The sequence below is a fragment of the Brevundimonas bullata genome (assembly GCF_014207965.1).
Classification (GTDB): Bacteria; Pseudomonadota; Alphaproteobacteria; order Caulobacterales; family Caulobacteraceae; genus Brevundimonas; species Brevundimonas bullata_A.
The window spans coordinates 1-324,978 of record NZ_JACHLM010000006.1; the positions used below are offsets into that span (position 1 = coordinate 1).

340 protein-coding genes, 2 tRNA genes, 3 pseudogenes and 1 riboswitch are annotated in these 324,978 nt (G+C 66.5%); of the genes and pseudogenes, 132 read left to right on the forward strand and 213 right to left on the reverse strand.

What is annotated here, in order from left to right:
• Positions 1 to 802: 802 nt before the first annotated feature.
• The 3 genes from HNP51_RS15065 (at position 803) to HNP51_RS15075 (ending at position 2,667) form a co-directional block, all read left to right on the forward strand.
• The gene (locus tag HNP51_RS15065; protein ID WP_184273302.1) at positions 803 to 1,570 is read left to right on the forward strand and encodes an N-acetylmuramidase family protein; all 768 of its coding nucleotides are present in this window, start codon (positions 803 to 805) and stop codon (positions 1,568 to 1,570) included.
• Entirely contained in the window at positions 1,567 to 1,941 is a 375-nt protein-coding gene (locus HNP51_RS15070) for a hypothetical protein (protein ID WP_184273299.1), read from the forward strand. The genes HNP51_RS15065 and HNP51_RS15070 overlap by 4 nt, the downstream gene beginning before the upstream one ends.
• Before the next feature lie 561 nt (positions 1,942 to 2,502).
• Positions 2,503 to 2,667, forward strand: a complete 165-nt coding sequence (locus HNP51_RS15075; protein ID WP_184273296.1) for a hypothetical protein — start codon at positions 2,503 to 2,505, stop codon at positions 2,665 to 2,667.
• Positions 2,668 to 2,727: 60 nt separating this feature from the next.
• Here the strand turns inward: HNP51_RS15075 and HNP51_RS15080 are convergent, their stop codons facing one another.
• The 6 genes from HNP51_RS15080 to HNP51_RS15105 all read right to left on the reverse strand — a co-directional run bounded on the left by HNP51_RS15080 (position 2,728) and on the right by HNP51_RS15105 (position 5,961).
• Entirely contained in the window at positions 2,728 to 3,000 is a 273-nt protein-coding gene (locus HNP51_RS15080; protein WP_184273293.1) for a hypothetical protein, read from the reverse strand.
• 220 nt (positions 3,001 to 3,220) lie between these two features.
• On the reverse strand, positions 3,221 to 3,922 hold the full coding sequence (locus HNP51_RS15085) for an SOS response-associated peptidase family protein (RefSeq protein ID WP_184273290.1): 702 nt from the start codon (positions 3,920 to 3,922) through the stop codon (positions 3,221 to 3,223).
• 124 nt (positions 3,923 to 4,046) lie between these two features.
• Positions 4,047 to 4,400: a hypothetical protein gene (locus HNP51_RS15090; protein ID WP_184273287.1), complete on the reverse strand. Its 354-nt coding sequence runs from the start codon at positions 4,398 to 4,400 to the stop codon at positions 4,047 to 4,049.
• Positions 4,397 to 4,630 carry a hypothetical protein gene (locus tag HNP51_RS15095; protein ID WP_184273284.1) on the reverse strand — a complete coding sequence of 78 codons (234 nt, stop codon included), beginning with the start codon at positions 4,628 to 4,630 and terminating at the stop codon, positions 4,397 to 4,399. The genes HNP51_RS15090 and HNP51_RS15095 overlap by 4 nt, the downstream gene beginning before the upstream one ends.
• Before the next feature lie 268 nt (positions 4,631 to 4,898).
• Positions 4,899 to 5,078 carry a hypothetical protein gene (locus HNP51_RS15100; protein WP_184273281.1) on the reverse strand — a complete coding sequence of 60 codons (180 nt, stop codon included), beginning with the start codon at positions 5,076 to 5,078 and terminating at the stop codon, positions 4,899 to 4,901.
• 73 nt (positions 5,079 to 5,151) lie between these two features.
• On the reverse strand, positions 5,152 to 5,961 hold the full coding sequence (locus HNP51_RS15105; protein WP_184273278.1) for an RNA methyltransferase: 810 nt from the start codon (positions 5,959 to 5,961) through the stop codon (positions 5,152 to 5,154).
• Positions 5,962 to 6,071: 110 nt separating this feature from the next.
• On the opposite strand from HNP51_RS15105, the gene HNP51_RS15110 reads away from it, so the two are divergent.
• From HNP51_RS15110 to HNP51_RS15125, 4 genes are all read left to right on the forward strand, one after another.
• A tRNA-Asn gene (locus HNP51_RS15110) sits at positions 6,072 to 6,146 on the forward strand.
• 279 nt (positions 6,147 to 6,425) lie between these two features.
• Complete coding sequence (locus HNP51_RS15115) at positions 6,426 to 6,788, forward strand: hypothetical protein (protein WP_184273275.1); 363 nt, start codon at positions 6,426 to 6,428, stop codon at positions 6,786 to 6,788.
• The gene (locus tag HNP51_RS15120) at positions 6,788 to 7,555 is read left to right on the forward strand and encodes a hypothetical protein (RefSeq protein WP_184273272.1); all 768 of its coding nucleotides are present in this window, start codon (positions 6,788 to 6,790) and stop codon (positions 7,553 to 7,555) included. Before HNP51_RS15115 ends, HNP51_RS15120 begins: the two co-directional genes overlap by 1 nt.
• A gap of 70 nt (positions 7,556 to 7,625) precedes the next feature.
• Positions 7,626 to 8,330, forward strand: a complete 705-nt coding sequence (locus HNP51_RS15125; RefSeq protein ID WP_184273269.1) for a hypothetical protein — start codon at positions 7,626 to 7,628, stop codon at positions 8,328 to 8,330.
• 27 nt (positions 8,331 to 8,357) lie between these two features.
• Here HNP51_RS15125 and HNP51_RS15130 read toward each other — a convergent pair whose 3' ends face one another.
• From HNP51_RS15130 to HNP51_RS15150, 5 genes are read right to left on the reverse strand one after another with little or no spacing between them, the layout of a single operon-like run.
• Entirely contained in the window at positions 8,358 to 8,906 is a 549-nt protein-coding gene (locus tag HNP51_RS15130; protein ID WP_184273266.1) for an AlpA family transcriptional regulator, read from the reverse strand.
• Positions 8,791 to 9,078 (reverse strand): hypothetical protein, encoded by a 288-nt coding sequence (locus HNP51_RS15135; protein ID WP_184273263.1) that lies wholly within the window; start codon positions 9,076 to 9,078, stop codon positions 8,791 to 8,793. The genes HNP51_RS15130 and HNP51_RS15135 overlap by 116 nt, the downstream gene beginning before the upstream one ends.
• A complete protein-coding gene (locus tag HNP51_RS15140; RefSeq protein ID WP_184273259.1) occupies positions 9,075 to 9,953 on the reverse strand; it encodes an STN domain-containing protein in 879 nt (292 codons plus the stop codon). Before HNP51_RS15140 ends, HNP51_RS15135 begins: the two co-directional genes overlap by 4 nt.
• A 46-nt stretch (positions 9,954 to 9,999) precedes the next feature.
• The gene (locus tag HNP51_RS15145; protein ID WP_184273256.1) at positions 10,000 to 11,007 is read right to left on the reverse strand and encodes a FecR domain-containing protein; all 1,008 of its coding nucleotides are present in this window, start codon (positions 11,005 to 11,007) and stop codon (positions 10,000 to 10,002) included.
• A 13-nt stretch (positions 11,008 to 11,020) separates the two neighbouring features.
• A complete protein-coding gene (locus HNP51_RS15150; protein WP_184273253.1) occupies positions 11,021 to 11,524 on the reverse strand; it encodes an RNA polymerase sigma factor in 504 nt (167 codons plus the stop codon).
• 464 nt (positions 11,525 to 11,988) lie between these two features.
• On the opposite strand from HNP51_RS15150, the gene HNP51_RS15155 reads away from it, so the two are divergent.
• From HNP51_RS15155 to HNP51_RS15165, 3 genes are all read left to right on the forward strand, one after another.
• Positions 11,989 to 12,642 (forward strand): DUF4433 domain-containing protein, encoded by a 654-nt coding sequence (locus tag HNP51_RS15155; protein WP_184273250.1) that lies wholly within the window; start codon positions 11,989 to 11,991, stop codon positions 12,640 to 12,642.
• On the forward strand, positions 12,639 to 13,679 hold the full coding sequence (locus HNP51_RS15160) for a macro domain-containing protein (protein WP_184273247.1): 1,041 nt from the start codon (positions 12,639 to 12,641) through the stop codon (positions 13,677 to 13,679). The genes HNP51_RS15155 and HNP51_RS15160 overlap by 4 nt, the downstream gene beginning before the upstream one ends.
• A gap of 258 nt (positions 13,680 to 13,937) precedes the next feature.
• On the forward strand, positions 13,938 to 14,561 hold the full coding sequence (locus tag HNP51_RS15165; protein WP_184273244.1) for a DUF2026 family protein: 624 nt from the start codon (positions 13,938 to 13,940) through the stop codon (positions 14,559 to 14,561).
• 758 nt (positions 14,562 to 15,319) lie between these two features.
• On the opposite strand, the gene HNP51_RS15170 is transcribed toward HNP51_RS15165, so the two are convergent.
• The 3 genes from HNP51_RS15170 to HNP51_RS15180 form a co-directional block, all read right to left on the reverse strand.
• Complete coding sequence (locus tag HNP51_RS15170) at positions 15,320 to 16,252, reverse strand: nucleotidyltransferase and HEPN domain-containing protein (RefSeq protein ID WP_184273241.1); 933 nt, start codon at positions 16,250 to 16,252, stop codon at positions 15,320 to 15,322.
• 266 nt (positions 16,253 to 16,518) lie between these two features.
• On the reverse strand, positions 16,519 to 16,659 hold the full coding sequence (locus tag HNP51_RS15175; RefSeq protein WP_184273238.1) for a hypothetical protein: 141 nt from the start codon (positions 16,657 to 16,659) through the stop codon (positions 16,519 to 16,521).
• A gap of 677 nt (positions 16,660 to 17,336) precedes the next feature.
• Positions 17,337 to 18,539 (reverse strand): MalY/PatB family protein, encoded by a 1,203-nt coding sequence (locus tag HNP51_RS15180; protein WP_184273235.1) that lies wholly within the window; start codon positions 18,537 to 18,539, stop codon positions 17,337 to 17,339.
• A gap of 145 nt (positions 18,540 to 18,684) precedes the next feature.
• On the opposite strand from HNP51_RS15180, the gene HNP51_RS18685 reads away from it, so the two are divergent.
• The gene (locus HNP51_RS18685; RefSeq protein WP_260398553.1) at positions 18,685 to 18,846 is read left to right on the forward strand and encodes an Lrp/AsnC family transcriptional regulator; all 162 of its coding nucleotides are present in this window, start codon (positions 18,685 to 18,687) and stop codon (positions 18,844 to 18,846) included.
• 156 nt (positions 18,847 to 19,002) lie between these two features.
• Here the strand turns inward: HNP51_RS18685 and HNP51_RS15190 are convergent, their stop codons facing one another.
• Positions 19,003 to 20,139, reverse strand: coding sequence for a 5'/3'-nucleotidase SurE (locus tag HNP51_RS15190; RefSeq protein WP_184273232.1), 1,137 nt, complete (start codon positions 20,137 to 20,139; stop codon positions 19,003 to 19,005).
• Positions 20,140 to 20,218: 79 nt separating this feature from the next.
• Here HNP51_RS15190 and HNP51_RS15195 point away from each other — a divergent pair, with 79 nt between their 5' ends.
• A complete protein-coding gene (locus HNP51_RS15195; RefSeq protein WP_184273229.1) occupies positions 20,219 to 21,130 on the forward strand; it encodes a LytTR family DNA-binding domain-containing protein in 912 nt (303 codons plus the stop codon).
• Positions 21,131 to 21,233: 103 nt separating this feature from the next.
• Here HNP51_RS15195 and HNP51_RS15200 read toward each other — a convergent pair whose 3' ends face one another.
• From HNP51_RS15200 to HNP51_RS15220, 5 genes are all read right to left on the reverse strand, one after another.
• On the reverse strand, positions 21,234 to 21,986 hold the full coding sequence (locus HNP51_RS15200) for an energy transducer TonB (RefSeq protein WP_184273226.1): 753 nt from the start codon (positions 21,984 to 21,986) through the stop codon (positions 21,234 to 21,236).
• The gene (locus tag HNP51_RS15205; RefSeq protein WP_221415965.1) at positions 21,976 to 22,365 is read right to left on the reverse strand and encodes a YbaN family protein; all 390 of its coding nucleotides are present in this window, start codon (positions 22,363 to 22,365) and stop codon (positions 21,976 to 21,978) included. Before HNP51_RS15205 ends, HNP51_RS15200 begins: the two co-directional genes overlap by 11 nt.
• A gap of 22 nt (positions 22,366 to 22,387) precedes the next feature.
• Positions 22,388 to 22,978, reverse strand: a complete 591-nt coding sequence (locus tag HNP51_RS15210; RefSeq protein WP_184273220.1) for a biliverdin-producing heme oxygenase — start codon at positions 22,976 to 22,978, stop codon at positions 22,388 to 22,390.
• A 26-nt stretch (positions 22,979 to 23,004) separates the two neighbouring features.
• Positions 23,005 to 26,556, reverse strand: coding sequence for a TonB-dependent receptor domain-containing protein (locus HNP51_RS15215; protein ID WP_221434178.1), 3,552 nt, complete (start codon positions 26,554 to 26,556; stop codon positions 23,005 to 23,007).
• Positions 26,557 to 26,758: 202 nt separating this feature from the next.
• Positions 26,759 to 27,805, reverse strand: coding sequence for a FecR family protein (locus tag HNP51_RS15220; protein ID WP_184273213.1), 1,047 nt, complete (start codon positions 27,803 to 27,805; stop codon positions 26,759 to 26,761).
• Between the two features lie 153 nt (positions 27,806 to 27,958).
• Here HNP51_RS15220 and HNP51_RS15225 point away from each other — a divergent pair, with 153 nt between their 5' ends.
• A complete protein-coding gene (locus tag HNP51_RS15225) occupies positions 27,959 to 29,227 on the forward strand; it encodes an IS256 family transposase (RefSeq protein WP_124964908.1) in 1,269 nt (422 codons plus the stop codon).
• Positions 29,228 to 29,339: 112 nt separating this feature from the next.
• On the opposite strand, the gene HNP51_RS15230 is transcribed toward HNP51_RS15225, so the two are convergent.
• The gene (locus HNP51_RS15230) at positions 29,340 to 29,927 is read right to left on the reverse strand and encodes a sigma-70 family RNA polymerase sigma factor (protein ID WP_184273209.1); all 588 of its coding nucleotides are present in this window, start codon (positions 29,925 to 29,927) and stop codon (positions 29,340 to 29,342) included.
• Between the two features lie 228 nt (positions 29,928 to 30,155).
• On the opposite strand from HNP51_RS15230, the gene HNP51_RS15235 reads away from it, so the two are divergent.
• The 4 genes from HNP51_RS15235 to HNP51_RS15250 are packed head-to-tail and all read left to right on the forward strand — an operon-like array spanning position 30,156 to position 32,441.
• On the forward strand, positions 30,156 to 31,091 hold the full coding sequence (locus tag HNP51_RS15235) for a CsgG/HfaB family protein (RefSeq protein WP_184273206.1): 936 nt from the start codon (positions 30,156 to 30,158) through the stop codon (positions 31,089 to 31,091).
• Positions 31,091 to 31,396: a hypothetical protein gene (locus tag HNP51_RS15240; protein ID WP_184273203.1), complete on the forward strand. Its 306-nt coding sequence runs from the start codon at positions 31,091 to 31,093 to the stop codon at positions 31,394 to 31,396. Before HNP51_RS15235 ends, HNP51_RS15240 begins: the two co-directional genes overlap by 1 nt.
• Entirely contained in the window at positions 31,393 to 31,761 is a 369-nt protein-coding gene (locus HNP51_RS15245; protein ID WP_184273200.1) for a DUF4810 domain-containing protein, read from the forward strand. The genes HNP51_RS15240 and HNP51_RS15245 overlap by 4 nt, the downstream gene beginning before the upstream one ends.
• Positions 31,761 to 32,441, forward strand: coding sequence for a GNA1162 family protein (locus HNP51_RS15250; protein WP_184273197.1), 681 nt, complete (start codon positions 31,761 to 31,763; stop codon positions 32,439 to 32,441). Before HNP51_RS15245 ends, HNP51_RS15250 begins: the two co-directional genes overlap by 1 nt.
• A gap of 110 nt (positions 32,442 to 32,551) precedes the next feature.
• On the opposite strand, the gene HNP51_RS15255 is transcribed toward HNP51_RS15250, so the two are convergent.
• The 8 genes from HNP51_RS15255 to radC all read right to left on the reverse strand — a co-directional run bounded on the left by HNP51_RS15255 (position 32,552) and on the right by radC (position 40,752).
• Positions 32,552 to 33,871 (reverse strand): DUF3363 domain-containing protein, encoded by a 1,320-nt coding sequence (locus HNP51_RS15255; RefSeq protein ID WP_311769967.1) that lies wholly within the window; start codon positions 33,869 to 33,871, stop codon positions 32,552 to 32,554.
• A 252-nt stretch (positions 33,872 to 34,123) separates the two neighbouring features.
• Complete coding sequence (locus HNP51_RS15260) at positions 34,124 to 35,071, reverse strand: DUF2493 domain-containing protein (protein WP_184273193.1); 948 nt, start codon at positions 35,069 to 35,071, stop codon at positions 34,124 to 34,126.
• Positions 35,072 to 35,366: 295 nt separating this feature from the next.
• Positions 35,367 to 35,846 carry a GcrA family cell cycle regulator gene (locus HNP51_RS15265; protein ID WP_184273191.1) on the reverse strand — a complete coding sequence of 160 codons (480 nt, stop codon included), beginning with the start codon at positions 35,844 to 35,846 and terminating at the stop codon, positions 35,367 to 35,369.
• Between the two features lie 135 nt (positions 35,847 to 35,981).
• Entirely contained in the window at positions 35,982 to 36,389 is a 408-nt protein-coding gene (locus HNP51_RS15270) for a single-stranded DNA-binding protein (protein ID WP_184273188.1), read from the reverse strand.
• Positions 36,390 to 36,423: 34 nt separating this feature from the next.
• Positions 36,424 to 36,795 (reverse strand): hypothetical protein, encoded by a 372-nt coding sequence (locus HNP51_RS15275; protein WP_184273185.1) that lies wholly within the window; start codon positions 36,793 to 36,795, stop codon positions 36,424 to 36,426.
• Positions 36,796 to 36,917: 122 nt separating this feature from the next.
• Positions 36,918 to 39,104 carry a chromosome partitioning protein ParB gene (locus tag HNP51_RS15280; protein WP_184273183.1) on the reverse strand — a complete coding sequence of 729 codons (2,187 nt, stop codon included), beginning with the start codon at positions 39,102 to 39,104 and terminating at the stop codon, positions 36,918 to 36,920.
• 72 nt (positions 39,105 to 39,176) lie between these two features.
• Positions 39,177 to 40,061, reverse strand: a complete 885-nt coding sequence (locus HNP51_RS15285; protein ID WP_184273181.1) for a toprim domain-containing protein — start codon at positions 40,059 to 40,061, stop codon at positions 39,177 to 39,179.
• Between the two features lie 7 nt (positions 40,062 to 40,068).
• Positions 40,069 to 40,752, reverse strand: coding sequence for a RadC family protein (radC, locus tag HNP51_RS15290; protein WP_184273179.1), 684 nt, complete (start codon positions 40,750 to 40,752; stop codon positions 40,069 to 40,071).
• Positions 40,753 to 40,867: 115 nt separating this feature from the next.
• Here radC and HNP51_RS15295 point away from each other — a divergent pair, with 115 nt between their 5' ends.
• Complete coding sequence (locus tag HNP51_RS15295) at positions 40,868 to 41,290, forward strand: thermonuclease family protein (RefSeq protein ID WP_224762236.1); 423 nt, start codon at positions 40,868 to 40,870, stop codon at positions 41,288 to 41,290.
• 62 nt (positions 41,291 to 41,352) lie between these two features.
• On the opposite strand, the gene HNP51_RS15300 is transcribed toward HNP51_RS15295, so the two are convergent.
• Complete coding sequence (locus tag HNP51_RS15300) at positions 41,353 to 41,670, reverse strand: hypothetical protein (protein ID WP_221415963.1); 318 nt, start codon at positions 41,668 to 41,670, stop codon at positions 41,353 to 41,355.
• A 196-nt stretch (positions 41,671 to 41,866) separates the two neighbouring features.
• On the opposite strand from HNP51_RS15300, the gene HNP51_RS15305 reads away from it, so the two are divergent.
• From HNP51_RS15305 to HNP51_RS15325, 5 genes are all read left to right on the forward strand, one after another.
• Positions 41,867 to 43,186, forward strand: a complete 1,320-nt coding sequence (locus tag HNP51_RS15305) for a TolC family protein (protein ID WP_184273174.1) — start codon at positions 41,867 to 41,869, stop codon at positions 43,184 to 43,186.
• Positions 43,183 to 44,442 (forward strand): efflux RND transporter periplasmic adaptor subunit, encoded by a 1,260-nt coding sequence (locus HNP51_RS15310; RefSeq protein ID WP_184273171.1) that lies wholly within the window; start codon positions 43,183 to 43,185, stop codon positions 44,440 to 44,442. Before HNP51_RS15305 ends, HNP51_RS15310 begins: the two co-directional genes overlap by 4 nt.
• Positions 44,443 to 44,456: 14 nt before the next feature.
• Positions 44,457 to 47,642 (forward strand): efflux RND transporter permease subunit, encoded by a 3,186-nt coding sequence (locus tag HNP51_RS15315; RefSeq protein WP_184273168.1) that lies wholly within the window; start codon positions 44,457 to 44,459, stop codon positions 47,640 to 47,642.
• Positions 47,643 to 47,753: 111 nt separating this feature from the next.
• Positions 47,754 to 48,485, forward strand: a complete 732-nt coding sequence (locus tag HNP51_RS15320; RefSeq protein ID WP_184273165.1) for a HupE/UreJ family protein — start codon at positions 47,754 to 47,756, stop codon at positions 48,483 to 48,485.
• A 14-nt stretch (positions 48,486 to 48,499) separates the two neighbouring features.
• Complete coding sequence (locus tag HNP51_RS15325; RefSeq protein ID WP_184273162.1) at positions 48,500 to 49,168, forward strand: transmembrane anchor protein; 669 nt, start codon at positions 48,500 to 48,502, stop codon at positions 49,166 to 49,168.
• 160 nt (positions 49,169 to 49,328) lie between these two features.
• On the opposite strand, the gene HNP51_RS15330 is transcribed toward HNP51_RS15325, so the two are convergent.
• The gene (locus HNP51_RS15330) at positions 49,329 to 49,748 is read right to left on the reverse strand and encodes a MerC domain-containing protein (protein WP_184273158.1); all 420 of its coding nucleotides are present in this window, start codon (positions 49,746 to 49,748) and stop codon (positions 49,329 to 49,331) included.
• A 193-nt stretch (positions 49,749 to 49,941) separates the two neighbouring features.
• Positions 49,942 to 51,270, reverse strand: coding sequence for an MFS transporter (locus HNP51_RS15335; RefSeq protein ID WP_184273155.1), 1,329 nt, complete (start codon positions 51,268 to 51,270; stop codon positions 49,942 to 49,944).
• 67 nt (positions 51,271 to 51,337) lie between these two features.
• Between HNP51_RS15335 and HNP51_RS15340 the strand changes: the two genes are divergently transcribed.
• Both HNP51_RS15340 and HNP51_RS15345 read left to right on the forward strand, forming a co-directional pair.
• Positions 51,338 to 51,613: a metal-sensing transcriptional repressor gene (locus HNP51_RS15340; RefSeq protein WP_184273152.1), complete on the forward strand. Its 276-nt coding sequence runs from the start codon at positions 51,338 to 51,340 to the stop codon at positions 51,611 to 51,613.
• A gap of 90 nt (positions 51,614 to 51,703) precedes the next feature.
• Complete coding sequence (locus HNP51_RS15345; RefSeq protein WP_221415962.1) at positions 51,704 to 52,093, forward strand: DUF411 domain-containing protein; 390 nt, start codon at positions 51,704 to 51,706, stop codon at positions 52,091 to 52,093.
• 56 nt (positions 52,094 to 52,149) lie between these two features.
• Here HNP51_RS15345 and HNP51_RS15350 read toward each other — a convergent pair whose 3' ends face one another.
• The 4 genes from HNP51_RS15350 to HNP51_RS15365 all read right to left on the reverse strand — a co-directional run bounded on the left by HNP51_RS15350 (position 52,150) and on the right by HNP51_RS15365 (position 56,975).
• The gene (locus HNP51_RS15350) at positions 52,150 to 53,355 is read right to left on the reverse strand and encodes a bifunctional alpha/beta hydrolase/OsmC family protein (RefSeq protein ID WP_224762238.1); all 1,206 of its coding nucleotides are present in this window, start codon (positions 53,353 to 53,355) and stop codon (positions 52,150 to 52,152) included.
• Between the two features lie 15 nt (positions 53,356 to 53,370).
• Positions 53,371 to 54,492: a DMT family transporter gene (locus HNP51_RS15355; RefSeq protein ID WP_184273146.1), complete on the reverse strand. Its 1,122-nt coding sequence runs from the start codon at positions 54,490 to 54,492 to the stop codon at positions 53,371 to 53,373.
• A 105-nt stretch (positions 54,493 to 54,597) separates the two neighbouring features.
• Positions 54,598 to 56,277: a tetratricopeptide repeat protein gene (locus HNP51_RS15360; RefSeq protein ID WP_221434179.1), complete on the reverse strand. Its 1,680-nt coding sequence runs from the start codon at positions 56,275 to 56,277 to the stop codon at positions 54,598 to 54,600.
• 137 nt (positions 56,278 to 56,414) lie between these two features.
• On the reverse strand, positions 56,415 to 56,975 hold the full coding sequence (locus tag HNP51_RS15365; protein ID WP_221415961.1) for an Lrp/AsnC family transcriptional regulator: 561 nt from the start codon (positions 56,973 to 56,975) through the stop codon (positions 56,415 to 56,417).
• Between the two features lie 99 nt (positions 56,976 to 57,074).
• Here HNP51_RS15365 and hppD point away from each other — a divergent pair, with 99 nt between their 5' ends.
• Positions 57,075 to 58,145 (forward strand): 4-hydroxyphenylpyruvate dioxygenase, encoded by a 1,071-nt coding sequence (gene hppD / locus HNP51_RS15370; protein WP_184273137.1) that lies wholly within the window; start codon positions 57,075 to 57,077, stop codon positions 58,143 to 58,145.
• Between the two features lie 45 nt (positions 58,146 to 58,190).
• Here the strand turns inward: hppD and cueR are convergent, their stop codons facing one another.
• On the reverse strand, positions 58,191 to 58,643 hold the full coding sequence (cueR, locus tag HNP51_RS15375; protein WP_184273134.1) for a Cu(I)-responsive transcriptional regulator: 453 nt from the start codon (positions 58,641 to 58,643) through the stop codon (positions 58,191 to 58,193).
• 15 nt (positions 58,644 to 58,658) lie between these two features.
• Positions 58,659 to 61,166, reverse strand: coding sequence for a heavy metal translocating P-type ATPase (locus tag HNP51_RS15380; protein WP_224762239.1), 2,508 nt, complete (start codon positions 61,164 to 61,166; stop codon positions 58,659 to 58,661).
• Positions 61,167 to 61,325: 159 nt separating this feature from the next.
• On the opposite strand from HNP51_RS15380, the gene HNP51_RS15385 reads away from it, so the two are divergent.
• Positions 61,326 to 61,520 (forward strand): heavy-metal-associated domain-containing protein, encoded by a 195-nt coding sequence (locus tag HNP51_RS15385; protein WP_184273131.1) that lies wholly within the window; start codon positions 61,326 to 61,328, stop codon positions 61,518 to 61,520.
• Between the two features lie 11 nt (positions 61,521 to 61,531).
• Positions 61,532 to 61,942 (forward strand): DUF305 domain-containing protein, encoded by a 411-nt coding sequence (locus HNP51_RS15390; RefSeq protein ID WP_184273126.1) that lies wholly within the window; start codon positions 61,532 to 61,534, stop codon positions 61,940 to 61,942.
• Between the two features lie 155 nt (positions 61,943 to 62,097).
• On the opposite strand, the gene HNP51_RS15395 is transcribed toward HNP51_RS15390, so the two are convergent.
• The 5 genes from HNP51_RS15395 to HNP51_RS15415 form a co-directional block, all read right to left on the reverse strand.
• Positions 62,098 to 62,427 carry a helix-turn-helix transcriptional regulator gene (locus HNP51_RS15395; RefSeq protein WP_184273123.1) on the reverse strand — a complete coding sequence of 110 codons (330 nt, stop codon included), beginning with the start codon at positions 62,425 to 62,427 and terminating at the stop codon, positions 62,098 to 62,100.
• A gap of 80 nt (positions 62,428 to 62,507) precedes the next feature.
• Complete coding sequence (locus HNP51_RS15400; protein ID WP_184273120.1) at positions 62,508 to 63,986, reverse strand: efflux transporter outer membrane subunit; 1,479 nt, start codon at positions 63,984 to 63,986, stop codon at positions 62,508 to 62,510.
• An 80-nt stretch (positions 63,987 to 64,066) separates the two neighbouring features.
• Positions 64,067 to 67,246, reverse strand: coding sequence for an efflux RND transporter permease subunit (locus HNP51_RS15405; protein ID WP_184273117.1), 3,180 nt, complete (start codon positions 67,244 to 67,246; stop codon positions 64,067 to 64,069).
• The gene (locus HNP51_RS15410; RefSeq protein WP_184273114.1) at positions 67,243 to 68,463 is read right to left on the reverse strand and encodes an efflux RND transporter periplasmic adaptor subunit; all 1,221 of its coding nucleotides are present in this window, start codon (positions 68,461 to 68,463) and stop codon (positions 67,243 to 67,245) included. The genes HNP51_RS15405 and HNP51_RS15410 overlap by 4 nt, the downstream gene beginning before the upstream one ends.
• A gap of 172 nt (positions 68,464 to 68,635) precedes the next feature.
• Positions 68,636 to 69,826, reverse strand: coding sequence for an MFS transporter (locus HNP51_RS15415; RefSeq protein WP_184273111.1), 1,191 nt, complete (start codon positions 69,824 to 69,826; stop codon positions 68,636 to 68,638).
• A 76-nt stretch (positions 69,827 to 69,902) separates the two neighbouring features.
• On the opposite strand from HNP51_RS15415, the gene HNP51_RS15420 reads away from it, so the two are divergent.
• Both HNP51_RS15420 and HNP51_RS18905 read left to right on the forward strand, forming a co-directional pair.
• Positions 69,903 to 70,178 (forward strand): metal-sensitive transcriptional regulator, encoded by a 276-nt coding sequence (locus HNP51_RS15420; RefSeq protein ID WP_184273108.1) that lies wholly within the window; start codon positions 69,903 to 69,905, stop codon positions 70,176 to 70,178.
• Between the two features lie 15 nt (positions 70,179 to 70,193).
• Complete coding sequence (locus HNP51_RS18905; RefSeq protein ID WP_184273105.1) at positions 70,194 to 70,952, forward strand: glutaredoxin family protein; 759 nt, start codon at positions 70,194 to 70,196, stop codon at positions 70,950 to 70,952.
• A gap of 71 nt (positions 70,953 to 71,023) precedes the next feature.
• Here the strand turns inward: HNP51_RS18905 and HNP51_RS15430 are convergent, their stop codons facing one another.
• The 5 genes from HNP51_RS15430 to HNP51_RS15450 all read right to left on the reverse strand — a co-directional run bounded on the left by HNP51_RS15430 (position 71,024) and on the right by HNP51_RS15450 (position 77,249).
• The gene (locus HNP51_RS15430) at positions 71,024 to 72,118 is read right to left on the reverse strand and encodes a cation diffusion facilitator family transporter (protein WP_184273101.1); all 1,095 of its coding nucleotides are present in this window, start codon (positions 72,116 to 72,118) and stop codon (positions 71,024 to 71,026) included.
• A 113-nt stretch (positions 72,119 to 72,231) separates the two neighbouring features.
• The gene (gene kdsA, locus HNP51_RS15435) at positions 72,232 to 73,083 is read right to left on the reverse strand and encodes a 3-deoxy-8-phosphooctulonate synthase (RefSeq protein ID WP_184273098.1); all 852 of its coding nucleotides are present in this window, start codon (positions 73,081 to 73,083) and stop codon (positions 72,232 to 72,234) included.
• Between the two features lie 96 nt (positions 73,084 to 73,179).
• The gene (locus HNP51_RS15440; protein ID WP_184273095.1) at positions 73,180 to 74,097 is read right to left on the reverse strand and encodes a cation diffusion facilitator family transporter; all 918 of its coding nucleotides are present in this window, start codon (positions 74,095 to 74,097) and stop codon (positions 73,180 to 73,182) included.
• 99 nt (positions 74,098 to 74,196) lie between these two features.
• Positions 74,197 to 75,579 (reverse strand): aldehyde dehydrogenase family protein, encoded by a 1,383-nt coding sequence (locus tag HNP51_RS15445; RefSeq protein ID WP_184273092.1) that lies wholly within the window; start codon positions 75,577 to 75,579, stop codon positions 74,197 to 74,199.
• 17 nt (positions 75,580 to 75,596) lie between these two features.
• Positions 75,597 to 77,249 (reverse strand): acetolactate synthase large subunit, encoded by a 1,653-nt coding sequence (locus HNP51_RS15450; protein ID WP_184273089.1) that lies wholly within the window; start codon positions 77,247 to 77,249, stop codon positions 75,597 to 75,599.
• 199 nt (positions 77,250 to 77,448) lie between these two features.
• Here HNP51_RS15450 and HNP51_RS15455 point away from each other — a divergent pair, with 199 nt between their 5' ends.
• From HNP51_RS15455 to HNP51_RS15465, 3 genes are all read left to right on the forward strand, one after another.
• Positions 77,449 to 77,649, forward strand: coding sequence for a heavy-metal-associated domain-containing protein (locus tag HNP51_RS15455; protein ID WP_184273086.1), 201 nt, complete (start codon positions 77,449 to 77,451; stop codon positions 77,647 to 77,649).
• A gap of 133 nt (positions 77,650 to 77,782) precedes the next feature.
• Positions 77,783 to 79,507, forward strand: a complete 1,725-nt coding sequence (gene poxB, locus HNP51_RS15460) for a ubiquinone-dependent pyruvate dehydrogenase (RefSeq protein WP_184273083.1) — start codon at positions 77,783 to 77,785, stop codon at positions 79,505 to 79,507.
• 211 nt (positions 79,508 to 79,718) lie between these two features.
• Positions 79,719 to 80,471, forward strand: a complete 753-nt coding sequence (locus tag HNP51_RS15465; protein ID WP_184273080.1) for a PepSY domain-containing protein — start codon at positions 79,719 to 79,721, stop codon at positions 80,469 to 80,471.
• Positions 80,472 to 80,554: 83 nt separating this feature from the next.
• Here the strand turns inward: HNP51_RS15465 and HNP51_RS15470 are convergent, their stop codons facing one another.
• The 7 genes from HNP51_RS15470 to HNP51_RS15500 all read right to left on the reverse strand — a co-directional run bounded on the left by HNP51_RS15470 (position 80,555) and on the right by HNP51_RS15500 (position 89,218).
• A complete protein-coding gene (locus HNP51_RS15470) occupies positions 80,555 to 80,965 on the reverse strand; it encodes a copper resistance CopC family protein (protein ID WP_184273077.1) in 411 nt (136 codons plus the stop codon).
• An 11-nt stretch (positions 80,966 to 80,976) separates the two neighbouring features.
• Positions 80,977 to 82,236 carry a copper resistance protein B gene (locus tag HNP51_RS15475; RefSeq protein ID WP_184273074.1) on the reverse strand — a complete coding sequence of 420 codons (1,260 nt, stop codon included), beginning with the start codon at positions 82,234 to 82,236 and terminating at the stop codon, positions 80,977 to 80,979.
• Positions 82,233 to 84,038, reverse strand: coding sequence for a copper resistance system multicopper oxidase (locus tag HNP51_RS15480; RefSeq protein ID WP_184273071.1), 1,806 nt, complete (start codon positions 84,036 to 84,038; stop codon positions 82,233 to 82,235). The genes HNP51_RS15475 and HNP51_RS15480 overlap by 4 nt, the downstream gene beginning before the upstream one ends.
• A gap of 445 nt (positions 84,039 to 84,483) precedes the next feature.
• Complete coding sequence (locus HNP51_RS15485; protein WP_260398552.1) at positions 84,484 to 84,990, reverse strand: periplasmic heavy metal sensor; 507 nt, start codon at positions 84,988 to 84,990, stop codon at positions 84,484 to 84,486.
• 52 nt (positions 84,991 to 85,042) lie between these two features.
• Positions 85,043 to 87,556: a TonB-dependent receptor gene (locus HNP51_RS15490; RefSeq protein WP_184273068.1), complete on the reverse strand. Its 2,514-nt coding sequence runs from the start codon at positions 87,554 to 87,556 to the stop codon at positions 85,043 to 85,045.
• 94 nt (positions 87,557 to 87,650) lie between these two features.
• Entirely contained in the window at positions 87,651 to 88,658 is a 1,008-nt protein-coding gene (locus HNP51_RS15495) for a DUF4880 domain-containing protein (protein ID WP_184273065.1), read from the reverse strand.
• A complete protein-coding gene (locus HNP51_RS15500) occupies positions 88,658 to 89,218 on the reverse strand; it encodes an RNA polymerase sigma factor (protein WP_224762289.1) in 561 nt (186 codons plus the stop codon). The genes HNP51_RS15495 and HNP51_RS15500 overlap by 1 nt, the downstream gene beginning before the upstream one ends.
• Before the next feature lie 144 nt (positions 89,219 to 89,362).
• Between HNP51_RS15500 and HNP51_RS15505 the strand changes: the two genes are divergently transcribed.
• From HNP51_RS15505 to HNP51_RS15555, 11 genes are all read left to right on the forward strand, one after another.
• A complete protein-coding gene (locus tag HNP51_RS15505; protein ID WP_260398551.1) occupies positions 89,363 to 90,514 on the forward strand; it encodes a metallophosphoesterase in 1,152 nt (383 codons plus the stop codon).
• Between the two features lie 1,019 nt (positions 90,515 to 91,533).
• Positions 91,534 to 91,594, forward strand: a riboswitch (Fluoride riboswitch).
• Positions 91,595 to 91,685: 91 nt separating this feature from the next.
• Positions 91,686 to 92,075 carry a fluoride efflux transporter CrcB gene (gene crcB / locus HNP51_RS15510; RefSeq protein WP_184273058.1) on the forward strand — a complete coding sequence of 130 codons (390 nt, stop codon included), beginning with the start codon at positions 91,686 to 91,688 and terminating at the stop codon, positions 92,073 to 92,075.
• 1,018 nt (positions 92,076 to 93,093) lie between these two features.
• A complete protein-coding gene (locus HNP51_RS15515) occupies positions 93,094 to 93,423 on the forward strand; it encodes a hypothetical protein (protein WP_184273054.1) in 330 nt (109 codons plus the stop codon).
• Positions 93,424 to 93,479: 56 nt separating this feature from the next.
• Complete coding sequence (locus HNP51_RS15520; RefSeq protein ID WP_184273051.1) at positions 93,480 to 94,733, forward strand: TolC family protein; 1,254 nt, start codon at positions 93,480 to 93,482, stop codon at positions 94,731 to 94,733.
• Entirely contained in the window at positions 94,733 to 95,935 is a 1,203-nt protein-coding gene (locus tag HNP51_RS15525) for an efflux RND transporter periplasmic adaptor subunit (protein ID WP_184273048.1), read from the forward strand. Before HNP51_RS15520 ends, HNP51_RS15525 begins: the two co-directional genes overlap by 1 nt.
• 12 nt (positions 95,936 to 95,947) lie before the next feature.
• Positions 95,948 to 99,169, forward strand: a complete 3,222-nt coding sequence (locus HNP51_RS15530) for an efflux RND transporter permease subunit (RefSeq protein WP_184273045.1) — start codon at positions 95,948 to 95,950, stop codon at positions 99,167 to 99,169.
• On the forward strand, positions 99,169 to 99,753 hold the full coding sequence (locus tag HNP51_RS15535) for a cation transporter (protein WP_184273042.1): 585 nt from the start codon (positions 99,169 to 99,171) through the stop codon (positions 99,751 to 99,753). Before HNP51_RS15530 ends, HNP51_RS15535 begins: the two co-directional genes overlap by 1 nt.
• Positions 99,750 to 100,391, forward strand: a complete 642-nt coding sequence (locus HNP51_RS15540) for an isoprenylcysteine carboxylmethyltransferase family protein (RefSeq protein WP_184273039.1) — start codon at positions 99,750 to 99,752, stop codon at positions 100,389 to 100,391. The genes HNP51_RS15535 and HNP51_RS15540 overlap by 4 nt, the downstream gene beginning before the upstream one ends.
• Before the next feature lie 168 nt (positions 100,392 to 100,559).
• Positions 100,560 to 103,067 carry a heavy metal translocating P-type ATPase gene (locus HNP51_RS15545; RefSeq protein WP_184273036.1) on the forward strand — a complete coding sequence of 836 codons (2,508 nt, stop codon included), beginning with the start codon at positions 100,560 to 100,562 and terminating at the stop codon, positions 103,065 to 103,067.
• 5 nt (positions 103,068 to 103,072) lie between these two features.
• Positions 103,073 to 103,510, forward strand: a complete 438-nt coding sequence (locus tag HNP51_RS15550) for a DUF305 domain-containing protein (RefSeq protein ID WP_184273032.1) — start codon at positions 103,073 to 103,075, stop codon at positions 103,508 to 103,510.
• Between the two features lie 118 nt (positions 103,511 to 103,628).
• On the forward strand, positions 103,629 to 103,967 hold the full coding sequence (locus HNP51_RS15555) for a hypothetical protein (RefSeq protein ID WP_184273029.1): 339 nt from the start codon (positions 103,629 to 103,631) through the stop codon (positions 103,965 to 103,967).
• Between the two features lie 110 nt (positions 103,968 to 104,077).
• Here HNP51_RS15555 and HNP51_RS15560 read toward each other — a convergent pair whose 3' ends face one another.
• A complete protein-coding gene (locus HNP51_RS15560; RefSeq protein WP_184273027.1) occupies positions 104,078 to 104,374 on the reverse strand; it encodes a toxin-antitoxin system, antitoxin component in 297 nt (98 codons plus the stop codon).
• Positions 104,375 to 104,470: 96 nt separating this feature from the next.
• Here HNP51_RS15560 and HNP51_RS18370 point away from each other — a divergent pair, with 96 nt between their 5' ends.
• Together HNP51_RS18370 and HNP51_RS15570 are read left to right on the forward strand one after the other, a co-directional pair.
• A complete protein-coding gene (locus HNP51_RS18370) occupies positions 104,471 to 104,998 on the forward strand; it encodes a hypothetical protein (protein ID WP_221415960.1) in 528 nt (175 codons plus the stop codon).
• Positions 104,995 to 105,765, forward strand: a complete 771-nt coding sequence (locus tag HNP51_RS15570) for a hypothetical protein (RefSeq protein ID WP_221415959.1) — start codon at positions 104,995 to 104,997, stop codon at positions 105,763 to 105,765. The genes HNP51_RS18370 and HNP51_RS15570 overlap by 4 nt, the downstream gene beginning before the upstream one ends.
• Here the strand turns inward: HNP51_RS15570 and HNP51_RS15575 are convergent.
• Complete coding sequence (locus HNP51_RS15575) at positions 105,729 to 106,952, reverse strand: integrase arm-type DNA-binding domain-containing protein (protein ID WP_184273024.1); 1,224 nt, start codon at positions 106,950 to 106,952, stop codon at positions 105,729 to 105,731. The two genes, HNP51_RS15570 and HNP51_RS15575, sit on opposite strands and share 37 nt — an antisense overlap.
• Before the next feature lie 540 nt (positions 106,953 to 107,492).
• Positions 107,493 to 110,453 carry a TonB-dependent receptor gene (locus HNP51_RS15580; protein WP_184273021.1) on the reverse strand — a complete coding sequence of 987 codons (2,961 nt, stop codon included), beginning with the start codon at positions 110,451 to 110,453 and terminating at the stop codon, positions 107,493 to 107,495.
• 225 nt (positions 110,454 to 110,678) lie between these two features.
• Here HNP51_RS15580 and HNP51_RS15585 point away from each other — a divergent pair, with 225 nt between their 5' ends.
• Together HNP51_RS15585 and HNP51_RS15590 are read left to right on the forward strand one after the other, a co-directional pair.
• Positions 110,679 to 112,355, forward strand: a complete 1,677-nt coding sequence (locus HNP51_RS15585; protein WP_184273017.1) for an FAD-binding dehydrogenase — start codon at positions 110,679 to 110,681, stop codon at positions 112,353 to 112,355.
• 24 nt (positions 112,356 to 112,379) lie between these two features.
• Positions 112,380 to 113,249, forward strand: a complete 870-nt coding sequence (locus tag HNP51_RS15590) for a bile acid:sodium symporter family protein (protein ID WP_184273014.1) — start codon at positions 112,380 to 112,382, stop codon at positions 113,247 to 113,249.
• Between the two features lie 3 nt (positions 113,250 to 113,252).
• On the opposite strand, the gene HNP51_RS15595 is transcribed toward HNP51_RS15590, so the two are convergent.
• The 7 genes from HNP51_RS15595 to HNP51_RS15625 all read right to left on the reverse strand — a co-directional run bounded on the left by HNP51_RS15595 (position 113,253) and on the right by HNP51_RS15625 (position 122,299).
• Positions 113,253 to 114,992 carry an AMP-binding protein gene (locus tag HNP51_RS15595; protein ID WP_184273011.1) on the reverse strand — a complete coding sequence of 580 codons (1,740 nt, stop codon included), beginning with the start codon at positions 114,990 to 114,992 and terminating at the stop codon, positions 113,253 to 113,255.
• Complete coding sequence (locus HNP51_RS15600; protein WP_184273009.1) at positions 114,989 to 116,275, reverse strand: acetyl-CoA C-acetyltransferase; 1,287 nt, start codon at positions 116,273 to 116,275, stop codon at positions 114,989 to 114,991. Before HNP51_RS15600 ends, HNP51_RS15595 begins: the two co-directional genes overlap by 4 nt.
• Complete coding sequence (locus HNP51_RS15605) at positions 116,269 to 117,150, reverse strand: MaoC/PaaZ C-terminal domain-containing protein (protein ID WP_184273006.1); 882 nt, start codon at positions 117,148 to 117,150, stop codon at positions 116,269 to 116,271. The genes HNP51_RS15600 and HNP51_RS15605 overlap by 7 nt, the downstream gene beginning before the upstream one ends.
• Entirely contained in the window at positions 117,147 to 118,487 is a 1,341-nt protein-coding gene (locus HNP51_RS15610) for a 3-oxoacyl-ACP reductase (protein WP_184273003.1), read from the reverse strand. The genes HNP51_RS15605 and HNP51_RS15610 overlap by 4 nt, the downstream gene beginning before the upstream one ends.
• On the reverse strand, positions 118,487 to 120,982 hold the full coding sequence (locus HNP51_RS15615; RefSeq protein WP_184273000.1) for an acyl-CoA dehydrogenase: 2,496 nt from the start codon (positions 120,980 to 120,982) through the stop codon (positions 118,487 to 118,489). The genes HNP51_RS15610 and HNP51_RS15615 overlap by 1 nt, the downstream gene beginning before the upstream one ends.
• A gap of 79 nt (positions 120,983 to 121,061) precedes the next feature.
• Positions 121,062 to 121,508 (reverse strand): DUF2147 domain-containing protein, encoded by a 447-nt coding sequence (locus tag HNP51_RS15620; protein WP_184272997.1) that lies wholly within the window; start codon positions 121,506 to 121,508, stop codon positions 121,062 to 121,064.
• The gene (locus HNP51_RS15625; RefSeq protein WP_311769966.1) at positions 121,505 to 122,299 is read right to left on the reverse strand and encodes a Coq4 family protein; all 795 of its coding nucleotides are present in this window, start codon (positions 122,297 to 122,299) and stop codon (positions 121,505 to 121,507) included. The genes HNP51_RS15620 and HNP51_RS15625 overlap by 4 nt, the downstream gene beginning before the upstream one ends.
• Before the next feature lie 62 nt (positions 122,300 to 122,361).
• On the opposite strand from HNP51_RS15625, the gene HNP51_RS15630 reads away from it, so the two are divergent.
• Positions 122,362 to 122,973, forward strand: coding sequence for a TetR/AcrR family transcriptional regulator (locus HNP51_RS15630; protein WP_184272994.1), 612 nt, complete (start codon positions 122,362 to 122,364; stop codon positions 122,971 to 122,973).
• 326 nt (positions 122,974 to 123,299) lie between these two features.
• Here the strand turns inward: HNP51_RS15630 and HNP51_RS15635 are convergent, their stop codons facing one another.
• A complete protein-coding gene (locus HNP51_RS15635; RefSeq protein WP_184272991.1) occupies positions 123,300 to 124,046 on the reverse strand; it encodes a hypothetical protein in 747 nt (248 codons plus the stop codon).
• An 82-nt stretch (positions 124,047 to 124,128) separates the two neighbouring features.
• Between HNP51_RS15635 and HNP51_RS15640 the strand changes: the two genes are divergently transcribed.
• Both HNP51_RS15640 and HNP51_RS15645 read left to right on the forward strand, forming a co-directional pair.
• The gene (locus tag HNP51_RS15640) at positions 124,129 to 124,734 is read left to right on the forward strand and encodes a TIGR00730 family Rossman fold protein (RefSeq protein ID WP_184272988.1); all 606 of its coding nucleotides are present in this window, start codon (positions 124,129 to 124,131) and stop codon (positions 124,732 to 124,734) included.
• Positions 124,735 to 124,851: 117 nt separating this feature from the next.
• Positions 124,852 to 125,148 (forward strand): CC_3452 family protein, encoded by a 297-nt coding sequence (locus tag HNP51_RS15645; protein ID WP_184272985.1) that lies wholly within the window; start codon positions 124,852 to 124,854, stop codon positions 125,146 to 125,148.
• An 85-nt stretch (positions 125,149 to 125,233) separates the two neighbouring features.
• Here HNP51_RS15645 and gltX read toward each other — a convergent pair whose 3' ends face one another.
• The 3 genes from gltX to HNP51_RS15660 form a co-directional block, all read right to left on the reverse strand.
• The gene (gene gltX, locus HNP51_RS15650) at positions 125,234 to 126,568 is read right to left on the reverse strand and encodes a glutamate--tRNA ligase (RefSeq protein WP_184272982.1); all 1,335 of its coding nucleotides are present in this window, start codon (positions 126,566 to 126,568) and stop codon (positions 125,234 to 125,236) included.
• A gap of 84 nt (positions 126,569 to 126,652) precedes the next feature.
• Positions 126,653 to 127,087, reverse strand: a complete 435-nt coding sequence (gene dksA, locus HNP51_RS15655) for an RNA polymerase-binding protein DksA (RefSeq protein ID WP_184272979.1) — start codon at positions 127,085 to 127,087, stop codon at positions 126,653 to 126,655.
• Between the two features lie 185 nt (positions 127,088 to 127,272).
• Positions 127,273 to 127,698: a flagellar assembly protein FliX gene (locus HNP51_RS15660; RefSeq protein WP_184272976.1), complete on the reverse strand. Its 426-nt coding sequence runs from the start codon at positions 127,696 to 127,698 to the stop codon at positions 127,273 to 127,275.
• A 181-nt stretch (positions 127,699 to 127,879) separates the two neighbouring features.
• Between HNP51_RS15660 and HNP51_RS15665 the strand changes: the two genes are divergently transcribed.
• The 4 genes from HNP51_RS15665 (at position 127,880) to HNP51_RS15680 (ending at position 131,401) form a co-directional block, all read left to right on the forward strand.
• Positions 127,880 to 128,998: a flagellar basal body P-ring protein FlgI gene (locus tag HNP51_RS15665; protein WP_184272973.1), complete on the forward strand. Its 1,119-nt coding sequence runs from the start codon at positions 127,880 to 127,882 to the stop codon at positions 128,996 to 128,998.
• On the forward strand, positions 128,998 to 129,303 hold the full coding sequence (locus HNP51_RS15670; protein ID WP_184272970.1) for a rod-binding protein: 306 nt from the start codon (positions 128,998 to 129,000) through the stop codon (positions 129,301 to 129,303). The genes HNP51_RS15665 and HNP51_RS15670 overlap by 1 nt, the downstream gene beginning before the upstream one ends.
• The gene (locus HNP51_RS15675) at positions 129,300 to 129,740 is read left to right on the forward strand and encodes a flagellar basal-body protein FlbY (protein ID WP_184272967.1); all 441 of its coding nucleotides are present in this window, start codon (positions 129,300 to 129,302) and stop codon (positions 129,738 to 129,740) included. The genes HNP51_RS15670 and HNP51_RS15675 overlap by 4 nt, the downstream gene beginning before the upstream one ends.
• A 65-nt stretch (positions 129,741 to 129,805) precedes the next feature.
• Positions 129,806 to 131,401 (forward strand): EAL domain-containing protein, encoded by a 1,596-nt coding sequence (locus HNP51_RS15680; protein ID WP_184272964.1) that lies wholly within the window; start codon positions 129,806 to 129,808, stop codon positions 131,399 to 131,401.
• 222 nt (positions 131,402 to 131,623) lie between these two features.
• Here the strand turns inward: HNP51_RS15680 and HNP51_RS15685 are convergent, their stop codons facing one another.
• A complete protein-coding gene (locus HNP51_RS15685; protein WP_184272961.1) occupies positions 131,624 to 133,204 on the reverse strand; it encodes an ABC-F family ATP-binding cassette domain-containing protein in 1,581 nt (526 codons plus the stop codon).
• Between the two features lie 228 nt (positions 133,205 to 133,432).
• On the opposite strand from HNP51_RS15685, the gene HNP51_RS15690 reads away from it, so the two are divergent.
• Together HNP51_RS15690 and uvrA are read left to right on the forward strand one after the other, a co-directional pair.
• Positions 133,433 to 133,954, forward strand: a complete 522-nt coding sequence (locus tag HNP51_RS15690; RefSeq protein WP_184272958.1) for a group III truncated hemoglobin — start codon at positions 133,433 to 133,435, stop codon at positions 133,952 to 133,954.
• 102 nt (positions 133,955 to 134,056) lie between these two features.
• Positions 134,057 to 136,996, forward strand: coding sequence for an excinuclease ABC subunit UvrA (gene uvrA / locus HNP51_RS15695; protein ID WP_184272955.1), 2,940 nt, complete (start codon positions 134,057 to 134,059; stop codon positions 136,994 to 136,996).
• 30 nt (positions 136,997 to 137,026) lie between these two features.
• Here the strand turns inward: uvrA and HNP51_RS15700 are convergent, their stop codons facing one another.
• Positions 137,027 to 137,920, reverse strand: a complete 894-nt coding sequence (locus HNP51_RS15700) for a hypothetical protein (RefSeq protein WP_184272952.1) — start codon at positions 137,918 to 137,920, stop codon at positions 137,027 to 137,029.
• A 22-nt stretch (positions 137,921 to 137,942) separates the two neighbouring features.
• Positions 137,943 to 138,869: a hypothetical protein gene (locus HNP51_RS15705; RefSeq protein WP_184272949.1), complete on the reverse strand. Its 927-nt coding sequence runs from the start codon at positions 138,867 to 138,869 to the stop codon at positions 137,943 to 137,945.
• A 116-nt stretch (positions 138,870 to 138,985) separates the two neighbouring features.
• Here HNP51_RS15705 and trmFO point away from each other — a divergent pair, with 116 nt between their 5' ends.
• Positions 138,986 to 140,383, forward strand: a complete 1,398-nt coding sequence (gene trmFO / locus HNP51_RS15710; RefSeq protein WP_184272947.1) for a methylenetetrahydrofolate--tRNA-(uracil(54)-C(5))-methyltransferase (FADH(2)-oxidizing) TrmFO — start codon at positions 138,986 to 138,988, stop codon at positions 140,381 to 140,383.
• 19 nt (positions 140,384 to 140,402) lie between these two features.
• Here the strand turns inward: trmFO and HNP51_RS15715 are convergent, their stop codons facing one another.
• The gene (locus HNP51_RS15715; RefSeq protein ID WP_184272944.1) at positions 140,403 to 141,611 is read right to left on the reverse strand and encodes an MFS transporter; all 1,209 of its coding nucleotides are present in this window, start codon (positions 141,609 to 141,611) and stop codon (positions 140,403 to 140,405) included.
• A 68-nt stretch (positions 141,612 to 141,679) separates the two neighbouring features.
• On the opposite strand from HNP51_RS15715, the gene HNP51_RS15720 reads away from it, so the two are divergent.
• Entirely contained in the window at positions 141,680 to 142,171 is a 492-nt protein-coding gene (locus HNP51_RS15720) for a MarR family winged helix-turn-helix transcriptional regulator (protein ID WP_184272941.1), read from the forward strand.
• Positions 142,172 to 142,173: 2 nt separating this feature from the next.
• Here the strand turns inward: HNP51_RS15720 and HNP51_RS15725 are convergent, their stop codons facing one another.
• Genes HNP51_RS15725 through HNP51_RS15735 form a run of 3 tightly spaced genes read right to left on the reverse strand, consistent with a single transcriptional unit; the run spans position 142,174 to position 143,840 of the window.
• Positions 142,174 to 142,950 carry a sulfite exporter TauE/SafE family protein gene (locus HNP51_RS15725; protein WP_184272938.1) on the reverse strand — a complete coding sequence of 259 codons (777 nt, stop codon included), beginning with the start codon at positions 142,948 to 142,950 and terminating at the stop codon, positions 142,174 to 142,176.
• Positions 142,951 to 142,954: 4 nt separating this feature from the next.
• Positions 142,955 to 143,488: a rhodanese family protein gene (locus HNP51_RS15730; protein WP_184272936.1), complete on the reverse strand. Its 534-nt coding sequence runs from the start codon at positions 143,486 to 143,488 to the stop codon at positions 142,955 to 142,957.
• A gap of 28 nt (positions 143,489 to 143,516) precedes the next feature.
• Positions 143,517 to 143,840, reverse strand: a complete 324-nt coding sequence (locus HNP51_RS15735; RefSeq protein WP_184272932.1) for a helix-turn-helix transcriptional regulator — start codon at positions 143,838 to 143,840, stop codon at positions 143,517 to 143,519.
• A 73-nt stretch (positions 143,841 to 143,913) separates the two neighbouring features.
• Here HNP51_RS15735 and HNP51_RS15740 point away from each other — a divergent pair, with 73 nt between their 5' ends.
• On the forward strand, positions 143,914 to 144,789 hold the full coding sequence (locus HNP51_RS15740) for an MBL fold metallo-hydrolase (protein ID WP_311769965.1): 876 nt from the start codon (positions 143,914 to 143,916) through the stop codon (positions 144,787 to 144,789).
• On the opposite strand, the gene HNP51_RS15745 is transcribed toward HNP51_RS15740, so the two are convergent.
• From HNP51_RS15745 to HNP51_RS15800, 12 genes are all read right to left on the reverse strand, one after another.
• On the reverse strand, positions 144,786 to 145,412 hold the full coding sequence (locus HNP51_RS15745; protein ID WP_184272926.1) for a squalene/phytoene synthase family protein: 627 nt from the start codon (positions 145,410 to 145,412) through the stop codon (positions 144,786 to 144,788). The two genes, HNP51_RS15740 and HNP51_RS15745, sit on opposite strands and share 4 nt — an antisense overlap.
• Before the next feature lie 40 nt (positions 145,413 to 145,452).
• Complete coding sequence (locus HNP51_RS15750; RefSeq protein WP_184272923.1) at positions 145,453 to 146,073, reverse strand: hypothetical protein; 621 nt, start codon at positions 146,071 to 146,073, stop codon at positions 145,453 to 145,455.
• 91 nt (positions 146,074 to 146,164) lie between these two features.
• The gene (gene secF, locus HNP51_RS15755) at positions 146,165 to 147,133 is read right to left on the reverse strand and encodes a protein translocase subunit SecF (RefSeq protein WP_184272920.1); all 969 of its coding nucleotides are present in this window, start codon (positions 147,131 to 147,133) and stop codon (positions 146,165 to 146,167) included.
• A complete protein-coding gene (gene secD, locus HNP51_RS15760) occupies positions 147,133 to 148,728 on the reverse strand; it encodes a protein translocase subunit SecD (RefSeq protein ID WP_184272917.1) in 1,596 nt (531 codons plus the stop codon). The genes secF and secD overlap by 1 nt, the downstream gene beginning before the upstream one ends.
• Before the next feature lie 42 nt (positions 148,729 to 148,770).
• Positions 148,771 to 149,085 (reverse strand): preprotein translocase subunit YajC, encoded by a 315-nt coding sequence (yajC, locus tag HNP51_RS15765; RefSeq protein WP_184272913.1) that lies wholly within the window; start codon positions 149,083 to 149,085, stop codon positions 148,771 to 148,773.
• 146 nt (positions 149,086 to 149,231) lie between these two features.
• The gene (locus HNP51_RS15770) at positions 149,232 to 150,338 is read right to left on the reverse strand and encodes a M23 family metallopeptidase (RefSeq protein ID WP_184272910.1); all 1,107 of its coding nucleotides are present in this window, start codon (positions 150,336 to 150,338) and stop codon (positions 149,232 to 149,234) included.
• A gap of 152 nt (positions 150,339 to 150,490) precedes the next feature.
• On the reverse strand, positions 150,491 to 150,781 hold the full coding sequence (locus tag HNP51_RS15775) for a GIY-YIG nuclease family protein (RefSeq protein ID WP_311770667.1): 291 nt from the start codon (positions 150,779 to 150,781) through the stop codon (positions 150,491 to 150,493).
• 72 nt (positions 150,782 to 150,853) lie between these two features.
• Complete coding sequence (locus HNP51_RS15780) at positions 150,854 to 151,498, reverse strand: protein-L-isoaspartate(D-aspartate) O-methyltransferase (RefSeq protein ID WP_184272907.1); 645 nt, start codon at positions 151,496 to 151,498, stop codon at positions 150,854 to 150,856.
• Positions 151,495 to 152,283 carry a 5'/3'-nucleotidase SurE gene (gene surE / locus HNP51_RS15785; protein WP_184272904.1) on the reverse strand — a complete coding sequence of 263 codons (789 nt, stop codon included), beginning with the start codon at positions 152,281 to 152,283 and terminating at the stop codon, positions 151,495 to 151,497. The genes HNP51_RS15780 and surE overlap by 4 nt, the downstream gene beginning before the upstream one ends.
• A gap of 133 nt (positions 152,284 to 152,416) precedes the next feature.
• Positions 152,417 to 153,709, reverse strand: coding sequence for a serine--tRNA ligase (gene serS / locus HNP51_RS15790; protein ID WP_184272901.1), 1,293 nt, complete (start codon positions 153,707 to 153,709; stop codon positions 152,417 to 152,419).
• A gap of 229 nt (positions 153,710 to 153,938) precedes the next feature.
• Positions 153,939 to 155,234 carry a YceI family protein gene (locus HNP51_RS15795; RefSeq protein ID WP_184272898.1) on the reverse strand — a complete coding sequence of 432 codons (1,296 nt, stop codon included), beginning with the start codon at positions 155,232 to 155,234 and terminating at the stop codon, positions 153,939 to 153,941.
• Between the two features lie 71 nt (positions 155,235 to 155,305).
• The gene (locus tag HNP51_RS15800; protein WP_184272895.1) at positions 155,306 to 156,019 is read right to left on the reverse strand and encodes a YceI family protein; all 714 of its coding nucleotides are present in this window, start codon (positions 156,017 to 156,019) and stop codon (positions 155,306 to 155,308) included.
• A 182-nt stretch (positions 156,020 to 156,201) separates the two neighbouring features.
• Between HNP51_RS15800 and mutL the strand changes: the two genes are divergently transcribed.
• The 3 genes from mutL (at position 156,202) to HNP51_RS15815 (ending at position 159,194) form a co-directional block, all read left to right on the forward strand.
• Positions 156,202 to 158,115, forward strand: a complete 1,914-nt coding sequence (gene mutL, locus HNP51_RS15805; protein ID WP_184272892.1) for a DNA mismatch repair endonuclease MutL — start codon at positions 156,202 to 156,204, stop codon at positions 158,113 to 158,115.
• A 157-nt stretch (positions 158,116 to 158,272) separates the two neighbouring features.
• Positions 158,273 to 158,740 (forward strand): low molecular weight protein-tyrosine-phosphatase, encoded by a 468-nt coding sequence (locus HNP51_RS15810; RefSeq protein WP_184272889.1) that lies wholly within the window; start codon positions 158,273 to 158,275, stop codon positions 158,738 to 158,740.
• Between the two features lie 178 nt (positions 158,741 to 158,918).
• Complete coding sequence (locus HNP51_RS15815) at positions 158,919 to 159,194, forward strand: YjhX family toxin (RefSeq protein ID WP_184272886.1); 276 nt, start codon at positions 158,919 to 158,921, stop codon at positions 159,192 to 159,194.
• On the opposite strand, the gene rsmD is transcribed toward HNP51_RS15815, so the two are convergent.
• Entirely contained in the window at positions 159,177 to 159,752 is a 576-nt protein-coding gene (rsmD, locus tag HNP51_RS15820; protein WP_184272883.1) for a 16S rRNA (guanine(966)-N(2))-methyltransferase RsmD, read from the reverse strand. The genes HNP51_RS15815 and rsmD overlap by 18 nt on opposite strands.
• Positions 159,753 to 159,755: 3 nt before the next feature.
• Positions 159,756 to 161,528 (reverse strand): pseudouridine synthase, encoded by a 1,773-nt coding sequence (locus HNP51_RS18910; protein ID WP_184272880.1) that lies wholly within the window; start codon positions 161,526 to 161,528, stop codon positions 159,756 to 159,758.
• Here HNP51_RS18910 and tadA point away from each other — a divergent pair.
• Together tadA and HNP51_RS15835 are read left to right on the forward strand one after the other, a co-directional pair.
• Positions 161,517 to 161,999 (forward strand): tRNA adenosine(34) deaminase TadA, encoded by a 483-nt coding sequence (gene tadA, locus HNP51_RS15830; protein WP_184272877.1) that lies wholly within the window; start codon positions 161,517 to 161,519, stop codon positions 161,997 to 161,999. The genes HNP51_RS18910 and tadA overlap by 12 nt on opposite strands.
• A 30-nt stretch (positions 162,000 to 162,029) precedes the next feature.
• Positions 162,030 to 162,446 (forward strand): MliC family protein, encoded by a 417-nt coding sequence (locus tag HNP51_RS15835; RefSeq protein ID WP_184272874.1) that lies wholly within the window; start codon positions 162,030 to 162,032, stop codon positions 162,444 to 162,446.
• Here the strand turns inward: HNP51_RS15835 and HNP51_RS15840 are convergent.
• From HNP51_RS15840 to HNP51_RS15850, 3 genes are read right to left on the reverse strand one after another with little or no spacing between them, the layout of a single operon-like run.
• Positions 162,443 to 163,030: a GNAT family N-acetyltransferase gene (locus HNP51_RS15840; protein WP_184272869.1), complete on the reverse strand. Its 588-nt coding sequence runs from the start codon at positions 163,028 to 163,030 to the stop codon at positions 162,443 to 162,445. The genes HNP51_RS15835 and HNP51_RS15840 overlap by 4 nt on opposite strands.
• On the reverse strand, positions 163,027 to 164,136 hold the full coding sequence (gene aroB, locus HNP51_RS15845; RefSeq protein WP_184272866.1) for a 3-dehydroquinate synthase: 1,110 nt from the start codon (positions 164,134 to 164,136) through the stop codon (positions 163,027 to 163,029). The genes HNP51_RS15840 and aroB overlap by 4 nt, the downstream gene beginning before the upstream one ends.
• Entirely contained in the window at positions 164,133 to 164,714 is a 582-nt protein-coding gene (locus HNP51_RS15850) for a shikimate kinase (RefSeq protein ID WP_114817043.1), read from the reverse strand. The genes aroB and HNP51_RS15850 overlap by 4 nt, the downstream gene beginning before the upstream one ends.
• A 60-nt stretch (positions 164,715 to 164,774) precedes the next feature.
• On the opposite strand from HNP51_RS15850, the gene HNP51_RS15855 reads away from it, so the two are divergent.
• The 4 genes from HNP51_RS15855 to HNP51_RS15870 all read left to right on the forward strand — a co-directional run bounded on the left by HNP51_RS15855 (position 164,775) and on the right by HNP51_RS15870 (position 167,857).
• Positions 164,775 to 165,677 carry a site-specific tyrosine recombinase XerD gene (locus HNP51_RS15855; protein WP_184272862.1) on the forward strand — a complete coding sequence of 301 codons (903 nt, stop codon included), beginning with the start codon at positions 164,775 to 164,777 and terminating at the stop codon, positions 165,675 to 165,677.
• Positions 165,678 to 165,761: 84 nt separating this feature from the next.
• On the forward strand, positions 165,762 to 166,712 hold the full coding sequence (locus HNP51_RS15860; RefSeq protein WP_184272859.1) for an acetyl-CoA carboxylase carboxyltransferase subunit alpha: 951 nt from the start codon (positions 165,762 to 165,764) through the stop codon (positions 166,710 to 166,712).
• A gap of 87 nt (positions 166,713 to 166,799) precedes the next feature.
• Positions 166,800 to 167,375: a response regulator gene (locus HNP51_RS15865; protein WP_184272857.1), complete on the forward strand. Its 576-nt coding sequence runs from the start codon at positions 166,800 to 166,802 to the stop codon at positions 167,373 to 167,375.
• Complete coding sequence (locus HNP51_RS15870) at positions 167,372 to 167,857, forward strand: chemotaxis protein CheE (RefSeq protein ID WP_184272855.1); 486 nt, start codon at positions 167,372 to 167,374, stop codon at positions 167,855 to 167,857. Before HNP51_RS15865 ends, HNP51_RS15870 begins: the two co-directional genes overlap by 4 nt.
• 1 nt (position 167,858) lies before the next feature.
• Here the strand turns inward: HNP51_RS15870 and HNP51_RS19020 are convergent.
• From HNP51_RS19020 to HNP51_RS15895, 6 genes and pseudogenes are all read right to left on the reverse strand, one after another.
• A pseudogene (locus HNP51_RS19020) lies at positions 167,859 to 168,549 on the reverse strand (ATP-binding cassette domain-containing protein); the annotation flags it as partial.
• Positions 168,550 to 168,767: 218 nt separating this feature from the next.
• Positions 168,768 to 169,751, reverse strand: a pseudogene (locus HNP51_RS19025) (ABC transporter transmembrane domain-containing protein); the annotation flags it as partial.
• Between the two features lie 43 nt (positions 169,752 to 169,794).
• Complete coding sequence (locus HNP51_RS15880) at positions 169,795 to 170,811, reverse strand: beta-eliminating lyase-related protein (protein ID WP_184272851.1); 1,017 nt, start codon at positions 170,809 to 170,811, stop codon at positions 169,795 to 169,797.
• A gap of 3 nt (positions 170,812 to 170,814) precedes the next feature.
• Positions 170,815 to 171,738, reverse strand: a complete 924-nt coding sequence (locus tag HNP51_RS15885) for a mechanosensitive ion channel family protein (RefSeq protein WP_184272849.1) — start codon at positions 171,736 to 171,738, stop codon at positions 170,815 to 170,817.
• A gap of 123 nt (positions 171,739 to 171,861) precedes the next feature.
• The gene (locus tag HNP51_RS15890) at positions 171,862 to 173,673 is read right to left on the reverse strand and encodes an ATP-binding protein (protein WP_184272847.1); all 1,812 of its coding nucleotides are present in this window, start codon (positions 173,671 to 173,673) and stop codon (positions 171,862 to 171,864) included.
• A 101-nt stretch (positions 173,674 to 173,774) separates the two neighbouring features.
• Positions 173,775 to 174,077, reverse strand: coding sequence for a BolA family transcriptional regulator (locus tag HNP51_RS15895; RefSeq protein WP_184272845.1), 303 nt, complete (start codon positions 174,075 to 174,077; stop codon positions 173,775 to 173,777).
• A gap of 45 nt (positions 174,078 to 174,122) precedes the next feature.
• On the opposite strand from HNP51_RS15895, the gene HNP51_RS15900 reads away from it, so the two are divergent.
• Positions 174,123 to 174,797: a J domain-containing protein gene (locus HNP51_RS15900; RefSeq protein WP_184272841.1), complete on the forward strand. Its 675-nt coding sequence runs from the start codon at positions 174,123 to 174,125 to the stop codon at positions 174,795 to 174,797.
• Here HNP51_RS15900 and HNP51_RS15905 read toward each other — a convergent pair.
• Entirely contained in the window at positions 174,757 to 175,032 is a 276-nt protein-coding gene (locus HNP51_RS15905) for a hypothetical protein (RefSeq protein ID WP_184272838.1), read from the reverse strand. The genes HNP51_RS15900 and HNP51_RS15905 overlap by 41 nt on opposite strands.
• Before the next feature lie 131 nt (positions 175,033 to 175,163).
• Here HNP51_RS15905 and HNP51_RS15910 point away from each other — a divergent pair, with 131 nt between their 5' ends.
• From HNP51_RS15910 to HNP51_RS15920, 3 genes are all read left to right on the forward strand, one after another.
• Positions 175,164 to 175,592 carry an organic hydroperoxide resistance protein gene (locus tag HNP51_RS15910; protein ID WP_184272836.1) on the forward strand — a complete coding sequence of 143 codons (429 nt, stop codon included), beginning with the start codon at positions 175,164 to 175,166 and terminating at the stop codon, positions 175,590 to 175,592.
• A 59-nt stretch (positions 175,593 to 175,651) separates the two neighbouring features.
• Positions 175,652 to 176,656, forward strand: coding sequence for a cobaltochelatase subunit CobS (cobS, locus tag HNP51_RS15915; RefSeq protein ID WP_409360130.1), 1,005 nt, complete (start codon positions 175,652 to 175,654; stop codon positions 176,654 to 176,656).
• 113 nt (positions 176,657 to 176,769) lie between these two features.
• Positions 176,770 to 178,179, forward strand: coding sequence for an alkaline phosphatase PhoX (locus HNP51_RS15920; RefSeq protein ID WP_184272829.1), 1,410 nt, complete (start codon positions 176,770 to 176,772; stop codon positions 178,177 to 178,179).
• Here the strand turns inward: HNP51_RS15920 and HNP51_RS15925 are convergent.
• On the reverse strand, positions 178,148 to 179,215 hold the full coding sequence (locus tag HNP51_RS15925; RefSeq protein WP_184272826.1) for a COX15/CtaA family protein: 1,068 nt from the start codon (positions 179,213 to 179,215) through the stop codon (positions 178,148 to 178,150). The genes HNP51_RS15920 and HNP51_RS15925 overlap by 32 nt on opposite strands.
• Positions 179,216 to 179,346: 131 nt before the next feature.
• On the opposite strand from HNP51_RS15925, the gene HNP51_RS15930 reads away from it, so the two are divergent.
• Together HNP51_RS15930 and HNP51_RS15935 are read left to right on the forward strand one after the other, a co-directional pair.
• The gene (locus HNP51_RS15930; protein ID WP_184272823.1) at positions 179,347 to 179,601 is read left to right on the forward strand and encodes a transglycosylase; all 255 of its coding nucleotides are present in this window, start codon (positions 179,347 to 179,349) and stop codon (positions 179,599 to 179,601) included.
• Positions 179,601 to 179,810, forward strand: coding sequence for a DUF2842 domain-containing protein (locus HNP51_RS15935; protein ID WP_184272819.1), 210 nt, complete (start codon positions 179,601 to 179,603; stop codon positions 179,808 to 179,810). The genes HNP51_RS15930 and HNP51_RS15935 overlap by 1 nt, the downstream gene beginning before the upstream one ends.
• 69 nt (positions 179,811 to 179,879) lie before the next feature.
• On the opposite strand, the gene HNP51_RS15940 is transcribed toward HNP51_RS15935, so the two are convergent.
• From HNP51_RS15940 to HNP51_RS15950, 3 genes are all read right to left on the reverse strand, one after another.
• Entirely contained in the window at positions 179,880 to 181,334 is a 1,455-nt protein-coding gene (locus HNP51_RS15940; protein ID WP_184272816.1) for a serine hydrolase, read from the reverse strand.
• A gap of 67 nt (positions 181,335 to 181,401) precedes the next feature.
• The gene (locus HNP51_RS15945) at positions 181,402 to 183,723 is read right to left on the reverse strand and encodes a TonB-dependent receptor domain-containing protein (RefSeq protein ID WP_184272813.1); all 2,322 of its coding nucleotides are present in this window, start codon (positions 183,721 to 183,723) and stop codon (positions 181,402 to 181,404) included.
• A gap of 68 nt (positions 183,724 to 183,791) precedes the next feature.
• Complete coding sequence (locus tag HNP51_RS15950; protein ID WP_054765695.1) at positions 183,792 to 184,088, reverse strand: DUF736 domain-containing protein; 297 nt, start codon at positions 184,086 to 184,088, stop codon at positions 183,792 to 183,794.
• Positions 184,089 to 185,012: 924 nt separating this feature from the next.
• Here HNP51_RS15950 and HNP51_RS15955 point away from each other — a divergent pair.
• Both HNP51_RS15955 and HNP51_RS15960 read left to right on the forward strand, forming a co-directional pair.
• Positions 185,013 to 186,359: an NAD(P)/FAD-dependent oxidoreductase gene (locus tag HNP51_RS15955; protein ID WP_184272810.1), complete on the forward strand. Its 1,347-nt coding sequence runs from the start codon at positions 185,013 to 185,015 to the stop codon at positions 186,357 to 186,359.
• 69 nt (positions 186,360 to 186,428) lie between these two features.
• Entirely contained in the window at positions 186,429 to 186,665 is a 237-nt protein-coding gene (locus tag HNP51_RS15960; RefSeq protein WP_054765692.1) for a DUF2188 domain-containing protein, read from the forward strand.
• Between the two features lie 29 nt (positions 186,666 to 186,694).
• Here the strand turns inward: HNP51_RS15960 and HNP51_RS15965 are convergent, their stop codons facing one another.
• From HNP51_RS15965 to HNP51_RS15985, 5 genes are read right to left on the reverse strand one after another with little or no spacing between them, the layout of a single operon-like run.
• Positions 186,695 to 187,816 (reverse strand): hypothetical protein, encoded by a 1,122-nt coding sequence (locus tag HNP51_RS15965; protein WP_054765691.1) that lies wholly within the window; start codon positions 187,814 to 187,816, stop codon positions 186,695 to 186,697.
• Entirely contained in the window at positions 187,800 to 188,720 is a 921-nt protein-coding gene (locus HNP51_RS15970) for a HEPN domain-containing protein (RefSeq protein ID WP_066625035.1), read from the reverse strand. Before HNP51_RS15970 ends, HNP51_RS15965 begins: the two co-directional genes overlap by 17 nt.
• 46 nt (positions 188,721 to 188,766) lie before the next feature.
• Positions 188,767 to 189,126: a bleomycin resistance protein gene (locus HNP51_RS15975; RefSeq protein ID WP_054765689.1), complete on the reverse strand. Its 360-nt coding sequence runs from the start codon at positions 189,124 to 189,126 to the stop codon at positions 188,767 to 188,769.
• Between the two features lie 34 nt (positions 189,127 to 189,160).
• On the reverse strand, positions 189,161 to 189,379 hold the full coding sequence (locus tag HNP51_RS15980) for a GDCCVxC domain-containing (seleno)protein (protein WP_184272807.1): 219 nt from the start codon (positions 189,377 to 189,379) through the stop codon (positions 189,161 to 189,163).
• A complete protein-coding gene (locus tag HNP51_RS15985) occupies positions 189,376 to 189,762 on the reverse strand; it encodes an MFS transporter permease (RefSeq protein ID WP_066624881.1) in 387 nt (128 codons plus the stop codon). The genes HNP51_RS15980 and HNP51_RS15985 overlap by 4 nt, the downstream gene beginning before the upstream one ends.
• 62 nt (positions 189,763 to 189,824) lie before the next feature.
• Between HNP51_RS15985 and HNP51_RS15990 the strand changes: the two genes are divergently transcribed.
• Positions 189,825 to 190,232, forward strand: coding sequence for a helix-turn-helix domain-containing protein (locus HNP51_RS15990; protein ID WP_054765686.1), 408 nt, complete (start codon positions 189,825 to 189,827; stop codon positions 190,230 to 190,232).
• Between the two features lie 43 nt (positions 190,233 to 190,275).
• On the opposite strand, the gene HNP51_RS15995 is transcribed toward HNP51_RS15990, so the two are convergent.
• A complete protein-coding gene (locus HNP51_RS15995; protein ID WP_054766931.1) occupies positions 190,276 to 190,839 on the reverse strand; it encodes a manganese efflux pump MntP family protein in 564 nt (187 codons plus the stop codon).
• Between the two features lie 223 nt (positions 190,840 to 191,062).
• On the opposite strand from HNP51_RS15995, the gene HNP51_RS16000 reads away from it, so the two are divergent.
• Positions 191,063 to 191,338, forward strand: a complete 276-nt coding sequence (locus HNP51_RS16000) for a metal/formaldehyde-sensitive transcriptional repressor (protein ID WP_184272804.1) — start codon at positions 191,063 to 191,065, stop codon at positions 191,336 to 191,338.
• 10 nt (positions 191,339 to 191,348) lie between these two features.
• A complete protein-coding gene (dmeF, locus tag HNP51_RS16005; RefSeq protein ID WP_054765684.1) occupies positions 191,349 to 192,305 on the forward strand; it encodes a CDF family Co(II)/Ni(II) efflux transporter DmeF in 957 nt (318 codons plus the stop codon).
• Positions 192,306 to 192,317: 12 nt separating this feature from the next.
• Here the strand turns inward: dmeF and HNP51_RS16010 are convergent, their stop codons facing one another.
• Positions 192,318 to 192,731 carry a four-helix bundle copper-binding protein gene (locus HNP51_RS16010; RefSeq protein WP_054765683.1) on the reverse strand — a complete coding sequence of 138 codons (414 nt, stop codon included), beginning with the start codon at positions 192,729 to 192,731 and terminating at the stop codon, positions 192,318 to 192,320.
• A 353-nt stretch (positions 192,732 to 193,084) separates the two neighbouring features.
• Here HNP51_RS16010 and HNP51_RS16015 point away from each other — a divergent pair, with 353 nt between their 5' ends.
• The 3 genes from HNP51_RS16015 to HNP51_RS16025 are packed head-to-tail and all read left to right on the forward strand — an operon-like array spanning position 193,085 to position 195,546.
• Positions 193,085 to 193,531: a TIR domain-containing protein gene (locus HNP51_RS16015; protein ID WP_054765682.1), complete on the forward strand. Its 447-nt coding sequence runs from the start codon at positions 193,085 to 193,087 to the stop codon at positions 193,529 to 193,531.
• A 1-nt stretch (position 193,532) separates the two neighbouring features.
• On the forward strand, positions 193,533 to 194,990 hold the full coding sequence (locus HNP51_RS16020) for an SIR2 family protein (RefSeq protein ID WP_184272801.1): 1,458 nt from the start codon (positions 193,533 to 193,535) through the stop codon (positions 194,988 to 194,990).
• Between the two features lie 55 nt (positions 194,991 to 195,045).
• The gene (locus tag HNP51_RS16025; protein ID WP_197273301.1) at positions 195,046 to 195,546 is read left to right on the forward strand and encodes a toll/interleukin-1 receptor domain-containing protein; all 501 of its coding nucleotides are present in this window, start codon (positions 195,046 to 195,048) and stop codon (positions 195,544 to 195,546) included.
• Here the strand turns inward: HNP51_RS16025 and HNP51_RS16030 are convergent, their stop codons facing one another.
• Positions 195,547 to 196,074 carry a toll/interleukin-1 receptor domain-containing protein gene (locus HNP51_RS16030; protein WP_054765679.1) on the reverse strand — a complete coding sequence of 176 codons (528 nt, stop codon included), beginning with the start codon at positions 196,072 to 196,074 and terminating at the stop codon, positions 195,547 to 195,549.
• Between the two features lie 371 nt (positions 196,075 to 196,445).
• Between HNP51_RS16030 and HNP51_RS16035 the strand changes: the two genes are divergently transcribed.
• Entirely contained in the window at positions 196,446 to 197,297 is an 852-nt protein-coding gene (locus HNP51_RS16035) for a DUF2971 domain-containing protein (RefSeq protein WP_184272798.1), read from the forward strand.
• A 72-nt stretch (positions 197,298 to 197,369) separates the two neighbouring features.
• On the opposite strand, the gene HNP51_RS16040 is transcribed toward HNP51_RS16035, so the two are convergent.
• Positions 197,370 to 198,089, reverse strand: coding sequence for a hypothetical protein (locus HNP51_RS16040; protein ID WP_054765677.1), 720 nt, complete (start codon positions 198,087 to 198,089; stop codon positions 197,370 to 197,372).
• Between the two features lie 66 nt (positions 198,090 to 198,155).
• Between HNP51_RS16040 and HNP51_RS16045 the strand changes: the two genes are divergently transcribed.
• Genes HNP51_RS16045 through HNP51_RS16060 form a run of 4 tightly spaced genes read left to right on the forward strand, consistent with a single transcriptional unit; the run spans position 198,156 to position 202,181 of the window.
• Positions 198,156 to 199,352 (forward strand): CBASS cGAMP synthase, encoded by a 1,197-nt coding sequence (locus HNP51_RS16045; RefSeq protein ID WP_112862343.1) that lies wholly within the window; start codon positions 198,156 to 198,158, stop codon positions 199,350 to 199,352.
• A complete protein-coding gene (locus HNP51_RS16050; RefSeq protein ID WP_003169300.1) occupies positions 199,349 to 201,019 on the forward strand; it encodes a ThiF family adenylyltransferase in 1,671 nt (556 codons plus the stop codon). Before HNP51_RS16045 ends, HNP51_RS16050 begins: the two co-directional genes overlap by 4 nt.
• Positions 201,020 to 201,051: 32 nt before the next feature.
• Entirely contained in the window at positions 201,052 to 201,528 is a 477-nt protein-coding gene (locus HNP51_RS19030; RefSeq protein WP_409360133.1) for a Mov34/MPN/PAD-1 family protein, read from the forward strand.
• On the forward strand, positions 201,528 to 202,181 hold the full coding sequence (locus HNP51_RS16060; protein WP_054765674.1) for a hypothetical protein: 654 nt from the start codon (positions 201,528 to 201,530) through the stop codon (positions 202,179 to 202,181). Before HNP51_RS19030 ends, HNP51_RS16060 begins: the two co-directional genes overlap by 1 nt.
• A gap of 191 nt (positions 202,182 to 202,372) precedes the next feature.
• On the opposite strand, the gene HNP51_RS16065 is transcribed toward HNP51_RS16060, so the two are convergent.
• Complete coding sequence (locus HNP51_RS16065) at positions 202,373 to 204,406, reverse strand: ParB/RepB/Spo0J family partition protein (protein WP_184272792.1); 2,034 nt, start codon at positions 204,404 to 204,406, stop codon at positions 202,373 to 202,375.
• A 336-nt stretch (positions 204,407 to 204,742) separates the two neighbouring features.
• Here HNP51_RS16065 and HNP51_RS16070 point away from each other — a divergent pair, with 336 nt between their 5' ends.
• A complete protein-coding gene (locus tag HNP51_RS16070; protein ID WP_184272789.1) occupies positions 204,743 to 204,937 on the forward strand; it encodes a hypothetical protein in 195 nt (64 codons plus the stop codon).
• 79 nt (positions 204,938 to 205,016) lie between these two features.
• Here HNP51_RS16070 and HNP51_RS16075 read toward each other — a convergent pair whose 3' ends face one another.
• The 7 genes from HNP51_RS16075 to HNP51_RS16105 all read right to left on the reverse strand — a co-directional run bounded on the left by HNP51_RS16075 (position 205,017) and on the right by HNP51_RS16105 (position 212,937).
• Entirely contained in the window at positions 205,017 to 205,610 is a 594-nt protein-coding gene (locus HNP51_RS16075) for a cation transporter (protein ID WP_224762133.1), read from the reverse strand.
• Entirely contained in the window at positions 205,607 to 208,774 is a 3,168-nt protein-coding gene (locus HNP51_RS16080; protein WP_184272786.1) for an efflux RND transporter permease subunit, read from the reverse strand. Before HNP51_RS16080 ends, HNP51_RS16075 begins: the two co-directional genes overlap by 4 nt.
• The gene (locus HNP51_RS16085) at positions 208,774 to 209,931 is read right to left on the reverse strand and encodes an efflux RND transporter periplasmic adaptor subunit (RefSeq protein WP_184272783.1); all 1,158 of its coding nucleotides are present in this window, start codon (positions 209,929 to 209,931) and stop codon (positions 208,774 to 208,776) included. Before HNP51_RS16085 ends, HNP51_RS16080 begins: the two co-directional genes overlap by 1 nt.
• On the reverse strand, positions 209,928 to 211,181 hold the full coding sequence (locus HNP51_RS16090) for a TolC family protein (RefSeq protein WP_184272780.1): 1,254 nt from the start codon (positions 211,179 to 211,181) through the stop codon (positions 209,928 to 209,930). The genes HNP51_RS16085 and HNP51_RS16090 overlap by 4 nt, the downstream gene beginning before the upstream one ends.
• Positions 211,182 to 211,235: 54 nt before the next feature.
• Positions 211,236 to 211,571 carry a hypothetical protein gene (locus HNP51_RS16095; RefSeq protein ID WP_184272777.1) on the reverse strand — a complete coding sequence of 112 codons (336 nt, stop codon included), beginning with the start codon at positions 211,569 to 211,571 and terminating at the stop codon, positions 211,236 to 211,238.
• Positions 211,572 to 211,639: 68 nt separating this feature from the next.
• Positions 211,640 to 212,290 (reverse strand): class I SAM-dependent methyltransferase, encoded by a 651-nt coding sequence (locus HNP51_RS16100; protein WP_184272773.1) that lies wholly within the window; start codon positions 212,288 to 212,290, stop codon positions 211,640 to 211,642.
• Positions 212,287 to 212,937: a cation transporter gene (locus tag HNP51_RS16105; protein WP_184272770.1), complete on the reverse strand. Its 651-nt coding sequence runs from the start codon at positions 212,935 to 212,937 to the stop codon at positions 212,287 to 212,289. The genes HNP51_RS16100 and HNP51_RS16105 overlap by 4 nt, the downstream gene beginning before the upstream one ends.
• 156 nt (positions 212,938 to 213,093) lie before the next feature.
• On the opposite strand from HNP51_RS16105, the gene HNP51_RS16110 reads away from it, so the two are divergent.
• The 4 genes from HNP51_RS16110 to HNP51_RS16125 all read left to right on the forward strand — a co-directional run bounded on the left by HNP51_RS16110 (position 213,094) and on the right by HNP51_RS16125 (position 217,467).
• Complete coding sequence (locus tag HNP51_RS16110) at positions 213,094 to 213,639, forward strand: MAPEG family protein (protein WP_184272767.1); 546 nt, start codon at positions 213,094 to 213,096, stop codon at positions 213,637 to 213,639.
• Between the two features lie 79 nt (positions 213,640 to 213,718).
• Positions 213,719 to 214,123, forward strand: a complete 405-nt coding sequence (locus HNP51_RS16115; protein WP_185224826.1) for a helix-turn-helix domain-containing protein — start codon at positions 213,719 to 213,721, stop codon at positions 214,121 to 214,123.
• A 56-nt stretch (positions 214,124 to 214,179) separates the two neighbouring features.
• Positions 214,180 to 216,111, forward strand: coding sequence for a cytochrome c/FTR1 family iron permease (locus tag HNP51_RS16120; RefSeq protein ID WP_184272759.1), 1,932 nt, complete (start codon positions 214,180 to 214,182; stop codon positions 216,109 to 216,111).
• Between the two features lie 246 nt (positions 216,112 to 216,357).
• Positions 216,358 to 217,467, forward strand: coding sequence for a Fic family protein (locus tag HNP51_RS16125; protein WP_184272756.1), 1,110 nt, complete (start codon positions 216,358 to 216,360; stop codon positions 217,465 to 217,467).
• 187 nt (positions 217,468 to 217,654) lie between these two features.
• Here HNP51_RS16125 and arsH read toward each other — a convergent pair whose 3' ends face one another.
• Genes arsH through HNP51_RS16150 form a run of 5 tightly spaced genes read right to left on the reverse strand, consistent with a single transcriptional unit; the run spans position 217,655 to position 220,679 of the window.
• Positions 217,655 to 218,410: an arsenical resistance protein ArsH gene (gene arsH, locus HNP51_RS16130; RefSeq protein ID WP_184272753.1), complete on the reverse strand. Its 756-nt coding sequence runs from the start codon at positions 218,408 to 218,410 to the stop codon at positions 217,655 to 217,657.
• Positions 218,407 to 218,826 (reverse strand): GNAT family N-acetyltransferase, encoded by a 420-nt coding sequence (locus HNP51_RS16135; protein ID WP_184272733.1) that lies wholly within the window; start codon positions 218,824 to 218,826, stop codon positions 218,407 to 218,409. Before HNP51_RS16135 ends, arsH begins: the two co-directional genes overlap by 4 nt.
• A complete protein-coding gene (arsB, locus tag HNP51_RS16140; protein WP_184272728.1) occupies positions 218,826 to 219,914 on the reverse strand; it encodes an ACR3 family arsenite efflux transporter in 1,089 nt (362 codons plus the stop codon). The genes HNP51_RS16135 and arsB overlap by 1 nt, the downstream gene beginning before the upstream one ends.
• Entirely contained in the window at positions 219,911 to 220,336 is a 426-nt protein-coding gene (gene arsC / locus HNP51_RS16145) for an arsenate reductase (glutaredoxin) (RefSeq protein WP_184272725.1), read from the reverse strand. The genes arsB and arsC overlap by 4 nt, the downstream gene beginning before the upstream one ends.
• 7 nt (positions 220,337 to 220,343) lie before the next feature.
• Complete coding sequence (locus HNP51_RS16150) at positions 220,344 to 220,679, reverse strand: helix-turn-helix transcriptional regulator (protein ID WP_184272722.1); 336 nt, start codon at positions 220,677 to 220,679, stop codon at positions 220,344 to 220,346.
• A 137-nt stretch (positions 220,680 to 220,816) separates the two neighbouring features.
• Here HNP51_RS16150 and HNP51_RS16155 point away from each other — a divergent pair, with 137 nt between their 5' ends.
• Entirely contained in the window at positions 220,817 to 221,107 is a 291-nt protein-coding gene (locus HNP51_RS16155) for an AlpA family transcriptional regulator (protein ID WP_184272719.1), read from the forward strand.
• Here HNP51_RS16155 and HNP51_RS16160 read toward each other — a convergent pair.
• From HNP51_RS16160 to guaB, 6 genes are all read right to left on the reverse strand, one after another.
• Complete coding sequence (locus tag HNP51_RS16160) at positions 221,064 to 222,317, reverse strand: site-specific integrase (RefSeq protein WP_184272716.1); 1,254 nt, start codon at positions 222,315 to 222,317, stop codon at positions 221,064 to 221,066. The genes HNP51_RS16155 and HNP51_RS16160 overlap by 44 nt on opposite strands.
• 290 nt (positions 222,318 to 222,607) lie before the next feature.
• On the reverse strand, positions 222,608 to 224,170 hold the full coding sequence (guaA, locus tag HNP51_RS16165) for a glutamine-hydrolyzing GMP synthase (protein WP_184272711.1): 1,563 nt from the start codon (positions 224,168 to 224,170) through the stop codon (positions 222,608 to 222,610).
• Positions 224,167 to 224,901, reverse strand: coding sequence for a 5'-methylthioadenosine/S-adenosylhomocysteine nucleosidase (locus HNP51_RS16170; RefSeq protein WP_311769964.1), 735 nt, complete (start codon positions 224,899 to 224,901; stop codon positions 224,167 to 224,169). The genes guaA and HNP51_RS16170 overlap by 4 nt, the downstream gene beginning before the upstream one ends.
• The gene (locus HNP51_RS16175) at positions 224,898 to 226,322 is read right to left on the reverse strand and encodes an RsmB/NOP family class I SAM-dependent RNA methyltransferase (RefSeq protein ID WP_184272708.1); all 1,425 of its coding nucleotides are present in this window, start codon (positions 226,320 to 226,322) and stop codon (positions 224,898 to 224,900) included. Before HNP51_RS16175 ends, HNP51_RS16170 begins: the two co-directional genes overlap by 4 nt.
• A 12-nt stretch (positions 226,323 to 226,334) precedes the next feature.
• Positions 226,335 to 226,727, reverse strand: a complete 393-nt coding sequence (locus HNP51_RS16180; protein WP_184272696.1) for an MAPEG family protein — start codon at positions 226,725 to 226,727, stop codon at positions 226,335 to 226,337.
• Between the two features lie 239 nt (positions 226,728 to 226,966).
• A complete protein-coding gene (guaB, locus tag HNP51_RS16185; RefSeq protein WP_184272693.1) occupies positions 226,967 to 228,424 on the reverse strand; it encodes an IMP dehydrogenase in 1,458 nt (485 codons plus the stop codon).
• A 128-nt stretch (positions 228,425 to 228,552) separates the two neighbouring features.
• Between guaB and HNP51_RS16190 the strand changes: the two genes are divergently transcribed.
• On the forward strand, positions 228,553 to 229,110 hold the full coding sequence (locus tag HNP51_RS16190) for a DUF2061 domain-containing protein (protein WP_184272690.1): 558 nt from the start codon (positions 228,553 to 228,555) through the stop codon (positions 229,108 to 229,110).
• A gap of 23 nt (positions 229,111 to 229,133) precedes the next feature.
• On the opposite strand, the gene HNP51_RS16195 is transcribed toward HNP51_RS16190, so the two are convergent.
• Both HNP51_RS16195 and HNP51_RS16200 read right to left on the reverse strand, forming a co-directional pair.
• Positions 229,134 to 230,162 (reverse strand): hypothetical protein, encoded by a 1,029-nt coding sequence (locus tag HNP51_RS16195; protein ID WP_184272687.1) that lies wholly within the window; start codon positions 230,160 to 230,162, stop codon positions 229,134 to 229,136.
• 69 nt (positions 230,163 to 230,231) lie between these two features.
• The gene (locus HNP51_RS16200) at positions 230,232 to 230,954 is read right to left on the reverse strand and encodes an RlmE family RNA methyltransferase (RefSeq protein WP_178824784.1); all 723 of its coding nucleotides are present in this window, start codon (positions 230,952 to 230,954) and stop codon (positions 230,232 to 230,234) included.
• An 80-nt stretch (positions 230,955 to 231,034) separates the two neighbouring features.
• On the opposite strand from HNP51_RS16200, the gene HNP51_RS16205 reads away from it, so the two are divergent.
• Entirely contained in the window at positions 231,035 to 231,499 is a 465-nt protein-coding gene (locus tag HNP51_RS16205; RefSeq protein WP_114816401.1) for a peptidylprolyl isomerase, read from the forward strand.
• A 23-nt stretch (positions 231,500 to 231,522) separates the two neighbouring features.
• Here the strand turns inward: HNP51_RS16205 and HNP51_RS16210 are convergent, their stop codons facing one another.
• The 3 genes from HNP51_RS16210 to HNP51_RS16220 all read right to left on the reverse strand — a co-directional run bounded on the left by HNP51_RS16210 (position 231,523) and on the right by HNP51_RS16220 (position 233,755).
• Entirely contained in the window at positions 231,523 to 232,074 is a 552-nt protein-coding gene (locus HNP51_RS16210; protein ID WP_184272684.1) for a hypothetical protein, read from the reverse strand.
• The gene (locus HNP51_RS16215; protein WP_184272680.1) at positions 232,071 to 232,694 is read right to left on the reverse strand and encodes an isoprenylcysteine carboxylmethyltransferase family protein; all 624 of its coding nucleotides are present in this window, start codon (positions 232,692 to 232,694) and stop codon (positions 232,071 to 232,073) included. The genes HNP51_RS16210 and HNP51_RS16215 overlap by 4 nt, the downstream gene beginning before the upstream one ends.
• 98 nt (positions 232,695 to 232,792) lie before the next feature.
• Complete coding sequence (locus HNP51_RS16220) at positions 232,793 to 233,755, reverse strand: M28 family peptidase (protein WP_184272677.1); 963 nt, start codon at positions 233,753 to 233,755, stop codon at positions 232,793 to 232,795.
• A 142-nt stretch (positions 233,756 to 233,897) separates the two neighbouring features.
• On the opposite strand from HNP51_RS16220, the gene ligA reads away from it, so the two are divergent.
• Genes ligA through HNP51_RS16235 form a run of 3 tightly spaced genes read left to right on the forward strand, consistent with a single transcriptional unit; the run spans position 233,898 to position 237,316 of the window.
• Positions 233,898 to 236,216, forward strand: a complete 2,319-nt coding sequence (gene ligA / locus HNP51_RS16225; protein ID WP_184272674.1) for an NAD-dependent DNA ligase LigA — start codon at positions 233,898 to 233,900, stop codon at positions 236,214 to 236,216.
• A 14-nt stretch (positions 236,217 to 236,230) separates the two neighbouring features.
• The gene (locus HNP51_RS16230) at positions 236,231 to 236,833 is read left to right on the forward strand and encodes a 3'-5' exonuclease (RefSeq protein WP_184272670.1); all 603 of its coding nucleotides are present in this window, start codon (positions 236,231 to 236,233) and stop codon (positions 236,831 to 236,833) included.
• Positions 236,834 to 236,893: 60 nt separating this feature from the next.
• The gene (locus tag HNP51_RS16235; protein ID WP_184272667.1) at positions 236,894 to 237,316 is read left to right on the forward strand and encodes a DUF2147 domain-containing protein; all 423 of its coding nucleotides are present in this window, start codon (positions 236,894 to 236,896) and stop codon (positions 237,314 to 237,316) included.
• Between the two features lie 62 nt (positions 237,317 to 237,378).
• Here HNP51_RS16235 and HNP51_RS16240 read toward each other — a convergent pair whose 3' ends face one another.
• From HNP51_RS16240 to HNP51_RS16250, 3 genes are all read right to left on the reverse strand, one after another.
• Positions 237,379 to 238,362, reverse strand: a complete 984-nt coding sequence (locus HNP51_RS16240; RefSeq protein WP_184272664.1) for an aldo/keto reductase — start codon at positions 238,360 to 238,362, stop codon at positions 237,379 to 237,381.
• Between the two features lie 73 nt (positions 238,363 to 238,435).
• On the reverse strand, positions 238,436 to 240,262 hold the full coding sequence (locus tag HNP51_RS16245) for an aminopeptidase P family protein (protein WP_184272661.1): 1,827 nt from the start codon (positions 240,260 to 240,262) through the stop codon (positions 238,436 to 238,438).
• Positions 240,263 to 240,469: 207 nt separating this feature from the next.
• Complete coding sequence (locus HNP51_RS16250; protein WP_184272658.1) at positions 240,470 to 241,336, reverse strand: 50S ribosomal protein L11 methyltransferase; 867 nt, start codon at positions 241,334 to 241,336, stop codon at positions 240,470 to 240,472.
• Positions 241,337 to 241,415: 79 nt separating this feature from the next.
• On the opposite strand from HNP51_RS16250, the gene HNP51_RS16255 reads away from it, so the two are divergent.
• The gene (locus tag HNP51_RS16255; RefSeq protein ID WP_184272655.1) at positions 241,416 to 241,985 is read left to right on the forward strand and encodes a hypothetical protein; all 570 of its coding nucleotides are present in this window, start codon (positions 241,416 to 241,418) and stop codon (positions 241,983 to 241,985) included.
• Between the two features lie 86 nt (positions 241,986 to 242,071).
• On the opposite strand, the gene HNP51_RS16260 is transcribed toward HNP51_RS16255, so the two are convergent.
• Both HNP51_RS16260 and cysE read right to left on the reverse strand, forming a co-directional pair.
• Positions 242,072 to 242,281: a DUF3126 family protein gene (locus HNP51_RS16260; RefSeq protein ID WP_184272652.1), complete on the reverse strand. Its 210-nt coding sequence runs from the start codon at positions 242,279 to 242,281 to the stop codon at positions 242,072 to 242,074.
• 95 nt (positions 242,282 to 242,376) lie between these two features.
• The gene (gene cysE, locus HNP51_RS16265; RefSeq protein ID WP_184272648.1) at positions 242,377 to 243,198 is read right to left on the reverse strand and encodes a serine O-acetyltransferase; all 822 of its coding nucleotides are present in this window, start codon (positions 243,196 to 243,198) and stop codon (positions 242,377 to 242,379) included.
• 182 nt (positions 243,199 to 243,380) lie between these two features.
• Between cysE and HNP51_RS16270 the strand changes: the two genes are divergently transcribed.
• Positions 243,381 to 243,977 carry a nitroreductase gene (locus HNP51_RS16270; protein WP_184272644.1) on the forward strand — a complete coding sequence of 199 codons (597 nt, stop codon included), beginning with the start codon at positions 243,381 to 243,383 and terminating at the stop codon, positions 243,975 to 243,977.
• Between the two features lie 173 nt (positions 243,978 to 244,150).
• On the opposite strand, the gene HNP51_RS16275 is transcribed toward HNP51_RS16270, so the two are convergent.
• A complete protein-coding gene (locus tag HNP51_RS16275) occupies positions 244,151 to 245,023 on the reverse strand; it encodes a DUF817 domain-containing protein (RefSeq protein ID WP_184272641.1) in 873 nt (290 codons plus the stop codon).
• A gap of 141 nt (positions 245,024 to 245,164) precedes the next feature.
• Here HNP51_RS16275 and HNP51_RS16280 point away from each other — a divergent pair, with 141 nt between their 5' ends.
• Complete coding sequence (locus HNP51_RS16280) at positions 245,165 to 246,034, forward strand: hypothetical protein (protein WP_184272638.1); 870 nt, start codon at positions 245,165 to 245,167, stop codon at positions 246,032 to 246,034.
• A 34-nt stretch (positions 246,035 to 246,068) separates the two neighbouring features.
• On the opposite strand, the gene queF is transcribed toward HNP51_RS16280, so the two are convergent.
• Positions 246,069 to 246,530: a preQ(1) synthase gene (gene queF / locus HNP51_RS16285; protein ID WP_184273320.1), complete on the reverse strand. Its 462-nt coding sequence runs from the start codon at positions 246,528 to 246,530 to the stop codon at positions 246,069 to 246,071.
• A gap of 409 nt (positions 246,531 to 246,939) precedes the next feature.
• Between queF and HNP51_RS16290 the strand changes: the two genes are divergently transcribed.
• The 6 genes from HNP51_RS16290 (at position 246,940) to HNP51_RS16315 (ending at position 250,121) form a co-directional block, all read left to right on the forward strand.
• Positions 246,940 to 247,866, forward strand: coding sequence for a nitronate monooxygenase family protein (locus tag HNP51_RS16290; RefSeq protein ID WP_184272635.1), 927 nt, complete (start codon positions 246,940 to 246,942; stop codon positions 247,864 to 247,866).
• A 30-nt stretch (positions 247,867 to 247,896) separates the two neighbouring features.
• A complete protein-coding gene (locus HNP51_RS16295) occupies positions 247,897 to 248,604 on the forward strand; it encodes a TorF family putative porin (protein WP_184272632.1) in 708 nt (235 codons plus the stop codon).
• A gap of 52 nt (positions 248,605 to 248,656) precedes the next feature.
• Positions 248,657 to 248,890, forward strand: coding sequence for a hypothetical protein (locus tag HNP51_RS16300; protein WP_184272629.1), 234 nt, complete (start codon positions 248,657 to 248,659; stop codon positions 248,888 to 248,890).
• Positions 248,891 to 249,059: 169 nt separating this feature from the next.
• Positions 249,060 to 249,272, forward strand: a complete 213-nt coding sequence (locus HNP51_RS16305) for a cold-shock protein (protein ID WP_003167329.1) — start codon at positions 249,060 to 249,062, stop codon at positions 249,270 to 249,272.
• 270 nt (positions 249,273 to 249,542) lie between these two features.
• Complete coding sequence (locus HNP51_RS16310) at positions 249,543 to 249,755, forward strand: cold-shock protein (protein ID WP_184272626.1); 213 nt, start codon at positions 249,543 to 249,545, stop codon at positions 249,753 to 249,755.
• Between the two features lie 105 nt (positions 249,756 to 249,860).
• Complete coding sequence (locus tag HNP51_RS16315) at positions 249,861 to 250,121, forward strand: hypothetical protein (RefSeq protein ID WP_184272623.1); 261 nt, start codon at positions 249,861 to 249,863, stop codon at positions 250,119 to 250,121.
• Between the two features lie 22 nt (positions 250,122 to 250,143).
• Here HNP51_RS16315 and HNP51_RS16320 read toward each other — a convergent pair whose 3' ends face one another.
• The 3 genes from HNP51_RS16320 to HNP51_RS16330 form a co-directional block, all read right to left on the reverse strand.
• Positions 250,144 to 251,316 carry a cystathionine gamma-synthase gene (locus HNP51_RS16320; protein WP_184272620.1) on the reverse strand — a complete coding sequence of 391 codons (1,173 nt, stop codon included), beginning with the start codon at positions 251,314 to 251,316 and terminating at the stop codon, positions 250,144 to 250,146.
• 7 nt (positions 251,317 to 251,323) lie between these two features.
• A complete protein-coding gene (locus tag HNP51_RS16325; protein WP_184272617.1) occupies positions 251,324 to 251,896 on the reverse strand; it encodes a dienelactone hydrolase family protein in 573 nt (190 codons plus the stop codon).
• A 166-nt stretch (positions 251,897 to 252,062) separates the two neighbouring features.
• A complete protein-coding gene (locus HNP51_RS16330) occupies positions 252,063 to 253,466 on the reverse strand; it encodes a cystathionine beta-synthase (protein ID WP_184272614.1) in 1,404 nt (467 codons plus the stop codon).
• Between the two features lie 114 nt (positions 253,467 to 253,580).
• On the opposite strand from HNP51_RS16330, the gene rnr reads away from it, so the two are divergent.
• Together rnr and HNP51_RS16340 are read left to right on the forward strand one after the other, a co-directional pair.
• Positions 253,581 to 255,896, forward strand: coding sequence for a ribonuclease R (gene rnr, locus HNP51_RS16335; RefSeq protein ID WP_184272611.1), 2,316 nt, complete (start codon positions 253,581 to 253,583; stop codon positions 255,894 to 255,896).
• Positions 255,893 to 256,603 carry an NUDIX domain-containing protein gene (locus tag HNP51_RS16340; RefSeq protein ID WP_184272609.1) on the forward strand — a complete coding sequence of 237 codons (711 nt, stop codon included), beginning with the start codon at positions 255,893 to 255,895 and terminating at the stop codon, positions 256,601 to 256,603. The genes rnr and HNP51_RS16340 overlap by 4 nt, the downstream gene beginning before the upstream one ends.
• Before the next feature lie 44 nt (positions 256,604 to 256,647).
• Here HNP51_RS16340 and HNP51_RS16345 read toward each other — a convergent pair whose 3' ends face one another.
• Positions 256,648 to 257,205 (reverse strand): hypothetical protein, encoded by a 558-nt coding sequence (locus HNP51_RS16345; protein WP_221415956.1) that lies wholly within the window; start codon positions 257,203 to 257,205, stop codon positions 256,648 to 256,650.
• A gap of 135 nt (positions 257,206 to 257,340) precedes the next feature.
• Between HNP51_RS16345 and rpmG the strand changes: the two genes are divergently transcribed.
• Positions 257,341 to 257,508, forward strand: coding sequence for a 50S ribosomal protein L33 (gene rpmG / locus HNP51_RS16350; RefSeq protein ID WP_003164451.1), 168 nt, complete (start codon positions 257,341 to 257,343; stop codon positions 257,506 to 257,508).
• Positions 257,509 to 257,609: 101 nt separating this feature from the next.
• On the opposite strand, the gene HNP51_RS16355 is transcribed toward rpmG, so the two are convergent.
• Complete coding sequence (locus HNP51_RS16355) at positions 257,610 to 258,974, reverse strand: PleD family two-component system response regulator (protein WP_184272604.1); 1,365 nt, start codon at positions 258,972 to 258,974, stop codon at positions 257,610 to 257,612.
• A 6-nt stretch (positions 258,975 to 258,980) separates the two neighbouring features.
• On the reverse strand, positions 258,981 to 259,346 hold the full coding sequence (locus HNP51_RS16360) for a response regulator (RefSeq protein ID WP_184273318.1): 366 nt from the start codon (positions 259,344 to 259,346) through the stop codon (positions 258,981 to 258,983).
• Between the two features lie 126 nt (positions 259,347 to 259,472).
• Here HNP51_RS16360 and HNP51_RS16365 point away from each other — a divergent pair, with 126 nt between their 5' ends.
• The 4 genes from HNP51_RS16365 (at position 259,473) to HNP51_RS16380 (ending at position 262,866) form a co-directional block, all read left to right on the forward strand.
• Positions 259,473 to 260,729, forward strand: a complete 1,257-nt coding sequence (locus HNP51_RS16365) for a DNA polymerase IV (protein WP_409360132.1) — start codon at positions 259,473 to 259,475, stop codon at positions 260,727 to 260,729.
• Between the two features lie 56 nt (positions 260,730 to 260,785).
• Positions 260,786 to 261,244 carry a RidA family protein gene (locus tag HNP51_RS16370; protein ID WP_105564768.1) on the forward strand — a complete coding sequence of 153 codons (459 nt, stop codon included), beginning with the start codon at positions 260,786 to 260,788 and terminating at the stop codon, positions 261,242 to 261,244.
• On the forward strand, positions 261,241 to 262,473 hold the full coding sequence (locus HNP51_RS16375) for a GNAT family N-acetyltransferase (RefSeq protein WP_184272600.1): 1,233 nt from the start codon (positions 261,241 to 261,243) through the stop codon (positions 262,471 to 262,473). The genes HNP51_RS16370 and HNP51_RS16375 overlap by 4 nt, the downstream gene beginning before the upstream one ends.
• Before the next feature lie 87 nt (positions 262,474 to 262,560).
• Positions 262,561 to 262,866 carry a CsbD family protein gene (locus HNP51_RS16380; RefSeq protein ID WP_178826095.1) on the forward strand — a complete coding sequence of 102 codons (306 nt, stop codon included), beginning with the start codon at positions 262,561 to 262,563 and terminating at the stop codon, positions 262,864 to 262,866.
• Between the two features lie 71 nt (positions 262,867 to 262,937).
• Here the strand turns inward: HNP51_RS16380 and clpA are convergent, their stop codons facing one another.
• Together clpA and clpS are read right to left on the reverse strand one after the other, a co-directional pair.
• Positions 262,938 to 265,238, reverse strand: coding sequence for an ATP-dependent Clp protease ATP-binding subunit ClpA (clpA, locus tag HNP51_RS16385; RefSeq protein WP_184272598.1), 2,301 nt, complete (start codon positions 265,236 to 265,238; stop codon positions 262,938 to 262,940).
• 13 nt (positions 265,239 to 265,251) lie between these two features.
• On the reverse strand, positions 265,252 to 265,581 hold the full coding sequence (gene clpS / locus HNP51_RS16390; protein ID WP_105564763.1) for an ATP-dependent Clp protease adapter ClpS: 330 nt from the start codon (positions 265,579 to 265,581) through the stop codon (positions 265,252 to 265,254).
• A gap of 140 nt (positions 265,582 to 265,721) precedes the next feature.
• Here clpS and HNP51_RS16395 point away from each other — a divergent pair, with 140 nt between their 5' ends.
• On the forward strand, positions 265,722 to 266,264 hold the full coding sequence (locus HNP51_RS16395; protein ID WP_260398550.1) for a nuclear transport factor 2 family protein: 543 nt from the start codon (positions 265,722 to 265,724) through the stop codon (positions 266,262 to 266,264).
• 64 nt (positions 266,265 to 266,328) lie between these two features.
• On the opposite strand, the gene HNP51_RS16400 is transcribed toward HNP51_RS16395, so the two are convergent.
• Positions 266,329 to 266,799 carry a phasin family protein gene (locus tag HNP51_RS16400; RefSeq protein ID WP_184272596.1) on the reverse strand — a complete coding sequence of 157 codons (471 nt, stop codon included), beginning with the start codon at positions 266,797 to 266,799 and terminating at the stop codon, positions 266,329 to 266,331.
• A 265-nt stretch (positions 266,800 to 267,064) separates the two neighbouring features.
• Between HNP51_RS16400 and HNP51_RS16405 the strand changes: the two genes are divergently transcribed.
• Positions 267,065 to 268,516, forward strand: coding sequence for a D-alanyl-D-alanine carboxypeptidase (locus HNP51_RS16405; protein WP_184272593.1), 1,452 nt, complete (start codon positions 267,065 to 267,067; stop codon positions 268,514 to 268,516).
• A gap of 5 nt (positions 268,517 to 268,521) precedes the next feature.
• Here the strand turns inward: HNP51_RS16405 and HNP51_RS16410 are convergent, their stop codons facing one another.
• Both HNP51_RS16410 and HNP51_RS16415 read right to left on the reverse strand, forming a co-directional pair.
• Positions 268,522 to 269,091, reverse strand: a complete 570-nt coding sequence (locus HNP51_RS16410; RefSeq protein WP_184272590.1) for a DUF2239 family protein — start codon at positions 269,089 to 269,091, stop codon at positions 268,522 to 268,524.
• Between the two features lie 68 nt (positions 269,092 to 269,159).
• Positions 269,160 to 269,519, reverse strand: a complete 360-nt coding sequence (locus tag HNP51_RS16415; RefSeq protein ID WP_184272587.1) for a phage holin family protein — start codon at positions 269,517 to 269,519, stop codon at positions 269,160 to 269,162.
• A gap of 116 nt (positions 269,520 to 269,635) precedes the next feature.
• Here HNP51_RS16415 and HNP51_RS16420 point away from each other — a divergent pair, with 116 nt between their 5' ends.
• Positions 269,636 to 270,073: an HIT family protein gene (locus HNP51_RS16420; RefSeq protein ID WP_184272584.1), complete on the forward strand. Its 438-nt coding sequence runs from the start codon at positions 269,636 to 269,638 to the stop codon at positions 270,071 to 270,073.
• On the opposite strand, the gene HNP51_RS16425 is transcribed toward HNP51_RS16420, so the two are convergent.
• Positions 270,074 to 270,424: a DMT family protein gene (locus HNP51_RS16425; RefSeq protein WP_105564781.1), complete on the reverse strand. Its 351-nt coding sequence runs from the start codon at positions 270,422 to 270,424 to the stop codon at positions 270,074 to 270,076.
• A 51-nt stretch (positions 270,425 to 270,475) separates the two neighbouring features.
• Between HNP51_RS16425 and HNP51_RS16430 the strand changes: the two genes are divergently transcribed.
• Together HNP51_RS16430 and HNP51_RS16435 are read left to right on the forward strand one after the other, a co-directional pair.
• Positions 270,476 to 270,551 (forward strand) — tRNA-Thr (locus HNP51_RS16430).
• 22 nt (positions 270,552 to 270,573) lie between these two features.
• Complete coding sequence (locus HNP51_RS16435) at positions 270,574 to 271,200, forward strand: TetR/AcrR family transcriptional regulator (protein WP_184272581.1); 627 nt, start codon at positions 270,574 to 270,576, stop codon at positions 271,198 to 271,200.
• Positions 271,201 to 271,375: 175 nt separating this feature from the next.
• On the opposite strand, the gene HNP51_RS16440 is transcribed toward HNP51_RS16435, so the two are convergent.
• On the reverse strand, positions 271,376 to 273,247 hold the full coding sequence (locus tag HNP51_RS16440) for a ferrous iron transporter B (protein ID WP_184272578.1): 1,872 nt from the start codon (positions 273,245 to 273,247) through the stop codon (positions 271,376 to 271,378).
• A complete protein-coding gene (locus tag HNP51_RS16445) occupies positions 273,247 to 273,519 on the reverse strand; it encodes a FeoA family protein (protein WP_184272575.1) in 273 nt (90 codons plus the stop codon). Before HNP51_RS16445 ends, HNP51_RS16440 begins: the two co-directional genes overlap by 1 nt.
• Positions 273,520 to 273,667: 148 nt before the next feature.
• On the opposite strand from HNP51_RS16445, the gene HNP51_RS16450 reads away from it, so the two are divergent.
• A complete protein-coding gene (locus HNP51_RS16450) occupies positions 273,668 to 274,201 on the forward strand; it encodes a cytochrome c family protein (RefSeq protein ID WP_184272572.1) in 534 nt (177 codons plus the stop codon).
• 19 nt (positions 274,202 to 274,220) lie between these two features.
• On the opposite strand, the gene HNP51_RS16455 is transcribed toward HNP51_RS16450, so the two are convergent.
• The 4 genes from HNP51_RS16455 to HNP51_RS16470 all read right to left on the reverse strand — a co-directional run bounded on the left by HNP51_RS16455 (position 274,221) and on the right by HNP51_RS16470 (position 280,241).
• Entirely contained in the window at positions 274,221 to 277,454 is a 3,234-nt protein-coding gene (locus HNP51_RS16455) for an efflux RND transporter permease subunit (RefSeq protein ID WP_221415971.1), read from the reverse strand.
• Positions 277,454 to 278,599: an efflux RND transporter periplasmic adaptor subunit gene (locus HNP51_RS16460; protein ID WP_184272567.1), complete on the reverse strand. Its 1,146-nt coding sequence runs from the start codon at positions 278,597 to 278,599 to the stop codon at positions 277,454 to 277,456. The genes HNP51_RS16455 and HNP51_RS16460 overlap by 1 nt, the downstream gene beginning before the upstream one ends.
• Before the next feature lie 110 nt (positions 278,600 to 278,709).
• The gene (locus HNP51_RS16465; protein WP_184272564.1) at positions 278,710 to 279,441 is read right to left on the reverse strand and encodes a hypothetical protein; all 732 of its coding nucleotides are present in this window, start codon (positions 279,439 to 279,441) and stop codon (positions 278,710 to 278,712) included.
• 35 nt (positions 279,442 to 279,476) lie between these two features.
• Positions 279,477 to 280,241, reverse strand: a complete 765-nt coding sequence (locus HNP51_RS16470; RefSeq protein WP_184272561.1) for a class II aldolase/adducin family protein — start codon at positions 280,239 to 280,241, stop codon at positions 279,477 to 279,479.
• Positions 280,242 to 280,405: 164 nt separating this feature from the next.
• Between HNP51_RS16470 and HNP51_RS16475 the strand changes: the two genes are divergently transcribed.
• The 3 genes from HNP51_RS16475 (at position 280,406) to HNP51_RS16485 (ending at position 282,885) form a co-directional block, all read left to right on the forward strand.
• Complete coding sequence (locus HNP51_RS16475) at positions 280,406 to 281,539, forward strand: DUF2336 domain-containing protein (RefSeq protein ID WP_311769962.1); 1,134 nt, start codon at positions 280,406 to 280,408, stop codon at positions 281,537 to 281,539.
• A 37-nt stretch (positions 281,540 to 281,576) separates the two neighbouring features.
• Positions 281,577 to 282,347: an NAD kinase gene (locus HNP51_RS16480; RefSeq protein ID WP_184272558.1), complete on the forward strand. Its 771-nt coding sequence runs from the start codon at positions 281,577 to 281,579 to the stop codon at positions 282,345 to 282,347.
• A gap of 64 nt (positions 282,348 to 282,411) precedes the next feature.
• On the forward strand, positions 282,412 to 282,885 hold the full coding sequence (locus HNP51_RS16485; protein WP_184272555.1) for an Hpt domain-containing protein: 474 nt from the start codon (positions 282,412 to 282,414) through the stop codon (positions 282,883 to 282,885).
• 72 nt (positions 282,886 to 282,957) lie between these two features.
• On the opposite strand, the gene HNP51_RS16490 is transcribed toward HNP51_RS16485, so the two are convergent.
• The gene (locus tag HNP51_RS16490; RefSeq protein ID WP_184272552.1) at positions 282,958 to 284,106 is read right to left on the reverse strand and encodes a DUF2336 domain-containing protein; all 1,149 of its coding nucleotides are present in this window, start codon (positions 284,104 to 284,106) and stop codon (positions 282,958 to 282,960) included.
• Between the two features lie 97 nt (positions 284,107 to 284,203).
• Entirely contained in the window at positions 284,204 to 285,007 is an 804-nt protein-coding gene (locus tag HNP51_RS16495; RefSeq protein WP_184272549.1) for a transglycosylase SLT domain-containing protein, read from the reverse strand.
• Positions 285,008 to 285,136: 129 nt separating this feature from the next.
• Between HNP51_RS16495 and HNP51_RS16500 the strand changes: the two genes are divergently transcribed.
• A complete protein-coding gene (locus tag HNP51_RS16500; protein WP_184272545.1) occupies positions 285,137 to 285,871 on the forward strand; it encodes a TonB family protein in 735 nt (244 codons plus the stop codon).
• A 15-nt stretch (positions 285,872 to 285,886) separates the two neighbouring features.
• Here HNP51_RS16500 and HNP51_RS16505 read toward each other — a convergent pair whose 3' ends face one another.
• Positions 285,887 to 286,897, reverse strand: coding sequence for an FAD-dependent oxidoreductase (locus HNP51_RS16505; RefSeq protein WP_311769961.1), 1,011 nt, complete (start codon positions 286,895 to 286,897; stop codon positions 285,887 to 285,889).
• 48 nt (positions 286,898 to 286,945) lie between these two features.
• On the reverse strand, positions 286,946 to 288,796 hold the full coding sequence (locus tag HNP51_RS16510) for a phosphoenolpyruvate carboxykinase (GTP) (RefSeq protein ID WP_184272543.1): 1,851 nt from the start codon (positions 288,794 to 288,796) through the stop codon (positions 286,946 to 286,948).
• Between the two features lie 215 nt (positions 288,797 to 289,011).
• Between HNP51_RS16510 and HNP51_RS16515 the strand changes: the two genes are divergently transcribed.
• Positions 289,012 to 289,638: a class I SAM-dependent methyltransferase gene (locus HNP51_RS16515; protein ID WP_260398549.1), complete on the forward strand. Its 627-nt coding sequence runs from the start codon at positions 289,012 to 289,014 to the stop codon at positions 289,636 to 289,638.
• A 30-nt stretch (positions 289,639 to 289,668) separates the two neighbouring features.
• Here HNP51_RS16515 and HNP51_RS16520 read toward each other — a convergent pair whose 3' ends face one another.
• Positions 289,669 to 290,163 carry a hypothetical protein gene (locus HNP51_RS16520; protein ID WP_260398548.1) on the reverse strand — a complete coding sequence of 165 codons (495 nt, stop codon included), beginning with the start codon at positions 290,161 to 290,163 and terminating at the stop codon, positions 289,669 to 289,671.
• Between the two features lie 312 nt (positions 290,164 to 290,475).
• On the opposite strand from HNP51_RS16520, the gene HNP51_RS16525 reads away from it, so the two are divergent.
• Positions 290,476 to 291,243: a pseudouridine synthase gene (locus HNP51_RS16525; protein ID WP_184272537.1), complete on the forward strand. Its 768-nt coding sequence runs from the start codon at positions 290,476 to 290,478 to the stop codon at positions 291,241 to 291,243.
• A 3-nt stretch (positions 291,244 to 291,246) separates the two neighbouring features.
• Here the strand turns inward: HNP51_RS16525 and HNP51_RS18700 are convergent, their stop codons facing one another.
• The 11 genes from HNP51_RS18700 to HNP51_RS16575 all read right to left on the reverse strand — a co-directional run bounded on the left by HNP51_RS18700 (position 291,247) and on the right by HNP51_RS16575 (position 298,579).
• Positions 291,247 to 291,543 carry a transcriptional regulator gene (locus tag HNP51_RS18700; RefSeq protein ID WP_311769960.1) on the reverse strand — a complete coding sequence of 99 codons (297 nt, stop codon included), beginning with the start codon at positions 291,541 to 291,543 and terminating at the stop codon, positions 291,247 to 291,249.
• Positions 291,540 to 291,989 carry a hypothetical protein gene (locus HNP51_RS18705; RefSeq protein ID WP_260398547.1) on the reverse strand — a complete coding sequence of 150 codons (450 nt, stop codon included), beginning with the start codon at positions 291,987 to 291,989 and terminating at the stop codon, positions 291,540 to 291,542. The genes HNP51_RS18700 and HNP51_RS18705 overlap by 4 nt, the downstream gene beginning before the upstream one ends.
• Before the next feature lie 81 nt (positions 291,990 to 292,070).
• The gene (locus HNP51_RS16535; RefSeq protein WP_184272531.1) at positions 292,071 to 292,835 is read right to left on the reverse strand and encodes an ATP12 family chaperone protein; all 765 of its coding nucleotides are present in this window, start codon (positions 292,833 to 292,835) and stop codon (positions 292,071 to 292,073) included.
• Between the two features lie 21 nt (positions 292,836 to 292,856).
• A complete protein-coding gene (locus HNP51_RS16540; protein WP_184272528.1) occupies positions 292,857 to 293,534 on the reverse strand; it encodes an HAD-IA family hydrolase in 678 nt (225 codons plus the stop codon).
• On the reverse strand, positions 293,531 to 294,526 hold the full coding sequence (locus HNP51_RS16545) for an RluA family pseudouridine synthase (RefSeq protein WP_184272525.1): 996 nt from the start codon (positions 294,524 to 294,526) through the stop codon (positions 293,531 to 293,533). Before HNP51_RS16545 ends, HNP51_RS16540 begins: the two co-directional genes overlap by 4 nt.
• Positions 294,523 to 294,921 (reverse strand): fluoride efflux transporter CrcB, encoded by a 399-nt coding sequence (gene crcB / locus HNP51_RS16550; protein ID WP_184272522.1) that lies wholly within the window; start codon positions 294,919 to 294,921, stop codon positions 294,523 to 294,525. The genes HNP51_RS16545 and crcB (HNP51_RS16550) overlap by 4 nt, the downstream gene beginning before the upstream one ends.
• A gap of 48 nt (positions 294,922 to 294,969) precedes the next feature.
• Positions 294,970 to 295,464, reverse strand: a complete 495-nt coding sequence (locus HNP51_RS16555; protein WP_184272519.1) for a CC0125/CC1285 family lipoprotein — start codon at positions 295,462 to 295,464, stop codon at positions 294,970 to 294,972.
• A gap of 75 nt (positions 295,465 to 295,539) precedes the next feature.
• A complete protein-coding gene (locus tag HNP51_RS16560) occupies positions 295,540 to 296,268 on the reverse strand; it encodes an RluA family pseudouridine synthase (protein ID WP_184272516.1) in 729 nt (242 codons plus the stop codon).
• 11 nt (positions 296,269 to 296,279) lie between these two features.
• The gene (locus HNP51_RS16565; protein WP_260398546.1) at positions 296,280 to 296,726 is read right to left on the reverse strand and encodes a hypothetical protein; all 447 of its coding nucleotides are present in this window, start codon (positions 296,724 to 296,726) and stop codon (positions 296,280 to 296,282) included.
• A 69-nt stretch (positions 296,727 to 296,795) separates the two neighbouring features.
• A complete protein-coding gene (locus HNP51_RS16570; protein ID WP_184272509.1) occupies positions 296,796 to 297,185 on the reverse strand; it encodes a VOC family protein in 390 nt (129 codons plus the stop codon).
• A gap of 74 nt (positions 297,186 to 297,259) precedes the next feature.
• Positions 297,260 to 298,579 carry a replication-associated recombination protein A gene (locus HNP51_RS16575; protein WP_184272506.1) on the reverse strand — a complete coding sequence of 440 codons (1,320 nt, stop codon included), beginning with the start codon at positions 298,577 to 298,579 and terminating at the stop codon, positions 297,260 to 297,262.
• A 67-nt stretch (positions 298,580 to 298,646) separates the two neighbouring features.
• Here HNP51_RS16575 and HNP51_RS16580 point away from each other — a divergent pair, with 67 nt between their 5' ends.
• Entirely contained in the window at positions 298,647 to 299,066 is a 420-nt protein-coding gene (locus tag HNP51_RS16580; RefSeq protein WP_184272503.1) for a VOC family protein, read from the forward strand.
• A 42-nt stretch (positions 299,067 to 299,108) separates the two neighbouring features.
• On the opposite strand, the gene HNP51_RS16585 is transcribed toward HNP51_RS16580, so the two are convergent.
• Complete coding sequence (locus HNP51_RS16585) at positions 299,109 to 300,497, reverse strand: trypsin-like peptidase domain-containing protein (protein WP_184272500.1); 1,389 nt, start codon at positions 300,495 to 300,497, stop codon at positions 299,109 to 299,111.
• A gap of 125 nt (positions 300,498 to 300,622) precedes the next feature.
• Positions 300,623 to 301,849: an ectonucleotide pyrophosphatase/phosphodiesterase gene (locus HNP51_RS16590; protein WP_184272496.1), complete on the reverse strand. Its 1,227-nt coding sequence runs from the start codon at positions 301,847 to 301,849 to the stop codon at positions 300,623 to 300,625.
• A gap of 99 nt (positions 301,850 to 301,948) precedes the next feature.
• On the opposite strand from HNP51_RS16590, the gene HNP51_RS16595 reads away from it, so the two are divergent.
• Both HNP51_RS16595 and HNP51_RS16600 read left to right on the forward strand, forming a co-directional pair.
• Positions 301,949 to 302,869, forward strand: a complete 921-nt coding sequence (locus HNP51_RS16595) for an ABC transporter ATP-binding protein (protein WP_184272492.1) — start codon at positions 301,949 to 301,951, stop codon at positions 302,867 to 302,869.
• Positions 302,859 to 303,716, forward strand: a complete 858-nt coding sequence (locus HNP51_RS16600) for a hypothetical protein (protein ID WP_184272488.1) — start codon at positions 302,859 to 302,861, stop codon at positions 303,714 to 303,716. Before HNP51_RS16595 ends, HNP51_RS16600 begins: the two co-directional genes overlap by 11 nt.
• A gap of 6 nt (positions 303,717 to 303,722) precedes the next feature.
• On the opposite strand, the gene HNP51_RS16605 is transcribed toward HNP51_RS16600, so the two are convergent.
• The 29 genes and pseudogenes from HNP51_RS16605 to rpsJ all read right to left on the reverse strand — a co-directional run bounded on the left by HNP51_RS16605 (position 303,723) and on the right by rpsJ (position 319,404).
• Positions 303,723 to 304,193, reverse strand: coding sequence for a GNAT family N-acetyltransferase (locus HNP51_RS16605; protein ID WP_184272485.1), 471 nt, complete (start codon positions 304,191 to 304,193; stop codon positions 303,723 to 303,725).
• Positions 304,194 to 304,304: 111 nt separating this feature from the next.
• Positions 304,305 to 304,724: a 50S ribosomal protein L17 gene (gene rplQ, locus HNP51_RS16610; protein ID WP_184272481.1), complete on the reverse strand. Its 420-nt coding sequence runs from the start codon at positions 304,722 to 304,724 to the stop codon at positions 304,305 to 304,307.
• A gap of 120 nt (positions 304,725 to 304,844) precedes the next feature.
• A complete protein-coding gene (locus HNP51_RS16615) occupies positions 304,845 to 305,864 on the reverse strand; it encodes a DNA-directed RNA polymerase subunit alpha (protein ID WP_184272478.1) in 1,020 nt (339 codons plus the stop codon).
• A 94-nt stretch (positions 305,865 to 305,958) separates the two neighbouring features.
• Positions 305,959 to 306,348 (reverse strand): 30S ribosomal protein S11, encoded by a 390-nt coding sequence (gene rpsK, locus HNP51_RS16620; RefSeq protein ID WP_013268944.1) that lies wholly within the window; start codon positions 306,346 to 306,348, stop codon positions 305,959 to 305,961.
• 14 nt (positions 306,349 to 306,362) lie between these two features.
• Positions 306,363 to 306,731, reverse strand: coding sequence for a 30S ribosomal protein S13 (rpsM, locus tag HNP51_RS16625; RefSeq protein WP_184272476.1), 369 nt, complete (start codon positions 306,729 to 306,731; stop codon positions 306,363 to 306,365).
• Positions 306,732 to 306,868: 137 nt separating this feature from the next.
• Positions 306,869 to 307,591, reverse strand: coding sequence for an energy transducer TonB (locus HNP51_RS16630; RefSeq protein WP_184272473.1), 723 nt, complete (start codon positions 307,589 to 307,591; stop codon positions 306,869 to 306,871).
• Positions 307,592 to 307,658: 67 nt separating this feature from the next.
• Positions 307,659 to 308,219 carry an adenylate kinase gene (locus HNP51_RS16635; RefSeq protein ID WP_184272470.1) on the reverse strand — a complete coding sequence of 187 codons (561 nt, stop codon included), beginning with the start codon at positions 308,217 to 308,219 and terminating at the stop codon, positions 307,659 to 307,661.
• A 24-nt stretch (positions 308,220 to 308,243) separates the two neighbouring features.
• Positions 308,244 to 309,623, reverse strand: a complete 1,380-nt coding sequence (gene secY, locus HNP51_RS16640) for a preprotein translocase subunit SecY (protein ID WP_184272467.1) — start codon at positions 309,621 to 309,623, stop codon at positions 308,244 to 308,246.
• Positions 309,624 to 309,902: 279 nt separating this feature from the next.
• Positions 309,903 to 310,364 (reverse strand): annotated as a pseudogene (rplO, locus tag HNP51_RS16645) (50S ribosomal protein L15); the annotation flags it as partial.
• A 166-nt stretch (positions 310,365 to 310,530) separates the two neighbouring features.
• On the reverse strand, positions 310,531 to 310,725 hold the full coding sequence (gene rpmD / locus HNP51_RS16650; RefSeq protein ID WP_114818609.1) for a 50S ribosomal protein L30: 195 nt from the start codon (positions 310,723 to 310,725) through the stop codon (positions 310,531 to 310,533).
• Between the two features lie 5 nt (positions 310,726 to 310,730).
• Positions 310,731 to 311,339: a 30S ribosomal protein S5 gene (gene rpsE, locus HNP51_RS16655; RefSeq protein ID WP_184272461.1), complete on the reverse strand. Its 609-nt coding sequence runs from the start codon at positions 311,337 to 311,339 to the stop codon at positions 310,731 to 310,733.
• A 13-nt stretch (positions 311,340 to 311,352) separates the two neighbouring features.
• Positions 311,353 to 311,709: a 50S ribosomal protein L18 gene (gene rplR / locus HNP51_RS16660; RefSeq protein WP_184272458.1), complete on the reverse strand. Its 357-nt coding sequence runs from the start codon at positions 311,707 to 311,709 to the stop codon at positions 311,353 to 311,355.
• A gap of 3 nt (positions 311,710 to 311,712) precedes the next feature.
• On the reverse strand, positions 311,713 to 312,246 hold the full coding sequence (rplF, locus tag HNP51_RS16665; protein ID WP_184272455.1) for a 50S ribosomal protein L6: 534 nt from the start codon (positions 312,244 to 312,246) through the stop codon (positions 311,713 to 311,715).
• A 1-nt stretch (position 312,247) separates the two neighbouring features.
• Positions 312,248 to 312,646, reverse strand: coding sequence for a 30S ribosomal protein S8 (gene rpsH / locus HNP51_RS16670; protein WP_184272452.1), 399 nt, complete (start codon positions 312,644 to 312,646; stop codon positions 312,248 to 312,250).
• A gap of 15 nt (positions 312,647 to 312,661) precedes the next feature.
• Complete coding sequence (rpsN, locus tag HNP51_RS16675; RefSeq protein ID WP_105563643.1) at positions 312,662 to 312,967, reverse strand: 30S ribosomal protein S14; 306 nt, start codon at positions 312,965 to 312,967, stop codon at positions 312,662 to 312,664.
• 19 nt (positions 312,968 to 312,986) lie between these two features.
• Positions 312,987 to 313,547 carry a 50S ribosomal protein L5 gene (gene rplE, locus HNP51_RS16680; protein ID WP_184272449.1) on the reverse strand — a complete coding sequence of 187 codons (561 nt, stop codon included), beginning with the start codon at positions 313,545 to 313,547 and terminating at the stop codon, positions 312,987 to 312,989.
• On the reverse strand, positions 313,547 to 313,855 hold the full coding sequence (rplX, locus tag HNP51_RS16685; RefSeq protein WP_184272446.1) for a 50S ribosomal protein L24: 309 nt from the start codon (positions 313,853 to 313,855) through the stop codon (positions 313,547 to 313,549). The genes rplE and rplX overlap by 1 nt, the downstream gene beginning before the upstream one ends.
• A 1-nt stretch (position 313,856) precedes the next feature.
• The gene (gene rplN, locus HNP51_RS16690) at positions 313,857 to 314,225 is read right to left on the reverse strand and encodes a 50S ribosomal protein L14 (RefSeq protein WP_184272442.1); all 369 of its coding nucleotides are present in this window, start codon (positions 314,223 to 314,225) and stop codon (positions 313,857 to 313,859) included.
• A gap of 18 nt (positions 314,226 to 314,243) precedes the next feature.
• Positions 314,244 to 314,486 carry a 30S ribosomal protein S17 gene (gene rpsQ, locus HNP51_RS16695; protein WP_184272439.1) on the reverse strand — a complete coding sequence of 81 codons (243 nt, stop codon included), beginning with the start codon at positions 314,484 to 314,486 and terminating at the stop codon, positions 314,244 to 314,246.
• A gap of 10 nt (positions 314,487 to 314,496) precedes the next feature.
• Positions 314,497 to 314,694 (reverse strand): 50S ribosomal protein L29, encoded by a 198-nt coding sequence (gene rpmC / locus HNP51_RS16700; protein WP_105563639.1) that lies wholly within the window; start codon positions 314,692 to 314,694, stop codon positions 314,497 to 314,499.
• The gene (gene rplP, locus HNP51_RS16705) at positions 314,691 to 315,131 is read right to left on the reverse strand and encodes a 50S ribosomal protein L16 (protein ID WP_105563638.1); all 441 of its coding nucleotides are present in this window, start codon (positions 315,129 to 315,131) and stop codon (positions 314,691 to 314,693) included. Before rplP ends, rpmC begins: the two co-directional genes overlap by 4 nt.
• A gap of 6 nt (positions 315,132 to 315,137) precedes the next feature.
• Entirely contained in the window at positions 315,138 to 315,881 is a 744-nt protein-coding gene (gene rpsC / locus HNP51_RS16710) for a 30S ribosomal protein S3 (protein ID WP_114818615.1), read from the reverse strand.
• Positions 315,881 to 316,261, reverse strand: coding sequence for a 50S ribosomal protein L22 (gene rplV / locus HNP51_RS16715; protein WP_105563636.1), 381 nt, complete (start codon positions 316,259 to 316,261; stop codon positions 315,881 to 315,883). The genes rpsC and rplV overlap by 1 nt, the downstream gene beginning before the upstream one ends.
• 3 nt (positions 316,262 to 316,264) lie before the next feature.
• The gene (rpsS, locus tag HNP51_RS16720; protein ID WP_184272436.1) at positions 316,265 to 316,543 is read right to left on the reverse strand and encodes a 30S ribosomal protein S19; all 279 of its coding nucleotides are present in this window, start codon (positions 316,541 to 316,543) and stop codon (positions 316,265 to 316,267) included.
• A gap of 2 nt (positions 316,544 to 316,545) precedes the next feature.
• Positions 316,546 to 317,382 (reverse strand): 50S ribosomal protein L2, encoded by an 837-nt coding sequence (gene rplB, locus HNP51_RS16725; RefSeq protein WP_184272433.1) that lies wholly within the window; start codon positions 317,380 to 317,382, stop codon positions 316,546 to 316,548.
• 4 nt (positions 317,383 to 317,386) lie between these two features.
• Positions 317,387 to 317,692, reverse strand: a complete 306-nt coding sequence (locus tag HNP51_RS16730) for a 50S ribosomal protein L23 (protein ID WP_105563633.1) — start codon at positions 317,690 to 317,692, stop codon at positions 317,387 to 317,389.
• Positions 317,692 to 318,330: a 50S ribosomal protein L4 gene (gene rplD, locus HNP51_RS16735; protein WP_184272430.1), complete on the reverse strand. Its 639-nt coding sequence runs from the start codon at positions 318,328 to 318,330 to the stop codon at positions 317,692 to 317,694. Before rplD ends, HNP51_RS16730 begins: the two co-directional genes overlap by 1 nt.
• The gene (rplC, locus tag HNP51_RS16740; protein WP_184272427.1) at positions 318,330 to 319,076 is read right to left on the reverse strand and encodes a 50S ribosomal protein L3; all 747 of its coding nucleotides are present in this window, start codon (positions 319,074 to 319,076) and stop codon (positions 318,330 to 318,332) included. The genes rplD and rplC overlap by 1 nt, the downstream gene beginning before the upstream one ends.
• Before the next feature lie 22 nt (positions 319,077 to 319,098).
• Positions 319,099 to 319,404 (reverse strand): 30S ribosomal protein S10, encoded by a 306-nt coding sequence (gene rpsJ, locus HNP51_RS16745; protein WP_105563630.1) that lies wholly within the window; start codon positions 319,402 to 319,404, stop codon positions 319,099 to 319,101.
• Positions 319,405 to 320,002: 598 nt separating this feature from the next.
• Here rpsJ and HNP51_RS16750 point away from each other — a divergent pair.
• Positions 320,003 to 320,752, forward strand: a complete 750-nt coding sequence (locus HNP51_RS16750) for a porin (protein ID WP_184272424.1) — start codon at positions 320,003 to 320,005, stop codon at positions 320,750 to 320,752.
• A gap of 159 nt (positions 320,753 to 320,911) precedes the next feature.
• Here the strand turns inward: HNP51_RS16750 and HNP51_RS16755 are convergent, their stop codons facing one another.
• The 3 genes from HNP51_RS16755 to HNP51_RS16765 all read right to left on the reverse strand — a co-directional run bounded on the left by HNP51_RS16755 (position 320,912) and on the right by HNP51_RS16765 (position 323,990).
• Positions 320,912 to 321,808, reverse strand: coding sequence for a GIN domain-containing protein (locus tag HNP51_RS16755; RefSeq protein ID WP_184272421.1), 897 nt, complete (start codon positions 321,806 to 321,808; stop codon positions 320,912 to 320,914).
• A 101-nt stretch (positions 321,809 to 321,909) separates the two neighbouring features.
• The gene (locus HNP51_RS16760; RefSeq protein WP_184272417.1) at positions 321,910 to 322,818 is read right to left on the reverse strand and encodes a transcriptional regulator; all 909 of its coding nucleotides are present in this window, start codon (positions 322,816 to 322,818) and stop codon (positions 321,910 to 321,912) included.
• Between the two features lie 20 nt (positions 322,819 to 322,838).
• Positions 322,839 to 323,990 carry a GNAT family N-acetyltransferase gene (locus HNP51_RS16765; RefSeq protein ID WP_184272415.1) on the reverse strand — a complete coding sequence of 384 codons (1,152 nt, stop codon included), beginning with the start codon at positions 323,988 to 323,990 and terminating at the stop codon, positions 322,839 to 322,841.
• A 153-nt stretch (positions 323,991 to 324,143) separates the two neighbouring features.
• On the opposite strand from HNP51_RS16765, the gene HNP51_RS16770 reads away from it, so the two are divergent.
• Positions 324,144 to 324,308 (forward strand): hypothetical protein, encoded by a 165-nt coding sequence (locus HNP51_RS16770; RefSeq protein ID WP_184272412.1) that lies wholly within the window; start codon positions 324,144 to 324,146, stop codon positions 324,306 to 324,308.
• A gap of 130 nt (positions 324,309 to 324,438) precedes the next feature.
• Here the strand turns inward: HNP51_RS16770 and HNP51_RS16775 are convergent.
• The coding region (locus HNP51_RS16775) for an EF-Tu/IF-2/RF-3 family GTPase (protein ID WP_260398545.1) at positions 324,439 to 324,978 on the reverse strand (540 nt) is incomplete at its 5' end.

The following is a 324,978-nucleotide window of genomic DNA, read 5'->3' on the forward strand; positions in this document are numbered from 1 at the left end:
ACGCCTTGCGGACGTGGCTCGGTATCCGGAACTGACCCGAAGCCGCCAACTCGAAGGCCCGTTCCAAGATCGGCTTCCTGTTCAGCATCGCACAACTCCATTTGCGAGGCGCGCACGGTGCGACAATGCCCCGGCGCGCGTCATCGGCATCCTCGAATGCGGCCCGTCCCTGAGCCATTGCAAGCAGGTCCGGGACGAGCCGCTGCGCCCTGAGCCCCATAGGGCGCTCTCGTATAACACCGAACGGCAACGCTCGTTTCACCCAAATTTGGAGTGGAGAGCGACCGGGGTTCGGCTCGGCTGACCCAACGCCGATGAGACGTGGTTTCCAGCGCGTCATCCGCTTCCCCTGAAAGGGGCGGCCCAGTGCGCCACCGGGGGGCTTATTGGCTACCGGGCCGCTTGCGTTCACTCTGCGTCAGAACGCACTGCGGGAACTCCATTGAACGCGTTCGGTTCCCCGGCTTTAAAGACGAGAGGTTGTCGATCTAGAGGCGTCACCTTTCTAGAAGCGCCTCATAATCCGCCAGGATCGCAGATCGAACACCGCACGCTCGAGCCGCGGCGATAGCTGCCATCATTTCATGGCGCCAGTCTTCATCTTGACGAAGAGTCGGAACCTTCCTCGCCTGCTGGCGAAGCGCATCCAGCGGCTCCAAGAATTCGCGCGAACCACTCTCCATCATGCCCTCCCAAGTTGATACGGCCTAGCTACACCGGCACGGGCGCGTCTTGAAGCCCGATGCGGCGCTGCGTTTGGCCGCAACCTTGCCTCCCCGCACAAATTGAACTGGAGACCGACATGGACCGCAAGGCCCTGTTCGACGCCGTGCGCCCCTATGCGCCAGGCGGCAGACTGCTGCCCGAGCACGTTCTGCTAATCGATGCCGTGGCGAACGCCTTCGGCTTGCCCTCGGCGGCCAACGACCGGGTGCAGACAGACCTGACCGTCGAGGACTTCGCAGACGCGGCGGCAGCCCTTGGCTGCTCGGTCGCGCAGATCCGCGCGGTGTTCGAGGTCGAGGCCTCGGGCGCAGGGTGGTTCACCGATATGCGCGGCCAAATCCTGGCGCTGGACGGCCCTGGCGGCTTCCTGGATGGATCGTCGCTGCCCAAGATCCTGTTCGAGGCGCACGTCTTTGACAAAGAGACGGGCGGGCGGTTCCGCGCCTCGCACCCCAACCTGTCGTCGGCGCGCTGGAACAAGGCGCTCTACGTCGGCGGCCAGGGCGAATACGAACGCTTGCACCGCGCTATGCAGCTCGACGCCCGTGCCGCGCTGCGCTCTGCATCTTGGGGAGCGCCGCAGATCATGGGCTTCAACCACAAGCTGGCGGGCTTCGAAACAGTCGAGGCCTTTGTCGAGGCAATGAAGACCGGCGCCCGCGCCCACCTGATGGCCTTTGTCGCCTTCGTAAAGGCCGGCGGCCTGACGGACGTGCTGCGGCAGATCACCACCTATCACGCCAGCGCTGAGCCATTCGCGCGGGGCTACAACGGGCCCGGCTACAAGGCGAACGAGTACCACGTCAAAATCGCCCGGGCCTTCGCGAAGTGGAGCGCGAAGTGAGCTTCCTCCGCAGCTTAACCGCCACTGGCTGGCTCGCCGTCGCGGTCCTCGCACTCTCACTCGCCTTGCTGGGCTGGTGCACCTTGGATAGCCGCAGGAAGGCCGCTCAGGCCGTTGGCAAGGCGGACGCGGGCCAGACCATAGCCGAGGGCCGCACAGCCGCCGCAGGCGACGCCAGCGCCATCCGCGACCGCGCCGACGAACGCACCTCTGAAATCGATGCAACCGTGAAGGACGGAACCGATGCGATACGCCATGCCCCTGACCGCGCTTCTGCTAACGCTGCCGCTCTGCGCAGCCTGTGCCGGATCGATCCAAGTCGCGATGCCCGCTGCCGGGTGCTCCTCGCTGATCCCGCCGAAGTGGGCTGATCCTGTTCCGTCCGCCGCCTTTCCGCAGGACAACGCCGAAGAGCGGGACTGGCAGGTGTTCGGCGTGGAGCAGACCGGCCAGCTAGCCAAGGCCAACGGGCGGTCGACCGACGTCATCGCGGTCGTGAGGGCTTGCGAGGCACGTGACGCGGCGGCTGTGCGACATATCCGGAGGCCGTGGTGGCGGCGCCTACCCGCTGATTAGAGGAAGCGCTCGCGACCCACGATCGCTTTCACGATTAGATCGAACCCTGCGAAAAGATAGCCGAAGATACTCATGACTGGTTAATGCAGAACGGCCCCTAGACGATCCGCAGGTGCGGCGGACTGCCGCCATCTTCGGTGAGATGGGGATGAAGGCGCTCGACTGTGCGGCACCGGAGATCCAGCCGAAGCCGGGCTAGGCAGTGCGCCAGTAAGGCTGACGAACTCAATCCAGCGTCGAGCCTTGGGGCTCCGCTATCAGGCCCGCTCCGGTTCGCCGGGGCGGGCTTTCGTCGTGTTCCGGCATAGTCTTTTCAGGCTATGGCGCTCGCCCTCGGATACCGGCAGCATCGCCGCATGACCAACCAGACCTCAGCCCGCTACGAAGCCTTCCTGGAAGTGCTGTCGTACCTCAGCGAGGCGACCTATCGGTACCGACCCGAGGAGGCGCCGCTCGTGATCATCGAGACAATTCACTTCCTCGCGGCCCGGATCGAAGCCGAGCGGCCTTCGGTGCAATAGCATCAGCAAGGTCGGGGCCTCCTCGGCATGAGCCCGTTTGTCCGGGTCGGCTTTGTCGGTTCAGACTTTCGCCGCCATATCCCGGTACGGCGCGCCTCGTTCACCCGCCTCGGCGCGGGTCAGCAGCTTCGTTTCTTGCGTCGAACCGACATGGATCTGGATGTCGCGGTGACGCAGCCCGTCATCCAGCCGCGCGCAGGTCGGGCGCACACCAGACAGCACCTGCACCCAGTGATTGCTCTCGACCGTGATCAGGCCAGGCATCAGGTCGGGGTTGCCGGCCGCGGCCAGCTGCATCGCATCCAGGGCGTCATCGAGTTCGGTCGGTGTCATGGGCGCGGTCTAGCTGAGTCGGCCAACGGAGCGCACCCCTACCGGCGGCGGCGGCGTCGGACACGCTTTCTGGACAAGGGTCGCTGCAACAGCACGACCAACAGGCCCATGGTTATGGCCAGTGGGCCAAGCCATGACGCCCATGGGTGCGTCCACATTTGCGCAACGGCTATGCCTCCAACGGCGATGAGGCCTCCGAGCAGTTCGACGCGGTTTGGCGTCAGCATGTGACGAGTGCTCCATCTGGCAATGGCCGCTGCAGCTCCTTCGCGATCTCCCACGGCGCCGTCATCCACGCCTCGATCTCGTCGGGCTCGGTCAGGATGACCGGCATGGCCTTGGGGTGAACCGCCTTCACCGGCTCGCTGGGCTCGGTCGTCAGGAAGGCGAACAGGTCGCAGGTCTCCATGCCGGTCTTGATCTTGCGGACGCAGGTCCAGTCCTGGACGTGGACGCCGGCGAAGAAGGCGAGCGGGTCGGGATCGTCGACGGCCAGCTTGAACCAGACGGGCTGATAGCGCCCCTCGGCGTCCCTGCCCGGCTCGCTGAAGGCCGTGAACGGGACCAGGCATCGGTTCTCGGGCTTCAGCCACGGCTTCCAGTGCGAGGACGCGGTGTTGCGGACGTTGGTCGTGCCGCTGTCGGGTTCCATCTCCAGCAGCTTGGGGAAGTCCACATCCTTGCCCTTGGCGCGCAGCTTGTCGGCCCGCTTGGTGGCGGCATCCATCAGCGCCTTGCGCGACGAGGGCATGCCCCAGCGCGCCGCCGTCAGAATGCGATCCTCGCCCTCCCAGCGGACGATGGGGGCCGCATAGTCGGGATAGATGTCCCGCGGCTCCATGTTGCCGACGTCCGAACGCATAGCGCGCGACAGATCGAGGATCGCCTGGGGCCCGCTGCGCTGTCGGTAGAGGTTGCACATCTGAGGAACCGAACACGGCTATCGCGCGCTGTCCAGAAGCAGTGCCGGCTGTTTGAGCGGTGGCCCGGCAGTAAGCGCCGCTCTTCCTCTTCTTCGATGATGCGCACCTCAGCCCCTCGCCTGATCAGCGGGGGGCTTCTTCTTTTGGGGCAACCCACTTCCCCATCTCCATGCGCCAGCCCAGTGCCTTCAACTCGGCGCGGCGTTGATCGTTGAAAGTCCACCACTCGTCATCGCGGTCGCTGAGCGTCTCCAGCTTCCGCCAGTAGACCCGGGAATAATCGGCGAAGGTCACAAGCCCAGGGCAGCCGGGGAAGCGGCACGGCGGCTTCTTGTTGATCAGGACATAGTCGGCGCCCTTCGCCTCAATGATCCTCTTCAGGTCGACGTCGCCGTGGTGGCTAGCCGAGACCTCGCAGGACCATCGGATCTTCGCGCCATTCTCGAACAGGCGACCTACCGTATCCCAGGCGCTCATCGCACAAGGCGCGCAGCCTCGGCGGGCGAGACGCGGGCGTTGGCCAGTCGCTCCATGGTCCGGTGCATGTCCCGAGACCGCCCGACCTGAGCCATCCCGGCCAGCATCCCGGCGATCAGCTTGCGGCTTTCTTCCGGTGGAAGTTCGCGGGCGTTCGACTGGTCGATCCGCTTGTCGAGGTCTGCATCTAGTTCGGCCAGGGTGGTGGCCAGGGGCTGCTTGTTTGCCATCTTTCGTCCTCCGAGGTTGCCGACCCGGGCGGACTCCTACGGCGCCGTGAACGAAAGAAGAACACACATTTGGGCGGCCCCGCGGGCCACCCGTATCTGGAGGTTAGGCTGAAGCCGGAAAAAGCCAAACAATTCAACAGCCGCCCTGCCCTACGTAAGACAAAACAAGCTGTTGATTATTCGAGATTGCTCGGGTTCCGGTCAGGCCTCCATCGCGACAAACAGTCAGCCGCCCTTCGGGGCGGCTTTCTTGTCTCTGCTCAAAGCTTCAGCCGCCGGACTTCCAGCCGTCGTCGTCCTGCGCCTTGGCGATTTCCTCCGAGGTCGCGTCGGGCGCGCCGTCGGCGTCCTTGTCGGTGAAACGTCGAGGCTGGGCAAAGGCGAAGCCCGCGCCGGCCACGACAAAAGCCAGTACGCCGATCAGCACCAGCGCCGTAAAACTGTCCATGATCGCCTCCTTGTTCAGAAGGCCAACGCCGCAGCGCGCCGGGCGCTCCAATCCAACATCTGATCTGCGAGCGCTAAAGCCCCTTCACCGCTGTCAGATGGTGCAGCGCCACCGCACTGGTCGTGGCGACGTTCAGGGAATCAAATCCGCCTGACATGCGAATGGCCAGCGGCCGGCAGCGGGCGATCACCTCCGGCGCCAGTCCCGGCCCCTCGGACCCCAGCAGAATCGCTGTGCGCGGCGCGGGCCGCAGTTCAGCCAGAGCCTCGGACGCCGACGGCGTCAGCGCCAGCACCTCGAATCCGCGCGCCTCCAGCGCCTCGACCATCGCGGACGCCTTCACGCCCTCGACGAAGGGCGTCCGCAGCGCCGCCCCCACCGAAACCCGGATCGCCTTGCGATAGAAGGGATCACAGCAGGTCTGGTCGAGCAGCAACCCCGCCGCCCCAAACGCCGCCGCATTGCGGAACAGGCCCCCCATATTGTCGTGATTGCCGATGCCGCAGGCTCCGACCAGGACGGCGCGCTCGGGCAGCCCGTCCAGGAAGACGCCCAGGTCGACCGGCTCAGGTTTGCGCCCGAGCGCCAGTATGCCCCGATGCAGATGAAATCCCGCGATCCCGTCCAGCACGTCCTGCGGCGCGATATGGACCGGCACGTCTTGCGGCAGGCGCTCCAGGATATCGCGCAGCGCCTCCAACCGCTTCTCAGCGATCAAAACCGCCACAGGCACGCAACGCGACGCCGGCGAAGCCAGCACGCGCAGCACCACCTCCCCTTCGGCGATAAACAGGCCCTGACGCCCCGTCAGGTCGCGCTCCTTCACGTCACGAAAGGCGGAAATGCGGAGATCGGCGATATCGGAAACAGGGATCAAATTCATGCCGAACCCTGTAGCGCACCCCTTTGAATAAATTTCGGCGTTTTCTGCACTTTATCCGTTGCATGAATCAAAAAGGCGTTGCTATACAGCGGCCTCCCCCGAGGGGACGTTCCGCGGTAGCTCAGTGGTAGAGCAGCCGACTGTTAATCGGCTGGTCGTAGGTTCGAATCCTACCCGCGGAGCCACTCGGGGGCATTAAGCCCATGAAATCGCTAGGCTTAATATTTAGCCCACAGGGCTTCCCATCCACCTTCCCATCCAGCAGCCACGGCAGTCGTTCTCGCGCTGACGTCGACTTGCACGGCTTTGCACCGCTTTTCAGGCTTTCGCGCGTTCGAAAGCCCTCATTGCCGTGCGCATGACGGCCGGCATGGCAGACAGACAAATGAGCCGCTCCTCTGAACTTCCGACCGATCCTGACGTATCCAAGCTTCACGGTTACCCCAAGGATCAGGAGAGGTTTCATGGATCGTCGTGTCGTTCGCGTTCGAGTGCCCAGCGTCGTGGAGTATGATGTCGTCATCGACGACGGCCGCCCCGTCTTCGTCGGGGCCGTCATTCGTCGCGAAGCCTCGCGCCAGGGCCCAGACGCAGGGAAATGGATCGACACACATCGAACCACCTGGGACGGGCGCGGCGGCCGCAGCGACGGCATTGAGCGCCATCCGCAAACAGGCCAGGCGCTCGGAACCCGCAGCATGGTCATCGAGCAGGCGATCGCCGTCCTCGCGGCTGATCCCACGGCGGGGACACACCTGAAGGCTCCCAATCAGATGGGGCGACCTTCCAGGGCTTCGCGTCGCGCTACGTCCGGAACGCCCGCCTGATGTCGAACGATCATGAAGACGACGCCCGCGAATTCGCCTGCGCCCTTCTTGAGGAAGTGGACCTGGCTCCGCCGCGCGAGCGCCTGGCCCTGGCGATCCAAGCCATTAGAGCCGCCCCCTCGCTATCCGACAGCTACAGCGCGGCGGCGGCGGCCATGCGCCAGAGCAGCCCCGAAGCGCTCGCCGCCTGGCTGGCGGCGCGCGAAATCACACGACGCGACGCCGGCGACCGAATCGAATCGGACGCAGGAAGGCTGGGAGACAACCTCTACGCCCGCCCCTATCTCAGGGCTTGCGTCGGCTATGCGCTGTGCGCGCTGGAAAACGGCGAACATGACGAAGCCTTAGCCCAGTTGCGCCAGGTGCTCGCACTCGATGTCGATGACCGGATCGGCGCTCGATACGCCCTGGCGACCGCTCTTCTCATCGCCGGACGGTTCGAGGATTTCACCGCCCTGCGAACCACGCAGACTGAGGATACGACGGCCTTCTGGCTCTATGCCGACGCCTACCACGCCTTGGCGGCCAAGGCTCCGATCACGGATCGCAAGACGCGCCTCGCACGCGCCCTTGCGAGCAATGCACATGCGCCGCTGCTTTTCGCTCTCGACGAACAACAACTCGGCGAGCCCGCCGACAGCTTCGCCCCGGGCGGCTTTGAGGAGGCCCGCGCCCTCGCCTGTTCGCTCACCGGTCGCCTCTGGCGTCGCGACCACGTGGCGCTTCAAGCCCTCCTGAAGGCGAGCCGCCCTTCCCAGCAGAAGTGATCGTTTCGATCGCCTCGCCCCTCCGTCGCACGTCGCCGCGGCGACCTTTTCAGCAATTCCTGGAATACCGATGAGCCAACCTCAGCCGCCCCAACGGGGCTTCATATATTGGCGCGATCTTGCGCTTCACACCCTCCCGGTCGCGACGGTGCTCGGCTTTCTTGCCGTCATCGTCTTCCTGAACTCGGTGTTCGGGATATGGGGGCTGTCGGTGGCTCAATTGGTCACGCCGGGGGACACCATCGTCCCCGGCGTCATCCTGGGCATTCTGTTGGTCGCCCTGTTCATGTTCGCCTTCATTCCGGGCACGCTGCTCGACCCGATCCTGAAAAAGATGCCCATGCGGATACGCCCCTATGCCCTGGCGGGCGTCGTGGCGGCCAGCGCCGTGTTCTGGATCCCGAACGGCGTCGGCGGCTTCGGCGTAAAATTCGTCGCCACTCTGATCGCTCTGGGCTGCGCCATGCACCCCTTTCTCAACCGTCACGATTTCGAGAAGATCCCGCACATGGCCAAGGCCGCCATCGTGGTCGTTTTCGCACCGGCAGCCGTATGGCTCACACTGGCCTTCACAGAAGCTCCCAAGCTTTTCGCTGCCTCGGGCTTCATGAGCGGGGCAAGCATTGAGAAGCAGGAGGGCGTGCCCTGTGATGCTCGTGTCCTCTGGCTTGGAGAAAGAGCCGTCGTCTTCAGATGCACCGCTCCTGAAGGAGATATCTGGGTGGCGACGACGACCGAGGGACTGGTTTTCCGTCCCTCCGCGTCATCGGCCTGACCTGAAGCCCGTTCATGGCTCACGGTCCTAGAATCCGAAGTCAATCTGGTTGCTCGACGCCTTGGCTGTACCTCGACGCCGTCGCGCCGAACTACCTGCGTGAGATGATGGCGCCGCAGTCGCAGTCGCAGTCGCTGTCGACTTCGGCGTGAAATCCGGCGGCGTGCGCGACGAGCGCGCTGTTTCAATCAGCCGAGGCGCTCGCGGCGCCGAAAGGAATCTCGGCCTCAGCGGCTTGCGGGATTTGCGACTTTCCTTCCAGGCCGTGAGTTCGCTTTCCCACCACCCTACCCGGTTGAGCGATATCCGGACCGGCTCGGGGAAGTCTCCGATTCGCTGAAGCCGCCACGCCGTCGACCGGCTCAACCCGACCACGTCCTTCACCTGCTTCCATGGAAGCAGACGATCTTCCTTCCCGCCTGCCTCAGGATGATCGCCTTCTGGATCAAAGGTCCGGCGTTCAACCACGACGACGCCCTCTTGCAGCGGCCGGCGCCCCGGTCCTGACCTCAGTGATCTGGGACCTGGCCCAGTCCCGAAGCAGGCCGCGCGGATAGTGGGGTTTCGAGCGGACATGCCGACACGGCGGACCGTCATTCCCCGTGGACCACAGGCGGGCCAGGGTCGCCGGCTTCATCCGGATTCCGAACAGGCCGAGAAAGGCGGAGGCCTCCGCCCGCGTCAGGAGATCCTCGTCGCCGTCCGCCAGCGTGGCCTCCACCTCGTCGATGTCGCGATCGGGGATCATCGCCCGCCCTCAACCGACGCGCATTGCCGCGAACTCGTCAGACGCCGGCCCGCCGTCAGGGCGAGGTAGCAGTCCACGACCGTGGCGACATAGGCGCGGGTCTCGGCGATCTCCGGAATGCGGCCGAGGCGAGCGACCCGGCCGGGACCGGCGTTGTACAGGGCCGAAGCGCCGTCGAGGAGGACGTCGACCCGTTCGACCGCCGCCGAAGGCAGGGCGGAAACATCGGCGAACTCGCCCCGGAAGCCTGTGCCGGCCATTCGACGACCGTTGATCAGCACCAGGGTGGCGTCAGTCCCCAGTCCCCGCAGGTTGACACCCGTCGCCACTACCCCGTTGGACCCGCCCCGGTCCGCCCCTGACAGGAGCGCGCCCGCCGTCCCGCTTCCGGCGTAGTTCTGCGGCAGCTCGGCCAGCACATCGGCCACCGTCCCCCGTCCGCGCCGGTCGAGCTCGTCCCGATCCAGCATGACCACGGGCGACGCCAGTTCTCCTGACGCCTTCAACAGGGTGCCGGTGACGACCACGTCGTCCACGACCGTGGCGCGATCGACCACTGCGCCGCCGTCTGAACGCCTCAGGAAGATGACCCCGGGACGCGTCTCGGACCAGGCGAGGCCCGTTCCCCCCAGCAGTCGGTCAAGCGCCGCCGACGGCGCATGCCGCCCCCGCAAGCCCTGCGTCTTCAACCCGTCCACCGCCTCGCCGGAAAAGAGAATCTGCTGATCTGACTGGGTCGCGAACAGGTTCAGTCCGTCCCGCAACGTCCCAGCGGGGATATTGAACTCACGCGCTTCCTGGGCGCAGGCCGTCGCGCTGACGGCGATCAGGCCGGCGGCGAGAATGCTTCCGGATAATAGGCTGGCTCGTCTCATGGTCCTGGGTCCCCTCCACGCCACGCGGCGTCAGAGAAGAGACGGTTCAGACCCCGGGCGCCCCCGGAGCGCCCCTCGAATTTCTTGCGTCGAACAGAAGAACCCGGCCGTCAGCCTTCTTCGACGCCTTCAGACCGAACACCTCGGCCGCCGTGGAGACGAAGGCGTCGCGGTCCCCCGTCTTGAACACGCCGTTGACAGACGCCTCCTCCTGGGCCGCGGCGTCGAGCACGATCTTGTGGGTCAGATACCGGTTCACCTCGGCCACGGCGTCGCGCAGGGGCGTGTCCCGGAAGACAATCCGCCCGTCGGCCCAACTCGTCTCGGCCCCTACGTCCACCACCCGCGTCACCTGGCCCTGCGGCGTTAGCGAACTCTGCTGCCCCGCCGCCAATCGTTTGACCGCCCTGCCCGTCCCGCGCTCCGATACATCAACGACGCCTGAAACCAGGGTCACCTTCACCCCCGCGCCGTCATGGCGGACATCGAAGACCGTCCCGACAGCCGTCACCCGGGCGCTGTCTGTCTGGACCACGAAGGGCCGGTCGGCGTCATGGGCCACGATGAACAGGGCCTGCCCGCCTTCGAGCTCTATCAGCCGACGGTCTCCGTCAAAGCGGACCCTGATCCTGGAATCCGTATCCAGCCGCACATTCGACCCGTCCGCCAGTTGCACGACCCTTTGCTCGCCCACGCTGGTCGTGAACACGGTCCGGGACTGCAGCCACAGGGCCCCGCCGACCGCCACCGCCATGACGGCGCCGCCGATAGTCGCGCCGATCAGGGTGCGGGGCAGCCGTCGCGGCTGCGGCGCGCTCTTCCTGCGCGACAGGGCTTCGCCCAACGCCTTCGCGATAGCGGGATCCCTATCCAGCCTGCCTGCCGCGCCCCAGACCTGCTCGACCCGCCGATAGGCGTCGGCGTTGGCCGGCTCGGACCGCCAGGCGAAGAATTCTTCGATGGTCTGGGTGCTGACGCTGCGCGCGCCAAGGCGGGCGTGCCACGCCGCCGCCTCGGTCTCGCTAGTTTCAACCCGGATGTTCGGGTTGGTCATGATCACCCTCATCCTAGCGCCGGAGCTGGGCGGCGCAATGCGCCAAGGCCCTGGTCATGCGCCACTCAACGGTTTTGGGAGAAATCCCGAGCTGCTCGCCTATCTGCACATTCGTCAGTCCGCCGAACCTTGATAGCACAAAGACATCGCGCAGGGGCTCTGGCAAGCCGAGGACCAGTTCCCGGGCCAGGACCTCGTCGATCTGCGAAGGGGCTTCATGGGCCAGTCCATGTGTGGCGCCGATCTCGTCCACATAGCGCGCCCGATGAAACCGCCGCGCCCGGCGGTCCGCCATCAGGTTCGCTGCGATGCGAAGCAGCAGGGCCCGGGGATGCCGGATCGTCTGAACGGCATGATAGGGCGCCAGCCGCAGCCAGGCCTCCTGCGCCAGGTCCTCGGCGTCCTGGGCGCCATAGCGCCGGACCAGCCGCGCCCGGAACCAGTGGGCGTAGCGTCCATAGAGGACATCCAGCCCCAGGGGGGCGGCTGGCGACAGCTTTTCCAATCCATCCGACACGGGCTCGCCTCCGGTAAACAGAGGCGAGCCCGGCCGAAGCACCGGGTGTTGAGAACATGCTCAAACACATGCGCCGACGTCTTTAGCCCCCGAGGGAGGGAGCCTGGACATGCACGCGGGCCACCCGCCGCCACGGAGCGCGAAGTGGGATTTTCAGGATCTGCTCAAGCGAGGTTCTCACGCCTCGGCGTCAAATCAGACGCACCCCAAGTCTGATTCACCCGGATTCACTTGGCAAGTCGGATAATGCCGGTGTCTGATTCATCCGTTCGCTCGGGTGACCCAAGCCAGTCTCGCCGACACCTATGCCGCTTGAATTGCCAGACCTCCCCGGACTGGATAGCCTCATGGCGGCGAGTGCGGTCTTTGGGGGACAGGCGATCTTGGAAGGACTTAGACAGGCTGGCGACCGCAGGCGCCTGACGTCCCCCGATGAGCCTTGCCTTCGTATTGCAGGCTGAGTCGTGCCCACACCTGCAAACCCGAAAATCTATCACATCGTCCACGTGGACAGGCTGGCTTCGATCGTCGCCAGCCGGATGCTGTTGTGCGACGCGGCCATCGCCGCCCAGGCCGTCCCGGGAACCACGATTGGCATGAACACCATCAAGCAGCGCCGACTTCGGGAGCTCCGGTTGCAGAATCACCCAGATCTGCACGTGGGCGACTGCACGCCGTTCTATTTTTGTTCTCGCTCCGTCATGCTCTATCTGATATACGCTCGTAGCCACGACCTCGCTTACCAGGGCGGCCAAGAGCCCATCGTGCACCTTGAAGCAGACTTGCGAGCGACCGTTGCGTGGGCAGAAGCGAATAATCGCCGCTGGGCGTTCACCCTGTCGAATGCGGGCGCCTATTACTTCGAGGATCGTGTGAACCTGAACCAGCTCGACGAGATCAACTGGAATTCGGTTCAGACCCGACAATGGGCCGGCGCGCCGAAGGAGGGCAAGCAGGCCGAGTTCCTGCTCGAGCACAGCTTCCCCTGGCATCTGGTCGAGCGTGTGGGCGTCTTTTCAAACGCCTACGTACAACCCGTTTCTGACGCCATGGGGCCTGGGGGCCATCGTCCCCCCATCGAAATCCGGCGCGACTGGTACTATGGGGGAGCGGCATGATCGAATTCACCACAGGCGACATTCTTCAGGCCGACGCCGAGGCGCTGGTCAATACGGTCAACTGCGTCGGCGTCATGGGCCGCGGCATCGCCCTGCAATTCAAGAACCGCTTTCCGGAAAACTTCAAAGCCTATGCCGCAGCCTGCGCCAGCGAGGCGGTGCAGCCCGGACGAATGTTCGTCCATGAGACCCGCAGCCTCACCAATCCCCGGTTCGTCATCAACTTCCCGACGAAGCGTCACTGGAAGGGCAAGAGCCGGATCGAGGACATCGAGTCCGGCCTCAAGGCCCTGGTCGATGAAATCAGTGAACGCGACATCCGCTCGATCGCCATTCCGCCGCTCGGCGCCGGGCTCGGCGGCCTGGACTGGGCCGACGTCCGCCCCCTGATCGTCGCGGCCATGGCCCCCCTCGAGGATGTCCGCGTCCTGGTCTTTGAACCCATGACTGCGCCTGTGCCCACCAGGTCACGCGATATCCCCGCGATCACCCCGGGCCGGGCTGCGCTCGTAGTTTTGGTCAACCGTTACCTCAGCGGCCTGCTGGATCCGTTCGTGACCCTGATCGAGCTGCAGAAGCTCATGTACTTCATGCAGGAAGCCGGACAGCCGCTCCGCCTGAACTACGTCAAGCATCACTACGGGCCCTACGCCGACAACCTGCGGCACGTCCTGGTCAAGATCGAAGGCCATATGGTCTCCGGATACCATGACGGCGGCGACGCTCCGGACAGGCAGCTTGAACTTGTTCCAGGCGCGGTGAAGGACGCCGAGGCCTTCCTCGCCGACGACCTGGAGACGAAACAGCGTTTCGACAGGGTCGGAAACCTGGTCGAAGGCTTCGAAACTCCCTTCGGGCTGGAGCTTCTGGCGACGGTCCACTGGGTCGCGACCCGGGAAGAGGCGAGGTCCTCAGACGAGGTTCGCGCAAGGGTCTACGCATGGAACGAGCGCAAGAAGCAGTTCTCTCCGCGCCAGATCGAGATCGCCCTCACTGCCCTCGGCTCCAAGGGCTGGTTGAGCGCGACCGTCCAGTAGACTGCGCCCCTGCGTCGAAGCGCGATGTTAGCGCCGTGCGTCGCGCCCAACCGCCGAAACGCGCAGACATGACCGTACAGCCAAGCTTATAGTCATGCGCTCGCCGGGATTCCGACCTTTTCCCGAACGGCATGATCCGGCGGCGGCCCGCAAACTGTCGCCGGATCGCTTCCCCTTCCAACTGACGGCGCACAGCTACCAGCGGATTTTAACGCGCCCAGCCGTGGCCGACCATCCGAAGTTTAAAGAAACAATCGCATGAGCCGCTTTCTTATTCCGTTGAGCGAATACAACCGGATTTACCAAGTGACCCATGGCGTAAGCCAAACCTTCGGCGGAGCGGAAAAGGGCTGTATCTTCTTTGCCTGTTGCGGGGCGCTGATCCTGAATAAGCACTACAAGATCAAAGCATCGGCGGTCGCCGGCGCTTTCGCACTCTGCGTCAACGACACGCCGGAAGTCGCCTTTTTCGGTGAGAACCAAGGCGGGCGCATCGTGGTTTCACTGAAAGGTTTTCACATGTGGGTCCAGACTGAGACCCATCTGATTGACTTCATGGCTCCCATCTTCCCTGAATCCTTTGTGGACCAGAAGCTCAGCGTGCCCCGAAAAATGTTGCAACGCTCCATGTCGTCGGAAGCTTCGAGCCTGGACGCCGTGAACACGCCCGGTGACTTCTACACCATACCGGATCTCGAACTGACAAACGTCCTGCTCGACAAGTTCCTGGATCGACCGGCGATGCGAGACCTCCTGAACATCGTCGACACTTGGCACGGTGCCCGGCGAAAACCCCAATTGCCGTCGATCACCATGGGCGACAGCGCTGGTGATACCCATAGGCTCACGCTACCGCGCACGACGGCTTGCGGCTCATGGTGATCAAACACCCAGGACACGCCGACGCACGAGCGCCCTTGGGAACTGCTCAACCTGTTGGAAAGACGCCGCCCGAAGCAGACACTTCTGACGACGCGTCGCTCAACAAGCGAATGTTCGCAGACCGGGACTTGTCGCCTCGCATCTCTCAGAACATCACCGACGCCCTAATGTCTCGCGTCATCTTGCCGGGCCTCGCCGCCTTGCCCACTCATGAAAACATCCCCAAGCAAGGGGCCGCGTCTCAAGAGCAGTTTCTTGAATGGTCAGCAATGCACTTCGACAACGCTACGGCCGGCGAGGCGCGTCGGGCGTTCGCACTGACCTTGGCCGCGACCTTCGAACGTCATCTTCGCCGATGGATGTTTCGACACAAGACGCCGAAAGCTGGCAAGATGACCTTCGATGCGCTTTTGGCGGCAGGCCTCGAACGGATCCCCAAAGAAACAGACTACAGCTTCATTGCAGCCACCCTTTCAGAACTCGTTCTGGTCGGTAATGTGCTTCGCCACGGCAACGGTCGTTCGGTCACCGCCCTACGTCACCAGTCTCCGGATCTATGGCACGATACGCCTGAGGAAGACCATCCGTGGCTCGAAGACACTTATCTTCATGCCGAACTGATGCGCGTCGATGAAGAACGCATCCGTCGATACGGCAACGCCATCGTACAATTCTGGGGCGCGGCTGATGAACTTACGGGCACGATCAACGCCCCCCCGCTACTGACCGTCCGCGCTAGAGAAACCAGCTCGCAAGCCTCAGGTCAGGTCTGCATCTCTCGCAAGTTCAGCGATCCGCTCCGCGCTAACCGTCTCCACAAGGTCGCGAAGGCGTACGACGGCATCCAGCTGCAGAGCCAGATCCTCGGCCTCGACATCATACTGGTCGGAATAGCGCGCCTCCACATAGGCGCGTTTCAGCAGTTCGAAGCGGCGGCGGTCGGCGCGCTGTTCCCTCGGCCAAGCGGCGGTCAGGCGCTTGTCGGTGTCCTCCGCGAGGGAGCGGAGGAACTTGATGTTGTGAGAGCGCGGGAAATAGAAGGTGTGGGTCAGCAGGAAGCAGGCATAGGCGGTCTCGGTCGCCTGATGCAGAAGGAAGGCAGCCCTCTTGCGAACGTGCTGCCCCTCCCCCGCGTTGGCGATATACCGCCCAGCGTCGTCGATCCACAGGTCCACATCCTTGATCCTGGCATCAAAGTAGCGCTGCGCAGCCTCCCGCGCCTCAGCCGCCGTCATCGGCTGCGGCTGGGCGAACGGATGCCCCGGCAACTCATAGAGCGTCACCCCGTCGCGCAGGATGTCGGTCCAGAAATACTCGCCCCGAGTCAGGGCCTGGTTCACCTCGGCCATGGTGTGAACGACGATGTTGACCGTACGCCCCACGGCGGGATCGCGTAGGATCTTGTCCTCGGCCACGTACCAGTAGTCGGCGATGTCGGTCAGCTTCTCGTGGCTGACAATCACCAGCAGATCGAAGTCGGACAGATAGCCGTTGTCGGGTTCATCGACCCAGTCGTTGCGGGCGTAGGATCCGAACAGGATGACCTTCAGCACCCGACCGTCGCGCCGCCAGGACTGGGTGCCCCCTCCCCCGCTTTTGATCGCGGCCTCGAACTCGGTCAGCAGGGTCGTGCGGACGCGCTCCAGCTCGCGCTGCTGTTTGGCTGGAAGATGATCCAGGTCAGCGCGCATGGGACCGCCCGCCCTGGATCCGCAGGGTCGCTGGAGAGATCATCATGCCTGCCGGTTTCGTTCGCATCCGCGCCCCAAATCACTTCCGCAAAAAGCCTACCCCGCCTGCTCGCCAAGCGCCACAATAAGGGAGTGTCCGCCGGACAGTTGAGAACACGAGAGCTCGTGCGCCGACGCCTTTAGCTTGCGCCTGTACATAACGCCGGCCAGCCGGGGACGCCGGACTGTCGCCGGTCCGGCGGCGGGAGGCAAGTGCTCCGCCTTGTTCAGGTCAGGCTAGCGACGAGATAGACCTGTTCGACCGTCAAGGCGCTGGTCGATCCCGGCGCCAGGATCAGCTCCTCCGGCGCCGTCAGTTCGAGCCAGCGCAGACCCGCCCGGCGGCAGGACCACGGTCTGGCGAGCATGATAGGTCCCCACGGCCGGCCCCAGCGCTGTCGTCAACATGGAGAAGGCACCGTCCCTGACCACGCCAGCGATCCAGAAGTCGGGCAGGCCTGCCACAGCGGATCCGTGAACCCATAGAAGCCGTCGGCCGGATATGGCACCGCGTCGGCCGCGCGAAAAAACGTGCTTCAGACCGGAAGTTGAAGACCGTCGGCCATTCGGCCCGCACTCCCCTGTATGATGACCGGCGCCCGGTCGCAGACCCGATAGTACTTGGGCTCAGGGTTAGGTATGCAATCCGGCGCCTCCAGCCTGCGCCCCGCCTCGACGAAAAGCGCAAACAACTGATCGGCCGGAACATACAGTGGGTAGTTGTTGTACCGGCCGCACCCTCAACCTGGATACAAGACGGACCCGCGGTGGGCTTGGTCAGCAGCCACTAAGAGTCGGGTTTTGCAGCATCATGACGTCGCCGATGCGCCAGTACCTGTCATTGATGGCAAGCCTAGAAGTTGACCTTCAAAACTGCCCCAAATCCGTCTTCGGGTCTGACTGACAACGACGTGCAGCTTGGCGACATGCCGCAACATCACTCCGGTCCAACCGCCCGCTATAAGGTCCACAAGTTCGACAGCATCTGTATCGACCACGAAATCTAACATCGCTTCACCAAGCGAACGCTGTGGAACCATTCCACTCAACCAGTCGCTAGGATCGCACTTCGCATGCGCTCCAGAGCTTCCTGCAGAACAGCGCGCGGGCACGCAAGATTGAGACGCACGTGCCCCTCGCCATTGTCCACGAACATCTCGCCGCCCTCTAGGATGACGCCAGCGCGTTCGAGGAAGAAACGGGTGAGGTTCATAGGTTCAGGCAAATATGCCCCGACATTCATCCATGCGAGATAAGTTGCTTCCGGGACGTCCAGTCTGGCTTTCGGCAGATACTGTCGGACGAAATTCGTCGCTAACGCAAAATTTCCATCCAGATAGACGCGCAAGTCCTCAAGCCATCTCTCTCCGCCGCGATAAGAGCCGATGGCAGCAGCAAGGCTGATCGGATTGACTAAAGGCGAATGTAGATCCTTCCACACCGCGCGCAGGTCGGGATCAGGAATAATGATAGTGGCGATCATCATCCCGGCGAGATTGAAGGTCTTGCTTACTGCCATACAGGTGATGATGTCGCGGCTATCGGGAAAGAGCTTGGCCAGCGGCGTATGATTGAGCCCCGTGCGCAACAGGTCGCAATGTATTTCGTCCGACACGATCTTGACGCCATGGGCGAAGCAAATTTCCCCCATGCGCCGCAGTTCCACTTCGCTCCACAACCGTCCGGTAGGGTTATGCGGATGGCAGAGGAAGAAGACCTTGACTGCAGGATCGGACGCTTTCACTTCGAAATCCGCAAAATTGACTTCGTAGCGGCCGTTATCGTTGATGAGCGGCGATGTCACGAATGTGCGTCCACTCTTGGTGGTTGCGTGCTTGAAGTATCCGTAAGAAGGACTGAGCGTCAGAACCTTGTCATCAGGCCCGCACACATAGCCAACGAGGCCGAATAACGCTGGGATGACGCCAAGCGACAGAACCATCTGCTCGCGAGGAAAAATCCAGCCATACCGACGGTCGCACCACCTGCTGAACACATCATAAAGCTGGTCATCGAAATTCATCGTGTAGCCGAAGATCGAATGTTTCAGACGATCGGCCATGGCGTCAAGCGCCGCCGGCGGGGCAGCGAATTGCATATCTGCCACCCACATATTGATGATGTCCTCCCTTGGGCGATCAAGGGTCAACGATGCGGAGTCGGCTCCAAAGAGATAGCCTTCATACCCTTCAACTGCGACGGCATTGGTTTCGTGGCGGGGGATCAGGCGATCGAAATCGTGCTGCATCTACAGTCTGCCCGGGATTGGCGACCAGCCAAACAGGTCGCAGATCAGTGAATTGACAGAACTGTACACCAATCTGCATTGAAAATCCTGCCTGTCATCCAAATCTGCGGCGTTTCGTTGGCGGAATCTGTCAGGTATTTCCGATATGGACGAGATTGATTCCAAGATCATCATCGAACCGCAACGAGATGGACGCCTAACAAATCAAGAACTGAGCGAGCGAGTAAATTCATCTCCGTCCCCATGCCATCGACGCGTGCGCATCTTGGAAGATACGGGCGTGATCAAGGTTATGGTGCACGCGTAAGCCATCGGGCGCTTGGCATGTCGATCATCGCTGCACCTCCGCCCTCAACGACGAGAGTGAATCAGCAGGGAGCCCTCATGCCACCGGACATTGGCGTCGCCCTCTCAAGAAGACATGCGCGGAAGCGCCTGAAGCCCAGTCGCTTCCGGCCGCGTTTCACTGACGCAGACGCCGAACCGTAAGTTCCAGCACGACGTCGTTGCGTTGAACGCGAAGCGCCACCTCAGATCCGCACGACTTGCCAGCCAAGGCATCTGACATCGTTCTGACTGGGCTGTCCAGGCCGACCAGATTCGTTTCATCGACCTGTATCAAAATGTCGCCCGACTTCAGACCAATGGCTTGAGCGACACCATCCGGCGCAACCTGAAACACTCTCGCCCCAGCCGCGGCATCTTCCACCCCCACGCCGAGCGGACAGGAAGGCGCGGCGAGCGCGGGCGTCCAGCTCGGCAGGACATCTGCACGGCGCGCCAGCGCCGCCATTCGGTCGAGCTCCATATCCCCCACGCGCATGGTCGCTACGGCGATGAACCCGCGGGACATGACTTCCATATCTTCTCCCGGCGTCGCTTCCGAAATGCCGAGTGGCTTCAACGTCCATGTTTCCCACTCGCCGGACTGACCGTCTTTTTCGGCGACGGCATCAACGAACCGGTTGGCGCGCGGCGCCAGAACGGCCCCTTTCACCTGATCCAGAGGCAACTCCGGAAAGGATACGGTGACATAGTCCGGGGCCTGAAGCTCGCTGACGATCGGGGCTCTGACCAGATCGACGACCCAGTCGGCCGCCGCGCGATGGTGTGCGACAGGCCGGGACGGGACGCCTGAAACGGCCACGGCCCGCAACCCGATGGCCGCCGCTGTGCGCGCCGCTCCGACCGTGCCCGACCCAATCCAGGATTCCCCGGCGTTGGCGCCGCCGTTCATGCCAGAGACGACCAGCGTCGGCGGCCGGTCGCGCATCGGTCCGGTGACGGCGAACACGACGCTGTCCGCCGGAGAACCGTCCACGGCATAGGCCCGGATACGAGGCCCCATGATTACCGACTTCACACGAAACACGCCCTCGCCGGTCGCAGGCGCGTAGTTGGTGAAGCCGCTGCGGTTTTCCGCCGGCGCCGCAACCCAGACTTCCGCTCCGGCATCGGCGAAGGCTTCGGCGAGCGCGACGAGACGGCCGTCTTCAATTCCATTGTCATTGGTGATCAGAATCCGCGCCGGCGTCTCGGACGGTTGCATCCGTGCCTGCACGCCCGACGACCAGAACGTCAGCAGCGCGCCGCAGGCCATGAAGACCGCCCATTTCTTCGACCGTAGATCATGACGGCTTGAGCCGTGTAGCCTTGGTCGCGTATCGCCCCATGCATGAGTGCAGGACGTGACGACTGCGGGGAATTTCGAACGGGACATGAAACAGGCTCTCTTGAACAAGACGAAGCGACGCCTTCCCGCCCTGACCGCGCTCCGCCAAGCCGTGAGTGACCAGCGGCGGGGATTTCGGGATCAGCGGCGGTTCCCCTTGTGGCTGTCAGCCTTCCTGGTGGTCGGCGTCGTCTCGGCATTCACCCTGATCAACACTCTGACGATGCAGGCGGACCGCCCCCAGACGCCGGCATGGGAGATCTGGACCTGGTCCATTACCAGCGCGATCTTCACCCTGGGCCTGATCTGGATTCCCTGGATCGCCGCCCGACTGGCCTCACCGGGCCAGACGCCTTGGCTGGCCCTCATCGCGATCCACCTCGCGGTCGGCGTGGTCTATTCGGGTCTTCACGTGGCCGGTTTCGTTGCCGCTCGAAACCTTGTCTACGCCTTGGCTGGCGAGACCTATGGCCTCGGTCCGCTGCTGGAGGACTTTCCCTATGAGCTTCGAAAGGACCTGCTGACCTACGGCAGCACCGTCGCACTCTTCTGGCTGACCCGAAAAGATCCCGCGCCCGCGAACCAAAACCACTCCCCGACCCTGTTCGACATCAAGGACGGCAAGCGAATCACGCGGATCGAAGTTGCAAGTCTGCTCGCCGTGCGCGGAGCCGGAAACTATGTAGAATTCCTCCTCGAGAACGGCAGCCGCCCCCTGATGCGCGTCACCCTGGTCGCCTTGCAAAAGGAACTGGGCCTGGTTCGAGTTCATCGCTCCTGGCTGTTGAATCCGTCCTGCGTCACAGGCCTTAGCCCCGACGGCTCGGGCGACTGGACAGTCCAACTTGGAAGTCTCCAGGTTCCGCTGTCGCGCCGATACGCCGCAGCACTCGACGCTCTTCGCGCTGCTAGTTCGTAACGCCTAAGGCCCCTTAGCTCAAACGAACGTATGGACGGTCGGAGTTGCGCCAGTTGCGGTCTTTGGCCTCGTGCTGGAAACCTGACATTCGGCGGAGCCCCCTTCACCGTCCTCGGGTGAAGAATTCTACCGGGACGGTCAGGGTGATGCGTTCGCCGGGCGTCTCGGCGGGCGGCGGGGGTAGCGGCTGGGCGCGCTGGAGGAGGGCCAGGGCCTCGCGGTCAAGGGCGGCGTGGCCTGAGCTGTGCTCCAGGGCGGCGGACAGCACCCGGCCCTGGCGGTCCATGGTGAAGCGGACATGGGCCACGCCCTGAAGACGCCGCGCGCGAGCTTCGGCTGGATACCGCTTGCGCCGTTCCAGATGGGCCAGAAGCCGGCCCTGCCAGGTCTGGGCCGACGACGAGGCCGAGGCGGCGGGCGGCGCCGGACGGCTCGGCGGGGCCGTGGTTTCGGGCGCGGGCGGGGTCTCCGCCGCGGCTTCCTGGCGCGGCGTGGGCGGCGGGGCTGACAAGGGCTCGACGTCGGCGACGGCCGCGACCTGAAGGCGGGGCTGGATGGGAAGCTTGGGCACGGGTTGCTGGGCGGCAGCCTCGACCTGGGTCGGGCCGGGCGGCTGCTCGGACGGCGGGCGAGGCGGCGCCTGCAGGCGCACCAGCTCGACCTCGAACACCGGCTCGGGCGGCAGGACGACCGACGGGCGCGAGGCCCACAGCCCACCCGCCACGATCAGAGGCGCGACGTGCAGCAAGACCGAGGCCGCGACGCCCGCGCCCCATCGGCCTCCCTGGCGGGACCGACTTCTGCCCCGAACTTCGGCGGCGCGGGGCGCCGCAGAGGACTTCAGATCAAACGCCATCTCGCCCTCCCGGTGACGGGCGCGACACGACGAAGAGCGCGCAGGCCGCCATGACGAGCGCCACGGCCAGACCCAGCCAGAGACCCGGTCGGACCGTCAGCCAGAACAGGCCGTAGCCGACCGCCATGCCCAGACAGGCGGCGATCTTGCCCCGGCGCGACACCGCCCCCTCGGCCCGCCAGGCGCGCAGGCCCGGTCCGAACCGGGGATGGTTCAGCAGCCAGGCCTCCAGCCGGGACGACGACCGCGTGAAGCAGGCCGCCGCCAGGATCAGGAAGATGGTCGTCGGCATCAGCGGCACGAAGGCGCCGACAAAGCCCAGCCCGACAAGGACCAGACCGAGGACCAGCCACCCTGCGCGTACGGATCGCCGGCCCATGGTCATCGTCCCGATTCCAGCCTCAGCGAAGGGCGGCATTGGCCAGGGCCTGCACCCGCGCGAAGGCGGCCCTGGCCCCGGCGACGGCGCGAGCTTCCTCCTCGGGTGTCAGGACGGCGGCGTCCAGCGCGGCGGTGAAGGCGCGCCAGTGGGCGGCGGGCCCGCCGCCGGACGGCGCCAGATGCCGCGCGCCGTGGCTGTCGGACAGGCCCAGCTTGGCCGCCTCCTTGCGCAACAGGGCCGCGCCCAGGTTCGAGCCCTCGGCCACGTAGAGCCAGCCCAGGGCCGTCGCGACGTCCGCCGGCTGATCCCGCAGGAAGACCGGCGCCGTCTCGACCTTAGGCGTCGCCAGACCCAGATCCGCCAGATCAGCCGCGATCAGAGCCATGCGCCGACGCTCGGCCAGTCCCGGCAGCAGGGCGATCAGGGCGGCGTCGTCATAGAGGGCGTCGATGTCGCGGTGGAAGGTCCACTGCACCCCGGCGAACCGGCCATAGCCCTCCAGACTGTCGAACGACGAGGCCTCCATGATCGACTTGTCCAGCCGGTCATGAACCTCGTGCGTCATCGCCTTCAGCCGTTTGGACCGGGGCAGATCAAGCGTGTCCGTCATCAATGAAACTCCTGCTGAAATGCGGTTCAGAAGCGATAGCTGAGGCCAACGCGGACCATGTGCAGATCCGCATCCGAACGAACCTTGCGACCCTCCACGATGTTGACGGTGCCTGGGCCGGATTTTGAAACGCGCACGCGCTCTCCGGTCACTGGGTCACGGACAAAGCCGTTGAACGCATAGGCCAGACCCACGCCGGCGCGTGCGTCCTCATACTCAAACGTCTCACGCCCAAAGTTGGCATAGTTGTATTCGGCGCGCAGCGACCAGCGGTCGTTGAGGGCACGCTCGGCGCCAACGCCCAGCACGGCGCCGGTCCGGACATGGCGGTCCTGCTCGGTGAAATAGTGTTCAAGAGGCAGGCCGCCCGGCGAATAGCTGCTGATGCCGAAATCAGTTCGGCTTGTGGGCGGCGTCGAGCGGTACTGGCGACGCGTCTGGGTTTCGTTCATCCAGCCCACGCCTGCGGTTCCGTAGACTAGGTTCCGCCCGAAGGCGTAGCCCAGCTTACCGTGCAGCGTGACCAGCCGATCCCACTTGTATCGGGTGTCCGATTCCAGGATGCCCGCCGCACGAAGGGACGCCACGCTGGGGCTTTCGCCCGAAGTGGATGAGACAACCACCCCGGACCAGGCCGCCAGGTCTCCCGTCGAGATGTCGCTGCCCAGGCCCACGACGACATTGTTGGCGAACTGATAATTATAGCCCGCGCGCGCGCCGCCGATGAAGTTACGGATCTTCTCGTCAACGCGGCTTCCGTTGTCGATATCAGCAGCCTTGCCAGCCGTATCGGTCACGCTGCCCTGGGTGCTGCCGGAGCCGTAGCCGAAGTCCAGTCCGACATAGGGGCCGGTCCAGTCGACAGTCTCGGCATCACCTGCATCGCTGAACCAGTCGCCGATCGACAGACCGCCGCGCGAGCCCAGGGTCTGGGACAGGCCGATGCGGAATGTGCGGCCGGGCGCCGGGATGAAGCCCAGACTCATCGGCTCCGTATAATAACGGTCCGTCAGATTATCGACGCTCCAGTTGATCGAAAGCCCATCATCCACCTTGAAGCTGCCAGTCAGGTCGACCAGCGTATAGGGGCGCCATTCAACAGCGGTGATCAGGGGCAGGTAACCGACCGTCGGCTTCTCGGCGCCGATGGAGCGTTCGCCCATATAGGTCACGCGAGCGCCGATTGTCGCCCGATCATTCAGGAACTTCTGATTGACCGACAGATTGGCCGACCAATCGGGCGGGATGTAGTTGGTGGCGTAGTCCGAGGCCAGCGAACTGGCGATGCAGCTTTCGCCCGGACGACAGAAGCGGATGCTGTCGTACCAGGTGACCCCGGCGTCCAGGCTGAAGCCGCCCGACTTGTATCTGAGATTGCCTTCCAGCCCCCGGAACTGCGCCCGGTCGATGTTGTACATCTGCATCGAGCCGAGCTGCAGGATGTAGCGACGCGAAATATAGCTATCGATGTCGTTGTCGAACCAGACCAGCTTCAGCCCCAGCTCGTCGTCAGGTTTCAGAACATCGTAGCGGATGTAATTGGCGCCGATCTCCCAGTTGCTCGCCGTTTCCTTGTGCAGATCGGGATTGGCCACCATGAAGAAGTTGGTCGTCGCCTCCAGCAGCGAGGGCAAACGCGACGCATGCTTGTAGTTGGCGAACAGTTGCAAGCCGTCCATCGGCGTCGCCACCGCGCCCAGCGACCAGTTGAAGGCGTCCTCGTCGCGTTTCAGACGATCGCCGTGGTGCACCGTGCCGGACTGGCTGTCTTCCAGCGTGTAGTTCTGATAGCGCACGCCTGCGGTCAGGCGCAGCCATGACGTCGGGTCCAGCGCCGTATCCGCGAACAGGCTGTACTCGCTGCGGACGCCTTCACGCCCCGGCGGAATAGCCGTTCCGGCAGCCCATTCACCGTCAGGCCCCGCCTTCTCATGCAGATAGGAAACGCCGTAGTCCGCCGAGAACAGGCCGATGGGCGTCGTCAATCTGGAGGCATTGCCAACGTCGGCGCCCCAGCTGTCGACATAACGGCGCGCCGGATCGGAGTTGTAGAATGAAGGCGCGCTTTCCTTCAGCCTGGACACCCAGCCGTTCAGCTTCAGATCAATCAGGTCGCTGCCCGGGTTCCAGCGGTGCCGCGCTGTGAAGCGATCCAGGTCCGTATTGGAGAAGATCGTGTTCTGGAACACCGCCCCCGTCGTGCTGGCGAGCGTCCCCGGATAGTTTTCGCCGAACGTGCTGCGATAGCCGCCGTAGCCCAGCTCAAGCACATGGTCCTGAGCCGGGCGGATCACGGCCTTCAGCAGCATGGACTCTGTCTCGCTGGAGGTGTTGTAAACCTCTTCGCCGCCTACGAACGGCGTCGAACCGTGCATGTTGTAGAAGGCGACCGCCCGTTCGCAGAGCTGGCGCAGCACGGTCTCGTTCGTGCCTGCCGCGCAGAAGGGCGAAGGCGTCCCGGTCGCCTTGGGCGCGTATTTGCCGCTCGCGCCGGCGAAATAGTTGCCGGTGTTGCGGTAGGAATAGCCTGCAAGCAGGTCCACCCTGTCGCTCTTGCGCGCGACAACCAGACTGGCCGAACCGCCGCCGGGCAGCAGGAAGCCGGGCCGTTCGCGTCCGCGCGTCGCGGCAAGCGGATCGCCGTAGAAGCTGAGCGGCTCAAGGAGGTTTCGCGTCATATTCGAGTTGGGCGTCGCGTTGTTGCCGGACAGCGAAGCCATGAAACGCACCGCCATGACATCGCCCTCGGGGACGATGTCATCGACGCCCAGAGTCTTCATCGACACCGATCCGCCGATCCCGCCCGCGATCGCATTGCCCATCGAAGGGCCCTTCTCGATGGCGACATGGCTGATGAAATCCGGGTCAACGAAGCTGCGATTGCTGGTGCCCTGATAGCCGCGATAGACGGTCGTTCCGTTGATCGCCCCATCAACCGTTACCGGCACCCGGCCCTGGCCCTGCATACCGCGAATATTGACGTCCAGGCCGCCGCTGCTGCGCGCCTCGCCTGAGATAATGCCGGTGGCCCCGCGCAGCATGTCGGCCGGAGCCTGCGCCGGATAGGCTTCCAGCTGGTCGCGGTTGATCACGCTGACCGATCCCGGCGTCACATAGACGGAATCGCCCGCTCCATCCCAGCCCGCAGCGCGTCCGTTGCCGGCTCCAGTTCCAGCGTCGGCGCCGCCGCCCTCGACCCGCACCGCGCCCAGTTGGATTACGCCCGGCTGCGCCTGTGGCGCGCGCTCAAGCGTGACGACGTTCCCGCTGATGCGATAGGTCAGACCGGTGCCGACCAGCAAACGGCCAAGGGCCTCTCTGGGGGTCATGACCCCTGCCGCCGATGTAGAAGCACGACCGATCGCCAGGGTTGCAGGCACGCTGACCTGCAGGTTCGCCTGACGGCCGAAGACCGCCAACGCAGAGGACAACGACTGGGCCGGAATATCGAAGCTGCGCTGTTCATCGCGCGCTTGGGCCGCAACAGGATCGGTCCAGGCCACGCCGGAGATCATCGTCGTCGCCAGCAATGCGCTCATCCACAGCGCGCGCCGCTTGGCTTGGCCCCCATCGGTCATCATCAATCGTCCTTCCGTCAAAATCACTCGATGAGGGATGCGATCGACCGATTTGCAAACGCGATGCAAATGCAGATGCCCTCACCTCATATCGACAGGCGGAGCGAGGATTTTTTCGCCAAATAATGAACCGCGCTCAGAGCGATAGCCATATTTGTCATATTTTACAGAGCGTTGATGAAAGAAAAACTTTTCGGGCCACTCAGCCGTCCGACAGAATCAGCAACCAGGGCGTGATCTGGGTGACGCGCCCGCCAGAGGCCTTGGTCAAGGCGCCCAGGGCCCCAGCCGTATCCTGCAAATCATAGATGCCCGTGACGCGCCGCCCGGCCAGCGCGCCGGGGCGCACCAGAATTATGCCGCGATGCCAGGGACGCAACGCGTCCACGACTTCGCTCACTGACCGATCCTGGACCGCGAGCCGTCCGTCACGCCAGGCCCCGATCAGTTCGGGCGGCGCCGTCCCGAGCAAAGCCTTCCCCGCTGGATCGACTGAGACATCCTGACCGGCGACGAGCCGTTCCGAGATGGTGCGGCCGGTCCTTGCGTCGTCGACCCGTACAATCCCGTGTCCGACCGCGACGCGGGTGGCGCCGTCGGTCAGCCCGACCTCGAAGGCCGTTCCGATGTCGGTCGTCTCGACATGGCGTGCGGCGACACGAAATGGCCGTGGATCATCCTGCACATCGAACCATGCCTGCCCTCGAAGCAGGCCGATCCGCCGCTCCGCCGAGGAATAGTCGATGCTGACGGCGGAGCCCGGCGACAGGCTGATGTGGCTTCCATCCTCCAGCGTCATCGTGCGCAGTTCGCCGGTCCCGGCGATCGCGTCGGCCTGCCAACGCAGAACGGCTTCAGGCGCAGCGAGGACGACGACGAGCGCTGCTGCGGCCGCAGACAGGAGCGCCGCGATAGGCGCCCGGCCCTTGCCAGAGGCGCGGCGCGCCTCGGATCTCGTTCCGGGCGTTGTTCGACGTCTGCGAGCGCCAGGGATCAAAACGATCGAAGCGGCGTCATGTCGGCCACGCAGCCTCGACCAGTGTTCGGAATGGACCGGGCTGACCTCGCCTAACCCCTCATAGATCCTGGCGCTCTCTACCCAAGCCCTGGCGTTGGCCGGGGCGGCGGCGCGCCATTGGTCGAAACGCGCCCGCGCCTCGAGATCCTCCGGCGCCTCCTGCAGAGCAATGATCCAGTCCAGGGCTTCCGCGTCGGCGCGCTTCCGATCAGGGTCAGACGCTTCAGTCATCCCAGTCTCCTCCCCCGGCTTGCGTCAAAACAGATTGTCCCTGTCGCCCGGACTTCACGAGCTATGCCGGGAAATGGGTGACGGGGTCTGAAAGGGCGGCGTATCGTGGCGGGTGTCGAAGCCTGCCAGAACTTCCCAAAGGAACGATACGCCATGAAGAAGACTACAGACATCATCGCCTTTCGTCAGCCGGAATCTGTGGATGATCCTCTGACCGAGATCGCGCGCGACGGGGCGCGCCGAATGCTGGCTGCCGCGCTGCGGGCCGAGGCCGACGCCTTCGTCGCGCAGTATGCCGAAGAGACCCTGCCGGATGGTCGCCAGCGGGTTGTCCGACACGGCTACGGTCCGGAGCGTAGCATCCTGACCGGGATCGGGGCGCTCGACGTGCAGCGCCCGAAGGTGCGCGACCGTGCCCCCGATGTGCCGGCCGAGAAGAAGATCCGCTTCAGCTCTGCGATCCTGCCGAAATGGGCGCGGCGCTCAAGAAGCCTCGATGCTCTCCTGCCGGTCCTCTACCTGCGTGGCATCTCGATGGGAAATTTCCAGGAGGCGCTGGCCGCAATCCTGGGGAAGGACGCGCCCAACCTGTCGCCGGATGTGGTCTCGCGCCTGACCGGGGAGTGGCAGCAGGAATACGACCGTTGGCAGCGCCGCGATCTCTCGGCCCGGCGGTATGTCTACATCTGGGCGGACGGTGTCTACCTGCAGGCTCGGATGGAGCCGCAGGCCGAGTGCATGCTGGTCATTCTTGGGGCCACGCCCGAGGGGAAGAAGGAACTCGTCGGCTTCCAGGTCGGCTTGCGCGAGAGCGCGCAGAGCTGGCGTGAACTGCTGATCGACATCAAGGCGCGCGGCCTCGCGGTTCCGCCTGAGATTGCCGTGGGTGACGGAGCAATGGGGTTCTGGAAGGCGCTCGACGAGGTCTTCCCTGGCACACGCCATCAAAGATGTTGGGTCCACAAAATCGCCAACGTGCTCAACAAATTCCCGAAATCCATGCAGCCGGCGGTGAAGGCCGACCTGCGCGAGATCTGGCAGGCTGAAACCCGCGCCGTGGCGCAAACCGCGATGAATGTCTTCGCCGAGAAATACGGCGCCAAATACGAAAAGGCAGTGACCTGCCTGACCAAGGACAGCGTGGCGTTGCTCGCCTTCTACGACTTCCCGGCCGATCACTGGGATCACCTGCGCACGGGAAACCCGATCGAGAGTGTCTTCGCCACCGTTCGGCACAGGACTGTCCGAACCAAGGGTGCGCTGTCGCAGAAGACGGCGAAGCTCATGGTCTTCAAGCTCGTTCAGGCTGCCGCCAAGACATGGCGCCGCCTGAAGGGCGCGAACCAGTTGCCTTTGCTCATCGAAGGCGTCACATTCACCGACGGCGTAGCCACCAGCGTCGCCGAAAATCGCGCCGCTTGATCAGGCCGTATCACCCAAAATCCCGCATAGCTCGGACTTCACAGGCGTCATTTGATACCGACTGTCGAGCCGTCGCTTTTTTCGGATAATTCTCCCCCGACCTCACCACGGGTCACCGCAGCCGCGAACGGCAATGGGCCACGCCTGTGACGACCAACTCATGCGCGACCGTAACGGACACACCCAGTTCGGCGGCGATCTCCCGCAGCTTCGCTCCGCCGAACCGGTGCATTTCAACCGCGATCCGGACGCGCTCGGGCAAATCGGCAAGGGCGGCCTCCAGCCGGGTCAGTTCATCGCGCGAAAGGGCGATCTGTTCCGGCGTGGGCTGGGCGGCGGCCAGCCCGTCGAGTGCGGCCTGACCATCCGGAGCGAAAACCTCGCCGTCCCGGCGCGACCGCCATAGCCGATCTATCGCCAGATTGCGGACGATCCGCGCGAGATAGCCGCGGGGGCTCGCCAGATGCTGCTTCTTGGCCATCTCGCCAAGACGCAGATAGGCTTCCTGCACCACGTCTTCCGCATGATCCCGGTTGCCCGTGATCCGACTCGCATAGCGGATGAGGTTGCGGCGCTGGCCTTCAAACTCTTCGTGCTGAAGCCTGGTCCGCCCCACGTGGATCGCCTTATGCGCAGCGCCCTTCCCCAAGACGACGCCTGAACCGACACCCGCAATAACTTGCGAATGATTTGCAATCATTAGCCGTCACGCTGGAGCGCCGCAAGAGCGAGCGTGGCCATAAACCCCTTTTCGAACACCGAACGGCACACGACGTTGAGAATCTGATGGTTGGTTCGACGCCGAAAAACTGCCTTTCCGGCAGCAGTTCTATTTCTATCCGCCCGCGCTCGCTTTGACCTTCGTCGGCAGGGCTAGCTTAACCGCGCACGCTATGGCATGGCGGTTTTATCTAACAGGGGCATTCCAATGCTAAACTTTCCAAGAGTTTTCGTCGCTTGCGCGGCTCTAACTCTGTGCGCGACCTTCGCCCTTCCTCCGGCTGCCTTGGCTCAGACCTCGTCTTCCTCAACGGCGTCAGATCACGGGCCGGTTTTGAAACGTCGGGTGGCTGTCGGGCGGTTCACCAACAGCACGCCATATGGGCGCCTTCTGCTAAGCCCCGGCCAAGCTGACCCAATCGCCGCCCAGGCCAGCGACATGCTGACCAATGCTCTCGTCGGCTCCGGGCACTTCTTCGTTTTCGAGCGAGGCGACCTGGAGGCGCTGAACGCAGAACGCGCCATGTCCGCTACGGACACCGCTAATCTGGTCGGCGTAGACGCCCTCCTGCTAGGCTCGATCACCCAATTGGGGCGCCGCAATGAGGGCAAGAAGGGCTTTCTCAACTCGCAGCGCCGCCAGGCCGTCAACGCCACGGTCGAAATCCGCCTCGTCGATGTGCGCACAGGTCAAGTTTTCTTCACTGCTACGGGCGCAGGCGAAGCGACAACCGAAACGGGCGAAGTTGCGGGTTTCGGCACACGCGCCGGCTATGATTCCACACTGAACGACCGCGCGATCGCCGCTGCGATCGCCGACACGATGACGAGCGTCATCAACCAGCTTCAGCAACGGGCCTGGTTCACCGACATCCTGCGGGTTTCCGGCGACACAGTTTTCGTCAGCGGCGGCCAAAGCCAGGGCTTGCGGATCGGTGATCGTTTCCAGGTCGAAACACCCGGCGAGGTGATTGTAAGCGGCCAGTCCGGTCTGCCTATCACCCTGCCGGGATCTCGCATCGCTGAGATCGAACTGACGGGCTTCTTTGGCTCCACGCCCGAAACCGAAGGATCAACCGCGCGCCTTGTCGGGGGAAGCCTGCCCGCCGACACCAAGGGGCTGCGCGTGATGGAGAACCGATAATGAAAGCTCAGCTTCTCGCCGCCGCTATTCTGTGCGGCGCGACCATGGCCGGCTGCGTGCAAAACTACGCCGAGCGCGAGATCGTCCAAGGGGCTGCGACCGCTACGGTCCTCTTCCCGAGCGCGCCGCAAGAAGCCCGTATCCTGATCGACGGCCGAGATTTCGGTCCGGTTGGTCAACACCCCAACGGCGTCGCCCTGTCCTCAGGTCGCCACGACATCATCATCTCCATCGGAGAGCGACAACTGCACAAGCAGGCCGTCTATGTCTCCGCAGGCGCTCGGATCGAGGTTCGCATTCCATGATCCGCAAGGTTCTCACGCTCGTCGCCCTAGGCGCAGCCATGGCCGCTACGGCCTGCGCGCCCGCCACCCGATTTGAATGGGGGGCCTATGAGCAAGCTCTTTACGCCTACACACAGAATCCCGAGGGCCGCAGCGTCTACAAGACCTCCCTCGAACAGGCCATCGAACGCGGCCAGAAGCGCAATGCGGTAGCGCCGGGCATGTATGCGGAACTCGGCTACCTCTATCTTGAGGAGGGTGACTCCGCCGCAGCGCTGGAGCACTTCCAGCAGGAGCGCATCCTCTTCCCTGAGTCCGCGCGCTTCATGGACCGTGTGATTAGCCAGATTGAGCCGTCCAAGGCGGTCGCCGGAGGCCAAAACTGATGCGCATTCGATCCAAGCTTATCCTCGCCGCCGCCTTGGCGACGCCGTTGTTCACGGCGGCCTGCGTGACTGCGCCGACGCCGAAGCAATATGGCGCCTTCCGCGCGGAGAGCCCCAAAAGCGTCCTCGTCGTCCCTGCCCTGAACTCGACGGTCAACGTCGATGCGGCGGATTATTTCGTCTCGACGATTTCCCGCCCCGTGGCGGAACGCGGCTACTACGTCTTCCCCGCCCACATGGTGAAGCGGGTTCTCGACGACGAAGGTCTGTCGGACGCCGGCCTGGTTCACCAAGCCGACGCCTCGCGTTTCGCCTCCCTGTTCGGTTGCGACACGGTGATGTTCGTCGAGATCAAGAAGTGGGAGTCTCAATACGTAGTCATCTCGACCTCGACCAATGTCGAGTTCGACTACACGCTCAAGAGCTGCCGTACAGGGCAAACCCTGTGGTCGAGTTCCCAGGCCATGTCCTACAGCCCGCAGGCCACAAGCTCCGGCAATCCGCTCGCCGACCTGCTCGCCCAGGCCATCATCTCGGCGATCGAAAAGGCCAAGCCAAACTACATCCCTCTGACCCAGCAGGCGAACTTGGTCGCCACTCATACGCTGGGACAGGGCCTTCCAGCCGGCCCCTACCTGCCCGCGCAATACGGAAGCGATCAGAAGCAGTTTCCTGACTGATCATAAGGCCGCCGTAAAAAGCGGCGGCCTTGCCATCTTGCCTCCGCCTCCAGGCGAGACCCTCCACACCTGCTTCAGAAATGCGCCAAAAGCAGCCCTCCAGAGCGCCCCTACAATTCCAAATGTCGCCCCTTCATCGCAACCGCCAACGCCCCCCCCAGGGATCCCGGCTTCAGCATCACCCCTTGCCCAACCGCCAATGACGGAGTTCCAACCTTCAGCCGTCCATAGTGCTCAATCTCCTGGGCATCCCGCACCACGACGAATGGCGCCGCCCCAGCCTCATCATGGAACCCCGTCTTCACCACCACGCCCGTCACCCGCTCAACTCCCAGAACCCGCACTTCCCGAGCGCCCTCGAGCCGACGCTGGTTCATCGTCCTGATAATATCTCGGCGCGCCTGAAGCGTCCGAAGCTTGACCTCCATTTCAGGATCAAGCCGGTATCGTCGCCCGGCCCGCACGGCCAGCCCTAGCCCCTCCAGATGCCGGAGCCGCCCGCGGGTCAGGGCCGCCCATGCGTCGCTGGCCCCCACCCCGTCTGCGACCGTCCCATCCGCATCCGCCGCATCCAGCAGCCGCCGGTCCATGCCCGTGAACCGATCCGCCTGGGTCTCCTTCCAGACCCTCCGCTCGGCCTCCATGCGCGACAGGTCGCCCAAGCGTTCCTGTGCAACCTCCTGGGCCCGCGCCCGGAAACCGTAACCGATGTAGTCGCGAGGAATGACCAGATCCCGTCCATCTCCCCGTCGCCCCCGCACCAGGACATGGGCGTGCGACTGGTCGGTGTCGTAGTGGCAGGTCGCGATCCAGCGCAGATTACGCTCGCCCAGATCCGCCGCCACCCGATCCATCACCGCACGCATATAGTCCCTGAGATCACTGATCCGATCCCCATGCTCCGGTGAGATGATGAAGCGAAAATGATGGCGGTCCCCGCTCCAGCCCCGTGCCTCCTGTGACGCATCCACGCTGTCGTCCATCCGATCGAAGAAATCCGGACGGGCCCCATCGGCGCCGGCGCCCGAGCGCCCGAGATAGGCGACATGCGCAGCCAGCGCCCCGCCCCTGACGGCGGCCCTTCCGACATGCTTCGACACCAGCGCCTTCACGATGACCCGCTGACGGACATCCATGCGGAAGCCTCTGCCCGATCGTCGCTGCGCCGCCTTGAGAACGCCTGAACGATCCCCGAGGGAGAACGAACGCGATGTCGCCAACCGCTGAAACATGCCGATGCGGACGGAAGCACGATCGGCCTTCAGGGACAGAGGAAGACGCACCTTGACGCCCTCGGCGTCCTGCACCGCGCCGAGGGACAGCCGGGTCTCGATGGCCTCACGAATGAGCATCTCGCACCTCTCGAAAGCGCCGCCTGAACCGCCCGGAAAGGGCAACTCTCCACAAGTCACCCATTGCCCGGCATTCACGGGCTAACCTACCTAAAGAATAGACGAAACAGGACCAGGCAACCCCCTCCTTTTATCTTGCCCTGAGCCCCATTTCCCAGATTTCCTGACATCGACTTCACAGGTCGCCGCACCTGACCAAACCCCCGCAAACACGGCCCGTTATGCTTTCGCCAATCTAATCGCTGTCAGCCATCCGCCCCAAATGACATGAAGAAACCCGCTCGGCCGAAGCCGAGCGGGTCAGACCCGACGCCGGAGCGCCGAGGTTCCTCAATGCGGTCGCGACCTCACCGCCAGATGCCGGAGGCCCTGCCCCATCGCCTTCTGCCCCAGGTTGAGGGCCGGGCCGAATGGACGTCCGACCTCCGCCCGTGAACCGTCGAGCGAACCCGCAAGCGTCAGGCAGCAGACCGGCTCGAGGGCGATGAGCTCGTCGTTGGCTTTGAAGGGGGCCGCCTTGCCGTTGGCGTCGAAGTCCGCGCGCGCGAGGATCAGCGTCACTCCCTTCTGCTGGGCCCATCGGATGGCCAGCTTCTCCGCGCCTTTCGCCCCGGTCGTGGCGAGCGCCATGTCCGGCCACTCCGCCAGCGCCCAGTTCAGGGCGTCGAAGATGCGCGCCGCATCCTCGGCCGTGTCCGCCGTCGGCGCTCCCCGAAAGGCCACAACCGATCCAGCATGATGCGCCTCGTCAGCTCGCCGCTCGCGTAGCGCCCGGATGGCCTGCCTGGCCTCCAGTTGGGCGGCCGTCAGGAAGCTTCCTCTCCGGCTGCCGCGCCAGGCCGTCCAGACCTCTCCGGTAGCGGCCGTCCAGGCTTCGGCCGCTGCGTCGCGGATGCGCTCCGCGGCTTGCGTCGCCGCATCTCCGGCGCGGGCCCGGGCCGTCGCCTCCTGAAGCTCCACGTCCGCCGCCTCGGATCCGTCGAAGTCGCGATCCAGCCGTCGCATCGCATCGCGCGCCCGGTCCGCGTCGCGCTCGATCCGTCCGGCCGCCGAATGAAAGGCGCCGATCAGGGCTTCTCCGAGCACGGTCTGGAAATCCTCCAGCGCCGTGTCCGCGAGGACGTCCAGCAGCTCGGTCATAAGGGCGCGCCCGAGCTGGAACAGGGCTTCTTCGGCCGGGTGCGGGCGACCGTCGCCGAGCGATGCGGTCAGGTCGTCGAAGGCGGAATCGGACTTTGACGAAAAGGCGAAGGCGGAGAGAGTTTGGATGCTGCGCATCGGATCATTCCAGTTCTGAAATGTCGAAGCGCCCCATGCGCAACGACCCCGCTCCTGGCCACGTCGGGGTCCCCAGCGGTCACCGGAGCGGACCGCCTCTCGCGGGCCGCGCAGGGAAACGGCGAAGCCGTTGACGGCCGGGGTGACGTGACAGGATCGGAGGGCGTTGTGTGGGGGCATGTCCTCGTCCCCCTTCGGACGAGGACGCTTTTCGGCGCCTCGCGCCGAGAGCGACGGCGGACGGTCCACAGGCCCGCAAGTGACGACGGCCCGAGGGCCGCCGTCCCGCAGGTCGTCAGGACGGATCATGACCGAAGCCAGCCAGCCGCATCAGCCCCTCTGCGCTCATCGGTCGGGTCTGATAACCGATCGCGGCATGGGCGGCGCAGAAGGCGCCGCGCGCGACCGCATGGCCGCAAAGACCGAAATCGACAGATCCGGGCGTCCCGTAGGGCCAGCGGCACTGACCTCGTCTCACGGACAGGACGGTGGCCTCCGGCCGTTCCGGCGCCGCAGGCGATGAAACTTGAGACGCCGGACGCGACGGCGCGACCTGTTGAAACCGCCGCTTAGGAAAAGCTGAAGCGCCGCGCGGTCGCGAAGGCGGACGGGCAGGCGCCGCCCGGACCAGGCCAAGACGATGGACCTTGCCCAGGACGGCGCAGCGCGAAATCTCGGGCCCAAGCCGGTCGGCGATGGCGGCGGCGGTCCGGCCTTCGCCCCACAGGGCGATCAGCCGGCGTATTCGTTCAACGGTCCAGACGGATGCGGACATGACGGTTCTCCGGTCACGGGTCCGATCGACCCGCCCGTCCCCGCCCTTCCTTCGCCTTTCAGACCAAAGGCCCGACGCCTCGGCGCCGGGCCTCGAGCCGCTTCGACAAGCCTGGACCGGACCGGCCGCCGGACGTCAGAATGGAATGTCGTCGTCCAGGATCGCCGGGCCCTGGGCCGCGCCCGCCGCCGGCTCCGTCGCATCATCGCGATTTCGCCGGTTCTTCAGACGCATGTCCGCCACAACCACCCTCAGGTCGTAGTGTTCGACACCATCCTTCCCGGTCCAGCTGTCATTCTCGACATGACCCTGGATCACCACCCGGCTGCCCTTGCGGGCATAGGGGGCGATGTAGTTCTCGGTCGTGTTTTCATTGAAGCAGACGCAGTTGAAGCCGGTCGTCCGCTCGCCTGCCTCGCCGTCGGAACGGCGATAGCGCGTGGTCTCCAGCACGCGGAAGCTGGCGCGCTTGCGCCCCGATCCCTGGGCCAAAAGAATGGACGGGTCAGCGGCCAGATAGCCTTCAATGACAAGGGTTTGCATGATCAGTCTCCGGGAATGAATGAGGTTAGAGGGTTCAGGCCGCGGCCTGTTCGTCATCGATCTCAGCCGCCGGCGACGCATCCGCCTCCCGGTCGACCGCCCAGTCGAGGACCGTCAACCGATTGACGACCAGCTCCTTGGCCGCCCGCTCGGTCCCGTCCCGCGCCGTATAGGCGGTGTCGACGAAGGCGCCGACGACGACCGCCTCGCAGCCCCTGGCCAGGGCCCGGGCGATGACCTTCTCATTGAGGCCTTTCGACCAGCTGACACAGTTGACGCCGACGATCCTGTCCTTGCCGTCGAGGCCCACGCCGCGTTTCTCAAGCAACCGGAACACCGCCTTGGCGAAGTCCGGGCTGATCTGGGGATCGGCCGCCAGGCGGCCGGTGAACACCATGGTCTGCATTCTCAGTCTCCTTGATCGAGAGGCCCGGAAACCTTCTTCCCGGATCGCCTCACCCTCTTCTTCCCTCCGCTTCCGCCCGCAGGCGGCTCCGCCGAACACCGCCGACGAAACCGCCCTTGCGGTTACGCCGCCGCGCCGCGCAGGGCCGCCTCTCCCTTAGGCGTGACGATGAAGACGCCCCGGCCCGAGGCTTCATCAGCGCCGTCGATCTCTTCGCCATCCGCAGCCCCGGACGAAGGCTCGCCGGACCCGTCGCCGGCCGCGTCCGCGTCTTCATACGTTGATGTCGCCGCATCGGCCGGTTCAAAAGCGCCGTCGGCCTCGCTCTCGGCCTCGCCCGCCCAGGACAGGCAGGCGGGCGTCCAGCGCCGGGCCGCCGCCTGCTCCTCGGTCCAGGCGACCAGGTCGCCCTTCCGCATCCGCGCCGGCGCTTCGGTCTCCGCCCCCATGCCCTCGAGCATGGACAGCAGCTGTTCGCGCGAGTGCGGCCGCAGATAGGCCCCGTCCGGCGTCCACCAGCGCGAAAGGTCGGCGTCGCACAGGACGGCGATCTCGGCCGCCTCCGCACGGGCCGCCCGTCGCACATGGCCCGTGCGGGGCTCATGCAGGTCCAGGCTCAAAGCGGTCAGTTCGGCCATGAGACCGAACCGATCCTCCGTCTGGAGGGCGTGAACCCAGGCGATCACGGTCAGGCCGGAGGCCTCCCAGGCGCGTCGCCGCTCGTCCAGCTGTTCGCGCACGATCCCGTCGAGCCCTGCGATGACCCTTCCGCTCGCCGGAGCGAAGGCCGAGGCCGAGATCGCCAGGGCGGCCTCGCCGCGCGACACCGGCGGCCAGACAGCCAGGCTGGCGAAGAGCCGGGCGATCAGGACGGTCAGGGCGACCGAAGGCTTTTCGGCCAGAGCCCGGATCAGACCCCGCGTCGCCGTGTCCGTCCGCACGGCGTGCAGGACATGGCTGACGCCCTGCGTCTCGGGCATGGGCGCCTCGGCCTGGGGCGGGACATAGGTCGAGCGTGACGGGGCCAGGGAGGATCTTTCCTCCTCGGCGCCCTCCTCGTCGGCCCCGTCCGCCCCGTCCAGCGCCCCGTCGCCGACGGCCTCTAAAGGCGCGAAGCACTCGATCTCCACGCCGGAGCGGAGCGAAGGCCTCAGGACGATCAGAACAGCGAGACGCCGGCCGGCGCCGGCCTGGTCCTGGGCGATCCGCGCCCGGATCAGGGCCTCCACCAGGCCCAGGGTCTCCTGGTCGGAAAGGCGCCCTTCGCCGGACGGGAGCGCCTCGCCGGCCAGGGCGGCCTCGACGACGTCAGCGGCCGCCTGGGCCCGGTCCCGGGTTTCGCGATAGACGACCGTCGCCGTTTCGGAGAGGCCGCCGTAGGCGTAGCAGAGCCTCTCCATGTCGTCCGGCAGCTCCGCCTCCTTCTCTCCCGGGCATAGCCGTACGGTCAGGCCTTCCGCCTCGAAGATATCGGCGAGCAGCCGGCCCCGTTTCAGCCAGGCCCGGGTCAAACGGTCGGGATCCAGCAGGACCGGCGGCAGCTCGCCGAACAGGTCCGCCTCCGTCCGACCGCCCTCGGCGGCGTAGAGTTCCGGCGTGACCAGACCGCAACGGGGATCGCGGGTCGTGATACGGCCTTCGCCGAGCAGCTCCTGGATGCGCCATTCCTGCAGGCCGCAGCCGTCCATCGCCGCCCGGGCCAGGGCCGCCTGTTCCTCGCCGTCCTTCAGCCGCGCCAGGAGGCGGGCCTGGCGCAGGGTGATGCGACCGCTCTTCAGGGCCTCGAGGGCGACCGAAGGCAAGGCCGACAGGGCCGACAGACGGCGGATCTCGGTCTCGCCATAGCCGAGTGCGCGTGCGATCGCCGTGATCGTCAGCCGAGCCTTCAGCATGCGGCCCATGGCGGCGATCACATCGGCGATGTGGACCGGCACAGCCGTATTGGTCAGGACCACGGCCGCAGCCTGCCGCGCCCTGTCCGTCTCGACGAAGACCTCGACAGGATGGTCGTCGTCGATGCGCCCTGCGTCACGCAGGAGGCGCAGGGCCAGAAGGCGCCGACGTCCGTCCAGCACCATATGGGCCGCCTCGCCGCGACGGCCCGGCCGGACGGTCGGATATTGCAGCAGGCCCGCGGCGGCCACGGTTTCGGCCAGTTGCGGGATGTCGTCGTCCGGGGCTTCGCCGTAGCGAAGGTTTTCCGGCGCGACCTCAAGGTCGCCCAGTCGGACGACCAGAGGAATGCGCGAGGGCTCGGCGGCAGGGCCGCAAGGCGCCGCTGCAGCGGCTGAAGATCGGGAACAGGACATGAGACTTCTCCAGCCGGTCGGCCAGGTCCATCCCGACCGTTCCGGCGCTCCTCCACGCCCTTCCTCCCCCTTTCAGGTCGCTGCGTCGTTCCAGTCCCCCGCCCCAGGCGGCGGTAAGCGGACAGCGGCCCCCAGCCCCGCCGCCTCGAGTCGGGTGCGAAGCCGGGAGGCCGCGTCTTCGCCGGCCGGGCCGCGATCCGCGGCGATAAGGACGCGGCAGACTTCGGTTGGCGCAGTCCAGGCCGCCAGGTTTCCTGCAGACAGAAGGGCCCAGCCTGGCAGGCGAAAACGGGCCATAGCGGACAGGGCGGTCGCAACCCCCTCGGCCACCAGCAAGGTCGGGGCCGCCGCGCAGAGGCGCACGGCCGAGCCCCGCGGCAGGACGCCCACCGTCTTGCGCTGGAGCCTGAGCCGACCGGCGGGACGTCCGTCCGGATCAAGATAGGCGATCTCCACGGCGCCGATAACGCCGTCGGGCGCCCGGATCGCTGCGATCAGGGCCGGACAGGTCGGGCCGGCCGAGCGAAACACCGAAACCGGCGTCGCTGGATGGCGTCGAAGATCATGGGGCGGCGCTTCGAGGCGGAGGCCTCGGCTCCGGAAATAGCGGAAGCAGAGATCGCCCTTCGCGAGCGGCAGGGCCTCCGACCAGAGCGCTTGAGCGGCGGCGATGCGGACATGGGCCGCAGGTCGGATCGCTGCGACCGGCCCCTCCGCCGTCCGCAGCGATGCGCCCGTCAGGCGCCCTCTGGCGTCGATCAGCCCCAGGCTCAGAAGATGGTCGCGAACGCTACGCCAATCGGCGGCGCCGAAGCCATGGATCACCACCCGGTCACCGTCGAGCATGAGGGAAACCGAACGGTCGGCCGCGCTATGGCCCGGGGCCGGCACGCTCGCGCCCAGGCCGCCGTGGCGAAGCTCGCCCCCAAGGGCGGCGACAATGGGGTGAAGGCTCATCCCGGCCTCACATCAATCCGAGGGATCTGAAGCTGGCGGTCGCCTCGCGCCCGACGACCAGGTGATCATGGACCTCCAGGTCAAAGACCTTCGCGGCCTCGACCAGTCTGCGCGTCATGTCGATGTCGGCGCGGGACGGCGTCGGATCGCCGGACGGATGATTATGGACCAGGATCAGGGCGGAAGCGGAGATCTCGAGCGCCCGGCGAAGGACCTCGCGGGGATAGACGGGCGCATGATCCACGGTTCCATGGGCGACGAACTCGTCGCGCAGCAGGGCGTTGCGCTTGTCCAGGAAGAGGGCCCGGAATTGTTCTCGCGGTTCATGAGCCAGGGCGACCCGGACATAGGCCAGAAGCGCCGTCCAGGAAGAGATCCGGGGCCGCTCCCCCACTTCGGACCGAACCAGCCGCACGCAGAGCTCACGCAGCACCTTGAGGTCGGCGACGAAGGCGGCGTCCACCCCCGGCGTGCGCGCCAGTTCCGGCGCGTCCGCCGCGACGATCGCCGCCAGGCCCCCGAACCGTTCGAGCAGGCGTCCGGCCGCGAGGCGGGCGTCCCTGGCGGCGCCGCGCCGGCGTAGCCAAAGGGCGAGCAGATCTCCCTCCGCCATTCCATCGAGCGGCGGGCCATAGGCGTCCGCTAGGCGCACGCCTGGCGGAACGATTTCAAACCTGGGCGCAGGCCGCATGGCGAAGTCCTCGCTGCTGTCCGCCTCCTCCGGGAAGGCGCCCGCCTCCGCCCTTCCTTTCCGATCGACGCCCCGCAGGCTTGGCGCTCGGAGCGGATCAGATCACCCTTCGGCCATGCTCAGGTTCGTGATCCCCGCCAGCTTGATTCTGGCCTGCTTCCTCCTGGCGCCGACCACGGCGCTGGCCGACCCGTGCGAGGCGCCCCTGCCCTCGCGCGCCGGCGCGACCTTCTCGGGATCGGTCCGATATGTCGGCGACGGCGACGGCCTTTGCGTCGGGCGATCTTCGGACCCGGCGACCTGGATCGAGGTGAGGCTGGCGGATTTCAACGCGCCGGAACTGGGCAGCCGCGCCGGACAGGAGGCGAGGCGCAGACTGATCCGCCTTGCCCTCGACCGTCCCGTCGCATGCACGGCGGTCAGGGGACGAAACGGCCGCGTGATCGTCCATGATCGCGTCATCGCCCGCTGCCGCCTGAACGGTCGCGGCCTGGGCGACCTGCTAAGGGCCGATGGCGGTCGCGAAGGCGGGCGATAGGCCTTGCAGAAATCGCGACATCCACGCCGTTGCATTGACGAGGCTTTCACCGTAACGGGAATCTATCGGAGAATTTCGATTTGCCACGCCTGCTCCGCCTCCTCTGCGTCTGCCTCGGCGTAACCGTAATGGTCGCGGTGCAGATGCATGGCGTGGTGAACAGCCAGCATCGTATCGAGCACGGCCTTCAATTCCCCGGCGTCTCCTATGAGGACGCGGCCGATCTGGCCCATGATCATGATCACCATCATGACCATGGACACGCCCATGAGACGGCCGATGACGGCCCTGTCTCCGATCAGGCCATGTCGATCGACATGGCCGTCGACAGCGGCGGGACGCCCTTCACTCATCATCACCACAATGGCGGCGATATTCATGTCGCCCTGGCCGCGCCGGTCCATCCCGCCGCCAGCCAACTGTATAAGCCCATTGACCTTGGCCCGGCGCGCGACGCCTTGCCGCCCGGCGCTGTTCTCGACGCGCCGCTCCAGCCCCCCAGACAGAACGCCTGATCGCCTGAAAAGCTGATCCTGCGCGGCCTTGCGGCCGTGCGCGTCCTGTTGGAGACATCCCTTGAAACCTTCCCAATCCGGCGTTGCCGGATGGCGAGGGCGAGGCGCGGCCGTATCCGCCCTCGCGCTCGCCCTGGCGGCGGCCTGGCCGCCGCCCGCCATCGCGCTCGCCCAGTCGCCGGCTTCTGCTGAAGCCGCCTCTGGTCCGGCGCTCACCCTTGAAGGCGCGCTGCGGCGCGCCGTCGCCGCCGATCCGGCGCGACCGGGTCTCGACGCGCGCCTGCGCGGCGTCGAGGCCGGGGTTCGCCAGGCCGGCCTTCGTCCCAATCCGACCCTGGGTCTGATGGTCGAAAACCTGCCCACCCTGGGCGGAGGCGACATTCTGGGGCGAACAGAAACCACGCTGACCTATGAACAGAAGCTGGAGAGGGGCGGCGATCGATCCGCCCGCACCGGCCTGGCGCAAAGCGAAGGCCTGCTGATCACGGCCCAGGCCCAGATCGCGCAACTGGATCGCCTCGAACTGGTGCAGCGCGCCTGGGTCGACGCCATGGCGGCCGAAGCCCAGTTGGATATCGCGCGGGAGCGGCTTTCGCTTGCTGAAGGCTTCCAGAGGGAAGTCCAGCGTCGCGTGAACGCGGCCCGTGATCCGTTGTTCGCAGGGGCGCGCGCCGAGGCCGAACTGGCCCAGGCCCAGATCGACTTCGATCAGGCAGAGATCGCCGTTCGCGTCGCCCGCATCGTCCTGGCCAAGTTCTGGGACGGCGTCGCCGACTTCCGCATGGGCTCCTCCGACTTTGACGACACGAGCGCCGCGTGGGTCGCCGCAGGGGCGGTGGCGCAAGCGGACCTTGAAGCCTTCCGCGCCCGTCAGGCCATCGCCGACGCCCAGGTTCGCCTGGAGCAGGCGCGCGCTGTGCCTGACCCCACGGTCAGCATCGGCGTTCGGCATATCTGGGACAATGAGGCGGCTCTGGTCTTCGGCGGGTCCATGCCGCTGCAGCGATATGACCGCAACCAAGGCGCCATCGATCGCGCCCGCGCCGATGGACTGGCGGCACGGGCCGATCAAAACGCCCTGCGCCTTGAGCGCGAGCGGGAAATCGCCCGCCTTCAGGTGCAGCTTCTGGCCCGCGCCAATGAAGCGCGGCGAATCGCCGAAGAAACCCAGCCTCAGGCTGAACGCGCCGTCGTCCTGGTCCGCGAGGGCTTCGCGCGCGGCGGCTTCACCTACAACGACGTGATGAGCGCCCATGCGGCCTTGTTGCAGGCCAAGGCCCGTCGTGCCGCGGTGCTGCAGACCTTCCACAACGACCGCGCGCGGCTCGACCGCCTGACCGGCGCGCACGCCGACCTGCTCGGCCTGGAGACACAACCATGAAGACGTCACGCACTTCCGCGACTGCGCTCGGCTGCGTCCTGGCCGCCGTCGCCCTGACGCTGGCCGCCTGCGGCGGCGGCGACAAGGCCGCCAAACCCGAAGGCGAAGCGGCGGCCGCCGCCGATTACGAACGCGGACCGCACAACGGCCGCCTGCTTCGCGACGGCGACTTCGCCATCGAGGTGACCATCTATGAGGAAGGGCCGGAACCATTGTTCCGCCTCTATCCCTACCTCAACGACAAGCCGTTCGATCCCAGACAGGTGCAAGCGAACATCGCTCTGACCCGCCTGGGGCCGAAGGTGGATCGCTTCGTCTTCACGCCCGAGAACGACTATCTGGCCAGTCCGGGCGTCGTGTCTGAGCCTCACTCGTTCGACGTCGCGGTCAGCGCCGTTCGTGCGGGCAAGCGCTCGGCCTGGACCTATCCGTCCTATGAGGGCCGGACGGTCATCAGCGCCGATGCGGCCCAGGCCGGCGGCGTCACCACCCAGCAGGTCGGCCCCGCCGTTCTCGGCGAGAGCCTGCCGCTCAGCGGCCGCGTCGAGATCACGCCGGAAGGCCAGGCCGAGGTCCACGCCCGCTATCCGGGCCGGGTCATGTCGATGACCGTTGAACTGGGTCAACGCGTCTCGCGCGGGCAGGTCGTCGCCCGCGTGGAGTCGAGTGAAAGCCTCCAGACCTATTCGGTCACCGCGCCCATCTCGGGCGTGATTACCGCCAAGACCGTCAACCCCGGCTCCATCACCGGCGGCGGCGCCCCCATGCTGACGATCGGCGACCCGACCCGCCTTCATGCCGAGTTCGTCCTCTATCCACGCGACGCAGAGCGCGTGCGCGTTGGGCAAAGGGTCGAGATCAAGAGCCAGGCGGGCGAGCATACGGCCAGCGGCGTCATCAAGGCGATCCTGCCGGCCGACGACGTGCTCAGCCAGACCCTCGTGGCCCATGTCGAATTGCCCTACCAGGGCGGTGTCTGGCGGCCCGGCCTCGGGGTTTCGGGTCTGGTCCAGGTCGGCCAGGGCGAGGCGCCGCTGGCGGTGCGCACCAAGGCGCTGCAGCCGTTCCGCGACTTCACTGTGGTCTACGCCAAGGTCGGCGACACCTATGAGGTGCGCATGCTCGACCTGGGCCGTCGCACCGAAGAATGGACCGAGGTTCTGGGCGGCATCGAGCCCGGCGCGACCTATGTCGTCGACGGCGCCTTCCTCATTCGCGCGGACATCGACAAGTCCGGCGCGAGCCACGACCACTAGGGGGATGCGTCACCATGCTTGAACGCATCATCAGCCTGTCGATCCGGCATCGCTGGGTCGTGCTGGCGCTCGTCCTCGTGGCGGCCGTCATCGGCGTCTGGAGTTTCCAGAAGCTGCCGATCGACGCCACGCCCGACATCACCAACGTCCAGATCCAGATCAATACGGAGGCGCCCGGCTATTCGCCGCTTGAGGCCGAACAACGCATCACCTTCCCGGTCGAAAACGCCGTCGCCGGCGTGCCGGGCCTGTCCTACACCCGGTCCGTCTCGCGCTACGGCCTGAGCCAGGTGACGGTCGTGTTCGAAGACGGGACCGACATCTACAGGGCGCGGCAACTGGTCAACGAGCGGCTTCAGACCGCGCGCGGCCAGCTTCCGTCAGGCCTGTCGCCTGAACTGGGGCCGATCGCCACGGGTCTGGGCGAAATCTTCATGTACACGATCGAGGCCAGGCCGGGCGCCCGCAAGGCCGATGGTGCGCCTTACTCGCCTGAGGATCTTCGCACCCTGCAGGACTGGGTCATCCGTCCGCAGATGCGCAACACGCCCGGCGTCACCGAGGTCAACACCATCGGCGGCTACGAGCGCCAGTACCACGTCACGCCCCGTCCTGAACGGCTCGCCGCCTTCGGCGTCACCATGGACGAGGTCGTTTCGGCGCTGGAGCGCAACAACGCCAATGTCGGCGCCGGCTATGTCGAACGCTACGGCGAGCAATGGCTGATCCGCGTGCCGGGTCAGGCCTCGACGGCGCAGGATCTGTCCAACATCGTCATCACCACGCGCGGCGGCGTTCCTGTCCGGATCGCCGAAGTCGCCGAAGTCGGCCTAGGCGAACAACTTCGCACAGGCGCGGCGACGGAAAACGGCAAGGAGACGGTCCTGGCGACCGTCCTGATGCTGGCCGGTGAGAACAGCCGTGTCGTCGCCCAGGCGGCGGCGGCCCGACTGGAGGAAGCAGCCAAGGCCCTGCCGGATGGCGTGGTCGCATCGCCCGTCTATGACCGCACCGACCTGGTCGAGCGGGCCATCAGGACGGTCGAGAAGAACCTGCTTGAGGGCGCCCTGCTCGTGATCGTGGTGCTGTTCCTGTTGCTGGGGAACTTCCGCGCGGCCCTGATCACGGCGGCGGTCATCCCCATCACCATGATGATGACCATCACCGGCATGGTGCGAACCGGGGTGTCGGGCAATCTGATGAGCCTGGGCGCGCTGGACTTCGGCCTGATCGTCGACGGCGCCGTCATCATCGTCGAGAACTGCCTGCGGCGCTTCGCCGAGGCCCAACATCGGCAGGGGCGTCTGCTGACCCGTGACGAGCGCTTCTCCCTGGCGGCGCGCGCGTCCAGTGAAGTGATCCGGCCGTCCCTGTTCGGCGTCCTGATCATCACCCTGGTCTATGTGCCGATCTTCGCCCTGGACGGGGTCGAGGGCAAAACCTTCCATCCCATGGCCATCACCGTGGTCATCGCCCTGACCGCCGCCCTGGTGCTGTCCCTGACCTTCGTGCCGGCGGCGGTGGCGATGTTCGTCACCGGCAAGGTGCAGGAGAAGGACAGTTTCCTGATGCGCTGGGCGCGCACCGGCTATCAACCGGCGCTCGACTTCGCCCTGAGGATGCGCATCGCCATGGTCGCCGTGGCCGTGGCCCTTGTCGTGGGCGCGGCCCTGATCGCCTCACGCATGGGGTCGGAGTTCGTGCCGAACCTGGACGAAGGCGACATCGCCATGCACGCCCTGCGCATTCCGGGCACCAGCCTGACCCAGGCCATCGAGATGCAGACCGCTCTCGAAGCCCGTCTGGCGAAGTTCCCGGAGGTCGAACGGGTCGTGGCCAAGATCGGCACGGCGGCGGTCGCCACCGACCCTGTGCCGCCTTCGGTCGCGGACACCTTCATCCTGCTGAAGGACCGCAAGGACTGGCCCGATCCCCGCAAACCGAAACTCCAACTCGTTCGCGAGATGGAAGAGGCGGTGAACGCTGTGCCGGGCAGCAAATACGAGTTCACCCAGCCCATCCAGATGCGGTTCAACGAACTGCTGTCCGGCGTCCGGGCCGACGTCGCCATCAAGGTCCATGGCGACGACCTGGATCAACTCGTGCAACTCGGCTCCCAGATCGAGGAAATCGTCGGCGCCGTACCCGGCGCCGCCGATCCGCAGTCCGAGCAGGTCACCGGCCTGCCCATGCTGCAGATCACCCCGAACCGGGACGCCATCGCGCGCCTGGGTCTGAGCATCGCCGATGTTCAGTCAGTCATCTCCACCTCGATGGGCGGGGCGACGGCGGGGCAGATCTTCGAGGGCGACCGACGCTTCGACATTGTCGTGCGCCTGCCGGAAGACCTGCGCCGCAACACCGCCGCCATCGGCCGCCTTCAGGCGCCGCTTCCGGGTGCAAACGGTCAGCCGCGAGGCTTCGTGCCGCTCAGCGAGATCGCGACGATCACGCTGGAGACCGGCCCGAACCAGATCAGTCGCGAAGACGGAAAGCGTCGCATCGTCGTGACGGCCAACGTCCGCAATCGCGACCTCGGCTCCTTCGTTGGCGAGGTGCGAGAGCGGGTGGATCAGGAAGTCGACCTGCCCGCCGGCTACTGGGTCTCCTACGGCGGGACCTTCGAGCAACTGATCTCGGCGGCCAAGCGGTTGCAGTTGGTCGTTCCGGCGGTCTTGCTGCTGATCTTCGGCCTGCTGTTCGCCCTGTTCCGCTCCTGGCGGGATAGCGCCATCGTCTTCTCCGGCGTGCCCCTGGCGCTGACCGGCGGGGTGGCGGCGCTGGCGCTGCGGGGGCTGCCGTTGTCGATCTCGGCCGGCGTCGGCTTCATCGCCCTGTCGGGCGTGGCCGTGCTGAACGGCGTCGTCATGGTCAGTTTCATCCGGGGTCTGATCGAAGAGGGCAGGCCCGTGGGCCAGGCCATCCGGGAAGGGGCGCTGACGCGCCTGCGCCCGGTGCTGATGACCGCCCTGGTCGCCAGCCTCGGCTTCGTCCCCATGGCGGTCAACGTCGGCGCCGGGGCGGAGGTCCAGCGTCCGCTGGCCACCGTGGTCATCGGCGGGATCGTCTCTTCGACCATCCTGACCCTGCTCGTGCTCCCGGCTCTCTACAGCCTGGTCCACGGACGCGACGCCCCGGGCGATCGGCCCAGGCCCGCCTGGCTGGACCACCTCCCCTTCCGTCGCCGCCGCGGGCTCTGAAGCGGTCGGCCGCCCCGTTCCGGGGCGGCCGCTCGTCAGCGCCTCAACGCATCACCGACATCCGCAGATGACGGCGGACGTCGCACCTTCACTCCCATCGCAAGGATGCCCATGACTTCCGCACCCTGCCGCGACCGTCTGTCGTGGCTTCGATCACCCTGGACCCTGGCGGTCCTCGTGGTCGGCTTCCTCTTCCTTGAGGGCCTACTGAGCCAGGTCCTCGCCCACGGCGTCGCCGAAGGCGACAAGGGCTATATCCAGGAGACCTCGGGTTTCCTGTTCTGGCCCTTCGTCTACCTGGGGGCCAAGCACATGGTCACCGGCTACGACCACCTGCTCTTCCTGTTCGGCGTCATCTTCTTCCTCAACCGGATGAAGGACATCGGCATCTATGTGACGCTGTTCGCCATCGGCCACTCATCGACCTTGCTGCTGGGCGTCCTGACGAACATCAGCGTCTCCAGCTATCTGGTCGACGCCATCATCGGCCTGTCGGTCGTCTACAAGGCCCTGGACAACATGGGGGCCTACCGGAGGTGGTTCGGCTTCCAGCCCTCCACCAAGGCGGCCACGATGATCTTCGGCCTGTTCCACGGCTTTGGTCTCGCCACCAAGCTGCAGGACTTCCAGCTTTCCTCCGAGGGACTGATCGGCAACCTGATCGCCTTCAACATCGGCGTCGAGCTGGGCCAACTGCTCGCCCTGGGCGGCATCCTCATCCTGATGGGCTTCTGGCGCCGCACGGACGGCTTCTGGAAGCACGCCTACCTCACCAACGTCGTGCTGATGACGCTCGGCTTCATTCTGACGGGCTATCAGCTCGTCGGCTTCTTCGTCATGTGACCGGAGACACCCTCATGTACAACGCAAACCGCCCATCCAAAGCCGACCTGCCGTCCACGGGCCACCTGTTGAAGTCGACCGGCGTCGCCGCCGTCACAGCCTCGGCGCTCCTGATCACGGTCGTTCTGCCCGCCGAATACGGCGTCGATCCCACCCGCATCGGCTCGGTGTTCGGCCTGACCGAAATGGGCCGCATCAAGCAGCAACTCGCCAAGGAAGCCGAAGCGGACGCTGCGGCCGACGCAGCCGCCGTGGATGCTGCCCCCGCAGCCTCGGCCGCCGCTTCCGCGCCCGCCATCGCACAGGCGCAGACGTCCGGGCCGAACGCCGCTCCCCCTGCGGCTCCGACGGTCGTCGCGCCCGGCGCCGTGCGCACCGACGAAACGATCCTGACGCTGCAACCCGACCAGGGCGCCGAGATCAAACTGGTCATGGAGGAAGGCGCCACCGCGCGGTTTACCTGGACGAGCAGCGGCGGGAAGATCAATTTCGACACCCATGCTGACCGGCCCGGTGTTTCCTATCATGCCTATGGCAAGGGTTCGTCCCCTCGTGAAGAAGGTGTCCTGACAGCAGCTTTCACCGGCAGCCACGGCTGGTTCTGGCGCAACCGCACCGGCCAGCCCGTGACCATCACCCTCAAGACCGAGGGCGCCTATACGGAGATCAAGCGGGTCGTGTAGGCCTAGTCCCTCTTCGCCGCCACCCGATCAGGCGGCGGCGAAGCCAGGCCTGAACGTGCAGGTTAACAAGGACCTCACGCGGAAGCGTCCCAGATCGCCTGCCTAGGCCTTCGGTTGGTCGGCGACAGTCATCGCACTTAACTCGTGACCTGATCGCGCCTCAGCGCGCGCAGCAAGCAGCTCTTTGGCGGGAGCGCCAGTTCAGGCCGTGCGCGAGGATCAATACAGCGCCTCCTGTCACAGTGATGACGGTTCCCCACAAAGGGCTCGGAACCTCGGCGGCTCCCAGAAACAGGAAGCCCGCGCCAGCCATCGCCAGTGCCCTCACCGTCCACGAACAGTCATGCCTGACCTGACGAAACAAGGTCCAAGCTGACAGGCCCGTGGCGGCGAAGGCCAACCCCCAATGCAGCGCTTCCGTTTCCACCCAGGCTCCAGAGAGCGAAAGCGCGCCAACGGCGATCGTCGCCGCCAGACAATGAAGGAAGCAGACCAGAGACAGAAGCATGGCCAGGATGTCGCCAGCCCTTCCGTCGCCCGATCTGCCCTTTGCGCCTTGGCTTGCAGCGGCCTGAATCATCCGTCGCACTTAGATTTGATAGGCCATGCCGAGACGCAGGTTACGACCCGGCAGCGGCGCTATGTCCTTGCGGGACGAAGCCATGAGGCGGAAAGCGGCGCGCATGAAAACCTCGGACAGAAAGACTCCATAAAATGTTATAGGATAACATCACATTCGGTCAAGCGGCCGTCCAATTTCCAGGCGCATCGCCTCACCGCCGCTTCGGCCACCGGCGGTGATTGTCATCAATCATTACAGGGTGGGCGTGCGCTACGCCTGCCGCATCGGGGCGCATTCCCTCGTCCAGGTGCGCGTGATCCGGCTCCATATCGAGGTGATCGTGCACCAGGTTCAGCGGATCATGCGCAGGCCAGAGGACGAGCGCCAGCAAGGCGCCGAGACCGCAAAGTCCCGCCAGAACGACGAAGGCCGCCTGAGGATCGGCTTCGGCCGACACCAGCCCCGCGACCGGATAGGCGATCAACCAACAGACGTGCGACAGGGCGAACTGGGCGGCGAACAGGGCCGGTCGCTCGATCGCCGTCGATGATCGACGCAGGGCGCGACCCGCAGGGGTGATGGTCAGGGAGTAGCCAAAGCCCATGACGATCCACAGACCGATCAGCATCGGATAGCTGCGGGCGAACAGGGCCCCTGCGATCAGCACCGCCGTCATCAGGACCGCGCCCGACACCATGGCGCTGCGGTCCGTCACCCGCTCCAACGTCTTCGGCAGAAACACGGCCGCCGTCATCGACCCGCCGCCGAACGCCGCCAGGGCCCAGGCAGTCGCCTGCTGCGACAGGCCGAAGTTCGACTGCACCAGGACCACGGTGTTGACGAAGACCATGGCGCCGCCCGCCGCCGTCGCCAGGCTGATCGCCAGCAAGCCGCGCAGGCGCGGCGTCAGGGCGAACAGCTTCACGCCCCCGGTCAGACGACGCAGGAACGGCAGGCTCTGCGACGCCGACAACTTGGGCAAGACCGCCGTTACGACGAAGCCCGCCGACAGGATGAAGCCCAGCGCCGTCCCGACGAAGAGGTTGTGATAGCTGATGACGGCCAACAGCACCGCCGCCAGCACGGGGCTGGCGACGCTTTCCAGATCGGCCGCCAGCCGGGACAGGGACAGGGCCTTGGTGTACTCGCCCTCATCCTCCAGCAGGTCGGGGATCATGGCCTGAAAAGCCGGGGTGAAGGCCGCCGAGGCGACATAGAGGACGGTCATCAGCCCGTAGACCTGCCAAGCCTCGGAGACGAAGGGCAGCGAGGCCGCGACGCCGGCCCGCATCACGTCCAGCGAAACCAGCAGGGTCTTGCGCGGCAGTCTCGACGCCAGGGCGCTGGCGAAGGGCGCCGCGCCGACATAGGCGATCATCTTGATCGCCAAGGCCACGCCGAGGATTTCACCGGCGCTGGCGCCTGCCAGATCATGCGCCAGCAGCCCCAGGGCCACGGTCGCCATGCCGGTCCCCAGCAAGGCCGCCACCTGGGCGATGAACAGGCGGCGATAGGCGGCGTTCCTCAGGGGCGAGAACATCACGGACCTTCCAATGCGGGCGTTTTCGCCATTTGACCTATCCCCACCAGGGGGATAGGTCAAACTCATGGCACACATCTCTCATGCTTCGCATCCGGAAGTCATCAAGCGCCTCAAGCGCGCCGAGGGCCATCTGCGGTCCGTCGTCCAGATGATGGAGGACGGCCGGGCCTGCCTCGACCTCGCCCAGCAGCTTCAGGCCATCGAGAAGGCGGTCGCAGCGGCCAAGAGGACCCTGATCCATGACCATGTGGATCATTGCCTGGCGCAGGCTGCGGCGGGCGCGCCTGAACAGTCGCGGGCCGCCTTGGCCGAATTTCGCGACATCACCAAGTATCTGTGAAGGATCGGCATGTTTTCACCCTCCCCCAGCCGTCGCAGCATTCTGTCTGGCGGGCTGGTGCTTTGTGGCGTCGTCGTCGGATCCGGAGCGATGGCCCAGACGCGACGAAACATCACGGTCTACAAGACGCCCTGGTGCGGTTGCTGCGGCCTTTGGGTCGGTCATCTGCGCCAGGCCGGCTGGACGGCCCGTGTCATCGATGTCGAGGACCTCGCCCCCGTCCGGGCGCGCCACGGGGTGCCGGACAGGCTCGCCTCCTGCCATACCGGCGTCGTCGGCCGCTACGCCATCGAGGGTCATGTGCCGGCCGCCGATATCGATCGGCTGATCAGGGAGGCGCCCGCTGGGCGCGCCCTGGTGGTTCCCGGCATGCCCGCCGGCTCGCCCGGGATGGAATCCGCCGGACGTGAGCCCTACGTCTCCCTGCTGTTGCTCGCCGATGGTCGGACCCGGGTGTACGGCCGTCATAACGGGGGGTGACTTTCGGCGGGTGTGGCCGGGCGACCGGCACTCGGCGCACACCCGGCCGAAACCGTTCAGGCGGCGGGGAGCAGTTCGGTCTCAACCTCCGCGCCCCGGACGAGCATCAGATCGACAGGGCAGCGGTCCGCCATCTCCAGCAACCGGGCGCGCTGCGTCTCGTCCAGCGCGCCTTCAAGGGTGATGGCGCGTTTGAAGACGTCGGCCGGCGTCTGGTCCCGCCGTTTCGAGTGCACGACGCGAACGGCGGCCCGTTTCAGCGGCCATCCCTTCCGGGCGGCGTACATACGCATGGTCATCACACTGCAGGCGCCCAGACCCGCCGACACGAGTTCGAACGGCGATGGACCACTGCCCAGGCCGCCCAGGCTCACCGGTTCGTCGGCGAGGAAGGCATGAGGCCCGGCGCGAACCCGGGTCTGATAGGCGCCGCCGCCCGTCTCCTCGACGAGGACGCCAGCCAAGTCGCCCTCGTCTCCCGTCAGGTCGGGCTCGAGCGCCGGAAGGTAGCGCGACGCCCAGCAGGCGATGACGCCGGCGACATAGTCGGCGTCCGTCTGGCGGGTGAGCAGGTGATCGGCGTCGTCCAGGGAAATGAAGCTCTTGGGATGTCTGGCCGCCACGAAGATGGCGGAAGCGTTGTCGATGCTGACGACCTCGTCCAGCGGCGCATGCATCACCAGCAGCGCGCGTTTCAGACGGCTGACGGCATCCAGAGGCGAGCGGGTCCTGACGTCGTCGACGAAGCTCTGGCCGATCCGGTACGGTCGACCGCCGAGCGTCACCTCGGCCTCCCCTTCGCTTTCGATCCGCTTCAGATCCTCTTCTGACACATGGGTCAGTACATGGGCCGCGTCGGCGGGCGCCCCTATGGTGGCGATGGCCCGCACCTGGGGCAGATGTTCGGCGGCGGCCAGCACCGCCAGGCCGCCCAGGCTGTGACCGACCAGAAGATTCGGCGTCATGCCGGCCGCTTCCATGGCTCCGCTGGCCGCGATCAGATCCTGCACGTCGGCGGCGAAGCTCGCGTCAGCGACCTGGCCGTCCCGATCACCCGCCCCGGCGAAGTCGAAACGCAGGACGCCTACCCCGCTTCGCGCCAGCGCCCGAGACAGCCGCACCGCGGCCAGACCGTCCTGACCACAGCTGAAGCAATGCGCGACGATGGCCCAGCCTCGCAGCGTCGCCTGCGGCCGCTCGATCACGCCGACGATCCTGCGCCCGTCCCCCAGTCCGAACTCGAACTCCTTGTCTCCGCTCATTCGCATGTTCTCCATTCATGGGTCCAATCGGCGCGGGCCGCTCGGGATGATGCGGCCCAGCCTACAGTGTTCCGCCGCGGCATGGTCAAGCGACGCGTCGTCGGGCTTCGCATCAGGCGGCCGCCTCGGTCTCTGTCGGCCGTCCCGGAGGGTCAGCCAGACGCCGCCGGCGCAGACCAGCAGCAACAGCAGGCTGAATGCGCCCGGCGCGGCTTCCCAGCCGAGCCCCCACTCCCCCATGCGGACGAGGAACGGCACCGCCAGCATCAGCGAGGCTGTGAAGAGCGCCCCCTTCCGCAGGATGAGCCTGTGCAGGATGAGGAAGACCGGCGCCGTCAGCCCCGCGCCCAGACCTGCGATGGCGGCCCAGTCTGAAGGCGCGACGCCGACGAGCGGAACGAAGAGAACGACCGTCACGGCCAGCATGGCGGCGCCGGCCCCGGTAATGGCCGGCAAGGCCGAGAGGGCGGACAGGTCCGCCATGCGCGCGCGGAAGACGTAGCCGTACAGGGCGTAGGACGCTGTTCCGCCGAACACGAGCAGGGCGCCGCCGATGAGGTGCAGCCCCTCCGCCCCGGCATGACCCTCGCTTGCGGGCATGTCTGAGATCGCATAGACCAGCGCGCCGCCCAGGGCGAGACAGGCTCCCAGCACCTTGTTGCGGGTGACCCGTTCCCCAAAGGCGACGGCGCCGATCACGAATGTGAGGCTCGGCAGAAGCGAGATGATCAGACCGGTGCGGGAGGGGCCGATGAACGCCGCGCCGAGCATGGTTCCGGCATAGTAGAGGAAGAAGCCCAGCAGTCCGAGCAGAGCGACTGTTCCGCCGCGTCGCGCCGCAATCCGCGCCTCGGAACGGCTCCGAGCGGAAAACAGCACGATCGCGGCAAAGACGATGAAGCTGGCCCCTGTGCGGCCGGCGGCCACCAGCAGCGGCGACACGCCCGAAACGAGGTAGCCGACGAGCAGCCAGCTCGCCGACAGAAGCAGAACGAGCGTGACCGAGAGGATCGGCGTCGTCAGCGCGGTGCGCGAGGCGGCGACCAGGCGAGTCCCGTTCCACATCCTGCTTCCCTTCATCGCCTCCTCCAATCGCCGACGAGCAAGGCTCCCCAGCCCGCCGGCGGCGTCCGGCAAGCCCGTGACGGATCAGAGGAAGACGCAGGTGATCCGGACATCGCACGCAGCGCGCCAGGCCCGGACGGCGCCGGCACGGTCAGGCCGGTCGAGCATCCGGTCCCGTCAGTCGGCCTCGTTCTCAAAGGCGCTCAGGCGACAGAAACAGGCTGCGGCGATCTTGATGTCGGCCGAAGCCACGGCGATGTCGCGCTGGAGGACGATCTCCCGGGCCTCGTCGTGCCGGCCGAGTTTCGTCAGACACTCGTAGAGGCCGTGCAGGCTCCAGACGTTGTTCGGTCGGATCCGCCGCCTGCCCAGCTTGCGCTCCAGCCCGAGGTCGATCCTGTGCTGTTCGGCAGCTTCGGCGTGCCGCCCCTGCTCGGTCAGCAGGGCGCAATAGGCGTGGCGGACGGGCTGCAGCCAGGCCGGAGGGTCGCTGTAGGGCAGCGTGTCCTCGAGGGCGATCGCCTCGCGCAACAGCGAGAACGCCTCCTCGATATTTCCCTTCCTGTATTCCAGTTCCCCGTCGAGCATCTTGCGCGCAATAGCGAGCGCCTGGAGCTCCGGCACGGGAATGGAGTTGAAACGGCTGTCCGGCACCGCGGCGACGGCGTCGATGAATTTCTCCCGTTCCGCCTCGGCTTCCGGCACGCGCCGCAGGGCCGCGAAAGCGATGCCGCGGGCATAGTGGATCATCGCCGTGGTCGAACAATAAAGTTCGCGGTCCGTCGGAAATTCCAAATCGAGGATGTCCTGCCAGCGCCCGAAGCGAATGAGAACATGCGGAAGCGTGGTGCCGTGCGCCTCGAGCAAATCCGCCATCGGCGGACTCTGGATGCCGAGCAGTTGCGGCGTCAGGACTTCCTTCAGCCGGTTCGCCATGAACAACGCCTCACGCGAACGGCCCGCCATCATCGCGCCATAGGCGCCGACCATCAGGTTGTGGACGCGATAGACGTTGTACCAGGCGCCGACTTCGGTCTCGTGACCGAAATAGCGTTCATCCGCCTCGACCGCATCGAGGTTGGAATCGATCACCCGGCGCCAGTCGCCGCAGGCGTTGTCGATGTGGGTGGACATATGCGCCAGATGGGCGCCGTCCCGCGACAGCCGACGCAGACGGTCGGCGGCCGGATGCGCGATCTCGGGCCACGGCGACATCTCCATCAGGTGGATATAGAGATGGTTCAGGACCGGATGCCGGTCGCCCCCGGGACGCGGCAGGGCGTCCTCGATCACCGCCCGGGCCTCCAGCGTGCCCGGTCCGATCGGTTCTCCCGTATCGAGATCCCACAGAGCCCGCGGACTGAGACAGATCAAGGCGTCCCCGAACAGCGCCGCCGCGTCGATGTCGTCAGAGAACTGCTGATAAAAGACCCGCATGGCGTCCGCGTAGGCGCGGTTCAGGCGATCGAATTCCTCCGGGTCGCGGGTCGCCTGTTCGGGAAAGCGTGGTCCAAGCGCCGCGATCAGGGCCTTTTCGAAGGCGGTGCCGTTGCGGGCGACCGCTTCGCGAGCGCGTTCAAGCGCGGCACGGCCGATCGTCACGGCCTTCTGCATGTCCTCGGCGTCGAAAAGCCGCCAAGCCTTGTTGTAGTTCGGGCCCGTGCCGAAGGCGACGCCCCAGTGCGCCATGGCGCAGTCGGGATCGTAGTCGAGCGCCTTTTCGAAGCAGCGGACCGCTTCCTCGGGATTGAAGCAGTAGGCCCAGGCCAGCCCCCGATCAAACCAGAGTTGCGCCTGTGGCGAGGTGGTCGTCACATCGCGACGGAAGTCGCCAAGGTCGTAATAGTCGTCTTTCATCATCCATGCTCCGCTGGCCAGGGCCGATCTGGGAACCCGACCGCCAAGGCTATAAGTTAATACCTGAATACATATTCATATATCATGTTTCAAGCGCAGATCGCGGGATTCCGGCCGTGTCGATCCATGCGATCCGCCTAGAGCGGCACGGCGGTGGTGTATTTCACCTGGCTGAGCGCGAAGTGGGAGGCGGCGGTCGCCACATTCGGATGGTTCAGCAGATCGCACATCAGGAAGCGTTCGTAACCGGCGACGTCTGCGGCCACGATCCGCAGAAGGTAGTCCCATTCCCCGGACATGGAATGGGCCTCCATGACGTCCGGCCGGGTGGCGAGGTAGGCCTCGAAGGCGGTCCTGTCTGCCGGGGCGTGCGACCGCATCCTGACCTGGCACATCACGTTCACGCCCCGGCCGACCCTTTCGGCATCGACCAGTCGCACGGCTCCCTTCAGAATTCCCGCCTCTTCCAGCGCCCGGATCCGGCGCCAGCACGACGCCGGAGACGATCCGGCGAGCTCCGCCAGGGCCACATGGCTCAGGCCGGCGTCGCCCTGTAAGGCGCGCAACAGCCGACGATCGACATCATCCAGCACTCTTTCTTTCATGAACTCGTCCATTCTGGAATTGGATTTCATATCACGCTCAAATTCGAGCCGCTTTGAAAGGCGATCCTCGCCTATCCGGTCTACAATGACCACGATGGCGCAGCCTCCTCGCGAGCTCTGGCCTCACCTCCCTCGCGCGCGCCTGCGCCATCTGTCACAGACGCGCCGTCAAAGAATGCCGGAGACACCCCCATGAGCATCACCCCCGAGAACCCCATTGGTCTGGACGGCTTCGAATTCGTGGAATTCACCAGCCCCGATCCCGAGGCGATGACCACCTTGATCGAACGCCTCGGCTTCGTCGCCACACACCGTCACCCGACGAAGGCGGTGGTTCGCTACAAGCAGGGGCGCACCAATCTGCTCGTCAACAGCGAAGCGACCGGACAGGCGGCTGCGTTCCGGGCGCTGCACGGGCCTTCAGCCAGCGGTATGGCCTTCCGCGTGGCCAACGCTCGCCAGGCCTATGATCTGGCCCTGTCGCGCGGTGCGCGCGCCGCCGACGCCGCCGCCGGCGCGCTCGGCGCTGACGCCATGGTGCTGGAAGGCATCGGCGGCTCCTACCTCTATCTCGTCGACCGCCACGGCGCAGCCGGGTCGCTGTACGACGATTGGACCGAGATCGACGGATGGCGCGAGGCCGAGGCCGCAAACAGCGTCGGCCTCGATATCCTGGATCACCTCACCCACAACGTCCGTCGGGGCCAGATGCGGACCTGGTCCGGCTTCTACAACCAGATTTTCGGCTTCGAGGAGCAGAAGTATTTCAACATCAAGGGCCAGGCCACCAGCCTCATCTCCCAGGCGATGATCGCGCCGGACAAGGCCATCCGCATTCCGCTGAACGAGAGCGAGGACGACCAGTCCCAGATCGAGGAGTTTATCCGTGAATACAACGGCGAGGGCATCCAGCACTTGGCCATGACCACGGATAACATCTACGAAACCGTCGAAGCCCTGCGCGCCCGTGGCGTACGATTGCAGGACACGATCGAGACCTATTACGAACTGGTCGACAAGCGGGTGCCCGGCCACGGCGAGGATCTGGAGCGGCTGAAGGCGAACCGCATCCTCATCGACGGAAACGTCGGCGAGGAAGGCATTCTGCTGCAGATATTCACCGAGAATCTGTTCGGACCCATCTTCTTCGAAATCATCCAGCGCAAGGGCAACGAAGGGTTCGGCAACGGCAACTTCCAGGCCCTGTTCGAATCGATCGAGCTCGACCAGATCCGGCGCGGGGTGATCAAGGTCGACGCCTGACCCGGCGCGGGGGTCGGATGCATATCATCCGACCCCCGTCATCGCTCAGACGCGCGACTTCAGTTGACCGACCCCGCCAGCCGACCGGACACCGGTCGGCGGCGCTTCCGAGGTTTCTTCCAGATCCATTAGGATCGGACAGTCGGGGCGATTGTCGCCCGCGCAACAGGCGATCAGCGTCTGCAGGGTTTCAGACATCTGCCTGAGGCTGGCGATTCGCGCATTGAGCACCGCGATATGCGCGCTGGCGATGCGTTTTACATCAGCACTTTGACGCGACCGGTCGTTCCACAGACTCAGCAGGTCCTGAATCTCAGCGACGGAAAAACCGAGGTCGCGGGCGCGCCGGATGAACCGGAACCGGTGCACGTCCGCGTCCGAATAGTCGCGATAGCCCGACTCCTTTCTGTCCGCCACCGGGATCAGTCCGGTCTGCTCATAGTAGCGGATCATCTTGGCGGATACGCCGGAAGCCTTAGCTGCCTGACCGATATTCATACTGATCTCTCCTATTCACCCAAGCCGTCCCGCGCCATCGCCCTCGCCGCCCTGCGGCGACCGGAAGCCACGCAGCCGCAGGGCGTTGCCAAGCACGAACACGCTGGACATGGCCATGGCGCCCGCCGCGAACACGGGCGACAGCAAGACACCCCACACAGGATACAGCACGCCGGCGGCGACAGGGATGAGCGCGGCGTTATAGACGAAGGCCCAGAACAGGTTCTGGCGGATGTTGCCGATGGTGGCCCGCGACAGGGCGATGGCCGTGGCCACGCCCTTCAGGCTGCCCGACATCAACACCACATCGGCCGCCTCGATGGCGATATCCGTGCCGTTGCCGACCGCCAGGCCCACATCCGATTCCGCCAGCGCGGGGGCGTCATTGATGCCGTCGCCGACGAAGGCGACCCGGCCATGCTCGCCCTTGAGACGGCGGACCGCCTCGACCTTGCCGTCCGGCAACACCTCGGCCACGACTTCGTCGATGCCCAATTGGCGGGCGATGGCGGCGGCGGTGCGGCGGTTGTCGCCGGTGATCATCGCCACCTTCAGGCCCAGTCCGTGCAGGGCGGCGATGGCCGCCGGAGTGCTGGCCTTGATCGGATCGGCCACCGCGATGATCGCCGCCAGACGTCCGCCGATGGCGGCGTAGAGCGGCGTCTTGCCCTCATCGCCCATGCGGCCAGCGGCGGCGGCGAAGACGCCCACGTCCAGTCCCAGTTCGCCCATGTAGCGATCCGAACCGATCTGCACGGCCTCGCCGTCCACTGTCGCGGTCACGCCACGTCCCGTAACGGACTCAAAGGCCGAAACCAGCGGCAGCGTCAGACCCTCGGCCTCGGCGGCCTCGACAATGGCGCGGGCGATGGGGTGTTCGGACTTGGCCTCGACCGCAGCCACCAGAGCCAGAACGCGGGCGCGCTCCATGCCGGGTTCAATCTGCAGGTCCGTCAGGGCGGGACGACCTTCCGTCAGGGTGCCGGTCTTGTCGACGGCCACGACCTTGGCGTCCTTGAGCAGTTGCAGCGCCTCGCCCTTGCGGAACAGCACGCCCAGTTCGGCGCCGCGACCGGTGCCGACCATGATGGAGGTCGGCGTCGCCAGACCCATGGCGCACGGGCAGGCGATGATCAGCACAGCCACCGCATTGACCAGGGCGAAGGTGAGCGCAGGCGACGGACCGAACACCAGCCAGACCAGGAAGGTCAGGGCGGCAACAGCCATGACCGCCGGAACGAACCACATCGTCACCTTGTCGACCAGCGCCTGGATCGGCAGCTTGGAGCCCTGGGCCTGTTCGACCATGCGAATGATCTGGGACAGCATGGTGCCGTCGCCGACCGCCGTGGCGCGGAACACCAGGGCGCCCTTCTGATTGACAGTGCCGCCCACCAGAGCTGCGCCCGAAGTCTTGGCCACAGGGACCGGCTCGCCGGTGATCATGGATTCATCGACATAGCTTTCGCCCTCGACGACTTCGCCGTCGACCGGAACGCGCTCGCCGGGACGGACCTCGACCAGATCGCCAGCCGCCACCTCGGTGATGGCGATTTCGACCATCATGCCGTCGCGGCGCACGCGCGCGGTCTTGGCCTGAAGCCCGACCAGACGCTTGATGGCCTCGGAAGTGCGGCCCTTGGCCTGGGCCTCAAGGAAGCGCCCCAGCAGGACCAGGGTGACGATGACGGCGGCCGCCTCGTAATAGACATTGACCGTTCCCGCCGGCAGTAGCGCCGGAGCGAAGGTCGCCACCAGGGAATAGGCATAGGCCGCCAGGGTGCCGACAGACACCAGCGAGTTCATGTCCGGCGCCAGACGCCCCAGGGCGGGCAGACCCTTCTTGTAGAAACGCGCGCCCGGCACGGCCAGCACCAGCGTGGTCAGGGCAAACTGCAGATACCAACTGGCCTGCATGCCGATGGTCCCTGCGATCATCGCATGGACGCCCGGAATGAGGTGCGACCCCATCTCCAGCAGGAAGACCGGAAGGCTCAGAGCGGCGGCGATGATCAGATCACGCTTCAGGGCGGCGCGTTCGGCGTCCTTGCGCTCGGCCGCTTCTTCGCCCGCATCCGCAGCGTCGCTCAGCGGACGCGCCGTATAGCCCGCGCCAGCCACGGCGGCGATCAGGGCCGACACGTCCGCCGCCCCCTGGATCGTGGCCCGTTCTGTGGCCAGGTTCACGCTGGCGCTCACCACGCCCGGCGTCGCCTTCAGCGCCTTTTCGACCCGCCCGACGCAGGACGCGCAGGTCATGCCCTCAATCGCCAGTTCGACGCTGGCGGCCGGAACGGTGTAACCGGCCGATTCCACAGCCTTGACGAGGTCTGCCATCTGGATCGGTCCGCTCGCCTGGATGTCGGCCCGCTCCGTGGCGAGGTTGACGCTGACCGCGGCCACGCCCGGCGCCTTGCTGATGGCGCGTTCGACGCGGCCGACGCAGGACGCGCAGGTCATGCCTTCGATCGGCAGACTCAACGGGGAGCCGACGGTTTTCGTCGGCGCATAGGGGGCGTTCATCGCGCGATCCTCACACGGGTGACTAGAGTTCGCAGGGATGATGGGGCTTCCCATTGTTGGAATGTCAACTCCCCAAAAAAAGTCGCGACCATCCTTGACCTTCCAACGATGGCAAGGGGCATTTCATCTCTCACCAACCGATGCGAAAGGACTTTTCCCATGCAGTTCCACGTCGAAAACATGACCTGCGGCTCGTGCGTGAAGCACATCACCCAGGCCATCGCCACGGTGGATCCGAACGCCCGTCTCGAGGCCGATACGGTGTCGCGCACCATCTCGGTGACCACCACCGCCGACGCCGACGCCATCCAGCAGGCGCTGGCGGACGACGGATACACCGCCCGGCCCCTCTGAGCTCTTCCGACATGCAAGCGAAGGCTCTCACCGTCATCTTCATCGCCGGCGTCGCCCTGGCCGCCAGCGGTCTCGCCTATGCCCAGTCCCAGATCGTCAAAGGAGATTCGGAACACGCCATGACCCAGAACAGCCACGCCAATCACCCCGCCCCCGTCCCTTCCGGCAATCCTGCCGTGCGCGCCTATCAGGAAGCCAACGACCGGATGCACGCCGACATGACCATCGATTTCACCGGCGACGCCGACGTCGATTTCATGAAGGGAATGATTCCACACCATCAGGGGGCCATCGACATGGCCCGCGTCGCGCTGGAACATGGACGGGATCCGGAGGTTCGCCGGCTCGCCGAGTCCGTCATCACCGCCCAAGAGGCGGAGATCGCCATGATGCAGTCCTGGCTCGATACCCGGAACCGGTAAAGGCCGCCCCTTCGCCGCCCGTCCGTTCCCTCCCCCGATGTGACGGTGGAGTTGGCGTCATCGGACAGAAACCTTCGAGAACGCCATGGCAGGCGCACCAGTCCCTGGTGCGCCTGAACCCTTTTCCGAACAGCGCCCAATCGCCGCCGTCGTCTTCAGGCGTCCTCATCCTCATTGATGTGGTGAAGCATGTCGATCAGCACATGACTGACATGATGATCGGCCACCTCGTAGAAAACCTGCCGCGAGGAACGTTCTCCCCGGACCAAGCGCGCCCCGCGCAGAAGCCTGAGATGGTGGCTGACGAGGGTCTGGGACAGGTCCAGGCTGTCGGCGATCTGCTTGACAGGCTTCGGGCCATTCAGACAGAACATGAGGATTCTCAGACGGGTCGGATCGCCCAGCAGACGAAAGGTCTCTGCAAGAGCCGACAGTTGGCGCGTATCCAGCGCTGGCACCTTTTCGTCGCTGGCCCGTTCCGACATGGCGTACGCTTCCCCGCATCATTAAACATATGGCGATGTCTTCACCTGTTCATGTATCGTGAGACAGGGCGTCGCTCCAATCAAGTGCGACCGCCTGTCTGCGTCTGTTCGGTCCAGCCGCCGCCCAGCGCCTTGTAGAGGGTCGTCAGATTGCTCAGCCGGGCCAGACGGGCGCGCAGCAGCGCCTGTTCCGATCCATAAAGGGTGCGCTGGGCGTCCAGAACCGACAGCGAACTGTCCTCGCCTTCCTGATGCCGCCTCTGCGCCAGATCATAGGCGCGGCGGCTCGCATCCACCCTTTGCTGTTCGGAAAGGATCTGTCGTTCGAGGGCGTCGCGCGCGGCAAGCCCATCGGCGACCTCCCGGAAGCCCGCCTGAACGGCCCGCTCATAACGCGCCACCTCGATTCTCTGCCGCACCTTGGCGAGGTCCAGATTGGCCGACAGGGCGCCGCCGTTGAAAATCGGCAGGCTGAGCCGGGGCGCGAAACTCCAGCTTCTGGTTCCGGCGCTGAACAGATTGTCCAGATCGCTGCTGGCCGATCCTGCCGAGCCCGTCAGGGTGATCGTCGGAAAGAAGGCCGCGCGCGCGGCGCCGATATTGGCGTCGGCGCCGCGCAGCATCTGTTCGGCGGCGCGGATATCCGGTCGTCGGTCCAGCAGATCGGATGGCAGACCGGCGGGCAGGTTCGCCTCGACCACATCATCCGGCAGCGGTTCGCCCGCCCATGCCTGAAGCGTCCGGGCCAGGTCCGCATCCAGAGGCTGGCCGATCAGCAGGGTCAAGGCGTTGAGATCCTGAGCCGCCTGCCGTTCGTAAACCGCCTGATCCGCCTCGGCGGAGCGAAGCGCGATCTCGGTCCTGCGGACATCGAGTTCGCCCGCCTCCCCGACCTCGGCCAGAAGCTGGGTCAGTTCATGAGAGCGCCGCTGGGCTTCGGCGGTGTCCCTGGCCAGTTCCAGCAGGGCCTGATCGGTGCGCAGGGTGAAATAGGCGGTCGCCACCTCCGACACCAGACTGAGTTGCGCGGCCGTCCGCGTCTCGTCCAGCGCAAGCCAGGTCGCCAGGGCCTGGTCATTGAGGCTGCGCACACGGCCCCAGAGGTCCAGCTCCCAGGCCGTGACCGCCCCGCCCGCCTCATAGGCGCGCGTCACCTCGGACTGACCGGTTGGGCTGAGATCCGCCGGCGTCCTCTGCGACACGCCCGCGGCGACGCCGTCGATGCGGGGCAGGCTGTCAGCGCGCCGGATGCGATACTGGGCGCGCGCCGCCTCAACATTCAGGGCGGCGACCCTCAGGTCGCGGTTGGCGTCCAGTGAGGTCGCGATAAGCTGTTGCAGGACCGGATCACGAAAGACATCGCGCCAGCCCAGATCAGCCGCCGCAACCGCAGCCGGAGCGGCCGCCTGATCCGCCTGCGAAGGATAGGCCGCCGCCACCGGCGCGACGGGCCGCACCGTCGTCGGCGCCATGGCGCAACCGGCCACCGCAAAGACCGCCGACAGGGCGACGCCGTAAGCGAGCCTGCGGCCCGGACGAAGCAGAGAAGAGGATTTCATGGAGTCATTCTCCTTGTGGGTTGGCCGCGTCGTCCTCCGTCCTGACCGCGAGGGCCGTTGAACGGAGGACGACCACGGCATCACTCGGCCGTCGGCGCGATGTGTCGGGCCGCATTGCGGCGGCGCTCACGACGCAGTTCGAAACGGCGCACGATCACGTAGAAAACCGGGGTCAGCAGCAGACCGAACAGGGTCACGCCCAGCATCCCCGAGAAAACGGCGATGCCCATGGCGTGCCGCATCTCCGCCCCCGCGCCCGTGGCCAGCACCAGCGGCACGACACCGGCGATGAAGGCGAGCGAGGTCATCAGAATGGGCCGCAGACGCAGACGGGCGGCTTCCAGAACGGCGCCGAGCGGATCGACCCCGTCATGTTCCCTGGCGCGGGCGAACTCGACGATCAGGATGGCGTTCTTGGCCGCCAGCCCCACCAGCACCACAAAGCCGATCTGGGTGAAGATGTTGTTGTCGCCCCCCGACAGCCACACGCCGACGATCGCCGACAGAAGGGCCATGGGCGCGATCAGCAGCACCGCCAGAGGCAGGGACCAGCTATTATACTGGGCCGCCAGGATCAGGAAGGCGAGCAGGACCGCCAGCGGGAAGACATACATGGCCGTGTTGCCCGCCTGCTTCTCCTGGAACGTCAGATCGGTCCATTCATAGGTCATGCCCGCCGGCAGGGTTTCCTGCACGATCCGCTCGATCGCCGCCGTCGCCTGGCCTGAAGAATAGCCGGGCGCGGCGCCGCCGCTGATGTCGGCGGACGGATAGCCGTTATAGTGCATGACCCGGTCCGGTCCCGAACTGCGCGTGATGCGGACCAGAGAGGCCAGAGGGATCATTTCGCCCGAGGCGTTGCGCACCTTGAGCTGGCCGATGTCCTCGGCCTGCTGACGGAACGGCGCGTCCGCCTGGACCATGACGCGATAGGTCCGGCCGAAACGATTGAAGTCGTTCACATACATCGAGCCGAGATTGACCTGCAAAGCCTCGAAAACGGTCGTCAGGGGCACGCCCATGGCCCGCGCCTTGACCCGGTCGATATCGACCTGAATCTGTGGCGCATTGGTCTGGAAGCTGGCCAGCATGCCGGCCAGTTCCGGCGTCTGATAGGCCTTGGCCATGACCTCGCCCTGGGCCTTGGCCAGGGCGTCGAAGCCCAGTCCCGCCCGATCCTCGATCTGGAGTTTGAACCCGCCCATGGCGCCCAGTCCCGGCACCGGCGGCGGCGGGAAGACGCCGATGAAGCCGTCGGGAATCTGGCTGAACTGCCCCATCAGGCGACCAGCGATGGCGTTGGCCGACAGATCAGGCGTCTTGCGCTGGTCGAACGGGTCCAGCATCACGAACATGAGGGCCGCATTGGGGATGTTGGCCCCGCCGTTGACCGACAGACCAGGGAAGGCGACGACGCTTTCGACGCCGGGCGTCTTCAGAGCCGTATCGGACACCTGCTTCACCACCGCCTCGGTGCGGTCCAGAGAGGCGCCCGTGGGCAACTGAACCACGCCGACCAGATAGTATTTGTCCTGCGGCGGCACGAAACCGTTGGGGATATGGTTGAAGCCCAGCCACGTCAGGCCGATCAGACCGCCATAGACGATCAGAACCAGTCCCGTGACCCGCACCGCGCGCTTCACCGACCAGACATAGCCGTTGGACGCACGATCAAAGGCGCCGTTGAAGCGGCGGAAGAAGCCGCCGAACAGGCGATCGATGATCCGGGTCAGCCGGTCGCGCGGCGCATCGCCGTGGTGCGGCTTCAGCAGCACGCCCGCCAGGGCCGGAGACAGGGTCAGAGAGTTGACCGCCGAGAAGATGGTCGAGATGGCGATGGTCAGGGCGAACTGGCGATAGAACTCGCCCTGCAGGCCCGACAGGAAGGCGGAGGGAATGAAGACCGCCGCCAGCACCGAGGTGATGGCCAGGATCGGCCCCGTCACCTCGTCCATGGCCGCGCGCGCCGCCTCCTTGGGCGACTTGCCCATGGCGATGTGACGCTCGACGTTTTCCACCACGACGATGGCGTCATCGACCACGATGCCGATCGACAGCACCAGGCCGAACAGCGACAGGGTGTTCAGCGAGAAGCCGAACAGATGCATCATCGCAAAGGTCGCCACCAGCGAGATCGGCACCGCCACCAGCGGAATGATCGAGGCGCGCCACGACTGAAGGAACAGCACCACCACCAGCACCACCAGCAGGATGGCTTCCACCAGGGTGACGCTGACCGACTTCAGCGAAGCCCGGACGAAGACCGTCGGATCATAGGCGATCTGATATTCAAGCCCCTCGGGGAACTCGGTCTGCAAACGATCCATGGCGCCGCGAACGGCGTCGGACACGTCCAGCGCATTGGCGCCGGGGCTCTGGAAAATCTGCATGGCCACGGCGGGTTTGCCGTTCAGCAGGCTGCGCATGCCATAGGCGTCGGCGCCCAGTTCGATGCGCGCAACATCACGCAGGCGCGTAACCTGCCCCTCATCGCCCGACTTGATCACAATGTCGCCGAACTGCTCTTCGGATGTCAGCCGCCCCAGGGTGTTGACGGTGATCTGGGCGGCCGCCGAGGCGTTGGGCTGCTGGCCGATGGAGCCGGCGGCGACCTGGACGTTCTGTTCGCGGATGGCCGCGACCACGTCGCCGGCGGTCAGGCCGCGCGCCGCCACCTTGTCAGGATCCAGCCACGCGCGCATGGCGTATTCGCCCTCGCCGCCCAGAACCACGTCGCCGACCCCCGGCAGACGCGCCAGTTCATCGCGGATATGCAAGCGCGCATAGTTGGAGACGAACAGGGAATCATAACGATCGTTGGGCGACCGCAGGTGGACCACCATCAGCACGTCAGGCGACGTCTTCTGGGTGACGACCCCGATGCGCTGCACCTCTTCGGGAAGACGCGGCAGCGCGCGGGCCACACGGTTCTGGACCTGGATCTGGGCCAGGTCAGGGTCCGTGCCCTGTTTGAAGGCGACCGTCAGGGTCATGCGGCCGTCGGTGGCCGCCTGAGAGCCCATATAGAGCATTCCCTCGACGCCGTTGATGGCCTGTTCCAGCGGCGCGGAGACTGTCTCGGCGATGACCTGGGGATTGGCGCCGGGATAGCTGGCCGTGACCTGCACCGTGGGCGGCGTCACCTGGGGATACTCGCTCAGCGGCAGGCGCATGAAGGCCAGCCCCCCGGCGATCAGCATCAGGACCGAAAGCACGACCGCAAAGATCGGCCGGTCCACAAAGAAACGGGGAAATTTCATCGGGCGGCCTCCGCCGACGGGGCCGCCTGCTCAGCAGGGGCCGCAGCCCCCGTCGCAGTCGCAGCCGCAGTCGGGGCGGCCGCCATGGGCTGCGGCGTCACCTTCATGCCGGGACGCACCAGTCCCTTGACGATGACAGTGTCGCCGGGATTGAGGCCCGTCTCCACCACACGCATCCCGTCAACCACGGGACCGAGCGACACCGGGCGATATTCAGCGGTGTTTCCTTCACCCAGAACCATGACATAGGTCTGGCCCTGTTCAGCGCCGACCGCCTGATCGTCGATCAGCATGGCCTGACGCGGCGCCCCGGTATCCAGTCGGATCCTGGCGAAAAGACCCGGCGCCAGTTGACCGGACGGATTGGCCACGATCGCACGCGCGCGGATCGTTCCAGTGCCGCGATCGACCTGGGCGCCGAGGAAGTCCAGCGTGCCCTGATGCGGGAACCCGTCTTCGCTCATCAGCCCGATCTGGACCGGAAAACGCCCCGCCCGGCCCGAGCCGTTCGGACGGGCGCGCTGTGCGAAGTCGAGATAGGTCGCCTCATCCATGTCGAAATAGGCATAGACGGGGTTCACCGAGACGATGGAGGTCAGCGGCGTGGTTCCGGCGGCCACAATATTGCCGGTCGTCGCCAGCACCCGATCGACCCGGCCGCTGATCGGCGCGGTCACGCGGGTGTAGGACAGGTCCAGACGCGCGGCGGCGACGGCGGCGCGCGCGGCGGCGACCTGGGCCTCGGACTGACGCGCCTTGCTCTGGGCGTTCTCAAGGGCGCGGACCGGTATGGCGCCGCCGGGCGCCAGTTGCTCAGCCCGCGACAGATCGGACTGAGCCTGCGCCAGCAGGGCCTCGGCCTGCCTCAACTGCGCCTGGGCGCCGTCCAGCGCGACCTGGAATGGTCTGGGATCGATCTGGAAGAGCAGTTGCCCACGCTGGACCAGCCCGCCTTCCGGCACGCTGACCCGGATGATCGGGCCGCTGACCTGGGCGCGCAGCTCGACGGTATCGGGCGCAGCGAGGTGTCCGGTGAATTCCGCAGCCGGTGCGATTTCCCGCATGACGACCTTGGCGACGGGAACGGCGGGCGCTCCCGGCGGGGCGGAAGCGGCGGCCGGCACGCCCCCGCCCTGTGTTTGCAGAACATAGATCAGCCCCGCCGCGGCCAGCAGCCCGGCGGCCGCGATCACGGCGGTCTTCTTGTTGAAGCGCATCGGTCGTCCCCTTGGAAATCGCCGCAGATTCGACACTGATCGAAGGCGGCTTGGCGCTGATTTCCATGGGTGATGCAGATTCCAACGCTAGGAAGGTCAAGCGTTGAATCGCTGATATTCGAACAGCCGACGTCCAGACGTCCGCGGAACGCCGGGCCTCAGGAACCGGCGATCAGATCGAAGGGGGCGCGCTTCGCCGCGCGGCCTGCCACAGCAGGGGCGCCAGAATCAGGGCGACAGGCGGAAACAGCAGCCAGTTGATGGCCTGCCAGCCGGAGGTGTTCAGCACGGCCCCCGCCAGGAAGGACACGATGGCGGTGGCCCCGAAGACGAAGAAGTCATTGGCGCCCTGGGCCTTGCCCCGCTCCTCGGCCGTATGACAGTCCGTCACCATGGCCGTGGCCCCGATGAAGCTGAAATTCCAGCCCACGCCCATAATCATCAGCGACAGCCAGAAATTGGCCACCGCCATGCCTGACAGGGCGACAGCCGCCGAGACGGCGATCAGCACCATGCCCACGGCGGCGACCCGCTCCTTGCCGAAACGCCCCATCAGCCGTCCGGTGAAGAAGCTCGGCGCGAACATGGCCAGCAGATGCCACTGGATGCCCAGCGCCGCGCTGTCCACCGAATGGCCGGCGTTGACCATGGCCACCGGGGCGGCCGTCATGACGAAAGCCATCAGGCCGTAGGACACCACGCCCGTCGCCACCGCCAGGATGAAACGCGGAACGCGCATGATCTGACCCAGAGACCGGCCGCCGCCGGCGCCGGACTGAACGACCGCCGGCGGCGAACGCAGCAGCAACAGGACCGGGATGACCAGCAAGGCCAGGGCGGCCTGACTGAGGAAACTGCCGACGTAGGGCGTGCCCGGCACGGCGTCCCGGGTCCAGATGACCAGTTGTGGGCCGACGACGGCGGCGACCAAGCCGCCGACCATCACCCAGGAAATCGCCTTTGCTTTCAGGTCTCCTTCGGCGCCGTCGGCGGCCGCGAAGCGGTAGCTCTGAACATAGGAGCCGTAGAGACCGGCGGTGAAGGCGCCTATGCAAAAGAGCCAGAAGGACGCGATGAAGATGCCGAAGGCCGCCACGAGACCGGAGGCGACGCCGAACAGCGCGCCCAGCAGATAGCCGTTCCGACGACCATGTCGCCGCATGATGAAGGCCGCCGGCGGTGCGCCGAGGGCGAGGCCGACGCCGAACAGACTGACTGGAAACGTGACCCAGGCGGGATCGGCGGCCAGGTGCTGCCCCACCAGACCGCCTAAGGACATCACGATCGGCGGGCTGGCGCCGCCCAATGCTTGGGCGGCGGTGAGGACGGCCATGTTTCGGCGGGCGATCGACTGATCAGTCATGAAGACCTTCGGGAGGGAGGCCGGGCGGGAACAAATCGGTGCTTTGCACGATACCTAGCCAGGGTATGGTAGACACATGCAGGCCAGAGACGTCAAATCAATCCGCTCCGCCCTGAACCGGATTTCCGGTCAGGTTCGCGGCGTCAGCCAGATGGTGGAGGACGGCCGTTACTGCATCGATATCCTTTATCAGGTCCATGCCGCCCGCGCGGCCCTGGCCCGTGTCGAAACCCAGATTCTCAAATCGCACGCCGCGTCCTGTGTCGAGGAAGCGATTGCGTCAGGCGACGCCGCTCAGCAGCGCGAAAAATTCACCGAACTGGCGGAGTTGTTCGCCAAAGCGAAACTCTAGAACCCGGAGGGAACCATGGCCTCACCCGCCAAACGCGCCGAAATTTACCGAATGGTCATGCCGGGCCACACCTGCCCCTATGGCCTGAAGGCGCTGCACCTGCTCAAGAGTCAGGGCTATGCGGTGCAGGATCACCACCTCGCCTCGCGTGAGGAAACCGACGCCTTCAAGGCCGAACACGGCGTCCAGACCACGCCCCAGACCTTCATCGACGGCCAGCGGATCGGCGGCTACGACGACCTGCGGCGCTTCTTCGGCAAGCGAGTGCGCGACAAGGACGAAGTCACCTATACGCCCGTCATCGCCCTGTTCGCCATGGCCGCGCTGATGGCCGTCGCGGCGGGCTGGGCCGCCTATGGCGAACTGATGTCGGTGCGTGTCGTCGAATGGTTCATCGCCATCGCCATGTGTCTTCTGGCCCTGCAGAAGCTCAAGGACGTGGACGCCTTCGCCACCATGTTCCTGAACTATGATCTGCTGGCCAAGCGCTGGGTTCCCTATGGGACGATCTATCCCTTCGCCGAAGCACTGGCGGGTGTGCTGATGCTGGCCGGGGCGCTGATGTGGGTTTCGATCCCGGTCGCCCTGTTCATCGGCGGCGTGGGCGCCGCATCGGTGTTCAAGGCGGTCTATATCGACAAGCGTGAACTGAAATGCGCCTGCGTCGGCGGCGACAGCAAGGTGCCGCTGGGTTTCGTCTCGCTGTCGGAAAACCTGATGATGGTCGGCATGGCGATCTGGATGCTCGTCAAGCCGATGACCATGGGGCACTGAGCGGAAGCTCATCCACGAGCCTCCGCACATAGCCTGTCCGGCGCCGGTCGCCCGGCGCCGGATCACCTGCCTCAGTGGGCGTGCGCCCTGCGCGCCCCCGCTGCGGACTTTGGCTCGTGATCGTGACCGGCGTGGTCATGATCTCCATGATCATGGCCCGAATGGTCGTGATCCGAATGGTCATGACCAGAGTGATCGTGGCCAGAGCGATCGTGGGCATCATGGTCATTGACCGGCGGCGACGACAGGCTGCACACCACGGACCCATCGTTCCAGTCCACGGCGACGGTGGGATGCTCAATACTGAACCTGGACTTCAACTCCCGCTCAACAGCGATCGCCACGGCCCGCGCCTGAGCGTCGGATTCCGGACGCACATGCAGGGTCGCCAGGGTGCGGCCTGACGTGATCTGCCAGACGTGGACGTGGCTGACCTCGGCCAGACCCGGCACCTTGGCCTTCAGGTGAGCCGTCACCGCATCAGGCGCGGCGTTGTCAGGCGCGCCTTCCAGCAGGATGTGCAGCGACTTGCCCAGCAGCTTCCAGGCGCTGCGCAGGATCAGCAGCGAAACCAGCACCGACAGGATCGGGTCGATCGGCGTCCAGCCCGTCAGGGAGATGATGATCGCGGCGGCGACAGCACCGACCGAGCCAAGCAGATCGCCCATCACATGCAGGGCCGCGCCCTTGATGTTGACGTGTTCGGTGTCGCCGCGGGTCAGGATCCAGAACACCAGGATGTTGACCAGCAGGCCCGCCACGGCCACCCAGAACATCGGGCCGGCCAGAACGGCGTGCGGTTCCTTGAAGCGGTTCCACGCCTCAAACAGGATCCAGCCGACGATGGCGAACAACGTCACCGCATTGACGAAACCGGCGACGACCTCGAAGCGCATATAACCGAAGGTGCGCTTGGAATCGGCCATGCGGCGTCCGAAGCGGAACGCCAGATAGGCCAGCGCCAGCGCGATGGCGTCGGTCAGCATGTGGCCGGCATCCGCCAGCAGAGCCAGCGAGCCGGACGCCAGACCGCCGATCACCTCGACGATCATGAAGGTGAAGATCAGGCTGAAGGAAAGCAGGACCTTGCGTTCATTGTCGCGCGTCACGGTCGGCGCGTGAGAATGGTCGTGGTCGTGTGAGTGTTCGTGATGAGAATGAGACATGGAGCAGCGCCCGCTGAAAACAGATAACATATGAATACGTATTCATATGTTATCTGTCAACGCCATTCGCACATGCCGCGTCTGATCGTAGCGCGCCTGCGAGACGCCCGGCTTCAGGTCAGGTCGACGGGATCGAAACTCTTGACCAGATGGTCCACCGCCTTGACCTGCTCCAGCACCGCGCCCAACCGATCCAGCGGCAGGGCGCTGGGGCCGTCGCAGAGCGCCCGGTCCGGGTCGGGGTGCGCCTCCAGAAACAGACCCGCCAGTCCCAGGGCCAGCCCCGAGCGGGCCAGTTCCAGCACCTGTTCACGCCGCCCGCCCGACTGGGCGGCGCCGGGGGCGCGCGTCTGCAGGGCGTGGGTGGCGTCAAAGACGATCGGCGCCCCGCCAGTGACTGCCTTCATCACGCCGAAACCCAGCATGTCCACGACGAGATTGTCATAGCCGAAAGAACTGCCGCGCTCGCACAGGATGACATCCGGGGCGCCGAAATCGTCGAATTTCTCGACCACATGGGCGATTTGCTGCGGGCTCATGAACTGGGGCTTCTTGACGTTGATCGCGCGTCCGGTGCGCGCCAGCGCCTCGATCAGATCGGTCTGGCGCGCCAGAAAGGCCGGAAGCTGAAGGATGTCGCAGACCTCCGCGACCGCCGCAGCCTGCTCCGGCCAATGCACGTCGGTCAGCACGGGAACCGCGAATTCGCTGCGAACCTCCTGAAGAATGCGCAGCCCGGCTTCAAGACCCGGACCGCGATAGGATCGGTTCGAGGACCGGTTGGCCTTGTCGAAAGAGCCCTTGAACACAAAAGGCACGCCCAGTCGCTGCGTCTGCGCCTTCATCGCCTCGGCCACGGTCATGGCCAGATCGCGGCTTTCCAGCACATTGACCCCGCCGATCAACACCATCGCCCGACTGTTGTTGAAGGCGACCTCCCCGATCGTGACTGTCTTCATGGTCATCTCCTGACGGAATTGATCGGCCCCAGGGGACGGACTGTCAGTCAGCGCCCCTTGGAACCAGTTCGCTGTCGGCCGAACACGGCCCGAAAAACAGGCTCAGATCGGCGCGGGTCGCCGCAAGGCGCCGGGGGCGTCAACCTGAACGGTGACGTGATCAATGGCGTGATGGGTTTTCAGCCAGTTCGCCACAAGGGCCGGCAGGGTGATCGGATCGATCCCCGGCGCAGGCGTGACATGGATGGTGGCCACCACGGTTTCGTCGGTCAGGGTCCAGGCATGGAAATGGCCCGCTTCCTCGATCTCGGGCAGGGTCGCCAGATCCGTCTCGGCCTTGCGCGCGTCCAGTCCGCGCGGCACCGCCTGCAACAGAACCCGCAGCGATTCCTTCACCAGCGACCAGGCCGAGCGCACGACCAGCAGCGCCACCAGAACCGACAGCAGCGGATCAAGCAGCGTCCAGCCCGTCAGCATGATGCCGATCGCCGCCGCGATCGCCCCGACCGAGCCCAACAGGTCGCCGACCACGTGCAGCAGGGCGCCGCGCAGATTGCTGTCGCCCTTGCGGCCGCGCGACAGGATCCAGGCCCCGACCAGATTCACCACCAGACCGATGGTCGCGACAATCAACATCGGCCCGGCCATGACCTCGACCGGCTGGTTGATGCGGTTGACGGCCTCCCAGGTGATCCAGGCCACCAGCAGCAGCAGCGATGCGCCATTGGCCAGCGCCGCCAGCACCCGCACGCGGTGATAGCCATAGGTCCGCACGCCATCGACGGGACGGCGCGCCACCCGATAGGCGATCAGCGCCAGCAGCAGGGCGGCGGCGTCCGACACCATGTGGCCGGAGTCCGCGATCAGGGCCAAAGAGCCGGACATCCACCCGCCGATGGCCTGAATGGCGGCGTAACCGGCGGTGAAGATCAGGACGAAGCGGATGCGCCGCTCGTTATCCGCCGTCACCACCTCGCCGTGGTCGTGCCCGTCGCCCTCATCATGCTTCGCCGACGCCATGTCCATCTCCGATCCTTCTGGATGCAGGCCTTCCCGCATCGACAATCCTTTCGGCCCCATGCGTCAAGGCCGCCCTCATCCGCAACGACCGTCAGGGTCTCAACCCCGGCGGAGCACGACCATCTTCTCCTGCGTCATATCCCGCAGGGTGTAACCGATCCCGCCGGTCCCGTACCCGGAGGTCCGACGCCCGGCGAAGGGCATCCAGTCGGTCCGGAAGGTGGTCGGATCGTTGACCATGACCGCCGAGGCGTCCAGCCGGTCCGCCGCCCTGAGCGCGACACCGATGTCGCGAGCGAAGACACTGGCCTGGAAGGCCGTCGGCAGAGCGTTGGCGCGCGAGATCGCCTCGTCTAGATCCTGGTAGCGGTAGAGAGCCAGCACGGGCCCGAACACCTCCTCGCGCGAAATCCGGGCCTCGGCGGGCGGATCGAGCAGCACCGCTGGCTCCAGGGTTGTCGGCGACAGGCGCCCTCCCCCGATGGCCAGACGGGCGCCGCCCGCGACCGCCTCTTCGATCCAGGCCGCCACCCGATCAGCCTCACGCCCCCGGATCAGCGGGCCGACCTCGGTGTCCTCCCGCGTCGGATCGCCCGTGCGCAGAGCCGCCACGCGGGCGACCAGTCGCTCCGCGACGGCCTCGAAGACCACGTCATGCACATAGAGCCGCTGGGTCGACACACAGACCTGCCCGGCATGATAGAAGGCGCCTTTCACGACAGGCTCGATCAGGGCGTCAAGATCCGCGCTACGATCGACGATGGCCGGCGCCGCGCCGCCGTGTTCCAGCGCGGAACGCACGCCGGGCGCCAGGCGTGAATGCAGATACCATCCCACGCGGGCCGAGCCGATGAAGCTGAGAAAGGCGATGCGCGGATCCGTGGCGAGCCTTTCGGCAAGCGCGGTGTCCGCGGTGATCAGGGTCTGGCACCAGGCTTCCGGCAGGCCCGCCTCCCGGACGAGGGCGACGAGATCCAGGCAGGACAGGGGCGTAGCCTCGGCCGGCTTCACAATGACCGGACAACCGGCGGCGATTGCGGGCACGATCTGGTGCACGATCAGGTTCAGGGGATGGTTGAAGGCCGAGATCGCGGCCACCACCCCGATCGGCTCCCGAGTCGTGAAGGCCCAGCGGTCGTCCGATGCGGGCGACAGGCCCATGGGGATCTCGCGTCCGGAGAAGGTCCTGAGCTCGTCGGCGGCGTTCCGGACCCCGTCGATGGCGCGAACGGCCTCGATCCGGGCGTCGGCCAGCGGCTTTCCGCCCTCGCGCGCGATTTGCATCGCGAAATGCTCCCGTCGCGCCTCCATCAGTTGGGCCAGTCGCCGAAGGACGGCCACCCGCTCATGCGGTTTCAGCCACCGGTCACGGTGCGTGAAGAGATCGCGGGCGGTCTGCAACTTTCGCTCCAGCGCCGCCGCGTCGTCAGTCTCGATCCCGGCGATGAGGGCCTGGTCGTAGGGTTGTACGATCTGCAGCATAATATTCTCCGGCACGCTCAGGACAGGTCGATCGCCGACGCCCGGGTCTTCAGCTCATCGACCAGCACCCGGGTGTTCTCGGAGTAGTCGATGGCGCAGTCCACCAGGTGAACGCCGCCGCCGGCGAACGCGGCCTCCAGCACAGGGCCAAGATCCGCCGCCGACGTCACGCGGGAGCCCTTGGCGCCGTAGGCCTCGGCGTAGCGCACGAAGTCCGGATTGCCGAAGGTCATGCCGAAATCCGGAAAATCGTCGACCGCCTGCTTCCAGCGGATCATGCCATAGGCCCCGTCGTTGAGGACCAGGACGACGAGATCGAGGCCCAGACGGACGGCCGTCTCCATCTCCTGGGAGTTCATCATGAACCCGCCGTCGCCGCACACCGCCATGACCCGCCGGTCGGGATGCAGCATCGCCGCCATCATCGCCGACGGCAGACCCGCCCCCATGGTCGCCAGTGCATTGTCGAGCAGGAGGGTGTTGGCCACATGGGTCCGGTAGTTCCGGGCGAACCAGATCTTGTACATGCCGTTGTCCAGACAGACGATCCCGTCGTCCGGCATGACGGCGCGGACATCGCGCACCAGGCGCTGTGGCGTGACCGGGAAGCGATCCTCGTCCGCCCGGTCTGCAATGCGCGCCAAGATGCTCTGGCGCAGTTCCAGCATCCGTGTCTGGGGCGCCAGTCGCCCCGACAGGCGCCGGGCCAGCCCCGAGGCCGTCGCCCCGATATCGCCGATCACCTCGGCATCCGGATGATAGACCTGCTCGACCGTCGCCGACTGGACCCCGACATGCAGCACCTTCGGCCCCCCGGCGTCGCGCATCAGGAACGGCGGCTTCTCGACCGTATCATGGCCGATGGCGATGATCAGGTCAGCCAGTCCGATCGCCTCATGCACATAGTCGCCTTCGGACAGGGCCGCCGTGCCCATGTAGAGGTTCGAGCCGCCATCCACGGCGCCCTTGCCCATCTGGGTGTTGAAGAAGGGCAGGCCCGTCGCGCGAACAAAGGCGGACAGCGGTTCGACCAGTCGCGGACGATTGCCCCCGGCGCCGATCATGACCAAAGGGCGCTGCGCCGCCAGGATCATCCCGGCTGCCCGATCAAGGGCGGCCTCGGTGGCGACAGGCCGTTCCAGGGCGTGAATGGGAATGGGCGCGACATCCGCCGTCTCGGACGCCACGTCCTCGGGCAGTTCAAGATGCACCGGACCCGGGCGCTCCTCCATGGCCACGCGGAAAGCGTCGCGCACCACGGTCGGGATGCTGGCGGCGCTCAGAATCTGCCGGGTCATCTTGGTCAGGGGGCGCATGGAGGCGATTACGTCCACGATCTGGAAGCGCGCCTGTTTGGCCGTCATGATCGCCTTCTGGCCGGTGATCAGGATCATCGGCATGGCCCCCAGATGGGCATAGGCGGCGCCGGTCGAAAAGTTCAGGGCGCCGGGACCAAGCGTCGCCAGACACACCCCCGGCTTGCCGGTCAGGCGGCCATAGGTGGCGGCCATGAAGGCTGCGGCCTGCTCATGCCGGGTCAGGACCAGTTCAATCTTTGAATTGCGCAGGGATTCCACAAGATCGAGGTTTTCCTCGCCCGGCACGCCGAAGATGCGTTCAACGCCCTCGTTTTCGAGCGCGCTGACCAGAATGTCGGAACCCTTGGGCATCGAAGCCTCCCTTCAGTGAGCGGACGGACCGATTCCGGCGCCGCGCCCGGGAACGCCTCGGCTGACCAGCCCTTCGCAGGCAGGATGGGCCTTTCAACAGTGGCAAGGTCAAGCCCGGAATTATCATTCCGGCGGAGGCTTGACATTGCCACTGTTGGAAGCCGGACCGTGGTTTTCCTGCAAACCCAAGGAGATCGCCATGATCCATCTCAGCATTCCGAAAATGGCCTGCGGAGGCTGCGCCAGCGGCGTCACGAAGGCCATCCTGGCCCTGGACCCCGACGCCCGGGTCGACACCTCCACCGAGCGACGCGAGGTCACGGTCGACACCGTTTCGAACCAAGCCCAGGTCCAGTCCGCGCTCGCCGAAGCCGGCTACCCCTCGACACCTGTCGCCTGAGCCGTATCGGGCAGGGATCTCCTCCGCGCATGAAGAGATCCCGCCTCCCGGGCGGCGACGCTCGCCCCCTGTCCGATCCGGTCGCGGGATCGTCACAAGGTTTGGCCAGGATCGCCAGCCAGAGGAGTTCGAAATGACCGAAACCGTCGCCGACCTTATCGCCGAAACCCTCGCCGACGCAGGCGTGACCCGCATATGGGGGGTGACCGGCGACAGTCTGAACGGACTGAACGACAGTCTGCGCCGCATGGGCCGGATCGACTGGATGTCGGTGCGCCATGAGGAAACAGCCGCCTTCGCAGCGGGGGCTGAAGCGGCGATCACCGGGGAACTGGCCGTCTGCGCCGGCAGTTGCGGCCCTGGCAACCTGCACCTGATCAACGGTCTGTTCGACTGCAAGCGCAACCATGTGCCGGTGCTCGCCATCGCCGCCCACATTCCCTCCTCCGAGATCGGCCTGAATTATTTTCAGGAAACCCATCCCCAGGAGCTGTTCCGGGAGTGCGCGGATTTCGTCGAGCTGATTTCCAATCCGGCCCAGCTTCCCGAAATGCTTCACCGCGCCCTGAACGTTGCAATCGGACAGAAGGGCGTCGCCGTCCTCGTGTTGCCGGGTGATGTGGCGCTGGCCCCGTCGCCGGTATCCCCAACGCCCCGCTATACGGCGCCCCGCCCGCCCCGGATTCTCCCCCCCGAGGACGAGATGGATCGCTTCGCCGCCCTGCTGGATCAGAGCCAGGCCGTCACCATTCTCGCGGGCAGCGGGTGCGCCGGTCATCATGACGCCCTGGTCGAGCTGGCCGAGCGGCTGAAGGCTCCGATCGTCCACGCCCTGCGCGGCAAGGAGCATGTCGAATGGGACAATCCCTTCGACGTGGGCATGACAGGTCTGATCGGCTTCTCGTCCGGCTATCACGCACTGATGTCCAGCGACACCGTCCTGATGCTCGGCTCCGACTTCCCGTATCGCGCCTTCTATCCGAAGGAGGCGCGAATACTTCAGGTTGATCGCGATCCGGGCGCCCTGGGCCGGCGCGCGCCCCTCACACTGGGTCTGGTCGGCGACGTCGGCGAGACCCTGACGGCGCTCCTGCCCCGGTTGAAGGCGAGACCTGACCGCGACTTCCTCGACCGGGCCCTAAAGCACTACGCCTCAGCGCGTCAGGCGCTCGACGACCTTGCGACCCCGTCCGTCCGGGGACGCCCCATCCATCCCCAGTATCTGACCCGCCGCATCGACGAGATCGCGGCCAAGGACGCCATCTTCACCGCCGATGTCGGCACCCCGACCGTCTGGGCGGCGCGCTATCTGACGATGAACGGGCGGCGGCGGCTGCTCGGCTCGTTCAACCACGGCTCCATGGCCAACGCCATGCTGCAGGGGATCGGCGCCCAGGCCGCCGCGCCCGACCGCCAGGTCGTTTCCCTGTCCGGAGACGGCGGCTTCACCATGATGATGGGCGACTTCATCACACTGTCGCAGCTCGACCTGCCGGTGAAGGTGGTGGTCTATAACAACGGTTCTCTGGGCTTTGTGGCCATGGAGATGAAGGCGGGCGGCTATCTGGACACCGGCACCGACCTGAAAAACCCCGATTTCGCCGCCATGGCCCGCGCCATGGGGGTCAAGGGCATCCGGGTCGAGGCGTCCGACGATGTCGATGCGGCGCTCATGGAAGCCTTCGCCCACCCCGGCCCGGCGCTGGTCGACGTGGTGACGGCCAAGCAGGAACTGGTGATGCCGCCGAAGATCCAGCTTGAACAGGCCAAGGGCTTCAGCCTCTATATGCTGCGGGCGATCATCAACGGACGTGGCGACGAAGTGGTCGAACTGGCCCGCACGAACCTGCGTCGCTAGCTCCGCCGCCGACGGCTTTGAACAGCCCCCTGCGCCGATCTTGCCGCCGCCTTTCCCGGCGTTAAGGTGAAACGCGGCGTCGGTCAGACAACCGAGTCTCAAGGGGGAGATCAATCTTGACCAGCCGCGCCTGCCCTACCCTTGCCTGTCCTGACTTTGCCTGTCCGGGCCTCTCCTGTCTGACGACGCCGGTCGCTGTGGCTCCAAGCGAATGAAGCTGCTTCGTCTTTCCGCCCAGATCCACAAATGGATCGCGGTTCTGGTCGGTTTGCAGATACTGTTCTGGGTCGGCGGCGGTCTGGTCATGACCGCCATTCCGATCGAGACTGTCCGTGGCGAGCACAGGGTGCGGACGGCGCAGCCCCAGGCGCTGGACCTGACCGGCATACGCGCCCTCGACGCGGTCGTCGCCGAGCGGAATCTGACGCCGACGCGCGCCGAGCTTAAATCGACGCCGCGCGGCCCCGCCTGGCTGCTGACACCGACGGAAGGCGCGCCGATCACCCTGGACGCGCGCACGGGTCAGACGTTTGCACCGCTGGAAGCAGACGAGGCCCGGCGACTGGCGACGGCTGTTTATCGCGGCGGGGCCCAGGCCGTCGCGGCGACGCGGCTCAACGACGCCAAGCGCGAGACAGGTCGCACGGGTCCGCTCTGGCGTGTCGATTTCAATGACCGGGAAAAAACCCGTTTCTACGTCTCGCCCGACACCGGCGAGGTCATAACGCGCCGGTCCGCCGTCTGGCGTCTGTACGACTTCTTCTGGCGCCTGCACATTCTGGACTTCAAGACAGGCGAGAACTTCAACCACCCGCTGCTCATCGCCGCCAGCGCCCTGTCGCTCGTCGTCGTCCTGTCCGGCTTCGTGCTGCTCTGGATCAGGCTAGAGCGCGATTTCGTGCAGTGGCGCGTCCGTCGCGGCGGCAAACCGCGCCGGACGTCGGGACGGACAGGCAATTCCTGAAGGCGCCGCCCGGTCGTCATGGCGGCGGTCAGGCAATGGCGATGACGCCGGGATCATCCGGCGTCATCGCTCGCCTCAGGGGGTCAGTGAACCATGAAACGCACGGCGCCGTTCACGGCTTGCCCATCAGCGCCCTGAGCGGTCCAGTTCAGGGTGTAGTTGCCCGCCGCGAGACGCGGCAGGGCCGTCGAGACCTGCCTGGACGCCGCCGCCGCCGTCACCGGCGCCTGAATGGCCGCACGGCCCTGCGGCGTGATGGTGACGCTGCGCAAGGTCATCGGCTGAGGGAAAGTCGCCGAGAAACGCTGCGGCGAGCCATTCAGCATGGCCCCGTCCGCCGGGACGGTGACGACGCCGCTCGGCGTCGCCGCCGAAGCCTGGGCGCGCGGCGCAGAGCCATGGTCGCCGTGACCGGCGTGGCCCTGTTGCTGGGCCAGAACCGGCGTGGCGATGAAAACAGCCGCGACAGCGGCCAGCAGGGTGGATTTACGCATGTCTTTTCTCCTTAGAACCACGCACGCACACCAACGACCACCCGGGTGTGCTCGGGCTCGCCGCCCATGGCGCGCGTCAGGTCGGCGGTGCCGCCCAGATCGCTGCTCCATTCGACCCCGACATAGGGGGCGAATTCCTTTTTGAACTCGTAGCGAAGGCGCACTCCGGCCGAAACATGGGTCAGACCCGACGCCAGTTGCAGTTCAGGAATGTCCGAAGCCGACGCCTCGACCTCCACACGCGGCTGCAGGATCAGCTTCTGGGTGATGCGCTGGTCATACTCCGCCTCGAAACGTGCGGTCAGGTCGCCCTCGGTCGACAGAAAGGCCGCACCGTCGACCTCGAACCAATAGGGCGCCAGTCCCTGGATGCCCAACACCAGATGGGTCGTGTCTTCTCCACCCTCGCGGAAGTCCTGACGCACGCCCGCCTGGACATCCCAGAAGGGCGCGACGGCCCGACTGTAAAGCGCCTGGACTTCACCTTCGACCTCGCCATCGCCGCCGAAGTCGCCGCCGCCCTCTGACTTCCACCAGAAGCGGTTGATGTCGCCCCCGGTCCAGCCGCCGACATCCCACGCCCAGTTTTCGTTTCCGTCGCCGAAACCGGCCTCAAGCCGATCAATGACCACGGCCGTGGTGCGAATATCGCCATTCTCGCGCACCAGAACCTCGCGCGCGCTCGACATCGCCGCCTCGCCGAAGATGGCGTCCGCCGCATGGCGCGGACCCGACAGCGCCGCAGCCGGCGGCGGCGGGACAGGCGGACGTCCGGCGTCATTGGCGCTGGTCGGCACATCGGGCGGCCCCATGCTGGTCATGCCGCTCATGTCGTGACCCGCATGCGGATCGGCCTGAGAACTGGCCTGAGAACCAGCCTGAGACATGGCGCTCATATCGTGGCCTGCATGTGGGTTCCCGGCCTGAGGCGTCATGGAACTCATGTCGTGACCCGCATGCGGGTCCGCAGCCTGAGGCGCCATGGCGCTCATGTCGTGGCCGGCGTGCGGATCGGCCTGCGTCGGAGCCGGGGTCTGCGTCTGAGCCGGAGTCTGGGCCGGGCGCTGGGCCGCGCTCATGTCGTGCCCCGCATGAGGGTCCGCGGCTTGAGACGTCATGGCGCTCATGTCGTGACCTGCATGTGGGTCGCTTACGGTGGCCGCAGGGGTCTGCGGCGCGTTCTGGGCGGACGGGTTCTGACTGTGATCCTGAGCCGAAACCGTCCCTGCGGCGGCCATCAGAGGCAGAAGACCGATCGCGAGCCGGATCATGCGGCGTCTCCATCGAGGGGTCGCACGGTCACGACGTTGAACATGCCCGCATGCATGTGCATCAGCATGTGGCAGTGGAAGGCCCAGTCGCCCGGCGCATCGGCGGTCAGGTCAAAAGTGACCTTGGAGCCGGGCGCGACATTGACCGTGTGCTTCAACGGCTGATGCCCGGCCGGCCCGCCCGTCACCAGCTCAAAGAAGTGGCCATGCAGATGGATCGGGTGGGACATCATGGTGTCGTTCACCAGCGTCACCCGCACGCGCTCGTCGCGCTCGAAGCGGATCGGCTCGACCAGTTCAGAGAATTTTCGACCGTCGAAACCCCACATGAACCGCTCCATATTGCCGGTCAGGTGGATTTCCATCGAACGCGCCGGGGGCCGCTGATCCTTGTTCGGCGTCAGGGACGCCAGATCGGTATAGACCAGCACGCGATGCGGTTCGTTCTCCAGCCCCATGGGCCGTTCAGCCAGACGGTTGGCGGGCGACGGCGCCACCATGTCCACCCCGACGCCCACCGCCATATTGGCCGGCGCATTGTCGGGATTGCGCATGTCATGGCCCATGTTTCCATGATCCATGGGCGCGGCCTGTCCCATGCCGTCCTGCGCCATGGCGGAATGATCCATGCCGCTCATGTCCATGCCGCTGTGGTCCATGCCGCCCATGTCCATGCCGCTGTGATCCATCCCGGCCATGCTTCCCATGCCCATGTCGCGCATGGTCAGGGTCGGCACCTGCCGGAGGGGGGGAACCTCCGCCGTCATGCCCATACGGGGGGCCAGCGTCGCCCGCCCCATGCCCGAACGGTCGACCGCTTCGGAGACGATGGTATAGGCGCGGTCCTCGGTCGGCTGGACGATGACGTCATAGGTCTCGGCCACTGAAATCTGGAACTCGTCCGTCTCGACCGGCCGCACATTCTCGCCGTCGGCATTGACCACCGTCATGGCCAGACCCGGAATGCGCACGTTGAAGATGGTCATGGCCGAGGCGTTGATGACGCGCAGCCGCACCCGCTCTCCCGGCCGGAACAGACCCGTCCAGTTCTCCTGCGGGCCATGGCCGTTGATCAGATAGGTGTAGGTCGTCCCGGTGACGTCCGAGATGTCACGCGGATCCATGCGCATCGATCCCCACATGCGCCGATCAGCCGGGCTGACGCCGTCCTCACCGGACAGCAGGCCCGCCAGGGTGGTGCGCTGCTGGTTGAAATAGCCGGGGCTTTTCTTCAGCTTATCCAGGATCTGGTGCGGATGCATGAAGCTCCAGTCCGCCAGCACCAGCACATGTTCGCGGTCATAGGCCACGGGATCGGTCCCGGCCGGGTCGATGACCAGGGGCCCGTAATGGCCCATCGCCTCCTGAAGGCCGGAATGCGAATGATACCAGTAGGTCCCCGACTGGATCACCGGAAACTCATAGACAAAGGTTTCGCGCGGGCGGATGCCGGGAAAGCTGATGCCCGGCACACCGTCCATCTGGAACGGCAGCAACAGGCCATGCCAGTGGATGGATGTGTCCTCGTCCAGGGTGTTGGTCACCATCAGCCGGACGTTCTGCCCTTCGCGCAGCCGCACCAGCGGCGCAGGCACGGTTCCATTGACAGTGACGGCATGACCGGTGCGCCCGCCGACGGTGAACGGCGAATGGCCGACGCTGAGGCGAACCTCTGGCCCTTCAAGGGTCGGCAGCGTCGGCGCGAGCCCCCGCGACCCCGACTGCGCCCATGCCGGCATCAGCCCCTGAGCCGCCCACAGCCCCGCCGCGCCGCCAAAGAGGGCCCGTCTATGAAGCCTCATGCTCTACTCCGCCTGGATTATGCCCGCCTCGCGAGCCTTTTATCAAATTTACGCAAGAAAAAGCCGCGCCCCTCGCGACAGGGCGCCGCACCCTTCGCCGCACCGCCATTCCGGCGTGACGGATGGCCAAGTCGGCCTCAGACGTCCCGAAGCCTGGACAGACTGGCCGCAAGACTGCGACGCGCCCTGGCCACGCGCGCCTCGACGGTCTTGATCGAGACGCCCAGAATCGCGGCGGCCTGCGCCTAACTCAGGCCGTCCATAGCCGTCAACAGCAGCGGCTCCTTCAATTCGGAGGCAGGGCCACGACTGAACGGTTAAGGGCCGAGAGCAGTTCCCGCGTCGTGAGACTGTCATCAGGCGCAGGCGCGCCCTCCCCACCCTCAACGCCTCGGCGCTGTCGAGCGGCGCCGGCGGGCGGCGCAGGCTTCAAGGCTCTTATGAGTCACCGACGCTCATGCGCCCTCGGCGAGAATCGCGACAACCAGCTTCCCGTCGAACCGATCCGCCTGAACCGGCGTCTCACCATTCTCATTTCGGAAATGTGCGTGATGGTCGCCTGCTGAAGCTCCCCTATGGCGTCATGGAAGTGATCGACGGCGGGCCGCACGACGCTCACATCCCCGTCGCTGGCGGAAATGGCGGCGGCCAATTCTCGATTCGCGGCCTGGACGCGGGCCTCGAGTGCGATCCGCCGGGGCGCGAAGCGCGCCTCAATAGCCTCGATACGGACGCCTTGATCGGCGTCAAGCGCCAGATCGCGGTAAACGATGGCATGCAGCGAGGGCGGCGCATCGCGTTTCTGCACCCAGGCGCCCCCGCCCCACGCCCCCCCGCGCCACTGGCGATCAGCGCTAGAGCGACGGTGCCGGCGACCGACTTCCATCCCATCGACATCACCGACCTTCCAGCCGCGCGAGCGAGAATGCAGCAATATGAACTGTTCGGTCATCCCCCGGCATGCGCCGTCGCCTTGACGTGAGAGCGACGGCGCAATTGGACCCTCAGAAGCTGTAGCGCAGCCCCACGCCATAGGTCGCCGGGGCGCCGACCAGCCGCGACGCGCCGTTCAGCTCCGGGAAGTAGACCTCGTCGGTGATGTTGCGGCCATAGGCGTAGACCGCCCAGTTGGCCGCGCTCTCCAGTTCCACCCGTGCGTTCAGCAGGGTGTAGGCCTCAGCCGTATTGCCCGGCGCGGCGTTCAGGCGGTTGCTTTCCTCGCCGTGGTGCGAAACCGACAGCCGTGTGTCCAGACGCCAGCCGTTGGCCAGCATCAGCCCGTGGTTCAGCGAGGCGGTGGCCGTCACGTCCGGCGCGCCCGGGAGGGGATCCCCGACCGTCGACAGCACCTCGGCCACGCGCGCCGAGCTGAAGGAGATGATCTCGGTGTCCAGGAAGGCCGCCGCCACATCCAGGTCCAGCGTCTGGTTCGCCCCTTCGAACAGCAGGGCGTTGACGGCGAACTCCACGCCCTTGCTCTCGGCCTCGCCGACGTTGGCGCGACCATTGGTGTCGTTGGCCAGGCGGGTCGTCGCCTGCAGCTCCTTGAACCTGTAGCTGAAGGCGTCCAGCGAGAGGCGCAGGCGGGCTGTCGTCCAGCGCAGCCCGGTCTCGTAGGCGATGACGGTCTCGGACTCGAACGGCAGGGTCTCGGCCTGGGTGAAGATGGAGGTGCCGTCGAAGCCGCCGCCGCGATAGCCTGTCCCCGCCGAGACGAAGACGTTCAGGTTCGGAGTGAAGGCGTACCTGGCCGTGACCCGGCCCGAGACATTGTCGTCCTCGAAAGCGCGGTCCCAGATGAAGGGGTTGGTCGTTGCGAAGGTGGTGGTGAAGGTCGAGATGCCCCAGGGGTTCAGGTCATCGTTGCGACCGCTGAAGGTCGCCTCGTCTCGCGTGTAGCGCAGGCCGCCCGACAGGGTCAGCTTGTCGGTCAGGTCATAGTCCGCCTGGCCGAAGACGGCGAAGCTGTTGCGGGTCTGCTTGTGCAGGTTGTCGTACTTGGTCCGGGCCGTATAGCTGGTCCAGTGGGTGTCGAAGTCGATGTCGTCCGAGACGTAGAAGACGCCCGCGATCCAGTCCAGGCGGCCGCCGGTGTCGTCGCTGAGGCGCATTTCCAGCGACGCCTGGCTCAGCGTCTCGTCGGCGTCGAAACGCGAGGCCGGATAGGGCGAACCGTCGCCGTTGCCCCGGACCGAACGGGTCGTGCCCTGGACGTTGCCGATCACGGCCAGGTTCAGGTTGTCAGCAAACCGATGCGCCAGCGCGGCCGACACGCCGTAGATGTCGATGCTCTGGGTCGGATATTCGGACGAATAGAACTCGTAGGGGTCGTCGTTCTCGCCAGCGTTGGCGATGTTGCTGTCCAGCGCCGCCGAGATGCGGTCGTACTGGCGCGTGTCGCCCCGGTCGCGGCTGCCGAACAGCTTCACGGTCAGGTTGGTGTCCGGCGTGAAGTCGAAGGCGACCGTGGCCCGGCCGGCGAACAGGTCCTTGTCGCCGAAGCCTTCGCGACGGCCCGGATCGACGATGGCCGGAACCTGGGTCTGGACGACCCCGCCGATGACCGGGCGATAGCCGGCCAGGTCGCCCGCGCCCGCGCCGGTCATGAAGCCCCCGCCCTGCTCGGCCAGGACGGCCAGGCGCACGCCGATCTTGTCGCTCAGCGGCCCGCCGACAGCGGCCTCCATGGCGGTGTAGTCATGGCTGCCGATCTCGAGACGCCCGCCGCCCTCGACCACCTCGCCCGGCCCCTTGGTGATGGCGTTGATCACGCCCGCCGTGGTGTTGCGTCCATAAAGGGTGCCCTGCGGTCCCTTCAGAATCTCGACCCGGTCCAGGTCGAACAGGGGCATGCCCAGATAGGCGTTGGAGGTCTGGTAGACGCCATCGACATGAAGGGCGACCGAGGGGTTGCCGTTGGGCTTGTAGTCATCGGCGCCGCCGATGCCTCGAATGCTGATCAGGCCGTAGTTGGTGCCGCCGAAGGCGTAGTTGACCGAGACGCCCGGAACCTCGTCCACCAAACCGGTCACGCTGTCTATGCCGCGGCGCTGGGCGTCGTCGCCGTCCAGCACCGTGACGGCCAGCGGCACGTCCTGGATTCGCTGAGCGCGCTTCTGGGCCGTGACGATCACGTCCTCGATGGCCGTGACGTCTCCGGTTCCGGCGTCAGCGCGGTCGACTGCAACAGAAAAGGTGCGCGCGCCGACCGGCGTCACGGTCAGGCCCGTACCCTCCACCATGCGGCGCAGCGCCTCGGCGGGCGCCAAGACGCCGACCACGCGGTTGGCGCGACGGCCGCGCACGGCTTCCGGCGCGAACAGCACCTGCACGTCGGCGGTGCGGGCCAGGGTCGTCAGCCCCTCCTCCATCGACTGGCCTTCAATGGCGAAGGAGACGACTGCGCCGCCGTTCGGCGACTGGGCCAGAACCGGCGTCGCCGCTGCGACCGCGGCGACGGCCGAGCAGGCCAGAAGCATGCGCTTGAAGGCGCCGGCGCGCGGCTTGGAAATGAACATGGGAGCCCCTGAAAACTGGTCGGCCGCTCGTCGGCGGCTCCCCCTCAGAAACGAAAGGCGCCCTGCAGACCCCCACCCCGTCGTGGAAATTTCATCAAAGCGTAGCCGCCGCGTCAGACGATTTCCCGGGCGTTCCGATGCGCCATTCCCCGTCCGCCGTCCTCTGCACGGACAGGTCGAACCCGCGCGCCAGAGCCATGACGAACTCCTGCCCTCCGTCGTAACGGAAGGAGCCGGATATGCGCACCTCGCCAGCCGCCGCGTCCGTCAACGTCAGTCGTTCCGAGGCGTAGCGATTGAAGCTCTCGACCACCTCGCGAAGCGGCCGGTCGCGCACGACCAGTCGCCCCATCCGCCAGGCCGTCGCGGCCTCGACATCGACGGGCGCGGCTCGCAGTTCGCCACCCAGCGCCTGTCCGCCCTGCCCCGCCGTCAGGAACAGATGCGCGCCTGCGCCGCCTCTTTCCACCAACCGCAACCGCCCTTCCTCGACGATCACCTCCGGCCGTAGATCCGCATGGGTCGCCTGGAACCGACCCTGTGCGGTCGTCACAAGGCGGTCGCCGACGCGCAGGACGAAGGGCTCGGCGTCCGGCAGGATGTGGAAGTAGGCCTGGCCGGCCTCGAGCACCGCCGAACGACGATCGGCGCCATAGTCGAGGCGCAGCCGAGAGGACGGCGCCAGGGTCACCTCCGACCCGTCCGGCAGCGGCGCGGTCAGCCTCTGGCCCGCCTCCGTCGAGATCAGCGCCCGGGCCGGCGACGACGCCGTCATCACCCACACCCCGCCGCATGACGCCGCAACGGCCCCGCCGGTCAGGCCGAACAAGGCGCGTCGTCGCGTAAGGCGGCGGGCGCCGGGCCCCAGGGCGGCCGCTCGCAGCGCCAGCATCTGCGCCTCGCCGGCGTCCAGCTCCAGCAGGCGCCAGGCCTGCTGGCAGCCGCGATAGGCCCGGGCGTTGTCGGGGTCTTCGTTCAACCACCGTCGGAACGCGGCCTCATCCTCCATAGGAGTCGGATCGCCGCTGTTCATCCGCGCGAACCAGAAGGCGGCCAGGTCGGCGTGATCGTCGTTGCTCGGCTCAGGGAGGAGAGAGGACATCAGCGATCCCCCTCGACCAGATCCAGCCGCAAGGCCGCCATCGCGCGCGCCATATGCTTCTCGACCGCGCTCACGGATATGCCCAACCGCCTCGCGATCTGCAGGTAGGTCAGGTTCTCGAACCGCCGCAGGATCACCACCTGGCGCGCGCGAGGCGGCAGGGCGTTCAGAGCCGCCAGCATTCTTTTCAGCCGCTGCTTCCCCGCGACGATCTGCTCAGCGCCGGGCGCCTCGCTCTGCGCGACCAGGTCGTCGATCCCGACATGCCGTCCCTGCCCCCGGGCCTGTTCATAGCGTCCCCGGTCCCGCACCATGTTGGCCGCCGCCTCGAACACATAGCCGTCGACGTTTTCAAGGCTGAGCAGATCGGCGCGGCGCAACAACCGAACGAACAGGTCCTGCACCATTTCCTCGGCGTCGGCCGGCGACCCGGACCGGCGCAGGAAGAAGTGAAACAGCGGTCCGCGAAGCCTGCGTGTCAGCCCCCCGAATCCGTCCTCGGACGCAAGGCCTGACGACGGAATATCCGCGCCGATCAATGTATCTGTCTGCTGGTTCACAGGCGGCTGATGACGCTCAAGCGTCACCGCCTGATGTCGGTTGCACGACAAATCCATATCAGTTGCGACGCTCCGGACGTCCGGAGGAAAAACGTCACACAGCATCGCTATGGGCGTCCGAACACGTAGGCTCGGGGCAGACTCATGGACATGTTCAAACGGATCGGCGCGAGCGTGGCTCTCGCCTTGTCGCTGGGCGGGGCGCTGCTTGCGCCTGCAGTTCCGGCCAGGGCCGAGATCTTCACCGTCGCCGTCGTTTCAGACACCCAGAACTATGCCGACATCACCCTGCCGCAACCACGCGGCGCCGATACCTTTGACCAGCAGATGCGCTATCTGGTCGATACGCGGCAGGACAAGAACCTGGCCTTCGTCACCTTCGTCGGCGACATCGTCCAGCATGGCGACGGGCAGTTCCGTCGGGCGATCCCCGACGCCGAGGGTGAATACCAGTTCTTCGACACGCGCGAGGAATGGGACATCGCCAACCGCGCCATCTCGATCCTCAGCCGCAGCGGCCTGCCGTTCGGCATGGTTCCGGGCAACCACGATTACGACAACTATTCCTGGTGGACCCAGGATGGCCCCGGCGCCTCCAAGCCGCTGGCTGGCGGCCGCACATGGAGCCTCTATTTCGGACCGACCTCGCGCCATTTCGCCGGCAAGGCCTGGTACGGAGGCGCGTCGGAAAATGGACTGAACAGCTATCAGACCTTCAACGGCGGCGGACGGACGTACCTGCACCTGTCGCTGGAGATGGAGCCCCCGCAATCCGCGCTGGCCTGGGCCCAGGGCGTGATCGACGCCCATCCCGGCCTTCCCGTCATGATCACCACCCACGAATGGCTGCGCCCTGACGCGCAGGAGCGATCAAACGGCTACGACAGCTATTTCCCGGGCGCCGACAACCTCAGCCCCGACCAGGTCTGGGATCGTTTCATTCGCAAGAACGCCATGATCTTCATGGTCCTGAGCGGACACAACTACACCCGCCCGGTGGACGGCGTGTCCAATGGCGAGAACCTTCGGATCGACCTCAACGACGCCGGGCATCCGGTCTATCAGCTGATCCAGGACTACCAGGGCAATACTGTCGGGCCGGACGGAACGGCGGGTTCGGCCAACGGAGGCGCGGGCTGGCTGAGGTTCATGGCGTTCGACACCGACACCCGGAAAATCCGCTTCTACACCTACTCGACCTTACTGGGGCGGTACGCTGGCCGTGACGGCGAAGCCACCTTCGGCGTCGCGCCCGAACGGTCCGAGTTCGAACTGCCCTTCCCGCCGCAGCTATAGTCCCCGATTGCAGGGTCTTCCCCCCTCCCATTCAGGCCGGCAGGCGGTTTTGCATCAGGCCGCCACCATCAGTTCTCGCCTGATACATGAGGCATGACCTGAACTATCTCAAGGAAGGGGCGAGGCGCATGGGCAATGCTCCGGCTTCGCGCGTTTCCTTCCATCTCTGCCGTTTGGAGGCGGCAGGCCTCATCGCCAGCCGCCGGAACGGCCGATCAATAATTCACAACGCCGTCTTCCCCGCCCTGTCTGATCTGGTGGCGCTCCTGATGCGAGACTGTTGTGACGGTCATTGCGAGTTTTGCGGTCGCGCTATCGCACTCTTCTTCCAATGCACCGGTCCCCCCGCGGACAAAGCTCGTAAAGGTCGGGCCGTCATCGATCTGGCAGCCGTTTCCATCCTCCCGGGGATGGATTGGGATGGGCGTCCATAAGCCTGCCTTGGCAGCGCCGTTGCGCCTTCAGGTGTTTGCCCTCAGCCCCGATCAAAGCCTCTAGCCAGGGTCGGGGCCAACTGGGCGAGGCCCTCTTTACCGATATCAAGGCTGACCTGTTGTCCCGACGCCAAAGTCGGCGTCCCGGGTCGAAGACGCGCGTAGTGTTCAAAGCCCCAGCATAGCACACGATTACGAAGCGCCTTGATCTCAATTCGTCATGCGCTCCCGTCTTGACCACCTCACGAGCGCCCGGGTCCGGCGATCCGAGCGATCCGCCCGCTTTCAAGCCGTCTCTGATTTTGACTCAGATAGCGACTAGCCCAAGGCACTGTATTTTCACCGATTTTCAGGGAGCTTTGCACTAATGTGCTAATCTTAGCGCTAAACGCACCGAGCTTTGGCGCTGCCTGATCTGACGGGCAGGCGCGTTCGATACCGATGTCTAGCGCGTCTGCGCCGCCTTTCGCCACGATTTCACTTTGATTTGGTGAGGCTTCGGGATTTTGGGATGGAGACAGCAAGGGCGGCGTGCTCACGCGGCTCTTTAAGGGATAGCTTGCGTATCCTTTTGGGCGTATAATCAGTGTTGATGGGGATGGAGCTCCCCGATAACCGCCGCAAGGCTGATAGCTCCTGCTATGCGAGAGGCCGCTTGGCCGCGCAATGGCGGGAGCATATGACCTTTCCCACCCATTGAGCGAAACCCGCGCGCCTCACAACACAATGGAGGCAAAATGGGATTTTTGATTGTTTTTCTAGGATCGGGTATCGGAGGCGCGATGCGCCACGGCGTCAATCTCTTGGCCGCAAAAACATGGGGCGAGGAGTTTCCGTTCGGTACGATGGCGATTAACGTCCTCGGCTCATTCGTCATGGGGCTGTTGGTTGAGCTGTTCGCATTCAAGTTCGGAATGAGCCAGCAGTGGCGACTGTTTCTGACTACTGGCGTCGTAGGCGGTTTCACCACGTTCTCGACATTCTCGCTTGAGGCGGCGCTCCTGTGGGAACGTGGGCATGTTTTGCAAGCATTCCTCTATGTGTCTGGTTCGGTGGTGCTAGGCATAGGCGCTCTGTTTGTTGCGCTGTACCTTGGCAGACACTTGCTAGGCATCAGTGATGCCTAGTAGGCAAGGGTGCAAATAGCGGCTCCCCGCCAGAACCAGTTTACAGATTAGCCAAAACGCATAGCCAATATTGGCGTTTTGGCGGTTTCTTAAACCACTGGCGCGCTTGCGCGCCAGTGACATTCTTATCTTTCCTATCCCATCTTATCGGGAGGGGCTCCGAGGTTTTGGGGCGGAAACGGAAAGGACCGCGTGGTAACGTGGCCTCTTCCGTTCAGAATAATTCGCCTTGTCGGGTGGCTTCGACATGGCGTCGCCACTCTGGCTTTGTCGCCTTCTCGTCCAGCCATGCGACGATCTGCGCTACAGATCGCCGCCGTTGGCCTCGACGGCGCCGCAGGGATGGAAATGCGATTTGTAGCCGTATCGGTGATGGGAAGCGGCGCGCGTTCTGGTCGAATGCTTTGGTTTTCAAGGCGGGCGATCACGCCCTCGTCCACGTCGCCGCAATAGTAGTCGAGCAATTCCGCGCCAAGCGCGCCATGCTCGGCGATGAACGCGGCCAGTTCGGCCACCCGTTCAAGGCTGGCATATTCGCTAAGGCGCCCGCTACCGCCCTTGCTCTCTCGATCGACGTCCCACGGCCGGCGCTCGGAGCGGATCAGATCACCCTCCAGTCATGATCGGGTTCCTGGTCCCTGCCTGTCTGTTTCTGGGCTGTATCCTATTTGCCCCTGCTACAGTCCTGACCGCCCCTGGGAGGCGGCGCTGCTCGCCCTGGGCGGCCCGTCTTCTCAGGATCACTCCGGTACGTCGGCGACGGCCTATGTCTCGCGCGATCCCCGGGACTACGGATCGGCCCTCATGATCCGGAACAGACCCGACGCCCAGACCCGCGGTGACAAAACATCGCAAAACCAATGAGAAGAAGGATAAGGCCGCGCTATAGCCGGGCGCGACGCCGCTGCAGCAAGCAACGTGCTGTGTCTTTAGACGGCGCTCTGCGTTTCAGGGCGAACCTTATAACAGATTGCCATTGGCGTTTGACGTTATTAGCTAGGCTTTGATGCCTTGGTCGATGATCAGATTGGCGAGAATTTTTGCGGCGCTGACCCTGGTCATCGCCGTTTTCGCCGTGATTCCGGCGACCGACGCCGCAGCCTGCACCCCCGAGATCCCCGCTCTCGAGCAGGTGCTCAATCCTCATCCCAGCGATACGCATGGCGGCGAGGGCGTCGAATCTGGGGCCTGCGCCCACGGCCATTGCCACCATACGGCCAGCGAGCGTCATGCCATCCCCGAAATCGATGTGACGGCGCCCCATGCGGCGTCGCCGCGTGTCATCCCCGGCGATGACACGACCGTGTCCTTCGCCCCCAACGGTCTCAAGCGCCCCCCCAGAGCCTGATCAGAAGCCTGCGCCATCGCGCGCCCTCCTTCTGAATTAATTCTGGAAATTCAAACATGTCTCCGACAATTCGTCGTCGGCCGCGCCTCGCGACCGGCTGCGCGCTGGTCGTGCTCGCCTCCCTTGCGGCCGGGCCGACCTGGGCCGAGCCTGCACCCTCCTACGCCGAACTCCTGGCCCGCCTGGACCAGACGCCGGCCGCATCCGAAGCGTTCGCCTTGGTCGACGCCGCCGAAGCCCGTGTTCGACAGGCCCGCGTTCGCCCCAATCCCAATCTTTCCCTCACCGCCGAGAATGTCGGCGGCTCGGGTCCCTATTCTGGTTTCGGCGCAGCTGATCTAGGCCTCTCATTCAGTCAGGATCTCGAGCTGTGGGGGCGCAGGCCCGCGCGGGTGAACGTCGCACGGGCCGAGGCAGGATCAGCGGCTCTTCGGCGCGACCTAGCCCTCATTGACGCCGGCGGCCGCCTGGCCCTGACCTATGCTGAGGCCGAGGCGGCCCAGCGCCGAACCCAATTGGCCGAGGAAGGCCTTTCCCTGGCCCTGGCGGACGCTCGCGCCGCCCTGGCTTTGGTCGAGGAAGGGCGCGAGCCTCTCCTGCGGGGGGTCCAGGCCGAGAGCGAAGCCGCCGCCGCCCGGGCCAGTCTGGACGAAGCCCTGGCCGAACGCCAGGCCGCCCTCGCCCGCCTGACTGCTGTCGCCATGCTGCCCGCTCCGGCCACCTCGATCGACGCCAGCCTGCTCGACGCCGCGGTCAGCGTCCAACCGACGCCGGTCGACAGCGCCCCGACGGTTCGGGTGGCTGAATCGGAGGCCACGGCCGCCGAGCGCCGCATCCAGGTCGAGCGCATCGACGGCCGTCCAGACGTCACCGCCAGCGTCGGCGTGACACGGTACGGCTTGGAGGACGAGACCGCCCTGACCGTCGGTCTCAGCCTGCCCCTGCCCCTGTTCAACAGGAACCGTGGCAATATTGATGCGGCCCAGGCTGAGTTCCGCGCAGCGGAGGCCCGCGTTCTCCAGGCGCGGCAGGACGCCCATGCAGACCGATCAGCCGCGATGGCCCGCCTTGCCTCCTCCGGCAGCCGCGTCTCGGCGGCCGATGCAGGAGTGAAGGCGGCCGAGGAGGCCTATCGCCTGTCGCGACTCGGCGCCGATGCCGGGCGCATCTCCCAACTCGAACTGCGGGTCAGCCGCACCGCCCTGATCAACGCTCGCGCCGCCGCCGTCGACGCTCGCCTATCGCGCGTCCGCGCCGAAATCGATCTGGCGCGCCTGGAAGGCCGCGCCCCGTTCCAAGGAAACTCCTGATGCGCTCCAAGACATCCAACAAGACCCTGCTGATCGGCGGTGTCGCCGCCCTGGTCATTCTGGGCGGCGGGGGCCTCTATATGGCCCTGCAGAAACCATCTGCGACGCCGGCGGAAGAGGCCGCTCCGGCGAAGGCGGCTGACCAGGCCGAGGGCGAAGCGGGCCACGCCGACGAAGGCGAGACCCCCGAGGGCGTCGTCGAGCTCAGCGCCGAACAGCTCAAGGCGGCCGGCATCTCGATCGTCGCCGTCTCGCGCGGCGGGGGCGGAGAAACCCGTCTGTCCGGCCGGGTCGAGGCCATGACAGACGCCCGGGCCGCCGTCGGCGCCATGGTCGGCGGCACGGTCGAGCGGGTGCTGGTGGCGCCGGGCCAGACGGTCCGTGCGGGCCAACCCCTGATCAGCCTCGTCAGCGGCGAAGGCGCCGCCTTGCGCGCCGATATCGACGCCGCCTCGGCGGCGGCGACGGCGGCTCGTCAGGCCTTCCAGCGCAACCGCAACCTCGCCGACCAGGGCGTCGTCGCCCGTCAGGAGGTCGAGGCCTCCCAGGCCCAGGCCGCCAGCGCCGAGGCCATGGCCCGCGCCGCGCGGGCGCGCGCGACGGCGGCCGGTTCGCCCAACGCCTCGGGACGAATGAGCGTCGTCAGTCCCATCTCGGGCGTCGTCACCAATGTCCAGGTCGGCCCGGGCGGCTTCGTCGCCCAGGGCGGCGTGGTCGCCGAGGTGACAAATCCGGCCCGCGTCGAGCTGGTCTTCAACGCACCGCCGCAACTGGCGGCCCAGGTCCGCGTCGGCTCGCGCATGCGCGTTACCGGCCCTCAGGGCGAGTTCGACGCCCTGGTGGTCGGGGTTGCGGCCGACGCCGGCCTGCAGGACAGCGGCGCGACCGTGATCCGCGCCCGTCCGGACGGCGGCGGCCTGCCGCCGGCGGGTTCGCCCGTCACCGGCGCTGTCGTCACCGGAAATCCTTCCGGCGGCGCCCTGACCGTGCCGTCCGAAGCAGTGCAGACGGTCGACGGCGCCACAGTGGTTTTCGTCCGAAATGATCACGGTTTCCGCGCTCAGCCCGTGCTGGCCGGACGTCAGGCCGGCGGCTCCACCGAGATCCTGCGCGGCCTGACCGGAACCGAACGCGTCGCGGCGGCCAACGCCTTCCTGCTCAAGGCCGAACTGGCCAAGGGCGAAGCCGAGCACGGCCACTAAGGGAGGGCGATCATGTTCAAAGCCATCATCGAAGCGTCCGTCCGCTTCCGCTGGTTCATCGTCCTGGCCACGACCCTGGTCGCGGCCTGGGGCCTGTTCCAGTTGACCAAGCTGCCGATCGACGCCGTTCCGGACATCACCAACCGGCAGGTGCAGATCAACACCGTGGCCCCGGCCCTGGCCCCCGAACAGATGGAGCGTCAGGTCACCTACCCGCTGGAAACGGCGATGGCGGGCATTCCTGGAATCCAGAGCACCCGCTCCCTGACCCGCAACGGCTTCAGCCAGGTCACCGTCATCTTCAGCGACGCGACCGACATCTATTTCGCCCGCCAGCAGGTGGCCGAGCGGATGGCCCAGGCGCGTGAGAACCTGCCCGAGGGCGTCGAACCGGCCCTGTCGCCGATCACTACCGGCCTGGGCGAAGTCCTGATGTGGACGGTCGACCTCAAGCCCTTCGACGCCAAGACGGCGCGGGCGGGCCGCCCCGGCTGGCAACCCGACGGCGCCTATCTGACGCCCGAGGGCGAGCGGCTGGCGACCCCCCAGGCGCGCGCCACCTATCTGCGCACCGTGCAGGACTGGATCATCGCGCCCCGGATGCGGACCGCGCCCGGTCTGGCGGGCGTCGACGTCAACGGCGGCTATGTGAAGGAGTACGCCGTCCGCCCTGATCCGGCGCGGCTTGCCGGCTATGGCTTGGGCTTGGGCGACCTAATCCAGGCACTGGATCGCGCCAACACCCAGGCCGGCGCCGGATACGTGCAGCGGGCCGGCGAGGCCCTGACCGTGCGTACAGACGCCCTGGCCCAGACGGTCGAGGATCTGGCCCAGGTGCCCGTGGTCAATCGCAACGGCCTGGTCGTGCGCGTCGCCGACGTGGCGGTGGTCGAAATCGGCCAGGCGCCGCGTCTGGGCGGGGCCAGCCGCGACGGCCATGAAGCGGTCATCGGTACGGCCCTGATGCTTGCGGGCGAGAACAGCCGCACCGTGGCTCAGGCCGCCGCCGAGCGGCTGGAGCAGATCAGCGCCAGCCTGCCGCCCGACATCGTGGCCGAGCCGGTGCTGAACCGCAGCGCCCTGGTCAACTCCACCATCAAGACGGTGGCCAAGAACCTGACCGAAGGCGCCCTGCTGGTCATCGTCGTGCTGTTCCTGCTGCTGGGGAACATCCGCGCGGCGACGATCACGGCCCTGATGATCCCGATCAGCTTCCTGTTCGCGGTCATCGGCATGAACCGCTTCGGCATCAGCGGGAACCTGATGAGCCTCGGCGCCCTGGACTTCGGCCTTCTGGTCGACGGCGCCGTGGTGGTGGTCGAGAACACCCTGCTCATGCTCAGCCAGCGCCGAGCGGATGTGGGCCGCGCCCTGACCCGCCACGAACGTCTGGGCGTCGCCGCCAACGCCGCGCGCCAGATGGTCAAGCCCGCCGCCTTCGGCCAGCTGATCATCCTGCTGGTCTTCACCCCCCTGCTGATGCTGGAAGGGGTCGAGGGCAAGACCTTCATCCCCATGGGCGCCACGGTCATGCTGGCTCTGGTCGGGGCCTTCATCTTCTCCTTCACCTTCGTCCCGGCCATGACGGCCCTGCTCGTGCGCGAACCCAAGACCGTCCATGTCGATGACAAGGGCGAAGCCCTGGAGCATGAAACCTTCCTGCTGCGCCACGCGCGCCGCTGGATCGAACCGGCCATCCGTGCGGCCGTCGATCGCCCCAAGGTGGTCCTCGCCGCCGCGGTCGGCGCCCTCGTTATCGGCGGTGTGGTTTTCACCACTCTGGGCCGGGAGTTCATCCCGACCCTGGACGAAGGCGACATCGCCATGCAGGCCCTGCGCGTGCCCTCGGCCTCGCTGGAGCAATCCCTCGCCATGCAGATGGCGCTGGAACGCGCCATCACGGCCCAGCCCGAAGTCCAGACCATGTTCTCCCGGACGGGCACGGCCGAGGCGGCGGTCGACCCCATGCCGGCGAACATCTCCGACGCCGTCATCGTCTTGAAGGACCGCAGGGAATGGCCTGATCCGAAACTGCCGAAGGAGGAGTTGATCGCCCGCATCGAAAAGGCCGCCTCCACCCAGTTGGGTAACAGCTTCGAGTTCAGCCAGCCGATCGAGCTGCGCTTCAACGAGCTGATCTCGGGCGTCCGCACCGATCTGGCCGTCATGGTCTATGGCGACGATTTCGCGCAACTCCAGGCGACGGCGGATCAGGTGGCCAACGCCCTGCGCGACACGCCCGGTTCGGCCGACGTGCGGGTGGAGCAGGCGTCGGGCCTGCCGACCCTGACGGTCAGCGTCGACCGCTTCGCCGCCGCCAACTACGGCCTGGCGGCTGCAGACGTGTCGGAAGCGGTCTCGGCCGCGATCGGCGGCGCCGAGGCAGGACAAATCTTCGAGGGGGACCGTCGTTTCGACGTCGTGGTCCGTCTTGACGATACGCAGCGGAACAACCCCGCCGCCCTCGCCGCCCTGCCCGTCACCACGGCGGCCGGTCTGACGGTGCCCCTGTCTTCGATCGCCCGCATCCAGGTGGCCGAGGGCCAGAACCAGATCAGCCGCAACGACGGCAGTCGCCGCATGGTGGTCCAGGCCAACGTCCGCGGCCGCGATCTGGGCGGCTTTGTCGGGGACGCCCAGGACAGGGTCGGCGCCCAGGTCAAGCTGCCGACCGGCTATTCGCTCAAATGGGGCGGGCAGTTCGAGAACCTGAAGCGAGCCGAACAGCGGCTCGGCCTGGTCATCCCGGTGGTTTTCGTCCTGATCGGCATCCTGCTGTTCATGGCCCTGGGGTCGTTCGCGGAGGCGGGGCTGGTCTTCGCCTGTGTTCCCCTGGCCCTGGTCGGCGGGGCGCTGGCCCTGTTGCTCAGGGGCATGCCTTTCTCGGTCTCGGCGGCGGTCGGCTTCATCGCTGTGTCCGGCGTCGCGACCCTGAACGGTCTGGTCCTGATGCAGGCCATTCGCGAGCGGCTGCAGGCGGGTCAGAACCCGCACGACGCCGCCCTCTTCGGCGCCTTCAGCCGCCTGCGGGCGGTGCTGACAACGGCCCTGGTGGCCATCGTCGGCTTCATCCCAATGGCGCTGGCGCACGGAGCCGGGGCCGAGGTGCAGAAGCCTCTGGCCACCGTGGTCATCGGCGGTCTTCTGACGGCCACGGCCTTGACGCTGCTGGTGCTGCCGACCTTCGCGGCCAAGGCCGTCAAACATCGCAAGGCGGAAGGGATCGAGGACTGATGGGCGGATCCCGGGAACAGGATACGCTTCAACGTCGCACGCTTGTCGTCGTTCTGGCGCTCAACGTCCTCCTGTTCGTGGGTCTCGGAGTCGGCGGCCTGTTCGCCGACTCCAGCGCCCTCCTCGCCAACCCGCTCGACAACGGCTCCAACGCCGCGGTTTATATGATAAGCTTCCTGGCCATCGGCCGGACGGTGTTTTGGAAGACCTGCGCCGCCCGGCTGTCGGGGATCATGCTGTTGATCTTCGCCGCCGGCGTCCTGCTGGCCGTAGGACGGCGCTGGATCGTAGGGACCGAACCGGTCGGCTGGACCATGATGGGTCTCGCCGTCATATCGGCGGTCGTGAACCTGATCTGCCTTGTCCTGCTCAAGCGTCAGGACGGCGACGACGTCAACCTGGAGGCGGCGCAGACCTTCAGCGTCAATGACTTCGCCTCGAACGGCGGCATGCTCGTCGCCGGCGGACTGGTCACGGCCCTGAGTCAGGCCTGGCCAAATCGAGCGGCAGGCCTCGCCTTCAAAGGCGGAATGGACATCCTCCGCGACGCGAGCAGCGTCGCCGTTGAAGGAACAATCTCGTGAATCCTCCCAAACAGCACGGGCGTGAAGGCTCCGCCGTCCCTATCGACATCCAGGGCGTCCAGAAATGGCGCAAGCTCTTCATCCTGGCGGGCCTTTTCGCCCTCCTGGCCTGGACGCCGCTGGTCAAGGCCCGCCCCGAATTTGAACACCCCGTCGAACATCTCGGCCTCATCGCCATCATGATCTGCATCTTCGGCCGCGCCTGGTGCTCCCTTTACATTGGGGGGCGCAAGAAACAGGAAATCGTCTCCAACGGCCCCTATTCCCTCTGCCGCAATCCGCTCTACGTCTTCAGCTTCATCGGCGCCTTCGGCGTCGGCGCCATGTCAGGCAGCCTGACCATCGGCCTGGTGTTCGCCCTGGCCTGCTGGGGGGTCTTCCGGGCGGTCGTCGAAAGGGAGGAGCGCTTCCTCGCCGGCGCCTTCGGCGCGACCTATGAACGTTACCGCCTCCGGACGCCGCGTTTCCTTCCGGATCTCCGACTGTGGCGCGATGAGGCGGAACTTACGATCCGCCCCGCCTTCTTCCTTCGCACCCTGAGAGACGGCCTCGTCTTTCTCCTGGCCCTGCCCCTGTTTGAACTTCTGGAGGGCCTCCAACAGTTCGGCTGGTTCAGCGTCATCTTCCAACTTCCCTAAGGCGAAGCATGGATCGCCAGCGTCTTGTGACCTCTCTCGCCGCTCTTCTTGCGGCGCTCGCCTTCCTTGCGGGCGCCGCCGTTCGCCTCGCTTCGCACGAGCGCGACGTTCAGGCGGAGTCGCCGCCCTCGCCTTCAGCCCCCTCTCCCTCATCCGAGGAGTTCAAGCATGCCTAGTACCGTCAGACTCGACATACCGGTTCTTCTCCCCGAAGCGCCTGATGCCTCGGACGCCTGCGTGGAACGGCTCGTCAAACGCCTGTCTGGCGCTCCGGGCCTGTCCCAGGTCCATGTCGCGGAATCCCCTTCCGGGCCCCAGCTCTGCCTGCACTACGACCCCGAGCTCCTGTCGCCGGACGAGGTGCGCCGCAAAGCGCTCCAGGCCGGAGCCGAGATCAGCCAGCGCTTCGGCCACCTGGTTGGCTGGACCCAAGGCGTGCGCCACGCGCGGCACGCCCGTTCGCTCGAGACCGATCTCAAGGCCGAGCCCGGCGTCCTCGAGGTCGGGCTAGACGCCGCCGGCGCGGTCCGCGTCGAGTTCGACCAGAACCGGACCACCCGCGACCAGTTGATGAAAACGCTCGCCGGCCACGGCCTCGCCTTCTCCCTTCAGCCCTTCTCGGCCAGGTCTGAACATGCCGCCGGCGACCACGCTGGCCACGACCACGGCCACGGCCACGGGAAAGAGGATCACGCCGACCATGATCACGCCCATGGAGGGATTTTCGGCGCCAACACCGAACTGATCTTCGCCCTCGCCGCCGGCGGCGCCCTCGGTCTCGGCTTCGCCCTGGAAAAACTGGCCTCGGGCTTGCCGGGCTGGATCCCGCTCGCGCTCTTTCTCTGCGCCTACGGCCTGGGCGGATTCTTCACTGTGCGTGAGGCGATCGACAACCTCAGACGCAAGCGCTTCGAGATCGACACCCTGATGCTGGTGGCGGCGGCGGGCGCGGCCGCGCTCGGCGCCTGGGCGGAAGGCGCCCTGCTCCTCTTCCTCTTCAGCCTCGGCCACGCCCTCGAGCACTACGCCATGGGCCGGGCCAAGCGCGCCATCGAAGCCCTGGCGGAACTGGCCCCGCGCACAGCCCGGGTGCGGCGTGACGGCGAGGTGATCGAAATACCCGTTGAGGCGCTCGAGGTCGGCGAGGTGGTGGTGGTCAGGCCCAATGAACGCCTGCCCGCCGATGGCTTCGTCATCAAGGGCGCCACCAGCGTCAATCAGGCCCCGGTCACCGGGGAGAGCATGCCGGTCGACAAGCAGCCGGTCGACGATCTCGCCGAGGCCCGGGCCCGCCCCGCCTCCATCCTCGCCGCATCCGCCGTCTTCGCAGGTACAATCAACGGCGCCGGCGCCATCGAGATCGAGACCACCCGCAAGTCCAGCGACACCACCCTGGCCAAGGTCGTGCGCATGGTCAGCGAGGCGGAGACCCAGAAGTCGCCGACACAGAGGTTCACCGACCGGTTCGAGCGCGTCTTCGTTCCCCTCGTCCTGGGCCTGGCCTTCATCCTGCTCTTCGCCTGGGTGGTGGTCGACGAACCCTTCCGCGACAGCTTCTACCGCGCCATGGCGGTCCTGGTGGCCGCCAGCCCCTGCGCCCTGGCCATCGCCACGCCGAGCGCCGTCCTGTCGGGCGTCGCCCGCGCCGCCCGCGCCGGCGTCCTGATCAAGGGCGGCGCGCCGCTTGAGAACCTCGGCGCCGTCGACGCCATCGCCTTCGACAAGACCGGCACCCTGACGGAAGGCCGCCCGCGGATCACCGACGTCATCCCCGTCGACGGGGCCGACGAACGCGCCCTGCTGACGGTGGCGGTCGCCGTGGAACGGCTCAGCGACCACCCCCTGGCCGAAGCGATCGCCCGGGACGGCGCGGCGCGTCTCGACGGCGCCGCCGTCCCTGCCGCTTCAAGCCTGCAGAGCCTGACCGGCAAGGGCGTCGCCGCCGAGCTCGAGGGCGTCACGGTCCAGATCGGCAAGCCCGAGATGTTCGGATCGGACGGCGTGCCGGTTCTCGGCGCCCAGGCGACCAAGGCGGTCGATCGCCTTCGCGCCCAGGGCCGCACCCTGATGGTGGTGCGCCAGGGCGAACGCGATCTCGGCGTGATCGGCCTGCTGGACACGCCGCGTGCGGCCGCGCGCGACGCCCTGACAAGACTGAGATCTCTAGGCGTCCGGCGCATGATCATGATCTCGGGCGACCACCAGGAGGCGGCCGAAGCCATCGCCGGCCAGGTCGGGCTGACGGAGGCCTGGGGCGACCTCATGCCCGACGACAAGGTCGAGGCGATCAAGCGCCTCCGCGCCGAGACCAAGGTCGCCATGGTCGGCGACGGGGTCAACGACGCCCCCGCCATGGCCACGGCCACGGTCGGCGTGGCCATGGGCGCGGCGGGCTCCGACGTCGCTCTGGAAACCGCCGACGTGGCCCTCATGGCCGATGATCTGTCCAATCTCCCATTCACGGTCGGTCTGAGCCGTCGCACCCGAACCGTCATCCGCCAGAACCTGTTCGTTAGCCTCGGCGTGGTCGCCTTCCTCGTGCCGGCCACCATCCTCGGTCTCGGCATCGGCCCGGCCGTCGCCCTGCACGAAGGCTCCACTCTCCTGGTGGTGTTCAACGCGCTGCGCCTGCTCGCCTACCGCGATCGACAGGCGCCCGCATCCTATCCGGTATAAAGCCCATGAAACGCCTTAGCTGGCTTACCCTCATCGCAGCCTTCCTGGCGGCTGCAGCCTTTCTGTTCGGCATGATGTCGCGTCAATCCTCGCCCGATCGTCCGGCGGCTGCGGCCGTCCAGCCGATCGACGAGCACGCTGGCCATGCCGACGCCCCGGGAGACACGCCCTCGACCCGCTCCTTCAAGGAGGCTAATGAACATCTTCACCAAGCCACTGACATCCGCTGGACCGGCGACGCCGACGTCGATTTCATGCGCGCCATGATCGCTCATCATGAGGGCGAAATCGCCCTGGCCCGGATCCAGTTGCAGCACGGCTCTGACAAGGACGCCCGTGGGTTGGCCCAGGACCTCATCCGGGCGCGCGACACGGAAATCCTGCGAATGCGCCTCTGGCTGGCGCGACGCGAAACTCAGCCGGCGCCGAAGAGCGGCGCCTGACATGGCGCGCACCGTTCGATGGAGGGAAGGCCGGCCCGGCAAGCGTCGTGGCAGGCGGCTGCCGCCGCCCCGGGCGAATCCGCTTCTCGACGGGCTCGCTGTCCTGACGGCGAGTTTCGTGAGCGCCGGCGCTGTTCTCACCTTCGCCATCTTCTGCTTCAGCACGCTCGGATGGCCGGTGCACGTGGTCTATGGCGTCGGCCTTCCCCTACTCGCCCTGGCCGGTCTGCGGCTCGCACCACGCGCCCGTCCGGGACTCACCCTGACCCTTCTGTTCAGCCTGCTCTGGCTCGGAGGCTCTGGCTTTCTCTACGTCGTGCGCGACGACCTGAACCCTGTACGCCACTATCACGGCCCGCCCGGCGCGGCTCACGGGGACGCCGGCGTTTCGCGCCCAAGCGAGGCCTCCGGTCCCTCAGGTCATGCTCAAGGCGCCGAGACGGCGTCCTCTGGCTGAGACGTCTCACGCAAGGCGTCCAACACCCGATAGTCCTCGACGGTCGTGCGGCCCAGCGATCCAGGACGGAGACGAGGGTGTCCTCCAGCCGCACCAAGCCTCTTTCGCGATCAGCTGTGAAAGCTCGTAGCCTGGTCTTCACGCCCTGACGCAGCGGCCGGCGCGAGAGACTTGATGAAACGGACGCGCTCCAGGTGGAAATCCAGCTCCGGCTTGTAGCCCGCCTCGGCGAACGCTCGCTGTTGAGGCGGCGCCAAGGCGGCGCCATCGACTAGCCACCATTGCGGATTGGCCGAGGCCTTGGGCAGGAGGCCGCCCAAGATGCGTTCGATGTCGCGAAAGCTCAGTTCAACCTCAAGCGCCTTCTGACGACGCAGATACCGAACAAGCGGGTCATATTTGGCCATGTTTCAGCCTGCTCCCGTTCTTCGGCGCATCGAGCCGCCGGTCCTTGAACGCCTGCGCCTATAACGGCGCCCGTCGCTTCGGAAAAGACCGGCCCTGTGGAACAGCTCGGCTTGAAAACACCCCGCAGCTTCACCGCGACAGAAACCAAGACCCAAGGCGTTCCGAAGACCGCTAGCAAACTCTCCCGCAAACGCGGTGGTTCCGCGATTGAACGTTGGATCAACCGGTTCATGTTCACGTCACTGGCGAAGCCGCTCAGCTCCGGCTATCTTCCCTCCATGGCCAATTCCTTCGCGACGCCCTCGAAATCGGTCCAGAAACGCGGCTCTGTGGTTTCCCGGCGCGCGACCAAGGGCGCGAGCTCCAAGGTCACCTTCAGCGGCGTGACGGTTATCGCTCCCAAACCCGCGTCCGCCGATGTCAAACGCAATGTGGCGATGAGCAGCGAAGCGCTTGAACGCGCCAAGAAGCGACTGATGCGCCCTGGCGTCCGTCTCTACGCCCGCAAGGATGTTCCGCTCTATTCCGCCGACCCTGACCGTCCCGGCGTCTTCATTCGCGAACTGAACGGCAAGACGGAGCGCGGCGTGCTGGAGAACGGGACCTTCAAGGTCACGGGTTGACCAGCCTCCGCGTCGCGGTAGACGCCATTCTCGCCGCCCAGATGCAGACAGAAAAACCGCTCGCCATCATCCTGGCGGGGCACAATGGCTCGGGTAAGTCCACCATGTGGCGCCGGTCCCTGGCCGACACTCTGCGGATTCCGCTGATCAATGCGGACCGGATGATGCTGTCCATTCTTCCCGAGGCCGGCGACGATGGATTCCTCGCGGCGTGGGCCGCTGAGCTTCGTGACACGGATCGCGGCTGGATGAGCGTGGCCCAGCAGGGCGTCAACGCCTTCGCGGGTCACGCGATGGCCGCTCAGGTGCCCTTCGCCATGGAGACGGTCTTCTCCTACTGGGAACCGCAGGAAGACGGCCGGATCCTGTCCAAAGTCGACCTAGTCCGAGACATGCAGGCGGCAGGCTATTTCGTGCTGCTGTTCTTCGTCGGCTTGGCCAATCCCGAACTATCCATCCTGCGCGTCCAGACGCGCGTGAGCAGCGGCGGCCACGGGATCGAGGAAGGCGTCTTACGACGCCGTTTCCCCAGGACTCAGCAGGCGATCAAGCTGGCCGTCGATGTCGCCGACGCCTCCATCCTCACGGACAACAGCCGGTCCCATAGGGAGGCCTTCACCGTCTGCCGCGTCCAGATCGGCGGCCAGGAGGAGTTCGACGTGCGGCGCTCCGCCTCCCCCGCCGCCCTGATTCTCAACTGGCTGGAGATCGTGGGGCCGGACGCTGAGGCTCAGGCTCCGCTCGAGACCGACCCAGGCAGGCAGTAGGCCGACCAAGCCTGCATGACCTCCCGTCGCTTTCGCAAGGCGTCGCTACGTCTGTAGGCCCGCTCGGTTTCGTCGCCGACGGCGTGGGCGAGGCATTCCTCGATGACCTCCCGGGCGTAATGCGTCTCGTCCCCCGCCCAGTCCCGGAAGGTCGAACGCATGCCATGAGGCGTGCAGCCCGGCGCCAGGTCCCGCAACAGCATGTCCATCGCCATGTTGGACATCACCCCGCCCTTGGGGCCCGGGAAGATCAGTTGATTGGGTCTGACCCGCGCGGGTCGGATCGCCTCCAGCACGGCCAGGGCGCCGACTGACAGGGGCTGGCGAAAGGCCCGCTCCTTCATACGGCTCTTGTCGAGCTCCCAGACGTCGTCCCGGATCTCGCCCCAGGTCGCCTCAAGCGTCATGGTCTCCCGCGACGCCGTGAGGATGGTGAACTCCAGCGCCCGAGCCGACATTCCCTGACTGTCTGCCAGACGCTTCATGAAGGCCGGTATCTGAACATAGGGCATGGCCGGCATATGCCCGCGCTGCAGCCGGGGACGCGGCGGCAACAGGTGGTTCAGATTGCCCTTCCACAGGGCCGGGTTTTCTCCGGTGCGCAGCTTCATGACCCGAGCGTAGTCCAGCACGCGCTCCAGCCGCTCGCGCAACTTGCCCGCGGATTCGGCCTTGGTCAGCCACATGGGCTGAACGACGGACAACACAGTCTCGACGTCGATCTCATCGATCGGCCTGTTCTTGATGGCCGCGGCATGACGCTCGATCGAGCGCATCCAGCCCGCCTTGGTCTTTCGGCCCCGCCAGCCGCCTTCCTGGGCCGCCACATAGTCCTTCCAGCACGCCAACAGCGTCGGCCGCCCTTCGACCCGAACCGGCCGGGGCGGATCCATAGGCGCCACGGGCGCGGGAATGGGGGCGGACTGACCGCACTCAAGAGGATCCCGCCCTGCCGCAACGGCCCGTTTCGCGGCGTCACGGGCGAGCCGGGCGTCAACCAGGGAGACGTCGAGGAAAGAACCCAGTCCCAGGTCCCTTCGTGCCCCACCCGAACGATAGCGATAGATCCAGCTGCGTCCGCCGGTCCCGGAGACGACGAGATAGAGACCGTCGCCGTCGGAATAGTAGCCCTTGCTCTTGAAGCCTCGGACACTTCGATCCGTGAGCTTGTTGACCTTCAAAGCCATGAACACGCCCCCCCGCAAATCAATCCGGAAACCTGATTCTAGTGGCTCCTCATTTCATTTCCACAGCCTTCCTTCCCATCCAGCTTCCCATCCACCAGACAAAAGCTTGTAGAAACGCGCCGAAACGGCTCGAAACGAAATGAAAAACACAACACATTGTATTGAAGCAGTTTTCGCGGAACCAACCGCACCTCGGCGACACGATATGGAAAACTATTTCCAGCCTCTACCCGCGGAGCCACTCGGGGGAATTAAAGCTCTGTTTCAGGAGCTTTCATTTGAACACCCTCACCTTTCAGCTGACGTCAAAGCAGGCAACGCCTGGCGGATTGTCCGCCGCCGCTTTTTAGCGACTTGACGGCAGGGCCAGACGGGACGCCGGACCGGGCAGCCGCCACCAGATCCGCCGATCCCGACACAATCCTCCCAGAAGACAGAAAACGCCGGGAGCCTGACAGCCCCCGGCGCATCCAGATGGACAGGTCGTTCAGACCCGTCCAGATTCCCTAAAATCATCAGGCAATACTTATCCGTTCGGCGTCAGAAGCGCTTCGATACACTGAAGGCCACAAGGCGCGGATCCAGGGTGAAGACGTTGCCGGTCAGACCGGTGTCGTCGCTGTTGGTGAAGGCGTCCGTCAGCGGCGCCTTGTCGAACAGGTTCTTGACGTAGGCCTGGAAGACCAGACCGTTGTCAGGCTGCTCCAGCGTCACCGACAGGTTGGCGTTGTCCCAGGCCCTCAGGCGGTCATACTCGGTGTTGTAGGCGCGGGCGTAGCTGCTGCCCTGATAGTAGTAGTCACCACGGACCGTCAGATCCCATCCGCCGAGGAAGAAGGTGTATTGGGCCCCGATATTGGCGGTCCAGTTCGGCGAATTGGGCAGCTCATTGCCGCTGAGATCAGCCTCGAACCCGCGCCCGCCGTTGGGGGCGTCGGTCAGAGGATTGTAGGTGAAGTTGAACAGACGCCAGAGCGGCACGATGGATGCGTAGTTCGGGTCGAAGCTGCCGGTGCGCTGGGAACCGCCGCACAACCCCTGAAGCGCGAGCGTTTTGAAATTCTCAGCGTAGCTGGACGCCAGGATGGTTTCGACATGCTTGGTAGGGGCGATACAGTTCGACGGCACCTGCAGCCAGGGGCGCAGCACCATCCAGTCTGCATTGCCCTGGGTCCGGTTCATGATGTCGATGGAACCTTCGCCATCGCCGATCCGCGTGTTCAGATAGCCGATATTGGCGTCCACGCGGAAGTTGCGATTGGGTCGGAAGATCGTCTCCAGCTCCACCCCCATGCTGCGGGCGTCGAAATTCTCGTTCAGAGAAATACGGTCCTCAATCTTCGACACCTGATAGTCGTCGTAGTCATAGTAGAAGGCCGTCATATTCAGACGCACCTTGCCGTCATACAGGGAGTTCTTGGTCCCGATCTCGAAAGCGTTGACATATTCCGGGTCGAAGGTTTCAGCCAGAGGCTGATACTGGATCACCTTCGGGTTGATATCGACGCGCGGGGGATTGGCCCCGCCCCCCTTATAGCCGCGCGCAAACGAGGCATAGACCAGGGTGTCGTCGGTGAACCGGGTCACAGGCTTCCAGTCCAGCACCAGACGCCCGGTGACGGCATCCCAGCTTTGATCAATGTCCGGCAAGGCCGGATAGCCCTGACTGACATAGCCGCCCGACATCGGCCCCGGATTGCCGCGGTCCGCCCCCAGCAGCAACTGACTGGGATAGGGGGTGCTGACCTTGCGATCGTCCGTGTAACGCAAGCCTGCGGTCAAACGCACAGTCGGGGTCAGATCCCAATAGCCCTCGCCGAACACAGCCCACGACCGGGTATGAATGACGTTCTTGCTACGGAAATAGTTGTGCCCGTCGCCAGCCAGATTGGCGATGGGCGTCGGATCGACATAGACGCACTCCTTGGTCGCCTGAGGAGTGCAAAGAAGCGGTTGCCGCCCTATGTTCGCAGGCAGCCCTACTGCAACATTGTAATAATATTCCGCCAAGAACGTGAATACATTATTGAACACGTAGTAATCATCTTGCGACTTGAAGTCTAAATAGTTCGCACCAAGGCTAAAATTAAATCTACCATCAAAATCAGACTGAAGCCTCAACTCCTGCGTCCACTGCCTATTGTTCGACTGACTTACATCCGCAGACAGCATACGATTAGACGTTCCCAACTGAGGGTCCGTGTAATACCCGCCAGGAAGAGCCGACGGTCCAATGATTAACTTACCAAAAGGATCTCTCTGACCGTCGGTGTTGCTGAAGATGGGGTTAGAGACAAATCGGTTGTAGTCCTGCGAGGAATAGTAGGCGTCCTCGGCATAGGCCGTTTGAGAAATCAGCTTCAGACGATCAGTCAGGTCGTACGCCATATTGAACTGGGTGACGTCGTTCTTCACGCGAAAGACCGGATCATAGCTGGTCGAGATCTCGCGCAGATTGCGCGACTGCGTCACACCCGCATAGGGGTCGGTGCCCAAGGGCACGCCCACTATCGTCTTTCCTTGGGCGTCGTTGCCAAAGGACAGCGAAGCCAGGAAGATATGGGCGAAGGCGCCGCCGTTAGGGACGCCATAGGCCGCATCGTCATACAGTGAGCCGGGCAGACAGCCCTGACTCAAACGGTTGCGGATCAGTTGCGAGGTGATGGTGACCTTGCCCACCTTGGTCGGGCCGGGATCGGTGGTGCAAAGCTGCTTGCCTGTGCGAGACCGATTGTCGTCCTCCTCGAAATGCTCCCAGATCAGATTGGCCTCGAACCTGTCATTGGGCTCCCACGCCGCGGACAGTCGGGTGGTGTAGAGGTCACGCCCGTTGACCGTGGTGCCCTTGAAGGTGTTCTGGTCAAAGCCCTCGCGCTTGGTCAGGCCCGCCACCGCGCGCACCGAGAAGGTTTCCGTCAGAGGGATGTTGACCATCATCTGACCGCGCATGGAGCCGTAGTTGCCGGTTTCCGCCTTCAGCAGGGCGTCGAAATCAGGCCCCGGCAGGTTGGGGATCATATTGACCACGCCGCCGGTGGCGTTGCGGCCATACAGAGTCCCTTGCGGGCCGCGCAGCACTTCAACCCGGTTCACATCCAGGTATTCCTGCTCGAACAGGCGGTTGCGGATCAGGGGGGTGTTGTTGAAGCTGACCGCCACCGCAGGGTCGGACGAAGCCGAGATGGCCTTGGTCCCGATCCCGCGGATCGTGAAGTTGTACATGCTGAAGTTGGCCTTGGAGAAGGTCACGTTCGGGACAGCCCGAACCAGCTCCGCCCCGCCCTCGATCTTCAGCGCATCCAGGCTTTCGGCTGAGAAGGCCGACACGGCGATCGGCACGTCCTGAATGGATTCTTCCCGTTTCTGAGCGGTGACGATGATGTCTTCAACCACCGTGGCGTCGTTCCCGGGCGCGGTCTGAGCCAGCGCCGGCGCCGCTATGGACAATGCCAGAAGTGATACAGTCGCGGCCAAGCGCGCATGAACGACGGAAGTCGCCATTTAAACCCCTCCCCAGGGTGCGGCCCGTTCCCAACGAACCGCAACGTTTCCACACCGCCGATATAGCTCCGCCGACCGGGGCGGCGCCGGTAGCGGTTAACCCCAGACGATCACGCTACTCACCCGCCTGTCAATACATATTAACACGCATGTTGGCCGAGGAAATCCTCGTTTCATATTGACAGTTGTGTTAGCTGTTCTGCCGTCGAATGTCGGGGAGAGCGCATGGACGGGGACGTCATCGTGGTGGGCGGGGGGCTGGCCGGACTGGTGGCCGCCCATGAGCTGGTTCAGGCGGGCAAGCGCGTCGCCCTGGTCGATCAGGAAAACCCGGCCAACCTGGGCGGCCAGGCCTTCTGGTCGTTCGGCGGGCTGTTCCTGGTCAACTCGCCGGAGCAGCGGAAGCTGGGCGTGCGCGACAGCGTCGACCTGGCCTGGCGCGACTGGCGGGGCAGCGCGGGCTGGGACCGTCTGGACGGGCCGCTGGCCGAGGACGACTGGGCGGTGCGGTGGGGCCGCGCCTATGTCGAGTTCGCCGCTGGCGAAAAGCGCGCCTGGCTGAAACAGCATGGAATCAGCCTGACCCCCATGGTCGGCTGGGCTGAGCGCGGCGGGGGGCAGGCCTTTGGCCACGGCAATTCCGTGCCGCGCTTTCATGTCGCCTGGGGCACGGGGACCGGGGTGTCAGAGCCCTTCGCCGACCGCGCGCGAACGGCGGCGAAGGATGGGCGGCTGACCTTCCACCACCGTCGCCGGGTCGACCGCCTGCTGGTCGAGGGCGGGCGCGTCACCGGGGTTGCGGGCGCGATCCTGGCCTCCGATGACGCACCGCGCGGCGCCCCCTCGAACCGCAACCGGATCGGCGATTTCACCCTGAGGGCCGGGGCCGTCGTCCTGGCTTCAGGCGGCATCGGCGGCGACCATGAGAAGGTGCGGCGCTTCTGGCCCGAGCGGCTGGGATCGCCGCCGAAGTCGATGATCACCGGCGTTCCCGCCTATGTCGACGGGCGGATGCTGGACATTGCGGGCGAAGCCGGCGCCCGGCTCGTGAACCGCGACCGCATGTGGCACTACGTCGAGGGGGTGCAGAACTGGGATCCGATCTGGCCCAAGCACGCCATCCGCATCCTGCCCGGCCCGTCGCCGCTGTGGCTGGACGCCCTGGGGCGGCGGCTGCCCTCGCCCGGCCTGCCCGGCCACGACACCATGGCCACGCTGAGGCATCTGCGAACCACGCCCGATCTGGCCGAACACGACCACTCCTGGTTCATCGTCAGCCAGAAGATCCTGGAAAAGGAATTCGCCCTGTCGGGGTCGGAGCAGAACCTCGACATCACCGAGCGCAAGCTGCTGAAGGTGCTGATGGCGCGCCTCGGCAAGGGCGCGCCGCCTGCGGTGGACGCCTTCAAGCACAAGGGCGCCGACTTCGTCTTCGCCGATGACCTGGAGACGCTGGTCGCCAGGATGAACGGCCTGACCGAGCGGCCTCTGCTGGACCCGGCCCTGGTCCGTCGTCAGGTCGAGGACCGCGACGCCCAGATGGACAATCCCTACGCCAAGGATTTCCAGGCCATGAGCATCCACAACAGTCGCCGCCACCTGGGCGACAGGCTGGCGCGGACGGCGACGCCGCATCGCCTGCTGGATCCCAAGGCCGGGCCGCTGATCGGGGTCAGGCTGCACGTTCTGACGCGCAAGTCGCTGGGGGGGCTGCAGACCGATCTGTCGAGCCAGGTGCTGAAGGCCGACGGGACGCCGTTCGAGGGACTATACGCCGCAGGCGAGGCTGCGGGCTTCGGCGGCGGCGGATTGCATGGTTACAATGCGCTGGAAGGCACCTTCCTGGGCGGGTGCATCTTCTCGGGCCGGGCAGCTGGGCGCGCCCTCGCCGGTCGGGTCTGAGGTTTCTCGGGGGAGGAAAAGACCATGGATTCACCCTTGGCCATGATCGGTCTGCCGATCGCGCTGGGCGTCATCATGTTCGGGCTGGGGCTGGACCTGACGCCCGGCGACTTCGCTCGCATCGGCAAGCGGCCCAAGGCGGTCGCCCTCGCCCTGGCCTGTCAACTGCTGCTTCTGCCGGCCGTCTGTTTCGGCCTGGTGCTGCTGTTCCGGCTGCCGCCGGTTCTGGCCGTGGGGATGATGTTGCTGGCGGCCTCGCCCGGCGGGACCACGGCCAATCTCTACAGCCACCTGTTCCGCGGCGACGTAGCCCTGAACATCAGCCTGACGGCGATCAACTCCGTCATCGCCGTCCTGACCCTGCCGGTGATCGTCAACCTGTCCATCGCTTGGTTCCAGCCGGGCGACATGACCGTGGGGCTGCAACTGAAGAAGACCATTGAGGTCTTCATGATCGTGCTGGCGCCGGTCGGTCTGGGGATGCTGGTGCGCGGCTTCAAGCCCGGCTTCGCCCGCGCCATGGACAAGCCGGTCCGGCTGGCCTCGGTCGTCATCCTGACCCTGGTGATCGCCGGGGCGGTCGTGTCCAACTTCGCCGTGCTGAAGGACGACTTCATCGCCCTGGCCGGCATCGTCGTCAGCTTCTGCGTCCTCAGCCTGGGCATTGGTTTCATCGTCCCGCGCCTGTTCCGCATCAACCGCGAGCAGCCGATCGCCAGCGCCTTCGAGGTCGGGCTGCACAACGCCACCCTGGCCATCGTCATCGCCGAGTCGGTGCTGGCGGTCCCGGACATGTCCCTGCCGGCGGCGGTCTATGGCGTGCTGATGTTCCCGCTGGCGGCGGTGTTCGGCCTGCTGATCACGCGCAAGCGGTTACCCACAACGGCTGCCTAGTCCTCAGCGCAGCTCGCGCCGCAGCACCTTGCCCACCGCCGTCTTGGGCAGGGGCTCCGACCGAAACTCCACCAGACGCGGCACCTTGTAGGCCGTCAGCTGCCCCCGGCAGTGGGCGATCAGCATGTCCGCCGTCAGCTCGGGCGAACGCGGCACGACGACGATCTTGATCCGCTCGCCCTGCACCGGGTCCGGCACCCCGACGGCGGCGACCTCCTCGACCAGGGGATGAGACGCCACGACGTCCTCGATCTCGCCCGGATAGACGTTGAAGCCCGAGACCAGGATCATGTCCTTGATCCGGTCCACCAGCCGTACCCGGCCATTGGCCTGCATCACGCCGACGTCGCCAGTGGCCAGCCAGCCGTCCGCCGAAATAGCCTTGGCCGTCTCGTCCGGCCTCTGCCAGTAGCCCAGCATGACCTGCGGCCCGCGCACGCACAGCTCGCCCGGCTCGTCGATCCCGGCCCAGCTGCCATCGTCACGCCGCATCCGCACCTCGGTAGAGGGCACCGGCAAGCCGACCGTGCCGTCAAAGCCCATGGTCTCGGGATGGGCCAGATCGACCCGCCCGATGCAGACCACCGGCGAGGTCTCGGTCAGGCCGTAGCCGTCCACCAGAGGCGCGCCCGTCACCGCCTCCCACTCCTCGGCCACCACCTTCTGCGTCGCCATGCCGCCGGCGATGGTCAGCTTCAGGTCCGAGAAGTCGCGATTGCGGAAAGCCTCGGTCTTCAACAGGCTGGAAAACAGGGTGTTCAGCCCCGTCATGCCGACGAAGCGCTCCTTCCTCAGGATCCATTCCACCCGTTTTGAATCGCGCGGATTGGCGATCAGGATGTTCCGTCCCCCCGCCCCGGTGAACATCATCAGGTTCGCCGTCAGGGAGAAGATATGATAGAGCGGCAGCATGGTGACGTTGCCGACTGCCTCGCCCTGATCGATCTGATCCAACACCCAGGCGCGGCCCTGCAGCGTATTGGCCAGGATGTTGCGGTGGGTCAGCATGGCCCCCTTGGCCACCCCCGACGTGCCCCCGGTATATTGCAGGAAGGCGATGTCTTCCGGCTGGGTTTCAACCGGCTTCAACGTCAGCCGTCGCGCCCGCCGCATCAGGGCCTTCCAGCCCTGCGCGTCGGGCAGACGATAGGGCGGAACCAGCTTCTGCACATGGCGCATCATGGCGCTGACGGCGACGCCCTTCAGGCCTAGCATCATGTCGCCCATCGCCGTGACGATGATGTGACGGACCTGGGTCCCCTCGCGCGCCTGCTCCAGCGTCTTGGCGAACATGTCCATGACCACGATGGCCACCGCGCCGCTGTCCTTCAGCTGGTGATGCAGTTCGCGCGGCGTGTAGAGCGGGTTGACGTTGACCACCACGGCCCCGGCGAACAGCACCCCGAACAGGGCCGTCGGATACTGCAGACAGTTGGGCATCATCAGCGCCACCCGGTCGCCGGGCTGGACCCCGACCGATTGCAGCCAGGCGCCGAAGGCCTTGGCCGCGCTCAGCACATGGCCATAGGTCAGGGCCGTGCCCAGGCTGACATAGCCGGGGCGCTCGGCGAAGCGGCGCGAGTCCGCCTCGAACATCTGCGGCACCGAGGTCCAGCGCGCCAGCTCGTCCTCGATGCAGGCCGGCACCCCGGCGCGATAGTGAGCGGTCCAGAACCGCTCGGCCCACAGCCGGTCCGCCTCGGCGGCGGCGGCGGCGGCGCTTTCGACAGCCAGATCGCTCATTTCTCCACCACCGCCACCACGCCCTGACCGCCTGCCGCGCAGATCGAGATCAGGCCGCGTCCGCCCCCGCGCCGGTCGATCATGGTCGCCAGATTGGCCAGGATGCGCCCCCCCGTCGCCGCGAAGGGATGCCCCGCCGCCAGCGAGCCGCCGTTGACGTTCAGCTTGCTCATGTCGATGGCCCCCGGCGCCCGCTCCAGCCCCAGACGGGTCCTGGCGTAGTCGTCATCCTGCCACGCCTTCAGGGTGCACAAAACCTGAGCCGCAAAGGCTTCGTGGATTTCGTAGAGGTCGAATTCCTGCAGCGTCAGGCCGAGCCTGGCCAGCATCCGCGGCACGGCGTAGGCGGGCGCCATCAGCAGCCCCTCGTCGCCCTTCACAAAGTCCACCGCCGCCGTCTCGCCGGTGCGCAAGTAAGCCAGAACCGGCAGGCCGCGCGACCTGGCCCAGTCCTCGCTGGCCAGCAGCACGGTCGAGGCCCCGTCGGTCAGCGGCGTCGAGTTGGCCGCGGTCAGCGTGCCGTTGGCGCGGTCGAACACCGGCTTCATCGTCGCCAGCCTGGCCGGGTCAATGTCCGGCCTCAGGTTGTTGTCGCGCTTCAGCCCCCGGAAGGGCGTGACCAGGTCGTCAAACAACCCAGCATCCCAGGCGGCGGCGGCGTTGCGGTGGCTGGCCACGGCTAGGGCGTCCTGATCCTCGCGCGGGATGGCCCAGCGCTTGGCCATCTGCTCGCAGCTCTCGCCCATCGACAGGCCGGTGCGCGGCTCGGCGTTGCGCGGCGGCTCGGGCCTGAACGGCGCGCTCAGACCGGCCCCCAGCAGGGCCTTGATGCGCCCGCCTGTGGTCTTCTCGCGGTTGGCGGCAAGCAGGGCCTTGCGGAACTTCTCATTGAGCCCGATCGGTGCGTCCGAGGTGGTGTCCACCCCGCCGGCGATCCCGACCTCGATCTGACCCAGGGCGATCTTGTTGGCCACCAGAATGGCCGCCTCCAGCCCGGTGCCGCAGGCCTGGCTCACGTCATAGGTCGGGGTGTCGTGGCCGATGGTGGTATCCAGCAGGCTCTCGCGCGTCAGGGCGATGTCGCGCGAGAGCTTCAGCACCGCCCCCGCCGCCACCTCGCCCAGCCGCAGGCCGTGCAGGTTGTAGCGATCGGCCAGACCTTGCAGCGCCGCCGTCAGCATCTCCTGATTGGAGGCCTCGGCATAGGCGGTGTTCGACCGCGCAAAAGGAATGCGATTGCCGCCCAGAATGGCGACCCGGCGCGGGGCGGAAGCGGTCAGCATGCAACACTATCCTCAGGCGAAAGGGTCAACCGACCCCGCAGATGGGCGCGCGCGCCGGTGGCGTCGCGGACGTCGAAATCACGGATGTCGCCAGAAGGGCCCACATAGAGACCGACCTGTCCCGGCAGGAAGAGCGGGGCGCGGAAAGCGACCTCGACCTCGGCGGCGTCCAGCGGCGCCTGTGGCGACAGGGCGGCGACGGCCCGCGCCTTGGTCCACATCCCATGCGCAATGGCCCGGCGAAAGCCGAACAGCCGCGCCCCCAGGGCCGAGGTGTGGATCGGATTGGCGTCGCCCGAAACCCGGGCGTAGCGACGGCCCAGATCGGCCGGAAGGGTCCAGGTCTCGACCAGCCGGTCGGCGTCCTTGCCGGTCAACAGCGGCGCCGGATCGCCCCGTCCCGGACGGCCGAGACGCAAGTAGACGCTGAGCCCCTCCAACACCGTCGCGCCGTCGCGCGTCGCCGTGGTTTCCAGCGTAAAGGCCTGCCCCTTGTCGTGGCTCAGAAACCGTCCCGGCTGCGCCGTCAGCGTCAGCCGGTCGCCGATGCTCAGCCGCGCCTGCTGGCGGATACGGTTGTGCAGATGCACCAGCCCCATGGCCGGATAGGGAAAGTCCGCCCCCAGCATCAGACGCATCTGCAGCGGAAAGGCCAGAATATGCGGCCATGTGATCGGCACGCCCTGCTCGGGCGCAAACCCGCACAGCCGGGCATAGGCGCCGACGGCCTCGGCCTCCAGAACGACCTCGCGCTGCAGCGCGCGCGGCGGCAGCACCGCCTCGCCGCCTTTGGCCCGCAGCATCCCCCGCAAGGCTCCGCCGACAACGGCGGCGCCCGATAGCGGCGCGTCGAACCGCTCAATCACCGCCGTCATGCGCCCAGCAGGCTCTGGCCGCAGACGCGCACCACCTGTCCGTTGACGCCGCCCGAGGCCGGATCGGCCAGCCAGGCGATGGTCTCGGCCACATCCACCGGATGGCCCCCCTGCCCCATGCTGTTCATCCGCCGCCCGGCCTCGCGGATGGCGAAGGGAATGGCGGCGGTCATCTGCGTCTCGATGAAGCCGGGGGCCACGGCGTTGATGGTGATCCCCTGCCCCGCCAACTGCGGGGCCAGCCGCCGCACCGCCCCGATCCAGGCGGCTTTCGACAGGGCATAGTTGCTCTGGCCCATATTGCCGCCGATGCCGCTCAGCGAGGACACGGCGATAATCCGCCCGTTGGGGCGCATCCCCCCGCCCTCGACCAGCGCGCGGGTGATGGCCAGGGGCGCCGACAGGTTGACCGCCATGACGCTGTCCCACTCGCGCGGCTCCATCCGGGCCAGGGTGCGGTCGCGGGTGATGCCCGCATTGTGGATCACCACGTCATAGCCGCCGCGCGCGCGGGCATCGGCCAGCAGGGTTTCCGCAGCGTCAGGCGCCGTGATATCCAGCGCCAGGGTCTCGACGCCCAACTCGGCCTTCAGGGTCGACAGACCTTCCGCCGCCCCGGCCACGTCCAGAGCCACAACCTGCGCCCCCTCGACGACGAACAGGCGGGCGATGGCCTTGCCGATGCCGCGCGAGGCGCCGGTGACCAGCACGCGCCGCCCTTTATGACCCGCACCCGCCTCACCCGTCGCGACCGGCGTCACGACCCGGATCGGCTGGCCCGAGACATAGGCCGAGCGCGGCGACAGCAGGAAGGCCAGCGTGCTGCCGGCGGCGTCCTCCGCCCCCGGCGCGACATAGAGCAGGTGGACGGCGATACTGCGCCGCGCCTCCTTGGCCAGAGAGCGGACGAAGCCTTCCAGCCCGCGCTGGATCGCCTCGCCCTCGGCGTCGGCCATCAGTTCAGGCGGCGTGCCGATCACCACGATGCGGCCATGCTCGGCCACCGAGCGGATGGCCTGATGGAAGAAGCGATAGAGGCTCTGAGCCGAGGCGGCGTCAGCGCAGTTAGAGGCGTCGAACACCAGCCCGCCATAGCGCACGTCCGGCGACCACTCGGCGTGGGTCTTCTGCCCCGACGCCCCGGCCAGACGCCCCAGGGTCGCGGCCAGACGCCCGTTCCCGTCTTCGTTGGGGGCAGGCCCCAGCAACAGAGGCCCGACCAGGCCCGTCCCCGCCTCGGCGCGACGACGCAGGGGGGCGGGACGCGGCAGGCCCAGGGCCCCCGTCAGCCAGCCGCCGACGCCGGAGTTGGCGAAGTCCAGATACCGGTCGCTCATCAGGCCGCCTTCTTCGTCGTCTTGCGGGGTGCGATTTCCGCCGCTTGTCGCCGGTCCAGCCCAGCGGCGATGTCGAAGTCGGCGGGGAAGTCGTCCACCTGGATCGCCTGATCGGCATAGGTCGCGAAGCGGGCGATCACCGCGCGCTCAGCAGCATCAATCAGCCCTAGCTCTTCGGCCTTGGCGGCCCAGTCGTTGAGCAGGGTCAGGTTCTGCGGCGCACGAGCGATGCGGCCCGCACGGATGGCGTCCTTCAGTCGACGCTCGATGGCCTCGACCTGAGGATAGAGGTCAAAGGCGACGATGGTGGCGGCAATGGGATCAACCTCGATCCGCGCCGACCAGGACCCAGCGGTCAGGCGGTCGCGCGCCGGGCCGTGCATCTGGATCAGACCGGCGACGGCGGCGGCGCAGGCGTCGTTCGGCTGGGGCGTCCTCAAACCAAACGGCGCCCCGACCAGTTTCAGGAACAGGGCCGCGCCCCGGTTCGGGTGGTTGGCCAGAAGATCGCGCCACGCCGTCCCGGCTCGCGCCAGTGCGTCCTGCGCCGCCCAGTGGACGAAGGGCAGATCCTCAGCGGGACGGCCCTCGTCCTCGAACCGCTTCAGCACGCTGGACAGGATGAAGAGCTGGGACAGGATGTCGCCCATCCGCCCGGTCATGGCGCCCTTGCGCTTCAGCGCACCGCCGACGGTGGCCATCGATAGGTCCGAGGCCAGGGCCAGCAGGGTCGAGAGCCGCGTCGCCGCGCGGTAGTAGCGCCTCAACTGCGGGGCCGCCCCACCTGGCGCCGCGATCAGCAGACCGCCCGTCAGGCTGAAGGTCAGCGCCCGCGCCATATTACGGAACAGGAAGCCGACATAGCCGAACAGGGCCGCGTCGAACGGCTTGACCTCGCTCGCCCCCGCGGTCCGCATCAGGGTCAGGACATAGGGATGGCAACGGATGGCGCCCTGACCATAGATGATCAGGGTGCGGGTCATGATGTTGGCGCCCTCGACGGTGATGGCGACCGGAATCTGCTGATAGGCGCGGGCCAGGAAGTTGCCCGGCCCCATGCAGACGCCCTTGCCGCCGACCACGTCCATGCCGTCATTGATGATGAGGCGGGCGCGCTCGGTGACGTGATACTTGGCGATGGCCGAAACGACCGAGGGCTTCTCGCCCTGATCCAGCGCCGCCGCCGCCAGACGCCGCACCGCGTCCGTGGCGTAGAGATGCCCGGCCATGCGGGCCAAGGCCTCCTGCACGCCCTCGAAGGCGCCGATGGGCTGGTTGAACTGACGACGGATGGCCACATAGGCCCCGACCATGCCCACGGCCAGCTTGGACATGCCGACATTGGACGATGGCAAGGAGATGGCCCGGCCCGCGGCCAGACATTCCATCAGCATCCGCCAGCCGTTCCCGACCTGCTCGCGCCCGCCGATGACCATGTCCATCGGCACAAAGACGCCGTCGCCCGTGGTCGGACCGTTCTGGAAGACCGCGTTCAGCGGCCAGTGGCGCCGTCCGATCTCGACCCCTGGATGCTCGCGCGGGATCAGGACGCAGGTGATGCCCGGCTCGGCCTCAGTCCCCAGCAGGCCGTCGGGGTCCATGGCGCGAAACGCTAGGCCCAGCACCGTCGCGACCGGGGCCAGGGTGATGTAGCGCTTGCGCCAACTGATGCGGAAACCCAGGGTCTCCACGCCGTTCCACATCGCCTTGCAGACCACGCCCGTATCGGTGATCGAGGCGGCGTCGGATCCGGCATAGGGGTTGGTCAGGGCGAAGCAGGGGATTTCCTCGCCGCGCGCCAGACGCGGCAGATAGTGGTTCTTCTGGTCTTCCGTGCCGTAGTGCAGCAGCAGCTCCGCCGGACCGAGCGAGTTGGGCACCATGACCGAGACCGCCGCCACCGAGCAGCGCGTCGACAGCTTCTGGATCACCTGGCTGTGGGCATAGGCGGAGAAGCCGAGACCGCCGTAGGCCTTGGGAATGATCATGCCCAGGAAGCCCTTATCCTTGGCGTAGGCCCAGGCCTCGGGCGACAGGTCCTGCCAGACCGAGGTGGTCTCCCAGTCGTTGGCCAGGTCGCACAGATGCTCGGCCTCTTGGTCGAGGAAGCTCTGTTCCTCGGGCGTCAGGACCGGCGCCGGGGTGGCCAGCAGCCGCTTCCAGTCCGGCTTGCCCGCGAACAGCTCGGCGTCCCACCAGACGCCGCCAGCCTCGACCGCCGCCTGTTCGGTCGGGCTCATCTTCGGCATGATCCGGCGGAAGCCCGCCATGGCCGGGCGCGACAGGATGGCGCGACGCAGGGGCGTGACGGTCAGCAGCAGGAGCACCGGCGCAGCGGCCGCCGCCATGATCGCCGCCGTCGTCGGCGCGATCAGCTCCGCCCCCCAGCCCGCCGCGATCCAGGCGGCGGCGGCGACGCTCCAGATCGCCATCCGCGCTTGAACCAGGGTCAGGATGAAGCCCCCCAGGGCCAGTGCGCCAATCCAGATCAGCATGGTCGGTCTTCCCCTCGCCGACACGGTCCCCCCGTCGGCCTCTCGCGTTACAGTCGTCGGTCGTCAGCGGGCGGCGGAGTCAGCGCGCCCGCGTCCAGGTCTGGGTCCGGCACAGCATCCGCGCGATGCAGCCCCGCACCGCCAGCCGGTCAGGATCGATCAGGGTCAGCGTCCCCGTCGCCGCCCCCTGACCGCTGTCCGGGTCGTAGAGCGGCCCAGCGGTCCAGACGCGCGGCCCGCCGGACGCGGCCCGCAGCACCGTCAACCCCTTGATCGGTCGGGTCCGCAGGGCTGGATCGCGATTACGCACATCGCGCTGATCCGGATTGGCGCGCAGGGCCGCCGCATCCACCACCCGGGCGCACAAATCAGCGCCGCAACGCTCGATGGCCACGACTCCGTTCTGGGCCGGCGTGCGCCACTTCCCCAACAGGGCGAGGTCGGATGACCCGCCGCCCTGCCCCATGACGGGCGCCACAGCGGCGATCGTCAACACGGTCGCCAGAACCAGGGTGGCGGACTTCATCCCTTGCCGCCCTGATAGGCGTTGCGGACCGCAGGCGGCACGCGTTGATAGATGGTCGGCGTCGGGATCTTCAGGCGACGACGGGCGACGTCCAGCGGCTCGGCGAACAGGCGCTCATAGTCTTCGCCCGGCAGCCAGGCGGCGCGCCGCCCGTCGCGCCAGGCCTGAAAGACAGCCCGCGCGCACGGGTATCCGGTGCGGGCGCGCATGAACTGCACTGCAATGCCCGAGGCGATCAGGCCGAAGCCGGCGCTGCGCGTCTGCGGCAGCGAAAACGCCACCAGACAGGCCTCGCCCAGGGCATCGGCCTGATAGCCGGTCAGGACGTGCCAGATGTCATGCACGTCGCGCATCCGGCGCGCGAACCAGGCGCGCGGGTGGGCCGCCTCGATCTCGCTGTCGGCAATCTTGCGGCTCTCATCGGCCAGGCCATAGGCCGAGAAGTTCTGCGCGTCGATGAAGTCGCGATAGGCGGCGCCGACCGTTCCCGGCCCGAACTGAGCCAGCCAGGCCCGATCCTGCAATCGGTCCGCCAGCTCAAGCCGACGATAGGCCTGGGCGCCGCCTTCCGGCGTTTCCAGCAGACGACTGTACCCCCAGTCGGGCGACCGCCCCGACAGGGCGTTCATGATTTCGAACACCTGTTCGGTGTCGTCCTTGTCCGCCACCAGGCGGCGCATGGCGCGCAGGGCGCGGATGGGCTGCACCCGATGGGCGGTCAGTTGAGACGGCTGGCGGACATCCGCTTCGCCGGTAAGGTCGAAAGTGGCGAGACTTGAGACAGCTTGCACTTGCGGGTTCCTTTGCGGAAGCCTAGAAGACAGAGCTATCTACATGAATGTCATTTACACCCATGTCAATTGATCAGATCGAAAAACCGCGTCGTCGTCGCCGATCGCCTGACGAGGCGCGTCGCGAAGCCGTAGAGGCGGCCCGCGCCCTGCTTCTATCGGGCGGCCCCAATGCGGTGACCCTGTCGGCGGTCGCCGCGGACATCGGCGTGACCCACGCCAATCTGATCCACCACTTCGGTTCAGCGGCGGGCCTGCAATCGGCGCTGATGGGATCCATGGTGGCCGATCTCAGTCGGGCCCTCGACACGGCGATCGCCCGACTGCGCACCGACGAGGGCGCACCGCTGGAACTGGTCAACGCGGTGTTCGACGCCTTCGCTGCGGGCGGCGCGGGTCGCCTGGCGGCCTGGATCGCCCTGTCCGGCGACCTGTCGCATCTGGAGCCCGTCCGCGCCGCCGTGCGCGACCTGGTCGAGGCCATCGCCGAAAAGATGGGCGACGACGGCGCGGCGCGCGAGCGGATCGGCTCCGCTGTCCTGTTCATCGCCCTCAGCGCCTTTGGCGAAGCCCTGATCGGCCCGCCGCTGCACGACATGCTGGATCAGCCCGATGACGCCACGCGCACGGTGGTCGCCGGCCTCCTGCCCCGTTTCCTGGTGCGGAACGACTGACTACCGGGCCGCGCCCCGCTCCAGGCCCGCCGGACAGCCGTGGAGACGGGAGCGGCCCTTACCTATCGCGTTCATATTTCATGGGTTTTCATCATTTTCGTCGGTGGTCGGCTTGCCGGGACTGGATGAAAGCTGCTACGCGCCGAGCCCCTTCGCGGGCTCTTTCTCATTCAGCTTGCACGGTCGCGTGCACAGAAAAAAACCCGGCGCATTTCGCGCCGGGCTAAAGTCGTTCGATGATGGTGGGTGTCCTCGAAGATAAGAAGACAAGGCCCTTGATCGACCGGTTTGGTTAATGAAACGTTAATCGTCTCATTTCGGCACGGCTAGTCAGGAAACCAGCTGGTTTGGCGCGCAGACCCCGACAGGGCGTTCGTCACTCTCCACCCCTCGCCAGAGCGCTCAATACGGCTGCCCTGGTCAGCGGGCTCGACGCGCCCCGGCCCTGGATAGGCGAATTTAACACCGCCCACGATGATGGAGGCGGGTCGATCCGATAGGTTCGGCAATGCCGCAGTCCAGCGCCCCTCACGATCAGCGATGACTGCAACCTCTGCCCCGCCGTCCGCCGCCACGATCACCCCGCTGCCCGGCCTGGCTCGTCCCGACGCCACAACCCCCTGACCGTCGCCGTCCACTGAATCCAGCGCAGGACCGCTGGACAACCTCCGGCTGGCGCCGCCCTCGACCAGCAAGGCCGCAACTGGCGCTTCACCTCCCGTCAGCAGAAGCCTTTCCGGCCCCGACGCCGGAAACTGTCCGATCTGAACTTCGGGCTTCAGGATGACCGCTCCGGGCATGACGCCGACGTGCAGCTCAAATCGCCCCTCCCTGTCTGCGCCCGCAGCAAAGGCCAGATCCTGGCCGCCGCGCAAGATCACACGAGCGCCGGGCGGCGCATCGCCGCGAACGACCAGCCCCTCGCCTTGCCGCTCCACGACTCTGATGCGTGGCGAAGGCGTCCAGCCGTCACTCTGGCGCGCTTCTTCGCCGGTCGAACGTTCCACCGGCGCGTTGCAGCCTGCCAGGGCCAATGCAGCGCCCGCCCATGCGACGACAATCCGACGTTTCATCCTGACCCATGTAGAGATATGCCTATTCCTCTCAGATAGCGCGGCCGAGGCCGCCCTGTCTCCCTTCCTGTATCGAGGCTCCATGTCTTTGCCGCCCGCCACCATCGCTCCCTTTGACGGCCGTTCGGTCTGCCTGTTCTGCGGCTCGTCCGATGGCGCTGATCCGCAGTACGTCCAGGCCGCCAGCGCCTTCGGCACGGCGACGGCCGAGGCGGGCTGGCGGCTGGTCTATGGCGGCGGAGGCGTGGGCCTGATGGGCGCCTCGGCGCGTGCGGCGCACGAAGCCGGCGGCCGCGTCGTCGGCATCATGCCGGCCTTCCTGCGCAGCCGCGAACGCCTGTTCGACGACGTCGAGACCGTGGTCGTCACCTCGATGCACGAGCGCAAGCAGCTGATGTACGATCAATCCGACGTCTTCGTTGTGGCCCCGGGCGGCATCGGCACCCTGGAAGAAGCCATCGAACTGCTGTCGTGGAAGCGGCTGGATCTGCACGCCAAGCCGGTCATCTTCCTGAACCTGAACGGTTTCTGGGAAAACTACTTCGCCCTGATCCGCCACAGCGTGCGCGAAGGCATGACGCCCGCCAGCTTCCTGGACGCCTACATTAGCGTCGACACGGTCGAAGAGGCCGTCATCGCCATGAAAAAGGCTGACGAAACGCCGCACTTGAAACATGATCATCGGTAAGTAAACGTGGGTCAGTAAACGCTGATCCGTTGCTTCGAAACCGCATTGACAGTTTCCAAAGAAAACGGACTATGGCGTCACAAGGGCGAGCGCCCTGCCCCTTTCGGAGTCTTGTCCATGCGTGCTCTTCTCATCGCTGCGGCCCTGTTTGTCGCCGCCCCCGCCTTCGCTGCTGATGCCCCGGCCACCAGCCTGACGCTGGCGGATGCGGCCAAGGCCCCCGCCGGCCGCGTCATCGTCGACGGCGCCGCCTGGCGCTGCGAGGGCGCGACCTGCACCGCCTCGGGCGGCGCCAACCAGCCCGCCGCGCGCGCCTGCCGCCGCGTCGTCGCCAAGCTCGGCCCGGTCACGGCCTTCAGCTACAAGGGCGAGGCTCTTGACGAACAGGCCCTGGCGACCTGCAACGCAGGCTGATCCAGCAGCCTTTGCGCTGAAAACGAAAAAGGCCGCCTTCGCGAGAAGGCGGCCTTTCTTGTATCTGGCTTGGAGCTTGAGGGGCTTAGGCCGCCTCGCCCTTCAGACGGCGCACGATGGCTTCACGACCGATCAGCGGCGCCATGGCCGCCATGTCCGGTCCGTGCGCCTGTCCGGTCAGGATCAGGCGCAGCGGCATGAACAGCCCCTTGCCCTTGGCGCCGGTCTTTTCCTTCACCGCCGTCGTCCAGGCCGACCATGCGCCCGCGTCGATGACCTCGGGCAGGACTTCCAGAGCCGCAGCCGCAAAGGCCGGGTCCTCGATCACCGGCGTGACCGGGCCGGTGACGATCCTGGCCAAGTCGGCCACGTCGGCGAACTTGTTCAGGTTCCCCCGGACGGTGTCCCAGAACACCTCGCCCAGATCGACCCCCAGCGCCGCCAGACGCGGCTGCGCCTCGGCATAGGTCATGCCGTGCAGGGCCTGGGCGTTCAAACGGTCCAGATCGGCGGTGTCATAGCGCGCCGGCGAACGACCCATCTTGGAGAAGGCGAAGGCAGCGCCCAGGGCCTCGACCGAAGCCGCGATCTCCAGATTGTCCGAGGTGCCGATCTTGCCCAGGTGGCTGGTGATCGCGATGGGCTCATAGCCCTGGTCGCGCATGTCGCTGATCGACAGTGAGCCCAGACGCTTGGACAGGGCAGCGCCGTCGGCGCCGACCAGCAGCGGCATATGGGCGAAGCCCGGAACCTTGGCGCCCAGAGCCTCGAAGATCTCGATCTGCGCCCCCGTGTTGGTGACGTGGTCTTCGCCCCGGATGATGTGGGTGATGTCCATGTCGATGTCATCGACCACCGACGGCAGCGTATAGAGGAACAGGCCGTCCTCGCGGATCAGCACCGGGTCCGACATCGAGGCGGTGTCCACCTCGGCGTGACCGCGCGCCAGGTCTTCCCAGGCGACGCGCTTGCCATCCAGCTTGAAGCGCCAGTGCGGACGACGACCCTCGGCCTCATAGGCGGCCTTCTCGGCCTCGGTCAGTTCCAGCGCGGCGCGATCATAGATGGGCGGCAGACCGCGCGACAGCTGCACCTTGCGGCGGCGATCCAGCTCGTCCGAGGTCTCATAGCAGGGATAGAGGCGACCCGACGCTTTCAGGCGAGCGGCGGCCTCTTCATAGCGGTCGAACCGCTTGGACTGGTTGTAGCGCTCGTCCCAGACCAGACCCAGCCAGGTCAGGTCGGTCTCGATGCCGTCCTCGAACTCTTGCGTCGAACGGGCCAGATCGGTGTCGTCGATACGCAGCACGAAGGAACCGCCCTGCCCCTTGGCGAACAGCCAGTTCACCAGAGCGGTGCGGACATTGCCGACGTGCAGCTTACCCGTAGGCGACGGGGCGAAACGAACCTTGACGGACATGGGGGATCAACGACCTCGATAGGAAGGCGGCTTGGTCGCGCCGCTGTCCGCTCAAGTCAAGTCGATCCGCCCAATCCGTATGGATCAATCGTCCCGATGGACCCGTTCGCGGCGCTCATGCCGCTCCTGAGCCTCGACCGACATCGTCGCCGTCGGCCGCGCTTCCAGTCGGCCCAGGCCGATCGGTTCGCCCGTGTCCTCGCAATAACCGTAGGACCCGTCCTCGATCCGGCGCAGCGCATCCTCGATCTTGGAGATCAGCTTGCGTTGCCGGTCGCGGGTTCGCAACTCAAGCGCCCGGTCGGATTCCGACGAGGCCCGGTCCACGATATCCGGATGGTTCTCGGTTTCAGCTTTCAGATTAACAACAGTGCCCTTGGATTCGCGAAGAATGTCATCCTTCCACGCCAGAAGCTTGGCCTTGAAATAGGCCAACTGCCGCTCGTTCATAAACGGCTCGTCGTCGGTAGGACGGTAAACCACCGTATCCCCCTCGATCACAGACGCTAATGCGTTCATCGCACTCACGCTCATTTGTCTGCGCCCCCCTGCGGCGCACTGGCCGTATAGGCAAGGCGGAGAGTCGCGGCAATGGTGTTCGCGTCTCCGTGATATGGCAGAGCTAAACAAATGCGGCGGCAGTGTGGCAAAATGTCCTCACCTCACACCGCCCACCGCATTTCAGCTGCGCTTTCCGAGACTTCCTACGCGCGTGCTCGGGCCGTTTCCGCCTTGGCCATCTCCACGGCGGCGCGCAGATCAATCTGATCCAGCACGCCCTTCAAGCCTGGATCGCGATCGTCAGGGCGCTCCTCGCGCAAACTGCGCGCCAGCCGCTCCAGCGCCGGAGCTCCGTCCTGACCGTTCAGCAGCGCCAGTTTCAGCTCATCCAGCCGGTCCAGCAGACCGCCGCCGCGCCGGATCGCCCGGCGTCGGCGCTCGGTGGCGTCCTCGACCCCTTGCAGAGCCATCAAGGCCGACACCCCCGCCACGCTGGACGCGGACGAGGTCGCAGCCGCCGAAGCCGGGCCGGATGCGCCGCCGCTGGCCGGCAGGCTGAAGCCGCCCGCCGAACGTGTGGCGCGCGCGCCTTGCGATGATGTAGCGCCCGAAGGGCCGGTGACCTTCATGATCAATGCTCCCGATCAGCCTGGACCATCGGCCACGACCGTCACCGCTTGGTTAACGCCCCGGCAAATTCTGCCGTTAGACCAAGCCATCAATCTCCATTAGCATTGAATCTAAAAGGCTTTTTTGGCGGCACAAACTTCGCATGGTTAATCGCGAACGCCTCCAAGGGACGTCTTTCGTATGCAGAAGTTGCTCACCGCCCTCCTCGCCTCCGCTTCCGCCGCGCTGATTCTGGCTGCGACGCCGAGCGCGGTCGAGGCTCAGTCGCGGATCAAGGACATCGTCTCGATCGAGGGCGTCCGCACCAACCAGCTGGTCGGCTACGGCCTGGTCGTTGGCCTGAACGGCACGGGCGACAGCCTTCGCAACTCGCCCTTCACCCGCCAGTCGCTGGAAGGGATGATGGAGCGTCAGGGCGTCAACATCCGCGGCGCCAACCTGAACACCAAAAACGTCGCGGCGGTCATGATCACCGCCGACCTGCCGCCCTTCGCCACGCCAGGCTCTCGCCTGGACGTCAGCGTCTCGGCCATGGGCGACGCCAAGAGTTTGCTGGGCGGCACCCTGCTGGTCACCGCCCTGCAAGGCGCCGACAGCGAAGTCTATGCGGTGGCGCAAGGGTCCGTTCAGACCGGCGCCGTCTCGGCCTCGGGCGGGTCGGGCTCCTCGGTCACGCGCGGCGTGCCGACCGCCGGCCGCATCGCCTCGGGCGGCGTGGTCGAGCGTGAGACGGGCTTTGACCTGTCGGCCATGCCCATCGTGCGCCTGACCCTACGCAACCCCGACTTCACCACGGCCCAGCGCGTCGCCGCCGTCATCAACCAGGCCTATCCCAACAGCGCCCTGGCCGAGAACGGCACGGTCGTCGCCGTCCGCTCGCCCCAGACCATGGGCATGGCCGGCTTCATCAGCCAGGTCGAAAACCTGCCGGTCCGGGTCGACACCCCCGCCAAGGTCATCATCGACGAGGTCAACGGCGTCATCGTCATGGGCGACGCCGTGCGCATCTCCACCGTCGCCATCGCCCAAGGCAACCTGACCGTCTCGGTTCAGGAAAACCCCCTGGTCAGCCAGCCCGAGCCCTTCAGCCGCGGCGGCCAGACGGTCGTCGTGCCGCAATCCAACGTCTCGATCGAAGAAGAAACCGGTCGCCAGATGCGCATCGTCAACGGCGGGGCCTCGCTGTCCACCGTGGTCAACGGCCTGAACGCCCTGGGCGTCAGCCCCCGCGACATGATCAGCATCCTGCAGGCCATCAAGGCCGCCGGCGCCCTGCAAGCCGACATCGAGGTGATGTAATGGACGCCCTGCCCGTCGCCGCCGACGCCCTGAACCCGATCAACCCGACCGCCAAACGCGGCCAGTCGCCCGAGCAGATGCGCGAAACCGCCCAGGCTTTCGAGGCCAGTTTCCTGTCGCAGATGCTGAAGCCGATGTTCGAAGGCCTCGAAACCGACGGCGCCTTCGGCGGCGGGGAAGCCGAGTCCACCTGGCGCAGCTTCCTGATCGACGCCATGGCCAAGCAGGCCGTCAAGACGGGGGGCATCGGCCTGTCCGACACCGTCATGTCCGAAATGCTCAAGATGCAGGAACAGCCCGCGTGACCGCAGACGTCGAAACCTCCACCCTGCGTGCGCGCCAACTGATCAACCTGACGGCAGCCCTGACCGAACGGCTTGCCCTCGAGCGCGACGCCTTCCGCGCCCACCGCGCCCAGGACGTTGCGGTCGGCATGGCCGAGACCCAGGAACTGGCCAACCTCTATCGCCGCGAGTCGGCTCAGGCCAAGGCCGCGCCCGCCTTCCTGTCCGTCATTCCTTCTGACGTGCGCGACGACCTGATTGCCGCCACCCAGGCCTTCGAAGCCGTGCTGGCCGAGCACGCCTCGACCGTCGACGCCGCCCGCCAGGTCTCCGAAGGCCTGGTCCGCACTATCGCCGCCGAGGTCGCGGGCGCCCGCGCCCAGGGCGCCGGCTACGGCGCCTCGGGCCGCGCTACCGAGGGCGACGGCCGCGCCGTGGCCCTTAACCGCAAGGCCTGATTCCGCTCACGAGAAACCGGTGTCGATCCGCGTTTTCTTAACGGCCTTGGCGACATAGTCGGGTCATGAGCCTGAACTCTCGCCTTCTTGGTCTTGCATTCGCCGCCGCCGACGCCCTGATCGAGGTGGACGCGAAGGCTCAGATCACCTTCGCGCTCGGCGCCGGGCCCGCGGCGGGCCAGGCTTCGGCGAACTGGATCGGACGCGCCCTCATCGAGTTGCTGGCTCCGTCCAGCCGCCCCGCCGTCCTTGACGCGATCCGCGCCTTGAGCGCCGGCGCTCGCAGCGAACCTCTGGAAATTCTCGCCGACTGCGGCGATGGCCGCGTCCGGCGCGCCGTCTTCCGGGCCTTCATCCTGCCGGATCAAGCCCCCGCCGTGTCCTGCGCTCTGATCTACGAGGGCGCGCCGTTCGCGCCTGTCGCCGAGGCCGCCTCGCCCGACCGCTCGGACGCCGAGGGATTCATGGCGCTGGCCCGACACGGATTGAGCGGCAAGACCGGCGCCGCCCTGCAACGCCTGGCCATGGCCTTCATCGAAGTTCAGGGGCTGAGCACCGCCAATGACGCGGCCAGCGAACGCCTCGCGGCGAGGCTCGGGGCGCGGCTGAAGTTGGCCTCCCACGACGGCGTCAGCGCCGGGCGGTTGACCCACAACCGCTACGCCCTGGTCAAGGAGGCAGACGACGGGCGCGATCTGGAGGCTGAAGTCCGCGAAGCGGGCCTCGCCGAGGGCCTGACCCTCACCTCAAGTTCCAGCGAGATGGCGGTCGGCTCCGATGCCCTGTGCGCCCTGCGCGCCATGCGTTTCGCCATCGAGGGCTGCCTGAAGGACAACAGCGCGCAGCCCGGACTCAGCTTTGCCGATTCCCTGTCGCGCACCCTGAAGGACGCCGACCGCTTCCGCGGCATCGTGCGCGACAAGGAGTTTGCGCTCTTCTATCAGCCCATCGTCGATCTCAAGACGCGCGCCGTTCACCATTTCGAGGCCCTCGCTCGCTTTGGCGGCGGAGCTGGCGCCGGGCCCGCCTCGGCCATCCGCATGGCCGAGGAACTGGCGCTCATCGAAAGCTTTGATCTGGCCGTCGCCGAGAAGATCGTTCACCGCCTGCGCCAACCGGGATCGGGACTGCTCAAGATCGCCATCAATGTCTCCGGCGCTTCCTTGGCCAGCGACGCCTATGTCGCCGCCCTGCTGCGCATGACCGCGTCCGAGCCCGACAACCGCCGTCGCCTGATCGTAGAGGTCACCGAGACCGCCGCTCTGGCCGACATCGCCGCCGCCAATCGCCGTCTGGGCGCCCTGCGTGACGCCGGCATCAAGGTCTGCATCGACGACTTTGGCGCGGGCGCCGCCGCCTTCGACTACCTGCGCGGACTATCTGTGGACGCGGTCAAGATCGACGGCGCCTTCGTGCGCGGCATCGACGGCGACGCCCGCACCCGCACCCTGATCGGCCATCTGGTCGAGTTGTGCGGCTCGCTGAGCATGACCACCATCGCCGAAATGATCGAAACCGAGGACGCCGCCCAGGCCGTTCAGGATCTCGGCGTCAACTACGGCCAGGGTTGGCTGTTCGGCCGCGCCGAAGCCGAGCCGGTCACCCTCGCCCCGGTCGCCCAACGCGCCCGCCGCCAGGGCGTCATCGACGCCTGGGGCTGACCACTTTCCTGGTTGGATGCGCGGATCCCAAGGATTTCCCGGGATTGCCAACGCCTCGATCCCTTTTTCTCGCCTTCATCATGCCTTGCCCCACACTAGGCGCGGTCTTTGACACGCCCCTACCCCTTACGCCCCGTTCATCCCGGCGGACGCCGGGATCCAGTCCTTTTGGCTCCCACGCGCCATGGCTCAACGGAAGCGGCGACGGCCCGGTGAGCCGGATCAATCCGGCCGCGCCAACCGCACCTCCCGATCCACGCCGACATTGTCCATGAAGTCGCGATCATGGGTGACGATCACCAGCGCCCCGTCATAGGCCGCCAGCGCCGTCTCGATGGCCGCGATGGAATCGAGGTCCAGATGGTTGGTCGGCTCATCCAGGATCAGCAGTTGCGGCGGCTTCGTCCCCGTCATCACGCAGGCCAGCGCTGCTCTCAGCCGCTCGCCGCCGGACAGCGTCCCGACCGTCCGGTGCGCCGCCGTATTGCGGAACAGGAACCGCGCCAGCGCCGCATGGGCGTCGTTCGGCGTTCCTTCCGGGTTCAGCCGCCGCCAGGCCTCGATCAGGGTCTCGTCCGGCTTCAGGATCGCCGCCGCCTGATCCAGCAGGGCCGCCGCGACCGGCCGCTCGATCCGGCCCGCCGTCGGCTCCAGCTCGCCCGAGATCAGCTTCAACAGCGTCGTCTTGCCCGACCCGTTCGGCCCGGTGATCGCCACCCGCTCCGGACCGGTCAGCCGTAGGGACGCCGCCCCGACGATCAACCGCCCTTCAGGACTGCGCCACTCCACACCGTCCAGCGCCAGCACGGCCTTCCCCGCCGCCAGCCCCGTCGAAGGCATGGGCACGGACAGCAGCCGCGCCTGCTCGACCCGCTCGCGCGCCTCCGTCAACCGCGCCTCGACCTCGGTGCGTCGACGTTCAGCCAGCCGCCCCTCCCGCGCCCCGGATTCCTCGGCCCGCTGCGCCTTGGCGTCGAGCAGGATCTTGGGATCGGAGGTTCCCGCCCGATGCGCCCGTCCCGCCTTGTCGCGTTTCGCCTTCTTCTCCAGCGCCGTCTGCGCCTCTCGCGCCGCGCGCCCGACCTCGCGCTCGGCGCTTTCCAGATCGCGCTCCGCCGCCGCCCGCTCGGCGTCCCGCCGCTCGACATACAGGTCCCAGCCGCCGCCATAGACGCGCGCGCCCAAGCTCGACAACTCGACGATCCGATCCATCCGCCGCAACAGCCCCCGGTCGTGACTGACCGTCAGCACCCCGCCCGGCCAGCGCCCCACCACCTCGGCCACCAGGGTCCTCGCCTCGGCGTCCAGATGGTTGGTCGGCTCGTCCAGCACGATCAGATCGGGCGCGGCCAGCATCAGCCCCGCCAACCGCAGCCTTGTCTGTTCGCCCCCGCTCAGACTGCTCGTGGCGCGGTCCATCGCCAGCCCCGTCAGCCCGACCTGCGCCAGCGCCTCATCCAGCCGCGCCTCCAGCGTCCAGTCCGCCTCGGCCATGTCCTCGACCGAGCCCTCGCCCGCCAGGACCCGCGCCAACAGGGCCAGAGGCCCGGCCGCGCCCAGGGTCTCGGCCACGGTTTCGCCCGGCGCGGGCTCATAGGTCTGGGACAGCCAGCCGACCGTCCCGGCGCGCGCTGCCATCCCCTCTGCGGGTTCGGCCAGACCGGCGACAAGGCGCAGCAGCGTGGTCTTGCCCACGCCGTTGCGGCCCACGACAGCCGTGCGCTCCCGCCCGAAGGCGAGGCTCAGATTATCGAATAGGGAATGTCCGTCAGGCGTGCGGGCCGCGACGCTGTTGAGCGTCACGAGTGCGGATGCGGACGGGTTGTGGCTTGGGTTGAGCGAGGACAAAGGCGAGCACCAGCAGCGGAGCGGAAAGGGCGATACCGATTTCCAAAGCGCTGATCATGATCGTCGTGCCTCCTCGTCAAATACGTTGGCTTGATGAAAGGATGGGTGCTGATCTTTCGCAGCGCAACCCCAATTCTCCTGCTGCGCTTTTGCAACGCAGCGCGGCGCGCCTATGTTCCAGCCATGACCGCGCCTGACCGAACCGTCGCCTTCCGCATCGACCGCCCCGCGCCCGACCGGGCCGAGGCCGCCGCTCGCCGGGCCGCAGCGGTCCAGCGAATCCGGGACGAGACCGGCATCGACGAGACCCTGATCGACGCCCTGGTCGAGGGCTTCTACGCCCGCGTCCGCAATGACGACGTCATCGGCCCGATCTTTGCCGAGCGCATCTCGGACTGGGGTCCGCACCTGGCGCAGATGAAGCTCTTCTGGTCCTCGGTCGCCCTGTCCACCGGCGTCTATCAGGGCCGGCCCATGCCGAAACACCTGCCCCTGCCCATCGACGCCCGCCACTTCGACCGCTGGCTGCAGATCTTTGAGGCGACCGCCCGCGACCTCTGCCCGCCCGTCGCCGCCGAGCATTTCATCGTCCGCGCCCGCCGCATCGCCGAAAGCCTCGAACTGGGCGTCGCCAACGCCAACGGCGTCCTGGTCGGTCCGGGCGAGCGCTACACCCGTCCGCAGCCCGCGTGGAAACCCGACTAGCGCAAAATGTTCCCACATTGTTCTTGCTGAAAAGCGCGAATTGATCCCCATATAGCGTCGTCGCCCCGGACCGTTCCGGGGTCTCCCGCGTTCCCGGATTCCATGACCGAAAAGCACAACTTCATCCGCGTTCGCGGCGCCCGCGAGCACAACCTCAAGGGCGTGGACGTCGATATTCCGCGCGAGAAGCTGGTCGTGATGACCGGGCTGTCGGGGTCGGGCAAGTCCTCGCTGGCCTTCGACACCATCTACGCCGAGGGCCAGCGCCGCTATGTGGAAAGTCTGTCGGCCTATGCGCGTCAGTTCCTGGAACTGATGGGCAAGCCGGACGTCGACCTGATCGAGGGCCTGTCCCCGGCCATCTCGATCGAACAGAAGACCACGTCGAAGAACCCCCGCTCGACGGTGGGCACGGTCACGGAAATTCACGACTACATGCGTCTGCTGTGGGCGCGCGTCGGCGTCCCCTATTCGCCCGCCACCGGCCTGCCGATCGAGAGCCAGACGGTCAGCCAGATGGTCGACAAGCTGACGGCGCTTCCCGACGGCGAACGCATCCTGCTGCTGGCTCCCGTCGTTCGCGGCCGTAAGGGCGAGTACAAGAAGGAGATGGCCGAGTGGCAGCGCAACGGCTTCCAGCGGCTGAAGATCGACGGCGAATTCTACGCCATCGAGGATGCCCCGACGCTCGACAAGAAGTTCAAGCACGACATCGACATTGTCGTGGATCGCATTGTAACCAAAGAAGGTCTTGAGCCGCGCTACGCCGACAGCATCCAGACGGCTCTGAACCTGGCCGACGGCATCGCCACCGCAGAATGGGCCAACGCCCCCGAAGGCGAAGAGCCCCGCAAGATCGTCTTCTCCGAGAAATTCGCCTGTCCGGTGTCGGGCTTCACCATCAGCGAGATCGAGCCCCGGCTGTTCTCGTTCAACAACCCCTTCGGCGCCTGCCCGACCTGCGACGGCCTGGGGGTCAAGCTTGCCTTCGATGCCGATCTGGTCATCCCCGACCGGGACAAGACCCTGCACAAGGGCGCGGTAGCCCCCTGGGCGCGCGGCCCCTCGCCGCTCTACACTCAGACCCTGCAGTCGCTGGCCCAGCACTACGGCTTCTCGATGGACAAGGCCTGGCGCGACCTGCCGGAACAGGCCCAAAAGGTGATCCTGCAGGGCTCGGGCGGCGAGAAGATCAAGTTCGTCTATGACGACAACGCCCGCAAGTACGAGGTCGCCAAGGCCTTTGAAGGCGTCCTGCCCAACCTGGAGCGCCGCTGGCGCGAGACCGATAGCGCCTGGGTCCGCGAGGAACTGGGCCGCTATCAGTCCGAGACGCCCTGTGAGGTCTGCGGCGGCAAACGCCTGAAGCCCGAGGCCCTGGCGGTCAAGGTCGGTGGATCGGACATTGCCGAGATCAGCTGGCTTTCGATTTCAAAGGCTTACCTGTGGTTCTCGACGCTGGATGACAGCCTGACCGACAAGCAGCGCGAGATCGGCCGCCGCATCCTCAAGGAGATCACCGACCGGCTGCGCTTCCTGAACAACGTGGGTCTGGACTACCTTAGCCTCTCGCGCAGTTCCGGCACCCTGTCGGGCGGCGAGAGCCAGCGCATCCGCCTGGCCTCGCAGATCGGCTCGGGCCTGACCGGCGTCCTTTATGTGCTGGACGAGCCGTCCATCGGCCTGCACCAGCGCGACAACACCCGCCTGCTGGAAAGCCTGATGGGTCTGCGCGACCTCGGCAACTCGGTCCTGGTGGTCGAGCATGACGAGGAGGCGATCATGACCGCCGACTACGTCATCGACATGGGCCCGGCCGCCGGCGTCCACGGCGGCGAAATCTGCGCCCAGGGCACCCCCGCCGAGGTCATGGCCAACCCCAACTCCCTGACCGGCCAGTACCTGACCGGCGCGCGCGAGATCGAACTGCCGCCCGAGGGCCGCCGTCCGGTCGACCGCAAGCGGATGCTGAAGATCAGCGGCGCCACCGGCAACAACCTGAAGAACGTCACCGGCGAAATCCCCGTCGGCCTGTTCACCTGCGTCACCGGGGTATCCGGCGGCGGCAAGTCCACCTTCACCATCGAGACCCTGTACAAGGCCGCCGCGCGCCGCCTGCATAACGCCTCGGACGCACCGGCCAACTTCGACCGGATCGAGGGACTGGAGCAGTTCGACAAGGTCATCGACATCGACCAGTCGCCCATCGGCCGCACTCCGCGCTCGAACCCCGCCACCTATACTGGCGCCTTTGGGCCGATCCGCGACTGGTACGCAGGCCTGCCCGAGTCCAAGGCGCGCGGCTATGGCCCCGGCCGGTTCAGCTTCAACGTCAAGGGCGGCCGCTGCGAGGCCTGTCAGGGCGACGGCCTCATCAAGATCGAGATGCACTTCCTGCCCGACGTCTACGTCACCTGCGACGTCTGCAAGGGCAAACGCTACAACCGTGAAACCCTGGAAATTGTCTTCAAGGGCAAGAGCATATCCGACGTTCTGGATATGACGGTTGAAGAGGCGGCCAGCTTCTTCAAGGCCGTGCCGCCGATCCGCGACAAGATGCTGACCCTGGCCCGCGTGGGGCTGGGCTACGTCAAGGTCGGCCAGTCCGCCACCACCCTGTCAGGCGGCGAGGCGCAGCGCGTGAAGCTGTCCAAGGAACTGTCCAAACGGGCCACGGGCAAGACCCTCTACATCCTCGACGAGCCGACGACCGGCCTTCATTTCGAGGACACGCGCAAGCTGCTGGAGGTGCTTCAGGAACTGGTCGAGAGCGGCAACACCATCGTCGTCATCGAGCACAACCTGGATGTCATCAAGGTCGCCGACTACCTGCTGGACTTCGGCCCCGAGGGCGGCGACGGCGGCGGCGAGATCGTGGCTGTCGGCACGCCGGAACAGGTGGCTGACAACCCCGCCAGCTGGACCGGCAAATACCTCAAGGAGGTGCTGGATCGCCACGAAGAACGCCGCAAGGCCCGCGTGGCCGCCTTGCCGGAAGTCCAGAAGGCCGAAAAGAAACCTCGCGCCCGCAAGAGCGCCTGACCGATCCGGTCAGGCGTCCTCGCCGACAGTTCACGGGCGCGGCGCGCCCTTGAGCTGCAGGTAGGCCGCCGAGAACGGTGCGTACATGATCGCAACCTGCGCCGCCGACAGCACGGCCTGGACCACCAGCGACACGGCCAGCATGGGCCCCAGCGCGCTGAGCAGGCTGGGGACGCTCGCGCCCTCCATCGCGATCAGGCGCTCGTTCCCGCCGACCATCAGGCTCAGCGGCGCCGCCACAGCCGAGCCCAGCAGCCCTACCAGCATGGCCATGACCCCGGCGATGATCGCCATGCCCAGCAGAGGCCAGAAAACCTTCTTGCCCGTCATGGCGAAGGCCGACTTCAGCACGATCCGCCCCTCGGCGAAGGTGCTCGGCACAACCAGACTGAGCCGGACAGACAGCCAGGCGAGCAGCGCGATCACCCCCAGCGACAGCAGAACCACGACCAGCCACAGCGCCGGCAGAGCCATGGCCCCCGCCATCGCCACGGTGACGATCATGAAACCGGCCAACGTCACGCCGAACATGATCAGGGACACGATCAGGCTGGCCCCCAGTACCCGCAACTCGTCCTTGCCGACGCGCAGATAGCCGAACTTGCGCTCGTCCGGGCGAATGACGGAGCGGACGATGGCGGTGCTGATCAGAGCGCTGAACAACAGCCCCAGCGGCATGGCCCAGCCGATGATGACGCCATAGGCCTGCATCAGCCGCTCTACGTCTTCAGGCGAAGGCTCGGTCTGTCCCTGCGCCTGCATCTCAGTGATCACCGACAGGACGGTGACGAAGTGCGGCCCCACCAGCAGAAACAGAATGGCGATAAAGACGGCATAGGCCGCAGCCCACGACAGGACGGCGACAGGCGCGCGTCGCGTCAGGCGAAAGCCTTCAAAGGCGCAATCGGTGGCGGGAAAAGTCATACAGGTCGTCCTCGATTCCTGATCAGCCTAGCGCAACCGGACGCGGTTCGTCCTGCGGCGCTTGCGCCAACAGCACGCGACAGGCCTCGGCATAGGGCGCCAGCGTGATCGTGGTCAGGAAACCGTGCAGCCATGACAGCGGCACGAAGGCCACGAGCCCCCATCCGATGAAGGCGCCCCAGTTGATGTCGGGCGGCGTCCCCTGCTCCAGCATGGCCGCCAGGCTGAAGACGTTGACGCCCGCCAGCAGGAACAGCACCACGGCGGCCAGCATCAGCAGCGCCAGTTCGATCAGCAGCACGACCGCCACGATCAGCAGACTAAGCCCCAGCAGACGCAACACCTGCCCCTTGGCCAGCGTCCAGCCCGCCACGAAGGCGAAATCATTCAGAGCCACGCTGGCCGGCATGATCAGCGAGGCGCGCAGCACCACGCCCCAGATCGCCAGGCCCGCCGCGACGGCCACCAGCAGGCCCAAGGCCACAGCCGCTGCCGCCGACACGAACCACAACCCCGCCCCGATAGCGAAGGCGATCAGGCCGACCACCACAGCCGAGGCGTAGAAGCCGACAATCAAGGCCAGCCCGACCACGGCGATGCGCGCCTCGTCCATGCCGACTTTCAAGCCCGCGAAGGGCGCGGGACGCTCGGGGAACAGGATGGCCCGGAACACAGCTCCCGCTACCGCCACCCAGATCAGCGCCTGCAGGACGTTCAACAGGCCGGACCAGGCCTGCATCTGCATGATCTGGGCGACCATCGTCCCCGACGGTTCATCGGCTGCCAGCTCTTCCATCGAGATCGTGCCGAACATCCGCAGCATCAGCATGCCGATAATCAGCGACGGCGCCGCCAGGGCCACGCCCCACATCCAGACCTGCAAGGGCTTGCGCCGCGTCAGCCTGAAGCCCGAAGCCAAAGCCTCGCTGATGGAAAACGCCGTGGTCATGACTGGCTCCTCTGAACCGCCGTCTTAAGCCAGACGATATAGCACGCGCCACCCCGTCGCAGCCTCCGTGCTTATGACAGGCTGACGGAAGCCTCCGGGACGGCTAGAAGGCCGCCATGTCGAACGCAGCGCCCACCACCAAACCCATTCACGTCATCGGCGGCGGCCTCGCCGGTTCCGAAGCCGCCTGGCAGATCGCCCAGGCGGGCGTGCCCGTCATCCTGCATGAAATGCGCGGCGTGCCAGGCGTCAAGACCGACGCTCACCACACTGACGGCCTGGCGGAGCTGGTCTGCTCCAACTCCTTCCGGTCTGACGACTGGGAATATAACGCCGTTGGCCTGCTGCATCAGGAAATGCGCGAGCTGGGCTCGATCATCATGGCCGCGGCCGGCGATCATCAGGTCCCTGCAGGCGGCGCTTTGGCGGTTGACCGCGACGGCTTTTCGCAATCCGTGACGGCGCGGCTGGAAGCCCACCCCCTGGTGACCATCGTGCGCGAGGAAATCAACGGCCTGCCGCCCGAGGACTGGGACAATGTCATCGTGGCCACCGGCCCCCTGACCTCGCCCGCCCTGGCCGACGCCATCCTGAAACTGACCGGCGAGGAAAGCCTCAGCTTCTTCGACGCAATCGCCCCCATCATCCACGCCGACAGCATCGACTTCGACATCGCCTGGCGTCAGTCGCGCTATGACAAGGAAGGCCCGGGCGGAGACGCCGCCGCCTACGTCAACTGCCCGATGGACAAGGCGCAGTACGAAGCCTTCATCGACGCCCTGATCGACGGCCCCAAGGCCGAGTTCAAGGAGTGGGAGAACGTCCCTTACTTCGACGGCTGCCTGCCCATCGAGGTCATGGCCGAGCGCGGCCGCGAGACCCTGCGCCACGGCCCGATGAAGCCCGTCGGCCTGACCAACCCGCGCGACCCCAAGGTCAAGTCCTACGCCATCGTCCAGCTGCGTCAGGACAATGCGCTGGGCACCCTGTACAATATGGTCGGTTTCCAGACCAAGCTGAAGCACGGCGCACAGGCCGAGACCTTCCGCATGATCCCCGGTCTGCAGAACGCCCAGTTCGCCCGCCTGGGCGGCCTGCACCGCAACACCTACCTCAACAGCCCGCAACTGCTAGACAAGCAACTGCGGATGAAATCCATGCCGCGCCTGCGTTTCGCCGGTCAGGTGACGGGGGTCGAGGGCTATGTCGAAAGCGCCGCCATGGGCCTGCTGACCGGCCGTCTGGCGGCCGCGCAAGCCCTGGGCCGCGACCTGTCGGCGCCGCCGCCGGAAACCGCCATGGGCGCCCTGGTCGAGCACATCACCGGCGGCCACATGGCCGGCTCCAAGTTCCAGCCGATGAACATCAACTACGGCCTGCTGCCGCCGCTGGAAGCGCCCAAGGTCGATGAAGCCGGCCAGAAGATCCCGCTGAAGGAACGCGGCCGCGCCAAGAAACGTCTGATGAGCATCCGCGGCCTGACGGCGCTGAAGGCCTGGCGCGACGCGGGCTAAATAAAACGGCCGGGTCGCCTCAGCGCAGCTTGGGCAGGCCCGGCCGGAACGCCAGCGTCATCACACCCAGAACCACGACGCCGACGCCCATCAGCACCCAGGCGCTGGTCAAGTCCGCCATGTGGTCGCGCAGCAAGCCCGCGGCCAAAGGCGACAGGCTGGCGATGATGTAGCCGCCGCCCTGAACGAAGGCGAGCAGGTCGCCGGACCGGGCTGGATCGTCAATCTGGTCCATGGCCAGGATCAGGGTCAGGGGGAAGATGGCCCCGATGCCCAGCCCCATGACGATCACGACCGGAACCGCCAGAGCCACCGGCGCGACCACCAGTCCCGCCAAACCGATCAGGGCCAGCACCAGCGCGATCAGGATCGGCCCGCGCCGGTCTGGAAAGCGACCGATCAGCAGCGACACCAGAATGCCCGCCGCCACCTCGGCTCCGGTCATGCCGCTGAGCAGATAGCCCGCCGTCGCCCTCGCCTCCCCCAGGTCAACGTAAAAGGGCGGCAGCCAGGCCAGCACCAGCGTATAGGCCGAGGTTCCCAGACCCATGATGAGGATCAGGCTCCACGCCCGCGGTTGCGTCCAGAAGGGGACCTCGGGATGGACCACCTCGACCACGGCGTTCCGGTCAGGCTCCTCCGCCGCCGGATCACGCGCGGCCAGCAGCCAGACGACCGCCGCGACAAGGGCGGGCGCGCTCCACAAGGCCAGCGTCCAGGCCCAGCCGAACGCCTCGGCCAGTCCCGCCGCCGTGGCCGCCGCGACCGCCGCGCCTCCCATGATGCCCGTGGTGTAGATCGCCATCACCGTGCCGAACCGCGTCGGGAAGGCGCGCTTGATCACGACCGGCGCCAGGGCCTGAATCAGGGCTACGCCGACGCCGACGACCGCCGCGCTGGCGATCAGGCCCGCCGTATCCTTCAGCCACGCACGCACCAGGCAGGCGCCGCCGATCAGCAACGCGCCCAAAAAGATGCCCCTCCGCTCACCCAACCGCCGCCGCAGCGGACGGATAGACAAGGCGCCGAGACCGATCATCAGCACGGGCAATGTGGTCAGCAGACTGGCCGCGGTGGAATCCATCCCCGTCGCGCCCTCGATCAGGTCCAGCAGCGGCCCGACCGCCGCCATGGCCGGGCGCAGGTTCACCGCCAGAGCGAAGATGGCCGCCAGCAGCAGCAGCAAGGACGAACCGCGCGCGGGCTCGGCTTCGGACCGTGCGGTCATGAGGGAGGACTCCACTGGAAAAACACGCTAGTCTCTCGACCTCAAGTATCTCGATGTCAAGATAACTCATGCCCGACAGAGCCTCTCGCGCCGCCGCCCAGTGGGCCGTCCAGCGCCCCGAACTCGACATGCTGCCGATGGAGGCGCTGGGCCGCCTGCACGAGACCTCCATCCTGGTCGCGCGGGAGCGCCAGGCGCCGCTCTACGCCCGCTACGGCCTGCAACAAGGCGAGTTCGACGCTCTGGCGACGCTGCGCCGTTCGGGCGTGCCCGAAGGCCTGACGCCGACCGCCCTGTTCGAGGCGGCGATGATGTCGTCGGGCGGCATGACGGCGCGAATCGACCGGCTGGAGAAGGCGGGACTGGTTGAGCGTCGCCCCCACCCGACCGACCGCCGCGCCACCCTGGTCCGCCTGACGGACAAGGGCTTCGACCTGATCGAAACCATCATGCCGGAACACGAAGAAGCGGCGCGAGACATCCTCGCGCCGCTCTCGCTTGATGAGCAGAAGACCCTGAACGCCCTGCTGGCCCGCCTGATCGGCGGCCTCTGCGACTGAGATCAGCCGCCGGTGATGGCCTTGAACGCCACATAGACGGCGACGATCAGGATCAGGCCGGCGAACAATTGCCGCCCCAGGGCTGCGTTCGCGCCCAACCGCTTCGAGATGGGCAAGCCCGCCATCGTCCCCGCCGCGCCGCCGACCGCCATGGCCGCGACCACGCCCCAGTCGACCAGGCCTGACAGGCTATAGTTCACCGCCGTGCTGGCTCCGAAAGCCGCGACGCTGAGCAGGGACGTCGCCTGCGCCGCCGCCAGGGTCATGCCGGTGGCCCACATCAGGCCGGGCACGATCAGGAAGCCGCCGCCGATGCCGAAGAAGCCCGCCGCCACGCCGACGCCCGCGCCGGATGCGACGATGCGCGGCGTCATGCCTCGGTTCAGGCGCACGCCCGGATCGCCGTCGTTCTTCTTGGGCCGCAGCATGGCCAGGCCGACAGCCGCCATGGCCACGGCGAAGGCCAGCAGCAGCTGATGGCCGTCGATGGCCTTGGCCGCCGAGGACCCGATCCAGGCCGCCGCCGAGCCGACCACGGCGAACAGAATGGCGCAGGGCCAGCGCACCCGCCCCGCCCTGGCTTGACCGGCCAGGGCGGTCAGAGCGTTCAGCGACACGCCGGCCGCTGAGGCGCCGATGGCCATGTGCGGGTCACGCACGCCGACCACATAGAGCAGCAGCGGCACGGCCAGAACCGATCCGCCGCCGCCGAAGACCGTCAGCAGCATGGCGACGATCCCGCCGCTGAGCGCCGCCAGAACCAGATGCAGCGGGTCCATGATCTCAGGCCCTCTTCATGCGCCGGTTCCACGGCATGACCGCCAGCAGACGCGCCATGCCGCAAAAGCCTGTGGCGCCGGCGACGAACAGGCCCGCACCGACAAAGGCGCTGAGGCCCCAGAAGGCGGGATGCGCCAGCGTACCCAGGAGGGCGCCGACCAGGATCAGGCCGCCCGCCGCCATCTGCACCTGGCGCATCAGCTCCAGCGGCTGTTTCGTGTCGGTCTTGACCGGCAGGCCCGCCTTCTTCCAGGCGTCCAGACCGCCGGCCAGAACATGGGCCGGGCCGTCGACGCGCGCGGCCAGCCGGTCGCAGTGTCCGGCCGTGCGGTTTCCGCTGCGGCACATGAAGATGACGTCCTTGCCCGGCGTCAGCCCCAGATGGGCGGCCTCGAACGCGGACAGGGGCGCAGCCACGGCGCCGACGATATGTTCGCGCGCATGTTCGTCGGGTTCACGGATGTCCACCAGGACGGCGGTCCGCGCCTTCAGGCGAGCGGCGACATCGGCGGGCGACAGGGAGACAAGCGGATTCATGGTCATGGTCCTTGGATTGGGAAGAGCCTCAGGCCGAAGCCGGAGGGCAGAAGATTTCGGCCAGAACGCCGATCACCTGCAGGGCGGCGGGATCAGCGATGCGATAGAAGACGGCGGTTCCGCTCTTTCTCGCGCTGACCAGCCCGTCGTCGCGCAGACGCGCCAGATGCTGGGACAGGGCCGATTGCGACAGGCCGACCAGCGGCAGCAGGTCCGCGACCTGCCGTTCTCCGTCGCCGATCTGGCACAGGATCATCAGGCGGTTTTCGTTGGACAGGGATTTCAGCAACCGGGCGGCGTCGCCCGCATTGGCTTGAAAGCGTTCCAGTCCGATGGCGTTCAGGTCGATCATGTCGCTCAATATATGAGCACTTGTTAAATTAGCAATGCCTAATATATTGGTCGCAACCAAGGAGGCTGACATCGTGACCCCAATCCCCACTGACAGGCCTGACGTTGTCGGCTTCTTCGACGCCGCGACCCACACCGTCACCTATCTGGTGTCGGACCCAGCCACAGGCGCCGCCGCCATCATCGACCCGGTGCTGGACTATGATCCGGCGGCGGCGCGCACCTCGACCGGTTCGATCGAGCGGGTGCTGGAGGCAGTCCGTGACCGCGGCCTGAAGCTGGAACGGGTGCTGGAAACCCACGCCCACGCCGATCACCTTACCGGCGCCGACGAGATCCGCACCCGCACCGGCGCGCCTATCGGCATCGGCGAGAAGATCACCAGGGTGCAGAAGACCTTCGGCGCCCTGTTCGAGGCCGCCGACGTCACGCCTGACGCCGTGGTCTTCGACGAGACCTATGCCGACGGCGCCCACTTCGCCCTGGGCTCGCTTACGGTTGAAGTGATGCACACGCCCGGCCACACGCCGGCCTGCGTCAGCTACCGCATAGGCGACGCCGCCTTCGTCGGCGACACCCTGTTCATGCCCGACTACGGCACGGCGCGCTGCGACTTCCCCGGCGGCGACGCCCGGACCCTCTATCGCTCGATCCAGAAGATCCTGGCCCTGCCCGACGCGACACGCGTCTTCGTCGGCCACGACTATCTGCCGAAGGAAGGCCGCACCGACTTCCGCTGGGAAACCAGCGTGGGCGAGGAGAAGACCAACATTCACCTGGCCGGGCGCAGCGAGGAGGACTACGTCGCCATGCGCGAGGCCCGCGACGCCACCCTGCCCCCGCCGCAACTGATCCTGCCGGCCTTGCAGGTCAACATCCGCGCGGGCGCCCTGCCCCCGGCCGAGGCGTCCGGAAAGCGCTTCCTGAAGCTGCCGCTGAACGCGATCTAGACCCGGCCGCGCAGCACGCTCCAGACCAGGCGCAGCCGCTTCAACGGCTCGGGCTCGTCAGCGCGTGTCAACGTCGCATGGGCGACGGCGGGAAAGGCGGCGGGCGGCAGGGCCTTCAGCGCGGCGTTGGCGGCGGCGACCTGGGCTGTCGCCTCATCCGCCCGCCCCGTCTGCGTCAGGGCCCACAGACGCCCGGCCTCGACGACCGCCGCATCATGCCCCTCGCCTGCCAACATCCGCGCCGCCGCCTGCATGGGCCCGACGTAAAAGGCGTCCAGGTCGTGCGGCTCGCCGTGCACCCGGCCGATGTGAGCCTCGATCAGGGCGTCGAAGGGGGCGCGGTCCAGCCCGTGGCGGCCGACAGCGGCGGTCAGGGCTTCGAGCACCGGATGGCCGACGCGCGGGGTGTTGGCGAAGACGCCGTCCATCTGCTCCGCCCACCAAGTGTAGCGCATCTCGGCCAGCATAGGCTGGGTGACGCGGGTGGGAATGGACAGCAACTCCGCCTCAAGGGCGTAGAGGGCAATCAGGTCCGCGCGCGCCTGAACATCAGCCACGAACCGGCTGGACAGCCAGCGGTCGGGGTCGGCGGCGCGGACCTGGGCATCAAGATCAACAGTCATCGCGCAAGGCCATCGGCCATTGCGGGATCCGGTGCAAGTCTCAGCCGAACAGGGTCTGATACATCGCCATCGAGGTCAGCATCGGCAGCGACAGCAGCAGGTTGGTGCGGCTGCCCAGCATGGCGATACGCGCAGCCCTGGCCTTCTTGTCGTCGTCGACGGCGATGATGCCCAGAGCGCGCTTCTGGTTCGGCCAGATCAGGCCCCAGACGTTCAGGAACATGACGATGGCCAGCCAGACGCCGATCCCCATCAGGGTGAACTGCTGATCGCCCGCGTTCAGACCGCCGGCCAGACCGAAGCTGAGCACTTCCACCGCATAGACGTGGCCGCGCGTGAACAGGACGGCGATCCCCGCCAGCACCGTCACCAGCGCCGACCAGCGGAACCAGAACAGGGCCTCGGGCGCGATGTGCTTGCTGACGGCGGGCTTCAGCTCGGCGGGGATCGAGGGCATGACCCGGATCTGCACGAAGTTGAAATAATAGAGCAGGCCGATCCACAGGATGCCGGCCACGACGTGAACCCAGCGGAAGGCCGCCTGGGCGAAGCCGAGATCGAAACCGCCCGGCGCGATGCGGCCGAAGGCGAAGATCATGACCCCCGCCAGCACGATGCTGAGCAGGAAGGTCGTTCTGAAGTTTGAAAGCAGTTTGGCCATGCGCCCCTCCCCGGGTCGGAATCAGGAAGCGTGACCTTACTCCTCCCTCCCCGCGGAGGGGAAGGAGGAGCATTTTAAGGTGAGCCGCGCCTTAGGGGCGGCTGGCCATGCCGAACTTGACCGGCTTGGTGTCTTCGTCGAGGGAACCGCGTTTGACGCCCCAAAGCAGGATGATCGGCGCGCCGACGTAGATCGACGAATAGGTGCCGATGATGATGCCGGCCATCAGGGCGATGGAGAAGCCGAACAGGGCCTCGCCGCCGAAGATCGCCAGCGCCGCCAGCACCATGACAGCGGTAACGCCGGTGATGATGGTCCGCGACAGGGTCTCGTTGATCGACAGGTCGATAACCTCGCGCAGTGGCATGGTCTTGTACTTGCGCAGGTTTTCGCGAAGGCGGTCGAACACCACGACCGTATCGTTCATCGAATAGCCGATGACGGTCAGGATGGCGGCCACCATGTTCAGGCTGAACTCCAGCCGGAACAGGACGATCAGCCCGAAGGTCAGGATCACGTCGTGGACCAGACCGGCCACAGCGCCAAAGCCGAACTGCGGCTCGAACCGGAACCAGATGTAACCGAACATCAGGACGACGGCGGCGCCCAGGGCCAGCAGGCCGCTGGTGAACAGCTCGCCCGACACCTTGGAGCCCACGACGCTGGTGCCCGAGAAGGCGACCTGACCGACGGAATCCGTGATGCTCTTCTGAACACGGGTCACGACCGCCGTCTGGTCTTCGTTCTCGGGAACCTGGAAGCGAACGATGGCGCGCTGGTCGCCGTCGATGTTCTGGACCTGGACTTCGCCCAGATCGAGGTTGTTCATCGCTTCGCGGACCTTGCCCGCGTCAATCGACTGTCCGGCCGGAGCGGTCATTTCCATGACGGCCCCGCCCTTGAAGTCGATGCCCATCTCAAGGCCGGGATAGAAACAGGCGACGATCGAGGCGACGCACAGCACGAGCGACAGGATACCCGCCGGCAAGGCGTACTTCACAAAGTGGAAGTTCGTCTTGTGCGGCAGCAGTTTGATGAAAGGCCATCCACGCATCGCCATCACTCCGCGATCGGCAGTTTTTTGGGCTTGGCGATTTTGAGCCAATACCCAAGCAGGACCTGGGCGACCATCACCGAGGAGAACATGGAGGTGAACACGCCGATGGTCAGCGTCCAGGCGAAGCCGCGCACAGGGCCGGCGCCAAAGGCGAACATGATCAGCGCCGCGACCAGGGTGGTCAGGTTGGCGTCGATGATGGTGCCCATGGCCTTGTTGAAGCCTGCGTCCATCGAGGCGATGACCGACCGGCCCGCTCGGGCCTCGTCGCGCATCCGCTCATAGATAAGCACGTTGGCGTCGACGGCCACGGCGAAGGTCAGAACCAGACCGGCGATGCCGGGCAGGGTCAGGGTCGCCTGGAACAGCGACATGGCCGCCACGATCAGGATGCCGTTCAGCATCAGACCCAGCACCGAGACGCCGCCGAACAGGAAGCCGTAGGACAGGATCATGAACAGGACGATGATCGCCGCGCCCACGGCGGTCGAAACCTGACCGGCCTTGATGGCGTCCGCGCCCAGTTCGGCGCCGACCACGCGACGCTCTTCGACCTTCAGCGGCGCCGGCAGAGCGCCGCCGTTCAGCAGGTTGACCAGTTCGGACGCCGACTGGATCGTGAAGTTGCCGGTGATCTGACCCGAGCCGCCAGCGATGGCGCCCTGGATCGTCGGAGCCGAGATGACCTTGCCGTCCAGGATGATGGCGAAGGGCTTGCCGATGTTCTGGGCGGTGGCTTCGGCGAAGCGACGTGCGCCCTGCCCGTCGAAGCGGAAGTCGATGGCCGGGCGGCCGTTCTGGTCCGAGCCGACGCCGGCGCGGGTCAGGTTTTCGCCCGAGACCAGCACGCGCTTCTTGACCAGATAGGGGGTGCCGTCTTCACCGACCAGCAGTTCCGAATCCGGCGGCACGCGGCCTGCCATGGCGTCCGCCAGACCGGTCGAGCTGACGTCCACCATCTGGAAGGTCAGTTGCGCCGTCTGGCCGATGACGCGTTCCAGCGCGCTGGGATCGCTCTCACCCGGCGCCTGGACGACGATGCGGTCGGCGCCCTGACGGGTGATCGAGATTTCCTTGGTGCCGGTGCTGTCGATCCGGCGACGGACGACTTCGATCGACTGATCCACCGCCGTCGCGCCCATGGCGGCCAGGGCCGCGTCGGTGAAGGCGAAGCGGATCCGGTTGTCGCTCAGACGCGTGACCGCACGATCCGACTGGCCTTGCGGCGCGCCGGTCAGCGCCAGATTGCGCAGGGCGGTCAGGGCGGCGTCGTATTGCGCGCCCTCGCCGATCGTCACAACCACGCCGCCGGCTTCACGCTGCAGGCTGCCGATCGGGATCTTCTGTTCGGCCAGGGTGGTGCGGACGTCTTCGACCAGGTTGGTGACGCGCTTGGCGCGCATCGCCGGGACGTCGACTTCCAGCAGCAGATAGGATCCGCCCTGGAGGTCGAGGCCAAGGTTCAAGCCCTGCTTCGGCATCCAGCCGGGCAGAGCCTCACGCTGTGCAGGCGTCAGGACATTGGGGAAGGCCAGCAGAAGCCCGACAAGGAGCGACAGCACGACCAGGGTGACTTTCCAGCGTGAAAGCTGAACCATGTCAGAGCTCTATTTCGGGCGGGCTTAAGCGGCGAAAGCCGCTCAGCCCTTGTCGTTGGCGGCGATGGCGGTGCGGTTGCGCACTTCAGCGATCATCGACTTGACCACGCGGACATTCACGCCTTGCGAGATCTCGACCATGGCTTCGGCGTCCTCAACGCGCGTCACCTTGCCGACCATGCCGTTAGACAGGACGACTTCGTCACCGCGCTTGACGCCGGCGATCAGGGCCTGGTGCGCCTTCATCCGCTTTTGCTGCGGGCGGATCATCAGGAAGTAGAACAGGATGAAGATCGCGACGATCGGCGCGATCTGAACGACGATGGCCATCAGGCCGCCTTCAGAAGCAGTAGGCATGGAAACTCCCCGAACCGGGCCGACCTCGAACGGGGGCCCCATAAGAAATTGAGGGGCGGAACCTAGGGTGCGCCGTGCCGATTTGCAACGCGGCCTGACGCCAACGTGTCACAGGCGATGCCGCCCGGACACGCTGGCAGAGGTTATCAGCGCGGCAAGACGCTCAGCGGATCAACCGCGACGGGATCATCGCCGCGCATCTGACGCGTCTCGAAGTGGATCGAGGGCCGACCGTCGCCAGCCGTCAGGCCGACCGTGCCGATGGCCTGACCGGCGCGGACTTCGGCGCCGTCGCGCACGGTGGCCGAGCCCAGGTGGCCGTAAACCGTACGCCAACCGTCCTTGTGGACGATCAGGACCGTCAACCCCTGCCCCACCAGATCGTCGCCGACATAGGCCACGCGCCCGGCGGCGGCGGCTTTGACCTCGGTCCCGGCCGCGGCGCCGATGTTGATGCCGTTGTTGCGCTCGCCCATGCCGACCGGGCCGAAGCGACGCAGGATGTCGCCGCGAACCGGCCATTGCATGACGAGGGCCTGGCCCACGGCTGCGCCCTGCACCGGCGAGGCCGGCGTCGAGGAAGTCACGGCAGGCGCACGCGCGGGCGGCAGGGCGGCGTTGCCGCTGGGCGGCGCTGGCGGCGGCGGAATCACGCCGTTGTTCGGCGTCCGGACGCCCACGGGCGAAGGCCCGGTGGCGTAGGGGTCAGAGCCCGCATCGACGGCGCTATCAGGCAAGATGATGCGCTGCCCTTGGCTGATAGCGCCGCGCGGGCCCAGGTTGTTCAGGTCGATCAGGGTCTGGACCGGCGTCTGGAAGCGGCGACCCACGCCCGAAATCGTGTCGCCGGGCTGAATGACATAGGCGACGCCGGGGATGACCGGGCCGCTGCTCGGCCGAGACGGCGTCGTGGCGGTCGGGGCTGTCGGCGTGCTGGTCGACGGATAGGCCGGACCACCCGCAGGCGGCAGCCCCCCGCCCTCGACCGTTCCCGTCGGCGCGCGCACGCCCTGTTCTTCATAGGGACGCGGCTGTTCATAGGGACGCGTCGGCGTCTGCGGCTGAGGCGCCGTCGGCTGGCCGTAGTAACCATTCGGCTGGGTCGGTCCCTGCGGATAGGCCGGCTGGGTCGAGGGGATGCCCGTCGGGCGCGTCGAATAGCGCGGCTCATCCGGATAGGTCGAACACGCCGTGACCGTCAGCGCCCCGCCAACGATGACCGTCGCCCTGATCCAGCTCGTGAAGCCGCCCATGCGCCCCTCCTTCTTAACCGTGATTTCGCTAGTCCCCCGGTTTGCCCCGGAAGCGTCGCCAAGCCAACCCGCCAAACAGCGCCAAAGTGGGGCGAAAAGGTTAACCGGGGGCCGATCTCACCACCTCCGTCATCCCGGAAAACGCGCAGCGTCTATCCGGGACCGCCCAGAGCACCACCCTCAGACTTGAACGCCGCCTCCCACAGATCCTCCCGTTCGGGATTCATCCGCTCAACCAGGCCAAACTTCCAGTCTCGTCGCCAACGTTTCAGCCGCTTTTCAAAGTTGATCGCGGATTCGGCATCGTCAAAGACCTGATACCAGACCAGCCGTCGCAGACCCCATTGGCTACTGAAGCCCGAATAAGTCCGATCCCGATGTTGCTGGACGCGACCTAGCAAGTCCGACGTCACGCCGACGTAAAGCACTCCGCGTGAGCGCACGGTAGCGCTTCTGGCGGTCCCGGATAAGCCCTGCGGGCTTTCCGAGATGACGATTAGGGGAGAGGGCCGTCCCTACCCCTCCTTCGCCGTCCCCTCGACCAGCGGCACGAAACGCACTTCGCACAGGCTTTCGCGGCGGAAGCTGCCGTCTTCCTGGCCCGTATAGCGGTTCAGCATCTGCACTGAGCCCCGGCCCACCGGCGCGACCAGAACCCCGCCGGGCTTCAACTGTTTCAGCAGTTCCGTCGGTTCGTGCGGCGACGCCGCCGTGACCATGATCCGGTCAAAGGGCGCCTGTTCCAGCCACCCCTGCCCGCCGTCGCCGTGGCGGGTGAAGACGTTGTCGACGCCCAGCAGCTTCAGTTTGGCCTCGGCCTCGGTCAGCAGGCTCTTGTAGCGCTCCACCGAATAGACAAAGCGCGCCAGTCGGCTCAGCACGGCGCACTGATAGCCGCTGCCGGTGCCGATCTCGAGCACGCGGTGGCGCGGGCCGACCTCCAGCGCCTGGGTCATCAGGCCGACGATATAGGGCTGGCTGATCGTCTGGGCGCAGTCGATCGGCAGGGCCTGATCTTCCCAGGCCTGATCCAGAAACTTCTCATGGACGAACAGCGACCGATCGACGGATTCCATCGCCTTTAGGACCCGCGCGTCGGTCACCCCCTGCCGCCGCAGCGACAGGATCAACCGGCCCGCACGGTCGTCCGACAGGCTCATCCAGCGGGTCCTTTAGGGGGCGCGCCGCCCAGCACCTTCTTCAGATCATTGACGCTGCGCATATGCGTCAGGTCGATGTGCAGCGGCGTGACCGAGATGCGGCCCTCGTCCATGGCCCGCAGGTCGGTGCCCTCAGCGTGCTCCTGCGGGGCGCCGCGGAAGGCCATCCAGTAGTAGTCGCGACCGCGCAGATCGGTGCGGCGGATGGCGTGCATCTCGCCGATGTCGCGGAAGCCCTGCTTCGTCACCTCGACCGCCTTGACCAGTTCCGGCGGCAGGTTGGGGAAGTTGACGTTCATGACCACGCCGTCCTCCCACTTCTGCTCCAGCAACTTGGCGACGATGCCGGGGGCGAAGGCTTCGGCCGTCTCCCAGTGCGCCACCACGTCGTCGTGGAAGCGTTCCAGCGACTGCGACAGGGCGATGGAGCGGATGCCGAAGGCCATGCCCTGCAGCGCGCCGGCCACCGTGCCGGAATAGCTGACGTCCTCGCCGACGTTGTGGCCGCGATTGACGCCCGACAGCACCAGATCGGGCCTCTCGGGCATCAGGTCGTTGACCGCCAGGATGACGCAGTCGGTCGGGGTGCCGGTCACGGCGAAGCGCTTGTCGCCCAGCTTGTTGACGCGCAGCGGCTCGGTCAGGGTGATCCCCCGGCCCTTGGCCGACTGCTCGGTCTGGGGCGCGACGACCCAGACGTCGTCCGACAGGGCGCGGGCGATCTTCTCAAGACACTCAAGGCCTTCCGCCTCGATGCCGTCGTCATTGGTGAGGAGGATTCTCATAGGCACGTCATCCCGGCCGTAGCGCAGCGAAGAGCCGGGACCGCCAGAGGCGCTCCCATTTCAGTCCATTGTGTCTTGAGCGGTCCCGGATAGACGCTTCGCGCCTTCCGGGATGACGCTGTAGCGAAAATGGTCACGAAGCGGCGCCCACCGTCGTCAGGCCGCCCATATAGGGCAGCAGCGCGTTCGGCACGGCGATGGAGCCGTCCTCCTGCTGATAGTTCTCCATCACCGCGACCAGGGTGCGGCCGACCGCCAGGCCCGAGCCGTTCAGGGTATGCAGGAACTCGGTCTTCTTCTCACCTGCGCGCTTGAACCGGGCGTCCATGCGCCGGGCCTGGAAGTCGCCGCAGTTCGAGCAGGAGCTGATCTCGCGATAGGTGTTCTGCGAAGGCAGCCAGACCTCGAGGTCATAGGTCTTCTGCGCCGAGAAACCCATGTCGCCCTTGCACAGCAGCACCTTGCGATAGGGCAGCTCCAGCGCCTGCAGCACCGCCTCGGCGCAACCGGTCATGCGCTCGTGCTCGGCCTCAGAATCCTCGGGCCGGCAGATGGAGACCATCTCGACCTTCGAAAACTGATGCTGGCGGATCAGGCCGCGCGTATCACGCCCCGCCGACCCGGCCTCGGCCCGGAAACAGGGCGTCAGCGCCGTCAGACGCATGGGCTCCGCCACCTCGTCCTCGGCCAGGATCTGCTCACGCACGAGGTTGGTCAGCGAGACTTCGGCGGTGGGGATCAACAGATGCTCGCCCGCGCGGAACAGGTCTTCCTCGAACTTCGGAAGCTGGCCGGTGCCGAACATGGCGTCGTCCTTGACCATATAGGGCGGCGCGACTTCGAGGTAGCCGTGCTTGTCAGTCTGCAGGTCCAGCATGAACTGGCCGATGGCGCGTTCCAGCCGGGCCAGTTGGCCCTTCAGCACGGCGAAGCGCGAACCGGACATCCTGGCCGCGGCCTCGAAGTCCAGCAGGCCCATGGCCTCGCCCAGATCGGCATGATCCTTGGCCGGGCCCGTCGTGCGCGGCGCGCCCCACTTCAGGACTTCGACGTTGTCATTCTCGTCGGCGCCGTCCGGCACATCGGCGGCGGCCAGGTTCTTCAGCCCCGCCAGCAGGTCGCGCAGTTCGGCGCCCTTGGCGGCTTCAGCCTCGCCCGCCTCGGCGATCTCGGCTTTCAGCGCCTCGACCTCGGCCTTCAGCCGGTCGGCCTCGGCCATGTCCTTCTTGGCCATGGCGGCGCCTATGGCCTTGGAGGCGGCGTTTCGCTTGGCCAGGGCTTCCTGCCCCCTGGTCTGGGCGGCGCGCAGGTCCACGTCCAGCGCCAGAATGCGGGCCACGACGTCGGCGGCGTCCTCAACCCCGCGCGACGACCAGCCGGCGACGAAGGCTTCGGGGTTGTCGCGGATGGCTCTGATGTCGTGCATGGCGTCAATCTTCGGACGTTCGAGAAGAAGCCGAAGGCTGTAACGCCCCGAGCGGAGTCGGGCAAACCCCTAAGCGCCAAACACGCCTTCTTGGCTGTCATCCCGGAAAGCGCGCAGCGCTTATCCGGGACCGCCGGAAGCGCCGTCGGTCAGATTCCCAAACCCAAGCCGCAGCGCCTTGTGCGGTCCCGGATCGCCTCTACGAGGCGTCCGGGATGACAGTTAGGGGTCAGCGCTTCGCCGTCACCTTGATCTCCACGCCAATCGCCTTGGACACCCAGTCGCCGCCCGCGTCGGACATCATGCCGAGGTCCAGCGCTGTGCGGTCCAGCTCCAGCTTGCCGGCCACCGTCGCCACGCCGTTCGCCTCGTCAAAGGTGAAGGGCAGAACCACGGGCACGGTCGTCGCCTTGATCCGCAGCGTTCCCGTCGCCTCATAGCGGTTCCCGCCCAGAACCTTGAACGAAGTCGTCTCGAACCGTGCCGTTGGATAGGCGGTCGGGTCCAACCATTCGGCGCCCGTCAGACTGCCTTCCTGCGTGGCGTCGCCGGTCCTGGCCGTGCCGGTCTTGACCAGAACCACAGCCTTGGATCCCGCCAGATCGGCGGGATCGAACCAGACCTGACCCTCCCACTGCTCGAACCGGCCCTTGAAGGCCTTGCCGGCGTGGGTTCCGGTGAATTCGATGGTCGAGGCCGCCTGATCGATGGTCCAGGCCGTCGCCGTCCCCGGCGCGACCACCGCCTCAGCCTGAGCAGGCGCCGCCGCGGCGTGGGCCTCGGCCCCTGCCCCGTTCGCTAGAGGCGCAGGCTTGGCCGCGATGCCGCCCGCCACGGCGAGGGCCGCGATGAAGCCCAGTCCGGCCAGACGCTCGGTCCGACGCAGAAGCGGCTTGGGCTCGGGCGCAGTCCGCCCCTCTCCGTGCTTCAGCACCGGGATCATGTGGGCCAGAACCCCGTCGCGATTGATGAACTGGTGCTTCAGCGCCGCCCCGACGTGCAGGGCGATCAGCACGACCGCGCCCCAGGCCATCAGCCCATGCGCGCCCATGGCCTGATAGGCCACGGCCCGGCGCAGGCCCGCCGCCGCCTCTCCGATGAAGGGCAGATGCGGCACGGTGAACAGACCGAACCAGCTGGTCGCCACGGCCAGCGGCGCATCGGTCGCCACGGCCCAACCGGTCGAGACGTAGAGCCACCCCGTCAGCGGCAGGGCCAGCATCAGGCCATAGAAGGCCGCATGGGTCGCCCGCGCCGCAAACGTCTCCCAGGTCTTCATCTCGGCCGGCATTCCCGGCGTCCGGTGCGTCAGCCGCCAGGCCAGCCGCAGCGCCGTCAGCGCCAGGATCAGAAAGCCCACCGACTTGTGGATTTGGAACACGCGATAGGCCAGCGCCTGTTGTCCCGTCTCGTTGATCGCCTCGCTCATCCACCAGCCCATCGGGATCATGGCGAAGATGGCGACCGCGATGGCCCAGTGCAGGGCGATGGCGACGGGGGTGTAGCGGCTGGCGGATGCGGACATGACTGAACTCGCAGACTACTCAAAGAAAAACGGGCGGGACCGTCCGGCCCCGCCCGCTCATTCATCCTGGCTTAGGCGGCTGGGGCTGCGACAGCCGCCGGCGCCACCTGCTGCAGGAATTCGCCGTCGAAGCGGATGGTGGTTTCATCACCCACCGGACCGACCGGCATGCCGAAGTCCGAGCGCTTGAACTTGCCTTCAGCCGCGAAGCCGAGGGTCGGGACCTGCATAAAGGGGTGCTTCTCGATCTCGCCGCTAAAGGTGGCGTCCAGCGTCACCGGCTTGGTCACGCCCAGGAAGGTCAAGTCGCCCGTCACCTTGGCCGTGCGCGGGCCGGTCAGCTCGACCTTGGTGGACTTGAAGGTGATCTGCGGGAAGGCGCCGGCGTTCAGGAAGTTCTTGTTCTTGGCGATGTCCTCGCTCCAGCTCTTGAAGCCCGAGCCCGCGTGGGTGCCGGTGTAGTCGCCCGGATAGTTGGCGTCGACCGAGGTCGGGTCGATGCTGACTTCGACGGCGCTGTTGGCCAGGTTGGCCGGGTCCAGCGTGATCTTCGCGTCAAACTTGTTGAAGCGGGCGGTGTAGTTCGAAATCGTGTTGTGGCCGATCGACCACTGCAGCGAGGCGTGGGTCGGGTCCATGACATAGACGCCGGCCGGGGCCTTCAGCTCGACCGGAGCGGTCGAAGCGGCGTCAGCGGCCGGCGCGCCCGACTTATCGGCGGCGGGGCTGCAGGCGGCTAGCAGGGCGGCGGCGGAAACGGCCAGAATGGCGGCTTTGATCTTCATGGGGAGGGACCTCGTTCAATGTTCAGGACTGGACACGAGGCCCAGATACGGTTCGTCTGTCCGTCGGCGCGCCGCTCGGACTGCAACAGTATAAGTTGCGATTGCTGACCTTCAAGCCCCGTTCGCGCAAAAATGCGGATTGAGGTGCGCCCTGCGCGCCGTCCGCCTATCTTGCGACTCACATGCCCATTCGCCGCCTCCCCCCCGAAACCGTCAACCGCATCGCCGCCGGCGAGGTGGTCGAACGCCCCGCCAGCGCCATCAAGGAACTGGTCGAGAACGCGCTGGACGCGGGGGCTTCGCGCGTCGAGATCCAGGCGGACGGCGGCGGCCTGACCCGCATCCTGATCGCCGACGACGGCAAGGGCATCCCGAAAGACGAGCTGCCGCTGGCCGTCGAACGCCACGCCACGTCCAAGCTGGAGCCCGACGACGCGGGCGACGTGGACCTGCTGCGCATCCACACCCTCGGCTTCCGCGGCGAGGCCCTGCCCTCCATCGGCTCGGTCGCGCGGCTGACCATCACCACCCGCGCCCGCGACGAGGCCGACGCCTGGGCCGTCACCGTGGACGGCGGCGATCAGCGCCCGGTGGCCCCCGCCGGCTTCCCGGGCCCGCACGGCGCGCGGGTCGAGGTCCGCGACCTGTTCTACGCCACGCCCGCCCGGCTCAAGTTCATGAAGTCCGAGCGGTCCGAGGCCATGGCCATCTCGGAAGAGATCAAGCGTCAGGCCATGGCCCACGAAGCCGTGGCCTTCACCCTGTCGCTGGACGGCAAGGTGACGCTGCGCCTGCCCGCCGAGCATCCGGGCTTCGAAGGCCGCCTGAAACGCCTCGGCGCCCTGCTGGGCCGCGACTTCGAGGCCAACGCCCTGCTGATTGATCAGGAGCGCGACGGCGTGCGCCTGTCCGGCTATGCGGGCCTGCCCACCTATTCGCGCGGCAATGCGGCGCACCAGTTCCTGTTCGTCAACGGCCGCCCGGTGCGCGACCGCCTGCTGCAGGGCGCATTACGCGGCGCCTACGCCGACTTCCTGGCCCGCGACCGCCACCCGGCGGCGGCCCTTTTCCTCGACATCGACCCGCTCTACGTCGACGTCAACGTCCACCCCGCCAAGGCCGAGGTCCGCTTTCGCGACCCGGCCCTGGTTCGCGGTCTGATCGTCGGCGCCCTGCGCCACGCCCTGCACGCCGCCGGTCACCGCGCCTCGACCACGGTCGCCGCCGACGCCCTGTCCGGCTTCCGCCCCCACACAGGCGAGGCCCTCTACAGCCCCACCTCGCCCTCGGCCCAATCGTTCGGGAACGCCGCGCCCGGCTGGAGCGGCTGGCAGGGCTGGTCGCAACCGGCCGCCGCCGCCCAGAATCTGCCGGGCCTCAACGAACGCTCCGCCCGCGTCGAACACACCTGGAGCGGCCAGGCCGCCGCCCCCAGCTTCCGCACGCTTGGCGAAATCCAGGCCGAGCATGCGGGCCAGATCGCGCCCGGCGCCCCGCCGCCCGCCGACCTCATCGACTACCCCCTCGGCGCCGCCCGCGCCCAACTGCACGGTACCTATATCGTCGCCCAGACCCGCGACGGCCTGGTCGTGGTCGATCAGCACGCCGCCCACGAACGCCTCGTCTATGAGCGGATGAAGACGCAGATGGCGACCGGCGCCGTCACCCGTCAGGCCCTGCTGACCCCCGAGGTGGTCGAACTGGACCCCGCCGAGGCCGAGCGCGTCGCCGCCAAGGCCGATGAACTGGCCGAAATGGGCCTGATCGTCGAGGCCTTCGGCGTCGGCGCTGTGCTGGTCCGCGAGACCCCGGCGCTTCTGGGCGACACCGATGTTCAGGGCCTGATCCGCGACATCGCCGACGATCTGTCCGAACACGGCGCCGCCCTGTCGCTGAAGGAGCGGATGGCCGAGGTCTGCGGCACCATGGCCTGCCACGGCAGCGTCCGCGCCGGCCGCGTCCTCAGCGCCCCCGATATGAACGCCCTGCTCCGCCAGATGGAGGCCACGCCCCACTCCGGCCAGTGCAACCACGGCCGTCCGACCTATGTGGAGCTGAAACTTAACGACCTCGAGAAGCTGTTCGGGCGGCGTTGATGATGCCCATATAAATCCGCTCATCCCCGCGAAGGCCGGGATCCGGATCATATGGCGGGACGATGGATCCTAAGGCCTGCATTGCGCCTTCTGAGCTGGGCGGTGCGTCTTACAATCTGGATCCCGGCCTTCGCCGGGATGAGCGAAAAGAGGTCCAATGCCCCCCTCCGTCCTCTTCGTCTGTCTCGGCAACATCTGTCGCTCGCCGCTGGCCGAGGCCGCCTTCCGCGAAGAGGCCCGCCGCCTGAAGCTGAACGTCGTCGCGGATTCCGCCGGCACTGGCGACTGGCACGTCGGCTCTCCGCCCGACCCGCGCGCCCAGGCCGTGGCGCGCAAGAACGGCGTCGACATCTCTGCCCTGCGCGGCCGTCAGGTGAAGCCCGCCGACTTCCGCCGCTTCACCCACATCGTCGCCTTGGACGAGGACAACCTCGCCCACCTGCGCCGCCTCGCGCCGCCAGACGCCACCGCCGACCTCAGCTTGCTGCTCGATCACCTCGAAGGCCGCGAGGGCCAGCCGGTGGCCGATCCCTATTTCGGCGACGACGACGGTTTCGACGTCACCTGGGCGGATGTCTTCGTCGGCGCGCGTGGTCTGGCCCAGAAGCTGCGCCGGGGCGATTGAAACCGGGCCAAGGCCTCGCTATCTCTCGCCCCCTCACCTGTTGGGACTGTTTATGTCTGAGAATGTGTTCACGGCCTGAGGCCCGGACGCTGAAAACCCGTCCGAGGCCGCCCGTACCGCCCCGCGTCTGAATGATCGACGCCGGGCGCACGCTGACGCCTGTCCCGGACAATCTGAAATGAACATCTCCCGTGCGGAACAACGCACGCTCCACGCCCTGGCCCAGGGCGGTCGCATCCTGCTGGAACGCGACGAACAGGGCCGCATCATCGCCGCCCGCTGCTTCACCCGCGAAGGCTGGGTGCTGGACGGCTGCGATCTCGAGCAATGGCGCAGCCTGAAACGCAAGGGCGTCATCAAGTCGCGCAACGGCGGCCCCTATGTCGTCAATCGCGACGGCCTGACCCGCCTGCGCAGCCAGTTGGACAACCGGACCTCAGGCCGCGGCTTCTAGCGCCCTGAGGAAGAGGACGCGCGCGGCGCCATAGTCACGCGCGTCCAAACGCTCGTATCCCGGCGTGTCGATGTCCGGCTCGTCCGAGCCGCGCTCGAACACCACGATGGCGCCAGGCTTCAGCCAGCCGCCCTCCAGCAGTCCCGCCAGCGTCTGTTCGCCCAGGCCCTTGGCGTAGGGCGGATCGAGGAAGGCGACGTCGAAGGCCTCGCCCACCGAACCCGGGCGCTCGCCCAGGTCCGTGGCGCTGCGACGATGCACCCGCGCCCGTCCGAACAGGCCATAGGCGTCCATGTTCTCGCGGATCACCCCGCGGGCCCCGTCATCCGTCTCGACAAAGACGGCGAAGGCCGCCCCGCGCGACAGGGCCTCGAATCCCAGGGCGCCCGACCCGGCGTAGATGTCCATGACTCGCGCCTCGTGCAGGCTCTCGCCCCACGAGGCGTGTTCCAGCACGTTGAAGATGGCCTGACGCGCCCGGTCAGAGGTCGGGCGCGTATTCTGTCCCTCGGGCGCGAGGATGGCGCGGCCCTTCAGGCTGCCCGCAACAATCCGCACGGCTTAGCCGCGAGGACCGCCGCGGCCGCCCGAAGGCTTGCCGCCGAAGGGCTTGCCGCCGCCGGGACGCGAGCCGCCCGGCTTGCCGCCAAAGCCGCCCGGCTTGGAGCCGAAGCCGCCGGGCTTTCCGCCAGAGCGGGGTGCGCCGTCACGCGGCTTGAAGTCACGTTGCGGACGCTCACCCGAGCCGCCTTCACGCGGCTTGAAATCGCGCTGCGGACGGTCGCCAAAGCCGCCTTCACGCGGTTTGAAGTCGCGTTGAGGACGTTCACCACCCGAACGCGGGGCGCCGTCGCGGGGTTGGAAGTCACGCTTCGGACGGTCGCCGAAGCTGCCGCCTTCACGCGGCTTGAAGTCGCGTTGCGGACGGTCGCCGCCCGAACGGGCGCCGTCGCGGGGCTGGAAGTCGCGCTTCGGACGATCGCCGAAACCGCCCTTGGCGCCGTCACGGGGCGCGCGACGGTCAGCGATGAGTTGCGGCTCGGAACGGTTGAACGGCTTCCGCGGACGATCCGACCACTCGCCGCCCTGGGCGGCTTCCGGCCGGGCGCGGGGCTTGAAGGTCTTGCTATGCTCGAACTTGGGTGCAGACTTGGCCCAGCCTTCCTTCTTGGCCGGACGGTCACGACGGTCGACGGCGTTCTCGGTCGCCTCGGTGGCGGCGCGGACGCGGCTCGGCTTGCGCGAGGGGTCCGACATGGCCGAACCCGAACGGCCCGCCACGATGGGTGACGAGGTGCGGCGGCCCGGAATGGGCGCAGGCGTCGAGACCGTATTGCCGGTCGGCAGGTTCTCGGGGCGAATGTGCTCGGCCAGCATTTCGCGGATCACGCGCGGGCCGACTTCCTCGACCGCCCCGACGGGCAGCGTGCCCAGCTGGAACGGGCCATAGGCCAGACGGATCAGGCGGTTCACGGTCAGACCGATGGACTCCAGAACCTTGCGGACCTCGCGGTTCTTGCCTTCCGTGATCGAGACGCTGATCCACAGGTTGGCCGAGCTGCGCTCGCCGTCCTCTTTTTCCTTGGCCTTGTCGATGGTGGCTTCCATCGGGCCATAGTGGATGCCATCGACGGTGCAGCCGGTCTTCAGCTTGTCCAGCTCAGCCTGGGTGATGCGGCCACGGGCGCGGGCGCGATAGTGACGCACCAGGGCCGTGTCCGGCATTTCCAGCGCCCGGCTCAGTTCGCCGTCGTTGGTCAGCAGCAGCAGGCCTTCGGTGTTCATGTCCAGTCGGCCGACCGAGATCACGCGCGGCAGACCGCTCGGCAGGGCGTCGAACACGGTCGGACGGCCCGCCGGGTCGTTATGACTGGTCAGCAGGCCGGCCGGCTTGTGATAGCGCCAGACGCGGGTCGCCTGGGCCGAGCCCATCGGCTTGCCGTTCACGGTGATGACGTCGTCGCGGGTGACCAGGGTCGCCGGCGTGTCCAGGATGCGGCCGTTGACCGCCACCTTGCCCAGACCGATCAGGCGTTCGACCTCGCGGCGCGAAGCGATGCCGGCGCGGGCCATGGCCTTGGCGATTCGCTCGCTGCGAGCCGGAGTCGTCGGTTCCTTCCCGGCATTGGGGCCGCCCTTGGGGCCGCCCTTGCCGGCGCCCTTCACAAAAGGCTTGTCACCGCGATCATCCTTGCGGTCGCCGCGTGGCGGGCCTTTGCGGTCTCCAAAGCCGCCCTTGTCAGGGCGCGCGTCGGCGAATTTACGGGGTCCGCGAGGGCCGTCGTCTTGACGGAAGCGGGGGTTCTTGTCGTTGTCTTTGGGATGGCGATCCATGATGAGCGGTTCATGAGCATGGCGCTCGATTTGGCGCAAGCTGCGGCGCAAGCGGGCGAAGTGCCGGTCGGCGCGGTAATTGTCGATGAATCGACCGGCAAAGTGGTTGGTCGTGGGCAGAACGGCCCCATAACGGCCCACGATCCGACGGCCCATGCTGAGATCGTGGCCCTGCGTGATGCTGCGGCAACGTTGCAGAATTATCGCCTGACCGACCTGACACTTTATGTAACACTGGAACCTTGCGCCATGTGCGCCGGGGCGATCAGCCACGCCCGGATCGGCCGGGTCGTCTGGGGCGCTGATGATCCCAAGGGCGGGGCGGTTGTTCACGGGGGGCGCTTCTTCGATCAGCCGACCTGCCACTGGCGCCCCGCCGCAGAGGGCGGTGTCCTGGCCGAACCCGCCGCTGACGCCCTGCGCGCCTTCTTCCGGGCGCGTCGCGGAACGCGCACCGCCACGATGCGTTGACGGCATAAGCTTGACCTTGGAGGCCTTCGCTTGTCGCACCTGCTCCTTCGCGCCGCCCCGGCCTTCGTCCTGACCGCTTTGCTGTCTGCCTGCGCTCAGGAGCCCCGCAAAGCGCCGACCGACGGTGATGAGGTCCGCGAACGCGCCCTGGAGGCCCAGACCACCCGACGTCGCACCGGCGCCGAGATTCAGGATCGCGCCCTGAACCGCGTCGTCCGCGCGGTCTATCTTTGCGATAACAGCGAGCGCCTGACCGTCGATTTCGACAATCCTCGCCAGATGGCCACGGTCCGCACTTCCAACGGCGAAGCGGTGGACCTCTATCAGGAACGCGCCGCCGACGGGATCTGGTACCGGGCCAGCAACCACGACCTGCGCGGCAAGGGCGACCGGGCCGTCTGGACCGTCACCGACCGCGCCCCGGCCAACTGCCGCGCCGTCGACTAGGCCAGGACCGCCAGCCGCTCATCCAGGCGACGCCGCACTTCGGGCCAGTCCTCGTCCAGCACCGCGAACTGGGCCGTGTCCCGCACCCGCCCGGTCCAGGTGATCTTGTGCTTCCTCAGGACGCCTTCTTCGCGTGCGCCCAGTTTGCGGACGGCGGCCGCGCTGGCGGCGTTCAGGGCGTCGGTGATGATCTCCACCCGCACCGCGCCCGCGTCGAAGGCATGGCCCATCAACAGCCGCTTGCACGCGGGATTGACCGGCCCGCCGCGCGCATCCGGCCGATAGAAGGTCGAACCGACCTCGCAGCGACGATGCTCGGGCTTGATCTCATACAGGCTGGTCGTGCCGACCACCGCCCCGTCGCTCAGGCGCCGCACGGCGAAGGCGATGCGCGAGCCGGTCGCCATCGCCTTCAGCGCCGCCGCCCACCAGCCGTCGAAATGCTCCCCGTAAGCCGCGCTGACCATGCCGTTCCAGGCATCTAGGTCGCAGTCCAGCGCCGCCCTCACCTCGCCCTCCAGCCCCGCCGAGAACGGCTCCAGCCGGACGAAGCGGTTCTCAAGGACGACAGGGCTCAGCTTCACGCCGCCGCGCCTTCCTCGATCAGGAAGGCCCGCACCGCTTCGGCGTCTACATTCTTGTCGGTGAAGACCTCGCCTATGGCCCGCGCCAGGATCAGCGTCAAACGCCCGCCCTCGGCCTTCTTGTCCCCGGCCATCCGCCCGATCAGGGCGTCAGCGCTGAAGACCTGATCCACGTCGGCCAGCCGCGTCGGCAGGCTGGCCGCCCGGATTCCCGCCTCGGCCTTGTCGGCGTCCGTCGCCGCGCACAGCCCCTGACGCGCCGAGAATCGGAAGGCCATGGCGCAGCCCAGGGCCACCGCCTCGCCGTGGGTCAGGGCGTCGCCAAAGCCCAACTCGGCCTCCAGCGCGTGCCCGAAGGTATGCCCCAGGTTCAGCAGGGCGCGCCGCCCGGCTTCCTTCTCGTCCTCGCCGACGATCTGGGACTTGATCTCGACCGAGCGGATCACCGCCCGTTCCAGCGCATCCGGATCGCCCTCGGCGCCCGCCTTCCCTTCTCCGCCCAGCCAGTCGAAGAAGGCCGCGTCGCAGATCAGCCCGTGCTTCAGCACCTCGGCCCAGCCCGAGCGCACCTGCCGCACCGGCAGGGTGGCCAGCGCCTCGATGTCGGCCAGCACCAGTCGCGGCTGATGGAAGGCGCCGATCAGGTTCTTGCCGCGCGGCGTGTCGATGGCCGTCTTGCCCCCGACCGAGGAATCCACCTGGGCCAGCAGCGTCGTCGGAACCTGCACAAAGTCGACGCCGCGCATGAACAGGGCCGCCGCCAGCCCGGCCAGATCGCCCACGACCCCGCCGCCCAGGGCCACGACCAGGCTCTTGCGGTCCAGCCCCTCGGCCAACAGCCGGTCCAGCACGGCCTCAAGCTGCTCGAACGACTTGGACGCCTCGCCCGCCGGCACCGTCACGACGCCTGTCGTCAGCCCCGCGCCTTCCAGCGCCCCGCGCACCGTCTCGCCGTGGATGGCCGCCACCGTCTCGTCGCTGACGATAAAGGCCCGCGTGGGCTTCAGGGCCGCGACCCGCGCGCCCGCCTCTTTCAGCAGCCCCCGTCCGACCACGACCTCATAGGCGGCGAAGCCCTCGCCACCGACCGGGATCGTCGTCGTCATCGCTTGCTCTCCTCGCGGGCATGCCGCCGCAGTTCTCGATAGATCGCCTCGACCGCCTGGCCGTGCGAACCGCCGCCGACATCCACGGTCAGGTCGGCCTCGGCATAGATGGGATAGCGGGCCTCGGCCAACTGGCTCAGGGCCTCCAGAGGATCGCGCCCGCGCAACAGGGGCCGGGTGTCGCGGCGCTGCACCCGTTCGGCGATCACCTTCAGGTCGGCGCGCATCCAGACGCTGACCGAGTGCGTCTTCATCAGGGCCCGCGTCTCGGGGTTCAGCATGGCCCCGCCGCCGGTCGCCAGGACGATGGGCGGCCCCTCCAGCAGGCGGCGCATGATTCGCGCCTCGCCCGCCCGGAACTCGGCCTCGCCCCGGCTGGCGAAGATTTCGCTGACGCTCATTCCGGCAGCGGCCTCGATCTCGTGGTCGCCGTCGAAGAAGGGCAGACCCAGCCGCTGCGCCAGCCTGCGCCCCACAGTCGATTTGCCCACGCCCATCAGTCCCACCAGGGTTATGGTGCGGTCGAGCGCCAGGTTAGGCGACAAGGGCGAGGAATCGGGCGAGGCGTCGGCAGGCATGGTCCCTACATTCTCTACACGACACAGCCGTACGCTCCACACCTCTGTTGAGCCCAGCGCATGACGCCTCAGGTCGAGGCCTTTCTGGAGATGATGGCGGTCGAACGCGACGCCTCGCCCCACACCCTGTCCGCCTATGGCCGCGACCTGGCCGACGCCGAGGCCTGGCTGAGCGACGCCGGCGGTTTGATGGGCGCGAATGAAGCGGCGCTTGAGGCCTGGTTCGCGGACCTGTCCCGACGCGGCCTGTCGGCGGCCACGGCCGCGCGCCGCCGGTCCTCGGTGCGTCAGTTCTACCGTTTTGCGCTTGGCGAAGGCTGGCGAACCGACGACCCGTCCCGACGCATAGACGCGCCCAAACAGGGCCGCAGCCTGCCCAAGACCCTCAGCCGCGACGAGATCGAGGCCCTGCTGACCGCCGCCGGCGCCGCCGACAGCGCGGCGGGCTTGCGCCTCGTGGCCTTGGTGGAAATGGCCTACGCCTCCGGTCTGCGCGTGTCGGAACTTCTGGCCCTCAAGGTCGAAGCCGTGCGTCGCGATCCCGCCTATTTGATCGTGCGCGGCAAGGGCGGCAAGGAAAGGCTCGCCCCGCTCAACACCGCCGCCCGCGAAGCCATCAAGGCCTGGCTGACCGCCCGCGACGCCGCGCGTTCTCCCAAGGCCCCCGACAGCGCCTGGCTCTTTCCCTCACACGGCAAGACCGGCCACCTGACGCCTCGCCGCTTCGCCCAACTTCTGGATCAAGCGGCTATCGCGGCCAATATCGATCCGGCCCGCGTCAGCCCCCACGTCCTGCGCCACGCCTTCGCGACCCACCTGCTGGAAGGCGGCGCCGACCTGCGCGTGGTCCAGACCCTGCTGGGCCACGTCGACATCTCGACCACCCAGATCTACACCCATGTCGCCACCGACCGCCTGTCCCAGGTCGTCCACTCCAAGCACCCCTTGGCGAAGGACGACTGAACCCCGCTTGCCCCACGGCGTTCACCGCTCTAGTTTCCGCCGCTTTCCGTAGCGCCAACCGCGCTTCCTCCTCACGGACGCCTTATGGCCACGCACTACCTCGAATTCGAAAAGCCCATCGCCGAGCTGGAAGCCAAGATCGCCGAGTTGTCGCATCTGGCCCCGACCAGCGGCTCGTTCGAGACCGAGATCACAGCTCTTCGCAAGAAGGCGGACGCCCTGCGCGTCAAGACCTACGCCAACCTGGACCCCTGGATGCGCACCCAGGTCGCGCGTCACCCGCAGCGTCCGCACTTCATCGACTATGTCGACGGCCTGTTCACCGACTTCGTGGAACTGCACGGCGACCGTCAGTTCGGCGACGATCAGGCCATCCTCGGCGGCCTCGCCCGCTTCCGTGGCCAGCCGGTCGTGGTCATGGGCCACGAAAAGGGTCACGACACCCAGACCCGCATCACCCACAATTTCGGCATGGCCCGGCCTGAGGGCTATCGCAAGGCGGTCCGCCTGATGGACATGGCCGAGCAGTTCGGTCTGCCGGTCCTGACCTTTGTGGACACCGCCGGCGCCTATCCCGGCATCGGCGCCGAAGAGCGCGGCCAGGCCGAGGCCATCGCCCGTTCGACCGAGCGCGGTCTGACCCTGGGCGTGCCTTCCATCGCCACGGTGACGGGCGAAGGCGGTTCGGGCGGCGCCATCGCCATCGCCGCCGCCAGCCGCGTGCTGATGCTCGAGCACTCCATCTATTCGGTCATCTCCCCCGAGGGCGCAGCAGGCATCCTGTGGCGCGACGGCACCCGCGCCAAGGACGCGGCCATGGCCATGAAGATCACCGCCCCTGACCTGATCGCGATGAAGATCGTTGATCGCGTCATTCCCGAACCGCTGGGCGGCGCCCACACGGCGCGCGAGACGGCCATTCAATCGGTCGGCGACGTGCTGGAAGACGAACTGAAGGCGCTGTCGTCGCTGTCGGCGGATCAGATCCGCAAGGCCCGCGCCGATCGCTTCTACGCCATCGGTCGTCTGGGCTGATCTGCGCATTGCGCGACGGCCCTGCGCCGCCGAAGCTGACGCCATGCGATTCGCATCTACCTTCTCCATGGTGAACCGGACCCCGTCATGCGAGGCATGAACGGGGTCGGCGAGTCGCTGCGCGAAAGCGCGGTGTTCAACTTCGCCGGCGCGGTGACCATGGTCATCGACGATTCGCCCTTCGCGCTGGAACTGACGGCCCAGGCCGTGCTCGGCTTCGGCATTAAGGTGCGCCATGCTTGCAGCAGCGCGGCCGAGGCGATCGCCGTCCTGCGCGATCATCCGGTCGATCTGATCCTGGTCGACTGCGAGATGCCGGGCATGAGCGGCTATGAGTTCGTGCGCTGGCTGCGGCGTTCAGGGCTGGAGCCCAACGCCTTCGCCCCCGTCATCATGACCGCCGCCCACGTGCGCCGATCCAAGGTGTCCGAGGCGCGCGACTGCGGCGCCAACTTCCTGATCACCAAGCCCTTCAGCGCAGGTGTCCTGCTGGAACGCATCGTCTGGGTCGCCCGTGACGCCCGCCCCTTCCTCGAAGTGGGCGATTATTTCGGCCCTGACCGGCGTTTTCGCTCGGAACCCTGGGAAGGTCTGGAGCGTCGTTCCGAAGAAATCCGCAAGGCTGAATTCGAAGCCCAACGCAGAGCGTCGATCGAGCTATGACCGTCATCACGCACAACCGCCGCCGTTCGCGCCTGTCGACCCTGATCGACCAGCCCGGAGGCGTCAGCGCCGGCGTCGCCCTGGCCCAGGCCAAGGCCAATCTGGCCGAGATGGAGGGCCGCAGCCGCGCCGTCATCGAGGAAGAGGTCGCGGCCCTCGCTCTGCTCCAACCCGCCGCCTCGCTGGAAGAAACAGCACGCGTGCTGGATCAGGCTTACAACCACTCCAGCGCCGTCATCGACGCCGCCGGTCCGTTCGAGCTGAAGGACCTGTGCGCCGCCGCCGCCAACCTGTGCGACCTGATCGACGCCGCGCCCGAGGACAAGCCCTTCGACTGGCGCATCGTCACCGTCCATGCCCAGGCCCTGCGTCTGCTGCTGACGCTTCCGGCCGACGCCGCCGAAGTCCGCACCCAGGTTCTGGCCAGCCTCAAGGACGTGCTGAAGGCCAAGGTTCCCGGCATAGCGGGCCCGTCCGACTGAATCAGTCCGACTGAACCTGGCTCTTGGCGCCCCGCGTCTGCTTGCGCCACAGGCTGGCGTATTCGCCGCTTTGACGCGCCACCAGTTCATGATGAGCCCCGCGCTCGATAATCCGCCCGGCCTTCAACACCAGGATCTGATCGGCGTCGGCCACGGTCGACAGGCGGTGCGCGACCACCAGGGTCGTCCGGCCCGCGCGCGCCTTGCGCAGCGTCTTCTGGATCGCCGCCTCGGTACGGCTGTCCAGGGCGCTGGTGGCTTCGTCCAGGATCAGGATGCAAGGGTCCGCCAACAGGGCGCGGGCGATGCCCACGCGCTGACGCTCGCCGCCTGACAGCTTCAAGCCCCGCTCGCCGACGCGCGTCTCCATGCCCTCGGGCAGGTTGCGGATGAAGTCGGCCAGTTCCGCCGCCTCCGCCGCCGCCCAGATCGCCGCCTCATCCGCATCAGGCCGGGCGAAGGCGATGTTGGCGCGGATGCTGTCGTTGAACAGGGCCACATCCTGCGGCACCAGCGCCACCGCCGCCCGCAGCGACGCCTGCGTCAGCGACCGCGCATCATGGCCGTCGATCAGCACCCGACCCTCCTGCGGGTCCAGCAGGCGCAGGGCCAGCTTGACGATCGTGGACTTGCCCGCCCCCGATGTTCCCACCAGAGCCGTCGTCGTGCCCGCGGGGGTGACAAAGCTGACGTCGTCCAGGCCCGCCGCGCGCGCGTCGTGGCGGAAGCCGACATGATCGAACACGATCTCGGCCCCGCAGCCGCTGGCCGGACGCGGCAGGTCGATGGCGTCGGGCGCATCGGCCACCTGCGGCGCCTGTCGCGTCACCTTCAGCATTTCCTCCATATCGATGAAGGACTGGCGGATTTCCCGATAGGCGAAGCCCAGAATGTTCAGCGGCGCGTACAGCGAGATCATGATCAGCACCGCCGCCGTCACGTCGCCCGGCCCCATTCGGCCTGCTGCGGCCTCGAACCCGGCCATGACGGCCATGATCCCCAGGCCGACGTTCATGATCAGGCCCTGGACCAGGTTCAGCGTGGCCAACGAGGTGTTGGCCTTCAAGGCGGCGTCCACATAGGTCGACAGCGACCGGTCATAGGCCTCGGCCGCGCGCCCCTCGGCGCCGAACGACTTGACCGTCTCATAGTTCAGCAGGGCGTCGACCGACAGGCCAGCCGCCTCGCTGTCGGCGGCGTTCATCGCGCGCCGATGCTCCAGACGCCAGTTGGCCATGGCGAAGGTCGCGGTCGCATAGACGGCGACGACCCCGATCGCCACCGCGCCGAAGCGCCAGTCGTACTTGCCGCCCAGCACCGCCGCCGCCAGCACCAATTCGACCGCCGTCGGCCCCAGGTTGAACACCAGGATCCGCAGCAGGAAGTCCACGGCCCGCGAGCCCCGATCCATGACACGCGACAGGGCGCCCGACCGCTTGGTCTGGTGGAAGTCCAGCGATAGGCTCAGGGCATGGGCAAAGGTCTCGGCCGCCGTCTTGCGCTGCGCCGCCGCCCGAACGGGCGCGAACACCACGTCCGACAGCTGCGGCGTCGCCGCCGACAGGAAGCGCACCACGGCCCAGCCCACGGCGAAGGCCGCAAAGCCCCAGCCGACCGCCGCCGCCGCGCCCTGCCCCGCCGCCAGGTGATTGACCGCCGCGCCCAGGATAAGGGGCGCCAGCACCCCCAGCCCCTTGCCCGCCAGCGTCAGACCAATGGCGCCGGTGATGCGCAGATGCAGTTGCGGCGCGCCGGAACGACCGACCACGCGCAGCAGATCGCCCAGGGCCTGCAGGGTCGGCGGCGCCTCCTGCTTCACCTCGGCCTGGCCGGCGGCCATCGCCTTGACCGTCGAGTCGCCGCGTCGGCCGGATCGTTCACCGCGCATCTTCATGCTCCAGCATATGGGCCGCGACTGGCCGGAGCGAAACCGACATTCAGTTCAGGCTCGCGATGGCTTCGAGCAGTTCGTCCACCGCGCCTTCGGTCGTCGCCCAGGAACAGACGAAGCGCACTGACCCATCGTCGAACTGATAGCAGGCCCAGCCCAGGGCGTTCAGGCGCTGATGCGCCTCGTCCGGCATGCGCACGAAGACGGCGTTGGACTCGACCGGATGGGCCAGCACGAAGGCCGACCGCTCTTCGATGCCGTCCGCCAGACGCTGCGCCATCAGGTTGGCGTGCGCCGCCCCCGTCTCCCAGGCGTTGGATTCCAGCAGCCCCAGCATCGGCCCCGCCAGGAACCGCGCCTTGGAGGCGGTCTGCCCGGCCTGCTTCAGCCGGTTGTCGATGCGCCGCGTCAGGCTCTTGTTGAAGATGACCAGGGCCTCGGCGCAGTTCGCCCCCGCCTTGGCCCCGCCGAACACCAGGACATCCACGCCCAGACGCGGAATGTCCTTCAGATCGAAGCCAGCCGTCGCCGCATTGGCCAGCCGCGCCCCGTCCATGTGGACGCCCAGCCCCGCCTGTCTGGCCGGTTCGATCAGGTGGCGCAGTTCCTCCTCGGAATAGACCGCGCCGTATTCTGTCGCCTGGGTGACGCTCAAGGCCGCCGCCGGCTGCCGATGGCCCACGACCGGCTCGTCGAGCGCCGCGCGCAGGGCCACGGCGTCGATCTTGCCCGAATAGCCCGGCAGGCCGATCAGGCCGACGCCGTGCCCAAAGAAGCCGGGCGCCCCGGTCTCATCGGTGCAGATGTGGGCCGCATGATGCGTCAGCACCGCCTCATAGGGCTGGGCCAGCATGGAGACGGCGATGGCGTTGGCCGCCGTGCCGCTGAAGACGAACCGCACCTCGGCGTCGGCGTCCAGACGCTGACGGATCTGGTCGGCGGCGCGCGCCGTGATCTCGTCCGCGCCATAGGCCCGCGCGAAACCGCTGTTGGCCGCGATCAAGCCGTTCAGGGCGTCCGGCGCCATGCCGGCGGTGTTGTCCGATCCGAAGTCGTAGCGCACGCGTCATTCTTCCTGTTCTGCCGGCGCCATGACGACGCGGGCGAATTGGGCGTCCTTGGCCGGCACCTCGACCTGGTGCGGGAAGGGTATTTCGATTCCGGCGGCGTCCAGGGCCTCCTTGCCCGCCTGCAACAGGTCCGACTGGGTCTGCCACCAGTCGGCGACCTTTACCCAGGCATGCAGGGTGATCTGGACCGAACTGTCCAGCAGCCCCGTCACCCCGGTCCAGGGCGCCGGATCGTCCAGGACCGCCGCGTGTCCCTCGGCCACCCCGGCCAGCAGCACGCAGGCGTCCTTCAGGTTCTCGCCATAGCCGACGGTGAACTTGATCTCGATCCGACGCGTCCGCTGACCCGTCAGGTTGATGATGACGTCGCTCAGGACCTTGGAGTTGGGGATGACGATCTTGTGGTTGTTGGCGTTCGACAGCTGGGTCGTGAACAGGTCCAGCTTCTGCACCGTGCCCGAGGCCCCGCCGACGTCGATGACCTCGCCGACGCGATAAGGCCGGAGCATCAGCAGCATGACCCCCGCCGCCACGTTCGACAGCGTGCCCTGCAGGGCCAGACCGACCGCCAGCGAGGCCGCGCCCAGAACCGCGATGATCGAGGTCGTCTGCACGCCCAGACGCTGCAGCACGGCGATCAGGCCGATGATGATGACGACCACCCGCACGACCTGGGCGGCGAAGCTCAGCACCGTCTGATCGTGGCGAAAGGCCCGCAACCGCCCCAGCACCCGCCGCGCTGCGCCCGACGCCCAGCGGGCGATGAACAGGGTGGCGGCGAAGATCAGCGCCGCGATGGTCAGGTTGATCGCCAGGTCGCCGGCCATATCCGCCAGCTTGGCCAGAATGGCGGCGTCGACCGTCAGCCGCTTCTCACCGGCGGCGACCGTCTGCGTCAGGGTTTCATGCAGGAAAGACATGACCTTGGGTCTAGCGCCTGCCCCCGCGAATGGAAGCCCTGCGCGTCAGGGTTTCCTCGAAAGAGCGCGATCCAGCGCCGAAAATCATAGAGCGCCCCTAAGGCTGGCCCTGCTGACCCCGGATCAGGCGGCTACGGCCGGTGGCTGGGTTGCTTCGTCCGGCTGATGCAGAGCCGCCCGCCCGCCCGGAACCAGAGCCATCAGCTGGGCCAGGCCGCGGAAATCGATCGGCTTGTTCAGGTAGGCGTCTGCGCCTGCGGCCAGACCCGCCTCATGATCCTCGTTCCGCGCGGACGCTGACAGGACCACGACCGGCGTATCCACGTTCACGCCGCCGCCTTCGCGGATCAGGCGCGTCGCCGTCAGCCCGTCCATGACCGGCATGTTCACGTCCATGATGATCAGGTCGAAGCGCTGGTGCTTCGCCAGGTCCACCGCCAGCTGACCGTTCTCGGCCGTGCTGGTGCGATGCCCGGCCGAGCCCATCCAGGCCTCAAGGATCATGCGGTTGACCGGGTGATCCTCGACCACCAGCACGTCCAGGTGATCGCCGCCGTCAATATCGGCGTCGACGACCTCGACCGTCTCGGCGCGGCTCCATTCGACCACCTCGCCCTCGATCGACAGGGTAAAGGTCGAGCCTTCGCCGAGTCGCGAGGTCACGGTGATGTCGCCGCCCATGATCTGCGCCATGCGCCGGGCGATGGTCAGCCCCAGGCCGGTGCCGCCAAACCGGCGCGTCGAGGAGTTGTCGACCTGGGTGAAGGGCTGGAACAGCCGATCCAGATCCTCGCGTGAAATGCCCGAACCGCTGTCCGCGACCGAGAAGTCGAATCCGACGCGGCGTTCAGAGATGCGACGACCGCGCACGGTGTACCGGATCTCGCCGCGATCAGTGAACTTGACCGCATTGGATAGCAGGTTCTGCACCACCTGGCAGACCCGCAGCGGATCGCCGCGCACGACCGCCGGAATCTCGCCCTCGAAGGTTGAGACCAGCTTCAGCCCCTTGGCCTCGGCCTGGGCTTCGAACGGCCCGATGACGCGACGATGCAGATCCTCCATCTGCACATCGACGACATCGAAGCTCATCTTGCCGGCTTCGATCTTGGTCATGTCCAGGATGTCGTTCAGCAGGCTAAGCAGATTGTCGCCGGAGTTGCGGATGATCGACAGATACTCGCGCTGCGTTCCTTCTAGCCGTGTGGCGCTCAGCAACTGGGCCGCGCCCAGCACGCCATTCATCGGGGTGCGCAACTCGTGCGAGATGACGCCCAGGAAGCTCGACTTGGCTTCATTGGCCGCGTCCGCCTTGTCGCGCGCGGTTTCCAGTTCCTCGATCAGATGGGCCTGATGCTCCTGGAAGGCGCGGATACGTTCCTCGCGCAGCACAGTCATGGTGACCAGCACGAACAGGCTGGCCGCCGTGAACGGCACCACAGCCACGAACGGCCAGAACAGCGGCCCGCCGATCAGGCTGACCGCGATGAAGGCCGCCGCCAGGCCATAGGGCGACGAAATCAGCAGGGCCTGGCGCGGCGAACTGCGAAGCTGGGCGAAGACCAGCACATAGCCCGAAACCATCAGCGCGATCGCCAACTCGTGCCCAAACGGCGATTTGGAAAACCAGGCCAACAACGGGGCCACGGCCCAGACCGCCGTTGTCGCCGTCGCCACAGCGGGGAACACCATGCCCCAGCCGGCGCCGACCCGCTGGCTGACGCGCTTCTCCACCTCGCCGCGCAAGGCGCCGGCGGCCAGCGTGGCGACGAACCACAGCAGGCCTGGAAACAGACCGACGGTTGCGATGACGCCGATGGCCCAGCTGACGATGATCAGGTAGCGCAGATAGTGAGTTTGCAGGATCGCGGTCAGCGCCTGTGCGGCCTCGCCGGGCGCCTGCCCGTCCAGCCCCTTGATCCCGTCTCCCACCATTCGCACGCCCCCGCCATTGCAAATAAGTCCGGAGCGGACGCTAGGTTGAAGGTTCTAAGACGAGGTGAATAGGGATTTTTACGTACCGAAACAGCACAAAATCAGGCACGGGCTGCTTCCGCGGGCGTCATGGCGCGAACCGCCAGGGCATGCACCGGACCCGCCAACTCGTCTTTAAGGGCGGCATTGATCGCCCTCTGACGCGCCACACGCCCCTGTCCCTCGAAAGCAGCGGACACGATGGTCAGCTGGAAATGGCTTTCGCCGCCGTCCTTGGCGTCCATGCCGCCTTCATGGTGGTGCCCGGCGTGTTTCCAGCTGTCGTCTTCCAGCTCAATCCGCTGCGGAGCGAAGGCCAGGGTCAGTTTTTCGCGGATAACTGTCGCAATCGGGCCGTCTGACATCGGTCATTCCTTGAAGCTGTCCAAATCACGCTTACACTGTGAGCGATGTCCGCGTCATTTGAATACAAACCCCGCTTCACCGACATCCGCGTCAAGAAGCCCAAAACCGATGAGGAAAAGGCCGCTGCGGCCGACGTCCTGCATCGCAAGAACGGCGAGAAGACGTGCGAGTGGCCCGACTGCACGCGCCCGGCGACCGCCAAGGCGCCCAAGTCGCGCGAGCAGCTGGCCGACTTCTATGACTTCTGTCAGGGGCACGCAGGCCAGTATAACAAGAACTGGAACTTCTACGCGGGCATGAATGAGGCTCAGGTCCGCGCGGCTCAGGAAAACGAGGCCATGACCGGCGGTCGCCCGACCTGGGAAATGAAGGCCGGCAAAAACACCCGCGAAGCCGCCGCCGCCGCCGCCAAGATGGGCGCGGCCACCGCGGGGGGGGCCGGATCATGGCGCGACAGCTACGGCCTGTTCGGCCGCCGCACCCAGGAACACGCCGGCCCCGCAGCCCCCGAAGTCCACCGCATCGGCAAGATCGAGGCGGGAGCTCTGGCCGACCTCGACCTGAAGCCCGGCGCGGACAAGGCGGCCATCAAGGCCCGCTATCACGAGATGCTGAAACGCTTCCACCCGGACACCAACGGCGGCGATCGCGGCGCCGAGGCCAAGCTTCAGGCCGTCATCAAGGCTTGGAAAGTCTTGAAGAAGGCCGGACACGCCTGAGCGAGCGCAACAGGCCGCTCGCCCCTGACCTGGGCGCGCCGTCGATGCGGGTCACCACGGTGTCGCCGGCGCCGTCCCAGATTTCCGCAAAGGCGCTGCCCGCGTTTTCATCCAGCATCATGCGGCGCGTTTCGCTCACCGCTTCCGGCAAGCTGTCGGCGTCCAGCGCCAGCATCATGGGCGTGCCCTCAGGCGCGTCATAAACGTAGCAGAAGTACTGCGCGTGCGTATGCATGGGTTCTTCCCCGACGGAAGTTATGGACAAATTGTTAACACCCCCTTGTGGATTACACGAATCACAGAACCGTTGTTTCTGAACGACTGAGCCCCATATCCGAGTCCTTCGATCCTCAAAGGAGTCGCCCTATGGAAGTCTTGTACCGCGCCCACGCCACAGCCTCGGGAGGCGGTCGTGACGAGGGCCGCTCCGCCACCGACGACGGCAAGATCGACGTCCGCCTGTCCGTCCCGACCGAGATGGGCGGCAAGGGCGGCGACGGGACCAATCCCGAACAACTCTTCGCCACCGGCTACGCCGCCTGCTACCTCGGCGCCCTGCGCCTGGTCGCCGGCAAGGCCGGAACCCCGGTCGGCCCCGACACGAAAGTCACCGCCGGCGTCGGCTTCGGCAAGAACACACGCGGCGAAGGCTTCAACCTCGACGTCTCGCTCAAAGTCACCGACCACGGCCTGGATCAGGCCGTCATCGAGGAACTTATCCACAAGGCGCATCAGGTCTGCCCCTACTCCAACGCCACGCGCGGCAACATCGATGTGGCCCTGTCGGCGGAATAACCGCTCAGTTTCCTCGCGCGCGTGTTGAGCCGCGCGCGCGGGGGCACTAGATGGGTGCCATGACCTCTCCCCTCGACGCCTCGCCCGATCCCCTGGTCACGCTGGAACCGCACCGCAAGGTGACGGTGAGGGAGGCGTTCGGCGTCGATTCCGACATGGTCGTGCCCGCCTTCGACACACGCGACAGCCACGTCCCCGAGATCGACGACAGCTATCGCTTCGATCCGCAGACGACCCTGGCCATCTGCGCCGGCTTCGCCTTCGACCGTCGCGTCATGGTTCAGGGCTATCACGGCACCGGCAAGTCGACCCACATCGAGCAGGTCGCCGCCCGCCTGAACTGGCCGCTGGTCCGCGTGAACCTGGACAGCCACATCAGCCGCATCGACCTGGTCGGCAAGGACGCCATCGTCCTGAAGGACGGCAAGCAGATCACCGAGTTCCGCGAGGGCATCCTGCCCTGGTCGCTGCAACGCCCGGTCGCCCTGGTCTTCGACGAATACGACGCCGGCCGTCCCGACGTCATGTTCGTGATCCAGCGCGTGCTGGAGGCGCAAGGCCGCCTGACCCTGCTGGACCAGAACCGCGTCATTCGCCCGAACCGCTGGTTCCGCCTGTTCTCGACCACCAACACCATCGGTCTGGGCGACACCTCGGGCCTCTATCACGGCACCCAGCAGATCAACCAGGGTCAGATGGACCGCTGGAACATTGTCACGACGCTGAACTACCTCGATCACGACGTCGAAGCCGAGATCGTCGCCGCCAAGATTCCCGAGTGGAACAATGCCGAGGGCAAGCGCCGCATCGCCGCCATGGTCCGCGTCGCCGACATGACCCGCAACGCCTTCATGAACGGCGACATCTCCACCGTCATGTCGCCCCGCACGGTCATCACCTGGGCCCAGAACGCCATCATCTTCGGCGGCGACCTGGCCCTCAGCTTCCGCCTGACCTTCCTGAACAAGTGCGACGAACTGGAACGCCCCACCATCGCCGAGTTCTACCAGCGCGCCTTCGGCGAGGACCTGCCGGAAGCCGCCACGCGCGTGAAGATCGGCTGACCAAGCCATTGATCCGGCGGCGGAACGCCGCAGCCGTCTAACCGTCACATTAGCTTGACGGCGCTGTCGCCTGTGAACGCTCTAAGCGGCTCCGAACCTAACGGAGCCGTTCAATGCGCCTGCAACGCCGCCAACTGATCTCGACCGGGGCTGCGGCCTTCGCCTTCGCCGGCTTCGCCCGCAACGTTCACGCGCAATCCGCCGGCGAGGAGAGCTACGTCAATCAGGTCGAGGGCTATGGTCCGCTGAAGGCCGATCCCAACGGCCTGCTCGATCTGCCCGAGGGCTTTTCCTATCAGGTGATTTCCCAGAGCGGCGAGACCATGGACGACGGCCTTCTGGTCCCCGGCCAGCCGGACGGCATGGGCTGCTTCCCCCTGAGCCCCACCACGGTCGCCCTGGTGCGCAACCACGAGCTGAAGGGGTCAAAGGCGCTTCACCGCAACATGGGGCCCGGCGGCTTCCACCATGAGCGCCTCGGCCTGCTGGACGTGTCCAGGGCCTACGACACCTACAAGGACGGCCGCGCCCTGCCCGGCGGCACGACGACCCTGATCTACGACCTCGAAACCCGTCAGACGGTGCGTCAGCACCTGTCGCTGATCGGCACCTCGACCAACTGCTGCGGCGGCCACACCCCCTGGGGCAGCTGGCTGACATGCGAGGAGACGGTCGAGACCCCCGCCGACGCCGACGTGACCAAGGCCCACGGCTGGGTGTTCGAGGTCCCCGCCAATGCGACCGGCCTGGTGGATCCCGTGCCGCTGAAGGCCATGGGTCGCTTCGACCACGAGGCCGTCTGCATCGACCCGCGCACCGGCATCGCCTACCTGACCGAGGATCAGGGCGACGGCCTCTTCTACCGCTTCATTCCCACCGTTCCGGGCCAGTTGGCGCGCGGCGGACGGCTGCAAGCCATGGCTTTCAAGGGGCAAGCCGGCGCCGACAGTTCCAACCATGACGCCCGCATCTGGTCGGTCAACGACTGGCGCGAGGTCGAGTGGATAGACATGGACGATGTCGAGGACCCGGCGGGCGACCTGCGCGACCGCGGCCATGCGGCGGGCGCCGTCAAGGTGGCGCGTGGCGAAGGGATCTTCTGGGGCGAGAACGAGCTCTACCTGACCGCCACCTCGGGCGGGCCGCTGCGCCGGGGCCAGATCATGCGCTACGTCCCCTCGCCCGACGAAGGCGGCGCGGACGAAGCCCGCAACCCCGGCCGCATCCAGCTGTTCGTGGAAAGCACCGACCTGCGCACCATGAACATGGGCGACAACCTGTGCATCGCGCCCTGGGGCCACCTGATCGTCTGCGAAGACAACTATTCCGACGAGGTGCGCAATCACATCAAGGGCGTGACCCCCGACGGACGCCTCTACACCATCGCCCGCAACGTCTTCACCGGGAACTCGGAGTTCGCCGGGGCCGTGTTCTCGCCGGACGGCAGCGTCCTGTTCGTGAACATCATGTCCCCCGGCGTGACCCTGGCGATCAGAGGACCGTGGAACGCGGTCCGCTCATGAACAGACGCGGGCGCGAGCGGCGAACCAGCCACAGGTTGATCGTCGCCGCGCCCAGCACCAGCGCCGCCACCGCCTGGTGCAACGCGCCCAGAGTGATCGGCACGGCGTGCATCAGGGTGACGACGCCCAGCCCCGCCTGCAGCCACAGGGCGCCCGCCAGCACAAAGGCCGACAGTCCCAGCCCCTCGGCCAGCCGCCAGCGCCAGGCGTGGATGGCATAGGCCGTACCGCCCGCCAGCAGCAGGTAGGCTCCGAGGCGGTGATTGAACTGCACCAGACCGTGATCGTGCAGGAAGGCCAGCCCGCCCATGCTCCACTCGACCGGCGGGAAGACCGCGCCGTTCATCATCGGCCAGTCGGTGAAGACGAAGCCCGCCTTGGCCCCGGCCACCAGCCCGCCCAGCAGGCACTGAACGAAGATCGCCCCGAGCAGCAGCCCGGCGCCCCAGGTCCAGCCGCGCGGCGAGCGCGAATGGTCCGACCCACTCCAGGCCTCCAGGCCGGTCCAGATCAGGCCGGCGAAGATCAGAAAAGCCAGACCCAGGTGGGTCGCCAGCCGCTCCGGCGCCACATCGACGCGCTCGGACAGGCCGCTGGACACCATCCACCAGCCGATCAGGCCCTGCAGACCGCCGAGCGCCAACAAAATCAGGCAGCGCCCGATCAGGCGCTGCGGCATCCGCCGCATCACCAGGAAGATGACGAAGGGAACCGCGAAAACCACGCCGATCAGACGACCAAACAGCCGGTGCAGCCATTCCCACCAGAAGATGCCCTGGAACTCGCCCAGGCTCATGCCGGCGTTGACCTGGGCGTACTGCGGGATGGCCTTGTACTTGTCGAAGGCCTGGGCCCATTCGGCCGCGTTCAGCGGCGGGATGGCGCCCATGATGGGCTTCCATTCGGTGATCGACAGGCCCGAGCCCGTCAGGCGCGTCACGCCGCCGATGACCACCATGGCGAAGACCATCGCCGCGCTGAAGAAGAGCCACAGCGCCACCGCGCGGCTTTGATCCTGATTTCCGAAACGCTTCATTCGACGCCTGCCGTTCGCCCCGATACACTGTCGCCTTACAAGTCGGGCGACCGGGGCGGTATGCCCCCCCAGCGCGGCAAGATCGAGTCGCATTCGACGCCAAGGCGTCGCACCATTCTGAAGGAGCGCCCGTGGCGCCATATGCGGATATCGCCGTCGCCGTCGTCGGCGCTCTGGTTCTGGCCTGGATCGCCGACCTGCTGACCGGCCGTCGCGGTCTGGGCGGAACCATTCTGGTCGCCGCCGTCGGCGCCGGCTGCGGCGCCTTTCTGGCCATCCGCGTCTTCGCCGTGGCCACGCTGGGCGACTGGATCTGGACCGTCTGGTCGCTGGGCGCCGCCGTGATCTGCCTGGTCGCCTTCTTCCTGTTCCGGAGCAAGCGCTGATGGGCTCGCGGACCCGCCGCTTCATCGCCACTATCGGCGTTCTGCTGTTCCTGACCTTCTGGGTCTGGGGCGCGGTGTCGATCAATGACGTCCTGCCCAACATCTGGTGGCTGGACCTGATCTTCTTCGCCGTCGCCGGCATCGGCTGGGGCGTGCCCCTGATCCCCCTGCTGCGCTGGGCCGAGCGCGAGCCGACGCCCAAGGCCTGAGACACGACCTGGCCCGCTGAACTTGGTCGGCGCATGCAGGCGTCCGAGCGCGCCCCATGCGCCCGACGATCAGAGGTCTCCAGCCTTCGCCCGGGTCCGCACGACGCCGCCAATCTCGACACTGCGGACCTGGCCCCCAGCATCCCGCTGGAAGGTCACGACGGCGGCGCGCTGGGTGTCGATGAAGCGGTCGAGACCCTCGGGGACCAGTTCGGCGACCTCGCCTACGATGGATAGGACCTTGAGCACGGCCCCGCCAGGCGCGACCGCCACAGTCAGCGCGTCCTCGTTCGAGCGATAGGTCCCAGCATAGGCGGCCATCTGATCCGGGCTCAAGGCGACGGGCGTGATGCGCGTCGGCTCATAGCCGGGCCAGCCGTATTCGGCCGCGACGGCCTGCATCAGGCTGGCGATCAGCACCCCGCCCCGGTCGCCGTTGGTCATGATCACCACGCCCTGATCCCGCTCGGGAAAGCCGACCATCAGGGCGCGAAAGCCGTCGTTGGCGCCGCTGTGGCTATAACGCAGGTCCGCGCCCTGCCCCGCCACGGTCAGGCCCAGACCCCAGCCGTCGCGGACCTCGCTCAGCATGGCGCGGGTCGTGGCCTGTTGCAGCACCGCCTGGCTGGTCCCCGCATAGGCGTCGTTCAGACCTATGACGAAGCGCGACAGGTCCGAGGGCGTGGTCCACAGGCCCGCCGCCGCCAGTTCGGGATAGGTATGGAAGCGCCCCGGCGTCGCGGTTCCATCGGCGCGGTGCCCGGTCGCGGCGTGGTCCGTCTGGCTCAGCGGCAAGGGTTGGGCATAGGCGCTGGCGCTCATGCCCAGCGGACGCAGCACCCGCGTTTGCATCAGGTCGGGGAAGTCCGTTCCCGCCGCCTGGGTCATCAGCAACTGGACGATGGTGATGCCGCCGCCCGAGTAGCGTTGGCGCAGCCCCGGCGTCAGATCGACCACCACCGGAGCGCTATTGGCGGGCGCGGCGCCGTTCAGGATCTGCTCGACCGAGGGCAGGTCCAATCCCGCCGCATAACCGGCGAAACCGCCGACCGTCAGTCCGCCGCTATGGCTGAGCAGATGGCGCAGGGTGACGGGGGTCTGCGCCGTCAGGTCGTTGTCGGGGATCTGCCAGCCCGACAGCTGGTCGTTGACGGGGGCGTCGAGCGAAATCAACCCGTCCTCGACCATGTCCAGCGCCGCCATCGCCGCCACCGGCTTGGAGATCGACGCCGCCTGGAACAGGGTGTTCGCAGCGACCCGCCGCCCGGTCGCCGGATCGGCCAGACCATAGGTGTGGGTCCAGGCGATGCGTCCGCCGTCGACGAAGGAAATGCTGACGCCCGGCACGTTGAGGGCCAGCATCTGGGCCTCGATAGTGGCGGGGGCATAGACCCGTCCCGCCACCTGAACGCGCGGCGTCAGGCCCTGTTCGATGCGGCTTATCCGCTCGGCCTCTTGCGCTGTGGCGCAGCCGGCGACCGCCGTCAGGCTGGCGAGAACAAGGCCGAAGATCGCGCTGCGCATGGCGGCATCCCGAGAATGAAAGAAACGGCGGGCTGACGCTGGGCCAGCCCGCCGTTTCAGGCCTGGATCAATATCGGGCGCGGAACTGGAGGCCCCAATAACCGCCCGGCGACTGGATGAAGTTGTGCACCAGACCGGCGGAAAGCTGCTGGTTCACCAGATAATACTCGTCGTCGAAGACGTTCTTGCCGAAGACCGCCACCTCGTAGCGACCGCTGGGGTCCTCGACCGAGGCCCGCAGATTCACCACCGAGGAATCGCCCGTGGTGAAGGCCGGGCTATTGGACGGCTGGCTGTAGGCCTTGCCAACCTTCTGATGCTCGGCGCGCAGGGCGACGGCGAAGCCCTTGATGTCGAAGGTGTAGTCTATGGCGTGGAAGGCGGTAAACTCGGTCGCCCCGGCCAGACGATTGCCGCTGTAGTTGACGCCACCGACGACATAGTCGCCGTACTCAGGCTTCTGGAACGACAGGGCGCTGGTCAGGGTCAAGCTGCGAGTCGGACGGAAGGTGATCTCGCTCTCGATCCCCTTGTTCTTCACCGCCCCGTTCAGCAGCACCAGGGCGTTGTTGATCGTCGAGCGCGTCAGCAGGTTGTCGTAGTCATAGTAGTAGGCGGACAGGTTGACCCGCAGGCGGCGGTCCAGCCATTCCGACTTCAGCCCACCCTCATAGCTCCAGACCTCTTCCGGCTCATAGGCCTTCTCGGATGGCTTGCCGGCGTCGAAACCGCCCGACTTGTAGCCGTTGGTGACGCTGGCGTAGATCAGAACGTCCTTGGCCAGGCGGTAGTCGAGGGCCAGACGCGGCGTCAGCTTCTCAAACGAGGCCTCGCGGTTCACCACCCCGACCGTGGGCTGATAGATGCCCTGCCCCAGGACCAGGGTGAAGGGCGCCGTCAGGGCGTTGGTCTGGACCGATTGGTCGATCGTGTCATGGGTCCAGCGCAGGCCGGCGGTCAGGCGCAGGCGCTCGGTCAGGGCGTAGTTGACCTCGCCGAACACAGCCCAGCTCTCGGTCGTCTGACGCTGGCTGCGGGTCTGGGACGAGGCTAGGGTCGCCGCGCCGGGAATGTTGAACAGCTTCAGCAACCCCGCCTCGGCGGTGATGGTCATGTCCTCGGCGGCGCGCTCGTCATAATAGCTGGCGCCGGCCAGCCAGGTCAGAGGGCCGTCGGTGGTCGAGACGGCGCGGAACTCCTGCGACTTTTGCTTGAACGCCTGCGGGTTCTGTTCGCGCAGCAGGTTCAGGCTGGTGCGGTCAGTGTCGGCGGCCACGAACCAGGTGTCGTCGCGATAGCTGGTGATCGAGCTCAGCGTCATGCCGTCCAGCGCCCAGTCGGCCCGCAGGCTGACGCCGCGCGTGTCGACCTCACGCGTGGTCTCGGCGTTCTGAGAGATGGGGTCGTTGAAGCCCGGCGTCAGATTGCCGGGCAGTTTGACGCTGTTCTTCTCCTGAATCCCGTCGCTGCGCAGACGGCCGTAGTCGGCGCTGACAAGGAAGCTGAGGTCGTCGGTCGCCAGAAACTTGAGCTGGGCGCGGGCGGCCACAGTCTGTTCCGAGCCGACCTCTTCCTTCTTGAAATCGTTCCAGTATTGCGGCTCGACGTCGTTGTACTGGGCCGCGATGCGGGCCATGACGCGGTCGTTGATCGGCAGGTTCACCGCCCCGCCGATGCGGTCATCCATGCCACTGACTTGACCGTCGATATAGGCGTCGAACTGGTCCGAGGGCTTCTTGCTGACCACGGCGATGGCGCCGCCGATGGTGTTGCGGCCGAACAGAGTGCCCTGCGGTCCCTTGGCGACCTCCACCCGCTCGATGTCGAGCAGGGCTAGGTTGTTCAGGCCCGGACGGCCCATATAGAAGGCGCAGCCGCCGCCATGACGGACGTCGGCGCCCGTCGCGGCGAAGAACGTCTCGGCCCGGGCGATCCGTTGACCGAGGTTCAGGACCGGCGCGGGCGCCGGGGCGGACGAGGCCGGGAGACCCTCGATCTGTTCGACGTTGAAGACCGTGTAGGCCTTCAGGAACGGAATGCGTCGGGTCGTCTCCTCCCCGGCGTCGTCATCGTCGATGCGGACCAGCTGGTCGGCGTAGACGACGGTGGAACCCTTTTCGCCCTTGCGGACATGAGCGCCCAGGGCCAGCGCCTGCCGGAAGGTCATCCAGGTGGAGGACTGAAAGCCTCGGGCCGCGGCCTCGCCCCACAGCAGGACGACGTTGACGCCGCGGTAAGGCGTGCCGTCGTGCCGGAGGGGTCGGCTGACGCTTTCGGATGCGGCCCAGGGCTGGCTCCAGGGCCGGACGCCGGCTTCGAGCTGGGCGACGATCTGGTGGGTGATGCGGGTGTAGAGGTCGGGACGTGAGGGTTCGTTGGGGCGCGACATGGCGGCCTCCTCAAGACGGGATTTGAAGAAGGGGCGGCGGCGCTGTCGTCAGCGCCGCCGCGGCTCGCTCAGCGGGACCAGATCAGGCTGTGTCCGCCATCGATCTCGACCAGCGAGGCGTAGATCGGGGCCGGGAAGCTGGGATCGTCGAGCTTGACCGACAGGTAGTCGCGGTTCTGCTGGCTCGTTTTCTTCCAGGCCGCGCCGAACTCGGTCTGGCCGGAGAAGATGCGGAAATCAGGAGCCTTGTCGTCGGTCTTGTCATTGGCCCGGAGTTGGGCCGCCTTGACGTTGAGGGTCAGGGTCTTGATCGAACCGCTGTAGCTGCCGTCCGCTTGCTGGGTGAAGGAACCGATGGTGGCCATGGAAGTCTCTCCTTGCTGATCTCGGGCCACGCCTGCCGCGGCCTCGATGGCGATCGGCGGACCGGAGGCCGGGCGGCCCGCAGGCGAGCACAGGGAGCCCCGCAGCGCAGCGGAGGACCGGGAGCGCGACTTTCTTGCCTCGCGAGGAAGGCCGTCAGGCCGGGGAAGAAAGTCGCGCGAACGGTTGCGGAAGCCGGACGGGCTTCGGTCAGATCAGGCCATTGAGAGGCCGCGCAAGGCTTGGCGCGTCGCAGGAGAGACGGCTGGTCACCGCCGCTTGAACCATGCGGCCAATCGCGGCGCTCGTAGGGATCGTGCCGCCAATGCCGGTGCATCCGCTCCGCCACCAAAGACGTGCCCAGGATTCACCGCTTCCGCGTCGTCGCAGCTGACGCGCGGCATGGCGACGGGCGCGGCCACGCCTGGCATGAATCTGAGGTGTCTCCTGCTATGAAGGGAACCTGAAGCAACTCCAGCTTCGTTCCCCTTCCGAGCGTTCCGTTCGAGGGACAGTCGCGGTGTCGTAAGCCAGCCGGATGAGGCGGCCGGAGCGTGCTCATCGGGAGTCAGAACAATGCGCAACTCCATCAAAATCGCTGGCTGCGGAGACAGCCCTCGGCGTCATCGCCGGTCTCGTGGCCACGAGGGTAACCGAGAGGGCGCAGACGGCGCTCTACCAGATCAAGCCGCCGAAAGTACGGGAAGAGGAAGTGCTGGAGCGACCATGCTCTTGATGATCGACGAAGGTCTGACGCCTGTGTTCGGCTACAGTGCTCCCAATCGAGACAACCCCCTGCTCACCCAGGCTAGAGGGGTCGCCGGGCACCTTCTCTTTGGCGCCGTCAACGCGATGGTGACCGAGGCACTGTACCGCCTCGTCCGTCCCAAGGTAGCCGCTACAGAGCGAGCGCGGAGCATACATCGATGACCAAACATTATGATCTTGTGGTGATCGGGACCGGGACCGCCGCCATGGTCGGAGCCATGCGGGTTCGCGCTGCTGGTCGCAGCGTCGCGGTTGTCGATTTTCGTCCCTTTGGAGGCACGTGCGCGCTCCGGGGCTGCGATCCAAAAAAAATGCTGATCAGCGGGGCCAACGCCGTCGATCATACATGGCGGATGCGAGGCAGGGGTGTCGCCGGCGACGCCCGAATTGCTTGGGCCGACCTCATGGCCTTCAAGCGGGGTTTCACCGATCCCGTTCCCCAAAAGCACCAAGAGCGGTACTCTGAAAGAGGCATCGACACTTTTCATGGACGGGCGCGCCTCACCGGCCGCAACAGCCTTGAGGTGGGCGAGGAAACGCTGGAGTTTTCGAACCTGCTCATCGCCGCCGGAGCCGAACCCAGGAAACTCGGCATCCCGGGGGAAGAGCATCTGGTCACCAACGAGGGCTTCCTCGAGCTGGGTGACATGCCAAAGCGCATTGTGCTGGTCGGCGGAGGCTATATCGCGGCCGAGTTCTCCCACATCGCCGCGCGGGCTGGCGCCGAAGTCGTAATCCTCCAGCGTGGCGAGCGATTGCTTCCCCAGTTCGACCCGGACGTGGTCGGTTGGCTCATGGAAAGCTTTCGCCAACTCGGCGTTGACGTGCGCCTCGAAACGACAGTCCAGGCGGTCGAGCAGACGCGCGCAGGCTTTCGGGTTCACGCCCAGACGAAGGGGAAAGCCGTCGATGTCCATGCTGATCTGGTCATTCACGCCGCCGGACGAGGACCTGCGATCGACGATCTCGGCCTTGACGCCGCCGGGGTCGAGCATGAAGGAGGCCGCCTGAAGCTCAACGAATTTCTGCAGAGCGTTTCCAATCCAGCCGTCTATGCCGCGGGCGACGCAGCCCAGGTCGGTCCGCCGCTGACCCCCGTGTCCAGCCACGACGCCAAGGTCGTGGCGGCCAACATTTTGAACGGTAACTCCGAAAGGCCGAACTATCGTGGCGTCCCGAGCGTGGCCTTCACAATCCCGCCTATCGCGGCGGTCGGGCTGACGGAGAGGGAGGCTAAGGATCAGGGTCTGCTCTACCGAGTCAAAAATCAGAAGGCCTCCGACTGGTTCACAGCACGCGCAGCGGCCGAACCCACCTTCGGCTTCAAGGTCTTGGTCGAGGAAGGGACGGAACGGGTGTTGGGCGCCCACCTCGTGGGCCCGAACGTGGACGAGGTCATCAATATTTTCGCTTTGGCGATCCGCCATGGACTGACTGCGGATGACCTCAAGACCACGATGTTCGCCTATCCGACGGGCGCATCGGATGTGGGCTACATGCTATGACGCTCAAGCGGTGTCGCGGTAGGTTCATGGCGCCATCCGCATCGCGGATTGGAGCGAAGGAGGGATCCCTTGGAGAGGCAGTCCGACACCATCCAGTTCACGGTGATCCGGGGCGACGGCGACTGGCGGGTGCTTCGCGATGGCCGACCCTCAGGGCATTTCGACTTCAGCGTCGACGCCATAGAGTCCGCGCTCGTGAAGGCGACGACGCTGATCGACAAGGGCGAGCAAGTGGAAGTCTTTGTCCAGGACGCGGCCGGCCAGTTGCGTCAGGTCGATCCGGTCGGCGGGGAAGTGCTCCACTAAGAGGACGGCGATTCCGACCTCGTCGCCTTTTAACCCGTCCACTCGAGTTCGAAATCCGGAGTGAGCGCGATCAAGCCTGTTTCGATCTGGTTCCAGGTCAGGCGGAGCGCCTTCAGATCTTCGGGCGTGAACAGGTGCGCATGGTGCGACGCCGCGCGCAGCTTCCCGGCCTGCTTCAGAAGATCGAACACCGCCTCTGGGTCGTCGAAACCAGCCTCGAAGATCGCCTGGAAATGCTCCGGATGGCTCATGATCCGCGCGTAGTGGGTGTAGTCGGCATGGTCGAAAACCTCGCCTCCCCGCTTCTTCCACTTCCCCAGCAAATCCTTGCAGTCGCACAGCGGCAGGCGCTCGTCCGCCCAGTCCTCACCGTAGGTCTCGGCCATCACGGCATCTAGAATTTCCCTCAAGGTCAGTTCGTAGCGGTGAACCAGAGTCTTGGCGCGCTTCACATGCGGCGGGGCCGAGTTGGCCTGAAGGCGGGCCTTCAGGCGACGGCGCTTCTCCGCCATCGTCAGGAGACGCCGTCTCGGCCAGTGCGCAAGCCGCAGTCCCGCCGCGTCGAGGAAACTGCGATAACCGGCCAGATTGGCGAACTGCGGCATCTCCGTGATGGAGAAGGCGCCGACCGCCTCTCGCACTCCCCGCGTCAGCCGGTCGCTCTCGGCGAACATGTCGGCCATCGCCGAGGCCCGCGCGAAGGCCTCGATCTGGGCGGGTCGCCCGATCGCCAGGGCGCTCGCGCCAAGACCACTGTCCGACAGTCGGAGGATGCGATCGACGAAACTGTCCGTCGGCGTCCTGAAGCGCTCGAGACCATCCGGCAAGGCGAAGCCGGCGGACAGTTGCGCGATCCGCTCGGCCTGCTCGATCAGGCCATTCGGAAACGCGGCGCGATAGACGCGGTCCGCGTCGGTCTGAGCCCTCATCAGGGCGCCGACGCCCTGCATCCGGTCCATGAACGGGTTACGACCCATCGCGGCCAAGGCCAGCGGGGTCTCCAGCTTCATGCGCTCGGCGATGCCGAGCACGCCGCTGGCCCGCAGCATATCGTGCTGTCGGCGGACGTCCTCAAAGGGATCGGCCATCCGTCTTGCGGCGTCCAGCGTCGCGCGCATGCTGGGCGGGATCAAATCACGCGGAAGGGTCATCGCTCGCCGCTTCGCGCAGATGGGCCAGCCGTTCCTCGCACACAGTCGTCGCCAGCGCGCGCAGCACCTCAACCCGCTGGGTCAACCAGGTCAGTTCCTCGACGCTGATCTTGTAGTGCTTGGAGTAACGAGCCTTCACATAGGCCTCGCGCAGCAGCTCGAAGCAGCGGCGCTCGAACTTGGTCTCGCGCGGCCAGGCCTCGGCCAGGCGGGCGTCGATCGCCTCGCACTTCTTGCGCAGGAAGGCGAGGTTGTGCGCCTTGCCGCTGTAGAGCGTCACAACCAGCAAAACGCAGTGGTAGAGGTGTTCAGCCGATTGATGAAGGTTGAACGCGGCGAGCTTAGGATCAGCGCCCTCGCCCATATAGAATTTCGCGCCACGAGCAAAGCTGGCCGAACTCTGCGTCCAATCTCCGAAGAACTCCTCCGCTTCCTTAAGGGCAACCTGAGCTTTCAGGTCAGCCGGCTTGCGCAGCTTGGCGCCGGGCGTGTCGAAGAGAACGATGCCCTCACGCACGATGTCGGCCCAGAAGTATCGCCCGCGGTCCAACTGCTCGTTCACGTCTTCCAGACTGTGCACGATAAGGCTCACCGGCGTGCGGATCAGGGTCTCGCCCGGCATCAGCTTGTTCTCGGCGTCATGCCAGAACTCGCCGTCGGTCAGATCCTCATGATCGACAACGATCAACAGATCGAAATCCGAGAAGTAGCGTCCGACCGGATCATGGACCCAATCGCCGCGCGCATACGATCCGTAGAGGATGATCTTGAGGATCTTGCCGTTCTTCAGCCGCTCGGCCCGACGGGTCGAGACGGTTTCGGCGAACGACTCGCGGATCACCTCGACCACCCGGCGCAGTTCCACCTGCTTGCGCGGCGGCAGATGATCGATCGAAGTCTTCATGACGCGAGTCTCGCGCAACGCGTGCATCGGGGCAAGGCGCGAAGCCTCAGTTCTGGATCAGGCGGATCAGGGTTCCGTCCGGGTCGATGAGCGCGCCGATCCGCATGCCCGACTCCTCGATCTTGGGCGCGTGCAATCGGGGTTGGCCCCAGCACGTCTCCGGCAGTCCGGTGCCAAGGCACACGGCGTAGAACGCGTCGAGATCGTCAAGCCGCAGGCAACAGCTGAAGTTGCTGGTCAGCGGATCAAGTTCCGGGTGCGGGAAGAACTCAAGCGTCAGCCCGCCCCGTTTCAGGATCATCCACCCTTCGTCGCGCCAGCCCTGCTGGAAGCCCAGTCGAGTGTAGAACTGGGACGTAGCTTCGAAATCCCGCGACGGCAGGTTGGGCGTGGCGTGATCGGTCACGGCGAACTCCGGAATGCAGCAGTGCCGCCTAAGCCTAGCCGCAACAGCCCTTTCCATCCACCTGGATCGGCGGACACGGCACGTCGGCATAGGAGCAGAACACGCAGCAATCGCCGGGTTGAGGCTTCAGCTTCACGCCGCAACCGAAGCAATCGTAAAACCAGATGCAGGCGTCGGTGGGCATGGTCTCGGTCGCGACGTGACCGCAGTGCGGGCAGGTCAGCGTCGATTCCAGAACGATGGCGGGGCTCATCGCATGGCCGCCAGTCGCGGCATGGCCCATGGTTCGATGTAGGGCTGCCAGGCCAGGGACAGGACGATCAGCAGGCTGGCGATCACCAGCAGCCAGAACGCCAGACGCGAGGGCCGGCGGCAGGATGCGTCCTTCCGACACATCCGCAGGCGACGCCAATGCAGCAGCCAGCCGGCGGCCAAGATGACGGCGGCCAGAAGCGTCAGCCAGGTTCGCGCGCCCGCGATGACCGCGGCGCCGGCGAAGGACACGCCCGCCACCGAGAGAGCCAGAGGCAGTACACAGCACGCGGCCCAGGCGAACACCGAGGCCACACCGCCGATGGCGGCCGAGGCGCTGACGGCGACCTCAGGAATGTTGGGCCGGTCTTGATCGATGGCCATGGGGCCTCCCGTTCGATTTCTGCTACAGGCTACAACCCGTAGCCGCTACGGGATCAAGAGCCATGTCCGCACGAAGTTTGACGATCGGGCGCCTCGCAGAGAGCGCCGGGGTGAACTTGGAAACGGTGCGCTACTACGAGCGGATCGGCCTGATGCCCGCCCCGGCCCGCACCGAGGGCGGACACAGGAGCTATGAGCCGGAACACGCCCAACGCCTGCGCTTCATCCGCCGGTCCCGCGAACTGGGATTCGGCATCGACGCCATTCGGCGGCTGATCGCGTTGAGTGAGCCGGGCGTCCAGGCCTGCTGCGAAGTCCGCGACATGGCCCAGGACCACATCGCCAGCGTGGACGCCAAAATCGCGGATCTGGAGCGGCTCCGGACGGTGCTTAAGCAGGCCGTCGCGGACTGCAGCGAAGGCGGGCGGGTTCGGTGTCCGGTGATCGCAGAACTCGGATCGATCGCATAGGTGATGACCTGCGCACCCTGTCGAGCCGGTAGGGTCCTGGCAATCACGCGCCGATGACGCCGAGGTGCTCAAGCAGGATCATCAGACCGAGCGCGACAAGCGCGAGCCCTCCCAGAAGCTCGGCGATCTTGCCAAAACGCTGGCCGACGGCCCGGCCAATCAGCATGCCGATCGTGGTCAGCAGGAAGGTCGTGACGCCGATTGAGGCCGCGATAACCCAGATATTGGCTCCGATGAAGGCCAGGCCGACGCCAACAGCCGCCGCGTCGATGCTGGTCCCGACCGCCATGGCGATCAGCGCCCAAGGTCCGGACCGGCGTGGGGCATCCTCAGCCAGGGGACGGGTCGCTTCCCAGATCATCTTGCCGCCAACAGCGGCGAGGAGGCCGAAGGCGATCCAATGATCCACGCGTTCGACGAGGCCTGCAGCGACCATGCCGAGCCCCCAGCCAATCACCGGGGTGATGGCCTCGATACACCCGAATACCAGGCCTGCCTTCACGGCGCCGGCCAGGTTCGGTCGATGCAAAGCACCACGCCCAACGGCGGCGGCGAAGGCGTCGGTAGACATGCTGAGAGACAGAACGGCGATGGCGACAGGAGTCATGACGAGCATCCACCCGGCAACGAACAGCGCTTCCCTCCCCGGCCGGTGCGGCGGTGGGACGCGCTGGTCTCGCTAGGCGGCGGTTCCGCTGGTCGGACCGCGCGCCGAAACGCGAGTGTGTTGATCCGACTCCGGCGATCAGACGCCGGAAGCTACTCCCCAACAGGAAGCGGCCTCATAGGAGGTGTCGCGCGCCGGTGCAAGATACTATAGGGGAGTATCCATGGTGCATACCTCCACGAACAAGAAGAAGCTCGTCGCGCGGGTCCGGAGGATCTCGGGTCAGCTCAGCGCAATAGAGCGCGCCATCGAGTCTGAAGCCGGGTGTTCGCAAATCCTGCAGCAGGTCGCGGCCGCGCGGGGCGCCATGGGCGGGCTTCTGGAAGAGTTGATTGAAGACCATCTGCGCCACCACGTCGCTCATCCCGATCTGAGCGAGGACGCCCGGCAGGGCGGCGCCGACGAGTTGATCGCCATCATTCGCCGCTATTCAAAGTAAGGCCCGCGCCATGTCCGCGTCCGAGACCGACTATCTGACCCACGACCACTATTTCCTCAGCCGTTCGCACGACGACAGCGCACGGCGAACGCTGTGGGTGGTCGGCCTGACGGCCGTCATGATGGTCGGGGAGATCATCGCCGGCCTGGTCTACGGCTCGATGGCCCTGCTGGCCGACGGCTTTCACATGGCGACCCACGCCGGCGCCCTGGCCGTTGCGGCCGGCGCCTACGCCTACGCCAAGCGGCATGCCGCCAACCGGCGCTTCAGCTTCGGGACCGGCAAGGTCGGGGACCTGGCGGGGTTCGCCTCGGCGCTGGTTCTGGGCATCGTGGCGCTCGGGATCGCGGGAGAGTCCATCGGCCGCCTGATCGATCCGCGCTCGGTCGCCTTCGGCCAGGCGACGCTGGTCGCCATCCTGGGTCTCGTGGTCAATCTGGTCAGCGCCGTCCTTCTGTCCGGCGGGGGGCACCACCACGGTCGTCATGGCCACGGGCATGGCCATCACCACGACCACGATCATCACGACGACCATGATCACCAGCACGGTCATGGCGGCCATCGCGACAACAACCTGCGCGCCGCCTACATCCATGTGCTGGCCGACGCCCTGACCTCGGTGCTGGCGATCATCGCCCTGCTTGCGGGCCGCTATATGGGATGGGTCTGGCTAGACCCGCTGATGGGCATCGTCGGCGCGATCGTCATCGCCCGGTGGTCGTGGTCCCTGATGCGCGACACCGCCGCGGTGCTGCTCGACACAACGGACACCGCCATCGAGGCCGAGGTCCGCGAATTCGTCGAGGGGCCGGGCGACGCCCGGATCACCGATCTGCACGTCTGGCGCATCGGGCCGGACGCGCACTCGGCTATCGTCAGCGTGACCGGGGCTGTGGATGTCGCGACCGTTCGCGACCGGCTGAGGCCGGTCCACGAGCTCGGGCATCTGACGGTCGAGTGCCGTTGACGGCGATCGGCCTCAATGGCGTGACGGTGTGATCGAGGAGGCAGCCTCGCGGCAAGCGTTTTCGCAGCGGCGGCATTCCTCGGCGCAGATGCGGCAATGCTCGTGCATCTCGGCGTGTTTCTCACATTCGACAGCGCAATCCGCGCAGGCCTCGGCGCAAGTCTCGAGCATGCGCTGGATCAGTGTCTCGTGGCTGCCGGCGCGACGCGCGGCGAGGCCGGCCGTGGCCAGGCAGACGTCGGCGCAATCAAGATTGAGGCGGATGCACTGGGTGAGATCCTTCACCATATCCTCGGCCAGGCAGGCATCGGCGCAGATGTGGCACACCGCGGCGCAGCCGTAAGCCGCTTCGATCGCGCGAACGAGACTGTCGTTGACGCTTCCGCGCACGTCGGGATGGGTGCTGATCATTGGTTGGATTTGCATCGGAGGGCTCCTTGGTTGATCGGAGTCCAACCCAAGCGCCGCGACGGGGTTCCGAATGGCGACGCCTCCGGATATCCCGCGGATGACCATCGCCTCCTCCCTGGGGCTACGGACAGATAAGACTGCGGTGAAGCGCCAAAGAGCGGACATCAGTCCGCCGCCGAGAACTAGATGTTTCGACAAAATCGAAGTTGTCCGCACGCGGCGGCGGACCAACATACATCGTATGGCTGGCTGTCCGATCGCGAACCCGTAGTGGCGGGAATATCCGACAACCGTAGCCGTTGACTCGGAGGACCGCCGAGCGCAACCCAAGCGTTAGCAAGGGGCGATTCAGACCCGTGGAGGGAAACATGGCACGTCGGGTGTTCTTCAGTTTTCACTATCAACGCGACATCTGGCGTGTGAATCAGATTCGCAACATCGGCGAGATCGTGGGCACCGCGGCGGTCGGGTTCCATGACGCCTCGCTCTGGGAAGAAGCCAAAAAGAAGGGCGATACGGCGATCAAGAAGATGATCGACGACGCGCTGCTCAACACGTCGGTTACGGTTGTTTGCATCGGCGCGGCCTCAGCGGGCCGCAAGTACATCGACTACGAAATCAGCCAATCGATCGCGCGGGGCAACGGGATAGTGGGCATCCAGATTCACGAGCTCAAGGATAGGCTCGGAAATACGGATCTTGCCGGCGCTACCCCGGCTCTTCTTACGAGGGCCGGGGCGCCCGTCTACAAGTATGCCGATCACGCCCGGTTGGCGGCTCGGATTGAAGAGGCGGCCAAGCGGGCCGGACGGTAGGATGCCTACGTCAAGCCGAAATCGCTTTCTCAAGGATTTTCCAGCTGCCCTCCACGAAGGCGTTGGCGCAGTGTTCGTCGGCGCCGGTGTTTCGAAGGCCGCGGGATATCCGACTTGGGCGGAGCTTCTTAAGGACATCGGCGAGGAACTCGGTGTCCGCTCCAGCGACATCCAGGACCTCGCCGCACTGGCCCAGTGGCACATCAGCGAGAGCGGTGCCGCGACCGGCGTCCGCAACGTGATCCGGCAAGAGATCGGCAAAGATCGACCGGTTCCGCCGACCTTGGAGGTGCTGGCGCGCCTCCCCGTTCGGCAGATCTGGACGACGAACTACGACCGTCTGGTCGAGCGCGCCTTCGCCGTGATCAATCGGCCTGTCGATGTTGTCTCCGGGGCGGCCGACCTTTCGCTCCGCGCCCGGCCCGGCGCGGCACGGCTCTACAAGATGCATGGGTCCGTCGACCGAATGGACGACATCGTCATCTCGACCGACGACTACGAACTCTATCGGTCCAAGCGTGGGGCCTTCCTCCCCCTGCTGCAGGCGCATCTCAGCAGCATGTCCGTTCTTTTCATCGGGCTCAGCCTGACCGATCCCAATGTCCGGCACGTGCTATCCCTCATTCGTGAGAGCTTCACTGAAGCGCCGCCGGAGCACTTCGCAATCGTGAAGCCGCCCAGCCTGGCGGACTGTTCTTCCGAGGACGAGTTCAGGGCCCGCACGGCGCAGCATAAGCACTGGGCCAAGGACCTTCGCCGCTACGGACTGAGGACAATCGAGGTAGAGCATTACGACGAAATTCCCGAACTGATGCGCCAGGTAGAGCGCCGCGTCGCCGCGATGCGGGTATGGGTCAGTGGAAGCTGGCCGCTCGACTTCGACGACGGTCGCGCCGGCGATCTGTATCGCCTTTCCGAGGCGGTCGGCGGGTTGATCGCGGACACCGGGCGGGATCTGGTGAGCGGATCGGGCTTACTGGTCGGCCCAGCTGTGATTGGGGGCTTTATCGACCGTCTCCGTCAGGACGGCGGGTGGGATCTGGACCGCCGGCTGATCGTCCGACCCTTCCCTCAACCGCTGACGGATAGGGAGCCGGACCAGAAACGATGGACCGCGCTTCGCGCCGAGATGGCGCGACAGGCCGGGATTGTGATTTTCCTAGGCGGCGCAAAGCTCGAGGGCGGCTCTCAGATCGTTGCGGACGGCGTGTTGAAGGAGTTCGAGGTCGCGCGCGAGGCCGGGGCCTTCATACTGCCCATCGGTGCGACCGGAGGCGCGGCCGAGCAAATCGCGCAAGATCTGACTGGGTCCGCTATCCCATCGCAGGGCGCAAGCGCGGCCAGGCCAACCGACGAAGAGCTAGCCGTCCTGTCAAACCAGGCCACAACACCCGACAAGCTCCTGAAGCTCGTTCGAGAGATACTCCAACGGCTGGCGAAGCCACAGGACGACAACTGAGGTGACCCGGTTCGTAACAAGGGCGGAACTTCGGGGTTTCGCCGCGAACATCACTTTGACCGAACAGGCCTCCGTGCTTCGCACGGCTTCGGCGCGAAGCCCTGCCGGCTCAACTTTCCTGTCCCACTCCAGCAAGGACCAGGATCTTGTCGTGGGTGCCACGATCGTCCTGCAGAACCACGGCGCCGTGGTCTACATCGATGAAATCGACCCGGAGATGCCTCCCTACACCACGGACGAAACCGCCAATTTGCTGAAGTCTCGCATCAAGCAGAGCAGCAGGTTCGTTCTTCTGACGAGCAAGAACAGTAAGGAGTCGCGCTGGGTGCCTTGGGAGCTGGGAGTGGCTGACGGCTACAAGGGCCTCGGACAAATCGCTCTGTTTCCGTCCTCGGACGATCTGCACGACTCGACCTGGGCCTCATGGGAATATCTGGGCCTCTATCGCCGGATCGTTTGGGGCCAGATGAAGGGCAGCGACCAAGACATCTGGATGGTACTAAATCACAAAGCGAACACCGCAACGCCTCTCCGGAAATGGCTGACGGGTGGGTAGCTAGGTCGTAGGTCTAAGCTTATCAGCGCCACGCCGCCATTCATCATAGGACTTGTACGACCCCATCTCCGTGCGTCGTACTTGGTTCACGAATATGCTGGGGCTGCCGCTTAGGTTTGCGAAGTCTATCTTGGGATAAATCTCTAGATACTCTTCGCCTGTGAAGTCGAGTTCGCCCGTTGGAGGGATCAGCGGAAGGATCGCGACGTTGCCGTTATGGCCGTCGAAAAAACCGAGCTCCCACGGCATCCACCTCGACCGCCTCGAATGTCGGGAAAAGAGATAGAAGCAGGCGTCGCACTTCCTCATACGATGCCGCAACCTCTCTGCCGTAGCGCCGGTGACTGCGTTTCGGTCAAGGTTCGGATCGCTGATCCAGTCCACGTAGACGGTCTTTCCGGCCTCCTCCAGGATCCGCTTCACCCCCATGACGAGACTAGCGTCCCGAACGGAATGGGAGAGGAAAATGTCGAAGCGATCTGTCAGGGCGCTCAGCGCGGAGTCGAGAGCGAGCGCGAACGCCAGCACATGAGCGGGCTCGTCCTCTGCTACGCCAGCGCGAGCGCGGGCTTGAGCTTCAGTTAGATACATACGGTCAAGCTGAAGCGTAGACCCGCCCGTGTCCAATTGGAGATTGAGTAGGCATCGGAAGTCCGGGGTTCAGCAACTCGAAGCGGTTTGACGCCCTGCTCCCCGAAGCGCGATCTTGTTTTTGAAGGACCTGCCGCCGGGAGGCCGACAATGCAGCGGCCTTCATTGCGCTGGGTACTGCGGAGAGCGCCACAAGCGAACCAAGAGCGACGGCTCTATAGCGGATGTCAAATCCGGATCTGCGTGAGCGACACTTCCAATCCCTTCCAGCCATATTCTCTTTAGCAACGGCAGGTCATAACTTCCGCATGGCCTTGCCTTGGGACTTCAGCTCGGACCACTGTCCGGTCGTATACCACTACACCTCGATCGAGGCGGCGCGGGCGATCGTTGAAAACCGGACCTTTCGGCTCTCCGAGTATACCGCGCTGAACGACGCTTCGGAGTTTTCGTATGCTCGTGATCGACTGATCGGCCTTATGCGGGATCGACAGGTCTACACGGACCTCACGACCCGCATTTTCGTCGTGTCGGAGCTTGAGGGGCTGACCGCAAACACCGGCCTCATGATCGGGTCATTGACTCCTCGGCGCGACGATCTGAGGCAGTGGCGAAGCTACGCGGGCGATGGTGGCGGGTGCGTTCTGGGCTTGGACGCACGGCATCTCGAACACGACGCCGGCGTCGCGATCCGGACCGTGGTTTACGACGAAGCCTTGGTCGACCGAATGCTCTGTCTCGGCTTGGGCGTCGTCCAGCAACAGCTAGAGGATGATCCTGACGATCACCCGACGCTTTCGGACTATGCGCGGCGCCTGTGCGTCGACCTCTTTTCGATGAAACACCCTGGCTTCGCGGACGAGCGCGAAGTGCGGATATCGCGGATGCTAGTTCGCAATGGCGACGGCGCACTCGAGGACGTTGGTGGAAATCGGACGGGCGGAGAAAAGACACCTGCGCTTCCAGTGGGTCTTCGCGCCGGCCGTTTCGGGCCGACGCGATATGTGGATGTGCCCCTCGCCCGCCAGGATGGTTCGTCGGCGATAGTCAGCGTCGGCATGGGCCCGACCATGTCTGCGGACGCCGCCCCTGAGGCCAGCGACTTCTTCCAGTCTCACGGGCTCGAAATCTGGCGCTCCTCGCTCCCATACCGGGCTTGATATTCAGAAAGCCGCTTCTGCTGGGCCGAAAGGCCCGTTCTGGTGACGGCCCGACCCCGCGATGGCGACCTGCTAGCGCTTTATCAAGCCGAATGTCAGAGGCGTCCAAAAGTCGGCGCGGATCCGAGTGAGACGCAGGACACCTGCGGTATTCAGGCCCCGACTCCAAGCCCGGTTAGTCCAAGTCGGCCCGGCCATAGCCAGACCTCCACTTGCCTGTGAGCGCAAGGACAGGGTTGCGGCTCCGTCGAAACAGCCGACATCGCCGGCCTTGGGGTTCAACACCCGCCCCTCGAAGACATAGCTGAGGACGGCGTCCCCGGCTTCGTTCGCCGGCCTTAGTTCAACGGCCTTCAGGGTTGATATCTGATAGCGATCGTCGGCACTTTCGAGTTCGAGATAAATCCGGGCGAAGGTGGTCCGGATTTTCACCGACACGGGAACCTCGACCAAGTCCGGCAAGGGCCTAGCCAAGTCATCCACGTCGAGAGCGGGTGCGCCAGCCTGTTTGGCCGCCTCCTTAAGCCGCTCGACGACGGACCAATTCGAGGCGACCACGCCCGACCACTCCCCGTCAAGCTGCGGAGCCTTGCGTTGAAAATAGGGGACAAGCCACAGCAGCCGCCAGATCGGCGTCGCGACGAAAACCGTCACTAAAAGCGAGGTCAGGCTCATACCGCTTTGCAATGACGGGAGGATTTCGCTTCCGACCAACAAGCGCGCGCCAATGATCGCGACGCAGATCGCCAAAGCTGCCGTGAGCCAAGCCTTCCAACCCAGAACGGAATGCATTTCGCCCCCTTGCGGTCACAATCTTTAACCCTAGATGTAGGGTTCGGGCGCGCTCAGGACAACAACATGCGGTATAATGCACATCGGCTTCTTCATCAGGCGGCGAATCAACCGTGCCTGAGATGCGAACTGGTTATCACCGACGCGCAGAAGCACAAACTCCAGACCGCACAGAAGCTGGTCCGCAACGCGCTTCGTGCAGGGCTGCGGGTGGCCGGTGCCTATCTGACCCAGGACGAGGTCCCTCTGGTCAAGGCGCACGGGGTTCCGGACCCCGCCGCCCTGTCCTTTACCCCGAAGTTCCGCACCCAAGGATCTTGGGCGTACGGCACGCTGAATCAGCCCGCGAAGGCCTGTCAGCAACTCGACCTCGATGACGGCATGTATGTCCCCATGTCGATCGTCGGGCTCAACCCGGCCGTGGCCTCGAACACGCTGTTCGCGATCGTCGAACGCATCCTGGGCGCCCTCTGCGACGCCCAAGGCTGGACCCTCGACACAAGCAAAAGCATCTGCGTCCGGGTCGTGATTGATGCGGAAGCGCACCTCGACCTCAACATCTACGCCATCCCTGACGTGAAGATGGCCCTACTTGAAAAAGCCTTTCATGCGGCGGCCAATCGCGCAATGGACGGCTCCGCGTTCTCGTCCCCGCCGCCCGAAATCCGGCTCGATCCGAGCGAGATCTATGTCGCCCACCGGACTACAGGCTGGGAGCAGTCGGACCCGCTGGAACTCGAGGACTGGTTCGTCAATGCGGCGGCGCGTCATGCCAGCTGGACCGACCTAAAGCGGCTTACTCGCTATCTCAAGGCGTGGCGGGACTACCACTGGGACAGCTGTCGTTTGAGCTCTCTGGTCCTGATGGTCTGCGCTGTTGAAGCCTTGGACGAAGCCAATACCCCGCCCCAGCCTGGGCGGGACGACGACGGGCTGCTGGTGGTGGCCCGCGCCCTGTCCGCCAAGATCGCGGGCGTGGTGTGGAACCCGGTGGTTGACGACAAGGCCCTGAACGACAACTGGACCACAACCGAGCAGAACCAGTTCGAACTCAAAGCGCGCGCCCTCGCCAGTGAATTGGACGGTGCTCTCAACAACGAGACCAGCATCTTCAATGTCGTCGAGCGCTTCCGCAGGCTCTTCGGTCATCGGGTGCCGGACAACGCCGCTCTTGTGTCGCCCATCGCATCCGCAAGCCAGGTGCGCTCCACCGTTGCAGCGCAAAGCCCATCGCCCCGGGTGGGATCCCAGACCTCCGGGTGACGCCTCTGGAGACCCGCGCTTGGGCGGCCCTCGACGCCGCCCTCAAGGCGCGAGGGTTCGCCTATGTGCAAAGCCGACGCGGGATCACCCGCTATCGCGGCGACCTCCGGTCGGGGAGGACCACCATCGCGGTCGCGGTCTGCGTGACTGATCCGGTGATGACGACGCCACCGAAGATCTATGTCGAAGACCTCGCGATCCGCAGGCGCCTTTTGGCCCACCTGAACGCCGATGACAGCCTCTGCTTCGCCGAGAAAGAGGTCGAGGAATATGATCCCTACAATGCCGGAGGGGCCATCCTTAGGGTGCTCGAGTCCGCCAAAGAGACGCTCGACCAAGTGCTCCACGCTTCCACGCTCGCCGACCGCCAAAGGGAGTTCGTCTCCTACTGGAACCCTGACACCTATCTCTATACGGACCTCCCCGCAGGGTTCTCCGGTCGCGCGCGCTGCTGCACCTGGAACAGGGTCGGCGGGCGAGACAGTTTGGTGATCACGACACCAGAACGGGTTAGCCGATGGAGCCGGGACAAGCCTGACGATGTACGGCAGGCATATGTGCTGCGCGGCAACCGCCCTTTCGACATTCGGCGAGGCGGAGGGCCGGGCAAAACCCTCGCCACGCTAAAGACTTGGATCGCGCATTTCGTCGATGAGCCGGACGCCATCGCCCACGCATTTGCGCCTGCCTTGGTGGACAAGGGGCACATCATCCTTGCGGCCGAGAACGGGGTCGTCGCCGCGTCATTCAAATGGCCCGAGTTCGCCAGGATCGCCTATGCGAAAGCGCCCCAGAATCGTCGCGCCCGATCCATATCTCACGGAGAGAACGAGATGACCCTCGATCGTGGCCTTGCCGACAGCGTCGCTCTCCCGGACTTGGTCAACGGCCGGCTCAGCGCGCCTTCTCCCCTTATCGGAAAGGCCGTCGCAGTCGTGGGCGCGGGCGCAATTGGTTCCCGAGTCTGCCTAGAGCTGGCGAGGTCCGGCGCCGGTCAATCTCAGCGCCCCATGTTGATCATCGACGGCGATCAGTTCTCGACCGCCAATTTTGGCCGCCATGTCCTGCCGGTTTCCGCGGTTCGCCTCGCCAAGGCCGGCGCTCTCGCCGCCGAAGTTCGACGGCTCCATCCCGACCTGACGGTGGAGGGCGTGGCCACCGACGTGTTCGGGGTCACAGCCCGACTCCAAGACTACGACCTCGTCATCGACGCGACTGGCTCAACACCTGTGGGCCTTCGTCTCAACGATTTGGCCGTAACGACCCGCCGCCTAGGCAAGCCCTTCCCCCCGGTGATCCACGCCGCCATCCACGGCAATGGTCTGGCGGCCCAGACCGTGCTGGTCACCCGCTCAGCCCATGCCTGTCTAAAGTGCTTGCGGCCTAACCACGGCGAACTCAAAGCCAATCCCCTCAAACCCGGCGTGACCACGGCGGTCGAGAGCGGCACCTGCGGCGATGGCGCTCATATCAACTATGCAGCCCCGGCGCCGATGCTCGCTGCCACCCTTGTCGTTCAAGCCGCCCTTGAATGGGCGGCGGCACCCGACATGCCAGGTCCTCGCGTCCGCACTCGGGTGCTGGATCTCGAGCATACGGCTCCTCCGAAGGACCGAAACTGGCCCATCGAGCCGCTTTGTCCGGCCTGCCAAGGCCCGGTGACTTGAGTTTCGGCCCCCGCAACGTCCTTGTCGAACACATGGTGTTGAGCCGCATCAAGGCCATCGCAGAAGCCGCAGCCTTTCGACACGAGGTCGGTGGGATTCTGTTGGGGAGCTATCGTGGCCGCGATCTTCATGTCATCGACGCTTCCGCTCCTCAGAACAGCGACCGTTGGTCCCCGACACGGTTCTGGCGATCTCCAGCCGGTCACCAGGCCTTTGCGGATGCAGCATGGAGACGGTCTGGCGGTCTGGTAACCCATATTGGCGAATGGCATTCCCACCCGGAACTCCGCCCGACCCCCTCGGTGATCGACCGGGCGTCCTGGCTCAAGTCGCGACGTGAGCAGCGACGCCCGCTCGCCTTCCTCATTGTCGGGACCGCCGATGTCTGCGTCTGCGCCGACGCGGAGCTCGGAACGATCCGGGCGCTTGTCCCCATCGACCAAGACGAAATGGGCGTTCTGTTTGGGCATCCCCTGAGCGATCCACCGCGACCTGTGACCGTAAGCTAATGACGAAGGCACGTCTCGATGTTCCCGAAGACTGGATTTCCCGGACGCTGGATCACGCGGTCCAGCGCTATGCGAACCGGACGGGTGAACTATTCTATTTCAGCATGAAGGGTCACCACGAGGCGGTCCGTCACGCTTACGAGGACCTCGGTGGCGAAGGTCAGTGGTGGATCCCCACCCTCAGCAACAATCTGCTCAAGGCCATCGCCCTGACGTTGAACGGCCAGTGGCAGAACGACGTGGTGGAATGGTTGTGCGAAACCCAGGCCTTCGGATCATCAGGTGCCACGGACTTCTCCAAATTCAGGAAAAGCGCGTCGCCGGAAGCGGTCGACAAGCACGTCCGCCGCCTACGGGGATGCGGCCTCTCGACATTCCCGGAATACGCCACGCTCCGGGAACTGCACCTCGTCGCTAATGCGGTGAGGCACGGTCCGGGACGTTCCCTGACCGAACTTTGGGAAGCCCATCCGGAACTGTGGGCACCCGATAGCGAGATCATCCGACTGCGCCCTTGGTACATGCCCGCGAAAGAGCCCTTGTCTCAGTTCATCGTCAGCGAGGCTGACATGAACCGATACAACGATGCGGTTTGCACCTTCTGGAACCGGGTCGCTGAGGCAGCCCTCACGGAGGGTGAAGGATCAGACTGACCTGCGTCAGCGGTCAAAATTAACAGAGTCCGCACCCCAAGATCTCGATACTCGATTTGCTTAGCTACCCGCTCCCGCAAAGCAGACCAGATCGACGACGGCTCAGAGTCACGAGCCGCCATCAAGCCATGAAAAAGCCGCGCGCCCCCAAAGGGCGCGCGGCGAGTTTTCGCTCGATCTGTGCGCTGCGGCTATTCGGCCGCGAACGCATAGGCGTCGTCGTTCGGCGCGGTGCGGGTTTCGTCGTCAGCACCCTCGCCTGCCTCCTGCGCCTCCGCAGGCACACCAGCCTGCGTCCGCAACACCGACGGCAGCCAGCCCCGACCCTCCACTAGCCGTTCCGCCGCCTCGGCCATGTCGCCCTTTCTGAACCCGGCGATCCGGCCCGCTTCCTCCGGATTGACGGCCTCGGTCACCGCCTCCAGCACCCGCGCCTTGGCCACCCGCGAGAAGTAACTGGCCGCCGTCGCCGTCCACGTCCCGGCCATGTCGAGCCCTACAGCCGTCGCCAGCGTCTCGGCCTGCGCCAAGGCGCCGGGCCGCCGGTCGTGCGGATCGCGCACCGCGTAGAGACCGACCCCGGCGCAGCAGGCCATCAGGTCCAACTGCTCCGAAGGCGGCAGCGCGGCCACCACGCCCCAGAGGTCTTCCGGGCGCTCGGGCAGGCGCGCGCCCCACGCCTCGCACCGGTCGCTGACCCGGCGTCCGGCGGGGCCGTCCTCCACCCCCGGCGCCAGCCGCTCCAGCCCGGTCGTCGTCAACCGAAGCTGCAACGGCGTCCAGACGCCGTAGCCCGGATAGAAGACCTGCAGGGCGAGCGCGTGAACCACCGTCGCCAGCGCCGCATTCACATCGGCCTGCACCGCGTCGCGCAGACCCATGGTCTTGTGGGCGGTCAGGTCGATCAGCAGACGATCCGACAAGGCCGAGGGCGCCTCGTCCTCGGCGGCCTCCGCCTCCGAGCCCGGCGAATTGTCCGCACTCTCGTCCGCCGCCTCTTCCTCCTGCCACGGCGACGGCGGATCGGCGGGCACGTCCTCGGCGCGGACCAGTCCGCGCTCGAAGCGGGCGAGGCCGTCGTGACCCAGCGTCACCACGACCCCGGCCCGCGCCCTGGCCTCGTCGGCATAGGCGAAGTCCGGGCCGAAGGCCTGCAAGGCCTTGTCGATCTCCTCCAGCCGGGCGTCCACCTCGGGGGGGAACATTTCCGCCGCGTCGGTTTCAGAGACGAGGCGGTCGTATTCCTCGGACAGGGCCGCGATTTCGGCGACGTCCGCGTCCGACCGTTCGACCGCCACCGGATAGACCCGCCCGAACGCCGAAACGTCGGGGTAGTCCAGACAGGCCTCGGCCCATTTCCAGCCCTCGCGCTCGCGGGCCTCGTCGGCCAGTCCGGTCAGCTTGTCGCCGACCAGCCGGTCCAGCAGGACCACATCCTCCAGCCAGCCGCCGCCGTCCTCGGTGAACAGGTCGCGCAGCACCCCGCCCCCCTCGGCCTCGTAGGCCTCCACGCCGACGAAGCGGACGCGCCGGTCATCGACGCGGACCTTGGCCTCGGTCATGGCGCGGCGGATGGCGTAGGCCGGGGTGTGCGGCCCGATCTGCTCCAGCACCTGCCGTTGCCGCTCGCGGTCCTCGCTGACGCAGAAGGCGGTCAGTTGGTCGAGCGCCAGCGTCCCCTCCCGATAGGCCGTCATCAACTCCGGCGCCGCCGACCCGAGCCGCAGCCGCTGGCGCACCACATGGGCCGACACTCCGAACCGGGCGCCGATCTCTTCGGGTCCGTAGCCCTTCTCGGCGGCGAGCCGCTGGAAGGCCTCGAACTGGTCGGCGGGGTGCATGGCCTCACGGGTCATGTTTTCGTCGAGGCTGATCTCGTGGGCGTCGTTCTCGGCGTCCACGATGACGCGCACCGGATGGGTGCGCTTGATCGCCTTGCGCTTGGCCAGCAGCCGCAGCCCCTGACGGCGTCCCTCGCCGATGGTGACGAGGTAGTTCCCGGTCGGGGCGCCCTCCCCGTCCCGCTCGACCTCGACCACGGGCGGCTGCAACACCCCCTTGGCCCTGATGGAGGCCGCGAAGGCCTCGATGGTCGTCGCGTTGTCCGGGGTCTTCCTCGCATTCTTCGGCGAGGCCTTGAGCCGGTTCAGCGGCACGATCAGTTCCGCGCCGTGCTGCGGCGCGGTCGCCTCGGTCGCGGCGGTTTCGATGGATTGAGCAGTCATGTCTGCCTCCTTTGGGCATGGGTTGCAGGCACGCGAACTGCGCGCCTGAAACCCTGCCCGTCGGCGAGACCGGGGTAGCAAGGGCCAGGGCGGACCGGCCGGAGGGGGATCGCCCGGGCTGCACAAGCCGATGATGATGATGATCATGAACAGCATGACCGCGCGGAAGGCCGGGGAGACCGGCCGGTCCGGCGGCGGAGCCGCTTCACCCTGGCCCGCGCGAGGGCGGAGCCCTTAGCGCTTCCGAGCGGCGTGGCGGCGTGCGCCTGTGGACGAGACGTCCAGCCAGGCGGAGTCCACCTTGACCCTGCCTCCTGTTCCGCCTTTGTTCTTGCCATGCCCTACCGCAAGACCGTCATTGTCGAATGGCAGACCGCCGGCGACCGCCGCTCCTATTTCGTGCGGCCCGGCAGCCGGTCCCGCCCGTGGATCTGGTTCCGGGACGGCGACGTGCCGCCCTTCGACGAGGCTTGCGCCCGCTTCGTGGTCGAGAAGCGCGCCGGCCGCTGGGTGGCGGTGGAGCGGGCCTGAGAGCGTCGCCGTCCGGCGAACGGGCTGACGGCGACGCCCGCACGCCGCCATGCCGTCGGATCGATACGCCCCTCGACCGCTAGTCGGCGGCCTCCGCCTGTGCCTTGCGGGCGTCCTCCAGAATCTCCAGGCCGCCCCTGGCGGCGATCCCGGCGACGATGACGCCGACCACCAGGTCCGGCCAGGACTGGTCCAGCCACAGCACCAGTCCGCCCGCGACGATGATGCCGCCGTTGGAGGCGAAGTCGTTGAGACTGAAGGTCTCGGCGGCGCGCAGATTGACGTCGTCGCCGTCCAGCCGCCGCAGCAGTTGCAGACAGATCAGGTTCACCACCGCCGCGACGACAGCCAAGACAATCATGGTCCCGCCGATCGGCTCGGCCCCCAGCCACCACCGCCGGCCGGCGTCGACCAGGACGCCGACGGCGAAGATGAGCAGCAGGACGCCCGACGTCGTCGCCGCGCGCCGCTTCCAGGTCAGGGCCCGGCCGACCGCGAGGAAGCTGATCAGATAGACGACGCTGTCGGAGGCGTTGTCCAGCGCGTTGGCCAGCAAGGCGCTGGAGTCCGCCAGCAGGCCGCCGAGACCGAGCCCGGCGAACAGCAGGCCGTTGAGGATCAGGACGACCAGCAGGGTCCTCCGCTGGCGCTCATGCCGGCCATTGACGGTCACAGGGGTTCCTCCCTCTTCTCCAGAATGCGCGCGGCCAGGGTCGGCAGCACCAGAAGCGTCAGCAGCGTGGCGGTCAGCAGGCCGCCGATGACCACGGTGGCCAGCGGTTTCTGGACCTCGGCGCCGGCCCCGAAGGCGAAGGCCATCGGGATGAAGCCCAGCATCGCGACCAGGGCCGTGGTCAGAACGGCCCTGAGGCGACTGACGGCCCCCTCGACGGCCGCCGTCAGGGGCGCGGCCCCTTCCTCGTAACGCTGGCGAATGGCCTGCATCAGCACAAGCCCGTTCAGCGTCGCGACCCCCGAGACGGCGATGAAGCCGACCGCGGCCGAGATCGAGAACGGCATGCCGCGCAGCAGGAGCGCCACCGCCCCGCCGACCAGGGCCAGGGGCACGCCGGCGAAGACCAGGGCCGCGTCCTTGAGCGAGCGCAACGCCAGGAACAACAACAGGCCGATGGTCAGGAAGACCAGAGGCACGATCATCGCCAGGCGGGCGCTGGCGCGTTCGAGGTTCTCGAACTGCCCGCCCCAGTCGAACCAGCCGGACACAGGCGGGCGCACCTCGCGACCGACGGCTGCGCGCGCCTCGTTGACGAAGCCGCCGAGATCGCGGCCCCGGACGTTGGCCTGGACGACGATGCGCCGCTTGCCGTTCTCGCGGCTGATCTGGTTGGGGCCCTCGGTGACCTCGAACCGGGCGACCGCCGAAAGGGGCACTGTCAACGCGCCCGGTTCGGCCGCTTCCGGCATCACCGGCAACTGGGCCATCACCGCCGGATCGTTGCGCAGATCGTCGGCCAGGCGGACGACGACATCGAAGCGGCGGTCGCCTTCCAGGATGTGGCCGGCCGACCGCCCGCCCAGGGCGATGGCCAACGCATCGGCCGCGTCGCTGGCGTGCACGCCTTGCGCCGCCGCGATGGTCCGGTCGACGGCGGCGGTGATCGACGGCTGGCCCGAGACCTGTTCGACGCGGACATCGGCCGCGCCGGGGATGCGTCGGAGGACGGCGGCGACCTGATCCGCGCTGGCCTGCATGGCGGCGAAGTCGTCGCCATAGACGGAGACGGCCACGTCGGAGCGAACCCCGGCGATCAGCTCGTTGAAGCGCATCTGGATCGGCTGGGTGAATTCGTAGTTGTTGCCGAGCAGGTGACCCAGGTTCTCCTCCATGCGCTCGACCAGCTCGGCCTTGGCCAGGGAGGGGTTCGGCCACTCGTCGCGCGGCTTGAGCATGACGAAGGTGTCGGAGATCGAGGGCGGCATGGGATCGGAGGCCACTTCGGCGGTGCCGGTCCGGGTGAAGACCTGCTCCACCTCCGGCATCGCCTGCAGGGTTCGTTCGACCTGGAACTGCATGGCCTGGCTCTGTTCGAGCGAGGTGGACGGCACCCGCAGCGCCTGGACCAGAACGTCGCCCTCGTCGAGCGTCGGCACGAACTCGCGACCGAGACTGAGGAAGGCGAGCAATCCGACGAGAAGCGCGAGTCCCGCCCCGACGACGACGGCACGCGGGCGGTCGACCACCCGCCGCAGGAGCGGCTCGTAGCGGGCCTTGGCCGCCCGGCTCAGCCGGGTCTCGTCGTCGTGCCCCTTGGGCTCCCGCACCCAGATGGCGGCCATGGCCGGCACGAAGGTGAAGGACAGGATGAAGGCGCCGAGCAGGGCGAACATCACGGTGCCGGCCATGGGGCCGAACATCTTGCCCTCGACGCCTTCGAACATCAGCAGCGGCGCATAGACCAGAAGGATGATGGCCTGGCCGAAGGCGGCCGGCCGCGCCATTTCTTTAGCCGCGTCGACCGCCACGGCCAGCCGTTCGGGCAGGCTCAGGGCGCGGCCGACGCTCTCGCGCCGCATGGCGAGCCGCCGCAGGGTGTTTTCGATGACGACCACGGCGCCGTCGACGATCAGGCCGAAGTCGAGCGCGCCCAGGCTGAGCAGATTGGCGCTGATCCCGAAGCGGTTCATGGCCGTAGCGGCGAACAGGAAGCTGAGCGGGATGACCAGAGCGGTGATGATCGCAGCCCGCACATTGCCGAGCGCGAAGAACAGCACGGCGATAACCAGCAGGGCGCCGAGGGCGAGGTTGTGCTCGACGGTGCGGATCGTGGCCTCGACCAGTTGGGTGCGATCCAGCGCCGGCTTGACCACGACGCCAGGGGGCAGGCTCGCGCCGATCTCCTTCAGCCGCTCGCCGACGCGATGCGCCACGGCGCGCGAGTTCTCGCCCTGGAGCATCAGGGCCGTGCCCACCACGGTCTCGCGGCCGTTGCTGCTGGCCGAGCCGAGGCGCGGCGCGCGGCCGATCTCGACCATGGCCACGTCGGAGACCCGGATCACCTGGCCGCCGCGATTGAGGATCGGGGTCTGGGCCAGCTCCTCGAGGCTGCGGATCCGCGCGTCGGCCCGGACGATGTAGGCTTCGCCGGCCCGGTTGACATAGCCGGCCCCGGCGATGCGGTTGGCGTGTTCGAGCGCCTCGACCAGTTGCACAAGGCCCACGCCATAGGCGGCGAGACGCGCGGGATCGGGATGGACCGCGTACTCCTTCACATAGCCGCCCTGGACGTCGATGCCGGCGACGCCTTCGACGGTCTTGAGCTGGGGCGCGATGATCCAGTCCTGGACCGTGCGCAGATAGGTGGCCTTCTCCTCGTCGGTGGTCAGACGCTCGCCCTCGGGCGTGAGGTAGACGGCACCTGTGCGGGCGGCCGGACCGGTCAGCTCGACGGTGAAGATGAAGACTTCGCCGAGGCCGGTGACCACCGGCCCCATGGAGGGTTGGACGCCTTCCGGAAGGTCGTCCCGAGCCGCCTGCATGCGCTCGTTCACCAGGCTGCGCGCGAAATAGATGTCGGTCCGATCGGTGAAGACGGCGGTGATCTGCGAGAAGCCGTGCCGCGACAGCGACCGGGTCTCGACCAGGCCCGGTAGGCCGGCCAGCGCCGTCTCCATCGGGAAGGTCACCTGACGCTCGACCTCCTCCGGCCCGAGCGCGGGCGCGACGGTGGTCACCTGGACCTGGCGGTTGGTGATGTCCGGGACGGCGTCGATGGGCAGCCGCACCAGTTCGCGCACGCCGAAGCCGGCGAGGACGATCGCGGCCAACACGACGAGCCAGCGATAGCGCACGGCGCCCGAGATGATCCGGTCGAGCATCAGTCGTGGTCCTCCACGGCGCCCTTGCCGAGCTCGGCCTTCAGCAGGAAGGCGTTCGCGCCGGCGATGCGCTCGGAGCCGGTCAGGCCGCGAACGATCTCGATGCGGTCGACGGCCCGCCGGCCCGGAACCACCGGCTGGGCCCGGAAGCCCGTCGGGGTGACGACGAACACGACACTGGCGCCGTCGACGGTCTGCACCGCCTCGGCCGGGACGGCGATGCCGCTTTCGCCGCCGGTGATGATAGAGCCGCTCACCGCCGAACCCGGCGGCGGCGCGACGCCGTCGGCCCGGGCGCGGATCAGGGTCGATCCGGATTGCGCGTCGGCGCCCGGGGCCACGGCGGTGACCACGGCCGCATACTCGGCTCCGTCCGCGCCCTGGACCGTGATGCGCGCACCGGGCCTGACCGTCGCCGCCAGGGCGGCGGGGGCGTTGAAGACCAGTTCGACGCGGTTGGGATTGGCGATGGTCGCGACCGGATCGCCCTGCTGGACGACGCCGCCTAGTCCGACTCTCAGGGCCGTGACGACCCCGGCGATCGGGGCGACGATCGTCGCCCGCCCGCTGGCGTTGGGGCCTCCAGCGGCGGCGACCCGGGCCCGGCTGGCGCGGGCCTGGGCCTCGGCGGCGGCGGCGCGCGCCTGCGACGCTTCGACGTCCTGGCGCGCGACCACGCCCTGGTCGAACAGATTGGCGTCGCGCGTCCGCGCGGCGGAGGCGGCGCGGGCTTCGGCGGTCGCGGCGTCGGCCTCCGCCCGAAGGGTCGCGCCATCCCCGCTGATCACGACCGCGATCGGCTGGCCGGCGCGGACGACCGAACCCGGCGCGACCAGCAGCCGTTCAATGCGGCCGCCGAGGGCGGCGCCGACGGACGCCTGGGCGTCCGGCGCGGCCTCGACCCGTCCGGCGAGGTGGGTTTCGCCGCCGCCGCCGGACTGCACCGAGACGATGCGGATGCCGGCGGCCTGGGCCTCGGCCGGCGACAGGGTGACGACGCCGGGTTCGCCGCCTTCGACCTCTTCGGCATGGCCTTCCTCTCCCTCGGCCGCCGTTCCGGCCGCGGGCGCGGCGGTCAGCCGGGCGGCGCCGTAACCGGCGCCGACGGCCACGATCAGGGCGGCGACCGCCGCGGCGGTCCTGGTGCGGGTGTTCATAGTTGAGCTCCAAAGGGGGCGCGGCCTTCGAGGCGCGCGAGTTCGGCTTCGGCCCGGGCCCGCATCAGGCGAGCCGCGATGGCGACGTCCCGGGCCTGCACGAGACCGCTGCGGGTGCTGCGCAGTTCCAGTTGGGAGAGACGGCCGGCCTCGAAGCCGATCCGCGTCAGGCGGTAGGCCTCGGTCGCCGCCGTCACGGCGGCGTCGGCGGCGACGACGCGGCTGGCGGCCGCGTCCCGCCGGGCGGCGGCGGCGCGCCAGTCGGCGTCGGCGTCGAGGCGCGCGCCCCTAAGCCTCGCCTCGGCGGCGCGCACCTCGGCCTCCGCGGCCAAGACCCCGCCCCGGTTCCGGTCGAACAGCGGCAGTTGCAGGCTGACGCCGGCGGTCAGCGCGGTGGCGTCCTCGGCCTCGAACCGCCGGACCCCGACGCTGGCGCGAACGTCCGGTCGGCCGCGCGCCGTTTCGACGCGCACCCGGCCCTGGGCCGCGCCGCGCTCGGCGACGAGGGCCAGAACGGCCGGCACATCGGCCGCCTGACCTACTGAGGCCGTGGGCGATCGATCGAGCAGGGAGCTCTCCACGGAGGTGAGCGGCGTCTGTCCGCCGGCCAGGGCGGTCAGCTCGGCGAAGGCCGCGTCGCGCTCGGCCCGCGCCTCGTCGAGCGCGGCGCGCGCCGCCGCCGCTTCGCTCTCGCCCTGGATGCCGCGCAGCAGCGGCTCCCGGCCCTCCTCGACGAGGATCAAGGCCGCGCGCGCGTCGGCGACCGCGAGTTCGAGCGCCTCTTCAGCCAGGGCGTATCGCCGCTGCGCGGCCTCCGCCTCGGCGTAGGCGACCGCGAGCGCGGCGGCGACTTGCAGCCGGCTGGCGTCGCGGCGCCAGCGAGCGGCTTCACGTTCCGATTGAGCCACACCGACACGGGCGCCGCGACGTCCCCAAAGCTCCAGATCCTGCGAGACCGTCAGGGTGGTCTCGGCTCCATCCACCCCCTGGAAGGGACCCCGACCGAGGATGTTCTCGACCTCGAGCCCCAGTTCGGGATTGGGCCGCACGCCAGCCTGCGCCAGGCGGCCTTCGGCGGCGGCCAGATTGGCGTCGGCTTCGGCCGCGGCGGGCGCGGTCAATGCCTGGGTCAGCAGTTGTTCAAAGGCCGGCGCGGGGTCGGCCCAAGCCGGAAAGCCGGCCGCCAGAGCCAGGACGGCGAAGGCGCAGCCGACCGCGCGCGGCGGCCGACAGGGAGGTGACAGAGACATGATCGGGGTTCCAGAGTTTCGACGAAGGCGAACGCGCCGGGGCGCGGGCGAACGTCAGGCTCTGGGCGGTCGTTCTGGTCCCGCGGGCGTGCGGGAGGGCCGGTGATCCACGAAAAGAACGGGGTGAGTCGCGTCCGCGCTGACGGCGCGGCTGACCTCGGGCGCGGGCGGCGGCGCCGTGAGGCCGCCATGGTGGCACTGGCAGTGCGTGCAGCCGCGCGGATCGGCGGCGCCCCGGTCGGCGTTGTCCCTGTCTCCGGCGGGGGCGGCGACCTGGGTCGCCGTCACTTCGACAAAGGACGCGCCCGCCTCCTCGGCGATGCAGGCGGCGGCGTCGACCGCTGTCGCCAGGACGAGGAACGACAGGAACGACGCCAGAAGCGTCGCCATCAGTCCTCGTCTCGCCAGGCCCTTGCGCATGGGGCCCTGTAGCACGCGCCGCCGTGTTCGTAACCGCGTCATGGCCGCGCCGCGCGATAGAAGGTGATCGAGCCCGTCAGGGTCGGCAGCACATGAAGTTCGCGAACGCCGACGAAGCCGGCCCCGGCGATCAGGGCGGGCAGGACGCCGTCGGCGTTCGGCTGGGTGTTCTCGTAGCCGTCGAGCGACTGGACGATGCGGAACAGGGTGCGCATCGCGCCCGTCTGTCGCCCGTAGTCGGCGATGTGCAGCGTCCCGCCGGACTTCAGCGCCCGCCAACTCGCCGCCAAGCCGAGACGCTTCTCCTCCATGGGCAGTTGATGGAAGACGAGGCTGGACGCCACCTTGTCGGCGACGCCCTCGCCAACGAGCGAGGCCACGTCGCGCGCGAAGCCCTGGACGAAACGGATCGGCCGGCGGGCGGCTTCCGCCTTCACCGCCGCCCGGCTGAGGATGTCGCCGTCGGGATCGAGGCCGATGATGCGCGCGTCCGGCGCGCGGCGCGCCAGGGACACGGCGAACGATCCGGTCCCGCAGCCGAGGTCGATGATCGTCTCGCCGGCCTCCGGGTCCACCTGGTCGAGCAGTCGGGCGCGCCAGGCCCGCTCCCGGGTCAACAGGGCGATGGCGGGATCGTAGAGGCCGCTCAGGGCGGCGTGGCCGAGCGCGGGGGTGAAGCTCGCGGTCACGCCGCGGCCTTCAGCTCGGCGCGCGATTGTTTCAGGATCGACCAGGCCGACTGCAGGAAGACCACCGCCAGGATCGCCCCCGCGATCAGGTCCGGCCAGCGGGAGGCGGTCAGCCACACCGCCAGACCGGTGCCGGCGACCACCACGCTCTGGATCAGGTCGTTGCGCGTGCACAGCCAGACCGAGCGGACATTGGCGTCGCCCTCGCGGTGGCGGACCAGCAGGAGCGCGGCCAGGGCGTTGGCGAAGAAGCCCAGGGCGCCCAGGCCGGTGATGACGAACCCTTCCGGCGGCGCCCCGGAGGTGGCGCGCCAGATCGCGTAGCCGAGGATGAACAGCGCCAGCGCCGCGAGACTGGCGCCCTTGACCAGGGCCGCTCCGGACCGCACGGCGACCGTGCGCCCGATCACGGCCAGGCTGATGCCGTAGGTGGCGGCGTCGGCCAGGAAGTCGAGGGCGTTGGCCCCCAAGGCGGCCGAGCCCTGCAGGGCCGCGCCGCCGGCGATGGCCAGGAAGGCGGCCCCGTTGATGGCGATCACCGCCATGAGGATGCGCCGATAGGCCGGCGTGGCGCCGTCGAACTTCACGGTCGCGCCGCAGCCGCAGCCGGAGGCCGCCGGTTCAGAGGATAAGGGACGTTCGGTCATGGCTCTCCACCTGTCATCATGAGGATGCATCCTCCAGTCGCTGGAGGATCAAGCGGAAATTCGCGCCCGCGGCCGAACCTCCGGACTCGCCGACGGGTCTTGATCCTCCAGCGACTGGAGGAGTTAGGATGCGGACCGAGCCGGAGCGAACCCACCATGAGGCCGATGAACGCCGAACAGAGAGAGATCGCCGCCCGCTCGGCGGCGGCGATCGCGCTGAGCGCCGCGGCGGTCGCCGCCGCCTGGCTATGGCTGCCGCCCGCGCTGCTCGGCGCCACGCCGGATATGGCGACGGCCGATCGGCTGGCCTACGCGCTGAAGGCGGACCTGCCGGTCTTTCTGTGGCTCGGCGGCTGTCTGAGGGCTGTGGCCAGCATCCGGTTCCGATCGGACGCCGACCGGCCGGGCGCAGCCTACGGGTCGCCCAGCGCCCGGCTGGCCGTGCCGGCCGCCGTACTTCAGAACTCCCTCGAACAGACGGTCCTGGCGGTGGGCGCCCATCTGGTCCTCGCCACCGTGCTGCGGGGCGAGGAGATGATCCTGCTGCCGGTGCTGGTCGCCCTCTATCTGGCCGGCCGGGTATTCTTCGCCCTGGGTTACGCCAGGGGCGCGGCCGCCCGAGCGTTCGGCATGGCCCTCACCGGCACCTCCACCATCGCCGCCTTCGGCGTCGCCCTCGTCCTCATGGGGCTCGGCCGATGATCCCGCGCCGGGTCGCCCTCCGGCCATCCGTCAAACCCGAGACGACGCAATGACCCAGCCCTCCCCCGCTTCATCGGGCCTGCGCCCGATCGGCAAGCTCGCCGCCGCCACCGGCGTCAAGGTTCCGACAATCCGCTTCTATGAAGAGATCGGCCTGCTTCCCGCGCCGCCGCGCACCGCCAGCGACCGGCGCATGTATGACGACGCGGCGGAGCGCCGCCTGTCCTTCATCCGGCATGCACGCCAGCTGGGCTTCGACCTGGACTCGATCCGCTCCCTGCTGGACCTGTCCGATCACCCGGACCGGCCCTGCGCCGAGGCGAACGTCATCGCCGAACGCCACCTGGCCGAGGTGAAGCAGAAGATCGCCCAGCTCAGGGCGCTGCAAGGCGAGCTCTCGCGGATGACGGCGGAATGCGCCGGTGGCCGGGTCTCGGCCTGCAAGGTGATCGAAGCCCTGCACGATCACCCGGCGTCGCTTTGAGCGCGACAGTCTCGCGGCGCGAATGCTAATGCGAGCCGCTCACAACTAGGTTTCCCATGCGTCCTCTGTTCCACCTGCTCGCCCTGCTGTTCGCCATGGCGCTGGCTGGCCCCGCCCTCGCCCAGGCCCCGTCCGCCTCGGAGGCCCAGGTGGCCTGGCGGCTGCTCGACTATGTGGCGGTCGACTACGCCGGCGCTGTGGCCGATGGCGAGATCGTCAACCCGGCCGAATACGGCGAGATGATCGAGTTCAGCACCCAGATCCGGACGCGTCTGGACGCCCTGCCGGCCAACCCGGCCAAGGCCGCTCTGGCGCGCGACGCCGCGGGCCTGCAGGCGGCCATCCGGGACAAGGCCGATCCGGCCGTCGTCGGCGCCCGGGCGAAGGCCCTGGCCGGCGCGGTGCTGACGGCCTATCCGAGCCCGCTGGCGCCTTCGTTCCCGCCCGACCTGGCTCGCGGCGCCGCCCTCTATGCCGAGCAGTGCGCTGTCTGCCACGGCGCGACCGGTCGCGCCGACGGCCCGGGCGCCGAGGGGCTCGACCCGCCGGCGATCGCCTTCGCCGACCTGGAGCGCGCCCGCCAGCGCAGCGTCTTCGGCCTCTACCAGGTGATCGACCAGGGGCTGGAGGGCACGGCGATGGCCAGCTTCTCGCACCTTCCGGCCGAGGACCGCTGGGCGCTGGCCTTCTATGTCGGCCGCTTCGCCTTCACCGACGCCGAAGCCGCCGAGGGCAAGCGCCTGTGGGACGGCGATCCCGCGGTCCGTGCGGCCTTCCCCGACCTAGCCGCCCTCACCCAGACCACGCCGGCCGACCTGGCCACCCGCCTCGGCGAACCCCGGGCGCGAGCCCTGACCGCCTATCTGCGGCGTCATCCCGAGGCGGCGGCGCGCCCGGCCGGATCGACGCTGACCCTGGCGCGGACGCGCCTGGCGGAGAGCGAGGCGGCCTATCGCCGGGGCAACCGCAAGGCGGCGACGGACCTGGCGCTGTCCGCCTACCTCGACGGCGTCGAGCCGATCGAGCCGGCCCTCGGCGCCCGGGACAGCGCCCTGATGCGCCGGGTCGAGACCGCTATGACCGAGCTGCGCGTCTCGATCAGCCGGGGCGCGCCCGCCCGGGAGGTCGCGGACCGGGTCGCGCGTGCGAACGCCCTGCTGGACACGGCCGAGCGGGCCCTCGCGCCCCAGGAGGCGGACAATCTCGCCAGCTTCCTCGGCGCCTTCACCATCCTGCTGCGCGAAGGCCTGGAGGCCCTGCTCATCGTGGTGGCGATGATCGCCTTCCTCAGGAAGGCCGAACGCCCCGAGGTGCTGCGCTACGTCCACGGCGGCTGGGTGGCCGCGTTGGTCGCCGGCGGCGCCACCTGGGCGGCCGCGACCTTCTTCATCTCCATCAGCGGCGCCAGCCGGGAGCTCACCGAGGGCTTCGGCTCGCTTCTGGCCGCCGTCGTGCTCGTCTCGGTCGGCATCTGGATGCACGGCAAGTCGCACGCCGACGCCTGGCAGACCTATATCCGCGACAAGCTCTCCCACGCCCTGTCCAAACGGTCGGCCTGGTTCCTGTTCCTGCTGGCCTTCGTGGTGGTCTACCGGGAAGTGTTCGAGACCATCCTGTTTTATGCGGCGATATGGAGCCAGGGCGGCCATGTCGGCATGCTGGCCGGCGCCCTGACGGCGGTGGCGATCCTGGCCGTGGTGGCCTGGGCCCTGCTGGCCTACAGCAAGCGCCTGCCGATCGGCCGGTTCTTCTCCCTGAGCTCGATCCTCATGGCTGTCCTCTCGGTCGTCCTGGTCGGCAAGGGGGTGGCGGCGCTGCAGGAGGCGGGCTGGCTCGATGTCCACCCCCTGGCCTGGATCCCCCGCATCGAGATCCTCGGCCTCTATCCGACCGTCGAAGGCGTCGCCGTTCAGCTGTTGACGATCGCCATCCTCGTGGTCGGCTTCTCTCGGCATGGGACGCCGAAGGGCACGCGGCCGGCCTCTTGAGCGGCCGTCTCCGTCTGCGGCCCTCAGACTGCGGCCCGTCGGCAAGGATATCGGCGCCGCTTGGGCACGAGGGCGCCGATACCCGAACGATCCGCGGATACCAAAGATGCGGGGCTGCAGCCGATGGCTGTGAGAGCCCAGCCTTGGTGTGCGGAGATTAAGCTCCCTATTCTCCGCACCATGCGCGGAGAATAGCCTTGCTCTTGCGGCGAATAACGCCCATATTCTCCGCAAGGAGTGCGGTGAATGGCGGAGTACATCCACGAGATCGAAGGCTGGCCGCGTCTGGACTGGCGCGCTGACGCGCTCGCCGATCGCCTCGCGGCGGTCCGTCACCGCCAGGGCCTTCTACTTGGCCGGATGCATACGCTCGGCTTCGACCTGCGCGCTGAAGCGGTTCTCGAGACCCTCACCGAAGACGTCCTCAAGTCCAGCGAAATCGAAGGCGAACTGCTCGACAAGGATCAGGTGCGATCCTCGATCGCCCGCCGCCTCGGCATGGATATCGGAGCCCTCGCCCCTGCGGACCGCAACGTCGACGGCGTGGTCGAGATGATGCTCGACGCGACCCAGAACTTTGCGTCTCCGCTCACCGAGGACCGCCTGTTCGCCTGGCACGCCGCCCTGTTTCCGACCGGGCGCAGCGGCATGACGAAGATCGTTGTCGGCGCCTGGCGCAACGAGAACTCCGGCCCGATGCAGGTCGTCTCGGGCCCTTTCGGACGAGAGCGCGTGCACTACGAAGCGCCGCCCGCCGCCCGTGTGCAGGACGAGATGCGGGTGTTCCTCGACTGGTTCAATGACGAGCCGCGGACGGATCCGGTCCTCAAGGCCGCGATCGCTCACCTGTGGTTCGTGACCATCCACCCGTTCGACGACGGGCATGGCCGGATCGCACGCGCGATCGCCGACATGGCGCTCGCCCGCTCCGAGAAAAGCGCCCAGCGCTTCTACAGCATGTCCGCCCAGATCCGGCTGGAGCGCAAGGACTACTACGCCACCCTGGAGACGACCCAGAAAGGCGCGCTTGACGTGACCCTCTGGCTGGACTGGTTCCTTGGCTGCCTCGATCGCGCGTTCGACGGCGCGGAAGCCACCCTGACCCATGTGATGCGCAAGGCGCGCTTCTGGGAGGCGCTCGCCGGTCAGACGTTGAGCGGGCGCCAGAGCACGGTCATCAACCGGCTGCTCGACGGCTTCGAAGGCAAGCTCACCTCGACCAAATGGGCGGCGCTGACGAAGTCCTCGCCCGACACGGCCTTGCGCGACATCAACGATCTGGTGGATCGGGGCATCCTCGTGAAGGATGAAGGCGGCGGGCGCAGCACGAGCTACTCCCTGGTCGATCGAGGATAGGCGGCCTCCTACGGCGCCGGCGGGACTCTGGGCGGGGCGGCTCCGCTCAAGAAGCGGGTCTCAACAGGGTGAATCGCAATTCGCCACTTCTGGCGAGTTACGCCAAGACGCCAGCTTATTTCCCCAGAAGTGGCGACTTACGACCTTTGCCAAGCGCGCGACGCCCCAAGCCGCCGCCGACGCGGCCTCAAGCCTGACGCGCGATGGCGATAGCCGGGAGATCGGCGGCGGCGTCGACCGGAATTCCGGCCGCCTTGCGCTCGGAATAGCGGTCCACGAGCTGGGACGCGTGGGGCCGGACAAGGATGGTGAAGCGCACCAGTTCCTCCATCACATCGACGATGCGCGCATAGTAGGCCGAGGGCTTCATCCGCCCCGCCTCGTCGAACTCCTGGAAGGCCTTGGCCACGCTGGACTGGTTGGGGATGGTGATCATCCGCATCCAGCGGCCCAGCAGGCGCAGGGTGTTGACGGCGTTGAAGCTCTGGGAGCCGCCCGACACCTGCATGACCGCGAGCGTCCGGCCTTGGGTCGGGCGCATGCCGCCCAGGCTCAACGGCAGATGGTCGACCTGCAGCTTCATCAGGCCGGACACCTGGCCGTGCCGCTCCGGGCTGCACCAGACCATGCCTTCCGACCACAGGGCGTGCTCGCGCAACTCGCGCACCGCCGGATGGTCGTCGTCGCCGGGCGCGCCCGGCAGGGGCAGGTCGGACGGGTCGAAGATGCGGGTCTCGCATCCCATGCGCTGCAGCAGGCGGGCCGCTTCCTCGACGCAGAGCCGCGAGTAGGAGCGTTCGCGCAGCGACCCGTACAGGAGAAGAATGCGTGGCGGGTGGTCGTGCGGACCCAGGCCGCCCGCCGGATCGCTCGACAGAAAAGCCGCGTCCAGGGCCGGCAGATGATCCGGATCCGGCAGCGGCCGCAGACGCGCGAAGGTCATCCGAGATCCTTGGTGAGATAGGCGGCCGAGGCCGGGCAGATGTCCGTGAACTCGCCGGTTCGCCGGATCGCTTCGGGCGCGGTCTCCCGATCGGCGGCGACGAAGCCGCGCCGGATGAAGAAGGGCTCGGCCGTCGTGGTGAGCAGGTGAAGACGTTCCCCGCCCATGTCGCTCGCCACGGCTTCGGCGGCGGTCAGGATGCGGCTTCCGAGGCCTTGCGCCTTCCTGTGGGCGGATACGACCAGGGAGCGCAGCAGCAGGTCCCGCCCCTGCCCTTCCAAGCCGACGTATCCGGCCAGGGCGCTGTCGTCGTCGGCGCGGAAGTAGCGGCCGGCGCCGGGGTCCGGCAGGCCCTCGGTTCTGAGCGCGGCGATCAGACCGGAATCGTTTGCATCGACGCGGTGAAGCCCGATCATCAGACGACGTCCGCCGGCGGGGCGGTGTCCGGGAACCAGCGCCGGCCCATCCACAGCGCGACCGACACCAGCAGGATCAGCACCGGCACCTCGACCAGCGGCCCGATGACCGCCGCGAAGGCCACCGGCGAGGTCAGCCCGAACGCGGCGATGGCCACCGCGATGGCCAGTTCGAAATTGTTCGAGGCCGCTGTGAAGGCCAGGGCTGTGGTGCGCGGATAGTCGGCCTCGATCAGCCTGCCCAGGAGGAAGCTGACCACGAACATGACGAGGAAGTAGATGGTCAGCGGAATGGCGATGCGCAGGGCGTCGAGCGGAAGAGCCACCACCTCGCCGCCCTTGAGGCTGAACATGACCACGATGGTGAACAGCAGGGCGACCAGGGTGATCGGCCCGATGCGCGGCAGGAAGCGGCGCTCGTACCAGTCGGCACCCCGGCGGGCGATCAGACTGCGGCGGGTCAGGAAGCCGGCCAGGAACGGCAGGCCGAGGTAGATCAGAACGGCGCCGGCGATGGTCCAGACGCTGACGTCGACCACGCTGCCCTGCAGGCCGAACAGCGGCGGCAGGACCGTCAGGAAGATCCAGGCGTAGAGGCTGAAGAACAGGATCTGGAAGATCGAGTTGAAGGCGACGAGCCCGGCCACATACTGGTTGTCGCCCCGCGCCAGCTGGTTCCAGACCAGCACCATGGCGATGCACCGCGCCAGGCCGATCAGGATGACGCCGGTCATGTATTCGGGCTGATCGCGCAGGAAGATGACCGCAAGGACGAACATCAGCACCGGACCCAGCACCCAGTTCTGGAACAGGGACAGGGCCAGCACGCGCCTGTCGGCGAACACGCGCGGCAGCGCCTCATAGCGGACCCTGGCCAGCGGCGGGTACATCATCAGGATCAGACCGATGGCGATCGGGATGTTGGTCGCGCCGACCGAAAGGCTGTCGACCCAGGCGGGAAGGCCGGGAACCAGGGTTCCCAAGGCGACGCCCAGACCCATGGCGGCGAAGATCCACGCCGTCAGCCAGCGGTCGAGGAAGGACAGGCGGCGCGGCGGCGCGGCCTCCGACACGGGCGTATCGATCATCGTCCCACCCGCCGGCCGTCGACGTCGATGACCACCTCGCCGTCCTCCTTGGTGAAGGGTTTGAGGCCCTCAGCGGGCAGAAGGTCAAGCACGGCTTCGGACGGCCGGCAGAGCCTGACGCCCAAGGGACTGACGACGATCGGCCGGTTGAGCAGGATCGGATGGGCCTCGATCGCGTCCAGAAGCTGATCGTCCGTCAGGTCGGGATTCCCGAGCGCCAGTTCGGCGAAGGGCGTGTCCTTCTCGCGCAACAGGTCTCGCAGCGGCGCGCCGGTGCGTTCGGCCAGCCAGGCGACCATGGCGCGCGACGGCGGGGTCTTCAGATACTCGACGACGTGCGGCTCGATGCCGAGGTGGCGAACGAGTTCAAGCGCGTTGCGCGACGTCCCGCAGGCCGGGTTGTGATAGATGACGATGTCCACGGGATCCTCAGGGGCAGCAGGGCGCGAGTTCAGCCAGCAGAGGCTCACACAGGTCCGCCCGGCCCCCGCAGCAGTCCTTGAGCAGGAAGAGGACCAGGTCGCGAAGCCGGTCCAGATCGACCCGGTAGATGATCGACCGGCTGCGACGCTCGGAGCGGATCAGCCCCGCGCGGGTCAGGACGCCCAGATGGGACGACAGGGTGTTGGCCGGGATCGCCAGATGGTTAGCGATTTCACCGGCCGGCAAGCCGCCGGGTTCGTGACGCACGAGCAGGCGGAACGCCTCCAGCCGCGTCGATTGCGCCAGGGCGGCGAGCGCCAGGATCGCGGGTTCGGTTTCCATAGTTCCGAATTAGTCGAAATATGGATATGTGCAAGCCCTCTCCGCGCACAACGCAGTAAGCCTACGGTCGAGAGGTTGGCGGCTAGGCCTGACGCGGTCTTTCGACTTCGATTCCCACGACACTGTGGAGATATTCGATGGCCCAGGCCGACCCCCCGCTGAAGCGTACGATCAAGAAGCCCCAGTTGCGCCAGATGGTGCCCCTGGCCGACAGCACCATCTGGGAGATGGAGCAGCGCGGCCAGTTTCCGAGACGGTTCCTGCTGACGCCGCGCTGCGTGGTCTGGGATCTCGCCGAGGTCGAGGCCTGGCTCGCGCTTCGCCGGGCCAAGCCGATCCGCAGGGCTCCGCCGCCCGACGTGCGCAAGCGGGTCAGCCGACCGGTCAGAGCCGCGGATCGAAGCGAGGACCGGCCGTCTCCGGGATGACGAGCACGGGCGTGAACGCCCGCCCGCCCTCCCAGGCGTCCACGGCGTTCGACCACTCCTGGGCCATGTGACGGCGCTGGGCCTCGAACTCGGCCTTGTTGTAGACGCCGCGGGACGACCGCTCCTCGTGGGCCAGACATTTCTCGATCCAGTCCGAGTTGAAGCCCATCTCGTGCAGAAGCGTCGAGGCGGTGCGCCGCAGGTCGTGGACCGTGAAGGGCTCCAGCGGCAGGTCCCGCTCGCGCGCCCGCTCGGCGATCGCCGAGGTCACCCGGTTGAAGGTCGCCCGCGACATCGGCGCGTCGGCGTCATAGCGCGAGGGCAGGATGTAACGGGAGTTTCCGGCGCAGGTCTTCAGCGCGATCAGGATGTCGAGCATCTGGGTCGAGAGGTAGACGTTGTGCGGCCGCGACCGCTTCATCCGTTCCTTCGGAATCGACCAGACCGCGTTGGCGAAGTCGACCTCGTCCCAGACGCCATCCTGCAGCTCGCTCTTGCGAACCATGCTCAGCAGGATGAACTTCAGGCCGAGGCGGATCGTCGGCAGGGTCGCCACCTCCCCCAACAGGTTCAGCGCGATCCGGATCTCCGTCGGCGACAGCGACCGGTCGCGCGGCCGGAAGGTGGCGATGGAGGCCGGCCCCACCCCGTCCGCGGGATTGTCGATCTTCTCGCCGTGCAGGATGGCGTAGGCGTAGATCTGTTTGACGATGTCCCGGACGTGGACAGCCGTCGCCGGCGCGCCCCGCTCGACGATCGTCTTGCAGTGGGCGCGAAGATCGTTGGGGGTGATCTCGTTCAGCAGGCGGGTGCGCCATTGAGGCAGGATTTCCCGGTTGAAGATGGATCGCCGCATGTTGCGGGTGCTGTCCGCCATCGGCGCATGATCCATCCATCGGATCGCCACCTGCTCGAACCTCTGGGCCTCCTTCAGCCGGCGCTTGACGCGCTGCTTGTCCAGCGCCGGCGAAACGCCTTCGGCGATCTGGCGCTTCGCTTCGACCAGCTTCTCCCGCGCCCTGGCGAGCGAGAGCCCGGTCGGGCCGTAGGCGCCGAACGTGACCGTCTCGCGCCGCCCGTTGAAGCGGTAGTCGTACTTGAAAGCGATGCCGCCTGTCGGTGTTACGAGGACGTAGAGACCGTCCCTGTCGGTCTTTTTGTAAGGCTTCGTTTTTCCACGTGTATTTCGCAATTCAGCGTCGGTGAGCATGCCGTTTTCACTCCAAAAGACCGTCAGGCGTTTTCGGGACCTTTCGGGATCTTTTTCCTCAGCCAAATCCGCAGCTTGGCTCAGAAAAAAGACCGTCAGGACGCCCTCGGCCCTATGACGGTATGGAGCGGAGTCTCCGCGAGCAATGGCGGCGGGACCGTCGGAGCGACCGACAAAAACGAAAGCAGCCCCTCGAAAGGTATCGAGAGGCTGCGAAAGCATTTATCTTGCAAGTCAGTGATTTAGCGCTATATTTCAAAGCGCCGCCGAAAGACTCCGAAAGCCCTGAATCATTCCCACTCGATGGTGCCGGGGGGCTTGGAGGTCACGTCGTAGACGACGCGGTTGACGCCGCGGACTTCGTTGATGATCCGCGTGGCCGTCTTGGCCAGGATGTCCCAGGGGAATTGGTAGAAGTCGGCGGTCATGCCGTCGGTCGAGGTGACGGCGCGCAGGGCCAGGACCTTTTCATAGGTCCGGGCGTCGCCCATGACGCCGACCGTCTTGACCGGCAGCAGGACGGCGAAGGCCTGCCAGATGTCGTCGTAGAGACCCGCCTTGCGGATTTCGTCCAGATAGATGGCGTCGGCGTCTTGCAGGGTGGCGACCGCCTCAGGCGTGATCTCGCCGGGGATGCGGATGGCCAGGCCCGGCCCCGGGAAGGGGTGGCGTCCGACGAAGGCGTCGGTCAGGCCCAGTTCGCGCCCCAGGGCGCGGACCTCGTCCTTGAACAGTTCGCGCAGCGGCTCGACCAGCTTCAGCTTCATGAAGTCCGGCAGGCCGCCGACATTGTGGTGGCTTTTGATGACCGCCGACGGTCCGCCCGTGGCCGAGACGCTCTCGATCACGTCGGGATAGAGGGTGCCCTGGGCCAGGAACTCGGCGCCTTCGATCTTGGCGGCCTCGCGGTCGAAGATCTCGATGAAGACGCGACCGATGGTCTTGCGCTTGGTCTCCGGGTCCGAAATCCCGGCCAGCTCGCCAAGGAATTCCTTCGACGCATCAACGTGCACCAGCGGGATATTATAGTGCTCACGGAACAGTTCCGTGACCTGCTTGGCCTCATCCTTGCGCAGCAGGCCCGTGTCCACGAAGACGCAGGTCAGCTGATCGCCGATGGCCTCGTGGATCAGGACGGCGGCGACGGAACTGTCGACCCCGCCCGACAGGCCGCAAACCACCTTGGCCGAGCCGACCTGCTCGCGGATCTTGGCGATCTGCTCGTCGCGATAGGCGGCCATGGTCCAGTCGCCAGTCAGGCCGGCGATGCCGTGGGTGAAGTTCTTCAGGATCACGGCGCCGCGCGGGGTGTGCATCACCTCCGGGTGGAACTGCACGCCGTAGATCTTGCGCTCCTCATTGGCGATGGCGGCATAGGGCGCGCCTTCCGAGGTGGCGATGACGTGGAAGCCTTCGGGAATGGCGGTCACGCGGTCGCCGTGACTCATCCACACCGTCTCGCGGTGATCGACGGCGCCGATGCCGGCGAACAGCGGGCTCTCGCGGGTGATCACGATCTCGGCGCGACCGAATTCGCGATGATGGCCGCTCTCGACCTTGCCGCCCAGCTCGGCGCAGATGGTCTGTTCGCCGTAGCAGATGCCCAGAACCGGCACGCCGGCCTCGAACAGGGCGTGGTCAGCCTTGGGGCTGTCGGCGTCGGTCGTCGAGTTGGGGCCGCCCGACAGGATGATGGCCTTGGGCGCCACCGTCTTCAGCGCCTCGCCCGCCTTGTTGAACGGATGAATTTCGCAATAGACGCCGGCTTCGCGCAGGCGGCGCGCGATCAGCTGCGTCACCTGACTGCCGAAATCGACGATGAGAACGGCTTCGTGCGTATGAGGGGCGGTCATGAGGGCTCAGAATCCGAAGCGGGCGTTGATGGGGCGGGTTCTTGACGGGTGAAGACGTCGGGATCAAGTCGCGAAGCCGGGACATCGGCCAAGGCGGCCAACCCTTGCGTCGTCAGCACCTCGGTCAGACGGTCCCAGGCGGCGGCCAGGTTGGCGTCGACGTGATGCAGGGTGGAGGTCCAGTCCTCAAGCTTCGTCAGTTCGCTCTTGCCGTCGCTGACGCCGCGCAGGGCGATCAGAGGCACGCCGAACGTCTGGGCGACGCGCAACAGGGCGAAGGTCTCCATGTCCACCATCTCGGTGTCGATGGCGGCATAGGCGGCGCCCGAAACGACATTGGCGCCGGTCGACAGGGTCGCGGTCGGCACGCCAGGGATGGGGCAAGGCAAAGGCAGGACGGCGGGCAGGTCGAGCAGAGGCGTCTTGCCCTTCTCGAAGCCCAGAGGGCTGGCGTCCATGTCGCGATAGGAAACCGAAGAGGCCTGATAGACCGCCGCGTGCTCTAGGTCGCGTGACCCGCACGAGCCGAGCGACACGATCAGGTCGGGCAGCACGTCTTCGGCTTCCAGCCGCGTCAGCGCCGCCGTCAGGGCAATGGCCGCCTCGACCGGGCCGATGCCGGTCATCAGCGGCGTGATACGCGCCTGAAGGGCGGCGCCGTACTCAGCCGGCGCCGCCATGACGGGCAGGACCGTCAGGCCGTAGATGTCTTCGGAACGCCCCTCGCTCACGCCGTCCGCTCATAGACGGCGGCGAAGAAGCCGTCGGTGCCGGTCGAGGCGGGCGACAGGCGCAGGCGATGGCCCTCGGCCATCGCGCCCAGACGCTCACGCGCCGCATCCGTCAGGTTCGGGCTGTTCAGGGCCTCGGCGATCGGCACGGGGGCGAACTCGGGGTGGTTTTCCTCGAAGGCGGCCGCCGAGGCCTCGTTCTCGCCGCGCAGCATGGAGCAGGTGATGAAGACCAGACGACCGCCCGGCTTCACCAAGGCCGAGGCGCGATCCAGAATCTGGACCTGCAGGGCGTGCATACGTTCGATCTCGGACGGCTTCAGACGCCAGGCGTCCTCGGGACGACGACGCCAGGCGCCGGAACCGCTGCACGGCGCGTCGACCAGAACCACGTCGGCCTGGCGCACCAGGTCCTCGACCCCGCCGCCGTTCTGGCCCAGCAGGCGCAGGTCGGCGTTGACGCCGGCGCGGGCCAGGCGGGGACGGATATTGTCCAGACGCTTCTGCACCACGTCATAGGCGAACAGGCGGATGGTGCTGGTGATCTCGACCGGCTTGGCCTTGGGCTTGGGCTGCGGCGCAGCGTCATCCCCGCCGACGGGCGACCAGGCGGCGACCGGCGCGGCTTCGGCCTGAGCCTTGGGCGCCTTGGTCACGACCGGCTGGCCTTGCATGGCCAGACCCAGGGTCTTGCCGCCGCCGCCGGCGCAATAGTCGACAACGGTCATGCCGGCCTCGACGCCCGCCAGCCAGCAGGCGACCTGACTGCCTTCGTCCTGAATTTCGATATGGCCCTGCTTGAAGATGTCCATCGCCTGAACATCGGGCGCGGGCTCCGCCGCCAGACGCAGACCCCAGGCCGACCAGGGCGTGCGCTGGGGGGCCAGGCCGGCTGCGCGCAGTTCCGCCTCGACCGCCGCGACCGTGGTCTTGGCGCTATTGACCCGCAGGTCGATGGGCGCGCGCGGCGCCATCAGGGCGTGGGCTTCTTCGGTCCAACGGTCGCCGAAAGTGATCTTGAAGTCCTCGACCACGAACTCGGGCAGGCCAGCGGCGACCCAGCCCGGCAGTTCGCCCGGCTCGGCGGTGATGCGGCTGCGCTCCTGCTTGGACAGCGGACGCGGGCCATAGCCGTCGCCGGAATGCAGCCGTTCGATCTCTTCCAGCGGCAGGCCGTCGATCAGCGACAGCGAGCCGATGACCAGAGCGCGGCCGTCTTCACGACCGCCCATGGCCCAGACCAGACGACCGCGGGCGCGGATGACCTTGTAGACGCGGTCGGCGATGGCGCGACGATCTCCGGACCCCGCATAACGGTTGGCGGCGCCCCAGGCCTTCAGCACCACCTCGGCCGGCTGGCGGCTGTGGGCGATGCTGTCGAGGACGGAGGCGGCGGCGGCGAGGCGGGCTGCAGGGGTCAATCGGGTCTCAGATCAGATAAAAAGGGCCGTGATGATCATGATCAGTCCCGCAAGCGAGACCAGCCAGACCAGCGACCGGATGTAGGGCACGCCCAGGGCGTAAAGCGGAATATAGGCGACGCGCGCCCAGAAATAGAGGGCCGTCCCCCACAGGGTCAGGGCGCTCTCTGCACCCGTGACGTGGGCGATCAGAACAGCGCCGATGAAGAGCGGGAGGGTCTCATAAAGATTAGCTTGGGCTCTTTCGAGGCGACCGATGACGGGGTTATGCGATTCCGGCGTCTGATCGCGGGCCCCGGCGTTCCATTTGGAGCCGAACTCCAGCGTCCGCGCCCCGGCCGGCAGGAAGATCTGCACCAGGGCCAGAACCAGCACCGCCGCCAGATAGGTCAGTTCAGTCGTCACGCCTCTGCCCCTTCTCTGGCCAGCACATCTTAACCTCGCTCATCCCGGCGAAGGCCGGCATCCAGATCCACACGCCACGGCCAACTGACTGGAACGCTAATGCCCCCAGAGAACCTTGGCGACGAGTCTTACAATCTGGATCCCGGCCTTCGCCGGGATGAGCGGTTGAGGGAGGACTCTCCCGGAAAACAAGCCCGCTCCCGATCCGAAGACCGGGAACGGATCAGGGGATCAGGGGATCAGCCCTGACGATAGTTCGGCGCCTCACGCGTGATCATCACGTCGTGGACATGGCTTTCGCGCAGGCCCGCATTGGTGATGCGCACGAAACGGGCGCGCTCCTGGAAGTCAGGAATGGTAGCCCCGCCGACATAGCCCATGGAGGCGCGCAGCCCCCCGACCATCTGATGGATGACCGGCGAGATGGGACCCTTGTAAGCGGTCTGGCCCTCGATGCCTTCCGGCACCAGCTTCTCGGACGAGACTTCTTTCTGGAAGTAGCGGTCCGCCGAGCCCGCGCCCATGGCGCCGACCGAGCCCATGCCGCGATACGACTTGTAGCTGCGGCCCTGGTACAGGAAGACCTCGCCCGGCGATTCATCTGTCCCGGCGAACATCGAGCCCATCATCGCGACGCTGGCGCCGGCCGCGATGGCCTTGGCCATGTCACCCGAATACTTGATGCCGCCGTCGGCGATGACCGTGGCGCCCGTGCCCTTGGCGGCGCGAGCGGAGTCCATGATAGCCGTCAGTTGCGGCACGCCCACGCCCGCAACGATGCGGGTGGTGCAGATGCTGCCCGGGCCGATGCCGACCTTCACGGCGTCGGCGCCCGCGTCGATCAGGGCGCGAGTGGCGTCATAGGTGGCGACGTTGCCGGCGATGATCTGCAGGCGGTTGTTCTCGCGCTTGATGCGCTCGACCACCTGGGCCACCGAGGCCGAGTGGCCGTGGGCGGTGTCGATCACCACCACGTCGCAACCCGCGTCGGCCAGAGCCATGGCGCGCTCATAGCCGGCGTCGCCGACGGTCGAGGCGGCGCCGACCAGCAGGCGGCCCTGCTCGTCCTTGGCGGCGTTCGGGAAGGCCTGGGCCTTCTCGATGTCCTTCATGGTGATCAGGCCGATGGCGCGGTTCTGGTCGTCGACGACGATGACGCGTTCGATCTTGCGGGTGCGCAGCAGGTTCCACGCTTCCTCACGACCGGCGCCCTCGCGCACGGTGATCAGGTCGCCCGTGGTCATCAGGGCCGAGGCCTTGATCGACGGATCGCTCTCGAAGCGCATGTCGCGGTGAGTCAGCATCCCGACCAGCTTGCCCGTCGCCGGATCGACCACCGGGAAACCGGTGATCTTCTTGGCGGCGACGATCTGGCGAACCTCGCCCAGGGTCGTGTCGGGCGAAACGGTCACCGGATTGATGACCATGCCGCTTTCATAGCGCTTGACGGTGCGGACCTGTTCGGCCTGCTCCTCGATGGTCATGTTGCGGTGTAGCACGCCCAGGCCGCCGGCCTGGGCCATGGCGATGGCCAGGCGGCTTTCGGTCACTGTGTCCATGGCGGACGACAGCAGCGGGATGTTCAGTTTGATGTTGCGCGTCAGCTGGGTCGAGACATCCGCCATCGCTGGCATGATCTCGGACGGGCCGGGTTCGAGCAAAACATCGTCGAAGGTAAGGCCTTCGCGTATCTCCATAGGGAGTCTCCGTTTTGCGGGCCGCGTATAACGCCCCATGGCATGGAACCGCAACCCCAAGCCGGACCTATGCAAGGAATAAGAGGAATTGCCTTGCACCCCGAGGCGTACAGACCCAAGTATTGCGAATGGTTCGCACATTGATCAGCACCGCCCGACGCCTCGCGCTCAAGGTCGCGAGCTACGGCCTGATGCACCTGATCGTGGCCATCCTGGTCGCCTTCGCCCTGACCCGCGACTGGCGCATCGCCCTGGCCGTCGGCGTGGTCGAGCCCATCTTCCAGACCTTCGCCTATTCTATCCACGACCGGGTCTGGCATCGCATCGAGCAGCGCCGGATGCTGTCAGGCTTCGAGGAGACCGCCGAGGCCGTCACCGCCCGACTGGAGCTCATGAACGCCCATGAGCAGAATCGGGCGCACAATCACCACGGTCATCACGGCCACAGCCACGCCCTGCCCCGCAGCCTGAAACAGGTCGCGCTGAAGACCGTCACCTATGGTCTGATGCACTTCACCGTGGCGGTTCTGGTCGCCTTCGCCCTGACCCGCGACTGGCGCATCGCCCTGGCCATCGGCACGGTCGAGCCCCTTGTGCAGACGGTCTTCTTCACCCTGCATGACCGCATCTGGACGCGCATCGAGGCGAACAAAGCCCGCCGGGCGGCGCAAGCGGCGACAGCCTGATCGTCCGAAACGCCCAGCCTCGTTCAGGGATAGAAGTAGCCCGTATTCGTGCAGCCCGGCCGATGGTCGCCCGCTTGCCGCGACCGGTCCACACACATCGCCGCCAGCAAGCCCAGGCTGGCGGCCGCCCCGCCGTCCGCCAGCCACACGACACGCCCGTCGCGCACACCGACCATGCCAGCGGCGTTCATGCGCGCCAGATTATTGTTCGCCTCTGCGCCCATATCGATCGACAGCACCTCATAGGTCGGGTCTTCGGCATCGACGTAACGACGTACGCCGGGGTTCTGGGCCGCGAAGCGGGCGACGCCGCCGGAAACAGCCTCGCCCAACTTCATTTGCGCGAACAGGGCAGCCCCCCGAACCTGCGCCTCACGGCGCTCCTCGTTCAGAGCCGGCAGACGCCAGGCGAAAGGCAGCAGCGCCAGCCCTTGCAGCACGCCCGTAGCATCTTGTCCGCTTGGGGCGACGATGATCGGCGCTGTTTGGCAGACTCGCTTGACCACGGCCTCGGCGGGCGCCGCCAAATCAGGCCGCCGCTCCAGGAAGCCGTCCAGGTCTGACAGCGGCAGACGGCCGGCCGCGACCGACAGCCAGGGATCGCGGTCGTCCCGCATCAGGCGCCGTGTGTATCGATCGGCGCTTTCGCCCTCGGCGCGCGGCGGCTGCGCGCGCATCGGCGGATTGAGCACTTCGACCACCTTGCCGTCGCGCGCGACCACATAGACGGCGGCCGTGCGCGGATAGGCCCCGGCCCAGGCGTTCGGTCCATAGATCTGCACGGGATCGTCGGCCCGTTCGGGCGGAACCAGCCGGACGTCGCAGACCTCACCGTGGGGCGCGATCGGCGTCAACGCCTGGACCGGATAGACATCGACCCGCCCCCGCGGTCCGATCATGCTGATGGCCGGTGCAGGATCGCGTGTGGCCCCTAGCCGCTTGGCGGCGTCGGAAACGCTCAAGCCGCGCAGATCCGCGACAGGAACAGCCGACGCCCCCTGCCCGCTCGTAGCCCCCGTCAAGATCAAGGCGGCGATCAATTGGGCGATCATGTCCGGCTCCGTCCCGTCGCGGCGGCGCGACCCGCGCTACAACAACACGACGGGGCGGAAAGGCCAATCCTACCGCTTGTTCAGGGCCACCAGGAAGACCTCGGCGCTGCCCTTGCGGCTCGATTCCGGCTTCACGTACTTCACCGTCTCGAACTCCTCGCGCAGCCGCGTCAGAACCCCGCCGGCGTCGCCGCCCTGGAAGTTCTTGGAGACGAAATTGCCGCCGGGCTTCAGCGTGCGAATGGCGAAGTCGGCGGCGATCTCGATCAGGGCGATGATTTTCAGGTGGTCCGTCTTGCGGTGGCCGACCGTGTTGTGCGCCATGTCCGACAGCACCAGGTCCGGTCGCCCGCCGATGGCGTCGATCAGCTGCTGGTCCACGCCCGGATGGGTGAAGTCGGCTTGAATCAGGGTCGCGCCGGGAATGGGCTCGATCATCAGCAGGTCCACGCCCGCCACCGCCGACGCTCCACGATCCAGAGCCACCTGAATCCAGCCGCCGGGCGCCGCGCCCAGGTCGATGACCCGCGAGCCCTTCTTGATCAGGCGGAAACGGTCGTCGATCTCCAGCAGTTTGAAGGCCGCCCGGCTGCGCCAGCCCTCGGCGCGTGCGCGCTCGGACCATTTGTCGGCCAGCTGGCGCTTGATCCACTGCTGACTCGACATGGATTTGGTGTCGGCCGTCTTCATTTTCTGGCCCAGGCCGCGCCCGGCGGCGGTGCCGCCCGTGGGCGGGCGAACCATCCGGCGGCGTTCCGGCGGCTTCTCGGTGGGCTTTTCGTCGTCAGTCATGCTTCCCACATAGCCGTGACAGCGTTCAGCCGCTATGACCCGCGCACAATTCTGACCCGCACACCCCCAAGGAGAGCCTGATGGCCGACCAAACCCTGACCTTCACCCTCGACACCGGCGACGGCGAAGAACGCAACGTCGTGATCAAGCTGCGCGACGACCTGGCCCCCGGCCACGTCGCCCGCATCACCGAGCTGGCCTCGGAAGGCTTCTACGACGGCGTCGTCTTCCACCGCGTCATCCCGGGCTTCATGGCCCAGGGCGGCGACCCGACCGGCACCGGCACCTCGGGCTCCAAGAAGCCGAACCTGAAGGCCGAGTTCTCGAAGGAACCGCACGTCCGCGGCGTCTGCTCGATGGCCCGCACCTCGGATCCCAACAGCGCCAACTCGCAGTTCTTCATCTGCTTCGACGACGCCCGCTTCCTGGACAACCAGTACACCGTCTGGGGCGAAGTCATCGAAGGCATGGAACACGTTGACGCCCTGCCCAAGGGCGAGCCGCCCCGCGCGCCGGGCAAGATCGTCAAGGCGACCGTCGCCTAAGGATCGGTATCAGCGGCGGGGGATCAGTCCCCCGCCCACCACCGCATCGACACGTTGTTGAAGGTCCGGTTTCCGACCTTGAGCGTCCCCGTCAGGACGACGCCCTGATCTCCCAGATTGCGCCGCGCCGTCGCCAGCGCGCCCTGGTCGAGCTTTCCATCGAACGACACCGCGCCCAGGCCGCCCGACAGGGTCTGCACCCGCACCCGCGCCTCGGCCACGTCATAGGCCGCCGGGATCAGACGCAGCCGACGCCGGTTTCCGTTCTCCAGCGGCGGGCCGACCATGTCCTCGAACTCGATCATCACCGGCGCAAAGCCCGCCGGCCGCTGACCGCCTTCCCAGGCGATGAAGTCCGGGACCTGCCCCATGAAGACGTGGTGCAGCCGCCAGTTGTCGATCCGCACCTCTTCGGTCGGCAGATAATAGCCGGACACGTCCTCGGGCAGATCATGCTTGAAGGCCGCGGCCTTCGCCGCCGCCGCGGGCTCGGGCGTCTTCGCCCCGCGATCGCAGGCCGCCAGCGCCAAAGCGCCGGTCAGCACCGCAACGGTTACAAAGCCAACGCGTCTCACGGCAGGTGGATCAGCGCGGCCAGCCAGCCGATGTTCTGCAACTTCTCGACCGACTCGAACAACGGCACGGCCAGCAGGAAAACCAGACCGTCGCGCAGCGTGGTCAGGAAGAACTGCGGCTTGACCTCCAACATCCCCTCGTCACGCCACTTGGAGAAGTCGGGCCAGAAACGCGGCGTGCGGGCGCAATAGACGGCATAGGTCGGGCCGAACGCCTCCGACAACCAGGCCTCCTCGCGCTTCACCGTGGCGTAGAAAACGGCGACAGTCAGGATAAGGAACAGGGTCGCCAGCGTCAGGCTGCCCGTCTGGGCGCCCACGCCGAACGCACCCATGAAGCTGAAAATATACAGCGGGTTCCGGCTGATCGAATAGGGGCCGCGATTGACGATCTCGGCCTTCTTGCGCCCGCCAATATAGAGCGAGCACCAGGCCCGCCCGACGATGCAGATGACGATCAGGCCCAGGCCGACGGCCTCAAGCCCCTCATGCAGGCTGCCGTCGCCCCAACTGGACCGGGTCACGAAGGCCAGGCCGACGACGGCGATCAAACCGATCAGAAGGGCGATCTTGCGAACCTTCTGGACCTTCTGCAGGTCAAACCCTTGCACTGCCGACATGGCGTCTCTCTTCCCCCCGGAAATGACGCCAGGGACGGAACGCCTGATCAGGGTTCAGTGCAAGCGCTATGTTTGCGAACGTTTTGCGTCAGGCCGCCCTACTGATCCAGCCACTGATCCAGGGCGCGGAACCCTTCGATGGCCAGTTCCGTCGAGGACTGAAAAGTGGCCGGGACCACCTTCTCGAAGTCGTCACTCGGACGGTGATAATCCGGGTGATAGTTCACACCGAAATAGAGGAAGGGCAGACCGGCGCGGTGGAAGGCGGCGTGGTCCGACGCCTCGACCCAGTTGTCGGCGCCCTTGTCCTCGGGCGTGTCCTTGCCAAAGGCCAGCGACACGGTCCCGCGCGGCGCGATCCGCTCCAGCAACGGGCGGAAATAGGGATGCTGATAGGTCCCCGTGACCCACAACTTGCCGTCGGTATCGGCCCGCGCGGTCATGTCGAAATTCAGATTCATCGAGATCGACGACAGCGGCACCGGCGGCGCCTCGACGAAATGCTTGGCGCCCAGCAGACTGCGCTCCTCCCCGTCCAAGGCGACGATCAGAACGCTGTGCTCCGGCGGATTGGCCTTCAGCCGTTTGGCGAGCTCCAGCATGGTGGCCACGCCCGAGGCGTTGTCGTCCGCGCCGTTGAAGACCTGACCGTCGTTGACCCCGACGTGGTCATAGTGGGCCGTCACCACAATGTACTTGTCCGATACGCGCGTGCCGGGGATGACGCCGATGATGTTGACGCCATTGAAGGTCTTGACCCCCTCGCGCGTACGCCCCTGCATCTCCCACGGCTGCAGCCGCCCCATCGGCGAGGGCTGGACCCCCAGGGCCTCCAATCGGCCAACGATGTATTCGCGGGCCTTGGCCCCGCCTTCCGACCCGGTGTCGCGGCCCTGCATGTCGTCCGCCGACAGGATGCGAAGGTCGTCCTTCAACTGAGTGTAGTCGGCGGGCGAAGCCGCAGCAGGCGGGGTCGCGCTCGCGGTCGGCGTCGTGGTCTCACAGGCGGCCAGCGTCAGGGCGGCGGCGATGGCGGTCAGGCTGGCGAGAACGGGACGCATGGAGGACTCCGGGCAAATCAGTCGGCGGGACGCTAGCGGGCGTCGCGCCCTGCGTCAGATTACGATTCTGTCATGGGCGCTGCGATCCCGCCGCCGCTGGTGCTAAACAGCGCGACTGATGAAGGCTGACCGCGCGATTCCCATGTCCCAAACTCCCGTCGAAACCCTGACCGAAGACCAGGCCCGCGAGGAGTTGGCGCAGCTGTCGGCCGAACTGGCCCGCCACGACGCCCTCTACTACGCCGACGCCGCGCCCGAGATTTCCGACGCCGACTACGACGACCTGAAGCGCCGCGCCCTGGCCATAGAGACCGCCTTCCCGGCCCTGACCAGCCCCGTTTCCCCGTCACAGCGCGTCGGCGCCCCCGTCTCCAGCCAGTTCACCGAGGTCCGCCACGGCGTGCCCATGCTGTCGCTGGACAACGCTTTCGACGAGGGCGAGGTGCGCGACTTCGTCGCCCGCATCGCCCGCTTCCTGAAGCTGCCGGGCGACGAACCCATCGCCTTCGTCGCCGAGCCCAAGATCGACGGCCTGTCTGCCAGCCTGCGCTACGAAAAGGGCGTTCTAGTCCAGGGCGCCACGCGCGGCGACGGCAAGACCGGCGAGGACGTGACCGCCAACCTGCGCACGCTCGACAGCATCCCCCAGACCCTGACCGGCTCGGGCTGGCCCGACGTCATCGAAATCCGGGGCGAGGTCTATGCCCCGAACGACGCCTTTGACGCCTTCAACGCCGCCGCCGAGGCCGAGGGCCGCCGCACCTACGCCAACCCGCGCAACTTCGCCGCTGGTTCGCTGCGTCAGAAGGACCCGAAGATCACGGCCAAGCGCCCCCTGACCTTCTTCGCCTACGCCTGGGGCGAGACCTCGGCGCCGTTCGCGGAAACCCAGCACGGCGCGCTGGAGGCCTTCCGCAGCTGGGGCTTTCAGGTCAACGAGCGCTCAACCCGCGTCGAGGGCGCAGAGGGCCTGATCGCCGTCTATCGCGGACTGGAAACCGACCGCGCCCGTCTCGGCTACGACATTGACGGCGTGGTCTATAAGGTCGACCGGCTGGACTGGCAGCAGCGCCTCGGCTTCATCGCCCGCAGCCCTCGCTGGGCCGTCGCCCACAAGTTCCCTGCTCAACAGGCCACGACCGTTCTGGAAGGCATCGACATTCAGGTCGGCCGCACCGGCTCCCTGACCCCCGTCGCCCGCCTGCACCCTGTCACCGTCGGCGGCGTCGTGGTGCGCAACGCCACCCTGCACAACGAAGACGAGATCGCCCGCAAGGACGTGCGCATCGGCGACACGGTCATCCTGCAACGCGCCGGCGACGTCATCCCGCAGATCGTCGGGGTGGTCGAAAACCTGCGTCCCGCCGACGCCGTACCCTTCCAGTTTCCCCACGTCTGCCCCGTCTGCGGCTCGGAGGCGGTGCGCGAAGGCGACGAGGTCAAACGCCGCTGCACCGGCGGCCTGATCTGCGACGCCCAGATCGTCGAGCGCTTAAAGCACTTTGTCAGCCGCCGCGCCTTCGACATTGAAGGGCTTGGCGAAAAGCAGCTGATCGCCTTCCACGCGCGCGGCTGGATCAAGGAGCCGGCGGACATCTTCCGCCTCGCTCGCGACGAGGAAAAGCTGGCCCTGCTGCGCCATGAGGACGGCTATGGCGAGACCAGCGTCGGCAACCTGATCGCCGGGATCAACGCCCGCCGCACCATCAGCCTCGACCGCCTGATCTTCGGCCTGGGCGTGCCCGACATCGGCGAACAGACCTCGCTGGTCCTCTCGCGCGCCTTCGGCAGCTGGACCGCCTTCCGCGACGCCTGCATGGCCGCCGCCAACGGTCTGGCCAGCGACGACTGGAAGCGGCTGGCCGCAACCCACGCCATCTCCACCCGGGTCCTGACCCTGATGGCCGAGGCGAACCCGCCCGCCGACGATCCCTGGCCCGAGGCGCCGATGGATCAGAAGATCGCCCTCGCCTTCCCCGGCATGGCCGCCCCGGCCCGCCGTTCGCTGGCCGAAATCTCCGGCGGCTGGGCCGACCTGACCCGCTGGGCCGCCGTGGCGCGCACCGAAGGCCCGTCCGACATCCTGAACCAGATCGCGGGCGTTTCCGGCGTCGGTCCCGTCGCCGCCGAGGCCCTGGCCCACTTCTTCCACGAGCCACACAACCAGGCCGTCATGGACGCCCTGCTCGCCGAATTGGACGCGGTCGAAGACGTCGCCGCCCCCACGACCGACAGCCCCGTGGCGGGCAAGACCGTGGTCTTCACCGGCTCGCTGGAACGCTTCACCCGCGACGAGGCCAAGGCCCGCGCCGAAAGCCTGGGGGCCAAGGTCTCGGGTTCGGTGTCGAAAAAGACCGACTATGTCGTCGCCGGCCCCGGCGCCGGGTCCAAGCTGAAGGACGCCGAGAAACACGGCGTCGCCGTCCTGACCGAGGACGAATGGCTGGCCCTCATCGCCTGAATGATGATCGCCTGATGCAAGCCGTCGCCATCGACTTCGAAACCGCCAACGAGCAGCGCGCCAGCCCCTGCTCCATCGGCCTCGCCTGGATCAATGACGGCGTGATCGAATCCGTCGAGCACCACTACATCCGCCCGCCCGGCATGCGCTTCGCCCGCTTCAACATCGCCTTCCACGGCATTGGCCCGGATCAGGTCGCGGAGGCCGAGGAGTTCCCGGCGGTGCTGGCCGCCATCGCCCCCCGCCTGCAAGGCCGCACGGTTCTGGCCCACAACGCCGCCTTCGACGTCAGCGTCATCCGCGGAACCTGCGACCACTACGGCCTCGCCTACCCCGAGTTCGACTACCTCTGCACCGTCAAGCTGGCCCAGATCACCTGGCCCGAGTTCGCCTCACACAAGCTGAACAACGTCTGCGCCGAGCTGGGCATCCAGTTCAAACACCACGACGCCGCCGAAGACGCCTTCGCCTGCGCCTCGGTGGCGTTGGCGACCCTGCGGCTGCATGAGGCGGCCTGCGCCGCTTCGCTCGCGCAGGCGACGGGCATCAGCCTCGGACGGCTGTACGCTGGCGGCTACAATCCCTGTTCCTCGGCCAAGCCCAAGCGGCCGCGCTGAGACGCCTTGATTCTGTCGCTAAACAGGATCAGCCTCGCTCCATAACGCGAGGAAACCACTATGAAATCTCCGCTCTTTCTTGCCCTAGCGGCAAGTTTGGCCGCCCTGGCCTCGCCCGTTCTGGCGGCTGATCCGACCGGCCTATGGCAGACGCCGACCAATGGCGGTCAGGTGCGTATCGCCCGCTGCGGCCAGGCCCTGTGCGGGACGCTTGTGACCTCGGATCACATCCGCCGCGAACCCAACGCCCGCGACGAGAACAACAAGGATGCGGCCCAGCGCAGCCGCACCCTGCGCGGCCTGCCCATGCTCAGCGGCTTCACCGGTGGCCCGAGCGAATGGCGCGGCGGCTCGGTCTATAACCCGGCGGACGGCGGCACCTATCGCGGCACCATCACCATGACCGGCGACAACGCCCTGCGTCTGCGCGGCTGCATCGTCGCCCCCCTGTGCAAGACCCAGACCTGGACCCGCATCCAGTAGTCGAGACCCACAACCCACGCGAAAGACGCCTCCCCCGCCGGCGCGAGGGAGGCGTTTTCACATCAGCGATTCACGGACGTCATGCCGCCCGGCGCATAACGCTCGCCCACCACCGCGTCGCGCGGGAAGACCGCGTCGATCCGCGCCAGATCCTCCGGCGTCAGCGCGATGTCGGCCGCCGCCACGTTCTGTTCCAGCGTTGCAATCCGGCGCGTGCCGGGGATGGGAACCAGGTCGTCGCCCTGGGCCAGCACCCAGGCCAGGGCAAGCTGCGCCGCCGTCACGCCCTTGTCGGCGGCGATGGCGGCTACGGCGGCGACCAGGTCCAGGTTCTTCTGGAAGTTATCGCCCATGAAGCGCGGATTAGTGCGGCGATAGTCGTCGGGCGCCAGGTCGTCGATCGACCTGATGTCGCCTGACAGGAAGCCCCGCCCCAGCGGGCTGTAGGGCACAAAGCCGATGCCCAGTTCGCGCACCGTGGCGAGGATCTCGTCCTCGGGGTCGCGGCTCCACAGCGAATATTCGGTCTGAAGCGCCGTGATCGGATGCTCGGCGTGGCCGCGCCTCAGAGTGGCGGGCGCCGCCTCCGACAAGCCGAGGAAGCGGACCTTGCCCTCCTTCACCAGCTCGCCCATCGCCCCGACCGTCTCCTCGATCGGCGTATCGGGGTCCATGCGGTGCTGGTAATAGAGGTCGATATGATCGACGCCGAGGCGGCTCAGGCTGCCCTCGACGGCCCGGCGCACATTGGCGGGCGAGCCGTCAGTCACGGCCGAGCCGTCCGCCTGACGATTGATGCCGAACTTGGTGGCGATGAAGGCCTGGTCCCGCCGCCCCTTCAGCGCCTTGCCCAGCAGGACTTCGTTGGTGTGCGGGCCGTACATTTCAGCCGTGTCGAACAGGGTCACGCCCAGGTCGAGCGCGCGGTGGATCACGTCGATCGACTGACCCTCGTCGGCGCCGCCGTAAAAGGCGCTCATGCCCATACAGCCCAGACCCACGGCCGAGACTTCAGGGCCGCCAAGGCCCAGCTTGCGCGTCTTCATGAGCGCATTCCTTCTGATGTGAGGGGGCCGACGGCGCATCCGCCAGCCCCGATCAGATGGGCGCCGTATCGCCTTATTTCAAGGGCGCCGTCTGCGCCTTCAGCCATTCCAGCGCCGCCTCGTCCTTCTGCACGCCCTCGGCCAGCAGAGGCCCGACCTTGGCCAGAACCTCGGCGTGATAGGCGTCGACATAGGCCCGCTCGTCCGCCGTCAGCAGCGCTACGTCGATCAGACGCCGATCCAGCGGAGCCAGGGTCAGCTGCTCGAAGCCGTGCATCGGCCGCTCTCCGCCCGGGATCGGCTCCGGCGCCGTGACGACTTGCAGCGTTTCGATACGGATGCCCCACTCGCCTTCGCGATAGTAACCCGGCTCGTTCGACAGAATCATGCCGGTCAGCAGCGGCTGGGTGTTGACGTAGGGCGCGATGCGCTGCGGCCCCTCGTGCACGCCCAGATAGGAGCCGACGCCGTGGCCGGTGCCGTGGTCGAAGTCGAAACCGGCGTTCCACAGCGGCTGGCGCGCGACTGCATCGAGTTGGTGCCCCGTCGTCCCGGCGGGGAAACGGATCACCGCCATGGCGATGTGGCCCTTCAGCACCAGGGTGAACATCCGGCGCTGATCCGCCGTGCCCTCGCCGATGGCCATGGTGCGGGTCACGTCCGTGGTCCCGTCCAGATACTGGCCGCCGCCGTCCACCAGCAGCAGCGAACCCGCCTCCATCGGACGGATCTTGGCCCCCACCGGCTTGTAGTGCGGCAGGGCGCCGTTCGGCCCGACCCCGGCGATGGTGTCGAAGGACAGGTCCTTCAGCATCCCGGTGGCTTCGCGGAAGCCCTCCAGCGCCTCGACCACCGCCCGCTCGTCCGGGAGTTCCTTCTGCGCGACCGTGTCGACCCAGTGCAGGAAGCGGGTCAGAGCCGCGCCGTCGCGGATGTGGGCCTGACGGCTGCCCTCGATCTCGATGGCGTTCTTCTGCGCGCGCGGCAGGGCGCAGGGGTCCATGCCGCGCACGATGCTGGCGCCCGCCGCTTCCAGCCGGTCGAAATACCAGGCCGAGGACACGGCCGGGTCGATCAGCACCTTCTGGCCTGACAAAGCGTCCAGCGCGGCGGGCAGGGCCTGGGGCGCCTCCAGCGTCACAGCGTCGCCCAACCAGCCGGGCAGTTCGTTCGTCACCTTGGCCGGGTCGAGGAAGACGCTCGCAGTGCCGTCGGCCTTCACCACCGCCTGCCCCAGCGGCAGGGGCGTGCGGATCACGTCGCCGCCGCGAATGTTGAACAGCCAGGCCAGCGACGACGGCGAGGTCAGCACCGCAACGTCAGCGCCCTTGGCCTCGATGGCCTGACCGATGCGGGCGCGCTTGGACGCCGCGTTCTCGCCGGTATAGCGATCGTCGTGCGGCACGACCGGCGCCTGCGGCTGGGCCGGGCGAGCGTCGCCCCAGGCCAGATCAATAGGATTGGGCTGGACCGCCTTCAGCGTCGCCCCGGCCTTCTCGACCGCCGCGCGCAAGGTCGCCAGCGCGTCCGGGCTGTGCAGGCGCGGATCATAGCCGATGACCGAACCGGCGCTCACGCCCTCCAGCCAGGCGGCCAGCCTGTTCAGCTCGACCCGCTCAAACAGGGCCGCGTCCGTCTGGGCCTTGGCCTGGACCGTATAGCGGCCGTCGACGAAGACCGCCGCACGGTCCATCAGCACCACGCCCGCCCCGGCAGAGCCGGTGAAGCCGCTGACCCAGGCCAGACGCTCGCTGGCGTCAGGCAGGTATTCGTTCTGATGCTCGTCCTCGTGCGGGACCAGCAGGCCGTCCAGGCCCTGCTTCGCCATCTTCGCCCGCAGCAAAGGCAGATGTTTCGCCCCGAAGGACGGATCGGTGGTTTCGTCGAATGTCTGGCGCATGAGGCCCATATACTCTCCCTGTAGCGTTTGGGGAGAGCGTATGCGCCTCTCCCTCCCCGACACGGGGAGGGTGGCTGAGCCCGGAAGGGCGAAGCCGGGTGGGGGCGGCTAGGCAAATCAAGCGCCGAGGCCAGGATCGCCTCGCCCTCCCCACCCGGTCGCTTCGCGACCACCCTCCCCGGTACGGGGAGGGAGAATCTGCGCCGCCTATTTCTTCCGCAGTTGCAGCGCGCTCCACGCATCGTGATGGATCGTCTGCTCCACCACGAAGCCCAGCGGCAGATAGGCCTCCAGAATCCGTTCCTCCTGCGTGCGCAGCAGGCCCGAAAGGATGGCGACCCCGCCCGGCTTCAACGCGTTGGCGATCTCGGGCGCGAGGAAGACCAGAGGTGCGGCCAGGATGTTGGCGAAGACCAGATCATAGGGGGCGTGCTGGGCGATGCGCGCATCGCTCAGGCCGTCGGCGAAGTAGAACTCGCACCTGGCGTCGTTGATCTGGGCGTTCTCGTTGGCGATGCGGGCCGAGGGTTCGTCGATGTCGGTGCCGACGGCGATGGGCGAACCCGTCTTGGCCGCAGCGATCGCCAGAACGCCCGTGCCGCAGCCGACATCCAGAACCTTGTCGAACTTTTCAGTCTTCAGCAGGTTGTCGAAGGCTTCCAGGCAGCCGACGGTCGTGCCGTGGTGGCCGGTGCCGAAGGCGGCTCCGGCGTCGATCTTCAGGTTGACCCGACCCTCGGGGATCTTGCCCTGATCGTGGGCGCCATAGACGAAGAAGCGTCCTGCCTCGACCGGCGGCAGGCCCGACAGGCTCATGGCCAGCCAGTCGGCGTCGGCCAGTTTCTCGACGACCACCTCCAGACCCGGCGTCGCACGCAGGATCTCGGCGATCCCCTCCGCCTCCTCGTCGGTCGTCGGAAAGGCGTCAATGCGCCAGACGCCCTTGTCCTCGTCTTCTTCCAGAATCGAGTAGGTCGCGTTTTCCAGCATGGGGTTGGCGTCGATCGCTTCGGCGGCGGCTTCGGCGGCGGCGCGCTCGCCGCGTGCGATTACCTGGACTGCGGACTCGGACATTTCTCAAACACCGTTATGATAACGAATCACGAGTGCGGGCGTGCGGATCGCCCGTATCCATTGAGGGGTCCGGGTATCCATGGCTAAAGCACCGTCTGAATCGAAAACTGCTGCGCCGAAAGCGGCGCCTGCCGCTTCCAAGCCGAAACCGGCGGCAAAGTCGAGCGCTGCGGCGCCCAAGGCCCCTGCAAAACCGAAGGCTGCCGCGAAAACCGCCGCGCCCAAGGCGCCCGCCGCCAAGCCTGCCGTGAAGGCCGCTGCGCCCAAGGCTGCCCCGAAGACGGCTGCGAAGTCTGCCGCAACCAAGAGCACGGCTGCATCCCCGAAGGCCGCCAAGCCTGAGACGGCCCCGGCCAAGACTGCGACCAAGTCCGCCGCCGCCAAACCCGCCGCTCCGAAGAAGGCCGCTGCGCCCAAGGCCGCCGCCGCCCCCAAGCCTGCTGCGCCGAAGCCGGCCGCCGCGGCCAAGCCCGCCGTCGCCCCGGCTTCTGCTCCGGTCGCCGCCGCGCCCGCCCCGACCCCTGCGCCGGTCGAAGCGCCCAAGCCCGCCCCCACTCCGGCGACCCCGACCCCGCAACCGACGCCCGCCGCCGCTGCGCCCCAGCCCGAAAAGAAGAAGGGCTTCTTCGCCCGCCTCTTCGGCTGGTGATCGCCTGAAACGACAAAAGGCCGGAGGGTTCGCCCCTCCGGCCTTTTTCGTGCGTGCTTTCCAGAGAAATCCCTGGAGGCGCAGCCTTAGTCCTGCGGCAGGTCTTCGGCCAGGATCGCCATCTCGAACATGAACGAGCCGGCCTCGTCCTCGTCCTCGAACACCACGCCGATGAACTCGTCATCGACATAGACCTCGGCGGAATCGGCGACCTTGCGGGCCTTCACCTTGATGCCGCCGTGGTTGAACGTGCGCTTCATGTGCGCTTCGACGCGCTTCAGATCGGATTCTTTCACGGGGTAGCCTCGTTGGTGTCGTTGACGGCGGAACCTAGAGAAGGCGCCTCGCCGTGGGAAGCCCGCATCGCAGACGTCCACAGACTCGGCTGCCCTCAGATCACGTAATCATAGGCGATATCGGCCAGGGTATGGTCCATCGTTCGCGCGGGTGCCGCATCGGTCGGACAGGCCACCACTCTAGCCGGCACCCCGGCCACCGTGCAGCCCGCCGGCACCGGCTTCAGCACCACCGAGCCCGAGGCCACCTTGGCGTAGTCGCCGATGACGATATTGCCCAGAACCTTGGCCCCCGCGCCCAGCAGGACGCCGCGCCCGATCTTGGGATGGCGGTCGCCGCGCTCGGCCCCGGTCCCGCCCAGGGTCACAGCGTGCAGCATCGAAACCTCGTCGCCGACCACCGCCGTCTCGCCGATGACGATGCCGGTGCCGTGATCGATGAAGACGCCCGACCCGATCTTGGCCGCCGGGTGGATGTCCAGCTGGAACAGTTCCGAAATCCGGCTCTGGAAGTGGAAGGCCAGGGTGTCGCGGTCCTGGCCCCACAGCCAGTGGGCCACGCGCCAGGCTTGCAGCGCCTGGAAACCCTTGAAGTACATAAAGGGCTGCAACAGCGTGCGGATCGCGGGGTCGCGCTCCTGCACCGCGCGCAAATCGGCTTCCGCCGCCGCCACGACGCCGGGATCGGCGGCGAAGGCCGACAGGGCCACCTCGCGCACCGTCATGGCCCCCAGTTCCGCGTCGCCCAGCTTGCGCGCGATCTGGAAGCTCAGCGCCCCCGCCAGATCGTCATGCGCCAAGACCACAGCGTTCAGCTGCGAGGCCAGGCGCGGCTCCTCTCGCGCAGCGTCCTCGGCTGCGACGCGCAGTTGCGACCACAGGTCCGGCTGTTGCGGCACGATTTCCAGCTTGGCCATCGGCCCTCCGTTCTCAGGCGGCGATCCTACGCCCCCGGCTTGGCCTGCGCCAGCACGACGGGCGGCTCGCCGTCCCGCGCCATATGGGAGGCCCGCCAGATCGTCGCCAGCGCCTGAACCGCGACGATTTCATCGCGGCTGCCGCTATGGCGCCGGGCGTGACGAAATCCTAGCTAGACGGCATGACCGATCTCAACGCCCCCCTGCCCCTGCCCGTCCGCTCCGACGCCATGCTGGCCCGTCTGGCCAACCGCCGCTCGGCCTCGGCCCAGTTGCTGAGCGTCCCCGGCCCGTCCGAAGCTGAGATCGAGCAGATCCTCCACCTCGGCGCCCGCACCCCCGACCACGGCAAGCTCTTCCCCTGGCGCTTCGTGGTGCTGGGTCCGCAGAGCCGCACCGAGCTGTCCGAAGCCCTCGCCGTCCTGGCCGAGAGCCAGAACCGCATCGACAAGGACCTGGCCGTCCTGGCCAAGCTGGCCAATCCGCCCCTGACCATCATGGTCGTCTCGACCCCGATCCAGAGCCATAAGGTCCCGGTCTGGGAGCAGCAGTTGTCCGCCGGCGCCGTCTGCATGAACCTGGAACACGCCGCCGACGCCCTGGGCTATTCGGCCAGCTGGATCACCGACTGGTACGCCTACGACCCCGCCGCCGTCGCCCTGTTCGGCGTCCAGGACGGCGAGACCATCGCCGGCTTCATCCACATCGGCTCCCTGACCGCCCCCCCGCTGGAACGCCCCCGCCCCAACATGGCGCACAAGGTCGAGCGGCGGGGGTAATCCCCCCTTCCGTCATCCTCCGGCGAGCGTAGCGAGACCGGGGGACCCAGCGGCGCCGAAGGCGATCTTCAAGGCAAGCGTCGCGCGTGGCGTTTTTCGCCCTCACGGGCGCCGCTGGGTCCCCCGGTCTGCGCCGCTGCGCGGCTTGCCGGAGGATGACGGAAGTTGAAGAGCTACCGCCCCTCCTCCTCCGGCCGATGCACCAGCGACACCAGCACCACCGAGATGATCATCAGCAGGAACCACGCCCCCAGCTTGTTCAGGCTGACCATCTCCCACCCGCTCTCCTGCCCCGGATAGACCCAGGCCCGCGCGAACGTCCCCAGGTTCTCCGCGAACCAGATGAACAGCGCCACCAGCCCATACCCCAGCAGCAGCGGCATCGACCGCCGCCGCCGGTCGGCGGTGAAGTAGAACCAGCCCCGCCCGAACAGCAGCACCGTCGCCGCGAACAGCGCGATCCGCACGTCCGGCAGCCAGTGATGGGCGAAGAAGTTGACATAGATGGCCGCCGCCAGAACCCAGGTCGTCCACAGCGGCGGATAGCCCCGCACCCGGATATGGAAGATGCGCTGCACCCGCGCGATATAGCTGCCCACCGCCGCATACATGAAGCCCGAGAACAGCGGCACCGCCCCGATCCGCAACAGCGAGTCCTCGGGGTACAGCCACGACCCGTGCGCGGTCTTGAACAGCTCCATGATCGTCCCGGCGACATGGAACAGGAAGATGACCCGCGCCTCCTCCCAGCTCTCCAGCTTGAAGGCCAGCATCAGCCCCTGAATGATCAGCGCCCCGATCACCAGCACGTCATAGCGCGCCACCGGCGCCCCGCCCTCTGGCCAGATGACCGGCCACAGCAGATGCGTCCCCACCAGCAGCACCAACATGGCCCCGCCGAACAGACAGGCCCACCCCTGCTTCAGCCCGAACCACAGGAACTCATAGGCATACCCCCGCCACCGCCCCCGATCCGCCCACGCCTCCGCGCGAGCCATCAAACGACGGCCCCAGGCTTCGAGCGGGAGACGGGGGGATGGGGTCATGGGCGAAGGCTCGCAAAAGGGAACCGATACTTCGGTTTCGTTTCGTTTCGGTTGGTCAGCACCAGTAGCCGCATTGCCCATGAGTATCCTACTGCCGCGCCCGCTAGCCGAAGCTGGCGAAGCAGCGTTAGGTAAGGCCCCATGAGCAGCTTACGCACCCTCGACTTAAATGTTGTCGCCGACCTCGTGGACTTCATCCGGGGTGGCGGATACGTCCTCGATTTCTCCGATTCAACGTTCTCAGAATTCTTCGCCAACGAATTGGACGTCGATATTGACGACGCTCGCTACGCGGATCGCGGCGGCTCGAAAGGTAAGCGACTACGCAGATTTTTAGAACTGGTGGACGACGGAACCGCGCTCAAGACCCTTCAGGCGCTATGGGAAATTCGCCAAGACTTCCTTTTGCGGACGGGGCGTGCAGATCCGGTAATTAATGCCGAGGCACGATACCTAGCGATCCTAAATAGGCTCGGCGGTAGTCCCGCAGCCGCTTCTCCCCAAGAACAACCCAAAGCTGCGTTCGACTTTGCGAAGATGGAGATGCTGAAGCAGGAACTTCTCGACCTCACAGCCTTAGCCCCCCAACGGCGGGGATACGCGTTCGAGACGTACCTTCAGAAATTATTCACGGCATACAATCTGAAGCCGCGCGAGCCATTTCGGAATACTGGCGAACAAATCGACGGTAGCTTTGTCATGGGAGAACAAACGTACCTGCTCGAAGCGAAGTGGCAACAACTCCCGACAGGACAGGCTGATCTCCTCATTTTCGAAGGCAAGTTAATGAGTAAAGCAGCGTGGGCCCGAGGCCTTTTCGTCAGCTACAACGGATTCACGCCGGAGGGCCTTCACGCATTTGGTTCAGGTAAACGCACGATCTGCATGAGCGGCGAGGATATGTGGGAAATGCTGAACCGCCGCCTTCCGTTCGATCATGTCATCGACCGGAAACAGCGCCGGGCTGCCGAAACCGGCATCCCGTTTGTCGGCGTGCGCGATCTTTTCTAGGTTCAAAATAGAACCTCCAAGATCAACCGCCCCCTCACCCCCGCCCGCGATAGGTCGCGACGCCCTGATCCGGCAGCCAGACGCCCTCAATGGGTGCGCCGGTTTGCCAGAAGACGTCGATGGGGATGCCGCCGCGCGGGTACCAGTAGCCGCCGATGCGCAGCCATTTCGGTTGCAGCAGGTCGGCCAGGCGCTTGCCGATGGCGACGGTGCAGTCCTCGTGGAAGGCGCCGTGGTTGCGGAAGCTGGTCAGGTACATCTTCAGGCTCTTGGACTCGACCAGCCAGTCACCGGGCACATAGTCGATGACCACGTGGGCGAAGTCGGGCTGGCCCGTCACCGGGCACAGGCTGGTGAACTCGGGCGCGGTGAAGCGCGCGACATAGAGCGTGTCGGCGTGCGGATTGGGCACGCGTTCCAGCACGGCGGTTTCGGGGCTGGTCGGAGCGGCGGTCTGGGCGCCGAGCTGGGACAGGCTGTCGGTATAGTGCGTCATGCCCGCCATTTAGGCGCTTGCACCGCCAAAGAAAATCCTGCCGCCGCACGGGCGTTTCGACAATCGACCTGGCGCCCCTTCCCGGCGTGGTAGGATGCCGGTCGCGGACGGATGGGCCTGAGGGGGATTTCAGACGATTCAGACGAATTGGACTCTGTTTTTTCCGCGCTCTGCTTCCGCCCCCCCCCCCCAATGTCCGCTCATCCCCGCGGAGGCGGGGACCCAGTGCTTTGGCTGCAAGCGGCGCGCGGAAATCAAAGGGCGCTCTATCCGAACGCGGCGCGTGAGGCTCTTACTGGGTCCCCGCCTCCGCGGGGATGAGCGGGAGTGAGAGTGCATTGCCTTCCCCCGCGACACCCGGTTAGCGTCCCTTAAAACAACCCGCTGAAACCATCCCAGGAAACGACCCGTGGCCATTCCCGCTTCCCTGCAGTCCGGCCTGAAGCTGCCGGTCATCGCCTCGCCCATGTTCCTGGTGTCTGGCCCGGATCTGGTGGTCGAGGCCTGCAATGCGGGCGTGATCGGCACCTTCCCGTCGCTGAACCAGCGCACGACCGAGGGCTATCGGGACTGGGTTCAGGAGATCAAGTCGCGGCTGACGCCTGACGCCGCCGCCTACGGCGTAAACCACATCGTCCACCCGACCAATCCGCGCCTGATGGCCGACATGATGGTCTCGGTCGAAGAAAAAGTGCCGCTGATCATCACCTCGCTCGGCGCGGTGCGCGACGTGGTGGATGCGGTCCACGGTTACGGCGGCGTGGTCTTCCACGACATCGCCAATGTCCGCCATGCGAGGAAGGCCGCCGAGGCGGGCGTGGATGGCCTGATCCTGGTCGCCAACGGCGCCGGCGGCCATGCGGGCGTGGTCAACCCCTTCGCCCTCATCAACGAGGTGCGCAGCTTCTACGACGGGACCATCATCCTGGCGGGCTGTCTGTCGACGGGTCAGGACGTGGCCGCAGCCCTGATGATGGGCGCCGACTTCGCCTATATGGGCACCCGCTTCATCGCCACGACCGAGAGCGAGGCCCAGCCGCACTACAAGGACCTGATCGTCGCCTCGGGCTCGGCCGACATCACCTACACCCCCGCCGTCTCGGGCATCCCGGCCAACTTCCTGACCCCGTCTCTGGTCGAGAACAAGATCGATCCGAAATCCCTGCCCGAACACAAGCTGGACATGGGCGAGGAGGCCAAGGCGTGGAAGACCGTCTGGTCCGCCGGTCAGGGCTCCGGCGCGGTGCACGACATCCCCACTACGGCCCAGCTTGTGGCGCGGTTGACGGATGAATTTTCGCAAGCTTGTGACAAATTCGACAAGAAGCGCCTCTAGGAGCGGCCTCGTCGCTTTCACGAGGCCCCCATGCTCCGCACCCTGACCAACGCCGCCCTGCTCGCCGCCGCCCCCCTGGTCCTGCTGGCCTCCGGGGCCCACGCCCAGGATGCTGCGCAGAGCGCGGGCAAATGGTCCTTCTCGGCCGGCGCCGCGACCGACAACCGCTCCAAGGCGGCGTCCAAGTCCGACGGAAACCCCTTCGTCTATGGGGCTGCGGAATGGGAGAGCGCCAGCGGCCTCTTCTATGGTTCGGGCGGCCTGGAGACCATCGACGGCGGCGGCTCCAAGCTGGAGTCCGAGCTGGTGGCCGGCGTCCGGCCCGAGTTCGCCGGCTTCGACTTCGACCTGAACGTCGCCCACAAGAACCGCTTCGACGCCGACCCCGGCTATGACAATGACGCCTGGGAGTTCACCGCCGACATGAAGCGCTCGATCGGTCCGGCCAGCGCCCGCCTGCGGCTGCAGCACTCGCCCGACGGCACGGGCTCGACCAAGGCCTGGACCTGGGTGGCGCTGCGCGGCGGCTGGGATTTCACCGACAAGCTGAACGTCTCGGCCGAGGTCGGCCGTCGCGATCAGGACAACAGCATCGACTACACCGGCTGGAACGTCGGCGGCGCCTACGCCCTGACGCCCAAGGTCGAGCTGGACCTGCGCTGGCATGACACCGACGCCGACGTTCCGGGCGAACAATACAAGGGCGCCCTGGTGGCCGGGATCAATTTCGCCTTCTGACTTTCTGGCGATCTTCGGTGGCTTATCGACGGAAAGGGCCTACGTTACAGGCATGACTTTCCGTCCGACGACCTTAGAACGTGCTTATCAACTGGCTGGGAGCGGCGCCTGCCGCACCGTCAGCGATGTCAAACAGGCCCTCCAGATCGAGGGCTATGATCGCATTCAGGACAGCCTGTACGGCGGCACCATCACCGCCGCCCTGCGCAAGCTCTGCCAGGCGCACTATGTCGGCGGCCCCGCCGAAACCTCCACCGCAGATCAGGACGAAGAAGAAGACGCCTGACATCAAGGGCCTTGATTTGGACGCCAACCCCGTCCATATTCTGCCTGTCGATCTCTCTGCGTAACGCTGCTGCCCTTTGCTCTGCGCACCGAGGACTAAGCCGATCCATTCAGACCCGACAGGCCGAAGGGATGTTCCTTTTGGCTAACGACTAGCGGAGGTCCTGAAAATGGCTACCGGCACTGTTAAATGGTTTAACTCCACCAAGGGCTACGGCTTCATCCAACCCGATGACGGCGGCAAAGACGTGTTCGTGCACATCTCGGCTGTCGAAGCTGCCGGCCTGCGTGGCCTCGACGAGAACCAAAAGGTCTCGTACGAAATCGAGCGCGACCGTCGCTCGGGCAAGGAATCGGCTGGTCAACTGAAGACCGAAGGCTGATTTCTCGCGCCGTTCATTCGGCGCGGATTTCGAACGGCGGCGACGGCTTCGGCTGTCGCCGCCGTTTTCGTTTGTGGCGTCCAGTTTCAGCCAAATGGCGCCCGGCCCTTGCTAAACGGCGGTAAAGCGCCCACCTTTCACTTGTCGATCTCTCTGCGAAACGCTGCTGCCCCTTTGCATCGCGCACCGAGGTCCAAAGCCGATCCCATTCAGACCCGACAGGCCACCAGGATATCCTTCCTGCGGCTACTCAAACGGGGAGTCCTGCAAATGGCTACCGGCACTGTCAAATGGTACAACTCCACCAAGGGCTATGGTTTCATCCAGCCCGATGATGGCGGCAAGGACGTCTTCGTTCACGCCACGGCCGTCGAGGCCTCTTCGCTCGGTTCGCTGAACGAAAACCAAAAAGTCTCTTACGAAATCGAACGCGACAGCCGCAGCGGTAAAGAATCCGCCGGCCGTCTTCAGGCTGCTGACTAATCTCAGCACCTGAACGGCGGCCTTCAGGCCGCCGAACTCGCTTTCTATCCGCTGAGGGGCCGGCCGCGCTTGCGCGCCGGCCCTGACGCCATCTGGAGATGCCTCATGAGCGCCCTCGCCGACAAGATCCCGACTATGAACGCCGCCGACCTCAAGGCTCTGCGCGCCAACGCCGCGCGCCTGCTGGACTCGGGCTCGCCCGTTCAGGTCGCCTCGGCCACAGAGATCATTCCGCTGATCGACGCCCGTCTCGAAGAGATCGCCGCCGCGCCTAAGGCGCCCGTGGTCCGGAAGCGCGCCGCGCCCAAGAAGAAGCTAGAGCCCGTCACAGGCCACCAGACCGCCCTGCCCGGCAAGACGGTCTGATTTCGCATCGGCGCCTAGCGCATTAGCTGAGGGCCTGATCCAGATCGGCGATCAGGTCTTCCACGTCCTCGACCCCGACTGACAGCCGGATCAGGTTGTCGGTGACGCCGCCGGCCTCGCGAACCTCCTTCGGCACGCTGGCGTGGGTCATGATCGCCGGGTGGTTCACCAGGCTTTCGACCCCGCCCAGCGACTCCGCCAGGGTGAAGACCTGCACCCGCTCCAGCACCCGCTTGGTCCGCTCTAGGTCGCCGTCGATCAACACCGTGACCATGCCGCCGAAGCGGCCGTTCATCTGGCGCGCGGCCAGTTCGTGCTGCGGGTGACTGATCAGGCCCGGATAGATGACCTTGGCCACGCCGCCGTTCTTCCTATCGGCCCGGTCTTCCAGCCAGCGGGCCACGGCCATGGCGTTCTCGTTGTGCGCCTTCATGCGCAGGCCCAGGGTCTTCAGCCCCCGGTTGGCCAGGAAGGCGTCGAACGGCCCCATGACGCCGCCGATCGAGTTCTGCAGGAACTTGATCTGCGCCGCCATCTCGGCGTCCTTGGCCACCAGAACGCCGGCGACGATGTCGGAGTGGCCGTTCAGGTACTTGGTCGCCGAGTGCATCACCACGTCAGCGCCGAGCGCCAGCGGCTGCTGGCTCCACGGCGTGGCGAAGGTGTTGTCGACGACCAGGATCAAGTTGTGCGCCTTGGCGATCTTCGACAGGGCCGCGATGTCGGCCAGCTTCATCAGCGGATTGGTGGGCGTCTCGACCCACAGCATCCGGGTCTTGTCGGTGATGGCCGCGTCGACCGCCGCCAGGTCGGTCAGGTCGATGTAGCTGAAGTCCAGCCCCATCGACCGGCGCCGCACCCGCTCGAACAGCCGCCACGAGCCGCCGTACAGGTCGTCGCCGGTGACGATGTGCGAACCGGCGTCCAGCAGTTCCAGCGCCGTCGAGGTCGCCGCCATGCCCGAGCCGAAGCCGAAGGCCTGAACCCCGCCTTCCAGATCAGCGATACAGGCCTCGAAGGCCTCGCGCGTCGGGTTCTTGCCGCGCGCATACTCATAGCCCTTGTTCACGCCCGGGCTTTCCTGAGCGTAGGTCGAGGTGGCGTAGATCGGCGTCATCACCGCCCCCGTGGTCGGGTCGGGCTTCTGGCCGGCGTGGATGGCGCGGGTCGAGAAACCCTGGCTGTTCTGGATCATAATGGGTTCAAACCTCAGGGATCAGCGTCCGGCGAAAGAAGCCGTCGGCGCGTTCAAATATGTCCGTCCATTCGCCGGGACGGAAGTGATGGCGTCTGACATTCAGGACGACGATCTCGACCGGGACACCCTGCTCACCCAGAATCCGGGCCCAGCGCTTTGTACGACGGGGCGGAATGACGGGGTCGCCTGCGGCGTGGATCAGCATGACCGATGGCCGGCGCACGATTTCCCTCTGCCGGACGTTGCCGGCAGAGGCCACGCCGACGACGGCGCGGATGGGAGTTTGCTGCACGGCGACCTCTGCGGCCAGATAGCCGCCACGCGAATAGCCCATGGCGCCCAGACACGATGCATGGACCCCCGGCAAGGCAAGCGTCCAGTCGGTCGCATCGACAACAGCCCGGGGCCACCAACCCAGTTCATCAGATTGGGCAGCGTCCCGAGCATCGCTGAAATAGTCCGGCATGACGATGCGGTAGCCCAGCTCCGCAAGACGCCGCCCATGCTCCACAAAGACCGGCAAATCAGCCACAAGCCCGCCCGCGCCATGCAGAAGCAACAGGGTCGCGCCGCTCATCGGCCCCGTATCCGTCACCGGCTCTATGACAATAATCGGCCTTTCAAGTCCCCGCGTCTGATATACTGCCTGATGGACACCGCCCGGTTGCGCCCACGCTAGGCCGCCCATAGGCAGGCTTGCGAATGCGCCCAGCGCTAGGCGACGGGTGACCTCCATCGTTTGCTTACCGGTTCAGGCTGAGGTGGTTGATCAAGTCGGTGCGGGCTATCAGGCCGACGAAGGTCTCGCCGTCCAGAACGATGGCCACGCGGTCGCGGTCGAAGATCGGGATCAGAGCGTCCAGGGATTCCGTCACCTGCAGCGTGTCCAGATCGCGAGTCATGGCCGAGGAGACGGGCTTGGCGAAGCGTTCCTTCCGCGTGATCTCGTCGGTGTTCATGATGTGGACGATGTCGCTCTCGTCCAGGATGCCGACCAGACGGCCGTCCTGAATGACCGGCAGTTGCGAGACGCCGTCGCCCTTCATCCGCTTGAAGGCGGTGTCCAGGGTGTCGTCGGGGCCGATCACCACCACGTCGCCATTGGCGTATTTGCGCGTGATCAGGTCCGACAGGTCGCCGTGCAGCTCGCGCTGGGTCAGGCCCTGATCGGCCAGCCAGGCGTCGTTATAGACCTTGGACAGATACTTGGCCCCGGTATCGCACACGAAGGTCACGACCCGCTTCGGCTCGGTCTGCTCCCGGCACCAGCGCAGGGCCGTGGCGATCAGGGTGCCCGACGACGAGCCCGCCAGAATGCCTTCCTTCAGCAGCAGGTCGCGCACTGTGGCGATCGCCTCTGAGTCCGGGATTGAATAGGCCTTGTCGATCAGGTCGGGATCAGCCGTCTCGGGCATGAAGTTCTGGCCGATGCCTTCGACCGAATAGCTGCCGTCAGGCCCCGCCACGCCCTCGTTGATCAGACCCGCAAGCGCCGATCCGACCGGGTCCGCCAGGATGATCTGGGCGTCCGAACCTTGCGCCTTCAGATAGCGGGCGATGCCGGTGATGGTGCCGCCCGAACCGATGCCGGCGACGAAGGCGTCGACCTGACCCTCCATCTGCTCGAAGATTTCCGGGCCGGTCGTCTTGAAGTGGGCCTCGGAGTTGGCGTCGTTGGCGAACTGGTTGACGAAGTAGCCGCCCGGAATCTGCTGGGCCAGACGCTCGGCCATGTCGGTGTAGTATTCAGGGTGGCCGTGCGGCACGTCAGAGCGGGTCAGGCGCACATCGGCGCCCATGGCCCGCAGATGCTGGATCTTCTCCTTCGACATCTTGTCGGGGATGACCAGCAAGACCTTGTAGCCCTTCTGCTTGCCGACCAAAGTCAGAGCCAGGCCGGTGTTGCCCGCCGTGGCTTCCACGATGGTGCCGCCCGGCTTCAGCCAGCCCGCGTTTTCCGCGGCCTCGATCATCGACAGGGCGATGCGGTCCTTGATGGAGCCGCCGGGATTCTGGCTCTCCAGCTTCAGGAAAAGGCGGCAGGGCCCGGTGTCGATCCGCGTCACCTCGACCATCGGCGTCTTGCCGATCAGGTCCAGCAGAGAGCCCACGGGGCGGATCAGGACGGGGGCGTCGGACATCGACATGCGGAAGGCTCCGAAAACAGCGTGTTTAGCGGCGGAAGCTGGGCGTCGTCGCCCTCGCGGTCAACTCACGCAAGTTTTCACCTATTTGCCCCGAAGCGCATTACAAAGGGCGCAATGACCAAGACGCCCAAACGCCCCGCCGCGGGTCTGCCCGACCGAGACACCCTGATCGCCTTCCTGCGCGAAGCCGGCGAGGCCGAAAAGGCCGACATCGCCCGCGTCTTCGGATTGAAGGGCATCGAACGCCGCCAACTGCGCGAAATGCTGAAGACGCTGGAAGCCGAAGGCGTCCTCGGCAAGCGCGGCCGCAAGGGCTTTGCCGAGGCCGGCGCCCTGCCCGCCGTGGGCGTGGCCGACGTGGTGGACCGCGACGCGGACGGCGAGCTCTACGTCGAACTGGTCAAGGGCGGCGAGGATGCGCCACGGGCCCTGTTGCTGCCGGATCGCGAGGGCAAGACGCCCGCGCCCGGCATGGGCGACCGTCTACTGGTCAAGTTCTCGCGCGGGACCGAGGGCTGGGAAGCCCGGCTGGTCAAGCGGCTGGACGCCGGGACCAACCGCGTCCTGGGCGTGATCCGCAAGTCGGCGCGCGAAACCCGCGTCGAGCCGGTCGACAAGCGCTCCAAGGACGTGCTGCTGATCCCGAACGCCGTGGCGGGCGACCTGCGCGACGGCGACCTGGTGCTGGCCTCGATTGAAAAGAGCGATCACCGCCACGGGCCGAAACGCGGCAAGATTCTCGAGACCATCGGCCGCGAGGACGATCCCCGCGCCGCCTCCATCATCGCCATCCACGCCCACGGCCTGCCCACCGGCTTCTCGGAACAGGTCGAGCGCGAGGCCGAGGACCAGGCCCTGCCGACGCTGAAGGGCCGCGAGGACCTGCGCGAGGTTCCCTTCATCACCATCGACCCGGCCGATGCGCGCGACCACGACGACGCCGTCTATGCCGAGCGTGACACTGACCCGAAGAACCCCGACGGCTGGATCGTCTGGGTCGCCATCGCCGACGTGGCAGCCTACGTCCGCCCCAACTCGGCCCTGGACCGCGAGGCGCGCGACAAGGGCAACTCGACCTACTTCCCCGACCGCGTGGAGCCCATGCTGCCGGAGGTCCTGTCTAACGGCCTGTGCAGCCTGAAGCAGGGCGAGAACCGCGCCTGCATGGCCGTGCGGATGATCTTCGACAAGGACGGGAAGAAGACCGGGCACAAGTTCATGCGCGGCCTGATGCGGTCCCACGCCAAGCTCAGCTACGAACAGGCCCAGTCCGCCATCGACGGCCAGCAGGATGATGTGACGGGTCCGATCATGGACGCCATCCTCTATCCGCTGTGGAACGCCTATTCGACCATGCTGAAGGGCCGCCAGCGCCGCAGTCCCCTGGCCATCGAAAGCCCCGAGCGCCGCATCATCATGGGACCCGACGGCGGTATCGCCGCCATCGAGCCGCGCAAGTCGCTGGAGGCCCACCGCCTGATCGAAGAAATGATGATCCAGGCCAACGTCTGCGCCGCCGAGACGCTGGAAAAGACGCGCACGCCGCTGATCTATCGCGTCCACGAAGCGCCCAGCCAGGAGAAGATCTTCAACCTGGCCGACTTCCTGCACACCATCGGCAAGCCCTGGAACAAGGGCGAGCCGGCCAACACCAAGCGGTTCAACAAGCTGCTGGACGAAACCCGCGACGGCCCCCACGCCGAGGTGGTCAACGAGGTGGTCCTGCGCACCCAGATGCAGGCCGTCTATTCCCCGGACAACGTCGGCCACTTCGGTCTGCACCTGGACCGCTACGCCCACTTCACCTCGCCGATCCGGCGCTATTCCGACCTGATCGTTCACCGCGGCCTGATCCGCGGCCTGAACCTGGGCTCGGACGGCCTGACGGACCGCGAGATCGCCGAACTGACCGCTATCGCTGAGCAGGTCACGAGCACCGAGCGTCGCTCCATGGCCGCCGAGCGCGACGCCATGGACCGCTACATCGCCGCCTTCCTGGAAGACCACGTCGGCGCGACCTTCGGCGGACGGATCACCGGCGTCACCCGCTTCGGCCTGTTCGTGCGGCTGGACGAGACGGGCGCCGACGGCCTGGTGCCGGTCTCGACGCTCGGCAGCGAGTATTTCACCCACGACGACCGCGCCCACGCCCTGGTCGGCGAGCGCACCGGCAAGCGCTTCACCCTGGGCCGTCGCGTCGAGGTCAAGCTGATGGAGGCCACGCCGGTCACCGGCGGTCTGGTGCTGGAAATGGTGTCAGAGCCGGACCCGCGCGATCCCAACGCCCCGGCTCCCCGCTATGGCATCCGTGGACGCGGTGGCGACGGCCCGCCCAAGCGTGGCAAGGGTCGCCCCGGCGGTCCCAAGCCCCGCAACGGCGTCAAGCCCTCCGGCGGGCTGAAGGGGGTTCGCAAGGGCAAGCGGAAGTGAAGCCCGCTGCCCCCTTCGACGCCGCTCAGGACCTGGCCGACGCCCCGCGCACCGGCGGCGGCCAGAAGCCCAAGGACGCCGCCACCCTGATCCTGACGCGCGGCGGAGATCGGCCCGAGGTGCTGATGGGCCGACGCGCGCCCGGCCATGTCTTCATGGCCTCGAAATGGGTATTCCCCGGCGGGCGCATCGACCGTTCCGACTTCACCGCCGCCTCTTGCGGCGAGCTGTCATCCGACGTCGCCCGGAGGCTGGAGGCGGAAATGCCCGCCCGTCGCGCCCGCGCCCTGGCCCTGACCGCCGTGCGCGAAACCTTCGAGGAAACCGGCCTGATCCTGGGGCGCCCGGCCCCGCCCGCGTCCGTCGCCGGGCCGTGGCGGGAATACCGTCAGGCCGGCGCCCTGCCCGACCTGTCGGTCCTGTCCTACATCGCGCGCGCCATCACACCGCCGGGCCGCACGAGGCGCTTCGACGCCCGCTTCTTCATGGCGCCGGTCGAGGCCCTGCGCGATCCCGACCGGATCGAGGGCTCAGGCGAACTGGACGAGATCGCCTGGCTGCCGCTGGACGAGGCGCGGGCGCTGGACCTGCCCGCCATCACCCGCTTTGTCCTCGGTGAGATGGCTGAGCGGCTGACGCACCCCGACCGTCCCCTGCCCTTCGTCCGCATGGTGCGCGGGCAGCATGTGGTCGAACACAGGGACTGACGCCTGCTTCCCTTCTCCCCTCGGGGGAGAAGGCTCTCTCGTTCTTACTGGGCGACCGGCTTCTTCAGGTCGAACTCGACGCGGAAGTGGCGATTCGGACGGCGCAGCTCATAGGCGAACATCTGCGCCGGGTGGACTTCCATGGCCCACGTATTGGTAGTCGAGACCGAGGCGTTGTTGGCGTTGAACAGGTCGATGGATTCCTGATCGACCGGGAACTCCTGCCGCTCGGCCGTGCCCGCGCCCGCCGTGTCGCCGCCGTACCAGTGCAGGACGTCGGTCGTGCCGTCGTCGTGGCGGTGATCATGCTTCAGGCGCAGGCCCGTGGCGGTGCGCGTCACCACCCAGGTCCGCGAGCGGTCGGCGCCGACCCAGAAGGGAATGCGGATCTCTTCGGCCGAGCAGTCGCGAACATGCATCAGCAGACGCTGGGTGGCGAAGTCCGAATCGGCGGCTTCGGTTGTGACCACCTTGCCCTCGAACCGTTGGCCGCACAGGGCGCTCAGGTTCTTAAAGAAGGCGTCCTGGGGCGTTTCCGCGTGCGCGGCGGAGGGCAAGGACGACAGGGTCAGGGCGGCGGCCGCAAGGGCGATCGAGGTCATGGCTTTCATTCCAGCAGCCTAGCCGCTAGAAGCCATTCCTCAACGCGACATCGCGGGCGTTGACTTTAGTCTCCGTCTGAGTATGTTCCGCGCCTCTCGTTTCATGCGGCTTTCGCCGTCGCAAAGGTACTTCCGATGGCCAAACCGGCTTCCATCAAGATCCGCCTGAACTCCACCGCTGACACCGGCTTCTTCTACGTCACCAAGAAGAACGCTCGTACGATGACCGAAAAGATGGTCGTCAAGAAGTACGATCCCGTCGTCCGCAAGCACGTTGAGTTCAAAGAAGGCAAGATCAAGTAAGGGCTTAACCGCCCGGGCCTTACGGCTCGCTTGACTGTAGAATTCGAAACGCCCGGCTTTCCAGCCGGGCGTTTTTCGTTGTCGGATCAACAGGAAGGCGTTCAGGCCGCGCGAGCGACGACCTTGTTCCGCCCCGAAGCCTTGGCCTCATAGACACCCTCATCCGCCCGCTTCAACAGGGATTCAGGCGTGTCGTCCGCGCCCGTTGTGGCGGCCACGCCGACCGAGACCGTGATGTTCAGGTGGGCCTTGCCGTCCATGACGCGGAAAGGCGCCGCGCCGACATCGCGCCTGATCCGCTCGGCGATGCGATGGGCATCCTCCAGCGTCGTGCCGGGCATGACCACCACGAACTCCTCGCCGCCGAATCGGCACGGCAAGTCCACAGCGCGCACATTGGTCGCCAACCGCACCGAAAACTCGCGCAGCACCTCGTCCCCGGCGTCATGGCCGAAGCCGTCGTTGACCGCCTTGAAGTGGTCGATGTCCAGAACCAGCACCGCCACCGGCTCGCTGCCGCGGTTGGTGCGGGCGACCAGGGCTTGCAGCTGATTCGTCATGTAGCGACGGTTGTGCAATCCGGTCAGGGCGTCGGTGACGGCCATCTCCAGGCTGTGGTCCAGCTTTTCGCGCAGAAAATCGCCATAGCGTTTGCGGCGCACCTGGGTCCGCACCCGCGCCGACAACTCCTCGGGATCGACTGGTCGCGTCAGAATATCGTTGGCCCCCAGGTCCAGCGCCTTCAGCAGCCGGGGCCGATCCTGAGCGTCCACCAAGGCCAGAATCGGCAGCCGCCGCGTGGGTTCCTTGGAACGCGCCTGGGCGATCAACCTCAGGCCGTCAAAGCCTTCGGAGGTCACGTTGATGATCATCAGATCCACAGCACCACGCGCCGCCTCCAGCGCTGCGACCGGATCAGCCTCGACCAGGGGGCGATGCTCGACCGCCAGCTCCTGCGCCACCTTGGCGGCCTGCAGGGCGTTGTCGTCCACCACCAGAACGCGCCCGCCCGAGCCCTTCAGCCTCGCCACGCCTGCGGTGTCGACGCCGACGCGTCGCCCGCTTTCTTCGCGCTCGCGCAGCTCGTCCATGACCATCTTCAGCCGGGTCAGGCTCCTGACCCGCGCCATCAGAATCACATCGTCCAACGGCTTGGTCAGAAAGTCGTCGGCGCCCGCCTCAAGCCCGCGGATACGATCATGCCGCCCATCCAGCGCCGTCACCAGAACGACGGGAATGTGCCGCGTCTTCGGCTCATCCTTCAGGCGACGACAGGTCTCGAACCCGTCCATCCCTGGCATCATGACGTCCAGCAGGATCAGATCCGGTTGCTCGGCGATGGCCAGAGCAATGGCCGTCAGTCCGTCGCCGCAGGTCAGAGCGTCGTAGTATTCGATGGTCAGCTTGGCTTCGAGCAGTCGGACATTGGTCTCGACGTCGTCCACGACCAGGATGCGCGCGCTCATGCCGCCCTACCCCAGATGCTTGCGGATCGTTTCGAGGAAGGACACCACGGAGATCGGCTTGGAGATATAGGCCTCGCAACCACCCTGCCTGATCCGCTCCTCATCGCCCTTCATGGCAAAGGCGGTAACGGCGATGACGGGGATATGGTTCAGCTCTTCATCGTCCTTGAGCCACTTGGTCACTTCCAGGCCGGAAATCTCGGGCAACTGGATGTCCATCAGGATCAGATCGGGGCGATGCTGGCGCGCAATGGCCAGCGCCTGCAGCCCTTCTCGGGTCTGCAGGGTCTCGTAACCCTGAGAATCGAGCAGATCATGAAAAAGCTTCATGTTCAGCTCGTTATCCTCGACGATGAGGACTTTCTTGGACATCCGCCACCCGGCTGTTTCGCCAACAAATCGCGCCATTGCGCAGGGCTTTTCGCCTTCTTCGGATGCACTGTGGCGCACGCAGTCTTAAGTTGACGTGAAGCTGAAGAACCGGAGTCAATTTTGAACCTGAAGGCCGTCTGCCGCGACTGCCTGTGGACCGGCGACCGCAAGGTCGAGCGGTGTCCTTCGTGCGCTTCGCGTCGGGTGATCGCCCACGACGAACTGGGCGCCCTGACCATCGCCCACCTGGATTGCGACGCCTTCTACGCCTCGGTCGAGAAACGCGACCGACCGGAACTCCGCGACAAGCCGGTGATCATCGGCGGCGGCAAGCGCGGCGTGGTCTCGACCGCCTGCTACGTCGCCCGCCTGCACGGCGTCGGCTCGGCCATGCCCATGTTCAAGGCGCTGAAGGCCTGTCCCGACGCGGTCGTGATCAAACCCGACTTCAGGAAATACGTGGCCGAAAGCGAGCGCATTTTCGGCGCGGTCGGCAAGCTGACGCCCCTGGTCCAGACCCTGTCTCTGGACGAGGCCTGGATCGACCTGTCGGGCACCGAACGCCTCAACGGCGGCCCGCCCGCCTTCCAACTGATCCGGCTGCAAAAATGGATCGAGGACGAGATCGGCCTCAGTGTCTCCATCGGCGTGGCCCCAAACCGCTTCCTGGCCAAGATCGCCTCCGAAATGGACAAGCCGCGCGGCTTTTCCGTCATCGGCGCAACTGAAGCGAAAGGCCTGCTGGCCTCGCGCCCGGTCAACATCCTGCCCGGCGTCGGGCCGGTGTTTGGCCGCACCCTGCGCTCCGACGGCTTCGCCACTGTCGGCGATCTGGCCGCCGCCGACGTCAAGGACCTGATCCGCCGCTATGGCGAGACAGGCCTGCGCCTCTATGAGCTCAGCCACGCTCGCGACGCCCGCCCCGTGCGCCCCGACCACGACCGGCGCGGCATGAGCGCCGAGACCACCTTCAACGACGACCTGACCGCCGCCGAGGATCTGGAGGCCGAACTTTGGCCCCTGTGTGAGAAGCTGGCCTCCAAGGCCCGGCGCGACGGCGTGGCCAGCCGCGTCGTGGTGCTGAAACTGCGCAAGGCCGACTTCAGGATCGTCACCCGCCGCATCACCCTGGCCGAGCCGGTGCAGACGGCGCGAGTGCTGTTTTCCGCTGGGCGCGACCTGCTAAGGCCCGAACTGGGCGAGCCCTACCGTCTGATCGGCATCGGCCTGGCCGAGATCGCCGAGGCGAGCGCCGCCCCCGCCGGCCTGTTCGCGACGCCTGAGACGCGCGCCCTGAAGACCGAGACCGCCATCGACGCCCTGCGCGAGAAATTCGGCGCCGGCGCCGTGGTCGCGGGCCGCGCGCTCAAGAAGCCCGGATGACGCGGCCCGCCCGGCGCGCTAAACCCCGCTCAACCTCTTCAAACGGAGCCTTCGACATGAGCATCCACGCCCGCATCGCCGAACTCGGCATCACCCTGCCCGAGCCCGCCAAGCCGGTCGCCAGCTACGTCTCCTACGTCCGCACCGGCAACCAGGTCCTGATCTCGGGCCAGCTGTCGAATGACGCCAATGGCGGCATCAAGGGCACCGTCGGCGTTGACGTGACCCCGGAACAGGCCGCCGAGGCCGCCCGCCTGTGCGGCATCAACCTGCTGGCCCAGATCAACGCCGCCGTGGACGGCGACCTCGATCGCGTCGTCCGCATCGTCAAGCTGGGCGGCTTCGTCCAGGCCGGTCCCGACTTCATCGCCATCCCTGCCGTGATCAACGGCTGCTCGGACCTGATGGTCGAAGTCTTCGGCGACGCGGGCAAACACGCCCGTTCGGCCGTCGGCGTCTACAAGCTGCCGCTCGGCTTCGCCGTGGAAATCGACGCCATCATCGAGGTGAAGTGAGCTTCACGCTTCAGGTTCACGACGGGATCGCCGACATAGGCCGGGACGCGTGGGACGCCTGCGCGGCCCCGACCGGCGATCCCTTCGTCTGCTACGACTTCCTGCACGCCTGCGAGGCGTCCGGCAGCGCCGTCCCGTCCCAGGGCTGGGCGGCGCGCCACCTGTCCCTGCATGACGAAGACGGCGCCGTGATCGGCGTCATGCCCCTCTATCTGAAGGGCCACAGCCAGGGCGAATACGTCTTCGACCACAGCTGGGCCGACGCCTATCAGCGCGCCGGCGGTCGCTACTATCCCAAGCTGCTGGGCGCCGTGCCTTTCACGCCCGCGACGGGGCCGCGCTTTCTGGTGAAACCCGTCACCCCGGAAAGCCTGCAAGGCTTATCCGGGGCCGCCCAAGACGCAAACGGCGGCGCCCTTGGCGGTCCCGGCTCTGCGCTTCGCTCCGGCCGGGATGACGCGATCAGGGAGGCCCTGCTGCAAGGCGCCCTGACCCTGGTCGAGCGCCTCGGCGTCTCGTCTTTGCACGTCAACTTCCCCACTGAGCCTGAGTGGCGCGCCATGACCGAAGCGGGCCTGCTGCCGCGCCGCGACATCCAGTTCATCTGGCGCAACGACGGCTATCAGACCTTTGACGATTTCCTCGCCGCCCTGTCGTCCAATCGGCGCAAGACCATCCGTCGCGAACGACGCGAGGCGCAAGCCGGGCTCGACATCCGCGTCCTGACCGGGGCCGAGATCACCGAGGCCCACTGGGACGCCTTCTTCGACTTCTACATGGACACCGGCGACCGCAAATGGGGCCGCCCCTACCTGACGCGCGACTTCTTCGCCCGCGTCGGCGCGACCATGGCCGACCGTATCGCCCTGGTCATGGCCTTCAGGGACGAGACGCCCATCGCTGGCGCCCTGAACTTCATCGGCCGCGACGCCCTCTATGGCCGTCAGTGGGGCGCGCTGGAGGAGGTCCCCTTTCTTCATTTCGAGCTCTGCTATTATCAGGCCATCGACTTCGCCATCGCGCGCGGCCTGTCGCGGGTCGAGGCGGGCGCCCAGGGCGAGCACAAGATCGCGCGCGGTTACCTGCCCTCCCCCGTCTATTCCGCCCACTGGATCGCCGACCCGGCCCTGCGCGATCCGGTCGCCCGCTACCTCGACAACGAGCGACCGGCGGTCGAGGCTGAGATGGCGGCGATGACGACGGACCTGTCGCCCTATCGCGCCCGCTGACAGGTCGTCGCATCGCGAAGTTCTACGGAACTTGCTGCGTCGCAATACGCTTCCCCTGTGAGTCTCCTCCTCACATCAGGAATCACCATGACCGATCAACGTATCGAAGGCGTCGCGACTGAACTGCAAGGCAAGGCCCAGAACGGCCTCGGCCGCCTGACCGGCGACAGCAAGCTGCAGGTCGAAGGCAAGCTGAACGAGGTCAAGGGCAAGGCGCTCGACGCCTATGGCCGCGTCATCGACGGCCTCGACGGCATGGTCGACAAGGCCCCTGTCGACCTGCGCGACCCGGCCCGCAAGGGTCTGGACTTCGCCCGCCGCAAACCCCTGCTGACCACCGGCATCATCGCCGGCGCGGCCATGCTGCTCGGCGCCCTGGGCCGTCGCCGCTAAAAGCCGCAGACAAAGCGAACAAAAAAGGCCCGGGCGTCATGCCCGGGCCTTCTCTTTTGGCCTGATCGAAGTCAGGCCGTTTCTTCTTCCTCTTCCTTCACCGCCGCGCCCTTGGCCGGGGTGATGTCGAAGGCGATCTTGCCGTCCTTCAGCTCGACCTTGACGTGTCCGCCGCGCGTCAGGCGTCCGAACAGGATGTCGTCGGCCAGCGGCTTCTTGATGTGCTCCTGAATGACGCGGGCCAGAGGCCGTGCGCCATACAGCTCGTCGAAGCCGTTCTTGGCCAGCCAGTCGGTCGCCTCGTCGGTCAGTTCGATGGTGATGTTGCGGTCCGCCAGTTGGGCGTCCAGCTGCATCATGAACTTGCCGACCACCGAACGGATCGTCTCGGCGCCCAGCGGCTTGAAGGCCACGATGGCGTCCAGGCGGTTGCGGAACTCCGGCGCGAACAGGCGCTGAATGGCCTTGTCATCCTCGCCCTCGACCTTGCCCCGGCCAAAGCCGATGGAGGCGCGGGCGTTGTCGGCGGCGCCGGCGTTGGTGGTCATGATCAGAATGACGTTCCTGAAATCGACCTTCTTGCCGATGGCGTCGGTCAGGACGCCGTTGTCCATCACCTGCAACAGGATGTTGTAGACGTCAGGGTGGGCCTTCTCGATTTCGTCCAGCAACACCACCGAGTGCGGGTGCTGATCGACAGCGTCGGTGAGCAGGCCGCCCTGGTCATGCCCGACATAGCCCGGAGGGGCGCCGATCAGGCGGCTGACCGTGTGGCGCTCCATATATTCCGACATGTCAAAGCGCTGCATCTCGATGCCGAGCGTGGCGGCCAGTTGCTTGGCCACCTCGGTCTTGCCGACGCCGGTCGGGCCGCTGAACAGAAAAGCGCCGATGGGCTTGTTCGGATCACGCAGACCCGCCCGCGCCAGCTTCATCGCCGACGAGACCTGATCGATGGCCTGTTCCTGACCATAGACCGTCCGCTTCAGATCGGCCTCCAGCTCGCGCAGGGATTCCGTGTCCGACTTGCTGACCGATTTCGGGGGGATACGGGCCATCTTGGCGATGACGGCCTCGACCTCCTTCTGGCCGATGACCTTCTTGCGCTTGGATTCCGGCAGCAGCATCTGCGACGCCCCCGCCTCGTCGATCACGTCGATCGCCTTGTCCGGCAGCTTACGGTCGGTGATGTAGCGGGCCGACAGATCGACCGCGGTGCGGATGGCGGCGTCGGTGTAGCGCAGCTTGTGGTGGGTCTCGTAGGTCGTCTTCAGACCCTTGAGGATCTTCACCGTGTCCTCGACCGTCGGCTCGTTGACGTCGATCTTCTGGAAGCGACGCACAAGGGCGCGGTCCTTCTCGAAGTGCTGGCGATACTCCTTGTAGGTGGTCGAGCCCATGCAGCGCAGGCTGCCGGAGGCCAGGGCCGGCTTCAGCAGGTTGGAGGCGTCCATCGCCCCGCCCGACGTGGCCCCGGCGCCGATCACCGTGTGAATTTCGTCGATGAAGAGGACCGCATTTTCATGCGTCTCCAGTTCCTTGACGACCTGTTTCAGACGCTCCTCGAAGTCGCCGCGATAGCGGGTGCCGGCCAGCAGCGCCCCCATGTCGAGCGAGTAGATGGTGGCGTCCTTCAGAACCTCGGGCACCTCGCCGTTGACGATCTTGCGGGCCAGGCCCTCGGCGATGGCCGTCTTGCCGACGCCGGGATCGCCGACCAGCAGAGGATTGTTCTTGGTGCGGCGGCACAGGATCTGGATCGAGCGCTCGACCTCGGCGTGGCGGCCGATCAGGGGATCGATCTTGCCCTTGCGGGCCTTCTCGTTCAGGTCGACGCAATAGGCCTCCAGCGCCTCTCCGCCCGACTTCACGGCGGCGGCGTCCTCGGCCTCCTCGGGGGAGCCCTTGGCGGGACGGGTCTCGGTCGCGCCCGGCTTCTTGGCGATGCCGTGGGCGATGAAGTTGACCGCGTCATAGCGCGTCATGTCCTGCTCTTGCAGGAAGTAGGCGGCGTGGCTTTCACGCTCCGAGAAGATGGCGACCAGGACATTGGCGCCCGTCACCTCTTCGCGGCCCGACGACTGGACGTGGATGACCGCGCGCTGGATCACGCGCTGGAAGCCCGCCGTCGGCTTGGCGTCGTCGCCATCGGCCGTGGCCAAGGCGGCCAGGTCGTTGTCGACGTAGAGGGTCAGCGCGGTTTTCAGCGCCGCGAGATCCACATTGCAGGCCGTCATGACCGCCGACGCGTCCGTGTCGTCGATCAGGGCCAGCAGCAGGTGTTCCAGCGTTGCGTATTCGTGCCGACGCTCGTTCGCATAGCTGACCGCGCGGTGCAGGGTCTCTTCGAGAGGACGAGAAAAGGAGGGCATGGGAAGGATCCTCTCAGTCTTTTTCCATCGTGCATTGCAGAGGATGCTGGTGACGGCGCGCCGTCTCGACCACCTGGGCGACCTTGGTCTCGGCCACTTCGTAGGTGAAGACGCCGCAAACCCCGACGCCATGCTGATGCACATGCAGCATGATGCGGGTCGCGTCTTCGCGGCTCTTCTGGAAGAACCGCTCCAGCACATAGATGACGAACTCCATAGGGGTGTAGTCGTCATTCAGAATCAGCACCCGATAGAGCGAGGGCCGCTGAAGCTTCGGCTTTGTTTCGGTGACGACGGCGGCGCCTGCGCCTCCGCCTTGTTCACCTGGCCGTCTCGTAGGCATTCGTTGTCCGTACTTCGGGGAGAGTCGATGGTTCAGATAGGCAATGATGGCCTGATTTGTAGGGGCGTCCAGTCACAGGGTGCGTGAGCAGCCCAGCTAACCAAAGATTCACGGGACATCGACGAGCCGGGATCGCACCAATGAGCCTCGAACTCGCCTCGATGGACGCCCCCATGACCCTGATCGCTGGACTTATCGCCGCACTGGCTCTGGCGCAGACCCCTGCCGCTGCGCCCGTCATCCCGGACGAGGCGAAGCTGATGCCGATCATCGCCGAGCGCGACACAGCTCTGTTCAGCACCATGTTCGACCGCTGCGATCCGGCGGCCCTGGCCGATCTGGTGACAGACGATCTGGAATTCTACCATGACCGAGGCGGGCTGACGGCGACACGGGCCGTCTTCGTCGCCGACTACGCCAAGGGTTGCGAAGCGAGAGAAGCCCCCAACGCCTGGCGCTCACGCCGCGAACTCGTGCCCGGCTCGATGCGCGTCTTCGCCATCCCCGGCGTCGGCGCCGTCGAGGAGGCCAGTCATCTCTTCTATGAGCGTCAGGGCGACGGGCCGGAAACCCTGGTCGGTCGCGCCCGCTTCTCGATGCTCTGGCGGCTGGAGGACGGCCACTGGCGGTTGGCCCGCGCCTTCAGCATCGACCACGCGCCCGCATCCGACGCTGCGCCCTGAGGACGCAAAAAGGCCCCGGCGTTTCTGCCGGGGCCTGATTGTGCGCTACTAAAACGCGTCAGGCTTAGCGGGCGGCCTGGAAGCTCTCGACGGTCGCGGTGACGCGCTCGTTGATCGGCTTGAAGCTGTCCTTCACCGAGGCGGTGAAGATCTCGGTCGCCTTGCCGAACTGGGCCAGATAGGCCTCGGCGGCCGACTTGGCCCACGAGGTCTGAAGTTCGACCAGTTCCTGCACCGAACGCGCCTGGCTCAGCGACTGGGCGGCGGCGACGCCGTCTTCCCAGCTCTTCTTGGAGAAGGCGAGCGTCTCTTGCGACAAAGCCTCGGCGCCCTTCTGGGCGGCGGCGGCCGACTCGACGACGGCTTCGAGGTTCTTCTTGCCGTGCGCATTCAGCTCGGTCAGCGAGGCGACGGACTTGTCCACGCCTTCGCGGAAAGCCTTGGCGCCCGCAGCCTGAATGTTCTCCGCCTGGGCCTTGGCCTTGGCGGTGTTCTGTTCGACGGTCTTCTTAACAGTCTCGGCGGCGTCAGCCATTGGGACTCTCCTGAAGCGATAAAGGGTCTCGCAACGAACGGCGTTCATCGCGACAGGGGTCATATGGTGCATGTGCGAAATGACTTCAAGTGAAAATTGTGCGACGCAACATATGAACGCCGATCACCCTTGACGGCCAAGCCGATCACAACTCCGTTGACGGCTTGTTTACCCTCTCGAAACCCGCAGAGCCGATGTTAGCCTTTGTAACGCGCGGTGATCAGGGTCGTCATCGCGCCACAGTGACGAGGCTAGTAGATTGACCATGAACGCCGTATTCCGCCGTCGCTTCCTGGCCGCCCTTGTTCTGGGCGGCGTGGTTCTCACGCCCGCTCTCGGCGCGCCGCCGCCGGTCGCCCAGTCCTCGGACAACTCGCGCTACGCCTCCATCGTGGTCGACGCCGCCTCAGGCGAGGTGCTGTTTTCGCGCTTCGCCGACGCCCGCCGCTACCCCGCTTCGATCACCAAGGTCATGACCCTGTATCTGGTTTTCGAGGCGCTTGAATCCGGCAAGGTCAAGCTGACCGACAATCTGACGGTCTCGCCGCGCGCCGCCTCGCAGCCGCCGTCCAAGCTGGGCCTGGCCGCCGGTCAGACCATCAGCCTGGACGACGCCATGAAGGCCACGGCGGTCCGCAGCGCCAACGACATGGCCGTGGTCCTGGCCGAGCATATCGGCGGATCCGAAGCCCAGTTCACCGCCCGCATGACGGCCAAGGCCAAGGAACTGGGCATGGACGATACGCGGTTCACCACCGCCAACGGCCTGCCCGATACGCGCCAGGCGACCACCGCCCGCGACCTGTCGATCCTGAGCCGGGCGGTGATGCGCGACTTCCCGCAGTACTATCGCTACCTCGGCCTGCACGACTGGTACTACAACGGTCGCGACTACCGGAACACCAACGGCCTGCTGGCGACCAACCGCGGCTATGACGGCATCAAGACCGGCTTCACCAACGCCTCAGGCTACAACCTCGCCGCCTCCTCGGTGCGCGACGGCAAGCGGATCATCACCATCGTCATGGGCGGCCGCTCGACCGCCAGCCGCAACGCCCACGTCGCCGAACTGATGGACACCGGCTTCGAAGTCCAGCGCCGCCGCGGCCAGGGCGAGCGCATCCAGGTGGCCCAGGCCTTCTTCGAGCAGCGCGGCTACGGCGTCAGCGCCGATCCCAACCCGCCGGTTGAATACGCCTCTGCCTCAAGCGAAGACGGCGAAGGCGCCAGCGCGACCGCCGTGGCCTACGTCGCCGGCCCGCCGCCCGCCAACCTGCCGACCCAGGTGACGCCGCCGCCGTCGGCTCGTGCAGCCGCGGCGACGCCTCGCGCCGCTGCGCCGGTCCAGCGCGCGGAAGCTCCGCGCACGCCCGAAAACCTCACGGCCTCGCTCAACGGCGGCGCAGGGACGACCACGCGTCGCGCCTCTTCCGCCGCCACGCCCGCACGCGCCCCGGCTCGCGAAGCCTCCCGCACGTCCGCTGGTCGCTGGACAGTTCAGGTCGGCGCCTTCCGTGATGAAGCCGTGGCCCGGACCTGGCTAAACGATGTCAGCCGTCGCTTCCGCACCCAGTTCACCGAGGCGCAGCGCGACGTTCAGAATGCCGACGGCTGGTACCGCTCGCGCTTCACCGGCATGACCCAGGCCGCCGCCGAAGCCGCCTGCGAGACCCTGGGCGAACGCCGCGTCACCTGCATGGTCATCCGCCCCAGCTAAAGGGCCTAGCTACCCCGGCCGTTGTTCCAGCCGCCTTCGGCCAAGCGGGCCGCATAGTTGCGCACGTCCACTGGCCAGGACTGGATCGCCGCACCGAAGGCGGTCCAGTCGCCGGCGAACAGCATCCGCGTCGCCTCCTCATAGCCGGGCTGGTCGCCCGCCATGGCTGTCATGAAGCGATAGGCGGCCTCGCGGCTGGCGCGCACGCGATCCGGCCCTTCAGCCCCGCGCAGGGCGTTTTCCACCAGCTTCCTCAGCGCCACCGACGCTCCGCCCGGCTGGGCCGCCAGCCAGTCCCAGTGACGCGGCAGCAAGGTCACTTCGCGCGCCGTCACGCCCAGCTTTGGCCGCCCTGGCCCTCGCTTCTCGACCGGCGCTGACGGCGCTAAACGCCCGAGAACCGCCTCCAGATCGCCGCGCAGATCAAACTCGACCGGACGGCCGTCAGCGTCGTCGAACACCAGCACCGCCTCGCCCGCATCGTGCGCGGCCTTGACGGCGTGGGCCACCATGGCAGGCGCGCCGGTAGCGATCAGTCGGCCTCCGGCAAAGGCGGTACAGACAGCGGTGTTCATCGTCAGATCCTTCAAGGAACCGACGATTTACCCGGATGAAATAGGGGCGTCAATATTACCCGGATCTATTAAGCCCGCTCGCGGCTCCCGCTGCCGAAGACCGACCCCGCTATCCAGCTGACCACGCCGGTCACGATGGCGGCGCCGATCCCGGCCCACAGGCCGTTGACGACAAATCCATCCAGGAACCAGGCCGTCAGCCCGATCATCGCGGCGTTCACCACCAGCAGAAACAGACCGAAGGTCACAATGGTCAGCGGCAGGGTCAACAGGATCATGATCGGCCTAACAATGGCGTTCACCAGACCCAGAATAACCGCCGCCGCCACCAGCGCCCCGGTCGAGGTGAAGTCCACCCCCGGCACGACCTCGGCCGCCAGCCACAGCCCCAGGGCGGTGATGACGGCCTGAACGATGAAACCTATCATGACAGCCTCTTTCTGCTTGAACCTTGACCATGTAGCGCGCCAGATCGCATTCGGCTCCCGTGCGAAAACCGCCCTGCCCTGCTAGCCTTGGGCGACCACCACTGACGGAGCCTCCCATGAGCCTTCACGGCGCCTACGATCCCGACAACATCTTCGCCAAGATCCTGCGCGGCGAGATCCCCAGCGTGAAGGTGTGGGAGGATGACGACGTCCTGGCCTTCATGGACGTCTTTCCCCAGTCCGAGGGTCATGTCCTGGTGGTGTCCAAGACCTCGCAGGCGCGCAATCTGCTCGAGATCGAGCCGGAGGCGCTGACCAAGCTGACCGCCGCCGTCCAGCGCACCGCCCGCGCGGTGGAAAAGGCGCTGAAACCTGAGGGTCTCAGCCTGATGCAGTTCAACGGCGAGGCGGGCGGCCAGACCGTCTTCCACCTGCATTTCCACATCATCCCGCGCTGGGCCGACCGTCAGATGAAGGGTCACGGCCACGCCCCCATGGCCGATGCCGAACAGCTCCAGGCCCTGGCCGCCCGGATCGCCGCCGAACTGGACTGACTACAGCGGGCCTTTGAAGATGAAGAAGGCCCCGCCCGCGATCAGCGAAAAGCCGACCAGATGGTTCAGGGTCAGCTTCTCGCCGAGGTAGAGCACCGAGAAGACGGCGAAGACCAGCAGGGTGATCACCTCCTGCATGGTCTTCAGCTCGGCCGCCGAATAGACCTGATGGCCGATGCGGTTGGCGGGCACGGCCAGGCAGTATTCGAAGAAGGCGATACCCCAGCTCAGGATCACCACGATCCACAGCGGCTTGGCCCCGAATTTCAAATGCCCGTACCAGGCGAAGGTCATGAAGACATTGGACAGGGCCAGCAAAAGGATCGGTGTGAGATAGGGCGTCATCGGCATGCGCGGACTGTGCTTGCGTCCTGACGATTCCACCAGCATAAGGCGCCAACGGCCGGCTTAGCTCAGTTGGTAGAGCGCCAGTTTTGTAAACTGGATGTCGCGGGTTCGATTCCTGCAGCCGGCACCATCCTCTTCGGCCGCCTCCTCCCATGTCAGAGACGACCAACAAGCTGGGCCACAAGATCGGGACGCGCGGCGCCCGCACCCGTCGCGCCATCCTCGACGCCCTGCGGGAATTGCTGAACCACAAGCATCTGGGCGAAATCCGCGCCGCCGATGTCGCGCTGGCGGCCGGCGTGTCTGCGCCGACCTTCTACACCTATTTCAAGTCCGTCGAAGAAGGCCTTCTGGTCCTCTGTGAGGAAGCCGGCGGCGATTTCCAGCGCCTGGCCAAGCATATCCACGCCGACTGGACGGGCGACCGCGCCTTTGACGCCGTGCGCGCCTATGTGCTGGAAGTTCTGGCCCTATGGGGCGACCATGGCCCCGTGCTTCGGGTCGAGCACATGCTGGCCGACAAGGGCGAGCCGGACTTCGCCGAGAGCCGCATCAAGCGGATGCGCCGCCTTCACCTGGCGCTGGAACGCCGCATCGCCCAGGCCAAGGCCAATGGCTATCATCCCCAGGGCCTCAGCCCGCGCCTGACTTCGTACGAAACCGCCAATCTGGTGGAATCCGTCGCCGCCGGCTTCGCCCTGATGCGCCGCGCCGACACCGCCGAGGCCATCGTCGACACGACCGCCCATATCGTCGTGAAACTCACGACGGGAAGATAGCCCGCTTCCTCGCCCTGCCCCCCACACCCTACTCGCTCATCCCGGCGAAGGCCGGGATCCAGATCAAATAGCGAGGCGGCTGGCTTTGAAGGGCGGGATTGCGCCTTCGGAACTATCAGACGCGCCATACAATCTGGATCCCGGCCTTCGCCGGGATGAGCGGAGTCAGGGGTGGCTACCCCCCGCCCAGCGCCACCGCCGTGTGATAGACGATGAAGGCGCCCAGATAGGCCAGGCCGAACATGTAGCCGACCATGATCAGGGTCCACTTCATCGAGCCGGTCTCGCGGCGCACGACGCCGATGGTCGGCAGACACTGCGGCGCAAAGACATACCAGGCCAGGAAGGCCAGACCCGTGGCCAGCGACCAGTCCGCCGACAGCACCGAGGCCAGGGCGCCGACGTTCTCTTCGGCGCCGGCGACCGCGTAAACCGTCCCCAGAACCGCCACGGCGACTTCGCGCGCCGCCATGCCGGGCACCAGGGCCACCACCATCTGCCAGCTGAAGCCGATGGGGGCGAAGATGGGCTCCAGCGTCTTGCCGATCATGCCGGCGAAGGAATAGTCGATGGCCGGTCCCGTCGCGCCTTCCGGCGGATAGGGGAAGGTCGACAGCGCCCAGACGATGATCATCAAGGGCAGGATGATCTTGCCCGCCCGACGCATGAAGATCTTGGCGCGAAGCCACAGATTGAACAGCACGCTCTTGATGTCGGGCATCTTGTAGGCGGGCAACTCCATCATGAAGGGCTCGACCGCGCCGCGCCAGAAGACCTTGCGGATGACCACCGAGACCAGAAGCGCGCTGATGATGCCGGCGGCGTAGAGGCCGAACATGACCAGGCCCTGCAGGCTGACGAAGCCCCAGACCGTCTCATTGGGAATGAAGGCGGCGATGATCAGGACATAGACGGGGATGCGCGCCGAACAGGTCATCAGCGGCGCGATCAGAATGGTGGTCAGCCGATCGCGTTTCGCCTCGATCACCCGCGTCGCCATGATGCCGGGAATGGCGCAGGCGAAGCTGGACAACAGCGGAATGAAGGCGCGGCCATGCAGCCCGGCCCCCCCCATGATCTTGTCCATCAGGAAGGCCGCGCGGGCCATGTAGCCGAAATCTTCCAGCACGATGATGAAGAAGAAGATGATCAGGATCTGCGGCAGGAAGACCAGAACGCTGCCCACCCCGCCGATCAGACCGTCGACAATCAGGCTTTGCAGCAGACCGTCGGGCACTACCGCCGCGACCCAGCCGCCGACCAGGGCGAACAGGGCCTCGATGCCGTCCATCGCGGGCGTGGCCCAGGTGAAGACCGCCTGGAACATGACGAACAGGACGCCCAGCAGGATCGCCAGACCCGCCAGCGGGTGCAGCAGGACGCTGTCGATCTTGCCGGTCAGCGTGTCGGGCCGCTCGGGCGCGCGAACGCAGGCCTTCATGATGCGCTCGGCCTCGCGATGGGCGGCGCGAATTTCTGTGGCGGACGGCGCATGCCATTCGCTGTGGGTCTCGCCAACCGCCAGGTCAGCCTGGGTCTGGGCGGCGGCGACCAGTTCGGCGATGCCGCGCTTGCGCGTCGCCACGGTCGTGACCACCGGCGCGCCGATCTCGGCTGACAGCCTTTCAAGATCGATGCGCAGACCCTGGCGCTGGGCGATGTCGTACATATTCAGCGCCAGCACCATCGGTCGTCCGACCTGCTTCAGCTCCAGCGCGAGACGCAGGACCAGCCGCAGGTTGGTGGCGTCGGCGACGCAGACGACCACATCCGGCGGCGTCTCGCCCGGCAGAGCGCCCAGAACGGCGTCGCGTGTGACTTCCTCGTCCAGACTGCGGGCGCGCAGGGAATAGGTGCCCGGCAGGTCCAGCACCGACAGGGTGCGGCCGTCGGCGGCGTGGATGCGGCCTTCCTTACGCTCGACGGTCACGCCGGCGTAGTTGGCGACCTTCTGATGGGCGCCGGTCAGGGCGTTGAATAGAGCGGTCTTGCCGCTGTTGGGATTGCCGACCAATGCGATTCGGGCGGTGCGAACGGCCATGTCCATCAGAGGGCTCCCTCTTCAAGACGAATGATCAGACTGGCCGCCTCGTGCCGACGCAGGGCGACGCGCATGTCGTCCACCTTGATGGCGATGGGGTCGCGACCGAACAGACCCTCGTGCAGCAGTTCGACATGCGCGCCCTCGACAAAGCCCAGCTCCAGCAGGCGGCGCTCCAGTTCGACCTCATGGTTCTGATGGTGGCAGTGCGTGCCAACCTGAACGATGACGCCGCGATCGCCGCGGCGGGCCTGGCTGAGTTTGATGGTGTCGGTCATGGCGCTCATTACGACGGCGCCCGGCGCCGCTCACTGAAGTTGACAGTGATTATCAGCTGCGAACCGTTCGCGTCCAGTGACGATAACCGCCGCCGTTGCGACTAAACGCCCATCGGCTATCAAGAGCGTCTGGCCTATGGAGTTCGTCATGCGTACCGCCCTGATCCTCGCCTCCGCCCTTGCCGCTTCGTTGAGCCTTGCCGCTTGTGGCGAAAACTCAGCGCCCGCCGCCGATGCAACACCCAAGGCCCCGCCGCCGCCCGCCCTGACCGAGGCTGAGAAGGTCGCGGTGCTGGCCGCCCTGCCCGCCCCCTACAACGCCGGCGATCTGGAGAACGGCCGCCGCGCCTTCGCCCGCTGCCGATCCTGCCACACCATCACCCCGGGCGGCCCGAACATGGCGGGCCCGAACCTCTACGGCGTCTTCGGACGGCAGGCCGGAGCTCTGGACAAGTACAGCTACTCACACGCCCTGCGCACGGCGGGCTTCACATGGGACGCCGAAAAGCTGGATCACTGGCTAGAGAACCCCAAGACCTTCCTGCCCGGCAACAAGATGACCTTCGCCGGCCTGCGCGACGCCACGGACCGCCGCGACGTCATCGCCTTCCTGAAGGTGGAGACGGGCTATGCCCCTGAAACGGCGAAGGCCGCCGCAATCGCGACGGCCCCCGCTTCCTGATCGGTTAGCCTTAAGCGCCTTACCCCGGACTCATGTCCGGGGTCTTGCCCTCGGCGATCTCCTGGGCCTCCCATTCCTCGATCTTGCGCGCCGTATAGTCCGGCGACCGGGTGAAGCGCGCCAGCACGCCATAGATCACCGGCACCACGAACAGGGTAAGGACCGTGGCGAACATGGCCCCCGAAAAGATCACCACGCCGATGGTCTGACGGCTGCCCGCGCCCGCGCCTTGCCACAGCACCAACGGCAGGGCGCCGAAGGCCGTCGCGATCGAGGTCATGATGATCGGACGCAGACGCAGCGCCGATGACTCGATGATGGCCTCGCGGATCGACCGGCCCTGATCGCGCAGCTGGTTGGCGAACTCGACGATCAGGATACCGTTCTTCGCCGCCACCCCGATCAGGATGATCAGGCCGATCTGGCTGTAGATGTTCAGGCTGGAGCCCGCCATCAACAGGCCGAACAGCCCGCCCGCCGCCGCCAGGGGCACGGTCAGCATGATGACCGCCGGCGTAATCCAGCTCTCGAACTGGGCCGCCAGCACCAGGAAGACCAGCAGCAGGGCCAGGGCGAAGGCCCAGCCCACGGCGCTGCCCGCCTCCTGCTGATCGCGCGCCGCCCCGCCCCAACGGATCGTCGCCAGACCTTGCGGCTGCTTGGCGACCTCCGCGTTCAGGAAGGTGATGGCGTCGTCGATGGTCATGCCGGGATTGAGGTCGGCCTGCAGCGAGATGGCCCGCTGGCGATCCAGACGGCGACGATCAGGCGTATCGCCCGAGGTCTGGGTCGTGACCACCGCCGACAGCGGCACCAGCTGCCCGGCCCCGGTCGAGACATAGAGGGCCTCAAGATCGGCGACCTCGCGACGGTTGTCGCGCTCGGTCTGCAGGATGACGTCGTATTCCTGACCGCCCTTGATGTAGGTGGTGGCCCGACGCGACCCGAACATGGTCTCCAGGGTCCGGCCGATCTGCTGCGACGACACGCCCAGAGCCGCCGCCTTCTGCGGATCGACATCGACCAGCAGGCGCGGCGCGTTCGGCTCATAGTTCAGGCGCGGACGCGAGAAGCCGGGGTTCTCCTGCGCCGCCGCCAGGATGGGCTGCAGCCAGTCATAGATCGGGCCATATTCGGAGCCCGTGACGATCATCTCGATCGAGTTCGAGTTGCCGCCGCCGCGCTGGAAGGCGCCGGGGGTCGAGGCGTTGACCTGGGCGTCGGTCTGGCCACGCAGTTTGCCGTTCAGCTCCTGCGCGATTTCATCGGCCGAGCGTTTGCGCTCGGACCAGTCCTTCAGCGTCAGGCTGGCGTTGCCGGAGTTGTAGCTGCCGCCGCCGAATCCGGGCGCCGAAACCAGATAGGAATCGACCTCGCCGTTTTCCTTGTACTCGGCCAGGATCGGCTCCAGCCCCAGCATGATCTTGCGGGTGTAGTCATAGCCGGCGCCTTCCGGCCCCTGCACGCGGATGCCAACGCGGCCCCGGTCCTCGGGCGGCACCAGTTCATTAGGCAGGGTCAGGAAGATGCCCCCTGCTCCGGCCGCCACCAGAACGATCAGGCCGACAACGCCGCCCACGGCGGCACGACGCCCCAGAAGAGCGTTCAGCGAGTTGGCGTAAGAGGTCTTCAGCGCGTCCATGGCTCGGTCGACCCGACGCGCCAGCCAGCCGCCGGTGTGTGCGGGCTTCAGGATCTTGGACGCCAGCATGGGCGACAGGCTCAGCGCCAGGAAGGCCGAGAAGGCCACGGCTGCGGCGATGGCCGCCGCCAGTTCGACAAACAGACGACCGACATAGCCTGGCAGGAACAGCAGCGGCGCAAACACCGACAGCAGCACCACGGTCGTCGCCACGACGGCGAAGAAGACCTGACGCGCCCCTCGCTCGGCCGCGACCAGCGGCGGTTCGCCCAGGTCTAGGCGACGCTGAATATTCTCGACCACGACGATGGCGTCATCGACCACCAGGCCGATGGCCAGAACCAGGGCCAACAGAGTCAGCAGGTTCAGAGAGAACCCGAGCGGCGCCAGGACGATGAAGGTCGCCAGCAGACAGATGGGGGCCACCACGGACGGGATGATCGCGGCGCGCAGACTGCCCAGGAAGATGAAGTTAACCAGGGCCACCAGCGCCATCGAAATGCCGATGGTGATCCAGACCTCGTCGATGGCGTGAGAGGTGAAGACCGAGTTGTCCGAACCGATCTCCAGCGTCGTGCCGGGCGGCAGGGTCGGCTGCACCTGCGCCATCAGGGCGCGCACGCCATCGGAAATGGCCAGGTCGTTCGACTGAGCCTGACGCGTGACGGCCAGGCCGATCTGATCCAGACCATTGCCCCGGAACATTCGACGCGCTTCGGACGGCGCTTCCTCAACACGGGCGATGTCGCCCAGACGCGTGACATAGGCGGCGTTGCCCAACAGGGCGCCGGTGACGCCGTTGGTCATGGCGGTCGTCGCCCCGGCCAGGGTGCCAGACGCCTGAGCTCCCGTGGCGGTCGAGGCCGAACCCCGCGTGCCGATCGGCAGTTGGGCGAAGTCGGCGGGCCGCGCATAGGTGCGGGCGACGCGGACGGTGTAGTCCTTCTGCGTCGATTCCAGCGAACCGGCGGGCAGCTCGACGTTCTGGTTGGTCAGGGCGGTTTCGACGTCGCTGACCGTCAGGCCGCGCGCGGCCATGGCGGCGGCGTCCAGCCAGATGCGCATGGCGTAGCGCTGCTCGCCATAGATCTGCACCTGGGCCACCCCCGGCACAGTGGCGAAACGGTCCACCAGATAGCGGTCGGCGTAGTCGGTCAGCTCCAGACGGTTCATCGTCGTGGAGCGCAGGAACATGACCATGATCGGCTGGCTGTCGGAATCGGCCTTGGCCACTTCCGGCGGGTCCGCCTGATCCGGCAGACGCCCGACCACACGCGAGATGCGGTCGCGCACATCGTTGGCGGCGTCGTCGATATTGCGGTCCAGCGAGAACTCGATGTTCACATTGGAACGGCCGTCGCGGCTGGACGAGTTGATGCGCTCGACGCCCTGGATGCCGGCGATCTGCTGCTCGATCGGCTCAGTGATCCGACTCTCGATGACCTCGGCCGACGCCCCGGCGTAGCTGGTGCTGACCGACACGACCGGCGGATCGACGTCCGGCAGTTCCCGCACCGGCAGGAAGAAGAAGGCCGCCAGCCCGATGACGCACAGGACGATGGCCGCCACCGCCGCAAAGACGGGGCGCCGAACCGAAAGATCAGACAGCATCATTTGCGGGCCGCCTCGGCGGTCTGCGTCCCGGCCTTCTGGCCGCCTTTGTCAGTGGCGGCGCCGACGCGGACGGGCGCGCCCGGCTGAATGCGGTTCAGGCCCGAGGCCACGACCCGATCATTGCTGTCCAGTCCCGACAGGACTTCGACATAGCCGCCCTCGACGGCGCCGGCCTGGATTTCGACGCGCTGAGCCGTCGTGCCGTTTTCGCCGCGCGCGATACGATAAACGAAGGCACCTTGGCCTTCATATTGAACCGCCGCCTCGGGCACGGCCAGGCTCTGACGCCGACCTTGCTGCACGGCGACGCGCATCATCATGCCGGGACGGATGCGACCGCCCGGATTGGCGAACTCGGCGCGGGCGATGACGGCGCGGGTCTGTTCGTTGACCCGTGTGTCCAGAAGAGCAATGCGCCCCGAGAAGGTCTCGCCCGCGTAGGCGTCAGCCGAGGCGACCAGCGGCGTGCCGACCTGAAGCGTACCCAGATAGCGTTCCGGCATGGGGAAATCGACGCGAATAGCGCTGGTGTCGTCCAGGGTGGTGATGACCGACCCCGGCGAGATCAGCGTGCCCGGCGTCACCGTCGTCAGGCCCAAAACGCCGTCGAAGGGCGCGCGGATGACGCGGTCGCCGCGACGGGCTTCTGCGGCGGCCACGGCGGCGCGGGCCGATTGCAAGGCCGTCTCGGCGGTCTCGGCGGTCACGCGAGGCGCGACGCCTCGTTCGGCCAGAATCTTGAAGCGATCATACTCGCGCTGCGCCTGCGTCAATTGAGCGCGCGCCTGGATCAGGTCAGCGTCCTCTTCACGCGCCTGCAGCTCGACCAGCGGCGTTCCCGCCGCGACCCGCTGGCCGTCGGTGAACAGGACGCGGGTGATCAACTGCGTCGTGTTCGAGGTGATGTTGACCGAGCGCTTGCTGCGCGCCACGCCGAGAACCCGGATCTGGTCGGCAAACTCACGCGGAGCGACGACCGCCTCCGCCACCGCCTGACCACGACCGCCGCCGGAACCGCCACGTCCAGGTCCGCCTGCGCCGCCCTTGCTGTCGTCGGCCAGGGTGATCTTCAGGACCGCCGCCAGGACCATAAGCCCCACCAGACACGCCGCCGCGATGATGAAAAAATGGCGTTTGAACACGCGACGCAGTCTCCCCGACAACAAGCGGTCCCGCTTAGCGGGTCATGGCCGTTACGCAAATAAAGTATCTGTAACGTTGGGGTGTTCGATTTCCGTCGCGGAAGACGGCCTCAAAAACGTCGCCAGACGCCGATGATCGGCCCTCGCGACACGGCTGTTTCATGACCCGCGACCGTTTGCCGCCAGCCCGCCTGCACGCTCCAGTCGCCAATACGCCGAACCGCCGAGGCCTCGACCGACACCCAGAGCGGACTGCTGTCGCCGTCGGCCGCGCCGCCATAGGCCTGCGCCAACAGCATCCAGTCATCATTCAGATGCGCCCCGATGGTGGCGTCGATCCTCACCTCGTCGGGCAGACCCTGCCGCCAGCGGCGCGCGACCTGCGCCTCAATGAAGGTGCGTTGCGGCGTCCAGCCCCCGCCCTCAAGAGAGTGGCCGAACATCGCACGGGCCTCCCAGTCGCTATCGCCCGCGCCGGGCGACGCATAGCCCGCATTGCGCCCCTCGCCGCCCTGAGCGTAACCGACATAGATCGCCGCCGCGTTATGATTGTCGCGATAGGCCTGCCAACGCATGCCCACTTCGATGGGACCGCGCCCTTCAAAATCGACGAAGGCGTCGCGCCCCTTTTGCCACTCGCCCTTGAGCTGCAGTGTCCATCGGTCGGTCAGGCCATATTCCGCGAATAGAGACGCGGACTGATCGCGTCGCTCAGCCGGCAGGTCCACCCGCTTGCCATCGCCGAACCCTTGGTCAGCGCGCATGTCCTCATACTTGACGATCGCCTGCCCCTGCCCTTTCGGCAAGTTCCAGGCCCCCGCGGTGGCCGACGTCGCCGCCATCACACCCAGTCCGATCAGCAGCCCCCCGACCGCCTTCACACGTCGTAGCCCGGCGATTTTCGTTCCAACTGACGCAGAGCGCCAGGCCAGGCCAGGGCGGAGATGAAGCCGATGCCCCGCCCCTGGTCCCTGGTCTCCGCCTGGGCCGCATCCGGCGCGATCAGGACGTTCTCGCGTCCGCCCGACAGGGCCGCCACCTGCTGGGCGCAGGCCCGCTCCAGGAAGAATATCCCGACCCAGGCCTGGGCCGCCGTCTCGCCGACCGCCATCGTGCCGTGGTTGCGCAACAGCATCAGCGGCTTGTCGCCGAGGTCCGCCACCAGCCGCTCGCGCTCGTCGTGGTTCAGGGCCAGACCTTCATAGCCGTGATAGGCGACCTGATGCTGCAACAGACAGGCGTTCTGGCTGATCGGCAGCAGACCGTCCGTCTGCGCCGCCACCCCCACCCCGTTCACAGTGTGCAGGTGGATGACGAACTTGGCGTCCTCGCGCGCGGCGTGGACCGCCGAATGGATAGTGAAGCCGGCCGGATTGATGAAGCTGGTCGTGTCCTGAACAATGTTCCCGTCCAGGTCGACCTTCACCAGAGAAGAGGCTGTAATTTCATCGAAATACCAGCCGTAGGGATTGATGAGGAAATGATGCTCGGGCCCCGGCACGCGCGCCGAGACATGGGTGAAGATCATGTCGTCCCAGCCGTGCAGCGCCACCAGGCGATAGAGCGCCGCCAGTTCAACGCGCGCCTGCCACTCGGCCTCCGACACCCGCGACTTCAGCGACGCCGCCGATCCGTCCGCCATGACGACCTCCCTTATCATTGTTCGGTTGAACCTCGCCCCGCTCTGGCGCGGCGTCAAGCGACCCACGTTCATTGCAGAAGGTTTTCGTTAACCCTGTTTTCACGCCATCAGGATGAGTATGCCGCGCGGCCGAGGCGGCCGTCTTTCGATAAGCGGAGCCGCCAGTGTCCACAGTCGTTCCGCTAGACCCCGAAAAACCCTCGCAGGCTGTGCCCTTGGCAGGCCTGAATCAGTTGCTGGACCTAGCCAAGAAGCGCTCCCCCGACGATCAGCATCGCCTGCTGATGGGGGTGGCCGGCCTCTACGAATCCGCCGCTGATCATGGCGGCGCTCCTGACGCCCTGGCCGACATCTTCGTCGCCCTGACCCGCAGCGCCGAACGCGAAATCCGTCAGGTCCTGGCCCAACGGTTGGCCAAGGTGGACTGGGCGCCCGCCGCCCTGGTGCGGATGCTGGCGGCCGACGAAATCCAGATCGCCCGCCCCGTGATCGCCGCCAGCCCCCTGTTGCTGGACGATGACCTGCTGCAACTGCTGACCGACTGTTCGATCGAGCATCAGATACAGGTCGCCCTGCGCCCTGACCTCGGCGCCGCCGTGGCCCGCGCCATCATCGCGGGCGGCGATCCGGCGGTGATGACCGCCCTGGCCACCAACCGCAGCGCCCAGATCGAAGGTTCGGCTTTCGCCGATCTGGTGGATCGGTCGCGTCAGTTGGCCGCCCTGCGCGCGCCGCTAACCCGTCACCCGTCGCTGGACGAAGACCTGGCGCTGCGCCTGTACCAGTGGGTCGGCGAGGCCCTGCGTCAGGCGATCAGCGACCGCTTCACCATCGATCCCGCCCGCTTGGCCCAGACCGTTCAGGACGCCGCTCAGGCCACAACCCGAACCACCGCCGCCACCTGGGACAACGCCCCCATCACAGAAGACACCGACGCGCGGCTGGTGGCCAAGCTTCATGCGGCGGGTCAGTTGCGTCCCGCCTATCTGATCCGCGCCCTGCGCGAGGAAAAGCTGGGCGTCTTCGCGCACGGCCTGGCCACCTTGGGCCGGTTCGAGGTCGCTCAGATCCATCGCGCCCTTCAAGGCGACACGGCCCGCCCCCTGTTCCTGGCCTGTATCGCGGTGGGGCTGGACCGCGCCGCCTTCCCTGCCCTGCTGACAGAAATCCGCAAGCTGAACAAAGGCTTCCCGCGCGACCCTGACAGTTCGGCCTGGCGCCTGGCGGAACGCTCAGCTGATCAGGCCGCCTATGAGTTTCGCCTGCTGATGGCCGATATCGAGAGCGCTTCCGTTTGACACAGCCCCTCGGCTCCGCTTGCCTAGAGCTGTGACCATGCTCGCCCCCCTTGCCCTGACCTTCGTCGCCAGTGACCGCCCCGAAGCCGTGGCGGCGCGCGAGCGCCTGACCGAACGCTACGGCTCCGTCCCGGTGGCCGAGGCCGACGTCATCGTGGCCCTGGGCGGCGACGGCTTCATGCTGGAGACCCTGCACAACAACCTGCAGCTCCGCACGCCGGTCTATGGCATGAACCGCGGCTCGGTCGGCTTCCTGATGAACGACTATGACGAGGAGGACCTGCTGATCCGTCTGGCCGAGGCTGACCGCACCGTCATCCATCCCCTGCAGATGGACGCCTGGGTCGAGAGCGGCGAAGTCCACAGCGGCCTGGCCATCAACGAGGTCTCCCTGCTGCGTCAGACGCGCCAGAGCGCCAAACTGCGCGTCAGCATCAACGACAAGGTGCGGCTGGAGGAACTGAGCTGCGACGGCTGCATGGTGGCCACGCCCGCCGGATCGACGGCCTATAACCTGTCGGCGCACGGCCCGATCATTCCTCTGGACGCGCCCAGCCTGGCCCTGACCCCGATCAGCGCCTTCCGGCCCCGCCGCTGGCGCGGCGCCCTGCTGTCGCACACGGCGCGCGTCCGTTTCGACGTGCTGGAACCCGACAAGCGCCCCGTCAGCGCCACCGCCGACAATTTCGAAGTCCGCCGCGTCACGCGGGTTGAAGTGCGCGAGCGCCGCGACATCAGCCTGACCATGCTGTTCGACGCCGGCAAATCTTTCGAGGAACGCGTCATGGCCGAACAATTCGCCAGCTGAAACGTCACGGGTTTTTAAGGCTCGGTCGCGTAAGCTCCTGGCTACGAGTTCAGGAGCCCGTCACGTGAGCAACCCTCCCCAGGTCATTCGCCCCCCCAACCCCCTGCGCGCCAAGGTCGGGGGCTTCGGCGGCATCGACGCCAACGCCATCGCCAAGGCCGAAGCCGCGCTAAAGGCCATGTCGGCCCAGTTCGGCCAGTGGCTACAGGACGAAATCGTGAAGCTGGATCAGGCCCAGGCCGACATCCGCGCCAACGGCTACACCCCCGAAACCGCCGAGGCGCTCTATTTCCGCGCCCATGACCTCAAGGGGCTGGGGGCCACCTATCAATACCCGCTGGTGACCCGCATCGCCGGATCCCTGTGCCGCCTGATGGACGACGGCGAAAAGCGAATGCTGGCGCCGGTCGCTATTCTTGACGCCCATATCGACGCCATCCGCGCCGTGGTGCGAGACGAGATCCAGACCGACGAACATCCCGTCGGCCGAGAGTTGGCCGCAACCCTGGAAGCCCGCGTCACAGAACATCTGGCCTGACACCCGCGAAGGGCCATAGGAAAAGGCGCCGCCGATGCCGGGGCCGCCTTTTTTAATGCGTGGCGCTTGGGATCACGCGGCGCTGACCGCCGCGTCGACGTCGAGGCCCATGTCCGAAGGGCGATCCAACCGCTCCATCAGATAGGCCAGGTCGTCGCGCGAGGTGTTGGGTCGCTGGCTCAGGAACCGCTCCAGCATCCGCTGGCGGAAGGTGTCGCTGGCGGTGTCTCCGCCCTCGGCCTGCAACGCCCGCCAGGTATCGACACCCGCGCGGAAGGCCTGGAACAGGCGCGGCGGTAGGCCGGCCCGATCATAGATGGATTTAAGGCCGAGCGGCCCGGCGTCATGCACCATCAGCCAGGCCCGATGATGCGGCGTCCCGGCCAGTTCGGCCAGGGCATGTTCGAACAAGGCCATCTGACCCCGCGCCAAGGCCCGCAGCAGGAGAGAGGCGTTCAGCACCTTGCGCGCATTCAACCCGGCGACGAAGGCCGGCAGGTCCCTACTGACCCGCGCCTGATCCACCAGATCAATCGTCGCCCGCTCACGCGTGAACCGAGCAAACTGAATCGCAGTCTCGGGCGCCACGGCGTGACGTGTCACCAGATGTTCACGCACAGCGTCGCTGGCCAGGGCCACCAGACGCTCAGTCACCGACAGGGGCAGAACCTGACGATAGGCGATGGCCGAGACGATCTCGGATGCCTGACCAAAGCGGTCGATGACCACGCCCAGGGCGTCTTCGGACAGATCGGCATTGTCGTTGGCGGCCAGGGCCCGAACCGCCGAGCGGCAGCCCTCCGCCGCCAGCACCGTGGCCACGTCGCGCGGCACCCGGTCGCGCGACGCCACCGCGTTCTGACGCACCGCCGATCCGGCGCGGACGATCTCGATCAGGTCGTCGTCGGTAAAGGCGGGCGAACAGGCGATGATCGGCAGGGCCACGCTGTCCGTGTCCGCGACCAGACGGCGCGCGACCTCGCGCGGCATCAGGTCAGACGCCTTCAAGGTTACAGCCAGAGCACGACGCACCAGTTCGGCGGTGTCGTTCGCCATGACGGTGAGTATCTTTTGTGCAGCGGCGCGGTCCGCGTCGTCCATCTGCATCCGGTCGATGCTGCGGCACAGCTTGTGCGCCGCCGCCGCGCGGTCGTCTTCCGCATCCGATTTGATCAGACGCCTGATGTCGCTTTCCGTCAGTCGGGCGCGGTAGGCGGTCATTCGGGAGCTCGCAAGCTAGGCGGGGCGAAGAATCAATCGTCACGCTTAGCGTTACATAGTTAACACCTCATTAGGAATGAGACGAAACCATGTTCTTTTACGCCGCCGTCTCCGAGGGCGGCCCGAAGGCTCCGCCGAAGCCGCTGCTCTTGCCGCCCTGCCCGTCCTGACCCAGCAAGAGAGCCAGCAGACTCTGGTCCTGCTTCAGCCGATCCAGGCGCGCCGCCAGCATCCGGTCCTTGTCGCTCAGGTCCGGCGCGGCCTTGACCGCCGAGCCGACGCCCGAAGCCGGAGCCCCGTCACCCGCTGTGCGCTGCAGGTTGGCGTGCACCTCGGCCACCGTGGCGTGGCGGCCGTTGCGATAGAAGATCGAGCGATTGGCCGAGGCCGCATCGGGGAAGAGCGAGGCCGCGCTGGCGCCCGGCCGCGACTGCATCGCCTCCATCAGCTTGGCGGCGCCCGCCGGGCCGAGGAAGTGGGCGGCGTAAAGGTCGCCTGCGCCGGGTTCCTGCCCCGTGCGGCCGCGCAGATAGGCGGCGTTGGAGGCGGTCAGTTCGGCCGCCATGGTCGAGGCGGCCTGAGGATCGAAGCGCAGGTCAAGGACCACGTTGCGGGCCGAGCCCTGCACCCGCCAGCGGCCGTCGTCGCCACGATGGATCAGGTCGGCGTACTGGCCGTAGCCGTGCTTGGCGCCGTGCTGCTTCACCGTGGCCAGCCAGGTCTGCTCGATGAACTGGAACAGGCCCGAGGCCGACGAGGTGCCGGCGCGCGCAGACGGGTTCATCGCGCTCTCGCGACGGGCCGTCTTCATCAGGAAATCGAAGTCCACGCCGGTCGCGCTGGACGCACGCCGGATGGCCGCTTCAACCCCGCCAGATGATGGAATCGCTCCTACGCTCATATGGTTGACGGTCGCTAACCAAGGTTAACGAACCCCTAACGATCAAGCGCCGCAATATCGCCGCAAGCTTGGCGCGAACTTCGTTCCGTGGGCGCTGGGGAGGGCCGACGACAGGAGGCGTTGAAGGCCATGATGATCAGAACCGCGGGCGGCCCCGGACTGGTGAGCCCGATAGACTTTTCCGAGCGTAAAAAGCCGATGCCGCGCTGGATGTGGGCGGCGATCGGGGTTTCGGCCCTGGTCCATATCGGTGCCGGGGTGTGGCTGTACAATCAGCGGTTCGAGCTGGCGGACATTCCCGCCGTCGAGGACGGACCGATCACCACGATCGATCTGACCCCCTACCCCAAACCGCCTGAGCCGACCGTCGCGCCCAAGGACCCGCCCGCGCCGTCGCCGCCGATCCATCGCGCCGAGACCGTCCTCCCGTCCACCGTGCCCCTGCTGGTGGCTCCGATTGCGCCCGTCACCTCGACCGACACGGGGCCGGTGATCAATCTGACTGCGCCAGCCAGCGAGCCCTCGACCGGCACGACCGTCTCCGCCGAGCCGGTGCGCTCGCCGCCCGTCATCACCAATCCCGACTGGGTCAGGCGTCCAACGGCGGAGCAGATGATGCGCGCCTATCCGTCCGCCGCCGAGGCGCGCGGCGTCAGCGGGCTCGCCAACCTGTCTTGCCTGGTCAGGGTCGACGGAAGCCTGACCGGCTGCTCGGTGTCATCGGAAACGCCCGGCAATCAGGGCTTCGGTCGAGCCGCCCTGGGCCTGACGCGCTACTTCCGCCTCAGCCCGCGCACGGTGGACGGTCAGGCCGTCGACGGCGCCCGCGTCAGCATGGCCATTCGCTTCAACCTGCCGGACTAGCCCTGGCTTCGAAGGCTAGATGAAGCGACGGGGGGCGAGGGTCGGTTCTTTCGAGGACCGGCCCTCGACTTCGTCCGCCACCACGCTGGCGACCAGCGGCCCCAGCAGCCAGCCGTTGCGGCGAGGCCCCAGAGCCAGATGCAGCCCCTCCTCCACCGCGCCAGCCATCGGCAAACCGTCGGGCGTGGCGCCGCGCACGCCGACGCGCCACTCGATCTGAAGCGGACGCGGCGTCTGGCCCAGCACGGCCCAGGCCGCTTCCAGCATCTGGGCGCAGCGCTCGGGATCGGGCGTCAGCGACCGCTCGCCCGCCTCCATGGTCGCCCCGATGACGCAGCCTGTTCCCATCGGCGCGACATAGGCGCCGGGCCCGCGCACGACGCGATCGACCAGTCGCTCGTTTACCAGACCGATCTGGCCCCGGATCGGGCTGATCAGGTCCAGCAGGCGCGCGGCGGTTTCAGGCAGGCCGCCCAGCGCGGCGCCTGCCCCTGTCGCCAGCACGACCTGATCGGCCTCGATCGGACCCGCTGTGGTCTCGACGCACCAGCGCCCGTCCGACCGCGAGAGGGCCGTTGCACGGGCTTCCAGCATGCGAACGCCCCGCGTCAACACCGCCAGAGCCTGCGCCGGTTCGACCTTCCAGTCCTCTTGCGTGATCAGCCGTCCGGTCTCGCGGTCGTAGGCGTGTTCGAACCCCAGCGCCGCCAGCCGCGCCGCCAGAACCTCGACGTTCCCGCCGCACCACTCGGCCGCGTCACGGTCCAACCGGACGCCGGTCGCCGCCGCGAAATCAACCCAGGCGTCGCGGGCGCGGCGCAGCAGGGCGGCGTGTTGGGGGCTCAGGTCGTCGACGGCGCTTTCCATAGCCGGGGCGATCATCCCCGCCGCCACGGCCGAGGCGTTCAGCCCGCCGGGATCGACCACGGTCACCGCATGGCCGCGCCGCGTCAGTTCCGTCGCCGTGCACAGGCCCAGAACGCCCGCGCCGACCACCAGGATGTCTTGAGAATTGAAAAGGGGCACGGGCTGTCCTTCGACCTCCCGCGCCCCGATTTCAAGCCGGCTTGTGTCTTACTCGGCGGCGAGCTTGGCCGCGCGCGCCTCTTCCAGACGCTTGGTCAGGGCTGCGTGCTGGCCCCACAGAGCCTTGGGCAGACGCTCGCCGAACTTCTCGTAGAAGGCGGGGATCAGGGCGGCTTCCTCGGTCCAGACGTCGGCGTCGACGTCCAGCAGGATCTTAAGATCGGCGTCCGACAAGCTCAGGCCCGACAGGTCCAGCGCATCCTTGGCCGGCACGCGGCCGACCGGGGTATCCACTGCCTCGGCCTGGCCGTCCAGACGCTCGACGATCCATTTCAGCACGCGGGCGTTGTCGCCAAAGCCCGGCCAGACGAACTTGCCTTCGTCGTTCTTGCGGAACCAGTTCACGAAGAACAAGCGCGGCAGCTTCGACGCATCCGCCTTCTCGCCCAGCTTCAGCCAGTGGCCGAAGTAGTCGCCCATATTGTAGCCGCAGAAGGGCAGCATGGCGAACGGGTCGCGGCGCAGCTCGCCGACCTTGTTCTCAGCGGCGGCGGTGCCTTCCGAGGCCACGGTCGAGCCCATGAAGACGCCGTGCTCCCAGTCGAAGGCTTCCGTCACCAGCGGCACAGCCGAGGCGCGGCGACCGCCGAACAGGATGGCGTCGATGGGCACGCCCGCCGGGTCTTCCCACTCGGGCGCGATGGCCGGGCATTGACCGGCGGGCGCTGCGAAGCGGGCGTTCGGGTGAGCGGCGGGCTCGCCCGAGGCCGGATCGTGCGGCTGGCCCTTCCAGTTGGTCAGGCCCGCGGGCGCTTCCTTGGTCAGGCCTTCCCACCAGACGTCGCCGTCAGCGGTCAGGGCGACGTTGGTGAAGATGGTGTTCTTCGCCAGGGTCTCGAGCGCGTTCAGATTGGTGTTGCGGCTGGTGCCGGGCGCCACGCCGAAGAAGCCCGCCTCCGGGTTTACGGCGTACAGACGACCGTCCTCGCCGAAACGCATCCAGGCGATGTCGTCGCCGACCGTCTCGGCCTTCCAGCCGTCCAGCGCCGGTTGCAGCATGGCCAGGTTGGTCTTGCCGCAGGCGCTCGGGAAGGCGGCGGCCACATATTTGGACACGCCCTCGGGGCTGGTCAGCTTGAGGATCAGCATGTGCTCGGCCAGCCACCCCTCGTCGCGGGCCATGATCGAGGCGATGCGCAGGGCGTAGCACTTCTTGCCCAGCAGGGCGTTGCCGCCGTAGCCCGAGCCATAGGACCAGATTTCGCGCGTTTCGGGGAAGTGGACGATCCACTTGTCGTCATTGCAGGGCCACGGCACGTCGGCCTGACCTTCTGCCAGGGGCGCGCCCAGGGTGTGAACGGCGGGCACGAAGACGCCGTCGGCGCCCAGCATGTCCAGCGCCGGCTTGCCCATGCGGGTCATGACGCCCATCGACACGGCGACATAGCCGCTGTCGGTGATCTCGACGCCCAGGGCGGAGATCTTGGAGCCCAGCGGGCCCATGCAGAACGGGACGACGTACATCGTCCGGCCCTTCATGCAGCCGTCGAACAGGCCGTCCAGGCGGTCGCGCATCTCGACCGGATCGGCCCAGTTGTTGGTCGGGCCAGCGTCAGCCTCGTCTTCCGAGCAGATGAAGGTGCGGCTCTCGACGCGGGCCACGTCCTTGGGGTCCGAAGCGGCATAGTAGCAGCCGGGGCGCTTGGACTGATCCAGTTCCTTCAGCGTGCCCTTGGCGATCAGGTCGGCGACGATGGCCGACTTTTCGGCCTCGGAGGCGTCGCACCAATGCACCCGGTCCGGCTTGGTCAGCGCCGCGATCTGCGCGACCCAAGCGACCAGACCCTTGTGGTCGGTCGGCGCGGGATAGAGTCCGGGAATCGATACGTCTGCAGTCACAACATGGTCTCCTGAACCAGGGCCGCCCGACGATCTGACGCCGTCGTGACGAGTCGGACGCTGATCACGTCCTGTTTCAGGCGCAATGCCATCTGAGGCGACGCAAGGTCAACCGTTGCCGCAATTCACTCTCACCGGAATAAATTTGCTGCGCTGCAGCAAGTTTTATGGTCGCGACCGACCCTGGCGGGGGATAACAAGACCGGATGCACACCATGGACCCCCTCGCCGCCCTGCCCGACGGAGCCATGGCCTCGCCCGCCGCGGTTCGCAACGCCGAGGCGATCCTGGCGGTGCTTCGGGCCCATCTGCCGAAACGCGGGCGGGTTCTGGAAATCGCCGCAGGCTCAGGCCAGCACGCTGTCGCCTTCGCCAGCGCCCTGCCGGGCCTGCAGTGGACGCCCAGCGACCCTAGCTCGGAGGCCCGCGCCAGCATCGGCGCCTGGGCGGCCAAAGCTGACCTGCCCAATCTTCAAGCGCCGCTGGCGCTGGACTGTCTGGAGGAGGCGACATGGCCCGAGGCCGCGTTCGACGCCGTCGTCTGCATCAACATGATTCACATCAGCCCCTGGGCGGCGACCGAGGGCCTGATGAAGCTGGCGGAACGCGTCCTGCCGCGCCCCGGCGGGCTTCTCTACCTCTACGGCCCCTATCGCGAGGCCGAGGCGGCTCTGGCCCCGTCAAACGAGGCCTTTGACGCCAGCCTAAGGGGCCGAGACCCCGCCTGGGGCCTGCGCGACCGGGACCAAGTCGTCGCCCTGGCCCGATTGCACGGCCTGACGCTGACGCTGCGGGCGGACATGCCCGCCAACAACATCAGCCTTCTGTTCAGACGGGTTTGATCCGCGCTTTACGCGCAGACGCCCTCAAGCTCAGGCGATGGTCGCGACCACCGCCGACAGTTCGGCGCGTTCATTGATCAGGGCGACCTTGTCGCCACGGAAGACCGCGCCCGGCGCATCCGCCGTCAGCCCGAAGACTTCAGCCGCCAGCGCCACGCTGTCGGCGAAGGCCAGCACCGGCAAGCCCTGCGCCTTGGCCAGCAGCAGCAGCGATTTGACCTGAGCCACGCCCGCTTCGTCCGCCTCGCCGCCTGGCACAACCACGCCCTTGACCCGTCCGCTGGTGATGTCCTCCGCCGTGGCCGTGGCCAGCACGGTCACGCCGCCGCTGACCAGACTGGTGTCGCCGGTCGAGATCGGCGCCAGTGACACGCCGTCAATGCGCAGCGCGGTCTCCATGTCGCCCAGAGGACCGAAATCCATGCCCTTGCGCATGATCAGGCCCATGCGCAGACGCATGGGGGCGGGGCGATTGAAGCCAGGACGAGTGCGGGGGGCGGTCGAATTGTTGCGTTGAGCGGACAAGACGTCTCCTTCAAAGGTTATCGTTCAATATTCAGTCGCCTGTTCAGAATGGATCAGGCGAAAAGCCCCGCGTTGGGAACTGAAAACGAGAATCGCCGCGTCACGGCGCGGCCGGACGCGATCTGCATCAGTTCGTTGGGGTGACTGAACATATAGAGCCGCTGCGCTCAGGGTCAATGACAGGTCACGCCCATCTGATCTCAGAGCTATTCAGATAGCCTGCGCGATATCTTTGCGAACATCGGTCGCACCGGCCCTTGCCTGCCCGCCCTCCGGCCTTCTACAGAGCCGCATATTCGAGGACTGACCGCCATGGCTTTCACCCGCACCTACGACGGCCTTGAGCCTGTCCGCATCAACAAGTGGCTGGGCCAGACCGGCGTCTGCTCGCGCCGCGAGGCCGAGGCCCTGATCGCCGCCGGCATGGTCACTATCGACGGCGAGAGCGTCACTGATCCCGGCCGCAAGATAGAGCCGGGCCAGACCCTGACCCTGAACGACCGGGGCGAAGCCGCCCTGGCCTCGGGCGTCACCATCCTGATCCACAAACCGCTAGGCTATGTCTCGGGCCAGCCTGAGCCGGACAAGATCCCCGCCGTGCGCCTGCTGACCGCCGAGAACCTGGTCGGCGAAGGCACGCCCCCCGCCGAGGACGCCTCCCTGCCCCCCATCGGCCGCCTGGACGAGGATTCGCGCGGTCTCCTGATGCTGTCGTCCGACGGCGTGGTGGCCAAGGCCGTGATCGGCCCGCAGTCGAAACTGGACAAGGAATACCTGGTCCGTATCGAAGGCGATGTGACCGAGAAGAAGCTGGCCTTGCTGCGCCGCGGCCTGATGCTGGACGGGCGCATCCTGAAGTACGCCAAGGTTTCGCGCATGGAGCAGAACCGCCTGCGCTTCATCCTGACCGAGGGCCGCAACCGCCAGATCCGCCGCATGTGCGAGATGGTGGACCTGGAAGTCACGGACCTGCTGCGCATCCGCGTCGGGCCCATCCACCTGAACAACCTGCCCGAGGGCAAATGGCGGATGATAACGAACGAAGAACGCGACGCCCTGATCAGCGGCTCTACCTACTAAGGTTTAGCTGGCGACGATCCCGGCCAGCCGGGTCAGCTCCGACACATGGGCGGCAAAGGCCGTCTTGCCGTCCGGGGTCAACGCCAGCCAGGTGCGCTGACGCCCCCCCGCCGCCGCCTTGCGGACCTTGAGATAGCCCGCGTCCTCCAACTGCTTGACGTGCTTGGACAGAACGGAATCGGACACGGCGATGGCGTCGCGAACCGTGGCGAACTCCACCTCGTCCGCCGCCGACAGCATGGCGCAGATCTGCAGCCGGCCCGGGGCGTGAATGACAGCGTCGAAGACAGGCGCTCTCACGGCATGCTCCGAACGTCGATGCGATACAGCCGCATCCAGACGCGCATGCCGATCACGCCCAGACCGGCGGCGACAGCGCCGTTCAGGAGGGGAACCCAGATCAGGCCCTGCATGCGGCCCGCCCAGATGCTGAACAGCATAAGCCCCATGAGGATCACCCCTAACCCGATCGCGGCCCAACGTGCGCGCTTCGGGCTGTAACCGTTGACCCAGACGCCGGTGCGGGCCTGCCATTTCCGCATGATGATCACCAGGATGGCGATCGCCACTGTCACACAAACGATGCCGATCGGCGCCGGAAACCCCTGCCCGGCCACAAGCAAGGCGCAGGCAGCCGCATAGCCGGCATCATACCACCACGGCCAATATTCCATTTTTTCAAGGGCTTGCTCCCGGCCTTCGAGAACGATTGCGAGCGCCTCCTGGGGCGTCTGTTCAGCGGGCATTGCGATCCTCCATCACTTTCCAAATAGGAAAATGACTCTGACTTTCCAGATCGTCAAGTCATAAGTTTCCAGGTTGGAAAACTAAGACCGCAACGCCTCGAACCACCGCTGCAACAAGGCCGCCTCTTCGCGGTGCGCCGCGACGCGGGCGGCGGCTTCCTCGTCCACGCCCCAGCGTTCCTCGGTAAAGGCCTCGTCCAGCCGCGACAGGTCCAGCGCCGCCTCGCCCGACAAGGCGCCGCGCTGCACCGCCAGCCCAAGCACCGCCGAGCCCAGCAGGGGCACCGCCGTCGCCAGCGCCGTCAGGGCGTGGTCGTCCATGTCCAGCGCCAGCGCCTTGACCCGCTCCAGCGCCTCGGGCGCCTGCGCCCGGTGCACGATGCCCTCGGCGGGATGCAGCACCACGTCCAGCTCCCTGGCCGCCCAATCGCGCCAAGGCCCCCACTCGGCCTGCTGGCGCTCGATCAGAACCGTCGGATGTTCGGCCAGATAGCAGATGACGTCCGACCCGGCGTAGGCGGCGATCTCGGCGGCCACCGGCTCGCGCGTTTGACTGACCCGGTCGATAGCGGTCGAGGCCAGACGCGTCGCGGGCATGGTCCCCGGGATCAGGAACTCGCCTTGCGCCGCCCATTCGTCCGCCACCAGTTGCGCGGCGGCTTCGGTCGGCAGGGTCAGGGTGGCGCCAGCGGGCGTCTTGGGCGTGCGCCCGTCCAGACGCACCGTCCAGCCGCCGTCGTCCCTCGTTACCTCGACGGCCTTCCAGGAGCGTTTGATGCGCTCCTCCGACTCACGAAACCCCTTGCGGGCGGCGACATTGGGATCAAGCGGGGGAATGTGGGACATGGGTGGTCTCAAGCAGCCAAATTACGCAGCGAGGGCAGTCGAGGCGAAGCGCTCCAGCGCCGCCTCCAGATCAGGGCAGTCGACGGCGACATGACGCGCGCCAGCCGCCACCTGCTCCTCAAGGGTATGGAAACCCCAGCCGACGCCCAGTGGATGAACGCCCGCGTTCAGGGCCATCGTAATGTCGTGGCTGGTGTCGCCGATCATGACGGTCGAGGCCGCGTCAGCCCCGCAAGCGGTCATGGCGGCGAACAGCATGGCCGGGTCAGGCTTGCCTGGACCGTCCGCCGCGCAATGGCTGGACAGGAAGAGCTCGCTCCACTCCGGCCGCGCCAGATTGCGGGCCACGCCGCGCCGGTTCTGCCCCGTCGCCAGCGACAAGCGCCAGCCTTCGCGCTTCAACCGCCGCAAGGTTTCCATGACGCCGGGATAAAGCTCTTCGCTATGCCCGGCGTCATACATGTCGCGGAAACTGGCCTGAAACGCCGCCACGAAGTCTGCCAGTTCAGCCGTCGTCAGGCCGGGCTCCAGCACATGCAGCGCCTTGTCCAGACTCAGCCCAACGATCTGGCGCACCCGGTCATAGGAAGGCTCGGGCAGACCCAAGGCCTCCGCCGCATCGCAGCAGGCCCGGTGGATGGACGCGCGGCTGTCCACCAGCGTCCCGTCGATGTCGAAAACAGCGAGCGGACGGCTCATCGCTGGCGCTTGACCCCTTCGAACGGATCGCTGTCGCACTCGTCCTCAGTGAAGCCGAAGTGGGCGAAGCCGGCCTGGATCTCGGGGCTCAGCGGGGCCTCGACGATCAGGGTGCCGCCGCCGGGGTGATCCAGCTCGATGCGGCGCGCGTGCAGTTGCAGCTTCAGGATACCGCTCAACTGCTTGGAGGCGTCGGTGCCGTACTTGTGGTCGCCCAGGATGGGGTGGCCGATGGCCGCCATGTGAGCCCGCAGCTGGTGGGTCCGCCCGGTGAAGGGACGCAGCGCCATCCACGACGCGCGGTGCGCAGCGCGGCTGATGGTGGCGAAGGCGGTCTCGGCCGGTTCGCCCTTGGGATCCTTGGGCTCGGCCGGGCGCATCATCTCGTAGTCGTTGATGCCGGTCTTCTTCAGCGCCAGGTCGATCTGCCCGTGTGTCGGCTTGGGGGTGCCGATGACGATAGCCCAATAGGTCTTCTTGGCCTGACGGCGGGCGAAGGCCCCGGCCAGACGCTTGGCCGCCTCCGGCCCCTTGCCGAGCAGCAGCACGCCCGAGGTGTCGCGGTCCAGACGGTGGACCAGACGCGGCCGGTCCATCCCCTCGCCCCAGGCCGACAGCAGGCGGTCGACGTGCTTGGTCGTCTTGGTGCCGCCCTGCACGGCCAGACCATGCGGCTTGTTCAGAGCGATGACCATGTGGTCTTCGTAGAGGACCAGCGACTTGGCGTAGGCGATGTCGCGTTCGGTCAGTTCATGCAGGTCGCCCGGCTTGCGCGGATTGGCCTCGGGCAGCGGCGGCACGCGCACGGCGGCGCCGGCGGTCAGCCGGTCCTGCGGCTTGACCCGCGAACCATCGACGCGGATCTCGCCCTTGCGGGCCATCTTTTCCACCTGGATGTGGGTCAGGTGCGGCCAGCGGCGCTTGAACCACCGATCCAGGCGGATGTCGTGTTCGTCCTCAGCAACATAGAGGGTCTGGACTTCGCGGCTCATGCGCCCACTCCGGTAAACAGTTTGCGCGCGATCATCAGGCCGACGAACAGGGCGGCGATGGAAATGACCACCGAACCCACCGCATAGACGAAAGCCGTGGCCAGTTCACGGCGTTCGATCATCAAAGCGGCTTCCAGCGAAAAAGCCGAGAAGGTGGTGAAGCCGCCCAGCACGCCGACGGCGGCGAACAGACGGAGGCTCTCCTGCCCCGCGCCCGCCTTCAGCGCCAGCCATCCGGCCAGCAGGCCCATCAGCAAACCACCGGTGATATTGGCGGCGAAGGTGGCCCACGGCCAGTTCGCGCCGGGGGCCAGTCGACCCACGGTCAGACCCAGCCCATAGCGTGCGACCGCCCCCAGGGCGCCGCCGACGGCGACAAGAAGAAATTGCGTCATGCCGGGCTTCTACACCGACACGCCGCGAATGACAGCGGTTGGCGGCCCTTACAGCCGGTTGCGGATCGCGTCCTGGACCCGGCGCGCGTCATAGGCGGCGGGGCGATCCGGCTTGGCGCCGCGGCCCATGACGATTTCGAGCGTGGTCGAGGTGGGTTGCGGCCCGCTAAGGTCAAAGCCCAGACCGACGCCCACGCCGGAAGTCGACCAGCCGCCGTAACGACCGGAGCCCGCGCCGATCGAGACGCTGGGGCGCACGCCCCCGGCGCTGTCGGGCCGTCCGTCGATCCAGCGCTGCGTCACCTCGAACCAGTCATAGCCCTGATCGACGGTCAGTTGCGCGGCGCGGAACAGGGCGCGGTCGGCCACAGGTCCAGGCGCGCCGACGCCGTTGTAGGTGACGCGGAATCGATTGGTTTCAATCTGCTGCTCGCTGAATCCCTGTCCGCGCGCCGACTGCTGCGGACCATAGGGGGCCAGGCTGGCGCAGGCGCTCAGCGCCAGGGCGGAGGCTGCGATCAGGCCGAAGGTCAGACGTTTCATGCCGTTTCTCCCTGCCCGAATAGCGCCGGGCCCGTCGGGATGTTCCGCCGCGAAGCTGAACAGAGACTGAACCGGCTAGAGACCCGCCGCTGTCTTCAGCCCCATGAAGTCCTCGGGCAAGGGCGCTTCCAGCGTCACGCGCTCGCCGCCCTCGGGGTGCGGGAAGGACAGCTTGGCGGCGTGCAACATCAGGCGCGCCGCGCCGCGCCCGGCGAAGGTCAGCGCCCCGCCGTAACGCACATCGCCCACCAAAGGCCGACCGATCGAGGCCATGTGGACCCGCAGTTGATGCATCCGCCCCGTCTCGGGCGACAACTCGACCAGAGCCCCGTCTTCACTAGCGGCCAGAGTGCGATAGCCGCTGACGGCCCCTTGCGCGCCCGGGGCGTCGAACTCGACCACCCGCATGTAGGATTCGCGGCCGATTTCTTCGCGGCGCAGGGCGGCGGTGATGCGGCCCGACTTCGGCTCGGGAGCCGCAGACACCAGCGCCAGATAGGTCTTCTGGAAGCGGCGCATCTGCATGGCCTTGCCCAGGAAGCCGGCAGCGGGCTTGGTCTTGGCCGCCAGGATGACGCCCGAGGTATCGCGGTCCAGCCGGTGCACCAGTTCGGGCCGCTTGCCGTTCGAGCGGGCGAAGGCCCACAGTAGGTCGTCCAGGGTATGGGCCTGAATGCGACCGCCCTGGCTCGACAGGCCCGACGGCTTGTTGAAGGCGATGATGTGCGCGTCCTCGTGGATGACCCACGAACGGACGGCGGCGATGTCTTCTTCGTTCAGGGAAGCGGGCTGGCGGGTTTTCACCCGCCGAGCCTTTAGCGGAGGACGCCCTTCTTCGCCATGGTCCAGGCGTACCAGATGAAGAAGACGCAAGCGGCCCCGATGACGACGTTCATCGCCCAGGCGTTCGGCCCCGCTACAGCCGACGCATCGGACAGGACATGGCTGTAGATCTGCCCGCCCACAAAGCCGAGGAACGACAGGATGAAAACGGGCGTGGCCCACCGCCGACGCGCCAGCAGCAACAGGGCGCCCAACAGGCCACCCCACACCCCGATGGCCCAGGTCGCGTGCGTCCAGGCCGGCATGGCGTCGAAAGAGGCGATCTGTGCGTCGGTCATGCCGAAAGCCCGCAGGTGCGCCTCCCCCTTCAGATGGGTCATCGTGTAGTCCCAGCAGCCAAAGGCGTTCCACAGAACGGCCACGACGCCCACCACCCACAGATGCCAGGGCGTCGCTTGACGCCTTGCAATATCGATCATCATTCCCTCCCCAGGTTGCGATCAGCGAGAAGCTAAGCCCGAACCGCCATGCTTAACAATGAACGCTGATCAGGAACCCGCAACGCGCCACGGCGGGTTCATCCGGTTCTCTCCCGCCCAGTAGAAGCAGAGACGATTGCCGTCAGGGTCGCGCAGCCAGGCTTCGCGCCACAGCCAGGTCTGATCCACAGGATCATGATCAAAGGTCACGCCCGCCGCCTTCAGCCCGGCCACCCGCTCGTCCAGATCGGCGCACTCGAAATAGATGCCGGCCCCGCCCGGCGTCACCTGATCGGCCAGGTGGATCGAAAACGTGGCGGGGGCCCCCGATCCGTCGCCGGGACAGATGAAGCGGGCGTAGTGCGCGCTGGACACGATCATGGTCAGCCCCAGCCGCTGATAGAAAGCATTGGCGCGCGGAATGTCCGTCGTTTCGACTGTGACCTGATTGAGATTCATGGCGGTGCGCATTTCACAACTGAGGGACGCAGGACTTAGGAACCCCACGGCCTCGCTTCAACGCGAACACCGCCTCAACCGTCCTTCTGCGCCCGCGCCCGCATCGCCGCCCAGCGTTCCAACCGCGCCTTGACCTTCTCCTCATGGCCCTCGCCCTTGGGCTTGTAGAAGGTGCGGCGCTCCATGTCGTCGGGGAAGAAGTTGGCGCCGGAGAAGCCCTCGGGCGTGTCGGGGTCGTACTGGTAGCCCTTGCCGTAGCCGAGCGACTTCATCAGCTTCGTCGGGGCGTTGCGGATATGGGCGGGCGGCATCAGCGAGCCCGTCTCGTGCGCCGCCTTCTTCGCCGCCTTGAAGGCCTCATAGACCCCGACCGACTTGGGCGCGGTGGCCAGATGGACCACGGCCTGCGCCAGCGCCAACTCCCCTTCAGGGCTGCCCAAGAAGTCGTAGGTGTCCTTGGCGGCATTGGCGACCATGATGGACAGGGGGTCAGCCTGACCGATGTCCTCGACCGCCATGCGCACGATGCGCCGGGCCAGATAGAGCGGGTCCTCGCCCCCGTTCAGCATGCGCGCCAGCCAGTAGAGCGCCGCGTCCGGGTCCGACCCGCGCACCGACTTATGCAGGGCGGATATGAGGTTATAGTGTTCTTCTCGGCTCTTGTCGTAAGCTGGCGCCCGCTTCTGAAGCACGCCCGCGAGCGCCTGCACATCCAGCAGATCGCCGCCCCGGTCTGGGCCAGGCAGATCGAACAGCACCTCCGACATGGTCAGCAGATAACGCCCGTCGCCGTCGGCCAGGGCCAGCATGGCGTGGCGCGCTTCCGGCGTCAGCGGCAGGGGCCGGTCCATCAGCGCCGCCGCCCGATCCAGCAGTTGATCCAGCGCCGCATCGTCCAGACGCTTCAGCACATAGACCTGTGACCGCGACAGCAGCGCCCCGTTCAACTCGAACGACGGGTTCTCGGTCGTGGCCCCGACCAGGGTGACCACCCCCTCCTCGACGAAGGGCAGGAAGCCGTCCTGCTGGGCGCGGTTGAAGCGATGGATCTCGTCCACGAACAGCAGGGTCTGCTGACCCGCCGCCCGGCGCATCCTTGCCGCCTCGAACGCCTTTTTCAGGTCAGCAACGCCGGAGAAGACGGCGCTTATCGATTGATATTCGTAGCCCGCCGCCTTGGCCAGCAGGCGTGCGATGGTGGTCTTGCCGGTGCCGGGCGGTCCCCACAGGATCATGGAGCCCAGACGTCCGGCCTCGATCATACGACGGATCGGCCCGCCTTCGCCCAGCAGGTGGTCCTGACCCACGACCTGTTCCAGCGTCTGCGGACGCAGACGGTCGGCCAAGGGCGCGTCAGGGGGATGGATGCCGGAGGCTTCGAACAGGTCACTCATGGAACAGCCTAGATAGGCGTTCGTTCAGGCGATTACACGCACTACTAACGGCCCGAACGGAGGAACCATGTCCGAACCCCAGCCGAACCAGGGCCCCACCGGCGGCGTCACGCCCCACCTGACCATCCCCTCGCGCGGCGGTCAGGCGGCCATCGAATTCTACGGCCGGGCCTTCGGCGCCGAAGAGATCATGCGAATGCCCGCCGAGGACGGCGAGCGGCTGATGCACGCCCACCTTAGGATCAACGGCGCCAGCCTCATGCTGGCCGACGAATTCCCCGAATGGACCGGCGAGGCCGACATCCAGCCCAAGGGCGTGACCCTGCATCTCCAAGTCGACGATCCAGACGAATGGTGGACCCGCGCCCTGGTGGCGGGCGCCGTCCCCGTCATGCCGCTGGAGGATCAGTTCTGGGGCGACCGCTACGGTCAGGTCCGCGACCCCTTCGGCCATACGTGGTCCATCGGCGGCCCGAAGAAGGCGTGACAGACCTCTCCTCCCCACAGGGGGGTAGAAGAGGCTAGCGCCCTACGGCAAGCGCCCCGTCAGCTTGCGGCCGCCGCGCACGATGGTCAGTTCCGAACCGCGCTGCGCCCGGCCCAAGGCGGCGATCGAGGTCGCCGGGCGGCCGTCCACCTGAACGATCAGGTCGTTGGGACGCAGGCCGATGCGGGCCGGGATGCTGTTGCGCTGCAGGCCGGTCACCACCACGCCGCTGGTGAAGGGATCGCCGCCCAGCCGGTCGGCCAGCGCCGGGTTCAGCGCCACGCCTTGCAATCCCGCCAACGCGCCCTGCGCCACGACCGCGCCCTGCCCCGGCTCGGCCTGACCCGGCAGGGCCGAAACCCGCGCATTGAGCGTCTGAGTGCGTCCGTCGCGCAGGATGGTCACCGACACCGTGTCATTGGGCGCGCGCGTGCCGACACGGAAGTTCAGCCCGCCCTGATCGTTGATCTCGGCCCCGTCGATGGCGGTGATGACGTCGCCTTCCTGCAGCCCGGCGCGCGCGCCCGGCCCCTGCGGATAGACCTCGGTGATGATCAGGCCCTGGGGCCGCGACAGACCCAGGCTGCGGGCGATGTCGGCGCTGACGGTGTCACCCTTCACGCCCAGCCACGGGCGCACCACGGCCTTGGCCCCGCCGATGGCCGAATCCACCACCCGCTTCACCATGGTCGCCGGCACGGCGAAGCCCACGCCGCTCGAGGAGCCGGTACGCGAGAAGATAGCGGTGTTGATGCCGATCAGGTCGCCGTCCATGTCCACCAACGCCCCGCCCGAGTTGCCGGGGTTGATGGCGGCATCGGTCTGGATGAAGGAGCCGGAATCGCTGATCCCCGTCTCGGTCCGGTTCAGCGCAGAAATGATGCCGGTCGTCACGGTCTGACCGACGCCGAAGGGGTTGCCGATGGCCAGAACCAGATCCCCGACCTGTTGCTCCTCCTGATCGTCGATCCGCAACACCGGCAGACTACCCTCGACGCCCTCCAGCTGCAGCACGGCGATGTCGGAGCGCGCGTCGGCCAATAGCACCCTGGCCGCATACTCGCGCCGGTCGTTCAGGGTGACGCGGATCTGCTGCATGTTCTCGATGACGTGGTTGTTCGTCACCACCACCCCGTCCGCCCGCACGATGACGCCAGAGCCGATCGAGCCGGTCACGCGTGACTGCGGACCGCCGCCGAACATCTCGAAGAAGGGATCGCGCACCTGCTGCACGCCGCGCGCCGAGATATTGACCACGGCGGGCGCCGCCTCGCGGACCACAGGCGCAAAGCTGGACTTCATCGCCCCGGCGTCGCGCGGGGCCACGCGCGGCTGCTCGGCGAAGACGCCTTCCTGCGCCTTGGACGGTTGCGGCTGGCCGCAAGCGGACAGCATCAGGGCGGCGGCGAGGGCCAGTCGGGAAGTCTTCATGTCGTCAGGGTCTCGTTCGGAAGGCTTTGCCGCATTGCGCAATGGTTTTGGGACGGGATCAAGGCCAATGGCCAAGCCAGATGTCCGCCGCGATCAAACGACCGTGACCTCCGCCCGTTCCCTCCTCAGCGCGTCGTCACCGCCAGCGTGTCTTCCGCCAGTCCGTCACCGCGCGGCGCGTCGATGCCCAGCAGACGCGCCAGGAAGGGCTGGACGTCCACGCTGTCCAAATCAGTCAGCCGCCGCCCCTGCACCACGCCCGGTCCGTGGGCGATGAAGATGGCCGCCATGTCTGCTGAGAAGTTGTCATAGCCGTGCGCCCCGCCCGGCTTGGTCACCGGCCGCGCCTTGGTCGTGAAGGTCCAGCCCGGCTCGGAAGCGCAGACGATGGCCGAGACGCGCGGGTTGGAACCCAGGACGAACCGCGCCGGAATCTCGCTCTTCCTCCAGCAATCCAGATGCGGGCGCGACCCCAGCAGGGCCGCCTCGACCTCGGCCTCGCGGCCAGCCACCGGGTTCAGGAAGGTGACGGCGCCGGAATAGACGATCTGGATCGCCGCCGGATCAATCACGTCGTCGATCCACGTCACCCGCTCGGGCGAGGTCGCGGCCATGCCGTGATCCGACACGATCACCAGCACCGTGCGCTCATACAGCCCCCGCGCCTTCAGCCCTTCGACCAGACGCCCGATGGAGGCGTCGACCGAGCGGATGGCCTCGGCGGTCTCCGGCGCGTCGGGGCCGTAGTGATGCCCCTGGGTGTCGACGATGTCGAAATAGAGGGTGGTCAGTTGCGGGCGCTGATCCGCCGGCAGGTCCATCCATTGCAGCACCCGGTCCACGCGCGCGTCACCGGGCATGCCCTGATCAAATGTCGTCCAGTAGGTCGGGCGCACGCCGCGAATGTCAGCTTCCGAGCCCGGCCAGAACATGGTGGCGGTCTTCACGCCCGCCTTCTCGGCAGAGACCCAGATCGGCTCGCCCTGATCCCACCAGCGGCGGTCGGTCACCGCCTGCTTGTTGCCTAGCGAGAACCGGCCCAGTTCGGCGTCGATCATGTTGTTGCCGACGATGCCGTGGTGGTCGGGGTGCAGGCCCGTCACCAGCGTATAGTGATTGGGGAAGGTCACGCTGGGGAAGGACGGCCGCATCGGCCCCGTCGCCCCCTCGCCCGCCAGCCGCGACAGGTGGGGCGTGATGCCTCGGTCCAGATAGTCGGCGCGGAAGCCGTCGATGGAGACCAGCATGACCAGCGGCGGCTCGTCCCCGCGCGGTTCAGGAGCGACGACAGGGGTGCTGGCGCACGCGGTCAGCAGCAGGGCCAGGCACAGGCCTGCAACGCGAGAAAACATGGAAACTCCGAAGCGACTTCGGGAAGATTGCCTAAGCTTAATCTGCGACAGCAAGAAGACGGCTTGTCGGCTTATCCCCATCAGGCCAAGCTCTGCCGCATGACCGCTGTTATTGAAACGACCGGCCTGACCAAGACCTATGGCGCCGTGCGCGCCCTGGACGGGCTGAGCCTCTCCATCCCGCGCGGCGGGATTTACGGCGTGCTGGGGCCGAACGGCGCCGGCAAGTCCACCCTGTTCCGCATCCTGCTGGGTCTGATCCGGCCGACGGGGGGCGAGGTCCGGGTCCTGGGTCAGCACGCGGGCGATCCCGCCGTCATGCGCCGCATCGGCTCCATGATCGAGACGCCCCGCTTCCCGCCCTACATGACCGCGCGTCAGGTGCTGCAATGGCTGGCGCTGGCCCACGGCAGCAAGGACGCCGCCATCGACGCCTGGCTGGACCGCGTCGGCCTGACCGAGGCCGCCAACCGCCGGGTGCGCGGCTTCTCGGTCGGCATGCTGCAGCGCCTCGGGGTCGCCGCCGCCCTGATGACCAAACCCGACCTCGTCATCCTCGATGAGCCGACCAGCGGCATGGACCCGCCCGGCATCCAGGAGATGCGCGCCCTGATCCGCAGCCTGGCCGACGACGACGGCGTGACCATCATCCTGGCCAGCCACCAGCTGCTCGAGGTCCAGCGCGTCTGCGACCGCGTGGCCATCTTCAATCGTGGTAAGCTGGCCGCCGAAGGCAAGGTCAGCGAACTGACCGCCGCAGGCGAGCGCCTGCGTCTGTCGGCCACGCCTCTGGCCAGGATCATGGGCGTGCTGGGCGACAAGGCCACGCTGGACGGCGACGCCGTCCTGGCCGCCGTTCCGCGCGCCGAGGGCCCCGCCCTGCTGCGCGCCCTGATCGAACAGGGCGTGGACATCGACGAGGCCCGCTGGGTCGGCGCCGATCTGGAAAGCGTCTTCATGGCCGAGACCGGCCCGGCGCGCACCCCTGCTCAGGTCCGGGAGGCCCTCCATGCTGGCTGACGCCATCCGCTCCGAAACCTATCGCCTGCTTCAGAACCGCACCGCGGTCTTCTGGAGCGTCTTCTTCGTGCCCTTCATCGCCCTGGCGCTTTCCATAGCCGGCGCCTTTCTGATCAAGACCAAGGCCGAGCAATTGGCGGGTGAACTGCCGCCGGGATTGGCGACGTCCGGCCCCCTGGACCTGGGCGTCGCCTTCGCCAACAACGCCGGCGGCCTGGCCAATCCAGGCATTCTGGCTTTTCTGCTGATCGGCGCCGCCACCCTTTACGCCGGAGACTACCGCTGGGAGACGTGGCGGTTGATCAGCGCCCGTAACACCCGCCCTGTCCTGATGCTGGGCAAGGTCGGCGTGATGAAGATCCTGGCCCTGGCCGCCATGCTTGTCTTCTTGCTGACCAGTTCCATCGCCGATATCGCGCGCGGCCTGATCTTCGATCGCCCCTTCACCTTCAGTGTCGGAATATCTCAGGCAGCCGACTTCGGCCTTCTGTTCGTTCTGTCGTTCGTGCGCGTGATGCAGTTCCTGATGATCAGTCTGCTGGCTGCGGTCTTCACACGATCACTGCTGGCGGCGCTCTTCATTCCTCTGGTCGTGGGCGTGGCCCAGTTCTTCCTCGGCGAAGCCGCGCCTGCTCTGGGTCTCGGTCCGGACGACTGGTCGGCGCAACTGCTGATGCCCGGTTTGGCGTTCGACACGCTCAAGACCTTGATCAAGGGCGGCATGGAGGCCTCAACCCTGCCCGACGGCGTCATGATCAAGGCCCTCGTCAGCCTGGCCCTGTGGACCCTCGTCCCCTTGGGCGCCGCCATCGCCTGGTTCACCCGCCAGGACCTGTCGAAGGAGTAGCGGCTTCTACAGCCGCTTCTCCATCCAGACGTCGGCCCGTTCATAGGGCGTGGGCTGCGGGGGCAGGTTCACAAAGCCGAACCGATGGTAAAGGGCGATTGCGGGAACCAAGGTCGAGCTGGTCTCCAGATAGAGCCGATGGGCCCCGGCAGTCCGGGCCGTCGCCTCACAGGCTTCCAGCAGCCGCAGCGCCAGACCGCTACCCCGCGCCTCGGGCCGCACGGTCATCTTGGTGACCTCATAGCCGCCGTCCGCCATGGCGATCAGCCCGCAGCAGCCGACGGGCGCCCCTTCCCGCTCTGCAAAAAAGATATGGCCGCCCCTGGCCAGGATCTGTCCCTCTGGATCGTCCAGAGTCAGATGATCCTTGGCCTCCAGCGCGAAGCCGCCCGCCACGAGCCAGTCGGTGTTCAACCGCCTCCAGGCCTCACTATAGGCCGGCGTGTAAGCGACGATGCGATCTTCAGGCTTGGTCATGGCCGCTCTATCGCCCGGCCGCCCCCGCCCAACAAGCCCGCCCGGCCCACGACGAAAAGGGCGGCTGGATTGCTCCAGCCGCCCCTTCAATGTCTCAAGCCGATGAAGCGATTAAGCTTCGTCGTCGCCTTCGATCGCATAGACCGGACCGGAGTCCAGGCCCTTGGCGGCGGTGTCGCGATCGACGAACTCGATCACGGCCATCGCGGCATTGTCGCCGTGACGGAAGCCGGCCTTCATGATGCGGATGTAACCGCCCGAACGTTCGGCGTAGCGCGGGCCGATCGTTTCGAACAGCTTGCCGACTTGCGGCACGTCGCGGACGGCGCTGATGGCCTGACGACGAGCGTGCAGGTCGCCCTTCTTAGCGAGGGTCACCAGCTTCTCAACGAAGGGACGCAGTTCCTTCGCCTTGGGCAGGGTGGTCGTGATCTGCTCGTGCTTGATCAGCGAGGCGGCCATGTTAGCGAACATGGCTTGGCGGTGGCTGACCGTACGGCCGAGCTTGCGGTAAGCGGCGCCGTGGCGCATCGGGGTCTCTCCTACTCAACCCTGGTTTCCGGCCTTAACTAACGGGGCGGGACCTGGGGCCTTGTTCATTCTAACCGCCCCAACCGCGTCCCTAGGGGGCGCTGGGCGGAGGGTTGATGATCAGATCTGGTCGTCGAACTTCTTGGCCAGGTCTTCGATGTTTTCGGGCGGCCAGTTCGGCACGTCCATGCCGAGCGACAGGCCCATCGTCGCGAGAACTTCTTTGATCTCGTTCAGCGACTTGCGGCCGAAGTTCGGGGTGCGAAGCATTTCGCCCTCGGTCTTCTGGATCAGGTCGCCGATGTAGACGATGTTGTCGTTCTTCAGGCAGTTCGCCGAACGGACCGAAAGCTCCAGTTCGTCGACCTTCTTGAGCAGGGCCGGGTTGAAGGGCAGGTCGGGCTTGCCGTCCGTTGCCTCAACAGCCTTGGTCGGCTCGTCGAAGGTGATGAAGATCTGCAGCTGGTCTTGCAGGATGCGGGCAGCGTAAGCCACCGCGTCAACCGGCGAGACGGCGCCGTTGGTTTCAACTTCCAGGATCAGCTTGTCGTAATCCATCGACTGGCCCTGGCGGGTCGGCTCGACGCGATAGGCGACGCGCTTGACCGGCGAGTACAGGGCGTCGACGGCGATCAGGCCGATCGGCGCATCTTCCGGACGGTTCAGTTCGGCGGCGACGTAGCCCTTGCCGTTCTGGACAGTCAGTTCCATGCGAATCGAAGCGCCGTCATCCAGGGTGCAGATGATGTGATCGGGGTTCAGAACCTCGATGTCAGCCGGTGCGTCGATCTGGCCCGCCGTCACAATGCCGGGGCCCGTGGCGCGCAGTGTCATGCGCTTGGGGCCTTCGGCGTGCATGCGCAGCGCCAGTTGTTTGATGTTCAGGACGATGTCGACCACGTCTTCCCGGACGCCTTCCAGCGACGAGAACTCGTGAACAACGCCGTCGATCTGGATGGCCGTGACCGCCGCGCCTTGCAGCGAGGACAGCAGAACGCGACGAAGCGCGTTGCCGAGCGTCACACCGAAACCACGCTCGAGGGGCTCAGCGACCAGACGCGCCTTGCGCAGCGGGTCAGAGCCGCCCTCGACTTGCGGCTTCTCGGGACGGATCAGCTCTTGCCAGTTTCTTTCGATCATAGAGTCCCTCGAACGGATTTCGTCGGCTCCGGCCTTGTCGACGAGGCCATGGTGGAGCCGACGGAGATTGGGGGTGCCTGAAACGAAGTCGCGATTAAACGCGACGACGCTTGGGCGGACGGCAACCATTGTGCGGCATCGGGGTGACGTCGCGGATGGTCGTGATCGTCAGGCCGACGGACTGCAGAGCGCGAAGCGCCGACTCACGGCCGGAACCCGGACCCGAGACGTTGACTTCCAGCGTCTTCACGCCGTGCTCTTGAGCCTTCTTGCCAGCATCTTCAGCAGCCATCTGGGCGGCGTAAGGGGTCGACTTACGCGAACCCTTGAAGCCCATGTGACCAGCCGAAGACCAGGAAATCGCGTTCCCCTGGGCGTCCGTGATCGTGATCATGGTGTTGTTGAAAGAGGCGTTCACGTGGGCGACGCCCGACGTGATGTTCTTGCGCTCGCGCTTCTTTACGCGACCCGGTTCCTTGGCCATCGATCAGCCCTCTCTTACTTCTTCTTGCCGGCGATCGGCTTGGACGGGCCCTTGCGAGTGCGGGCGTTGGTGTGCGTACGCTGACCGCGGACCGGCAGGCCCTTACGGTGACGCAGGCCGCGGTAGCAGGCCAGGTCCATCAGACGCTTGATGTTCATCGACACCTCACGGCGCAGGTCGCCTTCGACGGTGTGGTCCTTGTCGATCGTTTCACGGATCTGCAGGACTTCTGCGTCGGTCAGCTGGTTCACGCGGCGAGCGGGCTCAATGCCGACCTTCGCGGTGATTTCCTTGGCTGCGTGTGCGCCAATGCCATGGATGTACTGAAGCGCGATTTCGACGCGCTTGTTGGTCGGAATGTTGACGCCAGCGATACGGGCCACGAGAATCTCCAGATACGCTTAAACAGACGCGGAAACCGCTCCGGTCAACAGACCAGGAGCGTGTGCGCCCTTCGCGGAAGCCGCCCTTATACAGGGGATTCGAATGGCGTCAACGGGCGCGCCGGTACAGCGGCCGATCAAGGCATGAACTCCACACCCACAGTGACTTCGCGTCCTTCAACAGGGCGACCATCGCGCGTGGGAGGACGAAAGCGGAAATAGCCTGAGGCTGCAAGAGCCGCTTCACCGAATCCCCTGCCGGGCGGCGTCTCGTCCACAACCCGGCAATCCTCCAGTCGCGCATCCAGCCGGATGCGGCAGGTGATCCGCGCGCTGCCGTTCAGACGCTGGCGGAAGGCCTCGCGCGGATGCAGCCGCCTCAGTTGATCCTTGGTCGGTCCCTGGATCAGGCGCGGCGGGCCGTCCCCTGCCCCCGGCCCCGAGCCAGAGCCTTGCCCCGTCCCGGATCCGGTCCCTTGGCCGCCCAGCCCCTGCCCCGGCGTCGGGCTCGCCTCCGGCGCCGCGCCGATGACCAGAGGCGGTTCGGGCGCCGGCCGGGGCGGCGCCAGAAGCTCTGGCGGACGCGCGATCTTCTTCGGCGGCAGATGAACCCGCGATGGCGCCGCCGGCGCGCCGCCGCCGTCTGAAGGCGCCGGCTTGGCGGGCGGCGGAACGGGCAAGGGCGGAATTGGCGACGGCCGGACGAGTTCTATCTCGACCGGCCGCGACAATGGTGTGGGTGGCGCCGAAGGCCGTAGATGCCCCAGCAGGGCGAACAGCCCCAGGTGCAGCGCGCCGACGCCGAGCGCCACGCCCGCCGTGGCGAGCCTGACGTTTCGAGACGACGACCTGTTGCTCATCTGCGCCCCTTTGAAGCGGATATCCGAACGCCTAACGCCCGAACCCCGCTTCAGATCAGGATGCGTCTTAAGCCAGAGCGCCGTCGATGGCGGCGGCCACCGTAGCGATGTCGCCCATGCCGTCGATCTCGGTCAGCTTGCCCTGGGCTTCATAGTAGGGAAGCAGCGGAGCGGTCTGGCGATTATAGACGGTCAGACGATCCTTGAAGGTCTCGGGATTGTCGTCCGGACGGGCCTGCTCGGCGAAGCGCTTGGCGATCCGGTCGGTCAGGGCCTGATCGTCGACCTTGAGGCGAACGACGCGGTCGATCTGGGCGCCGCGCTTGGCCAGCATGGCGTCCAGGGCTTCGGCCTGGGCGACGTTGCGCGGGAAGCCGTCGAAGATGGCGCCGCCGGCGGCCTCGGCCTCCGGCAGACGGTCTTCGATCAGAGCGATGACGATCTCGTCGGTGACGAGGTCGCCGCGCGCCAGCACGTCCTTGACCTTGAGGCCCAGCTCCGAGCCGGAGGCGATCGCGGCGCGAAGCATGTCGCCGGTCGAAAGCTGGATCATGCCCCGCTCTTCAACCAGACGCTTGGCTTGCGTGCCTTTACCGGCCGCAGGCGGCCCGAACAGGATCAGGTTCATCTTACGGGCTCCCCTACCCGACTATCAGCGACGGGCTGGGGCGCTGCCGCCCCGGCCGCCACGACCACGCAGCTTCGCCTTCTTGATCAGGCCTTCGTACTGGTGCGCCAGCAGTTGGGACTGGATCTGGGCCACCGTATCCATCGTCACCGAAACGACGATCAGGATCGACGTGCCGCCGAAGTAGAGGCTGTTGCCCATGCTGCTGACCAGGAACTCGGGCAGCAGGCAGACCGCGGTGATGTAGGCGGCGCCGATCACCGTCAGACGCGTCAGGACATAGTCCAGATACTCGGCCGTGCGCTTGCCCGGACGGATGCCCGGCAGGAAGCCGCCGTACTTGCGCAGGTTCTCCGCCGTGTCCTCGGGATTGAAGGTGATCGAGGTGTAGAAGAAGCAGAAGAAGACGATCAGGACCGCATACAGGATCATGAACAGCGGCTGACCGTGCGTCAGCTGCGCCGTCACCAGCGGCAGCCAGCTCATCCACTCGGGCAGGTTGGCCTGAGCCGTGAAGGTGGCCACCGTCGTCGGCAGCATCAGCAGCGACGAGGCGAAGATGGCGGGAATGACGCCGGCGGTGTTCACCTTCAGCGGCAGGAAGGAGCGTTCGCCGCCCGTCATGCGGTTGCCTTCCTGGCGCTTCGGATACTGGATCAGAAGGCGGCGCTGGGCGCGCTCCATGAAGACGATGAAGACGATGGTGGCCACAGCCAGAACGGCGATGAACAGCAGGGCGAAGACCGACATCTGACCTTGCTGAGCCAGGCCCAGCAGGCGCGCCACGGTGGACGGCAGGACCGCCACGATGCCGGCGAAGATGATCAGCGAGATGCCGTTGCCGACGCCGCGCGCCGTCACCTGCTCACCCAGCCACATCAGGAACATGGTGCCGCCGGTCAGGGTCGTGACCGTCGAAATGATGAAGAAGACGCCCGGCTGGTCGATCAGACCGGCCTGTGCGTTCAGGCCGGCGGCGATGCCGAAGGACTGGGCCAGAGCCAGGAACACCGTCAGGTAACGGGTGTACTGGTTCAGCTGCTTGCGGCCGCTTTCGCCGCCTTCCTTCTTCAGCTTCTCCCAGGGCGGGTAAACCGCGCCCATCAGTTGCACGATGATCGAGGCCGAGATGTATGGCATCACGTTCAACGCGAAGACGGCCATACGCTCGACCGCGCCGCCCGAGAACATGTTGAACATGTCCAGGATGCCGCGCTGGCCATCAGGGTTCTGGAAGAAGGCCAGGAAGGCCTCGGAATTAATGCCCGGAATCGGAACATAGGTGCCGATCCGATAGACCAGCAGCGCGCCCAGCGTGAACAGCAGGCGTTTGTGCAGCTCGGTCGCTTTCGCGAACGAGCCCATGTTCATATTGGCGGCGAGTTGTTCAGCGGCCGAAGCCATTAGGCGGTCCCCACGACTATGCCCGTCGTCAGATAGGCGGAAAGCGGCCGTCTTGCGAGGGCCGCTTTCATGAATTTCGTCATCCCGGTGCGGACAATCCCGGCGAACGCCGCATCAGCAGCGCTCGCACGGGATGACGATATCGATTTAGGCCTTGGCAGCGGCGCGCTTGGCGCGGGCCGAGACCTTGTTGGCGTCGCCCAGCGGGGTCTTCGCCGGCGGAACCTTGCCCTTGGCGGCTTCGCGCTTGGCAACGCGAGCAGCGGCCTTTGCTTCAGCGGCGATGCGCTGTTGCTCGACCGAACCGCCAGCGGCTTCGATGGACTTGATGGCGCCGGCCGAGGCCGACCACACGACCAGGTTCAGCTTGGCCTTCAGTTCGCCTCCGCCCAGGACGCGCACGCCGTCCTTGACGCGACGGATCACGCCGGCGGCCACCAGGGCGGCGCCGTTGATCTCAGCCTTGGCGTCCAGCTTGCCGGCGTCGATGGCGTCCTGCACGCGCCACAGGTTCACTTCGGCCAGCTTCAGAGCGTTGGCGTTGTTGAAGCCGCGCTTGGGCATACGCATGTACAGCGGCATTTGACCGCCTTCGAAGCCGCCGATGGCGACGCCCGAACGCGACTTCTGCCCCTTGACGCCGCGACCAGCCGTCTTGCCCTTGCCCGAACCCGGGCCGCGGCCGACGCGCATGCGCTTTTTGTGGGCGCCTTCGTTGTCGCGAATTTCGTTCAGTTTCATATGCCTGATCCTTTCGGGTGCTAGCGCCAGGTCGATCAGAGCGATCGCACCTGACTCGGCGTTGGATAAATTGAAGGGCCGCTTCTAGGCGGCCCGACGCAGCATCGCAAGATGCTTCTTCAAAAGAGAAACGCCCTCCCCCGCGAACGAGGAAGGGCGCATCTGCTTATTTTTCGACCACTTCGACCATGTGGGCGACCTTGGCGATCATCCCACGGACCGAGGGGGTGTCCTCCAGCGTCGACTCGCGGCCGATGCGGTTCAGACCCAGGCCCGACAGAGTGGCGCGCTGATCAGCCTTGCGGCGGATCGGGCTGGCCGTCTGGCGGACCGTGACGGTGGCTTTTTCGTTCTTCGCCATGTCTATCAGCCCTCGACAGCTTCAGGCGCCGAAGCGCCGTCGTTGCGGCGGCCCATCAGGTCAGCGACCTTCTTGCCACGCTTAGCAGCAACCTGACGCGGCGACGATTGAACCTTCAGAGCTTCGAAGGTCGCGCGGATCATGTTGTACGGGTTCGACGAGCCGGTCGACTTGCCGACGACATCCTGGACGCCGAGGGTTTCGAGGACCGCACGCATCGGACCGCCGGCGATGACGCCCGTGCCGGGAGGGGCAGCGCGCATCATGATCTTGCCGGCGCCCCAACGGCCGTTGCCGTCGTGGTGCAGGGTGCGGTTCTCACGAAGAGGCACGCGGATCATGGTCTTCTTGGCTTCTTCAGTCGCCTTGCGGATGGCTTCCGGCACTTCACGCGCCTTGCCATGACCGAAGCCGACCCGGCCCTTGCCGTCGCCCACAACCATCAGGGCTGCGAACGAGAAACGACGTCCGCCCTTAACGGTGGCGGCGACGCGGTTGATGTGCACCAGCTTTTCGACGATGTCCGAATCCGGGCCGTCGACAGCAGGAGCGTTGCGGTTGTCACGACGGTTGCGGTCGTTGCCGCCGCCGCCGCGCTGGGGTTCACGAGCCATGCTTCTCGATCCCTTAGAAGTTCAGGCCGGCTTCACGCGCGGCCTCCGCCAGCGCCTTGACGCGGCCGTGATAGATGTAGCCACCGCGGTCGAAAACGACGTCGGTGACGCCCTTCTCGATGGCGCGCTCGGCGATCAGCTTGCCAATAGCAGCAGCTGCGGCGACGTCCGAACCCTTGGAGCCCTTGCCGCCTTCCAGCGACGAGGCGGCGGCCACCGTGACGCCCTGGGCGTCGTCGATGATCTGAACCGAGATGTTCTTGTCCGAACGGAAGACCGACAGACGCAGACGGCCGTTGGACACAGCCTTGAGGCGACGACGGTTGCGTTCGGCGCGGCGCTTGGCTTGTTGTTGCAGAGAAAGAGCCATGACTTACTTCTTCTTGCCTTCCTTGCGCCGGACCTTCTCGCCCGAATAACGCACGCCCTTGCCCTTGTAGGGCTCCGGCGGACGCAGCTTGCGGATCACGGCGGCGATTTCGCCAACGACTTGCTTGTCAGAACCCTGGATCTTGATCTCGGTCTGCTTCGGCACGACGAAGGTGATACCGGCCGGCGGCGCGATGTCGACTTCATGCGAGAAGCCGAGTTGCAGCGACAGAGCCTGGCCCTTCAGGGCGGCGCGGTAACCCACGCCGACCAGTTCCAAGGTCTTTTCGAAGCCCTCGGTGACGCCAACAACCATGTTGTCGACCAGGGTGCGCGACAGACCCCACATCGCGCGAGCGCGAGGCGTGTCCATACGCGGCGCGAGGGTCAGACCCTCTTCGCCCTGGGTGACTTCGATCTCGTCGGCCACGGTCCAGGAGCTCTCGCCCTTCGGACCCTTGACCGAGACGGTCTGACCGTTGAGCGTGACAGTCACGCCCTTCGGCAGAGCAACGGTTTTCTTGCCAATACGGGACATATCAGTAGACCCTGCAGAGGACTTCGCCGCCGACGTTTGCGTCGCGGGCGTTGGCGTCAGACATGACGCCCTTCGAAGTCGAAAGGATCGAGATGCCGAGGCCGTTCTTGATCGGCTTCAGGTCGGTGATGGCCGAGTAAACGCGGCGGCCAGGCTTCGACACGCGGGCGATCTCAGCGATCACCGGCTGGCCGTCGAAGTACTTCAGCTCGATCTCGAACTGCGGGAACTCGCCGGGGTTTTGAACCAGCGAATAGCCGCGGATGTAGCCTTCGTCCTGCAGCACGTCGAGGACGCGCTGGCGCAGACGGGAGGCCGGGGTCAGCACCTTGGAACGCTTGCGAGTCGCAGCGTTCTTGATGCGAGCGATCATGTCGCTCAGGGGATCGTTGATCATCATATCTGTTCGCTCCCCTTACCAGCTCGACTTGGTCAGGCCGGGGATTTGCCCCAGGTTGCCCAGCTCGCGCATGGCGATCCGGCTCATCTTCAGCTTGCGGTAGAAGGCCCGCGGACGGCCCGTCACTTCGCAGCGGTTGCGGATGCGCGACGGAGCCGAGTTGCGCGGCAGCTCAGCCAGCTTCAGACGAGCGTCGAAACGCTCTTCCAGCGGCAGGCTTTCGTCGTTGGCGGTCGCCTTGAGGGCAGCCCGCTTTGCGGCATACTTCGCAACCAGAGCCTTGACGGCTTCGTTACGGTTTACGGCGCTTTTCTTAGCCATTGTTCTCTTCCCTTCCCGCTCAGTTCTTCACGAACGGGAACTTGAACTCGGTGAGGAGAGCCTTGGCTTCCGCATCGGTCTTGGCCGTGGTGCAGACAACGATGTCCATGCCCCACATCTGGTCGATCTGGTCGTAGTTGATCTCCGGGAACACGATGTGCTCCTTCAGACCCGTGGCGTAGTTGCCGCGACCGTCGAACGAGGTACCCTTCAGGCCACGGAAATCCTTCACGCGCGGCAGCGCGATCGTGATGAACCGGTCCAGGAATTCGTACATCTGGGCGCCGCGCAGCGTAACCTTGCCGCCGATGACCATGCCTTCGCGCAGCTTGAAGCCGGCGATGGAGTTACGAGCCTTGGTGGCGACGGCCTTCTGGCCGGCGATAGCCGTCAGGTCCTTGAGAGCCGTGTTGGCCTTCTTGGAGTCAGCGACAGCTTCACCGATACCCATGTTCAGGACGATCTTGTCCAGCTTGGGGATCTGCATCTCGTTGGTGTAACCGAACTGCTCTTTCAGGACGGCGCGGATGCGGTCCTGATACTCGGCCTTGAGACGCGGCGTGTACTTGGTGTCAGCCATTAGATGACGTCTCCCGTGGTCTTGGCGAAGCGAACCTTGGCGTCGCCTTCGACCTTGAAGCCAACGCGGGTCGCCTTGCCGTTGGCGTCGGCGACTGCGACGTTCGACAGGTGAAGCGAGGCTTCTTTGTGCTTGATGCCCCCTTGCGGGTCAGCCTGGCTCGGGCGCGTGTGGCGCTGAACCATGTTGACGCCTTGCACGAGGACGCGATTTTCGGTCGGCAGAACCTTCAGCACCTGACCGGTGCGTCCCTTGTCCTTGCCGGCCAGGACGATGACTTTGTCGCCCTTCTTGATCTTGGCGGCCATATTACAGGACCTCCGGAGCCAGCGAGATAATCTTCATGTGGTTCTTGGCGCGCAGTTCGCGAGGAACAGGGCCAAAGATCCGCGTGCCGACCGGCTCGTTTTGTTTGTTGACGATGACGGCGGCCGACTTGTCAAAACGAATGACCGAGCCGTCCTTGCGCTGGATGTCCTTGGCGGTGCGCACGACGATAGCGCGAACAACGTCGCCCTTCTTCACGCGGCCGCGAGGAATAGCTTCCTTCACCGAGGCGACGATAACGTCACCCACCGAGGCGTAGCGGCGCTTCGAGCCGCCCAACACCTTGATGCACATGACCCGGCGGGCGCCCGAGTTATCGGCGACCTCCAGGTTAGTTTGCATCTGGATCATAGGATCCGATCCTTCTCTTTACGAAGCCGAGGCGGTGGAAATGACTTCCCAACGCTTCAGCTTGGACTTGGGAGCGCACTCGACGATGCGTGCGACGTCGCCGACTTTGAGGGCGTTGCCCTCATCGTGAGCGTGGTACTTCTTGGACAGACGGACGATCTTTTTCAGGACCGGGTGCAGCAGAGTGCGCTCGACCTTCACGACGACCGTCTTGTCGCCCTTGTCGGACACGACCACGCCTTCAAGAATACGTTTGGGCATAGGTGTTTCCTTAAACCGCTGCGCGCTTCTCACGCAGAAGCGTGGAGATGCGAGCGATGTCTTTGCGGACTTCACCAACGCGGTGAGTCTTTTCCATCTGACCGGTGGCGGCCTGGAAGCGCAGGTTGAACTGTTCCTTCTTGAGCTTCAGCAGCTCGTCGGCCAGTTGGTCGGGGGTTTGACCCCGGAGATCGGCGATCTTGGTCATGCCGCTTCCTCAAGATGAGCGATGCCGGCGTCAAGGCGGGTGACCACCTTGGTGCGGACCGGCAGCTTGGCCGCGCCGAGGCGCAGAGCTTCGCGAGCCACATCGTCCGGCACGCCGTCGATTTCGAACAGGATACGGCCCGGGTGGCAGCGTGCGGCCCAATGGTCCACAGCGCCCTTGCCCTTACCCATCCGGACTTCAGCCGGCTTGCCCGTGACGGGCAGGTCCGGGAAGACCCGGATCCAGACGCGGCCCTGACGCTTCATCTGACGCGTGATCGCGCGGCGAGCCGCTTCGATCTGGCGAGCAGTGATACGCTCGGGTTCCACCGTCTTCAGGCCGTAGGAGCCGAAGTTCAGCGAGAAACCACCCTTGGCCGAGCCATGGATGCGGCCCTTGAAGGCCTTGCGGTACTTGGTCTTTTTAGGTTGCAACATGACCTATCAGCCCTCACGACCACGGCGCGGACCGCGATCACCGCGGGGGCCGCCACGGCCTTCGTTGGACGACGGACCCGAGGCTTCCAGGGCCCAACGCTTGTCCTGAGCCATGGGATCGTGCTCGAGCACTTCACCCTTGAAGACCCAGACCTTCACGCCAATGATGCCGTAGGTCGTCTTGGCTTCATAGAAGCCATAGTCGATGTCGGCACGCAGGGTGTGAAGCGGCACGCGACCTTCGCGGTACCATTCCATACGAGCGATTTCAGCGCCGCCCAGACGACCGGCGACGTTGATGCGGACGCCCTTGGCGCCGAGACGCATGGCCGACTGCATCGAACGCTTCATGGCGCGGCGGAACGCGATACGGCGCTCCAGCTGTTGCGCGATGTTTTCAGCGATCAGCTGCGCGTCGGTTTCCGGCTTGCGGACTTCGACGATGTTCAGGTGAACTTCGCCTTCAGTGCGGGCCGAGATGTCCTTGCGGAGCTTCTCGATGTCAGCGCCCTTCTTGCCGATCACGACGCCCGGACGGGCGGCGTAGATCGTCACGCGGCACTTCTTGTGCGGACGCTCGATGATGATGCGCGAGACGCCTGCTGCGAGCAGACGCTCCTTCAGCCACGTGCGCAGCTTCAGGTCCTGGTGCAGCAGGCGGGCGTAGTCGGCGCCGCCGGCGAACCAACGGCTGTCCCACGTGCGGTTTACGCCGAGGCGCAGACCGACCGGATTGATTTTCTGTCCCATCAGGCGGCCTCGCCGGCTTCACGGACCACGATCGTGATCTCGCTGAACGGTTTCAGGATGCGCGACGAGCGACCACGAGCGCGGCTCGCGAAACGCTTCATCACCAGGTTCTTGCCCACGAAGGCCTCGGCGACAACCAGGTTGTCGATGTCGAGGTTGTGGTTGTTTTCGGCGTTCGAAACGGCCGAATACAGAACCTTGCGGACGTCGGTGGCGATGCGCTTGCGGCTGAATTCAAGCTCGTTCAGCGCCTTCTGAACCGGCAGACCGCGGATCGATGCGGCCACCAGGTTCAGCTTTTGAGGGCTGATGCGAACGTTGACCAGCTTGGCGCGAGCCTCGGTGGCGCCGACGCGGCGGGGGTTGTTGGACTTGGCCATCAGTTACTTCCTTTTGGCCTTCTTGTCCGCTGCGTGACCCGGGAAGTTCCGGGTCGGCGCGAACTCGCCAAACTTCATGCCGACCATGTCTTCGTTGACCATCACCGGCACGTGCTTTTGGCCGTTGTGGACGCCGAAGGTCAAACCGACAAACTGCGGCAGGATGGTGGAACGACGCGACCAGGTCTTGATCACATCCTTGCGGCCCGACGTTTGAACGGCGTCGGCCTTCTTGAGCAGATACCCGTCGACAAACGGGCCTTTCCAGGAGGAGCGGGCCATTCTTAGCGAGCCTTCTTAACGTGGCGGGTACGGATGATGTACTTATCCGTAGCCTTGTTCTTGCGGGTGCGGGTGCCCTTGGTGTCCTTGCCCCACGGCGTAACCGGGGTACGACCACCAGAGGTCCGGCCTTCACCACCACCATGCGGGTGGTCGATCGGGTTCATGGCGACGCCGCGAACGTGCGGACGCCAGCCCATGTGACGAACGCGACCGGCCTTGCCGAGGTTCTGGTTCATGTGGTCGGGGTTCGAAACCGCGCCCACCGTGGCCATGCAGGCGTCCAGGACCATGCGCAGTTCGCCCGAGCCAAGACGGATCTGGGCGTAGCCCTGATCGCGACCCACCAGCTGAGCGTAAGCGCCGGCCGAACGAGCCAGCTGAGCGCCCTTGCCCGGCTTCATTTCGATGTTGTGGATGATCGTACCCACCGGCATCGAACGGAGCGGCATGGCGTTGCCCGGCTTCACGTCGGTCTTCTCGCCCGAGATCACCGTGTCGCCGGCCTTAAGGCGTTGCGGCGCGATGATGTAGGTCTTCTCGCCGTCGGCGTAGGTCACCAGAGCGATGAAGGCCGTGCGGTTCGGGTCATATTCCAGACGCTCGACCGTACCGATGGCGTCGAACTTGCGACGCTTGAAGTCGATCTTGCGGTACAGGGTCTTGGCGCCGCCGCCGCGGAAGCGGACAGCGATACGACCACCTGCGCCACGACCGCCGGACTTCGTCAGGCCTTCGGTCAGCGACTTCTCGGGACGGCCCTTGTGGAGCTCGGACCGGTCGACCAGCACCAGGGCGCGGCGGCCCGGCGACGTCGGATTGTAATGCTTCAGAGCCATCTTCTTAGAGCCCCGTCGTGACGTCGATCGACTGACCATCGGCCAGCGTCACGATCGCTTTCTTGATGTCCACGCGACGGCCCAGAATGCCCCGGAAGCGCTTGGTCTTGCCCTTTTGAACCAGGGTGTTGACCTTGAGGACGTTGACTTTGAACAGGCTTTCGACCGCAGCAGCGATCTCGTCCTTGGTCGCCGTACCGGCGACGCGGAAGACAACCTTGTTCTGCTCCGACAGGATCGTGGCTTTTTCCGTGATGATCGGAGCCAGGATGGTGTCGTAGTGTTTGGCGGTGGGTTGAGCGGCGGCCATTATGCGGCTTCCTTCTCAGCGAAGCGCGCCTCGATGGCTTCAACAGCCGCCTTGGTCAGCACCAGTTTGTCGGCCCGAAGGATGTCATAGACGTTCAGGCCGGCGTTCGGCAGCACGTCGATGTTCGGGATGTTGCGAGCAGCCAGGCCGAAGTTGGTTTCAACTTCCGGACCAGCGATGATCAGAGCCTTGGTCCAACCGAGCTTGCCGAAGGTTTCGCGCAGCGAAGCCGTCTTGGCTTCCTTGATCGAAACGGTGTCGACGACGATCAGATCGCCGGCCTTGACCTTCGAGCTGAGAGCGTGACGCAGAGCCAGGGCGCGGACCTTCTTCGGCAGCGAGTAGCCGTGGTCGCGAACGACCGGACCAAAGGCGCGCGAACCACCAACGAACTGCGGTGCACGGCGCGAACCGTGACGAGCGCCGCCGGTGCCCTTTTGCTTGTACATCTTCTTACCCGTACGAGAGTTCTCGTTGCGGGTTTGAACCTTGTGCGTACCGGCGCGGCGCTTGGCCAGTTGCCAGTTGACGTAACGAGCCAGCAGGTCGCCGCGGATGTCGGAGATGCCGAAGACGGCTTCCGACAGTTCCACGTCGCCGGCAGCCTTGCCGTCGAGTTTGATGACAGAGAGTTTCATTACGCTTCACCGCCTTCGGTCGCTTCAACGGCCGGCGCTTCAGCCGGGGTCGAGGCGGGTTGAGCAGCCTTGGCCGACTTGACGGCGCCCGGGAAGGGAGCGTCAGCCGGGCGAGCCTTCTTAACGGCGTCGCGAACCTTGACGTAGCTGCCGTCGTGACCCGGGACAGCGCCCTTGATCAGGATCAGGCCACGCTCGGCGTCCACGCGGACGACGGTCAGGTTCTGCTGGGTGACGACTTCCTGACCGTAGTGGCCAGCCATCTTCTTGCCCTTGAAGGTCTTGCCCGGATCTTGGCGTTGGCCGGTCGAACCGTGCGAACGGTGAGACACCGACACACCGTGCGAGGCGCGCAGGCCGCCGAAGTTCCAGCGCTTCATGGCGCCGGCAAAGCCCTTACCGATGGTTTCGCCCTGGATGTCGACCTTCTGACCCACCAGGAAGTGTTCAGCCGACAGTTCGGCGCCCACGTCCAGCAGACCTTCCGCGTCAACGCGGAACTCGGTCACATAGTGCTTAGGTTCAACTTCGGCCTTGGCGAAAACTTCGCGCTGAGCCTTGTTGGTGTTTTTTGCCTTCTTGGTTCCGGCGCCCAGTTGCAGGGCGACGTAGCCGTCCCGCTCTTGAGTGCGCTGACCCACGACCTGACAGCCATCAAGCTGCAGAACCGTGACCGGAATATGTGCGCCGTCTTCAGCGAAGACGCGCGTCATTCCCAGTTTCTTGGCGATCACGCCCGTACGCATGTCGGATCCCGCCTCTTTCTTCTTAAATCTTGATCTCGACGTCCACACCGGCCGACAGGTCGAGCTTCATGAGCGCGTCCACGGTTTGCGGGGTGGGGTCGATGATGTCGAGCACGCGTTTGTGCGTGCGGATTTCAAACTGCTCGCGCGACTTCTTATCGACGTGCGGCGAGCGGTTCACGGTGAACTTTTCGATCAGGGTCGGCAGCGGGATCGGACCACGAACGGTCGCCCCGGTGCGTTTAGCGGTGTTAACGATCTCGCGCGTCGAAAAGTCGAGGACGCGATGATCGAAGGCCTTGAGCCTGATGCGGATGCTTTGATCCATATCGGTTGTTATTCCCAAGCGGTCGGAACCGCGTCCCTGTGAACCATTTCAAAGACCGAAGCCTCGGGCAGAGCCCCAAGGAACGCAAATCCGCAAAAACGATTGGCCCACGCAGCTAACCGCGAAGGCCATTGAAGTCCCAAGAATGCTGCAAAGAACAGTAACTTAGGTCGTCCCTGCGAACCGCGTCTGCACCCGAAAGTGCACAGCCGGTCCAACAAGAAGCGTGCTTATGCCCTTCGATTCCTTTTTCGTCAAGCGCTCAAACCGTGGCGGCGCGGGGGTTTGAGACATATCGCCAACGCCGGCCGGCCGGGTCCGCTGCACTCTATATAAGGGCCCCGCCAACGCCGGGATCGCCCCCTTCCCTTAACCCCTGAGGCCAAAGCTGGGCCACATGACCGCGCCGTTAAGGGTCCGCCGCATTCCCGCGCCAGGTAGTGACGCAAACATGCCGCAATGCGTCACACTTAGGCAACATCGGCCCCAAACCGCCCAAACATGACAAGTTCGTTACAGCTAAGCGGCGAAACGCGGCCTATCTGCGCTGTCTCGCCGAGGTGCAAACCTTGGCGGAACGATAAAAAGGATAATCACAATGAAAACCGTCTTCCTCGCCTCCGTCGCCGCCGCGACCCTGATCGCCGCTCCGGCCTTCGCTCAAGACGCTGTCGGCTCGGCCGGCATCGCCTACGTCCACACCGACACCGAAGGCTTCAAGACCGACGGCGCTAACCTGGACGGCGTCGGCGCCTTCAAGGTCGCTCCGGAATGGACCGTGACCGTCAACGGCGCCGTCAACTACGCTGACAGCGACTTCGGCGACGACACCACGGCCGCCGCCGCCGCCCACCTGACCAAGACCTTCGGCGCCGACCTGCGCGCTGGCGGCTTCGTGTCGGTGTCGGACATCGGCGACGACGAAACCTTCACCGTTGGCGCTGAAGTTCAGAAGTACCTGGCCTCGGCCACCCTGACCGGCCTGGTGTCCTACACCGACGCCGACATGGGCGACGCCTGGACCATCGGCGGCGACGCCGCCTACTACATCAACCCGTCGTTCCGCCTGAACGCCGGCGTCTCGTACTCGAACGTCGACACCGATCTGGGCGACGTCGACGCCTGGGCCTACGGCGCCGGCGCTGAGTATCAGTTCGCCAACAGCCCGTTCAGCGTCAGCGGCACGTACCAGCGCGTCTCGACCGACGTTGCTAACGTCGACGTCGACGCCGACATCTTCATGATCGGCGCTCGCTACAACTTCGGTGGCACGCTGCAGTCGCTGGACCGCGCCGGCGCCAACCTGGGCCGCACCCTGGCTGGCCTGCCGACCGCGTTCGGCTTCTAAGCCTCGCGGACACCTCCGACCTCGGTCGGAAAAGAGAAGCCCCGGCGGAGCCATCCGCCGGGGCTTTTTCTTGGTTGTCGTTCGGCTGTTTTCCAGACACGAAAAAGGCCCGGGGGGTTCCACGCTCCCGGGCCTTCTCTCGCGGCGAGGGCCGGCGGATCAGCGTCCGATGCGCACCTCGCCCGCACCCACGATCGAGCGTGACACCGGTCCGGTCACCTCGGCCACGCGCACATCGCCCGACCCGGCGATCGAGGCGTCCAGGCTGCTGGCCGTACCGTCAAAGCGAACATTCCCCGATCCGGCGACAGCCACTTCCAGCGACGAGGCGCGACCACCCCGGACCGTCACGTCGCCCGAGCCGCCGATGGAGATATCCGCTTGCCCGTTCACGCTCGCCACGACGATGCTGCCTGACCCGCCGATATTGGCTTCCAGTTCGCCCGTGCTGCCGGCGAAGATGGACCCCGAACCGCCGACGGACGCCTCCAGCGACCGCGACGTGCCAGCCCGAACCGTTCCCGATCCGCCGACACCGATCTCCAATCGACCATCGACATTGGCCACGGTCCAGTTGCCGCACCCGCCAGCGCCCAGATCAACCGAGCGCGCCCCGCGCCCCACTGAACCATAGACGCCGCTTCCCGAGCTGACATCCACGTCGCGCGGCGTGCGCAGAACGATCAACGGCGCGTCCTCCAGCCTGATGCGGCCCTTGCCGCGCAGCTCGACCGTCGCGCCCTCTCCGGGCTGACGCGCATCAGCCCGACCGTTGTTGCACTCACGGATGCTGTCGCTGCTGAACTGCATCACGCTGCGGCGACGGCCCAGGCCGCCATCGATACGAACCTTGCCGCCGCGACGCTCGAGGGTCAGTTGCGGCAGATCGGCCGCACCGGGCGTGATCTCGACTGCGATGTCGGCGCGGTCCTCGGGGATGACAATGACACGGGCCACCGCATTGCGGATCTCAGCGTCCTGGGCTGCGGCGGGCTGGGCGGCGACGAATGCAGCCAGGACGGCGGCGGAGGCTGCGGCGTAAACGGCGATCTTCATGGCGGTGTCCCTCTCCTGATCTGAGGTGAGGGTGGTCCCGCTCGGCCCTCAAGTCATTTTAAATCGAGGTCATGAAGTCGTTGTAAGGAATGGCCTTCAGGTCAGCCGCCCAGAGCGCGTGCGCCGTCGGTCACGCCCACCTCCGGTTCGAAGTCACGCTCGAAATGGGCGATCCGGCTCTTCAGCGCGCCCATCCGGCGCAGCGCCAGCGAAGCCGCCCATCGCAGCGCCAGCTCGCCCTGCCCCATCTGGTCGGTGAAGCGCGGTGCGCCGCCTTGACTGCGCACCACAGCATTGGTGTAGAGCGCCCCGTTGCGGAACCGCGACGGCCAGGTCTGGAAGTCCATCGACAGCGAGACGCAGAACCGGTCCAGGTTCTCGACCCTGTGCGGCGCATACAGCGGCCAGGTCAGGGCCTGCCCCGGTTCCAGATCCATGATCCGCGCATCGTCCTCAAAGGCCAGGGTATAGGGCAACTCCTCGGTCGTCTGGCGCGCCACCACCTGCTCCATGTTCCGCTCTGGCAGGTGCGCCTCGTCGCCGGGATAGACGAAGATGCGCTTGCGCCCGCGCAGGTGGAACAGCACCACCCCCGCCGCATCGAAGTGATAGGGCACCCGCGCCTTGGGCGACGACAGGATCAACTGGCCGGCGTTCTTGACCGCCTTCAGCCCGGGATAGGTCTGCTGGATCTGGCGGTACTCGGCCATGGCCGCCGCCCAGAGCTCAGGCCAGCCCGTCTCCACCCCGCGGAGGTTGACCCATAGCCTGCCCTGCTGGATCGCCTCCAACAATTGACCGCCGTCCAGCCGTCCCCGAGCGCCGGTACGAAGCGAGACCTGCCCCTCGTCGTCGTAGTCGTACAGGTTGATGTCGAACAACTCCGCCGGATAGCGATCCAGCACCTCCGCCAGGGCGGCGTCCTCGGCGAAACCCTGGGCGATCAGGCTGTGCGGATGAAAGGCCGCCTCGGTGATGGGGCCGGGATAGCGGGTGCCGCGTTCAGACATGGGTGCTCTCGTTTTCATAATCATGACGCGGCCGCCGTACGGTTCATAGCCTTGGCGAAGGCGGCCCGCGCCGCCAGGGCGGCGCCCTTGAACCGGTCGACGCCAGTGACTTCACACGCCTCGATGACGTTCCAGCGACGGCGCAGGCTGTTGCGAATCTCCTCCGCCCGGTCCGCCCCCGCCATGCTCAACAGGGCGTCGGTCGCCGCGCCGATGGCGCTCGGCAGCCCTGGCCCCAGGAAGGCGGCTTCGGTCACCGGCTGCACCGTGTCGCAGAAGTAGCGCTTGTAGGCCTCGCCGCCGAACCCGTAGTCGAAGTCGCGGTAGCCCTGCTCCGCCCCCAACCGAATGGTCTCCATGCTCAGCAGGATCCCCGGCGAACAGCGTGCAAGGCTTGGAACATAGGCCGGGAACCAGAAATGGAACCGGCGACCGGCGTGCAGGGAGTATTCCATCGCCGCGATCTGACCGCCGGCCCGCAGCACCGCCATAGAGGCGCCGAAATCCGCCTGTTCGTGCGCCATCAGGGCGTGCAGCAGGTCGCCGGTCCAGCTACAGGCGAAGATATCGTGCCGCCCCGTCCGCCGATACTGTTCACGCTTCAACGCGATCAGTTCATCGAGAAGCGCCGGATCACGCAAACCGATCTGAACGTCCACTGAGCCGAACTCGACCGCCATGCTGCGCCGCGCCCGCTCCTTGTCTTTAAAGTATTTGCCGAAGGCCTGACGGCGGGCGGCATACCAAGCGTCATAGCCGCCGTTATCGGGGATAGTGGTGCGGAAGCTCTCGCTCCTGATGCCCCTGGTCGAGGCCCCGACCCAGCCGTTCACGCTGAAGCGACGGCCGTCCAGCAGACGGGCGACTTCCGCCAGGGTCGGCGCCTCGCCCCTCGGCGCGATCACGCCGTGATAGTCATTCATCGGCGCGCCGATCGGCTGAATGGCTCCGCCTCGCTTCTGGTAGGGGAAGTAGCCGACGACGTCGCCGTCCCGCCGAAACACCGCCACGGCGCAGTCGGGGCTTACGCGCGCCGTGATCTCCGCGAACTCTACCCGGAAATAGGGGCTGGCGAGGTCAGGATCATCGGCCGCCCAGGCGGACCACTGCGCGCGCTCCTCAGCCGTCAAGCCCGCTACATCGCGATTATCAACAGTCAGTGCGCCGGACATGGGCTCCCCTTTGAGCGAAACGGCAAGCAAGTTCCACTCCGCCTTTCCGCTCTAAGCACGGGGCATTTCGACATGGTTTAGAGCCATGGTGAACGCGGCAGCGGAGCGGAGCTACGGCCCGCGCATTGTAGGTGTCTCAACAAGGGATCCGCCATGCCAGACCGCCGCCCCGCCAATCGTGAAACCGAAAACGAGAACCAGAAGCCGGATCGGGCGGGCCAGCCTCCGCGCCCGGCCACGGAGCCCAGCGGCGCCAAGGGCTCCAGCAACTCGGGCCAGACAGCGACAGATCCCGCCACCGGGCGGCCGAATGCCTGACTGACCCTGCCCCAGACGGCAAAACGGCCCCCGGATTGCTCCGGGGGCCGCTCTGTTACTCGATACTGCGGCGTCTCCGAGGAGAGGCCGGTACGCCTACTGTTCGGGTCCGGGGACCCGGATGCATCGACTACTCGATGATCTTGGCGACCACGCCGGCACCGACGGTACGGCCGCCTTCGCGGATGGCGAAGCGCAGGCCCTGATCCATGGCGATCGGGGTGATCAGTTCGACGTTCAGCTCGGCGTTGTCGCCGGGCATGATCATCTCAACGCCTTCCTTCAGGTGAACGATGCCGGTCACGTCCGTCGTGCGGAAGTAGAACTGCGGGCGATAGTTCGTGAAGAACGGGGTGTGACGGCCGCCTTCTTCCTTGTTCAGGATGTAGGCTTCAGCCACGAACTTGGTGTGCGGCGTGATGGAGCCCGGCTTGCACAGCACCTGGCCGCGCTCGACGTCTTCACGCTTGGTGCCGCGCAGCAGAACGCCGACGTTGTCGCCCGCTTGACCCTGGTCCAGCAGCTTGCGGAACATTTCGACGCCCGTGCAGGTCGTCTTCTGAACCGGACGGATACCGACGATTTCGACTTCTTCGCCGACCTTGACGATACCCTTTTCGATACGACCCGTGACCACGGTGCCGCGGCCCGAGATCGAGAAGACGTCTTC

Excerpts from the sequence above, each read along its gene's own strand:
- HNP51_RS15800 (WP_184272895.1), bottom strand. The coding sequence starts at position 156,019 with ATGAAGATCAAAGCCGCCATTCTGGCCGTTTCCGCCGCCGCCCTGCTA.
- HNP51_RS15750 (WP_184272923.1), bottom strand. The coding sequence starts at position 146,073 with ATGGCCAAACTGCTTTCAAACTTCAGAACGACCTTCCTGCTCAGCATC.
- HNP51_RS16035 (WP_184272798.1), top strand. The coding sequence starts at position 196,446 with ATGGCCTTGCCTTGGGACTTCAGCTCGGACCACTGTCCGGTCGTATAC.
- HNP51_RS15735 (WP_184272932.1), bottom strand. The coding sequence starts at position 143,840 with ATGATCGACCTGAACGCCATCGGACTGGAACGCTTTCAAGCCAATGCG.
- cueR (WP_184273134.1), bottom strand. The coding sequence starts at position 58,643 with ATGAATATCGGTCAGGCAGCTAAGGCTTCCGGCGTATCCGCCAAGATG.
- HNP51_RS16595 (WP_184272492.1), top strand. The coding sequence starts at position 301,949 with ATGACCGCTGTTATTGAAACGACCGGCCTGACCAAGACCTATGGCGCC.
- HNP51_RS15480 (WP_184273071.1), bottom strand. The coding sequence starts at position 84,038 with ATGAGGCTTCATAGACGGGCCCTCTTTGGCGGCGCGGCGGGGCTGTGG.
- HNP51_RS15100 (WP_184273281.1), bottom strand. The coding sequence starts at position 5,078 with ATGGACAGTTTTACGGCGCTGGTGCTGATCGGCGTACTGGCTTTTGTC.
- gltX (WP_184272982.1), bottom strand. The coding sequence starts at position 126,568 with ATGTCCGTCAAGGTTCGTTTCGCCCCGTCGCCTACGGGTAAGCTGCAC.
- HNP51_RS15495 (WP_184273065.1), bottom strand. The coding sequence starts at position 88,658 with ATGTCCTCTCTCCTCCCTGAGCCGAGCAACGACGATCACGCCGACCTG.
- HNP51_RS16425 (WP_105564781.1), bottom strand. The coding sequence starts at position 270,424 with ATGCCGATGACGCCCTATCTCACACCGATCCTTTTGCTGGCCCTGTCC.
- serS (WP_184272901.1), bottom strand. The coding sequence starts at position 153,709 with ATGCACGACATCAGAGCCATCCGCGACAACCCCGAAGCCTTCGTCGCC.
- HNP51_RS16450 (WP_184272572.1), top strand. The coding sequence starts at position 273,668 with ATGCGTACCGCCCTGATCCTCGCCTCCGCCCTTGCCGCTTCGTTGAGC.
- HNP51_RS16630 (WP_184272473.1), bottom strand. The coding sequence starts at position 307,591 with ATGAGCAACAGGTCGTCGTCTCGAAACGTCAGGCTCGCCACGGCGGGC.
- HNP51_RS15900 (WP_184272841.1), top strand. The coding sequence starts at position 174,123 with ATGTCCGCGTCATTTGAATACAAACCCCGCTTCACCGACATCCGCGTC.
- HNP51_RS16150 (WP_184272722.1), bottom strand. The coding sequence starts at position 220,679 with ATGGAAACCGAACCCGCGATCCTGGCGCTCGCCGCCCTGGCGCAATCG.
- rpsK (WP_013268944.1), bottom strand. The coding sequence starts at position 306,348 with ATGGCCAAGGAACCGGGTCGCGTAAAGAAGCGCGAGCGCAAGAACATC.
- HNP51_RS16010 (WP_054765683.1), bottom strand. The coding sequence starts at position 192,731 with ATGCAAATCCAACCAATGATCAGCACCCATCCCGACGTGCGCGGAAGC.
- HNP51_RS16245 (WP_184272661.1), bottom strand. The coding sequence starts at position 240,262 with ATGCGCCAGACATTCGACGAAACCACCGATCCGTCCTTCGGGGCGAAA.
- HNP51_RS15470 (WP_184273077.1), bottom strand. The coding sequence starts at position 80,965 with ATGCGTAAATCCACCCTGCTGGCCGCTGTCGCGGCTGTTTTCATCGCC.
- dmeF (WP_054765684.1), top strand. The coding sequence starts at position 191,349 with ATGTCCGCGTCCGAGACCGACTATCTGACCCACGACCACTATTTCCTC.
- HNP51_RS15455 (WP_184273086.1), top strand. The coding sequence starts at position 77,449 with ATGATCCATCTCAGCATTCCGAAAATGGCCTGCGGAGGCTGCGCCAGC.
- HNP51_RS15265 (WP_184273191.1), bottom strand. The coding sequence starts at position 35,846 with ATGTCCGCATCCGTCTGGACCGTTGAACGAATACGCCGGCTGATCGCC.
- HNP51_RS15095 (WP_184273284.1), bottom strand. The coding sequence starts at position 4,630 with ATGGCAAACAAGCAGCCCCTGGCCACCACCCTGGCCGAACTAGATGCA.
- hppD (WP_184273137.1), top strand. The coding sequence starts at position 57,075 with ATGAGCATCACCCCCGAGAACCCCATTGGTCTGGACGGCTTCGAATTC.
- HNP51_RS15605 (WP_184273006.1), bottom strand. The coding sequence starts at position 117,150 with ATGACGGCGGTGATTGAGCGGTTCGACGCGCCGCTATCGGGCGCCGCC.
- HNP51_RS15705 (WP_184272949.1), bottom strand. The coding sequence starts at position 138,869 with ATGACCACGGCGTTTTCCATCAGCGAGGCTTTGGCTTCGGGCTTCAGG.
- HNP51_RS16440 (WP_184272578.1), bottom strand. The coding sequence starts at position 273,247 with ATGGACATGGCCGTTCGCACCGCCCGAATCGCATTGGTCGGCAATCCC.
- HNP51_RS15970 (WP_066625035.1), bottom strand. The coding sequence starts at position 188,720 with ATGAAGACTTCGATCGATCATCTGCCGCCGCGCAAGCAGGTGGAACTG.
- crcB (WP_184272522.1), bottom strand. The coding sequence starts at position 294,921 with ATGACGCAATTTCTTCTTGTCGCCGTCGGCGGCGCCCTGGGGGCGGTC.
- HNP51_RS16135 (WP_184272733.1), bottom strand. The coding sequence starts at position 218,826 with ATGATCGGGCTTCACCGCGTCGATGCAAACGATTCCGGTCTGATCGCC.
- HNP51_RS16500 (WP_184272545.1), top strand. The coding sequence starts at position 285,137 with ATGATGATCAGAACCGCGGGCGGCCCCGGACTGGTGAGCCCGATAGAC.
- HNP51_RS15085 (WP_184273290.1), bottom strand. The coding sequence starts at position 3,922 with ATGTGCAACCTCTACCGACAGCGCAGCGGGCCCCAGGCGATCCTCGAT.
- clpA (WP_184272598.1), bottom strand. The coding sequence starts at position 265,238 with ATGCCCTCCTTTTCTCGTCCTCTCGAAGAGACCCTGCACCGCGCGGTC.
- mutL (WP_184272892.1), top strand. The coding sequence starts at position 156,202 with ATGCCCATTCGCCGCCTCCCCCCCGAAACCGTCAACCGCATCGCCGCC.
- HNP51_RS15330 (WP_184273158.1), bottom strand. The coding sequence starts at position 49,748 with ATGATTCAGGCCGCTGCAAGCCAAGGCGCAAAGGGCAGATCGGGCGAC.
- rplV (WP_105563636.1), bottom strand. The coding sequence starts at position 316,261 with ATGGCCAAGTCCAACAACCCCCGCCGCGTCGGCGCCACCGAGGCTCGC.
- HNP51_RS16280 (WP_184272638.1), top strand. The coding sequence starts at position 245,165 with ATGAGCAGCTTACGCACCCTCGACTTAAATGTTGTCGCCGACCTCGTG.
- HNP51_RS15630 (WP_184272994.1), top strand. The coding sequence starts at position 122,362 with ATGTCAATTGATCAGATCGAAAAACCGCGTCGTCGTCGCCGATCGCCT.
- HNP51_RS15220 (WP_184273213.1), bottom strand. The coding sequence starts at position 27,805 with ATGACTGAAGCGTCTGACCCTGATCGGAAGCGCGCCGACGCGGAAGCC.
- HNP51_RS15935 (WP_184272819.1), top strand. The coding sequence starts at position 179,601 with ATGGGCTCGCGGACCCGCCGCTTCATCGCCACTATCGGCGTTCTGCTG.
- HNP51_RS15940 (WP_184272816.1), bottom strand. The coding sequence starts at position 181,334 with ATGCGCAGCGCGATCTTCGGCCTTGTTCTCGCCAGCCTGACGGCGGTC.
- HNP51_RS16360 (WP_184273318.1), bottom strand. The coding sequence starts at position 259,346 with ATGTCCAAGAAAGTCCTCATCGTCGAGGATAACGAGCTGAACATGAAG.
- rplB (WP_184272433.1), bottom strand. The coding sequence starts at position 317,382 with ATGGCTCTGAAGCATTACAATCCGACGTCGCCGGGCCGCCGCGCCCTG.
- HNP51_RS16020 (WP_184272801.1), top strand. The coding sequence starts at position 193,533 with ATGCCTACGTCAAGCCGAAATCGCTTTCTCAAGGATTTTCCAGCTGCC.
- kdsA (WP_184273098.1), bottom strand. The coding sequence starts at position 73,083 with ATGACCATGAAGACAGTCACGATCGGGGAGGTCGCCTTCAACAACAGT.
- HNP51_RS15360 (WP_221434179.1), bottom strand. The coding sequence starts at position 56,277 with ATGAAAGACGACTATTACGACCTTGGCGACTTCCGTCGCGATGTGACG.
- HNP51_RS15615 (WP_184273000.1), bottom strand. The coding sequence starts at position 120,982 with ATGCTGATCTGGATTGGCGCACTGGCCCTGGGGGGCTTCATCCTGACC.
- HNP51_RS16455 (WP_221415971.1), bottom strand. The coding sequence starts at position 277,454 with ATGCTGTCTGATCTTTCGGTTCGGCGCCCCGTCTTTGCGGCGGTGGCG.
- HNP51_RS16575 (WP_184272506.1), bottom strand. The coding sequence starts at position 298,579 with ATGAGTGACCTGTTCGAAGCCTCCGGCATCCATCCCCCTGACGCGCCC.
- HNP51_RS15275 (WP_184273185.1), bottom strand. The coding sequence starts at position 36,795 with ATGCAGACCATGGTGTTCACCGGCCGCCTGGCGGCCGATCCCCAGATC.
- HNP51_RS15715 (WP_184272944.1), bottom strand. The coding sequence starts at position 141,611 with ATGACCGCACGGTCCGAAGCCGAGCCCGCGCGCGGTTCGTCCTTGCTG.
- rplE (WP_184272449.1), bottom strand. The coding sequence starts at position 313,547 with ATGGCTGACACCAAGTACACGCCGCGTCTCAAGGCCGAGTATCAGGAC.
- HNP51_RS15995 (WP_054766931.1), bottom strand. The coding sequence starts at position 190,839 with ATGACTCCTGTCGCCATCGCCGTTCTGTCTCTCAGCATGTCTACCGAC.
- rpsH (WP_184272452.1), bottom strand. The coding sequence starts at position 312,646 with ATGATGATCAACGATCCCCTGAGCGACATGATCGCTCGCATCAAGAAC.
- HNP51_RS15485 (WP_260398552.1), bottom strand. The coding sequence starts at position 84,990 with ATGACCGAACAGTTCATATTGCTGCATTCTCGCTCGCGCGGCTGGAAG.
- HNP51_RS16755 (WP_184272421.1), bottom strand. The coding sequence starts at position 321,808 with ATGAAGATCGCCGTTTACGCCGCAGCCTCCGCCGCCGTCCTGGCTGCA.
- secD (WP_184272917.1), bottom strand. The coding sequence starts at position 148,728 with ATGGTTCAGCTTTCACGCTGGAAAGTCACCCTGGTCGTGCTGTCGCTC.
- HNP51_RS15065 (WP_184273302.1), top strand. The coding sequence starts at position 803 with ATGGACCGCAAGGCCCTGTTCGACGCCGTGCGCCCCTATGCGCCAGGC.
- HNP51_RS16155 (WP_184272719.1), top strand. The coding sequence starts at position 220,817 with ATGGCCCAGGCCGACCCCCCGCTGAAGCGTACGATCAAGAAGCCCCAG.
- HNP51_RS15990 (WP_054765686.1), top strand. The coding sequence starts at position 189,825 with ATGTCCGCACGAAGTTTGACGATCGGGCGCCTCGCAGAGAGCGCCGGG.
- HNP51_RS15200 (WP_184273226.1), bottom strand. The coding sequence starts at position 21,986 with ATGGCGTTTGATCTGAAGTCCTCTGCGGCGCCCCGCGCCGCCGAAGTT.
- HNP51_RS15175 (WP_184273238.1), bottom strand. The coding sequence starts at position 16,659 with ATGCTCGCCAGACCGTGGTCCTGCCGCCGGGCGGGTCTGCGCTGGCTC.
- tadA (WP_184272877.1), top strand. The coding sequence starts at position 161,517 with ATGGCGATCCATGATGAGCGGTTCATGAGCATGGCGCTCGATTTGGCG.
- rpsN (WP_105563643.1), bottom strand. The coding sequence starts at position 312,967 with ATGGCTAAGAAAAGCGCCGTAAACCGTAACGAAGCCGTCAAGGCTCTG.
- HNP51_RS15250 (WP_184273197.1), top strand. The coding sequence starts at position 31,761 with ATGCGCATTCGATCCAAGCTTATCCTCGCCGCCGCCTTGGCGACGCCG.
- HNP51_RS16095 (WP_184272777.1), bottom strand. The coding sequence starts at position 211,571 with ATGGCGACGCTTCTGGCGTCGTTCCTGTCGTTCCTCGTCCTGGCGACA.
- HNP51_RS15345 (WP_221415962.1), top strand. The coding sequence starts at position 51,704 with ATGGCCCAGACGCGACGAAACATCACGGTCTACAAGACGCCCTGGTGC.
- rplC (WP_184272427.1), bottom strand. The coding sequence starts at position 319,076 with ATGCGTACGGGCGTGATCGCCAAGAAACTGGGAATGACGCGCGTCTTC.
- secY (WP_184272467.1), bottom strand. The coding sequence starts at position 309,623 with ATGGCTTCGGCCGCTGAACAACTCGCCGCCAATATGAACATGGGCTCG.
- HNP51_RS18685 (WP_260398553.1), top strand. The coding sequence starts at position 18,685 with ATGGACGAGATTGATTCCAAGATCATCATCGAACCGCAACGAGATGGA.
- HNP51_RS18705 (WP_260398547.1), bottom strand. The coding sequence starts at position 291,989 with ATGCCCGCTGAACAGACGCCCCAGGAGGCGCTCGCAATCGTTCTCGAA.
- HNP51_RS15315 (WP_184273168.1), top strand. The coding sequence starts at position 44,457 with ATGCTTGAACGCATCATCAGCCTGTCGATCCGGCATCGCTGGGTCGTG.
- radC (WP_184273179.1), bottom strand. The coding sequence starts at position 40,752 with ATGCGGCCTGCGCCCAGGTTTGAAATCGTTCCGCCAGGCGTGCGCCTA.
- HNP51_RS15865 (WP_184272857.1), top strand. The coding sequence starts at position 166,800 with ATGCGAGGCATGAACGGGGTCGGCGAGTCGCTGCGCGAAAGCGCGGTG.
- poxB (WP_184273083.1), top strand. The coding sequence starts at position 77,783 with ATGACCGAAACCGTCGCCGACCTTATCGCCGAAACCCTCGCCGACGCA.
- HNP51_RS16565 (WP_260398546.1), bottom strand. The coding sequence starts at position 296,726 with ATGATCGATATTGCAAGGCGTCAAGCGACGCCCTGGCATCTGTGGGTG.
- ligA (WP_184272674.1), top strand. The coding sequence starts at position 233,898 with ATGTCCCAAACTCCCGTCGAAACCCTGACCGAAGACCAGGCCCGCGAG.
- rpmD (WP_114818609.1), bottom strand. The coding sequence starts at position 310,725 with ATGGCGAAGAACGAAAAAGCCACCGTCACGGTCCGCCAGACGGCCAGC.
- HNP51_RS15260 (WP_184273193.1), bottom strand. The coding sequence starts at position 35,071 with ATGCGCAGCATCCAAACTCTCTCCGCCTTCGCCTTTTCGTCAAAGTCC.
- HNP51_RS15870 (WP_184272855.1), top strand. The coding sequence starts at position 167,372 with ATGACCGTCATCACGCACAACCGCCGCCGTTCGCGCCTGTCGACCCTG.
- HNP51_RS15585 (WP_184273017.1), top strand. The coding sequence starts at position 110,679 with ATGGACGGGGACGTCATCGTGGTGGGCGGGGGGCTGGCCGGACTGGTG.
- HNP51_RS15170 (WP_184273241.1), bottom strand. The coding sequence starts at position 16,252 with ATGCGCGCTGACCTGGATCATCTTCCAGCCAAACAGCAGCGCGAGCTG.
- HNP51_RS16070 (WP_184272789.1), top strand. The coding sequence starts at position 204,743 with ATGCCCTACCGCAAGACCGTCATTGTCGAATGGCAGACCGCCGGCGAC.
- rplX (WP_184272446.1), bottom strand. The coding sequence starts at position 313,855 with ATGGCCGCCAAGATCAAGAAGGGCGACAAAGTCATCGTCCTGGCCGGC.
- HNP51_RS15205 (WP_221415965.1), bottom strand. The coding sequence starts at position 22,365 with ATGGGCCGGCGATCCGTACGCGCAGGGTGGCTGGTCCTCGGTCTGGTC.
- arsB (WP_184272728.1), bottom strand. The coding sequence starts at position 219,914 with ATGATCGATACGCCCGTGTCGGAGGCCGCGCCGCCGCGCCGCCTGTCC.
- HNP51_RS15135 (WP_184273263.1), bottom strand. The coding sequence starts at position 9,078 with ATGATCCCCGATCGCGACATCGACGAGGTGGAGGCCACGCTGGCGGAC.
- crcB (WP_184273058.1), top strand. The coding sequence starts at position 91,686 with ATGGGATTTTTGATTGTTTTTCTAGGATCGGGTATCGGAGGCGCGATG.
- HNP51_RS15270 (WP_184273188.1), bottom strand. The coding sequence starts at position 36,389 with ATGCAAACCCTTGTCATTGAAGGCTATCTGGCCGCTGACCCGTCCATT.
- HNP51_RS15340 (WP_184273152.1), top strand. The coding sequence starts at position 51,338 with ATGGCACACATCTCTCATGCTTCGCATCCGGAAGTCATCAAGCGCCTC.
- rpmC (WP_105563639.1), bottom strand. The coding sequence starts at position 314,694 with ATGACCAAGATCGCCGATCTCCGGGGTCAAACCCCCGACCAACTGGCC.
- HNP51_RS16040 (WP_054765677.1), bottom strand. The coding sequence starts at position 198,089 with ATGCATTCCGTTCTGGGTTGGAAGGCTTGGCTCACGGCAGCTTTGGCG.
- HNP51_RS16730 (WP_105563633.1), bottom strand. The coding sequence starts at position 317,692 with ATGGCCGCCGCTCAACCCACCGCCAAACACTACGACACCATCCTGGCT.
- HNP51_RS15965 (WP_054765691.1), bottom strand. The coding sequence starts at position 187,816 with ATGACCCTTCCGCGTGATTTGATCCCGCCCAGCATGCGCGCGACGCTG.
- HNP51_RS15310 (WP_184273171.1), top strand. The coding sequence starts at position 43,183 with ATGAAGACGTCACGCACTTCCGCGACTGCGCTCGGCTGCGTCCTGGCC.
- HNP51_RS15465 (WP_184273080.1), top strand. The coding sequence starts at position 79,719 with ATGAAGCTGCTTCGTCTTTCCGCCCAGATCCACAAATGGATCGCGGTT.
- HNP51_RS15645 (WP_184272985.1), top strand. The coding sequence starts at position 124,852 with ATGCGTGCTCTTCTCATCGCTGCGGCCCTGTTTGTCGCCGCCCCCGCC.
- HNP51_RS16215 (WP_184272680.1), bottom strand. The coding sequence starts at position 232,694 with ATGTCGGCAGTGCAAGGGTTTGACCTGCAGAAGGTCCAGAAGGTTCGC.
- HNP51_RS15415 (WP_184273111.1), bottom strand. The coding sequence starts at position 69,826 with ATGACTGATCAGTCGATCGCCCGCCGAAACATGGCCGTCCTCACCGCC.
- HNP51_RS15910 (WP_184272836.1), top strand. The coding sequence starts at position 175,164 with ATGGAAGTCTTGTACCGCGCCCACGCCACAGCCTCGGGAGGCGGTCGT.
- rpsJ (WP_105563630.1), bottom strand. The coding sequence starts at position 319,404 with ATGGATCAAAGCATCCGCATCAGGCTCAAGGCCTTCGATCATCGCGTC.
- HNP51_RS15610 (WP_184273003.1), bottom strand. The coding sequence starts at position 118,487 with ATGAGCGACCGGTATCTGGACTTCGCCAACTCCGGCGTCGGCGGCTGG.
- HNP51_RS19030 (WP_409360133.1), top strand. The coding sequence starts at position 201,052 with ATGGTGTTGAGCCGCATCAAGGCCATCGCAGAAGCCGCAGCCTTTCGA.
- rpsE (WP_184272461.1), bottom strand. The coding sequence starts at position 311,339 with ATGGCTCGTGAACCCCAGCGCGGCGGCGGCGGCAACGACCGCAACCGT.
- HNP51_RS16270 (WP_184272644.1), top strand. The coding sequence starts at position 243,381 with ATGACCGATCTCAACGCCCCCCTGCCCCTGCCCGTCCGCTCCGACGCC.
- HNP51_RS16205 (WP_114816401.1), top strand. The coding sequence starts at position 231,035 with ATGGCCGACCAAACCCTGACCTTCACCCTCGACACCGGCGACGGCGAA.
- HNP51_RS16580 (WP_184272503.1), top strand. The coding sequence starts at position 298,647 with ATGTCCGAACCCCAGCCGAACCAGGGCCCCACCGGCGGCGTCACGCCC.
- HNP51_RS15505 (WP_260398551.1), top strand. The coding sequence starts at position 89,363 with ATGGACATGTTCAAACGGATCGGCGCGAGCGTGGCTCTCGCCTTGTCG.
- rplF (WP_184272455.1), bottom strand. The coding sequence starts at position 312,246 with ATGTCCCGTATTGGCAAGAAAACCGTTGCTCTGCCGAAGGGCGTGACT.
- HNP51_RS15745 (WP_184272926.1), bottom strand. The coding sequence starts at position 145,412 with ATGACTGTTGATCTTGATGCCCAGGTCCGCGCCGCCGACCCCGACCGC.
- HNP51_RS16235 (WP_184272667.1), top strand. The coding sequence starts at position 236,894 with ATGAAATCTCCGCTCTTTCTTGCCCTAGCGGCAAGTTTGGCCGCCCTG.
- HNP51_RS16420 (WP_184272584.1), top strand. The coding sequence starts at position 269,636 with ATGAGCCTTCACGGCGCCTACGATCCCGACAACATCTTCGCCAAGATC.
- rpmG (WP_003164451.1), top strand. The coding sequence starts at position 257,341 with ATGGCCAAACCGGCTTCCATCAAGATCCGCCTGAACTCCACCGCTGAC.
- HNP51_RS15665 (WP_184272973.1), top strand. The coding sequence starts at position 127,880 with ATGCAGAAGTTGCTCACCGCCCTCCTCGCCTCCGCTTCCGCCGCGCTG.
- HNP51_RS15795 (WP_184272898.1), bottom strand. The coding sequence starts at position 155,234 with ATGTCCGCATCCGCCAGCCGCTACACCCCCGTCGCCATCGCCCTGCAC.
- HNP51_RS16545 (WP_184272525.1), bottom strand. The coding sequence starts at position 294,526 with ATGAGCCGCGAAGTCCAGACCCTCTATGTTGCTGAGGACGAACACGAC.
- HNP51_RS16015 (WP_054765682.1), top strand. The coding sequence starts at position 193,085 with ATGGCACGTCGGGTGTTCTTCAGTTTTCACTATCAACGCGACATCTGG.
- HNP51_RS15395 (WP_184273123.1), bottom strand. The coding sequence starts at position 62,427 with ATGTCGGAACGGGCCAGCGACGAAAAGGTGCCAGCGCTGGATACGCGC.
- HNP51_RS15640 (WP_184272988.1), top strand. The coding sequence starts at position 124,129 with ATGTCTTTGCCGCCCGCCACCATCGCTCCCTTTGACGGCCGTTCGGTC.
- HNP51_RS15180 (WP_184273235.1), bottom strand. The coding sequence starts at position 18,539 with ATGCAGCACGATTTCGATCGCCTGATCCCCCGCCACGAAACCAATGCC.
- HNP51_RS15950 (WP_054765695.1), bottom strand. The coding sequence starts at position 184,088 with ATGGCCACCATCGGTTCCTTCACCCAGCAAGCGGACGGCAGCTACAGC.
- HNP51_RS16525 (WP_184272537.1), top strand. The coding sequence starts at position 290,476 with ATGGCTTTCACCCGCACCTACGACGGCCTTGAGCCTGTCCGCATCAAC.
- HNP51_RS16570 (WP_184272509.1), bottom strand. The coding sequence starts at position 297,185 with ATGAATCTCAATCAGGTCACAGTCGAAACGACGGACATTCCGCGCGCC.
- HNP51_RS15420 (WP_184273108.1), top strand. The coding sequence starts at position 69,903 with ATGCAGGCCAGAGACGTCAAATCAATCCGCTCCGCCCTGAACCGGATT.
- HNP51_RS15320 (WP_184273165.1), top strand. The coding sequence starts at position 47,754 with ATGACTTCCGCACCCTGCCGCGACCGTCTGTCGTGGCTTCGATCACCC.
- HNP51_RS15120 (WP_184273272.1), top strand. The coding sequence starts at position 6,788 with ATGTCGAACGATCATGAAGACGACGCCCGCGAATTCGCCTGCGCCCTT.
- HNP51_RS18905 (WP_184273105.1), top strand. The coding sequence starts at position 70,194 with ATGGCCTCACCCGCCAAACGCGCCGAAATTTACCGAATGGTCATGCCG.
- HNP51_RS15080 (WP_184273293.1), bottom strand. The coding sequence starts at position 3,000 with ATGACACCGACCGAACTCGATGACGCCCTGGATGCGATGCAGCTGGCC.
- HNP51_RS15160 (WP_184273247.1), top strand. The coding sequence starts at position 12,639 with ATGATCGAATTCACCACAGGCGACATTCTTCAGGCCGACGCCGAGGCG.
- HNP51_RS15075 (WP_184273296.1), top strand. The coding sequence starts at position 2,503 with ATGACCAACCAGACCTCAGCCCGCTACGAAGCCTTCCTGGAAGTGCTG.
- HNP51_RS15225 (WP_124964908.1), top strand. The coding sequence starts at position 27,959 with ATGAAGAAGACTACAGACATCATCGCCTTTCGTCAGCCGGAATCTGTG.
- HNP51_RS15210 (WP_184273220.1), bottom strand. The coding sequence starts at position 22,978 with ATGACGGACACGCTTGATCTGCCCCGGTCCAAACGGCTGAAGGCGATG.
- HNP51_RS15245 (WP_184273200.1), top strand. The coding sequence starts at position 31,393 with ATGATCCGCAAGGTTCTCACGCTCGTCGCCCTAGGCGCAGCCATGGCC.
- HNP51_RS16470 (WP_184272561.1), bottom strand. The coding sequence starts at position 280,241 with ATGGCGGACGGATCGGCGGCGTCGCTGAAGTCGCGGGTGTCGGAGGCC.
- HNP51_RS15730 (WP_184272936.1), bottom strand. The coding sequence starts at position 143,488 with ATGAATCCGCTTGTCTCCCTGTCGCCCGCCGATGTCGCCGCTCGCCTG.
- HNP51_RS15770 (WP_184272910.1), bottom strand. The coding sequence starts at position 150,338 with ATGGGCGGCTTCACGAGCTGGATCAGGGCGACGGTCATCGTTGGCGGG.
- HNP51_RS15475 (WP_184273074.1), bottom strand. The coding sequence starts at position 82,236 with ATGATCCGGCTCGCGATCGGTCTTCTGCCTCTGATGGCCGCCGCAGGG.
- HNP51_RS15590 (WP_184273014.1), top strand. The coding sequence starts at position 112,380 with ATGGATTCACCCTTGGCCATGATCGGTCTGCCGATCGCGCTGGGCGTC.
- HNP51_RS16080 (WP_184272786.1), bottom strand. The coding sequence starts at position 208,774 with ATGCTCGACCGGATCATCTCGGGCGCCGTGCGCTATCGCTGGCTCGTC.
- HNP51_RS16585 (WP_184272500.1), bottom strand. The coding sequence starts at position 300,497 with ATGAAGACTTCCCGACTGGCCCTCGCCGCCGCCCTGATGCTGTCCGCT.
- rplN (WP_184272442.1), bottom strand. The coding sequence starts at position 314,225 with ATGATCCAGATGCAAACTAACCTGGAGGTCGCCGATAACTCGGGCGCC.
- HNP51_RS15945 (WP_184272813.1), bottom strand. The coding sequence starts at position 183,723 with ATGTCGCGCCCCAACGAACCCTCACGTCCCGACCTCTACACCCGCATC.
- HNP51_RS15515 (WP_184273054.1), top strand. The coding sequence starts at position 93,094 with ATGATCAGATTGGCGAGAATTTTTGCGGCGCTGACCCTGGTCATCGCC.
- HNP51_RS16515 (WP_260398549.1), top strand. The coding sequence starts at position 289,012 with ATGGACCCCCTCGCCGCCCTGCCCGACGGAGCCATGGCCTCGCCCGCC.
- HNP51_RS15905 (WP_184272838.1), bottom strand. The coding sequence starts at position 175,032 with ATGCATACGCACGCGCAGTACTTCTGCTACGTTTATGACGCGCCTGAG.
- HNP51_RS15280 (WP_184273183.1), bottom strand. The coding sequence starts at position 39,104 with ATGTCCTGTTCCCGATCTTCAGCCGCTGCAGCGGCGCCTTGCGGCCCT.
- HNP51_RS16535 (WP_184272531.1), bottom strand. The coding sequence starts at position 292,835 with ATGTCCCACATTCCCCCGCTTGATCCCAATGTCGCCGCCCGCAAGGGG.
- HNP51_RS15235 (WP_184273206.1), top strand. The coding sequence starts at position 30,156 with ATGCTAAACTTTCCAAGAGTTTTCGTCGCTTGCGCGGCTCTAACTCTG.
- HNP51_RS16410 (WP_184272590.1), bottom strand. The coding sequence starts at position 269,091 with ATGAACACCGCTGTCTGTACCGCCTTTGCCGGAGGCCGACTGATCGCT.
- HNP51_RS15405 (WP_184273117.1), bottom strand. The coding sequence starts at position 67,246 with ATGAAATTTCCCCGTTTCTTTGTGGACCGGCCGATCTTTGCGGTCGTG.
- queF (WP_184273320.1), bottom strand. The coding sequence starts at position 246,530 with ATGACGCACTATACCGACAGCCTGTCCCAGCTCGGCGCCCAGACCGCC.
- HNP51_RS16085 (WP_184272783.1), bottom strand. The coding sequence starts at position 209,931 with ATGAACACCCGCACCAGGACCGCCGCGGCGGTCGCCGCCCTGATCGTG.
- HNP51_RS15450 (WP_184273089.1), bottom strand. The coding sequence starts at position 77,249 with ATGCCCAAGGGTTCCGACATTCTGGTCAGCGCGCTCGAAAACGAGGGC.
- HNP51_RS15860 (WP_184272859.1), top strand. The coding sequence starts at position 165,762 with ATGGCCACGCACTACCTCGAATTCGAAAAGCCCATCGCCGAGCTGGAA.
- HNP51_RS16000 (WP_184272804.1), top strand. The coding sequence starts at position 191,063 with ATGGTGCATACCTCCACGAACAAGAAGAAGCTCGTCGCGCGGGTCCGG.
- rpsQ (WP_184272439.1), bottom strand. The coding sequence starts at position 314,486 with ATGCCCAAACGTATTCTTGAAGGCGTGGTCGTGTCCGACAAGGGCGAC.
- HNP51_RS16090 (WP_184272780.1), bottom strand. The coding sequence starts at position 211,181 with ATGTCTCTGTCACCTCCCTGTCGGCCGCCGCGCGCGGTCGGCTGCGCC.
- HNP51_RS16195 (WP_184272687.1), bottom strand. The coding sequence starts at position 230,162 with ATGATCGCCCAATTGATCGCCGCCTTGATCTTGACGGGGGCTACGAGC.
- HNP51_RS15670 (WP_184272970.1), top strand. The coding sequence starts at position 128,998 with ATGGACGCCCTGCCCGTCGCCGCCGACGCCCTGAACCCGATCAACCCG.
- HNP51_RS15115 (WP_184273275.1), top strand. The coding sequence starts at position 6,426 with ATGGATCGTCGTGTCGTTCGCGTTCGAGTGCCCAGCGTCGTGGAGTAT.
- HNP51_RS16330 (WP_184272614.1), bottom strand. The coding sequence starts at position 253,466 with ATGTCGATGTCCGACGCCCCCGTCCTGATCCGCCCCGTGGGCTCTCTG.
- HNP51_RS16765 (WP_184272415.1), bottom strand. The coding sequence starts at position 323,990 with ATGTCCGGCGCACTGACTGTTGATAATCGCGATGTAGCGGGCTTGACG.
- HNP51_RS15550 (WP_184273032.1), top strand. The coding sequence starts at position 103,073 with ATGAAACGCCTTAGCTGGCTTACCCTCATCGCAGCCTTCCTGGCGGCT.
- HNP51_RS15985 (WP_066624881.1), bottom strand. The coding sequence starts at position 189,762 with ATGGCCATCGATCAAGACCGGCCCAACATTCCTGAGGTCGCCGTCAGC.
- HNP51_RS16190 (WP_184272690.1), top strand. The coding sequence starts at position 228,553 with ATGGTTCGCACATTGATCAGCACCGCCCGACGCCTCGCGCTCAAGGTC.
- rplR (WP_184272458.1), bottom strand. The coding sequence starts at position 311,709 with ATGGCTCTTTCTCTGCAACAACAAGCCAAGCGCCGCGCCGAACGCAAC.
- HNP51_RS16395 (WP_260398550.1), top strand. The coding sequence starts at position 265,722 with ATGAGCCTCGAACTCGCCTCGATGGACGCCCCCATGACCCTGATCGCT.
- arsH (WP_184272753.1), bottom strand. The coding sequence starts at position 218,410 with ATGACCTTCGCGCGTCTGCGGCCGCTGCCGGATCCGGATCATCTGCCG.
- HNP51_RS15325 (WP_184273162.1), top strand. The coding sequence starts at position 48,500 with ATGTACAACGCAAACCGCCCATCCAAAGCCGACCTGCCGTCCACGGGC.
- aroB (WP_184272866.1), bottom strand. The coding sequence starts at position 164,136 with ATGACGACGACGATCCCGGTCGGTGGCGAGGGCTTCGCCGCCTATGAG.
- HNP51_RS15090 (WP_184273287.1), bottom strand. The coding sequence starts at position 4,400 with ATGAGCGCCTGGGATACGGTAGGTCGCCTGTTCGAGAATGGCGCGAAG.
- HNP51_RS16320 (WP_184272620.1), bottom strand. The coding sequence starts at position 251,316 with ATGATCCAGAACAGCCAGGGTTTCTCGACCCGCGCCATCCACGCCGGC.
- surE (WP_184272904.1), bottom strand. The coding sequence starts at position 152,283 with ATGAGAATCCTCCTCACCAATGACGACGGCATCGAGGCGGAAGGCCTT.
- HNP51_RS16315 (WP_184272623.1), top strand. The coding sequence starts at position 249,861 with ATGAGCGCCCTCGCCGACAAGATCCCGACTATGAACGCCGCCGACCTC.
- HNP51_RS16240 (WP_184272664.1), bottom strand. The coding sequence starts at position 238,362 with ATGAAGACGCGCAAGCTGGGCCTTGGCGGCCCTGAAGTCTCGGCCGTG.
- HNP51_RS16490 (WP_184272552.1), bottom strand. The coding sequence starts at position 284,106 with ATGACCGCCTACCGCGCCCGACTGACGGAAAGCGACATCAGGCGTCTG.
- HNP51_RS16105 (WP_184272770.1), bottom strand. The coding sequence starts at position 212,937 with ATGACCGAACGTCCCTTATCCTCTGAACCGGCGGCCTCCGGCTGCGGC.
- guaB (WP_184272693.1), bottom strand. The coding sequence starts at position 228,424 with ATGGAGATACGCGAAGGCCTTACCTTCGACGATGTTTTGCTCGAACCC.
- HNP51_RS16110 (WP_184272767.1), top strand. The coding sequence starts at position 213,094 with ATGAGGCCGATGAACGCCGAACAGAGAGAGATCGCCGCCCGCTCGGCG.
- HNP51_RS15105 (WP_184273278.1), bottom strand. The coding sequence starts at position 5,961 with ATGAATTTGATCCCTGTTTCCGATATCGCCGATCTCCGCATTTCCGCC.
- HNP51_RS15720 (WP_184272941.1), top strand. The coding sequence starts at position 141,680 with ATGCCCGACAGAGCCTCTCGCGCCGCCGCCCAGTGGGCCGTCCAGCGC.
- HNP51_RS15700 (WP_184272952.1), bottom strand. The coding sequence starts at position 137,920 with ATGACTTTTCCCGCCACCGATTGCGCCTTTGAAGGCTTTCGCCTGACG.
- HNP51_RS16120 (WP_184272759.1), top strand. The coding sequence starts at position 214,180 with ATGCGTCCTCTGTTCCACCTGCTCGCCCTGCTGTTCGCCATGGCGCTG.
- HNP51_RS15885 (WP_184272849.1), bottom strand. The coding sequence starts at position 171,738 with ATGTCTTTCCTGCATGAAACCCTGACGCAGACGGTCGCCGCCGGTGAG.
- HNP51_RS16300 (WP_184272629.1), top strand. The coding sequence starts at position 248,657 with ATGACTTTCCGTCCGACGACCTTAGAACGTGCTTATCAACTGGCTGGG.
- HNP51_RS15580 (WP_184273021.1), bottom strand. The coding sequence starts at position 110,453 with ATGGCGACTTCCGTCGTTCATGCGCGCTTGGCCGCGACTGTATCACTT.
- HNP51_RS16380 (WP_178826095.1), top strand. The coding sequence starts at position 262,561 with ATGACCGATCAACGTATCGAAGGCGTCGCGACTGAACTGCAAGGCAAG.
- HNP51_RS15385 (WP_184273131.1), top strand. The coding sequence starts at position 61,326 with ATGCAGTTCCACGTCGAAAACATGACCTGCGGCTCGTGCGTGAAGCAC.
- HNP51_RS16230 (WP_184272670.1), top strand. The coding sequence starts at position 236,231 with ATGCAAGCCGTCGCCATCGACTTCGAAACCGCCAACGAGCAGCGCGCC.
- HNP51_RS16275 (WP_184272641.1), bottom strand. The coding sequence starts at position 245,023 with ATGACCCCATCCCCCCGTCTCCCGCTCGAAGCCTGGGGCCGTCGTTTG.
- HNP51_RS16325 (WP_184272617.1), bottom strand. The coding sequence starts at position 251,896 with ATGAGCGGCGCGACCCTGTTGCTTCTGCATGGCGCGGGCGGGCTTGTG.
- HNP51_RS16600 (WP_184272488.1), top strand. The coding sequence starts at position 302,859 with ATGCTGGCTGACGCCATCCGCTCCGAAACCTATCGCCTGCTTCAGAAC.
- HNP51_RS15165 (WP_184273244.1), top strand. The coding sequence starts at position 13,938 with ATGAGCCGCTTTCTTATTCCGTTGAGCGAATACAACCGGATTTACCAA.
- HNP51_RS15780 (WP_184272907.1), bottom strand. The coding sequence starts at position 151,498 with ATGAGCCTGTCGGACGACCGTGCGGGCCGGTTGATCCTGTCGCTGCGG.
- HNP51_RS16495 (WP_184272549.1), bottom strand. The coding sequence starts at position 285,007 with ATGAGCGTAGGAGCGATTCCATCATCTGGCGGGGTTGAAGCGGCCATC.
- HNP51_RS15815 (WP_184272886.1), top strand. The coding sequence starts at position 158,919 with ATGAACATCTCCCGTGCGGAACAACGCACGCTCCACGCCCTGGCCCAG.
- HNP51_RS15285 (WP_184273181.1), bottom strand. The coding sequence starts at position 40,061 with ATGAGCCTTCACCCCATTGTCGCCGCCCTTGGGGGCGAGCTTCGCCAC.
- HNP51_RS15690 (WP_184272958.1), top strand. The coding sequence starts at position 133,433 with ATGACCGCGCCTGACCGAACCGTCGCCTTCCGCATCGACCGCCCCGCG.
- HNP51_RS15980 (WP_184272807.1), bottom strand. The coding sequence starts at position 189,379 with ATGAGCCCCGCCATCGTTCTGGAATCGACGCTGACCTGCCCGCACTGC.
- HNP51_RS16540 (WP_184272528.1), bottom strand. The coding sequence starts at position 293,534 with ATGAGCCGTCCGCTCGCTGTTTTCGACATCGACGGGACGCTGGTGGAC.
- HNP51_RS15335 (WP_184273155.1), bottom strand. The coding sequence starts at position 51,270 with ATGTTCTCGCCCCTGAGGAACGCCGCCTATCGCCGCCTGTTCATCGCC.
- HNP51_RS15530 (WP_184273045.1), top strand. The coding sequence starts at position 95,948 with ATGTTCAAAGCCATCATCGAAGCGTCCGTCCGCTTCCGCTGGTTCATC.
- HNP51_RS16295 (WP_184272632.1), top strand. The coding sequence starts at position 247,897 with ATGCTCCGCACCCTGACCAACGCCGCCCTGCTCGCCGCCGCCCCCCTG.
- HNP51_RS15390 (WP_184273126.1), top strand. The coding sequence starts at position 61,532 with ATGCAAGCGAAGGCTCTCACCGTCATCTTCATCGCCGGCGTCGCCCTG.
- HNP51_RS16590 (WP_184272496.1), bottom strand. The coding sequence starts at position 301,849 with ATGTTTTCTCGCGTTGCAGGCCTGTGCCTGGCCCTGCTGCTGACCGCG.
- HNP51_RS15725 (WP_184272938.1), bottom strand. The coding sequence starts at position 142,950 with ATGGACCCGCTGCATCTGGTTCTGGCGGCGCTCAGCGGCGGGATCGTC.
- uvrA (WP_184272955.1), top strand. The coding sequence starts at position 134,057 with ATGACCGAAAAGCACAACTTCATCCGCGTTCGCGGCGCCCGCGAGCAC.
- HNP51_RS16255 (WP_184272655.1), top strand. The coding sequence starts at position 241,416 with ATGGCTAAAGCACCGTCTGAATCGAAAACTGCTGCGCCGAAAGCGGCG.
- HNP51_RS15895 (WP_184272845.1), bottom strand. The coding sequence starts at position 174,077 with ATGTCAGACGGCCCGATTGCGACAGTTATCCGCGAAAAACTGACCCTG.
- HNP51_RS16125 (WP_184272756.1), top strand. The coding sequence starts at position 216,358 with ATGGCGGAGTACATCCACGAGATCGAAGGCTGGCCGCGTCTGGACTGG.
- HNP51_RS15545 (WP_184273036.1), top strand. The coding sequence starts at position 100,560 with ATGCCTAGTACCGTCAGACTCGACATACCGGTTCTTCTCCCCGAAGCG.
- rplP (WP_105563638.1), bottom strand. The coding sequence starts at position 315,131 with ATGTTGCAACCTAAAAAGACCAAGTACCGCAAGGCCTTCAAGGGCCGC.
- HNP51_RS16370 (WP_105564768.1), top strand. The coding sequence starts at position 260,786 with ATGAGCATCCACGCCCGCATCGCCGAACTCGGCATCACCCTGCCCGAG.
- HNP51_RS16405 (WP_184272593.1), top strand. The coding sequence starts at position 267,065 with ATGAACGCCGTATTCCGCCGTCGCTTCCTGGCCGCCCTTGTTCTGGGC.
- HNP51_RS16355 (WP_184272604.1), bottom strand. The coding sequence starts at position 258,974 with ATGAGCGCGCGCATCCTGGTCGTGGACGACGTCGAGACCAATGTCCGA.
- HNP51_RS16750 (WP_184272424.1), top strand. The coding sequence starts at position 320,003 with ATGAAAACCGTCTTCCTCGCCTCCGTCGCCGCCGCGACCCTGATCGCC.
- HNP51_RS16480 (WP_184272558.1), top strand. The coding sequence starts at position 281,577 with ATGCTCGCCCCCCTTGCCCTGACCTTCGTCGCCAGTGACCGCCCCGAA.
- HNP51_RS16555 (WP_184272519.1), bottom strand. The coding sequence starts at position 295,464 with ATGAAACGTCTGACCTTCGGCCTGATCGCAGCCTCCGCCCTGGCGCTG.
- trmFO (WP_184272947.1), top strand. The coding sequence starts at position 138,986 with ATGTCGAACGCAGCGCCCACCACCAAACCCATTCACGTCATCGGCGGC.
- HNP51_RS16770 (WP_184272412.1), top strand. The coding sequence starts at position 324,144 with ATGCCAGACCGCCGCCCCGCCAATCGTGAAACCGAAAACGAGAACCAG.
- HNP51_RS16435 (WP_184272581.1), top strand. The coding sequence starts at position 270,574 with ATGTCAGAGACGACCAACAAGCTGGGCCACAAGATCGGGACGCGCGGC.
- HNP51_RS16310 (WP_184272626.1), top strand. The coding sequence starts at position 249,543 with ATGGCTACCGGCACTGTCAAATGGTACAACTCCACCAAGGGCTATGGT.
- HNP51_RS15400 (WP_184273120.1), bottom strand. The coding sequence starts at position 63,986 with ATGAAATCCTCTTCTCTGCTTCGTCCGGGCCGCAGGCTCGCTTACGGC.
- HNP51_RS15445 (WP_184273092.1), bottom strand. The coding sequence starts at position 75,579 with ATGCTGCAGATCGTACAACCCTACGACCAGGCCCTCATCGCCGGGATC.
- HNP51_RS15490 (WP_184273068.1), bottom strand. The coding sequence starts at position 87,556 with ATGTTCATTTCCAAGCCGCGCGCCGGCGCCTTCAAGCGCATGCTTCTG.
- HNP51_RS15130 (WP_184273266.1), bottom strand. The coding sequence starts at position 8,906 with ATGTCCGCTCGAAACCCCACTATCCGCGCGGCCTGCTTCGGGACTGGG.
- guaA (WP_184272711.1), bottom strand. The coding sequence starts at position 224,170 with ATGACCGCCCCTCATACGCACGAAGCCGTTCTCATCGTCGATTTCGGC.
- HNP51_RS15680 (WP_184272964.1), top strand. The coding sequence starts at position 129,806 with ATGAGCCTGAACTCTCGCCTTCTTGGTCTTGCATTCGCCGCCGCCGAC.
- HNP51_RS16615 (WP_184272478.1), bottom strand. The coding sequence starts at position 305,864 with ATGATCGAAAGAAACTGGCAAGAGCTGATCCGTCCCGAGAAGCCGCAA.
- HNP51_RS15430 (WP_184273101.1), bottom strand. The coding sequence starts at position 72,118 with ATGTCTCATTCTCATCACGAACACTCACACGACCACGACCATTCTCAC.
- HNP51_RS16400 (WP_184272596.1), bottom strand. The coding sequence starts at position 266,799 with ATGGCTGACGCCGCCGAGACTGTTAAGAAGACCGTCGAACAGAACACC.
- HNP51_RS15635 (WP_184272991.1), bottom strand. The coding sequence starts at position 124,046 with ATGAAACGTCGGATTGTCGTCGCATGGGCGGGCGCTGCATTGGCCCTG.
- HNP51_RS15350 (WP_224762238.1), bottom strand. The coding sequence starts at position 53,355 with ATGAGCGGAGACAAGGAGTTCGAGTTCGGACTGGGGGACGGGCGCAGG.
- HNP51_RS15440 (WP_184273095.1), bottom strand. The coding sequence starts at position 74,097 with ATGGCGTCGGCGAAGCATGATGAGGGCGACGGGCACGACCACGGCGAG.
- clpS (WP_105564763.1), bottom strand. The coding sequence starts at position 265,581 with ATGCCTACGAGACGGCCAGGTGAACAAGGCGGAGGCGCAGGCGCCGCC.
- HNP51_RS16445 (WP_184272575.1), bottom strand. The coding sequence starts at position 273,519 with ATGACCGACACCATCAAACTCAGCCAGGCCCGCCGCGGCGATCGCGGC.
- rpsS (WP_184272436.1), bottom strand. The coding sequence starts at position 316,543 with ATGGCCCGCTCCTCCTGGAAAGGCCCGTTTGTCGACGGGTATCTGCTC.
- cobS (WP_409360130.1), top strand. The coding sequence starts at position 175,652 with ATGACCTCTCCCCTCGACGCCTCGCCCGATCCCCTGGTCACGCTGGAA.
- HNP51_RS16250 (WP_184272658.1), bottom strand. The coding sequence starts at position 241,336 with ATGTCCGAGTCCGCAGTCCAGGTAATCGCACGCGGCGAGCGCGCCGCC.
- HNP51_RS15955 (WP_184272810.1), top strand. The coding sequence starts at position 185,013 with ATGACCAAACATTATGATCTTGTGGTGATCGGGACCGGGACCGCCGCC.
- HNP51_RS15850 (WP_114817043.1), bottom strand. The coding sequence starts at position 164,714 with ATGCCTGCCGACGCCTCGCCCGATTCCTCGCCCTTGTCGCCTAACCTG.
- HNP51_RS15920 (WP_184272829.1), top strand. The coding sequence starts at position 176,770 with ATGCGCCTGCAACGCCGCCAACTGATCTCGACCGGGGCTGCGGCCTTC.
- rpsC (WP_114818615.1), bottom strand. The coding sequence starts at position 315,881 with ATGGGACAGAAAATCAATCCGGTCGGTCTGCGCCTCGGCGTAAACCGC.
- HNP51_RS15300 (WP_221415963.1), bottom strand. The coding sequence starts at position 41,670 with ATGAATATCGCCGCCATTGTGGTGATGATGAGTGAAGGGCGTCCCGCC.
- HNP51_RS15925 (WP_184272826.1), bottom strand. The coding sequence starts at position 179,215 with ATGAAGCGTTTCGGAAATCAGGATCAAAGCCGCGCGGTGGCGCTGTGG.
- HNP51_RS15525 (WP_184273048.1), top strand. The coding sequence starts at position 94,733 with ATGCGCTCCAAGACATCCAACAAGACCCTGCTGATCGGCGGTGTCGCC.
- HNP51_RS16200 (WP_178824784.1), bottom strand. The coding sequence starts at position 230,954 with ATGACTGACGACGAAAAGCCCACCGAGAAGCCGCCGGAACGCCGCCGG.
- HNP51_RS16345 (WP_221415956.1), bottom strand. The coding sequence starts at position 257,205 with ATGACCTCGATCGCCCTTGCGGCCGCCGCCCTGACCCTGTCGTCCTTG.
- HNP51_RS16065 (WP_184272792.1), bottom strand. The coding sequence starts at position 204,406 with ATGACTGCTCAATCCATCGAAACCGCCGCGACCGAGGCGACCGCGCCG.
- HNP51_RS15560 (WP_184273027.1), bottom strand. The coding sequence starts at position 104,374 with ATGGCCAAATATGACCCGCTTGTTCGGTATCTGCGTCGTCAGAAGGCG.
- yajC (WP_184272913.1), bottom strand. The coding sequence starts at position 149,085 with ATGCCTACTGCTTCTGAAGGCGGCCTGATGGCCATCGTCGTTCAGATC.
- HNP51_RS15890 (WP_184272847.1), bottom strand. The coding sequence starts at position 173,673 with ATGGTGGGAGACGGGATCAAGGGGCTGGACGGGCAGGCGCCCGGCGAG.
- cysE (WP_184272648.1), bottom strand. The coding sequence starts at position 243,198 with ATGGCCAAGCTGGAAATCGTGCCGCAACAGCCGGACCTGTGGTCGCAA.
- HNP51_RS15810 (WP_184272889.1), top strand. The coding sequence starts at position 158,273 with ATGCCCCCCTCCGTCCTCTTCGTCTGTCTCGGCAACATCTGTCGCTCG.
- rplD (WP_184272430.1), bottom strand. The coding sequence starts at position 318,330 with ATGAAACTCTCTGTCATCAAACTCGACGGCAAGGCTGCCGGCGACGTG.
- HNP51_RS16605 (WP_184272485.1), bottom strand. The coding sequence starts at position 304,193 with ATGACCAAGCCTGAAGATCGCATCGTCGCTTACACGCCGGCCTATAGT.
- HNP51_RS15140 (WP_184273259.1), bottom strand. The coding sequence starts at position 9,953 with ATGAGACGAGCCAGCCTATTATCCGGAAGCATTCTCGCCGCCGGCCTG.
- rplQ (WP_184272481.1), bottom strand. The coding sequence starts at position 304,724 with ATGCGCCACGGCGCCGCTTACCGCAAGCTCGGCCGTACGGTCAGCCAC.
- HNP51_RS16760 (WP_184272417.1), bottom strand. The coding sequence starts at position 322,818 with ATGTCTGAACGCGGCACCCGCTATCCCGGCCCCATCACCGAGGCGGCC.
- HNP51_RS16465 (WP_184272564.1), bottom strand. The coding sequence starts at position 279,441 with ATGGCGGCGACGTCGGCCACCGCGGGGGCCTGGAACTTGCCGAAAGGG.
- HNP51_RS16305 (WP_003167329.1), top strand. The coding sequence starts at position 249,060 with ATGGCTACCGGCACTGTTAAATGGTTTAACTCCACCAAGGGCTACGGC.
- HNP51_RS15215 (WP_221434178.1), bottom strand. The coding sequence starts at position 26,556 with ATGACCGATGGGGGCCAAGCCAAGCGGCGCGCGCTGTGGATGAGCGCA.
- HNP51_RS16635 (WP_184272470.1), bottom strand. The coding sequence starts at position 308,219 with ATGAACCTGATCCTGTTCGGGCCGCCTGCGGCCGGTAAAGGCACGCAA.
- dksA (WP_184272979.1), bottom strand. The coding sequence starts at position 127,087 with ATGAACGCATTAGCGTCTGTGATCGAGGGGGATACGGTGGTTTACCGT.
- HNP51_RS15595 (WP_184273011.1), bottom strand. The coding sequence starts at position 114,992 with ATGAGCGATCTGGCTGTCGAAAGCGCCGCCGCCGCCGCCGCCGAGGCG.
- HNP51_RS16045 (WP_112862343.1), top strand. The coding sequence starts at position 198,156 with ATGCGGTATAATGCACATCGGCTTCTTCATCAGGCGGCGAATCAACCG.
- HNP51_RS16060 (WP_054765674.1), top strand. The coding sequence starts at position 201,528 with ATGACGAAGGCACGTCTCGATGTTCCCGAAGACTGGATTTCCCGGACG.
- HNP51_RS15855 (WP_184272862.1), top strand. The coding sequence starts at position 164,775 with ATGACGCCTCAGGTCGAGGCCTTTCTGGAGATGATGGCGGTCGAACGC.
- secF (WP_184272920.1), bottom strand. The coding sequence starts at position 147,133 with ATGGCGATGCGTGGATGGCCTTTCATCAAACTGCTGCCGCACAAGACG.
- HNP51_RS15145 (WP_184273256.1), bottom strand. The coding sequence starts at position 11,007 with ATGACCAACCCGAACATCCGGGTTGAAACTAGCGAGACCGAGGCGGCG.
- HNP51_RS15380 (WP_224762239.1), bottom strand. The coding sequence starts at position 61,166 with ATGAACGCCCCCTATGCGCCGACGAAAACCGTCGGCTCCCCGTTGAGT.
- HNP51_RS16415 (WP_184272587.1), bottom strand. The coding sequence starts at position 269,519 with ATGATAGGTTTCATCGTTCAGGCCGTCATCACCGCCCTGGGGCTGTGG.
- HNP51_RS15575 (WP_184273024.1), bottom strand. The coding sequence starts at position 106,952 with ATGGCTTTGAAGGTCAACAAGCTCACGGATCGAAGTGTCCGAGGCTTC.
- HNP51_RS15410 (WP_184273114.1), bottom strand. The coding sequence starts at position 68,463 with ATGCGCTTCAACAAGAAGACCGCCGTGATCGCGGCCGCCGGGCTGCTG.
- HNP51_RS15230 (WP_184273209.1), bottom strand. The coding sequence starts at position 29,927 with ATGATTGCAAATCATTCGCAAGTTATTGCGGGTGTCGGTTCAGGCGTC.
- HNP51_RS15295 (WP_224762236.1), top strand. The coding sequence starts at position 40,868 with ATGCTCAGGTTCGTGATCCCCGCCAGCTTGATTCTGGCCTGCTTCCTC.
- HNP51_RS15240 (WP_184273203.1), top strand. The coding sequence starts at position 31,091 with ATGAAAGCTCAGCTTCTCGCCGCCGCTATTCTGTGCGGCGCGACCATG.
- rnr (WP_184272611.1), top strand. The coding sequence starts at position 253,581 with ATGACCAAGACGCCCAAACGCCCCGCCGCGGGTCTGCCCGACCGAGAC.
- HNP51_RS15520 (WP_184273051.1), top strand. The coding sequence starts at position 93,480 with ATGTCTCCGACAATTCGTCGTCGGCCGCGCCTCGCGACCGGCTGCGCG.
- HNP51_RS16220 (WP_184272677.1), bottom strand. The coding sequence starts at position 233,755 with ATGCGTCCCGTTCTCGCCAGCCTGACCGCCATCGCCGCCGCCCTGACG.
- HNP51_RS15190 (WP_184273232.1), bottom strand. The coding sequence starts at position 20,139 with ATGGCCTGCGGCGCGCTGCTGACGTTCTGGTCGTCGGGCGTGCAGGCA.
- HNP51_RS16160 (WP_184272716.1), bottom strand. The coding sequence starts at position 222,317 with ATGCTCACCGACGCTGAATTGCGAAATACACGTGGAAAAACGAAGCCT.
- HNP51_RS15660 (WP_184272976.1), bottom strand. The coding sequence starts at position 127,698 with ATGAAGGTCACCGGCCCTTCGGGCGCTACATCATCGCAAGGCGCGCGC.
- HNP51_RS15535 (WP_184273042.1), top strand. The coding sequence starts at position 99,169 with ATGGGCGGATCCCGGGAACAGGATACGCTTCAACGTCGCACGCTTGTC.
- HNP51_RS15600 (WP_184273009.1), bottom strand. The coding sequence starts at position 116,275 with ATGCTGACCGCTTCCGCCCCGCGCCGGGTCGCCATTCTGGGCGGCAAT.
- HNP51_RS15620 (WP_184272997.1), bottom strand. The coding sequence starts at position 121,508 with ATGAAGTCCGCCACCCTGGTTCTGGCGACCGTGTTGACGATCGCCGCT.
- HNP51_RS15125 (WP_184273269.1), top strand. The coding sequence starts at position 7,626 with ATGAGCCAACCTCAGCCGCCCCAACGGGGCTTCATATATTGGCGCGAT.
- HNP51_RS18910 (WP_184272880.1), bottom strand. The coding sequence starts at position 161,528 with ATGGATCGCCATCCCAAAGACAACGACAAGAACCCCCGCTTCCGTCAA.